At 58.3% G+C, this 445,491-nt stretch carries 468 protein-coding genes, 5 tRNA genes, 1 other RNA gene, 4 pseudogenes and 1 riboswitch (2 of these 479 only partly in view); of the genes and pseudogenes, 244 read left to right on the forward strand and 234 right to left on the reverse strand.

What is annotated here, in order from left to right; translation table 11 throughout:
- Positions 1–338, forward strand: the 3' portion of a protein-coding gene (locus tag AABB31_RS18895; RefSeq protein ID WP_342076679.1) for an adenosylcobalamin-dependent ribonucleoside-diphosphate reductase. Its footprint begins 1,945 nt before the window's first position; the window shows 338 of its 2,283 coding nt (coding positions 1,946–2,283); its start codon lies beyond the left edge, outside the window; its stop codon occupies positions 336–338.
- Between the two features lie 123 nt (positions 339–461).
- Here the strand turns inward: AABB31_RS18895 and AABB31_RS18900 are convergent, their stop codons facing one another.
- Together AABB31_RS18900 and katG are read right to left on the reverse strand one after the other, a co-directional pair.
- Complete coding sequence (locus AABB31_RS18900; protein WP_342076678.1) at positions 462–665, reverse strand: helix-turn-helix transcriptional regulator; 204 nt, start codon at positions 663–665, stop codon at positions 462–464.
- Between the two features lie 68 nt (positions 666–733).
- Positions 734–2,911, reverse strand: a complete 2,178-nt coding sequence (katG, locus tag AABB31_RS18905; protein ID WP_342078937.1) for a catalase/peroxidase HPI — start codon at positions 2,909–2,911, stop codon at positions 734–736.
- Between the two features lie 116 nt (positions 2,912–3,027).
- On the opposite strand from katG, the gene AABB31_RS18910 reads away from it, so the two are divergent.
- Positions 3,028–3,918, forward strand: coding sequence for a LysR substrate-binding domain-containing protein (locus tag AABB31_RS18910; RefSeq protein WP_342076677.1), 891 nt, complete (start codon positions 3,028–3,030; stop codon positions 3,916–3,918).
- A 142-nt stretch (positions 3,919–4,060) separates the two neighbouring features.
- Here the strand turns inward: AABB31_RS18910 and AABB31_RS18915 are convergent.
- Positions 4,061–4,136: transfer RNA gene (locus tag AABB31_RS18915), tRNA-Ala, on the reverse strand.
- Positions 4,137–4,240: 104 nt separating this feature from the next.
- Positions 4,241–4,567, reverse strand: a complete 327-nt coding sequence (locus tag AABB31_RS18920) for a TIGR02300 family protein (protein WP_342076676.1) — start codon at positions 4,565–4,567, stop codon at positions 4,241–4,243.
- A gap of 110 nt (positions 4,568–4,677) precedes the next feature.
- On the opposite strand from AABB31_RS18920, the gene AABB31_RS18925 reads away from it, so the two are divergent.
- Together AABB31_RS18925 and AABB31_RS18930 are read left to right on the forward strand one after the other, a co-directional pair.
- Positions 4,678–5,367 carry a M48 family metallopeptidase gene (locus AABB31_RS18925; protein ID WP_373635156.1) on the forward strand — a complete coding sequence of 230 codons (690 nt, stop codon included), beginning with the start codon at positions 4,678–4,680 and terminating at the stop codon, positions 5,365–5,367.
- Between the two features lie 32 nt (positions 5,368–5,399).
- Positions 5,400–6,050, forward strand: a complete 651-nt coding sequence (locus AABB31_RS18930; RefSeq protein ID WP_342076674.1) for a GntR family transcriptional regulator — start codon at positions 5,400–5,402, stop codon at positions 6,048–6,050.
- 24 nt (positions 6,051–6,074) lie between these two features.
- On the opposite strand, the gene AABB31_RS18935 is transcribed toward AABB31_RS18930, so the two are convergent.
- Positions 6,075–6,953: a TerB family tellurite resistance protein gene (locus AABB31_RS18935; protein ID WP_342076673.1), complete on the reverse strand. Its 879-nt coding sequence runs from the start codon at positions 6,951–6,953 to the stop codon at positions 6,075–6,077.
- Positions 6,954–7,160: 207 nt separating this feature from the next.
- On the opposite strand from AABB31_RS18935, the gene AABB31_RS18940 reads away from it, so the two are divergent.
- Positions 7,161–8,207, forward strand: coding sequence for a sterol desaturase family protein (locus tag AABB31_RS18940; protein ID WP_342076672.1), 1,047 nt, complete (start codon positions 7,161–7,163; stop codon positions 8,205–8,207).
- A 24-nt stretch (positions 8,208–8,231) separates the two neighbouring features.
- Here AABB31_RS18940 and lpdA read toward each other — a convergent pair whose 3' ends face one another.
- From lpdA to sucC, 9 genes are all read right to left on the reverse strand, one after another.
- Complete coding sequence (gene lpdA / locus AABB31_RS18945; protein ID WP_373635158.1) at positions 8,232–9,620, reverse strand: dihydrolipoyl dehydrogenase; 1,389 nt, start codon at positions 9,618–9,620, stop codon at positions 8,232–8,234.
- Positions 9,621–9,683: 63 nt separating this feature from the next.
- Positions 9,684–10,094, reverse strand: coding sequence for an MAPEG family protein (locus AABB31_RS18950; protein WP_342076671.1), 411 nt, complete (start codon positions 10,092–10,094; stop codon positions 9,684–9,686).
- The gene (locus AABB31_RS18955) at positions 10,091–10,429 is read right to left on the reverse strand and encodes a hypothetical protein (protein WP_342076670.1); all 339 of its coding nucleotides are present in this window, start codon (positions 10,427–10,429) and stop codon (positions 10,091–10,093) included. The genes AABB31_RS18950 and AABB31_RS18955 overlap by 4 nt, the downstream gene beginning before the upstream one ends.
- Before the next feature lie 304 nt (positions 10,430–10,733).
- Positions 10,734–11,924: a 2-oxoglutarate dehydrogenase complex dihydrolipoyllysine-residue succinyltransferase gene (gene odhB / locus AABB31_RS18960; RefSeq protein WP_342076669.1), complete on the reverse strand. Its 1,191-nt coding sequence runs from the start codon at positions 11,922–11,924 to the stop codon at positions 10,734–10,736.
- Positions 11,921–14,881, reverse strand: coding sequence for a 2-oxoglutarate dehydrogenase E1 component (locus tag AABB31_RS18965; RefSeq protein WP_342076668.1), 2,961 nt, complete (start codon positions 14,879–14,881; stop codon positions 11,921–11,923). Before AABB31_RS18965 ends, odhB begins: the two co-directional genes overlap by 4 nt.
- Positions 14,878–15,456, reverse strand: a complete 579-nt coding sequence (locus AABB31_RS18970; protein ID WP_342076667.1) for a DUF805 domain-containing protein — start codon at positions 15,454–15,456, stop codon at positions 14,878–14,880. The genes AABB31_RS18965 and AABB31_RS18970 overlap by 4 nt, the downstream gene beginning before the upstream one ends.
- 122 nt (positions 15,457–15,578) lie before the next feature.
- Positions 15,579–16,460 (reverse strand): succinate--CoA ligase subunit alpha, encoded by an 882-nt coding sequence (sucD, locus tag AABB31_RS18975; RefSeq protein WP_342076666.1) that lies wholly within the window; start codon positions 16,458–16,460, stop codon positions 15,579–15,581.
- A gap of 64 nt (positions 16,461–16,524) precedes the next feature.
- Positions 16,525–16,944, reverse strand: a complete 420-nt coding sequence (locus AABB31_RS18980) for a hypothetical protein (protein WP_342076665.1) — start codon at positions 16,942–16,944, stop codon at positions 16,525–16,527.
- Complete coding sequence (gene sucC, locus AABB31_RS18985; protein ID WP_373635159.1) at positions 16,941–18,134, reverse strand: ADP-forming succinate--CoA ligase subunit beta; 1,194 nt, start codon at positions 18,132–18,134, stop codon at positions 16,941–16,943. The genes AABB31_RS18980 and sucC overlap by 4 nt, the downstream gene beginning before the upstream one ends.
- A gap of 207 nt (positions 18,135–18,341) precedes the next feature.
- Between sucC and AABB31_RS18990 the strand changes: the two genes are divergently transcribed.
- The gene (locus AABB31_RS18990) at positions 18,342–19,349 is read left to right on the forward strand and encodes a glycosyltransferase family 2 protein (RefSeq protein WP_342076663.1); all 1,008 of its coding nucleotides are present in this window, start codon (positions 18,342–18,344) and stop codon (positions 19,347–19,349) included.
- A gap of 79 nt (positions 19,350–19,428) precedes the next feature.
- Here the strand turns inward: AABB31_RS18990 and mdh are convergent, their stop codons facing one another.
- On the reverse strand, positions 19,429–20,391 hold the full coding sequence (gene mdh / locus AABB31_RS18995) for a malate dehydrogenase (protein ID WP_342076662.1): 963 nt from the start codon (positions 20,389–20,391) through the stop codon (positions 19,429–19,431).
- A 99-nt stretch (positions 20,392–20,490) separates the two neighbouring features.
- Between mdh and AABB31_RS19000 the strand changes: the two genes are divergently transcribed.
- Complete coding sequence (locus AABB31_RS19000) at positions 20,491–21,240, forward strand: sulfite exporter TauE/SafE family protein (protein ID WP_342076661.1); 750 nt, start codon at positions 20,491–20,493, stop codon at positions 21,238–21,240.
- 67 nt (positions 21,241–21,307) lie between these two features.
- Here AABB31_RS19000 and AABB31_RS19005 read toward each other — a convergent pair whose 3' ends face one another.
- Positions 21,308–21,622, reverse strand: coding sequence for a hypothetical protein (locus AABB31_RS19005; protein ID WP_342076660.1), 315 nt, complete (start codon positions 21,620–21,622; stop codon positions 21,308–21,310).
- Between the two features lie 201 nt (positions 21,623–21,823).
- Between AABB31_RS19005 and AABB31_RS19010 the strand changes: the two genes are divergently transcribed.
- From AABB31_RS19010 to AABB31_RS19065, 12 genes are all read left to right on the forward strand, one after another.
- Positions 21,824–22,666, forward strand: coding sequence for a CoA ester lyase (locus AABB31_RS19010; RefSeq protein ID WP_342076659.1), 843 nt, complete (start codon positions 21,824–21,826; stop codon positions 22,664–22,666).
- The gene (locus tag AABB31_RS19015; protein ID WP_342076658.1) at positions 22,663–23,217 is read left to right on the forward strand and encodes an NnrU family protein; all 555 of its coding nucleotides are present in this window, start codon (positions 22,663–22,665) and stop codon (positions 23,215–23,217) included. Before AABB31_RS19010 ends, AABB31_RS19015 begins: the two co-directional genes overlap by 4 nt.
- Positions 23,218–23,220: 3 nt before the next feature.
- Positions 23,221–23,424: a DUF1737 domain-containing protein gene (locus AABB31_RS19020; RefSeq protein WP_342076657.1), complete on the forward strand. Its 204-nt coding sequence runs from the start codon at positions 23,221–23,223 to the stop codon at positions 23,422–23,424.
- On the forward strand, positions 23,421–24,446 hold the full coding sequence (locus tag AABB31_RS19025; RefSeq protein WP_342076656.1) for a MaoC family dehydratase: 1,026 nt from the start codon (positions 23,421–23,423) through the stop codon (positions 24,444–24,446). Before AABB31_RS19020 ends, AABB31_RS19025 begins: the two co-directional genes overlap by 4 nt.
- Positions 24,443–24,865, forward strand: a complete 423-nt coding sequence (locus AABB31_RS19030) for a hypothetical protein (RefSeq protein ID WP_342076655.1) — start codon at positions 24,443–24,445, stop codon at positions 24,863–24,865. The genes AABB31_RS19025 and AABB31_RS19030 overlap by 4 nt, the downstream gene beginning before the upstream one ends.
- Positions 24,866–24,944: 79 nt before the next feature.
- Entirely contained in the window at positions 24,945–25,610 is a 666-nt protein-coding gene (locus AABB31_RS19035) for a DUF1194 domain-containing protein (RefSeq protein WP_342076654.1), read from the forward strand.
- A 201-nt stretch (positions 25,611–25,811) separates the two neighbouring features.
- On the forward strand, positions 25,812–26,195 hold the full coding sequence (gene sdhC / locus AABB31_RS19040; protein ID WP_342076653.1) for a succinate dehydrogenase, cytochrome b556 subunit: 384 nt from the start codon (positions 25,812–25,814) through the stop codon (positions 26,193–26,195).
- A gap of 12 nt (positions 26,196–26,207) precedes the next feature.
- The gene (sdhD, locus tag AABB31_RS19045) at positions 26,208–26,579 is read left to right on the forward strand and encodes a succinate dehydrogenase, hydrophobic membrane anchor protein (RefSeq protein ID WP_342076652.1); all 372 of its coding nucleotides are present in this window, start codon (positions 26,208–26,210) and stop codon (positions 26,577–26,579) included.
- A 21-nt stretch (positions 26,580–26,600) separates the two neighbouring features.
- Positions 26,601–28,406 (forward strand): succinate dehydrogenase flavoprotein subunit, encoded by a 1,806-nt coding sequence (sdhA, locus tag AABB31_RS19050; protein WP_342076651.1) that lies wholly within the window; start codon positions 26,601–26,603, stop codon positions 28,404–28,406.
- A complete protein-coding gene (locus AABB31_RS19055; protein WP_342076650.1) occupies positions 28,406–28,741 on the forward strand; it encodes a succinate dehydrogenase in 336 nt (111 codons plus the stop codon). Before sdhA ends, AABB31_RS19055 begins: the two co-directional genes overlap by 1 nt.
- Positions 28,738–29,034, forward strand: a complete 297-nt coding sequence (locus AABB31_RS19060) for a hypothetical protein (protein ID WP_342076649.1) — start codon at positions 28,738–28,740, stop codon at positions 29,032–29,034. The genes AABB31_RS19055 and AABB31_RS19060 overlap by 4 nt, the downstream gene beginning before the upstream one ends.
- 97 nt (positions 29,035–29,131) lie before the next feature.
- Positions 29,132–29,911, forward strand: coding sequence for a succinate dehydrogenase iron-sulfur subunit (locus AABB31_RS19065; RefSeq protein WP_342076648.1), 780 nt, complete (start codon positions 29,132–29,134; stop codon positions 29,909–29,911).
- A 133-nt stretch (positions 29,912–30,044) separates the two neighbouring features.
- Here AABB31_RS19065 and AABB31_RS19070 read toward each other — a convergent pair whose 3' ends face one another.
- The 4 genes from AABB31_RS19070 to AABB31_RS19085 form a co-directional block, all read right to left on the reverse strand.
- Entirely contained in the window at positions 30,045–31,028 is a 984-nt protein-coding gene (locus tag AABB31_RS19070; protein ID WP_373635160.1) for an aldo/keto reductase, read from the reverse strand.
- Positions 31,025–31,729: a purine-nucleoside phosphorylase gene (gene deoD / locus AABB31_RS19075; protein WP_342076646.1), complete on the reverse strand. Its 705-nt coding sequence runs from the start codon at positions 31,727–31,729 to the stop codon at positions 31,025–31,027. Before deoD ends, AABB31_RS19070 begins: the two co-directional genes overlap by 4 nt.
- 86 nt (positions 31,730–31,815) lie before the next feature.
- Positions 31,816–32,157: an H-NS histone family protein gene (locus tag AABB31_RS19080; RefSeq protein WP_342076645.1), complete on the reverse strand. Its 342-nt coding sequence runs from the start codon at positions 32,155–32,157 to the stop codon at positions 31,816–31,818.
- A gap of 108 nt (positions 32,158–32,265) precedes the next feature.
- On the reverse strand, positions 32,266–34,233 hold the full coding sequence (locus tag AABB31_RS19085) for a protein meaA (RefSeq protein WP_342076644.1): 1,968 nt from the start codon (positions 34,231–34,233) through the stop codon (positions 32,266–32,268).
- 137 nt (positions 34,234–34,370) lie between these two features.
- Between AABB31_RS19085 and AABB31_RS19090 the strand changes: the two genes are divergently transcribed.
- From AABB31_RS19090 to AABB31_RS19115, 6 genes are all read left to right on the forward strand, one after another.
- Positions 34,371–35,771 carry a 1-acyl-sn-glycerol-3-phosphate acyltransferase gene (locus AABB31_RS19090; protein WP_342076643.1) on the forward strand — a complete coding sequence of 467 codons (1,401 nt, stop codon included), beginning with the start codon at positions 34,371–34,373 and terminating at the stop codon, positions 35,769–35,771.
- Between the two features lie 117 nt (positions 35,772–35,888).
- Complete coding sequence (gene ccrA, locus AABB31_RS19095; protein ID WP_342076642.1) at positions 35,889–37,181, forward strand: crotonyl-CoA carboxylase/reductase; 1,293 nt, start codon at positions 35,889–35,891, stop codon at positions 37,179–37,181.
- Positions 37,182–37,378: 197 nt separating this feature from the next.
- On the forward strand, positions 37,379–37,594 hold the full coding sequence (locus AABB31_RS19100; protein ID WP_342076641.1) for a hypothetical protein: 216 nt from the start codon (positions 37,379–37,381) through the stop codon (positions 37,592–37,594).
- Entirely contained in the window at positions 37,539–38,330 is a 792-nt protein-coding gene (locus tag AABB31_RS19105; protein ID WP_373635818.1) for an autoinducer binding domain-containing protein, read from the forward strand. Before AABB31_RS19100 ends, AABB31_RS19105 begins: the two co-directional genes overlap by 56 nt.
- Positions 38,331–38,434: 104 nt before the next feature.
- Positions 38,435–39,070: an acyl-homoserine-lactone synthase gene (locus AABB31_RS19110; protein WP_342076639.1), complete on the forward strand. Its 636-nt coding sequence runs from the start codon at positions 38,435–38,437 to the stop codon at positions 39,068–39,070.
- A gap of 40 nt (positions 39,071–39,110) precedes the next feature.
- Complete coding sequence (locus tag AABB31_RS19115; RefSeq protein ID WP_342076638.1) at positions 39,111–40,637, forward strand: AAA family ATPase; 1,527 nt, start codon at positions 39,111–39,113, stop codon at positions 40,635–40,637.
- Positions 40,638–40,640: 3 nt separating this feature from the next.
- Here the strand turns inward: AABB31_RS19115 and AABB31_RS19120 are convergent, their stop codons facing one another.
- From AABB31_RS19120 to trpS, 17 genes are all read right to left on the reverse strand, one after another.
- Positions 40,641–41,390 carry a TIGR02186 family protein gene (locus AABB31_RS19120; RefSeq protein ID WP_342076637.1) on the reverse strand — a complete coding sequence of 250 codons (750 nt, stop codon included), beginning with the start codon at positions 41,388–41,390 and terminating at the stop codon, positions 40,641–40,643.
- A complete protein-coding gene (locus AABB31_RS19125) occupies positions 41,390–42,310 on the reverse strand; it encodes a sulfite exporter TauE/SafE family protein (RefSeq protein ID WP_342076636.1) in 921 nt (306 codons plus the stop codon). Before AABB31_RS19125 ends, AABB31_RS19120 begins: the two co-directional genes overlap by 1 nt.
- Positions 42,311–42,444: 134 nt before the next feature.
- A complete protein-coding gene (locus AABB31_RS19130) occupies positions 42,445–43,251 on the reverse strand; it encodes a purine-nucleoside phosphorylase (protein ID WP_342076635.1) in 807 nt (268 codons plus the stop codon).
- The gene (locus AABB31_RS19135) at positions 43,235–44,203 is read right to left on the reverse strand and encodes an ABC transporter permease (protein WP_373635161.1); all 969 of its coding nucleotides are present in this window, start codon (positions 44,201–44,203) and stop codon (positions 43,235–43,237) included. Before AABB31_RS19135 ends, AABB31_RS19130 begins: the two co-directional genes overlap by 17 nt.
- A 3-nt stretch (positions 44,204–44,206) precedes the next feature.
- Positions 44,207–44,632, reverse strand: coding sequence for a hypothetical protein (locus AABB31_RS19140; protein ID WP_342076634.1), 426 nt, complete (start codon positions 44,630–44,632; stop codon positions 44,207–44,209).
- A complete protein-coding gene (locus tag AABB31_RS19145) occupies positions 44,629–45,723 on the reverse strand; it encodes an ABC transporter permease (RefSeq protein ID WP_342076633.1) in 1,095 nt (364 codons plus the stop codon). Before AABB31_RS19145 ends, AABB31_RS19140 begins: the two co-directional genes overlap by 4 nt.
- Positions 45,724–47,262: an ABC transporter ATP-binding protein gene (locus AABB31_RS19150; protein WP_342076632.1), complete on the reverse strand. Its 1,539-nt coding sequence runs from the start codon at positions 47,260–47,262 to the stop codon at positions 45,724–45,726.
- Between the two features lie 82 nt (positions 47,263–47,344).
- A complete protein-coding gene (locus AABB31_RS19155; protein WP_373635162.1) occupies positions 47,345–48,340 on the reverse strand; it encodes a BMP family protein in 996 nt (331 codons plus the stop codon).
- Between the two features lie 190 nt (positions 48,341–48,530).
- Positions 48,531–48,950, reverse strand: a complete 420-nt coding sequence (gene rimI, locus AABB31_RS19160) for a ribosomal protein S18-alanine N-acetyltransferase (protein WP_342076631.1) — start codon at positions 48,948–48,950, stop codon at positions 48,531–48,533.
- Positions 48,947–49,537, reverse strand: a complete 591-nt coding sequence (tsaB, locus tag AABB31_RS19165; protein WP_342076630.1) for a tRNA (adenosine(37)-N6)-threonylcarbamoyltransferase complex dimerization subunit type 1 TsaB — start codon at positions 49,535–49,537, stop codon at positions 48,947–48,949. The genes rimI and tsaB overlap by 4 nt, the downstream gene beginning before the upstream one ends.
- Positions 49,527–50,090 carry a NifU family protein gene (locus AABB31_RS19170; protein WP_342076629.1) on the reverse strand — a complete coding sequence of 188 codons (564 nt, stop codon included), beginning with the start codon at positions 50,088–50,090 and terminating at the stop codon, positions 49,527–49,529. Before AABB31_RS19170 ends, tsaB begins: the two co-directional genes overlap by 11 nt.
- A gap of 137 nt (positions 50,091–50,227) precedes the next feature.
- A complete protein-coding gene (locus tag AABB31_RS19175; RefSeq protein ID WP_342076628.1) occupies positions 50,228–50,557 on the reverse strand; it encodes a hypothetical protein in 330 nt (109 codons plus the stop codon).
- A 98-nt stretch (positions 50,558–50,655) separates the two neighbouring features.
- Positions 50,656–50,985 carry a hypothetical protein gene (locus AABB31_RS19180; protein WP_342076627.1) on the reverse strand — a complete coding sequence of 110 codons (330 nt, stop codon included), beginning with the start codon at positions 50,983–50,985 and terminating at the stop codon, positions 50,656–50,658.
- 891 nt (positions 50,986–51,876) lie between these two features.
- Complete coding sequence (locus tag AABB31_RS19185; protein WP_342076626.1) at positions 51,877–52,332, reverse strand: universal stress protein; 456 nt, start codon at positions 52,330–52,332, stop codon at positions 51,877–51,879.
- A 34-nt stretch (positions 52,333–52,366) separates the two neighbouring features.
- Positions 52,367–53,443 (reverse strand): AbrB family transcriptional regulator, encoded by a 1,077-nt coding sequence (locus tag AABB31_RS19190; RefSeq protein ID WP_373635163.1) that lies wholly within the window; start codon positions 53,441–53,443, stop codon positions 52,367–52,369.
- Positions 53,419–54,279 carry a branched-chain amino acid aminotransferase gene (locus AABB31_RS19195; protein WP_342076624.1) on the reverse strand — a complete coding sequence of 287 codons (861 nt, stop codon included), beginning with the start codon at positions 54,277–54,279 and terminating at the stop codon, positions 53,419–53,421. The genes AABB31_RS19190 and AABB31_RS19195 overlap by 25 nt, the downstream gene beginning before the upstream one ends.
- 275 nt (positions 54,280–54,554) lie before the next feature.
- Complete coding sequence (trpS, locus tag AABB31_RS19200; RefSeq protein WP_342076623.1) at positions 54,555–55,571, reverse strand: tryptophan--tRNA ligase; 1,017 nt, start codon at positions 55,569–55,571, stop codon at positions 54,555–54,557.
- 93 nt (positions 55,572–55,664) lie between these two features.
- Between trpS and AABB31_RS19205 the strand changes: the two genes are divergently transcribed.
- Positions 55,665–56,345: a rhomboid family intramembrane serine protease gene (locus tag AABB31_RS19205; RefSeq protein ID WP_342076622.1), complete on the forward strand. Its 681-nt coding sequence runs from the start codon at positions 55,665–55,667 to the stop codon at positions 56,343–56,345.
- Here the strand turns inward: AABB31_RS19205 and murJ are convergent.
- Genes murJ through AABB31_RS19225 form a run of 4 tightly spaced genes read right to left on the reverse strand, consistent with a single transcriptional unit; the run spans position 56,342 to position 62,632 of the window.
- A complete protein-coding gene (gene murJ, locus AABB31_RS19210) occupies positions 56,342–57,892 on the reverse strand; it encodes a murein biosynthesis integral membrane protein MurJ (RefSeq protein WP_342076621.1) in 1,551 nt (516 codons plus the stop codon). The genes AABB31_RS19205 and murJ overlap by 4 nt on opposite strands.
- A gap of 15 nt (positions 57,893–57,907) precedes the next feature.
- On the reverse strand, positions 57,908–58,678 hold the full coding sequence (locus AABB31_RS19215) for a hypothetical protein (protein ID WP_342076620.1): 771 nt from the start codon (positions 58,676–58,678) through the stop codon (positions 57,908–57,910).
- Positions 58,675–61,467 carry a [protein-PII] uridylyltransferase gene (locus AABB31_RS19220; RefSeq protein WP_373635819.1) on the reverse strand — a complete coding sequence of 931 codons (2,793 nt, stop codon included), beginning with the start codon at positions 61,465–61,467 and terminating at the stop codon, positions 58,675–58,677. The genes AABB31_RS19215 and AABB31_RS19220 overlap by 4 nt, the downstream gene beginning before the upstream one ends.
- The gene (locus tag AABB31_RS19225) at positions 61,448–62,632 is read right to left on the reverse strand and encodes a penicillin-binding protein activator (RefSeq protein ID WP_342076619.1); all 1,185 of its coding nucleotides are present in this window, start codon (positions 62,630–62,632) and stop codon (positions 61,448–61,450) included. The genes AABB31_RS19220 and AABB31_RS19225 overlap by 20 nt, the downstream gene beginning before the upstream one ends.
- Positions 62,633–62,738: 106 nt before the next feature.
- Between AABB31_RS19225 and rsmI the strand changes: the two genes are divergently transcribed.
- From rsmI to gshB, 3 genes are all read left to right on the forward strand, one after another.
- Positions 62,739–63,599 carry a 16S rRNA (cytidine(1402)-2'-O)-methyltransferase gene (gene rsmI / locus AABB31_RS19230; RefSeq protein WP_342076618.1) on the forward strand — a complete coding sequence of 287 codons (861 nt, stop codon included), beginning with the start codon at positions 62,739–62,741 and terminating at the stop codon, positions 63,597–63,599.
- On the forward strand, positions 63,596–63,952 hold the full coding sequence (locus tag AABB31_RS19235; protein WP_342076617.1) for a YraN family protein: 357 nt from the start codon (positions 63,596–63,598) through the stop codon (positions 63,950–63,952). Before rsmI ends, AABB31_RS19235 begins: the two co-directional genes overlap by 4 nt.
- A 68-nt stretch (positions 63,953–64,020) precedes the next feature.
- The gene (gshB, locus tag AABB31_RS19240) at positions 64,021–64,965 is read left to right on the forward strand and encodes a glutathione synthase (protein ID WP_342076616.1); all 945 of its coding nucleotides are present in this window, start codon (positions 64,021–64,023) and stop codon (positions 64,963–64,965) included.
- A gap of 22 nt (positions 64,966–64,987) precedes the next feature.
- Here the strand turns inward: gshB and AABB31_RS19245 are convergent, their stop codons facing one another.
- Genes AABB31_RS19245 through cobU form a run of 4 tightly spaced genes read right to left on the reverse strand, consistent with a single transcriptional unit; the run spans position 64,988 to position 68,393 of the window.
- Positions 64,988–66,502 (reverse strand): YifB family Mg chelatase-like AAA ATPase, encoded by a 1,515-nt coding sequence (locus tag AABB31_RS19245; RefSeq protein WP_342076615.1) that lies wholly within the window; start codon positions 66,500–66,502, stop codon positions 64,988–64,990.
- Between the two features lie 52 nt (positions 66,503–66,554).
- Positions 66,555–67,244, reverse strand: a complete 690-nt coding sequence (locus AABB31_RS19250; RefSeq protein WP_342076614.1) for a glutathione S-transferase — start codon at positions 67,242–67,244, stop codon at positions 66,555–66,557.
- Between the two features lie 58 nt (positions 67,245–67,302).
- Entirely contained in the window at positions 67,303–67,872 is a 570-nt protein-coding gene (locus AABB31_RS19255; RefSeq protein WP_373635164.1) for a histidine phosphatase family protein, read from the reverse strand.
- Entirely contained in the window at positions 67,869–68,393 is a 525-nt protein-coding gene (gene cobU / locus AABB31_RS19260) for a bifunctional adenosylcobinamide kinase/adenosylcobinamide-phosphate guanylyltransferase (protein WP_342076613.1), read from the reverse strand. Before cobU ends, AABB31_RS19255 begins: the two co-directional genes overlap by 4 nt.
- Before the next feature lie 94 nt (positions 68,394–68,487).
- Between cobU and AABB31_RS19265 the strand changes: the two genes are divergently transcribed.
- The 7 genes from AABB31_RS19265 to AABB31_RS19295 all read left to right on the forward strand — a co-directional run bounded on the left by AABB31_RS19265 (position 68,488) and on the right by AABB31_RS19295 (position 75,910).
- Positions 68,488–69,366, forward strand: coding sequence for an RNA polymerase factor sigma-32 (locus AABB31_RS19265; protein ID WP_342076612.1), 879 nt, complete (start codon positions 68,488–68,490; stop codon positions 69,364–69,366).
- Between the two features lie 68 nt (positions 69,367–69,434).
- Positions 69,435–70,628 (forward strand): bifunctional phosphopantothenoylcysteine decarboxylase/phosphopantothenate--cysteine ligase CoaBC, encoded by a 1,194-nt coding sequence (gene coaBC, locus AABB31_RS19270; RefSeq protein WP_373635165.1) that lies wholly within the window; start codon positions 69,435–69,437, stop codon positions 70,626–70,628.
- Positions 70,625–71,080 (forward strand): dUTP diphosphatase, encoded by a 456-nt coding sequence (gene dut / locus AABB31_RS19275; protein ID WP_342076611.1) that lies wholly within the window; start codon positions 70,625–70,627, stop codon positions 71,078–71,080. The genes coaBC and dut overlap by 4 nt, the downstream gene beginning before the upstream one ends.
- A complete protein-coding gene (locus AABB31_RS19280) occupies positions 71,077–72,132 on the forward strand; it encodes a molybdopterin-synthase adenylyltransferase MoeB (RefSeq protein ID WP_342076610.1) in 1,056 nt (351 codons plus the stop codon). Before dut ends, AABB31_RS19280 begins: the two co-directional genes overlap by 4 nt.
- A 42-nt stretch (positions 72,133–72,174) precedes the next feature.
- On the forward strand, positions 72,175–72,957 hold the full coding sequence (locus AABB31_RS19285) for a transporter substrate-binding domain-containing protein (protein ID WP_342076609.1): 783 nt from the start codon (positions 72,175–72,177) through the stop codon (positions 72,955–72,957).
- Between the two features lie 46 nt (positions 72,958–73,003).
- The gene (locus AABB31_RS19290) at positions 73,004–73,789 is read left to right on the forward strand and encodes an amino acid ABC transporter permease (RefSeq protein WP_373635820.1); all 786 of its coding nucleotides are present in this window, start codon (positions 73,004–73,006) and stop codon (positions 73,787–73,789) included.
- Between the two features lie 93 nt (positions 73,790–73,882).
- Positions 73,883–75,910 (forward strand): M3 family metallopeptidase, encoded by a 2,028-nt coding sequence (locus AABB31_RS19295; RefSeq protein WP_342076608.1) that lies wholly within the window; start codon positions 73,883–73,885, stop codon positions 75,908–75,910.
- Positions 75,911–75,920: 10 nt separating this feature from the next.
- Here the strand turns inward: AABB31_RS19295 and AABB31_RS19300 are convergent, their stop codons facing one another.
- Complete coding sequence (locus tag AABB31_RS19300; protein ID WP_342076607.1) at positions 75,921–76,826, reverse strand: cation diffusion facilitator family transporter; 906 nt, start codon at positions 76,824–76,826, stop codon at positions 75,921–75,923.
- Positions 76,827–76,896: 70 nt separating this feature from the next.
- On the reverse strand, positions 76,897–77,424 hold the full coding sequence (locus AABB31_RS19305; RefSeq protein ID WP_342076606.1) for an SH3 domain-containing protein: 528 nt from the start codon (positions 77,422–77,424) through the stop codon (positions 76,897–76,899).
- A gap of 110 nt (positions 77,425–77,534) precedes the next feature.
- Here AABB31_RS19305 and AABB31_RS19310 point away from each other — a divergent pair, with 110 nt between their 5' ends.
- The 5 genes from AABB31_RS19310 to AABB31_RS19330 all read left to right on the forward strand — a co-directional run bounded on the left by AABB31_RS19310 (position 77,535) and on the right by AABB31_RS19330 (position 83,501).
- Positions 77,535–78,521 carry a D-glycerate dehydrogenase gene (locus AABB31_RS19310; protein ID WP_342076605.1) on the forward strand — a complete coding sequence of 329 codons (987 nt, stop codon included), beginning with the start codon at positions 77,535–77,537 and terminating at the stop codon, positions 78,519–78,521.
- 100 nt (positions 78,522–78,621) lie between these two features.
- The gene (locus AABB31_RS19315; protein ID WP_342076604.1) at positions 78,622–79,539 is read left to right on the forward strand and encodes a hypothetical protein; all 918 of its coding nucleotides are present in this window, start codon (positions 78,622–78,624) and stop codon (positions 79,537–79,539) included.
- Positions 79,540–79,709: 170 nt separating this feature from the next.
- A complete protein-coding gene (locus AABB31_RS19320; RefSeq protein WP_342076603.1) occupies positions 79,710–80,537 on the forward strand; it encodes a hypothetical protein in 828 nt (275 codons plus the stop codon).
- Between the two features lie 120 nt (positions 80,538–80,657).
- Positions 80,658–83,153 (forward strand): FAD-dependent oxidoreductase, encoded by a 2,496-nt coding sequence (locus tag AABB31_RS19325; RefSeq protein ID WP_373635166.1) that lies wholly within the window; start codon positions 80,658–80,660, stop codon positions 83,151–83,153.
- 18 nt (positions 83,154–83,171) lie between these two features.
- Positions 83,172–83,501, forward strand: a complete 330-nt coding sequence (locus AABB31_RS19330) for a hypothetical protein (RefSeq protein ID WP_342076602.1) — start codon at positions 83,172–83,174, stop codon at positions 83,499–83,501.
- Here the strand turns inward: AABB31_RS19330 and AABB31_RS19335 are convergent.
- The 3 genes from AABB31_RS19335 to AABB31_RS19345 are packed head-to-tail and all read right to left on the reverse strand — an operon-like array spanning position 83,486 to position 86,224.
- Positions 83,486–84,208: a GNAT family protein gene (locus AABB31_RS19335; RefSeq protein ID WP_342076601.1), complete on the reverse strand. Its 723-nt coding sequence runs from the start codon at positions 84,206–84,208 to the stop codon at positions 83,486–83,488. The two genes, AABB31_RS19330 and AABB31_RS19335, sit on opposite strands and share 16 nt — an antisense overlap.
- A gap of 4 nt (positions 84,209–84,212) precedes the next feature.
- Positions 84,213–85,295, reverse strand: a complete 1,083-nt coding sequence (locus AABB31_RS19340; protein WP_342076600.1) for an FAD-binding oxidoreductase — start codon at positions 85,293–85,295, stop codon at positions 84,213–84,215.
- Entirely contained in the window at positions 85,292–86,224 is a 933-nt protein-coding gene (locus tag AABB31_RS19345; RefSeq protein WP_342076599.1) for an aldo/keto reductase, read from the reverse strand. Before AABB31_RS19345 ends, AABB31_RS19340 begins: the two co-directional genes overlap by 4 nt.
- A 59-nt stretch (positions 86,225–86,283) precedes the next feature.
- Here AABB31_RS19345 and AABB31_RS19350 point away from each other — a divergent pair, with 59 nt between their 5' ends.
- Positions 86,284–86,880, forward strand: a complete 597-nt coding sequence (locus AABB31_RS19350) for a hypothetical protein (protein WP_342076598.1) — start codon at positions 86,284–86,286, stop codon at positions 86,878–86,880.
- 39 nt (positions 86,881–86,919) lie between these two features.
- Here the strand turns inward: AABB31_RS19350 and AABB31_RS19355 are convergent, their stop codons facing one another.
- Entirely contained in the window at positions 86,920–87,285 is a 366-nt protein-coding gene (locus AABB31_RS19355) for a hypothetical protein (RefSeq protein ID WP_373635167.1), read from the reverse strand.
- A 250-nt stretch (positions 87,286–87,535) separates the two neighbouring features.
- On the opposite strand from AABB31_RS19355, the gene mgrA reads away from it, so the two are divergent.
- Positions 87,536–88,594, forward strand: coding sequence for an L-glyceraldehyde 3-phosphate reductase (gene mgrA, locus AABB31_RS19360; protein WP_342076597.1), 1,059 nt, complete (start codon positions 87,536–87,538; stop codon positions 88,592–88,594).
- A 60-nt stretch (positions 88,595–88,654) separates the two neighbouring features.
- On the forward strand, positions 88,655–89,470 hold the full coding sequence (locus tag AABB31_RS19365; protein WP_342076596.1) for a hypothetical protein: 816 nt from the start codon (positions 88,655–88,657) through the stop codon (positions 89,468–89,470).
- A gap of 329 nt (positions 89,471–89,799) precedes the next feature.
- On the opposite strand, the gene AABB31_RS19370 is transcribed toward AABB31_RS19365, so the two are convergent.
- Together AABB31_RS19370 and AABB31_RS19375 are read right to left on the reverse strand one after the other, a co-directional pair.
- The gene (locus AABB31_RS19370; protein WP_342076595.1) at positions 89,800–89,991 is read right to left on the reverse strand and encodes a hypothetical protein; all 192 of its coding nucleotides are present in this window, start codon (positions 89,989–89,991) and stop codon (positions 89,800–89,802) included.
- A 127-nt stretch (positions 89,992–90,118) separates the two neighbouring features.
- Positions 90,119–90,412, reverse strand: coding sequence for a hypothetical protein (locus AABB31_RS19375; RefSeq protein ID WP_342076594.1), 294 nt, complete (start codon positions 90,410–90,412; stop codon positions 90,119–90,121).
- Between the two features lie 371 nt (positions 90,413–90,783).
- Here AABB31_RS19375 and AABB31_RS19380 point away from each other — a divergent pair, with 371 nt between their 5' ends.
- Entirely contained in the window at positions 90,784–90,984 is a 201-nt protein-coding gene (locus AABB31_RS19380; RefSeq protein ID WP_342076593.1) for a hypothetical protein, read from the forward strand.
- A gap of 63 nt (positions 90,985–91,047) precedes the next feature.
- Positions 91,048–91,320 carry a hypothetical protein gene (locus tag AABB31_RS19385; protein WP_342076592.1) on the forward strand — a complete coding sequence of 91 codons (273 nt, stop codon included), beginning with the start codon at positions 91,048–91,050 and terminating at the stop codon, positions 91,318–91,320.
- A 9-nt stretch (positions 91,321–91,329) separates the two neighbouring features.
- Here AABB31_RS19385 and AABB31_RS19390 read toward each other — a convergent pair whose 3' ends face one another.
- Entirely contained in the window at positions 91,330–91,851 is a 522-nt protein-coding gene (locus AABB31_RS19390) for an RNA polymerase sigma factor (protein WP_373635168.1), read from the reverse strand.
- 285 nt (positions 91,852–92,136) lie between these two features.
- Here AABB31_RS19390 and AABB31_RS19395 point away from each other — a divergent pair, with 285 nt between their 5' ends.
- From AABB31_RS19395 to dacB, 7 genes are all read left to right on the forward strand, one after another.
- A complete protein-coding gene (locus AABB31_RS19395; RefSeq protein WP_373635169.1) occupies positions 92,137–92,955 on the forward strand; it encodes a hypothetical protein in 819 nt (272 codons plus the stop codon).
- A complete protein-coding gene (locus AABB31_RS19400; protein ID WP_373635170.1) occupies positions 92,864–93,247 on the forward strand; it encodes a hypothetical protein in 384 nt (127 codons plus the stop codon). Before AABB31_RS19395 ends, AABB31_RS19400 begins: the two co-directional genes overlap by 92 nt.
- Positions 93,248–93,373: 126 nt before the next feature.
- Positions 93,374–93,814 carry a hypothetical protein gene (locus tag AABB31_RS19405; RefSeq protein ID WP_342076589.1) on the forward strand — a complete coding sequence of 147 codons (441 nt, stop codon included), beginning with the start codon at positions 93,374–93,376 and terminating at the stop codon, positions 93,812–93,814.
- 123 nt (positions 93,815–93,937) lie between these two features.
- Positions 93,938–95,014, forward strand: a complete 1,077-nt coding sequence (locus tag AABB31_RS19410) for a hypothetical protein (protein WP_342076588.1) — start codon at positions 93,938–93,940, stop codon at positions 95,012–95,014.
- Between the two features lie 101 nt (positions 95,015–95,115).
- Positions 95,116–96,174, forward strand: a complete 1,059-nt coding sequence (locus tag AABB31_RS19415) for a hypothetical protein (RefSeq protein ID WP_342076587.1) — start codon at positions 95,116–95,118, stop codon at positions 96,172–96,174.
- Positions 96,175–96,477: 303 nt separating this feature from the next.
- Positions 96,478–97,074 carry a nicotinate-nucleotide adenylyltransferase gene (locus tag AABB31_RS19420; RefSeq protein ID WP_342076586.1) on the forward strand — a complete coding sequence of 199 codons (597 nt, stop codon included), beginning with the start codon at positions 96,478–96,480 and terminating at the stop codon, positions 97,072–97,074.
- Positions 97,071–98,531, forward strand: coding sequence for a D-alanyl-D-alanine carboxypeptidase/D-alanyl-D-alanine-endopeptidase (gene dacB / locus AABB31_RS19425; protein WP_342076585.1), 1,461 nt, complete (start codon positions 97,071–97,073; stop codon positions 98,529–98,531). Before AABB31_RS19420 ends, dacB begins: the two co-directional genes overlap by 4 nt.
- A 24-nt stretch (positions 98,532–98,555) precedes the next feature.
- Here the strand turns inward: dacB and AABB31_RS19430 are convergent, their stop codons facing one another.
- Positions 98,556–98,975 carry a tellurite resistance TerB family protein gene (locus AABB31_RS19430; RefSeq protein ID WP_342076584.1) on the reverse strand — a complete coding sequence of 140 codons (420 nt, stop codon included), beginning with the start codon at positions 98,973–98,975 and terminating at the stop codon, positions 98,556–98,558.
- Positions 98,976–99,088: 113 nt separating this feature from the next.
- On the opposite strand from AABB31_RS19430, the gene AABB31_RS19435 reads away from it, so the two are divergent.
- From AABB31_RS19435 to ureG, 15 genes are all read left to right on the forward strand, one after another.
- Complete coding sequence (locus AABB31_RS19435) at positions 99,089–100,654, forward strand: lysine--tRNA ligase (protein WP_342076583.1); 1,566 nt, start codon at positions 99,089–99,091, stop codon at positions 100,652–100,654.
- Between the two features lie 23 nt (positions 100,655–100,677).
- On the forward strand, positions 100,678–101,016 hold the full coding sequence (locus AABB31_RS19440; protein WP_342076582.1) for a hypothetical protein: 339 nt from the start codon (positions 100,678–100,680) through the stop codon (positions 101,014–101,016).
- Positions 101,017–101,072: 56 nt separating this feature from the next.
- Positions 101,073–101,477, forward strand: coding sequence for a DUF4864 domain-containing protein (locus AABB31_RS19445; protein WP_342076581.1), 405 nt, complete (start codon positions 101,073–101,075; stop codon positions 101,475–101,477).
- A gap of 147 nt (positions 101,478–101,624) precedes the next feature.
- A complete protein-coding gene (locus AABB31_RS19450; protein WP_342076580.1) occupies positions 101,625–103,916 on the forward strand; it encodes a glycosyl hydrolase family 28-related protein in 2,292 nt (763 codons plus the stop codon).
- 112 nt (positions 103,917–104,028) lie between these two features.
- On the forward strand, positions 104,029–104,877 hold the full coding sequence (locus tag AABB31_RS19455; protein ID WP_342076579.1) for an urease accessory protein UreD: 849 nt from the start codon (positions 104,029–104,031) through the stop codon (positions 104,875–104,877).
- Between the two features lie 3 nt (positions 104,878–104,880).
- On the forward strand, positions 104,881–105,183 hold the full coding sequence (locus tag AABB31_RS19460; RefSeq protein ID WP_342076578.1) for an urease subunit gamma: 303 nt from the start codon (positions 104,881–104,883) through the stop codon (positions 105,181–105,183).
- Positions 105,184–105,223: 40 nt separating this feature from the next.
- Positions 105,224–105,529 (forward strand): urease subunit beta, encoded by a 306-nt coding sequence (locus tag AABB31_RS19465; RefSeq protein WP_342076577.1) that lies wholly within the window; start codon positions 105,224–105,226, stop codon positions 105,527–105,529.
- Positions 105,530–105,617: 88 nt separating this feature from the next.
- On the forward strand, positions 105,618–106,343 hold the full coding sequence (locus AABB31_RS19470; RefSeq protein ID WP_342076576.1) for a hypothetical protein: 726 nt from the start codon (positions 105,618–105,620) through the stop codon (positions 106,341–106,343).
- Positions 106,344–106,355: 12 nt separating this feature from the next.
- On the forward strand, positions 106,356–108,116 hold the full coding sequence (ureC, locus tag AABB31_RS19475; protein ID WP_342076575.1) for an urease subunit alpha: 1,761 nt from the start codon (positions 106,356–106,358) through the stop codon (positions 108,114–108,116).
- A gap of 162 nt (positions 108,117–108,278) precedes the next feature.
- Positions 108,279–108,416, forward strand: a complete 138-nt coding sequence (locus tag AABB31_RS19480; protein WP_373635173.1) for a hypothetical protein — start codon at positions 108,279–108,281, stop codon at positions 108,414–108,416.
- A gap of 128 nt (positions 108,417–108,544) precedes the next feature.
- Positions 108,545–109,072 carry a hypothetical protein gene (locus tag AABB31_RS19485; protein WP_342076574.1) on the forward strand — a complete coding sequence of 176 codons (528 nt, stop codon included), beginning with the start codon at positions 108,545–108,547 and terminating at the stop codon, positions 109,070–109,072.
- Between the two features lie 4 nt (positions 109,073–109,076).
- Positions 109,077–109,559 (forward strand): urease accessory protein UreE, encoded by a 483-nt coding sequence (locus AABB31_RS19490; RefSeq protein ID WP_342076573.1) that lies wholly within the window; start codon positions 109,077–109,079, stop codon positions 109,557–109,559.
- Complete coding sequence (locus tag AABB31_RS19495; protein WP_342076572.1) at positions 109,549–110,184, forward strand: urease accessory protein UreF; 636 nt, start codon at positions 109,549–109,551, stop codon at positions 110,182–110,184. The genes AABB31_RS19490 and AABB31_RS19495 overlap by 11 nt, the downstream gene beginning before the upstream one ends.
- Positions 110,181–110,591 carry a DUF3995 domain-containing protein gene (locus AABB31_RS19500; protein ID WP_342076571.1) on the forward strand — a complete coding sequence of 137 codons (411 nt, stop codon included), beginning with the start codon at positions 110,181–110,183 and terminating at the stop codon, positions 110,589–110,591. Before AABB31_RS19495 ends, AABB31_RS19500 begins: the two co-directional genes overlap by 4 nt.
- The gene (gene ureG / locus AABB31_RS19505) at positions 110,592–111,200 is read left to right on the forward strand and encodes an urease accessory protein UreG (RefSeq protein ID WP_342076570.1); all 609 of its coding nucleotides are present in this window, start codon (positions 110,592–110,594) and stop codon (positions 111,198–111,200) included.
- Between the two features lie 3 nt (positions 111,201–111,203).
- On the opposite strand, the gene AABB31_RS19510 is transcribed toward ureG, so the two are convergent.
- Positions 111,204–111,857, reverse strand: a complete 654-nt coding sequence (locus AABB31_RS19510) for a hypothetical protein (RefSeq protein WP_373635174.1) — start codon at positions 111,855–111,857, stop codon at positions 111,204–111,206.
- Positions 111,858–111,933: 76 nt separating this feature from the next.
- Positions 111,934–112,401 (reverse strand): YdcF family protein, encoded by a 468-nt coding sequence (locus AABB31_RS19515; protein WP_342076568.1) that lies wholly within the window; start codon positions 112,399–112,401, stop codon positions 111,934–111,936.
- Between the two features lie 157 nt (positions 112,402–112,558).
- Between AABB31_RS19515 and acs the strand changes: the two genes are divergently transcribed.
- Entirely contained in the window at positions 112,559–114,517 is a 1,959-nt protein-coding gene (gene acs, locus AABB31_RS19520; RefSeq protein ID WP_342076567.1) for an acetate--CoA ligase, read from the forward strand.
- A gap of 44 nt (positions 114,518–114,561) precedes the next feature.
- Here the strand turns inward: acs and AABB31_RS19525 are convergent, their stop codons facing one another.
- A complete protein-coding gene (locus tag AABB31_RS19525; RefSeq protein ID WP_342078936.1) occupies positions 114,562–115,956 on the reverse strand; it encodes a mechanosensitive ion channel domain-containing protein in 1,395 nt (464 codons plus the stop codon).
- Positions 115,957–116,178: 222 nt separating this feature from the next.
- On the opposite strand from AABB31_RS19525, the gene AABB31_RS19530 reads away from it, so the two are divergent.
- Positions 116,179–117,198, forward strand: coding sequence for a hypothetical protein (locus tag AABB31_RS19530; protein ID WP_342076566.1), 1,020 nt, complete (start codon positions 116,179–116,181; stop codon positions 117,196–117,198).
- Here the strand turns inward: AABB31_RS19530 and AABB31_RS19535 are convergent.
- Entirely contained in the window at positions 117,185–117,805 is a 621-nt protein-coding gene (locus AABB31_RS19535) for a heme-binding protein (RefSeq protein ID WP_342076565.1), read from the reverse strand. The two genes, AABB31_RS19530 and AABB31_RS19535, sit on opposite strands and share 14 nt — an antisense overlap.
- A gap of 225 nt (positions 117,806–118,030) precedes the next feature.
- Between AABB31_RS19535 and leuC the strand changes: the two genes are divergently transcribed.
- The 5 genes from leuC (at position 118,031) to AABB31_RS19560 (ending at position 122,596) form a co-directional block, all read left to right on the forward strand.
- Positions 118,031–119,437 carry a 3-isopropylmalate dehydratase large subunit gene (leuC, locus tag AABB31_RS19540; protein WP_342076564.1) on the forward strand — a complete coding sequence of 469 codons (1,407 nt, stop codon included), beginning with the start codon at positions 118,031–118,033 and terminating at the stop codon, positions 119,435–119,437.
- Positions 119,437–119,808 (forward strand): hypothetical protein, encoded by a 372-nt coding sequence (locus AABB31_RS19545; protein ID WP_373635175.1) that lies wholly within the window; start codon positions 119,437–119,439, stop codon positions 119,806–119,808. The genes leuC and AABB31_RS19545 overlap by 1 nt, the downstream gene beginning before the upstream one ends.
- A 3-nt stretch (positions 119,809–119,811) precedes the next feature.
- Complete coding sequence (gene leuD / locus AABB31_RS19550) at positions 119,812–120,417, forward strand: 3-isopropylmalate dehydratase small subunit (RefSeq protein WP_342076562.1); 606 nt, start codon at positions 119,812–119,814, stop codon at positions 120,415–120,417.
- Between the two features lie 377 nt (positions 120,418–120,794).
- Entirely contained in the window at positions 120,795–121,610 is an 816-nt protein-coding gene (locus AABB31_RS19555; protein WP_342076561.1) for a hypothetical protein, read from the forward strand.
- 92 nt (positions 121,611–121,702) lie between these two features.
- Positions 121,703–122,596: an endonuclease/exonuclease/phosphatase family protein gene (locus AABB31_RS19560; RefSeq protein WP_373635821.1), complete on the forward strand. Its 894-nt coding sequence runs from the start codon at positions 121,703–121,705 to the stop codon at positions 122,594–122,596.
- On the opposite strand, the gene AABB31_RS19565 is transcribed toward AABB31_RS19560, so the two are convergent.
- Positions 122,531–123,439 carry an NAD-dependent epimerase/dehydratase family protein gene (locus AABB31_RS19565; protein ID WP_342076560.1) on the reverse strand — a complete coding sequence of 303 codons (909 nt, stop codon included), beginning with the start codon at positions 123,437–123,439 and terminating at the stop codon, positions 122,531–122,533. The two genes, AABB31_RS19560 and AABB31_RS19565, sit on opposite strands and share 66 nt — an antisense overlap.
- Before the next feature lie 94 nt (positions 123,440–123,533).
- Here AABB31_RS19565 and AABB31_RS19570 point away from each other — a divergent pair, with 94 nt between their 5' ends.
- The 4 genes from AABB31_RS19570 to AABB31_RS19585 all read left to right on the forward strand — a co-directional run bounded on the left by AABB31_RS19570 (position 123,534) and on the right by AABB31_RS19585 (position 127,505).
- On the forward strand, positions 123,534–124,430 hold the full coding sequence (locus AABB31_RS19570) for a LysR family transcriptional regulator (protein WP_342076559.1): 897 nt from the start codon (positions 123,534–123,536) through the stop codon (positions 124,428–124,430).
- Between the two features lie 57 nt (positions 124,431–124,487).
- On the forward strand, positions 124,488–125,594 hold the full coding sequence (gene leuB, locus AABB31_RS19575; RefSeq protein ID WP_342076558.1) for a 3-isopropylmalate dehydrogenase: 1,107 nt from the start codon (positions 124,488–124,490) through the stop codon (positions 125,592–125,594).
- Positions 125,595–125,759: 165 nt separating this feature from the next.
- Positions 125,760–126,419: a VPLPA-CTERM sorting domain-containing protein gene (locus AABB31_RS19580; RefSeq protein ID WP_342076557.1), complete on the forward strand. Its 660-nt coding sequence runs from the start codon at positions 125,760–125,762 to the stop codon at positions 126,417–126,419.
- Positions 126,420–126,539: 120 nt separating this feature from the next.
- Positions 126,540–127,505, forward strand: a complete 966-nt coding sequence (locus tag AABB31_RS19585) for a DMT family transporter (protein ID WP_342076556.1) — start codon at positions 126,540–126,542, stop codon at positions 127,503–127,505.
- Between the two features lie 27 nt (positions 127,506–127,532).
- Here AABB31_RS19585 and AABB31_RS19590 read toward each other — a convergent pair whose 3' ends face one another.
- From AABB31_RS19590 to AABB31_RS19600, 3 genes are all read right to left on the reverse strand, one after another.
- Positions 127,533–129,095 carry an FMN-binding glutamate synthase family protein gene (locus AABB31_RS19590; protein WP_373635822.1) on the reverse strand — a complete coding sequence of 521 codons (1,563 nt, stop codon included), beginning with the start codon at positions 129,093–129,095 and terminating at the stop codon, positions 127,533–127,535.
- A 191-nt stretch (positions 129,096–129,286) separates the two neighbouring features.
- A complete protein-coding gene (locus AABB31_RS19595; protein WP_342076555.1) occupies positions 129,287–130,096 on the reverse strand; it encodes a division plane positioning ATPase MipZ in 810 nt (269 codons plus the stop codon).
- 107 nt (positions 130,097–130,203) lie between these two features.
- A complete protein-coding gene (locus tag AABB31_RS19600) occupies positions 130,204–130,719 on the reverse strand; it encodes a DUF4329 domain-containing protein (protein WP_342076554.1) in 516 nt (171 codons plus the stop codon).
- Positions 130,720–131,063: 344 nt separating this feature from the next.
- On the opposite strand from AABB31_RS19600, the gene AABB31_RS19605 reads away from it, so the two are divergent.
- Positions 131,064–132,347 (forward strand): DEAD/DEAH box helicase, encoded by a 1,284-nt coding sequence (locus AABB31_RS19605; protein WP_342076553.1) that lies wholly within the window; start codon positions 131,064–131,066, stop codon positions 132,345–132,347.
- Between the two features lie 61 nt (positions 132,348–132,408).
- Here AABB31_RS19605 and AABB31_RS19610 read toward each other — a convergent pair whose 3' ends face one another.
- The 20 genes from AABB31_RS19610 to AABB31_RS19705 form a co-directional block, all read right to left on the reverse strand.
- Positions 132,409–132,966, reverse strand: a complete 558-nt coding sequence (locus AABB31_RS19610) for a nucleotidyltransferase domain-containing protein (protein ID WP_373635176.1) — start codon at positions 132,964–132,966, stop codon at positions 132,409–132,411.
- Between the two features lie 100 nt (positions 132,967–133,066).
- Complete coding sequence (gene dctP / locus AABB31_RS19615; protein ID WP_342076551.1) at positions 133,067–134,296, reverse strand: TRAP transporter substrate-binding protein DctP; 1,230 nt, start codon at positions 134,294–134,296, stop codon at positions 133,067–133,069.
- Between the two features lie 558 nt (positions 134,297–134,854).
- Positions 134,855–135,076 carry a 50S ribosomal protein L31 gene (rpmE, locus tag AABB31_RS19620; protein WP_342076550.1) on the reverse strand — a complete coding sequence of 74 codons (222 nt, stop codon included), beginning with the start codon at positions 135,074–135,076 and terminating at the stop codon, positions 134,855–134,857.
- An 11-nt stretch (positions 135,077–135,087) separates the two neighbouring features.
- Entirely contained in the window at positions 135,088–135,471 is a 384-nt protein-coding gene (gene rplS / locus AABB31_RS19625; protein ID WP_342076549.1) for a 50S ribosomal protein L19, read from the reverse strand.
- Between the two features lie 351 nt (positions 135,472–135,822).
- Positions 135,823–136,887 carry a hypothetical protein gene (locus tag AABB31_RS19630; RefSeq protein ID WP_342076548.1) on the reverse strand — a complete coding sequence of 355 codons (1,065 nt, stop codon included), beginning with the start codon at positions 136,885–136,887 and terminating at the stop codon, positions 135,823–135,825.
- A 200-nt stretch (positions 136,888–137,087) separates the two neighbouring features.
- Entirely contained in the window at positions 137,088–137,894 is an 807-nt protein-coding gene (gene trmD, locus AABB31_RS19635; RefSeq protein WP_342076547.1) for a tRNA (guanosine(37)-N1)-methyltransferase TrmD, read from the reverse strand.
- 67 nt (positions 137,895–137,961) lie between these two features.
- Entirely contained in the window at positions 137,962–138,465 is a 504-nt protein-coding gene (rimM, locus tag AABB31_RS19640) for a ribosome maturation factor RimM (protein WP_342076546.1), read from the reverse strand.
- Positions 138,458–138,610, reverse strand: a complete 153-nt coding sequence (locus AABB31_RS19645; protein ID WP_342076545.1) for a hypothetical protein — start codon at positions 138,608–138,610, stop codon at positions 138,458–138,460. The genes rimM and AABB31_RS19645 overlap by 8 nt, the downstream gene beginning before the upstream one ends.
- A gap of 60 nt (positions 138,611–138,670) precedes the next feature.
- Complete coding sequence (gene rpsP / locus AABB31_RS19650) at positions 138,671–139,075, reverse strand: 30S ribosomal protein S16 (RefSeq protein WP_342076544.1); 405 nt, start codon at positions 139,073–139,075, stop codon at positions 138,671–138,673.
- Positions 139,076–139,123: 48 nt separating this feature from the next.
- Positions 139,124–139,420, reverse strand: coding sequence for a chorismate mutase (locus tag AABB31_RS19655; protein ID WP_342076543.1), 297 nt, complete (start codon positions 139,418–139,420; stop codon positions 139,124–139,126).
- On the reverse strand, positions 139,413–139,979 hold the full coding sequence (locus AABB31_RS19660) for a GNAT family N-acetyltransferase (RefSeq protein ID WP_373635180.1): 567 nt from the start codon (positions 139,977–139,979) through the stop codon (positions 139,413–139,415). Before AABB31_RS19660 ends, AABB31_RS19655 begins: the two co-directional genes overlap by 8 nt.
- Positions 139,976–140,476, reverse strand: coding sequence for a GNAT family N-acetyltransferase (locus tag AABB31_RS19665; protein ID WP_373635182.1), 501 nt, complete (start codon positions 140,474–140,476; stop codon positions 139,976–139,978). The genes AABB31_RS19660 and AABB31_RS19665 overlap by 4 nt, the downstream gene beginning before the upstream one ends.
- The gene (locus AABB31_RS19670; protein ID WP_342076540.1) at positions 140,473–140,985 is read right to left on the reverse strand and encodes a GNAT family N-acetyltransferase; all 513 of its coding nucleotides are present in this window, start codon (positions 140,983–140,985) and stop codon (positions 140,473–140,475) included. The genes AABB31_RS19665 and AABB31_RS19670 overlap by 4 nt, the downstream gene beginning before the upstream one ends.
- Positions 140,982–141,494, reverse strand: coding sequence for a GNAT family protein (locus AABB31_RS19675; protein ID WP_342076539.1), 513 nt, complete (start codon positions 141,492–141,494; stop codon positions 140,982–140,984). The genes AABB31_RS19670 and AABB31_RS19675 overlap by 4 nt, the downstream gene beginning before the upstream one ends.
- A complete protein-coding gene (locus AABB31_RS19680; protein WP_342076538.1) occupies positions 141,491–141,706 on the reverse strand; it encodes a hypothetical protein in 216 nt (71 codons plus the stop codon). Before AABB31_RS19680 ends, AABB31_RS19675 begins: the two co-directional genes overlap by 4 nt.
- On the reverse strand, positions 141,703–142,251 hold the full coding sequence (locus AABB31_RS19685) for a GNAT family N-acetyltransferase (protein ID WP_342076537.1): 549 nt from the start codon (positions 142,249–142,251) through the stop codon (positions 141,703–141,705). The genes AABB31_RS19680 and AABB31_RS19685 overlap by 4 nt, the downstream gene beginning before the upstream one ends.
- A gap of 41 nt (positions 142,252–142,292) precedes the next feature.
- On the reverse strand, positions 142,293–143,780 hold the full coding sequence (gene ffh / locus AABB31_RS19690) for a signal recognition particle protein (protein WP_342076536.1): 1,488 nt from the start codon (positions 143,778–143,780) through the stop codon (positions 142,293–142,295).
- Positions 143,781–143,934: 154 nt separating this feature from the next.
- The gene (locus tag AABB31_RS19695) at positions 143,935–144,435 is read right to left on the reverse strand and encodes a hypothetical protein (protein ID WP_342076535.1); all 501 of its coding nucleotides are present in this window, start codon (positions 144,433–144,435) and stop codon (positions 143,935–143,937) included.
- A gap of 23 nt (positions 144,436–144,458) precedes the next feature.
- Positions 144,459–144,818: a hypothetical protein gene (locus AABB31_RS19700; RefSeq protein WP_342076534.1), complete on the reverse strand. Its 360-nt coding sequence runs from the start codon at positions 144,816–144,818 to the stop codon at positions 144,459–144,461.
- Between the two features lie 145 nt (positions 144,819–144,963).
- Positions 144,964–145,500: an NAD(P)H-dependent oxidoreductase gene (locus tag AABB31_RS19705; RefSeq protein WP_342076533.1), complete on the reverse strand. Its 537-nt coding sequence runs from the start codon at positions 145,498–145,500 to the stop codon at positions 144,964–144,966.
- Positions 145,501–145,602: 102 nt separating this feature from the next.
- Between AABB31_RS19705 and AABB31_RS19710 the strand changes: the two genes are divergently transcribed.
- Together AABB31_RS19710 and AABB31_RS19715 are read left to right on the forward strand one after the other, a co-directional pair.
- Complete coding sequence (locus AABB31_RS19710; protein WP_342076532.1) at positions 145,603–146,481, forward strand: LysR family transcriptional regulator; 879 nt, start codon at positions 145,603–145,605, stop codon at positions 146,479–146,481.
- On the forward strand, positions 146,481–147,356 hold the full coding sequence (locus tag AABB31_RS19715; RefSeq protein WP_342076531.1) for a DMT family transporter: 876 nt from the start codon (positions 146,481–146,483) through the stop codon (positions 147,354–147,356). Before AABB31_RS19710 ends, AABB31_RS19715 begins: the two co-directional genes overlap by 1 nt.
- Before the next feature lie 20 nt (positions 147,357–147,376).
- Here the strand turns inward: AABB31_RS19715 and AABB31_RS19720 are convergent, their stop codons facing one another.
- Entirely contained in the window at positions 147,377–147,706 is a 330-nt protein-coding gene (locus tag AABB31_RS19720; RefSeq protein ID WP_373635187.1) for an ArsR/SmtB family transcription factor, read from the reverse strand.
- A 207-nt stretch (positions 147,707–147,913) separates the two neighbouring features.
- Between AABB31_RS19720 and AABB31_RS19725 the strand changes: the two genes are divergently transcribed.
- The 6 genes from AABB31_RS19725 to AABB31_RS19750 all read left to right on the forward strand — a co-directional run bounded on the left by AABB31_RS19725 (position 147,914) and on the right by AABB31_RS19750 (position 151,342).
- Positions 147,914–148,249, forward strand: a complete 336-nt coding sequence (locus AABB31_RS19725) for an AtpZ/AtpI family protein (protein WP_342076530.1) — start codon at positions 147,914–147,916, stop codon at positions 148,247–148,249.
- Entirely contained in the window at positions 148,239–148,991 is a 753-nt protein-coding gene (locus tag AABB31_RS19730) for a F0F1 ATP synthase subunit A (RefSeq protein ID WP_342076529.1), read from the forward strand. The genes AABB31_RS19725 and AABB31_RS19730 overlap by 11 nt, the downstream gene beginning before the upstream one ends.
- A gap of 58 nt (positions 148,992–149,049) precedes the next feature.
- The gene (locus AABB31_RS19735) at positions 149,050–149,274 is read left to right on the forward strand and encodes a F0F1 ATP synthase subunit C (protein ID WP_008233394.1); all 225 of its coding nucleotides are present in this window, start codon (positions 149,050–149,052) and stop codon (positions 149,272–149,274) included.
- A gap of 83 nt (positions 149,275–149,357) precedes the next feature.
- Complete coding sequence (locus AABB31_RS19740; RefSeq protein WP_342076528.1) at positions 149,358–149,906, forward strand: F0F1 ATP synthase subunit B'; 549 nt, start codon at positions 149,358–149,360, stop codon at positions 149,904–149,906.
- Between the two features lie 3 nt (positions 149,907–149,909).
- Entirely contained in the window at positions 149,910–150,470 is a 561-nt protein-coding gene (locus AABB31_RS19745; protein WP_342076527.1) for a F0F1 ATP synthase subunit B, read from the forward strand.
- A gap of 128 nt (positions 150,471–150,598) precedes the next feature.
- Positions 150,599–151,342 carry a CPBP family intramembrane glutamic endopeptidase gene (locus AABB31_RS19750; protein ID WP_342076526.1) on the forward strand — a complete coding sequence of 248 codons (744 nt, stop codon included), beginning with the start codon at positions 150,599–150,601 and terminating at the stop codon, positions 151,340–151,342.
- Between the two features lie 10 nt (positions 151,343–151,352).
- Here the strand turns inward: AABB31_RS19750 and AABB31_RS19755 are convergent, their stop codons facing one another.
- From AABB31_RS19755 to AABB31_RS19765, 3 genes are all read right to left on the reverse strand, one after another.
- Positions 151,353–152,120: an FCD domain-containing protein gene (locus AABB31_RS19755; protein ID WP_342076525.1), complete on the reverse strand. Its 768-nt coding sequence runs from the start codon at positions 152,118–152,120 to the stop codon at positions 151,353–151,355.
- Between the two features lie 104 nt (positions 152,121–152,224).
- Positions 152,225–152,881, reverse strand: a complete 657-nt coding sequence (locus tag AABB31_RS19760; RefSeq protein WP_342076524.1) for an OmpA family protein — start codon at positions 152,879–152,881, stop codon at positions 152,225–152,227.
- Between the two features lie 115 nt (positions 152,882–152,996).
- Positions 152,997–153,845: a bifunctional helix-turn-helix domain-containing protein/methylated-DNA--[protein]-cysteine S-methyltransferase gene (locus AABB31_RS19765; RefSeq protein ID WP_342076523.1), complete on the reverse strand. Its 849-nt coding sequence runs from the start codon at positions 153,843–153,845 to the stop codon at positions 152,997–152,999.
- A 94-nt stretch (positions 153,846–153,939) separates the two neighbouring features.
- On the opposite strand from AABB31_RS19765, the gene nth reads away from it, so the two are divergent.
- Positions 153,940–154,584, forward strand: coding sequence for an endonuclease III (gene nth / locus AABB31_RS19770; protein WP_342076522.1), 645 nt, complete (start codon positions 153,940–153,942; stop codon positions 154,582–154,584).
- Entirely contained in the window at positions 154,581–155,570 is a 990-nt protein-coding gene (locus AABB31_RS19775) for an adenosine kinase (protein ID WP_342076521.1), read from the forward strand. The genes nth and AABB31_RS19775 overlap by 4 nt, the downstream gene beginning before the upstream one ends.
- Here the strand turns inward: AABB31_RS19775 and AABB31_RS19780 are convergent.
- Positions 155,548–156,255, reverse strand: coding sequence for a hypothetical protein (locus AABB31_RS19780; RefSeq protein ID WP_342076520.1), 708 nt, complete (start codon positions 156,253–156,255; stop codon positions 155,548–155,550). The two genes, AABB31_RS19775 and AABB31_RS19780, sit on opposite strands and share 23 nt — an antisense overlap.
- A 93-nt stretch (positions 156,256–156,348) precedes the next feature.
- Positions 156,349–157,167 (reverse strand): sulfotransferase family protein, encoded by an 819-nt coding sequence (locus tag AABB31_RS19785; RefSeq protein WP_342076519.1) that lies wholly within the window; start codon positions 157,165–157,167, stop codon positions 156,349–156,351.
- A gap of 140 nt (positions 157,168–157,307) precedes the next feature.
- On the opposite strand from AABB31_RS19785, the gene AABB31_RS19790 reads away from it, so the two are divergent.
- Together AABB31_RS19790 and AABB31_RS19795 are read left to right on the forward strand one after the other, a co-directional pair.
- Positions 157,308–158,885: a DUF5928 domain-containing protein gene (locus tag AABB31_RS19790; protein ID WP_342076518.1), complete on the forward strand. Its 1,578-nt coding sequence runs from the start codon at positions 157,308–157,310 to the stop codon at positions 158,883–158,885.
- Between the two features lie 10 nt (positions 158,886–158,895).
- A complete protein-coding gene (locus tag AABB31_RS19795) occupies positions 158,896–159,258 on the forward strand; it encodes an HIT domain-containing protein (RefSeq protein WP_342076517.1) in 363 nt (120 codons plus the stop codon).
- 52 nt (positions 159,259–159,310) lie between these two features.
- Here the strand turns inward: AABB31_RS19795 and AABB31_RS19800 are convergent, their stop codons facing one another.
- Entirely contained in the window at positions 159,311–160,243 is a 933-nt protein-coding gene (locus tag AABB31_RS19800; protein ID WP_342076516.1) for an ABC transporter ATP-binding protein, read from the reverse strand.
- A gap of 88 nt (positions 160,244–160,331) precedes the next feature.
- Here AABB31_RS19800 and AABB31_RS19805 point away from each other — a divergent pair, with 88 nt between their 5' ends.
- From AABB31_RS19805 to AABB31_RS19815, 3 genes are all read left to right on the forward strand, one after another.
- Positions 160,332–160,511 carry a zinc-finger domain-containing protein gene (locus tag AABB31_RS19805; RefSeq protein ID WP_342078934.1) on the forward strand — a complete coding sequence of 60 codons (180 nt, stop codon included), beginning with the start codon at positions 160,332–160,334 and terminating at the stop codon, positions 160,509–160,511.
- A 61-nt stretch (positions 160,512–160,572) separates the two neighbouring features.
- Complete coding sequence (gene polA, locus AABB31_RS19810) at positions 160,573–163,368, forward strand: DNA polymerase I (protein WP_373635198.1); 2,796 nt, start codon at positions 160,573–160,575, stop codon at positions 163,366–163,368.
- Entirely contained in the window at positions 163,368–163,760 is a 393-nt protein-coding gene (locus AABB31_RS19815; protein ID WP_342076515.1) for a VOC family protein, read from the forward strand. Before polA ends, AABB31_RS19815 begins: the two co-directional genes overlap by 1 nt.
- Positions 163,761–163,810: 50 nt before the next feature.
- On the opposite strand, the gene AABB31_RS19820 is transcribed toward AABB31_RS19815, so the two are convergent.
- The 5 genes from AABB31_RS19820 to AABB31_RS19840 all read right to left on the reverse strand — a co-directional run bounded on the left by AABB31_RS19820 (position 163,811) and on the right by AABB31_RS19840 (position 169,148).
- Entirely contained in the window at positions 163,811–164,278 is a 468-nt protein-coding gene (locus tag AABB31_RS19820) for an Hsp20 family protein (RefSeq protein ID WP_342076514.1), read from the reverse strand.
- A gap of 140 nt (positions 164,279–164,418) precedes the next feature.
- Positions 164,419–165,231, reverse strand: a complete 813-nt coding sequence (locus AABB31_RS19825) for a trypsin-like serine protease (RefSeq protein WP_342076513.1) — start codon at positions 165,229–165,231, stop codon at positions 164,419–164,421.
- Positions 165,232–165,288: 57 nt separating this feature from the next.
- Positions 165,289–166,608: a glycolate oxidase subunit GlcF gene (glcF, locus tag AABB31_RS19830; RefSeq protein ID WP_342076512.1), complete on the reverse strand. Its 1,320-nt coding sequence runs from the start codon at positions 166,606–166,608 to the stop codon at positions 165,289–165,291.
- The gene (locus AABB31_RS19835; RefSeq protein ID WP_342076511.1) at positions 166,608–167,705 is read right to left on the reverse strand and encodes an FAD-binding protein; all 1,098 of its coding nucleotides are present in this window, start codon (positions 167,703–167,705) and stop codon (positions 166,608–166,610) included. Before AABB31_RS19835 ends, glcF begins: the two co-directional genes overlap by 1 nt.
- 9 nt (positions 167,706–167,714) lie before the next feature.
- The gene (locus AABB31_RS19840; protein ID WP_342076510.1) at positions 167,715–169,148 is read right to left on the reverse strand and encodes an FAD-linked oxidase C-terminal domain-containing protein; all 1,434 of its coding nucleotides are present in this window, start codon (positions 169,146–169,148) and stop codon (positions 167,715–167,717) included.
- Between the two features lie 91 nt (positions 169,149–169,239).
- On the opposite strand from AABB31_RS19840, the gene AABB31_RS19845 reads away from it, so the two are divergent.
- Together AABB31_RS19845 and AABB31_RS19850 are read left to right on the forward strand one after the other, a co-directional pair.
- Entirely contained in the window at positions 169,240–169,938 is a 699-nt protein-coding gene (locus AABB31_RS19845; protein WP_342076509.1) for a DUF599 domain-containing protein, read from the forward strand.
- Positions 169,935–170,273, forward strand: a complete 339-nt coding sequence (locus AABB31_RS19850) for a hypothetical protein (RefSeq protein ID WP_342076508.1) — start codon at positions 169,935–169,937, stop codon at positions 170,271–170,273. The genes AABB31_RS19845 and AABB31_RS19850 overlap by 4 nt, the downstream gene beginning before the upstream one ends.
- A 27-nt stretch (positions 170,274–170,300) precedes the next feature.
- Here the strand turns inward: AABB31_RS19850 and AABB31_RS19855 are convergent, their stop codons facing one another.
- Positions 170,301–171,416 carry a TIGR03032 family protein gene (locus AABB31_RS19855; RefSeq protein WP_373635203.1) on the reverse strand — a complete coding sequence of 372 codons (1,116 nt, stop codon included), beginning with the start codon at positions 171,414–171,416 and terminating at the stop codon, positions 170,301–170,303.
- Between the two features lie 97 nt (positions 171,417–171,513).
- On the opposite strand from AABB31_RS19855, the gene AABB31_RS19860 reads away from it, so the two are divergent.
- From AABB31_RS19860 to AABB31_RS19880, 5 genes and pseudogenes are all read left to right on the forward strand, one after another.
- A complete protein-coding gene (locus AABB31_RS19860; RefSeq protein WP_342076505.1) occupies positions 171,514–172,008 on the forward strand; it encodes a toxin-activating lysine-acyltransferase in 495 nt (164 codons plus the stop codon).
- 73 nt (positions 172,009–172,081) lie between these two features.
- Positions 172,082–173,074 carry a Hint domain-containing protein gene (locus AABB31_RS19865; RefSeq protein ID WP_342076504.1) on the forward strand — a complete coding sequence of 331 codons (993 nt, stop codon included), beginning with the start codon at positions 172,082–172,084 and terminating at the stop codon, positions 173,072–173,074.
- A 219-nt stretch (positions 173,075–173,293) separates the two neighbouring features.
- Positions 173,294–174,307, forward strand: a complete 1,014-nt coding sequence (locus tag AABB31_RS19870; RefSeq protein WP_342076503.1) for a sterol desaturase family protein — start codon at positions 173,294–173,296, stop codon at positions 174,305–174,307.
- 194 nt (positions 174,308–174,501) lie between these two features.
- Positions 174,502–175,167: pseudogene (locus AABB31_RS19875) on the forward strand (3-methyl-2-oxobutanoate hydroxymethyltransferase).
- 9 nt (positions 175,168–175,176) lie between these two features.
- Positions 175,177–176,136 carry a 2Fe-2S iron-sulfur cluster-binding protein gene (locus tag AABB31_RS19880; protein WP_373635205.1) on the forward strand — a complete coding sequence of 320 codons (960 nt, stop codon included), beginning with the start codon at positions 175,177–175,179 and terminating at the stop codon, positions 176,134–176,136.
- Positions 176,137–176,315: 179 nt separating this feature from the next.
- On the opposite strand, the gene AABB31_RS19885 is transcribed toward AABB31_RS19880, so the two are convergent.
- Positions 176,316–176,389 (reverse strand) — tRNA-Cys (locus AABB31_RS19885).
- Positions 176,390–176,542: 153 nt separating this feature from the next.
- Between AABB31_RS19885 and AABB31_RS19890 the strand changes: the two genes are divergently transcribed.
- From AABB31_RS19890 to AABB31_RS19900, 3 genes are all read left to right on the forward strand, one after another.
- On the forward strand, positions 176,543–177,169 hold the full coding sequence (locus tag AABB31_RS19890) for a protein-L-isoaspartate O-methyltransferase (RefSeq protein WP_342078933.1): 627 nt from the start codon (positions 176,543–176,545) through the stop codon (positions 177,167–177,169).
- A gap of 63 nt (positions 177,170–177,232) precedes the next feature.
- Positions 177,233–178,591: a TolC family outer membrane protein gene (locus AABB31_RS19895; RefSeq protein WP_342076501.1), complete on the forward strand. Its 1,359-nt coding sequence runs from the start codon at positions 177,233–177,235 to the stop codon at positions 178,589–178,591.
- A gap of 88 nt (positions 178,592–178,679) precedes the next feature.
- Positions 178,680–179,291, forward strand: coding sequence for a hypothetical protein (locus AABB31_RS19900; protein ID WP_342076500.1), 612 nt, complete (start codon positions 178,680–178,682; stop codon positions 179,289–179,291).
- A 4-nt stretch (positions 179,292–179,295) separates the two neighbouring features.
- Here the strand turns inward: AABB31_RS19900 and AABB31_RS19905 are convergent, their stop codons facing one another.
- Positions 179,296–180,768 carry a cobyric acid synthase gene (locus AABB31_RS19905; RefSeq protein WP_373635208.1) on the reverse strand — a complete coding sequence of 491 codons (1,473 nt, stop codon included), beginning with the start codon at positions 180,766–180,768 and terminating at the stop codon, positions 179,296–179,298.
- 52 nt (positions 180,769–180,820) lie between these two features.
- Here AABB31_RS19905 and AABB31_RS19910 point away from each other — a divergent pair, with 52 nt between their 5' ends.
- Positions 180,821–181,399, forward strand: a complete 579-nt coding sequence (locus AABB31_RS19910; protein WP_373635210.1) for a cobalamin biosynthesis protein CobQ — start codon at positions 180,821–180,823, stop codon at positions 181,397–181,399.
- Between the two features lie 67 nt (positions 181,400–181,466).
- On the opposite strand, the gene AABB31_RS19915 is transcribed toward AABB31_RS19910, so the two are convergent.
- A complete protein-coding gene (locus AABB31_RS19915; protein WP_342076497.1) occupies positions 181,467–181,790 on the reverse strand; it encodes a DUF6280 family protein in 324 nt (107 codons plus the stop codon).
- Positions 181,791–182,014: 224 nt separating this feature from the next.
- On the opposite strand from AABB31_RS19915, the gene efp reads away from it, so the two are divergent.
- Positions 182,015–182,578, forward strand: a complete 564-nt coding sequence (efp, locus tag AABB31_RS19920; RefSeq protein WP_342076496.1) for an elongation factor P — start codon at positions 182,015–182,017, stop codon at positions 182,576–182,578.
- Positions 182,579–182,588: 10 nt separating this feature from the next.
- Here the strand turns inward: efp and AABB31_RS19925 are convergent, their stop codons facing one another.
- Together AABB31_RS19925 and AABB31_RS19930 are read right to left on the reverse strand one after the other, a co-directional pair.
- A complete protein-coding gene (locus tag AABB31_RS19925; protein WP_373635212.1) occupies positions 182,589–183,323 on the reverse strand; it encodes a folate-binding protein YgfZ in 735 nt (244 codons plus the stop codon).
- Positions 183,313–185,103 carry an ABC transporter ATP-binding protein gene (locus tag AABB31_RS19930; protein WP_342076494.1) on the reverse strand — a complete coding sequence of 597 codons (1,791 nt, stop codon included), beginning with the start codon at positions 185,101–185,103 and terminating at the stop codon, positions 183,313–183,315. Before AABB31_RS19930 ends, AABB31_RS19925 begins: the two co-directional genes overlap by 11 nt.
- Before the next feature lie 97 nt (positions 185,104–185,200).
- Between AABB31_RS19930 and AABB31_RS19935 the strand changes: the two genes are divergently transcribed.
- A complete protein-coding gene (locus AABB31_RS19935; RefSeq protein WP_373635214.1) occupies positions 185,201–186,424 on the forward strand; it encodes an alanine--glyoxylate aminotransferase family protein in 1,224 nt (407 codons plus the stop codon).
- Here the strand turns inward: AABB31_RS19935 and AABB31_RS19940 are convergent.
- Together AABB31_RS19940 and AABB31_RS19945 are read right to left on the reverse strand one after the other, a co-directional pair.
- Positions 186,411–186,593 (reverse strand): hypothetical protein, encoded by a 183-nt coding sequence (locus tag AABB31_RS19940; RefSeq protein ID WP_342076492.1) that lies wholly within the window; start codon positions 186,591–186,593, stop codon positions 186,411–186,413. The two genes, AABB31_RS19935 and AABB31_RS19940, sit on opposite strands and share 14 nt — an antisense overlap.
- A gap of 54 nt (positions 186,594–186,647) precedes the next feature.
- Positions 186,648–187,763, reverse strand: a complete 1,116-nt coding sequence (locus AABB31_RS19945) for a pyridoxal phosphate-dependent aminotransferase (protein ID WP_342076491.1) — start codon at positions 187,761–187,763, stop codon at positions 186,648–186,650.
- Positions 187,764–187,840: 77 nt separating this feature from the next.
- On the opposite strand from AABB31_RS19945, the gene AABB31_RS19950 reads away from it, so the two are divergent.
- Entirely contained in the window at positions 187,841–187,999 is a 159-nt protein-coding gene (locus AABB31_RS19950; protein ID WP_373635216.1) for a Tat pathway signal protein, read from the forward strand.
- Between the two features lie 46 nt (positions 188,000–188,045).
- Here AABB31_RS19950 and AABB31_RS19955 read toward each other — a convergent pair whose 3' ends face one another.
- A complete protein-coding gene (locus AABB31_RS19955) occupies positions 188,046–191,108 on the reverse strand; it encodes a valine--tRNA ligase (RefSeq protein ID WP_342078932.1) in 3,063 nt (1,020 codons plus the stop codon).
- Between the two features lie 68 nt (positions 191,109–191,176).
- On the opposite strand from AABB31_RS19955, the gene AABB31_RS19960 reads away from it, so the two are divergent.
- The 3 genes from AABB31_RS19960 to AABB31_RS19970 all read left to right on the forward strand — a co-directional run bounded on the left by AABB31_RS19960 (position 191,177) and on the right by AABB31_RS19970 (position 195,371).
- Entirely contained in the window at positions 191,177–191,926 is a 750-nt protein-coding gene (locus AABB31_RS19960; protein ID WP_342076489.1) for a DUF3592 domain-containing protein, read from the forward strand.
- An 81-nt stretch (positions 191,927–192,007) separates the two neighbouring features.
- Positions 192,008–194,308, forward strand: a complete 2,301-nt coding sequence (locus tag AABB31_RS19965; RefSeq protein WP_342076488.1) for a xanthine dehydrogenase family protein molybdopterin-binding subunit — start codon at positions 192,008–192,010, stop codon at positions 194,306–194,308.
- Positions 194,295–195,371, forward strand: coding sequence for a DUF2235 domain-containing protein (locus AABB31_RS19970; protein WP_342076487.1), 1,077 nt, complete (start codon positions 194,295–194,297; stop codon positions 195,369–195,371). Before AABB31_RS19965 ends, AABB31_RS19970 begins: the two co-directional genes overlap by 14 nt.
- Here AABB31_RS19970 and AABB31_RS19975 read toward each other — a convergent pair.
- The gene (locus tag AABB31_RS19975; RefSeq protein ID WP_342076486.1) at positions 195,333–195,818 is read right to left on the reverse strand and encodes a PaaI family thioesterase; all 486 of its coding nucleotides are present in this window, start codon (positions 195,816–195,818) and stop codon (positions 195,333–195,335) included. The two genes, AABB31_RS19970 and AABB31_RS19975, sit on opposite strands and share 39 nt — an antisense overlap.
- A gap of 36 nt (positions 195,819–195,854) precedes the next feature.
- Positions 195,855–196,721, reverse strand: a complete 867-nt coding sequence (metF, locus tag AABB31_RS19980; RefSeq protein WP_342076485.1) for a methylenetetrahydrofolate reductase [NAD(P)H] — start codon at positions 196,719–196,721, stop codon at positions 195,855–195,857.
- 94 nt (positions 196,722–196,815) lie between these two features.
- On the opposite strand from metF, the gene AABB31_RS19985 reads away from it, so the two are divergent.
- The gene (locus AABB31_RS19985) at positions 196,816–197,736 is read left to right on the forward strand and encodes a LysR family transcriptional regulator (RefSeq protein ID WP_342078931.1); all 921 of its coding nucleotides are present in this window, start codon (positions 196,816–196,818) and stop codon (positions 197,734–197,736) included.
- On the opposite strand, the gene AABB31_RS19990 is transcribed toward AABB31_RS19985, so the two are convergent.
- Entirely contained in the window at positions 197,663–199,672 is a 2,010-nt protein-coding gene (locus tag AABB31_RS19990; RefSeq protein WP_373635219.1) for a putative bifunctional diguanylate cyclase/phosphodiesterase, read from the reverse strand. The two genes, AABB31_RS19985 and AABB31_RS19990, sit on opposite strands and share 74 nt — an antisense overlap.
- Positions 199,673–199,835: 163 nt before the next feature.
- Between AABB31_RS19990 and AABB31_RS19995 the strand changes: the two genes are divergently transcribed.
- Positions 199,836–200,624, forward strand: coding sequence for an inositol monophosphatase family protein (locus AABB31_RS19995; RefSeq protein WP_342076482.1), 789 nt, complete (start codon positions 199,836–199,838; stop codon positions 200,622–200,624).
- On the opposite strand, the gene AABB31_RS20000 is transcribed toward AABB31_RS19995, so the two are convergent.
- The gene (locus tag AABB31_RS20000; RefSeq protein WP_373635222.1) at positions 200,621–201,358 is read right to left on the reverse strand and encodes a rhomboid family intramembrane serine protease; all 738 of its coding nucleotides are present in this window, start codon (positions 201,356–201,358) and stop codon (positions 200,621–200,623) included. The two genes, AABB31_RS19995 and AABB31_RS20000, sit on opposite strands and share 4 nt — an antisense overlap.
- A 54-nt stretch (positions 201,359–201,412) precedes the next feature.
- A complete protein-coding gene (gene putA, locus AABB31_RS20005; RefSeq protein WP_373635224.1) occupies positions 201,413–204,871 on the reverse strand; it encodes a bifunctional proline dehydrogenase/L-glutamate gamma-semialdehyde dehydrogenase PutA in 3,459 nt (1,152 codons plus the stop codon).
- On the opposite strand from putA, the gene AABB31_RS20010 reads away from it, so the two are divergent.
- From AABB31_RS20010 to AABB31_RS20065, 12 genes are all read left to right on the forward strand, one after another.
- Positions 204,870–205,466 (forward strand): Lrp/AsnC family transcriptional regulator, encoded by a 597-nt coding sequence (locus tag AABB31_RS20010; protein WP_373635226.1) that lies wholly within the window; start codon positions 204,870–204,872, stop codon positions 205,464–205,466. The two genes, putA and AABB31_RS20010, sit on opposite strands and share 2 nt — an antisense overlap.
- Positions 205,467–205,502: 36 nt before the next feature.
- On the forward strand, positions 205,503–206,042 hold the full coding sequence (locus AABB31_RS20015) for a tetratricopeptide repeat protein (RefSeq protein ID WP_342076481.1): 540 nt from the start codon (positions 205,503–205,505) through the stop codon (positions 206,040–206,042).
- Positions 206,043–206,325: 283 nt separating this feature from the next.
- A complete protein-coding gene (gene sctJ, locus AABB31_RS20020; RefSeq protein WP_342076480.1) occupies positions 206,326–207,054 on the forward strand; it encodes a type III secretion system inner membrane ring lipoprotein SctJ in 729 nt (242 codons plus the stop codon).
- Between the two features lie 460 nt (positions 207,055–207,514).
- A complete protein-coding gene (locus AABB31_RS20025) occupies positions 207,515–208,345 on the forward strand; it encodes a hypothetical protein (RefSeq protein WP_342076479.1) in 831 nt (276 codons plus the stop codon).
- Complete coding sequence (locus AABB31_RS20030; RefSeq protein WP_373635227.1) at positions 208,342–209,673, forward strand: FliI/YscN family ATPase; 1,332 nt, start codon at positions 208,342–208,344, stop codon at positions 209,671–209,673. The genes AABB31_RS20025 and AABB31_RS20030 overlap by 4 nt, the downstream gene beginning before the upstream one ends.
- Positions 209,663–210,154, forward strand: coding sequence for a hypothetical protein (locus AABB31_RS20035; protein WP_373635228.1), 492 nt, complete (start codon positions 209,663–209,665; stop codon positions 210,152–210,154). Before AABB31_RS20030 ends, AABB31_RS20035 begins: the two co-directional genes overlap by 11 nt.
- Complete coding sequence (locus AABB31_RS20040; protein WP_373635229.1) at positions 210,154–211,215, forward strand: FliM/FliN family flagellar motor switch protein; 1,062 nt, start codon at positions 210,154–210,156, stop codon at positions 211,213–211,215. The genes AABB31_RS20035 and AABB31_RS20040 overlap by 1 nt, the downstream gene beginning before the upstream one ends.
- 8 nt (positions 211,216–211,223) lie before the next feature.
- Positions 211,224–211,862, forward strand: a complete 639-nt coding sequence (locus AABB31_RS20045; protein ID WP_342076473.1) for an EscR/YscR/HrcR family type III secretion system export apparatus protein — start codon at positions 211,224–211,226, stop codon at positions 211,860–211,862.
- Between the two features lie 4 nt (positions 211,863–211,866).
- Positions 211,867–212,136 (forward strand): flagellar biosynthetic protein FliQ, encoded by a 270-nt coding sequence (locus AABB31_RS20050; protein ID WP_342076472.1) that lies wholly within the window; start codon positions 211,867–211,869, stop codon positions 212,134–212,136.
- Positions 212,137–212,139: 3 nt separating this feature from the next.
- Positions 212,140–212,952, forward strand: coding sequence for a flagellar biosynthetic protein FliR (locus AABB31_RS20055; RefSeq protein ID WP_342076471.1), 813 nt, complete (start codon positions 212,140–212,142; stop codon positions 212,950–212,952).
- The gene (locus AABB31_RS20060; protein ID WP_373635230.1) at positions 212,949–213,989 is read left to right on the forward strand and encodes an EscU/YscU/HrcU family type III secretion system export apparatus switch protein; all 1,041 of its coding nucleotides are present in this window, start codon (positions 212,949–212,951) and stop codon (positions 213,987–213,989) included. Before AABB31_RS20055 ends, AABB31_RS20060 begins: the two co-directional genes overlap by 4 nt.
- A gap of 121 nt (positions 213,990–214,110) precedes the next feature.
- Positions 214,111–214,710 carry a hypothetical protein gene (locus tag AABB31_RS20065; RefSeq protein ID WP_342076469.1) on the forward strand — a complete coding sequence of 200 codons (600 nt, stop codon included), beginning with the start codon at positions 214,111–214,113 and terminating at the stop codon, positions 214,708–214,710.
- 8 nt (positions 214,711–214,718) lie between these two features.
- Here the strand turns inward: AABB31_RS20065 and AABB31_RS20070 are convergent, their stop codons facing one another.
- On the reverse strand, positions 214,719–215,801 hold the full coding sequence (locus AABB31_RS20070) for an IS481 family transposase (protein ID WP_342074941.1): 1,083 nt from the start codon (positions 215,799–215,801) through the stop codon (positions 214,719–214,721).
- Positions 215,802–216,592: 791 nt separating this feature from the next.
- Entirely contained in the window at positions 216,593–217,189 is a 597-nt protein-coding gene (locus AABB31_RS20075) for an EF-hand domain-containing protein (protein ID WP_342076466.1), read from the reverse strand.
- A gap of 544 nt (positions 217,190–217,733) precedes the next feature.
- Here AABB31_RS20075 and AABB31_RS20080 point away from each other — a divergent pair.
- Both AABB31_RS20080 and AABB31_RS20085 read left to right on the forward strand, forming a co-directional pair.
- Entirely contained in the window at positions 217,734–218,408 is a 675-nt protein-coding gene (locus tag AABB31_RS20080) for a hypothetical protein (RefSeq protein ID WP_373635231.1), read from the forward strand.
- Positions 218,409–219,255: 847 nt separating this feature from the next.
- Positions 219,256–219,549, forward strand: a complete 294-nt coding sequence (locus AABB31_RS20085) for a hypothetical protein (protein WP_373635233.1) — start codon at positions 219,256–219,258, stop codon at positions 219,547–219,549.
- A 3-nt stretch (positions 219,550–219,552) separates the two neighbouring features.
- Here the strand turns inward: AABB31_RS20085 and AABB31_RS20090 are convergent, their stop codons facing one another.
- Positions 219,553–220,023: a hypothetical protein gene (locus AABB31_RS20090; RefSeq protein WP_342076463.1), complete on the reverse strand. Its 471-nt coding sequence runs from the start codon at positions 220,021–220,023 to the stop codon at positions 219,553–219,555.
- A 307-nt stretch (positions 220,024–220,330) separates the two neighbouring features.
- On the opposite strand from AABB31_RS20090, the gene AABB31_RS20095 reads away from it, so the two are divergent.
- The 5 genes from AABB31_RS20095 to AABB31_RS20115 all read left to right on the forward strand — a co-directional run bounded on the left by AABB31_RS20095 (position 220,331) and on the right by AABB31_RS20115 (position 225,594).
- The gene (locus AABB31_RS20095) at positions 220,331–220,990 is read left to right on the forward strand and encodes a sugar transferase (protein WP_342076462.1); all 660 of its coding nucleotides are present in this window, start codon (positions 220,331–220,333) and stop codon (positions 220,988–220,990) included.
- A 94-nt stretch (positions 220,991–221,084) separates the two neighbouring features.
- A complete protein-coding gene (locus AABB31_RS20100; RefSeq protein ID WP_342076461.1) occupies positions 221,085–221,342 on the forward strand; it encodes a hypothetical protein in 258 nt (85 codons plus the stop codon).
- 3 nt (positions 221,343–221,345) lie between these two features.
- Positions 221,346–222,962, forward strand: a complete 1,617-nt coding sequence (locus AABB31_RS20105; RefSeq protein ID WP_342076460.1) for a hypothetical protein — start codon at positions 221,346–221,348, stop codon at positions 222,960–222,962.
- A gap of 59 nt (positions 222,963–223,021) precedes the next feature.
- Complete coding sequence (locus AABB31_RS20110; protein WP_342076459.1) at positions 223,022–225,061, forward strand: YjbH domain-containing protein; 2,040 nt, start codon at positions 223,022–223,024, stop codon at positions 225,059–225,061.
- Complete coding sequence (locus AABB31_RS20115; protein ID WP_342076458.1) at positions 225,058–225,594, forward strand: YjbF family lipoprotein; 537 nt, start codon at positions 225,058–225,060, stop codon at positions 225,592–225,594. The genes AABB31_RS20110 and AABB31_RS20115 overlap by 4 nt, the downstream gene beginning before the upstream one ends.
- A gap of 28 nt (positions 225,595–225,622) precedes the next feature.
- Here the strand turns inward: AABB31_RS20115 and AABB31_RS20120 are convergent, their stop codons facing one another.
- Entirely contained in the window at positions 225,623–227,659 is a 2,037-nt protein-coding gene (locus tag AABB31_RS20120) for a GumC family protein (protein ID WP_373635234.1), read from the reverse strand.
- Positions 227,660–227,790: 131 nt separating this feature from the next.
- On the opposite strand from AABB31_RS20120, the gene AABB31_RS20125 reads away from it, so the two are divergent.
- From AABB31_RS20125 to AABB31_RS20155, 7 genes are read left to right on the forward strand one after another with little or no spacing between them, the layout of a single operon-like run.
- Complete coding sequence (locus tag AABB31_RS20125) at positions 227,791–229,050, forward strand: hypothetical protein (protein WP_342076456.1); 1,260 nt, start codon at positions 227,791–227,793, stop codon at positions 229,048–229,050.
- Complete coding sequence (locus AABB31_RS20130) at positions 229,035–230,399, forward strand: O-antigen polymerase (protein WP_342076455.1); 1,365 nt, start codon at positions 229,035–229,037, stop codon at positions 230,397–230,399. Before AABB31_RS20125 ends, AABB31_RS20130 begins: the two co-directional genes overlap by 16 nt.
- Positions 230,389–230,964, forward strand: coding sequence for an acyltransferase (locus AABB31_RS20135; RefSeq protein ID WP_342076454.1), 576 nt, complete (start codon positions 230,389–230,391; stop codon positions 230,962–230,964). Before AABB31_RS20130 ends, AABB31_RS20135 begins: the two co-directional genes overlap by 11 nt.
- Entirely contained in the window at positions 230,961–232,094 is a 1,134-nt protein-coding gene (locus tag AABB31_RS20140; protein WP_342076453.1) for a glycosyltransferase, read from the forward strand. The genes AABB31_RS20135 and AABB31_RS20140 overlap by 4 nt, the downstream gene beginning before the upstream one ends.
- A complete protein-coding gene (locus AABB31_RS20145; RefSeq protein WP_342076452.1) occupies positions 232,091–232,633 on the forward strand; it encodes an acetyltransferase in 543 nt (180 codons plus the stop codon). The genes AABB31_RS20140 and AABB31_RS20145 overlap by 4 nt, the downstream gene beginning before the upstream one ends.
- The gene (locus AABB31_RS20150) at positions 232,630–233,550 is read left to right on the forward strand and encodes a glycosyltransferase family 2 protein (RefSeq protein WP_342076451.1); all 921 of its coding nucleotides are present in this window, start codon (positions 232,630–232,632) and stop codon (positions 233,548–233,550) included. The genes AABB31_RS20145 and AABB31_RS20150 overlap by 4 nt, the downstream gene beginning before the upstream one ends.
- Positions 233,547–234,305, forward strand: a complete 759-nt coding sequence (locus tag AABB31_RS20155; RefSeq protein WP_373635235.1) for a glycosyltransferase family 2 protein — start codon at positions 233,547–233,549, stop codon at positions 234,303–234,305. Before AABB31_RS20150 ends, AABB31_RS20155 begins: the two co-directional genes overlap by 4 nt.
- Here the strand turns inward: AABB31_RS20155 and AABB31_RS20160 are convergent.
- From AABB31_RS20160 to AABB31_RS20185, 6 genes are all read right to left on the reverse strand, one after another.
- Positions 234,296–235,237 carry a phosphatidate cytidylyltransferase gene (locus tag AABB31_RS20160; protein ID WP_342076448.1) on the reverse strand — a complete coding sequence of 314 codons (942 nt, stop codon included), beginning with the start codon at positions 235,235–235,237 and terminating at the stop codon, positions 234,296–234,298. The genes AABB31_RS20155 and AABB31_RS20160 overlap by 10 nt on opposite strands.
- Complete coding sequence (locus tag AABB31_RS20165) at positions 235,234–235,875, reverse strand: lysophospholipid acyltransferase family protein (RefSeq protein ID WP_342076447.1); 642 nt, start codon at positions 235,873–235,875, stop codon at positions 235,234–235,236. The genes AABB31_RS20160 and AABB31_RS20165 overlap by 4 nt, the downstream gene beginning before the upstream one ends.
- 96 nt (positions 235,876–235,971) lie before the next feature.
- The gene (locus AABB31_RS20170) at positions 235,972–236,253 is read right to left on the reverse strand and encodes a hypothetical protein (RefSeq protein ID WP_342076446.1); all 282 of its coding nucleotides are present in this window, start codon (positions 236,251–236,253) and stop codon (positions 235,972–235,974) included.
- A gap of 30 nt (positions 236,254–236,283) precedes the next feature.
- Entirely contained in the window at positions 236,284–236,964 is a 681-nt protein-coding gene (locus tag AABB31_RS20175; RefSeq protein WP_342076445.1) for a PspA/IM30 family protein, read from the reverse strand.
- A gap of 87 nt (positions 236,965–237,051) precedes the next feature.
- Positions 237,052–237,657: a TetR/AcrR family transcriptional regulator gene (locus AABB31_RS20180; protein WP_373635236.1), complete on the reverse strand. Its 606-nt coding sequence runs from the start codon at positions 237,655–237,657 to the stop codon at positions 237,052–237,054.
- 60 nt (positions 237,658–237,717) lie between these two features.
- Positions 237,718–238,947, reverse strand: coding sequence for a mandelate racemase/muconate lactonizing enzyme family protein (locus tag AABB31_RS20185; RefSeq protein WP_342076443.1), 1,230 nt, complete (start codon positions 238,945–238,947; stop codon positions 237,718–237,720).
- Between the two features lie 22 nt (positions 238,948–238,969).
- Between AABB31_RS20185 and AABB31_RS20190 the strand changes: the two genes are divergently transcribed.
- Positions 238,970–239,401, forward strand: coding sequence for a GNAT family N-acetyltransferase (locus tag AABB31_RS20190; RefSeq protein ID WP_342076442.1), 432 nt, complete (start codon positions 238,970–238,972; stop codon positions 239,399–239,401).
- A gap of 648 nt (positions 239,402–240,049) precedes the next feature.
- Here AABB31_RS20190 and AABB31_RS20195 read toward each other — a convergent pair.
- The 8 genes from AABB31_RS20195 to AABB31_RS20230 form a co-directional block, all read right to left on the reverse strand.
- Positions 240,050–241,840, reverse strand: a complete 1,791-nt coding sequence (locus tag AABB31_RS20195; RefSeq protein ID WP_373635237.1) for a serine protease — start codon at positions 241,838–241,840, stop codon at positions 240,050–240,052.
- The gene (locus AABB31_RS20200) at positions 241,837–244,767 is read right to left on the reverse strand and encodes a DNA/RNA non-specific endonuclease (RefSeq protein ID WP_342076440.1); all 2,931 of its coding nucleotides are present in this window, start codon (positions 244,765–244,767) and stop codon (positions 241,837–241,839) included. Before AABB31_RS20200 ends, AABB31_RS20195 begins: the two co-directional genes overlap by 4 nt.
- A gap of 159 nt (positions 244,768–244,926) precedes the next feature.
- On the reverse strand, positions 244,927–247,440 hold the full coding sequence (locus AABB31_RS20205) for a hypothetical protein (RefSeq protein ID WP_342076439.1): 2,514 nt from the start codon (positions 247,438–247,440) through the stop codon (positions 244,927–244,929).
- 18 nt (positions 247,441–247,458) lie between these two features.
- On the reverse strand, positions 247,459–250,179 hold the full coding sequence (locus tag AABB31_RS20210; RefSeq protein WP_373635238.1) for a hypothetical protein: 2,721 nt from the start codon (positions 250,177–250,179) through the stop codon (positions 247,459–247,461).
- Positions 250,180–250,208: 29 nt separating this feature from the next.
- Complete coding sequence (locus tag AABB31_RS20215) at positions 250,209–250,844, reverse strand: hypothetical protein (RefSeq protein ID WP_373635239.1); 636 nt, start codon at positions 250,842–250,844, stop codon at positions 250,209–250,211.
- Positions 250,841–251,320: a hypothetical protein gene (locus AABB31_RS20220; RefSeq protein ID WP_342076435.1), complete on the reverse strand. Its 480-nt coding sequence runs from the start codon at positions 251,318–251,320 to the stop codon at positions 250,841–250,843. Before AABB31_RS20220 ends, AABB31_RS20215 begins: the two co-directional genes overlap by 4 nt.
- Positions 251,321–251,423: 103 nt before the next feature.
- Entirely contained in the window at positions 251,424–253,385 is a 1,962-nt protein-coding gene (locus AABB31_RS20225) for a sensor histidine kinase (protein ID WP_373635240.1), read from the reverse strand.
- 712 nt (positions 253,386–254,097) lie between these two features.
- Positions 254,098–254,445, reverse strand: coding sequence for a hypothetical protein (locus AABB31_RS20230; protein WP_342076433.1), 348 nt, complete (start codon positions 254,443–254,445; stop codon positions 254,098–254,100).
- Between the two features lie 108 nt (positions 254,446–254,553).
- On the opposite strand from AABB31_RS20230, the gene AABB31_RS20235 reads away from it, so the two are divergent.
- From AABB31_RS20235 to AABB31_RS20245, 3 genes are read left to right on the forward strand one after another with little or no spacing between them, the layout of a single operon-like run.
- Positions 254,554–254,958, forward strand: a complete 405-nt coding sequence (locus AABB31_RS20235; protein WP_373635242.1) for a transcriptional regulator — start codon at positions 254,554–254,556, stop codon at positions 254,956–254,958.
- Positions 254,959–255,011: 53 nt separating this feature from the next.
- Positions 255,012–255,299 (forward strand): hypothetical protein, encoded by a 288-nt coding sequence (locus AABB31_RS20240; protein WP_342076431.1) that lies wholly within the window; start codon positions 255,012–255,014, stop codon positions 255,297–255,299.
- A gap of 25 nt (positions 255,300–255,324) precedes the next feature.
- Positions 255,325–256,167, forward strand: coding sequence for a tetratricopeptide repeat protein (locus AABB31_RS20245; protein ID WP_342076430.1), 843 nt, complete (start codon positions 255,325–255,327; stop codon positions 256,165–256,167).
- Positions 256,168–256,528: 361 nt separating this feature from the next.
- Here the strand turns inward: AABB31_RS20245 and AABB31_RS20250 are convergent, their stop codons facing one another.
- The 8 genes from AABB31_RS20250 to AABB31_RS20285 form a co-directional block, all read right to left on the reverse strand.
- Positions 256,529–256,993 (reverse strand): SRPBCC family protein, encoded by a 465-nt coding sequence (locus AABB31_RS20250; protein WP_342076429.1) that lies wholly within the window; start codon positions 256,991–256,993, stop codon positions 256,529–256,531.
- Positions 256,994–257,065: 72 nt separating this feature from the next.
- Positions 257,066–258,145 (reverse strand): alcohol dehydrogenase catalytic domain-containing protein, encoded by a 1,080-nt coding sequence (locus AABB31_RS20255; RefSeq protein ID WP_342076428.1) that lies wholly within the window; start codon positions 258,143–258,145, stop codon positions 257,066–257,068.
- A gap of 57 nt (positions 258,146–258,202) precedes the next feature.
- On the reverse strand, positions 258,203–259,426 hold the full coding sequence (locus AABB31_RS20260) for a TCR/Tet family MFS transporter (RefSeq protein WP_342076427.1): 1,224 nt from the start codon (positions 259,424–259,426) through the stop codon (positions 258,203–258,205).
- A gap of 24 nt (positions 259,427–259,450) precedes the next feature.
- Positions 259,451–260,251: a 3-oxoadipate enol-lactonase gene (gene pcaD / locus AABB31_RS20265; protein ID WP_342076426.1), complete on the reverse strand. Its 801-nt coding sequence runs from the start codon at positions 260,249–260,251 to the stop codon at positions 259,451–259,453.
- Between the two features lie 161 nt (positions 260,252–260,412).
- On the reverse strand, positions 260,413–261,612 hold the full coding sequence (locus tag AABB31_RS20270) for an endonuclease/exonuclease/phosphatase family protein (protein ID WP_342076425.1): 1,200 nt from the start codon (positions 261,610–261,612) through the stop codon (positions 260,413–260,415).
- Positions 261,609–262,580, reverse strand: a complete 972-nt coding sequence (locus tag AABB31_RS20275; RefSeq protein WP_342078929.1) for a threonine/serine dehydratase — start codon at positions 262,578–262,580, stop codon at positions 261,609–261,611. Before AABB31_RS20275 ends, AABB31_RS20270 begins: the two co-directional genes overlap by 4 nt.
- The gene (locus AABB31_RS20280; RefSeq protein WP_342076424.1) at positions 262,577–263,395 is read right to left on the reverse strand and encodes an alpha/beta hydrolase; all 819 of its coding nucleotides are present in this window, start codon (positions 263,393–263,395) and stop codon (positions 262,577–262,579) included. Before AABB31_RS20280 ends, AABB31_RS20275 begins: the two co-directional genes overlap by 4 nt.
- A complete protein-coding gene (locus tag AABB31_RS20285; protein WP_342076423.1) occupies positions 263,395–264,072 on the reverse strand; it encodes a haloacid dehalogenase type II in 678 nt (225 codons plus the stop codon). Before AABB31_RS20285 ends, AABB31_RS20280 begins: the two co-directional genes overlap by 1 nt.
- A gap of 128 nt (positions 264,073–264,200) precedes the next feature.
- Here AABB31_RS20285 and AABB31_RS20290 point away from each other — a divergent pair, with 128 nt between their 5' ends.
- A complete protein-coding gene (locus AABB31_RS20290) occupies positions 264,201–264,635 on the forward strand; it encodes a peptidylprolyl isomerase (RefSeq protein ID WP_342076422.1) in 435 nt (144 codons plus the stop codon).
- Between the two features lie 61 nt (positions 264,636–264,696).
- Here AABB31_RS20290 and AABB31_RS20295 read toward each other — a convergent pair whose 3' ends face one another.
- Genes AABB31_RS20295 through fabA form a run of 3 tightly spaced genes read right to left on the reverse strand, consistent with a single transcriptional unit; the run spans position 264,697 to position 267,268 of the window.
- A complete protein-coding gene (locus AABB31_RS20295) occupies positions 264,697–265,488 on the reverse strand; it encodes an enoyl-ACP reductase (RefSeq protein ID WP_342076421.1) in 792 nt (263 codons plus the stop codon).
- Between the two features lie 4 nt (positions 265,489–265,492).
- Complete coding sequence (gene fabB / locus AABB31_RS20300; RefSeq protein ID WP_342076420.1) at positions 265,493–266,722, reverse strand: beta-ketoacyl-ACP synthase I; 1,230 nt, start codon at positions 266,720–266,722, stop codon at positions 265,493–265,495.
- Positions 266,723–266,758: 36 nt separating this feature from the next.
- The gene (fabA, locus tag AABB31_RS20305) at positions 266,759–267,268 is read right to left on the reverse strand and encodes a bifunctional 3-hydroxydecanoyl-ACP dehydratase/trans-2-decenoyl-ACP isomerase (RefSeq protein ID WP_342076419.1); all 510 of its coding nucleotides are present in this window, start codon (positions 267,266–267,268) and stop codon (positions 266,759–266,761) included.
- Positions 267,269–267,430: 162 nt separating this feature from the next.
- Here fabA and irrA point away from each other — a divergent pair, with 162 nt between their 5' ends.
- From irrA to AABB31_RS20320, 3 genes are all read left to right on the forward strand, one after another.
- A complete protein-coding gene (irrA, locus tag AABB31_RS20310; RefSeq protein WP_373635245.1) occupies positions 267,431–267,847 on the forward strand; it encodes an iron response transcriptional regulator IrrA in 417 nt (138 codons plus the stop codon).
- 56 nt (positions 267,848–267,903) lie between these two features.
- Complete coding sequence (locus tag AABB31_RS20315; RefSeq protein ID WP_342076417.1) at positions 267,904–268,668, forward strand: hypothetical protein; 765 nt, start codon at positions 267,904–267,906, stop codon at positions 268,666–268,668.
- A gap of 76 nt (positions 268,669–268,744) precedes the next feature.
- Positions 268,745–269,290, forward strand: coding sequence for a transposase (locus AABB31_RS20320; RefSeq protein WP_342076416.1), 546 nt, complete (start codon positions 268,745–268,747; stop codon positions 269,288–269,290).
- Here AABB31_RS20320 and AABB31_RS20325 read toward each other — a convergent pair.
- A complete protein-coding gene (locus AABB31_RS20325; RefSeq protein WP_342076415.1) occupies positions 269,229–270,080 on the reverse strand; it encodes a hypothetical protein in 852 nt (283 codons plus the stop codon). The genes AABB31_RS20320 and AABB31_RS20325 overlap by 62 nt on opposite strands.
- A 118-nt stretch (positions 270,081–270,198) precedes the next feature.
- On the opposite strand from AABB31_RS20325, the gene miaB reads away from it, so the two are divergent.
- From miaB to AABB31_RS20375, 10 genes are all read left to right on the forward strand, one after another.
- Positions 270,199–271,512 carry a tRNA (N6-isopentenyl adenosine(37)-C2)-methylthiotransferase MiaB gene (miaB, locus tag AABB31_RS20330; protein WP_342076414.1) on the forward strand — a complete coding sequence of 438 codons (1,314 nt, stop codon included), beginning with the start codon at positions 270,199–270,201 and terminating at the stop codon, positions 271,510–271,512.
- A gap of 141 nt (positions 271,513–271,653) precedes the next feature.
- Positions 271,654–272,667, forward strand: coding sequence for a PhoH family protein (locus AABB31_RS20335; RefSeq protein WP_342076413.1), 1,014 nt, complete (start codon positions 271,654–271,656; stop codon positions 272,665–272,667).
- A gap of 19 nt (positions 272,668–272,686) precedes the next feature.
- Positions 272,687–273,175, forward strand: coding sequence for an rRNA maturation RNase YbeY (ybeY, locus tag AABB31_RS20340; RefSeq protein ID WP_342076412.1), 489 nt, complete (start codon positions 272,687–272,689; stop codon positions 273,173–273,175).
- A 33-nt stretch (positions 273,176–273,208) separates the two neighbouring features.
- Entirely contained in the window at positions 273,209–274,096 is an 888-nt protein-coding gene (locus tag AABB31_RS20345) for a transporter associated domain-containing protein (protein ID WP_373635246.1), read from the forward strand.
- Positions 274,089–275,582: an apolipoprotein N-acyltransferase gene (gene lnt, locus AABB31_RS20350; RefSeq protein ID WP_342076411.1), complete on the forward strand. Its 1,494-nt coding sequence runs from the start codon at positions 274,089–274,091 to the stop codon at positions 275,580–275,582. The genes AABB31_RS20345 and lnt overlap by 8 nt, the downstream gene beginning before the upstream one ends.
- A 33-nt stretch (positions 275,583–275,615) precedes the next feature.
- Positions 275,616–275,663, forward strand: a riboswitch (SAM-SAH riboswitch).
- A 6-nt stretch (positions 275,664–275,669) separates the two neighbouring features.
- A complete protein-coding gene (gene metK / locus AABB31_RS20355) occupies positions 275,670–276,851 on the forward strand; it encodes a methionine adenosyltransferase (protein ID WP_373635247.1) in 1,182 nt (393 codons plus the stop codon).
- Between the two features lie 117 nt (positions 276,852–276,968).
- Positions 276,969–277,682 carry a tRNA (guanosine(46)-N7)-methyltransferase TrmB gene (trmB, locus tag AABB31_RS20360; RefSeq protein WP_342076409.1) on the forward strand — a complete coding sequence of 238 codons (714 nt, stop codon included), beginning with the start codon at positions 276,969–276,971 and terminating at the stop codon, positions 277,680–277,682.
- A gap of 86 nt (positions 277,683–277,768) precedes the next feature.
- Positions 277,769–279,118 carry a 3-phosphoshikimate 1-carboxyvinyltransferase gene (aroA, locus tag AABB31_RS20365; RefSeq protein WP_342076408.1) on the forward strand — a complete coding sequence of 450 codons (1,350 nt, stop codon included), beginning with the start codon at positions 277,769–277,771 and terminating at the stop codon, positions 279,116–279,118.
- Positions 279,118–279,735: a (d)CMP kinase gene (gene cmk, locus AABB31_RS20370; protein WP_342076407.1), complete on the forward strand. Its 618-nt coding sequence runs from the start codon at positions 279,118–279,120 to the stop codon at positions 279,733–279,735. Before aroA ends, cmk begins: the two co-directional genes overlap by 1 nt.
- Before the next feature lie 74 nt (positions 279,736–279,809).
- Positions 279,810–280,328 carry a hypothetical protein gene (locus AABB31_RS20375; RefSeq protein ID WP_342076406.1) on the forward strand — a complete coding sequence of 173 codons (519 nt, stop codon included), beginning with the start codon at positions 279,810–279,812 and terminating at the stop codon, positions 280,326–280,328.
- Positions 280,329–280,340: 12 nt separating this feature from the next.
- Here the strand turns inward: AABB31_RS20375 and AABB31_RS20380 are convergent, their stop codons facing one another.
- Positions 280,341–280,928, reverse strand: a complete 588-nt coding sequence (locus tag AABB31_RS20380; RefSeq protein ID WP_342076405.1) for a hypothetical protein — start codon at positions 280,926–280,928, stop codon at positions 280,341–280,343.
- Positions 280,929–280,984: 56 nt separating this feature from the next.
- Here AABB31_RS20380 and AABB31_RS20385 point away from each other — a divergent pair, with 56 nt between their 5' ends.
- Positions 280,985–281,617, forward strand: coding sequence for a CatA-like O-acetyltransferase (locus AABB31_RS20385; protein ID WP_342076404.1), 633 nt, complete (start codon positions 280,985–280,987; stop codon positions 281,615–281,617).
- A gap of 259 nt (positions 281,618–281,876) precedes the next feature.
- A complete protein-coding gene (gene rpsA / locus AABB31_RS20390) occupies positions 281,877–283,550 on the forward strand; it encodes a 30S ribosomal protein S1 (RefSeq protein WP_342076403.1) in 1,674 nt (557 codons plus the stop codon).
- A gap of 86 nt (positions 283,551–283,636) precedes the next feature.
- Here the strand turns inward: rpsA and AABB31_RS20395 are convergent, their stop codons facing one another.
- A complete protein-coding gene (locus AABB31_RS20395) occupies positions 283,637–284,764 on the reverse strand; it encodes a diguanylate cyclase (protein ID WP_342076402.1) in 1,128 nt (375 codons plus the stop codon).
- A gap of 335 nt (positions 284,765–285,099) precedes the next feature.
- On the opposite strand from AABB31_RS20395, the gene ihfB reads away from it, so the two are divergent.
- From ihfB to AABB31_RS20430, 7 genes are all read left to right on the forward strand, one after another.
- Positions 285,100–285,381: an integration host factor subunit beta gene (ihfB, locus tag AABB31_RS20400; protein WP_342076401.1), complete on the forward strand. Its 282-nt coding sequence runs from the start codon at positions 285,100–285,102 to the stop codon at positions 285,379–285,381.
- A 100-nt stretch (positions 285,382–285,481) separates the two neighbouring features.
- Complete coding sequence (locus AABB31_RS20405) at positions 285,482–285,838, forward strand: LapA family protein (RefSeq protein ID WP_342076400.1); 357 nt, start codon at positions 285,482–285,484, stop codon at positions 285,836–285,838.
- Entirely contained in the window at positions 285,838–286,512 is a 675-nt protein-coding gene (locus AABB31_RS20410) for a phosphoribosylanthranilate isomerase (protein ID WP_342076399.1), read from the forward strand. The genes AABB31_RS20405 and AABB31_RS20410 overlap by 1 nt, the downstream gene beginning before the upstream one ends.
- Before the next feature lie 67 nt (positions 286,513–286,579).
- Positions 286,580–287,812: a tryptophan synthase subunit beta gene (gene trpB, locus AABB31_RS20415; protein WP_373635249.1), complete on the forward strand. Its 1,233-nt coding sequence runs from the start codon at positions 286,580–286,582 to the stop codon at positions 287,810–287,812.
- Between the two features lie 153 nt (positions 287,813–287,965).
- Positions 287,966–288,454, forward strand: a complete 489-nt coding sequence (locus tag AABB31_RS20420) for a PepSY domain-containing protein (protein ID WP_342076398.1) — start codon at positions 287,966–287,968, stop codon at positions 288,452–288,454.
- 45 nt (positions 288,455–288,499) lie between these two features.
- A complete protein-coding gene (locus AABB31_RS20425) occupies positions 288,500–289,006 on the forward strand; it encodes a hypothetical protein (RefSeq protein ID WP_342076397.1) in 507 nt (168 codons plus the stop codon).
- 32 nt (positions 289,007–289,038) lie between these two features.
- Positions 289,039–289,512, forward strand: coding sequence for a LuxR C-terminal-related transcriptional regulator (locus AABB31_RS20430; RefSeq protein WP_342076396.1), 474 nt, complete (start codon positions 289,039–289,041; stop codon positions 289,510–289,512).
- Between the two features lie 9 nt (positions 289,513–289,521).
- On the opposite strand, the gene AABB31_RS20435 is transcribed toward AABB31_RS20430, so the two are convergent.
- The 7 genes from AABB31_RS20435 to AABB31_RS20465 all read right to left on the reverse strand — a co-directional run bounded on the left by AABB31_RS20435 (position 289,522) and on the right by AABB31_RS20465 (position 294,911).
- Positions 289,522–290,106, reverse strand: coding sequence for a DUF4893 domain-containing protein (locus tag AABB31_RS20435; RefSeq protein ID WP_342076395.1), 585 nt, complete (start codon positions 290,104–290,106; stop codon positions 289,522–289,524).
- 4 nt (positions 290,107–290,110) lie between these two features.
- Entirely contained in the window at positions 290,111–290,491 is a 381-nt protein-coding gene (locus AABB31_RS20440) for a DUF2237 domain-containing protein (protein ID WP_342076394.1), read from the reverse strand.
- Between the two features lies 1 nt (position 290,492).
- Positions 290,493–291,659 (reverse strand): serine hydrolase, encoded by a 1,167-nt coding sequence (locus tag AABB31_RS20445; RefSeq protein WP_342076393.1) that lies wholly within the window; start codon positions 291,657–291,659, stop codon positions 290,493–290,495.
- A 156-nt stretch (positions 291,660–291,815) separates the two neighbouring features.
- Entirely contained in the window at positions 291,816–292,856 is a 1,041-nt protein-coding gene (locus AABB31_RS20450) for a DUF2332 family protein (protein WP_342076392.1), read from the reverse strand.
- Complete coding sequence (gene pth, locus AABB31_RS20455; RefSeq protein WP_342076391.1) at positions 292,853–293,527, reverse strand: aminoacyl-tRNA hydrolase; 675 nt, start codon at positions 293,525–293,527, stop codon at positions 292,853–292,855. The genes AABB31_RS20450 and pth overlap by 4 nt, the downstream gene beginning before the upstream one ends.
- Positions 293,528–293,570: 43 nt before the next feature.
- A complete protein-coding gene (locus AABB31_RS20460; RefSeq protein ID WP_342076390.1) occupies positions 293,571–294,053 on the reverse strand; it encodes a hypothetical protein in 483 nt (160 codons plus the stop codon).
- A 198-nt stretch (positions 294,054–294,251) separates the two neighbouring features.
- Complete coding sequence (locus tag AABB31_RS20465) at positions 294,252–294,911, reverse strand: 50S ribosomal protein L25/general stress protein Ctc (RefSeq protein WP_342076389.1); 660 nt, start codon at positions 294,909–294,911, stop codon at positions 294,252–294,254.
- 212 nt (positions 294,912–295,123) lie between these two features.
- On the opposite strand from AABB31_RS20465, the gene AABB31_RS20470 reads away from it, so the two are divergent.
- Positions 295,124–296,287: an MFS transporter gene (locus AABB31_RS20470; RefSeq protein ID WP_342076388.1), complete on the forward strand. Its 1,164-nt coding sequence runs from the start codon at positions 295,124–295,126 to the stop codon at positions 296,285–296,287.
- A 2-nt stretch (positions 296,288–296,289) separates the two neighbouring features.
- Here the strand turns inward: AABB31_RS20470 and AABB31_RS20475 are convergent, their stop codons facing one another.
- From AABB31_RS20475 to AABB31_RS20490, 4 genes are all read right to left on the reverse strand, one after another.
- Positions 296,290–297,453 carry an alpha-hydroxy acid oxidase gene (locus AABB31_RS20475; RefSeq protein ID WP_342076387.1) on the reverse strand — a complete coding sequence of 388 codons (1,164 nt, stop codon included), beginning with the start codon at positions 297,451–297,453 and terminating at the stop codon, positions 296,290–296,292.
- 49 nt (positions 297,454–297,502) lie between these two features.
- On the reverse strand, positions 297,503–299,515 hold the full coding sequence (locus AABB31_RS20480) for a prolyl oligopeptidase family serine peptidase (protein WP_373635250.1): 2,013 nt from the start codon (positions 299,513–299,515) through the stop codon (positions 297,503–297,505).
- A gap of 60 nt (positions 299,516–299,575) precedes the next feature.
- Positions 299,576–300,367, reverse strand: a complete 792-nt coding sequence (gene trpA, locus AABB31_RS20485; RefSeq protein ID WP_342076385.1) for a tryptophan synthase subunit alpha — start codon at positions 300,365–300,367, stop codon at positions 299,576–299,578.
- 85 nt (positions 300,368–300,452) lie between these two features.
- Complete coding sequence (locus AABB31_RS20490) at positions 300,453–300,863, reverse strand: VOC family protein (protein ID WP_342076384.1); 411 nt, start codon at positions 300,861–300,863, stop codon at positions 300,453–300,455.
- Between the two features lie 98 nt (positions 300,864–300,961).
- Here AABB31_RS20490 and ychF point away from each other — a divergent pair, with 98 nt between their 5' ends.
- Positions 300,962–302,059 carry a redox-regulated ATPase YchF gene (ychF, locus tag AABB31_RS20495; protein ID WP_373635251.1) on the forward strand — a complete coding sequence of 366 codons (1,098 nt, stop codon included), beginning with the start codon at positions 300,962–300,964 and terminating at the stop codon, positions 302,057–302,059.
- Between the two features lie 245 nt (positions 302,060–302,304).
- Here ychF and AABB31_RS20500 read toward each other — a convergent pair whose 3' ends face one another.
- Positions 302,305–304,026, reverse strand: a complete 1,722-nt coding sequence (locus AABB31_RS20500; RefSeq protein WP_373635253.1) for a hypothetical protein — start codon at positions 304,024–304,026, stop codon at positions 302,305–302,307.
- 137 nt (positions 304,027–304,163) lie between these two features.
- On the opposite strand from AABB31_RS20500, the gene AABB31_RS20505 reads away from it, so the two are divergent.
- Positions 304,164–304,307, forward strand: coding sequence for a hypothetical protein (locus AABB31_RS20505; RefSeq protein ID WP_342076382.1), 144 nt, complete (start codon positions 304,164–304,166; stop codon positions 304,305–304,307).
- Positions 304,308–304,336: 29 nt separating this feature from the next.
- On the opposite strand, the gene AABB31_RS20510 is transcribed toward AABB31_RS20505, so the two are convergent.
- Both AABB31_RS20510 and AABB31_RS20515 read right to left on the reverse strand, forming a co-directional pair.
- The gene (locus tag AABB31_RS20510) at positions 304,337–305,167 is read right to left on the reverse strand and encodes a TIGR03915 family putative DNA repair protein (RefSeq protein WP_342076381.1); all 831 of its coding nucleotides are present in this window, start codon (positions 305,165–305,167) and stop codon (positions 304,337–304,339) included.
- Positions 305,167–306,402, reverse strand: a complete 1,236-nt coding sequence (locus AABB31_RS20515; RefSeq protein ID WP_373635254.1) for a putative DNA modification/repair radical SAM protein — start codon at positions 306,400–306,402, stop codon at positions 305,167–305,169. The genes AABB31_RS20510 and AABB31_RS20515 overlap by 1 nt, the downstream gene beginning before the upstream one ends.
- Positions 306,403–306,520: 118 nt before the next feature.
- Here AABB31_RS20515 and AABB31_RS20520 point away from each other — a divergent pair, with 118 nt between their 5' ends.
- From AABB31_RS20520 to AABB31_RS20530, 3 genes are all read left to right on the forward strand, one after another.
- Positions 306,521–307,198 (forward strand): hypothetical protein, encoded by a 678-nt coding sequence (locus tag AABB31_RS20520; protein ID WP_342076380.1) that lies wholly within the window; start codon positions 306,521–306,523, stop codon positions 307,196–307,198.
- Positions 307,167–308,633, forward strand: coding sequence for a DNA polymerase Y family protein (locus tag AABB31_RS20525; RefSeq protein ID WP_373635823.1), 1,467 nt, complete (start codon positions 307,167–307,169; stop codon positions 308,631–308,633). Before AABB31_RS20520 ends, AABB31_RS20525 begins: the two co-directional genes overlap by 32 nt.
- A 90-nt stretch (positions 308,634–308,723) precedes the next feature.
- Positions 308,724–312,026 carry an error-prone DNA polymerase gene (locus AABB31_RS20530; RefSeq protein ID WP_373635255.1) on the forward strand — a complete coding sequence of 1,101 codons (3,303 nt, stop codon included), beginning with the start codon at positions 308,724–308,726 and terminating at the stop codon, positions 312,024–312,026.
- Between the two features lie 30 nt (positions 312,027–312,056).
- Here the strand turns inward: AABB31_RS20530 and AABB31_RS20535 are convergent, their stop codons facing one another.
- The 3 genes from AABB31_RS20535 to AABB31_RS20545 are packed head-to-tail and all read right to left on the reverse strand — an operon-like array spanning position 312,057 to position 313,419.
- Positions 312,057–312,500, reverse strand: a complete 444-nt coding sequence (locus AABB31_RS20535) for a DMT family transporter (protein WP_373635256.1) — start codon at positions 312,498–312,500, stop codon at positions 312,057–312,059.
- Positions 312,497–312,970, reverse strand: a complete 474-nt coding sequence (locus tag AABB31_RS20540) for a DMT family transporter (protein ID WP_342076377.1) — start codon at positions 312,968–312,970, stop codon at positions 312,497–312,499. Before AABB31_RS20540 ends, AABB31_RS20535 begins: the two co-directional genes overlap by 4 nt.
- Positions 312,971–312,981: 11 nt before the next feature.
- Complete coding sequence (locus AABB31_RS20545; RefSeq protein ID WP_342076376.1) at positions 312,982–313,419, reverse strand: hypothetical protein; 438 nt, start codon at positions 313,417–313,419, stop codon at positions 312,982–312,984.
- A gap of 235 nt (positions 313,420–313,654) precedes the next feature.
- Between AABB31_RS20545 and rpsD the strand changes: the two genes are divergently transcribed.
- The 5 genes from rpsD to AABB31_RS20570 all read left to right on the forward strand — a co-directional run bounded on the left by rpsD (position 313,655) and on the right by AABB31_RS20570 (position 318,927).
- Positions 313,655–314,275 (forward strand): 30S ribosomal protein S4, encoded by a 621-nt coding sequence (rpsD, locus tag AABB31_RS20550; RefSeq protein WP_342076375.1) that lies wholly within the window; start codon positions 313,655–313,657, stop codon positions 314,273–314,275.
- A gap of 180 nt (positions 314,276–314,455) precedes the next feature.
- Positions 314,456–315,874 (forward strand): saccharopine dehydrogenase NADP-binding domain-containing protein, encoded by a 1,419-nt coding sequence (locus AABB31_RS20555; protein WP_342076374.1) that lies wholly within the window; start codon positions 314,456–314,458, stop codon positions 315,872–315,874.
- Positions 315,875–315,959: 85 nt separating this feature from the next.
- Entirely contained in the window at positions 315,960–317,045 is a 1,086-nt protein-coding gene (gene hisC / locus AABB31_RS20560) for a histidinol-phosphate transaminase (RefSeq protein WP_373635257.1), read from the forward strand.
- Positions 317,045–317,968, forward strand: a complete 924-nt coding sequence (locus AABB31_RS20565) for a prephenate/arogenate dehydrogenase family protein (protein ID WP_342076373.1) — start codon at positions 317,045–317,047, stop codon at positions 317,966–317,968. The genes hisC and AABB31_RS20565 overlap by 1 nt, the downstream gene beginning before the upstream one ends.
- Positions 317,965–318,927, forward strand: coding sequence for an extensin family protein (locus AABB31_RS20570; protein WP_373635258.1), 963 nt, complete (start codon positions 317,965–317,967; stop codon positions 318,925–318,927). The genes AABB31_RS20565 and AABB31_RS20570 overlap by 4 nt, the downstream gene beginning before the upstream one ends.
- Positions 318,928–318,934: 7 nt before the next feature.
- Here the strand turns inward: AABB31_RS20570 and AABB31_RS20575 are convergent, their stop codons facing one another.
- Positions 318,935–319,363 (reverse strand): excinuclease ABC subunit B, encoded by a 429-nt coding sequence (locus AABB31_RS20575; RefSeq protein WP_342076370.1) that lies wholly within the window; start codon positions 319,361–319,363, stop codon positions 318,935–318,937.
- 283 nt (positions 319,364–319,646) lie between these two features.
- Between AABB31_RS20575 and AABB31_RS20580 the strand changes: the two genes are divergently transcribed.
- Positions 319,647–320,315, forward strand: a complete 669-nt coding sequence (locus AABB31_RS20580) for a DUF3800 domain-containing protein (RefSeq protein WP_342076369.1) — start codon at positions 319,647–319,649, stop codon at positions 320,313–320,315.
- Between the two features lie 112 nt (positions 320,316–320,427).
- On the opposite strand, the gene uvrB is transcribed toward AABB31_RS20580, so the two are convergent.
- Positions 320,428–322,626 (reverse strand): excinuclease ABC subunit UvrB, encoded by a 2,199-nt coding sequence (gene uvrB / locus AABB31_RS20585; RefSeq protein WP_373635259.1) that lies wholly within the window; start codon positions 322,624–322,626, stop codon positions 320,428–320,430.
- 89 nt (positions 322,627–322,715) lie between these two features.
- Positions 322,716–323,267 carry a hypothetical protein gene (locus tag AABB31_RS20590; RefSeq protein ID WP_342076368.1) on the reverse strand — a complete coding sequence of 184 codons (552 nt, stop codon included), beginning with the start codon at positions 323,265–323,267 and terminating at the stop codon, positions 322,716–322,718.
- A gap of 147 nt (positions 323,268–323,414) precedes the next feature.
- On the opposite strand from AABB31_RS20590, the gene AABB31_RS20595 reads away from it, so the two are divergent.
- Entirely contained in the window at positions 323,415–324,650 is a 1,236-nt protein-coding gene (locus tag AABB31_RS20595; RefSeq protein ID WP_342076367.1) for an aminopeptidase, read from the forward strand.
- Positions 324,651–324,936: 286 nt separating this feature from the next.
- Here AABB31_RS20595 and AABB31_RS20600 read toward each other — a convergent pair whose 3' ends face one another.
- Genes AABB31_RS20600 through AABB31_RS20610 form a run of 3 tightly spaced genes read right to left on the reverse strand, consistent with a single transcriptional unit; the run spans position 324,937 to position 326,663 of the window.
- On the reverse strand, positions 324,937–325,179 hold the full coding sequence (locus AABB31_RS20600; protein WP_373635260.1) for a DUF6326 family protein: 243 nt from the start codon (positions 325,177–325,179) through the stop codon (positions 324,937–324,939).
- 21 nt (positions 325,180–325,200) lie between these two features.
- Positions 325,201–325,908 carry a DUF2306 domain-containing protein gene (locus AABB31_RS20605; protein WP_342076365.1) on the reverse strand — a complete coding sequence of 236 codons (708 nt, stop codon included), beginning with the start codon at positions 325,906–325,908 and terminating at the stop codon, positions 325,201–325,203.
- Positions 325,905–326,663, reverse strand: coding sequence for a class I SAM-dependent methyltransferase (locus tag AABB31_RS20610; RefSeq protein WP_342076364.1), 759 nt, complete (start codon positions 326,661–326,663; stop codon positions 325,905–325,907). The genes AABB31_RS20605 and AABB31_RS20610 overlap by 4 nt, the downstream gene beginning before the upstream one ends.
- A 97-nt stretch (positions 326,664–326,760) precedes the next feature.
- On the opposite strand from AABB31_RS20610, the gene AABB31_RS20615 reads away from it, so the two are divergent.
- The 5 genes from AABB31_RS20615 (at position 326,761) to AABB31_RS20635 (ending at position 330,335) form a co-directional block, all read left to right on the forward strand.
- Positions 326,761–327,645: a LysR family transcriptional regulator gene (locus AABB31_RS20615; RefSeq protein ID WP_342076363.1), complete on the forward strand. Its 885-nt coding sequence runs from the start codon at positions 326,761–326,763 to the stop codon at positions 327,643–327,645.
- A 313-nt stretch (positions 327,646–327,958) separates the two neighbouring features.
- Entirely contained in the window at positions 327,959–328,270 is a 312-nt protein-coding gene (locus AABB31_RS20620) for an ETC complex I subunit (protein ID WP_342076362.1), read from the forward strand.
- Between the two features lie 18 nt (positions 328,271–328,288).
- Positions 328,289–329,062 (forward strand): ion transporter, encoded by a 774-nt coding sequence (locus AABB31_RS20625; protein ID WP_342076361.1) that lies wholly within the window; start codon positions 328,289–328,291, stop codon positions 329,060–329,062.
- Between the two features lie 75 nt (positions 329,063–329,137).
- Positions 329,138–329,214: transfer RNA gene (locus AABB31_RS20630), tRNA-Arg, on the forward strand.
- A gap of 86 nt (positions 329,215–329,300) precedes the next feature.
- Positions 329,301–330,335: a hypothetical protein gene (locus AABB31_RS20635; protein WP_342076360.1), complete on the forward strand. Its 1,035-nt coding sequence runs from the start codon at positions 329,301–329,303 to the stop codon at positions 330,333–330,335.
- Here the strand turns inward: AABB31_RS20635 and AABB31_RS20640 are convergent.
- Positions 330,315–331,979 (reverse strand): Eco57I restriction-modification methylase domain-containing protein, encoded by a 1,665-nt coding sequence (locus tag AABB31_RS20640; RefSeq protein WP_342076359.1) that lies wholly within the window; start codon positions 331,977–331,979, stop codon positions 330,315–330,317. The two genes, AABB31_RS20635 and AABB31_RS20640, sit on opposite strands and share 21 nt — an antisense overlap.
- 383 nt (positions 331,980–332,362) lie before the next feature.
- Between AABB31_RS20640 and AABB31_RS20645 the strand changes: the two genes are divergently transcribed.
- Positions 332,363–332,713, forward strand: a complete 351-nt coding sequence (locus AABB31_RS20645) for a hypothetical protein (protein ID WP_342076358.1) — start codon at positions 332,363–332,365, stop codon at positions 332,711–332,713.
- A 464-nt stretch (positions 332,714–333,177) separates the two neighbouring features.
- Here AABB31_RS20645 and AABB31_RS20650 read toward each other — a convergent pair whose 3' ends face one another.
- Together AABB31_RS20650 and AABB31_RS20655 are read right to left on the reverse strand one after the other, a co-directional pair.
- Positions 333,178–333,438: a hypothetical protein gene (locus tag AABB31_RS20650; RefSeq protein WP_342076357.1), complete on the reverse strand. Its 261-nt coding sequence runs from the start codon at positions 333,436–333,438 to the stop codon at positions 333,178–333,180.
- A 140-nt stretch (positions 333,439–333,578) separates the two neighbouring features.
- Positions 333,579–334,166, reverse strand: a complete 588-nt coding sequence (locus tag AABB31_RS20655; RefSeq protein ID WP_342076356.1) for a hypothetical protein — start codon at positions 334,164–334,166, stop codon at positions 333,579–333,581.
- Positions 334,167–334,507: 341 nt separating this feature from the next.
- Here AABB31_RS20655 and AABB31_RS20660 point away from each other — a divergent pair.
- Positions 334,508–335,726 (forward strand): annotated as a pseudogene (locus tag AABB31_RS20660) (IS3 family transposase).
- Between the two features lie 238 nt (positions 335,727–335,964).
- Here AABB31_RS20660 and AABB31_RS20665 read toward each other — a convergent pair.
- The 3 genes from AABB31_RS20665 to AABB31_RS20675 all read right to left on the reverse strand — a co-directional run bounded on the left by AABB31_RS20665 (position 335,965) and on the right by AABB31_RS20675 (position 338,210).
- Entirely contained in the window at positions 335,965–336,171 is a 207-nt protein-coding gene (locus AABB31_RS20665) for a hypothetical protein (protein WP_342076355.1), read from the reverse strand.
- Between the two features lie 116 nt (positions 336,172–336,287).
- Positions 336,288–337,370 (reverse strand): IS481 family transposase, encoded by a 1,083-nt coding sequence (locus AABB31_RS20670; RefSeq protein ID WP_342074941.1) that lies wholly within the window; start codon positions 337,368–337,370, stop codon positions 336,288–336,290.
- Between the two features lie 72 nt (positions 337,371–337,442).
- The gene (locus tag AABB31_RS20675) at positions 337,443–338,210 is read right to left on the reverse strand and encodes a hypothetical protein (protein WP_342076354.1); all 768 of its coding nucleotides are present in this window, start codon (positions 338,208–338,210) and stop codon (positions 337,443–337,445) included.
- An 87-nt stretch (positions 338,211–338,297) separates the two neighbouring features.
- On the opposite strand from AABB31_RS20675, the pseudogene AABB31_RS20680 reads away from it, so the two are divergent.
- Together AABB31_RS20680 and AABB31_RS20685 are read left to right on the forward strand one after the other, a co-directional pair.
- A pseudogene (locus AABB31_RS20680) lies at positions 338,298–339,303 on the forward strand (IS3 family transposase).
- 127 nt (positions 339,304–339,430) lie between these two features.
- Positions 339,431–340,513 (forward strand): IS481 family transposase, encoded by a 1,083-nt coding sequence (locus AABB31_RS20685; protein ID WP_342074941.1) that lies wholly within the window; start codon positions 339,431–339,433, stop codon positions 340,511–340,513.
- Between the two features lie 27 nt (positions 340,514–340,540).
- Here AABB31_RS20685 and AABB31_RS20690 read toward each other — a convergent pair whose 3' ends face one another.
- The 3 genes from AABB31_RS20690 to AABB31_RS20700 form a co-directional block, all read right to left on the reverse strand.
- Positions 340,541–340,930 carry a hypothetical protein gene (locus AABB31_RS20690; protein WP_342076353.1) on the reverse strand — a complete coding sequence of 130 codons (390 nt, stop codon included), beginning with the start codon at positions 340,928–340,930 and terminating at the stop codon, positions 340,541–340,543.
- Positions 340,927–341,634: a hypothetical protein gene (locus AABB31_RS20695; RefSeq protein WP_342076352.1), complete on the reverse strand. Its 708-nt coding sequence runs from the start codon at positions 341,632–341,634 to the stop codon at positions 340,927–340,929. The genes AABB31_RS20690 and AABB31_RS20695 overlap by 4 nt, the downstream gene beginning before the upstream one ends.
- A 261-nt stretch (positions 341,635–341,895) precedes the next feature.
- A tRNA-Thr gene (locus tag AABB31_RS20700) sits at positions 341,896–341,970 on the reverse strand.
- Positions 341,971–342,213: 243 nt separating this feature from the next.
- Here AABB31_RS20700 and murA point away from each other — a divergent pair.
- The 5 genes from murA (at position 342,214) to AABB31_RS20725 (ending at position 346,327) form a co-directional block, all read left to right on the forward strand.
- Positions 342,214–343,479, forward strand: coding sequence for a UDP-N-acetylglucosamine 1-carboxyvinyltransferase (gene murA, locus AABB31_RS20705; protein WP_342076351.1), 1,266 nt, complete (start codon positions 342,214–342,216; stop codon positions 343,477–343,479).
- On the forward strand, positions 343,476–343,955 hold the full coding sequence (locus AABB31_RS20710) for a DUF2948 family protein (protein ID WP_373635261.1): 480 nt from the start codon (positions 343,476–343,478) through the stop codon (positions 343,953–343,955). The genes murA and AABB31_RS20710 overlap by 4 nt, the downstream gene beginning before the upstream one ends.
- A 113-nt stretch (positions 343,956–344,068) precedes the next feature.
- Positions 344,069–345,379 carry a histidinol dehydrogenase gene (hisD, locus tag AABB31_RS20715; protein ID WP_342076350.1) on the forward strand — a complete coding sequence of 437 codons (1,311 nt, stop codon included), beginning with the start codon at positions 344,069–344,071 and terminating at the stop codon, positions 345,377–345,379.
- Entirely contained in the window at positions 345,376–345,855 is a 480-nt protein-coding gene (locus AABB31_RS20720) for a UPF0262 family protein (RefSeq protein ID WP_342076349.1), read from the forward strand. The genes hisD and AABB31_RS20720 overlap by 4 nt, the downstream gene beginning before the upstream one ends.
- A 1-nt stretch (position 345,856) precedes the next feature.
- Positions 345,857–346,327 carry a low molecular weight phosphatase family protein gene (locus AABB31_RS20725; RefSeq protein ID WP_342076348.1) on the forward strand — a complete coding sequence of 157 codons (471 nt, stop codon included), beginning with the start codon at positions 345,857–345,859 and terminating at the stop codon, positions 346,325–346,327.
- A gap of 6 nt (positions 346,328–346,333) precedes the next feature.
- Here AABB31_RS20725 and AABB31_RS20730 read toward each other — a convergent pair whose 3' ends face one another.
- Positions 346,334–347,086, reverse strand: a complete 753-nt coding sequence (locus tag AABB31_RS20730) for a DUF5765 domain-containing protein (RefSeq protein WP_373635263.1) — start codon at positions 347,084–347,086, stop codon at positions 346,334–346,336.
- Between the two features lie 146 nt (positions 347,087–347,232).
- On the opposite strand from AABB31_RS20730, the gene infA reads away from it, so the two are divergent.
- The 5 genes from infA (at position 347,233) to AABB31_RS20755 (ending at position 349,580) form a co-directional block, all read left to right on the forward strand.
- On the forward strand, positions 347,233–347,451 hold the full coding sequence (gene infA, locus AABB31_RS20735) for a translation initiation factor IF-1 (RefSeq protein ID WP_007205486.1): 219 nt from the start codon (positions 347,233–347,235) through the stop codon (positions 347,449–347,451).
- Positions 347,452–347,524: 73 nt separating this feature from the next.
- Positions 347,525–348,130: a nucleoside triphosphate pyrophosphatase gene (locus tag AABB31_RS20740; RefSeq protein WP_342076346.1), complete on the forward strand. Its 606-nt coding sequence runs from the start codon at positions 347,525–347,527 to the stop codon at positions 348,128–348,130.
- Positions 348,127–349,161 (forward strand): ribonuclease E/G, encoded by a 1,035-nt coding sequence (locus AABB31_RS20745; protein WP_342076345.1) that lies wholly within the window; start codon positions 348,127–348,129, stop codon positions 349,159–349,161. Before AABB31_RS20740 ends, AABB31_RS20745 begins: the two co-directional genes overlap by 4 nt.
- A complete protein-coding gene (locus tag AABB31_RS20750; RefSeq protein WP_342076344.1) occupies positions 349,161–349,346 on the forward strand; it encodes a DNA gyrase inhibitor YacG in 186 nt (61 codons plus the stop codon). Before AABB31_RS20745 ends, AABB31_RS20750 begins: the two co-directional genes overlap by 1 nt.
- 159 nt (positions 349,347–349,505) lie before the next feature.
- Positions 349,506–349,580, forward strand: a tRNA-Phe gene (locus AABB31_RS20755).
- A gap of 31 nt (positions 349,581–349,611) precedes the next feature.
- On the opposite strand, the gene AABB31_RS20760 is transcribed toward AABB31_RS20755, so the two are convergent.
- Genes AABB31_RS20760 through AABB31_RS20770 form a run of 3 tightly spaced genes read right to left on the reverse strand, consistent with a single transcriptional unit; the run spans position 349,612 to position 351,182 of the window.
- Positions 349,612–350,724 carry a tyrosine-type recombinase/integrase gene (locus AABB31_RS20760; RefSeq protein WP_342076343.1) on the reverse strand — a complete coding sequence of 371 codons (1,113 nt, stop codon included), beginning with the start codon at positions 350,722–350,724 and terminating at the stop codon, positions 349,612–349,614.
- On the reverse strand, positions 350,724–350,960 hold the full coding sequence (locus AABB31_RS20765) for a hypothetical protein (protein ID WP_342076342.1): 237 nt from the start codon (positions 350,958–350,960) through the stop codon (positions 350,724–350,726). The genes AABB31_RS20760 and AABB31_RS20765 overlap by 1 nt, the downstream gene beginning before the upstream one ends.
- Before the next feature lie 15 nt (positions 350,961–350,975).
- Positions 350,976–351,182, reverse strand: a complete 207-nt coding sequence (locus AABB31_RS20770; RefSeq protein ID WP_342076341.1) for a hypothetical protein — start codon at positions 351,180–351,182, stop codon at positions 350,976–350,978.
- A 170-nt stretch (positions 351,183–351,352) separates the two neighbouring features.
- Between AABB31_RS20770 and AABB31_RS20775 the strand changes: the two genes are divergently transcribed.
- From AABB31_RS20775 to AABB31_RS20790, 4 genes are all read left to right on the forward strand, one after another.
- The gene (locus AABB31_RS20775) at positions 351,353–351,742 is read left to right on the forward strand and encodes a helix-turn-helix domain-containing protein (RefSeq protein WP_373635824.1); all 390 of its coding nucleotides are present in this window, start codon (positions 351,353–351,355) and stop codon (positions 351,740–351,742) included.
- Positions 351,743–351,896: 154 nt separating this feature from the next.
- Positions 351,897–352,979 (forward strand): IS481 family transposase, encoded by a 1,083-nt coding sequence (locus AABB31_RS20780; RefSeq protein WP_342074941.1) that lies wholly within the window; start codon positions 351,897–351,899, stop codon positions 352,977–352,979.
- A gap of 323 nt (positions 352,980–353,302) precedes the next feature.
- A complete protein-coding gene (locus tag AABB31_RS20785) occupies positions 353,303–354,451 on the forward strand; it encodes a DNA cytosine methyltransferase (protein ID WP_342076339.1) in 1,149 nt (382 codons plus the stop codon).
- Positions 354,451–356,901 (forward strand): ATP-binding protein, encoded by a 2,451-nt coding sequence (locus AABB31_RS20790; RefSeq protein ID WP_342076338.1) that lies wholly within the window; start codon positions 354,451–354,453, stop codon positions 356,899–356,901. The genes AABB31_RS20785 and AABB31_RS20790 overlap by 1 nt, the downstream gene beginning before the upstream one ends.
- Before the next feature lie 13 nt (positions 356,902–356,914).
- Here AABB31_RS20790 and AABB31_RS20795 read toward each other — a convergent pair whose 3' ends face one another.
- On the reverse strand, positions 356,915–357,997 hold the full coding sequence (locus tag AABB31_RS20795; protein WP_342074941.1) for an IS481 family transposase: 1,083 nt from the start codon (positions 357,995–357,997) through the stop codon (positions 356,915–356,917).
- A gap of 98 nt (positions 357,998–358,095) precedes the next feature.
- On the opposite strand from AABB31_RS20795, the gene AABB31_RS20800 reads away from it, so the two are divergent.
- Positions 358,096–358,458: a hypothetical protein gene (locus tag AABB31_RS20800; protein ID WP_342076337.1), complete on the forward strand. Its 363-nt coding sequence runs from the start codon at positions 358,096–358,098 to the stop codon at positions 358,456–358,458.
- Positions 358,459–358,508: 50 nt separating this feature from the next.
- Here the strand turns inward: AABB31_RS20800 and AABB31_RS20805 are convergent, their stop codons facing one another.
- The 3 genes from AABB31_RS20805 to AABB31_RS20815 all read right to left on the reverse strand — a co-directional run bounded on the left by AABB31_RS20805 (position 358,509) and on the right by AABB31_RS20815 (position 360,574).
- The gene (locus AABB31_RS20805; RefSeq protein WP_342076336.1) at positions 358,509–359,021 is read right to left on the reverse strand and encodes a hypothetical protein; all 513 of its coding nucleotides are present in this window, start codon (positions 359,019–359,021) and stop codon (positions 358,509–358,511) included.
- A 49-nt stretch (positions 359,022–359,070) separates the two neighbouring features.
- Positions 359,071–360,045 (reverse strand): hypothetical protein, encoded by a 975-nt coding sequence (locus tag AABB31_RS20810; protein ID WP_342076335.1) that lies wholly within the window; start codon positions 360,043–360,045, stop codon positions 359,071–359,073.
- Between the two features lie 82 nt (positions 360,046–360,127).
- Positions 360,128–360,574, reverse strand: coding sequence for a hypothetical protein (locus tag AABB31_RS20815; RefSeq protein ID WP_342076334.1), 447 nt, complete (start codon positions 360,572–360,574; stop codon positions 360,128–360,130).
- Positions 360,575–360,847: 273 nt separating this feature from the next.
- Here AABB31_RS20815 and AABB31_RS20820 point away from each other — a divergent pair, with 273 nt between their 5' ends.
- The gene (locus tag AABB31_RS20820; protein ID WP_342074941.1) at positions 360,848–361,930 is read left to right on the forward strand and encodes an IS481 family transposase; all 1,083 of its coding nucleotides are present in this window, start codon (positions 360,848–360,850) and stop codon (positions 361,928–361,930) included.
- Between the two features lie 610 nt (positions 361,931–362,540).
- Here AABB31_RS20820 and AABB31_RS20825 read toward each other — a convergent pair.
- The 5 genes from AABB31_RS20825 to AABB31_RS20845 form a co-directional block, all read right to left on the reverse strand.
- Positions 362,541–363,308, reverse strand: a complete 768-nt coding sequence (locus AABB31_RS20825; protein WP_342076333.1) for an SDR family oxidoreductase — start codon at positions 363,306–363,308, stop codon at positions 362,541–362,543.
- 64 nt (positions 363,309–363,372) lie between these two features.
- Positions 363,373–363,669, reverse strand: coding sequence for a YciI family protein (locus AABB31_RS20830; protein ID WP_373635266.1), 297 nt, complete (start codon positions 363,667–363,669; stop codon positions 363,373–363,375).
- A 12-nt stretch (positions 363,670–363,681) separates the two neighbouring features.
- Positions 363,682–364,119 carry an SRPBCC domain-containing protein gene (locus AABB31_RS20835; RefSeq protein WP_373635267.1) on the reverse strand — a complete coding sequence of 146 codons (438 nt, stop codon included), beginning with the start codon at positions 364,117–364,119 and terminating at the stop codon, positions 363,682–363,684.
- Positions 364,119–364,436, reverse strand: coding sequence for a metalloregulator ArsR/SmtB family transcription factor (locus AABB31_RS20840; RefSeq protein ID WP_342076330.1), 318 nt, complete (start codon positions 364,434–364,436; stop codon positions 364,119–364,121). The genes AABB31_RS20835 and AABB31_RS20840 overlap by 1 nt, the downstream gene beginning before the upstream one ends.
- Positions 364,437–364,569: 133 nt before the next feature.
- Complete coding sequence (locus tag AABB31_RS20845) at positions 364,570–365,157, reverse strand: GcrA family cell cycle regulator (protein WP_342076329.1); 588 nt, start codon at positions 365,155–365,157, stop codon at positions 364,570–364,572.
- Positions 365,158–365,427: 270 nt separating this feature from the next.
- Between AABB31_RS20845 and AABB31_RS20850 the strand changes: the two genes are divergently transcribed.
- On the forward strand, positions 365,428–366,231 hold the full coding sequence (locus AABB31_RS20850) for an ABC transporter permease (RefSeq protein WP_373635268.1): 804 nt from the start codon (positions 365,428–365,430) through the stop codon (positions 366,229–366,231).
- A 261-nt stretch (positions 366,232–366,492) separates the two neighbouring features.
- Here the strand turns inward: AABB31_RS20850 and AABB31_RS20855 are convergent, their stop codons facing one another.
- From AABB31_RS20855 to rpmB, 7 genes are all read right to left on the reverse strand, one after another.
- A complete protein-coding gene (locus AABB31_RS20855) occupies positions 366,493–366,906 on the reverse strand; it encodes a hypothetical protein (protein ID WP_342076328.1) in 414 nt (137 codons plus the stop codon).
- Between the two features lie 309 nt (positions 366,907–367,215).
- On the reverse strand, positions 367,216–368,121 hold the full coding sequence (argF, locus tag AABB31_RS20860) for an ornithine carbamoyltransferase (protein WP_342076327.1): 906 nt from the start codon (positions 368,119–368,121) through the stop codon (positions 367,216–367,218).
- 39 nt (positions 368,122–368,160) lie between these two features.
- Positions 368,161–368,643: a GNAT family N-acetyltransferase gene (locus AABB31_RS20865; RefSeq protein ID WP_342076326.1), complete on the reverse strand. Its 483-nt coding sequence runs from the start codon at positions 368,641–368,643 to the stop codon at positions 368,161–368,163.
- Complete coding sequence (locus AABB31_RS20870; protein ID WP_342076325.1) at positions 368,636–369,817, reverse strand: aspartate aminotransferase family protein; 1,182 nt, start codon at positions 369,815–369,817, stop codon at positions 368,636–368,638. The genes AABB31_RS20865 and AABB31_RS20870 overlap by 8 nt, the downstream gene beginning before the upstream one ends.
- Before the next feature lie 263 nt (positions 369,818–370,080).
- Complete coding sequence (locus AABB31_RS20875) at positions 370,081–370,536, reverse strand: NUDIX hydrolase (RefSeq protein ID WP_342076324.1); 456 nt, start codon at positions 370,534–370,536, stop codon at positions 370,081–370,083.
- Between the two features lie 149 nt (positions 370,537–370,685).
- On the reverse strand, positions 370,686–373,091 hold the full coding sequence (gene hrpB / locus AABB31_RS20880; protein ID WP_373635269.1) for an ATP-dependent helicase HrpB: 2,406 nt from the start codon (positions 373,089–373,091) through the stop codon (positions 370,686–370,688).
- A gap of 151 nt (positions 373,092–373,242) precedes the next feature.
- A complete protein-coding gene (gene rpmB, locus AABB31_RS20885; RefSeq protein ID WP_342076323.1) occupies positions 373,243–373,527 on the reverse strand; it encodes a 50S ribosomal protein L28 in 285 nt (94 codons plus the stop codon).
- A 327-nt stretch (positions 373,528–373,854) separates the two neighbouring features.
- Between rpmB and AABB31_RS20890 the strand changes: the two genes are divergently transcribed.
- Positions 373,855–374,427 carry a DUF4274 domain-containing protein gene (locus tag AABB31_RS20890; protein ID WP_342076322.1) on the forward strand — a complete coding sequence of 191 codons (573 nt, stop codon included), beginning with the start codon at positions 373,855–373,857 and terminating at the stop codon, positions 374,425–374,427.
- A 65-nt stretch (positions 374,428–374,492) separates the two neighbouring features.
- Here the strand turns inward: AABB31_RS20890 and meaB are convergent, their stop codons facing one another.
- Positions 374,493–375,482, reverse strand: coding sequence for a methylmalonyl Co-A mutase-associated GTPase MeaB (gene meaB / locus AABB31_RS20895; RefSeq protein ID WP_342076321.1), 990 nt, complete (start codon positions 375,480–375,482; stop codon positions 374,493–374,495).
- A gap of 48 nt (positions 375,483–375,530) precedes the next feature.
- Complete coding sequence (locus AABB31_RS20900; protein ID WP_342078928.1) at positions 375,531–376,214, reverse strand: NAD-dependent deacylase; 684 nt, start codon at positions 376,212–376,214, stop codon at positions 375,531–375,533.
- A gap of 100 nt (positions 376,215–376,314) precedes the next feature.
- On the opposite strand from AABB31_RS20900, the gene AABB31_RS20905 reads away from it, so the two are divergent.
- Together AABB31_RS20905 and AABB31_RS20910 are read left to right on the forward strand one after the other, a co-directional pair.
- Positions 376,315–376,746, forward strand: a complete 432-nt coding sequence (locus tag AABB31_RS20905) for a hypothetical protein (protein WP_342076320.1) — start codon at positions 376,315–376,317, stop codon at positions 376,744–376,746.
- Between the two features lie 59 nt (positions 376,747–376,805).
- Positions 376,806–377,174 carry a low molecular weight protein-tyrosine-phosphatase gene (locus AABB31_RS20910; RefSeq protein WP_342078927.1) on the forward strand — a complete coding sequence of 123 codons (369 nt, stop codon included), beginning with the start codon at positions 376,806–376,808 and terminating at the stop codon, positions 377,172–377,174.
- Here AABB31_RS20910 and AABB31_RS20915 read toward each other — a convergent pair.
- From AABB31_RS20915 to AABB31_RS20930, 4 genes are all read right to left on the reverse strand, one after another.
- Positions 377,134–377,445, reverse strand: a complete 312-nt coding sequence (locus AABB31_RS20915; protein ID WP_342076319.1) for an arginine transporter — start codon at positions 377,443–377,445, stop codon at positions 377,134–377,136. The genes AABB31_RS20910 and AABB31_RS20915 overlap by 41 nt on opposite strands.
- Positions 377,446–377,595: 150 nt before the next feature.
- The gene (locus tag AABB31_RS20920) at positions 377,596–378,384 is read right to left on the reverse strand and encodes a lytic murein transglycosylase (RefSeq protein ID WP_342076318.1); all 789 of its coding nucleotides are present in this window, start codon (positions 378,382–378,384) and stop codon (positions 377,596–377,598) included.
- 73 nt (positions 378,385–378,457) lie between these two features.
- Positions 378,458–378,982: a sigma-70 family RNA polymerase sigma factor gene (locus tag AABB31_RS20925; protein WP_342076317.1), complete on the reverse strand. Its 525-nt coding sequence runs from the start codon at positions 378,980–378,982 to the stop codon at positions 378,458–378,460.
- Between the two features lie 2 nt (positions 378,983–378,984).
- Positions 378,985–379,164: a NepR family anti-sigma factor gene (locus AABB31_RS20930; protein ID WP_342076316.1), complete on the reverse strand. Its 180-nt coding sequence runs from the start codon at positions 379,162–379,164 to the stop codon at positions 378,985–378,987.
- Between the two features lie 95 nt (positions 379,165–379,259).
- On the opposite strand from AABB31_RS20930, the gene AABB31_RS20935 reads away from it, so the two are divergent.
- Positions 379,260–380,072 carry a response regulator gene (locus AABB31_RS20935; protein WP_342076315.1) on the forward strand — a complete coding sequence of 271 codons (813 nt, stop codon included), beginning with the start codon at positions 379,260–379,262 and terminating at the stop codon, positions 380,070–380,072.
- A gap of 18 nt (positions 380,073–380,090) precedes the next feature.
- On the opposite strand, the pseudogene metG reads toward AABB31_RS20935, so the two are convergent.
- A pseudogene (metG, locus tag AABB31_RS20940) lies at positions 380,091–381,806 on the reverse strand (methionine--tRNA ligase); the annotation flags it as partial.
- A gap of 165 nt (positions 381,807–381,971) precedes the next feature.
- Between metG and AABB31_RS20945 the strand changes: the two are divergent.
- Positions 381,972–382,427 carry a hypothetical protein gene (locus AABB31_RS20945; protein WP_373635271.1) on the forward strand — a complete coding sequence of 152 codons (456 nt, stop codon included), beginning with the start codon at positions 381,972–381,974 and terminating at the stop codon, positions 382,425–382,427.
- Here AABB31_RS20945 and AABB31_RS20950 read toward each other — a convergent pair.
- Positions 382,424–383,647, reverse strand: a complete 1,224-nt coding sequence (locus tag AABB31_RS20950; protein WP_342076313.1) for an MFS transporter — start codon at positions 383,645–383,647, stop codon at positions 382,424–382,426. The genes AABB31_RS20945 and AABB31_RS20950 overlap by 4 nt on opposite strands.
- Positions 383,648–383,771: 124 nt before the next feature.
- Between AABB31_RS20950 and AABB31_RS20955 the strand changes: the two genes are divergently transcribed.
- On the forward strand, positions 383,772–384,815 hold the full coding sequence (locus AABB31_RS20955; RefSeq protein WP_373635272.1) for an aldo/keto reductase: 1,044 nt from the start codon (positions 383,772–383,774) through the stop codon (positions 384,813–384,815).
- Positions 384,816–384,837: 22 nt separating this feature from the next.
- Here the strand turns inward: AABB31_RS20955 and AABB31_RS20960 are convergent, their stop codons facing one another.
- Positions 384,838–385,293, reverse strand: coding sequence for a GNAT family N-acetyltransferase (locus tag AABB31_RS20960; RefSeq protein WP_342076312.1), 456 nt, complete (start codon positions 385,291–385,293; stop codon positions 384,838–384,840).
- Positions 385,294–385,548: 255 nt separating this feature from the next.
- Here AABB31_RS20960 and AABB31_RS20965 point away from each other — a divergent pair, with 255 nt between their 5' ends.
- The 5 genes from AABB31_RS20965 to AABB31_RS20985 are packed head-to-tail and all read left to right on the forward strand — an operon-like array spanning position 385,549 to position 389,674.
- The gene (locus tag AABB31_RS20965) at positions 385,549–386,457 is read left to right on the forward strand and encodes a 3-keto-5-aminohexanoate cleavage protein (RefSeq protein WP_342076311.1); all 909 of its coding nucleotides are present in this window, start codon (positions 385,549–385,551) and stop codon (positions 386,455–386,457) included.
- On the forward strand, positions 386,454–386,993 hold the full coding sequence (locus AABB31_RS20970) for a lipocalin family protein (protein ID WP_342076310.1): 540 nt from the start codon (positions 386,454–386,456) through the stop codon (positions 386,991–386,993). Before AABB31_RS20965 ends, AABB31_RS20970 begins: the two co-directional genes overlap by 4 nt.
- Positions 386,990–387,265: a hypothetical protein gene (locus tag AABB31_RS20975; protein WP_342076309.1), complete on the forward strand. Its 276-nt coding sequence runs from the start codon at positions 386,990–386,992 to the stop codon at positions 387,263–387,265. The genes AABB31_RS20970 and AABB31_RS20975 overlap by 4 nt, the downstream gene beginning before the upstream one ends.
- A 1-nt stretch (position 387,266) precedes the next feature.
- The gene (locus tag AABB31_RS20980) at positions 387,267–388,724 is read left to right on the forward strand and encodes a carnitine 3-dehydrogenase (protein WP_342076308.1); all 1,458 of its coding nucleotides are present in this window, start codon (positions 387,267–387,269) and stop codon (positions 388,722–388,724) included.
- Positions 388,725–388,771: 47 nt separating this feature from the next.
- On the forward strand, positions 388,772–389,674 hold the full coding sequence (locus tag AABB31_RS20985; RefSeq protein ID WP_373635273.1) for an EamA family transporter: 903 nt from the start codon (positions 388,772–388,774) through the stop codon (positions 389,672–389,674).
- Between the two features lie 21 nt (positions 389,675–389,695).
- On the opposite strand, the gene AABB31_RS20990 is transcribed toward AABB31_RS20985, so the two are convergent.
- Together AABB31_RS20990 and AABB31_RS20995 are read right to left on the reverse strand one after the other, a co-directional pair.
- Positions 389,696–390,373 carry an NUDIX domain-containing protein gene (locus AABB31_RS20990; RefSeq protein WP_373635274.1) on the reverse strand — a complete coding sequence of 226 codons (678 nt, stop codon included), beginning with the start codon at positions 390,371–390,373 and terminating at the stop codon, positions 389,696–389,698.
- 21 nt (positions 390,374–390,394) lie between these two features.
- Complete coding sequence (locus AABB31_RS20995; protein ID WP_342076306.1) at positions 390,395–390,784, reverse strand: DUF983 domain-containing protein; 390 nt, start codon at positions 390,782–390,784, stop codon at positions 390,395–390,397.
- Between the two features lie 209 nt (positions 390,785–390,993).
- On the opposite strand from AABB31_RS20995, the gene AABB31_RS21000 reads away from it, so the two are divergent.
- From AABB31_RS21000 to AABB31_RS21015, 4 genes are all read left to right on the forward strand, one after another.
- Positions 390,994–391,437 carry an EF-hand domain-containing protein gene (locus AABB31_RS21000; RefSeq protein ID WP_373635275.1) on the forward strand — a complete coding sequence of 148 codons (444 nt, stop codon included), beginning with the start codon at positions 390,994–390,996 and terminating at the stop codon, positions 391,435–391,437.
- Between the two features lie 74 nt (positions 391,438–391,511).
- Complete coding sequence (locus AABB31_RS21005; RefSeq protein WP_342078926.1) at positions 391,512–392,099, forward strand: RNA polymerase sigma factor; 588 nt, start codon at positions 391,512–391,514, stop codon at positions 392,097–392,099.
- Entirely contained in the window at positions 392,092–392,448 is a 357-nt protein-coding gene (locus AABB31_RS21010; RefSeq protein ID WP_373635276.1) for a hypothetical protein, read from the forward strand. Before AABB31_RS21005 ends, AABB31_RS21010 begins: the two co-directional genes overlap by 8 nt.
- On the forward strand, positions 392,441–392,923 hold the full coding sequence (locus AABB31_RS21015; protein WP_342076303.1) for a periplasmic heavy metal sensor: 483 nt from the start codon (positions 392,441–392,443) through the stop codon (positions 392,921–392,923). Before AABB31_RS21010 ends, AABB31_RS21015 begins: the two co-directional genes overlap by 8 nt.
- On the opposite strand, the gene AABB31_RS21020 is transcribed toward AABB31_RS21015, so the two are convergent.
- The gene (locus AABB31_RS21020; protein ID WP_342076302.1) at positions 392,912–394,315 is read right to left on the reverse strand and encodes a diguanylate cyclase; all 1,404 of its coding nucleotides are present in this window, start codon (positions 394,313–394,315) and stop codon (positions 392,912–392,914) included. The two genes, AABB31_RS21015 and AABB31_RS21020, sit on opposite strands and share 12 nt — an antisense overlap.
- Before the next feature lie 92 nt (positions 394,316–394,407).
- Here AABB31_RS21020 and AABB31_RS21025 point away from each other — a divergent pair, with 92 nt between their 5' ends.
- From AABB31_RS21025 to AABB31_RS21035, 3 genes are all read left to right on the forward strand, one after another.
- Positions 394,408–394,686, forward strand: a complete 279-nt coding sequence (locus tag AABB31_RS21025; protein ID WP_342076301.1) for a DUF3572 domain-containing protein — start codon at positions 394,408–394,410, stop codon at positions 394,684–394,686.
- Between the two features lie 38 nt (positions 394,687–394,724).
- A complete protein-coding gene (locus AABB31_RS21030; protein ID WP_373635277.1) occupies positions 394,725–395,402 on the forward strand; it encodes an HAD family hydrolase in 678 nt (225 codons plus the stop codon).
- Positions 395,403–395,488: 86 nt separating this feature from the next.
- Positions 395,489–397,048, forward strand: a complete 1,560-nt coding sequence (locus AABB31_RS21035; protein WP_373635278.1) for a trimethylamine methyltransferase family protein — start codon at positions 395,489–395,491, stop codon at positions 397,046–397,048.
- A 16-nt stretch (positions 397,049–397,064) separates the two neighbouring features.
- Here AABB31_RS21035 and AABB31_RS21040 read toward each other — a convergent pair whose 3' ends face one another.
- Complete coding sequence (locus AABB31_RS21040) at positions 397,065–397,868, reverse strand: zinc ABC transporter substrate-binding protein (RefSeq protein ID WP_373635279.1); 804 nt, start codon at positions 397,866–397,868, stop codon at positions 397,065–397,067.
- 136 nt (positions 397,869–398,004) lie between these two features.
- Between AABB31_RS21040 and AABB31_RS21045 the strand changes: the two genes are divergently transcribed.
- The 4 genes from AABB31_RS21045 to AABB31_RS21060 all read left to right on the forward strand — a co-directional run bounded on the left by AABB31_RS21045 (position 398,005) and on the right by AABB31_RS21060 (position 400,594).
- A complete protein-coding gene (locus AABB31_RS21045; protein WP_342076298.1) occupies positions 398,005–398,481 on the forward strand; it encodes a transcriptional repressor in 477 nt (158 codons plus the stop codon).
- Positions 398,481–399,230, forward strand: a complete 750-nt coding sequence (locus tag AABB31_RS21050; RefSeq protein WP_342076297.1) for a metal ABC transporter ATP-binding protein — start codon at positions 398,481–398,483, stop codon at positions 399,228–399,230. The genes AABB31_RS21045 and AABB31_RS21050 overlap by 1 nt, the downstream gene beginning before the upstream one ends.
- Positions 399,231–400,028 (forward strand): metal ABC transporter permease, encoded by a 798-nt coding sequence (locus tag AABB31_RS21055; RefSeq protein ID WP_342076296.1) that lies wholly within the window; start codon positions 399,231–399,233, stop codon positions 400,026–400,028.
- An 89-nt stretch (positions 400,029–400,117) separates the two neighbouring features.
- Positions 400,118–400,594, forward strand: a complete 477-nt coding sequence (locus AABB31_RS21060) for a CAP domain-containing protein (protein ID WP_373635280.1) — start codon at positions 400,118–400,120, stop codon at positions 400,592–400,594.
- Positions 400,595–400,675: 81 nt separating this feature from the next.
- Here the strand turns inward: AABB31_RS21060 and dtd are convergent, their stop codons facing one another.
- The 11 genes from dtd to AABB31_RS21115 form a co-directional block, all read right to left on the reverse strand.
- Positions 400,676–401,074, reverse strand: coding sequence for a D-aminoacyl-tRNA deacylase (dtd, locus tag AABB31_RS21065; protein WP_342076295.1), 399 nt, complete (start codon positions 401,072–401,074; stop codon positions 400,676–400,678).
- Complete coding sequence (locus AABB31_RS21070; RefSeq protein ID WP_342076294.1) at positions 401,071–401,979, reverse strand: carbohydrate kinase; 909 nt, start codon at positions 401,977–401,979, stop codon at positions 401,071–401,073. The genes dtd and AABB31_RS21070 overlap by 4 nt, the downstream gene beginning before the upstream one ends.
- Positions 401,980–401,996: 17 nt before the next feature.
- Positions 401,997–403,085, reverse strand: a complete 1,089-nt coding sequence (locus AABB31_RS21075; protein WP_342076293.1) for a TFIIB-type zinc finger domain-containing protein — start codon at positions 403,083–403,085, stop codon at positions 401,997–401,999.
- Positions 403,085–403,507 carry a hypothetical protein gene (locus AABB31_RS21080; protein ID WP_342076292.1) on the reverse strand — a complete coding sequence of 141 codons (423 nt, stop codon included), beginning with the start codon at positions 403,505–403,507 and terminating at the stop codon, positions 403,085–403,087. Before AABB31_RS21080 ends, AABB31_RS21075 begins: the two co-directional genes overlap by 1 nt.
- Before the next feature lie 82 nt (positions 403,508–403,589).
- Positions 403,590–404,711, reverse strand: coding sequence for an SPFH domain-containing protein (locus AABB31_RS21085; RefSeq protein WP_373635281.1), 1,122 nt, complete (start codon positions 404,709–404,711; stop codon positions 403,590–403,592).
- 32 nt (positions 404,712–404,743) lie between these two features.
- On the reverse strand, positions 404,744–405,703 hold the full coding sequence (locus tag AABB31_RS21090; RefSeq protein ID WP_342076291.1) for a DUF2927 domain-containing protein: 960 nt from the start codon (positions 405,701–405,703) through the stop codon (positions 404,744–404,746).
- A 15-nt stretch (positions 405,704–405,718) separates the two neighbouring features.
- Positions 405,719–406,903 (reverse strand): toxic anion resistance protein, encoded by a 1,185-nt coding sequence (locus AABB31_RS21095; protein ID WP_342078924.1) that lies wholly within the window; start codon positions 406,901–406,903, stop codon positions 405,719–405,721.
- A 1-nt stretch (position 406,904) separates the two neighbouring features.
- Positions 406,905–407,789, reverse strand: a complete 885-nt coding sequence (locus AABB31_RS21100) for a 5-bromo-4-chloroindolyl phosphate hydrolysis family protein (protein ID WP_373635283.1) — start codon at positions 407,787–407,789, stop codon at positions 406,905–406,907.
- Positions 407,790–407,791: 2 nt separating this feature from the next.
- Positions 407,792–407,995 carry a hypothetical protein gene (locus tag AABB31_RS21105; protein WP_342076290.1) on the reverse strand — a complete coding sequence of 68 codons (204 nt, stop codon included), beginning with the start codon at positions 407,993–407,995 and terminating at the stop codon, positions 407,792–407,794.
- Between the two features lie 53 nt (positions 407,996–408,048).
- On the reverse strand, positions 408,049–408,894 hold the full coding sequence (locus AABB31_RS21110) for a TerC family protein (protein ID WP_342076289.1): 846 nt from the start codon (positions 408,892–408,894) through the stop codon (positions 408,049–408,051).
- Positions 408,895–408,973: 79 nt separating this feature from the next.
- The gene (locus tag AABB31_RS21115) at positions 408,974–409,774 is read right to left on the reverse strand and encodes a pseudouridine synthase (RefSeq protein ID WP_373635285.1); all 801 of its coding nucleotides are present in this window, start codon (positions 409,772–409,774) and stop codon (positions 408,974–408,976) included.
- Between the two features lie 76 nt (positions 409,775–409,850).
- Here AABB31_RS21115 and AABB31_RS21120 point away from each other — a divergent pair, with 76 nt between their 5' ends.
- Positions 409,851–410,297, forward strand: coding sequence for a nucleoside deaminase (locus AABB31_RS21120; protein ID WP_342076287.1), 447 nt, complete (start codon positions 409,851–409,853; stop codon positions 410,295–410,297).
- Positions 410,298–410,307: 10 nt separating this feature from the next.
- Here the strand turns inward: AABB31_RS21120 and AABB31_RS21125 are convergent, their stop codons facing one another.
- A complete protein-coding gene (locus AABB31_RS21125; RefSeq protein ID WP_342076286.1) occupies positions 410,308–410,979 on the reverse strand; it encodes a metal-dependent hydrolase in 672 nt (223 codons plus the stop codon).
- A 53-nt stretch (positions 410,980–411,032) separates the two neighbouring features.
- Between AABB31_RS21125 and AABB31_RS21130 the strand changes: the two genes are divergently transcribed.
- The 14 genes from AABB31_RS21130 to AABB31_RS21195 all read left to right on the forward strand — a co-directional run bounded on the left by AABB31_RS21130 (position 411,033) and on the right by AABB31_RS21195 (position 427,158).
- The gene (locus AABB31_RS21130; protein ID WP_342076285.1) at positions 411,033–411,674 is read left to right on the forward strand and encodes a ceramidase domain-containing protein; all 642 of its coding nucleotides are present in this window, start codon (positions 411,033–411,035) and stop codon (positions 411,672–411,674) included.
- A 40-nt stretch (positions 411,675–411,714) separates the two neighbouring features.
- Positions 411,715–412,002: an Asp-tRNA(Asn)/Glu-tRNA(Gln) amidotransferase subunit GatC gene (gene gatC, locus AABB31_RS21135; RefSeq protein ID WP_342076284.1), complete on the forward strand. Its 288-nt coding sequence runs from the start codon at positions 411,715–411,717 to the stop codon at positions 412,000–412,002.
- Positions 412,002–413,483, forward strand: coding sequence for an Asp-tRNA(Asn)/Glu-tRNA(Gln) amidotransferase subunit GatA (gene gatA / locus AABB31_RS21140; RefSeq protein ID WP_342076283.1), 1,482 nt, complete (start codon positions 412,002–412,004; stop codon positions 413,481–413,483). Before gatC ends, gatA begins: the two co-directional genes overlap by 1 nt.
- A 40-nt stretch (positions 413,484–413,523) precedes the next feature.
- On the forward strand, positions 413,524–414,348 hold the full coding sequence (locus AABB31_RS21145; protein WP_342076282.1) for a hypothetical protein: 825 nt from the start codon (positions 413,524–413,526) through the stop codon (positions 414,346–414,348).
- Positions 414,349–414,407: 59 nt separating this feature from the next.
- Positions 414,408–415,028 carry an N-acetylmuramoyl-L-alanine amidase gene (locus tag AABB31_RS21150; protein ID WP_342078923.1) on the forward strand — a complete coding sequence of 207 codons (621 nt, stop codon included), beginning with the start codon at positions 414,408–414,410 and terminating at the stop codon, positions 415,026–415,028.
- Positions 415,029–415,040: 12 nt separating this feature from the next.
- Positions 415,041–415,414, forward strand: an RNA gene (gene rnpB, locus AABB31_RS21155) — RNase P RNA component class A.
- Positions 415,415–415,479: 65 nt separating this feature from the next.
- Positions 415,480–415,875 (forward strand): PAS domain-containing protein, encoded by a 396-nt coding sequence (locus AABB31_RS21160; RefSeq protein WP_342076281.1) that lies wholly within the window; start codon positions 415,480–415,482, stop codon positions 415,873–415,875.
- Positions 415,876–415,979: 104 nt separating this feature from the next.
- Positions 415,980–416,147: a 50S ribosomal protein L33 gene (gene rpmG / locus AABB31_RS21165; protein WP_008233681.1), complete on the forward strand. Its 168-nt coding sequence runs from the start codon at positions 415,980–415,982 to the stop codon at positions 416,145–416,147.
- 157 nt (positions 416,148–416,304) lie between these two features.
- Positions 416,305–418,542, forward strand: coding sequence for a 1,4-alpha-glucan branching protein GlgB (gene glgB / locus AABB31_RS21170; protein ID WP_342076280.1), 2,238 nt, complete (start codon positions 416,305–416,307; stop codon positions 418,540–418,542).
- 22 nt (positions 418,543–418,564) lie between these two features.
- Complete coding sequence (gene glgC / locus AABB31_RS21175; RefSeq protein ID WP_373635288.1) at positions 418,565–419,818, forward strand: glucose-1-phosphate adenylyltransferase; 1,254 nt, start codon at positions 418,565–418,567, stop codon at positions 419,816–419,818.
- 6 nt (positions 419,819–419,824) lie between these two features.
- Positions 419,825–421,258, forward strand: a complete 1,434-nt coding sequence (gene glgA, locus AABB31_RS21180; RefSeq protein WP_342076279.1) for a glycogen synthase GlgA — start codon at positions 419,825–419,827, stop codon at positions 421,256–421,258.
- A 2-nt stretch (positions 421,259–421,260) separates the two neighbouring features.
- Complete coding sequence (gene glgX, locus AABB31_RS21185; RefSeq protein WP_373635289.1) at positions 421,261–423,342, forward strand: glycogen debranching protein GlgX; 2,082 nt, start codon at positions 421,261–421,263, stop codon at positions 423,340–423,342.
- 180 nt (positions 423,343–423,522) lie between these two features.
- A complete protein-coding gene (locus AABB31_RS21190; protein ID WP_373635290.1) occupies positions 423,523–425,910 on the forward strand; it encodes a glycogen/starch/alpha-glucan phosphorylase in 2,388 nt (795 codons plus the stop codon).
- Between the two features lie 1,077 nt (positions 425,911–426,987).
- Complete coding sequence (locus AABB31_RS21195; RefSeq protein ID WP_373635826.1) at positions 426,988–427,158, forward strand: integrase core domain-containing protein; 171 nt, start codon at positions 426,988–426,990, stop codon at positions 427,156–427,158.
- A 325-nt stretch (positions 427,159–427,483) separates the two neighbouring features.
- On the opposite strand, the gene AABB31_RS21200 is transcribed toward AABB31_RS21195, so the two are convergent.
- The 16 genes from AABB31_RS21200 to AABB31_RS21275 form a co-directional block, all read right to left on the reverse strand.
- Positions 427,484–427,861 (reverse strand): hypothetical protein, encoded by a 378-nt coding sequence (locus tag AABB31_RS21200; RefSeq protein ID WP_342076277.1) that lies wholly within the window; start codon positions 427,859–427,861, stop codon positions 427,484–427,486.
- Positions 427,858–428,244, reverse strand: a complete 387-nt coding sequence (locus AABB31_RS21205) for a response regulator (protein ID WP_342076276.1) — start codon at positions 428,242–428,244, stop codon at positions 427,858–427,860. The genes AABB31_RS21200 and AABB31_RS21205 overlap by 4 nt, the downstream gene beginning before the upstream one ends.
- A 3-nt stretch (positions 428,245–428,247) precedes the next feature.
- Positions 428,248–429,153 carry a protein-glutamate O-methyltransferase CheR gene (locus tag AABB31_RS21210; RefSeq protein ID WP_373635291.1) on the reverse strand — a complete coding sequence of 302 codons (906 nt, stop codon included), beginning with the start codon at positions 429,151–429,153 and terminating at the stop codon, positions 428,248–428,250.
- Positions 429,150–429,617 carry a chemotaxis protein CheW gene (locus AABB31_RS21215; protein ID WP_342076274.1) on the reverse strand — a complete coding sequence of 156 codons (468 nt, stop codon included), beginning with the start codon at positions 429,615–429,617 and terminating at the stop codon, positions 429,150–429,152. The genes AABB31_RS21210 and AABB31_RS21215 overlap by 4 nt, the downstream gene beginning before the upstream one ends.
- Positions 429,604–431,685: a chemotaxis protein CheA gene (locus AABB31_RS21220; protein ID WP_342076273.1), complete on the reverse strand. Its 2,082-nt coding sequence runs from the start codon at positions 431,683–431,685 to the stop codon at positions 429,604–429,606. Before AABB31_RS21220 ends, AABB31_RS21215 begins: the two co-directional genes overlap by 14 nt.
- A 2-nt stretch (positions 431,686–431,687) precedes the next feature.
- Positions 431,688–432,056: a response regulator gene (locus tag AABB31_RS21225; protein ID WP_342076272.1), complete on the reverse strand. Its 369-nt coding sequence runs from the start codon at positions 432,054–432,056 to the stop codon at positions 431,688–431,690.
- Positions 432,053–432,301 (reverse strand): hypothetical protein, encoded by a 249-nt coding sequence (locus tag AABB31_RS21230; protein WP_342076271.1) that lies wholly within the window; start codon positions 432,299–432,301, stop codon positions 432,053–432,055. The genes AABB31_RS21225 and AABB31_RS21230 overlap by 4 nt, the downstream gene beginning before the upstream one ends.
- Before the next feature lie 163 nt (positions 432,302–432,464).
- Complete coding sequence (locus AABB31_RS21235) at positions 432,465–434,141, reverse strand: ABC transporter ATP-binding protein (protein ID WP_342076270.1); 1,677 nt, start codon at positions 434,139–434,141, stop codon at positions 432,465–432,467.
- Complete coding sequence (locus tag AABB31_RS21240; RefSeq protein ID WP_342076269.1) at positions 434,141–435,046, reverse strand: ABC transporter permease; 906 nt, start codon at positions 435,044–435,046, stop codon at positions 434,141–434,143. Before AABB31_RS21240 ends, AABB31_RS21235 begins: the two co-directional genes overlap by 1 nt.
- On the reverse strand, positions 435,046–436,020 hold the full coding sequence (locus AABB31_RS21245; protein ID WP_373635294.1) for an ABC transporter permease: 975 nt from the start codon (positions 436,018–436,020) through the stop codon (positions 435,046–435,048). Before AABB31_RS21245 ends, AABB31_RS21240 begins: the two co-directional genes overlap by 1 nt.
- 15 nt (positions 436,021–436,035) lie before the next feature.
- The gene (locus tag AABB31_RS21250; protein ID WP_373635295.1) at positions 436,036–437,616 is read right to left on the reverse strand and encodes an ABC transporter substrate-binding protein; all 1,581 of its coding nucleotides are present in this window, start codon (positions 437,614–437,616) and stop codon (positions 436,036–436,038) included.
- 161 nt (positions 437,617–437,777) lie between these two features.
- On the reverse strand, positions 437,778–438,683 hold the full coding sequence (locus AABB31_RS21255; protein WP_342076266.1) for a type IV pili methyl-accepting chemotaxis transducer N-terminal domain-containing protein: 906 nt from the start codon (positions 438,681–438,683) through the stop codon (positions 437,778–437,780).
- Positions 438,684–438,800: 117 nt separating this feature from the next.
- Positions 438,801–440,390: a substrate-binding domain-containing protein gene (locus AABB31_RS21260; protein WP_373635296.1), complete on the reverse strand. Its 1,590-nt coding sequence runs from the start codon at positions 440,388–440,390 to the stop codon at positions 438,801–438,803.
- A gap of 113 nt (positions 440,391–440,503) precedes the next feature.
- On the reverse strand, positions 440,504–441,736 hold the full coding sequence (dctP, locus tag AABB31_RS21265) for a TRAP transporter substrate-binding protein DctP (RefSeq protein ID WP_342076263.1): 1,233 nt from the start codon (positions 441,734–441,736) through the stop codon (positions 440,504–440,506).
- 593 nt (positions 441,737–442,329) lie between these two features.
- Positions 442,330–443,715 (reverse strand): surface lipoprotein assembly modifier, encoded by a 1,386-nt coding sequence (locus AABB31_RS21270; RefSeq protein WP_342076262.1) that lies wholly within the window; start codon positions 443,713–443,715, stop codon positions 442,330–442,332.
- Positions 443,702–444,640: a thymidylate synthase gene (locus tag AABB31_RS21275; protein ID WP_342076261.1), complete on the reverse strand. Its 939-nt coding sequence runs from the start codon at positions 444,638–444,640 to the stop codon at positions 443,702–443,704. The genes AABB31_RS21270 and AABB31_RS21275 overlap by 14 nt, the downstream gene beginning before the upstream one ends.
- Positions 444,641–444,965: 325 nt before the next feature.
- Here AABB31_RS21275 and thyX point away from each other — a divergent pair, with 325 nt between their 5' ends.
- Positions 444,966–445,491, forward strand: partial view of an FAD-dependent thymidylate synthase gene (gene thyX / locus AABB31_RS21280; protein WP_342076260.1) — the 5' portion only. It continues 380 nt past the right edge of the window; 526 of the gene's 906 nt are visible here — the first part of the coding sequence; its start codon is at positions 444,966–444,968; the stop codon falls past the right edge of the window.

The following is a 445,491-nucleotide window of genomic DNA, read 5'->3' on the forward strand; positions in this document are numbered from 1 at the left end:
CCCGGATGATTTCCGCGGTCTTTCGGCGCGGTGGTGACGTGTCGTTTGTGGTGGAGGAACTCAAGGCGGTGTTCGACCCGCGCGGCGGTGCGTGGATGCAGGGCAAGTATGTGCCATCAATCCTCGCCGCAATTGGTGGGGTGATTGAAAAGCACATGATCTCCACCGGATTTCTGGCGGGTGAAGGGATGGGGCTGAAGGCCGATCCGCAGGCGGATGTTGTTGCGATCAACGGTGGACAGCGCGGCAAAGCATGCACCTCGTGTGGGGCATATGAGTTGCGGATGATCGAAGGCTGTATGACATGCGCGTCATGCGGTTATTCGAAGTGTGGGTAAGGACGAGTAAATTTGCTGTAGATGAAAAAAGTCACCCGACATCGCCATTTGGGTCACGAAACGGCCTATGCTTCAAACTTCATTGGCTGCGATGAAGCAATAAAATAGCTTTAATTCAATGGACTAGTCTTTGCGAAGTAGGCCTTCAATCTCGGAGACAACCGCAGTCATCGTGGTCCCGAGACCGTCGCTGAGCCCATTTATCGCATCGAGCGTCGGTTGGTGCTTTTGCCTCTCTAGACGAGAGATGTAACGCATCGAAACACCAGCCCTGTGTGCAAGTTCCTTTTGGGTTAGCCCAAGCGCGGTCCGGTGAACTGGAAACAATATGTCAGGGCATATTCAGCCAATGAAACGGCCGGGCGAGCGTTCGCGCTGCCCGGCCGCTTGGTCATTTAGTCAAGCAGGTCGAACCGATCCGCGTTCATCACCTTGGTCCATGCGGCGACGAAATCCCGCACGAATTTTTCGGCGTTGTCGTCTTGTGCGTAGACTTCTGCATAGGCGCGCAGGATCGAGTTGGATCCAAATACAAGATCCGCACTTGTCGCCGTGAATTTTATGGCGCCAGATTTGCGGTCGCGGATTTCATACGTGCCGTCCGATACCGGATGCCAGCTATAGGCCATGTCGGTCAGGTTCACGAAGAAATCTGACGTCAGCTGACCCTTGCGGTCGGTAAAGACGCCATGGTCCGCATCACCATGGTTGGTCCCCATGACCCGCATACCGCCCAGCAGAACAGTCATTTCTGCCGCAGTCAGCCCCATCAGTTGCGCCCGATCCAGAAGCATTTCCTCGGCACTGACGGCATAGTCTTTCTTGACCCAATTGCGGAAACCATCTGCAAACGGTTCGAGCACATCAAAGGACGCAGCGTCGGTCATCTCGTCCGTGGCATCACCCCGACCGGGGGTGAACGGCACCGCGATGTCGTGACCACCGGCCTTGATTGCCTGCTCCAGCCCGACATTGCCGGCAAGCACGATCACATCAGCAACGGATGCCCCGGTTTCCGCCGCGATGGGTTCCAGAATGCCCAGGACCTTTGCCAGACGCTGCGGCTCATTCCCGGCCCAGTCTTTTTGCGGCGCCAGCCGGATCCGGGCGCCATTTGCCCCGCCGCGCTTGTCCGAACCACGGTAGGTCCGCGCGCTGTCCCACGCGGTTGCGATCATGTCAGACGCGGACAGGCCGCTATCGGCGATCTTTGCCTTGACTGCCGCCACATCATAAGACGTGTTGCCTGCGGGCACAGGATCTTGCCAGATCAGGTCTTCGGCAGGAACGTCGTTGCCCATATAGTTGGTCTTTGGACCCATATCCCGGTGCGTCAGCTTGAACCAGGCCCGGGCGAATGTATCGGCAAAGTAGTCGGGATCGGCCATGAATTTCTGGCAAATCTCGTTGTAGATCGGGTCAACCTTCATCGCCATATCGGCATCGGTCATCATCGGTGTCTTGTGGACCGCCGGGTTGCTGGCATCCACGGGCTTTTGGTCATCGGGCATGTTCACGGGCGCCCATTGGTTTGCACCAGCCGGAGACTTCGTCAATTCCCAATCATAGTTGAACAGGTAATCGAAATACCCCATGTCCCACTTCGTGGGCTCTTTGGTCCAGGCCCCTTCAATCCCGGAGGTAAAGGCATTTGCTGCCTTGCCCTGATGGTCGGCATTGGCCCAACCGAAACCTTGCTGCTCTAACGCTGCGGCCTCTGGCTCCACGCCGATATCGTCGCCGGCGACCCCACCATGGGCCTTGCCCACCGTATGACCACCACATGTAAGCGCGGCAGTCTCTTCGTCATTCATCGCCATGCGCGCAAATGTCTCGCGGACATGTAGCGCGGTACGGGCCGGGTCAGGCTGACCATTCACACCCTCGGGGTTCACATAGATCAGGCCCATATGCACGGCGGCCAGCGGGTTTTCCATGGTTGATGGGTTGTCCAGATCGCCGTAACGCTGCTCGCTTGGGGCGAGCCATTCGGTTTCTGATCCCCAATAGACGTCCGTTTCCGGCGCCCAGATATCCTCGCGGCCAAAGCTAAAGCCAAAGGTCTTCAGGCCCATGGATTCGTAGGCCATGTTCCCGGCCAGAATGATCAGGTCAGCCCAGCTGAGCGCATTGCCGTATTTTTTCTTGGCAGGCCACAGCAGACGACGGGCCTTATCAAGGCTTGCATTGTCCGGCCATGAATTAAGGGGCGCAAAGCGGATATTGCCGGAACCGGCGCCGCCACGGCCATCCTGCATCCGGTAGGACCCGGCAGAGTGCCATGCCAACCGGATCATCAGACCCCCATAATGGCCCCAATCTGCAGGCCACCATTCCTGGCTTTCGACCATCAACGCTTTAACGTCGGCCTTTACCGCGTCATAGTCCAGCGCTTTGACCGCCTCACGGTGATCATAATCCGCATCCATCGGGTTCGTGCGCGCGCCATGCTGATGCAGAATGTCGATATTCAGGGCGTTGGGCCACCATTTGGTCACCGGCTTGTCGTTGCCGGTATTGCCACCATGCATGACGGGGCAACCGCCTGTTGGTTTTACGTCATTTCCGTCCATGAAAATCTCCATCTGCTGAAAAGGGGGTCGGGATCATCCGACATCTGCGCTGCGTTTACCAAACAGGAAACAATGAATCTAATTGAATGTTCTAACCGGTTTGATAGTTTTTTGTTATGATCGGTCTGACCTTGAAGCAATTGCAGTATTTCGACGCTCTGGCCCGCCATAAACATTTTGGCCGGGCGGCGGAGGCCTGCGCAATTTCACAACCAGCCCTGTCCGTGCAGATCAAAGAGCTTGAGGGGATCGCTGGCGCGCCCTTGGTCGAACGCGCCACGCGACAGATCAGATTAACGGCGTTGGGACAGGCTTTCTTGGACCGGGCGCGCACCGTGTTGCTGAATGTGGGCGAGTTGGAAGAACTGATGCGGGCCTCCAAAGGCCCGTTGGCGGGCCGATTGCGCCTGGGGATCATTCCAACCGTTGCACCCTATCTTTTGCCTGGGATCATGACCGCGCTCACCGACCGGTTCCCGGATCTTGATCTGGAGGTCCGCGAGACCGTGACCCAATCATTGATCAACGAACTGTCTGCCGCACATCTTGATCTGGCAGTCGTGGCGCTGCCGATGTCCGAGCCGTCCTTGCAGGAATTTGCCCTTTTTGACGAAAACTTCGTTCTTGTGCGCCCCTGCAAGGATCAGAATAAACCCGTTCCCGCACCGCAAAGCCTGGCCATGATGGAACTTTTGTTGCTGGAAGAAGGCCACTGCTTTCGGGACCAGGCGTTGTCGTTCTGCGCCCTGAACGGCAGCCCGGCCAAACGAATTATGGAAGGGAGTTCGCTGACCACGCTGGTGCAGATGGTCAGCGCGGGCATGGGTGTCACGCTCATTCCGGAAATGGCTGTCCCTATCGAGACGCGCTCGGCCGATGTGGCAATCGCGCGTTTCCCGGCCCCCGCGCCCTCGCGCACGATCGGCATGGTCTGGCGCAAGACAAATCCGCTCTATGAACAACTCATGGAAGTCGGTGCAATCGTACGTGGTGCAGCCCGACGCTAGAGTTGGGGCGGAATGGTTTTATGATAAGGGCTGCAGCAAAGTCCGGTCGATGAAACTTGCGGCTGACGGACTAGCGCAGATTTCGCACGGAACGCAATCACTGCCCAAGCGCAAAATCACGGTGAATGGCGTAAAAGCAGGATGGTGGAGCCTAGGGGAGTCGAACCCCTGACCTCTTGCATGCCATGCAAGCGCTCTCCCAACTGAGCTAAGGCCCCATCTTTGGCGAAACACTTCGCCGGGATGCAGATCAAACTGCGTGATGCTGTCTAGGCAGCAGGTCAGGCGAGATCAAGTAAAAATCGCGCCTGCCAATCGTAATTTAGCTATCGTCTTCATTGGTTGCGACGTCGGCCAGTTCGTCAAGCGAGACTGTGTCATCGTCGTCGTCATCTTCCAGAACGTCGTCACCAAGATCGACATCTTCGTCGTCGTCATCATCGAGGACCAGATCGTCTTCTTCCTCGGCCTCTTTCATTTTCTTGGTTTGGGCGTCCTCTGCATCGGCAACCATTGTCCGGGTTTTGGAGGTGTCCACTGTCACTTCGTTGCCGGTATAGGGGCTGATGATCGGCGTCGCGTTCAGGTCGTAAAAGCGCTTGCCGGTCTCAGGGCAAAGACGCTTGGTGCCCCATTCTTCCTTTGGCATTGGCAATCCCTTCGAATCTTGCTTGGCCCCTTGCGGGGTATCGCTGCCAACTGCCATAAGCCGCATGGGCTGTCAAAGGCTTTGGCAGTGTTAAAAGATGAAAGTTGGATATGGGCCGTCACACGCTTGAAGGCAACCCCCCGATTGATGTGATCCTGCGCCGATCTGCCCGCGCTAAAAGGATGTCGTTGCGTCTGTCCCGGCTTGACGGCCGGGTGATCCTGACGCTGCCGCCGCATGCGCGGGATCGCGAGGGGGTAGCCTTTCTGTCCGAGCGCGAGGCGTGGCTGCGCGAACATCTTGCGGATGTGGCGCCTGTAATCCCCGTTGGACTGGGTGGTGATGTCATGTTCGAGGGGCGATCCCACCCGATCATCGCTGCGACATCGGGCCGGGCGCGGCTTGAGGCGGGCAATTTTCTGGTGACAGATCCCGCGCGTGCGGCGACTCAGGTAAAGGCGATCCTGCGCATAGCGGCGCGTGACCGGTTGGCAGCGGCATCCGATGCGTATGCGACACAGCTCGGGCGGCAATATGCCAGATTATCGTTGCGCGATACGCGGTCGCGCTGGGGGTCGTGTTCCAGTGCAGGGGTCTTGATGTATTCGTGGCGTCTGATCATGGCGCCGCCCGAAATCCTGAACTATGTGGCGGCACATGAGGTGGCGCATCTGGTGGAAATGAACCATTCCGATGCGTTCTGGGCGGTGGTTGCAGGGCTTGATCCGGACTACCAGCCCAAGCGTCGCTGGCTGCGCGAGAATGGCGATCAATTGCACCGATATCAGTTTGATGATTGACCGGCGGTGCCGCGCCAATCAAAACTTCACCCATGATGATACAACCGCGCCCTATTGATCCATCGACCGCGGCGCATGAGCGCGTCTATCGCGCGTTACGCACCCGGATCATGCATGGCGAAATTGGCCCCGGCGAGGCGTTGACCCTGCGCGGTATTGGCAAGACCTATGATGTGTCCATGACCCCGGCGCGCGAAGCAGTGCGCAGGTTAGTCGCAGAAGGGGCGTTGTTCCTGTCATCCTCGGGCCGGGTATCAACGCCAGCCCTGTCAAACGAGCGTATCGAGGAGCTGGCGACCCTGCGCGCCTTGCTCGAGCCCGAGCTTGCGTCACGTGCGCTGCCGCGTGCCCACTTTGCGCTGATCGAACGGTTGGAGACGATAAATCAGGGCGTCAGCCAGATGGTGGCGCGGCATGACGCGTCGGGCTTCATCCGCATGAACCTGGAATTTCACCGCACATTGTATCTGCGCGCGCAGGCGCCGGCGATGCTGGCGATCACTGAAACCGTCTGGCTGCAACTTGGGCCAACCATGCGCGCCCTCTACGGCCGATTGAACAGGAAAGAGCCGCCGGCCCATCACAAGTTGATCCTGTCTGCATTGAAGGCAGGGGATGAACCGGGCTTGCGCCTGGCGGTTCGCGGCGATTCAACCCAAGGCCTGCGCATGCTGCGTGGTTAAGGAATTGCGGTCTATCCCCATGGTTCAGACGGGATTGGCTTCCATGTCTTCAAATGCCTGGTAGAGCACCCGACGGAAATCTTCGGCAGGAATGCCAAGACCATGCGCAAGCTCAGTCGCAAACTTATGCTCGCTGGGAAGCATGCGGCCCCCCGCCATGGTGATATAAAGCACGGCCTGCAGCATGACGTCCTTCTCGCGGTCACGCAGTCCCTTGCCAAAGTTGATATAGTCCTGCGGCGTAAGGTTCAGATGCACCCGGTCCGCCAGACGCACGATCTCGGCATCGGCAAACTTGCGCCGCGTCAGCCGGTCCATCGTGCGGCCGATCAGCCTGACTTCGCGGGATGATACCAGCCCGTCGCATTTGGCCGCATGGCAAAGGGCGGACATGATGCTATGCGCCGCTTTTTTCCGCAGCGGGCTGCTGGGGTTCAATCCGAACAATGCCTTCAAACCGCGCCAGATGAGCCAGAACAGGATCAGAGCAGCGCCGATCAGAACGCCATAGGTCTGCGCATTGCGCTGCAGCGTGTTGCCTGCAATCGGCGGAATGTCCTGCGATACCAGATTGAGCGACTGGGCGGTTGTCATCTGTTCGGTGCTGAACGATCTGATCTCGGGGCCAGCGCATTCGTTGCTTGCCAGCACATAAGCCAGAATATCATTGGTGATCGGATAGTCGAATATGGTGATCCCGCGTGTCTGATGGCAAAGCGCCATCATGGTCCCGTCATTGCCCGGGATTTTTGTCATATCGACAAATTCAAGGTCTTCCTGAATAAGCCCTGACAGCGTTGTCGCCAGAAAATTCGGATCTGCATCCTGCACAGGCGTACCCTGCGCATGCAAAACACTTGCATACGTCCAGATGACGGTGAACGCGATTAAGAACTTATTCATAGGTATCTTCAAAAAAACACTCGGTATGAGAGGGTTAAATGCAGTAATTGTGGCGTATATGTGTTCGTTTGTGACTATGTCTGAGGCATTTTCCCAACTTGCATGAATGCGCAATTGTGAGAGCCGCGCCCCAATTGCGCTGAATTCTTGCCATAGTGTTGCGTATATAGAGACACCATCAGTGTTTCGCAGATATAGTTTGAGAAAATGGAAACAGTCACGCAGTTCTTCTCGGGATTATACCAGACTGTTGCGAAACAGTTCTGGTCGTTGATGGACACCCCGTTTGATCCCAGCAATCGGCTGTTCTGGCTCTATCTGATTTCTGCGATCTTCTTCAGCTACTGGGTCTATTACAGCGCAAGCCGCACCAATGATGGTGAGCCGCGCAGCCTGAAAGGCTTTGCCAGCTTCGTGTTCCCCACATCCGTGTGGCGGCATCCCTCCGCCTGGCTCGATCTGCGGTTTTTCCTCGTCAATCAGTTCACGGGCAAGCTGCTCTATGTCGGGCTGACGGGGGTCAGCCTGGGCTTTGTCTTTTATTGGATCACGGGCGGCCTTAGCCTTGTTGACGCGGTCACCAACGCGACAATGCCGACCTGGGGCGATGTTTTCATCTCGATCATTTACATGTTTGTGGTGATCGGACTGACGGATTTCACCGCCTTCTATATCCATTATCTGCAACACAAAATTCCGATCCTGTGGGAATTCCACAAGGTGCATCACAGCCCCGAGGTGATGCATCCGCTGTCAAACTTCCGCGAACACCCGTTTGACAACGTGGTGTATGCGCTGGGGATCGGCGCGGTATACGGGCTTGTCATTGGCGGGGTGCATGTCTGGCTGGGTTACCTGCCGAGCATGCCAGCGGTTCTGGGTGTGCCGCTGTTGTTGTTCCTGTTCAATATTGGTGGATATCACCTGCGGCATTCGCATGTCTGGCTGCGCTGGCCGGGCATATGGTCGATGGTTTTCCCATCACCCGCGCATCACCACGTTCACCACAGCTCGCACCCGGATCATCTGGACAAGAATTTTGCATTCTTGTTTCCGCTTTGGGACGTGCTGTTCAAAACCTACCACATGCCGCAAGACAATCGGGACGTGAAATTCGGAATCTACGGGATGGAGGACACCGAATATACGTCAATCTCGCGACTGTATTTCCTGCCCTTCCGCAACATCTATCGCCGCCTGCGCCGCGCATCGACAGAGACGGAAAAGCCCGCACCCAGCCGCGACCAGGTCTAGCTGGGTTTGAGCTGATACCGCCTATCAGGCGTGAATGGCACCGTCACCGCAGGCTAAGGCCGCTTCGCGGACCGCCTCGGAATAGGTCGGATGCGCGTGGCAGGTCCGGGCGAGGTCTTCGGCGGCCGCGCCAAATTCCATCGCGACGCAGATTTCATGGATCAGGTCGCCCGCCATTGGCCCAATGATATGGGCGCCAAGAATGCGGTCTGTCGTCGCGTCCACAAGGATCTTGACGAAACCTTCGCCCGAAAAATTGGCCTTGGCGCGGGCGTTGCCCATGAACGGGAACTTGCCGACCTTATAGGCGCGCCCTTGCTCTTTCAGGGTCTCCTCGGTCTCGCCGACGCTGCCAACCTCGGGGTGGGTGTAGATCACGCCGGGGATCACGCCGTAATTGACATGCGGGTGCTGTCCGGCAATGCCTTCGGCAACGGCCATGCCTTCGTCTTCGGCCTTATGTGCCAGCATGGGGCCGTCAATCGCATCGCCGATGGCATAAATGCCCGACACATTGGTCGCATACCGCGCATCGGTTTTGATCTGGCCGCGATCGCTCATTTCGACACCCAGCGCATCAAGGCCGAGGCCGTCGGTAAACGGCTTGCGTCCGGTCGCGACCAGGACGGTATCCGCGACCAGCGTATGCTCACTTTCGTCCTTGCGCAGCTGATAGGTGACGGTGGCTTTGTTGGATTTGACGGTGACACCCTGAACAGCGGCCCCAAGCGTGAATTTCAGCCCCTGCTTGGTCAACATCTTCTGAAACTGCCGTGCGATTTCCGCGTCCATGCCGGGGGTGATCCCATCGAGATATTCGATGACGGTCACATCCGATCCCAACCGTGCATAGACAGACCCAAGTTCCAGCCCGATCACACCGGCGCCGATCACCGCAAGCGTTTTGGGGATCTTTCCCAGTTCAAGCGCCCCGGTGGAGGTCACGACAGTCTTTTCATCAATCTCAACCCCGGGGAGGGAGGACGGCTCTGACCCGGATGCAATGATGATGTGCTTGGCCTCGTGCACATCGTCGCCAACCTTGACCTTGCCGGCCTCGGGGATGGATCCCCAGCCTTTAAGCCAGTCGATCTTGTTTTTCTTGAACAGAAATTCGATGCCGCTGGTATTCTGGCCGATTGTCTTGTCCTTGTAGGCTAGCATCTGTTTCCAATCGACCGATTGTGCTTTGCCTTTCAGCCCCATTTCCGCAAAATTGTGCTGCGCCTCATGCAGCATATGGCTTGCATGCAGCATGGCTTTGGACGGGATGCAGCCAACGTTCAGACAGGTGCCACCCAGCGTTTCACGCCCCTCGACGCAGGCGACTTTCATGCCAAGCTGCGCGCAGCGGATGGCGCAAACATAGCCACCGGGGCCGGCACCGATTACGATGACATCATAGCTGGACATGGGGTCTCCTTTGGTCTGCATATTTGGCAGGTGGGTCTATGCACCATGCCCGGTTTTGGGGTGTTAGATCAGGGCCGACAGTAGCATGAGCATTGTCGAGAGGAACCCCACAAACCAGATCAGCGAACGCCATGGCGCCCAGCCGAAATAATAGGCGGGGATATAGAGGATACGCGCGGCCAGATAGGTCCAAGCACAGGCAGCCGTCAGCCCGGTATTCTTGTCGCCAAGGCTGATCACGACGACGGCGATGGTAAACAGGATCAATGCCTCGAAATGGTTGTTCATCGCCCGGATCAGGCGCCCGGTCTTGTCGCTGACCTGTTCGATGAGCGGCTTGCCCAATCGGCTGGTATCGCGTGGCGACAGGGTTTTCCCGACCCCGACCTCCAGATTGGTGGGGATGGCCATCAGGGTGAATTGAAGTCCCTGCAAGAGCGCTGCAAGGCAAAGCACGGTAAGTTCGGGGGTCATGGCGCGCGCAACTCCTGTTTAAGGACGAGATAAGACAGAATGGCCGCGCCGATTGCAAACGCAATACCCACCAGCGTTGCGAGCAGTGCAAAGCTACCTGTGGGTGTCCACGCTGCGATCAACATAGGCGTGCTGGTAAAGAGAAACTGCATGCCCAAGAGCCATACCACTGCGCCAGAGCGAAGCAACATTGCAAGACAACAGATCGCAAGCGATATTGGCCCGGTCATAACCGAAAACTGAGCGATCCACAGTGTCGTGCCTGCCGCATTGGCTGTTAGTTGCGGGATCTGATCCCACACGAACTGCGTCGCACGCGCGGCCCCGATGATCATCAAGGAGAGACAAACCCGGTAGACCCATTTGGAAACGGCTGTGCGGCGGCTGATATGTTCAGACAAGGATGTGTCCTCGTTTTGATGCGGGTGGCGCTGCACGGTTTGGGTTTGATTTGCGCGGCCATGGCCAAGGGTGATCAGATGGCTATGTGCTAAGGTGGCGGATCAATTCATTGTTTTATGATAGCATTGCGTTTGCGGGCATGTCCCGCCCGGCATCGCCGGGCAGCGCCCGGACCGCCCCCATGGGGAGGGCGCTTCGCACCCACCCCGAGGTCCGGGAACTGCCCTTTTTGTTGTATTAGAGATCCATCAACAACCGCCGTGGATCCTCCAGCGCTTCTTTCACCCGCACAAGGAAGGTCACCGCCCCCTTGCCGTCCACGATCCGGTGGTCGTAGGACAGGGCCAGATACATCATGGGGCGGATGACGACTTCGCCGTTGATCGCCATGGGCCGGTCCTGGATTTTGTGCATGCCAAGGATACCCGATTGCGGCGGGTTCAGGATGGGGGAGGACATCAGCGAGCCGTAGACCCCACCGTTGGAGATCGTGAAGGTCCCACCCTGCATTTCCGCCATACTCAGCTTGCCATCGCGGGCCTTGGCGCCTTTTTCGGCGATGGCTTTTTCGATGGCGGCGAATGACATCTGGTCAGCGTCGTTGATCACGGGGACGACAAGGCCCGTCGGCGTGCCTGCAGCGATGCCCATATTGACGTAGTTTTTGTAGACCACATCGGTGCCGTCAATCTCTGCGTTGACCTCCGGCACTTCGTTCAGGGCATGGATACAGGCCTTGGTGAAGAAAGACATGAAGCCCAGTTTCACGCCATGCTTTTTCAGGAAAAGGTCCTTGTATTCGTTGCGCAGGGCCATGACCTCGGTCATGTCGACCTCGTTATAGGTGGTCAGCATGGCGGCCGTGTTCTGGCTGTCTTTCAGACGCTTGGCGATGGTCTGGCGCAAACGGGTCATCTTGACCCGTTCCTCGCGCGCGGCCTGATCTGCGGCCACCGGTGCGCGCGGTGCAGCAGCGGGGGCAGGGGCGGCGGCCCCGGACAGCGCGTTCAGCACATCCTCTTTCATCACCCGGCCATCCTTGCCGGTGCCTTGCACGTCGGTCAGGTTGTTTTCAGCCATCAGTTTCTTGGCGGATGGGGCGTCTTCGACATCCTTGGCAGCTGCTGCGGGGGCAGGGGCGGCCTCTGCCTTGGGTTCTTCTTTCTTGGCAGCCGGAGCGGGTGCCGCATCACCTTCGGCGATTTGGGCCAGCAGCGCGTCAACGCCAACGGTCTCGCCCTCGGCAGCGACAATTTCGGACAAGGTTCCGGCGACGGGGCTTGGCACCTCGACCGTCACTTTGTCGGTTTCCAGTTCACACAGCATTTCGTCCACCGCCACGGCATCGCCGGGCTGTTTGAACCATGTGGCGACAGTGGCCTCGGTCACGGATTCGCCAAGGGTAGGGACGCGGACTTCGGTGCTCATGACTTGCTTCCTTCGAGTGTCAGCGCATCATTCACGAGCGCTTCTTGTTGTGCTTTGTGTTGGCTGGCCAGACCCGTCGCAGGCGAGGCTGCGGCGGCGCGTCCGGCGTAATGCGGACGGGTGTTCTTGGCTTTGATGCGGGTCAGAACCCATTCGATATTGGGCTCCATGAACGACCAGGCGCCCTGGTTCTTGGGTTCTTCCTGACACCAGACCATGTCTGCGTTCTTGAACCGTTCAAGCTCGTTCACTGCCGATTGGGCGGGGAATGGATAGAACTGTTCGAAGCGCAGGATGTAGATATCCTTGATCCCGCGGTTGTCGCGTTCTTCCAGCAGGTCGTAATAGACCTTGCCGGAACACATCACGACGCGCTTGATTTTGTCATCGGCCACCAGTTTCGTGTCCGAATTGCCCTGTTGTGCGTCGTCCCACAGTACCCGGTGGAAAGAGGACCCGGTTGTGAATTCCTCTTTCTTCGAGACGGCCAGTTTGTGCCGCAACAGCGACTTTGGCGTCATCAGGATCAGTGGTTTGCGGAATGTCCGGTGCAGCTGACGCCGCAAAAGGTGGAAGTAGTTCGCAGGCGTCGTACAGTTGGCCACGATCCAATTGTCCCCGCCGCACATGGTCAGGAACCGTTCCAGACGGGCCGATGAGTGTTCCGGCCCTTGCCCTTCATACCCGTGGGGCAACAGGCAGACGAGGCCGGACATGCGCAACCATTTCGACTCACCTGACGAAATGAACTGGTCGAACATGATCTGCGCGCCATTGGCAAAGTCGCCGAACTGCGCTTCCCACAAGGTCAGCGCGTTGGGTTCGGCCAGTGAGTAGCCATATTCAAAGCCCAGCACCGCATATTCCGACAGCATGGAGTCGATGACTTCATAATGTGCCTGACCATCGCGGATGTGGTTCAGCGGGTAGTAGCGGTCTTCGGTTTCCTGATTGATCAGCCCCGAATGACGGTGGCTGAAGGTGCCGCGCGTACAGTCCTGACCGGACAGACGAACGGGGTAGCCCTCGGTCAGTAGTGACCCGAAGGCGAGCGCTTCGCCCGTTGCCCAGTCAATCCCTTCGCCGGTGTCGAACATCTTGGCTTTCGCATCCAGCAGACGCCCAACAGTCTTGTGCAGCGGAAAGTTATCCGGAGCCTTTGACAAGGCCTCGCCCACGGCGTTGAAGGTTGCCTCTTCGATTGCGGTGACGCCGCGTTGGTAATCCTCTTCCTTGCGGTCAAGATGAGACCACTTGCCGTCCAGCCAATCGGCCTTGTTGGGTTTGTAGGACTTACCTGCCTCGAACTCCTCGTTCAGATGCGCCTGAAACGCGGCTTTCATATCCTCGATCTCGCCTTCGGGGATCAGCCCGTCATTCACGAGCCGCTCGGTGTAGAGGGTCAAGGTTGTCTTTTGCTTCTTGATCTTCTTGTACATCAAAGGGTTGGTGAACATCGGCTCATCCCCTTCGTTATGTCCAAACCGGCGGTAGCAGATGATATCCAGCACCACGTCCTTGTGGAACTTCTGGCGGAATTCCGTAGCGACGCGTGCGGCATGAACGACGGCCTCTGGATCGTCGCCGTTGACGTGGAAAATCGGCGCCTCGACCATCAGCGCGATGTCGGTGGGGTAGGGGCTGGACCGGCTGAAATGCGGGGCCGTGGTGAACCCGATCTGGTTGTTGACCACGATATGCATGGTTCCACCGGTCTTGTGCCCTTTGAGGCCCGACAGACCAAACCCTTCGGCCACCACGCCTTGCCCTGCAAAGGCCGCGTCACCGTGCAGAAGGATGCCCATCACGCGGGTGCGGTCTTCGTCATTCTTCTGGTCCTGCTTGGCGCGAACCTTGCCCAGCACAACGGGGTTCACCGCCTCAAGGTGGCTGGGGTTTGCGGTCAATGACAGGTGCACTTCGTTATCGTCAAACGTGCGGTCGGAGGAGGCGCCGAGGTGGTACTTCACATCGCCTGATCCATCCACGTCTTCGGGTTTGAACGACCCGCCCTGGAATTCGTTAAAGATCGCCCGGTAGGGTTTTTCCATGACGTTGGCCAGTACCGATAGACGGCCGCGATGGGGCATGCCGATGATGATTTCATCCAGCCCCAGCTGCCCGCCGCGCTTGATGATCTGCTCCATCGCAGGGATCAGGCTTTCGCCGCCATCAAGGCCGAACCGTTTGGTGCCCATATATTTGACATGCAGGAATTTTTCGAAGCCTTCAGCCTCGACCAGGCTGTTCAGGATCGCCTTGCGGCCATTCTTGGTGAACGCGATTTCCTTGCCGTAGCCTTCGATCCGTTCTTTCAGCCAGCCGGCCTCTTCGGGGTTGGAAATATGCATGTATTGCAGGGCGAATGTGCCGCAATATGTCCGCTGCACGATGGCGAGAATTTCGTTCATCGTGGCCATTTCCAGGCCGAGGACATTGTCGATAAAGATCGGGCGGTCCATGTCGGCGGCGGTAAAGCCGTAGCTGGCCGGGTCAAGTTCCGGGTGCGGCGTGTTTTCGCGCATGCCCAACGGATCAAGATCAGCGATAAGGTGGCCACGGATGCGGTAAGCGCGGATGATCATCAGCGCGCGGATCGAGTCGAGGACAGCGTGGCGCACTTGATCCTCGGACAGGTTCACGCCTTTTTCGGCGGCCTTATTCTTGATCTTCTTGCTCGCAACCTCAGGCTCTGCGGCCCATTGCCCATCAAGGGCTGCTGTCAGGTCGTCATTGGGAACAGGCGGCCAATCCGTACGGGCCCAAGAGGGGCCGGTTGCCTCTGCCTTGGCGTCTTGAGGGGCGTCGCCCAGCGACCGGAAGAAGGATTGCCACTGTTCGTCCACTGCGCCGGGGTTGTCGGCGTAGCGGGCGTAGAGCTGTTCAATGTATTCCGCGTTGTGGCCTTGCATGAAGGATGAGGCGTGGAAGATGTCGTTAGGAGAATGGTCGTTCATGAGGATGCCTCATTTGGGTTGGGGCCGTATTCCGTGCGGCCTTCTTCGGAGGGGCGAGTGAGAAGAATGAGAAGGATGAGAGGACAAATCAACCAAACAAGCCAAGAGGCGATGCTTAATATAAAGCCGATGGTTATTGCTAATCCTGCCGATAAGTTGAAAATCAAATGAATGGATCCGACGGCTAGTAGTGCGGAGGCAGGACCGATCAGGAGCATTGTAAGACCAAACCAACCCGACGAACCGACATCATGCAAGCGGCGAACCGTTGCAGCGGTGATGAGGCAATAGAACGCTATAATGATAGTGATCGAAATCATATTCCATTTAACGCTGTATAAATGCCATTCAGTTTGGCGCTCCAACTCACGTGTCGTTTCTCCGGTCACCGCGCTCGTCTTTATCACCATAAGTTCCGCAGTTTCCGTGGATAAAATCGTTGCGTGAGGCCAGAGCAAAGCAAATGTCACAACCAACAAAAGCCCACCATACCACCAAAACTCTGACCGCGAAGCACGGCCCTTGAATTGAAATGACTTGGCGAGGCAAGTCTTGATGGCGTCGGCGGGTCCCATCAAAGACATCCTTCGGCCCGGAGGATAGGCCGGGCAGCGTCCGACGCTCTCCAAGGGGCGGCACTTTGCAACCACCCAAGGTCGGGCGCTACCCTCAGGTAGGATGCAGCACCGTTTTTCATTTATCCAATCGCTTCCAGCACAGCTTCACCCAAAGTCGCAGGGCTGTCGGCCACGATGATCCCGGCAGATTTCATCGCCTCGATCTTGCTTTCTGCATCGCCTTTACCTCCCGCGACAATCGCACCGGCGTGGCCCATACGGCGGCCCGGAGGGGCGGTGCGCCCGGCGATGAAACCGGCTGTGGGCTTCCAGCGGCCCTTCTTCTTTTGAGCGGTCAGGAATTCGGCGGCCTCTTCTTCGGCGGATCCGCCGATCTCGCCGATCATGATCATCGAATGGGTTTCATCGTCGTCCAGGAACATGTCGAGCACGTCGATATGCTCTGTCCCTTTGATCGGGTCGCCACCGATGCCCACCGCCGTAGACTGGCCGAGACCGGAGTCCGAGGTCTGCTTGACCGCCTCATAGGTCAGCGTACCGGACCGGGACACAACACCGACGGAGCCACGTTTGTGGATGTGGCCGGGCATGATGCCGATCTTGCAAGCATCAGGTGTGATAATGCCGGGGCAGTTGGGGCCGATCAGGCGGCTGGCGGACCCTTCCAGCGCGCGTTTCACACGCATCATGTCCAGCACCGGGATGCCTTCGGTGATGCAGATGATCAGTTCCATCTCGGCATCAATCGCCTCGAGGATCGAATCCGCCGCGAAGGGTGGAGGGACATAGATGACCGATGCGTTGGCTTCGGTTTTTGCCTTCGCCTCGTGGACCGAGTTGAAGATCGGCAGGTCGAGATGCGTCTGGCCACCTTTGCCGGGGGTGACCCCGCCGACCATTTTGGTGCCATAGGCAATGGCCTGTTCAGAGTGGAACGTGCCTTGCGACCCGGTGAGGCCCTGGCAGATGACTTTGGTGTTTTCGTTTACGAGAATGGCCATTATGCGGTCCTTCGTTCTAAGTCTGGGGCGCAACGCCTGTTGCGCAATTTATTCTGCTTTTGTGTCAACCACTTATGATGGCAAGCTGATAAGTGCCTTCCCCTGCGCTGTTCCCTATGCCGGTTTGGTGGAGAAGTTCACCTCGTGGATAACCCGTGAATACTGATACAATGCCCGCGAGACCGGCCCTTTGAGGTGCCCCGTAGCGTTGCTGCAGCGTCCCGCGAACATCGACGTTTTTCGGCGCACGGGCGCGCATTGAGCAAAGCGTTGTGCCATCAGTACGGCTATCGATTTTGAAAAGAAAAGCGTCATCCGGGTTATCTGCCTTTCCATCCAGGCAAACGGCTTCAAATTCGGCAAGTCCGGCGTCAAGCGGCGTAGACGGCAATGTAAGTACCGTCATCGCCTCGCTTTTGGGTTGGGGGCCACACGCTGCCAGGGCCACGAGAAGCATCGTGGTTGCGTGAATTGAGCGGATCATCCCTTTACCGCCTTCACGATCTTCTGCGCCCCATCCTTCAGGTCATCCGCCGCAATCACGTCCACGTCGGAATTGTTGATGATATCCTTGCCCTGTTGCACGTTTGTGCCTTCCAGGCGAACCACCAGCGGCACTTTCAGGCCGACCTCTTTCACTGCGGCGACTACGCCTTCGGCGATGACGTCGCAGCGCATGATGCCGCCGAAGATGTTGACGAGGATCCCTTTGACCTGCGGGTCAGAAGTGATGATCTTGAACGCCTCTGTCACCTTTTCCTTGGTGGCACCCCCACCCACGTCGAGGAAGTTGGCAGGTTCGGCCCCGTAGAGCTTGATGATGTCCATCGTCGCCATGGCCAGACCCGCGCCGTTGACCATGCAGCCAATCTCACCGTCAAGCGCGATATAGTTCAGGTCGTATTTGGAGGCAGCGAGTTCTTTGGGGTCTTCTTCCGTCTCGTCCCGCAGGGCCGCCACATCGGCATGGCGGTAGACCGCGTTGCCGTCGAAAGCGACTTTCGCATCCAGTACCTTCAGGTCGCCCTTGTCCGTCACGATCAACGGGTTGATCTCGAGCATTTCCATGTCTTTTTCGGTGAAGGCTTTGTAGAGCAGTCCCATCAGTTTGACGCATTGCTTGACCTGATTGCCTTCCAGGCCGAGGGCAAAGGCGACACGGCGGCCGTGATAGGGTTGATAGCCGGTGGCCGGATCAACCGTGAAATTCAGGATTTTCTCGGGGGTGCTGGCGGCAACTTCTTCAATGTCCATGCCGCCTTCGGTCGAGCAGACAAAGCCAATGCGGCTGGTTTGGCGATCAACCAGCAGGGCCAGATACATTTCCGTTTCAATGCCAGAGCCGTCTTCGATGTAAATCCGGTTGACCTGCTTGCCTGCCGGACCGGTCTGATGCGTCACCAATGTGCGCCCCAGCATTTTCTTTGCTTCCTGGGCGGCTTCCTCGACCGACTTGGTCAAGCGCACACCGCCAGCCTCGCCTGCATCGGCCTCTTTGAACTTGCCTTTGCCACGGCCGCCTGCATGAATTTGCGCCTTGACCACCCAAAGCGGCCCGTCCAGTTCACCAGCAGCGGTCTTGGCGTCTTCGGCTTTCAGCACGGCGCGGCCGTCGGATACGGGGGCGCCAAAACTGGCGAGGAGCGCTTTGGCCTGATATTCGTGGATATTCATGAGAGGCATGTCCAATATGGCTTCGGTTCGGACATCTTAGATCACAGGGGTTCACGGGTTTCTAACGCAAATTCGGGAATTTGGCTGATAATCGAACATTTGTGATCACAGTGGAAAAATGTGTGATCACAAAATGCTTCGCGATATGTCGCAGCGGCGCATAAAGCCCGTTTGAAAAGATTCGCGCCGGTGCTAACACCTTCCAATATGGTTGAACCAACAACAACTTGGTCCGTGGTGGCAATGGTCGACGAGCCGCCCGCGCTGCTACAGGCGTTTGTCGCCTGGCATCTGGGCTTGGGTGCGGCGGAAATATTCCTCTACTTCGATAGGCCAGATGATCCGGCGCAGCATATGTTTGCGCATTTGCCGCAGGTCAGGGTGGTCGCCTGTGACGCTGCGCATTGGTCCGCGCTGGGCAAGAGCAGACCAGCCCGCCATCAGGTCCGACAGGTGCAAAACGCGCGGCATGCTTATGCTCTGACCCGCAGCGCCTGGCTGCTTCACGCGGATGCCGATGAATTTGTGTGGGTTGAGGGATCCGTCGCCGATTGTCTGGCCGGGGTGGTGCCAGCGGCGGATTGTTTTGTGCTGCCTGTTGCGGAACGCATTCACAGGCCCGGCGAAAATGCCGGCACGATACTTGATGGCCCGTTCCGGCGCCCCTTTCCCGGGCGTTTTGAACTGGGCCAGAGGTTGTTTGGGCCAACATACGCCCTGACCAATCGGGGGTTGACCGGGCATCTGCTGGGCAAAGCCTTCGTGCGGACAGGGCGGGATTTGCGCCTGTCAATTCATCGCCCACGTCACGGGGAACTGCCAGAGCCGCAGATCGCACGCGCTGACAGAACGCAGCTTGAGTTGCTCCACTTTGATGGTCTGACGCCCGAATACTGGATATATAAACTGATGCGCATGGCCTCGGCACTGGTTCATCGCAATGGCATGCCGCCCTCGCGTCACAGACGTGCGCAGGCCGACGCACTGCTGGCCAATCCTGACGGCGCATTGGGCCTTTATGATCAATTGAAGGTGATTGATGACGACACCCGTGCCATTCTGCTGGCGCAAGACTTGTTTGCGGCGCCTTCATTTGACCCACAGGGCGCGCTCGCACAGTTCTTTCCGGGAATGTCTGTTGATCTGTCACCGGGGGCCATTGACGCATGGTTGCGGGACCACAAGAGCGACATTCGGGCGTTCCTGCGGGGTTAGGGCAGTCCAACGTCGGCTGCAGCCAAACACGAAAAAAGGGCGCCGATGGGCGCCCTTTTTAGTGCAATGATCGGGGAATCTAGTTCAGGCTGTCGTCAATACCTTTGCAGGCCTCAACGAGGCCTTTGACCGCATCGACGGATTTGTCGAACATCGCCTGTTCGTCCTTGTTCATCTTGATCTCGACGACACGCTCGATCCCGTTGGCGCCGATGATCGTTGGCACACCTACATAGAACCCGTCCAGACCGTAGGCGCCGTCAACATGTGCCGCACAGGGCAGAAGGCGCTTTTGATCTTTCAGATAGGCCTCGGCCATTTCGATGCCGGACGTCGCGGGCGCATAGAATGCCGAACCGGTTTTCAGCAGGCCGACAATTTCAGCGCCGCCATCACGTGTCCGCTGCACAATGGCGTCCAGCTTGTCTTGGGTTGTCCAACCCATCTCGACCAGATCGGGGAGCGGGATACCGGCCACGGTGGAATAGCGGGTCAGCGGCACCATTGTGTCGCCATGACCGCCCAGCACAAAGGCCGTGACGTCACGCATGGACACATCAAATTCTTCGGCCAGGAAGTGACGGAAGCGGGCGCTGTCCAGCACCCCGGCCATACCGCAAACCATGTTATGTGGCAGGCCCGAGAATTCGCGAAGTGCCCAGACCATCGCATCAAGCGGGTTGGTGATACAGATCACAAATGCGTTGGGGGCATGGGCCGCGATACCCTCACCCACGGATTTCATGACTTTCAGGTTGATGCCCAGCAGATCATCCCGGCTCATCCCCGGCTTGCGTGGCACACCGGCCGTGACGATGCAGACATCCGCGCCTGCGATATCGGCATAATCGTTGGTTCCCTTGAAGCTGCCGTCGAATTTGGCCGCCGGGCCAGACTCGGCGATGTCGAGCGCCTTGCCCTGGGGAATCCCATCGGAGATGTCAAACAACACCACGTCACCGAGCTCTTTGACCGCGGCGAGATGTGCAAGTGTGCCGCCGATCTGTCCGGCACCGATAAGGGCGATTTTTGGTCTGGCCATGAGAATGGATCCTGTCCTGTTGGTTTGGCGCAGTGCCTAGTCTTTTGGTGGCACAGGTGCAAGGGTAGCGCCGTTCAAGACGGATCAAAAGGGTGTGGCGTGGACGATTTGACGTTCTGGATGGCAGCTGTGCTGGCATCTGTCTGTGTAGGGCTGGCCAAAGGTGGGCTGTCTTTGGTGGGCGCTTTGGCGGTACCGATTCTCGCGCTGACGATCTCGCCGGTGACTGCAGCGGCAATGCTGTTGCCGGTCTTTGTGGTCTCTGACGTCATCGGATTGATCGCCTATCGCAGGCAAGTCGATCCGGTGGTGTTGAAGATCATGATGGTTGCGATGCCGCTGGGTGTCTTGGTGGGTTATCTGACTGTCGATATCGTGTCCGACGCGGTTGTGACGACAATCATCGGCGCGATCGGCGCCGTCTTTTCGCTGTCGCTGATCATGCGACGCAAGGCTGATGTGCCGCCAAAGTCACCCGCATGGCCTGCGGGGCTTTTCTGGGGTGGCATCACGGGGTTCACCAGTTTTGTCAGCCATACCGGTGCCGTGCCATATCAGGTCTTCACCTTGCCATTGCGCATGCCCAAGATGATATTTGCGGGAACCGTGACCGTGGCTTTTGCCTATATCAACCTGATCAAGTTGATACCGTATTTCCTGCTTGGGCAGCTATCCTTGGGCAATCTGAAAATCGCGGTGATCCTGCTTGCCCCTGCGGCGATTGGTGTCGCTGCTGGTCTGAAACTGGTGAAAATCCTGCCCGAGCGGCTGTTCTTTCGCTTTATCACCGGCGCGTTGCTGGTTTTGTCCTGCAAACTGCTTTGGGATGGGCTGACGTCGCTGATATAAAGAAGCGGCCCCGTGATGAGGCCGCATGTCATAATAATGGCCGCAGGCTGACGGTTGCGGCATCGGATCAGGTGGCACCGTCGGCGTTTGGCAATGCCTCAGCCACCATCTGGAAGTTCTGACCGGCTGCAACGAGACAGGTTGGCCCGCCCGGTCTGGTGACAACGATGGTCCAGCTGCCGGTTTCCGAGGATGCAAAAACCTCGACCACTGAATTGTCGCTGCCAAGTCCGATGGATTGACGGCTTTCGCCATATCGGTCGGCAAGTCGTTCAACCACTGCGGCATGTGCCGCGCAGTTATGTGTTTGAGCATTTGCATGATTTGCCGCCAGCATCATTGCACCGATGCCGAAAGACATGAGAAAAAGATTGCGCTTCATTATGTCGCCTTTCTGCGAATGGGGGGACCGCGGCTGGTCGTTTGTCGCAGTCGGCAAGTGATCCAAAGTCTGGGATCAGGGTGCCTCAAATTGGTTAATACACCGTGACGGTCGGTAAATTCTGCGTTGCGGCATATTTGGTATTGAATGATTTGGCGATTTCGGGCCAGTTTTGCGCAATAATATTACAAGGAAGAATCGATGCACGATCGCCCCTACCGCTCTGCGCTGTATATTCCCGGCTCGAAAGAGCGTGCGTTGGACAAGGCCCGGGGGCTACCTGTGGACGTTATCCTGTTCGATTTGGAAGACGCCGTGGCCCCGGATGCCAAGGCCCGCGCCCGCGCCACACTGACAGATGCGCTGGCGGCTGGCGGTTATGGCGCCCGTTTGCGGATTGTCCGCATCAACGGGTTGGATACGGCCTGGGGCGCCGCCGATGCGGCCGCTCTGCGTGACATGGCATGCGACGCCGTCCTGCTACCCAAAGTCAACACGCCTGCCGATGTGGATGCTCTGGCCGCGCTCATTCCCGATCTGCCGATCTGGGCCATGATGGAGACACCGGAAGGTATCTTGAACGCCGCGGCAATCGCGCGCCACCCGCGCATCGCCGGGTTTGTGCTGGGCACCAATGATCTGGCCAAGGATCTGAATTCACGTGGACGGGCCGCTTTGGCCACCGCGTTGCAGATGTGTCTTCTGGCGGCAAAGGCGGCCGGGATCGTGGCGCTTGACGGCGTTTACAACGCGTTCAAGGACGAAGACGGGCTGCGCGCCGAATGCGCGGAAGGCCGTGATATGGGGTTTGATGGCAAAACGTTGATCCACCCCGCACAGGTTGCGATTGCGAATGCCGCCTTCGGGCCGACGGAAGACGAGGTCGCGTTGGCCCGACGGCAGATCGAAGCCTTTGAGGCAGCCGAGGCTGACGGGCAGGGGGTTGCCGTCGTCGATGGGCGCATTGTCGAGAGCTTGCATATTGTGACCGCGCGCGCGACTTTGGCCAAAGCCGAAGCCATCGCCGCATTGGAGACAGCATGACCTTATTGATTGCCGGGCTTGCCCTTTGGTGGGCGGCGCATCTGTTCAAGCGGCTGGCCCCTGGGCCACGTGCAGCGATGGGCGCGGCGGGGCAGGGCATTATGGCTGTGTTGATCATTGCGAGCGTCGTTCTGATGGTGCTGGGCTACCGGGCATGGGACGGCACGTTCTATTGGGGGCGCGACCCGATGCGGGTCGGGATCAATAATCTGCTGATGGTCCTTGCCTTCTACTGTTATGCCGCAAGCGGTGCGAAAGGGGCCAAGATCTGGCTGGGCACCAAGCTGCGTCACCCGCAACTGACGGGCTTTTCGATTTGGGCTATTGCGCATTTGCTAGTCAATGGGGACACGCCGTCATTTGTTTTATTCGGTGGTCTGCTGGCGTGGGCCGTTGTTGAGGTGCGGGTGATTAACGCGCAAGAGGGGCCGTGGGTCCGCCCTGACCGTGCGCCTGCCAAGAAAGAAGTCACAGCAATTGTGATTACCCTTGTCATTGTTGCGCTTGTCATGGCCGTTCATCACGCTTTCGGCGTCACACCCTGGGGATAAACCATGAAAATATATCGCTTTTTGACCGAGGATGATACCTCTGCATTTTGCCACAAGGTATCGGAGGCCCTGTCAAAGGGTTGGGAGCTTTACGGCGATCCGCAATATGCATTTGATCAGGCAAACGGCGTGATGCGGGCCGGGCAGGCGGTCACTAAAGACGTCAGCGAACCCTATCACAAAGACATGAAGCTGGGTGCGCAATGACCAAAACCAATGCGGGCCGGTTTTTCGAAGATTATAGCGTTGGCGATGTGATCACACATGCGGTGCCGCGCACGATTTCGGGTGGCGAGCGGGCGATGTACCATGCGCTCTATCCCGCGCGTGGCGCTCTATATTCATCTGATGCGTTTGCGCAGCGATGCGGCTTGCCCGCTTCACCGGTCGATGATCTTATCACGTTTCATACGGTATTCGGCAAGACGGTGCCGGATGTCTCACTGAATGCGGTGGCCAATCTGGGCTACGCAGAAGGGCGCTGGCTGGCGGCTGTCTATCCGGGCGATACCCTGACCGCACGGTCAGAGGTGATCGGGGTCAAGCAGAACTCGAACGGGAAATCCGGTGTCGTCTGGGTCCGCACGACCGGGCGCAATCAGCACGGTGTTGACGTGTTAAGCTATGTGCGTTGGGTGATGGTCCGCAAACCAGGTGATGGGCCGGCCCCGGAAACTGTTATCCCCGAATTGGCGCGCGCCGTTGCGGCCAGCGACCTGATTGTGCCTGACGGGCTGTCCTTTGCGGATTACGACGCCACTTTGGCCGGCGAGCCGCATCGGCTGGGTGACTACAAACTTGGCGAGGTAATCGACCATGTCGATGGGGTCACTATCGAAGAAGCCGAACATATGCTGGCCACCCGTCTGTGGCAGAATACGGCAAAGGTTCATTTTGACGCCACCCACAGGCCAGACGGAAAACGCCTGATCTATGGGGGACACGTTATTTCCATGGCCCGTGCGCTGTCTTTCAACGGGCTTGCGAATGCGCAAATGATTGTTGCGTTGAATGGCGGGGCGCATGCCAACCCATGCTTTGCCGGTGATACGATACGGGCCTGGTCAGAGGTGCTGGATATTGCCGAGACACCGGCACCCGGCGTTGGTGCCATAAGGTTGCGGTTGGTGGCGACCAAAGGCGCCTTAACGGCGTTGCGCGATGATGACGGAAAATATGCGCCTGACGTCTTGCTTGACCTCGATTATTGGGCCTTGATGCCGGTATGAAGCATATCGCCCTCGCTATCGCCTTGACGGCACCCGGACTTGCGTTTGCGCAGTCCTGCCCGCCATCAACAAGCGCGGACCTGCCGGTTTTCGAGGCCGCAAAAGCCGCCTTTCTGAAAACGGATTACAAGGCATTCGCCAATCTGGTTGATGACTATATTCCCACGATAGACGACCAGTTCGAGGCGCTTTTTGGCCCACTCGATGCGCTTGGTCCACGTGGGTTTGATCGGTGCCGGACTGTGTTGCAACGGCGCGAAACACCCGGTTTTGCCCAGGAACTCATTCTGTTCTTTCCAAAAGGAAGCACTGTTCCCCTGGCGTTGCACCTTGTTGGGGTCGAGGCCGATGGTGAAGTCCGCATGCTGGAATTTACCTATAACACCGCCATCAGCGAGGTGCTTGAGGGGCTGCATTAGACGGGCTTTGACGACCGATGCCGACCCGGATGACATCTATGTCGCTTGTCCCTTGGGAGGCTGCGTGTAGTCTGCCCAGATGCGTGGCGTTCTTCTGACAGGTATCATCTGCCTTTCTACCCCGGCAGCGGGATGTGATGTCGCGCTGATGTTGGCTGTGGATGTGTCGGGATCTGTTGATGGTGCAGAATATCGCATTCAGATGGACGGGCTTGCGCAGGCCCTTGTTGACCCTACGGTCACGGCAGCACTTGTTGCCGGAAACGCACGCCTGGCCTTGATGCAGTGGACAGGATCGGGGCGCCAATCGGTGGTGATCCATTGGGTCGAGATCGCCAACGACAACGACGTCGTGGGTTTTGCGACGCAGGTTCAGCAACAGCCCCGGCTGTGGCGGAATTTTTCAACGGCAATTGGTGAGGCGATGGCGCTTTCGGTTGCCTATTTCGCGCTTGTTCCTGAATGCAAACGGTTCGTCCTGGATATTTCCGGTGACGGGGAAAACAACGAGGGCCGCGTCCCGCGTGATGTGTGGGATGATCTCGCGACTGCAGATGTCACCGTAAACGCGCTGGTTATCGAAGAGAGCGTGCCGGGACTGACCGCCTATTTTGAAAGTGACGTCATCACAGGGGTGGATGCATTTGCGGTGACTGCCAATACGTTCAAAGAGTATCCCGAACAGATCACGCGAAAGCTGTATCGCGAGTTGACCAAGGCTGTCGCACATCTTGAGGGGCAATAGATACACAAGCAGATCGGAATGAGCATCATTTGTGATCACGCCATTTTATTCTGTGATCACAACTGAGAAAAAGTTGATCCGCCGCGACGATTTTTCACGCGTTAGTCACTTTCGCCTGCGTGACTCTCTGGAATGAATAGTGCAGAAAGACGCAAAGGCGCTGCTCTCGCCGGGTAGCAAAAGCCACTGAAGGGAACTGACATGGCCGACGTGAACAGGGGTAACAGACCCCTCTCTCCGCATCTGACAATCTATCGCCCGCAACTTACCTCGATGACTTCCATCTTTGTCCGCATCACCGGCAACGCGCTTGTGCTTGCGGCATTGCTGATCGTGTGGTGGTTCGTGGCAGCGGCATCCGGGCCAGAGGCGTTTGCGCGCGCGAACGGGTTTCTGACCAGCTGGTTTGGCGATCTGGTGCTGTTCGGATCGGTGCTGGCGCTTTGGTATCACAGCCTTGGCGGTATTCGGCATCTGATCTGGGATAGTGGTCGGATGCTTGATGTCGAGAAATCAGAGATGGCCGGACAGATGATGATCGTCGCGTCTGTGTTGCTGACGATCTTTACCGTCATCGTACTTTAGAGGACCACAGCAATGGCATTTTTGACAGACCGCAAACGCGCTGTAGGCCTTGGTTCGGCCAAATCGGGGACGGACCATCATTGGAAAATGATGATCTCCTCTGCCGCGCTGATCATCCTGATCCCGCTTTTCGTGTTCACTTTCGGTATGATCCTGGGGTCGCCATATGAAGAGGTTGTGGCCTATTACCAACGTCCATTCCCGGCCGTTGTGGCCATTCTGACAATGCTGGTTGGCTGGTTTCATTTCCGCAAAGGCGTGCAAACCCTGATCGAGGATTATGTGCATGGCCTGGCACGGAAAATCGCCATTATCGCGATGATCTGCCTGTCTTATTCCGCTGCGGCCTTTGCGGTTTTCGCAATCGTTCGCATCGCCCTTTAATACCCTCGGAGCATCCTGAAAATGGCAGCATACGACTACGAAACCCACACCTATGATGCAATTGTTGTCGGGGCTGGCGGCGCCGGTTTGCGTGCAACCCTGGGCCTGGCAGAGCAAGGCTTGCGCACGGCCTGTATCACCAAGGTGTTCCCGACCCGGTCGCACACGGTCGCGGCGCAGGGCGGGATTGCGGCCTCATTGTCCAATATGGGTCCCGACCACTGGCAATGGCACATGTATGACACCGTAAAGGGGTCTGACTGGCTGGGTGATACCGACGCGATGGAGTACCTCGCGCGCGAGGCGCCCAAGGCTGTGTACGAGTTGGAACATTACGGCGTGCCGTTTTCGCGGACGGAAGAGGGCAAGATCTATCAGCGTCCCTTTGGCGGCCACACAACAGAATTCGGCGAAGGCCCCCCGGTGCAGCGTACCTGCGCCGCTGCCGACCGGACCGGTCACGCGATCCTGCACACGCTTTATGGTCAGTCGCTCAAGCAGCAGGCGGAGTTCTATATCGAATATTTCGCGCTTGATCTGATCATGTCGGATGATGGCATCTGCCAGGGTGTGATCGCCTGGAAACTTGATGACGGCACGATGCATGTCTTTAACGCCAAGACGGTTGTGCTGGCCACAGGTGGTTACGGACGCGCCTATTTCTCGGCAACGTCTGCGCATACATGTACCGGCGATGGCGGCGGCATGGTCGCGCGTCAGGGGCTGCCTTTGCAGGATATGGAATTCGTGCAATTTCACCCGACCGGTATCTATGGCGCTGGCTGTCTGATCACAGAAGGTGCGCGCGGCGAAGGCGGTTACCTGACAAATTCCGAGGGCGAGCGTTTCATGGAACGTTATGCACCCAACTACAAGGATTTGGCCCCACGCGATTATGTGAGCCGCTGCATGACAATGGAAATCCGCGAAGGGCGCGGCGTTGGGGCTGGCGGTGATCACATTCACCTGAACCTGAACCACCTGCCTGCCGCGGCACTTGCCGAACGTTTGCCCGGCATCTCTGAATCCGCGCGTATCTTTGCGGGCGTGGACGTCACGAAAGAGGCGATCCCGGTTCTGCCGACCGTTCACTATAACATGGGCGGCATTCCAACGAACTATCATGGTGAGGTTCTGAGTCCGACCAAGGACGATCCGAACGCCGTTGTGCCGGGTCTGATGGCCGTGGGCGAGGCGGGCTGTGCATCTGTACATGGGGCCAATCGTCTGGGGTCAAATTCCCTGATTGATCTTGTTGTGTTTGGACGGGCGGCGGCGATCCGCGCTGGCGAAGTTGTCGACCGCAACGCACCCAACCCGACATTGAACCAGGCATCGGTTGATGCATGCTTTGACCGGTTTGACGGGCTACGGCACGCAAAAGGCACCGTCGGGACCGCCGAGCTGCGGTTGGAGATGCAAAAGGCGATGCAGGCGGATGCGGCGGTGTTCCGGACGGACAAGACGCTGGGAGAAGGGGTCGAAAAGATGACCGCGATCGCAGGCAAGATGGATGATCTGTCTGTGACTGATCGCAGCCTTGTCTGGAACAGCGACTTGATGGAGACGCTTGAGCTGACAAACCTGATGCCCAATGCGCTGGCCACAATTGTCGGGGCAGAGGCGCGAAAGGAAAGCCGTGGCGCGCATGCGCATGAGGACTACGCGACCCGCGACGATGAAAACTGGCGTGTTCACACGATCAGCCACATTGACGGCGCCAAGGTTGATCTAAGCTACCGCCCTGTCATCACCGAGGCCCTGACCACCGAGGCCGAGGGTGGGATTTCTGATGCAAAGATCGCCCCCAAAGAGAGGACGTTCTGATGCGCATCTGGCTTGCCGCCGTTGCTCTTCTTGCCGTTGCCGCTTGCGCGGAGGTTTCGCAGCAAGGTGACAGATTGGCCCGCGACAGCGCCAAGGCGGTGACAAATGATGTGCTGGCTGCTCAGTTCCCCGGGCAGGATGTCACACCGGTGACGGATTGCGTGATTGACAATGCCACCGGCCCCGAAGTGATCGAAATTGCGCGTGCCGCCGTTATTGGCACAACCGCTGATACCACGCGGCTGGTCCTGGGCATCGCGCAGCGGCGCGAAACCGTTGCATGCATTGCTGAAAAGACGCTGACAGTCGGGAACTTGCTGGGGGCGCTGCAATGATGTGGCGCGGTGGTGCCTTTGTGGTAGCGGTGTCGCTTGTCGTTGCTGGCTGTACGCCGCCCACCCCGGAACAGGCGGCCGATCGGTGCGAAGACCGCGCCCGTGCCGCCCAGGCCCCCGAAGTTGGTGTGACCCTTGGCGCGAACAGCCAGTCCGGCCCTTTCGCCAGCGGCAATATCAGCATCAGCCTTGACCAGATCAGGGGCCGGGACCCGCTTGAAGTTTATGAAAGCTGTGTGTTCCGCCTGACCGGTGAGCCGCCCGTGCGTCCGCCACGCTTGCGTGCCCTATGAGGCGTCTTGCAGGACAATTTGCCCTCTGTTCCGGTTCAGCCCGGGCCTTATAGTTTGAACGAAATGGCGCAGACCCAGCCGCCAGGAGAGATGATACATGGTACAACTGACACTCCCCAAGAATTCCCGCATGACCGTCGGGAAAACGTGGCCAAAGCCCGAAGGTGCCACCAATCTGCGTAAGGTTCAGATCTATCGCTGGAACCCCGATGACGGACAGAACCCGCAGCTTGATACCTATTTCGTTGATATGGATACCTGTGGTCCGATGGTTCTGGACGTGTTGATCAAGATCAAGAACGAACTTGATCCAACGCTGACATTCCGCCGGTCCTGTCGCGAGGGTATCTGCGGGTCCTGTGCGATGAATATCGACGGGATCAACACGCTGGCCTGTATTTATGGCGTTGATGAGATCAAGGGTGATATCAAGATTTACCCCCTGCCGCATATGCCGGTGATCAAGGATCTTATCCCAGACCTGACCCATTTCTATGCGCAGCATGCCTCGATCATGCCGTGGCTTGAGACCAAGACAAACCGGCCCGCAAAGGAATGGAAACAGTCGATTGAGGACCGCAAGAAGCTTGATGGTCTTTATGAATGTGTGATGTGCGCGTCCTGTTCGACCTCTTGCCCGTCATATTGGTGGAACGGTGACAGATATCTGGGGCCAGCGGCGCTGTTGCATGCCTATCGGTGGATCATCGACAGCCGTGATGAGGCAACTGGCGAACGGTTGGACGAACTGGAAGATCCTTTCAAGTTGTATCGCTGTCACACGATCATGAACTGCGCCAAGACCTGCCCCAAGGGCCTGAACCCCGCCAAGGCGATTGCGCATATCAAAAAGATGATGGTCGAACGGGTCGTCTAAAGCGTTGTGCGAAAAATCTGAATCACCTAACGCTGCCTGAAATCAAAGATTTCAACGCGTTACGGGATGCACGAAGTCTCGGATATTTCGTTAAACGCTATAGACCTGCGATGCACGGACGAGGGGCTTGACCCTAGCAGTACTGTTCCGGGGCACGTGACTGGGCGGCACTGTATCTGTCCCCCCATGCCCAGCCCACGGGAAGTACCGCGTCAATTTTTGCCTGCAGGTCAGGTGTCAATATAATGTCGTCTGCCATTGCCCAGTCTTTGATATGGGCAGCAGACCGGCTGCCGGGGATCGGAATGATGTGATCCCCTTGCGCCAGCACCCATGCAAGCGCCAAGGCTGGAACACTGGCCCCATATTCATCCGCAATCATGTGAAACGCCATGGCCCGATTTTTGTTTTGAACCCAGTTTTCGCCCTGAAACCGGGGCATTTCTGTGCGGAACGGCCCGAAATCCGGGTGATCGGGATCTATGACATTGCGGCCAAACACCCCGCGCGCCAATGGCGAAAACGCAACGAAGCTGACGCCAAGCCGCGCACATTCATCCAGCAAACCCAACTCGGGTAAGCGGGTCCAAAGCGAATATTCGTTCTGCACCGCGCGCACCGGCGTTTCTGCATGGGCCTGTCGCAGTGTCGTCGGGGATATCTCGGACATGCCCCAGCCACCGATTTTGCCCTTGTCGATCATCCTGCCCATGAAACCGGCAACATCGGCAATCGGGATCGCCTGTTCCCGCCTGTGAATGTAGAAGACATCCACCCTTTCAACACCAAGCCGATTTAGCGAGCCATCCAACTCGGCCTCCAGATAGGTCGGATCGTTGTTGACGGGATGATCCGGATCGCGCTGGATGCCAGCCTTGGTCGCGATGCTTGGCCTGGCACCGCGGGCGTCGATCCATTGCCCAACGACCTGCTCTGAAATATGCGGGCCATAGACATTTGCAGTGTCGAAATGTGTGATCCCTGCCGCCCATGCGGCATCCATCGCGGCAAAGCTGGTGGACGGGTCGGTATCGCCCGACATGCCACCGAAAGACATGCACCCCAGACCAATTGCGCCGACATCGGGTCCGCAAGCACCAAGCGTACGCATCTTCATGCGAAGGCCGCCGACAACGCAATTTCGACCATATCACCGAAAGAACGTTCTCTGTCTTTAGACGGCAGCGCTTCGTGGGTAATAAGGTGGTCGCTGACCGTCAGCACCGCCAGCGCCCGGCGCCCATGACGGGCCGCAAGATTGTAGAGTTCGGCGGCTTCCATCTCGACCCCCAGGATGCCGTGACGGATCATCTGGTCGTTTAAGTCGGGGCGTTCGTCATAAAACACATCCGAGGAATAAATGCCCCCCACATGTGTTGCGACGTTCTTTTGCTGGGCCGCTGCATACGCTGCAGATAAAAGGCCGTAATCGGCGCAAGGCGCGAAATTCAGATCCTTGAAGATACCACGTGAAGGGGTCGATATGGTCGATGCTGTCATTGCGAGAATGATGTCGCGCATGCCCACATGCTTTTGCATACCGCCGCAAGATCCGATGCGGATCAGGGTCTGTGCGTCGTAGTCTGCGATCAGTTCATTTGCATAGATCGACAGCGATGGCATTCCCATGCCTGATCCCTGGATCGTGACGTCATGCCCATTCCATGTGCCGGTAAAGCCCAGCATGCCGCGGACTTCGTTCACGCATTTTGCATTTTGCAAAAATGTTTCGGCTGCCCATTTGGCCCGATACGGGTCGCCCGGCATCAATACGGTTGGGGCGATATCCTCTTTCGGGGCACCAATGTGGATGGTCATGTCGCAGTTCCCTTCTTATACGCGTCCACCTTACGGTGATTGCGCAAAAAGGGGGAGGGCGAATAAACCGCCCTCCGACCGTGATGTCAGATTTCCATGCTCTCTGGCGAGGTGCCAGCCGCAATAGCGGATTTGAACCATTCTGGCTGGCGTCCTTTGCCTGTCCACGTCTGATCCGCGTCTTTTGGATTGCGATATTTTGCGACAGAGGGTGATTTGGCCGCGGCACGTTTCTTGCGTGTCTTGGGTGCTGCCTGCGGCTCACCCGTGATTTCGGCCAGGGAAAAACCATGTGCGGCTGCAGCCTTTTCAGCGGCGGCGAGCGCAGCTTTCTTTTCTTTTGTAGCGACCCTGGACAGCGCCTTCTCAACGTTGAGTTTCAACTTTTCGAGCTCTTTACGACTCATAGATTTAAGGTCAGGCTTCATTACGATCTCCGGAATGTATTGATTGGGGGGCCATAACACTTGGCCAAGCGGACATCATCCGTAAAACATACGGTACTTATACAAAAGTATACGAATTGTTAAAGGGCGCTATTCCGCCGCGACCGAGCCCGGATCGACCAATGTGATGATATCGCCCATGATCTTGTTCAGCTCAAAATCCTTTGGCGTGTAGATTTTCGCGATACCCATCGCGCGCAATTCGGCGGCGTCATCCTCGGGAATGATACCGCCAGCAATCACCGGAATATGTCCCAGCCCTGCGGCATTCATTTTTGCCAGAACTTCGCGCAATAACGGGATGTGAGACCCCGACAGAATCGATAACCCAATAACATGGACCTGTTCGTTTTGGGCGGCATCAACGATTTCATCCGGTGTTAGCCGAATACCTTCATAGGTAATTTCCATGCCGCAGTCGCGCGCGCGCGCGGCAATTTGTTCGGCACCATTGGAATGACCATCGAGCCCCGGTTTGCCAACCAGAAATTTAAGCCGGCGCCCCAATGCCGCACTGACCCGGTTCACATCTTCGCGCAAGTCATCCAGACCCTCAGTCCGATTGGATGGATTGCTGCTGACCCCGGTCGGCGCGCGATATTGGCCAAAGACGGCGCGAATAACATCGGCCCATTCGCCCGTCGTCACACCCGCGCGCGCGCAAGCAATCGAGGCGGGCATGATATTTGTCCCGTCGTGGGCAGCATTCCGCAGCCCGGCAAGTGCATCGGTGACAAGTGCTTGATCCCGGTCGCTTTTCCATGCCGCCAGCCGTTTCAATTGATCAGCCTCGGCCTGGGGGTCGGCAATCATGATTGCATCGTCACCAGCAGTCAGGGGCGAAGGCTCGCCCGTTTGCCACTTGTTGACGCCAACGACCGTCGTTTGCCCCTTTTCGATGCCGCTGATACGGGCCGCATTGCTTTCGACCAGACGGGATTTCATATAGGCAATGGCACCGACAGCCCCGCCCATACCATCAATCTGCGCCAATTCCGCGCGCGCGCCGTCCTTTAGCGCAGCAACCTTGCGGTCAATCGCCGGATTGCCGTCAAAAAGATCGTCGAATTCCAGAAGGTCGGTCTCGTACGCCAGAATCTGTTGCATCCGAAGTGACCATTGCTGATCCCATGGCCGGGGTAGGCCCAACGCCTCGTTCCACGCTGGTAATTGTACTGCACGTGCACGGGCCTTTTTCGAAAGCGTCACAGCCAGCGTTTCCAGCAGGATGCGGTAGACATTGTTTTCGGGCTGCTGTTCGGTCAGCCCAAGTGAATTCACCTGCACACCATAGCGGAAACGCCGGTATTTCGGGTCCTCGACGCCATAACGGGTTTCGCAGATTTCGTCCCATAATTCGACGAAAGCCCGCATTTTACAAAGCTCGGTCACAAAGCGGATGCCGGCATTGACGAAAAACGAAATGCGCCCGACCATTGCCGGAAAATGCTCTGCGGGAACTTTGCCTTTCAGGTCATCAAGAACCGCTGTGGCTGTGGCCAATGCAAAGGCGAGTTCCTCTTCCGGCGTCGCGCCTGCCTCTTGCAGATGATAGGAACAGACATTCATCGGGTTCCATTTTGGCAAATGCGCCCGCGTATAAGCGGCCACGTCGGTAATCATGCGCAACGATGGCTCTGGCGGGCAGATATACGTGCCGCGCGACAGGTATTCCTTGATGATGTCATTTTGGACGGTGCCTTGCAGGGCGCTGATATCGGCACCTTGTTCCTCGGCGACCGCAATATAAAGCGACAGCAACCAGGGCGCTGTCGCATTAATCGTCATGGATGTGTTCATCTGATCCAGCGGAATGTCGTCGAACAGCGCACGCATATCACCCAGATGGCTGACCGGCACGCCAACCTTGCCGACCTCGCCTTTTGCCAAGACGTGATCGCTGTCATATCCGGTCTGTGTGGGCAGATCGAAGGCAACCGACAGCCCGGTTTGCCCCTTTGCGAGGTTCCCGCGATACAATGCGTTTGAGGCCGCCGCAGTCGAATGGCCCGCGTAAGTTCGAAAAAGCCACGGGCGGTCTTTCTGCGTTTGCGACATGTTGGGCACTCCGGAATCGTTTGGCGTAATTTAATTACCTGTTTGACCTGATATATGAAATTTTGTGGCTCTGTCAATTCGCTGCATTGCGGCATGGCGGGATTTACGCCGCGTCGGTTCCCTGTCACCTTGCAGCAATGACGCAAACCGTTTCCATGCCGCTTTGGGCATTTGTTCTTATTTTGCTTTTTGCCGCGGTGACGTTTGCGTCCCACTTTCTGTTTCCGTCTGTCAGGTGGTTTTTTCGCAAGCGTGCCGAACGGGTCATTGCCCGCGTTAACCAACGCCTGCAGCGCCCGATCGAGCCGTTCAAGCTGGCCCGCCGGTATGACATGATCCAGCGACTTCTTTACGACCCCGAGGTTGCGCAAGCCGTTGCGGATCATGCGTTGCAAGAAGGCGTTCCCGAGAATGTCGCCTTTGAAAAGGCGCAGAAATACGCCCGCGAGATCGTGCCGTCATTTTCGGCGACGGCCTATTTCAGTGTCGGCATCAGGTTGGCACGCTGGCTGTCAAAGTCCCTTTATCGTATCAAGCTGGGCACGTTCGAGCGTGAGCAGCTGGAACATATCGACCCCAACGCCACGGTCATCTTTGTGATGAACCACCGCAGCAATATGGATTACGTGCTAGTGACCTATCTGGCGGCGAATGCGGGTGCGTTGTCTTATGCCGTTGGCGAATGGGCCCGGGTCTGGCCCCTTTCGGGGATCATCCGGGCGATGGGCGCGTATTTTATCCGCAGACGCTCGCGCGGGGCATTATACCGCAAGGTGCTTGCCCGTTACGTTCAGCTGGCAACACGGGGCGGCGTAACGCAGGCCATGTTCCCCGAGGGCCGGCTAAGCCTGACGGGACGCACCGCGCCGGCCAAGCTTGGCCTGCTGAACTATATTATCGAGGATTTTGACCCCGCCAAACGCGAGGTCATCTTTGTTCCTGTCGCGCTGAATTATGACAGGGTGCTGGAAGATACGTTTCTTATTGCCGCTGACAAGTCGGGCAAGCGCAGGTTCCGACCCCCATTATGGACGGTCATTCGCGGCCTGAGCTGGTATCTTTGGTCGCGCTTGCGCCGCCGGTTTCGTCTGTTTGGCACCGCCTCTGTCAGTTTTGGTCAGCCTCTTGAACTATCCGCATTCGTCAACGCAACTGGCGGGGACATGACGACTGCCGTCGCTGACGAGCTGATGCAGCGGATCAACCGTGTTGTGCCGGTGCTGGGCGTTCCCCTGGTCGCACGGCAATTGCTCGCAACGCCCGAAACAACCAAGGACGAGCTGATCGCGGCTATCGGCAGAACCATTCAATGCCTGACCGGCAGGCAAATTCCGGTACCGCGGCGCAAGACAGATGTCGTTGTGACGGATGCGCTGGACCATCTTGTTTTGCGCAAGCTGGTACATGTGGAGGCTGGCCGGATCCGGGCTGCTGACGATGCCGCGGACGTGCTGAGCTATTACGCCAATTCAATCGCACATCACTTTGACAGCAAGGATGATGTTGAGGGCGCTGAAATTTCTGCGCTCGCAAAGTAATTAAATTACAAAAATAGCAATCATTGGGTTGCAATATTGCGAAGCCATCTAGTATTTATCCGGCAAGCGGCCGATTCTGCGGCGCGGCAATAGTGGAAATTTATTATGGAGACTGACATGGCCCTCGACCAATCTGCACCGACGGAGGCTTACAACGCACCGCAAAAGGATCTCTATGAAGTGGGTGAAATGCCGCCCTTGGGCCATGTACCCGCGCAGATGCATGCCTGGACCATTCGCCGCGAACGGCATGGAGAGCCAGAGCAGGCCTTTGAAATCGAGACCGTGGCCTGTCCGAAGCCTGACAGCAACGAGGTGCTGGTTTTGGTGATGGCTGCCGGTGTGAACTATAACGGCGTCTGGGCCGGTTTGGGAATTCCGATCAGCCCGTTTGATGTCCACAAGGCCGATTATCACATTGCCGGTTCTGATGCTGCTGGCATCGTCTGGGCGGTCGGCGACAAGGTCAAGCGGTGGAAAGTCGGCGATGAGGTGGTCATCCATTGTAACCAGGATGACGGCGATGACGAGCATTGCAATGGCGGCGATCCGATGTTCTCTGAAAGTCAGCGTATCTGGGGTTATGAGACCCCCGATGGGTCATTTGCACAGTTTACCTGTGTCCAGTCGCAACAATTGATGCATCGTCCCCAACACCTGACCTGGGAAGAGAGCGCCTGCTACACGCTGACGCTGGCAACTGCGTATCGGATGTTGTTCGGACATGAGCCACATGACCTGAAACCGGGCCAAAACGTTCTGGTCTGGGGGGCATCAGGTGGTCTGGGGTCTTACGCGATTCAGTTGATCAACACGGCCGGCGCAAACGCAATCGGTGTGATCAGCGACGAAAGCAAACGCGACTTTGTCATGTCGCTGGGCGCCAAGGGTGTTATCAACCGCAACGACTTTGCCTGCTGGGGCCAGCTGCCGACGGTGAACACCCCCGAATACAATGCCTGGCTGAAAGAGGCCCGCAAATTCGGCAAGGCGATATGGGAGATTACCGGCAAGGGCGTCAATGTCGACATGGTCTTTGAACATCCGGGCGAGGCCACATTCCCGGTGTCATCACTGGTCTGCAAGAAAGGTGGCATGGTGGTGATCTGCGCCGGGACAACCGGGTTTAACTGCACATTCGACGTCCGCTACATGTGGATGCACCAAAAACGCCTGCAAGGAAGCCACTTTGCCCACCTCAAACAGGCAAGTGCTGCCAACAATCTGATGATCGAACAGCGGCTGGATCCGTGCATGTCCGAGTGCTTTAGCTGGGATGAGATTCCGCAAGCCCATACGAAGATGCGCAAGAATGAACACAAGCCCGGAAATATGGCGGTACTTGTGCAAGCGCCTGTAACGGGGCTGCGCACGTTTGAGGATACATTGGAAGCGGCGAAAAACCGCTAACTTCGGCGCCAAAACGGACAGGGGGGTGTAGTCATCATGACTATACCCCTTTTTTTATTGAATTTTCGGGCGACAATTTTGAACATCCGTCTACTCGCTATTATTGGGGGGTATAAAGACGCTAGTAAATGTTTCAGATTTAGAATGCTACTATAGGTTGTTAACGCTCTGTTAATCATTAGTGAGGGACACTAGTAATGGGACATGAATGGATTATTGACGTACTTGCCGATCTAAAATCTTTTGCAAAGAAAAATGACCTGCCGCTGTTGGCAGCGCAACTTGATGATACTGCACTGATTGCATCAGCAGAAATAAGTACGATTTTTGAACGGACGTCTCCAATGAAGCGAGGAGATTGTGCTGGAACTGGAACGATTTTTAACAGCCCTGGAGCAGGCCGACGCGCTTGAGAAAATCCAGGAAATTACTGTTGGTTTGCGGGATCACTTCAAGATCGACCATATTGTCTACCATTGGGTAAGTTCCGATGGTGAGCAATATGGTTTCGGAACCTACGATCCGGCATGGGCGGCGCGGTATACTGAAAAGGAATACCTGCGTGTTGATCCGGTTATCATCGGCTGCTTCCAGCGATTTGATCCGGTTGACTGGAAGAAACTGGACTGGTCGTCAAAGGCAGCCCGCGCCTTTCGACGTGATGCAATTGAACACGGGATCGGCAACCAAGGGTTTTCGATACCGATCCGCGGGCCCAATGGGCAGCTGGCTTTGCTGACGGCCTCACACTCGACCGACGATGCGACCTGGGACAAGATCACGGGCACCTACCAACGGGACTGGATTCTGATTGCGCATTACCTCAACCAAAAAGCGCTGAAGCTGGAAAAAGGCCGCACACCTGAACCCGTGCGCGCCTTGTCACCGCGCGAGACGGATGCGTTGACCTATTTGGCTATGGGATACAGCCGGGGCCAGGTCGCGGATCTGCTGAAAATCTCGGAACACACATTGCGGGCCTATATCGAAAGTGCCCGTTTCAAGCTGTCTGCGCTGAATACAACACATGCCGTCGCGCGCGCCATCAGCGAGGGGCTGATCGTCGTGGGTGGGGCCGCACGCGCCGCCGAAGGCGGTTGGCCCGGCCGGGACGAGCACCAAAACCTGCCGAGCGCGGCGAATAGTTAACTTTCGTTAAGAATTGGTTAACGCCACGCGTGGCGCATTAACCTCGAACGCCGCAGCGCAAACTACCCTGATCGCAAGTGATCAACATGCCAAAGGGTAGGACAATGCTACGTTACATCTATGCAAATCAGTTAACGCAATATCCGGATCTGCAAGCTTCTATGCACCGTGATCGGGCCGCGCAATTCGCGACCCGATTGAAATGGGATGTCACTGTCGACGCGAAAGGGTGGGAGCGGGACGAATATGACGATCTGAACCCGCTCTATGTTATTTGGGTCAATGATGATGGCACACATGGCGGATCAATGCGTTTTTTGCCAACGACGGAACGCACAATGGTCGAGGACCATTTTTCCAACCTGCTGAACGGCACGGACATTCGCAGCCCGTTTATCTGGGAATGCACCCGTTTTTGTCTGGGCCAGAAATCCAGCCCGCGGATTGCCGCCGCGATGATGCTGGCCGGTGGTGAGTTGATGCGTGCTTTCTCGCTGACCCATCTGCTTGGCGTGTTCGATCCGCGCATGGTGCGGATCTATTCAATGATTGGCGCATCGCCAGAGGTGCTGGGCAGCGCCGGGGAAGGACGTGACAAGATCAGTGTCGGGCTTTGGGCATTCCGGCCCGAGGATCGGCGCAAGGTACTGCGCCGTGCCGGCTTGTCATCCGCCATATCAGAGCATTGGTTCAATCGCTCATTTGGTCGCCCGGTGGAACAGGTTCCATTGGCTGCCTAAACCGCTGGCAGACATGCGGCTGGCCAGATAGTGTCACCGCATGAACGCCCCCACCATCACATTTTCAGACGATCAGGCCGAAGCCTGGGACAATATCGCGGTCGCATTGCGCCAGTCCGGCGTCGATCTTGACGACAGTCTGCTTCAGCCACCGCAAAGCGACGCAACCTCGGTGATGGCGGTGATCGGCAAGGCCGGGTCAGGCAAAACAATGTTGCTGGCCAAGCTCTATACCGCCCTTGCAGAGGCGGGTGTCGACGTGATCTCGGGCGACTGGGAAGGCCGCAAACGCAAGGATCGCCGGACCTTGGCAATCCTCGCGCCCACCAACAAGGCCGCAAGCGTTCTGCGAAGCCGGGGTGTTCCGGCCACCACAATTCACCGCATCTTGTACACGCCGGTTTATGATCCGGAATACGAGAAGGTTGCAGAATGGCTGGCCGGGCAGGGCGACAAGCCCGAAATCGAAGGCCTGACCGACCTGGCCCTTGATCGTGCCTTTGCGTCCTATCAATCCAACACCTCAATCCCGGCAGCACTCGCCGCGGCTGGCCTGCGTGGAAGCGACTTTATCACCGGGTGGAAGCGGCGCGAGGAGCCGCTGGATATCGGGTTTGTTGATGAAAGCTCGATGCTGGATGAAAAGCAGTTCGATGATCTGAAAGAGATTTTTCCGACGCTGATCTTGTTTGGCGATCCCGCGCAGCTGCCGCCGGTGCAATCATCAGGCGGGATGGTATTCGAGACCTTGCCCGCATCCCGGGTTCAAAGCCTGGACCGTGTCCACAGGCAGGATGCGGATAATCCTATCCTCGACCTTGCGCATGCGCTTGCAGATCCCGACCTCGATTTTTATGCCTTCGAGCGCATGATCGAGGAGGCCGCATCGCGCGATGACCGCGTTGTGATGGCGCAAAGGGTTGAGGCAGACCTGATGGCCCGATCACCTTGCCTTGTCTGGCGCAACGCAACCCGTATCCGTTTGATCCACGCCTTTCGTGCCGCCTTTTCCGCGCCGCCGGACGAGCTGTTATCCGGCGAGCCTTTGATCTGCGACGGGATCGAATTGCCGCTGAAACACCGCAAGAAGCGGCTCGATCTTGAGGCCCGCGGTCTGATCAAGGGCGCGCAGGTTGTTTATCTTGGGCCGGGCAAGCGGCCGGGCTTTTCCAAACTGTTCGTGATGGGGGCAGAGGAGCCGCAGGTCGGCGTCGCCAGCATCGTCAAGATCGAGCAGGAGGGAGAGGCAGAGCCATTCATCCCATTTGCGGCCCGGATGGGGGCCACCTTTCTGCATGGCGCGGCAGTGACCATTCACAAGGCGCAAGGGTCCCAATGGGATACAGTGCAGGTTTTTGCGCCTGATATCTATGCGGCCTCGCGGATGGGCCGTGTTGAAGCGGGCCAGCCTTTGTGGAAACGCTTGGCCTATGTTGCGATTACCCGCGCCGAGCGGCAGTTGCGTTGGGTCGTGCGCAACCGCTTGGCCCGCCCGCAGAGCAGTCTTGGCATAGATGATCTGGACGTACCGGTTGCCCCGCTGACCTTGCAAAGCGAGACGATCTGACGCCTACCGGCGCAGAATGGAAAACGCCGCCGACGCGCCCCACCCGGCCGCAATCGCAATCGAGAGCGACATCAGGCCGTAAAGCAGCGCATTGTCATGCGCGAGGTTATAGAGCCACCGTTCCAGCCCGACCTTCTTGACCGGGATCGCGGTTGAATAAAGGTCGATGATCTTGCCACCGCGGGTCAGGTAAATCTCGGCCTTGTAATTGCCTTCTGTCAGGTTTGCGGGCAGTTCGATCAGCGCCCGGAACAGCGTATCATCCTTGACCCAAACGCCTGTTGGCAGCGTTTGATAAAGTTCCTGCGACGCCCGAATACGCACCAGCGCATTCGTAAATTTCTCACTGCCGATTTCTGATGGCCCAACGGACCGAATTGCGCGTCTGGTGCTGATGCGGGTGTTGATATCCTCGCTATCGTCGAGGATTTCATCCAGCGGCTTGTTTGTTGCAACAGCGTAGAAGGATGGCGCGACATCAATTTCCACGGCCTCGGTGTTCACCCAAATGCCAAAGCGGCGGTCCTTGCGTCGGACTGTGACAGGCACGTCCGGCCCGGCGACAGTGACAATCACCCCCAGATCGTCCTCGCCCGGGATCGCCTGTTCACGTTTGACCGCACCAAAAATTTCGATCTCCGACCCTTCAAACGTGGCCGTGATCGCAACCTCATCCCGGCTGAGGCCAAGAACAATTTCTTCTGCATGCAAAGGCGATGCCAGCAGCAGGATGAATGTCAGAACCCGGATCATCAGTGACCCCCGGTGCCGATAGAGTAGAGTTCCGCAGGCTGCACCAGCAGGTCAAATGCGAGCTTGCCGCAGACCCCCAGAACCATCAGGGCCAGCAGGATGCGTAACTGTTCGGCCTTCATCTTGACCCCGATGCGTGTGCCGATCTGCGCGCCGATCACGCCCCCGACCAGCAGCAGGACCGCCAGAACCACATCAACAGTGTAGTTTGTCGTTGCATGCAACATCGTGGTGAAGGCTGTGACAAAGATGATCTGAAACAGCGAGGTTCCCACGACAACCTTTGTTGGCATCCCCAACAGATAGATCATGGCCGGAACCATGATAAATCCGCCACCCACACCCATGATGGCGGCCAGAATACCTACGGCAATGCCAACGATCAGCGGTGGTATGACAGAAATATAGAGGCCCGAGACCCGGAATTTCATTTTGAATGGCAGGTTGTGAACCCAGTTATGCTTGCGCCGGGTCGGGACGGGCGCGCCCCCCGCCTTGCTGGATCTGCGGATCGCCTTGAGGCTTTCAAGAAACATCAAGGTCCCGATCATGCCCAGAAACACGACATAGCAAAGTTGCACCAGCAACTCGACCTGGCCCAGAGATTTCAAATAGTTAAAGACCACAACCCCAAGGGCAGCACCAATAAGGCCACCAATCAGCAGCACCGTTCCCATTCGGAGATCAACGGTTTTTCGTTTCAGATGGGCCAGAACCCCCGAAAATGACGAGGCCACGATCTGGTTGGCCTCCGTCGCAACCGCGACAGCCGGTGGAATGCCGATAAAGAACAACAATGGCGTCATCAGAAACCCGCCGCCCACGCCGAACATGCCCGACAAAATGCCCACAATTCCGCCAAGCCCGAGTAACAGGAAGGCGTTCACCGAAACTTCGGCGATAGGAAGATAAATCTGCATGAGCTGTTCCAGGCGCTTGTGCCAGTGGGCGCAACAAAAACCTTTCGGGTGAGTCTGTCAAATGGCGCCGGTCATTTGATGCTGCAAATGCAGCATTTCGGCCACTTGGATATATCAATGGTATTGAATTGGACTTAACGCAGGTCCGCCAAATACCGTCTAAGCACGGTTTCCAGCTTTGCAGCCCCGATTGGAGCCATCGCCTTGGTATGTGCGTGGCTGATATTTTCGTCGCTCATCCCGGCTGCCATGTTAGTGATCGTCGAAATCGCGGCGGCTTTCAGCCCCAAGAACCGGGCTAGGATCACCTCGGGGACGGTGGACATGCCCACCGCATCCGCGCCGAGGGTGGCAATTGCCCGGATTTCGGCAGGTGTTTCGAAAGAGGGGCCGGAATACCAGGCATAGACCCCATCGGCCATGTCCGTGTCGGTTGCAGTTGCGGCGTCGCGCAGCCCGGCCCGGACCTGCGGATCATAGGCGTCCTTCATTGGAACGAACCGCCTGTCTGTGGTTTCGCCAATCAGCGGGTTCAGCCCAGAGAAATTGATGTGGTCGGATAAACACATGATTGACCCGGTGGGCATATCGGCCCGCATGGAACCGGCTGCGTTGGTGGCAATCATCGTCTCTGCCCCCAGGGCCTTGAGCACTTCAAGCGGAAGACGCATGGCGTCAGCTTTGCCGTGTTCATAATAATGGGATCGTCCGCCAAAAACCGCGACCCTGACGCCTTGCAGGTCACCGATGACCAGGTTGGCATTGTGTCCAGAGACGCCCGCATGTGGAAAGCCGGGCAGATCGGCATAGGGGATTGCGGTGCCGTCAACGCTATCTGCGATATGCCCAAGGCCAGACCCCAGGATCAAACCAATGCGCACCGGGGTGTCGCCAGCACGGGCCTGGATCGCCCCGGCAAGCGCCTTAGCGTTCTTTGACATAAGGCTCGCCGCCTGCGCGCGGTGGGATCGCTTTGCCAACGAAACCGGCGAGGATGACAACCGTCAGGATGTAGGGCAACACGTCCAGTAGCTGACCGTTGACCTGGAACCGCAAGATCCCCTCGATCACATCTGGACGCAGCGACATGGCCTGCAGGAAGCCAAACAACAGGCAGGCATAAAGCGCGTACCAGGGGCGCCATTTGGCAAATATCAACGCCGCAAGCGCGATAAAGCCGCGACCCGCGCTCATATCTTTCACGAACCCCGCTTGCAAAGCGGTGGACAGATAGGCGCCCGCGATCCCGCAGAGGACACCGCAAATGGCCACCGCCGAAAAACGCAGAAAAATGACCGAAACGCCCGCAGTGTCAACCGCAGCAGGGTTTTCACCAACCGCCCGCAGGCGAAGGCCAAAGCGGGTGCGGAACAGGATCCACCAGGTCAGCGGCACCATCAATATCGCCAGATAAACAAGCGGCGTGTGGCCCGAGATCAACTCGTAATAAATCGGCCCGATGATCGGCACATCCTTCAGCGCCTCTGCAAAGGGAAGCGTGATGTTTTCAAAACGTCCGCTGCCCGACAATTGAGGCGTGCGCCCCCCTTGGGCGAACCAGCTTTGGGCCACGACTACCGTCAGCCCGGCGGCAAGAAAGTTGATCGCAACCCCCGATATCAGCTGGTTGCCCCGAAACGTGATCGAGGCCAGCCCGTGAACCACCGACAGCACCATCGAGGCACCGATGCCTGCCAGCAACCCAACCCAGACATTGCCTGTGACAGATGCAATTGCCGCCGACAGAAACGCGGCCGCCAGCATCTTCCCTTCCAGCCCGATATCAAAGATACCTGCCCGCTCTGAATACAAACCAGCCAGACAGGCCAGCAAAAGCGGGGTCGCCAGGCGCACAGTCGCATCCAGCATTTGCAGAAGGGTCGCAAAGTCCATCTGTTAGGCCACTTTCTCCGTCAGGAAGGGGAAGAGCGCAAAGAAACGGTCTGCCACTTCGGGGTTCCGGCGCAGGGCGTCTTCGGCCTCTGCTTGGGTCATATCAACCGCCTGTGTCTTGTCGCGGCGCAGGAAGAATTGCAGCCCCAGCATCGCGTCAAACCGGTCATCGGTGATGAACGGATCATGGGGGATGCGGCGCATCACAGCCTCGTTCGGGCGAAAGACGCTTGCGGGCTTTTGCAATGCCAGCAATGCAACCAGATGCGGCGGCACGTCACCGCCCGGGGTCTTTGAAATCACGTGATGGATCCACTGATGCAGTTCCTCCATCGTGATCATGCCAAGCGCCAGACAGCTCAGCACAAAGCCCAGATCGGCGCCGGTGTCATCCTCGACACCTATTTTGAATGGTCCTGCCATTGTCATGTTCTTGCTCTCCTCAATGATAGAAACAGCCGCTCAAGCGGCATGCGCACCATGTTATCCAGTGCGCCCGTGAACAGGATCACCAATGCCTGTATGACGATGATCAATTCACGGGGGATCGACGTCCATAGGGCGAGTTCTGCGCCGCCTTGATATAGAAAGCCGAAAAGAAGGGCCGCCAGCAATACCCCGAAAGGATGGCTGCGCCCCATCAGTGCGACGGCGATGCCGATAAAGCCCGCCCCCTCCACTGCGTTCAGGACCAGCCGTTCGGCCTCGCCCTGCACGTTGTTGATGGCCATCATGCCGGCAAGAGCGCCCGAGATAAGCATGGCAACCATGATGATTTTTGTCGGGCTGATGCCCGCGTATTTGGCCGCGGACTCCGAATGTCCGAATGACCGGATTTCGTAGCCCAGTCGCGTCCGCCAGATCAGCGCCCAAAGGGCGACACAGGCGGCGATGGCCACAAAGAAGGTGATATTGGCGGGGGCGCCCCGGAACAGCGTGGTTTCGCCAAAGCTGAACATGTCCTGGAACGACGGCAGATGGGTCGCTTCTGGGAACTTGGCCGAGGCTGGTTCCATCGACCCGGGCACCTTAAGCGCGCCGATCAGGAAGTAGTTCAGCAAGGCTGCTGCGATGAAGTTGAACATGATCGTCGTGATCACGATGTGGCTACCGCGCTTGGCTTGCAGGAACGCGGGGATCGCGGCCCATGCGGCCCCGAAGATAGCGGCCATTGTCGCCGCACCCAGAAGCGCAATCGTCCAATGCGGCCAAGGGATATAGAGGCAAGCAATCGCCACGCCCAAACCCCCAAGCAGTGCTTGCCCTTCGCCGCCAATGTTGAACATGCGGGCATGAAAGGCGATAGCGACCGCAAGACCGGTAAAGATGAAATTCGTCGCGTAATAAAGCGTGTAGCCCCAGCCATAGGTCGACCCGAGCGAGCCTTGCACCATCAGCTTGAGCGCCTCCCATGGGTTTTCCCCAATGGCCAGAATGACCAACGCGGACAGGACGGCGGCTAGCAGGATCGAGATCAGCGGGATCAGGATCACATCGGCCCACTTTGGCATCACGTCCATTTACGCAGCCTCCGTGGTCATCCCGGCCATAAGCAGGCCGAGTTCTTTTTCGTCTGTATTCTGAGGCATCCGCTCGCCCATTATTTTTCCGTCAAACATAACGGCGATCCGGTCAGAGAGCGAAAGAATTTCCTCTAACTCCACGGAAACCAACAAGATTGCCTTGCCCTGATCCCTTAGTGCAACAATCTGCTGGTGGATGAATTCGATGGCCCCGATGTCGACCCCGCGGGTTGGTTGACCGATCAGCAGCAGGTCTGGGTTACGCTCGATCTCACGGGCAAGCACGATTTTCTGCTGGTTTCCGCCAGAAAAGTTCTTGGCCGCAAGCTTGGGATCGGGCGGGCGGACATCAAAGCGGGCCATTTTTTCTTCGGTGTCCTGCTTGATTGCGGCGTTGTTCATGAACATCTTGGAACGCTGGTATTCGTCGGCATGGTGATAACCGAAGGCCGTATTTTCCCACGCGTGGAAATCCATGATCAACCCTTCGCGCTGCCGGTCTTCGGGCACATGGGCGATGCCGCGCAACCGGCGACTTTGTCCGTCAGATTTTGAGCCGGTCAGGTCAAGTTCTTCCCCGTTGATACGGATGGAGCCGGTGCCTTTTTCATAGCCGCCCAAGACCTCCAACAATTCTGATTGTCCGTTGCCTGCCACGCCCGCGATGCCCAGAATTTCACCCGCGTGCACATCAAAGCTGACGTCCTTGACCCGGTGCACACCTTTGCTGTCAGTGACGTTCAGGTTGGTCACCTCGAGGATTTTCGCCCCGACCTGCGCGGGGGCCTTGTCGACTTGCAGCAATACCTTGCGGCCGACCATCAGTTCGGCCAGTTCCGCCGGGCTGGTATCGACTGTTTTGACCGTCGCCGTCATCTCACCGCGCCGCATCACGCTGACGGTGTCGGTGATATCCATAATTTCGCGCAGTTTATGGGTGATCAGGATGATCGTTTTGCCTTCGCGCTTGAGGTTTTCGAGGATGCGGAACAGATGGTCGGCCTCAGCCGGGGTCAACACGCCGGTCGGCTCATCCAAGATCAGAATGTCCGCTTTGCGGTACAACGCCTTGAGGATTTCGACCCGTTGCTGCATGCCGACACCGACCTCTTCGATCAGCGCATCTGGGTCTACGTTCAGTTCGTATTCCTCGGCCAGCGATTTCAGTTCGCGGCGGGCGCGGGCCAGTGACGGGCGCAGCAGGCCGCTATCTTCGGCCCCAAGAACGACGTTTTCCAACACCGTGAAATTTTCGACCAGTTTGAAGTGCTGGAACACCATGCCTATGCCCGCAGCGATGGCTGCCTGACTATCCGGAATTGCAGTTTTCTGACCTGCAATAAAGATTTCGCCCGCGTCAGCCTTATAAAAACCATACAAAATCGACATCAGGGTCGATTTACCCGCTCCGTTCTCGCCGATGATGCCGTGGATCGTGCCGGGCATGACCCGGATCGAAATATCCTTGTTGGCTTGCACCGGGCCAAAAGCTTTCGAGATGCCTTTCAGCTCAATCGCGGGGGCTTGGTCTGTCATCAGTGACACCTTTGGGTCTTACGCAAAGGGCCGCGCGGAAAACTCGGCGCGGCCCTGTTAGTCATTGGCCTGTCAGGCGCGATCAGAACTGCAGTGCGGGGCAGCTTTCATCGCTTGTGTAGTCATGCACGGCCAGTTCGCCAGATGCGATCTGCGCAGCGGCCGCATCAACGGCTGCCTGCATCTCGGCGCTGACAAGTGGTTGGTTGAACTCGTCCAGCGCGTAGCCAACACCTTCGTTTCCAACGCCCATCACGTTGAACCCTGTTTCCAGATTTTCACCCTGAGTGAATGCATCATAGACGGCGTTATCAACACGCTTGAGCATTGATGTCAGAACTTTCCCCGGGTGCAGGTAGTTCTGGTTGGCATCAACGCCGATCGACAGGATGTCATTGTCGGCAGCTGTCTGAAGCACACCAACACCGGTGCCGCCTGCTGCGGCATAAACCACATCCGCGCCTTGGCTGATCTGCGCAAGTGTCAGTTCGGACCCTTTAACCGGATCATTCCACGCCGCAGGGGTCGTGCCGGTCATATTGGCAATGACTGTCGCATCTGCATTCACAGCTTTCGCACCCTGCGCATAGCCACAGGCGAATTTGCGGATCAGCGGAATGTCCATGCCGCCGATGAAGGATACGGTGCCGGACTCAGACGCCATCGCCGCCATCATGCCAACAAGATAGGATCCTTCATGCTCGTTGAACACGACCGAACGCACGTTGGGCGCATCAACAACCATGTCGATGATTGCGAATTTGGTGTCAGGGTAGTCGGCAGCGACCTCACCCAGTGGCGTGGCCCACGAGAAACCCGCCATGACAATGGGGTTGGCTCCCGACTCGGCAAAGCGGCGGATCGCCTGCTCGCGCTGGGCATCAGACTGAATTTCGACCTCGGCATATTTGCCGCCAGTTTCCTGCGCCCAACGCTCTGCCCCGTTATAGGCGCTTTCGTTGAAGGATTTGTCGAACTTGCCGCCAAGATCGAACAGAATGGCAGGGTCCGCGACAGCAGCGCCAGCGGTCAGCGCCAGTGCAGCCGAGGCGCCGAGCATTTTTTGCATAAGGGTCATTTATCATCTCCCAGGTCGTTGAACAAAGGGCGGCGCATGACCAACATCAGCCACCCCGATGAAATTTGAGCCGGTCGTTGCCGGTTCCATGTCAGATAAGGCCCTTCCGGGCGGGGAAGATCAACCGATTTTTCGTGCTTTCAGCGTGATGCCGCGACGAAAACCCGACAAATGCCGGCTTCAGTTCGTCTTATATGTCGCCCAGCTGCTTTTGCAGGATCAGGGCTGCAACGGCTGCTTTATCTTTGTGCAGATAGTAACCCGGGCGCTCTCCAACCTGACGATATCCTGCTTTTTGATAAAGCGCGCGGGCAGCGGCGTTGTCGGCGGCGACTTCCAGAAATACCTGTACAGCCCCGGCATTTGCCGCCTGTTGCTCCGCGTCCTGCAACACCATACGGGCGAGCCCTTGTCGGCGGTATGGCGGATCAACGGCAAGGGTCAGCACCTCTGCCTCATCCGCGATCACGCGGACCAGACAGAACCCATGGGCCGCGCAGGCAAGCCTCGTCCCCGGCTGGTTAAGAAGTGCTGCGAATTCTGCGTCGGTCCATGCGCGCGCATCTGCAAAACACGCAGCATGCAGCTGCGCAAGCTGCGCTGGGGTCATGCCAGAATGACAGGTGCGGGATCGCTTGGCGGGGCAGCATCCGGGCTGCGCACATAAAGCGGGGCAGGGCGTTCGACCTTATCATCCAGCTTTTGCGCCGCGATCTTGGCCACAGCCGTAATCAGTTTGACGGGTGCAGGGGGTGAGACCAACGCAGGCAGGAATTCCTGTCCCATCAGCGCGGGTTTGCTGACTTCGCCATCCGCCTTGAAGAATTGTACATAGGCCTTGTCCCGCGGTGCAGGAATGATTGCGGTTAAAGGTGGCGTTGATCCAAAGGCGCGTGCCTCAAAGCCGCTGACACCAATCGCAGGTTTGCCAAGACCAAGGGACAGGCCCCGCGCTGCAGAAATCCCAATGCGTATACCCGTGAAATTACCCGGGCCGGTGCCGACGCCAATTCCGTCAATATCTTTCCAGGCGACGCCACCCTCTGTCAGCATCTCTTCGAGCATGGGGATCAGATGTTCGGCCTGCCCTTTGGCCATTTCGTCAACCCGGGTGATGACCTCCTTGCCCAATAGCAAAGCGGCGGCGCAATGCGCCGCCGATGTGTCAAAAGCAATGACCGCCACGTCAGGCTGCAACGGGCCGCACCTCGACCACTTCGGGGATGTAGTGGCGCAAAAGGTTCTCGATCCCCATTTTCAGGGTCAACGTCGAAGAGGGGCAACCCGCGCAGGCCCCTTGCATGTGAAGATAGACGATCCCGCGGTCAAAGCCGTGAAAGGTGATGTCGCCACCGTCCTGTGCCACGGCAGGGCGCACGCGGGTATCCAGCAATTCCTTGATTTGTCCGACAATTTCGCCGTCTTCGCCTGTATGTTCGGCATGGCCGCTTGCGGGGGTGTGATCGTCCGCCATCACGGGTTGGCCTGATTGGTAATGCTCCATGATCGCGCCCAGAATACCGGGTTTGATATGATCCCATTCCACATCATCTGTTTTCGTGACCGTTACAAAATCAATGCCGAAAAACACGCCGGTGATGTTGCCGGTTGCAAAAATACGCTGCGCCAGGGGCGAGCTTTGTGCAGCTTCCGCATTGGGAAAGTCGGCCGTTCCGACATCCAGCACATTCTGGCCCGGCAGAAATTTCAGCGTTGCGGGATTCGGGGTCGATTCAGTTTGAATGAACATGTGGCCAACCTTTTTTGTCAGGCTTTAGATATGCGCCCGGCGGCCCCCTCTGTCAAGGGTTTGGAATGGTTCTAAACTGAAAAAGGGCCGGTCCCTTATATGGGTCCGGCCCTTGAGCGGGAGGGAGGTTGGGTGGTTTAGTTGACGATGAATTCTTTCTGTGCGGCGACCTGTCCGTCGACCTTGAGAACGGCGATGACGTCGCGCTTGGCGGGCAGCACTGTGTTGACGCGGACGTCTGTGTTTGCGCCTGCATTCACCATTTCAGCGCCCAGCAATGCGCCCTGCTCACCAGTGTGGAAGTCGTAGATTTCAACAACACCGTTGTTGTCTGCGGTCACCAGGCCCAGCTCCAGCACGGTGCCGGCATCCAATGTGCGGCCCTTCTGGAAATAGCTGTCAGCAGCGCCAGCAGTGGCAGTCACAGCAACAGCAGCGGCGGCGAGTACGATTGATTTGATAGACATGAGAGAGTTCCTTTTGAGAGATTTTTAAGATGTGAGAGATATTGAGAGAGGGATTGGGGGCCCGGACCGGCCCTTTGGACCAGCCCGGACAGGGGGGATTAGTTCACGACGAAGTCTTTTGCCGCTTTTTCCTGACCGTCGACACTGATCACGGCGATCACGTCACGCTTGGTCGGCAGGCCGGTGTTGACGCGGACATCTGTGTTGGCGCCAGCGCTCAGCTGCTCGGTGCCCAGCAGGGCGCCGCGCTCACCGCGGTGGTAGTCATAGATGGCGACCACGCCGTTACCTTCGGCTGTGATCAGGCCCAGATCCAGGGTGCTGCCTGCGTCCAGCGTGCGGCCCTTCTGGAAGTATGTGTCTGCAACACTTGCGCTTGCTGTGATGGAAGCGGCGGCTGCGGCGAGGATGAGTGTCTTGATTGTCATTGTCTTGGTCCTTTTTAAAGTTTGGTTTGTTGCGGTGCAGAGCGTGTCTGCTTGCGTTTCGATGAGGCTAAGATTGTCGCTGTTGGTGTGTTTTGGTAGGGCGTGGCCGATCACGAAAAAGGTGATGATTGTGAGGTGTTTTGGTGCTTGACACGCGTGATGCGGGCTCTACTCGCGCTTCATGTGCGCCTACGCACAAAACTGATAGTGCATCTGTGCGCAAGCTGCCCTTGGGTTAAGCGCGGGCGTGGGCGAAAGGCTTCATCTGTTCACAGGTTACAGGGTTACCCAAAGGCGTGAGCGGCCAATATTTCCACCCGGTGCCGGGTCTGTGAGCGATCTGAAACCATTGAGGGGCCGTTTCGGCACATTCCAACAGGGAATCAGACCCGCCGGGCAGGCCAAAACGAGTCGGATGGGTGCGGGTGGCAAAGCCAAAAGGCAGGGAATCAACAAAATCTGGGATGGTGACGAGGCCTAAGGTCCCACCAAGAACACCGCACGCCTGAAATCCGGCACCTCTGGCGTCGTTCCGATGCAGTTTCCAGGAAAGGCAGTCATAGTTGTCGTGAGACCATCTCGGCGGACGGGCAATTTGAGCCTAGAGCTAGCGCTTAGGATAGAGGCGAGTTTGACGTCGTAGGACAGCAGAACCGGAATTGGCAGCAATCCCCGTGCTTGGACTTTTCAGATCCGGCAAATTGCCGCCTCAAGGCCGATCAAGATGATGACCGTTCCGCGCCCCGGTACAGTCATCAAGTTTGTTGTCGCTGTGCTGCCTTGGGTCACCTAGAAAAAAGTCCCCTCCGCAGGCCGTCTGTCTACGCAGTTGCCGTTGGAGAAACGATCGTCACAGGCAGAACACCGCAGATCGGTCGGTACTGACGTCGGTCAGGTAATCGCCTCAAGCCGTTCCTTGGAGAGGTCACCCGGAACAATGGTGATCGGAACCGGCAAGCTGCCGGCCTGACGGCTGAGTTGTGTGACTAATGGTCCCGGTCCTTTGCTATCTGTCCCGGCCCCAAGAACAAGCACGCCGATCTCTTGGTCTTCTTTGATTTGAGACATCAACTCGACAAGCGGTTCGCCTTCGCGGATGATCAGCTCGGGGTGTACATCCTGTCTGTCACGCATCCATTTGGCGAAGACCTCAAAATGAACTTCGATACGTTCACGGGCTTCGGCACGCATGATTTCGCCCACGCCAATCCAGTGATTGAACTCGTCAGGGGGAATGATTGACAGCACAGCGACGCCGCCACCGGAATGCGCCGCACGCATCGCCGCAAAGCGCATCGCATTCAGACATTCCCGGCTGTCATCAAGCACGACAAGAAATTTGCGCATGATATGCTCCTTTATTCGGGTCGATATTGCGGCATCAGCGCTGCACTGGCAACGGCTGTTCCGTCCGCCCGACCAAGAAAGGGATCAATGCCGACAAAAGAAGCAACCGCCCGACATGTGCGGCGGCCACAAATCCCGGATTGGCGCCAATGGCACTGCCCATGACGGTCATTGTTTCCAGACCGCCCGGCGCAAACGCAACCAGCACATGCAGCAGGGGCATATCAACGATCCCTTTGGCAAGCCATGCAGCGGCCAGCGTCAGACAGCCTGCAAGTGCGGTCCCCGCCAGACCTGCCATGGCCGATTGACGCAGGTCCTGCGGTCGAATGCCGGCAAACCGGGTGCCAATCAGCCCGCCAATCGCGGCCAAGGCAGGCCACGCGATCCAATGGCTTAGGCTGCCGCCGCCCAGCGTCAATTGTGTACCAGCCCCCACGATCATGCCGGCCAAAAGCGGTGGCGCAGGGATGCGCAACTTCGCAATCAACGGCGTCAGCGCGAGCGCGCCCGCAAGGCAGAGCAGTGTGATCGGAATGCTCATATTCTGAATGCCTCGTTGTCCCCCCTCAAAACCAATCCCGGTTTCGATACCTGAAAGGCGGGCTGCAAACGGCACCAGCAACGTCAGCGCCAGAAGGCGGATAGATTGTACAACCGCAATCTTGCTGGTTGCCATGTTCATATCCTCTCCCAGCGCGATGACGTAACTGAGATGCCCTGGCGTTGCCGCCAAAAGTGCCGTGCGTTTGTCGACCCGCATCAGGATTTGCATCAGCCGCGCCCCAAGAATGACAAGCAGAACGATGGCAACAGCCAGGATCGCAAATGCAATTGGCCAGCGGGCAAGTGCTGATATGGAATCTTGGGTAACGGTTGTGCCGATAGCGAGACCCGCTGCCAGAAAGACGGTCTGTCGCAGGCCGGTCGGGAAGTTGAGGCGCAAGCCCGCAAGCGACCCAAGCGTTGTCGCAATGGCCGGTCCGGTTAATAGCGGTATGGGTAACGCCAACACGATCGCCCCGAGCGCGCCTGCAAGGATCAAGCCGGCCAAGACGCCAATTTGCCGGATCGCGTCGCGCTGCATCAGGATGTGGCGGCCCAGTCCCAATACATCTCGCGCACCCTGCGGGTGATGGGGCCGATCTGGTATTGCTGATCCTCGAAGGCGCTGACGGGTGTTACCTTTGACATATTGCCAGAGAGGAAAATCTCGTCAGCTGCCTCGAAATCCGCAAAGCTGAGCACGGTTTCATGCACCTCGATCCCATCTGCCCGCATATTGCTGAGATGTCTTGCCCGTGTGATGCCCGCCAAAAAGGTGCCATTTGCAATTGGCGTGAACACGGCCCCGTCGCGCACCATGAAGACGTTTGCCGTGGCCGTTTCGGCCACGTTGCCCATTGCATCTGCGACTAACGCGTTACCAAATCCGCGCTTGCGGACTTCGGCCAGCATGCGGGCGTTGTTGGGATAGAGGCAGCCGGCCTTCGCATTGACCACATTGTCTTCCATCACGGGGCGTCGGAAACGCGTCCGACCCAGCGTGGTCGAGGCCGTTTCGGGCGCAAATGGAATGCTTTCGAGACAGACGGCAAAGCCGGTTTCGTCCGGGCTTGGAACAATTGCTGTGGGGTCGCCGTGAATAGCCCAATACATGGGCCTGATATAGATGGCGGCGTCCTTGGGATAGGCGGCAAGACCCTCTTTGATCAGTTCGATCATATCGTCGGTTTTGACCGTAGGTGTGATCATCAATGCCTCGGCCGAATGATTGACGCGGGCACAGTGAAGGTCGAGGTCGGGTGCCAGCCCGTTGACGAAACGGGCACCGTCAAAAACAGTTGTTCCCAGCCACGATCCGTGATCAGCGGCCCGCATGATCGCGACATCGTCATTGTGCCATTTTCCGTCGAAGTAAGTGCGGATCTGCGTGCCTGTTGCCATGGTCATATTCCCTTCCAACCCAGAACCTAGGCCTCGTGGGTTGGAAGGTAAACCAGTTGGTGTTGCCGGTTGATTGCTGCCCCTTGTGTGCAGCGCCCGGAGCCGGGGAACACCGGGCGCTGACGATGTCCGGGTGCGCAAAGTCGGGGCTTGGCACCGTGACTGGCTGGGGGACAGGAAAATTCACCAGCCATCGTAGAATAGTGCCGACATGATTCAGTATTGTGACGAACCGCCCTACCGACGCGAGGATGGATCAAGATCCATCCCGCCCGTTAGCTGCGCAGAAACCCGACGATATCATAGGTCTGCTTCAGGATGGGCTCCGCAATCTGCCGTGCTCTGGCAGCCCCTTGGGCAAGAATACGGTCGATTTCGGCAGGATCATTCATCAGGCGTGACATCTCTTGCGAAATCGGGGCCAGCTTGGCGACTGCAAGATCCGCAAGTGCAGGTTTAAACCTACCCCAGCCCGCACCTTGATATGCGGCAATCACCGCTTCGGGCGTGCTGTCGTCCAGCGCCGCGTAAATATCGACCAGATTGCGAGCCTCGGGCCGGCCTGCCAGGCCATCCAGTGTATCGGGCAAAGCGGCCGGATCCGTCTTTGCCTTCTTGAACTTCTTGGCGATTGTGTCCGCATCGTCAGTCATGTTGATGCGTTCCATATCGCTCTCGCCCGACTTCGACATTTTCCGTGTCCCGTCACGCAGGTTCATCACCCGGGTGGCTGGTCCGTCAATCACAGGTTCCGTGATCGGGAAGAAAGCCGTGCCAAAATCATGGTTGAACTTTGCGGCAATGTCGCGTGTCAGTTCGACATGCTGTTTCTGATCCTCGCCCACCGGTACATGGGTCGCGTGATAGAGCAGGATATCGGCCGCCATCAGCGAGGGATAGGCATAAAGCCCAAGTGACACCTTTTCGGCATTTGTCCCGGCCTTATCCTTGAACTGGGTCATCCGGTTCATCCAGCCGACCCGTGCCACACAATTGAACACCCAACCCAGCTCCGCATGACCTGCGACCTGGCTTTGGTTGAACAGGATCGACTGTGTCGGATCCAATCCGGCCGCAAGATAGCCCGCGGCCACCTCACGCGTCGCATTGGCAAGCTCTGCCGGATCCTGCCACACCGTGATCGCGTGCAGGTCCACCACGCAGTAGATGGTTTCCATTTCCCCCTGCATGCCGACAAATCGCTTGATCGCCCCAAGATAATTGCCAAGGGTCAGCCCGCCGGACGGTTTGATGCCGGAAAAGACGCGTGGGGTAAATGTGGGTTCAGTCATGATGCGGCCCGGGGCTGGATTTCGGTTAAGGCCTCGCTTACCCATGCCGGACAGACCCGTCAACGCCCGCCGTGCCAAAATAAGGACCCGCGCATGAAACCCGAAAGCCCTGTGAACACATTGCCGCCCGTGGTGATTGCGCTGACCTTGCTGATCGTGGGGATCGAGATTGCCCTGCAGCTTGGAAACCAAGGGATGATCGGCGGACCACGCGCCGTGGGTTGGCGGCTGGAATGGGTTGAGCAATACGGGTTCTCGGCCCGGGTGTTTGAGGTGATCGTCACGCAGGGCGACTACTCGCTGCATTTGCTGCGCCGGTTTGTCACTTATCCTTTCATCAATGGTGATCTGACGCAGGTTGCATTTTGCGCAGCATTGACCCTTGCCCTGGGCAAGTTCACGGCGGAATATTACGGTCAGATCAAGGTGCTGGTCATCTATCTGGTGGCAGCTATCGCCGGGGCGGTGGCGTTTGGACTGTTGGTGCGCGACCCATATCCATTATTTGGTGGCTTCCCGCCGGTCTATGGCCTGATCGGGGCCTATACCTATGCGCTGTGGCTTCGCCTGGGCACGGCGGGCCAGAACCAGTTGCTTGCCTTTCGGCTGATTGGTGTTCTTTTGTTGATCCAGCTGATTTTTGGGTTGCTATTCGGATCATCACCGATCTGGATCGCTGAGCTTGCCGGTTTTTTTGGTGGCTTTGCTGTCTCGCTCATACTTGCGCCCGGCGGCTGGACTGCCTTTCTTGACCGGATGCGCCAGCGGTCTTAACGGCGCAGGGCGCGCTTGAACTCGCCCAGCCGGAACGCGCCCAACACATGGCCCAATCCGAAATAGCTGCCGATCCCGATCAACACCAACAGCGCGAGCGCGCCATAGCGCAGCGTCGCCACCCCAAAGAACGGTTTCATGATCGTGGCAAGGATCATAAGGATCAGCCCCATCAGGATGGCCGCAACGACGATCCGCCAAAGCCGTCGTTTGAACCGGGCGTCAAAACTGGCCGCACCATCCATGTTGCGCGCGCCCCACAGCAAAAGGCCAACCGTGGCCCAGCCCGTCAATGTGGTTCCGACTGCCGCTGCGGTAAACCCGATCAGGGGCGATAACCCGATGGCCAGCCCCGCATTCAGGGCCATGGCAATCAGCGCATAGTAGAACGGGCGTTTGGTGTCTTCGCGGGCAAAGAACAGGGGTTGCAGGGTTTTTTGCATCACAAAGGCAGGCAGGCCAAGCCCGTAGATGGCAACGGCGATAGCTGTCGCTGCCGTATCGTCGGTTGTGAATGCGCCGCGTTCGTAAAGCACGCTGACCAGCGGTAAAGGGATGACCATCAACGCGACAGAGGCTGGAATGGTCAATGCCAGGCTTAATTCGCAGGCGCGGTTAAACGCGTCCTGTCCACCTGCCGCATCCCCGGCGCGCAGCCGCCGCGACAGGTCAGGCAGCAAAACAACGCCAATGGCGATCCCGACCACACCTAGCGGCAGTTGATAGAGCCGATCCGCATAGTTCAGCCAGGCCACAGCCCCCTCGAAAAAGCTGGCGACCTGCCTGCCGACCAGCAGGTTGATCTGCACAACCCCGCCAGCCAGCGCAGCAGGGGCTGCAATCAGAGCCAGCCGTTTCAGGTCAGGTGTCATTTTCGGCCACCCCGGCAGTAGGGCAAAGCCAGCGCGCTTGGCGGCCACCCACACCAGCAGCATCTGAGCGATACCGGCAATTGGCACTGCATATGCCAGGGCGCTGCCGGTCTGTCGCGCATCAAACCCGCCAAAAACTGCCGCGATCAGCAATGCCGCCACAAAGATGATGTTCAGCAATACGGGCGCTGCAGCGGCCGCTGCAAAACGACCCGTTGCGTTCAGAACACCCGACAAAAGGGCCGAAAGCGAGATAAACAGGATATAGGGAAAGGCGATCCGCCCATAATATACCGCAAGATCAAAGCGTTCCGTCCCGATATACCCGCTGGCCATCATCGCGACCAATGCGGGCATCGCAATCACCCCCAGCACTGTGAACACAGTCAGAATACCGGCCAGCCCGATAAAGGCATCCTGCGCAAAACGTTGCGCGTCCTCGTCGGCCTCGAGTTTCTTGGAAAACATCGGCACAAAGGCCATGTTGAACGCACCTTCGGCAAAGAACCGGCGAAAGAGATTTGGCAATGAGAATGCCACCAGAAACGCCTCGGCCACCGGTCCGGTTCCAAGATAGGCCGCGATCATGATGTCGCGCACAAAGCCCATGATCCGGCTGAGAAATGTCCAGATGCCGACCGTTAAAAAAGCAGCCATGAGGCGGATGGGTTTCATGGGCCAGTATCAGTATCAGTTGCAGGGCAGCGCAGGGGCGACCTGCTGAAACCGAGGTGACATGTCCGCAAACAATGCACGCAAATACGCGATCCGGCGCGGCACCCGCGTCTCAAGCTGGGTGACCACCCGGGACGAGAGCCTGCCGGGTGTTTCGACCAGCGCATAGGCAAAAAGGGCGGTTTCGGCCAAATCCTCTTTCCCCAGATTATTCGCTGCATAGGCGGTGATGGCGTCCCTATCGGCGGCTTGCGCTGCACGCCAGGCGGCACTGCCGGCATGTGGAATATCCAGCGTGGCATGGACCGTCTCATGAAACACGGTCTCTTCCAGATCATCATTGGCGAGCCGGGTATCAATATTCTCGGCAAACAGCACAAAAAACTGCCCCACATCTTCGGCAAAGGCGCTGCCATCACCCGCCAGCACCACAACATGATCAAGCTTGCGGCGCATCGCGGTTGGCAAATGCCCCATGGCCCGGCCCACTTTCTGCGCATAGGCCGGTGCAGCCGCGCCAATATCGTCATGCACCCAGATTTCGGTATTGACCCCGTCAGCAAAGCGGGCCTCGTGAATGCGGGCTTTGGCAAACAGATCGTCTATGCGCGGGTCCGGCATCTCGCGCGTTGCGCGGCCCAGTGAAACAACGCAGTTCAAGCCGTTGGGATCATCTGCAGTGATAAAGGCGATATCATTTGAGGCGACCGAATTGCGGTAGGGCGGCGTGGCCCAGGCGGCGGTCGCACACAGGGCAAGGCCTAAGACGATTGCTGCTATTCTCATTTGCGTGCCTGCTCACTGCCTTGCGCGATCGCCTCGCGCAGTTTGCGTTCTAACGTGGCGCGTTTGCTGTCGGAGTGGAATTTCAGCCCCACCATATCCTTGACATAGAACGTATCCACAACCTGTTCACCATAGGTCGCGATCACAGCCGAGGCGATATAGACGTGATTATTGGCAAAGACGCGGGTCAGATCGAACAAAAGTCCAGGCCGGTCACGTGTGTCGACCTCGATCATGGTGTAGATATCGGATCCTTCATTGTCGAAGGTGATATTGGTCGGAACCCGGAATGCGCGTTCGCGCTTTTTCATCTTGTCTTTGTCTTTAAGCGCTTCGCGCGGCACCACCTCGCCTTTGAGGGTCTTGAGGATCAGTTGCTGCAATCTGGGCAGTCGCGCGGCCTCGTAGGGGTTGCCGTCATTGTCCTGCACCCAGAACACGGCTGTGGCGTAGCCGTCCTTGGTTGTGTAGGTGCGCGCATCAACGATATTCGCACCGGCCAGCGCCAGTGCACCGGTCATCCGGCTGAACAGGCCGGGGTGGTCAACCATGGCAAAGCAGGCGCGCGTGGCGTCGCGGTCTTCATCAGGCATCAGGTCAACACGGATTTCATCATCCGCGATGCCATCCAGCAGTTTGGCAAAGATCACCTTGGCGGTCAGGGGCATACCTTGCAGATAGGGCCCGTAATGTCGCCCCAACTCGGCCTTGAGCGCCTTGGCGGGCCAGTCTGACAAGGCCGCCCGCAATGCGCGCTTGGCTTCGACTTCCCGGGTTTCGCGGTTGATGTCCTCCATACCGGTCTGCAGGGCTGTCTTGGTCGCCTTATATAGGTTGCGGATCAGAACTGCTTTCCAGTTATTCCATGTCCCCGGGCCAACCCCCCGGATATCGCAGACGGTCAGCACGGTCAGCAGATCAAGCCGCTCAACCGTTTTTACGGCTTTGGCAAAGCCACGCACCGTGCGTGGTTCGGCGATATCGCGTTTTTGCGCGATATCGGACATCAGCAGATGATAGCGGATCAGCCATTCAACTGTCTCGCAATCCTTTTTGGACAGGCCAAGACGGGGTGCCACCTTGCGGGCGATTTTGGCGCCCAGGATCGAATGGTCCTCATCCCGCCCCTTGCCGATGTCATGCAGCAGCAAGGCAACAAAAAGAACCTTTCGGTTGACCCCACGTTCCAGAATGCCCGAGGCGACAGGCAATTCTTCGATCAGCTCATTGCGTTCGATCTGGGCCAGATGGCTGATGCATTGGATCGTATGTTCGTCGACCGTGTAATGGTGATACATGTTGAACTGCATCATCGCCACAATGGGCGCAAATTCAGGGATGAACGCGTCAAGGATCCCAAGTTCGTTCATCCGGCGCAATCCGCGTTCGGGATTGCCGTGTTTTAGCAAGACGTCAAGGAATATGCGGTTTGCCAGCTTGTCCGCGCGCATCTGATCATCAATCAGCTCAAGATTAGCCGAGAGCAGGCGCATGGCGTCAGGATGCAACAGCGTGCCTGTGCGCAAGGCCTCTTCAAAAATCCGCAACATGTTGAGCTTGTCGGCGAAAAACGCGCTTTCATCGGCGACGGTTAATCGGTTTTGCTTGATCGCATATGGCGGCTTGGCCCGCTTGCGGCGGGTCAATAGCCGCGCCAGCATCGGTTCGGACTTGGTGTGATCGGCCTCAAGTGCGGTCAGCACGATGCGCGTCAGTTCACCCACCTTGGTGGCCTGCCGAAAATAGGCCTGCATGAAATGTTCCACTGCGCGCCTGCCGCCGTGATCCGAATACCCCATGGACGAGGCCACCTCGACCTGCAGATCAAAGGTCAGCTGGTCCGTTGCCCGGCCGGCGATCAGGTGCAGGTGGCAACGCACGGCCCACAAAAAATCCTCGGCGGTGACGAATGTATCGAACTCTTCGGGGGTAAAGACGCCAAGGCCCACCAGATCGGCGGCGTCTTTCACCCCGTGGACGTATTTGCTGATCCAGAACAGGGACTGAAGATCGCGCAAGCCGCCTTTGCCTTCCTTGACATTGGGTTCGACAACATAGCGCTGCCCGCCTTGCTTGCGATGACGGGTGGCGCGTTCCTCCAGCTTGGCCTCGATGAATTCGCTGGCCGTGTCCTTGAATAATTCGTCCCACAATTTCTGACCCAACCGTTTGGCAAGCCCCGCATCACCGGCAAGATAGCGGTATTCCACAAGTGAGGTGCGGATCGTGTAATCTTCTTTCGCCAGTCGCAGGCAGTCTTTGGCGGTGCGGGTCGCATGACCGACCTTCAGCTTGAGGTCCCAGAGGATGTAGAGCGTGGATTCAATAACGCTTTCGGCCCATGGGGTGATTTTGTAGGGGGTCAGAAACAGCAGATCCACGTCCGAGTGGGGGGCCATTTCGCCACGGCCATAGCCACCAACGGCTACCAGCGCCAGTTTCTCGCCGCTTGTCGGGTTCGGTAGCGGGTGCAGCCGCTGCCTGGCAACATCCAGCGCCAGCCGCACAACCTGATCTGTCAGCCAGCAATAGCTGCGGGTTGTCAGCCGGGCCGCAAACGGCTGTGCCGCAAGGGCCGTGGCAATGGCCTTGCGCCCAGATGTCCGGACCTCGGCCAATATTCCCACGACCGCCTTGCGAATAGCCTTTTCAGACGTCTCGTTCGCGATTGCGGCGTCGATATCGGCGGCAACCGTGGCGTGGTCAAAAATAGAGACCGCCGGACAGATCAGATCCTCCGGCGGCGCATTCACAGGTGCCTGCGCAGGTTCAGAACCCGGCGCGGCCAAAACTTCTTGGGGCTTGTTCAACGACAACTACCTGATTGTTTCGAATGGTGGCAACGGCCAAGGCACGTTCGTTCAGACCATTTGGCAGCAGCCGGAATGCCCCCGATGTTCCCCGAAACCCTTGTGATGTGGTGAGTGCGGATTTGGTCAGCGCATTTCGGTCGCCGCTGGCCACAAGCGCGCCGATCGCGGCAATCCCGTCATAGGCCAGACCGGCCAGCGGATGCGGTGGCTCGCCATAGGTGGCGGCATAGCGGCTTGAAAACAGCGTTGCGGTCGATTGATCGGGCAACGCGAACAAGCCGCCTTGCAGGCCCGGAAGGGCAGCGGCCTGCGGAACCGCATCCCAACGGGTCAAGCCGATCAGCTTGGTGCTGTTGATATCAACGCCCGCCTCAGGCAGCGAGGTTGCAAGAATGGGCAGATCAGCGTTGACCGCAGCGGTCGTGAAAATTCCATTTGCCCCGGCGTTATTCGCGCTTGCCGCAATGCGACCGGCGGACCCTGTGATCCCCTGTTGTGACAACGGATAGCTTTCGACGGCGACAACTTGTGATCCGTTGTTGGTCACCGCGTTGCGAATGGCGCGCTGCCCCAGATTGCCGGCCACATCATCGGCATGCAGCACCATGAACCGGTTGATCCCCTGACGGCTGGCGTATTGGACGAGGCGCTTGGCGGTATTGTCGAATGTGGCACCTAGGACGAAGACATTGCCGCCCGCAATCGTTGGGTTGTTCGAGAATGCGAGGACATTCACATTCTGATCGGCCACTGCGACACCGGCTGCATTGGCAGCTTCTGCAAAGAGCGGCCCAAGAATGATCTGCGCCCCGTTACCAACGGCCTGACGCGCAACACTGGCGGCGGTCGTCGGGTTTGCCCCGGTGTTGTAGACGCGCAGCCGGATATCCGGGCCGTTCAGGTCTGCGATTGCAAGCCGTGCGGCGTTTTCAAGATTTTGCGCAAGAAATGCGTCGCTGCCGCTGCCTGATCCGCCCGGGACCAGAAGTGCGACCTGCACAGGCGCGTCGGTATCAATGGTTTGACCGGTATTGGCCGTTGTAGACAACGCGGTTGGATCACACGCCGCCAACCACACCATCGACATGAATGCCATAAGGCGGGCCGCCGGGTTGCGAACCATGCTGAAACGAGCAAACATCAAAGATACCCCTCCTGGATATTGCGGTCTTTCCGTCATGGGCACATTCTGTCCCCTTGCCGCGATTTGATGCGTATCATAAAGCAGGGGGCAGGGGGGTCCAGCGATGAATCATAAACCGGCCAAACTCGCGGCTGGGTTGTATTTTGTGGCGACCCCGATTGGTGCCGCACGGGATATTACCCTGCGTGGCCTCGATGTTCTGGCCAGCGCCGACATTATCGCAGCCGAAGATACCAGGACCGCCCGAAAACTGATGGAAATTCATGGTGTTGGGCTGGACGGGCGTAAGGTCGTGGCGTTTCATGACCACAGCGGAGACGGCCCGGTCAACGGGCTGGTCCAACAGATGTTGCAAGGCAGATCGGTCGCCTATGTGTCCGAGGCCGGAACGCCACTTGTGGCTGATCCGGGCTATGAATTGGGCCGCGCGGCGATCGCGGCTGCTGTGCAGGTCTACACCGCACCCGGTGCCTCTGCCGTTCTGGCGGCTCTGACAGTCTCTGGCCTGCCGACAGATCGTTTTGCGTTTATCGGCTTTCTGCCCGCAGCCAAAAAGCAGCGCGAGACCGAGATTGCCGGGTTGCGCGACATACCGATGACATTGGTGTTTTACGAAAGCCCCAAGCGTCTTCACCAATTGTTAGCCGATTTGCGGTCAGTCTTGGGGGACGCGCGGCAGGCGGTTGTCTGTCGTGAACTGACCAAGAAATTCGAAGAGGTGACACGGGGCACCCTGCAAGAGGTTTGCGATGCTTTTGCAGCGCGCACGGTCAAAGGCGAAATTGTTGTGCTTGTCGGACGCGCAGGCGCCCGCGACGTGGCGGATACCGACGTCGAGACAGCCTTGAAGGAGGCGATGAAAACCATGCGGGTGAAAGATGCGGCAACCGCTGTTGCCGGTGCGCTGGGCCTGCCGCGCCGACAGGTTTATCAGATGGCACTGAAATTAGGGGATACCCCATGACCGGATCGGTGGGCTATCACGCAGGGCTGCGGGCAGAGGATATTGTCGTTCGTCATTACCGCGCCGCTGGGGCAAGCGTTGCGGCGACGCGCTGGCGTGGGGCGGCTGGTGAAATTGATCTTGTCATGCAGGCAAATGACGTGACGATTTTCGTCGAGGTGAAGAAAAGCCGCAGCTTCGCCCAGGCGGCGCATCGCTTGGGCCCACGGCAGATCGCACGCATTTGCGCCGCTGGGGCAGAGTTTCTTGCCGGGCAACCGCTGGGCCAATTGACTGAAACGCGCTTTGATCTGGCGCTTGTGGATGGCCAAGGTGCCGTCAAAGTGATCGAAAACGCCTTCATGGCGGCCTGATCCCCCCATTGCGTCCGGCCCGGCCCTGCGCCATGTATCCCCCACAAATGACGCTGATGAGGTAGGCCATGGCATTGAAAGTTGCGTTCCAGATGGACCCGATTGGTCCGATTGATATTGCAGCCGACAGCACGTTTCGGATCGCCGAGGAAGCCCAGGCGCGGGGCCATGAGCTGTTTTATTACACGCCTGACAAGCTGGCCTATGATCAGGGTAAGGTCACGGCCCGGGGCTGGCCGCTGACGGTGCAGCGGATCAAGGGCGATCACTTCCGGCTGGGCGAGGAAACGGTCGCAAATCTTGCGGATTTCGATGTAGTTTGGCTACGTCAGGACCCGCCATTTGACATGGGCTATATCACGACCACGCATATTCTGGACATGGTGCATCCGGACACACTGGTGGTGAATGACCCGTTCTGGGTGCGCAACTATCCCGAAAAGCTGCTGGTGCTGGATTTCCCCGATCTGACGCCGCCAACTATGATTGCGCGCGACCTGGACACCTTGAAAGAGTTTCGCGCGAAACATGGTGATGTGATCCTCAAGCCGCTTTACGGCAACGGCGGTGCGGGTGTCTTCAAGCTGCGGCAGGAAGACAGCAACCTGGCCTCGCTGCACGAGCTTTTTGCAGGTATCAATCGCGAACCATTGATCATGCAGAAGTTTCTGCCCGATGTCAGTAAGGGCGACAAACGCGTCATCCTTGTCGATGGCGAACCGGTCGGCGCCATCAATCGCATTCCGGCAGCGGGTGAAACCCGGTCGAACATGCATGTGGGTGGGCGCCCTGAGAAGGTTGCGCTGACCGCCCGCGACAAAGAGATTTGCGCCCGGATCGGCCCGCTACTGCGCGAAAAGGGTCAGGTGTTTGTCGGGATTGACGTGATCGGCGACTGGCTGACGGAAATCAACGTGACGTCGCCCACCGGCATTCAAGAGTTGGAGCGGTTCGACGGCACCAATGTTGCCGAAAAAATCTGGCAGGCAATCGAGGCACGGCGCGCCGTCTGACGATGGATGCGCGTGCCGGCGCTCAAACGTCCTTGGCGGTTGCAAGGCGAAAGCTGACCGCTTCTGCCACATGCGGTTTGCGCACGTCACCCGACCCGTCCAGATCAGCGATGGTACGCGCGACCCGCAGAACGCGATGATAGCCCCGTGCCGATAGGCCGAACCGCTCTGCCACCTTCAGCAGCAATGCGCGCCCATCGGCGTCGGGCGTTGCGATTTCATCCAGCAAGTGACCCTCGGCATCCGCGTTGACGTGGAAATTGGGGTGGTCCTTGAAACGGGCGCTTTGCCGCGATCTGGCTGTCGCGACGCGTGCCGCAACATCCGCAGAGCTTTCGGCCGCATCCGGCAGATCAAGATCGGTGAAAGCGACGGGCGGGACTTCTACACGCAGATCGAACCTGTCCATCAATGGGCCGGAAATGCGGCCCAGATAATCCTCACCACAAATCGGGGCCCGGGCGCAGGCACGGGCAGGGTCTGCCAGATAGCCGCATTTGCAGGGGTTTGCCGCCGCAACCAGCATGAATTTGCACGGATAGCGCACATGCGCATTGGCCCGGGCGACGATGACCTCGCCGGTTTCGATGGGTTGCCGCAAGGTTTCCAGAACCGTCCGCGCAAATTCAGGGAACTCGTCCATGAAAAGAACGCCGTTATGCGCAAGACTGATTTCGCCAGGTTTCGCGTTACGCCCGCCGCCGACGATTGCGGCCATTGATGCGGTGTGGTGCGGTTCGCGAAAGGGCCGTTCGCGATTGATCCCCCCTTCGTCCAGCAGCCCGGAAAGCGAATGGATCATGGATGTCTCAAGCGCTTCGGCGGCGGTCAATTGCGGCAAGATACCGGGCAGGCGGGCCGCAAGCATGGATTTGCCAGAGCCGGGTGAGCCAATCAGCATCAGATGGTGACGGCCAGCCGCGGCAATTTCCAATGCCCGTTTGGCCCGTTCCTGTCCCTTGACCTCGGACAGATCGCGCATGCGCGTTTTGCGGTGAACCTCGCCGGGCTGCGACGCCGGCAAGATGGATTGGCCGGTAAAGTGCCGAACTGCATCGGCAAGGCTTGCGGGCGCAATCACCTTGGCGGCACCAACCCAGGCGGCTTCTGCCCCACATGCATCGGGGCACAAAAGCGTGCGATCCTCGCCCGCTGCGGCCATGGCGGCAGGCAGGGCGCCGACGACGGGGACCAGCGTGCCATCAAGTGACAATTCGCCAAGTGCCACGGTTCTGGCCGCGTCTTCCTGGGGGATGATGTCCAGTGCCGCCAGCAAGGCCAGCGCGATGGGCAAGTCGAAATGTGATCCTTCCTTGGGCATGTCGGCGGGCGACATGTTTATTGTGATCCGCTTGGATGGCAGCGCAATTGCCATGGCTGTCAGCGCGGCGCGCACGCGTTCTTTCGCCTCTGACACCGCCTTGTCCGGCAGGCCGACGACCGAAAAAGCCGGAATGCCGGGCGATACCGCGCATTGGACTTCAACCAACCGCGCCTCGATACCCTCGAATGCGACTGTGTATGCGAGTGCGACCATCCCGTTATCCCCGTTCTTGGTTAACGGCTAACGGGGGGTGGTTTAAGATTGGTTAACCCGCGTCCGATGGCCATGGCCGTTTGGACAGGTCCATAGGATAGGGCCACGGTGTGTGCCGTTCTTCCATCGCGTCCCGTCGCCATTTCAGAAATGCAGGATCAGACAGATGCGCCGATACATAGTCTTTTGCCTGGCTGCCGACCGGCAGATCATAGGCCGTAATCCGCATTGCGACGGGCGCATAAAAGACGTCCGCCAGACTGTATTCGCCAAACAGCCACGGACCATCCTGCCCATGCCGTTCGCGGGCCAATGCCCACAAGGTCTCGATCCGTTCCAGATCATCCAGCACCCCGCCGGATGGTGCAAACCCTTCCCATATATGGGCCAGAAACATCGGGCATTCGCCGCGTAGATTTCCAAAACCACCATGCATTTCGGCGGTGATCGACCGGGCCAGGGCGCGCGCTGCCGGATCGCTTGGGTATAGTGCGACCTCGGGGTGCCGTTCGACCAGTGTTTCGGCAATGGCCAGGCTGTCGGTCAGAACATATCCTTCCGGGGTTTGCGCCGCGGGTACGGTTTTGGCCGGTTTCAAATGCGCAAGTTCGTCGCGATATGTGCCGGCATAAAGCCCCACAAGATGCGCATCATAAGGCAGGTTGAATTTCTCGAACATAAGCCAGCCGCGCAATGACCAGCTGCTGAATGTCCGGTCGCCGATATAGAGTTGATAAGTCATGGTCTTTCTTTAGTCGGCCATTCAAACCGGCGCCAACGACAAAAAATGAAATCAGATATCAAGGGACGTGATTGATCCGGCCAACACGCCATTGCCCGTCGATAAAGGCGATATCGGAAACAGAGAGATTATCAATTTTGTGTCCAAATGCCTCATAAGCCGTCATGCCCGCCGCGCGTTGGATTTGCGATAGAATCGTGCCGAAATGGGCGACGACGATCAGATCGTCAAAGCCGCGTGTCAGATAGCCGTCAATGGCGTTGCCAACCCGGTCGCAAAGGGTGTTCCAGCTTTCGCCATTTGGCGGGGCAATGTCACCGGGGGTCTCCCAAAAGGCCCGGATATGCTGTGGGTTTTCTTTTTCCACATCCGCAAAATGGCGCATATCCCAGTCGCCGAAATTCATCTCACGCAATGCCGGATCGTGATCCAGACGGCTTTGCGCCCCAAGGTCATCTGCGGTTGCAACCGCCCGCGATAGATCCGACGAAACCACAGGTGCGGCGGGCAAATAGGCGCGCAAGCGTCGCACCGCGTCCTGGTCAGACAGATCTGCGGGGATGTCAGCCCAACCAACCATCGTTTTGGCGTGGGTCGGCCCGTGCCGCACCATCCAGAGCCGGGTCAAGGCAGCGTTCCTTTCAGCGCCAGTGGCAGCCCCGCCATCACAGCCACCACCACGTCCATTTGTGCGGCCATGGCCTGGTTCAGTTGCCCCTGTTCATTGCGAAACCGGCGGGACAGCGCGTTGTCAGGGACAATGCCCTGACCGACCTCGTTCGAGACGACGACGACGGGGCAGGCGCAACGGGCGATGGCCGCCAGCAATTGTTTGCTCTCGTCCGCTATATCCCGATCATCCAGGATCAGATTTGTCAGCCACAAGGTTGCACAATCAAGCAGGACAACCTGTTCGCCACTTGCACCGTCCAGCGCGGCGCAGACATCAAACGGTGCCTCGATGGTTGTCCAGGCTGCTGATCGGCGGTCCTGATGGCGGGCGACTTTGTCGACCATTTCCGCATCAAACGCCTGCGCGGTGGCGATGTAGACCGGTTGGTCCGTCATCCGCAAAACAAGGTCTTCTGCGATCGCGGACTTGCCCGAGGATGCGCCGCCGAGGACCAGTGTTGAATGCGGCAGGGCCATGAATGAAACTTTATTTGATCCAGTGCGTTTGCCCCTGCGTATCAAGCACAATCAAAAAAGTTAATGCATCGTCCGATATTAGGGAGAAATAAACATGGGTGTGACCGGTTTTTCTGACCAAACTCTGTCGCGGACAGCGATGCAAGCGGAACTGCTTGACGCCGAGACAGAGCTGGCGCTGGCCTATGCATGGCGCGACGACCGAGACGAAAAGGCGCTGCATCGCCTCATCACGGCCTATATGCGTCTGGCGATTTCGATGGCATCAAAGTTCAAACGCTATGGTGCGCCCATGAACGACCTTATCCAGGAAGCATCTGTTGGCCTGATGAAGGCGGCGGACAAATTCGACCCCGATCGCGGCGTGCGTTTTTCGACCTATGCCGTGTGGTGGATCAAGGCATCCATTCAAGATTACGTCATGCGGAATTGGTCGATGGTCCGGACCGGTTCGACCTCATCCCAGAAATCCCTGTTTTTTAATATGCGCCGCGTGCAAGCCAGGCTAGAGCGCGAGGCCGCCGCCGAAGGTCGCACGCTTGACCGTCATGACATGCGCGAACTGATCGCGATAGAGGTCGGTGTTCCGCTGCATGATGTGGAAATGATGGAAGGGCGCCTCTCGGGCTCTGATTTTTCGCTGAATGCGACCCAATCCGTTGATGATGAAGGGCGCGAATGGATTGACGCGCTTGAAGATGACGGCCCGCAGGCCGAAGAAATGGTTGCCAACAACCATGACAATGCCACCTTGCGGCAATGGCTTGTGACCGCGCTGTCGGATCTGAATGACCGTGAACAGTTTATCGTCCGTGAACGGAAACTGCGCGATGACCCGCGGACATTGGAAAGCCTCGGGACAGAGCTTGGCCTGTCCAAAGAGCGGGTCCGCCAGCTAGAGGCAGCCGCATTCGGAAAGATGCGCAAGAGCCTCGAGACCCAAAACAGTGAGGTCCGTGCGTTTTTTGCATGAGACCATGTGATTGTGTTTCCGGTGTCATCTGACCTAGTGTCTGCCTGAGACGACACCGGGGACCATCAATGCTGGCAGACAAGCGTATCTTATTGATTGTTGGTGGCGGCATTGCCGCGTTCAAATCGCTCGATCTGGTGCGCAGGTTGCGCGAGCGAGGGGCGAATGTGACGCCCGTGCTGACCAAGGCGGGCGCTGAATTTGTCACCCCCCTCAGCCTCTCCGCCCTTTGCGCCGCAAAGGTCTATCAGGATTTGTTCGACCTCACCGATGAGGCCGAGATGGGCCATATCGAATTGTCCCGCGCCGCTGATCTGGTTGTTGTCGCCCCGGCGACTGCTGACCTGATGGCCAAGATGGCGTCTGGTCTGGCCAATGATCTTGCCACCACCCTCCTTCTGGCAACGGATAAGCGGGTGCTGATCGCGCCATCCATGAATGTGCGCATGTGGGATCACCCCGCCACGCAGCGCAATCTTGCGACTTTGGGTGGTGATGGTGTTCTCGTTGTAGGGCCCAATGAAGGCGATATGGCTTGTGGCGAATATGGACCGGGGCGAATGGCCGAGGTTCCAGAGATTATTGAGGCGATTGGCGCTGCGTTCTCGGACGGCCCGCTGAAAGGCAAGCATATCATTGTCACATCCGGCCCGACGCACGAACCGATTGATCCAGTCCGCTATATTGCAAACCGGTCATCGGGTGCGCAGGGAACGGCAATCGCACGGTCACTGGCGGGCTTGGGCGCGGACGTGACCTTTGTAACCGGCCCGGCGGAGGTGGCACCACCTGCCGGTGTCAAGGTAGTCAAGGTCCAGACTGCGGATCAGATGCTGGCGGCGGTTCAGGCCGCGGGCGCCGCTGATGCAGCTGTCTTTGCGGCTGCCGTGGCCGATTGGCGCGTCGCCAATGCCGCCGATCAGAAGATCAAAAAGACAGGCGACGCCTTGCCGACCCTCACCTTTGCCGAAAACCCGGATATTCTGGCGACCGTATCGCAAATGAAGACAGGACGGCCCGTTTTGGTGGTTGGCTTTGCCGCCGAGACTGATGATGTCATCGCGCATGCAACTGCAAAACGGCAGCGCAAGGGCTGTGACTGGATCGTCGCCAATGACGTGTCACCGGAAACAGGTATCATGGGCGGGTCTGAAAATGCCGTGACGATTATCACGGATACCGGCGCAGACAGCTGGCCGCGCATGTCGAAAGATGCAGTTGCGCAGGCACTTGCCCGCCGCATCGCCGAGGCGATCACATGAAACCTGCCATTCGGCTGCAATGGCTGGCCGATGCCGATACCAGCCTCGGTCTTCCCGCATACGAAACGGATGGCGCTGCAGGCGCCGATTTGCGGGCCAATCTGCCCGACAAGGCCCCGGTGACGCTGATGCCCGGTGATCGGTCACTGATCCCCACCGGTCTGCGCATGGCCATCCCGGCAGGGTATGAGGTGCAGGTCAGGCCCAGATCTGGCCTCGCACTGAAACACGGGCTGGCCCTGGTCAACGCGCCGGGGACAATCGACAGCGACTATCGCGGGCCGGTCGGGGTCATACTGATCAATCTGGGGGCCGATCCGTTCACCATTGCCCATGGTATGCGTATCGCACAAATGGTCGTGGCGCCGGTGCAGCAGGCCGTCTTTGTCGAGGCCGCGACATTGGATGAAACCGCGCGCGGCGCAGGCGGCTTTGGGTCCACCGGTTTATGATTATGGTTGGCGCTATGGCGGCCGCCCTATGGGGAATTGGGGTCGCGATGAAGGCGCCTTATCAGGCGCGCTGGACGATGCTGGCCATTTTGCTGATTGGCGTGACGATGGTTCACATTATTCTGCCCACCGGGCACGCATTGCGGATGGCGACCGGCGGCGACGCACGCCTGTGGGGGATGATCGTCGCTTTTGGCTTTCTGGTCTGGGGGTATCGGCGTTTTCTGGCCGGATTGCGGGCCCGGGTCGCTGCAAATGAAGCGCCTGTTGCGCGATCTGAAACCTTCTCGGCGACAGAGTTGGATCGTTATGCGCGCCACATCATCCTGCGCGAGGTTGGGGGTGTCGGGCAAAAGGCGTTGAAGGATGCGCGGGTTCTTGTTGTCGGGGCGGGCGGCCTTGGTGCACCCGCATTGCAATATCTTGCTGCTGCCGGTGTTGGTACGATCGGTGTGATTGATGATGATCTGGTCGAGAATGCAAACTTGCAGCGGCAGGTGATCCATCGCGACGATAGTATTGGCATGCCCAAGGTGCATTCCGCTGCCGATGCGATGAAAGCCCAAAACCCCTTTGTAACCGTCCGGCCCTATCACCGGCGGCTGACCGCGGATATCGCGGCTGATCTCTTTGCCGAATATGACCTGATCCTGGACGGCACCGATAATTTCGAGACCCGATATCTTGTCAATCAGACAGCATTTGCAAGTGAGACACCTTTGATCGCCGCCGCTCTGACCCAATGGGAGGGGCAGATCAGCACCTACGCGCCGGCGCATGGCACCCCATGTTACGCCTGTGTCTTTCCCGACGCCCCCGATCCAAGCCTTGTGCCCAGCTGCGCCGAAGCAGGTGTGATCGGGCCGCTGCCCGGTGTAATCGGGTCGATGATGGCATTGGAGGCCATCAAGTGGATCACGGGCGCGGGCGAAGGCCTGGCAGGTCGGTTGCTGATTTATGACGCACTTTATGCGCAGACCCGCATGATTTCCGTCAAAGCGCGTGCTGATTGCGCTGTCTGTGCGGGCAGGGGCTTGAACAGCGCAAGTTGAGCTTCATACTGCATTTTCGATTGTACAACTGGGGAGAGACAGATGAAACTTCTGACAACATTGGCCGCATGCCTGATGGGAACGCTGGCTGCGGCGGACGGGCATCTGCCTGATCTGGATGGCCGCGAAATCGTCGTGGTGACGGAAAATGCCTATCCACCGCTTCAGTTCATTGACGGAAACGGCGATGCGGTTGGCTGGGAATATGACGCGATGGCCGAAATTGCCGCGCGGCTGAACGCCACAATCGTCTATGAGAATATCAGCTGGGATGCGATGATCCCGGCCGTCTCGGAAGGCCAGTTTGATCTGGGGATGACCGGCATTACCATCCGCGACGACCGCAAGGAAGTGGTTGATTTTTCGGATAAATACATGACGTCCGAGATGGTGATGATGGTGCGTGGCGATGAAGATCGGTTCACGGATGCCGCAAGCTTTGCTGCTGATGACGACCTGTTGATGGCCGCCCAACCCGGAACCACGCCGTTTTATGTGGGCGTCTACGACGTGCTGGACGGGGATGAGGCCAATCCCCGGATCGTGAAGATGGAAACCTTTGGCGCGACCGTGCAGGCCTTGCGCACTGGCGATGTTGATCTGGTGTTGACTGATGGGACGGCTGGCAATGGCTATGTTGATGCCTCTGACGGTGGGCTCAAGATTATCGGCGAAAAGCTGGGGACCGAGGATTTTGGTTTCATCTTTCCCAAAGGCTCTGATCTGGTGGCGCCGATCAACGCTGCCATCGCCGATATGGACGCAGATGGCACGATAGATGCGCTGAACACCAAGTGGTTTCTTGAATACAAGCTGGGTGAATAAGCGTTGATGTGGAGGTCCCGGGCCAGGCCCGGGACGCGCTGCCGTGATCCCGACATCCCCCAATGACAAGGACTTTCCATGGTGGCTGGTCGCTGTGGTGGCGATTGGTATCTATCTGTTCTGGCAGGTCCTGACGGTTGAGGCCTATGCCAAGGTGCTGGGCACGTTGCGCAAGGGGATATGGGTCACGATCTATGTGGCCCTGATTTCCTATGTGATGGCCTGTGTATTGGGTCTTGCATTGGCCATGGCCGGTCTGTCGCGCTGGCTGGTCCTGCGCCAATTGGCCCGGTTCTACGTTGAGGTGATGCGCGGCATTCCGATCATCGTGCTGTTGCTCTACGTCGCCTTTGTCTTTGCCCCTGCGCTGCTATCGAGCTGGAACTGGGTGGCTGAGGCGGTGGGCCTTGACCCGATCCGCACCCGTGACTTTTCATTGTTATGGCGCGCTGTCATTGCGTTGACACTGGCTTATGCGTCCTTTTTGGCTGAGGTCTTTCGTGCCGGCCTGGAATCTGTTGACAAGGGCCAGATCGAGGCCGCCGAGGCGCTGGGCCTGAGCCGTTGGCAACGCTTTCGGCTGATCGTGTTCCCGCAGGCTTTGCGGATTATACTGCCGCCCCTGGGCAATGATTTTGTGGCCATGTTGAAGGATTCGTCATTGGTTTCCGTGCTGGGCGTGACCGATGTGACCCAATTGGGAAAGGTCACCGCTGCAGGTAATTTCAGGTATTTCGAGACCTATAACGTGGTTGCCCTGGTCTATCTGACGATGACGATTTCGCTGTCCTTGCTGTTGCGTCGATTTGAGAAACGGATGCGCCAGCGGTGATGGCAGATTTTTGAGTATTTTTGGCAAGATGATGATGTGAGCAGTGGCAAGTTGCCGGTGGCGGCCTTACGTTGAGGGCAAAGGAGATTTGTGATGACAAACCCGCTGCTTGCCGATTGGACCACGCCTTTTGGGCTGCCCCCATTTGATCTGATTTCTGATGATGATTTTGCCCCAGCCGTTGATGCCGCGCTGGCGGAGGCACGTGCAAATATCGCCGCGATGACAGCAAATGATGATCCGCCGGATTTTGCCAATACGATTGAGGCGTTGGAACTGGCCGATGCGACGTTGAGCCGTGTTTTGGGCGCGTTCTATAACGTGGCGGGCGCCGATAGTAACCCGGCCCGCGAGGCATTGCAGCGCGCCTTTGCCCCAAAGCTGAGTGCTTACAGCTCTGAAATTGCGGAAAACAAGGACCTGTTTGCGCGGATTGAAGCCTTGTGGGCGGCGCGCGAAACGCTTGACCTGACCGATGAGCAGCATCGTGTCCTGATGCTGACCCGGCGTGGTTTTGTGCGCGCTGGCGCCCAACTGGAGGGTGAGGCGGCCGAGAAACTGCGCGCTGTCACGTCCCGTCTGTCGGTTTTGGGCACGGATTTCACGCAAAACCTGCTGGCTGACGAGCGGGAGTGGTTTATGCCGTTGGGTCCTGACGATATGTCCGGGCTTCCCGATTTCGTCATTGCCACTGCCAAAGCCGCAGGTGCGGAAAAGGAGGCCGGTGGCCCTGTGGTCACGCTCTCGCGGTCGTTGATCGTCCCGTTTCTGCAATTTTCGGAACGCCGCGACCTGCGCCAGAAGGCCTATGAGGCCTGGGCCGCGCGCGGTGCCAATGGCGGCGAGACCGACAATCGCGGCATCGCCGCCGAGACGCTGAAGTTGCGGGCCGAACGTGCAGGTCTGTTGGGTTACGACAGTTTTGCGGATTTCAAGCTGGAAACCGAGATGGCCGGCACGCCGACAGCCGTTCGTGAATTGTTGATGCGGGTTTGGGAGCCGGCCCGGGCCGCGGCAGAGGCTGACGCGGCCCTGTTGCTGAAAATGCTGCATCAGGATGGTTTTGACGGACCGCTGGAACCCTGGGACTGGCGGTTCTATGCAGAGCGCCGCCGCAAGGCGCTGCATGATCTCGATGAGGCAGAGCTGAAACCTTATCTGCAACTGGATCGGATGATCGAGGCCGCCTTTGCCTGTGCAAAACGCTTGTTCGGGCTTCAGTTTCAGCCCGTCGATGGCCCCACCTATCATCCTGATGTGCGGCTTTGGGAGGTGACCCGTGACGGGTCCCATCTTGCGGTTTTCATGGGTGATTATTTCGCGCGCGGGTCCAAACGATCGGGTGCATGGTGTTCAGCGATGCGGTCGCAACAGCGCCTGGATGGGGATGTGCGCCCGATTGTCGTGAACGTATGCAACTTTGCCAAACCGGAGGATGGCGAACCGGCTTTGCTGTCTTATGACGATGCGCGCACCTTGTTTCACGAATTTGGCCATGCGCTGCATCAGATGCTGTCGGATGTGACCTATGAAAGCATCAGTGGCACGTCTGTTGCGCGGGATTTTGTCGAACTGCCAAGCCAGCTATACGAGCATTGGCTGGAAGTGCCGGAGGTTCTGGCCGAATTCGCCACCCATGCTGAAACCGGTGAACCGATGCCGCAGGATTTGCTGGACCGGATGCTGGCTGCCACGACCTATGATATGGGTTTTCAGACCGTGGAATACGTGGCCTCTGCACTTGTTGATCTGGGCTTTCACGACGGCCCGCCCCCCGCTGACCCGATGCAGCGACAGGCCGAAATTCTGGAAGATATCGGCATGCCGCACGCGATCCGCATGCGTCATGCAACGCCGCATTTCGCCCATGTCTTTGCTGGTGACGGGTATTCCAGCGGCTATTACAGCTATATGTGGTCCGAAGTCATGGATGCCGACGCCTTTGCCGCCTTTGAAGAGGCGGGTGATCCGTTTGCCCCGGACATCGCAAAACGGTTGGAGGAGACGGTTCTATCCTCGGGCGGGTCGGTCGATGCCGCAGAGCTTTATCAGGCCTTTCGCGGCCGTTTGCCCGGTGTCGAGGCCCTGTTGAAAGGGCGTGGTCTGGATCAGGCCGCCTAGGGTCCTGACCCTAGCGGGTATCGTCGGGATGTTTGCTGATCCCGACAGGGTCTTTGTGGATCAGCACATCTGCCTGCGGGTAGGTCTCGACGATGGCGCGGCGTAGTCCTGCGCCGATCTCATGGGCGTCAAACAGGGTTTGACTGCCGTCAAGTTCGATATGCAGGTTCACAAAAACGCGGCTGCCTGCAACCCGGGTTTTCAGATCGTGATGTCCTTGGACCCCCTCATAGTGGTCAATGATATCGCAGATACCGCGGATCATTTCTGGGTCGGCCTGCTTGTCCATCAGCGCATCCCACGCTGTCTTGCCGATCCCTACCGCACCCACGGCCAACAAAGCGGCTGCCCCCAGGGCCACAACGCTGTCAATCTGGTGCAGTCCAAATGAGGCGGACGCCCAAAGCGCAATCACCGCCCCGACATTCGGGATCAGGTCGCCCAAGTAATGCAGGCTGTCTGCCTTGACGACCTTGTTGCCGGTCTGGCGCGCAACCCGTCTTTGCCACCAGACCAGCCCAAGTGTGATGGCGATGGAAAACAGTATGATCCCGATACCCAACCCTTCGCGTTCCGGTAGCCGGATATTATCATCCAGCAATCGAAAAATCGCCGCAAAAGCAATGACCCCAGCCGAGAACAGAATGAAAAGCGATTGGCCCAGTGCGGCAAGATCTTCGGCCGAGCTGTGGCCGAAATTGTGATCGTCATCCGCAGGTTTGGCGGCATAGGCGATGGCAGCCAGACCGCCCAGCGACACCATCAGATCCATGGCGCTGTCGGCCAGCGTCGCAGCGACAGCCAGCGACCCGGTCTGCCCCAGCGCCCATAGTTTCAGGATCACAAGGATGAACGCCACAGCCACGGACAAGAGGCCGGCTGAAAGGTTTAAGCGGGTATTGTGGCGATGCGGCATGGCGTCAGGCTAGCAGATGCGCGTTGCAGAAGGCTTTCAAAAAATGCGCTCGACCGGCATTTGCCCTATCCTACTCGCGTATTTCGGCCGCGCCGACGCCCCAAATCGCGGATTTAGTCACCCAGCCCTTGTATCCGCCGGCTGTAAGCCTGCACCAGTTTGGATCGCAACTGCCCAGGCGGGCGATCACGCCCGGCTCTAGCATCGCGTTTTCCAGCGCATCCGGCTCGGGACGTGCGCGCAGCGGTGTTGTATCCCCCGAAATCAGAACAGTCCGCGACCCCGACAGCATCGTGTAATGCACCCAACCGCCCTGGCCATCTTTGTCAATCACCCGGCGCCAGTGCCCGTATTCGGCCACGACCTGCAGCGGCATGTTGCGGCGTTGAAAGACCCAATCAATCCGGTGCGACAAGGACGGACCGCGCCGCACGTTGGCCTCGGACGCTTTCAGCGACACAAACCGGGGCAGCGGCAGGTTGGTTTCCGGCCCAAGTGCGGGTGCGGTACTTTGTTGCGCATGCGCCGCACCTGCGCTGAACAGTGCCACGCAAAGCGCTACCCGCAAAATACCACGCCATCGGATCAATGTTGCCATTGCCTGTCCTCGACTGCTCAATTTATCGGCGCACAGTTCTTGTGCTGCGCGTCCCTTTCGCGCAACCTGCCACGGCGCGCATCGTTTGAAAAGCCACAGGGAGGGTTTCCATGCCGGGTAAAAGTTTGACTGTTGTCGTGACGCGACGGTTGCCGGAGGTGGTCGAAACCCGGATGAAAGAGCTGTTCAATGTTGAATTGCGCGAGGATGACACCCCACTTGGCGTTGACCAGCTGGCCGATGCGATGCAACGCGCTGATGTTCTTGTTTCAACGATTACCGACCAAATTGATGCCAAATTGCTGGGCCGGGCAGGTGAGCGCCTGAAACTGATCGCAAACTACGGTGCCGGTGTCGATAATATTGACGTGGCGACAGCGCGGCAACGGGGGATCCATGTCTCGAACACGCCCGGTGTCGTGACCGAGGATACGGCGGATATGGTCATGGCCCTGATCCTGGCGGTCACGCGCCGGATGTCGGAAGGTCTGCGCCTTGCCCAGTCGGATGAATGGGCAGGCTGGTCACCAACGGCCATGCTGGGCGGGCGTCTGCGCGGCCGCAGGCTGGGTATTCTTGGCATGGGCCGGATCGGGCAGGCGGTGGCCAAACGGGCGGCGGCCTTTGGTGTGCAGGTGCATTACCACAATCGCCGCCGGTTGCGCCCCGAGGTCGAAGAGGCCCTGGATGCGACCTATTGGGAAAGCCTGGATCAGATGGTTGCGCGGGTCGATATTCTGTCTGTGAACTGCCCGCACACACCGTCGACCTTTCATCTGATCAACGCGCGACGGCTGAAACTGATGAAGCCGGACGCCGTGATCGTGAACACGTCACGTGGTGAGGTCATCGACGAAAACGCGCTGACCCGGATGTTGCGCGCGGGCGAGATTGCAGGTGCAGGCCTTGACGTTTTCGAACGGGGTCACGCCATCAATCCGCGTCTGAAGGAATTGCCCAACGCAATCCTGTTGCCGCATATGGGATCGGCCACGTTGGAAGGCCGTGTCGAGATGGGCGAAAAAGTCATCGTGAATATCAAGACCTTTGCGGATGGGCACCGCCCGCCCGATCTTGTCGTGCCGGCCATGCTATAGGCGCGCGCCTGCGCCGCTTTCTCGCCGAAGACCCGTCAAAGTTGCGCCTTGGTCGTGGCGCATCCTGTATCTGATCTGTTCAACAATTGCGGAGGGGCGAATGGGCTCTGCATTTATGACCCGAGGGGTGCCCGTGTTTTTGGTCGCGGCGGGTTTCAGCCTTGTCATGGGGATTGATTTTCACGAACGCCGCGAGAACCACGACACGTCCGAGGGGACTTTGACCTTTAGCCGCTATCTGGCCGCTGTTCCTGCCCGTATTGCCGCGGCGCTGCAGCCGACCGCGCGCCCTGCTCAGATCGCGGAACTGATGCCGCAGAAGGTGCCGGGTTGGGACACCAGACCAATGACTGATGCCGACTATAACACCTTGACCCAGATCCCACGCGATCCGCTTGCCGATGAACAGGCGGCACTCATTGAAGAGCTGCAAACCAACGTGAGCTTTCAGATCATGAAGGCGCAGCAGATGGCCGGGATCAAGCAGGAGGCGCTGACCTATCAGCGCGACGATAAAATGGTCATCCTGAAAGTGACCTATCGCCCGACAGAGTTTTTTGAACAACCCGGTGGCGAAGAGCTTGCGATGATGCAGGATTTGTTGCGCGATGCCGCTGCTGTCGAAACAACCCCATTCGGCACTGTGCAGGGGCTGGACTTCGAGATGCTGGATATCCCCAATTCCGTTGGTGCGCGTCAGATATTTGGGCGCATGGGGCGCCAGATGGATATTGAGCTGGTGACAAATACCAATGACCGCACAACGATGCTGGTCCTCAACAGGCTGAACATCGCGGGCCTGAATGGCATTCTGGATGCGCCCCTGCCGGAAATTGACTCGCAATTGGCCTCTGTGCTGGCGGCAAAGGTTCGTGGCACCCCCCGTGTGCAAGACGCCCCGGTCAAGACTGGCCCTGTTGTGCGGCGTGGCGGAAGCGGCCAAGGCACAGCCGCCCAAAATCAGAACGGCTGCCGCACAGAGGGTGCCATTCGGCGCTGTACGGTCGGCAATGAGTAGACTGCGCACAAATTTGCTTACCCCGTGGTCTGCTTTGGCTTTGTCTATCGCGCCGCGTCGTGTGGCGATATTCAGCTTGGTGCGGCATGGGCGCGTCCCGCTGTCATTCAATTGATCTGGAATTGGGACTGAGCTTGCCAGGGCGATATTCAGAAAAACTTGCGCCGCTGTTGTTCTGCGTTGTTGCGGCTGGCGTCATTGTCGGGCTGGACGGCGTAGCGCCGCAACAGATCAAGACATATCAGGCGCGTCTTTCCTATACCTATTCCGGTGTCCAGACTATGCTGACCGCGCCAGCTGTGCCGGTTGTGGATCGTCCGGCAGTGACCGCGCCGCTGGACGATACCGCTGACGGTCAAACCCCGCTTGGCCGGGCCTTGGCGATTTCGACCGTGCGCCCACCCATTGGCACCTATATTCCCGCAGCACCCCAGGGCTGGACTGCCCGGCCAACCGCGCCTGCGGATTATCGGCAGATCACGGGAACCGATCCAATCAATTGGTCCGAAACAAACCCGGCCATCGCAAAGATCGAGGCTGAGATGGCAACGCATGTCGCCGAGAAGATCGCAATACGCGATCCATCCCGGAACCTTGAAAAAGGGGCTGTCACTTTCCAGGCTGGCCCGAAGATGGCGATGATTTCGCTGCAATATTTGCCCGATCGCGTCTTTGACGGCGCTGACGGATTTTCCTTTGGGCTTTTGCAGGAATTGATGCGCTCGCTATGTACCGCGGAATATGCAGCCGAGGAATTTGCCACAATTGATGGCGTCCCGGTCGAGATTTCATTTGTGTCCGAGGCGACAGATGCGCGCCGGATCAACGTCTATATCGGGCCGCAGATTGACCTGGAAATCTACACCAACGCAGACGATGGGGATATTCGCGCCATCCTGTCAGGCTTCGACTTTCCGGCGCTGAATGCGCTATTGGCTGAACCTTTGCCCGAAATCAGCCGGATGCCGCATGATGCGGCGGCGCTATCGACCCAATAGGCCCGGAACCGGCCCGTCAGGCTGGGGGCTGTCGCAATCGACGCGCAAGGTGTCGGCTGGTTCTTTCGTCATGCGCCGCTTTCGCGCAAATTACGGACAGGACAAGACGAGGGAGTCGGCATGCAAACGCAAGTGAAAGCATTGGTTGTGGGCGGAGGTGCCGTTGGCACGTCAATTGCCTATCATCTGGCAAAGGCGGGCTGGACCGATGTCATGCTGCTGGAACGGGATGAACTGACATCGGGCTCAACCTGGCATGCGGCGGGCCTGCTACCCTTGTTCAACATGTCCTACGCGACCACGCATATTCACAAATACTCGGTGGATTTCTACAAGACCTTGGAGGCGGAAACCGGGTTGAACGCGGGCTTTGCCGTGGTCGGCAACCTGCGCATGGCCCAGACCCAGGAGCGGATGGATGAATACATGCTTTATGCATCCACCGCCGAAACCTGCGATGTGCCCTACGTCTGGATGACCCCGGATGAGATCAATGCGGAATGGCCGCTGATCAAGACCGACGACCTGAAAGGCGCGCTTTATCATAACACTGACGGCTACATTAACCCTGCCGATCTGACGCAAGCCATGGCCAAAGGGGCCCGGCAGCGTGGCGTCATGATTGAACGCAAGTGGCAGGCGGATGCGTTCCACTGGACCGGGGCCGCATGGGAGGTCACCTGCACCAAGATGGTTGAGAAGGGCGGCAATCTGGTCCCCTCGGATGAGCAGATTGTGATCACCGCTGAACATGTGGTCACGGCCTCGGGGAACCATGCCCAGACGACTGCCAAGAAGCTGGGGATCAAGATCCCGGCCATTCCGGTGGAACACCAGTTCATTGTCATGGATCAGGACCCGGCGCTGGTGAAATTCCGCGCGGAAGGGAACGTCGAACATCCGGTGATCCGCGATGCCGATGCGCAATCTTATGTGCGTGAGGAACGTGGTGGCTGGATTCTGGGCGTCTACGAGAAGAACGCGCCTGCGGTCTTTGAACATGGTGTCCCCGACAGTTTCCGGGCGGATCTGTTCCCGCTCGATCTGGAGCGGATCGAAGACCAATATATGGCGATGATCCACCGCATTCCGTCCTGCGAGGACAGCGGGCTGAAGGATGATTTCAACGGACCGATTTGCTATACCCCCGACGGCAACCCATTGGTTGGCCCCGCACCCGGTTTGCACAATATGTGGCTGGCCGAAGGGTTTTCCTTTGGCATCACGGCGGCGGGCGGTACCGGCTATTATCTGGCCCAGATGATGGTTGATGGCGAGGCCGAGATCGACATGGCCAGCCTTGATCCCAAGCGCTACGGCAATTGGATGACCACCGAATTTGCCGCACGCAAAAACGAGGAATGTTACGACCACGTCTATATCCTGCACCACCCCGATGAAGAACGGCCCGCCTGCCGCCCGCTGCGGACATCACCTGCCTATGACAGGCAGGCCGCGCGTGGGGCGCAGTTTGGTTTTGTCAACGGGTGGGAGCGTCCAAACTACTTTGCCCCTGCGGGCTTTGATGATGCGGGCAGCCGGTCGTTCCGTCGTGGTGGTTGGTGGCAATATGCTGTGGCGGAGGCCAAGGCCATTCGCGAAGGCGTGGGTCTGATTGATGCCACCGCCTTTACCAAGCATCGCATCAGCGGACCGGGGGCCACGGCCTTTCTCGACTGGTTCACCACGAACAAACTGCCGCGTGTCGGTCGGATCAACCTGACCTATGCGCTGACAAGCCACGGCACGACCCGGACCGAATACACCATCGTGCGGCTAGCCGCGGACGATTACTATCTGGTCTCTGCGGGTGCGTGGCACGCCTATGATCAGGACTTCTTGTACAAGGCGATTGCCGAGAAAGAGCCGGCGTTTGGCCGGATCAATGCCCAGGATGTGACGACCCAATGGGGGGTGTTTGCGATTGCGGGGCCAAAGTCGCGCGATGTGCTGGCGGGTGTGATCAGGGATGCGGACCCCGCCACTGCATTATCGAACAAGCGCTTTCCCTGGCTGTCGGCCAAGCAGATCGAATTGGGCATGTGCCCGGTGAATGCGATCCGCGTGGCCTATACCGGAGAGCTGGGTTGGGAGTTGCACCATCCGCTGGAGATGCAGAACTATCTGTTTGATTTGCTAGAAAAAGCAGGTGAACCGCATGGGATGAAACTGGTCGGCGCGCGGGCGCAGAACTGGTTGCGTCAGGAAAAATCCTATCGGGCTTTTGGCACCGAGTTAGGCCGTGACGCGACCCCGCTGGAAGCTGATTTGCCGCGATTTGTCGATTTGGATAAGGACTTCCACGGCAAGGAACGGATGCAGGCGACAGGCATTCGTTCCAAATGCGTGACCTTGTTGATTGATGGGCCGTCCGATGCTGATCCCTGGGGGCGCGAGGTGCTCTATGATCTTGACGGAACCCGGGTCGGTCGGTTGACCTCGGGTGGCTATTCGGTCGCGTTCGGAAAGTCCATTGGCATGGGATATGTGCAGCCGTCACTGGCGGTGCCAGGCGCGGTACTTCAGGTCAAAATGCTGGACCAGCTATGGCCCGCACAGATTGTCGAGGATAGCCCTTACGATCCGAGTAACGCGAAAATCCGCACTGATGGTTGACAGGCACGGCGGCGTAGGATGGATTTAAATCCATCTTACGAGGTGGGTGCCATGACGGACAAGATCGAGGTTGAAAACATCAATACACCTGGACGGACGGCACGTGTGGACCGCGCCAAATACGAGGCCATGAAAGCCGCGATGCTCGCGACCTTGCCACGCACCGCCCCCGGGATGACTGCCAAGGAATCAAAAGAGGCCGCAAAGGCACATCTGCCCGAAGACCTGTTTCCGGGCGGCGCCACATCGGGTTGGTGGCAGAAATGCGTGCAGTTGGACCTCGAGGCTAAGGGTATCGTGATCCGCGAGGACACCAAGCCGCTGAGATTTCATCAGGTTTCTGCCTGATCAGCTCTGCCATGCATCTGCAGCGACCTGCGCTGCCTGGCCATTTCATCAAAGTTTTCCGGCTCAAGCCATGCCTCAAACGCAGCCTCGCGCGCGGGCCATTCGTGATCCAGGACCGAGAACCAGGCCGTATCGCGGTTCCGGTTTTTGTACACCGTTGCCTGGCGAAACGTCCCCTCATATGTAAATCCCAATCGCAGGGCGGCCTTGCGCGATGCGGCGTTCAGTGCATCACATTTCCATTCGTAGCGCCGATACCCCAGTTCACCCAAAGCACGCCGCATCATCAGATACATGGCCTCTGTCGCCGCCCGGGTTTGTTTGAGGGCAGGGCCGAAGCTGATATATCCCACCTCCACCACGCCATGGGCCGGCACGATCCGCAGAAAACTGGTGATCCCTGCCGCTTTTCCATTTGCCTTGTCGATAATTACAAAAAACAGCGGGTCCGTGCTTGCACAATTGGCAGCCATCCAGTCGTCAAAATCGCGGCGTTGTTCGAATGGCCCGCTGGGCATATAGGTCCAGATGGTGCCGGTGCTGTCTGATTGATAGGTCGCAAACAGATCGTCGCCATGCGCCGGATTAAGCGGGACAACATCGCAATACCGCCCCACTATTGGCGTGGTGGGCATGGGCGCGCATCCGCGCCATTGTGTCAGTGGCGCGCCGATCGGCTGCCCAAACGCATTCTCGTAATCGGACATTGTGTCAGGCCGCCACGGATCGCAGGCGTCCGGGCGTCAGTGCCGCCAAGGTGCTGACGTCAAGCGCCGGCGGACGCCCTGCCACCAGATCCGCCAGCAGTTTGCTGGCCGCGGGGCTTGTTTGCATGCCGTACCCGCCTTGCCCGGCGCACCAGATAAAATGTTCATCCAGCGGGTCGGGTCCCAACACAAGCGCCCGGTCGGGCGCAAAAGTACGCAAGCCTGCCCAGGTGGCGAGCAATCTGACAAGTTTTTCGGTCACATTATTCTCGTAGCGCATCAAGCCTTCGGCCAGCGGCAGTTCCAGCGCACAGGCGTCATGCGGCTTGACCGGGTCCTCATCGGCGGGCGATACGATCAGCGCGCCGGCATCGGGTTTTGCATACCAGCTTTCGCCCGGCCCGAACATCATCGGCCATTTGCGCAGGTCATGTCCACCCGGCGCCGGTATTCGCGCCATAGACCGGCGTAAGGGCGTAAACCCCAATGGTGCCACATTGGCCATCACAGCCACTTCATCGACCCAGGCACCAGCCGCATTCACCAGGTTTTTGGCGAAATAGCTGCCAAAGCTGGTATTGACCTCCCAGCCGGTTGGGATCCGGTTGATCGACGTCACTGGGGATTTCGTACTGATCTGGGTCCCGTTCTGGCGCGCCTCTTTCGCGAAACCCTGGATCAGTTTGTCTGTGTCGATATCCCATGCGTCCGCATGATAGGCCGCACGATCAATCCTGTCCCTACGCAGGATAGGCACCATTTCCACGGCCTCATCGACAGTTATCCGGGCCAGTTTCATCTGCCTTTGGTCTGTGGCAAAGCGGTCGGCATCTTCGGGTCCGCCGACCAATAACAAGCCCCGCGGGCTAAGCACCTGTGCCGCTTCATGATGTGCCCGGCTCATCTTGTTCAGGGCGATGGTTGCGCGGTTGCCATAGCTTTCCTCGAACATTGCCGCTGATCGGCCAGATGCATGGAAGGCAAGGCTGTCTTCAGCCTCAAGCAGGGTTGTCTGCCCCAGTTTGGACAGGCGGGCCGCCGCAGATATCCCGGCAATGCCGCCCCCGATAATCAGAAAATCAATCATGCTTCTTCCAGCCGGTCGGTAGCGGGTGCTGGCGCCCGCCCGAGCCCTGAAATCCGCGTGTACATGTCGTCGGACAGGTCGAAATCCGCCGCCGCCAGCGATGGGGCCAATTGGCGCACGCTCCGCGCGGAAATGATCGGCGACGGGCCGGCCTTATGCGCGGCAACCCATGCCACTGCCAGCGTGGCCGGATCGGTCCCTGCATCCGCTGCAAGCGCAGCCAAGCGGGCGGCCGTTTCGTGCATCCAGTCTTGCGCATATCGGGCGCGATACCTGTCATCCTTCGTCAGGCGACCCACCCCGCCGCTTGTATATTTTCCGGTCAACAGCCCGCCCCCCAAAGGCGAATAGGGGATGATCTGGATGCCTTGATCTGTGGCCATCGGAAAAACCTCAACCTCTGCCTGTCGTTTGACGAGGCTGTACATCGGTTGAATAACGTCGATCCGCGTTCCCAATGATTGCGCGACATGCTGCGCCTTCATCACCTGCCAAGCCGCATAGTTTGAAACGCCGATATGCCGGATAAGGCCGTTTGACTGCAATTCAGCAAGCGTGCTGAACGTTTCCTCCAGCGGGGTCTGGGCATCAAACCGGTGCATGTAGAGAAGGTCGATCACGTCCTCCTTCAACTGTTTCCGGCAGGTATCGAATTGCCGCATGATATTGGCGCCGCCAGCCCCATCCTTGTAGCCGACTTTTGTGGCCAGATAGATTTTGTGGCGATCCCTTTTGATCATTGCACCAACCAGAGTTTCGGACGCGCCCCCGGTGTAGCCCACGGCAGTGTCGAAATGATTAATTCCTGCAGCGCGTGCCGCATCAAACATGGCCTGACTTGCGGCTGCATCCGCACCACCGCCGAATTGCATTGTGCCAAATGTCAGTGCGGAGAGCGCTTCGCCGTCGATGGTGGTCAGATGGGTCATATCTGGTACAGTGGCATGCCGATGTGACAATGAAAAGAGACCAACCGGGGGGATCCATCATGGGACGCGAGGCCGTCGCTGTGTGTCATTGGAATGGCCAGATCGCCGAACTGCGTCTGCATCTTGATAGCGGGTTTCTGAACCTGCGTGGGGACATACGCGCGGATCTGCCGCGCGCAGACATCACGGGCGTAACGCTTGTGGATGATGGGGTGCTGGTGCGGCTGGCACTGCAAACGCTGCATATGGAATTTGATGAAGTTTCGGCGCGACAGTGGCACAAGGCCCTGTTGAAAACGCCCCCAACGCTGGCAGAAAAGTTTGGGGTTGGTCCTGATGCGCGTTGTTTTGTGCAAGGTGCGCCCAATGACCGCGCGCTGTCCGACGCGCTGGTGGGTGCCATGACCCGGCATCTTGCGGACGCGTCCATCTTGCTTGCGATTATTGAAAATTTGGATGATCTGGATGCCGCGACGACCTTGGCCCAAGAAAACCCCACATTGCATCTTTGGGCCGTCTATCCCAAGGGCAAGGGCGTTGCGGTTGGTGCCACTGCAATCCGGACCCATTTGCGTGGGTTGGGATTTATTGACAGCAAGTCCTGTGCGGTGTCGGACCGGTTGACAGCCACGCGTTATCGTTTGCGCCGTACCTGATCCACGAGGTCCGTGCCTGTCGGGTTGCCCGGGTGGTTTCTATCGTTTTGTGAAACATTTCTGACATGCGCCGCAGGCTTTTGATCCGTCCTGCCGGAACCAGCGGCAGGTGGACCTGATCGGGCAGGGTGGTGGATCTTTGATGTTTGCATCTGCACAAGGCTGGACGCCTTGCCCTGACAGGGCGTTACATGTCTTGCCGTCCCAATGCTGGCATTCGGATGGATGGCAAGCGGATGCAAATCGCATCCGGTCTTCCGGCGGCCCGAGCGCACGTGCATCATCGTCAAACGTGGCATCGACAATAGCCGCCTTGTGCATCAATAGCAGGCGCCCATCGGGCCGTTGAATGCCAAGCAGTTTTGCACCGGGGGCGCAGGGCGCAATCGGGCATGTCAGCAGCATGTTATCGGGTTTGTCGCATGTATCGCCCGATTGACCGTGCGTCTTTTGCTGTGTTGATGGAAGGAGGGGACCTTCTTTCAAATGATGCTCCACTTAATGCGACGCGCAGGGCGCTGAAAACATGTCCCGTCCTTCTACCATAGCAGATTCGCCGGCGTTCACACTGACAGGTTTTCCTGACCATTTGGTTGACATGCGTCAAACTGCATGATGGCAGTGTGCATGCCCAAGAACACAGGAGCGTGCTGCTATGCCATATCAACCCGCCGATGATCGCTATGACCGCATGACCTACCGTCGCTGCGGTTCGTCGGGCCTGAAGTTGCCCGCCGTGTCCCTTGGGCTGTGGCACAATTTCGGCGACGATACCGCACACCAGACCAAACGCGCGATTTGTCAGACAGCCTTTGATCATGGCATTACGCATTTCGATCTGGCCAATAATTACGGCCCGCCTCCCGGTTCCGCCGAAGAGGCGTTTGGCGCCATTTTGAAGCAGGATTTCGCGGGCCACCGCGATGAGATGATCATCAGCTCAAAGGCGGGCTATGATATGTGGCCAGGCCCTTATGGCGAATGGGGCAGCCGCAAATATCTGATCGCGTCTTGTGATCAGTCCCTCAAGCGGATGGGGTTGGATTACGTGGATATCTTCTATTCGCACAGGTTTGATCCCGATACCCCGCTGGAGGAGACCATGGGCGCGCTGGATCATATCGTGCGCTCGGGCCGCGCGCTTTATGCGGGGATTTCGTCTTACAATTCGGAACGTACCCAGCAGGCTGTTGCCATATTGAAAGAGCTTGGCACGCCGCTTTTGATCCATCAGCCGTCTTACAACATGCTGAACCGGTGGGTGGAGCGTGACGGGTTGAAACAGACCTTGCAGGATCTTGGTGTCGGGTCGATTGCGTTTACGCCGCTTGCGCAAGGCATGCTGACCAAGAAATATCTGGGCGGCATTCCCGAGGGCAGCCGTGCGAGCCAGGGTAAATCGCTGTTTCCGTCCATGCTGTCGGATGAGGCCATTACCAATATCCGCAAGCTAAACGAGATTGCCGAGCGCCGTGGACAGACCCTTGCGCAGATGGCAATTGCCTGGGTGTTGCGCGGTGGCGGCATTACCACGGCCCTGATCGGCGCGTCGCGTCCCGAGCAGGTCGTTGATTGTGCTGGCGCGGTATCCAATCTGGACTTTACCGATGACGAATTGACCTTGATTGATCAATACGCCGATGAAGAACAGATCAACCTGTGGGCCGCCTCGTCAGAGCAGACTGCGGGTGCCGCCGAGCGGAAGAAAAAGTGAGCCTGGGCGCGGGGTTCGGGCAGGGATGGGTCAAGACCCATCCTACGGCGTTGCATCCAGATGCGTAGCGCATTGTGCATTTACGATCTGGATCAGCAGGCCGCAGAGGTTCTGTTTGCGACAGATGCGCATATCGAGGCGCCCAATTGGCATCCTGATGGCTATCTGATCGTCAACAGTGCGGGCCGCCTTTACCGCGTGGACATGGCGCGACCGGAGTTGACCCCGATCGACACCGGATTTGCCCAAGCCTGCAACAATGATCACGGGGTTTCACCAGATGGTCAAACGCTTGCGATCAGTGATCGTAGCCGGACTGATGGGAGTTGCATCTACACGCTACCGGTTTCGGGTGGTACGCCCAGCAGAGTGACACAGCAACTGCCTTCCTACTGGCATGGCTGGTCCCCAGACGGCCAACGACTGGCTTATGTTGGTCGTCGTGACGGCCCGTTTGCGCTATTCACCTGCCAATTGGATGGGACCGACGAAACCTGTCTGACGGATGGCTTCGATCATGTGGATGGGCCCGATTACACCCCGGATGGGCAGTGGATCTGGTTCAATGCAGAGCGGGACGGCGCCGTCGATCTCTGGCGTATACGTCCGGATGGGACAGATTTACAGCAGATGACCGCCGACAGTCATGTGAACTGGTTTCCGCATCCGTGCCCGAAAGGTGCGCATGTCTTGTATCTTGCCTATCCCCAAGGCACCGACGGTCACCCAGCGAACCGCGATGTCGCCCTGTGCCTGATGCCGGCGGACGGCGGGCAAACCCGGCAGCTTTTGCAAATTTGTGGCGGGCAGGGGAGTATCAATGTCCCGTGTTGGGCCCCTGACGGCCGCCGGTTTGCATTCATGCGCTTTTGTTGAACGTCAGATATGTTTGACCTTTACGTTAAAACGCTGACCCAAACTCAAAGAGAGTAGACCCGACCTCCGCGCTAAACGCAGCGAAAGCTATCGAAGAGCCCAATCTGTGACTTGATGTTTCTCGCTGCGTCCGCCCGCAGCACCGAAATCGTTGCCTGTGGCGCGCAACACCTCGGGCTTGAAGCGATCCTGAAAATCTAAGTGCGATCCAAAATGTATCGCAGACGTTGCCAGGGCAACAAGAATGGCGAAGAGACGAGCGTTTACGGAGCATTCAGGCGCTCACAATGCAGTTGGAGCAGGCTGACAAATCTGACCATGGGGCTCAACTAGCTTGGGCAGAGCGCTTCGACCTCAGGGCCATCATTGCCGACGGCCGCAATCAGGATCAATCTCCGCTCGACAGCCAAATCCAGCAATTTGTTGTAGGCGCCCGCCAGCGCCAGATTGACAAAGCGCACATCATTCTCTGCGAGCCAGTTGAGCGCGCGCAAGCGTTTCGGCGCCCGCCAAGGGTTCATCGCTGCCCTCAGTGCCAAAAACACTGGCGTTGTAGATCATCGCACCCACGAGTCGGCCCGACCCCGCCAAGGCCGTCGCCATATCTGTCCCGTGGCGGAGCGTCGGCGCCACGCCCTCAACGAGGGTCTATGAAACCACTCGCACGCCCGCAAGGGCGGGAACAGAGCTATCGACCCCGGTATCGACGATCCCAATTGGGGCGAGCGCGTGGCAGGCCCCCACATCCCACCGGATCAGCGCGTCGGCATACCTGCGTCTATCAGCCTGCACAGCATGCTGTTGCAGCCGATAAGCGTGATTGACCCCGACGGTTGCGGCGGGCACCTCGGCCTCCGACGTGGCAATTGCTTCGGCCCCGGTAACGCCATCGGGCAGCTGCCGGCGGAGAAGAACCAGATCTAGCCCGTTCAGGTCATCCACGGTCAGCACCCGAAGTTCTGCGCCTCTGCCGCTGATTGCAATGCATTTGCCGTCGCACGGTCAGGCACGAGGGCCACTACGCGGTCGTCGTTCAGCAATGATGTTTAGGCGGTCTGCGCTTGCACCCCGAAACTTGTCACCACAGCGACCCCGCAAACAAGAAACAGAAGTGCGGCTCTCATTTTGGCAGGGCTGCGGGCTTTTTTCATGAATTGATGTCTCCTTCGCTTATCGGTGGTTGCAGCGGCAATTCATTAGGCGGCATAGATGGTTCGTCGGCGGCGGCTGGTGCGACAAAGAAAGAGTGAGGAATTGAACGCGGGTTCACCATAGGTCACGAAGTCTCAGTATCGGCTTATGTACAAGGGCGCATGACCCCGGACGCGCGCCGGGCGTTTGCGGCTTTGCTGCTAAAGGACAAGGCTTTGGCGGCAGAGGTCGAAATATTACCGTCAGTTCGCGCTGAATTCGAAGGGACCACGCGCCATCCTGATCGGGAAAAGGGGTGGGCTGCACTGGAAGCCGCACTCGAACAGCCACTTCGGCCAGCAAACGATAATCGCCGACCATAGGTGCCGATCCTGCGTTATGCAGGTGTGGCCGCCGCAGCGATAGCGATCTGACAGGTTGTCGCAGTGCCGCGTCTGGCCGAGGAAAGGATCGGGGAGGGGTTCAGCGTGGCCAGCGAGAACACGGGCCAAACCTTCGTCCTTCAGGTCCAATTTTTGCCGAACACCACGTTGGACGACATCGCCACAATACTGTTGCCCTTTAGCGGCACCATCAGCGATGGGCCAAGCGCAATTGGGTTGGTGCGTCTGGCCTTTGTAACAGAAGATGATCGCGCCCAAGGGTTGGAGGCGTTGCGCATGCGCTCGGATCTGGTGTCATTTATTGCCGAAGACTAGGCGTTGCATCTAGCCGCCCAAGCGGCGCATTAGCGCTGCCTTCGCATGATAGATGCGCGTCTTAGTGGTGTCCGCGGGCCCGCCCTCCGCTTCCGAGATTTCCTGATAGTTCATGTCCTCGAAAAATGCCAGTTGAGCAGCGATGCGGTGGTTGGGGCTTAGCGCGTCAATACATGCGCTGAGGCGCACCCGGTCCTGAGAGGCAATAGCGGCGGCCTCGGGGTTCGGGGCTGGATCAATACTGTCGGGCACTTCTTCCACAAAGGACAACCTGCCGCGTTTGCGCAGGGCGTCGACGACCTTGTTGCGTGTCATCGAAAAGAGCCGGGTCTCGACAGTCGATTGCCCTTTGAAGCGCACGGCGCTGTGCCAAAGCGCCACCATGGCGTCGTGGACCGCGCCGGCGGCGGTCTCAGGGCTCTGACAGCGGGAGCGCGCGAAGGCGTGATGACCATCACAATGGCGCAGGTAGAGCGCATGCATCGCCAATTTGTCGCCTGAGGCCAATTGCGCCCGCCAGTCACGATCCACCTGGTCTGAGATCTCGCAATTGCTCATCGGCCCTCCGCGTTGGTCTTTGCTGCCTCGCGCAGAAGACAGGTCCAGAAGGACGGTCTGTTCCAGAGCACGTCTGAACCCTTCGGAGAAATTGTTTTGGAGGGTGCGGGACGTTGCCACTGTGCGGCGATTTGAAGACCGGGATTTTTTTGAACCCAATTGGGTGTCGCTCCGACCAAGGATCAGACCGGCCGTTGAAGCGGCTTAGATTCAGACAGGAGCTATCGGATGACCCAACAAACGCAATAACCTTTTTCTGTGGCCGACCAAACGGTTCTGTCCTCGGCCAGCGCAGAAAAAACCCGCGCTGAGGTGGCCGAATTGTACGACGCGCTGACAGACTTTATGGAGGGCGACATTGAATTCACTGCGTCTGGCAAACAGTTGAACCTGTGCGGTCGGGGCGGGGTCGTTGAAGAAATGCAGGTCGTCCGCGCCCTGATTGAAGCAGCGCAATCCATCCTGGAGACGACCACCGAAACCCAGGAAGCCGCCGAAACTGTGGCTGACTTGACTGTGACGCTCAAGACCTCGCTGGATGTTGTGTCTAAACTGGGCGGGGTCTTTGGGTCAGCATTCAAGGTGGCCACGCAGTTCATCGACGGTGCGTTAGAGAAAATCGAGGACGGCGCCAATTCCTTTGAAAAGAAGCTAGGGAAATTCAACGATCTGGCCGATGATTTGATCCCCGTTCTGGAAAACACGGCAGCCTTCTTCGAGGTCGGTCTCGAACCTTTGATCGAAGGCTACATTCGAGAGATCGGACAGCTGCGCGCGACGGTCGATATCCTGCACGATGCGGTGGATACCTTGGGACAAACCGTGCCAATTGCGGGCCTCGACACCGGCGCCGCCGCCGCCGGCACGCCGGAGCTGCCATTGCGCCTGGCGCAAGCGCTTGTCGGTGTCCAAGCCTACGCGGCACAAATGTCCGGCCAGGTTGACCGCTTGTCCAATGATGCTGGCCTGCCGGGTTCACGCTTTTTTGGGGGACGGGGATCGTGGGCTTGGGGCCATCGCCAGACAATTAGGTGGAACGCTGGATGTCATCGACACAGCCACCGGTGTTGTCGCTGAGGTCAATGGCGTCATCGGCTTTCTGGCCGACCCACTGGAACTGGTGGCCAATGTGGTCCGCCCGATCGAACCGTTGCTGAATGCATCGGGCCTTGTCTTCAAGTTCACGGTCGAGCCGATCCTAAACCCGATCATCAGAGCCACCGGCATCGAGCGCATTTTCAATCCTGCAATCGAATTGATCCTCGAACTTGTCCCGGAGGTCGAAGGGATCGAGCGGCTGGGCGACGCGTTGTTTGCGGTCATCAACGAGACCATCGTCGAAAGCCTGGTAGGCTTTGCCGAGGAATAAGCCCTGGAAGAATTATTTGAGACAGACGAGGACGCGCGTGATCGCCATCGTGAAGGTGATCGCAACAGCGCCGAGCAGAAGAATAAAGATCAGACCAAGGAGTTGTTCGAGTAGACCTCCACCGATGTGGCCACGGCTGTGGCCGTCTTTACCGGCGAACAATTTAGCGAGGCCGTCAAAGAGGCGCTGATCCGGCTCGTGACAAAGAACGTCCTTCCGCGCGACGTGGTTGACGAGGTACTGGACAAGGTCGCTAACGTGGACTTTGCTGATTTGGCGCCCGTGCAGAACGATGCCGGTGTGGACTTGCAACTCAGTGATGGCGTGATCCGGCTGGCCGATCCGGGACCGGCGGATGCAAACGGACGTATTATCCTCACCGGGACTGACCGCGACGACACATTGATTGACAATAACGGGTCAAATCTGTTGCAGGGCGGATCTGGCAGCGATTTATTCCTGGTGGCACAGGGAAATGACACTGTCGATGGTGGCGACGGCGAAGACTTTGTCTTGTTTAACGACAAGATCGCCAATTTCCGCTTCACCTATAGAATGGCGAACTGATCCTGCGGCACCTGACGCCCGAGGCGGCAGGTGTATACGCCGGGACGAACCAAATATCAGACGTAGAGCACTTCAAGTTCTCGGATGTCGGCGTGGCGGCCGAGGCGCTGGAGGATCGCCGATGTGGTGGCCGGGCCCGAGGATGCGTCCGACACCCCGCCCGAGGGCTTGACGCGCGACCGCGCGCGCTTGGTCAAAACAATCGAATTGGCTGATGGCGGGGCGGTGGCAATCGCCTCCCCCGGTGCCAGGGCGACGGGAACCGCGCCGATGGAAGTGCGCGCACCACATGGTTCTGTCGTGGTCGCGGATATCGTCTTTGCGAACCAGGTAAGCGGTATCAATCTTGACGCGATTGCGCTGGTCAATGGCGACTTTGTTGTCGCATTCTCGCAGCAGGGCAACATCATCTACCAAGTGTTTGGTGCCGATGGATCGGCTGTGTCTCCGCCTGACGTGATGGGTTTTGACGCCGGTCGAGCGAACACGATGAACGGCCCACCTGACGTCCTGGCCCATGCGGATAGCGGCTTTGCGCTCTTTTACTCTGTCCAGAGTGTTTTGCCGGCCTGGCGCGCGCAGAGGTTCGAGAATGACGGCACCCCTGCGGCCGAAGATTTCCTTACGAAAGTCAGCAAAGCACAACAGGTCTCGGCGGCCGAGCTGGTCAACGGAAATGTCGTCGTGACCTATCGCGAAGTGGCTGGTTTCGATCCCGACGTTCGCTTTGACATCTTGCGACCCGACGGGACGCTACAGGTTCAATTTCGTGAAATTGCGAGCGATTGGAGCAGCAATAACGACCTGCATGCGCTCGAGGTTGTGGCCCTGGCGGATGGAGGCTTTGTGATTCTTGTCGCCGATCACAAACGCGATCTGATCAAGATGCAGCGCTTTGACGCGAACGGTACTCTGGACAGCAGCAGCCAGGCCCTGAACCTCACCGCTAACGCGGACGCAATCTTGGCCGGTGTGGGCAGTGTTCGCGATATTGAGGCCGTGTTGCTTGATGGCGGCGATATCCAAATGTCCCTTATCGACGGCAACGGGCAGACGCAGACGATCGTCTTTGATGCCTACAATTCGCTCCGGGATTTGAACAAAGCACGAACGAGGCGGCAGGTGATGGGGGCATCGACCGTGTCTTCAGCACGGGAAACGTCAACGTTTTTGACGGGTACGACGGGGATGACGACCTGAATGGTGGTCAACGGTTTGACCGCTTCGAGGGTGGCGAGGGCAATGTCGTCCCGCGCGGCGGCAATGGGAATGACCGGATCCTCAGTGGTAGCGGCGCGGATGTGTTCGTATTCAACACCGAAACGGTGCCGCTGCACGATGAGACGACACTGGATGTCAGCGGCCTAGCCCTGAGCCTTGGGCAAGATGTTATTGCCGACTTCGACGTCGGCCAGGACAAGCAGAATCTACGCGATGTGGCCGGGGTAACGGATATGCGGGACCCGGATCTGGAGGTGACGCAGCAGGGCGCCGACACGGTGGTCAAGATCGACAACAGCAGTATCCTGCTGGAAGACGTCGTCGCCACTGACCTGACCATTGCCAACTTTCTGACGGACCGGCGAGTGGTCATGGAATATGGCGAGGTCACCATTAACGGCGACTTTGTCACCGTCGATCTGGAGACCGATTTTGAAAACCCGGTGGTGCTGACGTTCATCAACGGCATCGCGCAAGACGGCGTCATCGACACCCGCATCCGCAATGTCGAAAGCGACAGCTTCGAAATCCGGCTGCAATCGGTGGATGACCAAGCGGCGCTGCTGGAAAAGATGGTGGATTTCGTGGTCGTTGAAGCAGGCGTCTATCAGTTGGAAAATGGTGCGGTCATCGAGGCTGGGCTGGTCAGCACTGACAAAGTCTACCAAAGCACCCTGCGCGAAGGCTTCGAGAGCGTGGAGCTTAGGGCCGATTTCAATGGTGATGCGCCCGCTTCGTTTACCAGCGTAAACACGGTGAACGGTGGTGATTTTGTAACCGCACGGGCCGATGACATAACAGCCGACAGCTTTGAGCTGGCCCTCGCAGAGGCCGAGGCCAACACCGATGGTCACGTAGTCGAGGATATCGCATTCCTGGCGATTGAGCAGGGCGCTGTTGGCGATTTCACGACTGATACGCTTTTTGTGAACTCTGATCGGCTGGCATTGGAAGCTGATGTCGATCTGATCCAAATCTCGGAATTGCGTGGCGCGGATACTGCCGTAATACGCCATGACACCGCGACAGGTGAAATTTTCGTCCAAGAGGGCACAACTTTTGATCACGAAACAGGGCATGCATCTGATGGGATTTCCATGCTCGATTTGCGCTCAATGAAGGCTTCGTGTTCCGCTTAGGCGCGGCACCGCCGTCGAGCAGCAACAATCGGCAACCAGAATAGCCGGTCGTTCCCCATGACCGGAACCCCATTTTCTTCTCGGGATTTAGGGTTCTGACCCTAGGTCGCAGCAAAGGTCTGATCCGGGCCAGAACTCCGTAACATCTGGGCTGATATTGCGTGACACCGGGCATTGATAGGATACAGAAAATCTGCTGCAACCAGTCAAAGATGCGCGACGTTAGACGGCTTTGGAAATTGACGGGTTTACTTTTGGCCCATCCATTGGCTTTTTGCACATGTGGCGGGCGAAGGAGGCAAAGTGCGCGGATTTCCGTCAGCAAGAAAAGGGCAGGTGATCGGATTGTTGGGTGGATCGTTTGATCCGGCACATGCAGGCCATGTGCATATCACCCGATCTGCCCTGAAGCGGTTTGGTCTGGACCACGTCTGGTGGTTGGTCAGCCCGGCGAACCCGCTCAAGACCCGCGGCCCCGCCCCGTTGGCAGAGCGTATGGTCGCCGCCCGCCGATTGATGCAGCATCCGCGCGTTCTGGTGACGGATCTGGAGGCCCGACTTGGCACCTTTTACACCGCACAAACGCTATCAGCGCTGCAACGCCGCTATCCGGGGGTCCGTTTTGTGTGGCTGATGGGGGCTGACAACCTGACACAGTTCCATCGCTGGCAGGACTGGCGTTGGATCATGGATCACGTCGCCGTTGGGGTGCTTGCCCGACCGGGGGACCGGATATCAGCCCGCTTGTCAAAGACAGCGCGCATCTACCGCCATGCCAGATTGCCAAAACAGGCAGCCCACAGTCTCGGCCGCAGGCAGGCACCAGCCTGGTCCTTTGTGAACCTGCCCATGTCGGACCAATCATCCAGCGCCATTCGCGCGCGCGGAGAGTGGCAGTGATTGTCTCGCGACGCTTTGTGCTGGGGGGCGGCCTTTCGGCGGCTGCGACTGGAGCGGGCGCGGAGGCACCGCTAACCTCCATCAGGCCGCGCGCCCGGTTGCCGTTTCGGGGTGCTACCGCACAGATCATCGCTGCGGCGGGTCTGTCAGGGCAGGTGGGCTGCGTGCTTGCCGATCTGGCGACGGGGGAAAGCCTTGCGCGGGTGGCGGCGGACCTGCCCTTGCCACCGGCGAGTGTCGCAAAGGCCGTGACCGCGCTTTATGCGATGGACGCGCTTGGCGCAGAGCATCGGTTTGAGACGCGCGTTTTTGCCGATGGTCCAATCGAAAACGGGGTTTTGAACGGAAATCTGATCCTGTCGGGCGGCGGGGATCCGAACCTCGTCACCGATCAACTGGCAGAACTTGTGGATCGTCTGGCCGAAAAAGGCCTGCGCGAGGTTCGGGGCGATTTTCTGGTCTGGGATGATGCGCTGGCCAATCTGGATGAGATTGATCCGACCCAGTTGGACTATCTGGGATACAACCCGACAATCACGGGTCTGAACCTGAACTTCAATCGGGTCTATTTCGAATGGAAAAAGGCGGGTGACAGTTACAGTACCGGTCTGGATGCGCGCAGCGAAAAGCATCAGCCGCCAGTGACCACCGCGCGTATGCGCATCGTTGATCGCGAAAGCCCTGTTTTCACCTATCGCACGCAAGGCAATGTTGATGAATGGACGGTCGCCCGCCGGGCCTTGGGCAATGGCGGTTCGCGCTGGTTACCGGTGCGCAATCCCGCACTTTATGCCGGCGAGGTGTTTGCCACCTTTGCGCGCACGGCTGGCATTGTCCTGAAACCCGCAAAGGTGCATGGGGCCGAGCCCGCGGGCCAGGTTCTGGCCAGATATCGCAGCGTTCCGCTGGACCAGATGATGCGGGGTATGTTGCGCTATTCAACCAATATCACCGCAGAGGCCGCCGGTCTGGCTGCCACGCAGATGCTGTCTGGGCAGCAGCGCGGTCTGCGTACCTCGGCCCTGGGCATGGCGCGTTGGGCAAGCGACCGGGCCGCGATTGCCCCCACTTTCGTGGATCATTCCGGATTGGGTGACGCCGCCCGCGTGACCGCGTCGGATATGGTGCAGTTATTGACCGCCGAGGGGATTGCGCCGCAGTTGCGCCCGCTTCTGAAACGTATTGACCTGCTGGATGGCAATCGCAAGGTGATCCGCAATCACCCGGGTCTTGTTCAGGCAAAAACCGGTACGCTGAATTTTGTATCCAGCCTGGCGGGATATGTTCGCACGGCGTCGGGCCGGGATCTGGCTTTTGCGTTTTTCGGGGCGGATTTGGAGGCGCGCGCCGCTGGCAAGGCGCTGGGGGGTGAGGCACCGCGTGGTGCGGCACCCTGGAACCGGTCGGCGAAGGCCTTGCAGCAACGCCTGCTGCAATACTGGATCAAGGCCAGCTAGGGTCAAGACCCTAGTTTTCCGGCGTCACAGTGTCATGTGCCGCGCGCGCGCCCCGCGTTCAATGGCGGCCGCATGCAATCTGTCAATGCGCAGCTCATCGCGGACTTCTTCCAGCATCCGGGCTTCGGGACCCATGATCATGCCGTCGGCAGCAGCCACATCACATGACAACGCGTAGGCCGTTTCGAACAAACGCTCGGGCAGGGCCTTTCGGATCAGTCCAAACAGCGTTTCAAGCCCGTCTTCCGGTTCCAGAAGCTCAAACACTTTTTGCGAGATCAGCGGCACACGTTCGGGCTCGTATCCTGCAAATACCGGCAGGTTGTTGATGACATTGCTCATCTTGACAAGTTCCGAGGTGCGGATGTTTTCGTCAGATGCGGATACGGCGATCATGATCGCGACAAGCGCGTCCTGTTCCGTCATTGGGGCGTCTTCAAGCATGGTGCTTCCTTTGCGTTCTTCTTGCACCATTTATTGACGCTGTGCGGCGCTCGCAATAGGGAGTGCGTTCAAGCGGTGGTCATTGGGGCCGCCTTTCGTGTGTGAGAGATACCATGACGAACCTGCGTGATGCGGCAATGACATCCAAGGCCTGGCCTTTTGAAGAGGCCCGTCGCGTGCTCAAACGCTATGCCAAAAAGGACCCCGAGAAGGGTTATGTGCTGTTCGAAACCGGCTATGGCCCGTCCGGCCTGCCGCATATCGGCACATTTGGCGAGGTTGGCCGCACCACAATGGTGCGCCGGGCGTTCGAGGTGATCTCGGACATCCCTACGAAATTGCTGTGCTTTTCGGATGATATGGACGGGATGCGCAAGATCCCCGGCAATGTGCCTGATCCTGCGGCGCTGGAACCTTTCATGCAAAAGCCCTTGACGGCTGTGCCCGATCCGTTTGGCACACATGGCAGTTTCGGCGACCATATGAATGCCCGTTTGAACAACTTTCTGGATACGTTCGGGTTTGAGTATGAATTCGCGTCGTCCACCGAATATTACCAATCGGGCAAAATGGATGCGATTCTGCTGAAGGCGGCTGAGCAGTATGATGCTGTCATGGCAATCATGCTGAAATCGCTGCGCGAAGAACGCCGCCAGACCTATTCGATTTTTTTGCCGATCAGTCCGACGACCGGGCAGGTCCTTTATGTCCCGATGAAAGAGGTGACCAAGGACGGTCAAATCACGTTTGAAGACGTGGATGGGACAGATGTGACCCTTCCGATCACCGGCGGCAATTGCAAGTTGCAGTGGAAACCGGATTTTGGCGCGCGTTGGGCCGCGCTGGGCGTCGATTTCGAGATGTACGGCAAGGATCACGCCACCAACACGCCGATTTACGATGGCATCTGCCGCGTCCTTGGGGGCCGCGCGCCCGAGCATTTCACCTATGAGCTGTTCCTGGACGCCGACGGTCACAAGATCTCGAAAACGTCCGGCAATGGGTTGTCGATTGACGAATGGCTGACCTATGCGGCGACAGAGTCGCTGTCATATTTCATGTATCAAAAGCCCAAGACTGCAAAACGCATGCATTTTGATGTCATCCCAAAAGCGGTTGATGAGTATCATCAGCAGTTGCGCGCCTATGCCGACCAGGACAACAAGGCCCGGCTGAACAATCCGGTTTTTCACATCCATGGGCATAATGTCCCGGCGTCGGACATGGTCGTGCCGTTTGCGATGCTGCTGAACCTTGCCTCCGTGTCAGGGGCCGAAGACAAGGCAACCCTTTGGGGCTTTATTCAGCGTTACGCGCCTGAGGCTTCCGCCGAGAAAAATCCGCAAATGGATCAGGCCGCCGGCTTTGCGGTGCGCTACTACAATGATTTCGTCCAGCCGACGAAAGTCTATCGCGCCCCGACCGATCAGGAGCGGGCGGCAATGACCGATCTGGTTGCCCGCCTCAAGGATTGGGATGGCGGTTTGGACGCCGAGGCCCTGCAATCCATGGTCTTTGCCGTAGGCAAGGCGCATGATTTTGATCCGTTGCGCGGATGGTTCACCGCACTTTACGAGGTGTTGCTGGGGGCTTCACAGGGCCCCCGGTTTGGTGGGTTCATCGCACTTTACGGCGTGGACGAGACCATTGCCCTGATCACGCAAAAGCTGGCTGATTAAGCGCTCGTTTGCTATGCTACGGTATGGACCGTGATGCTGTTGTCGCAATCTACGACCGCCTGATCGCCGGGCATGCGGGTCTTGTCCGCAAGGGAAAGGCGACAGCCTACACGGCGCTGAACGGGAATATGTTTTCTTTTGTTGGCCCGGACGGGCAGATGTGTATCCGGCTGTCAAAGGTTGAGATTGCCGACTATGGGCGCGACTATCCCAACGATCCGGTGATCCGCTACAACAGCGTGATGAACGGCTACGTGGCTGTGCCTGACGCGCTGCTTGATGATGAGGGTGCGCTGACCGGTTGGTTTGCCAAATCGGTCGCCTTTGCCCGCACCCTCAAACCCAAACCGACAAAGAAATGAAACTGATCTGCCCTGCGTCCCGTATAAGGTACGATCGCAGAGGATTGGAGAACCTGATGGCACGTATTTTTGTACTGATTTTGGGTCTGTTCCTGACCGCAACCTCAACCACCGCACAGCAGAGTGACAGCATTGAAAGTGTGATCGGCAATCAGTTGCAGGCCTTCAATGATCGCGATCTGCAAGAGGCGTGGAGCTATGCAAGCCCCAATATCAAACGCATCTTCGAAAATCCGCAGAATTTTGGCCTGATGGTCGAACGCGGATATCCCATGGTCTGGGACAACCGGCAGGTCGAGTTTCTGGAGCGCCGCGAAGTGAACGGCGCGCAGATGCAAAAGGTCATGTTACGTGACCCTTCCGGCAACCTGTATGTGCTGCTGTATCAGATGATCGAAACCGGCAATGGCTGGCAGATCAATGGTGTGCAACTGTTGCCCGGCAATGGTGTGGGCGCATAGGGCCCTGACCCTGGCTGCTTGATGACCTGTTGCGGGCGCACCGTCACGGTGCTGTCAGCACGGATTTAGACCCTTTCTTTAGATGTTGGCCCGAGTGGTCCGGTACGTCGTGCCGGGCCTTTGCATGTCATTCAAAGAGGGTCCCTCATGAACAAGGCGATAACGGACGGTATTGTATTTAATCCCCAGCCTTTTGCGGCGGGTCTGGCGGTGTGGTCAAGCGGCGATGGCACGCCGGGGTCCGACACTTATGCTGTCAGCGGCTCGGGGGTTTTTGTCGCGGCCGATCAGGATTTTGCCGGTTGCCTTGAAGTGCTCAAGAACGACCCGATCACGCGCGTCAGATATATGGGCGAAACGCCGATCTTGCCCGGGTGCTATCTGCGTGTGACGGCCCGGGTCAAGGCGGTGGCGGGCCCGTTTCCATCGGTGCGCGTGTCTGGCTGGGCCGGGCTGGCGGGCGGCGCGCAGGCCTCTGGTCTGCCCGAGGCGGGACCGACAACCGCATTGACCAGTTATGGCGAGGTTGTCGAGATATCGGCCATTATTGGCACCGGAGATCGCACTGGGGTGGATCTGGTCTGGACAGGTGCGAATTACGGCCATCTTGGCGTTGAACTGACAGGCCCCACCGGGGGACTGGTCCGCATTGACGACATTATGATCGAGGATGTGACATCCGTCTTTACCCGCGATCTTTTGTCCATCGTCGACGTTCGCGATTATGGCGCCAAGGGGGATGGGGTTACCGATGACAGTGCTGCCTTTGAAGCCGCCGACGCCGCCGCAGATGGGCGCACCGTTGTTGTGCCTGACGGGGTCTATCTGTTGGAAGACACGGTCACGATGGAAAGTCAGGTCAAGTTTGCAGGCACAATTGTGCAGGCGCCTGAACACCGGTTTATTCTGCGCCTCGATTACAACTACGAAACCTATGTCGAGGCCTTCCAAGACGAAGAACTTGCCTTCAAAAAGGCGTTTCAGGCGCTGATCAACTTTTCCGACCATGAATCGCTTGATCTGAACGGGCGCCGGATTTCCCTGACAGAGCCTGTTGATATGCAGGCCACTGATCCGACCCGCACCCGGTTCGAGACGCGCCGGGTGATCAGAAACGGACAGTTTCAGCCTATTGAGGGTGCGGCCTGGGATCCGACGGAAGTGACCTCGCAGGCCACATATGATCCGTCCGATGACAAGGTGCTGACCAATGTCGCCGAGATTGCGGCGATTCCTGTCGGCGCCCTTGTGTCCGGCAATGGGGTTGGGCGGGAAATCTATGTGCGCGCAGTGAACCTGTCGGCACAGTCCCTCACCCTGAGCCGTCCGTTATTCGATGCGGAGGGAAGCCAGAATTTCACCTTCACCCGTTTCAAATACATGTTGGATTTCTCGGGCTACGACAAGTTCAGCCAGTTTGTACTGGACGACATCGAATTTCAGGGGCGCGACATCGCCAGCGGGATTATGCTGGCCCCGGATGGCTTTACCTTTCACCTGCGCGATTGCTTTATCAACCGGCCCAAGGATCGGGGGCTGTCATCGCCAGGGCGCGGCTGCCAGGGGATGATGATCGACAGGTGTCAGTTGATCTCGGCCGAGCAGGCGATCCCGGTCGCTGACCGCACGACGATTGGCTTTAACGCCAATGCCAATGACGTCAAAATCCGTGACAACCGCACCAGCAAGTTCAAGCATTTCTGCGTTCTTGCAGGCTCGGGCTCGCTGATTTCGGGCAATCACTGGTTTCACGGGGATGATGAGACAAATGGCGTGCGCATGGGGGGGATCGTCATCACCTCGCCCAATCCCAAAAGCGTGTTTACGGGCAATTATTGTGACAATAACTTTATTGAATGGACCAACGAACATTTTAGCGATCCGGCGCTGGGCGCGCAGTTCTCATTCGGTGGTTTGACGATTACCGGCAATATCTTCACGACCAATGATGTCGCGGATTGGTTCAACTTCATTGTCATCAAACCCTACGGCCCTAACCATTTCATCAATGGCTTCTCTGTCGTCAGTAACGTTTTCCGGTCGCTCAATGGCCGCATTGACCGGGTGGAGCACGTGGATACCACATTTGCGGATATCAATTATGACCGGACCCGGGATCTGAACTTTAGCGGGAATGTGTTTCACAATGTCAACGAACCCGTGCAGAACCCTGCCTTTCTGACCCACACCCAATCGACCGAGGCGACAACCTGGCTTGTTGATACCGGAACGGCCCTGCCATTTGGTGGCCGCGCGAAATACGTGGATGTGGTGACGGCCGAAGGGGCCATCACAAACGCAGGCGGCAGCCGTGTCCACGATTTTCCCTGGACCGAAGGCGAGCAGGGCGCAGACCTGCGCAGCGTCCATCTGAATTGGTCGCAGGCCGTCAAAGGGCGGGTCCGATATCAGGTCCGCATGGATGAGACCGACGATTGATTTTGCGGCTGCCTTATTATTGGGCATTTGTCCGTCACAAGGCGCTTTGCGGTCAAAAAACGATGCTCCGCTCTGGTCATTGGGCGGGGTCTTTTGGCATCAGGTAAGGTGAATGTTTGACGCGAAAGCTGCCGCCATCACTTACGCCGCCCCCATCAATGTCAGCCCTGCATTGGCACCCCGCGCCCAAGGCCAATTGCATCTTGTGGCAAAACGGCGCGGCGCTGAGACGGTCATTGGTGATTTGCGGCAGGATGGTTCGCTTAAGGCGCTGTTCCCGCGTAGCAAGGGTGCGTCACTTGATGCGGTGTTTCTGAATACTGCGGGTGGTCTGACCGGCGGCGACCAGATGACAATCGCGGTTGAGGCTGCCGAGGGCGCCCATGTGACCCTGTCGTCACAAGCTGCCGAGCGCGCCTATCGCGCCCAACCCGAACAAGTCGCGCGGGCGGATGTAACGCTGACCGCCGGTCCTGGCGCCCGTGTGGACTGGCTGCCGCAGGAGACCATCATCTTTGATGGGGCGGCGCTGGATCGCACCGTGCATGTGAACCTTGCCCCTGATGCAACCGCATTGATTGTCGAACCAATCATCTTTGGGCGCGTCGCAATGGGCGAAACGGTTCACAGCCTGCATTTCACCGATCATTGGCGGGTTCACCGGGCGGGCGATCTGGTCTTCGCCGATGCCGTTCGCCTTGTCGGGGACGCCAACAGCCTTTTGCAACGCAAGGCGGTGGCTGCGGGGGCGGGTGCCATGGCCACCGTTCTTTTGGCAGGCCCACAGGCTGCGGGTTTTGCCGAGATGCCATTGCCCGCTGATGCGGGTGCAAGCCTGATCGCTGACGACCTGTTGTTGATCAGGCTGCTTGCTGCCGATAGTTTCATGCTGCGCCGCGTCCTGATCCCGTTGATCGAACAGGTGTCGGCGGCCCCGATCCCTCGTGTCTGGAGACTTTGACCCATGCAACTGACCCCACGTGAAAAGGACAAGCTGCTGATTGCGATGGCCGCCGAAGTGGCCCGCAAGCGTCTTGCCCGTGGTGTAAAGCTGAACCATCCCGAGGCGATTGCCCTGATCACCGATGCCGTTGTCGAAGGCGCGCGTGACGGGCGGTCGGTCGCGGACATGATGCAGGCCGGCGCAAAGGTGATCACGCGCGATCAGGTCATGGATGGGATCGCCGAGATGATCCACGAGGTGCAGGTCGAAGCCACCTTTCCCGATGGCACCAAGCTGGTGACCGTGCATGATCCAATCCGCTGAGGGTAATTTGCAATGCGCAAGATGATGAAGGACGGACGATATGAAACCGGGTGAAGTGATCGTTGCCGAGGGCGCGTTGATGCTGAATGCAGGCGCCCAAGCCGTGACGCTTGAGGTGGCCAATACGGGTGATCGGCCGGTGCAGGTCGGCTCTCACTTTCACTTTGCCGAGACGAATTCCGCGTTGGAATTTGACCGCGATACCGCCCACGGCATGCGGCTGGATATCGCCGCAGGAACGGCGGTGCGATTCGAACCGGGTCAGCGGCGCGAGGTTTCATTGATCCCCATATCGGGTGCGCGCCGGATATTCGGTTTCAACGGCAAAGTAATGGGTGATTTGTGAATGCTGCAATGCAGAAAAATGCTGCACTCGCATAATGATTGACATATATTGGCGATGCGAAATTCTTTTCAACTCCGAGGACTGAGAGATGACCCCAGCACTGACCATGACGATTTCGGCAGAAATGACCCGGGCGACTGCGGCTGTGATCTGCGAACAAATGCGCCTGACACAGGCCGTTTTTGACAAGACATACACCGCCCAGAAGGCGCTGATCCTGCCATTTCTGGACCAACCTTCTGCTGCGCCCAAACCCGTTACCCCAAAACGCGCAGCCCCCAAAAAGCCCGCCGCGAAGGCGGCGCCAGCAAAGAAAGTGGTAGCCAGTAAACCAAAGCCGGCCAAGTCCGTGGCGGCCGCACCAAAGGCAGAAAAGGCCGCCGCGCCCAAGCCAGCAGCGGCACCCAAAGCCAAACCAGTCGCTGTGAAAGCGGCGGCGCCTGCGCCCGCAGCGCCAGTGCAGCCCAAAGTAGCGGCGCCAAAGGCACCGGAGGCGCCGGCGAAGCCTGCACCCGTTGCTGCCGCACCAAAACCCGTCGCAAAGGCAGCAGCGCCTGCGCCCGCGAAAAAACAACCCGTCGCCAAAAAAGCAACGGCCAAGCCCGCAAAACCAAAGACCGCGGCGCCGAAATCTGCCCGTAAACCCGCCGCTGCGCCAAAGGCTGCAACAGCGGCTGTTGCCGCAACAGCAGAGAAACCAGCGCTCAAAGCTGCTGCACCTGCCAAACCCGCCCCAACCCCGCCGTCCAAGTCACGCAAGAAAACCGTGACCTTGGCCGAGGTTCCGTTGGATGGGGCCAAAGCCAAAACCTGACCGGAGACGCCCATGCCCGCCTCGATTTCCAGAGCTGACTACGCCGCCATGTTTGGTCCCACTGTTGGGGACCGGGTGCGATTGGCGGATACAGAACTGATCATCGAGGTGGAGCGTGACCTGATCGCCGAAGCTGCAGGTTCCGCCGCAACAGGCGGCACGGGCAACAACGCCTTGCTCTATGGTGAAGAGGTCAAGTTCGGCGGTGGTAAGGTCATTCGCGATGGCATGGGCCAAAGTCAGGCGACCCGGGCCGAAGGCGCTGTGGATACCGTTATCACCAATGCGCTGATTGTTGACTGGACGGGGATTATCAAGGCCGATGTGGGCCTTAAGGATGGCAAGATCGTTGGGATCGGCAAAGCTGGTAACCCTGACACGCAGCCGGGCGTCGATATTATCGTTGGGCCCGGCACAGAAGCGATCGCGGGCGAGGGTCGCATTCTGACAGCTGGGGGGATCGACAGCCATATCCACTTTATCTGTCCACAACAGATCGAAGACGCGCTGCATTCCGGACTGACCACGATGATCGGGGGCGGCACAGGGCCTGCGCATGGTACGCTTGCGACGACCTGTACGCCCGGGCCATGGCATATCGGGCGGATGTTGCAGGCAGCAGATGCGTTTCCGATGAACCTTGCCTTTGCGGGCAAGGGGAACGCATCACTTCCCGCCGCGCTAGAGGAACAGGTGAATGGCGGTGCGTCGTGTCTGAAACTGCATGAGGATTGGGGAACAACCCCGGCGGCGATTGATTGCTGCCTGTCTGTGGCCGACGCCATGGATGTGCAGGTGATGATCCATACCGATACGCTCAACGAAAGCGGTTTTGTGGAAAATACGGTGGGGGCCATGAAAGGCCGGACCATCCACGCGTTCCACACCGAAGGTGCCGGCGGTGGCCACGCCCCGGATATCATCAAGATTTGTGGCGAAAGTCATGTGCTGCCGTCTTCGACCAATCCGACCCGGCCTTTCACGGTCAATACGGTGGATGAACATCTGGACATGCTGATGGTCTGCCATCACCTGGACAAATCCATCCCAGAAGACGTGGCCTTTGCCGAAAGCCGTATTCGCCGCGAAACGATTGCTGCCGAAGATATCCTGCATGACATGGGCGCATTCAGTATCATTGCCTCGGACAGCCAGGCCATGGGCCGTGTGGGCGAGGTCATTATCCGCACCTGGCAGACAGCGCATAAGATGAAAGTCCAGCGCGGGGCGCTGGCCGAGGAAACCGGCGACAATGACAACCTGCGGGTCCGGCGCTACATCGCGAAATATACGATCAACCCCGCTATTGCCCATGGCCTTAGCGCGCATGTCGGATCTATCGAAGTCGGCAAACGGGCTGATCTGGTGCTATGGGATACGGCCTTTTTCGGGGTAAAGCCCGAGATGGTCCTGATGGGCGGTACGATTGTCTGTGCCCAGATGGGCGATCCGAACGCATCCATTCCGACACCACAGCCGGTCTATACACGACCGATGTTTGGTGCCTATGGGCGGTCGCTTGAAAATGCTGCCGTCACATTTGTCAGCGCGGCGGCGCAGGATGCGGGACTGGCAGATCAACTGGGCCTCGCAAAGAAGACCCTGCCTGTGCAGAACACCCGCAACATCGGCAAGGCAGACCTGAAGTTGAACAACGCCATGCCCGCGGTCGAAGTGAACCCCGAAACCTACGAGGTCCGGGCAGATGGCGAGTTGCTGACCTGCCAGCCAGCCGCTGAACTGCCCATGGCCCAACGGTATTTTCTGTTTTAGGGCATCTGGCCGCGGCCGAACGGCATTGCGCGCAGATCAGCACCTGCCCCGGATGTTGGCGCATCCGGTGCCGTGACGTTGCGTGACAAGGGATTGTCGCCCGCCCCATCGAAACATAGATGTCGGTCAGGGAGGAAAGACAGCTTTTTGAAAGAGGCAATCATGACTTTCCAGACGGATAACACATTGATCACCAACCGCGAAATGTTCGCAGAACTGGCTGCAGTCACAGGCCGTGTGATCAAATCTTATGCATCTGCGCTGCTTGGACGTTCGCGTTCCGCAAAGACCGCCAAATAGCGCAAATTGTGCTGGCCGCCTGCCCGAAGGGAAGATAGCATCTTTCCCGGTTGGGAAGGCGGACAGGCATGCTCATTCGAATACTTGCGGCTTGCTTTTTGGCGGGACCTTCATGGGCCGACTGCCCAGTGGCGGCTGACCTTGAACAGGGCATCGTCCTGACCCAGCCCGACGGCCGGCAAGAGACCTTTCGCGCGCAAGGCAATGGCATTGTCGAAGCGATTGCGCATTTCCCCGATGGCCATGTGATCAGAACCCTCCTCGGGCAAGGGGTCTATGTGCTGGAACTGGCCGATATGGCCGATGGCCAGGTTGATCCGGCCAGTCGCACCACCTTTGCGTTTCGCGATCAGGCGGCAACCTTGCCGGTGCCGGTTGCGGGTGAATATCGGGAATTTGAGACGGTCGTCAGCGATGGCGTGGGACCTTATGCCGAGACGATCTTGCTGCGCTGGGCGGGGGTGACCGACATCACATATGGCGATTGCACCTACCGGATGATCCCCGGCACATTCGAGCATCAAAGTGCTGATTATTGGCACCGCGAGGTGGTCTATTACCTGCCTGCGCTGGGATTTGGCATTCTGCATTCCTATTTTGACAATGACATGTCCGAACCTGCGATCTATCCGGTCGCGGACATCGCAAAGGGTTAACAAGATGACTGCCATCGCGCATCAGGTGCTGCATGCCGCCGATATCGAACCCGTCGCAATGGTCTCGCTACGCTACGATGCACGGCTGCTGCGGCGCAAGAAGCTGACAACGCTGGATGGTGACGATTTTCTGGTCGATTTGCCCGCGACGACATCGCTTGATCAGGGGGATGTGTTTGTATTGGAGGATGGCCGCCATATTGGGGTGATTGCGGCAGATGAACCGCTGATGCGCGTGACCGGTGATCTGGTGCGACTGGCCTGGCATGTGGGCAACCGCCATGCGCCCTGCGCGATCAGCCCCGATGCGCTGGTGCTGCAGCGCGAGAAAGTCATGCGCGGGCTGCTGGAACAGCTGGGTGCGCAAGTGGTGGATTTTGACGGCCCATTCACCCCAGAAGGTGGGGCGTATGGGCATGGGCGGACCATGGGGCATGATCATTCGCACACCCATATGCCTGACCACGCGCATGGCCATGACCACTGACAAGCTTCTGATCCTGACCCAATGGCTGTCGCCGGCCTATCCGGTAGGCGCCTTTGCCTGGTCGCACGGGCTGGAACGGGCGATCCAGCGTGGTGATGTGACCGATGCGGCAACGTTGCGCGATTGGCTGGAAACCGTGGTTGAGATCGGGGCGGGCCGGTCAGATGCGATCCTGCTTTGCGCGGCCCATAAGGCCGATGATCCAACCGAGCTGGCCCAGCTTGCAGCAGCCCTTGCCCCGTCAAAAGAGCGCCGTATGGAAACGTTGCAGCAAGGTGCCGCCTTTGCTGCCACGACCCGGGCCGTCTGGAAACTGAATTTACCGGATATGGCATATCCGGTGGCTGTTGGTCGTGCCGCCGGGCTGATGGATATACCGGTGCTGCCGGTGGTTCAGGTCTGGCTGCAGGCATTCGTCAGCAACCTTGTCCAGGCGGCCACGCGGCTGATGCCGCTGGGGCAAACGGCCGGACAGCAGGTGCTGGCTGATCTGACCCCGCTTTGCGCGCAGATCGGGGCGATGGCCGTAGATGCCGCGCTTGATGATCTTGGTGCGGCAGCATTTACTGTTGATATCGCCTCGATGCAGCATGAGGCGCAGCAACCAAGGATTTTCCGGTCATGACCCTGCTTGCGATCCTGATCAGCGGCGTTCTTGTTGGTATTTCGGCGCTTCACGCGTTGTGGGGGATGGGCAAGTGGGTGCCCATCGCGGATGAGGCGGAGCTGGCCCGCGCCTTTGTGGGGGCGCGCGGTGTGACACGCATGCCCGGCCCGATCCCGTGTTTTCTGGTCGTCGCGGCACTGGTCATGGTGACTGTCCTGATCTGGCTGCCGCCCGGCGGATTGCGCGATGCAATCCTGGGGCTTGCGGCGGCGGTGCTGATCCTGCGGGGCGGGCTTGCCTACACGCGGCTATGGCGGCGGATGACGCCCGAAGAACCGTTTGCCCGCTATGACAGAACACGATACGGCCCCTTGTGCCTCGCGCTGGGCGCTGGGCTTGCCATTCTTATCGTCGGAGGAAACTGAATGTCGCCAAATGGACCGCTGCGGGTCGGGATCGGGGGGCCGGTTGGGGCGGGGAAGACAACCCTGACAGCTGCCCTTGCACAGGTGCTGAAAGATCACATCAGCCTCGGCGTAATTACAAATGACATCTACACGCAGGAAGACGCAGAGGCATTGATGCGGATGCAGATCCTGCCTGCAGATCGGGTCATGGGTGTTGAAACCGGTGGCTGCCCGCATACGGCCATTCGCGAGGATGCATCCATCAACCTTGCCGCCGTTGCCGAAATGCGCGACCGGCATGCGGATCTGGAACTGATCCTGATCGAAAGCGGCGGTGACAATCTGTCTGCGACTTTCAGCCCAGAGCTGGCCGATGTCACCGTCTACGTCATCGACGTGGCCGCGGGCGAGGAAATTCCGCGCAAGGGTGGCCCTGCGATTACACGGTCCGACATTCTGGTGATCAACAAGACGGATCTGGCGCCGCATGTGGGTGCCTCGCTTGACGTGATGGCAAAGGATGCGGCGCGGATGCGCGGTGACCTGCCCGTGGTCTTTGCCAGCCTGCGGCACGGTAAGGGTGTGTCGGATATCACGGCACTATTGCGTGATGTGGGCGGGCTTTAGCCGTCAGAAGGTCGACCAGAGGTCAAGTTTGATCGCGCCACCCTCATCGCCGGTCAGTGCTTTGACAAGGCCAAGACTGACCCGGTAGTGATCGTTGATCCGGTAACTGATGGATGGGTTGATCTTGGCATAATAATCGTCGTTGAACCCTTGCCCGGTTTGAAGCTGCGCCGCAGTGGTCCATCGGTCATTCACATTCATGCCCCAGGTAAAATCAGCCTTGGGGCGATACATCTGATCAATTGTGCCATAGGTAGCGCTTGCATCAATCGACAACCAGCCGTTTTCCAGACCGCGCCCCCATGACAGGCTGCCGCGCAGCAGCCGCTCGACCGGGTTGAATTCATCGACACGGGCGCCAAGCGCAAAGCCAGCTGCCAAGCGGTTGGGACCTGTGGTGATATCCAGCGGGAACCGGGCGAAGACAAAGCCGGTGTTGATCCGGCCACGATCAGCGGTGTGATAATCCAGCCCGACGGTCAGGCGGTCAGACAGCCCGTATTCGGCATAGAATGTCGGATCATAATGCACCGGCAGTTCGGCCCCGTCCGAGAGCAGAAAGTTCCCGCCTGACGCAATGAAAACCTGCCCCTTCTCACGCGGCCACGCCCCGGCCTGCGCCATCTGCGCTAGCCCGGCCATCACCAGAATCGTCATGAGAAACCGCATATACCCGCTCGCCATTCACCACCCTGTCTATGGGGTGCTTTGGTTAAGCGTTCGTTAATGGAGATTAAGATCGCGGTGGCAGGCGCCGCAGCTTCCAGGCATAGGCCGGGCGGGCCACAACCTCGCGCAGATGCTCGCGGAGCGGCAGGCGGGGCATGTCCGGCGATGACATGTCGGCCTGCAATCCGAAATGCCTTGCAACCATTTTCGCGCGCGCCTGGTGATAGCCATCGGTCACGATGATCACGTCACGCCCGGGTAGTACCGCACAGGCGTTGCGGATATTTTCCAATGTTGTCGTGGACTTGTCTTCCAGAATGATTTGCGCTGCCGGAATGCCATCTGCAAGCAATAGATCCTGCATGGCCGCAGCCTCGGTCGGTGGATGCACCCCCAGACCGCCGCATGGGACCACAAATCTGGCCTTGTTCTGATGCCACAGCTTTGCGGCATGCCGCGTCCGGCGCAGCAATGTGGGCGAGGGGCCGGTTGCCCAAACAGCAGCCCCCAGAATGATGATTGCGTCCTTCACCGGCACGCGACCTTATGTAAAATCATTGACATCGGTGGCCCGCATACGATGTGAAAATTGACAAAACGCCATTTAGCACCTTTGTGCGACTTGGAATCCGGTGCGATCTGCCCATGATACGCGCGAAAGCGCATAACAAGAACGAGGGGGAGATGCCATGACAGATCAACCAGCCGGAACCTATCCGCCATCGGCCGAAATGGCCGCAAACGCCCATGCCGACAAGGCCACATATGATGCGATGTATGCCGCCTCTATCAGCGACCCCGCGGCGTTTTGGGCCGAACATGGCAAACGCGTGGACTGGATCAAACCCTATACCAAGGTCAAGAATACCAGCTTTGCCCCCGGCAATGTGGATATCAAGTGGTTCGAGGATGGCACGCTGAACGTGTCCGCCAATTGCCTTGACCGGCATCTTGCAACCCGTGGTGATCAGACGGCGATTATCTGGGAGCCCGACAGCCCGGATGAAGACGCCCTGCACCTGACCTATGCGCAGGTCCACGAAAAAACCTGCCTGATGGCCAATAGCCTGAAGGAACTGGGCGTCGGCAAGGGGGATCGCGTTGTGCTTTACATGCCGATGATCCCCGAGGCGGCTTATGCGATGCTGGCCTGCGCCCGGATCGGGGCGATTCATTCGATTGTTTTTGCAGGTTTCTCGGCTGATGCGCTGGCTGCCCGGGTCAGCGGATCGCAGGCAAAGGTTGTGATCACTGCCGATGGCGCACCGCGCGGCGGGCGGGTGACCAACCTCAAGGACAGCGTCAATCAGGCCCTGATCAACGTGATGCATGATGTCAAATGCCTGTGTGTGAAACGGACCGGCCAACAGATCGCCTGGCGCTCGGAAGGTGACTACTGGCTGCACGAGATGGAAGACACCGTCAGTGCCGATTGCCCACCCGAAGAGATGGGGGCAGAGGATCCGTTGTTCATTCTCTATACATCCGGTTCGACTGGCATGCCCAAGGGGGTTGTCCACAGCACCGGCGGCTACATCGTTTATGCGTCGATGACCCATCAATATACATTCGACTATCATGACGGTGACATCTTCTGGTGTACCGCAGATGTGGGCTGGGTCACCGGACACAGCTATATCGTCTATGGGCCGCTGGCCAATGGGGCAACCACGCTGATGTTCGAAGGGGTCCCGACCTACCCCGATGCCGGCCGGTTCTGGCAGGTCTGTGAAAAGCACAAGGTCAACCAGTTCTACACCGCACCAACAGCGATCCGCGCGCTGATGGGGCAGGGGAATGACTATGTCGAGAAATACGACCTGTCCGATCTGAAAGTCCTCGGCACGGTGGGCGAGCCGATCAATCCGGAAGCCTGGAACTGGTATCACACCGTCGTTGGCAAGGGCGCGGTTCCGATTGTCGACACATGGTGGCAGACCGAGACGGGCGGCCATTTGCTGACCCCGTTGCCGGGCGCCACGGCGACCAAGCCGGGATCGGCGACAGTGCCGTTCTTTGGGGTCCAACCTGTCATTCTTGAACCAACCACCGGCGCGGAAATCCACGACACCGCCGCCGAGGGCGTGCTTTGCATCAAAGACAGCTGGCCTGCGCAGATGCGGACCGTCTGGGGCGATCATGAGCGGTTCGAAAAGACCTATTTTGCGGATTACAAGAACTACTACTTTACCGGGGATGGCTGCCGCCGTGATGCGGATGGCTATTACTGGATCACCGGCCGCGTGGATGATGTGATCAACGTGTCTGGCCACCGGATGGGCACGGCCGAGGTCGAAAGCGCGCTGGTCGCCCATGCCAAGGTGGCCGAGGCTGCGGTGGTCGGTTATCCGCATGACATCAAGGGGCAGGGCATCTACGCCTATGTGACCCTGATGGGCGGCGAAGAGCCAAGCGAGGAACTGCGCAAGGAACTGGAAGTCTGGGTGCGGGCCGAGATTGGCCCGATTGCCAAGCCCGATCTGATCCAATGGGCGCCCGGCCTTCCCAAGACAAGATCGGGCAAGATCATGCGCCGTATCCTGCGCAAGATCGCAGAGGATGATTTTGGCGCACTTGGCGATACGTCAACGCTGGCTGATCCGTCGGTGGTCGATGACCTGATCGAAAACCGGATGAACAAGGGCTAGGGTCCTGACCCTAGAAGACTAGCGCCTATCAGGCGGGCTCGGTTTTACGGGTCCGCTTGTTTGGCGGGGGCCTCCGGGTCAGCTTCGCTTGTCGCAGCTTGCAATGGTTTGCCTTCCATGACCGTCACCTCGCGCTGCGGGAAGGGGATGGAAATGCCGTGGGCGCTGAATGCATCCCACAGGGCCAGAAAGACATTGCCGCGAATATTGGTCAGCCCCCCGGTCGGGTCCTGTATCCAGAACCGCAGAATGTAATCGACCGAGCTATCCCCGAAACCCACGATGTGGCAGACGGTGGGGCGGGTTTTCAGGACCCTGTCGACACTCTGCGCGGCCTCAATTGCGATCCTGCGCACATCATGCGGATTGTCGTGATAGGCTGTGCCGAAATGGATATCGAGCCGGACAAAGTCGTTGGAATGCGACCAGTTGACCACCTGCCCGGTGATCAGATCCTCGTTCGGGATCAGGTATTCCCGCCCGTCCCGGGTGACCACCGAAACATAGCGGGCGCCAAGACTGTTGATCCACCCGAACGTGTCCCCAAGGCTGATGACGTCGCCGGGCTTGATGGATTTGTCCAGCAGGATGATCACGCCCGAGACAAGGTTCGAGACGACCTTTTGCAGGCCGAAACCAAGACCAACGCCGATGGCACCGGACAGGACCGCAAGTCCGGTCAGATCAATCCCAAGCGCGCGCACGCCGGTGTAAAACGCGATCCCGTAAAAGGCGATCTGCACGCCTTTGATGATCAGCACCCGCATCGACGGGCTGATATCCTCGTTCGTGCGGATCCGGGCAGCCGTTGTCGTCGTAAAGAACCGGGCCAGCGTGATGGTCGCGCCCAGAACGACAAGCGCCTGCACCAATAACAGCAGCGAAAAGCGGATATCGCCAATCTCGAAACCGGCGCTGTCCAGCAGGCCTTCGGCCTCTTCCAGCAGGCCGAGTATCTGCAGGGTGACATAGGTCCAGGCCCCGTATCGGACCACCTTGCGGATGAATTTGCTTTTGATCATCCGCGTCAGGAAAACGATCACCAGCCACGCCAGCGCCAGCGTTGCGATGATGCTCAGCATGTAACTTCGGCTGTTCCAGGTCACCTCGCGCATCACAAACACGGTGGCCCAGATCAGGGCCACAAAGAAAATCGCCCGCAGCCGCTGGTGAATGACGACAAGGATGCGCATGCGCCATTTTGGCCAGTTCTCGCGCGAGCCCATCCACGCCCTGATCCGGGGGCCCAAGAGCGCCCGCAACAGATGTGCCAGAACCGCAAGGCCAATGGCGATCCCGATTTGGTAGAGGTTTTGCGTCTGAAACAGCGACCCTACAAAGGTTTCGGCCTTTTCATAAAGCTCCGCGCCGATATTGACGACCTCATCAAACTGCGCCTCGGGCGTGGTCGGATCACCGCGATCTTCCTGGCCTGTCATACTTACATGGCGCGACATCGCGAACCCTACCTAACCGTTTGATCCCCCTCACTCTTGCACGGCCCAGACTGGTGGCGCAAGTTCGACCCGCCGATGTGATTTCGGGCGGCAGGGATCACACGGTCGCGCCCAAGAATTAACCTTCCTGTTCTCTGCGCCCTTGCCCGGTTTCCATAAGCCGGTTTACAAACCATTAACTTAAACTTCACGGAGGCGTCCGCCATGGACCTGACGATGATCCTGCTGCTTGTTGCGGGCGGTGCCCTTCTGGTTCCCCTGGTGCTGGACGATGACGAGGACAGCGAAGACGGACCCGACGCGCGCCGGATTGACGGCGATGAAATCCGCGGAACGTTTGGTGATGATACACTTGATGGCACGGACCGGGATGATCTGATCTTTGGTTTCACCGGTGACGATGTCATTGATGGCGGCGGCGGTGATGATGAAATCCGCCCCGGCGAGGGGAATGATACGGTCAATGGCGGTCTGGGGCGCGACTTCATTCTGGGCAGTCCCGGCAATGACGTGATTGACGGCGGCGTTGGCGACGACAGGATCTTTGGTGGTGCAGATGATGATATCATCCAGGGCGGCTTTGGGTCCGATCTGTTGCGCGGCGGGGATGGCAATGATGTGATTGCGGGTGGCCTGGACGCGCGGTCGGATGGCGGCCCGGCGGAAAGGGTCACCGACGCCCTTCGTGGGGATGACGGGGATGACACGCTCTTTATCTGGGGCGGCGAGGGCCGCGCGGATGGCAGCGCGGATGATGACGACCTGATCCTCGTCACGGGCGAGGCCACATTGGTTGGTGGTGCAGGCGACAACGATCATTATGTGCTCGCCAATGTGTCTGACGATCAGGATACAAACGGCATCATCTCGGACTTCGATCCCGTGCGGGACACGCTGACGCTGACGGTGGATGGTGTGCTAGAGGCGGGTGATGTCGCGCCGACCCTGCGGATTGAGACGGTCGCCGACACAATCACCGAAAGTGACGGCGACGGTGGCACTGTCACCGTCTCGGGTATCCGGGTGACCGCCGTGATGGAGGATAGCGCCACAAATCCCGATGATACCGAGGGTGCGAGTGTGTTTTTACGTGGGGCGACCCAGGCGCAGGTTGATGCGGCAACAATCGACGTCTTCTTTACCGAAGAGGCCGACATCGAGAACCCGACAGCCACTTTGGCCAGCTTTGGCGTCACGGTGCCGCCGACCCCTAGTCAAGGATAAAGGCAACCTCGTTCCGGCGTTTCCAGGGCAGGGTCATCGGGTCATCATAATAGTAATATTGGACGGGTTCGGCGATGCGGAGCCCGTTTTCTTTTGCAAACATCCGCAAGGCCGCCTCTTGCTGCGCCAGTTTGTTACCGCGTGCCAGTCCTGCGAACCTCACAACCACCTGGGTGACCGGCCCGGTCTCGACAAACCTGATGCGGTCGTCATTTGGCACGGGCAAGGTCTGCCGCGTGTAGTCGCGGGGCATCATGAAGCTGACCGTCCAGATGTCGCCTTCGCCCGCCTGTTGCACAGGGCTTGTCATTGCGATCTTTTCGGACCGCTGTGCAACCGGGGACGTCATGGCAACCTTGTCCGCGCTGCTATTGCCGCCAAAAATATACCCGGCCAGTATTCTGAAACCCGCCCGCAATGCGGCACTGCGGTTGGCCTGTACCCGGACCTCGGCCATCAGCGCGGGCGCGTAACGCCGCACCTCAAATGGGCCGTCCTGCAGCGTCACGCTGTATGCCGGCGACTGATATTTGCCATAGCTGTCCTGTGCTGCAATCGGTGTCGCGGTGAGCATCGCAGCGGCGGTCAGGGCATTGATCTGTTTCATACCCAACGAGCTAGCGCGTTTGGGACCATTTCAACACTGCATGCACTTGCGAGGTTGGGCATCCATGTGTATCTGCAGCCTATGAAAAAGGTTTTTGACATGGATGATCGCGCCCGCCTGCCTTGGCGCTTTTATGGCGCGTCCTGCACCATCCTTGCACGGGGCTGATTGCCCCCCTACTTTCGCACGCCTGACTTTTGCTGACATTTGATACGGGAGAGGACCATGTCCCCCAAAACGCTCTATGATAAAATCTGGGATGCCCATGTGGCCCACGAGGCCGAGGATGGCACCTGCCTGCTCTATATTGATCGCCATCTGGTCCACGAGGTGACCAGCCCGCAAGCCTTTGAAGGGCTGCGCATGGCAGGCCGCCAAGTGCGCGCGCCGGAAAAGACGATTGCCGTGCCGGACCATAACGTGCCGACAACAGCCGGTCGCGAAGACCCCAAGAACATGACCGAGGATAGCGCCATTCAGGTTGCGGCCCTCGACAAGAATGCCAAGGATTTCGGCATTCACTATTATCCGGTATCCGATGTCCGTCAGGGGATCGTGCATATCGTCGGCCCAGAGCAGGGTTGGACATTGCCCGGCATGACCGTGGTGTGCGGCGACAGCCACACCGCCACCCACGGCGCCTTTGGTGCGCTGGCCCACGGGATCGGCACCTCCGAGGTCGAACATGTTCTGGCGACGCAAACGCTGATCCAGAAGAAATCCAAAAACATGAAGGTCGAGATTACGGGCAAGCTGCGCCCCGGTGTGACGGCCAAGGACATTACCCTGTCTGTCATCGGTGAAACCGGGACTGCCGGCGGGACCGGCTACGTCATCGAATATATGGGCGAGGCAATCCGCGATCTGTCCATGGAAGGGCGTATGACCGTCTGCAACATGGCCATCGAAGGCGGCGCACGCGCCGGGATCATCGCGCCGGATGAGAAGACCTATGAATATTGCATGGGCCGCCCGCATGCACCGAAAGGGGCCGCGTGGGAGGCTGCGGTTGCGTGGTGGAAAACGCTGTATTCCGATGACGATGCGCATTGGGACAAGGTTGTGACGATCAAGGGCGAGGATATCGCGCCTGTGGTCACTTGGGGGACGTCGCCCGAGGATGTCCTGCCCATCACCGCGACTGTGCCAGCTGCCGCGGATTTTGAAGGCGGCAAGGTCGGTGCGGCACAGCGCTCGCTTGACTATATGGACCTCAAGCCCGGCACCCCGCTGTCCGAGATCGAAATTGACACGGTCTTTATCGGCTCTTGCACAAATGGCCGGATTGAGGATTTGCGCGCCGCTGCCGCGATCCTGAAAGGCAAGAAGAAGAAAGACGGGCTGCGGGCGATGGTTGTGCCCGGCTCGGGTCTTGTGCGTGCGCAGGCCGAGGAAGAAGGCCTTGCGGATATCTTTAAAGACGCCGGGTTTGAATGGCGCCTTGCGGGCTGTTCCATGTGTCTGGCGATGAACCCCGATCAACTGGCCCCGGGCGAACGCTGTGCGGCAACGTCGAACCGGAATTTCGAAGGGCGCCAGGGCCGGGGCGGACGTACCCATCTGATGTCGCCGCAAATGGCGGCAGCGGCTGCGATTACGGGCAAACTGACTGACGTGCGGGAGATGATGTAATGATGACAGATTTACAGGGTCTGGGCGGACTGCGTATAGCAATTTTGGCAGCGGTAGTTGCTGGGTTGAGCGCATGCGGAAGCGCGTCGGATATATCGACGCGGAATGCCGACTATTTCGGGGCCTCGCTGAAGGATGGTACGATATCGGGCAGCTACAATCCGGCAGGGTATGACGGTGGTCTGGTCCAGAACCAGATCAGGGCCGTTTGCGTTGACGAGGTATTGGGGGGCTACTCCGAAACGCCTGGTGATGCTGGTCTTGTTGCGTTCTCCGCGACGTGTGCAAACGGAACAACCTTCCGCCGTGCGTTTATGGAAATTGAGCGGTTGCCGAGCGGTAATTTCGCTGTCGAGATCACGGGGTCTTAAATCATGCAAAAATTCACAAAACTCAGCGGCATTGCCGCCCCGCTGCCATTGGTCAATATCGACACCGATATGATCATCCCCAAGCAGTTTTTGAAAACGATCAAGCGCTCTGGCCTTGGCGTGAACCTGTTTGACGAGATGCGATATGATGACGACGGCAAGGAAATCCCGGATTTCGTGCTGAACAAGCCGCAATATCGCGATGCGCAGATCCTTGTGGCTGGTGACAATTTCGGTTGCGGGTCTTCGCGCGAACATGCCCCTTGGGCCATCGCGGATTTTGGGATCACCTGTGTGATTGCCCCATCTTATGCGGACATCTTTTACAACAACTGCTTCAAGAACGGCATCCTGCCGATCGCCTTGCCGCAAGAGCAGGTTGATGTGCTCATTAAGGATGCCGAGAAGGGCGCAAATGCGCGTATCGAGGTGGATCTGGAGGCGCAGACAATCACCTCATCGGATGGGGATGTCTTTAGTTTCGAGGTGGATGCATTCAAAAAGCATTGTCTTCTCAATGGTTTGGACGATATCGGGCTGACCATGGAGAAGGCCGGGGCGATTGACAGCTTTGAGGCGCAGGCCGCCGCTGCCCGACCTTGGGTCTAGGAAGGATGTGCGGGGCCCGCTTTGGGCCTCGCATCTCGACGCCGCGCCGGGGGCGCCGAAAAATCCCCTGCCTGGTTTATTTTCCCCTTTTCGAAATACGCGCTTTGCGTGTATCAGCAAGGCTCGCTACACGGCGTCATGCGGTGTGGTGCCGCATATGTCCCGTTTGATGGTTGCAATCGCGCACCAGTAGGGCGGTGAAATGGGCGGCCACCCAACATGTGCGAGACGAAGCATTGATGGCGAGGCTGGGTTGGGTGACATATTGGCCGGGCGACACGCGTTGCTTGAGCCAAAGACCAGGTTGTTTGGATATCGTGGACGGTTTTCGGACAAAAGGGAGATAGGATAAGGTGCTATTTCGACTGCCAGGAGCGTTGGTACGCGCCGGCCTTGTGGTCTTGTTGGTGACCTTGCCTGCGGTCCTCTTGCCAGGGGGGACAAATGACGGGCGGCAGGTCGTGGCCCTTGTGTCGATCTTTGCCGCGCTTTTTACCATTGTGGAATATAGCGCCGCCAGCCCGAGCCTTGTCGAATTTCGCGATGCGCCGCCGTTCAACCGGGTGCGATTTTGCGCGCTTTTTGCGACAGTGTTTTCTTTGTCGATCATCCTTCGGGGCTATGATGCGCCCTCGGCCCTAACCGGCTTTTTCCATAGTAGCGTGTCGCAGGTTGGGGCGACCACAGACTTTCCGTTCTCGCCCGTGCGGATGATGGTCAATATGATGCCGGACGGCACAAGCGCGCAGGTAATCGAGACGTTGCGCAATGCAGCGGGGCTGGCTTATGTGATTTCGATCCTGTCGCTGATCTGGTTTGTCGTGCTGCTTCGCCTGCAGCATTGGCCGCGCCGAGGGGGTGCGTTTAATGTCTGGATCAATCTGCCGACATTTGACCCGACCACCGGGGGCGATGTGGTCCGCAGGCTGACCCGTGACGGACGCATTAACATTATCTTAGGACTTCTGTTGCCCTTCTTGGTGCCATTGATTGTGCGTGCTGCCGTCGGTTTTGGGACGCCGATCCGATTGGATGACCCGCAGACACTGATTTGGACAGTTGCCGCATGGGCCTTTTTGCCAGCCAGTATCGTGATGCGCGGTATCGCCCTCAGCCGGGTTGCGCATATGATCCGCATCCAGCGCAAAAAGGCACAGGAAAAGGCCGCCGCAAATGGTATGATTGCGGCCTGATACTGATCTGCCTGCCGCTTGCAGCCAGCGCCGATACCTACCGGATCGCCACCTATGCAGCCCCACTTAGCCGCGATGGCCCGGGCCTGTTGTTGCGTGATATCCAAAAGGGCGAAGACCCGCAGATCGCCGCCATTATCGCGGCCATCGACATGGTTGCACCCGACCTGCTGGTCCTGACGGATTTTGACTATGACCTGGATGGCATCGCACTGGCGGCCTTTTCGGCAGCACTCGCCTCCCCCTTTCCCTATCAGTTTGCGCGTCGCCCCAATACCGGCATGGCCAGCGGGCTTGATCTGGACGGGAATGGCTGGCTGGGTGAGGCGCGCGATGCGCAGGGCTATGGTCGCTTTGCCGGCGACGGGGGCATGGCCATCCTGTCGCGGTTTTCGATTGATCGGTACGCGGTTGTTGATCTGTCGGGGCTGTTGTGGCGCGATATGCCCGGGGCCAGTTTGCCCGACGGCTTCTTTTCGGCGCAAGTGCTGGACGCACACCGGTTATCGACAAGCGGCCATTGGATCGTTCCGGTTCAGCCACCCGACAAAGCGCCGTTCCACGTGCTTGCATTCGCCGCCACGCCCCCTGTCTTCGACGGACCGGAAGATCGCAACGGGTTGCGCAACAGGGACGAATTGCGCTTGTGGACGCATGTTCTGGATGGTCATTTTGGACCGGCGCCTGCGCATTTCGTGCTTGCAGGAAACGCCAATCTTGACCCGCAGGACGGGGCCGGGTTTTCGCAGGCCATGGCGGAATTTCTGGCCGATCCGCGTTTGCAGGATCCGCTGCCCGGGATCCATACCGCAGACTGGCCTGATGACGGGCCGGGCAATCTGCGGGTCAGCTATGTCTTACCGGATGCAGAATGGCAGGTTCATGATGCAGGGGTCCACTGGCCCGCGGGGCAGCCGGGATCAACCGACAGCGACAGTCTGGTTGCCGGGCCGCACCACCTTGTTTGGGTTGATATCAGCCGGTAGGCCACACAACATCACCTCGTCCATCGGGGTTGGGGTAAAATCGGGCAGCAGGCGCCGGAACTTTGCATCACCGATGCGGTGCGGCATCGTGTAGAGGTAGCGCATTTCCCGCATTTCGCGGGCAAGTTCCCAAAACGGGCTGAGGATCGTCATCAACCACCAGGGAAACCGGCTCAGGCGCAGGCGTCGGGTGACATGGGTCTGCACCCGCGTATGCAGTTCGGTCATCGTAAAGCTGTGACCGGGAAAGGGGACATCCTCGAACTGGCCCAACTGCGCGCGTTTTTCCGCCAGCATCAGGGCTGCCCGCGCCCAGTCAGGCATATAGGCATAGGCCTGCATACTGTCCGGGTCGCCCGGCGTGGTCAGCTTTCCGCGGCTGACATTGCGCATGATCAAAAGGCTCATCAGATCGCCATTGCCGTTGGGGTCGATGAAGTTCCCGGCCCGCAGGATGATCGTTTGCACCCCGGACGCCTGATAGGCCTGTTCCATGGCAATCCTGATCCTGCCTTTGCGAGTCTCGGCGATCTGCGGCGTGTCTTCGTCGAATGTGCCGGGCTGATCCCCGAAATTATAGACATTGCCCGGGATGATGACAGTTGCGCCGGTGGCCTTGGCGGCTGCAATGACCTGCCGGGTGATTTTCGGGATTTCCGTGGCCCAGTTATGGTAGTTCGGCGGGTTCAATCCGTTGATGATGACGTCCGCGCCTTGTGCGGCCTGCACCATGTCGGTCCCGCGTTCATATCTGCGGACGGTCCAGCCTGCGTTCCAGAATGTTTCGGCGGCGTGGCTGCCGATCTTGCCGTTTGCGCCTAATATCAAAACTGTTTGTGCCATTACGCGTCTCCGTAGCTGCTGTTGCCTTGGAGATTGCGCTATTCACCATTTAAAAGGAATTGCCGAAATTTGCAGATCATATATTCATAAATGAATGGAAAAGGCGCTCGCATCTCTTGATTGGTCATTGATACAGGCATTTCTGGCTGTCGCAGAGGCGGGCAGTCTGTCGGCTGCGGCCCGGCAATTGGGCACCAGCCAGCCGACACTGGGCCGCCAGATCAAGGCGATCGAGGCGCAGTTGGGCGCCGAGTTGTTTCGCCGCCAAGCCCGGGGTTTTGCGCTGACCCAGACCGGGGCCGATCTGGTCGCCCCGGCCAAAACAATGCGTGCGGCCGTGCGGCAGATTGCGCTGACAGCAGCCGGGCAGCAGGCCAGACTGGACGGCACCGTGCGCATCACGGCCAGTGTCGCGACATCGGTGATGCATCTGCCGCCCATCATCGCGCATATCCGCAAGCTTGAACCGGAAATCGCCATCGAACTGGTGCCCAGCGATGACAGCCGCAACCTGCTATACCGCGAGGCGGATATCGCCGTGCGCATGTACCGTCCCACACAGCTTGATCTGGTGACGCAGCATCTGGGCGATATCGAGCTGGGGATCTTCGCATCCAACACCTATGTGGCTGAACGCGGGATGCCGCGCGCGCTGTCTGATATGCTGGATCATGATTTTGTGGGCTATGACACCAACAAGCAGATTATCGAGGGGTTCGCGGCCATGGGCATGGCGGTCACCCGCGATCTGTTCAAGGTGCGGGTCGATGATAACGTTGCCTATTGGGAGATGGTGCGCGCCGGTTGCGGGATCGGATTTGCGCAGGCTGATGTCGGGCGGCGTGATCCTGTGGTGACGGAGATTGACCTGGGGCTGACTTTGCCAACCCTGCCGATCTGGCTGACAGCACATGAGGTGATGCGCCATACCCCCCGGATCCGCCGTGTGTGGGAGTTGCTTGAGGGCGGGTTGAAGCCGCTGGTGTCTTGAACCCGCCGTCCTGTCGCGCTAGGGCCATGCCGAACGCGCAAACAAGGACATCATACCATGGCAAACCCATCCCTTTTGATCCTCGCCGGTGACGGCATCGGCCCCGAAGTCATGGACCAGGTCAAGCGCATCGTCGGCTGGTTTGGCGACAAGCGTGATCTGACCTTTGACGTGTCCGAGGATCTGGTGGGCGGTGCCGCCTATGACAAGCATGGCGTGCCTTTGGCCGACGAAACGATGGCCAAGGCGCAAGAGGTTGACGCCGTGTTGTTGGGGGCTGTGGGTGGCCCGAAATACGATGATCTGGACTTTAGCCTGAAGCCCGAGCGTGGCCTGCTGCGCCTGCGCAAGGAAATGGACCTTTTTGCAAACCTGCGCCCCGCGCAGTGTTTTGATGCACTGGCCGATTTTTCGTCATTGAAAAAGGACATCGTGTCCGGTCTGGACATCATGATCGTGCGCGAACTGACATCGGGCGTCTACTTTGGTGAACCGCGCGGCATCCATATCGAAGACAACATGCGTGTGGGTGTGAATACCCAGCGTTACACTGAGGCAGAGATTGAACGCGCCGCCCGCGCCGCCTTTGATCTGGCCCGCAAGCGGAACAACAAGGTCTGTTCGATGGAAAAGGCCAATGTCATGGAAAGCGGTATCTTGTGGCGCGATGTGGTCAACGAGGTGCATCAGGCCGATTATGCGGATGTAGAACTGTCCCATATGTATGCCGATAACGGTGCCATGCAGTTGGTCCGCGCGCCCAAGCAGTTTGACGTAATCCTGACCGATAACCTGTTTGGTGACATCCTGTCGGATTGTGCCGCGATGCTGACCGGCTCGCTGGGGATGTTGCCATCTGCGTCGCTGGGTCTGCCCATGGCCAACGGCCGCCCCAAGGCGATGTACGAGCCCGTTCACGGGTCTGCCCCGGATATCACCGGGCAGGGCAAGGCGAACCCGATTGCATGCATTCTGTCTTTCGCGATGGCGCTGCGTTATTCCTTTGACGAAGGGGCCGAGGCTGACCGGCTGGAAGCCGCCATTGAAAAGGTCCTGGCCGATGGGGCCCGCACGGCCGACCTGATGGGACCCGAGGGCGGCACCTCGCTGAGCACAACCGAGATGGGCGATGTCATCCTTGCGGCGCTTGACGACAGCCTCTGACACGCGGTGATGGTTGTTTCTTGGCTGGAACCGGCCTGTTTCCAGCCTGGAATAAGCAAGATTCCGCTGGTAATGCGTCAGGCGTTAAGGTAGTGTTAACGCAAGCCTCAGGGCTAATGTGTGAAATAGTTCAATTAAGTTATTGGATACAAAATGAATTATTTAGTGAAACGACTCGCTGCAGCAGTGGTGGCAACCGTAGTTGCCGTGCCCGCGATGGCAGCGACAGTCAACTTCGACTTCATGAACGGTGTGCCAGGTGCGCAGTACACCAACGGCGGTGGCTACACCGCAACGGTCGACGATCTGACAATGAATGTGACGGCGGGGCGCTATCGCGCACCTCCGGGCGCGCCGAATGATACAATCATCGACAGCGATTGTTCTGATGGTGGATGTGGCAACTGGGGTTTCCGGTATGTGCGTCAAACCAGCCGTGGCCTTGGGATCGCCGGTTTCTGGGACGGAAGTTCCATTGACGGTAACTTCGGCAACGACCTGATCACTTTCGCCTTTGATCGTGTGATTGACTTTACCCAGGTGATCTTCACCGGCGTTGACTGGAATGACGACTTTGACGTCTTCATCGACGGCGCGCTTGTGCAGGAAGAAATCGGTATCGCACACAACAACCCATTTGACCTTGCATCGCTTGCAGTGTCGTCCGGGACATCTATCAGCTTTGGTGCTGATGGTGCCTTTGACAACTTCCGCATCGGTGGTCTGCAGGTCGAAGTGGCGGCAGTTCCACTGCCAGCAGGTGCGTTGCTGCTGTTGACCGGCTTGTTCGGTATGGGGCTGATGCGCCGCCGCGCAACGGCTTAAGCCTGAAAAATAAACTTTTGTGATTGAGGCGGTCCATTGGGCCGCCTCTTTTCGTTGACGCGGACCGTTGCGTTTGTCAGTGCAGGCACAGGCAAACTTTATCGGTTGGGAAGGCGTCGCATGTCTGCAAATGCAAAAGGTGCCCTGTTCGCGCTTCTGGCGTTTGGGGTGTTCGCGACGCATGATGCGGTCGTGAAAATACTGGGGGCGACCTACTCGCCCATCCAGATCGTCTTTTTCAGCGTCTTGCTAAGCTTTCCGCTGGCCACCGTCATGCTGATGCGTGATGTGGAGCCGGGAACATTGGTGCCAAAGCATCCATGGTGGATGGCCTTGCGGACGGTGGCGGCTGTCGTCACAGGCGTGTCCGCATTCTATGCCTTTTCGGTGCTGCCGCTGGCGCAGACCTATGCCATCCTGTTTGCGTCACCACTTCTGATCACTGTGCTGGCCATTCCGGTCTTGGGTGAAAAGGTCCGCTTGCGCCGCTGGATGGCCGTGCTGGTGGGCCTGATCGGGGTTCTGGTGGTGCTGCGCCCGGGACAAACGGCCCTTTCGGCGGGCCATCTCGCGGCGCTGGTTGCTGCCGTGGGCGGATCTGTCGCGTCCATCGTCGTGCGCAAGATCGGCGCTGAAGAGCGCCCGGTTGTGATCCTGCTTTATCCGATGGTGGTGAATTTCGTGGTGATGGCCTGCGCCCTGCCATTCGTCTATCAGCCCATGCCGATAGAGCATCTTGGGCTGCTGGCGGTCATCGCGACCTTTGCCTGGATTGCCAGCCGGCTTGTGATCAAGGCCTATCAGGTCGGCGAGGCGGCAATCATCGCCCCCATGCAATATAGCCAGATCATCTGGGCCACCGGTTTCGGCCTGTTGTTCTTTGACGAGACGATTGATCAGGCCACGATCATCGGCGCCGGGATCATCATTGCCAGCGGCATGTATATTGTGCTGCGCGAAAGCCGTGGTGGCGGGTCCGAGAATACGCCTGTTCTGCGCACGCGGTCACGGTCCGAGACTGCAACCACCCCGCGGGTGAGTCTTTTCATGCGATTTGCAGGCAAGGCGCCGCCCCGGCAGGACTAGCGCATTTTTTGCCGCCCGGCCGTGGCCTTAGCGGGCCTCGGGTGGGGCAAAACTGTCGGCGCTGGCCCGGTCCCAGCGTTCCTTGAAACCATGGCTGTCTTCGGTGCCGTCCAGCAGAAAACCTTCGGGCATGTAGCTGTAGACATCCGCAGCCTCGGTCATCTGCCCGTCGCCTTTGCGGGCCATGAAGTGATAGGGCAGAAAATCGCAGGGGTTTTGCAAACCGGCTGCCCCTGCCATTTCACCCAGCGCCTTGAGGGTGTTCGCGTGAAACCGGGCCACACGCTGGCTTTTATCCGTGACGTTCAACGCCTTTTGCCGGATCGGATCCTGTGTTGCGACCCCAACAGGGCAATGGTTCGTGTGGCAGGCCTGCGCTTGAATGCACCCGATCGAGAACATGTAACCGCGCGCAGAATTGCACCAATCCGCCCCAAGCGAGAGCGCGCGCGCAATATCAAACGCGCTGACAAGTTTGCCTGCGGCGCCGATCTTGACCTGATCGCGAATGCCCGCGCCGCGCAGCGCGTTATGCACAAAGGTCAGCCCTTCGACCATGGGCATGCCCACATGGTTTGCAAATTCCAAGGGGGCGGCACCTGTACCCCCTTCGGTACCGTCCACGACAATGAAATCGGGGATGATCCCGGTTTCCAGCATGGCCTTAATCATGCACATGAATTCCCGCCGGTGCCCGATACACAGCTTGAAGCCGACCGGCTTGCCCCCTGACAGATCACGCAATTGACCAAGAAAATGCATCAATTCCAGCGGTGTCGAAAAGGCGCTATGCGCCGCAGGCGAGACACAGTCGACGCCCATCGGAATATCACGCGCTTCGGCAATTTCGGGGGTGATCTTGGACGCCGGCAGCATCCCACCATGGCCGGGCTTGGCCCCCTGGCTTAGCTTGACCTCGATCATCTTGACCTGATCGTCAGCGGCCTGTGTTGCGAACTTGTCGGGACTAAAGCTCCCATCATCGTTCCGGCAGCCAAAATAGCCCGATCCTATTTCATAGATCAGATCGCCGCCGCCTTCGCGGTGATAGCGGCTGATGCCGCCTTCGCCAGTGTCATGGGCAAAGCCCCCGATACGCGCGCCATTATTCAGCGCCGAGATTGCGTTGGCTGAGAGTGATCCGAAACTCATCGCCGAGATATTATACAGCGACGCGTTATAGGGTTTCTTGCAATGCGGCCCGCCAACCGGGACGCGGAAATCGGTATCGGTGAAATGCGTGGGCGCAACCGAATGGGTCAACCACGTATATCCCGCCTCATAGACCCGTTCATGGCTGCCAAAGGGGCGCTTGTCTTCGTCACCCTTGGCCCGTTGGTATACAAGCGAGCGTTGCTCGCGACTGAAAGGTTGTTCCTCGCGGTCGCTTTCGATCAGATATTGGCGGATTTCCGGGCGGATTTTTTCAAACAGAAACCGGATATGCCCCAGAACCGGATAGTTGCGTAGGACGGCGTGCCGGGTCTGGTTCATATCCCGCAACCCCAACAGGGTCAGCCCGCCAAAGATAATCGCGGGAACAAGCCAGACCCCGGCCCAGAAGCCTGCGATCAAGCATATCAGCGTCATCAGTGCCACAAAGGCCAATGTGCCGTAGCGCTGTAAGGATATCAGGTTGTGCAGCATGACGCCTCCGCTTTTGGATGCCACAGTAGGGGGCTGATTTCATGAAAGAAAGCCGCTTTTGGCAACACGCCTAACCGGGCGTGCCAAAGGCCGTTTGATACGGGTTCGTCCGGCCTTTATTTGTGGCCGATCCATCAGAAATTCGGCGTGACACCCGGCAAATCCAGCGCCTTGATCAACTCGCGCAGCTCGTGTCGGGCGGCGACGTTGGATATATTCATGCCCTTCACCCCGATGTCGCGCAGATCAAGCAGGGTCAGCCCGCGCGGAAACAACTCGCGGAAGATGACACGTTCATTAAATCCGGGGGCTGTCCGGAACCCGATCCGTTTGGCCAGCTTGGTAATGGCCTTGTGCATCTTTTGCTTGTTGACCATGTTCTGCGCGCCCAGCCGGTTGCGTACGACGATCCAGTCGATAGGCTTGAGACCCGCCTGCGCACGCAGCTGACGGGCGTTCCAGACCATCTCGGAATAGACAGAGGGGCCGGTGATTTCCTCACCATCACTGTCCACATGGGCCAGAAGATCAAAATCAATAAAGCTGTCGTTGAGCGGGGTGATCAGCGTATCCGCAAGGCTGTGCGCCACCTGACTAAGGCGGGTATGCGACCCCGGGCAGTCGATCAGGATGAAGTCGCTGTCGGGCTCCATCGCTGTGACGGCCATGGACAGGCGGCGGTCCAGGGCGTTCTCGCCCGGTTGCAGGCTGCCTTGGTCAATTTCGGGCAAGTCCTGATAGCTTGGCGATGGCAGGCTGATCTGCTTGTTGGTCAGATAGGTCTGCCGGTTGGTGATGTAGCGCCCGAGGGTCTTCTGACGTAAATCCAGATCTAGCGTGCTGACCCGATGCCCCAGCCGGGCAAGGGCGGTGGCGACATGCATTGACACTGTCGACTTGCCCGCGCCGCCCTTTTCGTTGCCCACCACGATGATATGCGCCACGTCTTTTCTTCCCCGATCATTCCTTGCGACCGCCACTATATGATGTGTCCCCCCTAAGGGAAGGCGGAACCAGTTGCGGATTGGCGTTTTTCTGGGGATAAGTTCGGCTACTCATCAAGCAGCGTGACAAGGTCCTCATATGCGTAGCTTTCTGCGATCACACCCATATCGCCTGCGACAAAATTCGGATCCGATGGCAGGCATCCAAGCCCGCAGATCTGAAAGGTCACCATCGTATCCGTGTCGATATACCACAAGCGCCCGCCGGGGGTGGCGACCCACCCGTCGATGCCCTCATCCTCGTCACCTTCCATGTCCGTTCCGCTGGGGACTTCGTTGAAGTAGTCCGGCGTGAACGCCCCATGTGTGTGATAGGATGCGGTGATCACCTCAATATTGACCGGATCATTTGCCAGGCATGAATCGATATTTCCCCGTGTGGCATTCGAGGCGACAAGCATGCCCGCGGCGTCAAAACCGACATAGCCGCAGAATTCCACATTCTCGGTGATCGAGATTGGCTGCAGCGTGGCAAAGACGGCGCGGATCAGCGCTTCTTCCTCGGCCGGTTGGGCGTGTAACGCTGCGGGCGCCAGACATGTGGCGATCAGTAATGCTCTCATAAAGATATCCTGCTTTGGTTTCGGTCAATTATGGCCACATATTCAGTCAGCATTAAGCCTGAACATCGCAAATTTGTTGACACAGGTCGCAGTAAGGCGCATGTGCAGCCTAACCGATGCACGTTGCCGCGTGAGCATGGCGGCGCCCGTTTGGGGCACCCGCCAACTGCATCGTCCAATTTTCCAGGTTCCCACATCACGCAGGGGTCCCGTGCCAGATCGGCGCCCGGGCAATGTGGTGCGGGCCGTCAGCATCTAGGCACAACCTTGCATGGGTTACGGCATCCGGTCGTGGCCTGCTTGATATATGTGCGGATCGCTCCGCCAGAATAGGATATCCGTCGATGGATTTTGACATGCTGGGCCTTGCGCCCCGACTGATCAGCGTACTGAAAGAACAAGGGATCACTGATCCCACCCCGATCCAGACCCAAGCCATTCCGCATGCCATGAATGGCCGCGATGTGATGGGGCTGGCGCAGACCGGCACCGGCAAGACCGCCGCCTTTGGCCTGCCCATGATCCACGCCTTGATGAAGGCGGGCAAGAAACCCAATGCCAAATCGGTGCGTGGTCTGATCCTGGCCCCCACACGGGAACTGGCCAAGCAGATTGCCGATAATCTGACCGCCTACACAAAAGGCAGCCATCTGAAAGTGGCGCTTGTCGTGGGCGGGGCCGGCATTGTGGGCCAGACCAAGCGGCTGGCTGGCGGTGTTGACCTGCTGGTGGCGACCCCCGGTCGTCTGATTGACCTGCTCGACCGGCGCGCTGTGCGTCTGGACGAGACGATCTATCTGGTGCTGGACGAGGCTGACCAGATGCTGGATATGGGCTTTATCCATGCGCTGCGACGGATTGCGCCTCTCTTGGCCAAAGATCGCCAGACCATGATGTTTTCGGCCACAATGCCCAAACTGATGAATGAACTGGCCGATACCTATCTGACGGACGCTGTCCGCGTGCAGGTGAACCCGCCGGGGCAGGCCGTCAAGAAGATCAATCAATCCGTTCACTTTGTCGCGCAGGCCGCCAAGACCGATCTGCTGATCGAGCTGTTGGACGCCCATCGGGACGAGCTGGCACTGGTATTTGGCCGCACCAAGCATGGCTGTGAAAAGCTGTATAAGGTGCTGGAAAAGAAGGGCTTTGCTGCGGCCTCGATCCACGGCAACAAGTCGCAGGGCCAACGTGACCGCGCGCTTGCCGCCTTCAAGGCAGGGAAGGTGCGCGTACTGGTGGCCACGGATGTGGCTGCGCGCGGTATTGATATCCCTGATGTGCGCCACGTCTATAACTACGATCTGCCAAATGTCGCGGAAAACTATGTGCACCGCATCGGGCGAACGGCCCGTGCCGGTGCCGATGGTGCCGCCGTTGCGCTGGTTGCACCCGATGAGATGATCGAGCTGCAGGATATCGAAAAGGCGATGAAAGAGACCATACCCGTGGCGTCTGGTCGGCGGTGGGAGGTCCAGCCCGGCCAGAAAAAGCGCCCCAATGGCGGCGGTGGCCGACGGGGCGGCGGCGGCGGCGGTAACCGGCAGGGGAAACCCGGTGGCGGTAAGCCCGGCGGGCAGCGCAGACGCGGTGGCGGCAACAGATCACGCGGAAAATCCGCCGCGTAATTTGCGGGTTGCGCCATCAGGACAATGCGTCAATCCACGGATGGTCGGGGTGCAGGTTGTCTCATCTGCGCCTGAGCCATTCTCGATCCTCCGGCGTGAGCCGGGGCAGGGCCATTTCGAAATCGAATTGGTCCTTGTCCCGTGTGTATTTGGCCTTGAACAGCAACACTCCGGGTGCCGCCAGATAGGGAATACCATCGGCAGAGAGGCGCAGCATATGCGCCCTCTCTTCTGTCATGGTTGGATCCCGCTTATACGCCCATTCAGCATGGTTGCCGGGTTCGATCATCAGGTCAAATGCAAATGTCTTTGTTGCCGGATCGCAGCCCCAGAACTGCGTTCCCGTTGATGGGGAAGCCGTGCGGTTTGCAAGCAGTGACAGTGATCCGTCCGCGGCCGCATAGAAATCAAAGTCTTGGAATTGCGCGGAAAATGCCGGGAAATCCGGGCGGAGTATACAGAACTCGATATCACCATGGTGCCGGGTCTGACGCCCGTGCCAAAGATCAAGGGCCCAGCCACCGCAAATATACCAGATGGCGCCAACCGCGATCAGCCGCACGTTAAGTGTCGCGGGCGACATCGGGGCCCAAGGATAGGTGTCGGGATTGTCCGCCATGACCAAAGGCTAGGTTTTGGCGTATCTCAAGTAAACTGCCGCAGATGGCGGTAAGCAATCTGCGGCGTTTTTCAATGGTGTCGTATCTTGCCCGACCGCGCTATTCGCCGTCGGCGATTGTCGTTTTCACCAGATCGTAAAGCTCTTGGGCAGGCAATCCGCGTGCGGAATGTTCTGCGACCCACGCCGCAGCTGCGGGGCCGGCCACGGCCTGCTCAATCGAATCCACGATGTTTTCGCGCACGGTTAGCGTGGCCACACCAGATTCCCTGAGTGCCGGAAGCCACGCATCCATTGTCGCACCCTGATAGTAGGCAACGTAGTGCTCTAGGGCTTCGTCAACTGACGACAACAGGGCAGCCCGATGGTCCTCGGACAGTTCTGCCATTGCGTTGGTGTTGACGACGACCGGGCAATTGACGGTTCCGGGGTTCAGGTTTGTTGTCCACCATGAGCCGGTCTTGATTGTACCAAATGACATATGTGCATGCGGGGCAAAGCTGACGGCGTCGACGATATTCGCCTCAAGCCCTTCGCGCACTTCGGTTGCGGGCATATTGACCAGAACGGCGCCCAGGGATTCCAACGCGTCGCCGATGCCCCCTGTCGCACGCACGGTCATGCCGCCGAAATCTTCCAGCGCTGTGGGCGGAAATCCGGTTCCGACGATATTATATTGCGGCAGGGGTGACGGCATCAGCAGGGTTGCGTTCCAGCGTGCCATGTCGGCTTGGGTGGCTGGATGCGCGTAGACGGCTTGCGATACTTTGATCTCTTGTTCTAGCGAACCGACGCCCAGAAACGGCAGTTCCAGCACCGTGATGGATGGGTTTTTGTGACGATGATAACCGGCGCAGAATTGCGCCATTTCGAACGTACCGGTCGATATCCCATCGAGGTTTTCGCGACTGTCGGACAACCCGCCATAGGAAATGTTCAGCGTGAACGCGCCATCGGTTTTTTCATCAACCAATTCGGCCAGTTTTTCGACATGTTCGGTAAATGCGCGCCGCTTGCCCCAAAGGGATACGTCCCACACAACCGAATTGGCCGTCGCTGACGCGGTAATGGCACTGCTATCGGCAGCCGCACCAAGATCAGGGCAGGCGTCGCCATAGCATTCAACCGCGCCACCCAATACCCGAAGATATCCAACCGGCGTGTTGATCACATAGTTGTTGTCTGTGAATTCGACGAAATCACCGGTGATATCAACGGTCCCATCTTCAGATCTCAGATTGATCTCTTGTGCGTTTGCGGCAGTTGCCAGACCCAACGTAGAGCTGATCATCATGGCGAGCGTCATTGTGCGGTGGAGTGGATACGTCATCGACTTTCCTCGAACTTGGCGTGTGAACGTGGTAAATGTAATGCTGAATTTGAGCAGCAGTTATTGAGATTATCGGGCAAAATCACGGCGGAAGTCTGATGAAACTTTGTTTGATGGGCATGGGCCCGCAAGGCACGATGCCGTCGCTCAGGTCCACTTGCCGTGCTCATGTTTGACAAAGACATCACTGGCAGGTTCACCCGATCCCGAAATCTAGGGTCAGGACCCATTAATTCCACGTCGCCAGTTTGACTGATTTTGGTCGTGACAAGGCGCAGCCCCGCCGTAATAGTGGTTCTATTTCAAGGGGATGCAACGCTAATCACGGCCAAAATCAGCCAAACCCTTCGGGCGCGGATTTCACTTCATCTCAGCGGCGTGGGCCGCTTGACCGTAGAACAACTATGGCCTGCGCGTCCCAAACCACTGATATTTCGTGAAATCTGCGCTGGCGGCGTGGAATTAATGGGTCCTGACCCTAGGGCGTGATTGTAAAAATAAGGCGCTACCCCGAAACGAGGCAGCGCCCTATCAATCCAGTGCAGGTTGGTCTGCTGATCAGAAACCAAGACCCGCATATTTGTTCTTGAACTTCGAGACGCGGCCGCCTGAATCCATCAGACGGGTCGAGCCGCCGTTCCATGCCGGATGCACGGATGGGTCGATGTCCAGCGCCATCTGGTCGCCTTCCTTGCCCCAGGTCGATTTCATCTGAACCACAGTACCATCGGTCATCTTGACGTCGATGATGTGATAATCGGGGTGAATATCTTTTTTCATGGGTCGCGTCCTTATGCTTCAGCGCCCTTGGGGGCCTTGTAGTTGCTGACTTCTGCGATCCGTGCGGATTTACCACGACGGCTGCGGAGGTAGTACAGTTTTGCACGACGCACGCGACCACGGCGAACCACGGTGATGCTGTCGATATTGGTGGAATGCAGGGGGAACACACGTTCCACGCCCTCACCAAAGGAAATCTTGCGCACTGTGAACGACCCGGCGATGCCTTTGCCGTTCTTGCGGGCGATGCAAACGCCTTCGTAATTCTGCACACGGCTGCGTGTGCCTTCGGTCACTTTGTAACCGACACGGATGGTATCACCCGCTTTGAAATCGGGGATGTCTTTCCCCAGCGCAGCGACTTGCTCCGCTTCGAGTTGTGCGATCAGGTCCATCTGACACGCTCCTATTCTATGGTGTGGGTTGTCCCACAGCGTTTCGTCGTGGCTCAGAGCTCTGCGTCGTTATCGGGTCCGGTCAGTGCCGCCCGCCAGAGATGCGTCATCATTTCTTTTTTGTGGTTGTCCGGCCCGGTCAGGTGAGGATGGATCAACGCAGATCCGCTCAATACCCTGTCGGCACCATAAACCAACGCCCGGAATCAGCGCGCTGACCGGAACTTGGGTCGTATAGGCCCTTCGGCCGCACCGATCAAGGCATTGTGGCCTGAATTTCGACATGCCCGCCGCCCTTGTTTCATACTATGCCGCGCGGGTGGCGGGGCGGCGATGTTGCGGCCCCGTTTCTCAGTTGATCCGGGTCGTGAAGGTGACCTCGACAGGCTGCGTTTCGGTCTCGGGACGGCTTTGATCGGTGAAGGTCAGGACGATCCTGTATTCGCCGGGATCGGACAAGGTAAACAGGGTCAGTTTGAAACTGTCGAAATATGCGTCAGGGATCGGCCCCTCATAGGGATAGGTCACCGCCGCTTCGGCGGGGCCAACAGCGGGCTGGTCGACAACAAGTGTGCCGTCTTCGTCAAAGATCTGAATGTCAGCAACCAGTTTCATGATCCCGGCAACCGCGCCCGGGTTCAGGCGACCGACATTGCGAAATTTGGTATAGATCGCGATGCGTTCGCCCGGTGCAAAACTGTCTGCCTCGCGCGCGACCGGGATGCCCGCGCGGGCAGAGGCGTCGAGGTCCAGAAACATGCCTGTCAAAAGGGTCATGGGCGGCATATCGGCCTGATAGATCACGCCTTCGGGCGTCGGGTCAGATGGCGTGGCCTGGGCGTCTGCGACAACGACTTCCAGCGGAACCTCCAGCGGGATTTGCTGGTCTGCGGCGCGTGTCTGGTCAATAAAGACAAATCCCACGCGATAGGCGCCGGGTTGTGTCAACCGCACGCTGACGGTGAACCGTTGCCGGAAGTAATCCTGATCCGGCGCGCCGGCGATTGTGTTGCGGTAGGTGTGTACCGGGCGAAGCTGGTCGAGCAGGTTGCCGGACCGGTCCCGAATATTGATATAAAGCTCCAGATCATGCTGGTTGTTGGTCTGTCCGGGATTGTGTTTGCCGACATTGGCAAGGAAGACGACCGCATCAATTTGCGCCCCGGGGGCATAAGTGTTGTCAGTACGCTGTCCCCATCCGCCGCGTTCATTGCGCGGTGCGGTCTTGTCGATCAGGTAGGCGTCTATCATTCGGATCGGGTCCATATCGTTCTGGATGTCCTCAAGTGACATGTCGACCTCTGCTGCGTTTACGGGTTCCTGGTTCATCTCAAAGATCTGCGCATGTGCTGGGCTGATGAAGGTCAGCGCCCAGACCGGCAGGGCAATGAGAAAGCTGAGCTTTGTCTTGATCATTTTCTAGCTCCCACCATAAATTGAACATTGTTCATTTATGGGCGCGATCGAGGGAGAAGTCAACAATAATGAACAATGTTCAAATTGTGGGACGTCGTACGCTGCCTATTGGGCCAAAGCCGTTGGTCTGTTAAAGACGTTCATCGTTTGCCGTGGGTGCGTCTTTATGCGGCCCGGCAGGCATAACGCCCCTGGTGACATCAGGTGGTGTCGTCGCGCTTGCGTGCCTGATACGCGGCCCAAAGATCGGGCCGGCGGGTTTGCGTCAATTTTGCCGCCATATCGCGACGCCATTGCGCAATTTTGGCATGATTTCCCGATAGCAGAACCTCGGGGATCGCATGGCCCTGCCACGCGGCCGGTTTTGTATATTGCGGATGTTCGAGCAGCCCGGTGGAAAAGCTCTCCTCGACAGCACTTTCGGCATTGCCCAGGACGCCCGGCAGCAGGCGCACGGCCGCGTCGATCATCGCCTGGGCTGCAATCTCGCCCCCGGTCATGACGAAGTCGCCCAGGCTGACCTCCTGAATGTCGAAATGGTCCAGAACCCGTTCATCCACCCCCTCAAACCGACCGCAGAGCAGGGTCACGCCATCGGCCCGCGCCCAGTTGCGCGCCATCGCCTGATCAAAGCGCCGCCCGCGCGGCGACAGATAGACCAGCGGCATGTGACCCCTTGCGCCGCGCCGTGCGTCGGTGATTGCATTTTCCAGCACATCGGCCCGCAGCACCATGCCCGCACCCCCACCGGCGGGGGTATCATCGACATTGCGGTGTTTCCCGATCCCGTAGCTGCGCAGATCAAAGGTCTGCAATTGCCACAACCCGTCCTGCAGGGCCTTGCCGGTCAGGCTTTCACCAAGAACGCCTGGAAAGGCCTGGGGAAACAAGGTGATGATCTGTGCAGTCCACAACCCGGCCAGATCGGGCGTATCCGTCATCAGCTCGCGCGGTTTTAATGTGGGGCGGATCGACTTGCGGCCCGCGGATTTGGGTGTTTGTGCCATGGGTGGCATTTAGCCAATTCGCGGCGCGAAACCAAGCGCTGTTCGGCCCGGGCCAAAGCTGCGGTTGTCAGAACAGCCCGTCGGGCGGGTCCGCCACGACCCGCTTGCCCGCCAGATCAACGGTCGGAACGGCGGCCTGTGTAAACGGCAGTAAAATCGTGTCGGACTGGCCGGGGGCTGCAATTTCCAACAAATCCCCCGCCCCGTGATCAACGACATTCCTGATCGTGCCAAGCGTGGCCCCACCCGTATCAAGTACGGTCAGGCCAATCAGATCGGCATAATAATATTCATCATCGGGAAGGGCGGGCATTTTTGCCCGATCCGCGTGCAGCGTTGTGTTCCGCAGCCTGTCGGCATCTTCCTTGGTGACCACCCCATCAAGTCGGGCCGAAAAGCCGTTCTTTAGCTGTCCGGTCAGGATCAATTGCGCAAAGACCTGCCCGTCTTCGGTGTAGAGCGGGGTGTAATCGGCAATCGCCTGCGGATCGGCGCAAAAGGATTTCAACCTGACTTCGCCGTGAACCCCGAAGGACCCACCCAGCGATCCGACAATCACACGATCAGTCATTGATCAGCTCCGATCCGACGCAAATGGTGTCGATCCATAATCCGCCGCCCCCCTCACATGCTGTGCGGGCGTTGCTGCGTTCATAAAAGACACCCGCGACAAATGCGAACATCGTGAACATGATCAGGCGCAGCAGGCGAAACATGTATCCTCATCTGCAATAAAATGGCGTTGCCCGGATGTATTCCGGGCAACGCGTGACGGCTTATTCTTCTGCCGCGGCTTCTTCTGCTGCAGGCTCTTCCGCAGGGGCGTTGGCGGCTTCTTCTGCAGCCTTAGCTTTCTCTGCCTTCTCGTCTGCGCGGGCCTGCGCGGCCTTGCCGGGCGTCCCTTTCTTGGGGTTGCTGCGCTCTTTCTTGGGCAACTCGCCTGCGGCTTCGAGCATGCGTGATACGCGGTCTGTTGGCTGTGCGCCTTCGCCCAACCAGTATTTGACGCGCTCCATGTTCATTTTGACACGCTCTTCGCTGTCTTTGGGCAGCATGGGGTTATATGTGCCCAGCTTTTCGATAAAGCGCCCGTCGCGCGGCATGCGGCTGTCGGCGGCCACAATTGCATAGAATGGACGTTTCTTTGAGCCGCCACGGGCGAGCCGGATTTTCATAGCCATCTGATTTTCTCCTTGGTGATGGTTGGGGTGGATGGATCAAGATCCATCCTACGATTGGTGTTTCTTGTGGTGATGGATGACTTCCTGAATGATGAAGTTCAGGAATTTCTTGGCAAATTCCGGGTCGAGATCGGCCCGGTTTGCAAGATCGGTGAGGCGCGCGATTTGTGCGGCTTCGCGCGCGGGATCGGAAGGGGGCAGCGCATGGTCGGCCTTCAGCCGCCCGACGGCCTGCGTGTGCTTGAACCGCTCGCCCAACGTGTAGACAAGGATTGCGTCAAGCCGGTCAATGCTTTCGCGATGTCCTTTGAGAATATCGGCGGCCCGGGTTACAGCATCAGTCATTGCTGCCTCCTTTCAACGGATAGAGATAGGTGACCACATCGTCGCTGCGGCGCGGATGTGGCGCGTCTTTGATCGCCCCCAGCCTTTCAGCGATGCGGATGGAGGCGGTATTGGCCTCGGCAATGTAGCTGACAAAGTCAGCCCCATAAATCTTGCGGCAAAGCGGCAGCAGCGCTGCGGCGGCTTCGCTGGCATATCCGTGCCCCTCGGCATCTGCGGTCAGCAGCCAGCCAAGTTCTGCATCCGGATCACCGAATTCATGGCCCAGCAAGACCATCCCCTGAACCGCCCCGTCCTTGGTGCAGATGGTCAATGCCCCGTGGCCGCGCAGGACCCATCCCGCAACCAGCTGATTGAAATCCAGCCAGGCATCTTCCGGCGTGAATGGTCCGCCAAAATGCCGCGACCGGTCGCTGGTCCAGATCGGCTCGAGGATCGCCCAGTCATCTATCTGCGGCAGGCGCAGCGTCAGCCGCGCCGTTTCGATCACGGGCACGGCGGCCTGCAGCAAGGCGATCTGTTGCGCCCCGTTGATTGGTGCCTTGGTCCAGACGCTCATCCTTCACCTCGCCGGTAGCGATAAACCAAGGTCCCGTCATAGGGGGGTGTTTCGGCATCCTGATCGTGAACGCCGCCCAGCTTTTCGGCGACCCGGATCGAGGCTGCGTTGGTCTGACCGATATAGCTGACGATACTGTCCAACCGGGTGGTGGCGAATGTATGATCAATCATTGCCCGGCCTGCCTCTGTTGCGAGGCCCGCGCCGACATAGCCATCAAAGATGAACCAGCCGCATTCCGGTTCGGGGAAGTCGGGCGGATGGACCAGCCCGACAGCCCCGGCCATCTGCCCGTTAAGTTCGACCGCCAATGTTCCGAACCCGTAGAGCGCCCAGGCGGCAATATCATTTGTAAACCAGGTCCAGGCCGCATCCCGGTCGATTGGCCCGCCCATATGCCCCGATCGTGGGCTCGCAAAGAACGCAGCGTAAGGCGTGAAATCAGCGCGGCGATAGGGCCGCAAAATCAGCCGCTCGGTTTGCAAGGTCGGGATCATGTGATGGCCCCCGGTCCGGGGTGGCGCCACAGATGCATCGCCCCGTAGGTGGGATGATCATAAACGCCATCGGGCTGGCAGCCCATCCGCTTGGCCAATGCTACTGAACGGGTGTTGGATGGATCAACAAGGGTGATCGCGGTTGTCCAGCCCAAAGTATCATAGGCATAGTGGCGTGCGGCGCATGCAGCCTCATAGGCCAGCCCACGTCCTTCGCCCTGCGCAAAGACCGACCATGCGATTTCCGGCTCTGGCCAGTCCTCGGGATAGAAAAGCCCCACCACGCCAAGCGGTTTGTCATCCACGCGATCCGCAATGATCCACCGGCCATAGCCCCGCAAGGTCCAGTGCCCGATGATCTCGGCCAGTTGGGTGAAGGCCTGCGCACGTGTGAATGGGCCGCCCAAAGGCTTGGCGCGTGCTGATCCACGAAACGCCGCATAGGCCTCGAAATCATCTGCGCACGGTGCGCGCAGCGTCAGCCGATCAGTTTGCAACACAGGGATCATGCGGCCACCTGCGAATTTGCATGGCGAAAGACGAGCGTCTCGGGCGTGGGGCCGGTTGCGGCAGGATCAAGCACCGCGCCCAGCTTTTCAGCCAGCCGGATGGATCGGGTATTGTCGGGCCAGACATAGCTGACCGCCGTTTGCCAGCCCAGACCATCAAACGCATGCGCAATGGCGGCCCGGGCGGCCTCTGTCGCGATGCCTTTGCCCTCGGCCTCGGCGTCAAGGATCATCCAGCCGATTTCCCGTTCCGGCCAATGCGGTGGGCACCATGGGCCGACCAAGCCGATAATCAGATCGCTGTTGGCATAGGTGACGGCCCACATGCCGCATCCGAACATCTCCCAATGGCCGAGTTCGGCGGCAAAGGTTTTCCATGTCGCGGCCAGGTTTTCGCTGCTGCCAAAGAATGCAGCGCGTTCAGACATCATGAAGTCATGATATCGCTGCCAGTCCGCCGGGACGGGCCGCCGCAGGATCAGCCGGTCTGTCGTCAATCTCGGGGTCATGCGGCCCCCGCAACAAAGCGATGGACGTGATCGGGGCCATCACCGGGCTTGGCGGCGTGTCCCCAGGCCCTCGACACAGCTTTTGCATCAGTGATCGGGCCACCCGCAAAGCGGGTCCGGTCAGGGCCGCAAAAAGCTGCAAAGGCGGGCAGGTTATCCGTCCGTGGCAGGCGCAGCGTTAGCCGCTGTGTATGCAGTGTCGGGAAGGTCATGCGATTGCGCCTGCGGCCTGAGCTTCTGCGCGCGGGTCGTCGTGACGCAAATGGCGGAACATGATGACTGCTTCGTCCTGCACCATTTCGCGACCTTCTTCCACACATCCCAACCGGGTCGCCAGCGCCAGCGAGCGCGTGTTGCCCGGCGCAATAAGAGAAATCAACGGTTCAAGGCCCAGCGTCCGGCCAGCCCAATCACGGACCGCGCATGCAGCCTCGAACGCGTATGATCGGCCCTCGAACCCATCGAACATGTGCCATGCCAGTTCGGGCTGGGGCCATTCGACATGGTTCAGGATGCCGACCCGACCTGTCGCGACGCCCGTCCTGCGCTCGGTCACCGTGAAAAACCCGTATCCGTGCCAGTTCCAATGCCCGATACCTGCCAGAAAGCCACGCCAGGCATTGCCGACGGTGTCGTTTCCGCCAAGCTGGTCCATCCGCTCGGATTCCGTGAGCCATTTGGTAAATGGCGCAAGGTCCCGCTTTTGCGGGCCACGCAGGATCAGCCGGGACGTGGTCAGGGTTGGGGCAGGGGTCATCTATGCGCACGCCCCTTGTCCGTTGGTGCGGGAGGCCGGTATCATTTCTTTTTCCCGAAACCGGAAAGCCCGGGAGGAAGCTGCATGCCACCGCCAAGCCCGGGCATGCCGCCGGGCATTTTCCCTTGCAGCGCTTTCGCGGCTTCTTCCATGGCCTTGGGGTCGTTCATATCAGGCATGCCGCCGCCTTTGCCCAACATGCCTTTCATGGCCTGTTTCAGCATGCCGCCCTTGCCCATTTTCTTCATCATGCCGGCCATCTGCTTGTGCTGTTTGACCAGTTTGTTGAGTTCGGACACTTCCAGACCGGCCCCTTTGGCAATCCGTTTTTTCCGACTGGCGGCAAGCAGATCCGGGTTGGCCCGTTCCTTTTTGGTCATGGAATTGATCAACGCGATCTGGCGTTTGAGGATACCGTCATCCATGCCAGCAGCAGCCATCTGTTTCCCCATCTTGGCCGCCCCGGGCATCATGCCCATCATGCCTTCCATGCCGCCCATCTTCATCATCTGTTCAAGCTGCATTTTCAGGTCGTTCATGTTGAACCGGCCCTTCTGGAACCGTTTCATCATCTTTTCGGCCTGCTCGGCCTCGATGGTTTCCTGCGCCTTTTCAACCAAGGCCACGATGTCGCCCATGCCAAGGATGCGGCCTGCGATCCGGTCGGGCTCGAACGTTTCAATCGCGTCCATCTTTTCGCCGAGGCCGACAAAGCGGATCGGTTTGCCGGTGATCGCCCGCATCGACAGGGCCGCACCGCCGCGCCCGTCACCGTCCATCCGGGTCAGGACGACGCCTGATACGCCGATCTTGTCGTCGAATTCCTGCGCGACATTCACCGCGTCCTGACCGGTCAGACCGTCAACAACCAGCAGCGTCTCGCGCGGGTTGGCCACATCGCGGACTTCGGCCGCCTGCGCGATCAGTTCGGCGTCAATATGTAACCGGCCTGCAGTGTCGAGCATATAGACATCATAGCCGCCAAGGCTGGCCTGTGTTTTGGCCCGTTTGGCAATCTGCACCGGTGTTTCGCCGGGTACAATCGGCAGGGTGTCCACACCGATCTGACCGCCCAAAATCGCCAACTGCTCCATCGCGGCAGGGCGGTTGGTGTCAAGCGAGGCCATCAGCACGCGCTTGCCCTCTTTTTCCTTCAGGCGTTTGGCCAGCTTGGCGGTTGTTGTCGTCTTACCAGACCCCTGCAAACCGACCATCAGGATCGGGGCGGGCGGGTTGTCGATCTTCAACGCACCCGGATCATCATCGCCGGTCAGCACATGTTGCAATTCGTCATGCACGATCTTGACGACCTGCTGGCCGGGCGTGATCGACTTGGTCACGGCTTGGCCGGTGGCCTTTTCCTGCACCGCTTTTACAAAGTCACGGGCAACGGGGAGTGATACGTCAGCCTCCAGCAATGCCACGCGCACTTCGCGCAGTGCGGTCTTGACGTCATCCTCCGACAACGCCCCTTGTTTGGTCAGCTTGTCGAAAACACCGGAAAGGCGTTCGGATAGATTTTCAAACATCGGCCAGGGCCCTCGTCTCGTTTCGGTTACAAGGCCTATATAAGAACGCCTTGCAAAAAGCAGTAGCGCCCCCGTGGGCGCAACGCGCTGACGGAGGGCGATCCCCTAGGTTTCGGGGACCGGAAAGCTGGCGCTATCCGGGTATACGGGGCGTTTACGCCTGCGACTGGTTCGAGTCAACAGATGTCGAGAGCCACTGATTGATCGTTTCGACCGCCCGTGCGGCGCCATTACCGCTTTGATAGATTGGGGTGGCGGGGTGGGTGCCTGCATCCATCCCAGCCTTGAGGATCAGTGCCACCCGGTATGTCGTCGCATTGCCCTTGCTGCGGTTCGTCTGCAGGATCGCGCGGTCCAGATTTTGCAGCTTATGCCGCACCTTTCTGCGCCCCAGAAACGTTGAATGCCGCATTTCCAACAGGTCCCGGCTACGATCAAGGATGACTTCGTCTCGCCGGATGAAGCCGGCCATCAGCCCGGCCAGAATAAGCGGGATCAACAAAAGCCCCCACAGGATGCCTTGGCCGTCCCCGGCAAAAAGTGCGTTCAATCCAAACGCCACCGATCCCAAAAGAAAGGCGGATAGCATGGCGGCCAAGAGCCGTGGCATGAAACGCAGGATCAACTGATCTGACGTATTGCGGACAATCTTCATACCCGACAGCTACAGGGTGCAATCTAGCGGATCAACTTCAGCGGCTGCGCCCGATAGGCCCAGGCGATGGCACCCGTCCCCAAAATCAGCAGGACCATATGCCAATAGGGCGGGCCGACCCAGATCAGCAGCGCGCTGAGCCCGACCAGCATGGTCGCGAGTAGCAGCAGGCCCGCATAGCCTTCCGCACCGCGTATCCATAGTAGGGCAGCACCTGCCACCTCGACCGAACCGGTGATGTAGCGGGGGAACTGCCCAAAACCGATGGCCTCATAAATCGCTACATCTGTTGGAAAACTCCCCAGCTTGCGCAACCCGAAATAGAGAAACGCAATTGTCAGCGCTGCGCGCAAAGTGGTGAGGTATGTGGATGCTGTTTTCATGAAGCAGGACATAGCGCCCGCAGCGCGATGTCCATGATATGTTCATCAGGGTTGGCCATGGTCCAAAAAATTGCTGCCCGGAGCTTCAGTGCCTGGCACAGCAGCTCCGGCGCATGGTGCGGTGTCGTATGAGGCCCGGTTCCCGTCAGGCGGCTTGATCCAGCAACTCTTTGGCGACATGCACGCTGATATCCGAGATGCCAACAAACTGCAGAACCTGCCGCAGATGGGGTGTTGCGAAATCCAGTGCGCTATCGACCGGAACCCCGCCAGAGGCGACGGCAACGATGGCGCGCTTGTTCTCCAGCAGGCCGACAGGCCCATTTGCCGTATAGGCAAATGTGACCTTCGGGCGGGCGATCAGGTCAATCCACGCCTTGAGTGCGGCCGGCATCCCAAAATTGTAGATCGGCATGCCGATGACAACGGTGTCGGCGGCCTGCAATTCGGCGATCAGCACATCAGACAGCGCAAGGATCGCCTGATCGTCAGCGGATTGATCATCCGCCGGGACGAGCCGCGCGTTGATCCATGCGCTGTCAATCTGTGGCAGCGGGGTTGCGGCCAGATCACGGGTGATGACACGGGTTGGGTTCAGATTGGCGATCAGGCGGTTCGTTGCAGCGCGACTGACAGAGCCGTCAGTGACGCCAGAGGCGTTGATATGCAGGATTGTTGACATGGGATGCTCCAATTTTCCGAATGTACCCGAACTACACACTTGCATCTGCGAACGAAATGCCGGTAATTTAACAATATATGTTTATCAGCGCACAGGACTGCAATGGACAATTGGGATGAAATCCGCACCGCCTTTCAGGTTGCCCGCAAGGGAACAGTCAGCGGCGCGGCCGAGCAGCTTGGGGTGCACCATGCCACTGTGATCCGTCATATTGATGCGCTGGAAACCCGGCTGGGCGTCAAGTTGTTTCAGCGGCATGCGCGCGGATATACAGCAACCGAAGCCGGCCAGGACCTGCTGCAGGTCGCACAGGCCACCGATGACCAGTTCACCCAGCTGGCCGGGCGGATCAGGGGACAGGGCGAGGGGGTGTCAGGCGATCTGGTTGTGACCTCGCTTGGGATGGCCTCGCGGATGCTGACGCCCATCCTTGTAGCATTTCAGGTCGCCCATCCCGAAGTGCGCGTCAGATACCGAACGGGCGAGCGGGTCTTTCGGCTGGAATATGGCGAGGCGCATGTCGCGATCAGGGCCGGTGCAATGCCGGAAGAACCTGACAATGTGGTGCAACCCTTCATGTCCCAGCAAATGGCACTTGTCGCGTCTGACACATATATCGCCCGGCATGGCAAGCCCAATGGGGTCGACGACCTGCAGAACCATCTGTTCGTCAGCCATGACGACGACAACCATCGCGCTCCCTTTGTGCGCTGGCTGCGCGGTGTCGTCAGCGCAGATCGGTTGACCTACCGGGCGACGGATAACCGCAACATGATGGATGCGATTGTGGCTGGCGCCGGGATCGGATTTGTCTTGTCGCAAGAACTCGACCGGCACCCGGAACTGACAGAAGTCATTCCACGGCATGAGGAATGGGCCGCGCCGCTATGGCTGGTGACACATGTCGACCTGCACCGGACCACAAAGGTGCAGGCATTCCTGCGGTTCCTCAAGGATCACGTCAAACCGGCCAAAAACTGATGACAGGCGCACGGGCCGGGCATCTGGCCATGTTGCTGTTTTCGATGCTGGTGGCAGGATCTTTTGCGCTGGGCGCGTTGGCGGCCAATGCCATATCGCCGCTTGCGCTCAATGCGGTCCGGTTCTGGATCGCGGTTCTGGTCATTGGGCTGGCCGTCGTCGCAACGGGCGGTGCGCGGCGCGCGGCCTTGGATGCGCCATGGCGCTACATTGTGCTGGCCGGCTTTTTCACCACCTATTTCGTACTGATGTTCGAAGGGCTCAAGACGGCGCCACCGGTCAGCGCGGCGGCGGTGTTTACGCTGACACCCATACTCAGCGCGGGTTTTGGGTATTTGCTGTTGCGCCAGGTGCTGACAGCCCGGATGGCGGCAGCACTTGGGATCGGCGCAATTGGCGCGCTTTGGGTGATCTTTCGGGCAGACTTTGCGGCCCTCATGCGATTTGAAATCGGGCAGGGAGAGCTGATCTACTTTTGGGGCTGCGTTGCGCACGCGATTTATACACCTCTGGTGCGCCTGTTGAACCGGGGAGAACCTGCACTGGTCTTTACATTCGGAACATTGCTGGCAGGGGCCATCATGCTCAGCCTCTGGGGGTGGACGGATCTTCGGGACACGCCGTGGACAGGCCTGCCCGCCATCGTCTGGGTGACGATCGGCTACACGGCCATTTTCGCCAGTGCGGCAACATTCACGCTGTTGCAATTTGCGACGCTGCGTCTGCCAAGCTCCAAAGTCATGGCCTATACCTATCTGACGCCATCGTGGGTTATTGTCTGGGAAATCGGGCTCGGCGGCATGCCGCCGCCCGCACTTGTGCTGATCGGCCTCGGGCTGACAGTGGTGGCGCTGATCATGTTGCTGCGGGCATAAAAAAGCGCGGCATGCCCCGTTTATGATGGCGCATCCAGTTCGCGGGCCAGAAAAGCCTCGAACTGGTCCAGGTCCAGAGGTTCCATCTGACCAAATCCTTGCATCCAGACCGATGCCTCGCGCAGCGCGTCTGGTTCAAGTTTGCACCATTTCACGCGTCCGCGCTTTTCCTGGCTGATCAACCCTGCAGCCGTAAGCACACCAAGATGTTTGGAGATCGCGGCCAGGGATATCGCAAATGGCTCTGCCACATCCGTCACGGCCATATCATCTTCCAGCAGCATCGACAGAATGGCGCGGCGGGTCGGATCGGCAAGGGCCGCAAAGACGGTATCAAGAGCAGGGGCCATGGATGCGATTAAGGCGGAATGCCGCGAAACGTCAACCAAATGGTTGAATATCCAGCTCGCGCGAATGGGCCCGGCTTGGATGCAAACCTACATATCATCTCGCCATAAATACTCATAAAAAACAACATCTTGCAGGCGTTTTTCGTTTGCTTGACTCTGTGCGGTCGCGACCCTAGACCATGCACATCCTTTCAAGGGTCCAATTGCATGTCTGATGATCTCGATCCTGACCGCCTCACAGCGCTGGAAGAGAAAATCAAAGCGCTGAAAACGCCAGAGCAGATCAAGGACCACGCAGAGGAACACTACTCTCAGGCGCAGCTTGCCTGGCGGATGGTGATAGAGCTTGTAGCTGGTCTCGCGATTGGCTTTGGCATCGGATACGGGCTGGATACCTTGTTTGGGACCATGCCGATTTTTCTGGTGCTGTTTATATTTTTTGGCCTCGCAGCCGGTGTTCTGACCATGATGCGATCCGCCAAAGAGGTGCAGATGAAGCAGCAAGCGGCTGCGGAAGAAAAGGGTGACGCAAGTGGCGACTGAAGACAAAGCCGAAGGTGGTCTGGTTTTCCATCCGTTGGACCAGTTTATCGTCAAGCCGTTATTCGGTGACGGGCCGGTTGCTTGGTACACGGTCACAAACGTAACCTTGTGGATGTTCATCGGTCTTGTCTGCATCATCGGGGTTTTCGCGCTCGGCAGCAAAGGTCGCGCCATCATCCCGTCGCGGATGCAGTCAATCGGCGAGCTGATTTACGGCTTTATCTACAAGATGGTCGAAGACGTCACCGGCAAGGATGGGGTCAAGTACTTCCCCTACATCATGACATTGTTTGTGTTCATCCTGTTCGCCAACTACCTGGCGTTGCTGCCGATGTCCTACAGCCCGACATCAATGATTGCCGTGACTGCGATCCTTGGTTTTGGCGTGTTTATCGCCGTGACAATTCTCGGCTTCGTCAAGAACGGTGCTGCCTTTCTTGGTCTCTTCTGGATGTCTGATGCACCGGCTGTGTTGCGTCCGATCATTGCGGTCATCGAGGTGATTTCCTATTTCGTGCGCCCGGTGAGCCACTCCATTCGTTTGGCGGGCAACATCATGGCCGGCCACGCAGTGATCAAAGTATTCGCAGGCTTCGCGGCGCTGACGCTGGTGTCCCCCGTTGCGATCCTGGGCATTACCGCCATCTACGGGCTCGAGGTTCTGGTGGCCGGTATTCAGGCGTATGTCTTTACCATTCTGACTTGTGTGTATCTGAAAGATGCATTGCACCCCGCACACTAACGACGGCGGGTGAAATCACCCGCCCCATAATTAACTTCCAATCGTAAGGAGAATACTCATGGAAGGCGAACTCGCACATATCGGCGCTGGTCTGGCTGCAATCGGCTCTGGTGCCGCTGCTATCGGTGTTGGCACCGTTGCCGGCAACTACCTGGCAGGCGCGCTGCGCAACCCATCTGCTGCTGCTGGCCAGACGGCCACATTGTTCATCGGTCTGGCATTTGCCGAAGCGCTGGGGATCTTTGCGTTCCTCGTATCGCTTCTGTTGATGTTCGCCGTTTAAGAACACGACCCATATCCTTACGTCTTGGTGGTGGCTTTCGCGTCACCACCAGGTAAACTTTCCAAGGAATTCGGGAGCCACCCATGGCGACAGAAACACATGATGCCGTAGCAGGCGCCTGCGTCGATGCAGGGGGCAGTGCCCTTGGCATGCCGCAGCTTTGCGCGGATTGGATCCCAAACCAGATTTTCTGGCTGCTGGTCACCTTGGCCGCGATCTATTTCGTGATGTCCCGTATTGCATTGCCCCGCATCGGCGCGGTTTTGGCAGAGCGCTCAGGAACGATCACAAATGATATCGCTGCAGCGGAAGAGCTGAAGAACAAGGCGGCCGAAGCCGAATCGACCTATCAAAAGGCGCTGGTTGATGCCCGTGCGGAGGCCGCCAAGATCGTGGCCGCTGCCAAGGCGGATATTCAGGCCGAACTGGATGTCGAGTTGCAAAAGGCGGATGCAGAGATTGCGGCAAAGACCGCCGAAAGCGAAGCCGCAATTGCCGAAATTCGTGACGGTGCTGTCAAAAGCGTGACCGACGTTGCCAAGGCCACAACCAAGGAACTGGTTGCTGCCATGGGCGGGTCTGCCGATGCGAAAACAATCACGGCTGCCGTGAATGCACGGATGAAAGGGTAGGACATGCGCTATTTGATCACCGCCCTTGCCGCATTGAGTGCAACCCCCGCATTTGCCGCCGGGGACAAGCCATTCTTCTCGCTCGCGAACACAGATTTTGTTGTCTGGATTGCCTTCCTGATCTTCGTAGGCATCCTTGTCTATTACAAAGTGCCAGGCCTTGTGGGCGGCATGCTGGACAAGCGCGCCGAGGGCATCAAGGCAGAGTTGGACGAAGCCAAGGCCCTGCGCGAAGAGGCCCAGTCTTTGCTGGCCACCTACGAGCGCAAGCAGAAAGAAGTGCAGGAACAGGCCGACCGCATTGTTGCATCTGCAAAGGACGAAGCCACCGAGGCTGCTGCCGCCGCCAAGGATGACATTGCCAGGTCCATTACCCGCCGTCTTGCTGCCGCCGAAGAGCAGATCGCATCTGCACAGGCTGCCGCCGTGAAAGATGTGCGCGATCAGGCGATATCCGTTGCCGTTGCCGCAGCCAAGGACGTCATGGCGGACCAGATGGATGCTGCTGCAACCGGTGCCATGATTGATGATGCAATCGCAACTGTAGGCGAGAAGCTGCACTAGAACAGGGATGGATCAAGATCCATCCTACGAGCTTGCCCGGTTCCCGTCAGGAGAGCCGGGCTTATTCGTTGACAGCATGCCCTTGGCATTCTTGTCTGATGTCGGGGCCATGCAGCAAAGGATCTTGAATGCCGCGGATATGGGCAGCTGTTCTGCCGGCACTTGCCTATATCATGATCGTCGCGGTCGGGATGGTCTGGGCATACCGGCCTGATGACGGGACATCCGCGATTGCCGCGATGCTGCTGCGGCTTCTGGCGGTTCAGCTTTGCCTGATTGGGCTCTGCCTGCTGACGGTCCGTCGTGCCGTGCAGTGGCGCGATATCGGCTTTGGAGCCTTGCGCGCAAAAGAAATTCTATGGCTGGCCCCGTCCTATCTGACCCTGACCATCATGCTTGCTGATTTATGGCCCGCGCTATGGGCCGCAGGGGCAGACGACGCCATGCCAACTGTTTTGCTTATCCTGGCGCTGACCACCCTGTGCATCGGCTTTTCGGAAGAGGTGATGTTCCGCGGCATTGTTCTGCGCGGCGCGCTTCATGCGATCTCGCCGGTGCAGGCGATGTTGCTGAGTACGGTGCTGTTTGCCCTGATGCATGCGGCCAGCGGTATTGCAGGGCAAAGTGCGACCAACACGCTGCAGCAGATGGCCTTTACCTTTCTGGCGGGTTTCTTTCTGGCCCCAATTGCCTTGCGCATCGGGACCTTATGGCCCCTGATCCTGTGGCATTCGCTGTGGAACCTTGCGGTCTATGGGGGGCAAATCTGGGATGTGACCCACGGGATTGCTGTTACCGGGGTGCTGATCCAGGCCGTGCTGGCGCTGTGGCTTTGGGTTGATATCTGGCGGCGCGGGCTGCCCGCGACCTAGCGTCCTGGCCCTAGCGCCGGGCCTCGTGTTCGAACCGCTTTTGTGCAAACACTTCGTTCTGGGCGGCCTTTTTTTGATCAAAAAGTGACCCTTCGACAAAGTTCAGATGCGCCTCGACCGCTTGGCGGGCAGCCAGCGGGTCGCGGGCCTGCAAGGCCGTGTTGATCACCCGGTGTTGTTCCAGCAACGTCTCGCGCGTGGTCCGCTGCCGAAACATGATGGAGCGATTGTAAAAGACCCCCTCGCGCAGCAACTCATACATCGACCGCATCATATGGAGCATGATGATATTGTGACTGGCTTCGATGATCGACAGGTGAAAATCGGCATCCAGACTTGCCTCATCGGCGGGGTCGCGTTTCTGATGCGCCGCTTCCATCTTGGCAAATATTGCGTTGACGACCTTCAGGTCCGTATCGCTGGCCAGGCGGGCGGCACGTTCGGCGGCCAGCCCCTCCATGTCGCGGCGGAAGCTGATATAGTCAAATACGGCGTCGTCATGGGCTGAGAATAGCGTCACCAGTGCCGGCGAGAATGCCGATCCCAGGACGTCCGCGACATAGACCCCAGCCCCCGCACGTGATGCAAGTAACCCACGTTCCTGCAAATCTGCCAGCGCCTCGCGGAGAGAGGGGCGGGACACGCCCATCCGGTCGCTGAGCTCGCGCTCGGACGGGAGCCGTTCGCCCGGGCGCAGAATGCCGCGCAGGATCAATCCCTCGATCTGCTGGACAACGCCATGCGATAATTTTTCCTGGCTGACCGGTTCGAATGGCATCTGCTTCCCCGCCTGATTGGTCAATTTATATGACCAGCCGGGGGTGGTTCACAACAAAAAAGGGGCCGCGCCGGGCGCGACCCCCTTGTTTGCGTCTGCTGAGATCAGTTTGGCGTGATGATGATCTCGACCCGCCGGTTGGCCTGACGCCCGGCGGCGTTCAGGTTGCTTGCAACGGGCTGGTTTTCACCGGCCCCGATAGAGCGTACGCGTGCGGGCGAGACGCCATTGCTGAGCAGAATTGAGGAAACGGCCTGTGCGCGGCGCTGCGACAGATCCTGGTTAAATGCGGCGTCACCAACGTTATCTGTGTGTCCGATGACATTCACAGCGGTGTTGGGATAGTTGTTCAGAGAGTTTGCGACAATCCGAAGCTCGTTCTGGGAGACGCTTGAGACCGCAGTGCTGTTGGTTGCAAAGAGCAGGTCCTGCGACAAAACGACAACCAGATTGCTGCCATTGTTGGAGACACCGACATCATTGCGCAACTGGCGGCGAAGTTCTTCGGCCTGCTTGTCGAGGTTGTTGCCCACAGCAGCACCCACGCCAGCACCCAGCGCGGCGCCGATCAAAGCGGCCTGGTTCCGTTCGCGATTGCTTCCGTTATTGTTGGCCAACGCGCCGACAACAGCGCCGCCGATCGCGCCGATGGCTGCCCCTTGCTGCGTGTTCTGATTGCTGTTTGGCCCGGTCGGGTCGCAGGCAGCAACAAATGTCAAAGATGCCGCAGCGATGGCGAGGGGAAGTTTCGAAATGATCATGGTCGTGATTCCAACTGATATGGGTGCGCTTGCGCGCGTTTTGTGTAGCCAGCTTATGCCGGAAAGCATGCTGCTATCCAATAACGCATCCGGCACTAGCAGGGTTCCGCCGATGTTATGACATATCGGCTTGTGCGTCGATCCGCGCGGATTCCCATGCCAGCATGGCCCGTTTGACCGGAAGGCCCCAATGATACCCGCCTAGCGCGCCTGATTTGCGCAATGCCCGGTGGCAGGGGATCAGCCAACTGACGGGGTTGCGGCCTACGGCCGTACCAACGGCCCTGACGGCCTTGGGGTTGCCGATGGATTGGGCGATCTCTGAATAGGTTGTCACGTGCCCCGATGGGATTGACAGCAGCGCCTCCCACACTTTCAGTTGAAAAGGTGCGCCGATCATGTGCAGTTGCGTTTCGCCCGTCTGGCCGAGCGCGGCCTGCGCCCAGGGGGTCAGGAAACCGGCGTCTTCGACAAAATTTGCTTGCGGCCAGCGCGACTTGAGGTCGGCCATTGCCGGTTCGGGGCCGGATTCCGCGGCAAAGGCCAGCCCGCAGATACCGCGCGCTGTGCCCATGACCAATGCAGGGCCAAACGGGCTTTCGAACCAGCCCCAATGGATTGTCAGATCGGCGCCGTCCCGGGCATAGTCACCGGGGCTCATGGCTTCCCAGCGGACAAAGAGGTCATGCAGACGCCCGCTGCCGGAGAGGCCCACTGCATGGGCCGTGTCCAGCGTGGTGAACCGATCCCGCAGCAGGGCCTTGGCATGGGCCAGTGTCAGATATTGCTGGTATCGCTTTGGTGACACCCCGACCCAGGTTGAAAACAGGCGCTGGAAATGCGCCGGGCTCATGTTCATGTCCGTCGCCAGATCGGCAAGCGTCAGGGGCTGATCGCCCGCCGCGTCAATGGCCGCGATGGCGCGCCGCATGACGTTGTAGTGATATGTGTCTGTCTGTTCCATGTCCCCAAAGCTAGGCTGTGTTGCGTGGCGTGACGACCCGGAAATTGCGTATCCCGGCCTTGCCCCCGCGCCGTCGCGCGGGCATATCGTCCCTATGGCAAAACAGCTTGATTATCATACCATTCGCGAAATTTTCGACCGGTTTCACTATGCCGAACCGGAACCAAAGGGCGAATTGGAGCATGTGAATGTCTACACGCTGGTTGTCGCTGTCGCCTTGTCCGCGCAGGCAACCGATGCCGGGGTCAACAAGGCCACGCGCGCGCTGTTCAAAATCGCGGACACCCCGCAAAAGATGCTGGATCTGGGCCTCGACGGGCTGACCGAGCATATCAAGACGATCGGCCTGTTTCGCCAGAAGGCCAAGAATGTCATCAGGATGAGCCAGATTCTGGTGGATCAGTTTGATGGCGAGGTCCCGAATTCGCGCGCCGCGCTGCAATCACTTCCCGGTGTGGGCCGCAAGACTGCAAATGTCGTGCTGAACATGTGGTGGCAACAGCCCGCCCAGGCGGTGGATACGCATATTTTCCGGATCGGCAACCGGACTGGCATTTGCCCAGGCAAGGATGTGGACGCGGTCGAGCGCGCGATTGAGGATCATATTCCCGCTGACTATCAACTTCACGCGCATCACTGGCTGATCCTGCATGGCCGTTATGTCTGTGTGGCCCGGAAACCCAAATGCGCGGCCTGTCTGATCCGCGATCTATGTATGTTTGAGGATAAAAACCTATGACCAATTTCAATGTGATCGGGATCGGCAACGCCATTGTCGATGTGATCAGCCATGGCGAAGATACATTTCTGGATCACATGGGGATTGAGAAGGGCATCATGCAACTGGTCGAGCGTGACCGGGCAGAGGTGCTGTATGCCGCGATGAAAGATCGTGTCGAAACTCCGGGTGGATCCGTGGCCAACACCATTGCCGGGCTTGGCACCTTGGGGCTGTCGACAGCCTTTATCGGCAAGGTAAAGGACGACGCCCTGGGCCGGTTCTATGCCAAAGGGATGGAGGATGCCGGAACCGCGTTTCCCAATCCCCCATCGCAAACCGCCCAGGCCCCCACATCGCGATCAATGATTTTCGTCTCCCCCGATGGTGAGCGGTCGATGAACACCTATCTTGGCGCGGGTGCCGATCTTGGGTCCGCCGATGTTCCTGCTGGTTTGTTTGATGCCGGTGGTATCCTGTTTCTGGAAGGGTATCTGTTCGACAAGGATGACGGCAAAACCGCCTTTGCCGAAGCATCCCGTCTGATGCATGCCGCTGGCGGTAAGTCGGGGATCACATTGTCAGACCCGTTCTGCGCCGACCGTCACCGTGCCGATTTTCAGCGCCTCATCACCGAGGAGATGGATTTCGTCATCGGGAACGAGGCGGAATGGACCACCTTGTATCAGACCAAAGACCTTGACGCCGCGCTCGATCAGGCAAGTGCGGTGTGCGAAACGGTTGTGTGCACCCGGTCGGGCGATCCCGTGCAGTTGCGGCGCGGCGCCGAGCGGACCGAAGTCCCTGTCACCCGGGTTGTTCCTGTTGATGCGACCGGTGCCGGCGATCAGTTTGCTGCCGGGTTTCTTTATGGATACGCGAGGGGCCAGTCCTTAGAGATTTCGGGAAGAATGGGCGTGATCGCAGCTGCCGAGGTTATTGGTCATGTTGGCCCGCGCCCCAAGGCCGATCTGAAAACCCTGTTCAAGGATGCGGGACTGATCTGAACCAAAGCCGGTCCAGCGCGTCAATTGCCGCGGGATCGAACCGGTCTTCTTCCTTCCAGTATTTTCCGGACGGGACGTAGTAGTTTAGCGCGTCTTCGCGGGCCAGGGCGGTGGCGACGATCCCTGCGTCTGGCGCGATTGGCTGCACATCTGCAAGGGTGTCAGGTTGCGCGCGCGGAAAGACCAAACGGCTTTCGTCGCGCGAAAGATTGACCATGGCGCAACCCTGTCGCGCGGCGAGTGCCATCAGCCGGGCGGATTTCGCCTCGAGATGACGCAGGCTGATATCGGCGCGCAGCGGGTCTGCCGCGCCTTTCCCGTAGAAATGGGTCTTACTGCTGCCGGCATAGACCATGTCACACCCGAAAAGCGCGATGACCCGTGGCTTCAACGCCGCCAGCGCCCAGTATGATGCGGTGAATGCCATGGTCCCGCCGGCATAGACGAAGCCGCCAAAGCTGTTTTGCAGCGGCACGTAATCGGCGGCACGAATGATCCGCTGGTCTGGTTCGATTTGATCCGGTTGCCGGTCGGTTGGGAAATCATCTGGGTATATCAGATCGTCCCAGTCAGGGCGCACGGCCCAGGCGTTGTTGATGGCAACAATGCGATCAAAAGGCGCGCGCGGCCAATTGCGGCATGTCACCACATTGGGCCCGCTGCCAAGGATCAGGACGATAGACATGATGAAGGACTTTTTGCTGCGATACGGGTGAGGAGTTAACGCGATTGGCCAAACAGTCGAGCATGGCGGCTGTTTTTTGCGTCGTCTGCCCGGCTATTGGCGAAGTTTCGCGTGGACCTCGTCGAGATCAATGTCGCCCACAGGCATCTTGTTGCCCGGGTTCTGGGCGTCATATTTGAACAATTGAAAGTCCTTCTTGTAGATCTCGTAGACCAGATGCATCGACAGGTCGTCGAAATAGTCTTCGACCGGATGGGCGCGTTTGGGGCCGTGCCCTTCGCTTTCATTAAAGCGCGGTATCGCGGCCAGATCGACGGGGTGGGCTGTTTCAATGCCGTTCAGGACATCCTGCATCCCGTCGTTGAACTGCTCTGTCCAGAAGATCTTGTCGTAGCGGCCGCCGTTGACGATGAAGGTCGAGATATGCCCTGACATGGCCGACCAATGAATATCAGGCTCCATCGGGCGCCGCCATCTGATCGTGTCGCGGGCAAAAAGCAAAAAGCGCCGGAAACTCTTGATCTGATCGAATGCAAACCCTGTTTCAGGATCGCCGACCTCAATCCCGTATTTCTGGATCAGAAGCGGGACGAGATTGCCGCGATAGCGTTTGCCGTTGCGTTGGATGCCACAGATCTTGTCGAAAAAGGACGACAGAATGCGGGTGTAAGGATTGCGCACGCATGTAAACGCATAGCTGCCGTGGCTTTGGACGTTGCGGGTGATCAGCGGCTTGCTGTCCTCCATCGCCCATTTGTGCAGGCCCTGCTTGGCATCGTGGATGTCGCCATCAAAAAACTGCCCGTGATCGGAATAGTACATGATCTGACCGATGGTCGAACACGCACATTTCGGCACCACGCGGTACACCACGCTTTCGCTTTGTGTCATCCATGTACCCGGGAAACTCATACTTTGCCTTGCCTTTGCCGCCTGAAACCGGTTTTCAACCTTATCCTCGCACTAAAGAGCAAAGAAACCCTGTCTATTCAACGTCTGTTCACGTTATGACGGGAAAACAGCTATACGATCCGGGACGCGACACAAGACATATGGCAAGAATTGCATTCATTCTACTATGCCACAAAAACCCTGACGCGGTGGTTCAGCAAGCCAAGCAGTTGACCGCGGCAGGTGACTATATCGCGATCCATTTTGATGCGTCCGCACCGGCGGATGCGTTTGCGACGATCCGGACAGCCCTGGCCGGCAACCCGAATGTCGTCTTCGCGCCGCGCCGCGTAAGATGTGGCTGGGGACAATGGAGCCTGGTGCAAGCCACTTTGAATGCGCTGCAGGCGGCCGTCGATGCGTTTCCGCGCGCCAGTCATTTCTACATGGTGTCAGGCGATTGCATGGCGATCAAATCGGCCAGTTATGCCCATCAGTTTCTTGACGCGCATGACGTCGATTACATCGAAAGTTTCGATTATTTCAACAGCAACTGGATCAAGACCGGCTTTAAGGAAGAACGGCTGATCTACCGGCATCTGTTCAATGAACGGACCCAGAAGTGGTTGTTTTACAAAAGCTTCGAGATGCAAAAGAAGTTGGGGATTACCCGGCAGGTGCCTGCGGACCTGCAGATGATGATTGGCAGTCAATGGTGGTGCCTGCGCCGCCGCACCGTCGAGGCTGTGTTGTCCTTTCTGCGCAACCGCCGCGACGTGATCCGGTTTTTCAAGACCACCTGGATTCCTGATGAGACGTTTTTTCAAACCCTTGTGCGCCATCTGGTGCCCGGGCGCGAAATCGACAACCGGACGCTGACATTTCTGATGTTCAGCGATTACGGGATGCCGGTGACTTTCTACAATGATCACTACGATCTGCTGTTGGGCCAGGACGGCCTGTTTGCGCGCAAGATCAGCCCCGAGGCGCAGGAACTGCGCGGCAGGCTTGGTGTTCTTTACGCCAGCGAGCGGACCGATTTTGTCATCTCGAACGAAGGGCGCAATCTGTTTGCCTTTCTGACCGGGCGCGGCCGTATTGGCCGCCGCTTTGCCCCAAGGTTCTGGGAAGAAGGCACGTCATTGGGCCGGGATCGCGAATTGCTGATCGTGTCCTGCAAAAAGTGGCACGTGGCCAAGCGACTGGTGGATGCCATCCGGCGGCACACCAATGTGCCCGCCCTGGACTATCTGTTTGACGAGGCCGACACGCCGATGCCTGATCTGGGTGGATTGGAAAAGACATTGGACAAACGCGCCCGTCATCGGCGCGCCGTGATCCGTATGCTGTTTGATCATTTTGAAAGTGATCGTCTGGTGATTTGTCTGGATACAGCGCGCATTGATTTGATGCATGACTTTTTCACGGACAAATCGCTGACCCGCTTGTTGGAGATCGAGTGCAGCTTTGACGATGATTATCTGATAGGCCACGCCCGCCGGATCGGGTTGGTCGGGGATCAGACCAGTGATGAGACCATTGCCCGATTGCTGCCAACCATCCGCCACGACATGGTGCATCAACGTGACGTGATCCGCGACGCAGAATTTCCCGGCACCCAGCGGCTGCGCGAAAAAGCGGATGTCGCAGAGAACGCCCATGCGCTGTCGCAGTTTCTTGGTGTGACCCCGGATGTGGCCGCCAAACTGGCCGAAACCCCCTATCTTTTTGTCGATTGAGGTCCAGAACATGCAGTACGACTATGATGATCAGAATATCTTTGCCAAGATTTTGCGCGGCGAAATTCCAAACACGACCGTATTCGAGAATGACCACGCGCTGGCATTCAATGATATCAATCCGCACGCGCCAGTGCATGTGCTGGTGATCCCCAAAGGCGCTTATGTCAGTCTGGATCATTTTGCCCGGGATGCCAGTGCGGCCGAACAGGTCGGGTTCCTGCAGGCGGTGGCAGAGGTCTGCCGGATCTGCGATGTCGAGGAAGGGTTTCGCGCGATCTCGAACACGCGCACGCATGGGGTGCAGGATGTGCCGCATTATCACATGCATATTATCGGGGGCAGGCAATTGGGCCGCATGCTGCCAAATTGAGCGCTGACGCGCACATGATTTTTTGGTCGTCCAGCCGCGGTTCGCAGGCTGGTCAGCCGCCTTTGGACGTCAGGGCCAGAAAGACATCTTCGAGATCGGCCTCGCGCGTTTTGACGTCCTGAATGGTGATATTGGCGCCGCGCAGCAGGTCGAGTACCGCATCCGCGCTGGTCTGCCCGCTTTGATAGGTAAAGCTAAGCGTGCCGTCATCATGCTTTTTGCCGGTGATTGCGGCGGGGAGGTCCGGCAACTGGCTGTCTTGCGCTGGCGTGATCACAAGCGTTTTGCTATCGAGCCGCCCGAGCAGATTTGCGGTACTGTCCCTGATGATCACTTCACCATGGTTGATGATGGCGATGTCGTCACACATCTCTTCGGCCTCTTCGAGATAGTGTGTTGTCAGGATGATGGTCATCCCTTCATCGTTCAGCCGTCGCACATTCTGCCACAGCAGATTGCGCAGCGCGATGTCCACCCCCGCAGTTGGTTCATCCAGCACCAGAATTTGCGGGGAATGCACCAGCGCCTTGCCCAAAAGCAGTCTGCGCCGCATCCCGCCCGATAGCGACCTTGCATAGGCGTTGGCCTTGTCTGTCAGGCCGATCAGCTCGAGAATTTCCGCCGTGCGCCGCTGTGACCGCGGGACCCCGTAAAGCCCCGCCTGTACGTCGAGCGATCCGGCTGGTGTGAAAAACGGGTCCAGATGTGGTTCCTGTGGCATGATCCCGATGGCGGCCCGGGATTGCCGTGGGTTCCTGTCCTGATCAAACCCCCAGATTTTCACCGACCCCGCCGATTTGACCACAAGCCCGGCCAGAATGTTGATAAGCGTCGACTTGCCCGCCCCGTTTGGCCCCAGCAGACCAAAGACCGATCCGCGCGGGATGTTCAGATCAATGCCTTTCAGCGCCTCTTTGGCCGCTGATTTGCCGGTGGCCGCATAGGTCTTTTTCAGGCCCGATATTTCTATCGCATTGTCTGTCATGCTGGTCTTTCTCTTGGTCGCGGGCTGCGGTATATCCGTGACCGATGTAGAGCGGGAACTGACCCGCGGCAACCAGACAGGTGACTTGATGACGACGCCTCCACCCGAGACCCGGATTGTGCAAGACTGGCGCGTGGCCTGTGATGGCGGCGAGGGTGCCCTGGGCCATCCGCGCGTCTGGCTGACAATTCCGCGAGAGACCGGTTTTGTCGAATGCCCCTATTGCGACGCGAAACTGGTCCATGAAGACATGGCTGACAAAGTCTGATCTGGCAGCCATCCTCGGAACATGGCACAACCTTCCCTGAACCGCGCAAGGGAGGCACCGGATGACCACAAAATTTGGCAAAGGCTGTCATCTGCACCTGATTGACGGGTCCGCCTTTATTTTCCGCGCCTATCACGCGCTGCCCCCGCTGACCCGCAAATCTGACGGGCTTCCGGTTGGGGCCGTCAGTGGTTTCGTCAACATGTTGCAACGCTATGTCGAGGGCAATACCGGCCCCGATGCTGCAACCCATGTTGCGGTGATTTTTGACAAGGGCAGCCACACGTTCCGCAACGATCTTTATGATCAGTACAAGGCCAATCGCGAGGCGATGCCCGAAGATTTGCGCCCGCAGATTCCGCTGACCCGGACGGCCACCAAGGCGTTCAACATCGCCTGCGAAGAGATCGAAGGGTTCGAGGCGGATGATATCATCGCAACCTTGTCCCATCAGGCCCGCGATGCCGGTGGGCGCGTGACCATCGTGTCCTCTGACAAGGACCTGATGCAGTTGGTCGGTGATGGGGTTGAAATGCTTGATCCCATGAAAAACAAGCGTATTGACCGCGACGGGGTGGCCGAAAAATTCGGTGTTGGCCCCGACCGTGTGGTTGATGTGCAAGCGCTAGCCGGGGATTCGGTGGATAACGTGCCAGGCGCCCCGGGGATCGGGATCAAGACCGCCGCGCTGCTGATCAATGAATATGGTGATCTGGAAAGTCTTCTGGATCGTGCGGGTGAGATTAAGCAGCCCAAGCGCCGCCAAACCCTGATTGATCACCGCGCCCAAATCGAATTGTCCAAGACCCTTGTGCAACTGGATTGCGCGATGGACCTTCCCTTTGGCTTGGATGATCTTGAGATACGCGATGCGGATCCTGACGTCTTGATGGGTTTTCTGGCCGAAATGGAGTTTCGCACGGTCACCAAACGGATCGCCGAAAAACTGGGTGTCGCGCCGCCGGTCATCGAAGCTGCACCGGTGGCCGAGGTCGCTGCCCCGGAAGCCGTGCCATTTGATCCCGAAAAATATGAATGTGTTGCTGATGCCGCTGCGTTGGATGTCTGGATCACCCGGATCAGGGAACGCGGCTATGTGGCGATAGACACAGAGACCACAGGCCTGAACGAGATGATTGCCGATCTGGTGGGCATCTCGCTTTGCGTCGAGCCGGGGCAGGCCTGCTATATCCCGTTGACGCATAAGGCCGCATCATCGGACGATCTGTTCGGGTCCGACGATATTGCGGCCGGTCAGATGGATTTCGAGACCTGTCTGGCGATGCTCAAGCCGGTTTTGCAGGATCCTGCGATCCTGAAAATCGGGCAGAACATGAAATATGATGCCAAGATTTTTGCCCGGCTTGATATCGCCGTCGCCCCAATTGATGACACGATGCTAATGTCCTACGCGATGAATGCGGGCCTGCATAATCACGGGATGGATACGCTGTCTGACCGGTATCTGGCGCATACCCCCATCCCGATCAAGCCGCTGCTTGGCACGGGTAAGTCAGCCATCACCTTTGATCGGGTGCCGATTGAAAAGGCGGTCGCTTATGCGGCCGAGGATGCGGATATTACCTTGCGTCTTTGGCAGCAGTTCAAGCCGCAATTGCATGTCAAACGGGTGACCACGGTCTATGAGACCCTTGAACGGCCGCTTGTCCCGGTGCTTGCCCAGATGGAACGTCATGGCATCAAGGTTGATCGCGATACGCTGTCACGCATGTCCAATGCCTTTGCCCAAAAAATGGCGGGTCTTGAGGCCGAACTGCACGAGATGGCCGAACGCCCCTTTAACGTACAGTCGCCCGCGCAGGTGGGTGAGATCATGTTTGATCAGATGGGCTTTGAGGGTGGCAAGAAAACCAAGACCGGGCAGTGGTCAACACCTGCGGATGTTTTGGAAGATCTGGCGACAGAGCATGATTTCCCCGCCCGCGTGCTGGATTATCGGCAACTGCAGAAGCTGAAATCAACCTATACGGACGCATTGCAGGAACATATAAATGCTGAAACCGGCCGTGTGCATACCTCGTATTCCATTGCGGGCGCCAATACCGGACGGCTTGCATCGACCGATCCGAACCTGCAGAACATCCCGATCCGGACCGAAGAGGGGCGGCGCATTCGCGAGGCCTTTGTCGCCGAACCTGGCAAAGTCATTGTTGCACTGGATTACAGCCAGATCGAGCTGCGCATTCTGGCCCATATCGCCGGGATTGATGCGCTGAAACAGGCGTTCCTTGACGGGATCGACATTCACGCGATGACCGCGTCCGAGATGTTTGACGTGCCACTGGACGAGATGACCCCAGAGGTCCGCCGCCAGGCCAAGGCGATCAATTTCGGCGTCATTTACGGCATTTCCGGGTTTGGTCTGGCGCGTAATCTGCGCATTCCCCGGGGCGAGGCGCAGGGGTTTATCGACCGCTATTTCGAACGCTTCCCGGGCATCCGCAAATATATGGATGATACGGTCGGCTTTGCCAAAGAACATGGCTATGTGCAGACGCTGTTCGGGCGCAAGATCAACACGCCCGAGATCAATGCCAAAGGGCCACATGCCGGATTTGCGAAACGTGCAGCAATCAACGCACCCATTCAGGGCACGGCAGCGGATGTGATCAGGCGGGCCATGGTCCGGATGCCTGCGGCGATTGACACGCTTCCGGCCAAGATGTTGCTACAGGTCCATGACGAATTGATCTTTGAAGTGGAGGCGGCAGCCGTTGATGACCTGATCGGTATCGCGCGCGATGTCATGGAAAACGCAAGTGATCCTGCCGTGAAACTTGATGTGAAGCTGGCCGTTGATGCAGGGCAGGGGGCAAACTGGGCCGAGGCGCATTAATGCCGGCATTCAGCCTTTCAGACGCAACAGAATGCTTTGGTATCATCCTCGGAACAGAGCGTTTTGCAGCGTGCCTGACTTTCTATCGCGATACGCTGGGCCTGCCGGTCTGGTACGAAAAAGAGGCGCTTGTCTGTCTGCGGTTTGGTGCTGGCTATCTGATGATCGAAACAGGTGGCATGGCGCGCGACGGGCGCAAACCCAATCGCGAGAACCCCACGATGTTGCGTTTCAATGTGGACGATGTGGATCAGGCCGCCGACGCCTTGATTGCGCGCGGGGTGGACGTGACCGTGCGCGTGTTTGATTGGGGGAAAGTCGGGACCTTTCATGACCCCGACGGGAACGCCTGCGAACTCAAGAACGCAGACGATCCATTCTTTCAACTGTAACTTTCGGCATGTGTGGGAAGACCCGAGGTATCCGGCCTTCCCTGCAAGCTTTAGTTAACCGATTTCGCCTCGACCAGGTTCGCATCGGTCTTGCCGGCTGCCGAAATCTCGATCCGGCGCGGTTTCAGCGCCTCAGGCACTTCGCGGACAAGGTCGATGTGCAGCATGCCGTTTTCATGGCTGGCCTCGGTCACGCGGACATGATCGGCCAGGTGGAAACGGCGCTCGAACGCCCGCGTGGCGATGCCGCGATGCAGGTATTTGCGGTCCGCATCGTCATCAGCCTTGCGGGCCGTCACATGCAGTGACCGGTCCTTGACCTCGATGGCGAGGTCATCATCAGCGAAACCGGCGACGGCAATCGAGATGCGCCAGGCGTCATCATCGGTTTTTTCAATATTGTATGGGGGGTAGCTGTTTTGGCCGACGTCACTGGCCAGCGCCCGATCCATCAGATCGGCAATCTGGTCAAAGCCAACGGTGGCACGGTAAAGCGGTGTAAGATCAAAACTACGCATATTTGGTCATCCTCTATCAAGCGATAACAGTGTTTTGCCTTCCCGAATGGGACAGGCGTCTGGTTGCCGGGGCCCTTCATGGCACCCCGGTATTGCCAATGTGGGAAGGACAAACCGGGGTTTCAAGACCCCCTGCGCAGTCAGTTGGATCGGACGAATTTCGCGCCGGTATCGTTGCGCTCGCCGGTGGTGATCAGCCGTTGTGTGCCGCCGGGGCGGGCGGGCCCGAAGGCTGCGAAATGCGACAAAAGGGTTGTTAGCGGCCCGTTCAGCGAGGTGCCCAAGGACACTTTTTCCCCATCAACCTGCGCCATGGCCGAGACAACCGACGCGATCCGCGTTTCACCATCGCGGATCACAAAAACAGGCGCCCCGCTGGACCCGAATTCAACATCGCAGGTCATTACAATGACCCCGGTTTGCCGGCCCAGCACGGTGCAGACCTCCTGCAGGCTGGCAGCCTCTTCACGGCCACGGCCATAGGATACAACGCCAACTTCGTCACCCGTCAGGGGCCGCTCGGCGATCTGATATGGTTTTACCCGCGTTGTCCGGATGGCTTGCGACAATTCCAGAACGGCGATGTCCTTGGCTACCCCGGCAGGGTCAGTTGCGGTGTCATCGTGAATGTAGTCGGGATGGGCGACGGCGCGAATGATGCGCCGCGTTGCCTCGGCCCTGCCATCGCGCAGCCCGGCCCGAAACTCGAACCGATCAGTGCTGATCAGGCTTCCATCGCGTTCATAAAGACAATGGGCCGCTGTCAGGATCAGCCGTTCGCGGATCAAGGCGGCGGTGCAAAAGCCTTTGCCGCGGATGTCCAGACGCCCCACGCCTTCCCAGCCGCGGCTGTCCTGCCGCGTTTGCAGCGTGACCAAATCAGAGGATTCCTGCGCGGCCAGCTGCGCGGCGCCGAAAACCCAAAAAACAACTAAAAGTAGAAACTGCCGCATCGCCTGACCTTATTCGCTCGGCTTACGATGCGAAAGAGATACGGCAGCATTATGACGTCAACGTAGCATTGGTACCGCAGGGGCGGGATTATCTTGCGCCAATAACGCGGGCGGCTGCGGCCCGCCTGTCGCCCAATCCAGCAGTTCGACCGTGTGCACAATCGGCACATCGGTCGCGCCGCCGATCTGCATCATGCAGCCAACGTTGCCGGCAGCAATGATATCGGGGGTCAAAGCCTCAAGCGTCTGAACCTTGCGCGTCTTGAGTTGTTTGGAAATCTCGGGCTGCATCAGGTTATAGGTCCCTGCCGACCCGCAGCACAGATGGCTATCTGCCGGTTCCAGCACTGTGAACCCCGCACGTTTGAGCAGATCTTTCGGGAACGTCTTGATCTGTTGGCCATGTTGCAGTGAGCAGGCGGCATGATATGCGACTTTCGTGTCGTTGTTGTCGCCTTCGGGCAAGTCCAGCTTCATCAGGATTTCAGACACATCCATCGCAATGGCCGACACGCGCGCCGCATCTTCGGCCAGTGGATCATTGCGGAACATATGCCCGTAATCCTTGACCGTCGTGCCGCAGCCGGAGGTATTGATGACGATGGCATCAAGGCCACCGTTGTCGATTTCCTTGGCCCATGCCCTGATGTTTTTGGCGGCGGTCGCGTGGCTTTGGTCTTCCTTGCCCATGTGATGGGTCAGCGCGCCGCAGCAACCGGCGCCTTCGGCTACCACAACCTCGGCCCCGAGCCGCGTCAGCAGCCGGATTGTGGCGTCATTGATATCGGTGTTCAGCGCTTTTTGCGCGCAGCCTGTCATCAGGGCAACGCGCATTTTCTTGTCTTGCGCGGGAAATGTCTGCGGGTCGTCATTGCGGCTGACCGGGGGGATCGTCTTAGGGGCCATTTCCAACATTGCCCGCAGCCGCGCGTCGGGCATGAACCGCGCAAAGGGACGCCCAATCTTGGCCCCCAGCAAGGCGACCCGGAACCGCATCGGGTAGGGCAGAATGCGGGCAAGCATCCACCGCAGCGCCCTGTCCGACCACGGCCGGTCATAGTTCTTTTCGATATAGGCGCGGGCGTGATCGACGAGATGCATGTAATGCACGCCCGAAGGGCAGGTCGTCATGCAGGCCAGGCAGGACAGGCAGCGGTCAATATGTTTGACCGTCCTTTCATCGGGCACATGCTCGTTCTCGAGCATATCCTTGATCAGGTAAATCCGCCCGCGCGGGCTGTCCAACTCATCACCCAGGACCTGATAGGTGGGACAGGTGGCGGTGCAAAAGCCGCAATGCACACATCTGCGCAAAATCTCGTTGGCGCGCTGGGTGCCGGGATCAGTAAGCTGTTCGGGGGTGAAAGTTGTTTGCATTAGGTCATCATCCCCAGATTAAGTATGCCGCGCGGGTCGAATTTGGACCGCAGGCCTGCAGTGATCGCGGCCAGCGGTGCGGGTTCTGGTTGGAAGGTGGGGGCATCGGTTTTGCCCCGGATCAGGGTCGCGTGGCCGTCGAAATCGCCCATCCGTGCGCGCAGATCGCCGCCCTCGCTGAGCGCCCAGATCAGCCCGCCGCCCCAGTCGTATTGCACGGCCTTTGCGCCCATTTTGCCCGCCAGCGCCTCGGCGTCAGAGGGTTTGACTGATATCCGCCAGACATCGCCGGGTTGGCCGGCAAAGGCGGTCACATCGCGGATGGCGGCCCAGGTTGCCGCGACTGTTTTGGCGTCATGATCGCTGTTTGCCGTCCCAAATTTTGACAACAGCTTTGTCACCTGTTCCGCGCGGTAGGCCACTGAACTTGCGAAACCTTCCAGGCGGAATTGGGTTTTTCCAGCAATTGGATCATGCGCCACGCCTGTGACCTCAAACGGGGAGGAAAGTGCGGCCGACATCGCGCTGATGGCTGTTGCATCGTCCAGCCCATCAAGGGTCAATGTCGCTTGCGCCTCGACCCCGGGCAGCACCTTGAGCGAGACCTCAGTCAGCACACCAAGCGTGCCGTAAGACCCCGTCATGAGTTTGACCAGATCATAGCCGGTCACGTTTTTCATCACCCGCCCGCCGTTTTTGATGATCGTGCCAGCACCGTCGACAAAGCGGACGCCCAGCATGAAATCGCGACATGCGCCGACGGATATGCGGCGGGGGCCAGAGACGTTACCAGCGACCACACCACCAATGGTTGGCGTGCCTTCGGTGCCCAATAACGCGCGGTGGTCCATAGGTTCAAACGCAAGGCGTTGGTTCTGTTTGGCCAGCGTTTTTTCAATCTCTGCCACCGGGGTGCCCGCATGCGCGACAAGCGTCAAAGCGCCTGGTTCATGCAGTGTGATTCCGCTGATCTTGGCCGTGCTCAGCGTCGCCCCTTCGTTGGTCCCAATCGGGCGGGTGCCGCCGCCTATGATATGCATTGGGCTATCAGCGCTCGCGATGATCGCCGCAAGCTCGGCTTCGTTTTTGGGTGTCATTTGAATGCCTTATGCTGCCCGACGTGATTGTGACGTATCAAGCGGAAAGACCTTGGCCGCGTTTAGTAGCCATTTGGGGTCAAACACATCCTTGATCGCCATCTGTGCTTCCAGGTCCGCCGGATCAAACTGCACATTCATCAGATCGCGTTTTTCGATGCCGACGCCATGTTCGCCGGTCAGGCAACCACCAACCTCGACACAAAGCTTGAGGATTTCGGCCCCGAATTCTTCGCAGGTTTCCAGATCGCCGGGTTTGTTGGCGTCAAACAGGATCAACGGGTGCATGTTGCCGTCACCTGCATGAAACACGTTACCCACATCCAGACCGAATTCCTTTGACATTTCACCAATGCGCTTCAACACGAAAGGCAGAGAGGAAACGGGGATCGTGCCGTCCAGGCACATGTAATCGTTGATTTGGCCCATCGCCCCAAACGCAGATTTGCGGCCCAGCCAGATGCGCCCGGCTTCTTCGGCATCCTTCGCTTCGCGCAGTTCGACCGGGTTATGTTTGCGCGCGATTTCCATGATGAGCGCCAGCTGGTCGTCAATCTCTTGTTCTGAGCCTTCGACCTCTACTATCAGCAGTGCTTCGCACATCGGATAGCCCGCTTTGGCGAAATTCTCGGTCGCTTCGATGCAGGGGCGGTCCATGAATTCGATGGCGACGGGTAGGACGCCTGCCTTGATGATGTCGGTCACAACCTGGCCGGCCACTTCGGAACTGTCATAGCCCATCAGCACGGGCCGCGCGCCTTCGGGTTTGTGCAGGATGCGCAATGTGGCCTCGGTCACAACGCCCAACTGCCCTTCAGAGCCGCAGATCAGCCCCAGCAGATCAAGCCCGCCTGCGTCCAGATGCGCCCCGCCGATATCAACAATCTGACCGTCCATGGTGACCATTTTGACGCCCATGAGATTGTTGGTCGTGACCCCATATTTGAGGCAATGCGCGCCACCGGAGTTCATGGCGATATTCCCTGCGATGGCGCAGGCCAATTGGCTGGACGGGTCAGGGGCGTAGAAAAACCCTTCTGTTTCAACGGCCCCGGTCACTGACAGGTTCGTGCGCCCGGTCTGGACCCGGATGTAGCGGTCGTCGTAATTGGTTTCCAAAACCGCGTTCATCTTGGCCACGCCAAGGATGACACTGTCGGCCGTAGGCAGCGCGCCACCGGCCAGCGATGTGCCCGCACCACGGGGCACGACAGGCACGTTCAGTTCGTGACAAATCTTTAGCACCGCCGCCACTTCGTCCGTGTTTGCCGGCAGGACGGCACACATTGGTGGGCAGCGATAGGCGGTCAGCCCGTCACATTCATAGGCGCGTGTTTCGGCAATATCAGAGATCACGGCATCAGACGGCAGGGCGGCAGAGAGGCGGCTGACAATCAGCGCTTTGCGCGACAGAACATCGGCGTCAGGGGTCGGCATTTCCATGATATATACCTCCGGATCAATGTGATTGGTAAAAATATATTACCAATTTTGAGATATGGCAAGTCTACAAGCAAATGGTTACACAAATCGCATGATCATATTGGACCATCTGAACTTGTTGACTGCTCTGGATTGGATCGCCGCGGGGCTGATTGTCTTGTGCTGGATCGTGATCGGCTTGTGGATTGAACATCCGGGCCTCAAGCGGCCATCGGTCACAGTTCTGATGTCGGACCGGCGCCGGGACTGGATGCGCGTTTTTGTTGGTCGCGATCCGCGCATCTTTGACAGCCAGATCCTGACCAGCCTGCGTCAGGGGACGTCCTTTTTCGCATCAACCTGCCTGCTTGCGATTGGCGGGGTTCTGGCGCTTGTGGGCAATACAGAGCCGTTGCGCGGCCTGTCGGCAGAAGTGACACAAATGCCCGTGCCTGTTCTTGTCTGGCAGTTGAAGCTGGGCCTTGTGGCGCTGTTTCTGACCAATGCATTCCTGAAATTTGTCTGGGCCAACCGCGTGTTCGGCTATTGCGCGGTTCTGATGGCATCCGTGCCCAATGATCCGGCCGACCCGGTTGCGTTTCCGCGGGCTGCCCAGGCGGCGGAATTGAATATTCGTGCGGCCATCAACTTTAACAGGGGGCTGCGTTCGATGTATTTCGCGTTGGGGGCGCTGGCATGGTTGATCGGACCATATGCCTTGTTCGCATCCACGCTGACGGTGTTCTGGGTTTTGTGGTCACGCGAATTTGCATCCGTCCCGCGCAGTATTCTGCTAGAAGAGGCATCATGAAATATTTTGCATTGTTCACGCTGCTTGCAGCGCCTGTTTTTGCCGATGAGCCCGTTGTCGAGGCCGTCACAATCGAAGGTGACCGGGTCAGTGTGACCCTGTCGCACCCGGATACCGGCTGGGATCACTATGCCGATGGATGGGAAGTGCTGGATGCGGATGGCAACAGTCTGGGGATTCGCGAGCTTGCCCATCCCCATGTGAACGAACAGCCATTCACCCGTTCACTTGGCGGGGTGCAGATTCCCGCCGGGGCGACATCGGTTTTTGTACGCGCCCGCTGCAATGTCGATGGCTGGTCGGACACTCTGTTCGAGGTCAGCCTGTCACAATAGCGTCGATGGTCGTCTCGGTCGCGCCGCCTAGATATTGAACCTTGACGGGCGGAACGTGGTGTTCACCAGATCGTTTTCGGGGTCCAGCACAAGCGGACGCCGGATGCCGGGCAGGGCGCAGACATCGTAAATCTCGGATGCAGGCCCGTCGATTGTCAGATGGTGGACCCGCACACCGCGATCCAGATCAATGATCGAGACCTGACAGAGCGGGTCCTCGCCTGCATCGGCCAACCGCCGGTTCAGGGGGGTGGCATCATTTCCCTCGAACACGCCTGCGCGCCTTGGTTTGGAGCTGCCAACAATCGCGAAGTTCTTCCAGAACGAAACCCCACGGGTAAACCCCGGGACCTCGCAGATGGTCTTGTAGGTTCCGGTCTCAACATCGACAGAGCCGAATTCCCCACGCCCGCTATTGGCCAGATAGAGCGTGTCGCGATGCATCTGCGGCGAGTGGGGCATATGCAGCCCGTCGCAAATGATCTGATCGGTTTGCACGTCAATCACCAGACCGGTGGCCTGATCCCGGGGCAGGTCGCGCCATCCGTTGACCGTGTTGGTCTGGGCAAAGCAGGTGGCATATTTCGGATGCCCCCGATGAAGGGCCAGGCAATTCAGGTGGCATCGGTCACCATATTCAAGCCCGTCAATAAAGGGCGGTTTCCAGACCGGCTCGAAACTCCACTTTTCATGCAGTTTTCCGATGCAGTTGAAATTGCAGGAGACAAAGAAAACGCCTTCATGGGACACCCGCACATCATGCAGGTTCACCATACCGGTGGTGGTCGCCCCCATCGGCACAAACACCGCGTCATTCCCTTGTGCGCTTTGCCCGGCACCCAGAAAATTCTCGAACCGCCAGACCTGATTATGCGATGCCATCCACAACGTATCGCCATGCAGGCTGATCCCCATCGCGCGCGGGAATGTCGCGTCGCAGAATTGCAGCTGTTCCATGTCGTTGACCCCGACCATGAACAATTTGCCCACATTGTAGGTATTGAACGCGATCGAAAGCTTGTTTTCGGCAAGCCATTTCTTGAAGCCGGATGAAGGCGTCAGCCCGATTGTCCTGCGTTCGACGTCTTTTGACGTGGGCGCGCGCAGGTCAAATTCGGCAATGTTTGTTTTTGAGTCGCTCATATCAAGATGTTAGGGCATCTTGTGCGGACAGGGTATCACTAGCTGTGCTTTATGGGCGAATGGCACCGGCCTCTGTAGCGAATGGGACAATAGCGCGATGCAAGACACACCAGACCAAGGCGGAATGATCGCGGTCTCACCTCTTTACCCCAACGATGATGTCATCAAGATCGTGGGCGAGGTCTGCTTTTTATGTTTTCATTCGACATTGTACCGGCATTGGTCAATGCGCGACATTGGCCGTGTTTTCGAGCCGCCGGTATACCTCAAGCAGTTTCATCTCTACCGCGCCCGCAACGTGGCGCGGGGGCTGGTCACTTGGGCGAAACTTGATGCCGCCGCAGAGGCCAAGCACATGTCCGGCGCAGGTCTTGACGATTTTGAAGAGTGGCGGTCAGGCGATCAATTCTGGATCATGGACTTGATGGCGCCCTGGGGCCATGGCCGGACTATCATCAAAAGCATATTGGCGACGTTCCCGGCAAATGACTTCAAGACCCTGCGTGTTCACAACGGAAAGCGGGCTGTCATGCACTGGACCCGGGCATCAGCGTCATCCCCATGGCGCCTGCACCGAAGCGCGTTGTCATAATCATGCCTGTTTTTCTTGGCAAAACCCGTGTAATGCATAGTCAACGCATCAATACGATCAAGAGTAAGCGACCATGGTAAGTTTGTCCGGCCCAACCACCGCCACCATCAGCGAAGACATCGATGGTGCCGGCACTGAAACGATCAGCGGCGTTGTCGCGAATAACGAACCCGGTGCCTTTGCGTGGCTTGCGGGTGGGTATACGGTTGTTGACGGCGTTGGTGCGGGCAACGGTACATTGACGATTGTCCAGAACACCGCGGATGGCGAAGGCGGCTATACTTGGACCTACACATTCGACTCGGATGATCCGTTTCTGGACGATCTGGATGATGGCGAAACACTGACACTCGATTTTACAATTCGGGTGACGGACGTCTCTTACACGCCGGGCGGCGGAAGCACGGTCAACGGCACGCAGGTCGTCGACACCCATACCGTCACCATCACGATCAATGGCCGCAACGAGGTCTGCTTTACGCCGGGCACCGAGATCATGACCCCAAGCGGGCCGGTATTGATCGAAAACCTGCGGGTAGGTGATATGGTTCTGACCCGGGACAATGGCGCAAAACCGATCCGATGGATTGCGTCGGCCAAGGTGGGTCACGCTTACCGGCGCGGGAACGACAATCTGGAACCCATCATGATCGCGGCTGGTGCGATATCGCCGGGCGTCCCTGCGAAAGACCTTGTCGTCTCGCCGCAGCACCGGGTGCTTTTGACGGGGCAGCATTGCGACCTTCTTTTTGGGGAACAGGCGATCCTTGCCAGCGCAAAGAACTTGTTGAACGGCGACACCATCCGCCATTGCGGTGACGCCTTTGCCGATCTCGAATATTGGCACATGATGTTCGATGATCACGAGATCGTCTTTGCCAATGGGTGCCCGACGGAAAGTCTCTATTTTGGCGATGTGGCGACGAACACATTGCCGGCTGCGCAATTGGCCGAACTACGTCATCTGTTTGGCAATGACCATGCGACCACAAAGCTGGCGTTTCCGGAACTCAAGGCGCATGAGGCTGCAGTACTGATGGCGTCGCCATCCGTGGCCAAACACTAAACGCGCGTAACTTTCTGCGGCGGCGCGACGCGTTTGGCGCCGCAAATATGCGGCCGTGGCCTCTCCCGTTTGCATGCAACTTGCCCTGGAAAATTGAGGCCGTTTTGCCAGTTGTGCAGTCTTGATGGAATTTAAATTTCACATTACGAAAAGGGAGTCCTGTAAAATGAAATAGGCCTGCGACACGACGCTGCTGGATTTTTGAGAGGGGTTCAAAGCATGTCTCACGTTAGCAATACATCTGTTGAGGAGCCGGCCGGGCAATCGCGCGAGTGGAATTTCCACCCCAAGCTGCCCATCGACATGTCACCTGTGTTTGACCTGCCGCCCAAACCAAAGGCGGCGCTGGCCTGGTTGCTTGGGACATGGACGAAACTGACCCCACCGGTGAACCACCTGGCTTTTGCCTTGATCGCGTTTTTCTTCTTTTGGCCTGCGATGGAAACGATGCAGACCTTTGACTGGCGGTGGGTCGGGCAGATTTTTGCGGTGAACTTCGGGTCCGTGGTTATCCTGGCGGGGGCCTTGCATCTCTACCTCTATGTGTTTGCAGGCCAGAAAATGCGGCTGAAATTTGACGTCCGTCCGATGGAAAAAAGCTCGCGTTTTACCTTTGGGCATCAGACCTGGGACAATATTTTCTGGGCGCTGGCCTCGGGCGTTCCGATCTGGACCGCATGGACCGTTTTGTACTTTTACGTCGCCGCAAACGGCTGGGTACCAACGCTTGACGGCTTCTCGACATCACCGGTCTGGTTTGTGCTGATGTTCTTCGTCATCCGTTTTTGGCAGTCGTTCCACTTTTACTGGATACACCGGCTGATCCACATGCCGTGGCTGTTCAAGAATGTGCATCACCTCCACCATCGTAACGTCAATGTTGGGCCGTGGTCGGGACTGGCCATGCACCCGATTGAACACTGGTTTTACTATTCGGGTATCCTGATCCACTTTGTCCTGCCATCGCATCCTGTTCATGTCCTGTTTCACCTGTTTGCCCTGAACCTCGGCGCGATTATCTCGCATGCTGGGTTCGACAAACTGCTGATCCGCGATGCCGAGGCGATCAAGGCCGGGTCATTCCATCACCAACTGCATCACCGTTACTTCGAATGTAACTACGGGTCCGAAGAAATTCCGCTGGATCGCTGGTTTGGGAGTTTTCATGACGGAACGCAGGCCGCGACCAAACGCATCCGCGCCCGCAAGAAACTGATTTTCGCGCGTAAATAAGCCCATAGGACAGAACAGACATGAAACATATCTTCACGTATGGCGGCCAGTACGCGCAGCGCCATCTGACTGTCGGCTGCCTGCTCAAGAACAAGGCAGACGGCAAGCGGATGACCCAGGTCACCGCATTCGACGCAGAGGAGGCGGCGGCCGCTGCGGCCCAGAACATCGACACGCTGACCATTGATTGCGGGATGATCGAACCGATCAGGGCCGCAACCCCCCATATCTTTATCACCGCGGCGCAATATATGCGCCAATACGTGACCGAGGATGAGGCGTTGGGCGGTGCGATCGACACGATGGCGAAAGGTGCTGATGCTATCTATTCCCCAAGGGGGCTGACAACCATTGAACGCATCGCGCGCGAGGGGATCAGCGTGCAGGGTCACACCGGTCTGTTTCCCGCCCGGGCCACCCAGTTCGGCGGCTAGCGGACCGTCGGAAAGACCGCTGATGAGGCCCTTGCCCTGCTGCAGGATTTCCGCCGCCTGGAAGAGGCCGGCGCCTATTGCGCCGAGGTCGAATGCGTTGCCGAAGATGCCCTGGCTGCAATCAAGCCGCACACCAACCTGCTGCTGGTGACGATTGGCGCAGGTTCGTCCGGGGACATCATTCTGTCCTATATGTCGGATTTGTGCGGTGACACCCCGAACGCCCCGCGACATGCCAAGGCCTTCGGCGATGTGGGCAGTATTCGCAAACAGCTGGCCGCCGAACGTGACAAGGCACTTGCGGGATATCGCGGGGCTGTGATGGATGGCTCGTTCCCGGATGCGGCCACGTCAATTTCAATGTCGAAGGGCGAATTGGAAAAGCTGGCAGAAGGCCTCGATAAATTGCGGCCGGTACATCAGTAGGGGGACAAAATGACTCTGATCAATGTCAAGGTCGCCAAGGTTACGCGCGAGGCGGATGGCATCAAATCCTTTACGCTTGCCAAACCCGGCCTGTTCAAGCTGCCCGCCTACGAGCCTGGCGCGCATATTGATGTGCATTGCGGCGAAGGTATCATTCGTCAGTATTCCTTGTGCGGCGACCCCGCTGACCGTCGCAAGTTCATGATCGCCGTCAAACAGGGGGATCCATCGCGCGGGGGATCTGATCTGATGCATCTGGCGGTGAAGGAAGGCGACAGGCTAGAGATAGGCAGCCCGCGCAACAACTTCCCCCTCGACGAAGACGCGCCCCACACTGTGCTGCTTGCCGCCGGGATCGGGATTACACCGATTATCGCGATGGCCGATCGTCTACATGCCTTGGGTAAGTCCTTTGCCCTGCATTACTTCTCGCGCGCCACAGGGCATACTGCCTTCCGCGCCAGGCTTGCCGATGGCGCTTACGCGGAACATGTCCACTTTTACGAAGGTCTGGAAAGGGCACAGACGGGCAACCGATTGCGCGAAATCCTCGCCACGCCTGTTGCCGGTGGTCAGGTCTATATGTGTGGCCCCGGCCCGTTCATGGATGCGGCCGAAGCGCTGGCATTGGAAAACTGGCCAGCCGATGCGGTCAACCTGGAACGTTTTGCGGCCAATCCGGCCTTGGCAGGCGCCCCGACACATGCGTTTGAGGTGGAACTGGCCCGCACGGGTGTCTCGCTCCAGGTCGGTGCCGATGAGACAATCCTGGACGTGCTGGACGCCAACGGAATTGATGCGGCATTCTCGTGCGAGCAGGGGGTTTGCGGCACCTGTGTGACAGATGTGATCGCGGGTACGCTGGATCACCGCGACAGTTTTTTGTCCGACAAACAACGCGCGGCTGGCAAACAGATGTGTCTATGTGTGTCGCGCGCAAACGGTGACAAGCTCGTTCTGGACTTGTGAACGACATTGCCGCGACCGCTGCAGTTTTGGCCACGCCCGCGTGTTACCCCGCATGGAAGTGAATGGCGGCTTCATGACCCGCAGATTGCAGCACAAGTGGCTCACAATGATGATTGTAAGCCTCAGTAAAACATGGGCTATACTCAAATTACTGGAGTTCTCAGGTCAACAAGTTTGAGTGGAGGCGAGTACCGGAATCGAACCGGTCTACACGGATTTGCAATCCGCTGCATAACCTACCTGCCCACTCGCCGCTGGGGCGCAGATATACCATGGTCGGGGGCTGCGCAAGAGACGTGCCGCATTCGATCAGCCGTTGCTGTGCCGCCCCTTCTGTGGCATGACAAAGCAAGATCACCGAACAAAAAGAGTTTCCCCCGTGAGCGACTATGAAACCCGCCGCACAATGATGGTCGATACGCAAGTGCGCCCATCTGATGTCACGAAATTCCCTATCATCGACGCGATGCTGGACATCCCGCGCGAGGCATTTGTCCCGACTGGCCTGCGTGAGGCTGCCTATGTGGGCGAAAATCTGGACATTGGCGGCGGTCGTACCCTGCTTGAGCCGCGCACATTGGCAAAAATGCTTGAGGCGCTGGATATCCAGCCGCAGCATGTGGCGTTGGATGTGGGATGCGGTCTGGGCTATTCGACAGCTATTCTGGCGCGTTTGTGCGATTTCGTTGTGGGCCTTGAAGATGACGAGGAACGTGCGGAAGAGGCCCAGCAGTTGCTGTCAGAGCATGGTTTTGACAACGCCGCCGTTATGGCCGGCACGTTGACTGAGGGTGCGGCTAAGTCCGGACCCTATGACGCGATACTGGTCCAAGGGGCCGTTGAGACGGTCCCCGATGCGCTGTGTGATCAGTTGCGCGATGGTGGCCGGATTGCCTGCGTCTTTGCCGAAGGGGCGCTTGGCGTGGTCCGGATTGGCCACAAACATGATGGGACGATCAACTGGCGATTTGCGTTTAATGCCGGCGCGCCGGTGTTGCCGGGTTTCCACAAACAGGATGCATTCGTGCTTTAAAGCTGGTCATTTCGCCCAGCTAAGGTACTTATTGAACAAAAAATAAGTCGTGAGGGCAGAAAAATGATCAAACGCATGGGATTAGCCGCCGTAGCTGCGGTAATTTCAATTGGGTTTGCCGGTGCGGCGAAAGCCGAGACGCTGGCAGATGCCTTGACGGCTGCATATAACAATTCGGGCTTGCTGGAACAGAACCGCGCCTTGCTGCGTGCCGCTGACGAGGATCTGGCGCAGGCCATTGCCACGACCCGCCCGGTGATCAGCTGGGTGATGTCCGCGTCGAACACGCGTCAGAACAGCGTTATCAACGACCTTGATCAGGCAAGCGCCCGGCTGGCCGGATCGCTGTTGCTTTATGATGGTGGTGTAAGTGCGCTGGCGGTTGAGGCACAGAAAGAAACTATCCTTGGCACACGCCAGGCTTTGCGCGGTGTGGAGCAGGACGTGCTGCTGCGCGCGGTACAGGCCTATATGAACGTTCGCCGCGACGCGGCTTTTGTATCGCTACGCGAAAACAACGTGCGGCTGATTACACAGGAATTCCGCGCAGCCCAAGATCGCTTTGACGTGGGCGAGGTTACCCGCACAGATGTTTCACTGGCCGAGGCCCGGCTGGCCGCCGCCCGCAGCCAATTGGCTGCTGCACAAGGCACGTTGGCCCGGTCCCGCGAGGAGTTTCGCGCAGCCGTTGGTCGCGCACCACAAAGTCCAAACCCTGTTGGGCCTGCGCCTGTCTCGCGTGGCATCGCGGATGCAAAAGCGTTTGCCGTGCGCAATCACCCCAGCATTCTTCAGGCGCAGCACGGCGTTAGCGCCGCAGAGCTGAATATTCGCCGCGGTGCCGCAGCCCTTGACCCGACCGTGTCGCTGGAAGGCTTTGTCGGCACGGACCAGGACGGCGAAATCTCGCATCAGTTGGGTATTCAGGCGACGGGCACGATTTATCAGGGTGGCCGCTTGTCCAGCCAGATCCGTCAATTCATGTCGCAAAGAGACGCGGCGCGTTCCGCGCTGCATGTGACCCGGCTTGGGGTTGAACAGCAGGTTGGCAATGCGTTCTCGTTTCTGATGGTGGCGCGCGCGTCGCTTCAGGCCTCTAACCAGCAGATCAGGGCGGCGCAGGTTGCCTTTGACGGTGTGCGCGAAGAGGCCACATTGGGGTCCCGGACCACGCTTGATGTGCTCAACGCCGAGCAGGAATTGCTGGATGCGCGGGCCAATCTGATCTCGGCGCAGGCTGAAGAGGTCATCGCCTCTTATTCGGTGCTGGCTGCGATGGGCCTACTGAATGCAGAGCATCTGCGGCTGCCCGTGCAGCAATATGATCCATCGGCCTACTATAATATCGCCAAGCAGGCCCCGACCTTTGATTCCACGCAAGGGCAGGCGCTGGATCGCATTTTGCGCGCGTTAAACGAGTGATACTGGATTTTGTTGTCTCAATCGTTGCATTGCGTTAGCGTGCAACGTGGGGGTGACAACGGGATAACCAATGTCCGATTCTAATCAAATGAGTCAGCTGCGCGCCAACGTGTCCGCATCTGGCGCCGCAAATTCTGCCGAATTGCTGGAACCCCCTCGCAACGATCGTTTCTTGCTGACCCCTGCATTGCGGGTCGACCCGCCGGAATCTGAACCAACGCCTGATGTCGCAGGCGAGGGCAAGGTGTTTGTGCTGGAGCAGCCCAAGCGCGCTGAACTGGCCGGGCTGGAAGCCACGATCGCAGAGCTGGAGGCCGCTGTGACTGCACAACCTGAAGACTGGGAGGCCGATGAGGGCGAAGGCTTTGACCAGAAAGATGACTGGGCCGAGAGCGCGTTTTCATCCCCTGCAGCAGAAGCCCTGGATGGCTATCTTGTCGATGAAGGTTTTGACAAGCTGGTTCCACCTGCGGAGCCCGACGAAGACCCGACAGCGTCGGCTGACGCGCCGGATAATGCCGCTGCCGCTGAGCCGGTAGCGGTTGCACAGGTTGATCCAGACATGCTGCGCGACATGGTCGCACAGATCATCCGCGAAGAATTAAGTGGCGAGATCGGCGAAAAGATGACTGGCAGTATTCGCAAGCTTGTGCGCCGGGAAATCAACCGGATCCTGTCTGCCCGCGATATCGCCGAATAGGGCCTTAAGACATGGTGGCAGGCGCTTCGATAGCTGCCGCTATGGTCAGCAGCGCGTCCAGATCAAGGTGCTGTTCAACATGCGCGGCCAATGCGTCCAGCGTGGCGTCCACCATGTCATCATACCGGTAATCTGAAATGCTGATGTCGCAATGCCTCAAATAGGCACCCCGAAACGCGTCGGCCGCAAAAAGCCCGTGCAGATAACATCCCTGGATGCGTCCGTTCGCGGATGCAGCCCCGTGCGGGATACCGTCCACGGCCAGCCACGCATTTTCGCAGTCCGGCCCGGTGGTTGTTCCAAGATGGATTTCGTATCCTGAAACCGGATCATGTGTCGGCAGGTAGGTCGCGTCCGACAGGGCGAGCCGCTTTTGCGGCCGCATTACCGTTTCCACATTCAAAAGGCCCAAACCGTCAACCCGCGATGGCGGCCCTTCCAGGCCCTCATCGTCGATGATGTGCTTGCCCAGCATTTGGTAGCCACCGCAGATCCCCAAGACCCGGCCACCCCGGCGGATATGGGCCATCAGGTCGATATCCCATCCCTGCGCCCGAAAATACGCCAGATCGGCGATTGTTGATTTGGACCCTGGAATGATCACAAGGTCTGCATCACCGGGCAGCGGGCGGCCTTCGGCAATAATCTCGACGCTGACATCGGGTGTGGCCGAAAGTGGATCGAGATCGTCAAAATTGGCGATGCGGTTCAGGCGCGGCACGGCGACCTTGAACTTGCCCTTGCCGTGGCTGGCGATATCCATCACGTCTTCGGCTGGCAGTTTCCAGGCATCCGCAAACCACGGCAGGATGCCAAGTGGATGCCAGCCTGTATGGTCTGCGATAGCTGTCATTCCGTCAGCGAAAAGGGTGGGATCGCCGCGGAATTTGTTAATCGCAAAGCCTTTGATCCAGGCGCGGTCATCCGGTGGCAGGACCGCATGCGTTCCGACCAATTGTGCAATGACGCCGCCCCGGTCAATATCCCCGATCAGGGCGACGGGCACCTTGGCCGCATTGGCAAACCCCATATTGGCGATGTCACCGTCGCGCAGATTGACCTCGGCCGGGCTGCCCGCACCTTCGACAATGACCAGATCGCGCCCCTGACTGAGCTTGTAAAAGCTTTCAAGGACAGCGGGCAACAGGGTGGCTTTGTGCTTGCCATAGTCGCGGGCCTTTAGCGTTCCAACGCGCTTCCCCTGGACAATGATCTGCGCGCCGGTATCTGTTTCGGGTTTAAGCAGGACGGGGTTCATGTCGATCTGCGGGGCCAGGCCGCAGGCCCGGGCCTGTAGCGCCTGTGCGCGCCCGATCTCGCCCCCATCGGCTGTGACGGCGGCATTGTTGGACATGTTCTGAGGCTTGAACGGGGCAACAGACAAACCACGTTTTACACAAGCGCGGGCAATCCCGGCGACAAGCACCGACTTGCCCACATTTGAACCGGCCCCCTGGATCATTATCGCCTTGGTCATCACGCCTCCTGCCTCTAGGTTCATAGGTGTAGGGATTGCGCAGGGAAAGAGCATGAATACACCAGCGCACCTGATTTTCGGACTGACGGCATTTGGCAAGGCAGGGCGACCTGCCGTCACCGGGGCGGCGCTGGCTGGTGCGCTACTGCCCGATCTGTCGCTTTATCTGATGGCGGGGTGGCACCTGCAGGTTCTTGGCACGGCGCCAGAAGTGGTGTTCGGGCGGCTGTATTTCTCGGACGCGTGGCAAAGCATTTTTCGGATCGACAATTCGATCATCCTTTGGGGTATCGCGCTGGTGATCGGGTTGATGTGGCGGGCGCCAGTGATGGTGGCGCTGTGCGGGGCGGCACTGTTGCATCTGGGGCTTGATTTTCTGCTGCATCATGATGACGGGCGCGCGCATTTCTGGCCGATCAGCAACTGGATATTCCAAAGCCCGGTCAGCTATTGGGACAGCAATCACTATGGGAATATCGTTGGGCCGATCGAAATCATTCTGTCATTGGGTTGCTGCGTCGTTCTTTGGCGCCGGTTTCAGGGCGCCGCGATGCGGGTGCTGATTGTGCTGCTGGGGCTGATGGAATTTGCGCCGGTCATCGTCTTTACCCTGATGTTTGCGGGCGGCTGACGAATAACCCAACAAAAAACGCAGCGCCAAAGCACTGCGTTTTCCGAAATCATTGATGTTGCGACGCTCAGGCGGCTTTTGCTTCCTGCTCTGCGGCATTGCGCCGCTCGCTTTCTTCGCGTGACAGGGCAACAGAGGTCCGCACGCCCTTGCCAACAAATTCCATCAGGCCTTCGACCACACGTTCATTGGGGTCAATCCCCGCGCAGGACAGAACTTCACGGCCATCGCGCGAACGCGCCCAGCGGGCGATCTGTTCGGGGCCATTTCCATATTTCTTGTCATCTGCAATTGCATCATCCAGTGCAGCAAGCACCACTGCGGCAAACAGCTTACGGGCACGGTTACCTTGTTCATTGTTGAACGCTGTACCGTCGACGAAGTCTCGCATTCTAATTTCCCTTTTTTTTGCTCTTGTAGTTCCGCGTGACCGCCAATATGCCCAATCGAGACCGATTCGGGGGCTCTCTTTTGGAATGGCAGCTATGCTTCCGGCGCATGGCTAAGGCTCCCCAAACCCTATATTTCCTGGCCTTGCGCGGCGGTCATCAGACAGATATAGCCTTCGTTAACGACATATCAAGCATTCCCCCGGTTTTTAACAAGAAGTGACCAATGCCAAAAATCAATGGTAACGAAATTCGTCCCGGAAACGTTTTGGAACATGACAGTGGCCTTTGGGCTGCCGTCAAGGTGGACCATGTGAAACCGGGCAAGGGTGGCGCATTTGCGCAAGTTGAGCTGAAAAACTTGCGTGATGGTCGCAAGTTGAACGAGCGTTTCCGGTCCGCGGACAAGGTTGAACGCGTGCGGCTTGATCAAAAGGACCAGCAGTTCCTGTTCGAAGCGGATGATATGCTGACCTTCATGGATACAGAAACCTATGACCAGATCGCGTTGCCTGCTGATATTCTGGGGGACCGCCGTCCGTTCCTGCAGGACGGTATGACCGTCAAGATCGAATATTACGGCGAAGAGGCCCTAAACGTCACCTTGCCGCAAAAGGTAACCTGCAAAGTGGTCGAGACCGAACCGGTGGTCAAAGGTCAGACGGCTGCCAACAGCTTTAAGCCAGCCACGCTTGATAACGGCGTCCGGGTCATGATCCCGCCCTTTGTGGGGCAGGATGAGGATATCGTGGTCAATACCGAGACATTTGAATACGCCGAACGCGCCTAGGGTCCTGACCCTAGGTCGCGCGCGTCACGGTGGCATCGCCCGCCTGCATCGGCCCATTGGCCCGATCAAAACGCAGATAGGCGATGCCCGCGTCACCGCTGATAGTGTGCAGGGTGCCCACCGACTTGCCATCTGCCGTAATCGCATCGCCCGGCTGCGCCGATCCCGTCAGACGCACCTTGGCCAGACCTTTTCGCAGCTCGGTTTTATGTTTCATGCGCGCCACGATCTCTTGGCCCACATAACATCCCTTTTTGAAGTCAACGCCGTTCAGCGCCTCGAACCCCGCCTCGAGGATATAGCTTTCGGGGGTAAGTTCGATCCCGCTTTCGGGGATCGTATGCATCACCCGCAGCTTGTCCCAATCGGTTTCATCGCGTGACAGGGTAGGGGCGTAGCGCCGCCATCCCAGCGCCGGATGCCGCGGATCGGCCAGAGCCCCGTCAGGCGCGGGGCCCGTGCCGCGGGATACAACCAGATCCGTTTGGGTGATCTGCACATCCGCGCGCAATCTGTACATGTTCAATCGCTGCATCAATTGCGGCCCCAGCAGGTCAGCCACATCCACCAGCAACTGGTCGCTTTCGACGATCACAAAGAAGTCCGCGATGTATTTGCCCTGCGGCGTCAGCAGGGCTGCATAAATGATCGTGCCGGCGGGCTTGTCCACATCATTGGTCACCAATCCCTGCAGAAAGCTGACCCGGTCCGCGCCAGTAATCGCGAGCACATGTCTATTGGTCATCTGCACCCTCTTTTGATTTGCTGAACTGCAGACGGTGCAGATCTGCATAGATCCCGCCGCGGGCCAGCAATTCTTCATGTGTGCCCTGATCGGCAACCCGCCCTTGATCCATCACGACAATCGAATGTGCGTTGCGGACGGTGGATAGCCGGTGGGCGATGACAAGCGTTGTGCGCCCTGCCGACAACTCGTCCAGCGCCGATTGCACGATGGCTTCGGATTTGGTGTCGAGCGCGCTAGTGGCCTCATCCAGCAAGAGGATCGGTGTATTGCGCAACAGCGCGCGCGCGATGGCGACCCGCTGGCGCTGCCCGCCCGACAGGTTGGACCCGCGCGGCCCTGCGGGGCTGTCAAGACCGTCAGACAGCATTGGCAGAAAATCGGTGACATGGGCTGCATCAAGGGCCTGCTGCAACCGGGCCTCTTCGATCGCGGTCTGGCCCAGAAGGATGTTGTCGCGCAGGGTCTCGTCAAACAGGGCTGCATCCTGTGTGACAACCGAAAAAAGCCCGCGCAGGTCGGTCAGCTTCATCTCGTGGATGGGCTTGTCGTCGATGCGGACCATGCCAGAGGAGGGTTCGACCAGGCGGGTCAGAACATTGAAGATCGTGCTTTTGCCCGCCCCGGATGCCCCCACCAGCGCAGTTGTCTTGCCTGCTGCGGCCGTGAATGTCGCACCGCGCAGCACTGGCAATTCGCCATAGTTCATCTCGACATTCTGCAAGGTGATTTCGGGCGCGCCATCGGGCCGCGCAAGTGGTACCGGCGGGGATAGGATGGTTGGCGCAATATTGAGAACCGCAAGCAGCCGTTCGACGCTGGCTGCCGCGCGCTGCCATTGACCGCTCATCGCGCCAAGGCGGCGCAGCGGGTCAAAAGCCAGCGACATGGCGGTGAAAAACGCCATGAATTCGCCATTGGTCTTCTCGCCCGAGATAATCTCGGCCCCGCCATAGATCAGCACCCCCAGAAACCCCAGCCCGGTCATGATATCAATCAAGGCCGGCACGGCGGCTTGCCCGACAGATGTTTTGACCTCGGCAGAGACGCTTTCGTCGATCAGCCCATCATAGCGCTTGGCCTGATAGTCTTCGAGCGCGTTCAGCTTGATCGGGTTGATCCCGTGAAAGACCTCATCCAGCCGGGTCGAGATGCGCCCCGCAATTTCACGGGCCTGACCCGCCCGCCTGCGGATGAATTGCTGGACCAGCAAGGATGGCAGAACCAACAGCGGGATTCCAACGACCGCGATCAGGGTCCAGCGCCAATCAATCCACAACGCAACCGAAAACAGCCCAACCAGTGAGATCAGATCCCGCGAGAGGGCCGTCAGAATGCTGCCCCACACCGAATTGATGACCCCGACATCCCCTTGGACCCGTTCAATCAACTGCCCGGGAGGATGACTTTGGAAAAAGCTGCTATCCAGCGACATCAGGTGCCGCAACAGATCCCGCCGCATATCGGCAGCGGCAAGTTGCTGTATCATCGTCATCAGGATGCGTTGCGCCGAGGAGGTCAGCGCCCGGATCACGAAAATGCCCATCACCCCAAAGCCAACCCAGTAGAGCGCGGCCTTGTCCCCGGCCGCAAACACGTCGTCGAACATCGGCTGCACCATCCGGCTGAGCAGTGCCAGCATCGACCCTTCGATTGCCATCAAAAGCATCGCGCAAATCAGCAACCCTTTGCGGTGGCGCAGATAATCCTGCCACAGCCACCAGAACAGGGCCGTCGCTGATTGTCGCCTGTCTGTGGGCGCTGGGCGGTTGATTGCCATGCAAAAGGGTCCATTTTCCTACCGGTTCTGTCGGTCTAGTCGCAAATGGGGTCATAGGGCAAGTTGGGCAAGCTTGACCCCGCGCCGATGGTCCTTAATGTCCGACCAGATCGTCTATGAAAGCAGTCTTATGTCATTGTCACAGGGCCGTCCCTATCTGGCCATTCCTGGCCCTTCCGTCATGCCCGATCAGGTCTTGCAGGCGATGCATCGCGCGTCCCCCAATATCTACGAAGGAGAGTTGCACGACCTGACCCATGCGCTGATCCCGGACTTGAAGGCGGTGGCCCGGACGGTGCATCAGGTTGCGATCTATATTGGCAATGGGCATGCGGCCTGGGAGGCCGCATTGACCAATGTCCTGTCCCCCGGTGACACCGTTCTTGTCCTGGCGACGGGCCAGTTTTGCATCGGCTGGGGCGCAGTGGCTGAAGGGTTGGGATGTACCGTTCAAACCATTGACTACGGCCCGCAATCACCCATCGACCTGACCCAGGTGCAAGCGGCGCTGGCGGCTGATCAGGACGGGCGCATCAAGGCGGTTCTGGCCGTTCATGTGGACACATCAACCAGCGTCAAGAACGATATCGCCGGTTTGCGGCATGTGATGGACAAGACAGGCCATCCTGCACTTTTGATGGTCGACTGCATCGCATCATTGGGCTGCGACCGGTTCGAAATGGACGTCTGGGGCGTCGATGTGATGGTCTCCGCCTGTCAGAAAGGATTGATGACGCCGGCGGGTATCAGTTTTGTCTGGTATAATGACAAAGCCGCCGCGCAGCGCGGCGCCTGTGTGACCCGGTATTGGGATTGGGCGCCACGCACCGCGCCCGAATTCTACTATCAATACTTCAATGGCACCGCCCCGACCCATCACCTGTACGGGTTGCATGCCGCGCTTGGCATGATCAAGGCCGAAGGTCTGGACCATGTCTTTGCCCGCCATGCCCGTCTGGCGGAGGCAATTTGGGCAGCGGCAGAGAAATGGGCCTGCGACGGGGGGCTGGCGCTGAATATCGCGGACCCGGCCTACCGGTCGCATGCGGTCACCTCCATCGCGATGACCTCACCCGATGCAGATCGTTTGCGGCAATGGTGCGAAGAGACTTGCGGCCTCACGCTTGGGATCGGTTTGGGGCGCGATCCGGCAGACGCCTATTTCCGCATCGGTCATATGGGTCATGTGAATGCGCATATGATCATGGGCGTGCTTGGCACGATCAATGCCGGGCTTCGGGCGCTTGATATACCGCATGGCCCCGGCGCGTTGGATGCGGCATCCGCCGTGGTTGCCGGGGCGGATGTCACGCCGCCTTGAGCCGACCAACCCATTTGAAGATGCGGTCAATGCCATAGGCTGTCACGGCGACCCATGCGTAGCCAAGTGCGGCGGCGATCATCCAGAACACCATGAACAGGAACACACCAAGTGTTCCCAGAAAGGCATCTGTATAGTCTTCGACCGGTTCAATCGGCGGACGCGACATGTCGGATCCTTAGTTTCCTCAACGGCTATGATCTTAGCGCAGTTTTACGGTGGTTCACCCCAATTTTTCGCGAGCGGCGCTGAGTGCGGGCCCAAAGGCCGCCTCAAAAACATCAAGCTGTTCGGTTGTGCCGCAACTGACCCGAATGCACCGGTTTTGCGGTGCGACAAATGGCATGCGCACAAAGACATCCCGTGCAATCAGTTGATCAAGCACCTCGCGCGCAAATGCACCATCCGCACCGCAGTCAATTGTCACGAAATTGGTGGCTGAGGGCAGTGGTGCCAGGTTGTGCCGGCGCGCAATGGCGCCGATGCGTTCGCGGGCAGCCTCCACTTTCTGGCGGATATCGGCCAACCAGTCCGGATCCTCAAGCGCCGCAAGCGCGCCCGCCTGACTGATGCGGGACATCCCGAAATGATTTCGGACCTTGTTGAAGGCGCTGATTGTTTCGGTTGCGCCGATCACATAGCCAACCCGCGCCCCGGCCATCCCATGCGCCTTGGAAAAGGTTCGCATCCGCATGACGTTGGTGGTCGTGATGTCAATTGCCGGGGCCGTGTCTGCGGGGGCGAGTTCGATATAGGCCTCGTCCAGCACCAGCATGCAGCCATCGGGCAACCCTGCGATCATGCGATTGATCACGTCACCATGGTGCCAGCTACCCATCGGGTTATCCGGATTGGCGATGTAGATCATTTTGGCGCCGACCGTGTGTGCTGTGTCGATCAGCGCGTCGGGGTCTTCGTGGTCATCCTTGTAGGGCACGCTGTGAATGGCTCCGCCAAAACCGGCCACATGGTAGTTGAACGTCGGATACGCCCCCGCAGAGGTGACAACCGGATCACCGGCGCCGATATATAGACGTACCGCCAGCCCCAAAAGCGCGTCGATCCCTTCGCCGATCATGATGTTTTCGGGTGCGACCTGATGGTGGTTTGCAATGGCGTGGCGCAATTCATGGCTTTCGGGGTCGGCATACATCCAGGTTTCGGATGCGGCGGCCTGCATGGCTGCGATGGCCTTGGGCGCGGGGCCAAAGCTGCTTTCATTCGCCCCAAGCCGTGCCTGAAATGGGCGGCTGCGCTGCCGCTCCTGCGCCTCTGGGCCCACAAAGGGGACGGTGGCGGGGAGCGTTGCGGCGAGCGGTGTTAGTTTGGGTGTTCTCATGGTCATAGCTAAGCAAGCCCTTGTAATTGTGGCAAGTGTTCTTACATGAGAATCGTTCGCAACTAAAGGACGTCCCGATGAAGATGAGTAGACGCGGATTTTTGGTCAGTTCCGGGGCGGCCTTGGCGGCGCGTGGATTGCCGCAGATGGCCCGGCCTGGTGGGCGGCGGATATTGACGCTTGTCTATGACAAAGCGTTGGGCGCGATGCGGGCGGTGGAACGTGTGGTGCCATGACGGGTGACGCGCGTCTGCGACGACGCCCCACCCGCCATCCCGTTTCTTAGCCGAGTTCCTGCAGCCGTGCGATGGCGGCTTTGATCTCGGCCTCTTCCCCTTCGCGCAGCCGCAGGTTTTCGCGGGCTTCGGCCACGACATCCTCGGGCGCAGAGGCTGCGAATTTGGGGTTGTTCAGACGTCCACGCAATCCGCCCAACTCCTTGGCCAGTTTCTGCATGGTTTTCTCGAGCCGCCCGATTTCGGCATCCACGTCGATCAGCCCTTCGAGGGGAATACCAAAAGTGCCGCCGTCCATGGGGATGGTGACGCAGCCTTTGGGGAAGCTACCCACATGTTCTAGGCTTTCGATCCGGGCAAGCCGTTGGATCAGCACATGGTTGTTGTCCCAGGCGGATTGCCCCTTGGCATCCAACCCTGTGACCAGCAGCGGCACTTTGGCGCCTGCGGGTACATGCACCTGCGCGCGGGCAGAGCGGGTGTTTTCGATCAACCCGATCACCCAGTTCATTTCCCGGTCTGCATCCGCATCAACCAGATCAGCGGTGTAGCTGGGCCAGTCCGCATGGATCAGCATTTTGGCGCGTTGGTCTGCCATGCCCCACAGCTCTTCGGTGATGAAGGGCATGATTGGGTGCAGCAGGATCAGGCATTGGTCGAGAACCCAGCGCAGGGTTTGTTCCGTCTCGGCCTTGGCTCCGGCATCGTCGCCCTGCAGGATGGGTTTGGAAAATTCCAGATACCAGTCGCAAACCTTGCCCCAAGTGAACCCATAAAGCGCATCGGCTGCGTCGTTGAACCGGTAAGCGGCGAGGGCGGCGTCGACGGTTTCGCGCACTTTGCCGGTTTCACCGATGATCCATTTGTTGAGTGTTTGCGTGGCGGTGGTGCGCGCCGGGTCGCCAGGGTAGGGAATGGCGTAATGATCGGCGAAGCTGAAGGCGTTCCAAAGCTTGGTTCCAAAGTTGCGGTATCCTTTGATCCGATCCTCTGAGATTTTCAGAACACCGCCCAAGGCCGCCATTTGCGCATTGGAAAACCGCAGTGCGTCGGCCCCGTAGGCGTCGATCATGTCGAGCGGGTCGATGACGTTGCCGGTGGTTTTCGACATCTTCTTGCCCTGCGCGTCGCGGACCAGTTGGTGCAGATAGACCGTGTGGAAGGGGATGTCGTCCATCACCGCCTCTGACATCATCATCATGCGGGCGACCCAGAAGAATAGGATGTCCTGCCCTGTGACAAGCACATCACCGGGGAAGTATTTTTTCAGCTCGTCCGTTTGTTCGGGCCAGCCGAGCGTGCCGAACGGCCAGAGACCGGAAGAGAACCACGTGTCGAGGACGTCGGGGTCGCGCCACAGAGCAACCGGTAGCATGCAGCCATCTTCGTCACCAATGTCGTGGGCGTGGGATGCATCCTCTGCAATGCCAACCCATTTCACATCAGGGCCTAGAAGGTCGGTGTAATAGGCCATTGCCATATCTTGAACCTCAGCCACCGTTACCGCGCAGAAGTGTACTGGTTCTTTGTAGTTATATGCAAAACCCGCCACATCGTCGTCCGAGATATCTTCGATGCTTGGCCCATACCAAACCGGGATCTGGTGCCCCCACCAGAGTTGGCGCGAGATGCACCAAGGCTCGATGTTTTCCAGCCAGTGGTAATACACCTTTTCGCCTGACTCGGGCATGATCTTGGTCCGGCCTTCCTTGACCGCGTCCAGCGCGGGGCCGACGACCTTTTCGGCGTCGACGAACCATTGGTCGGTCAGCATTGGCTCGATCACAACCTTGGACCGGTCGCCGAAAGGCTGCATGATCTTTTTGTTTTCGACGTAAGGAATAGTTTCCGGCACATCGTTCTGGTCGCCGTCGCGCTCTTCGGCGGCCTCAAAGGCGGGGTTTGCGATCATGACCGCGTTGCCCTCTGCCGTGATGTCGGCGACGACGCGTTTGCGGGCCTCGAACCGGTCGAGCCCGCGATACTCTTCCGGCACCATGTTCATGGCGGCGATCTTGTTTTCGTCAAAATCTTCTTCACCATTGGCAATCCGCTGGGCGGTGGCGGCTTCTTCGGCATAGGGTTTGCCGTCGGCCCGCATATGCCCTTTGGTATCCATCAGCGAATACATCGGGATGTTGCCGCGTTTGGCGACCTCATAGTCGTTGAAATCATGTGCGCCGGTGATTTTCACCGCACCGGACCCGAAATTCATATCGGGGTAGGGGTCGGTGATGATCGGGATCAGGCGGCGCTGTTCTTTGGGACCAACTGGGATTTCACACAGCTTGCCGACGATGGGCGCATAACGCGGATCATCTTTGTGCACGGCCACGGCCCCATCGCCCAGCATGGTTTCGGGGCGGGTTGTCGCGATTGAGATATAATCGCGGGTCTCGCGCAGGGTGACGTTGCCGTCTTCGTCTTTCTCGACATATTCGTAGGTTTCCCCACCGGCGAGCGGGTATTTGAAGTGCCACATGTGGCCGTCAACTTCGATATTCTCGACTTCAAGGTCGGAGATCGCCGTTTCGAAATGCGGGTCCCAGTTCACGAGGCGCTTGCCGCGATAGATTAGCCCATTGTTATACATATCCACGAAGACCTTGAGCACGGCGTCGTGGAAGTTGCCGGGCTTTTCGCCCTCGGGCGCGCTTTCGGCGCCTGACATGGTAAAGGCGGACCGTTCCCAATCCAGCGAATTGCCCAAACGGCGGCCCTGTTGTTCGATCATGCCGCCATTGTCGGCCTTCCATTCCCAAACTTTTTCGAGGAATTTCTCGCGCCCCATTTCAGTGCGTTTGGGTTGCTGGGTTTCGGCCAGATGCTTTTCGACCATCAGCTGCACGGCGATGCCCGCGTGGTCCAGCCCCGGCTGCCACAGCGTGTCGTAGCCCTGCATGCGCTTCCAGCGGATCAGGATATCCATCAGGGTCTGGGAAAAGGCGTGGCCCACATGCAGGTGACCGGTGACATTGGGGGGCGGCAGCATGATCGTAAAGGTTTCATCCCGCGATGCGTTTGCGCCAGCGCGGAAGGCGCCAGCCTCTTCCCACATCTTGTAGATCCGGGCCTCTGCCTCGGCCGCGTTGAATTTTTCCATCGCCATGATCTTGCCGTCCTTATGTGCTTGCATGCCTCTTAACCAAAGCGGACAGGACACAAAAGAGGGCAAAGGTGTCAAAACTCAAGCTGACAGAACCACGCAGCTGGTTCAGCCTGTTTCTGGCCCATTATGGCTGGGCTGCGATGATTGCCGGGCTTGCCTTGCTGGGGCTGACGATTGCCAGCACCTATAATTACCGTGTCGGTGCGGAGTTTGCGCGCGCCGGCCAGTCGATCACAGCCGAGGTTGTCGATCGCGATATCGAGGTCGATGATGGCGACAAGAGCTATTACTTGACCTTTCGCTTTACCCCCAAGGGTCGGGTCTATGCGATCCGCAAAAAGGTGGGGGAGCGCTATTACAATCGGCATGAACTGGGCAGTTCGGCCGAGATTTATTATTTGCCCCGCAAGCCCGCCATCATTCAGACGTATCAGGGCGAGTATCGCAATGACGGTATTTTGCTGCAGGTCTTTGCCTTGATTGCCGGGGTTGCGGCGTGCGTCGGGCTTGTGTGGTCTGGGGGATATGCCAACAGCGCGGTCAAGGCCCGCCGCTACGGCGCACGGATCGCAGCGGAGGTTGTCAGCCAAGAGGTGGTTCGCGACCGGCATGGCGACGATTCCGGTGATCGGCGTCTGATCTGGCGTGATGCCGATGGGCGCCGGGGCCGGTCGCTGCCTCATGGCAAGGCCTATCTGAAAAGCTGGCCCGCTGGTGCGACGATCCATGTCTATCGTGGCCCCAAGCGCAGTTGGTGGGAGGGCGATGTCGGCCCGCGCGCGCCGCATCCGCGCCCGGTTCCCCGGGTCGATCAATGACCGTTGTCACGTATGCAAATCGCTGGACAGTCTGCACAGAGTCTCTAGGTTCTAGCGCAAATAGCAGCGGAGCAGCATGACATGGAAAAGTTCGGGAAAAGCCAATCGGTCAAACGGGTCGAGGACACGCGGTTTCTGACGGGCCATGGCCGATATGTCGACGATCTGGTGCCGGACGGGGCGCTACACGCCTATTTCCTGCGATCCACCGTTGCACATGGCCGGATCACGGAACTGGATGTGGCAGATGCCCGCGAGGCGCCGGGCGTGCACATGGTTGCCACTGTGCATGATCTTGAAGAGGCGGGGGTCAAGACCAAGCTTGGCGGTGTGACCGTCAAGAACCGCGATGGCTCGCGCGGGGCTGCCCCGGTCCGCCCGATGCTGGCCAAGGATCGCGTTTGCCATGTGGGCGAGGCCATCGTGATGATTGTCGCAGACAGTCTTGCCGCGGCCCGTGATGCGGCCGAGCTGATCATGCTGGATATTGATGATTTGCCCGTTCATGTCGATTTGGCCATCGGTGGTGATCAAATCCATGAAGAGGCCCCCGAGAACCTCGCGTTTGATTGGGGCCTGGGTGATGAGGCCGCCACGGAGGCCGCCATCGGCGAAGCCGCGCATGTGGTCACGGTGGACGTCTTTGACAACCGGGTCATCGTCAATTCAATGGAACCGCGTGGCTGCTATGCCGCGCTGGAAGATGGCCGGCTGCATCTGGCTTTTGGTGGCCAGGGGGTCTGGGGGACCAAGGCCGATCTGGCCAATTACCTTGGCATGGACGCGGCGGATATTCGTGTCACAAACCCCGATGTGGGCGGTGGTTTTGGCATGAAGGCCATGCGTTACCCCGAGTATTACTGCGTCGCACATGCCTGTCGCACCCTTGGTCAGCCTGTGCGCTGGATGTCGGACCGGTCCGAGGCGATGTTGTCGGACAATGCTGGGCGCGATCTGACCACAAAGGCAACACTTGCCTTTGATGCTAACTATAAAATCACCGCCTATCATATTGATACGATTGCAAATATGGGCGCCTATAATTCGCAATTTGCGCAGCCGATCCAGACAGATTTGTTCTCGAAAGTTCTGATGGGCACCTATGATGTGCAGACAGCCTATATGCGCACGCGCGGGATCTTTACCAATACCACACCTGTTGATGCCTATCGTGGGGCGGGCAGACCAGAGGCGATATTCGTGTTGGAACGGGTCATGGATGAGGCGGCACGGCAATTGGGGATCGACCCCTGGTCGCTGCGCGAGAAGAATTTCATCGCGCCCGCGAAGTTTCCCTATACCACCGTATCCGGCGTTACCTATGATGTCGGTGACTTCATGCAGGTTCTGAACGCTGCGGCGCGCGAGGCGGACAGGGATGGCTTTGCTGCCCGAAAGGCAGAGTCGGTGAACGCTGGCAAATTGCGCGGGCAGGGCCTGTGTTATTATATCGAAAGCATCCTTGGCGATCCGACCGAAACCACAAAGGTCGCGTTCACCGACGATGGCGCACTGATCTATGTTGGCACGCAGTCGAACGGGCAGGGGCATGAAACAGTCTATGCGCAGTTTCTGTCTGACCATACCGGCATCCCGGCAGATCAGATCACGGTCATTCAGGGCGACTCGGACCAGATTGCGACAGGTGGCGGAACCGGCGGCTCACGCTCTGTCACTGTGCAGAACACAGCGACGCTGGCAACGGTAGAAACCATTGTCGAGACGTTCAGCGCATATCTGGCCGATAAAGAGGGTGTGGCGGCCGCAGCGGTCAGTTTCGATGATGAACGGTTCCGGATTGCCGGATCGAACCTGACACCCACAATGCTGGATGTTGCCGAGATGGCCCGCACGGATGGCCGCGACGATCTGTTGACCCAGTCCGCGCAAATCACACTAGAAAACCGCAGTTTCCCCAATGGGGCCCATGTGGCCGAGGTCGAGATCGACCCGGATACCGGCGTGGTTACCGTGGCGCGCTATACGGTGGTGGACGATTTCGGCAATCTGATCAATCCGATGCTTGCCGAAGGGCAGGTCCATGGTGGGGTCGCGCAGGGGATTGGTCAGGCGCTGACCGAACATGTTGTGTATGACGAAGATGGTCAGCTGCTCACGGCGAGTTTTATGGACTATGGAATGCCGCGGGCCGACAATATCCCCATGATCGCTTTCTCAACCGAATGCACACCGTCGTTGTATAACCCGATGGGGATGAAAGGATGTGGCGAGGCGGGCACCGTTGGCGCCCTCGCTGCCGTCACTAACGCGGTCATCGACGCGCTTTGGGATGTGGGTGTGCGTGAGGCGGAAATGCCGTTCACCCCGCACCGGATCTGGCAATTGATCGAAAAGGCAAAGGGTGACAGTGCAGCTGCGTGATTGGTTCTTTGGTCTTTTTGGGCGACAGGCGCGAACCGAGGAAGGTGGATCGCGCAAACGGGGCCCGGCCACACATGTCGTCATTCTTGACGGAACGATGTCCTCGCTGGATGACGGGCATGAAACCAATGCAGGGCTGACCTTCAAGCTGTTGAACGAAGCCAGCCGTCGCGCAAACCTGACCGTCTATTACGAGGCTGGTATTCAATGGCGCGACTGGTCGGGCACATGGGGCGTGATGACCGGCAAGGGGATCAACCGGCAGATCAAGCGCGCCTACGGGGTGTTGGCGTCACGCTACAGGCCAGGTGACCAGATCATTCTGGTGGGGTATTCCCGCGGCGCCTATGCCGTGCGGTCGCTTGCCGGCGTCATTGATATGGTGGGGCTTGTGAAGGCCGAATGCGCAACGGTCCGTGCCGTGCGCCAGGCCTATCGCCACTACCGGACAGGCGCGCGCAGCCCGGTCGCGCAGGCATTCCGGGACGTACATTGCCACCCGGATGTCGAGATTGAGGCCGTCGCCGTCTGGGACACGGTCAAGGCGCTTGGCCTGCGGCTGCCCATTGTCTGGCGCTGGGCGCAGTCACAGCATGATTTTCACAATCATGCGCTGGGCGATCATGTCCGCAACGGATTTCACGCACTTGCCATCAACGAAAAACGCGAAGCCTATGCGCCCGTCCTGTGGGCGCGCCCACAGGGGTGGAATGGGAATATGGAACAGGTCTGGTTTCGCGGAAACCACGGCGATGTCGGTGGGCAGGTTGGCAGATATCCCGCCGCACGCCCTTTGGCGAATATCCCGCTTGTCTGGATGCTGGAAAAACTTGAGATGTGCGGCGTGTCCCTGCCTGAGGGCTGGCAAAGCCGCTTTCCGGAGAACGCGCAAGCGCCATCCATTGGCAATTGGCGCGGCTGGTCCAAGATTTTCCTGTCGCGCCGGCGGCGGATGATCGGGCAATGCCAGTCAGAACGGCTTCATGACACTGTGCGCGAAAAACCCCGAAACCGTACTGAGGTATTAGCGCTGGGTCGGTTTCATAATCAGGCAAGTGGTTGAGCCGGTTGCATAAAGCTTGCCGTCTGCTGCCCCTCTGATTTCACCATGCGCGACGGCGGTACTGCGCCCGCCATGATCCAGCATACCGGTCGCGACGATTTCACGATCAAGGGGAATGGCCCCGGTCAGGTTCACCTTGTATTCAAGCGTGGTGTAAACGGATCCCTGCGGCACGATTGTCATCACCGCGCAGGCCATGCAGCTGTCCAGCAATGTGCCATACCAGCCGCCGTGCACCCCACCCATCGGGTTGGTGTGATCAAAACCGGGGGTGCCACGAAAACTGACCTGCCCTTCGGATACGCTGTCCAGCGTGTAGTTCAGCAAGGCCGAAATCGGCGGACGGGCGATTTCGCCGCGTTGCATGGCTTGCATGAACGCAAGGCCAGACATCGACAATATCGTGTCGCGATCCGGCAATTGGTCTGGTTGTGTGGCAGTGAACATGGGGCCTCGGTCATAGATCTGGCCAAGGCTGGCCCGTCAGGCCACGTTTTGCAACCGTGCTTTCGGCGTGACGCCAAGTGCGTGGCACACATCCCGTGTCAATTCGGGGCGGTTCAGCGTGTAAAAGTGCAGATGCTCAACGCCGCCTTCGACAAGCTCGTCACACAGTTCCGTCGCCAGCGCAGTTGCCAGAAGATCGGTGGTGCCATCGCGGGTTGCATTGGCAAAGGCATCGCGGATGACCGCCGGGATATGCGCGCCACATTGGGCCGCGAAACGCTGCGTGCCTGTCCAGTTCTCGACCGGCAGAATACCCGGGATGATCGGGGCATCAATGCCTGCCTTGACGCATGCATCCCGGAACCGAAAGAAGGTGTCAGCCTCAAAGAAGAATTGCGTAATGGCCGCCGTTGCACCGGCGTCAATTTTACGTTTCAGAAAGGCGATGTCTGCTGCCTTATCGGCAGCCTCGGGGTGTTTTTCGGGATAGGCACCAACCTTGATGTTGAAGTCGCCAGTATCGGCCAAGGCGCTGATCAGCGCGACAGAACTGTCGAACCCGTCCGGGTGTGGGCGAAAGCCGTCGCTGCCTTTTGGCGCATCGCCGCGCAGGGCCACAATGTCGCGTACGCCAGCCTTTGCGTAATCCGCGGCGATGCCCATGGTTTCGGTCTGTGTGCTGTCGACGCATGTCAGATGCGCGGCGACTGTCAATCCGCTGGTGCGGTGAATGGTTGTCACGGCGTCGTGGGTCAGTTTACGGGTCGTGCCACCCGCCCCGTAGGTCACGGACACAAATTCCGGGCCAAGTGGGGCCAGCGTGTTCACGCAATCCCACAGTCGAAAGGATGCCGCCAGTGATTGCGGCGGAAAGAATTCAAACGAAACGGATGGTGTAGACATCGGACGGACCTCTCTCTTGCAACGTCCTGATCTCATATCTATTAAGTTGAAACAAATTCATAAATCTCACTACGATCATGAGGGCGGCTCAAAGGTGCATATTGAATTCAGACATCTGCGTACGATCCAGGCGATCCATGAGACCGGTGGTCTGGCCCGTGCGGCGGATCGGCTGAACATCACGCAGAGCGCCTTGTCCCATCAGATCAAGGGGATCGAAGATCAGGCAGGGGTGGAGCTGTTTGTGCGCCGCTCTAAGCCGCTGAAATTGTCGGCGGCGGGCATGAAGATGCTGGCTGCGGCCGAGGAAATATTGCCGCGCGTGGCCGCGTTGGAGACCGAGTTCACCGGCCTGATCGCAGGCAGTGCGGGCCGGTTGCATATCGCGATTGAATGCCATGCGTGCTTTGAGTGGCTGTTTCCTGTGTTGGAACAGTTCCGCAAGGCCTGGCCCGAGGTCGATGTCGATATCCGTCCCGGACTGGCCTTTGATGCTTTGCCGGCCTTACGCAAAGAGACTGTCGATCTGGTTGTTTCCTCGGATCCCGAGGATCTGCCGGAGACTGATTTTACGCCGCTCTTTGACTATGAGCCGGTTTTTGTCGCCGCTGCAGCGCATCCGCTGGCCAACAAGCCGTTCATTGAGGCGCCGGATTTTCGCGGTGAGACGCTGATCACCTATCCGGTGGATCGGACCCGTCTGGATGTCTTTACCGAGTTGCTGACCCCGGCCAAGGTTGAACCGGCTGCAATTCGGCAGGTGGAATTGACGGCTGTCATTCTTTTGCTTGTGGCGTCCAATCGTGGTGTGGCGGTCTTGCCCGATTGGGTTGTGCGGCAGGTGCGGTACAATTCCGACTACGTGACCCGGCCGTTGACAAAAACCGGCCTGACCCGCCGGTTGTATGCGGCGACCCGCGCCGATGACACCAGCCGCCCGTTCATGGCCCATCTGATCCGGTTGGCGCGGCAGGAGGCGGTAAAGCTTCAGCGTGCCGAGAGACCCCCCGGCTGATGGCGCGCGGAAATTTCCCCTGTGGCGTTTGCGCCAGAAGTCTGACCATGGTTTCGTCAAACGGTTGCGCTGCCCCGTAATAATACCCCTGAACCAGACAACACCCCATGTCGCGCAGCATGTCACGTTGCTGGCCTGTTTCGACCCCCTCGGCGACAATCTCGACGTTCAGGCCTTGGGCAATTGTGATCAGCCCCTGAACCAGAACATGCGCGGCAGGGTCGATCCCGAGGTCACGAATGAAACCTATATCAAGTTTAAGTTCGTCGAACTCTAACTCCTTGAGGTGCTGTAGCGACGCAAACCCGGTGCCAAAGTCATCCAGTGAGATACGCACACCCGCCCGGCGGAAGCGGACAATGGACTCGCGGATGATATCGCCCGCGCGGGCAATAAAAATGTCCTCGGTGATCTCAAAGGTCAGGTGCTTGCGCAAGCCGGGATAGCGATCAATAGAGGCGAATAATTCGTCGCGCCCAGACAATGTGGCCAGTGCCATTTCGGGAATGTTGATGGAAACATGCCCGGGGTCCAGACCATCCTCGATCAGGTCGGACAGATTATGCAAGACATGATCGACCGTGTGGATCATGAAGGCGCCCTGCAGCCCCAACTCGTTGATCATGGGCAGAAATTCTGAAGGGGACAGGATGCCGCGGGTCGGGTGGTGCCAGCGCGATAGCGCCTCGAAACCAACGATTGTGCCATTCCGCAGGCTGACTTTTGGTTGATAATGCGGGATGATCTCGCCGTCTTCCATCGCCCGCATCAGGATTTGGCGATGCTCAAGCGTGGCCCGCACGGGAAAGGCCGATTTGTCATATATGCGCGGTCTGCCTTCGGGGTCCTGCTTGGCCAGAAACATCGCTTGGTCGGCGCCTGACATCAGTGCGTTTGGCGTGCTGGTGTCACTGCCCTGACGGGCGATGCCGATACTGGCACCGATGACCAGTTTCTTTTGCTCAAACGGGATCGGTGCCTGCAGCGCCGTCATGATATCGGCCGCAAATCTTCGCGCCTCGCGGGTCGAGGTGATGCCGCTGAGCAGGATGGCAAATTCGTCCCCCCCCAACCTGCCAACCTTGCCGTTTTGCCCCACAAGCCCGCCCAGCCGTTCGGCCACAGCGCGCAGCACCGCATCACCAGCCTCGTGACTATAGCTGTCATTGATCGGCTTGAAACTATCAAGGTCGATCAGAAAGACGGTGATGCCCTGTTTGTTGGCGTGCTGATGCATCATGCTTTGCACAACCTCGTCAAAGGCGCGCCGGTTCATCAGCCCGGTGAGGCTATCAAGACGCGACAGGCGTTCCAGTTCCATCAGCCGGGTGTTCGCCTCTTCGCGTGCCCGCGAGAGTGCTTGATGCGTGTCTTTTTGCCGGTTCATCGTGTCAAATGTGTTCACGATATAGACGATCATCAACATCACGGTCATCACCCAGTGGACCGGCATTGTGGCAAATGTTTCATTCCGGGACAGGTTCCAGAGCATGATAAAGATGGTCCCGAATGCGGGTGTCATCTGGCTCCAATTATAAAGGGGCAGCAGGCCGAATGTGTTGCTGACATGGATGAAGATGCCAAACGCCCACAGATACCCGCATAGAATAAGGGGCAGTGAACTGCTTTGTGACAGGATCACCGAAAAGCTGAGGAATGGGATCATGGCCCCCCAGTTGACCAGAAACACGCAGATGGCTGTCCCAAGTTCCAGACGCTTTTCAAAGCGGCTGGCGCGCTTGTTCAGTGGATAAGCGCAGAGTTCCAGCAGGATTATGCACAGGCCTGCAATAAGCCCCTGCACCCAGAAACCGCCGATACCGCACACGCCAACCATCATGCCGGCCGTGCCAACACGTTTGACCACGTCACGGCCCGAAATATGCCCTGCGATCTGGGATTGGTGCAGGAATTGGTCAACCAAGTTGCGGAACATATGCGTCTTTCGCGGCCTCCTGTCGTCCAGATAGCAAAGCCGATGTAATAACCGGTTAACCCGCGCCCGTTTCGACCACCCTGGTTAAGGCGTTCTTGCCCCTTGTGACCCCGTCAAGGACGGCCTATACGCCGCGCTTGATCCCGAAACCGGAGACGATGGCATGGCCGGCAGTGCAAACCTGAATGTAATGATGAAGACAGCCCGCAAGGCCGGGCGCGCCTTGCTGAAGGATTTCGGTGAAGTCGAGAACCTGCAGGTCAGCACCAAGGGGCCCGGTGACTTTGTCAGCCGCGCGGATAAGGCCGCTGAGGCCACGATCAAAGAGGAACTGATGCATGCCCGCCCATCCTATGGATTTCTTGGCGAGGAAGGGGCCGAGATAGAGGGTGAGGACCCCACAAGACGATGGATCGTGGACCCGCTGGACGGCACAACGAATTTTCTGCACGGCCTGCCGCATTGGGCTGTTTCCATCGCGCTGGAACATAAGGGACAGATTGTCGCCGGGGTCATCTACGACCCGACCAAGGATGAGATGTTCTATGCGGAAAAAGGTGCCGGCGCGTGGATGAATGAAAGCCGTTTGCGCGTATCCGGTCGTCATCGCCTGATCGAGAGCATCTTTGCGACGGGCCTGCCTTTTGCCGGTCGCCCTGAGTTGCCCGAATCCCTGCAGGATCTGGCGCGTCTTTTGCCGGCGACTTCGGGTATTCGCCGCTTTGGTGCAGCGGCCCTGGATTTGGCCTATGTCGCCGCCGGTCGCTATGACGGCTTTTGGGAGCGTGGCCTGCACCCATGGGATATCGCCGCCGGTATCGTGATTGTTCGCGAAGCGGGCGGCATTGTAGAGCCGTTGCAACCGGGTGGCGACATTCTGGCGGATGGCCAGATCATCTGTGCCAATGAGCCGATTTTCGAGACCTTTGCAAAGGTCATCCGCAAGTCCTAGCGCCTGCGCACCACTGGTACATTGCTGCGCCCATATGTGGCCGCAGGGTGGTCGGGGTGTCCATCGGTTCGCACCCAGAACCTTTGCCCCCCAAGGCGCAGCCAGAGCGGCAGCGTTGCCACAAATCCAATGATGAACCCGCCCGCATGCGCCCAATAGGCGACGCCCCCGGCTGTCGTATCCGTATTCAACCCATTGAAAAGCTGGAGCCCGAACCACAGGACCAGCATGATCCAGGCCGGTATCGGTAGAATCCGGAAAAAGACGACAAAGAAGATGAAGATATCGACCCGCGCCTTGGGAAAGAGCAGCAGATAGCCCCCCATCACGCCCGCGATCGCGCCCGAGGCACCGACTGTCGGGATGGTCGATGTCGGTTCCGTCGCGAATTGCGCCAGGCTCGCCCCGATGCCGCATAGCAGGTAGAAGAACAGGAACGGGACATGCCCCATCTTGTCTTCCAGGTTGTCGCCGAAAATCCACAAAAACAGCATGTTACCAGCCAGATGCATGAACCCTGCATGCAGAAAGATCGACGTCAACAAAGCGGCGTAATTCTCTCCATCCGCCAACCGGGCGGGGATCATCGCATAGTGATGGTAAAGCGATGCTTGTGCCTGTTCGGTCTGCACCAAAGCCAGGCCAAGCAAAAAGATCGCGATATTCACCCCCATCAGTATGAATGTCACATAAGGGATACGCTCGGACGGGTTATGATCGCGGATTGGTAACATGGGCTGACCGTCCCCGATGCATAGGGTGGGGTCAAGCGCCTTAGGGTCCTGACCCTAGCCCGCGACCTCTGCCAGAAGTGACGCATTTCCGCCTGCCGCGGTTGTGTCGATACAGACATGCCGTTCATGCATGACATGTGCCAGATCGGGCGTGTCCGTAATCAAGGCCGTGATCGGGCCGTCGCGTTTGGCCAATGCCATTTCGATCTTGCGCCCGGTCGCTGCATCACCCCACCAGATCGCAGCCGCGATGGGCAGGCTTTCCAGTGTCTCTGGCGGAATCGACCCCGCGCTGCTGACCCCATAGCCACCCAATGCATCAACCAGCGCGACCTGTTGTGCCGCTGCGGCCTTGCCCGGACCCAGGCATAACACCGGGCCGCGCGGGCGGGTGCTGTGCTGGTTGGATTCGCCGGTCGGCCCAGGCATCTGGGTGGGTGCGCTTGGGCTCTGGCGCGGGGCCGCCTTTAGCGTATCGGTCAGCGCCTCAAGATCAGCTGACTTGTCCCAGCTATCGGCGATGGGTTCGCGTGTTTCACCGCTAAAGCGCGGCAGATAGTGCGGCCCGCCAGCTTTGGGGCCGGTGCCTGAAAGCCCTTCACCCCCGAAAGGTTGGCTGCCAACGACAGCACCGATCTGGTCGCGATTGACATAGATATTCCCCGCATCGACCCGTTCAACGATGGCTTGAACCCGATCGTCGATCCGTGTGTGCAGCCCAAAGGTCAGCCCGTAGCCCGTGTCGTTGATCGCGGTGATAACCTCGTCGAGCGCCTCGGCCCGGAACGTGGCCACATGAAGGACGGGGCCAAAAATTTCCCGATCCATCTGCGCGATGCTGTCGACCCGGATTGCGGTTGGTGGAATGAAATGGCCCTGTCTGGGGGCATCAAGCTGATGAATAATCCGGCCTTCGGCCTGCGCCTGCTGGATGTAGTCGGCGATATTCTGATGCGCTGCCTTGTCAATGACCGGCCCAAGGTCGGTTGATATGTCCCATGGGTCATCAGCCCGCAATTCGTCCATGGCGCCCTTGAGCATTTTCAGAAGCTTTGGCGCGATATCGTCCTGAACATAAAGGCAGCGCAGCGCCGAACATCGCTGCCCCGCCGACCGGAACGCCCCGTTGATAATGTCCCGGATTGCGTGTTCGGGCAGGGCGGTGCTGTCCACGATCATCGCGTTCAGCCCGCCGGTCTCTGCGATGAGGGGGGTGCCGGGATTGCAATGCATGGCCATGGACGCCCTGATCTTGCGGGCGGTTGCGGTTGAGCCTGTAAAAGCAACGCCGTTGATCCGGACATCTGCCGTGAGGGCCGCACCAACGGCACCGCCGCCCGGCAGAAGCTGAAGCACATGCGCAGGCACGCCGGCCTGATGCAGCAATGCGACGGCAAAGCTTGCGATCAACGGGGTTTGCTCTGCCGGTTTTGCGATCACGGCATTGCCAGCCGCAAGTGCGGCGGCAATCTGGCCTGTGAAGATGGCCAGGGGGAAGTTCCATGGGCTGATACAGGTCCAGATGCCCCGCGCGGACCGGTCAGGGCGGGCCTGTGCTGCATAGTAGCGCAGAAAATCCACAGCCTCGCGGATTTCGGCCACCACATCGGGCATGGTCTTTCCAGCCTCGCGGGCCAGTAGGGCAAATATCTGGCCTGCATTGGCCTCGTACGCGTCGGCGGCCGCGTTCAAAATGCGCGCGCGTGTTGCGACATCTGCGTCCCAGGGCTGTGCTGCTGCGAGGGCCGTGTCGATGTCAGCATGCGTTGCCGCAGCGACATGACCAACAAGATCGTCTGGCTTTGCGGGATTGTATATTGGTGTCGCGTCCGCCGCCGGGCTGCGTGGGTCGTCCGGATTTGTTGCGGTCAATGGCTGCGCTGCGAACTGGGTCGCGGCAAACGGCTTCCGGGCGGCGTCAATATCCACAAGGGTCGGCATGTGCGTCAGGTCCCAGCCCTTGGCGTTCTGCCGTTCGGGCGCGTAAAGATCAGGGCCTTTGGTCAACGCCACATTTGCGCCCAGCTGATCAAAAGGGCAGGCGGCCACAACGTCTGGCGGAACATCCTCATCAACGATCTGGTTGACGAAGCTGGAATTTGCCCCGTTTTCCAGCAGACGGCGCACCAGATAGGCCAGCAGGTCTTCATGCGCGCCCACTGGCGCATAGATCCGACAGTTGGTGCCTTGTTCCTTCAGGACGAGGGTATGCAAAACCTCGCCCATGCCATGCAGGCGCTGGAATTCGTAGCTTTGCGGGTCTCTTTGAAGGTCACGCGCCATATGCAGGATGGCGGCAACCGTGTGCGCGTTATGCGTGGCAAATTGCGGGTAGATTCGGTCTGTCAGACCAAGGAGTTTGCGTGCATTGCTGATATAGCTGATATCGGTGTGCTGTTTCGCCGTGAATACCGGAAACCCGTCCATGCCCTGAACCTGCGCATGCTTGATCTCGGCGTCCCAATAGGCGCCTTTGACCAGCCTGACCATGATCTTGCGGTCCAACCGGGTCGCAAGGGCGTGCAGGTGATCAATCACCAGACCTGCCCGTTGCCCGTAGGCCTGCACAACCACGCCAAACCCTGTCCAGCCGGCAAGGGCGGGTTCGGATAAGACAGCTTCGATCACGTCGAGCGACAGTGACAGCCGGTCGGCTTCTTCGGCGTCAATATTCAGACCCATCCCGGCGGATTTGGCAAGCATTGCGAGGGCGCGCGCGCGTGGCACAAGTTCGGCCATCACGCGGTCGCTCTGGGCCACTTCGTAGCGCGGATGCAGGGCAGAGAGCTTGATCGAAATACCCGGATTTTCCGCAACACTATCGTGTGTGCAATGTGTCGCGATTGCGCTGATTGCCCGCGAATAGGCGAGGTGATAATTTCTGGCGTCTGCGTCGGTGCGGGCCGCCTCACCCAGCATATCGTAGCTATAGGTGAACCCCTTTGCCTGCATGCCTTCGGCGCGGCGCATCGCCTTGGTGATGTCCTCGCCCAACACAAACTGACGGCCCATTTCGCGCATGGCCCGCGCGACGGCTGTGCGGATCAGCGGCTCGCCCAGTCGTTTGATGGCGCCGCGCAATTGGCCTGTAATGCCAGGTTGCTCGTCATCCAGCACGCGACCGGTCAGCATCAGCGCCCAGGTTGATGCATTCACCAGTGATGAGGCGGATCGGCCCAGATGTTTGCCCCAATCCGACGGGGCAATCTTATCCTCGATCAGTGCGTCAATTGTTTCGGCGTCAGGCACACGCAGTAAGGCTTCGGCCAGGCACATCAGCGCGATGCCTTCATCTGTCGAAAGAGCATACTCCGCCAGAAAGACCTCCATCAGGCCGGGCTCGGCGCTGTTGCGGATTTTTCGAACAAGGGTGGCGGCAGCGTCGCTGATCTCGGCCCGGTCCGTATCTGAGAATGCGGCCTGGCTGATCAGTTCGGCCAGACATGTGGCCTCATCGGCGTAAGCCCGGGCGTCGATTTCCTGGCGCAAATACGGATGATCATCGCGTGGCATGTGGTGTCCTTTCCCCGTTGGCCCATCATACCGGATTGAACGGGTATTTATTGCCTGCTATTTTAATTCCGACGAGGCAAATGAACTGCAATTTGAGGTTTTCGTGGGCGATTTGTTTTCCGAACTGGACAGTTTTGATCGTAAGATCGTTGATATTCTCGCGGTAGAGGGCCGGATCAGCGTAACGGCGCTGGCACGGCGTATATCGCTATCCAAGTCGCCGACCCAGGCCCGTTTGAAACGGCTGGAAGAGTCCGGTGTCATTCGCGGATATCGCGCCTTGTTCGACCCGATACGCCTGGGGCGCGATCATGTGGCATTTGTAGAGGTCAAACTATCTGACACCCGTGAGACGGCTTTATCTGCCTTTGCCGCGGCAGTGATGCAAATTCCCGAGGTAGAACAATGTCATCTGATTGCCGGCGCGTTCGACTATCTGCTGAAGGTTCGCACATCCGGCATGACAGGTTATCGTGCTGTTCTGGCTGAGAAAATATCGACCTTGCCGCATGTGTCGAACACATCGACCTATGTGGCGATGCAGGCGATCAAGGAGAATGGGGCAAACCCGCCCACGCTTGGCGTTCCATCGTGACTTGACTGAAACCGAATTGGGCGCAGATCATGCAATATGAAGTGGATCATCTTGCCTGCCGTTCTGGCCCCGCCCGCCTTTGCCGATATATGCCCGCCGGTCGCTGATCATTCCGCGCGACTGGGTGAAATCATCGTTGATCTGGGCCAGGCCCGTGGTCAGGGCGAGGCGCAGGTCCTGAGCCAGCAGCTTTGGTCTTTGTGGACGGATGCGCCGGATGCCAAGGCGCAAGCGCTTTTGGATGAGGGCATGCGCAAGCGGTCCAGTTTCGATTTTCTGGGCGCGCGCGACACGCTTGACGCGCTTGTCGAATATTGCCCGGATTATGCGGAAGGCTATAACCAAAGGGCATTTGCAAGCTACCTGCGACAGGATTTCGAGGCCGCCTTGATTGATCTGGACAAGGCGTTGTCAATCATGCCCAATCACATTGCTGCATTGTCCGGCAAGGGCCTGACCTTGATGGGTCTGGGCCGTCACGACGAGGCGCAGGATGCGTTGCGCGCTGCGGTTGAAATGAACCCTTGGCTGCAAGAGCGGGCGCTGTTAGTGGAACCACCCGATATCGAGCTCTGATCCCGCTTGCTCGGCATGCATGGAATGGCCCATGCTGGATGCGGGCGTGTTGATCTACGCGGCTTACCATTGAATTTTGACCAAGCGTTGCTTCGATATTTGACCGAACGACGGGCTTTTAATTTCGCTCGCAACTGAAACGCGAAATACTCAGTAGCTACTAGCATTGCTACGTAGTCCTCCGCAGACGACCGGAGTGATCCCTTATTCGAAAATTTCGCACCCCCTGTCACATTCGACAGTGATCAAGCTTGATCTTTGTCGGAATAGGGAGGCGGCTTAAATGGTTCATCGTCGAATTCGCACTTCGTTGCTGCTCGCATTGCCTTTGCTGCTGATGGGCTGCAAGGAGGCGATCTATACCAATTTGAGCGCGCGCGCTGTGAATGAAATGGTTGCGACGCTTATTTCCGCGAATGTCTCGGCCAGCCGGAAAGAGGTCGAGGCTGGTGTCTATTCCTTGATGATCGACAAGCAGGATTTGGCAATCGCAACAATCATTCTGGACCAGCATGGGCTGCCATCACGCGAGTTCCGCGCAATGGATGATGTCTTCACTGCCGAGGGGTTGGTTGGAACGCCCTTTGAAGAGCAAGTCAGATATGCCTTCGCTTTGGAACAACAGCTTACTCAGGATATTGTTTCTATCGCAGGCGTGCGGGACGCTGGTGTGACGATCAGCTTGCCAAGAGACGAGCAGCGGGGGCGAAACGAGGCTCGGCCCGGCTCGGCGTCTGTGATTGTCCATCATGAGGTGAACTTCAATGTTCAGGCCGCAATTCCGAAAATCAAAACACTGATTTCGGGTGCGATTGCCGATCTCGACTATGAGCAAGTGGCGGTCGTGTCATTTCCTGTCGTCCGATCTGAAGTTACGGTGACCGCCCCGGAAGTGAGCGAAGCCAACGTCTTTGGCATGAACTCAGCGTTATTTATTGCAGCTGGGCTTCTGATGGCGATTTGCTTTTGTATTTACCAACTTGCCTGCGCAGCACTGAGAAGCCGGAGATAACTGAGATGACCGAAACAGCGACTTTCGAACTGACCCCAGAAATCATGGGAGGATATGCCCGCAGTATCATTTTGCGTGAAATTGAATCCCACGAACTGCGCAACAGCATTATGTCCAATCCGGATCTGTGGGATGAAATTCGTCAAGAGGCCTACAGCGCTACCGGATATACTGGCCAGCTGACAAAACAAGATCGCGGACATATCGACGAGGTGAATTGGTTCATCTCGCAAGATTTGGTCATGTTGCCAATCATTCTTGGGATCGCGAGATTTGCTGAGCAGATGGTCATGGAGCTCAACAATCCGCTGAGCCGAGCGCTGCTTCAACAGCTTCCGGGGCCGCTGGTTCGCCTCGCGCTGAGTTTCAGAAAGAAGCATGATCTTGGGTTCTCGGCGCATAAGACGCCGCTGCCACCGTTGGAGGAAATTTCTTCGGACGGCATGCAAACGATCGCGTGTTGGATGCAGACATTGCCCAGCAACAGTCGCGCGCAGATTCTGTTGCAGATACCCGACCTCAAACTGCCGCGAATTGGCCTGACGGATTGTGGTGCGCGCGTTATTTTGATGACGCAGTTCATCTCTCGCGCACGTGTCTTCGAAGTCTGATGATCCCTGCTGAACAGCCTCAATTTTCTGCAAAGTTGCTGAGTGCGGCGGAGTTTGACGCGTATAATGCGACCCGCCTCGGTCGCGCGGCCGCCGACGAGGCGCGAGAGGAGATGTTGAGAGAAGCAAAGCAAGAGGCCAGAAGCATCATCGATAGGGCGAAGGACAATGCCGCCGAATTGTTGGCGCGGCGTACCGAGGCGCTTGACGAGGATGTTTCGGCTTGGGTTGAAAAACAAAAGTCCCAAAGGCTAGGCACAGAGCTTGCCGCGCTTGACAAGGAAATCGCTGCCATTGGCCAAACGTTCGAAAAGGCCCTGCCGGCCATTTCTGATCTCATCATTCAAACGACCAAAAAAGTCATCGGCGCAATGCCTGACGCAAAAAAATATCGGATGATTGTGCAGAAGGCGTTGGATGATCTTCCGACAGGTTGCGCTGTTACGCTGGAGGTCGCACCCGACCGTGCGGGTCAGATCAACGATGCGATAAAGGCCGCAAAGGCGGAAAAATTTGCCAACCTATCGGTCAATGTCAACCCGAATGCCGATGCAGGGGCCATGCGCCTGTTGGTGCAAGAAGGCTCGATTGACTTTGGTCTGGCAGATCAGTTCAGCCGGATTGAGGCGGTGCTTCAAGAAACGCTCGGGCGGGTCGATAGCGAAGGGTCGCCGGAATGACCCTGTTGCTGGACCGGCTTGAGGCAACGCGCGCGGCGCTTTACGGGATGACGCCACGCCCGCCACAGGGCCGTGTCACCCGGCTTTCGGGTCCGGTGATCAGGGCTGTATTCTCGCACGCCATCATCGGTGAAATCTGTGAAATCCATCGTACGGCTGGACAGCCCGCCATCATTGGTCGTGTTGTCGGTCTTGACGATAATGAAGTGATCATCAGCCCCTTTGGCGCGTGTACAGGTTTGGCAGTTGGTGCGCCGGTGCGCAGTTATGGCCGCGAACTTACCGTCGCCGTGGGTCACCAACTTTTAGGCCGCACCCTTGATGGGATGGGCAACCCGATTGACGGGTTGGACCCGCTTCCCCCGGGCATGATGCGTCGTCCTGTCACCTGTGATGCCCCGCCACCGATGACGAGGCCATTGATCGAACGCCCGATGATCACGGGCATGAAAGCCATCGATTTTGCGACCACCTTGGGCCGAGGGCAAAGGGTGGGGATTTTCGGGTCCGCCGGAACCGGGAAATCGTCAACCCTTTCAGCGATCGCCCAGCATTGTGAAGCAGATATCATCGTGATCGCCATGATTGGCGAACGCGGCCGCGAGGTGCGGGAATTTCTTGAGCGCAGCTTGCCAGCCGAAAAGCGGCGCAACACCGTGGTTGTTGCGGCGACGTCGGATCGATCACCGATGGAGCGGCTGAACGGCGCCCATGTGGCAACCGCAATTGCCGAAAGCTTTCGCGACGAAGGCAAATCCGTGCTGTTGATGATGGATAGCCTGACCCGTGTTGCACGTGCCTTGCGTGAAATCGGCCTTGCCGCCGGCGAGGCCCCGACGCGTCGCGGCTACCCCGCGTCGGTTTACCCGGCACTCCCTGAATTGATCGAACGCGCAGGCCGCAATGTGCATGGGGATATTACCGGTCTGTTTACCGTCCTTGTCGAAGGCGATGACGCCAATGACCCGATTGGTGAGGAGGTCCGCAGCCTGACAGATGGCCATATCATTCTGGACCCCAAAATCGCTGCCGAGGGCCGCTATCCGGCAATTAATGTTGCCCGCAGCCTTAGTCGGATCATGGGTGATGTCACTGACGACACGCATCGGGAAATGATGATCGAGGTCCGCCGGTTGATCGCCATTTATGAGCGGATCGAAATCCTGGTGCAGATCGGGGAATACGAACCCGGTCAGGACAAGGACAATGATCGCGCGGTCGCGCTGGTCCCGAAAATAAACGAAGCCTTCAAACAGAAGATTGAGGAGAAGTTCGCGCTGGAAGACACTTTTGCTCTTTTCAAGAAAATTCTGTCCGATGCAAAGTAAGTCGCTCGATCTTATCCTGGAAGTCCGCAATTTTCGTGAAAAGTTGGGGCAGGCGCGACTGGCAAGTGCGCGACGAGACGTGAAGCGCAAATCCGTTGCCGTGCAAGAAGCTGAGCAAGATCTGCAATCATCCGTCGCAAACCATTATAAATCGGTGGAAAAGTCCCTGCGGGCTGCTGAAGAGACCAAGGATCCTCAGGCACGCTTTGCCGTTGTTGCACTCGCGCTTAGCCGGGGCCGGCGCGCCATTCGCCGTGCGGAAGATGACGTAAATGGTGCCCATGATGATGTTGAAGTTGCGCAATCAACAAAGAAGCAGGCTGGCCGGACACTGCGCCAGGAAGCCATTGAACGCATCAAATTAGAGCGGCTGAAAGACAAGCTTGAAATTAAGGAACGCCGCGAGGCCGACATGCTTGAGGAAGATGAATTTGATGAGGTTGCAACAGTCATGTGCCAGCCAAGGGGGCGCAGCGCGTAATGCCAAGAGATCACGCAGATAATGGCCAGGCAAGCAGTCGGCCGCTGACCGAAAGAGATCGCAAGATTCTCATTGAAAAGTTTAATGCCAGCGCGATCAATCTTGCGGATCTTAGACTTCAGTTCGTTGACGATGCGTATGATGGCGTCGTTGCTGATTGGGACAAACTGACCGTCGTTGTCGGCGAAGAAACCTGTCATGTGTATGTGCCAACATTGGCGCTTCGAATGATTTTTTTGAACGCCGGGTATAATGAAAAGACACGGGCATGGACCGACCGCCTGCGCAAGATCATGTACCGGCACCTGCTGTCCGAAGAACTTGGTAAGTTACACGACCAACAGGGCGTTACCGTGTTGATCACGCAATGTGAGGCGGTTCAGAGCGATCCCGGCATTTTGCCTGCCTCATTGCTGTTCAGCATCAATCTTTCAGACGCAAATGTGCAGCCGTTGCCGCTCCTTATCGATACGCTGCCGTCCGTCATGCGCGACTGGATGGGTGGTGAAGATGAAGCTGCGGGCGGGTCGGCAGATGGCGTATCGACTGACGCCGAGGGGATCATCGTGCCAGTATCGGTGCGCAGTCCCGATTTCCAGATCCCGCTTCATGTGATCAAAGACGCGGCCAAGGGCGACGTCATCTTGCTGGATCGGTCATGGAACCGGACCACCGATCGCATAATTCGCATCGCAAACACACAGTTGTGGAGGGCGACGCGTCGCCGCAGTGGCAAAATTATCCTGGGAGACAAAATGGACATTGAACAAATAGACGCAGATGGTGCTATCGCGCAGGAAACACCTGATCGTTTGGACGGCGATGATGTCTTTGATGCACGCGAAATTCTCGTGAATGTCAGCATCGAGCATTGCAGAGCGCAGATCAGTCTTCAGGAAGTTACGGGCATGAGAGGTGGAGAAATTCTACCGATAAATCCGCCGGAAAACGATGTGGTTCGCGTTCTCGTAAATGGCAAATTTCTGAGATATGGAAAACTGGTCGACTACGAGGGGCAGGTCGGTGTTCAGCTTTTAGCTGAGCACGACCGTACGAGCTAGCCGCGCGTATGGATTACACTTCACCTCTCGTCATTGGCTTTCTGGCTTCCTTCTTCTTGCTGGCCGTGTTGTCCATGACAGCTTTCGTCAAGCTGTCGGTTGTGTTCATGATAATTCGCAACGCTATGGGCTTGCAGCACGTCCCGTCAAATGCGGTTTTGATGGTGCTTGCATTCTTTTTGGCGCTGTTCATATCACTGCCAACGATCAATGCGGCGGTCGGTGCGATTCAGGACACTGACATTAAGCTAGAAAGCCCTGCAGATTTTGTAGCCTTATGGAATATCGGCATTGCACCCTTCCAGATATTTTTAGAGCGCAATATTGACGAGGCTCAAAGCCTTTTCTTCACCGATATTGCGAATGAGCTGTGGGAGGGATCCGGACTCGTCGCAACGCCAGAAAGTTTCATCATACAAGTCCCAAGCTTTCTGGTGACGGAGCTGACCGAGGCGTTTGAAATCGGATTTTTGCTCTACCTGCCATTTGTTGCAATTGACCTTGCGGTCACAGGCATCCTCATGGCGTTGGGAATGCAGATGGTGCAGCCAAACATAATCGCGGTTCCCTTCAAGTTGCTGATCTTCGTCATGGTTGATGGATGGGCAAAATTGGTGAGCGGACTGGTCGTAACATATCTGGGGTAGTGATATGGCAGAGGGTACTTTTGCACATTATTTGATTGCGTTTATGATGAACGTTGTCCTATTAGCCGGGCTGCCATTGGCGGTGGCGACGGTCAGCGGACTAATTGTTTCAATTATCCAGGCAGTCACCCAGATTCAGGATCAGACGCTTTCGCAAACAATGAAGATCGTCGCCATCACAGCGATGTTGCTTAGCTTTGGTGGGTCCCTGGTTGCGCCGCTATTGAGCTCGACACGCGAGTTGTTCAGTTCATTCGGAAATCTGGGCTTCTAGCCTATGAGCCGGGACATTGTTTTACAGTTTGTGAATGTGCCATTCGAGACTGGAATGGCAGTGTTTATTATATGTTCGTTACGGATGTTTGGGATCTTTTACTCATTCTATCCCTTTAGTTGGGGGTTCTTTTCCGACCGTATCATGCGTCTGAGTGTTGTTGTCGCCTTGACCGCACCACTTATGTTGCTGGAATATACGACTGTGGCCGAGGGCGTCGCCACAATGTCATCTTTGACAATCGCGCTGCTTGCGGCGAAGGAATTCGCAATTGGGTACGGGCTGGGGTTGCTGGCATCCAGCCCGTTTCGTGCTTTGCAATATGCCGGGGCCGTGTCAGACACGTTCCGTGGTGAGAATGACAGCGGCCTGACATCGCCGGACGGGAGCGGCATTCAAACGACGTCACTTTTCTATCTGATAATTGGCTTTGCTGTCTTTTTTGGCAACGGTGGGCTGATCTACATCGTTGATATGATCTATGCGACCTATGCGATATGGCCGCTGATGGAGACGTTGCCGTTTTTGGTCGACGGCACCGCAGATATCGCATTAAGAGCGCTCGGAAAGGCGTTACGTCTGGCCGTCAAGATCATCGCGCCGGTGATCCTTCTTTTGTTTATCGTCGAGCTTGTTCTGGCAATCGCCGAAAAGCTTGCTCGGCGCTTTGGCATCTTCCAACTTTCGTTTGTTGTGAAGAACCTCGTTACAAAACTCACGCTGCCATTAACTGCAATGCTCATACTCAGGGTCGCAGATGCCGAGCTTATTGCAGCTTTTGATGCAGTTGACGTTATGCGTTCGTACTTTCCATGAGCGACTCACAACCGAAAAAACATAATGCGTCCGAAAAGAAGCTGCGTAAACAGCGTGAGGAAGGCAATGTTCCACAATTCTCGGATGTGACGAGCCTTTGGAATTTCGCAGTCGCCTTGGTTGTCATTCCAATTATCGCGATGATAATCATAGAGCATTTGATGTCGCTATTCTCTGTTGTTGAACGGGCAGAGGTTCTTGATTTTATGGTTGTTTATAGACCTGCCATTCTTGCCGCACTTAATGCCGTTTTCCTGAGCGTTGGGGTGCTCATTTTGGCGAAAATTGTAATTAGCGTCTTCACATCAATGATCCTTTTGAAGGGTATCAATTTTGCGCTAAAGCCCTTGGTACCCAAACCAAACCGCTTGTCCCCGGCGGCTGGCCTCAAGCGCATGTTCGGGAAACGCACCTGGGTTGAGGTCGGTCAGGGGTTATTGCGGCTGACAGCGTGGTTCGCGGTTGTTCTTTTAACACTCTATCTTTATTTGGACGATCTTTTTCACCTTGATCGATGCAATGAGAACTGCGCGATCATTCTGGCGTTACGAATCTTTGGGATCCTGTCGACGACCGCAATCGTCATACTATTGGTGTCGGTTCTTATCGAGGTCCCGCTTCAGCGTGGCCTTTATCTCAAAGAGCAAAAAATGACCGATGAGGAAGTGAAAAAGGAGCGCAAGGAGCAATTCGGCTCTGATGAGGTCCGCCGCGAACGCAACCGCATACGGGATGAAATGGCGCGGACCGCCGGTAGCGCCGGTGTTGATAAAGCGAACATGATCTTCTTCTTCGAAGATCGTGCAGTTGCCATTCGCTATCATCCGGATCATGCGCCAATCCCCATCGTCGCAGCAAAGGCTGGCACCCCAGAAGCCGTCGAAAAGCTGCGCGCGGCCGTCAAGGAAAACGGCTTTAGTGAACTCCAGGACCAAGAGATCGTTGAGACCTCGTTTGGTACCGAACCGGGATATCAAGTGGACGAAATTGCCTTCAAACCGTTGGTACGTGGGATGCAAGCCATCTTTGGCGGTTAAGAGCGCAATAAAGTAGGCCGCCAATACGTAGAAAACTAGGTGGTTGAGTCAGCTATCACCCTAGGTCCTCGCTCCGCTATCATGAAGTGTAAATTGCACGCCAATCGGAGGCACAGCAACTATGAAACCCGTACCGACAACCGCACCGCCAATGATGGCCCAACCGGAGCAACCCGAAGGGCCCGTTTTCTCCTTTGATACTGCCCAGGGCCCCGGGGCGAAGGCGGACAAAAATATTTCGAAAACTAAACCGAACGCGGATTCAAAGTCGGCGAAAGCCGCTGAGAAAGTCTTGGATACCTTTGTCGAAGCTGTGGAAAATGACGATTCCCGTGAAGATGTTGAAAGCATGATAGATGGGAAAACAGAGGACGAACGTTCAAAGAAAGAGCAACGCGATGTAACCGCAACTGTTGTCGAGGCTGGCGATACCATCGAAAAGGATGTCACCGTTGTTGTCGTGAAAGATGACAAGGAAACAGTGGTCAAGACGGATTCTGGAGCAGAGGTTGATGTCAGTCTTGATAAGAATGAGGAATCAAAAGTTACAACAACTGACGATGGCGAAGTTATTCTTGTTCTCAGCGACGATTTGACGCCGAAGGAAAGTAAAGAAAAAGCCGTTGAGGTTGTTGAGCAACTTTTGCACGATTCTGCACAAGAACATAACGTTTCTGTCTCAGCGCATTTCTTGAAGTGTAAAACTTCAGACTTGATCTGACGGACATCTCAGCTTGCGACGCTGAGAACGGGTTGCGCACTGTCCGATTGGTCGTGCGTTTTGATCGTCTTCTCGACAGCGATGTGTAGCGTTTCGCGGAAGGTCTGCATAGGTGTTTTGCCATAGCAGTGACGTCCCGAATGTGGCCGCTGTTCGTTGTACTTTGCCAGCCACGCATCCAGATCGGCCTGCAACTCTTCGACTGACCGATACAGTTTCTTGCGGAATGCGATGTCGTAGAACTCATCCTTGATGGTGCGATGGAACCGCTCGCAGATGCCGTTTGTTTGCGGAGAATTGGCCTTGGTTCGGGTGTGGTCCACGTCCTCGACGGCCAGATAAAGCTGGTAGGCGTGGTTCTCGACCTTGCCACAGTATTCCGTGCCCCGGTCTGTCAGGACGCGCAGCAGGCTGATCTCATGCTCTGCAAAGAACGGGATCACGCGGTCGTTCAGCAAGTCGGCCGCGGTGATTGCCGTCTTTTCAGTGTAGAGCTTGCAGATCGCCACGCGGGCATAGGTATCGACAAAGGTCTGTTGATAAATGCGTCCGACGCCCTTCATTGTGCCCACATAATAGGTGTCCTGGCTGCCCAGATAGCCAGGGTGGTGGCTCTCGATCTCGCCATGGGCTTCTTTCTTGGCCTTGGCTTTTTCCAGCGCGGCCAACTGATCCTCGGTGAGCAAGATACCCTCTTGGGCGGCACGGGCCTCCAGGGCCTTGAGGCGCTTTTTCATGGTTTCCAGATCATTACGCAGCCAGATCGACCGGACGCCCGACGATGACACCATGATGCCTTTCTGCTGCAGCTCCCACGACGCCCGTTTCTGACCCAGAGCCGGGTTGTCGATGGCCAGTTCGATGACCGCCTTCTCGACATGTTCTGGCACGCGGTTTTTCATCACCGGCTTGCGGCGGCTGAGATCCATCAGGGCTTCTTCGCCACCCTGATCGTAAAGTTCTCTGAACCGGTAAAAGCTGTCCCGCGAATAACCCATCACTTTGCAGGCCTGCGACACGCTTCCGAGCTGTTTGGCCAGTTCCAACAGCCCCAGCTTCGGCTTGATGATCTTCTCTTGAATACTTGTCATTGATCGACACTCCTTGATTGCGCTCCAGAAGAGCAGAAATGTCAGATCAAGTCGTGTGTTTTACACTTGAAGAATTTTCGAGCTGAGTTTATGCAGTATTTTATTGATTTGGACGACACAAGAATTTTCTGGCCGACTTGGGTCGATCTGAGCGTGCGCATCACAAACGATGATCCTGTGGCCGAAAGAGTTCTTAAAAAGCTGATGGCCAGGCGAAATGCTCAATAACCTTTTTCCGACGCTTTTCGTAATATGCAAACTGCGGTGGAACATTGGCGGCTTCCGGCCATAGCGCCGCTCGTTAGATATATTGTTCCACTATGAATGCTTTAACATCGCTTGCTGGACTTTCTGAAAACTCGCACCTCCTTTTCATCGTGGTGGAAACCTGCGGCGAAGCCTATAACGCCGGCCAGTTTTGAACCTAGTGTGATGAGTAAGGGTCTGCGGCTGATGTTGTCGCTCTACGCCTGACCCGAAGCACAATGACCGCAACACGATGTTCAGATCCCGCATCACATCTCGGGATGTTCCGCTATCTGAGTCTGTTGCTCGATTGATCCGCGTCGTTACTATTCAGTTACAAAGATGAGTGCTTGTGCCGCCGGTTGGCCGTGCCGGTCTGCGCGGCGACAAAAAAGTACCACGCCCCGTTTTGTTGGGACGTGGTGCGGACGTTCAAAGATGCCTCGATAGCAACGCGCGCCTGGGAGAAACACGGCCGCGGTTGATGTGGCTTGAACCGACGGGATGTCGCGTCTCTCGTCGGTTCTAAGGTCTGCCAGGCGAGCTTAGCCTTTGCCACCGCCGACGTCGCCGCCGCCACTTTCGCCGCCGCCTTCGCCTTCAGCGCCGTTTTCTTCTTTGGCAGCTGCCAGTTCTTCTTTGTCGATTTCACCGTCGCCATTCTTGTCGGCTTTCTGGAACTCTTCCTTACTGATCTTGCCGTCTCCATCTTTATCAAGCGCAGAGATCAGATCTTCGATAGAGATTCCGCCGAAGCTGCCAGCAACACCGCCGCCGCCAGAGCCGCCGCCGCCTTGTTCACCGCCACCTTGTTCGCCACCGCCTTTTTCGCCGCCGCCGGATTGCTCACCGCCACCCTGACCGCCGCCCTGGCCGCCGCTGCCCTGACCACCTTGCGAGGCCTCCGACTGTTCGAGAATGTTTGCGATCTCTTGCTGATCAAGCATGCCGTCGCCGTTTGAGTCAGCTGCGTCGAATTCCTTCTGGCTGATCTTGCCATCGCTGTTCTTGTCGAGGGCTTGCGACAGCTGCTGCATGCCTTGCTCGCCGCCGAAAGCATCCTTCACCATGTTGTCCATTTGTTGTCCGCCACCATTTAGCTGGGCTAAGTTGACGCCGGCACCTTGTACACCATTGATCATTCGTATCGTCCTCCTGTGAGTTGTGTTCGCTTCTGTACATTATGACGGGGACGATGCGGCTGCTGTGCGGACCACTACCTAAAACTCTTGCGTGTCACCACCTAGATGGCAGCCCGCACCCACGCAGCTGACGCTGTCATCGCCCCGTTTGCCGCATATGGACGCCGTATCAGTATGAATGTGGTCGCGATCTGCGCCGTATTGTTCCCGATTGTTGGGTGAGACGGGCGCATGGTCACACCGCCGCGTCGCTGCTGCCCAGATCTGTTGCGCACCGATACGTAGTGATTTGGGTGATTGCTTTGCACGACCTGCGTTGAGGCCACCGATCCTGCCACCACCTAGCAGGTGCTAGTTCGAACGCCAAGTCGGAGCCTGGATCCGGGAGTGCGTCTTGAGAGCCGTCGTCACGACGACTGGCGAAGCTCGATGCCCCCCGTATTTCAATGATGTCCTGACCGACCCACGTTCTGCCTGGCGATGGCTGCGCAGCTGAGAAAACAGAATTGGTGGGCTCTGAGCCCCTTGGAGCGAAGAAATGTGCGTGAAGAAAATCAGTAAGGCGGGGTTGGTCCTGGGTTTGTCGACCCTAGCGGGCATGACAGGCTCGGCGGCTGCCGCAGATGATCAAACGCGATATGCTGGCATGATGGCCGGTCAGCCAGCGATCACTGCGGCAGATACCGCGATATCGTCACGCACAACGCCAGTTTCGGCCGCAAATCGGCCTGATCAGGATGCGGCCATGTCCCAGCTACTGGCACTGATAAGCCGGGCGGAAAGCCCGGTGCACGGTTACGACAGCGTTCACTTTGGCGCCCGAATAAAGCCAGGCAAACCACCGTCACAACTGACCGTTGCAGAGATACAGGCCTGGGTCCGCGCCACGCCGGGCCAGCCCCATGCCATTGGTCGCAATCAGATCATTCCCGCAACCTTCAATCGCCTTGTCAGTGCGTTGGGGTTGTCCGGAGATACCGTCTATGATCGGCCGACACAGGACCGTATGGGACGCTATCTGATCGAAGAGGCAGGCTATGCCCGTTTCATTGCGGGCCGTATGTCCCATGATGCGTTTATGGATCGGTTAGCTAAGGTTTGGGCCGGTTTGCCGATGGCCGACGGTCGCTCTGCCTATCACCGATACGCGGGCAATCGTGCGACGATTACACGGGCTGAATATGCCTCGGCGATCATGACAATTTTTCCAATGCGGTAGGCAGTTAGTCAAAGATGCGTGCCGATTTTGCTGGCGGAAAGGAAATTGTCGTGCGGGGCTGCCAGATCAGGCTTTGTAGATATCCAACACGCGACGACGTCAGACGGGATTTATTCGATTGGCCGGATGAAACGTGCCCTGGCGATCCGCGCGTTGAAGGGGGCCATCGCATTCCGCGCACCGCTCAATGGCTTTTCCAATCCGCGTCGACGGCACGCTGCACTCGGGTGGAAAAGCAGTGGCCTTTGGCGTCTTTGTGTGTGATATCCTCAACAATGGATGCGGACGTGGTGGAATCGGTAGACACAAGAGACTTAAGCCATGTTTTGAGTGCCTCGGAGGAAACTCCGGGAGTAGAACTGCTCAAATTCGGGGAAAGCTAACGGCCACAATGATGGCTTATGCCAATCCCGAGCCAAGCCGTTCGGGACCAGTGTCCGAACGGAAGGTGTAGAGACTAGACGGGCAGCACCTAAGGCCGGGGACCGGCGATGGTGAAGGGATAGTCCAGACCACAAACGGCGCTTTGGCGTCGGCGGTGAAAACCGTAGCGGGTAAGAAAATCTCTCGATCGTATGATCGTGCGGGTTCAAGTCCCGCCGTCCGCACCAAAACAAATCTGATGGTCTGGAAGTCCTCTTAAGTATTTGAAAATTTATAATTTAGTGGTTCTAGGGTGCTAATTTCGGCCGCATCTGATGCGGTTTGTGGAGGCGTCCAAAGACTGGCATCTGGTGCAGCTCTTGGCTTCGCGCCGCGCCTTTCCGAGTGGTTGCGCGTTTACGCTATCTTTACCCTGTTCCGTTTTGATGCCTGCATCGGATCGGACGACCGGAAAGGATTGCCCATGCGGGTGCTTGTCAGAATTGGATTTGTTGGCCTGATGCTGGTGCCGGGTGCTGTGTCGGCGCAGGATTTGCAGGATCCCACAATCGTGGCACGATTAAATGCGGCCTGCGAGCCGCTGGGTGTTGCGGGCGCTGTGGTCAGCGAGCCGGGCGTCATTCGCGTGACCTGCGGCGAAGACGCGACAGCGTTTGTTCCATTGCTGGGCGGGTTGGCGCCGCTGGTGGGTGCCGGTGTGGTGACCGCCATTGCGTCTGGCTTGACCGGCGGGAATACGACGCCTGATACGCAGTGATCCTCAACATGACGGATAGCCCAGCTGAATAAGTTGTGCGCCTCTCAGTTGGTAATATCCCACGATACGATGCCGCCCTTCCTGCATGAACCAATTGCGTAAAGCTGGCTGATAATGGCGGGCCATGACATCGGACCAATGTTCAAATCGCTCTGCCGGAAGCGGTTGGCCGTAGCGACTTGGCCCATGAAAGCCGAAGGTTGTGTTCGCACTGACACATACATCATCGGCGCCCAAGTATAATGTGCAGGATGAATAGCAGATCCGGCCACGTAGCTCGACCCGGGCCTGTTCGGCATTGATTTGGGCAATTTCACGTACCCGGGCGCCGATCAGTCCGCCCCGATCATTTCCAATAACATGGACTTGCCCGCCTTGCGCTGTCACAAGTTGCGTGGAGATCAGCATGATGCCGATGCCCGCTATCAATCGGCCGAACGCGACAAGCGTCCAGCCACGAAGTGTCTGTACCATAAAATGTTCCACTCTACCCGTTCGCAACAAGTACGAATCCCAGCGTGAGTGAAGCGCGTGGTGTCTTAACGCGATCTTGCCGCCGTGCTTTGAATTAAGTTTGCTTAAAAGCCTTTAGGCGTCGAAATACACGCATGACGTGTGTCATCGTCTTGCCTGCAATAAATTTTCCTAAAATTCGCAGTTTTTTCCCCCTCAGGGGGGCGTATTTAAGAACTCTTTAACCGCCCCGTTTCAGGTTTCTTAAGAAGACTGGCCCGTAAGGGTTTGTAATTAAGTTAACTTTTATGAATCCATGGGCGCGGTAATGTCATATATTCAAGGGGATGTTTTCGAAGTTGATCCAGACGGGCCAGACGCCGTGGTGGCACCGACACCCCAAGGCCCGCCACTTCCGGTCAAACGGGCGTTTGACCAGATCGTTGCTGTCATGCTGCTTCCACTTTTGGCCATCCTCATGGTGTTATTGATCGCTGTGAACCCGATTGCCAATCGCGGGCCGCTATGGTTCTGGCAGGATCGCATGGGATATCGTTGCAGGCGTTTTTCGGCGCTCAAATTTCGGACGATGCGACATGAGGGCACCAATAGTCGCGGTGCGTTTGACCAGCTTGAGACGGATCGGATCACCCCCTTGGGCCGTTTGCTGCGTAAAAGCCGTATTGATGAATTGCCCCAGATTATCAATGTCCTGCGCGGCGAGATGAGCTTGATTGGTCCGCGCCCGGACAGTTATGATCATGCCTGCGTTTATGTGCGCGTTGTTCCGGGCTACCGGCATCGGCATCAGGTGATGCCGGGCATCAGCGGGCTGGCGCAAACCGAAATCGGCTATGTCGACGGGTTGGAGGGCGTGCGCCGCAAGGTCAGCGCCGACTTGCATTATATTGCGAATACGACACTGACATTGGATTTGTGGATTGCCTGGCGCACGATCATCGTGGTGCTGTCGGGCCGGGGTGCCTAGGGCCGGGCGCCCAGGGCAAGCAACGTACGCTGCCAAAAGTGGTTGGTAACATCGCGTCGGTAATCAGGGGCTTCAACCATTTATTGGAGGCCCCATGCCAGATCCATTTGAAACCGATTACGTCAATCTGACATCCCCTGCCGTTTCGCATTACGCGGTGATCCCGGCTGACGGTGCTGATCTGCCTGTCCGCCCACGCGCGCTATATGTCAATGGATCGGGGACGGTCGCGTTGCAGGATCAGGATGGCGAGGTCGTCAGCTATGAGGTGGCCGCCGGAACAGTCCTTAGTCTGCGCCCTGTCCGTGTTCTCGCAGCCGGTACGACGGCTCAGCTGATTGCGTGGTACTAATCCATGATCGGGTTTGAGCTGTCTCCCGGATGGGGGCAGCGCATCCAGTCGGAGATCATTCCACTGGCTGCGTTCTTTCCACCGGCGACGGGCCAGTCTGTGGCTGTGTCAGAACGCAGAAACGGTGGCATCAACCTGTGGACAGAGCTGGCGCCGAATTATGCCGCCTGCATGCGTCTGGACAATGACAATGCCGCCACCCGCCTGTCATGGCGTGAAACGCTGGTGATGGAGCTGCGCAATATCTATCCGGTTGGTGACCTCACCCTGACCGGCAACTGGGTACAATTGCAGACCTCCGGGGTGGGGTTTAACGGCAGCTACACCGGCAATCGCGCCGTCAGCACCTCATCGACATCGCCGACCGCGTCCGTCACGGTTGACCGGTCGGCCCCTTATGATCTTTGGATCTATTTCACCGCCCGGACCAGCGGTGCGTTTGCCCGGGTCGATATTGATGGGTCACAGGCCCTCGTTGACGCAATTGATGATCCGGCCGGTCTGGGTTTCAAGGCGTTTTCAACCTATAGCGCGGCCGATTTGCAGCGCCGTCAGGCCGTAAAGGTCGCAACCGGTTTGACCGGCAGCCATACCGTCACGATCAGCAATGGCGGCGGGGCCACACCGGGTGGCACCACCCTGATGCTGGAGGCCGTGGGCATATCAGGATCACTGGAGGATCCGCGCATCCTCCCACCGGCATGGCAGCCGAATACCGACTACGCAATGGGGGACGAGGTCCAATACCAGGGCATCTATTATGCCGCCCGCGCGACCGGGACCAGCGGGACAGAGGCCCCAACGCATACCGGTGGTATCGACACGGATGGCGCATTGGACTGGCGTGCCGACAACCGCCCGACCTATCCGCAATTCGTCTGCATCGACTACGCGTCCGAGCGCGAATATGCCGTCAGCTTTACCGAAAGCGGCCCAAGCATCGAGGTCGGTGGCCAGACCCATGGCAACGAGGATCTGCAATCACGCACGATCCTTGTCGATGATAGCCCATGGGCTCCGGCCCCTGCCGGTGCGGGGTTGAGCGTTGGTGCAAATATCACCATCACCGAACAGACCGTGTGGCAGGCTGGCGCCGCCGGTGATGCGGCCAATTGCACCCTGGTCCGTCGCATCACACCGGGCGCCGTCCAGCATGAGGTCAACGTGGTTGGTATCGGCCCCACCTTGGCGTTTGACTGGTGTTATCTGGGTATGGCCCCATTTGTCCCTTGGGATGGCGAAAGCCGCAGCCTGGTCGCGGATAGCTTGCAACCGGCCCAGGGCGCGACCGTGACCCTTGCGGACTATGAGAGTGTCAGCAATGCGAGTATCGACTTTGATGACGTAAGTCGCATCGGCATCACCGCGACGGTCGGGGATGCAAGCTTGCGCTATGGCCACGAGGCCGGTTTGCTGGCGGGTCCCAATAACCGCGTTAACCAATTAGACACCTTTCTGCGGCCAAATCTAAATGCCACTGCGGCTGGCAGTGGTCTCGATTGGCTGGCGAAGGCTTATATCGTGGGAAGTGCTGATGGTGGCCTGACGCTGACCTCTGGGGATGCGTTGCGGTTTTTCAGTCGTCATGTGCTGACCATTGATCTGCCCGCGTCCGGCTGACCCGCGCGCCTTTTCCGCCCGGGACCTTTTGGCAGGATCGGGCGGAAGAAGGGGTTGGGATGCAAAAAGGCCTGTACTTGGCGATCTTGGCTGGCCTTGCAGCGCAAGCCGTTGCCGCAGACGAGGCGGGCTTTCGCTATAACACCTACGGCGCCCCGGGCCTGATTGACCTGCCAACCGCCCGTTCCGCGCCGGATGCGGAACTGGCCTTTACCGTCAGTCACTTTGCCGACCAGACCCGCAGCACCGCGACCTTTCAGCTTGCCCCCCGCCTTTCCGCCAGCTTTCGTTATGCCGGGCTAAATGGTGTTCGCGCACAGAACGGCCTGATCTATGATCGCGTTCTGGATCGCAGTTTCGCACTGCATTACCGTTTGTCGGATGAAACAGCCCGGTGGCCCGCTATTGCTGTCGGGCTGAATGATTTTCTGGGGACAGGGATTTATAGCAGCGAATACGTTGTTGCTAGCAAAACGCTGCGCCCCGGTGTCACGGTGACCGGTGGTTTGGGCTGGGGGCGTCTTTCCGGGGTCGGGGCCATTGGCGCCCCGTTTGGCGACCGCCCGATCAGGGATCTGGCCCAGGGCGGGAATGTCACCCGGAATACGTTTTTTTCGGGTGATGTTGCCCCGTTTGGCGGTGTGCATTGGCAGATGACCCGGCGCGCAGAGGCGGTGCTTGAATATTCTTCTGATGCCTATCCGTTCGAGGATGGCGTGTCGTTTGATCGCAAGTCGCAGATTAATGCCGGGCTAAGCTATGCGTTGCGCCCCAATCTGCATCTGTCGGTATATTACCTGTATGGGGCCGAAATCGGCGCGCAATTATCCTATGCGATTAATCCCGGTCAGTCGCGGCATGGTGGCGGTTATGATACCGGGCCCGTGCCGGTCGTCACAACGCCGCGCATGGCTGATCTGGACAAGGCGCGATTGCGCCGTGATCTGGCCGCTGACGGGATGACCTTGCAGGGCCTGTCCCGACAGGGCGCCAGATTGCATGTTGCGATTGCCAATGACCGCTATATTGCCTCGGCGCAGGCGATCGGGCGGGCCGCCCGCATTCTGACCGCACATGCGCCGGCGGGCGTGTCTGCCTTTGAAATTACGTTAGTAGAAAATGGTGTGGCCGGTGAGACGTTTTTGATCAATCGGGCCGATCTTGGCCGATATGAATTTGCCCTTGATGGGGCCGGGGCTGTCCGTGCCCGAACGGTTGTGCGTCGCGATATTTCCCGCAATCCCGCGCGCGGTGGAACAGCCCCGAACTGGTCCATCGGCCCCTATCTGACAACAAACCTCTTTGATCCTGACAATCCGCTGCGCGCTGATCTGGGCATCGCGCTGGATGGCAGGTGGTCGCCTGTGCAAGGGCTCGTCTTTGCCGGGACCGTGCGGCAGCGCGTGACTGGTAACCTTGATCAGGCAACGCGCATGTCGGATTCCATTCTGCCGCGCGTGCGCAGCGACTTTGCCCTTTATGATCGCGAGGGCGATTTGGACCTGATTGATCTGACGGCCGCGTGGTACGCCCAGCCGTCTGACAGCGTAACAACCCGCCTGAGTTTTGGCCTGCTGGAGGAGATGTTCGCCGGTGTCTCGTCAGAGGTGCTCTGGTCGCCGCCCAACAGTCCGTTTGCCTTGGGCCTAGAGTTTAATCATGTGCGCCAGCGCGATGTCGAAAGCGATTTCGACATACTGGATTACGACGTCACATCCGGTCATGCATCGCTCTATTGGGATATGGGTGCCGGATATCACGTGCGGTTGGATGCGGGGCGCTATCTGGCTGGCGATTGGGGCGGCACGCTGACATTCGCGCGCAGTTTCGACAATGGCTGGATGATTGGCGCCTTCGCCACCCTGACAGACGTGCCGTTTGAGGATTTTGGCGAGGGGTCTTTTGACAAGGGCATTCAGCTGCGCATTCCGGTTTCCTGGATCAGCGGCGCGCCGACCCGGGCGATGGTCGAACGAACGATCAGGCCGGTCACGCGCGACGGCGGCGCCCGTCTGAATATCGAAGGGCGCCTATACGATGTGACCCGCCCGCTGAGCCAGGCAAATGCGGATGCAAGCTGGGGACGGTTCTGGCGATGAGATGGGTTTATGCAGCTATTCTGGGTCTTTGTGCCTGTTCGTCGCAGATGGACCCGCCGGATGCGGTTCCTGATCAAAGCAGTCGTGCGGCACCGGTCATCTATGTTGCTGCGCCAAAACTGGGCGTTGCGGCGACCTTGCGAAAGGTGGGGCAAAATGGTGCCGTCACGACCTGGCGCAGCGCGGATGGCGTGCAACTGTCCTACCGGGACGGGTTGTTGGTCGCGACCCGGGGTCTTGGGCATGACATGATGACAGCTGATGTGAGCCCCTTGCGCACTGCAATCGCCCGCGGGGGCGGGTCTTATGAACGGCGGATCAGCCGGCTGACCGGGGCGTTCGCGCTCGATTTCGTCAACTGGCGTTGCCAGTTGCGCAAAACCGATGCCCGCGACTATCGCGAAACTTGCAAAAGCCCGGCGGGACGTTTTGAGAACAGCTACCGTGTCGATGGCGCAGGGCGAGTGATTGGATCACGTCAATGGGTGTCAGAGCCGGTGGGTGCGCTGGTCACCGGGGCGCGTGCCCGATAATCGCGTCGACCCCGGCCCATGAAGATGTTCAATTCTGGTAATAGGCACGCCCGTAATCGGCCAGGCTGGCATCCCCATAGCGATGCACCTTACGCGCATCCACCCGCCCAAGGACCAACCCCGCAATGGGCACATGCACCGTTTCAAGCGCAGCTTTTCCGGCCTGTACTAGCCGGCTATCGGTACTGTCCCATCGCACGGCGTAAAGTACGCTGTCGCAATGCTGCGCCAATAATCGCGCGTCTGGAACAGGCAGAACGGGCGGGGCATCAATGACGACAAAATCATACTCTGCCCGGACTTTTTGCATGAAGGAGGCAAAGGCCTGATCGGAAAAAAGGTCGGCCGGATTGGTTGTCATTCCGCCGCTAGGCAGCACATCCGCGCGCAGACGCGGGTCTTTGCGGATATGGGGTGCCAGTGGCAGATCATCGGTCACGATGGCGGCCAGATCGCTTCCTCTGCAATGCAGATAGGTCTGAAAGGTGGGCTGTCGCATATCCGCCTCGATCAGCAGCACGGATTTGCCCAGATTGGACAGATGATGGGCCAGCGCGATGGATTGCGTGGTCTTGCCTTCGCCCGGAACGCTGGAGGTCGACAGGATCACCTGCGGCACCCGGCTGGGATCAGCCAGAAGAAGCGACGTGCGCAAGTGACGGATCAATTCAGCAAGGGCCGAGGTGGGCTTGGCCTGCAAATAGTCAAGCAGCTCGGTCGGTTTGCGCATGTTGATCCGGGGGATCTGCGCGAAGACGGGCAGGTTCAGCGCATTGCCAAGCGCGTCAGGGTCCGTGAACCCGTTCTTCATTCCGTTGCGGATCAGCACAATGGCGGTGCCTGCCAGACCACCCAGAACAGCCGCAATCAGCAGGATCAGAACCTTACGTGGCCCGACATATCTGCCCGGGGCGGCTTGGGTCAGGATGCGGCTGTCGGCATTCTGCAACCCGCGCTGAATGCTGGTTTCCTGCAACCGCGCAAGGAATGTTTCGTACAGGACCCGTGTTGCGTCGGCCTCGCGCCGTAACTGTTGCAAGGCCACAAGGTTGGCCGAATGATCAGCCAGCTGCGTGTTGATACTGCTTTGGAATATTTCAAGGGCGGCGGTCTGTTCGCCATAGCGTTCTATTTCTGCCTGCAGCCGCGCCCGATTGGGGCGGGCGGTTGATCCCAATCCGGCAGGGGTCGCATCAAGCCCCTGCATCTTTAGCTGTGCGCTGATCAAGGCTTGCCGGGCTGCTTGCAGGCGCTCGTCAGCCTCGACTGATTGTCGGCTGAGCGCGTCCAGAATGGCGGTGTCATTGGCCCTGTTGCGTGCGATCAGGTCGTTGACCTCTGTTTCCTTGGCCTCAAGTTCCAGTTGCAGATCATAGACCCGTGCGGAAAGCCAATTCACGGCGGCCTCTGTCGCCGCTTGTTTGGCGCTGATCTGATCAGAGAGGTAGACATTGGCCAGCATATCCGCAATCTGGGCGGCCTGCCTGGCATTGCCTGTGGTGACCGTGATCTGGAAAATATGCGTGTCCCGCAACGTGCCGACATGCAGCGCATTGGCAAGGTTGTCGATTGTCTTGTCGATGATCCCGGCTGCATCGGGTGGTGCAATCGCATTGCCGCTTAGCATGACCCGCAGCCGCTCGCGCATGGCCATCAATGACAACGGCGCGCGCGGCACCAGATAGCGGTTGAATGCAGGGTCTGCCGTCAGATCCAGACGGGTGACAACCTGTTCCAACAGGTGTCTGGAACGCAGAACTGCGGCCTCGGTATTCAGGCTGGTCTGGTCCGGGCTGAAACCGGTTGCCAGATGCTCGACCTCTGCCATCGGGTTCGCGCCCGTTTCGATCTTGAGCGTGGTTGTCGCCGCATATTTTGGCTGCGCCACCGCAAATGCGTAATAGCCGGCCGCCAGAACCGCCAATGCGATGCTGATCGCGATGGTCAGCTTGCCATACCAGACCGCGCGCACCAGCCCCAGCATGTCCAGCGGCTCAATCCGTTGGATTTCCACCGCCGACAGGTTCTGGATTTTCATCGTTTTGTCTTCGACCAGTTTTCCCATGGTGCCCCGCGACAGTGCTGCCCTGCCGTCAGAGCACCACAGAACAGTTAACCTTAAATTAATCACAATGAATGACCACTGAATGCGGTTGGTGCGGCAGGGACGCTGCGCCGAACCTGGATAGAGGTGGCATGGTCCGAGCGTTAAGCCAGCGTTTGATAGGTAATCCGGCAAGCAGCGCCGTCCTCGTGCGCGGTGCAATCGTCGCGATCAACTTTGCCGTGGTCGCCGGACTGGCCGCGTGGCTTGGCCTGTCGTTTTTCGGTGAATTGATGGTTGTCTGGGCCATGGCGATGGTCAGCGCGACAATCATCGGTTTGGGCGCCCCGTTGATCCTGTTGCGCGATCTGTCCAGCGGTGCGGGTCTGACAATGCTGGCCGTGCTGTCCTACGTCTTTGTCTACCCTGCAATTTTCGCTGTGATCGGGGCGATGGCGCTTGCGGCCATCTGGCCTGAAATCCCGTGGGGCATTGTGCTGCTGGTGGGATATCTGTGCCACGCGGCGACCTGTCTGGCCAGTATCATGCGCGCCTTTGGCAGCATGCAGTGGTCAATGATTTTGCGCGATACCGGGCCAGTGCTGGCGCTTGGCCTTGGGGCAGTCCTGGGGGTCGGCCAGATCGAGGCCGTGCTTGGCGCCGCGGCGGTAGTGCTGGTCGGGATGGTTGTGATTGCAATGCTCTGGTGCCTGCGGCACGAGCGTTGGTTCGCGTGCATCAGACCGGCGGGGCGCGGGGCGATCCTGCCATTGTCGATGTGGAGCACATCTGTTCTTGGCATGGGGGCCGCGCAGGTTGATATCATCCTTGGTGGTCTTCTGTTGTCGAGCGGGGATATCGGCCTTTACGTTCTGCTGCGGCGGATCACCAATCTGATTGCGCTTCCAGTATCGGTTGCCACCTGGGTCAGTGCGGTTCCGATCGCTGCGGCATTTGGTGCAGCCGACCGGGCTGGTTTGCGCGCTGCCAGCCGGCAGGCAAGTCTGGTTGCACTGCTGCCCGGGCTGGCCTTGCTGGCGATCTGCATTGTCGCATTGTCGCTCTTTCAGGCCGTTGCGCAAGATTTTCTGGGCCCGGCTGCGCTGCTCGCAGCTATTGTTCTTGGGCTTGGTGCTGCGGTTCAGGTCGGCTTGGCTGCCAGCTATACCGTTGCCACGCTGTGCCATCTTGCTCATGTGGCCGCCATAGGGCGGCTGGCAAGCATTGTCGTCTATCTGGTCATCGCCGTCATCGCCCCGATGAATTTGGCCACCCATGCGGGGGCTTACGTGCTGGGCATCTCTTTGGGAAGTGCGCTGGTCTGGGTGCTGGTCCGGCACCGGCTGGGCATTGATACCTCTGCCGTCGCATTGTGGGCCAAACAGGAGGGTCGGCAATGGACGCTTTCCTGATCCTGCTGCTTGCGGCCATTGCGACCGGTCTGCCGCTTTATCTGGGGCAGAAGTACGGATTGGTCCGGCTTGTCTCCCCGTTGCATCTTGTTGGAATCTTTTGCTTTTTGGGCTTTGGGTTGAAATCGGCCGTATACGTTGTTGCGCCCGATCTGGCGTTTCACGCGCGCTTTGTCGACACGCCCTGGGGCAGTCAGCTGGGCGCGCTTTATCTGACGCTTTTTGTGCTAGTGATTTGCCTTGGTTACAGATGTGCGTGCAGCCCGGTTTCGCGCTCTGACAATGTGGTGGCCGCCCGGCTGGTTGCGGCGGGTGTTGTGCGGCGGGGGTGGCTCTTTGCCGTTGCGCTGGGCGTCAGCGTCGTGACGATGGGTATTATCCTGCAGGCCCGGGGCGGGTCGTGGCTCAGCCTCGATGTGCTGACCGCGCTCAACCAGGATCGGCAGATCAATGTGAATGCTGATGGGATCGGGGCCATGATGGCCGGGATCAAAAGCTTCTTTCTGGTCCCTGAATGCGCGTTTGTCCTGCTTTTGGGGCATGGGATCGTCACCGGTGCGCGCCGATCACTTTGGCAGGCAGCGATCCTCGCGGGGCTGCTGGTTTGCATCGCGCTGATCTCGGCGGACCGGTTTGATTTGATCGAACTTGTCGTTTTTGGGGTGGCCACGCATATGATCCTGGGGGGGCGGTTGCACCTGCGTCTGATGGTGGTCTGTGCGGTGGGCATTGCCGCACTTTGCATTGTATCGGCCTATATGACCCAATTGCGGTTCGGAATTGACCGGGCGTTGGTCTGGCAGATGCTGGGCCGCCAGATTGTCGGATCGACATATTTTCTGGATATCAATGCCGCGGTGATGGTCACTGACCGGGTGGAGGCCCAGCATCTGATGCTGGGGCAATCCTATCTGTGGTGGAGTTTTGGCTGGGTCCCACGCGCATTCTGGCCCGACAAACCCGCAATTGACCTGGGCGTATTTTTCAAACGCGAGATCATGCAGGTCTATTCGGGCGGCTCTTACAACGTCACCGGACCGGGCGAGGCCTTCATAAATTTCAGTTGGCTGGGTGTGGCTGTGGGCTTTGCGCTGGGCTGGATCTATCGCTGGGGCGAGGCGGCGTTGCTATCGGCATTCGGCGCGATCCGTTACGGCGCATTCGCGGCCTATCCGTTGATTTTCTATCCGTTTGTACAGGCCAGCCTGCAATCATCATTCAGCGCATTTGTGGTCGGCGCTGCTGCCCAGCTGGTGCTGCTTGCGGTGCTGATCTGGGTGTTCTTGCGCCGCTACAGGTTTTGGATATCGCCACAATCCCGGGAAAGGAACAGTCTTTATGTTGCTTAAGCAGATGCATCAGATTTCGAGGGTCGCAAGTGCAGCCGGACGGCGGCTGGGGATGGTGACCGCCACGCAAATGCACCGATCAACACTGGCGTCGGTGGGGGAAAGGTCGTGGTTTCAGCCCGGTGTCAGGTTTGCACGGCCCGACATCGTCAGCGTGGGGGACGATTGCTATTTCTGGCGCGGCTGCACGGCATCGGCGGAATGCGACGCGGCCCCTTTGATCATCGCCGACCGGGTACAGATCAATCGCGATGTCCATCTGGATACCACGGGCGGTCTGACCTTGGGCGCGGGGGTTCTGATCTCCGAGGGAGTGGTTGTCTACACCCATGATCACGGTCTGGACCCGCGTGCCGCACCCGAAATCCTGCCCAAGACAATCGCCGAGGACGCCTGGATCGGCATGCGCGCTGTCATCATGCCGCAATGCCGCCGGATCGGACGCGCCGCCGTGATCGGTGCCGGTGCAATCGTCACCCGCGATGTCCCGCCCGGCGCAATCGTTGGTGGCAATCCCGCCCGCATTCTGGGCCGCAAGCAAATGCTGGCAGAGGTGCCTGCATGAGGGTCCTTCATGTTTCTCCGGCGTTTTATCCTGCAACCCGTTGGGGTGGCCCGATACAATCGACCAAGGCGATCTGCGATGGGGTTGCCGCCCGGAATGATGTGCAATTGCGGATGCTGACGACGGATGCCGCCAGTCCGAAATGGCGCGACAGGTTGACGCCTGTGCCGCTGCCCTATCCGGTGCGTTACGCATATCGGCTCGCGGGGCACAGTATCGCGCCGGGCTTGCTGGCAAGGCTGCCGCAAGCCATAGCCTGGGCAGATGTCGTCCACCTGACGGCGACCTACAGTTTTCCGACCCTGCCCACGTTGCTGCTTGCCCGATTGATGGGAAAACCACTGGTCTGGTCACCGCGCGGGGCGCTGCAGGCAACAACTGATTGGGTTGATGCGCCGAACCGCTGGGCCAAGCGGGCCTTTGCAAACCTCGCGCAAATGGTCCGCGCGGATCAGGTTGTCCTCCACGCCACGTCCGAGGCCGAAGCACGCCAGAGCGTGCCGCATTTACGTGGTGTTGCCAGCACGGTCATCCCCAATTGCGTTGATCTGCCGCAAGAGGTCACGCCGATTATCCCCAAGACCGGCCTGCGCCTTTTGTATCTGGGCAGATTGCACCCCAAGAAGGGGCTTGATCTGTTGCTCGATGCGATGGCTGCGCTGCCCCCCACAACAACGCTGGATATCTACGGGACGGGCGATCCGGCCTATATGCAGCATTTGCGGGACCGGGCCGCGACAGATTGCGGCCGGATCTGGCTGCATGGTCACGTCGATGGCCCCCAAAAGGCGGCAGCCTTTGCAGCAGCTGACCTTCTGGTGTTGCCGAGCCATTCGGAAAATTTCGGGATCGTGGTGGCAGAGGCGCTTGCACATGCCCGCCCGGTCCTGACCACAACAGGGACCCCATGGGCGCGGCTGGCGCATCGCGGATGCGGGGCCTGCATTGATTTGCGGCAAACCGATCTGGCCACGGCGATCACTGATCTGTCCGGGATGGACCTGCGCGATATGGGCCTGAAGGGGCGTGAATGGATGGCGGCAGAGTTTGGGCCAGCGCAGATGGTTGATGCATTCTACCGCCTCTATCGTGACCTGTTGTCCGGCGCTGGCCGTCCGGTGCCCGCATGAGCATGCAGGTTGATATCCGCGCCAATCGTGCGCAGCGATCCTGGGGGCGCAAGACGCAAGCGGCCCGCGTGCTCTGGGCGCTGTGCGCGCCTGTATTCCGGTTCAGTCCGCGCCTGTTTTGGGGATGGCGCGTGATGCTTTTGCGCCTTTTCGGCGCACGGATCGGGACCGGGGTCCACATCCACCCGACAGTGCGGATCATGATGCCCTGGCATCTGCAGATCGGCGATCAGGCGGCCATAGGTGACCATTGCATCCTGTACGCGCTTGGCCACATTCATATCGGTGCGCGGGCCACATTATCGCAATATGCGCATCTTTGCGCGGGCAGTCACGACCTTGCCGATCCGGCGCGGCGGCTGATCAAGGCGCCGATCCATATCGGCGCTGATGCCTGGGTCTGTACGGATGCTTTTGTGGGGCCGGGTGTCAGGGTTGGCGACAGGGCGGTGTTGGGTGCGCGCGCTGTCGCAATGAAGGATTTGCCTGCGGGGTGTGTCGGGGTCGGCAACCCGATGCAGATCAAGGCTGCCCGATGACCGCGCTGACCGTGATCATCCTGACCCATAACGAGGCGGCACATATTCAGCGCGCCATTGGCAGTGTCGCGGCGGCGGCCAACCGGGTGATTGTCGTCGATAGTTTTTCCACCGATGCAACCTGTGATCTGGCCCGCGCCGCCGGGGCGGAGGTTTTGCAGAACACTTGGGTCAATTATGCAACCCAGTTCAACTGGGCGCTGGATCAGGTAAGTGACGCACCGGGCTGGGTGCTGCGGCTTGATGCCGATGAATACCTCGAGGCTGACCTGACCCCAGCGCTTGCCGCTGTTCCGCCCGAGGTGCAGGGGCTGTTTATCGACCGCTATATGCATTTTATGGGGCAGCCTATCCGGCATGGGGGGCTGTTTCCGGCACCGATGCTGCGGCTGTTTCGGAACGGTGCAGGGCGCTGCGAGAACCGGTGGATGGATGAGCATATTATGGTTAGCGGTCCGACGGCGCGTCTGCCGGGCCGGATAGTCGATGACAACCGCAAGCCGCTGGATTGGTGGATCGCCAAGCACAATAGCTATGCCAGTCGCGAGGCGGTGGATGTTCTGAACCAGACATTTGCCTTTATGCCCATGGACAGTATCGCAAGCGCGGATGGATCGCAGGCATCTATCAAACGTTGGATCAAGGAAAAGATCTATAACCGGTTGCCTGCCGGTGCCCGCGCGGGGGCCTATTTTTTCTATCGTTATGTCCTGCGTCTGGGTTTTCTCGACGGGCCGGAGGCCCGCGCGTTCCATGTGCTGCAGGGCTTTTGGTATCGCTACCTTGTTGACGCAAAGCTGCGGGATGTGCGGGCGCAGATGCGGCAGCGCAACCTGACCCCGGTTCAGGCAATTCGCGATGTGCTTGGCATCACCATTCCCCAACATCACCCTAACCAAAGAAAGGCCGCCGCATGAAAATTTCAGTTGTTACCGCCGTGATGAACGGAGGCACGGAACTGGGCAAGGCCGTCGAAAGCCTGAAGGCCCAGACCTATCAGGATGTGGAACATATCGTGCAGGATGGGGGATCAACCGATGGAACGCTGGATTATCTGCGATCCCACGGGCATCCGCAGATGGCGCTGGTATCGGCCCCTGACAAGGGCATTTATGACGCGATCAATGCCGGGATCAGCCGCGCGACCGGCGACGTTATCGGGCTGCTTCATGCGGACGATTACCTGGCCAGTGATGATGTCCTCAGTCACGTGGCGACTGCGCTGGAAAACCCCGGTCTGGATGGTGTTTATGGCGATCTGCAATATGTCGCGCGGGCCAATGCAACCCGCGTGATCCGGCATTGGCGGGCGGGATCATATTCGCAATCGCGGCTCAAAAGGGGGTGGATGCCGCCGCATCCCACGCTTTATCTGCGGCGCGAGGTGTTCGAGCGGGCAGGCCTGTACGACACCTCCTTTAGCATTTCGGGGGACTATGACAGCATGTTGCGCTGGCTGACCAGCGGCAAGATCCGCCTGGGCTATATCCCGCAGGTAATGGTGCGGATGCGGATCGGCGGGGTCAGCAACAAGTCCTTTGCGCATATGCTGCGTAAAAGCCGCGAGGATTACCGCGCCATTCGCCGGCACAAGGTGGGCGGGTTTGGCACGTTGATGGCCAAGAACCTCTCAAAGCTTCCACAATTCGGGATACGGCCGCCTCAGGCGTAAAAGAACTTGGTGAAGTGGTAGAAGATCGGGGCTGCAAAGATCACGCTGTCCAGCTGATCGACAAAGCCGCCCTGACCCGGGATCAGATGTGACCAATCCTTGACCCCCCGGTCCCGTTTGATCGCGGCGAATACCAGGCTGCCGAACATGCCGACCAGCGATGCGGCAGCGGCCATGGCCATGGCCCCCAATACCCCGAACGGGGTGATCCAGCTTAACAGCCCGCCAATAATCGCGGCGCAGACAACGCCGCAAAACACGCCCTCCCATGTTTTGGGCGAAAGGTGATTGGCGATGCAGGTTTTGCCGATCCGGCGCCCAAAGAAATATTCCAGCAGATCGCCCAATTGCACGACCATGACCAGAAACGCGATCATCAGAACTGTGCGGTCCTCGTGGCCCTCGACCTCCAGCGTCATCAGCGCGGGCACGTGGCTGACGCAGAAAACGGCGATCATCAGACCCCATTGCGTCTCGGCGACGCGGATCAGGTAGCGGTCGGTATTGCCGCGAAGCGCTGATACGATGGGCAGCAAAAGAAAGGCGTAAACCGGAATGAAAACGGTATAAAGCCCGTCCCACCCGAGGCCGACAAAGACGTATTGCAGCGGCAGGACCACAAAAAAGGCCAGCGCCAGTGACAGGTGGTCGGCCTTGGCCTTGGTCGTCAGGGTCAGAAATTCGCGCAGAGCGGCAAAAGACGCAAAGGCAAACAGGACCATCACCCCGATCTTGCCCATCAACAGGGCAATCCCGACAAAGGCGACCATGCCCCACCAGCTTTGCACGCGGGTCATGTAGGTATCGAGGATCGGATTGACGAAACCCGGCTCTTCACGTGCGCGCAGAACCTCGCCCACGAAGGTCAATGCAATCAGGATCCCAAAGCTGCCGAATGCCAGCAGCAGAATGTCGTTGGTAGTCTCGTTCATGACCGCTCCTCCGGGGCGAGGGCAGCCAGCGCGTCAGAGGCACGTTTGAGGAAATCATCCTTGCTTTCGCCCTCGGCGACATGGATCGGTGCGCCGAATGTGACGGTGCAGATCAAGGGCAGCGGGATCACCTCGCCCTTGGGCATGATCGTGTTGAGATTTGCCACCCAGGTCGGCACCAGATCAACGTCTGGTCGGGCCACACCCATATTGTAAAGGCCGGCTTTGAAGGGCAGCAACAGGTCGTCGGTCATGTTCCGATTGCCCTCGGGAAAAATGATCAGCGACGACCCTTCGTCGAGTGCGGCAATGATCTTGTCCATTGGCTTGTCTTTGACCTCGGGGCGGCGATCAACCAGCACGCAATTGAAAACCTCGGGTCCGACAAAGGCGCGGATTTTGTTCTTCAGCCAGTAATCCGCCGCCGCGACGGGCCGAACGGTACGGCGCATGGCGGGCGGCAGGCAGGCCCAGATCATCGGCATGTCACCATTGCTGGTGTGGTTGGCGAAATAGACCCGTTGCTTGGGCACGGGTTCGATCCCTTGCCAGTCGGCCCTGACGGCCGTGACGGCGCGCGCAAAGATCCGAATGGATTGGCCCACGATACGGGCGGCGAACTGGCGTATGAAACTCATGGGATGAACTTTGGCGAAGCAAGTGGGATTTGGAAAGGGGGCAGGCGTCAAACGCCCCCGATAACCAGATGGCTGCCGGGGGCGTGATTGGCATGATCAGATCTTGTCGTCGCCAACATAATCCGAAAGCAGTTTTTCGTTCTTGGCCTCTTCGATCCGCATGATGCGGTCTTCGGACAGGCGGTCATCGAACCGGTATTTGACAAAATTCACCAGCGCGAGCGTCAAGAGCAGAATACCAATGCCCCAATATCCTTTTGTCGAAAGCGGGACGTCGGGCGACATATAAAGAGACAGACCAAGCATGGCATAAGCGACCACCACGGCCGCGCCGTTAAAGAACATGATCAGGGCATTGTCAGAGCGTGTCGGGTTCATTTCAGTTACTCCTATCGAGGTATTTGGGGGTTATTTTTTGGATGATTTGAGGCGTGACAAGACGTCGTCAGCGGTCGATCTCGTGGCGGCACCAAATCCGGCATCGGCCATACGGTCGGTGATCGTGCCGCCATCAAGCTCGTGATTGATATCGGCCAGAATTTCGCTGCGCTCGAACGGATCGTCCTTGCCAAGCACGCGTGCGATCAGCTCTTCGGCTTCCTCGACGCTGCCCGAGACGACCCCGCTGGCGGCCATGCGGCATTGTATCTGCTGCTCGCGACGGACCGCCCTTGCCTGGATTGCCCCTTGCTTAAGGTCGATGATGCGGCGATGACCGCTTTCAATAGAGCCGCGCAGGCGCAGGACTTTCTGGTCCAGACGGTCCAGCGTGGTTTCACGCAAGGTGACTTCGTTTTCCATTGACGCGATGGCGCGCGCAGCCTCGGCTGCCATGTCTTCGCGGTCGTTATCCAACGCCTCCTTGGCGCGTTCGGTCAGATCGGCGATCCGCGATTTCAATGCAGCATGCTGCTTTTCTTCGGAACGTTGCCGCTGAATAAGGCTGGCCAATGTGCCTTTGGCGGCTCGCAGGCTGTTTTCGCTTTCGCGGATTTTCTGATCAATCAGTTCAATCGCAAATGCATCGCGCACGCGGTCTTCTGCCCGTGCGTTCTGTCCGTGTATCAATGTCGCCAATGTCTTGAACATCTGAGTATCTCCAATATCGTGAACGTTGTTCATGAATTAGAGGTAGGGATGTTTTGCGGTCTAGGCAAGTAAAAAGTTGAACAATGTTCAATTTTTTTCGGATGAGGCCGTGAGTTGCCGTAAAACAAGGCCGATCATGCGGTCAATATCTGAGGTCGGGACCCCGGATGAGGCCTGATCAAGCCCCAAAAGTACAATCCCATGTACCGATGAAAACAATGCACGCGTCAAAAGTGCCAGGTCTTCAGGGCTGCGGGACGGAAAGATAACGGCCAACGGATCCGAGATATAGGCAAAGAGCTGCCCCATCTCGTGCAGATACCAGTCCGGGGCGTCTTCGCCGGGCGCGCGTTCGACCTCGAACAGGGCCCGCCAACTGTTGTGGTTCTGTGCGGCAAACCGGTGATAGGCCTGTGCCATGATCACCAATTGTTCGACCGGGTCCTGCGGCGCATCAGCCAACGCCTCGGCCACATCGGCGCCTAGCCGTTGAAAGGTTCTGGCGTTCACACTGAGGACCAGATCGGTCAGATCGCCAAAGACGTTGTAGATGGCGCCGACCGCACAGCCCGCCTCGGCAGCCAGATCGCGCGCGCGCAACGCGGCCAATCCATCGCCTGCAATGGTGCGTTCGGCAATATCAATCAGGTTATCGCGCAAGGCCGCGCGTCGTGCTGCAACTTTACCTGCCATGTGCTCCTCCGGTGAACGTAGTTCATCTTAGCCGTCGTAGCCGGTGGATGAAACCCCTTTTCAGGTCTTGACCGGTGCGCCCCCTGCAAAGGTGTTTGTCTGGTGGTAGCTGATCGGGTCTTCCTGCATTTGCAAATGCAGCCCGTCGCCGGTGTAGGGATGCGCCCGCGCGAGGTCTTCGTCAAAATCAATGCCCAGGCCCGGTTTGTCAGGGACGGGGATATAGCCGTTCTCGACCTTGATGCTGCCTTTGATCAGCGCATCATGGAACGGGGTCTCTATCGTTTCCGCCATCAGGATGTTGGGGATCGCGGCGGCAAGCTGGATATTCGCGGCCCATTCAACGGGTCCGGCATAAAGATGCGGGGCCAGCTGCGCATTATATGTTTCCGCAAGGGTCGCGATTTTCTTGCCCTCCCAGATGCCACCCGCACGGCCAAGGGCGGGCTGCAGGATCGTCGCCGCCCCCTGCTGCAAAATCTGGGAAAACTCTGCCTTTGTTGTCAGCCGTTCGCCGGTTGCGACGGGAATGCGCGTGGCCTGTGCGACCTTTGCCATCTCGGCCACGTTATCTGGGGGGATCGGTTCTTCGAACCAGAGTGGTTGATAAGGCTCCAGCGCCTGGGCCAGCCTGATTGCACCGCCGGTGCTGAATTGCCCATGGGTGCCGAATAACAGATCCGCCCGATCGCCGACCGCCCCGCGGATGGCCTTGCAGAAATCAACCGAAAGGGTCAGATCATGCAGCGACGGCATATGCCCACCACGGATCGTATAAGGGCCAGCGGGGTCAAATTTGATCGCTGTATAGCCGCGTGCGACCATGTCGGATGCAACCTCGGCGGCCATGTCCGGACTGGCCCAAAAGGCGGGCAGGGGATCGGTCGGGCGCGGGTAAAGGTATGTGTAGGCCCTGATCCGGTCATTCATTCGCCCGCCAATCAGCGCATGCACCGGCCTGTCGCGATCCTTGCCCAGGATGTCCCAGCAGGCCATTTCCAGCCCCGAAAATGCGCCCAAGACAGTCAGGTCAGGCCGCTGGGTGAAGCCCGCCGAATAGGCGCGGCGAAACATCAACTCGATATTCTCGGGGTTTTCGCCGGCCATGTGCCGGGCGAAGACATCCGCGATGACGGCTTTCATCGCGTCCGGTCCAACCGATGAGGCGTAACATTCCCCATATCCGATCACGCCTGTATCGGTCGTCAGCTTCGGGATGATCCAATAACGCCCACCCCAGCCCGGGGCGGGTGGGGCTGTTACGATGATATCAAGGTCAGTAAGCTTCATCTGAGACTTTCAGGAGAACGTCATGCGCAACACAATCACGCTTCGGACATTGGGTCCAGATGACTTTGACAGGTTGATGGCGGTGCCCGAGGGACTGTTTGATGGACCAATGCGCGCCGATCAGGCCCGTGCTTTTCTGCAAGACCCCTTGCACGAATGCGTTTTGGCATTTGACGGTGAGCTGGCCGTGGGCATGGCCACCGGCACAGTCCTGCTGCATCCGGACAAGGCCCCCAGCATGTTTGTCAACGAGGTGGGCGTCCGCGACGCGTATCGCCGTCAGGGTATCGGCCGTCAGGTGACCGCGCATCTATTTGCAGTCGCGCGTGCGCGTGGTTGCCAGGGGATCTGGCTGGGAACAGAGCAGGATAACGCACCCGCACTGGCCCTCTATCGCAGCATGGATGGCGACGAAGTTGCAGGTGTCTATTTCGGTTGGGATGATGGGTTGTAGCAAAACAATCCGTTATGCGAAAAACCTGCACCCGCAATTGGGCCCGAAGTCCATGCGGAATGTCGCGGACTTTTCAAGCGATGGACCGGACATAAGATCCCGTCAGCAGGCCGCACGGCGCAACCCCGATCCAAACCCGGCGTCCAGCTTATCAGCGTAAATGCCGTATCTGCGGACTTTGCCGCCATGTTCCGCTCAAGGAGAAAGGTCCGCTTTGGGAAGACGAACCCAAAGAAGCCCGATTAGAAGCACAAACAGTACTGCCAAAGTTGTCAGGGCTGATTTAACAATTGTGGCGATACTGGCGGTATACACCAAAGCAATTGATACCTCTGGCCAACTCCAAATCATAGCTGCGATTCCCATGTTTTCGAAATAATCGAACAAGGCACAGCCAACCGAAAGAATTATGCCAGCGCGAACAAGCTGGCTGCCGGGCATACGTCGCTCAAACCAGCTAAACGTCGCTACCAAAGTCGTGACAAACAGTCCCGTGCCAAGAGCCAGGACACAGGATGCGCCTGCGAGCCGGGCGTCAGTTGCGAAGGGTAAATCGTCGAACGTTGTGAGTATGTCAGCAAAAAGTTAGGAAAATGGACGGCGTCTGTGTGTCTTGGCCGTCAGCCCGTGGCGTTGCTGGCGGCAATATTACTCCGAGTGCCGTTGCGCCAACTGCTCTGCGATGGACTCGCGGACACGCGAAAGCAAGACCCCAGCATTTGCGCGGCGCCACCCAAGAGCAGAATAGTGAACCGCGAAAACCTTGAGGCCGGAGGCTCCGCTGCGGAGCACTGGTGCACCCGAACTGCCATGGTCAGTCGCACTCTCATAGAGAACTTCACGGGCCTTTGTCGCATCGTTCAAGGGCTCAAGTATCTTGTTGTGTTCCAGGGCAACGGACATCACCGATGCGTTCTGTGGAAAGCCGATCACGAAAGCTCCCTCTCCGATATTTGCCGCTGGTGTCTCGTGGAGGATGGACGTCGTCAAGCCTGGGGGGTAAGTCCCAGTTCCCTTCAGCCGTAATACCGAGTAGTCAAGCCAGGTGTCTTCGGGTGCCTCCGGATTATGTGTCCAACCTTCCTCCAACTCGAACGTCGGCTTGCCATCAGCATAATGAAAATGCGCGACCAGACGCTCCGGTGGTTCGCTGTCCTTGTACTGGCCCGGCCAAGTGGAGACATGGGCGCAAGTTACCAGAACGACTTCGTTCGGATCGATGTTTTCAGCGATTTCTGGCCGCAATTCCCCCAGCAGTTCCCCCAGCTTGACAGCAAAACCAGTGCCTAGACGTCCATTGTCGTTGGAGATCTCGGCGATGTTCCCCGCTGCATTCACCAGCGAGATGAGCCGGTTTATCGAATGCAGCTTATCACCGGTCCAGTTGCTTTGCAGGGTTCGGCTTTCCTCGATCTCCTCAGGGGATAGCTCCAGTGTTTCCTGCACCATGTCTGGGGTCAGCACGACGATACGTTGCAATTCGAAGCTCGTGGCCCGCATCGCTGCGCGCAAGACTTCGAACCCGTCATTTCGGTAACGCAGGATTTCGGAGAATTGGCGGACCGTTCCCGCGAATTTGAAGTCCGGCTGCGCGTCGCCTTGCTCTTCGCGCAGATCGTTGAGGTAATTCTTCAGATGCTCTTGGGCCGCGCTGGCATCGCCACCATTTGCGATCTCGATCTCGGCCAGAGACGCGTGATCCCAGGCATCGATTTGGTTTTTGCGGCTGCGCTTTTTGAGACGTTTGTTAATTCGGGCTTTGGTGTTCTTTGTATGCTTTTTCAGCCATTTATCGATGTCATCGATAGAAGGGTCCGAGAACTCAATGCCGTAGTGTTTCATCACGGCCGCCATGGACAGAAGATTGACTGCGGGCCCACGCCACAGCCAGGCGCGCGTTTCCCGATCTTCCTCGGACAACCCGTTCTCCGTCATCTGGAAGGCCGTTTTGTAAGCCGCGAACGCGGCCCGCGCATGAACCGCCATCTCTGATTGGCGATCGGTCACAAGAGCTTCGTAATACAAATCCTTGTGCGCGCGAGCCCGCATCATGCAGGCCACCGCCAGATGCGCGCGGTCGGGGTACTCGGGATCGACCCACTCCTTCAATAGCGTCAACGCCGCTGACGGCCCGCCGATCCGCGCACCGCGCAGATCGACGAGGGCTTGTGCCGCGGAGGCGGCAATGATCGGGTCTTTCACACCCAAAGCGTGCAGCCGGTCGCAGGTTTCCAGCAAAAGCGCATTTCGGTCGGGACCGGCCAGCGTGTCGAGGAACTTGGCTAGAGCCACACGGACGGGGCGGTCCTCGTGAACCGCGACCGCGCCCATGGTATTTATGATGCCAACAACCTCTTCTACGGCTGCTTTCTGCACCGTCTGGGTCTCGGCCTTAGCCAGTCGTTGACGCGCCGCATCTATCTTGGCTTTCGGTGTCATTTGAAGCTGATCGAACCAGGGCCGGTAATACGGCGTACAGAAGTTGAGAACTGCATCGATTCAGTCGGCTCCGATGTATCAAGCGGGTCCACACTGCTGAGCGATCCAAATGACAGGCCGGTCTTTTCGGCAATCAGCCGTATCGGCACCTGGTAGGTCTTGTAGTCGCCCAAAACGAACTCGGCTTTCAACAAGGACGAAATCATTGGGCCGTGCGAAAGGACGTAGCCGAGCGCCACGAGATCCCCGCTTTCGGCGTCGCGCATCACCACGACCTTCCAGAACTCTTCCGGGATTGCGATATCCTCCGCGCCGACCTGTCTGAGAAGAGGACGGTCGGCGTCGCTAAAGACCGGCCCGGTAAAGACCGACGCTTTGAACCCGAAGTCTTCCGCACTGTCGAGGACGTAGTCTTCAAGACCTACCCAGTCCTTCTGGTTCAGGTCTTCATGCTGGGGTGCTGCGTTCGTGTAGAAATACGTGTCCGATTGCGCCTGAGCCACAAGCTCATCAGATGCCCCATCGGGTGCCCAGCACGGATCGAGCCGACGCACCATATGGCCACGGTCCAGCGGATTGTGTTTGTAGAGCAGGTTTCCGACCTGATCGCCGTTCGCCAGCCTGCGATCGATCTTCCAACTGTCGCTGCGCGGTATGCGGCGGAGCCGTGTGCCGTCGATATTGACCGCTGTCACCATGGGCAACCGTCGCGCGCCGTTCTGAACGACTGAGAAGTTTCGATATTTCAATTCGATTCCGGAACCGTCCACAAGCTGCGCGAGCTGGGCCTTTAGCTCATCACTCTCGGCGACGGGCAGGGGTATGTCGGTGCCCAGAAACGCCGCGTCGTAGCCGTTGCGATCGGAGAACGAACTGGCTGGGGCCTCCGTGGCGTCCTCGACAAGTGCAGCACCAGTGGAGGGTGTCCCGAGGTGAATACCGCTCCTGAGGGAGGAAAGCGCCGCCTGCACAACGTGACCCGGAATCGCGTAATTGCGGACATTCTCGGTGCCCGCGAAGTGCAGCCCGACGACCTTCGCGTTCATGTCAAAGATAGGGGAGCCGGAGTTGCCGCCAAGCGTTGAGGCGTCATGGAAGATCTCGTTGATACCGTTTCCACCAAACGTGACTTTGCCCGGCGCCAGCCGCTTGACATCATAAATATCGCCGAAACACATTTTCATGAGTACTTGATCATTATCGCGCGTGTCTTCAGCGGGATAGCCAACGACGGCAATAGGGTCTTCGGGTTCGGCAGGCACATCCGCAAATTCAAGCTGCGTCTCCAAAGCCTGACTGAGTTCCAGAATCGCGAAGTCCGGCTCATTGGCGCCTGCGACGTAGAGAACGCTTTCGATTTTGACGTCAAATGGTCTGTCTCGCCCGCCGATATCAGACGGAATGGTTTGGATTTGCGCGAGCGTGTTGGCCTCAACGCGAATGCCTGGGAAAATCTCCCATCCGAAACGGGCATCGCCCTGTACGAAAAGTTCTGCCACGTGACGGTTGGTGATCAGAGTTCGACCGTCTTCCACAACCCAGCCGGTGCCGACATTAGTGCCGCTGAAGCCGAAGATATCGATCCGCGCAACTCCCGTCGCCATTTGCTCAAGGATCGGGCGATTTTTCTGAAGAAGCGCCAGCTCTTCAAAGCCCGCGCCAGAGACGAAAATCTCGCTAGGGTTGTCGACCCCCGCCATCATTACTTTATCGCGGTGGATATAATAGGCGGGCCTCAAGTCCGCTCGAACGATGGCCTCCAGTGCGCGACCGTCTGGGGTAAGCGGGGTAATGCCACCACGGGCGCCCTCGAGATGTCGTTCGGCGAGACTATCCGTGTCTCCCGATGGTATGGCACTTTCGGCACGCCGTCCGGATGGATCGCTGCTTTCCAAGTGCGACTGCCAGCGCTGAGCGGCGCGGTGCACCGCCCCGTCATATGTGCTTCCAAGCCGGGTCAGACTTTGCGCGCTTGCGGTGGATGCTGAACTTTCCGACGTGCTACTTCGCGCCGCCGATGGCGCCTCGGATCGACCGGGGCGTCGACTCTCCGCCGGAAAGGCATGGGCGTTTGTCAGCTTCACATACTCGCCGATCCGGTGATCGGCGATCAGTGGGATCTGACCTTCCAACTCATGTCCCGTGTCCGTCTGGCGTCTGCCATCCGGACCAATGTTGCTGGCTCGGAAGAAGGCCTCGATCTGCGCTTCTTCCTCATCAGTCAATTCCCCGGGACCGTTATCTATTTCAGTCTGGCTACTTTCGAGGCGACCCTCGGCCTGCGCACGTCCCTGTTTCAGATTGCCTTGTCCGTCGAACTGGATAAGACCGCCCGTGTGTGTGTAACTTATCGGAATGCGCGCAACGATGTCCCGGTTGTTGACTAGGCGAACGTAGCGATCCCCGAAAAGAGCTGCGGCGGCGCGAGCGGCGTCCCGCTTTAACGCACGCGGCTGGCCAAAGGTCACGAGCCCGTCAAGGTTGCCGCCAGATTGCGCGATGGCCGCCATGAGGCCCACAGCGCCCCCAAGGGAATGACCGGTGATCCAGATCGACCGTGTGCCGTTGAGCCGGGCTAGTGTCGCGTTGACCTCATCTTCAGCCGCCTGCCACTGCGCCAGAAAACCGCTGTGAACGCGACCTCCGTTTGCGGGGTGTGCGGCGGAGGGAATACGCAAATTGCTGCCCCAATCGCTCAGACCTTGCGTACCGCGAAAAGCGACGATCGCGACTTTGTTGCCGACCGCCGTAAATCCTTGCGTGTTTCCAAAAGAAAAAACCCGCGGTGCCATTTGCCAGCTTGCGCTTAAGACGTCGTGGACCTTTTGTGGGTTTGTCTCGTAGCTAAGCTCACAGGCTTTGGCCAAAAGATAAGCCTTGTGCCAGGTCAGCCCGGGCCCTTCCAATACGCTTTCATCGAAATTCATGTTATAAAATCCTCATAAATTATGGAAAAAGCTTAGCACGAGGCGCATGTTCTCCAAAGAGCAAACGCTTGTACACATCCGCTTTAAGCGCTTGGAGCGCGCGGCGGTATTCGGATTCGGCGAGGTGAATTCTTGCAGGCATCCAAGCCATGCAGCACCCTAGTCGGGACCTGAGCGCGGATCGTGGCGAACTGACTCGCCAAATTCCTCATCCGCCTGATCGGATGTCCAATCTGCCGGATTGTTGGAGTAAGCCGCTCGCCCGAAGGCCGCATCGTGGCTTGTCACGATGATCTCCGTCACGATGTCGGCGACCTCGCTCTCGGGTAGCGCCATTTCGCGAAGACCTTCAACAACCAGTGCATATTCATTGTCGAGACGCGTTCCGAAATTCCCCGGATCATCCGCGCTCACCGCCACGCGAATCCCTCTCTCTCGCACCTTTGTCTTCAGAATGGGATGGTCCTTCATTCTTATGAACCCGCCCACACATCGATTGGAAGACGGGTTCACTTCAATCACGATCCGTCTTTCGCAAATCTGACGGATCAGTTCACTTCTTATGAGGTTAAACGCTTCCGTCACAAGCGGGTTCGACAGCTCATGGGGTACGGTCCGCATCAAGGCCCGTCGGCGACACACATCAGGGTCGTAAGCGTCTGCGCGCAGGATGTCGATCTCTTCGGTGTCCGCGCGAAGTCCTGTGAGCCGCAAAAACGGTGCTTCCTCGAGTTGCTTTTCAGACACCGGGAATTTTCTGAGCCGTATCGCCTCGTACAACACGGATTTGCGCACTGTCCTCTGGTAGATTTCCCGACTTGACCGTTCGATGATGTCCTCAAGAATGCGGGATACGCGCCGGTCCACGCCATCGACAGTCCCCAGTCTGCGATCAGCCCAGACAAGAGCATCGAGCAGGCGCCCGACCGGCGCGACATATCTTTCGTCCTTTTGCAGAGCGTCGACTGTGAAATCGGTCCCAAGGGCTAGGGCGTGTCCAAGACGGTCGGTCGGCATCATGTTGCAGAGATTCACTGCGTTCCAGATTTCCCGTAGCCCGATCAGCGGGTGAAAGTAATCTTCTCCGACATGCAGTGTAAGCCCCAGGTGACCCTGCCGAGCGCTCTGATAGCTCTGTCGATAATATGCCGCAGTGGACGTGAGGTACTCCGAACCAATGTTAAGCAGTTCATTTGCCTGCTCATCGAGGTTCTGGCCGCGCAAGAAGTTCAAATAGGGAACGTAGTATTCGATCGGCGTGTCGCGCTCTACATTCGCGACATCGACGCCGACGACAAGCTGTCTCATCTGATCCAGGGTTAGTTCGGACGCGTCGAATTCCGGTCGATGACGATCTGTGTCTAGGGCCTCACCAGGCGCGAAACTGCGCGGGTTGTCATAGAGAAAATGCCTGAGGCTCATGAATTGACGGTCCAAGTCTCGTCTTAACCGGTCGATGTCCAGATAGGGCGCTTCGCTGCGTGCCTCAATGCGCGGGCGAATGAAGTGGACAACAAATCGCGGCATATAGCGGCCAGGTATACCGGGTCTCGGTGGTCTGCGCGACGTCATACGAAACACGGAATGGAGGGAGGTAAGAAACCTGCGGTAGCTGACCACGTCACGCATGGCCGCTATTCGCAGTTCTACATGATCGAGAGCTTGCGAGTCGAACACAAAGTCACGCCAGCGCGACAGCAGGATCCGCTCAACGCGCGGCGACTTGTTCTGTCGGACGATCTTCAGACTGTCAAAGTTGCGGCGGAAACTCTCCAGGCCGGGGTTGTTCTCCGGCGATTGAATGTGTCGCCGTACGAAGCGGTTTTTGGCGAACATGTAGCGGTCAAATGACCTCGCGAAGAACTCGTCGTCGGGATTACGAAGATGATAAAGCCAGGCACGTTGCAGCGTACAACGCTCCGACCAAAGTGCCCGCGGTTGATGATTGAAGGCGGTGTGCTCTGCTGTGTCTGGTAAGTGTTGCGAATAGATCGGACGCCATTCGCTCATCACTTCCTCAATTAGGGTACGCTCATCAAGGCGTTCCGGCCACGTGCCAAAAACGTCATCATTGCGCGGCGAATAGGCCGGTAGAGTATCGATGGTTATCTGCCGCGAAAGAAGCTCTTGCCACACCAGCGGAGCCGGTTCACATCCTGACAAGTGCGTGTGAATGTCCCGCAAGCGACGCCACATAGGCTGTCCGAGAATGAGCGGCTCATTGATCCGACAGTAAACGCCCCAGTTTTCAAGATCGGCGTGATGCATCTCACGCAGGAATATGCGAGTGAACTGAAGTGTCACGAGAATGTCCGGATCGATGATCGCAGACAGGTCCATCCAACTCTCTGCAATCCCGGATCGACCGGAGGTGCTGAGGGGCCGGATCTTGGGCTCGCCACCTTCAAACCGGATGTCGATGTTCAGCCCTTCAAGGGTAGCGAGATACCAGTTCGGCAACGCCGGATTTTCGATCAAGAAGTTGTAGAGAATGGTCTCAAGATCATCCATACGGGCCGCGCGGAATTCATTCCGCAGATAGCTCAGAAACGACTGAACCACGTCATCACCACGGTACCCGGACTCTTTCGGATTAAGCCAGACCCGGCCTTCGTTCACGCGCGGGGCGAAAACGATCAGGCGGCGGGCAATTTCGGCAAAGTCCGGTAACACCTGCGTGGCCCTCGCCTGTTAGTCCAGATTAAGCGCGTCAAGGGCATCAAGTGTTGCTGCCGCATGCTGGCGCGAGACCCCGAGCATATCCATCACGAAGCGCTGGATCGGAGTGGTGGCGCCGGGACTTTCCATTGCGGTCTCGACCGCGTCCCTCAGGGCCTGAAACGTTCCTCGTTCACCGGTTCCGCGAACAATCGGCATTACGGAGACAGCGGGATGCTCTCCGGCCCGATCGAGACACTTGCGAAGGGCTTCGGCGAGGTCCGGGCGCCGTGGATGATCGGCATAGATCTCAACGCTGTCCGCTACAGCCGCCGCGAACAGTGCGGCGTCGCGCGCATCTATGTAACGGCGGTCTTTGTCGTACGTATCGACCGGGAAAGGACGTCCCAAGAGCGCAATCGCTTTGGCTAATCTGGCATCGTCCGTGTCGGCAATATCTTCGCGCCCTGTCATCCCGCCAAAACAGTGCCGCCGCGCCAAGGCGATCGCCGCCGTAAGGCGAATACGAGCATCATCTTCGTCTATCGCGACGTCCGGATAGAGAAGCGTTGAGATGTCGCTCTCTAGCCAAGGCGGGAGTGTGTGTTCCTTTGCCCCACCCATTGTTTCTGAACCGGTTTCATTCAGAAGTTCAAAGGCGGCGACCTTGACAACTTTGGGAATGGATTGGCTTGAGAGTTTGGGTATGTTTCCATCCTTGGCGACTTTCATCGCAGCAAGGATCACCGTATGATCGATCATGTCGATGCGCGGGTCGCTACCCTCGGCGCGAGAATATCTAAGGGCCCCTCTTGTGCCCATCGGTTTTGATCGGCCCGACCAAGCATGGCGTGCCCAAGAGCCATTAAGGGCCGCATCGGTCACTTCGCGCCGCTCGAAATGCAGGGGGCGGCGTCGGCGTGGTTCTGGACTAAAAATCCTTTCCCCCAAGTCGGTAGAAACACCGAGCGCATTCAGGTCCGATATTGCCACGGCGTTCAATGGCAGGGTGCCGGACCTGTTTCCTAGGCTGGCATCACTCTTGAACCCGAGATCGGTGTCGCGATTGTCAAGCCGGTCCTCAATATTTGCAGAAATTGATGCTAAGAACTGAGGTTGCTGTAATGTATCTTTGTCAGCCAACTTTTTTGCATCCATCAAATAGGCGATCGACGGGCTTACCGATTGATCCTCGACGGTAAACTGGCTTTTCCAGACCAAATTGACGGCTCCAAAGTCATCCACTCTGAAACTCGAATTTGCCAAAAGATCGTCGGTTTCCAGCTCACGCAATTCCGCCTCGCGCGGATAGTGCTGCAAAACCAGTTCCACAGCTTTCCGTGGATTCTCTGGCTGGAAGTTGTCGCGGATGTCTGTGATGACGCGGAGGGTCACGCCGTCCATCGCGTCGGGGTATCGCGTCCACCACAACCAGCGTTCGGTCGCGCTCTTTGCTATGGGGTCGTCGATCGTCGGGGTGGAGCGTAAGGCAGTCGCTTGCAAGTCTTTAAATCGCTGCTCCTTGCCGACGCTTTCCTGCGTTGCCTTGTCATCGTCATCGGCAGGTTTGAAAAGTATGGCATGTACCTCTTCGATGTCCGAGGCGCGCAGTTTATATCTGTTCCCGACAGGGAGGGTCTTCTCAAGATAGAAATGGATCTGTTCCACTTCCTTTTTTAGATCTTGGGAAATTCTGTTCAACTGCTCATACGGGTTCGCCCAACCTGTGACACTCGTGTCGCGATTTTTCCCCATGAACGCCGTCGCTTCGAAAAAAGCGATGTAACGCTCCTGAAGCGGATCGCGCATCATGCGATATAGTTCGTCCATGTTCATCGCGAGGACGCACACCACACGGGGGTGAGCCAAATACATGCGCAGGTCTTCCAGCGTCTGACGCGCAACATTGGGTGACAGGTCGCAATCGTCCATATAGACCATCAGAAGTTCCGCGCGATTCATGTCCAGAAAATCTTCGATGAAGTCGTGCCATAGCTGTTGCCGCTCGGTCGCCAGCGAACTGTAATAGCCCTTGCGCACTACGAATTCGCGGTAGCTGACGCTGTCGCGGCTCAACATCTCGCGCCCGATGTTGCGGGCATAGGTCCAGGCCGGATCGACGCGTTCTTGCAACTCATTGAGCAGCCGCTGCGCCTCGTTCTTGGTTGGGTCATAGCGGGTGTCTTCTTGTCGGCGCCGGTTCTCCTGGTTTTCGCGCAAATGTCGTTCGAAATAGAACTTCTGCCGGTAGGCTGGTCCGGGTTCAGCGGAGGAGGGGCCCACGATGTCCTGCAATTGCCCCCGGATCATGTCGAAGATTACATCGGGCATCTCGCTTTCCCGCCCATGGGTCATATCCGGCTGAATTGTCGGCAGAACGTGCGCTGGGTGATAGCCGTCCGGACCGTCATATTTTTCGTCGTCGGCGAACTCTTTTTGAATCCGCGCGAAGTCGGCCCATATCGCGTTGTCGCCTGATTTGTTGTCGCGAAGATATTTTGAGTATCGGGCGATCCGCGCCGCAACGGTACTTTTGCCCGTCCCGCGCTCACCATCGACAACGAAAAAATTGAACGTGTGCTCGGGCACAGGATCGCGGTCCCGGCGCGGAGATAGGTAGCCTAGCGCGATTTCCTGTCGTGACCGCTCATGGCGCCTTTTGGCGGCGGCCTTTGCGAGAATGTTAATGCGTTTAAGAACTGAAATAGTTGTATTGAATTGGTTTCTGGTCAGATTGACCGGATCGGAACTCATGCGCCACCCTCCAATAACGGGGGCGCTACTTAATATTCTTCGTCAGCTAAGGCCTTCGCCCCCAAGTGCAGAGAAGGATCGAAGGTCTTATACGCATTGTCAAACGTTATGAATGCGTTCCTGCGTTTGGTCTTGTGTTCTCGATACAGATCGAACGACGCATCGAAGAGTTGAAAACGCATTTCGGCGAATGAAAGACTGGCCATGTTCGCAACGACATTTTGGCTGGCGCGTTGGACTGTGGAGCTCGAGGAGGGGTTCGGGAAGCCGTCAAAACTGAGCGGAACATCACCCTGCAGTACTCTGTCGAGATGATGTTTGCCCTTGTTCGTCAATGAGAAATTTGAGTCGTTGTAACCAGGTTTTTCGACGTGCCCCCACTCAATCAGGAATTCCATATCATTGTCGAACATCTTTGACTGATAGAGTTCTGGACCCAAGTTCGTTTGAAAGTTCCTGAAATGTGCGACCCACATCGCGGCTTCGTGCCCACGCTTCACAAGTTCCATCGACAGGAAGAGCGACATTGGCCGGAAGCGCGGTCCGGTGTTCAGTCCGAAATCCTTGTTCATCCCCCTGTCTGAAAGGTAACGGCGCCAAGTCTGCAAAAGGAGAAGCAGGCAAGCGGTTCTCGAATTGCCAATGATTTGAGTTGCCTCGGTCATGCGCTCTCCGAAAACAGATCTTGAATGCGAGAATAGAAGTCAACTTCCGGGTTGCGCTCCTTTGGCCAAATTCCAATGGCACGCATCTGGCGTATCCGCACGTTGACTTCTTCCATTTCGGAATTGTCCAACTTTCCGGAAATGAGGGCAAATACAGTATCAGCGAGCGCTGGCTCGCTTCCGCTCTTCATCAAAGCGTAGAGCTGCGGAAGGATCACCTGTGAACCTTCGTTCGCACCACCTTTTTCACTACCTTTCTTCAGAAAGTCTCTGGCGTCTTCATCTATGAGCACAAGGTCAATCCGGCTAAAACGCCCCTTCCTAAGATCACTTAGAAAAAGGTCGACACTATGGTAGGCATGCGGCGAAAGTTTGAGCGGTCGCGAACGGGAAATCCGCGAGAGACGATAGGCGAGGTCTTCGCCAAATCGGATGTCATCGTCAATGATGACGATTGTGATATCGCGAGCCACCATCTAGCTGAACCACCTACTGGATTTGACAATTTGCTGCGCGTCAAAAAAGTCAATCATCACTGAACCTTTATACCATAAGCATTAACGAACGACAAAAACACCGTCATGTGAGCGCCTCCGTGAGGGCATATGCGGGAAGCTGTAGAGCGATGCTTGTAAATGATACACGGGCGCCCGTGCCGGTCCCGGACGTCAGCAAAAGCCTGCCATTCATCGCAAGCATTGACTGGTTTGCCATGAAAAGTCCCACCCCTGTGCTGTCTTCTTTGGTACCAATGGAAACATGCGGATCAAAAAGGTACTCCCGGCGATCAGGCGGGATACCCGGACCGTTGTCACGCACGGAAATTGTGATCGGGTGCGGGTGTCCGGGCCAAAGCCGAAATGATACCGTAACACGCGGGTTGTCTGGGTCACTGCCGCCACCTTTCGCCAATGCTTCTATCGCATTGCGTAGTAGGTTGATTACGGCATCATACAATATTTTGTGGTCGTACACAATCTGGAAGCGTGACAGTTCCGCACGAAGTCGCCGATCTTGTTCTTCGGTAGTATCGTAAGGTACGGGCGTCGCGAGGTCCTCTGTAGTCTCGTCGACGGAAAACTCGTACTCGCAAACGTCTCCGGGCCCAATCCTGACTTTTACGCGGAACTGGAGCGGTCGATGCGTTGGAAACCTATTCCTGAAGAAGTGAGCGTGTGTCACGCAAGTTGTTTTAAGCTCTTGCAGCACTTCTTCGGCAGGGTAAGGCTTTGAACTTCGCGCTGAAAAAAGAGCAAGCGAATTGCGCGACATCTCTTGCGTGCTTTGCCGGGTGGTTTCGATCCATTCGTAGAGTATATCCATGTTCTTCTTGGCAGGGGCCAGATGACCGCGACCGCGCGCAACAAGTGACTTCGTCTCCTCATCGACTGCCTTCTGGCTATCCAAGACATCTTCCATGGTCTTGAGCGCCGTGTCGATTGGGGGCAACTGGTTTTTCAAATAGTGGCCCGAATATCTCGCGAATTCCTGGGATACCAATGACGCGTTTAGAAGCCCAACATTCTGCCAAAGTTCAACGGCCCGACGGTGAAACTGAAACATGACCAATAGCGCCAAGGGCACGATCGCCGCGCCCAGGAACGAAAGCTGTACCCGGGCGGTCGCCGTCGAAGAAACAAGCCGATCGATCAAGGGAAGACCGATAAAAAACACTGAGGCGAACATCGTTGCCAACCACCAAAGCCATGACCGTCGCATCATACTTCTTCGATTCGTCCCAAGTTCGTCCTGTACCGTGTTAGTCCGGTAGCCTTTGGGTAGGTCCAGCTCATCCAGCGCGCCTTGTGCCACCGATTTCGGCACATATCCCATGGGGAGGGGAGCCGCCTGAATAGCGCGTGCAGCAAGCCAGAGCACAAACACAATTCCCAGATTTAACATGTTGAGCGTGTACTTCAGGAGGCTGACCAAGACCTCATAGATAGGACCGGTGGCGAAAAACGCAACTGCGCCAACGGCGAGCGAAAGAAGGAGTACGAGGGAAAGAAGCGCAAACCAGGCATCGACATTTTGAACGGAAGGCGTGCCACTTTGATTGAGTTTGTCGATCCGAACTGTGAGTAAACTCATGAATCCGGATGAAAATGCAATCATGCCAACGCGCCAGTCTGCAGGCGCACCTTTTCCGAACCGCTGGACAAAGACACGCGTGACACGGACGCCCAGACCGGCGCCAGGCAGGTAAAGTGCGAGGAAAAGTTCGAGGTTGAGAAAGGAAAGGACTGTTCCGAATAGCAGTGTTGTGCCTGCCACCCGCGGTGGGGAGTCACCGGACGCAATCGCTGTAGATGACAAAACGGTCCACAAGCCAAAGATCGTCGCGACAAAAAACCAAGTCGCAGCAGTGATCATGATCCGGACATCGATCCCCACAAGGTTCGTGCGGGCGTCGTTCCTGCTATGCGTGGCGCGATAGCTGAACGCGTGGTAGAGCGTAACGAGGAAGAAGCCGGCACAAAGCCCGCTGCCCGTTATGGACAGCAAGACGGCGATCTGGGCCCAGGTCGCATCTTCGTTCATGCGCCGATCGCCATTAGTGGCACGCGGCAATCGTTTCGGGGAATGAAGCGACTTGAGGTCTGACTCTCAGGCATATGTGGTTTTTGCTGCGAAATTAGGAGGTTAGTTGCTCCGCCGCTTCTCCACAAGCCTATGACGACATCGCACAGCGTAGGCGTCAACGGCGAGCCGTATTGGCGCCTTGGAGCCGACCTCATGGTCCAAAAACAAAGGATTGGGTTGTAGGCAAGCGCCACGTCCCCAAATGTCACTGCGTCCAGCATACACCAGAGTAAAGCGTACAAGTGCCTTGCGAGTAAAGATCGCGTCGCAGATTGTGGGTTTCTTCGACAAGCCTGACGTCATGAGAGCATCGATTGACGCTTTGGCGGTGTTTTTTCGACAAGTGAATCAACGAGACAGAGATCACAGAATCGCCTGTGTCTAAACTATTGATAAGCCGACATTGGTCTTCAGTGCAGCATTAGGAAGTACGGGCTCCGGGCCCGAATTCGCCGCGTCCGACGTTAATGTCGCCTGCCGAAGCGCAGATATCTCGTGATCGACAGCGACGGCGAAAGATCGAGAGTTTGGCGTTCGCGACCAACGGCCGGTCTCGTGCGGTACGAAGGCGGAGGCGTGCCGCGGTGGCGTTGGGCCGCTCTGCGTCCAACTTGGACAGCGAAAATGGTAAACCTCAGAGGCGCCAAACGGCGCCTCTGCTTTTGCAGCATTAGGATATGGATCCACCCTTGCGGCACTCATTGGGAACGAAGAGGTATTTGACCCGCCGTTCGTTCATCAACAGGAGCGCCTTAGTGCGATCCATATCCGGTGTTGCCGCGCTGGCGGTGCAAAGATGAAAAGTGTTGCCGGAGGCCGGGAGGATGCGCGGGTCGCCGTGGCTCAACTGGGTTTGAAGACTACGGATATTAAATCCATCAGGGTTTGCAGTCACGTCGTCGGCGGCCGCGACCTCATTCACATGGGCGGGTCCGCAGAGTGCGTCGATGCTGCTTTTAGCAAAGGCGGCACTCGTGGCGGTGGCAAGTGCGGTGACCAGAATTGCGATGCGTGTCATAGTATTCTCCTCAGTTTTGTACCAACCCTGAGATCGGAGTTTCTTGCCTGCAGGGCGGCGAGTTCGCTAGGCTAGGAGGCGGGAGGGGAATCCTAGATGTCCCGAAGCGTGGACGAAATCGACACGAAATCTGACGAAATCATTCATCTTGGCGATTTTTGGGCTTCACTAAAAACCAAGGAATTACAGTCGGGTAACGGGGAAATTGTCCCCCTGCGCAGCCAAAGCACGGGGGGTTTGGCGCTGTTGGCCGCGACACCTGGCCAGTTGGTTGCGAAGGAAACGCTGATCGAAATAGTCTGGGCCGATACCTTTGTCACCGACGACAGCCTCGTTCAATGCATCGGCGATATCCGCAAGGCGCTGGGGGATACAGACCGGAAAATCGTCGAGACGGTGCCCAAAAAAGGCTATCGGCTGAATGCGCCGAACGGCGGGGTGGCTAGGCGCGGATCGCTGGCCGTGGTACTGGGCTGGCTTGCGGTGGCCATCGTGTTTGTGGTCGTGGCCTGATCTGCATTCTTCGTCCCGAACCTCCGCACGGCGATGGCACGACTCGGATCGCTGTGCTGGCCTTTGACGATTTCAGCGTCGACGAAGACAAGGGCTATCTGTCGGACGCCATCGCCGAGGGGATCATCACCGAACTGGCGCGATATCGACTGATCGAGGTGATCGCTCGAAATTCGTCATTTCGCTATCGCGGCAAGGAAACAGACGTCCGTCAAATCGGCGAGGAACTTAGCGTGCACTACGTGCTTGAGGGCAGCAAGCAAAAAAGCGGCGACGCGCTAAATGTCACGGTCCAACTTATTGAAGCGCGCGGAGGTGCGCATCTTTGGGCACACCGATGAATAGCAGATTGGCGATCTCTTTGCTGTGCAGGACGCGATCATCAAGACAGTCGCCAATCGCGTCGGTTTTCGTATCGAACGCCCGGTTCCGGGTGCCGATTCCGACAAAGTAACGGCGCTACATCTTTATCTGCAGGGGCTGGCGGCTGTTCGGGCCGACTTCAATGAAGACGTGGCCGAGTATAACTTAAGACTGAACCTTGAAGCCATCGAAGTCGATCCGGATGCGCCATATGGCTACATCGGCGTCGGCCACGCGCATAGGGTGGCAGCGGTGTTTGGTTGGATGGGTCTTGATCCGGACGCAGCACTGAAAACAGCGATAGAGATGGCAAACAAAGCGCTCGAGCTGGCGCCAGAAGAACCAGAGGTTCACTATCTTCTGGGCCGCGTCCATCAGGAACTGGGAAATCAGGAAGGGGCCATGGCGGCCTATGACAAGGCCATCGCTCTAAATCCGAGCAACACGCAGTACCTTTCGGGCAGCACGGTTCCGATGCTGTATACCGGAAGGACACAGGAGGCCATCGATCGTCTGAACGCGGCAAAAGGAATCGATCCGTTTCACGGAGACGGCGTGTATTGGCAGATGGGCTGGGCGCTGTGGGAAATTGGCGATTGCGAAGGGGCCCGAGATGCTATGCTAAGCATGCACGCGCAAAGACGCGCCGCCAAGCGGATGGTGGCGGAAATTTATGCATGCCTTGGCGAGGTCGACAAAGCGCAAGATGCTTACCAATTATTCTATTCAGAAGCCAAGGAGCCTACCATTGCAGAACAAAGAGCAGAATGGGAGGGCGTCTGGACCGCGTCCGGCAGCCTAGACCGCTGGCTAGACCACATGCGCATTGCCGGGATGAAGGACTAACGAATCAACCCGCCTCGAACCAAGGCACGTCGGGATATCGGCTTCGTCCGCGATCTGCCAATTGATCCCCTCGGCTTGCTGCGCCGTGCACGAACGGCGCCTTTTCACGACGCGGCGCGGCACGATTTTTCGCGCAGTCGCAGCAAAATTCGTGCCGCGTGCGCACGCAGCGAAAAAACCAAATTCACGGAATGGGCTCTTTCAAGACCCTCGCCGCGATCTGTGCAAAGGTCCGCTATGCTGTTTTTTGGTGAAAGGGCAGTTTTCAACGTGAACGTCAAAGTTATCAGATGCTTCACTCTCGAAAAGTTCCAAGGGCGCAGCGATTTTTTAGGTATAATGTCGAACGCTATAACCTGGCTCAGAGAGATTTCGCATATTCGGCAAGTTGATCTGCGACGACCCCCCAACCCGCAAAAAACCCCATATCTTCATGCGACTGCCGCGCCTCTGCCGACCGGTGCCGCGCTGTGGCTGTGTAAGTCGTGCCGCCATTTCCATCATCCGCAAATGTGATGATAGCGGTCAGAAACGGCTCTGCCGCGGGCTTCCAGCCTTCGCTGTAGCCATCGGTGAAAACGAGGCGTTGGTTCGGAACGATATCCAGATAAACCCCTTGATTGGCCATGACATTGCCATCCACGTTGAAGGTGGTGTTGAAACGCCCGCCCACGCGCAAATCAATCTCGCAGGCCTCAATCCGATGTGGTTTCGGAATGAAGAAATGCTTGATATGTGCCGGTGTCGTCCAGCAGGCCCATAACTTGTCAGGTGCGGCGTCGATAACACGGGTGAATGTCAGATCGGTTTGTGGATCAAGCTGCATCAGGTGGCTCCTTCCGGCGAATGCCACCATGTTGGGCGCGGCCTGCGGCGGCTGTCAAGAAACAGGGGGGTGTCAGTCAAAGACAATAATGTTGCGTTTGGCACTGCCGGTTTTGGTGTCGGCAATCGCCTCGTTGATTTGCGCAAGTGACCAGCGCCCTGAGATCAGCTCGTCCAGTTTCAGACGTCCTTGCAGGTAAAGATCGACCATCCACGGGATGTCACGGGCAATGACCACATCGCCCATCTTGGACCCAACCATCCCTTGCCCGGTTGCGGCCAGCATCACCGGTTCGTAGCTGGATTGCGCGCCCGAATGGGGCATGCCGATCATGATGACCTTGCCCCCATTGGCAAGATATTGCGGGGCGGTGTCATAGGCCGGGATCGCCCCGACGGTCACCAGCACGGCATCCGCACCGCGCCCCAGCGCCTTTTTGGCAATCCGCCACGGCTTGGCCTCGGTGGCCAGTACGCCGTCTGTCGCCCCGAATTCACGGGCGATGTCCAGTTTCTCTTGCGACATATCAACGGCCACGATCCGCCGGGCGCCAGCGATCCGTGCCCCCTGGATCGCATTCAGGCCAACCCCGCCCGCACCGATCACCACAACATCCTGGCCGGCCCGCAACTGGGCTGCATTCACAACAGCACCGACGCCCGTGATCACCCCGCAAGCCAGTAGCGAGGCGGCTTCCATCCCGACCCCACCCGGCAGCTTCACAACCTGGCTTTGATCAACCAGGACCCGTTCGGCGAAGCCGCCCGTATGCATGGCCTGCACAATTTCCGTGCCGTCGTTTGTGGTCAGGGGGGCCGTGCTGCTGTCGGTCTCGCAGATGACCGGTTTGCCGCCCGCGCAGGAGGGGCAGGCCCCGCAGGCCCGGATCAATGTGACAACCACCCGGTCGCCGATGGTCAGGCCGCGGACCCCGTCGCCAACTGCCGTGACATGTCCAGCCGCCTCATGCCCGTATATTGCGGGCAGCTGGCCACCCCACGCGCCGTCCGCATAAGAAATGTCCGAATGGCAGATCGCGCAGGCCTTCAGGGTGACCTCGATTTCACCCATTTGGGGTGCTGCGAGTGTGACTGTCTCAATCCTGAGCGGGGCGCCAAATTCATGGCAAACGGCGGCTTTGATTTGTGGCATTGAATCCTCTGAACTTTTCAACAGCCTGACGGGCGTTTTGCGGCCTGCCGCGTTTGTTTACGACACCGAAACGCGCGGTTTTGTCGGTCTGGGGGTCTGGATGAAGACGAAGATGCAAAAGACCGTCAGCACCGCAGATAACAAAAATGGTGCGCCGGGCATGTAGAACGGGTTTTGCGGCGCGGTGAAGTACCAGAAGGTCTGGGTGACAACCAATGGTGCCACAATCGTGGCGACGGCATTGATCGAGGTGACGGTGCCTTGCAATTCGCCCTGCTGATCATCCGAGGCCGTGCGTGACATGATCCCCTGCAGGGCGGGTCCCGCGATTGATCCCAGCGCGGTCAGTGGCGTCAGCGCCAGCGCGACCCAGCCATTGGTGACGAAGCCAAGCAACACAAAGGCGACAACGTCGATGGACAGGCCAAGGATCACGGCCTTGCGTTCACCGATCCGGTTCAGGATCGGTTTGATCAGCAGTCCCTGGACAACCGCGATCCCGATCCCGAAAATGCCCAACGACAGCCCGATCATCCCAGGCGACCAGTCGAACCGCTCGGCCCCGTAATAAGCCCAGACGCCCGGATAGACGAAAAAGGCAACCGTATAGACAAAGGTGATCAGCATCAGCCGCTTGAGGCCCGGCAGCTTGCCGATATTGGTAAATGCACCCAACGGATTGGCCCGCCGCCATTCGAACGGGCGCCTGATCCGGTCGGTCACGGTTTCCGGCAGGACAAAATACCCAAAGATTGCGTTGGCCGCTGCCAGAAAGGCTGCTGCCCAGAACGGCGCGCGGGTTCCGTATTCCGCCAGGACCCCGCCCAGAAGTGGCCCCAGCACAAAGCCCACGCCAAATGCCGCCCCGATCAGGCCGAAATTCGCGGCCTTGTCCTCGGGGGCCGAGATATCGGCCATATAGGCTGCGGACGTGGATTGCGTCGCTGCGGTGATACCCCCGATGATCCGGCCTATGATCAACAACCAGATAGTCCCCGCAACAGCCATCAGCACGTAGTCGAACGCCATGATCACAAGCGAGATCAGCAGGACAGGCCGCCGCCCGTAGCGATCTGACAGGTTGCCAACGGTTGGTCCGAACAGAAATTGCATGGCCGCAAATATGGTGGCAAGCACGCCCCCCCACACCGCGGCCGCGCCCAGCCCGTCGCCTTCAACCTCCTGGATCAGGTCGGGCATGACCGGCATGATCAGTCCGATGCCCATGCTGTCGATCACAACGCTGATCAGGATGAAGGTAATGGGCAGACGGTTATTCATCACCGCACAATTCAACCGATCCGTTTACTTTGCAAGAGGCAGCAGATGCCCGATATCCTGCAGAAATTGATTGAGCAATTCGGCAAAGGCCTGCGGGTCTTCGGCAGGTGGCAGATGCCCCACCCGGCGGATCAGCGCAAATTGCGATCCGGGGATCAGATCGACGGTTTCGCGCACCAGATCCGGCGGGGTTGTCCCGTCCTCGGATCCTGCGACGCCCAATGTCGGCACGCGCAACCCGCTGGTGGGGGTGAAGAAATCGGTGCCGGAAATTGCGGTGCAAACGCCGATATATCCTTTCAAGGGGGCGGTCATCAGCATTTCCAGCCATTGCGACATTGCAGGTGTGCCATAGAAATCCCGCCCGAACCAACGGTGCATGATCTGATCGGCCGCCCCGCGCATCCCTTCTTTTTCCAGCATGGCGATACGGCTTTGCCAGAATAGGGGATGTCCGATTTTCGCGGCCGTATTCGACAGCACCAGCGCGCGGATGATATCAGGCCGCTTAACCGCGAGACCCTGCGCGATCAGGCCACCAACCGACAGGCCGACAAACACGCAATCACGAATGTTGCACGCGTCGCAGATCGCCTCTGCATCGCTGACCAGTTGGCCCATGCTGTAAGGCGGCTCTGGCACGTCCGAGCCGCCGTGCCCGCGCAGATCATACCGGACCAGCCGCAGGGCAGGGGGCATCCGGGCTACAACATCGTCCCAAAGCTGCAGATTGGTTCCCAGCGAATTTGCGAAGACCACAGCCGGGCCGTTTTCCGGCCCCTCGACTTTCACGTTCAAACCGATGCCGTCGCGTTCAACACGCATCCCGCATACCCCCAAAAAAAGATCAAGCCGCGCTTGGGTTTTGTCTCCCCGCGCGGCTCTCTCTTGTTGTTTCGATCAGCCCAACGGCGATCAGAAACAACCCTCCCACGCAACAGAAACATGACATATGTGCTGTCGGGCAACCTATACTTTTGGTCAGGTTAGCCTATTTTTTCATCCAAAGCGATATGCGCCATGATCTGTCCGTGATCCGAGGACAGCTTGTTATAGGGTGCGTCGGGGTGTGAACCATCCGTCAGATGGTCGTTCAAGACGCGGAAATATTCCATTTCGCCGATCTTGCCGGGATAGTCCGGATGGAAATGACGTGACATCAAAACCTGGTCGATACTTTCGAACACGCCGCCGAAGGCGGAGGTAAAAACCATGTCTCGCAATGACTTACGCACAAAAAGCTTCTCGGCGGAATACAGTTTGACCGATCCGATCGCCTCTTGAATGATGTCATTATCCGCGTCCGAATAACGATCTCGGGCCGTTTCGGCATCATGCCGGCGTAACCAGGCGTAGTTGCGGAACGGTGCCTCGCCGGTGATGATTTCGGACGACACCGCATTTTCGCTATCGTTGAAATCGCCCGTGACCAATACCGGGTTTCCCTGACGAATTTCTGCAAGAATGGCCTGCCGCAGCACCCATGCTTCGGCCATGCGGCGCAAACCGGACCGCAATGAGCCAAGCGCGCGTTCAGCCGGATCATAGTTCACGAGGTCAGCCGCAGGCGGGAAGGGCGCCCCCTTGGGTTTGGGCAATTCGCCCAGTTTGGATTTCAGATGACAGTTGAACACGGTCACCACATGGCCACCCATTGGCACCCTGACTTTCAGCACCGGCCTGCTGAGCCGTTTGATCTGATAATGTCCGCTATCGTCGCCATCAAGATCGCTGAAGGGGATAGTCAGCGGGATCGGAAGTTCCTGAATGATCTCGGGTTCGCCCACAAACCCAAAGCGGGACAGGATGGCGACACCGGGCCGTCTGCGCCCCGGTTCGCCGTCAAAGAGGTTCGGCGCAAAGGCGAGGCTCGCCTCGGCGTAATCCTCGTAGGCAAGTTTGCGGAAAATCGCTTTGCGAGAGTAGCGTTTGGATTTGTCCGGAATGGCCTCGGCATTGGCGGCATGGCCCAGTTCATCGGTTTCGATGATGACGTTGCGCAGGGCGGCTTCGCTGAAAATCTCCTGAAAGCAGACGATATCTGCGTTCATCGTCAGCATCTGATCGGCCAGCCAGCTTTGTTTCCACGCATATTCCTCGGGCGTGTATTTTTCGAACCTGTAGTATTCCTGATCGGGTTCGATCAGGTTTTTGACGTTGAAGCTGGCAATCGTGAAACGGGTCATGACAATGTATCCAATGCGCGTGAAAAGATATCGGGATCTACGTTACCGCCTGTGGCAACGGCGACAACCGCATCCTGCGAGAATTCATCGGGATGAAACAAGGCCGCGGCCAGCGCCGCTGCGCCCCCCGGTTCCAGAACGATCTTGAGCCGCTCAAAGGCCAGCCCGGTCGCGCGCAGGCATTCATCTTCGCTGACGACGATGCCCGGTCCGCAATGGTCCTGCATGATCGGAAAGGTCAGCGTCCCGGGGGCGGGGGTGATGATCGCATCACAGATTGATCCCGCGACCTTGGCATTGCGTTCGATCCTGCCGCTGACCAGCGACCGGGTGACATCGTCAAACCCCTCGGGTTCCGCCGGTCGCGCCCGCAGTCCCGGTGCGTCTGCCGCCAAAGCCAAGGCAATCCCCGATGTCAGTCCGCCGCCGCCGCAGCAGACCACAACATCCGCATCCGTCACCCCTTGCGCCGTCATGTCAGCCGCGATTTCCAGCCCGCATGTACCCTGACCGGCGATCACCAGCGGTTCGTCAAACGGTTTGATCAGGACCAGCCCGCGGTCCTTGGCCAGCCGCGCCCCGATCTCGTTGCGATCCTCGGTCGCCCGGTCATAGAGGACAACCTCGGCGCCAAGGGCGCGCGTATTGTCGATTTTGATCGCTGGTGCGTCAGCAGGCATTACGATCACCGCTGGCGCATGATGCGCGCGCGCAGCCAGCGCCACCCCCTGTGCGTGGTTGCCACTGGAAAATGCGATCACGCCGGCCTTGCGGGCGTTTTCCCCCAGGGCGGATACAGCAGACCACCCGCCCCGGAACTTGAACGAGCCTGTGTGCTGCAGGCATTCGGCCTTCACGAACACCCGGCGTCCGGCAATCTCATCCAGAAACGGCGAGGTCAGAATTGGCGTCCGCCTTGCGTGTCCGTCCAATCGTTTTGCCGCGGCCCGGATCATGTCGATATTCATGCCATCATCTCCAGCCATGTTGTCAGGGCGGCCAGCGCCGCAGGTTCGTCGAGGAAAGGAACATGGCCGCGCCCGGGCACCTCGGCCCGGATCAGCGCCGGGTTGCGCCGGGCCATCTCATCGGCGGTGTCTTTGCGCAGCAGGTCAGAGTTTTCGCCCCGGATCAGTGCAAGCGGCAACCCTTCAAGTGCTGTATAAAGCGGCCAAAGATCAGGCGCGGGCTGCGCGCCTGCGGCAAGGACAGCGTCCCGCAATTTGGGATCATAACGGATCACCAGCCCGTCCGGCGTTTCGCGGTAATGCGCCTTGACCTCGGCCAGCCAGCGCTCCATGGGGACGTCCTGAAACTGGATCCACTGTTTTGCGCGGGCCTCGGCGGCCTCGATATAGGTCTTTTGGGGTGGGTTCTTGCCGATGTAGTTCTTGATGACTGCCAGCCCGGTTTCCGCAATCACCGGGCCAATATCGTTGAGCGCGACGCCCAGCAGCCGATCCTTCGCCGTTGCAGCAAGGACCATCGCGATCAGCCCGCCGCGCGAGGTGCCAAGAATGGCCGCCTTTTGCAGTCCAAGATGATCCATCAGGGTCAGTACGTCGGTTGCTTCCGTGGGAATAGTGTAGGTGTCGGGATCGGCCCAGTCCGATTGCCCCCGTCCGCGATAATCCGGCCGGATCAGCCGCACTGGCAGATGCGGGGCGACGTGGTCAAAATCTGCGCCATTCCGGGTCAGGCCCGCCAGCGCGATCACGGGCAGTCCTTCACCTTGGTCCGTATAATAAAGCGACAAGCCATCGGCGCTTTGAAATTGCGGCATCAGCAATACTCCGGGATTTTTGTCAGGTCAGGCAACATATGGTGCGGGTTTGCATAGAGCCGATCCGCCGGTTCGCCGCCCCGGTTGACCCATACGGTCTGAAATCCGTATCCGGCAGCACCTGCCGCGTCCCACCCGTTTGACGATACAAACAGGACCTCGTCATGTGCGCAGCCAAACCGTTGGCCAACCATGTCATAGACCCGCGCATGTGGTTTGAAGACGCCCACATCCTCGACCGACAGAACCGCATCCAAGACATCCCCGATCCCGGCCGAGCTGACAGCACCGTCCAGCATCGCTGGTGACCCGTTGGACAAGATCGCGGTTGCCAGCCCCTTGTTCTTCAGGGTTTTCAGCATTGCGGGGACTTCGGGGTAGGCGGCAAGTTCCCAGTAGAGTTCCAGCAATCTGGCCCGGGTCGCATCGTCGTCCAGCCCATTGGCGGCCAGGGCCCAGTCCAGGCCGTCCTGCGTGACCTGCCAAAAGTCGCAATGCTGCCCTGCAACCGCGCGCAGCCAAGTATATTGCAGCTGCTTCAGGCGCCAATCCCGGGCCACACCCGGCCACACATCAGCAAGGGCGGTATGTGCGGGCTCTTTCGCGGCCTGGGCGGCCGCGGCGTTTACATCAAACAGGGTGCCGTAAGCGTCGAAAACGCAGGTTGTTGTGGTCATGGGTCCCCTCATTTTGCTGCGGCTATGGTGTCACGGTCACGTCCCGTCGAAAAGAGGCAAAGCCGTTTGCATTGCAACCGTCGGGCGCATAGCGTGGCGCGCGAATCCTCATTGGAAAGATACGACATATGGTTCAGGCCAAGGCAGGCGACACTGTTCGCATCAACTACACCGGCACGCTAAATAATGGCGATGTTTTTGACAGCTCGGACGGGCGCGAGCCTTTGGCATTTGTCGTGGGGTCCGGGCAGATCATCCCCGGTCTTGATGCGGCGATCCCCGGCATGGCCGTGGGCGATAAGAAGACCGTGGATGTTCCCTTTGCGCAAGCCTACGGTCCCTTGAATGCAGATGCCCGTCAGGCGATCCCGCGCGGGGAAATTCCCGACAATATTCCGCTGGATCCGGGCACGCAGCTGCAGATGCAGACGCCGCAAGGCCAGGTCGTGCAGGTCACTGTGGTTGAGGCAACGGATGAAGAGGTCGTGCTGGACGCAAATCATCCGCTCGCAGGCAAAGACCTGACATTTGCCATCGAGATCGTGGGCATAGACCCGACCTGACGCGCGCGCAGGCCTGTTCCAAAGGACCTGCGTTGGCGCTGCGGAATGGCTGTACCTGATCCTAGACCAGATGGTCCGGCTGCGGCATGCCCAGAACGTGGAAACCACCATCGACACGAATAATCTCGCCCGTGGTGCAGGCCCCTGCATCCGACGCCAGATAAACCGCCGTGCCACCGACGGCCTCCAACGTTGCATTGGCCCGCAGGGGGGCGTTCATGTCGGTGTGTTTGTAGGTCTTGCGCGCACCACCAATGGCGGCCCCGGCAAGGGTTTTCATCGGGCCGGGGCTGATCGCGTTTACACGAATACCCTGCGGCCCAAGATCATTTGCCAGATAGCGCGTCGTGCTTTCCAGTGCGGCCTTTGCAACCCCCATGACGTTGTAGAACGGTGTGACCCGGTTTGACCCCTGATAGGTCAGGGTCAGCAATGTCCCCCCGTCCGGCATCAGCTTTGACGCCCGGTTGGCCACATCAATGAAGGAATAACACGAGATCGCCAGTGAGTTCTTGAAATTGTCCCGGCTGGTATTGATGAACCGACCTGTCAGTTCGGTCTTGTCCGAAAACGCGATGGCATGCACCACAAAATCCAGCGTACCCCACCGATCCTTGAGGGTTTCAAATGCCGCGTCCATGCTTGTGTCATCGGTCACATCGACATCAACCATGATGTCGGACCCAACGGATGTGGCCAGCGGTTCCAGCCGCTTGCCAAACGCCTCGCCCTGATAGCTAAAGGCAAGCTCTGCGCCTGCATCGGCCATCGCCTTGGCAATACCCCACGCGATCGAGCGTTCATTGGCAACGCCCATGATCAGACCGCGTTTTCCCTGCATTGAAATCGTCATAGTCCTAGCCTTGGAATTTGGACAGCAACATGGATCCGTTTGTTCCGCCGAACCCGAATGAGTTGGTCATCACCGTATCCAGCCCCGCATCGTCAACCCGCTGGGTTGCAATTTCGGATGGATCAAGCGCCGGATCAAGGGTTTCCACATTGATGGATGGCGCGATGAAATCATTCTGCAACATCAGCAGGCAGTAGATCGCCTCCTGCGCGCCCGTCGCCCCCTGCGAATGGCCGGTCATGGATTTGGTCGAACTGATCGGTGGCGTCGTGCCTTGCCCAAAGACACGGCGGACGGCCTCGACCTCGCCCACATCGCCTACGGGGGTGGATGTGCCATGTGCGTTGATGTAGCTGACCTTCCGGCCCTCGGGGAGGGTTTTCAGCGCGCCGCGCATGGCCCGTTCGCCGCCTTCACCGGAGGGGGCGACCATATCCGCCCCGTCAGAGGTCGCGGCAAAACCGGTCACCTCGGCATAGATGGTCGCACCGCGCGCCTGCGCGCTTTCGAGACTTTCCAGCACCACCATGGCCCCGCCGCCCGCAATGACAAAGCCGTCGCGCCCTGCGTCAAAGGCCCGGCTCGCGCGTTCGGGCGTGTCGTTATATTTCGACGACATCGCACCCATGGCATCAAACAGGCAGGACAGGGTCCAGTCGAGCTCTTCGCCGCCACCTGCGAACATGATGTCCTGATTGCCCAGTGCTACCTGCTGCGCGGCCATGCCGATGCAATGCAGGCTGGTGGAACAGGCGGAGGTGATTGAAAAGTTCATCCCCTTGATCTTGAAAGCGGTGGCAAGGTTCGCGCTGACCGTTGATGACATTGCCTTGGGCACGGCGAAAGGGCCGATGCGCTTGGTCGCGCCCGTTTCGCGCACAACATTGTGGGCGGTCAGGATGGCCGATGTGGACGGCCCGCCGGACCCTGCGATCAGCCCAGTCATCGGATTGACGATCTGATCTTCGTTCAGGCCTGCATCGGCGATGGCCTGCTGCATCGCGATATGGGCATAAGCCGCCCCCGGGCCCATGAACCGCAGCGTGCGTTTGTCGACATGTTCGCTGACATCTATCTTGAGGGTCCCGGCAATCTGGCTGCGAAACCCGCGCTCGGACATGTCCGGGCTGGCTTCGATACCTGATGTACCTGCTTTCAGCGCGTTGAGCACTTCATCAGCGTTATTTCCGATCGGTGATACGATACCAAGACCAGTGACGACGACACGGCGCATGGGCACCCCTCCCTTTATTGTTAGCGTTTTCGCTGATTAACTCTCGGAGAGCGCAACTTTCATATCTTTGACCTGATAGATGACATCGCCATCTGCCTCGACAATTCCGTCTGCAACGCCCATCGTCAACCGCCGGGTTTGTACCGCCTTGGTGAAATCGACCTTGTAGGTCAGCATTTTGCGATCAGGCCGGACCATGCCGGTCAGTTTGACCTCGCCGACACCCAGCGCGTAGCCGCGCCCTTGCCAGCCACGCCAGCCAAGATTGAAACCTGTCAGCTGCCAAAGACCGTCCAGTCCCAGGCAGCCCGGCATGATCGGATTGCCGGGAAAATGGCAGTCAAAGAACCATAGATCAGGGGTGATATCGAACTCTGCGACAACATGTCCTTTGCCATGCGCCCCGCGATCCCCGGAAATATCGGTGATGCGGTCCATCATCAGCATGGGCGGGGCAGGCAATTGTGCGTTGCCAGGGCCAAAAAGCTCGCCACGGGCGCATTTTAGCAGGCCTTCTTTGTCAAAACTACTTGGATAGTCCGCCATATTCCGGATCTCATTTCTCGTTACTACGTTTTGCGACCTCTATCACCGTGGGGTTTGAAAGAGCAAGTCCGCGCCTTACTTGGTAGATTGCGAATTAATTGCAATTGATCCGTTGATGGCTTTGCCATTATATTGTGCCAGACATCGGGATATGGACGAACCATGACACAGACGCAGACAGAGCGCAGCGCGAATTGGCTGGCGGGGGCAGGATTGCGCCCGACCCGGCAGCGTCTGACCCTTGCGACCTTGTTGGTGGGTGACGGCAAGGACAGGCATGTCACTGCAGAGGGTCTTTTTGATGCCGCCTCCGACGCTGGCGAGAAAGTCTCGCTTGCGACCGTCTACAACACGTTGCGTGCGTTCTGCGATGCCGGCCTGATGCGTGAGATCACGGTCGATGGGTCAAAAAGCTACTTTGACACCAATATGACCGATCACCCCCATTTTTATTGGGAAGATAACGCGACACTGACCGATGCGCCTGCCCAGGAGTTGCAGATCAGCCGCCTTCCTGATGCTCCATATGGGGCCGAGATCGCATCGGTTGACGTGGTCATCCGGTTGCGCCGCAAATAACCCCCACCTGCTGGGGTCCGGATACCCGTACCTTGTCTCACACGCCGACGTCGCGCATGCTCGGTCCATTCGCCGCCGTGACCCCAAAGGGGCAGATCGCAATGCATGAAGATCGCAAACATGACATGGTCATGTCGTATCACCGCGTCCGCACCGCGCTGGGGCTGCTGGGGATGGCGCTTCCTTGTGTTCTTTTGCTGGGCGGGTTGATTGATTACCACCGGATCGAGCCGTCGATCAGCGATTTCTACCACACTATTTACAGGGACATTTTTGTGGGGACCCTTTGCGCGATTGGCGTCTTCCTGATCTGCTACCGCGGCTATGGCCGCACCCCAGGCGATGTGATCGACGATGACTGGCTAGGGACGGTCGCGGGTATTTCTGCCTTTGGCGTGGCGTTGTTTCCCAATGAAAGCCCTACGGCTCAGGTGGCGACGATGACCCAGAACATGGTCGGCATGGGGACAAGCCCGTTGGTGCATTACGCCTCTGCCCTGGTCTTTTTTGCCTGTCTTGCAGTGTTCTGTCTGTCGAAGTTTACCCGTGGTGCCCAGCCGGGCCGTCGGGTGATCTACCGGATTTGCGGCTGGATCATTCTTTGTGCGCTGATCGGCATTGCGCTGGCCTCGGTTCTGAAGATCTTTGGGACCGGTCCGGCACGCGCCATTGTGGTCGCAAATAACCTTGTCTTCTGGTTTGAGGCCGTCGGTATATGGGCATTTGGCCTTTCCTGGCTGGTCAAGGGCAAGGCAGATATCGGGCTAGCCCGCTTGGCGGGCAAGTTGCCTTTGGATGATGAGGATCAGGTGCGGTCCTGACCGGGATGGATTGAAATCCATCCTACGGCGCGGCGCCATTTACTTTGGTTTAACCAATCCCCGCCAATGCTGCGCTATGACCAATTATCGCCGACGCTACATCCCTGGGGGTACGTATTTCTTTTCCGCGCGGCTGCAGGATCCCGGATCTGATTTGCTGACAGCGCGCATTGATCTGCTGCGTCATGCTACCGGTCTGTGCATAAAACGCTGGCCTTTCGAGATTGCAGAGGCGGTCGTGTTGCCCAGCGTGACGCACATGATCTGGCGTCTGCCGGATGGGGATGCGGCCTTTTCCAAAAGGTGGCGGTTGATCAAGTCGACCTTTTCCCGGCATTGCCCGGCGCCTGACTATGTGCCGCCGAACCAAAATCGCCGGAACGAGAAGGGGATTTGGCAACGCCGTTTCTGGGAACATGCGATCCGGGACCCGGACGACTATGATCGGCACGTCCATGTCATCGCAACGGCCCCAATCGTCGCTGGTCTGGCCCGCGCGCCTGGCGAATGGCCATATTCATCAACCCATCGTCGTAGGATGGATCTTGATCCATCCCGGTCTAAAACCACTGTCCGGGTTCCATCAGACCCAGATCAAGCAATTGCTGTGATTGCCAGTTGAACGCGACCGCGTTGGGCCAGTCGAAACTGTCAATCTGATGTTTGCTGCCGGGGTTGCGTCGCAAGGCCTTGGCCGTGCGAAAAGAACAGATCGTGGCGGTCAGACTGTTATGCCAGGGACAGGCATAAGTATTATATTCGGCAATGTTGAAGCGACGGTCATGATCCATCCGCAGCCCCGGCGCGGCCCGAAAAAGCGACAAGCGGTCAATACGACGTCGGTGGTCGGGGATATGTTCCTCGAACCGCCAGCGCAGGCCGCCATAATAATCCATCTGCCGATCCAGCTCGGCACCTGTTTCGTCGCGCCGGGCCAATGCGTAATATCCGGCGCGGTCCAGATAGGGGGTCTGTGGATCAACAGCGTCCGGAAACGCGCCCAGATCGCGGGCATAAAGATCGACCACATAGGTCAACACGCTGTTGCGGCGTTCTTCCATGCAAAAGGCGATCATTTCGCCAACGCTGCGGGTTTCGACAAAGGGGTAATAAAAATACTCCGCATTGTAGCAGTAGTGAATCCATTGATCGGGTGCGACGGCGATCACCGCGTTCAGGATGTCCTCCAACGCGTCATCGGCAAGGACGTCATGATCCACGCGGATAACGCCGTCAGGTAGCGCAATATCGGCTGCGCAAAACGCGATGATCGTGCCAAATCCGATCTTGCGCAAATGCGCGACCGTGCTGTCGACCTCAATCTGGTCCTCAATCAGCACTAACGCCAATGGCCCCTGTTGCAAGACGCTTTTCCCGTCAGTGGTCAGGGCGGAGAGGCTGCGGTATTTCATCGGGATCCGGTTCGTTGGGCTGTGCGGCAAAAACTCTGCCAATTTGGTCCGCATTGCAAGCGCATCTGCTTGTCGGTAGAAGGCGCTGACCCATATCTGACCGAAACGAGTTCGCTTCATGACCGCGCCCAAAAAGCTATTTATCAAGACCTATGGCTGTCAGATGAATGTCTATGACAGTGAACGGATGGTCGAGGCGCTGGGCGGCAGCGGTTATGTCGAAACCCAGACCGCTGATGACGCGGACATGATCCTTTTGAATACATGCCACATCCGCGAAAAGGCGGCCGAAAAAGTCTATTCGGAACTGGGGCGGTTCAAGGGGCTGAAAGCCGACAAGCCAGACCTCAAGATTGGTGTGGCCGGTTGCGTGGCACAGGCCGAGGGTGAAGAGATCATGCGCCGCCAGCCATTGGTCGATTTGGTGGTCGGCCCGCAAAGCTATCATCGCTTGCCCGCCATGGAAGACGCAGTCCGATCCGGCAAAAAGGCGTTGGATACCGATTTCCCCGAAGATGATAAATTCGATACGTTGCGATCACGCGCCAAGGCGAAACGTGGCCCAACGGCGTTTCTGACGGTGCAGGAAGGCTGCGACAAGTTCTGCGCATTCTGCGTGGTCCCGTATACCCGCGGGGCAGAGGTGTCGCGCCCGGCGGATCGCGTGATCAGGGAAGCACAGGAACTGGTCGAGGCCGGCGTGAAGGAAATCACCCTTCTCGGGCAGAACGTGAACGCCTATCACGGTCACGCCGATGGTCTGGCCGGCCTGATCTGGGCGCTGGACAAGGTCGACGGGTTGGAACGCATCCGATTTACGACCTCGCATCCCAATGACATGGATGATGCGTTAATCGCCGCCCACGGGACCTGCGACAAACTGATGCCTTATCTGCATCTGCCCGTGCAGTCCGGCTCGGACCGGATTCTCAAGGCGATGAACCGCAAACATACTGCCGAAAGCTATCTGCGTCTGATCGAACGGATCAGGGCTGCACGCCCGGACATCCTGTTGTCGGGTGATTTCATCGTTGGCTTCCCGGGCGAGACGGATGCTGATTTTGAGGACACGATGCAGTTGGTCCGTGATGTCCATTATGGCCAGGCCTATTCGTTCAAATATTCCACCCGGCCCGGAACACCGGCGGCCGAAAAACCGCAGCTGCCCGAGGATGTGATGAACGACCGGTTGCAGCGATTGCAGGCCTTGCTGCGCAGCCAGCAACAGGCCAGCCAGGCCGACATGGTCGGGCGTCGTGTCAAGATCCTGTTCGAAAAGGCCGGGCGCGAGCCGGGGCAAATGATTGGCAAGTCCGAATATCTGCATGCGGTCTATGCGGATGCCCCACAAGATGTGCTGGGACAGGTCTGTGCGGTGGATATCGTTGAGGACAGCCCGAATTCCCTGAAAGGCGTGCTGGTCAGCGCGTAGGGCATAGGGGCCACATTTTCTGGCGTTAGGCCTCATCACCGGCGGTTTTTTCTTTCAGAAATGTGACAATTCGTGGACGCGCCTTGCGCCCGCCCCGATCCCTTGTCACGATACGAGGATAAAGACTCAAAGGAGAGCTGATTGGCCACAGGTGCCCTGACCCCGCCCGCCGACAATATCGCAGAATCCCTTGTCGAATTCCCCGACAACTTCCTGTTGATTGATCTGTGTGGGGAGTATGATCGCAATCTCACCACGATCGAAGATAAACTGAACGTGCAGATATTGCGCCGCGGCAACCAGTTGGCCGTGATTGGTGAACCGGCAGAGCGGGACAATGCGGTTGACGTATTGCGCGCGCTCTATAGCCGTCTGGAGGCCGGTCGGTCACTGGAACCCGGTGATATTGATCGCGAACTTCGCATGGGCCCCGAGGCGGTGCGCGGCCCGGCCCGCGACGGCGATCAGATCGAGCTGTTCAAGGGCGATACCTCGCGGATTGAGGTCAAGACCCGTAAGAAGCTGATTGAACCCCGCACAGATGCCCAAAAGGCCTATGTCAAATCGTTGTTCGACAATGAACTTGCATTTGGCATTGGTCCGGCCGGTACGGGCAAGACCTATCTGGCGGTTGCGGTTGGTGTGAATATGCTGATCGGTGGTCATGTCGATAAGATCATCCTGTCGCGCCCTGCGGTGGAGGCCGGCGAAAAGCTTGGCTATTTGCCCGGTGACATGAAGGACAAGGTCGATCCTTACATGCAGCCGCTTTATGATGCGCTCAATGATTTTCTGCCGGGCAAGCAGGCCGCCAAGATGATGGAGGAAAAGGTCATCGAGATTGCGCCATTGGCGTTCATGCGTGGCCGCACCCTGTCCAACGCCTTTGTGGTGCTGGATGAGGCGCAAAACGCGACCACGATGCAAATGAAGATGTTTCTGACCCGTCTTGGCGAAGGCTCGCGCATGGTGATTACCGGCGACCGGACCCAAATCGACCTGCCCCGCGGCGTCAATTCCGGCCTCTGGGATGCGGAACGGCTGCTTAAGAATATTCCCAAGATCAGCTTTAACTACTTTACGTCCAAGGATGTGGTTCGCCATCCTTTGGTAGCGGCCATTATCGAGGCCTATGAAAAGGACGAAAGCGCGTAGATGACGGGTGTCGCCAGCGATGAGCGTTGATTGCATCGTCGAGGATCCGCGCTGGGGCGATATCGAGGCTTTGGCTGATATGGCGACCGCGGCGGTATTTGACCGCCTCGGGCTGGAACCAACCGTCTTTGAAACCAGCGTTCTGGCCGCCGATGATCAGCGCATTGCCGCGCTGAATGCGGATTTTCGCAGCAAGGATGGTGCCACAAATGTGCTCAGCTGGCCCTCGCGCGAACGGGGGGCGGCCATTGACGGCGAAATGCCGCTGCCCCCGCAACCCGATATGGATGCAGAGCTGGGCGACATTGCCGTCGCCTATGACACATGCCTGCGCGAGGCTGAAATGGCGGGCAAATCGCTCGCCCATCATGCGGTTCATTTACTTGTGCATGGTACGTTGCATTTGCTTGGTTTCGATCATGTCCGTGACCGTGACGCCACCCTGATGGAGGGGTTGGAAACAGAGATACTTGGCAAATTGGGTATTTCTGACCCATATAAGGATTAACCGGGCGTATGCGCCCATGTGAGCAAGGATGAAATGGGCGACAGTAAGGAAGGTCCTTCTATTGCAGCGCAAAGCGCGCTGCAGGGCCAGATTGATCGAAAACCGGGGTTGATGGCGCGCGTGCGTCAGGCCATCTTTGCAAAATCTGGTCAGGAGACGCCTTATGGCGGTACGCAAAATGCGCGCCCTGCGCAAACCCCATTGCTTGGCCTGATCAACCTTCGCCAAAAGCGGGTCGAGGATGTTTCGATCCCTAAGGCCGATATCATGGCCGCACCGATCACGGCCACCAAGAACGAGTTGGTCAAGATATTCCGTGATTGCGGCCTGACCCGATTGCCCGTTTATGACGGCACATTGGACACCCCCCTTGGCGTGGCCAACCTTAAGGATTTTGCGCTGCGCCATGGTTTCAATGGCGACAGTGCGGAAATGAACCTGCGCGACATGCTGCGCCCGCTTTTGTTTGTCCCCCCCTCCATGCCGCTGAGCGTGCTGCTGCAAAAGATGCAGGCAGAGCGTATCCACATGGCGCTGGTGATTGACGAATATGGCGGGACGGACGGTCTTGTGACCATTGAGGACCTGATCGAACAGGTGGTGGGCGAGATCGAAGATGAACATGACATCGAAGAGGCCAAAAGCTGGGTGATGGAAAAGCAGGGCGTCTATCTGGCGCAAGCCCGCACGGACCTCGATGATTTCGAGGCCGAAATCGGCATGAACCTGACAGCCAGCGAAGACATCGACGAAGAAGAGATCGACACGCTGGGCGGCCTGGTCACGTTGCTGGCCGGACATCTGCCTGCCCGGGGCGAGGTGGTCTCGCATCCCGATGGTCCCGAATTCGAGGTTGTTGACGCTGATCCGCGCCGGATCAAACGTCTGCGGGTCTGTCTGTACCCGGCACGCGATGCCTGATCTGTCCGCGCGCTTTGCGGCCTTGCCCTTCAAGATGCGGCTGATTGGTCTGGCGGCGACTGGCGTGTTTGCCGCATTGGGTCAGGCGCCGCTGAACTTATTTCCGGCGACAATTCTGGGCCTGATGCTGGTCTTGCACATCTATCGGGCCGCATCCACGCCGCGTCAGGCCGCATGGTATTTGTGGGCGTTCGGTTTTGGCTATTTTGCTTTTGCCCTGCGCTGGATCATAGAGCCGTTCCTGGTTGATATCGCACGGCACGGCTGGATGGCCCCGTTTGCGCTTTTCCTGATGGCGGCGGGGGCGGGCCTGTTCTGGGCGGTTGCGGGCTGGCTGGCCGCACGACTGGCACCGCGAAACCGGCTGATGCTGGTCATTGCGATTGCATCGGCCGAGATCGCCCGCGCGCTGGTTCTGACGGGCTTTCCCTGGGCATTGTTGGGCCATAGCCTGGTCGACACGCCCGCCGCGCAATTGGCCGCATGGGGTGGGGCGCATCTGTTGACGCTGATCATCGTGCTTGCGGCCTGGTGCCTGACCAACCTGTTGGCGCGCCCGGTCTTTGCCGTTTTGTTTGCGCTGATCGTTGGCGGGGCGACGTTTGCGGTGATCCCCGCCCCGGCGGCTGCCCCATCCGATGATGCGCCTCTGATCCGCATGGTTCAGCCCAATGCGCCGCAGCATCAGAAGTGGGATCCGGCCTATCGGGACGTCTTTTTCAACCGGTTGGTGGATTATAGTCGCGCCGATGCGGTGCCCGACCTGATCGTCTGGCCCGAGACCGCCGTTGCGTCGCTGCTGAACTATGTCGAACCTGATACAAGTCTGCTGGTCGAGGCGACCCGCGGCGCGCCACTGGTCTTTGGTATTCAGCGGCAGGATGACGCGGCCCGGTTTTACAACAGTTTTGTCGTCATGGGCCCGACCGGCGAAATCGACGCAGTCTATGACAAGAGCCATCTTGTCCCCTTTGGCGAATATATCCCGGGCCGCAGACTGGTTGCCCGGCTGGGGCTGACCGGGCTGGCCGACCGGGTGGGAGGGTTCACGCCTGGCCAGAACAGCGAGGCGATCCTGATCCCGGGTATCGGCAATGCGATTGCATTGATTTGCTACGAAGGCATTTTTGCCGAAGAGATCGCACGTGACGGTGCGCGGCCGCGACTGATTGTGCTGATCACGAATGACGCGTGGTTTGGCAAAGCCGCCGGCCCCTATCAACATCTCGCCCAGGCCCGGTTGCGCGCCATCGAGCAAGGCTTGCCCATGGTGCGTGTGGCCAATACCGGGGTAACCGCAATGATCGACGGGCAGGGCCGTGTGCGCGCCTCCATCCCGCTGGGGCAGGAGGGCGCAATTGATGCGCCACTGCCGCCTGCGCTGCCCGCGACGGTCTATGTTGCCTATGGTGACATGACCGTTTTTATTGTGCTGCTTTTGTTAACACTCGGCGTCTATCTCAAGGCGCGACGCGATACGGATTGACCTGAGATCGGTCACCCCTTAGACGCGCCCTTGGTTCTGTCACAACGGCTTCCTGACGTGGCAGAGAATTTTATTGGAGCGACCCCCATGGCCCGTAACGACTACATCTTTACCTCCGAATCTGTATCGGAGGGACATCCCGACAAAGTGTGCGACCGCATTTCTGATGCGATCCTGGACGCTTTCCTGTCCGAAGAACCCGAGGCGCGCGTCGCCTGCGAGACGTTTGCCACGACCAATCGCGTGGTGATCGGCGGTGAGGTGGGGCTGTCGGATCCCAACAAGCTGAAGGACTATGTGGGTCGGGTCGAAGACATCGCACGGGCCTGTATCAAGAATATCGGCTACGAGCAGGACAAGTTCCATCACGCGACCTGCGAGATCACAAACCTGTTGCATGAACAGTCCGCCCATATCGCCCAGGGTGTCGACGCCAGTGTCGACAAGGATGAAGGCGCTGGCGATCAGGGCATCATGTTCGGTTATGCCACCACGGAAACCGATGCGCTGATGCCCGCCCCGATCCAATATGCCCACGCTATTCTGCGCAGGCTTGCAGAGGTGCGCAAATCCGGCGAACAGCCGACCCTGCGGCCCGATGCGAAAAGCCAGATATCGCTGCGCTACGCCAACGGAAAACCGGTGGAGGTGACGTCAATCGTGCTGTCGACGCAGCATGCCGATGCTAGCCAGACAAGCGCTGACATCCGCGCAATCGTGGAACCCTATATTCGCGAGGTCCTGCCAGAGGGTTTCATCACCCCGCAGACGGAATGGTGGGTGAACCCCACGGGAACATTCGTCATTGGCGGACCGGATGGCGACGCGGGCCTGACCGGGCGCAAGATCATTGTGGACACCTATGGCGGTGCGGCCCCGCATGGGGGCGGGGCGTTCTCGGGCAAGGATCCCACGAAAGTGGACCGGTCCGCGGCCTATGCGGCCCGATATCTGGCCAAGAACGTGGTGGCCGCAGGCATGGCCGAGCGTTGCACAATCCAGCTAAGCTATGCCATCGGCGTTGCCAAACCGCTCTCCATTTATGCAGAGACACATGGCACTGATCAGGTTGATCCGGCCGCGATTGAGGCTGCGATCAATCAGGTCATGGATTTGACCCCACGGGGCATTCGTCAACATCTCGGATTGAACCGGCCGATTTTTGAACGCACCGCCGCATATGGTCATTTCGGCCGCGCGCCGGAAAGCGACGGGGGTTTTAGCTGGGAACGCACTGACCTGGTCGACGCGCTGCGCAAAGCCGTCTGACAAGGCGGGATGGCTCAAGAGCCATCTTACGATCTTGCGCTGTGGTCGTAGGATGGATCTTGATCCATCTGACCTGATGGATTGCGATGGCTGACCCGCCTTGCTAAACGCCGCCCTATGAGTAAATCCAAGCATCCCTCGGGCGCACCCTGGCGCAATTTTTACGGCCGTTTTCGCGGCAAAACCATCCGTGCGGCACAGCATGAGTATCTTGAAAACGATCTCGGGCGGCTATCGCCAGGCCCCGTCAGCTGGGAAGAAAACCCTGATCGGGTGCCCCTGGACCTCAACGCCTTGTTCCCCGACAGGGAAATCTGGCTGGAGATCGGGTTTGGCGGGGGTGAACATCTTGTCCATATGGCGCAGACATATCCCGATATCGGACTGATCGGTTGCGAGCCCTTTGTCAACGGCGTCGCAATGCTGTTGGGCAAGATCCGCAAGGCCCGCGTCAGCAATCTGGCCGTTCATCCCGGCGATGTGCGCGATCTCTTTGATGTGCTCCCTGATGAGAGCCTGTCCAAGGTGTTTCTCAACTACCCCGACCCCTGGCCAAAGACCCGCCATCATCGCCGCCGCTTTGTCACGCCCGAGCATCTGGCCCCATTGCACCGGGTCATGAAAACGGGTGCCGAGCTTCGGGTCGCAACGGATATTGAGGATTATGTGCGACAGACGCTCCAGCAGGTGCCACCGCATGGGTTCACCTGGCAGGCGGCCCATCCTGCCGACTGGCGTGCGCCATGGCCCGACTGGCAATCAACCCGATATGAACAAAAGGCCCTGCGCGAAGGCCGCACCCCTCATTACCTGACATTCACACGCGACTGACCCCGATCGCGCATTGTCCCTCGCACTATCATGGACCCCGGCATGACCCTGCGCTATGACCGCGTCGAAATCTGAAGGAAGCATCTATGTCCGGCCACGGCGCACCCATCCCCATGACCTCTCGCCCCAGCGGCCCGCTGAAAGGGATTGCTGATGTCCCCGGCGATAAATCCATTTCTCACCGTTCGCTGATCCTGGGCGCCTTGTGCGTGGGTGAGACAAACATCACCGGCCTGCTGGAGGGGGAGGATGTTCTCGACACTGCCAAGGCGATGCGTGCTTTCGGGGCCACGGTCACCGATCATGGCAACGGCGAGTGGAGCGTTCAGGGCGTTGGTGTCGGCGGTTTTGCAGAGCCTGATCAGGTGATTGATTGCGGCAATTCCGGGACAGGGGTTCGCCTGATCATGGGGGCAATGGCAACCTCGCCGATCACGGCCACCTTTACCGGTGATGCGTCGCTGAACGGACGCCCAATGGGTCGCGTCACAGACCCGTTGGCCCTGTTTGGCACCCAAGCCGTCGGCCGTGCAGGGGGGCGCTTGCCAATGACCCTTGTCGGTGCGGCTGACCCGATCCCTGTTCGCTATGCGGTGCCGGTTCCGTCGGCACAGGTGAAATCAGCGGTGCTTTTGGCGGGTTTGAATGCGCCTGGGCAAACCGTTGTGATCGAACAGGAAACCACCCGCGACCATACCGAGCGGATGCTGCAAGGCTTTGGCGCATCCCTCCATGTCGCGGAAACTGACGAGGGCCGGGTCATCACGCTGGACGGCCAGCCAGAGCTGCAGGCGCAGAATATCACGGTGCCGCGTGATCCGTCATCGGCGGCCTTTCCTGTCTGTGCGGCGATCATCGTACCCGGATCGGACGTGCTGGTGCCCAATATCGGATTGAACCCGACGCGCGCCGGATTGTTCACGACGCTGCAAGAGATGGGTGCAGACCTGACCTATGAAAACCAGCGCGAAGAAGGGGGCGAGCCCGTCGCCGATTTGCGCGCCCGCTTTTCACCAGACCTGACAGGTATCGCGGTTCCACCAGCGCGGGCAGCAAGCATGATCGACGAATATCCCGTGCTGTCGGTCGTTGCCAGCTTCGCCAAAGGTGTCACCGACATGCAGGGTGTCAAGGAATTGCGGGTCAAGGAAAGTGACCGGATCGACGCGATGGCAAAAGGCTTGCGCGCCGCTGGGGTGCAGGTTGATGAGGGGCCGGACTGGTGGCAGGTCACCGGCCTTGGCCATGGCAATGTGCCGGGCGGTGCGCTGGTTGCCAGCCAGCTGGATCACAGGATCGCCATGGCATTCATGGTTATGGGCATGGCCACGCAGAAACCTGTCAGCGTCGATGACGGCGGCCCCATTGCCACCTCTTTCCCGATATTCGAGCAGTTGATGGCCCAGCTTGGGGCGCAGATTGTCAGGTCAAACTGATGTCTTTCACGATTGCCATTGATGGGCCGGCGGCTGCGGGCAAGGGCACGATCTCCAAGGCTGTGGCCGCGCATTTTGGCTTTGCCCATCTGGATACCGGGCTATTGTATCGCGCGGTTGGCGCCAAGGTGTTGGCGGGCGCTGATCCCGTTGTCGCGGCCAGCACGCTTGCCCCGTCCGATCTTGAAGATGATAGCCTGCGAACGCCAGCGGTTGCGGGGGCAGCCAGCGAGGTGGCCGTGCACGCGGCTGTGCGTGACGCGCTGGTTGCGTTTCAGCGTCGTTTTGCCGCCCGCCCGGATGGTGCCGTTCTAGACGGGCGCGATATTGGCACGGTGATTTGCCCCGACGCACCGGTCAAGCTGTTTGTGACGGCAAGCCCGGAAACGCGGGCCGAACGCCGGTTTCAGGAATTGATCGGCAAAGGCCATGACGTCACGCTCGCCGGTGTGCTCGATGACGTGAAAGCGCGTGATGATCGCGACCGCAATCGCGAGGTTGCCCCGTTGGTGCCGGCCGATGATGCCGTCACAATCGACACGTCTGATCTGACGATCGCCCAGGCCGTCGCCCGCGCCGTCGAAATCATTGACCAGCACCGCAAGGGCGGATTGTAGCAATTCATCACCAAAGCTTGCGTCGCATTTCCGGGGGTTCCGGTCATATGATGTCTCAAAAAAGGAGACCCCATATGATCCGCATGCTCGCCCTGACCGTTTTGCTTTTGCCTGCCAGCCTGCAGGCGCAAGAGGCTGAACTGCATATGACAATCCCGCGGATGGCGGAAATTGTGCTTGCGCTCGACCCCGAGGCCAAGGTGGCCGGTGCCGGTTTTGAATTCACCATTGATGATGTCCCGGTGCTGATTGTCACGGATGTTCAGGCGAACCGGATGCGCGCGATGGTCCCGATCCGGTCGGCCGAGGGCATGACCGAGGATGAGATGCAGCGTGTGATGCAGGCCAATTTCGATACGGCCCTCGATGCCCGCTATGCGGTTGCACAAGGTCGTCTATGGGGCGTCTTCATTCACCCTTTTGCACAGTTGGAAAAGGATCAGCTGATCTCGGGTCTTGCGCAGACGGTGAATATCGCCAAGACCTATGGGACCCTCTACACTGGCGGTGCGGCGCAATTCGGGGCTGGTGATAGCGGCGACCTTCAGCGCGCATTGATTGAAGAGTTGCTGGATCGCGGCCAGGATATCTGACACCCGATCCCGTTAGCGGTGATCGCCGGGCAGGGGTCGCAAATGCAGCCATGTCGTGAACGGCAACACGGCCCACAGACTGATACCAGCCAGATGGTCGGCCATGGATTGGGTCGCCCCAAGTCGCGCGATCTCTGTCATCCGGTTGACGTCCAGAATGGACCGCAGGACGATCTGATCGGGCAGCCCGGCGAATATCTGTTGGTAGAATAGGTAGAACACTTGCGGTGAGGCCGAAAATATCAGCCCAAAAATCAGGACGGATAGGACGATATCCCCAAGCCATAGGGCCGGGCGGGGCGCCGTATACAACACCCGTCTGATCAGCTGTGTCTTCCACGCCAGAACGGCAAAGATGATCAATAGCCCCAGGATGCTGATTGCCGACACACCAATCCGCCCTGTCAGGTCCAACGTCCAGAAGCTGTCGCCGGGGTAGCCGCCACTGACCCCGTCCCATATGCCGGCCGCCGCAAAGGCAACAACCCCGAAAGCGGCGATCATAAGCAGCGGTATCTGCCACGGGCGCGATCGCGTGCGCGCGCAGATGACGGCCACCAGAACGAACAGAGAAATGCCAAGAACAACGATTGCGGACATCTCCCTTCCGACGGTAGCCTACAGATCTGTCGCAAGAGAGAATAACGAGGCCCGATATGGTTAGCACGGCAGTTGATCTGGCAACATGGCCCCGAGCCGCGCAATTTCGACTTTTTCGCACCTATGCAAAGCCGCATTATGCAGTGACGGCGCGGGTTGATGTCACGCAGGTCATGGCCCGCAAAGCAACGGGCCTGCCGCCTTACCGGACCTGCCTTTATGCTATCGGGGCAGGGCTGCATGCAGTGCCCGAGCTTTGCATGCGCTTTCGCGGGGACGCCGTTGTGCAGCACCAGATGGTCACACTTTCGATGACCGTGCCGACCCGGACGGGCAGCTTTGGCTATGCCTATGTGCCGTATATCGCGGATTTCGGCGGATTTGACCAAGAGGCCAAGCGCCTGATTGATCAGGTCGCGAATGGCGTTGCCTTGCAGCCCAATACAGGCGAGCGTGATGATCTGGCCTATCTGTCCTGCATGCCCTGGCTGGATTACACATCAATCAACAATGCGCTGCCGGGCCCGGATGATTGCATTCCGCGCGTCTCTTGGGGGAAGTTCGTCGATCATGGGGGGCGGTGGGACATGGCCATGACATTGGAGGTGCATCATGCGCTGGTCGATGGGCAGCAGGTTGGCACCTATTTTGCAGCCGTGCAGACGGCATTGGACAATTTGACCGCCTGACGGCCAGGTAGGGGTCCCAGGCGATTTCCGGCGCGCGCCTTTTGAACCCTTCGCCCTTGCATTAAAGGGGAATCCCCCCTATACGCCGCCCTGTCGAAGCGTCGAGACAGGCGCGGACTTGAGACTTGAGCGGGGTCGGTGTGCAACCGGCCCTGTTGTTTTATGTCCGTGACAGACGCCAGACCAACCCGAAATCCAAAGACCGGCGGAGACAACCGCGCGGCCCGTATAAAACCAAACGTTAGGAAAACGACGCCACATGGCTAACACAATGGAAGAGTTTGAAGCACTCTTGAACGAAAGCTTCGAAATGGACACGCCCGCCGAAGGGTCAGTTGTCAAAGGCAAGGTGATCGCAATCGAAGCGGGCCAGGCCATCATCGACGTAGGCTACAAGATGGAAGGCCGCGTTGATATCAAAGAATTCGCAAATCCCGGGGAAGAGGCTGAACTGGCTGTTGGTGACACTGTAGAAGTGTTCCTGCGTCAGGTTGAGAACGCCCGTGGCGAGGCTGTTATCAGCCGCGAGATGGCCCGCCGTGAAGAAGCCTGGGATCGTCTGGAAAAAGCCTATGCGGATGAAGAGCGTGTTGATGGCGCGATCTTTGGTCGCGTGAAGGGTGGTTTCACTGTTGATCTGGGCGGCGCTGTTGCGTTCCTTCCCGGCTCGCAGGTTGATGTCCGTCCGGTTCGCGATGCTGGCCCGTTGATGGGTCTCAAGCAGCCATTCCAGATTTTGAAAATGGACCGTCGTCGCGGCAACATCGTTGTGTCCCGTCGTGCGATCCTTGAAGAATCCCGTGCCGAACAGCGCGCCGAAGTGATCGGCAACCTTACCGAAGGCCAGGAAGTTGATGGCGTCGTCAAGAACATCACCGAATATGGTGCGTTTGTTGACCTTGGCGGTGTTGACGGCCTGCTGCACGTCACTGACATGGCTTGGCGCCGGGTCAATCATCCGTCCGAGATTCTTACCATTGGTGAGACGATCAAGGTCCAGGTGATCAAGATCAATAAAGAAACCCACCGTATCAGCCTTGGCATGAAGCAGCTGCAGGACGATCCGTGGAATGCTGTTGAATCCAAGTTTGGTCTGGGCTCCGTACATCAGGGTCGTGTCACCAACATCACCGATTACGGCGCATTTGTTGAGCTGGAAGCCGGTGTTGAGGGTCTCGTTCACGTGTCCGAGATGTCTTGGACCAAAAAGAACGTACATCCAGGCAAGATCGTGTCGACCTCTCAGGAAGTCGAAGTCATGGTGCTGGAAATCGACAGCGCCAAGCGTCGTGTTTCCCTGGGTCTCAAGCAGACACAGCGCAACCCATGGGAAGTCTTTGCCGAGCAGTTCCCGGAAGGCACCGAGGTTGAAGGCGAGGTCAAGAACATCACCGAATTTGGTCTGTTCATCGGTCTTGAAGGCGACATCGACGGCATGGTTCACCTGTCAGACCTGACATGGGAAGGCCGTGGCGAAGACGTCATCGGTGATTTCCGCAAGGGTGACGTGGTCAAAGCCAAGGTTGCTGAAGTGGATGTTGAGAAGGAGCGTATCTCGCTTTCGATCAAGGCCCTTGACGGCGATCCATTTGCCGAGGCCGTTGGCGGCGTGAAGCGCGGTTCGATCATCACTGTTGAAGTGACCAAGATCGAAGATGGCGGCATCGAGGTGGACTACGAGGGTGCAAAATCCTTCATCCGCCGTTCTGACCTGTCCCGTGACCGTGCCGAGCAGCGCCCCGAGCGTTTCGGCGTTGGCGACAAGGTCGACGTGCGTGTGACCAACATCGACAGCAAGACCCGCAAGCTGGGTCTGTCGATCAAGGCCCGCGAGATTGCCGAAGAAAAAGAAGCGGTTGAGCAGTATGGCTCGAGCGACTCTGGTGCGTCCTTGGGCGATATCCTGGGTGCCGCGCTGAAGGGCGACGAATAAGTCAGCCCTTTGCGTGCAAGCGTTTTGCCCGTCGCAGCGTCATGCTGCGGCGGGCTTTTTATTGTGCATCAGGACTAAGTGCCGGATCAGGCGGCGACAGGGTCTTGCGGATGCGGCTTGTTGCCAGATTTGGAGAACACCACAACATTGCGCCCCTGGTCTTTGGCACGGTACAGCGCCTTGTCAGCCTGCTGCAAGACGGCATCAATCGTCGGACTGTCCTGCACCCAGATTGCGCCCAGACTGATTGTGACCGGTATGTGCAGGGATCCGGTGGTCACAAAGCGATCGGCGATGACACGCCTGCATCTTTCGGCGATATTCTGTGCCTCGGTTAAACCGATATCTGGCAGGATAATGACGAATTCGTCGCCGCTGACCCGCGCGAAGATATCGTGTTCGCGCAGCACGGCCGCGACGCGCCGCGCGATGGTTCGTAAAACCTCATCCCCTGCGGCATGCCCGTGTTTGTCATTGACCGCCTTGAAGTTATCGACATCAAAATAGACCGCCGACAGCCCCCCTTTAAGCATCTCATTCCTGGCGGCTACCGCACGGTAGCGTCGTTCCAGACTGCGCCGGTTCAATAACCCTGTCAGGTAGTCCAAAGCTGCCTCGCTACGCAGCCCTTCGGACTGGGACAAAAACGACAGCTGATCGTAAAGCAGATGCTTGATCAGGAGGGCCCCAACCACATTCGTCATCGCCATATAAGGCAGCAATGTTGCAAAGAGTTGCCCCCAATACGTTTGTGGTGCCAGAAATATCGACAGGCTGTGCAGGGTCAGCATACCACCCAGAATGGACGCCTTTTTCCAGTCTGCCAGCGGCAGGTCGTTCACATAGTACCGCCACGCCCAACCGGCCATGAACGCGATGACAGAGCCGCCGATCCCAGGTGCCACCCCGTCGCCGCCAATCGCGATGCGATAGATGATGCTGGTCATCATCGCCATGCCGCCCGCATATGGGTTGATGAGCGCGGTTGCCGCCCCGACCAACAGAAAGCGCATATCATAGATACCGCCGCTGTAGATCGGGATTGGGTCGGACATCGTATAGACCACCGCGACCGAAAACAGGCCGCCCACCGCAATGTTGTATTTGAACACCGTGATCTGTTTGCGCCGCAGAATACTGGCCGCAAGCACCAACGCCATGATCAACGCAATGGGATCAACAAAGGTCGAAATCAGTTGGTTGAAGTCGATCATGCACATGCCCTTCGATTACGGTTGCGCATCGGTATCGCAAATCAACTAAGGTTTGGTTGATTTGCGACGTCCAATTTCGCACCGCAGGTGATTGGGTTTGGCGTGGGCCAGCCGGTGCGAATCGTTGTTCGCGGGGATCACGCTGCAACTGGCGGTAATGTGCGTTCCGTGAACAATTGCCAGACATTTGGGCCAATATGTTCGGTGATCCCGCTACTTTTCGCATAATCGGCCTAACGCCGGTATTTCGCGGTCGCGTGAAAAAGCCTATAGTCGCTTGAAAAGCGGGAACAAACTCGCCTTATGACATAGATGCTGCTTGGGAGGCTGCCGCAATGATCCGTTCCGAACTGATCCAGAAACTCGCCGATGAAAATCCGCATCTTTACCAGCGCGACGTTGAAAAGATCGTCAATACCGTTTTCGAAGAGATCACCGGCGCGATGGCGCGTGGCGACCGGGTCGAGCTGCGTGGCTTTGGCGCGTTTTCGGTGAAAAAGCGTGATCAGCGTATCGGACGGAACCCGCGTACGGGTGAATCGGTTGAGGTGGAAGAAAAGCACGTGCCGTTTTTCAAGACCGGCAAATTGCTACGGGACCGTTTGAACGGCAATTGAGCGCAGGTGCTTTGGCGCATTCTGCGTCGGATGCCCTTGGCTATGTTCAGCCTGCGGCATATGTTGTGCGCGCTGGTATCGAAAACTGTAAGAGGGTCGCATGAAAACCATTCGCTATGCTTTCTGGGCTATTGTCGGCCTGTGCCTGATCATGGTCGGTTTGGCCAACCGTGATCTTGTCACCGTGCGCGCGATGCCAGAGCCGATGGCCAATCTGCTGGGCCTGTCGCCGGATATTTCGCTGCCGCTTTTTGTGGTGATTTTCCTTGGCGTTGGTGCCGGGCTGCTGATCGGGTTCTTGTGGGAATGGGTGCGCGAACACCGTATTCGGGCCGAGGCGCGTGTGAAGGCGCGTGAGGTTCAGGCGCTCAAGCGCGAGGTTGACGAATTGCGCGGCTCTGCGGCCACGGCAAATGGCGGGGATGACGTCTTGGCGCTGATCGAGAAAACGGGCTGATGCAAGGCGATGTCCGGGTCAAGATTTGTGGCCTGCGAGACGCAACCACGATGCAGGCAGCCGTTGATGCAGGTGCCTCTTATGTGGGGCTGGTCTTTTTCCCGAAATCACCCCGTTTTGTCAGCAATGATCAGGCCGCCGCACTGGCCGGGATTGTGCCTTCGGGGATTGCCAAGGTTGGCCTGTTTGTAAATCTGGACAATGCAGCCCTTGATACAATCCTGGATGCGGTCCCGCTGGACATGATCCAGTTGCACGGATCGGAACCCCCCGAACGCGTTGCCGAGGTCAAGACGCGCTATGGTCTGCCGGTGATGAAGGCCGTGGGTGTCGCGGATGCCGCGGACCTGCCTGCGATTGATCGCTATGCGCATGTGGCGGATCAGATACTTGTGGATGCCAAACCGCCCAAAAATGCGGATTTGCCCGGCGGAAATGGATTGTCCTTTGACTGGCGGCTGATTGCAGGTCGGCGGTGGGCCGTGCCATGGATGCTGGCCGGGGGCCTGCATGCAGGCAATGTGGGCGAGGCCATCGCGCTGACGGGTGCTAGTCAGGTTGATTTGTCATCGGGGGTCGAGACGTCGCCAGGGGTCAAGGATCCGGCCCTCTTTCCCGGTTTCATTCAGGCGGCCAAGGGCGAAAAAGTCACTTCGTCACATGCCAGCGCCTAAAAATGCGCTAGCGCAACCGGCACCAAACCCATAACACCAGTCCGACAAGACGGATGAGGACGCGCACATGGCGAATGATCTTTTCAACAGCTTCATGACTGGCCCCGATGAAAAGGGCCGGTTCGGCGACTTTGGCGGGCGTTTCGTGTCCGAAACCCTGATGCCCCTGATCCTAGAGCTTGAGGCGCAGTACGAAAACGCCAAGACGGACGAGACATTCTGGGCAGAGATGCACGATCTGTGGACCCACTATGTCGGCCGGCCCAGCCCGCTTTATTTTGCAGAGCGTCTGACGGACCATCTGGGCGGCGCCAAGATCTATCTTAAGCGTGACGAGTTGAACCACACCGGTGCACATAAGATCAACAATGTGCTGGGCCAGATCATCCTTGCCCGCCGCATGGGCAAGACCCGGATTATTGCCGAAACAGGCGCAGGGCAGCACGGTGTTGCGACGGCCACGGTCTGCGCGAAATTCGGGCTGCAATGCGTTGTCTATATGGGGGCGCATGATGTCGAACGTCAGGCACCCAACGTGTTCCGGATGCGTCTGCTGGGGGCAGAGGTTGTGCCCGTCACCTCGGGGCGTGGCACGCTGAAGGACGCGATGAACGACGCGCTGCGCGACTGGGTCACAAATGTGCGCGATACATTCTATTGCATCGGGACGGTCGCGGGTCCGCACCCTTATCCCGCGATGGTCCGCGATTTTCAGGCCATCATCGGCAAGGAAACCAAGGAACAGATGATGGCGGCCGAAGGGCGCCTGCCGGATACATTGATCGCGGCCATTGGTGGTGGGTCAAATGCGATGGGCCTGTTCTACCCGTTCCTAGACGACAAGGACGTCAACATCATCGGCGTCGAGGCCGGTGGCAAGGGCGTGAATGCCAAGATGGAACATTGCGCCTCGCTGACGGGGGGTCGCCCGGGCGTTCTGCATGGCAACCGGACCTATTTGCTGCAGGATGATGTGGGCCAAATTCTGGAAGGGTTTTCGATCTCTGCAGGTCTCGACTATCCCGGTATCGGACCCGAGCATGCATGGCTGCATGATATCGGGCGGGCGGAATATGTCGCGATCACCGATGCCGAAGCGCTGGAGGCGTTTCAGCTGTGCTGCGCGCAGGAGGGGATCATCCCGGCGCTAGAGCCCTCGCATGCCCTGGCACATGTGATGAAAATCGCACCCAACCTGCCGAATGATCACCTGCTGGTGATGAACATGTGCGGGCGTGGCGACAAGGACATCTTTACGGTCGCCAAACATCTGGGTTTCGACATGCAAGGGGCGACATAGCCCCGCCTAAACTTTGGTTTAGACGCGTCATTCATCGGTTTACTTCCCGTCATATCAACCCATGATCAATGGATCATGCGGCAAGATCACGGTTTTTCATGTCTATCTGTCCCGCAATGGTGCGGGCATGGACATGAAAGAGGAACCGAACTGATGAAAAATCTGATGCTCTCTACAACTGCCATTTTGGCCCTCGCCACCAGTCCCGCATATGCACAATCCTTGGCCGACCAGGTGATCAGCCAGCTGCAAGCCGAAGGCTACCAGCGGATCGAGGTCAAGAACGGCCTGACGCAGGTGAAGGTCGAAGGCATCCGCGGCAACCGCAAGCTTGAGGTCATTTATGATGCCGCAACCGGCGCGATCCTGAAACAGGAGGTCGAAGCCGTCGATAGCGATGACGACACCCGTCCCGGCATTGAGATCAAGGATGAACGGCGCGATTTCCTTGACGATGACGATGACGATGACGATGACGATGACGATGACGATGACGATGACGATGACGATGACGATGACGATGATGATGATGATGATGATGATGACGACGATGACGACGATGACGATGATGATGACGACGATGACGACGACGATGATGATGACGATGATGACGACGACGATGATGACGATGATGACGACTAAGCGGGTGCTGCCGGCGTAGACCCCGCGCCATCCGCAGGAGACAAGATGATCAAACGACTCGTATTCTGTCTTGCGTTGATTGGGGCGCCGTTTCAGGCGGCGGCCCAATCCGTTCAGCAGCAGGTTGTCCAACAGCTGCAGGACCAGGGGTTCTCCGATATTGCGGTGAACGAAACCTGGCTGGGGCGCCTGCGCTTCACCGCGCGGCGTGACGACATGCATCGCGAATTGGTGATCAACCCGCAAACCGGTGAAATCCTGCGCGATTATTTGCGTTCCGACGGTGATGATGACGACGACGCCGGGCGGGCGCCCAGATTGCTGAACCCCGGATCCTCGGGGGATGGTGAGGATAGCGGCGGCGCGTCAGGCAATAGCGGCGCGTCCGGGAGCGGGAACAGCGGTTCGGGGTCGAGCGGCAATGACGACGACGACGACGATGATGATGATGACGACGACGATGATGACGACGATGACGACGACGACGATGACGACGATGACGATGATGACGATGACGACGATGATGATGACGATGATGACGACGATGACTAGACGCAGGGTCGCATGATCAAAGGGGTCGGTTTTTGAGACATCGGTGGTCAATCGTCGCAATTGTCGGGGTGCAGGTTCTCTGCGCCGTGTTTTTCGTGTCGCAAATACTCGCGTCGGTGATGGGCTTTGCGCCGTTCAGCTGGCAAGTGCACGAGATGATCGAACTTGCCGCTGCCCTGGGACTTGTTCTGGGCATTGTTCTGGGCGTGATCGCCTTGCGCCGGACGATGGCGCGTAATGTCGTGGTCGAAGGCCAGCTTCGGTTGGCGTCAGCGGCTTTCATGGACGTGGTCGAGGAACGCTTTGGCGCCTGGGCGCTGACGCCCGCGGAACGCGACGTGGCCCTGTTTGCGATCAAGGGGATGTCGATCGTCGAAATTGCCGCGTTGCGCGACGTCAGCGAAGGTACAATCAAGGCACAGACCAACGCGATTTACCGCAAGGCCGGGGTCAATGGACGCAATCAGCTGCTGAGCCTGTTCATCGAAGATCTGATGGCAGATTGATCGCTGATTTCAGCGCGTGAAATGCAGGATATCGAATGTCGATTCAAAAATCGGTCGGGGCAGCATCAGCCGGGCGTTGTCGTCTGCCGTCTGCACGAAATAGCCGACCTGCGGGATGGTCTGGCCGGGTTCAACAGGTTCGTTGCCGGGCGGAAGCTGTTCATAGGCCATTGCCGGCCCCCCATCGACAAAGCCCACCCCGGTGTAAATCAACCCTGCATCGGTCTGATCAAGGCGTCCCACCAGCCGCTGCGAGCCCGTTAGTTTCTCGATACGCCAGCTGTCGCCGTCGGTCTTGGTGACGCGACAGTCAAATGGCGCATAGGCCACAAGTGGTGTCAGTCCCCCCATCTTGATGGTGCGGCATTTCCATGTGCCTGCCGGGTCGTAATCGCCCGGGATGCCCGCCATCGCGATCAGAACCCGGTCAAGGTCGTTGATATCTCCACCTGCCAATGCCTCTTGCATCGCGGCCCCGAATGCCCCGTCAAAATCGGCCAACCGGCCCTGATCTGCGGCGCGAATTTCGGGGGTGTCAGCATGCGCACCCAGCGCGGCCAGACAAAAGGCGACAGTCGCGGGAAAGAGGCGCATGGGATCAGTCTTTCAATGGGAGTGTGTGGGCATGCAGGACGTCAATCGGGACGATGTCCAGCGCCCGCACATGTGTGGCATGCAGATTGACCTTGGGCGCGCAGCCTTCCTCGTGGGCTTGCAGGAAGCGGGCGGCGCAAAGGCACCAGTGATCCCCCGGTTTCAGCCCCGCAAATCCGAATTCGGGTCGCGGTGTGCTGAGGTCGTTGCCCACATATTTGGAAAAGGCCAGAAACTCGTCCGTCATGACCGCGCAAACCGTATGACTGCCGGTGTCGGCCGCGCAGGTATCGCAGGACCCGTTGCGGAAAAAGCCCGTCATCGGTTCGGTCGAGCAGGCGGCCAAGGCGCTGCCCAATACGTTGAAAGAAGGTTCTTTTTCCATGTCAGTTCAGGCTTTCGGCGATTTGACGGAACATGGCTTCATTCTGGGCCTGTATTCCGGGTTCACGAAACTGGCGATCAGCGGCGTGGACCGCGATCACCACGTTGTTGATACGATCTATGTAGATATATTGTCCATAAATGCCGCGTGCGAGGAATTGTCCGGGGGCAGACACTGTGGGGACCCACCATTGATAGCCATAGCCAATCTCGCCCGGCGCCGTTTTTGCGCTGGCCTGGGTTGAGGCATCGACCCAATTTGCCGGCACGATCTGTTGCCGGTTCCACATGCCGCCATTGGCCATCATCTGCCCAAAACGGGCATTGTCCCGGGTGGTGGTGTTCAGCCCGCCCAGCACAAAGGCAACCCGGTACCCATCGGTCAGATAGTAGGGGGCTGCCTCCAGACCCAGCGGGCCGATGATCTTTTCGGCAAGCAGTTCCGCAATCGGACGCCCCGTCGCCTCCCGGATGACCATCCCGATCACATGCGTATCAATCGAGACATATTTCCATTCTGTCCCTGGTGCCGCGAAGCTTGTCTTTTGCTTGCCCGCAAACCCGTCCATCGACCCACCAAGGGCCAATATCCGCCCCATCTTGTTGATATCTGAAAAGAAATCCAGATAGTCCTCGTCAAAGCTGACACCGGATGACATCTGCAATACGTCCTTGATCGTGGCGTTGCGATAGGCTGTGTCGGCGAGTTCTGGCGCGTAGGCCGTAACCGGATCCTCAAGGCTTTCGAAAACCCCCTCAGCGAAGAGGATCCCGAACAGCGCGGAGAGATAGCTTTTTGAGATTGACCAGTTGATGCGCAGGTCGGTGTCGTTCGTGTCGGCGTTATAATCCTCAAACACGATGGCGCCGTCCTTGAGAATGACGAGGCCGGTGACCGCGCGTTCCGCGGCCCAGTTTGCCACATCTGCGGGCAGGGTGATGGGTGTCCCATAGGGCAGGGGGCTGATGGCCGCGTCAGACGTGGCAAGTGGTGTGTGCAGGAAAATCTGATCCATGTTGGAGAAGTTTCGCACGATGTTCTTTTCTGAAAAGAGCGACAGAACGGCCATAAGACGCCCGGCCTCTTCCCGCTTCCACAGGGCCAGCCCACCAATCCCGAGCGCTGCAAGAAGCAGCAGTCGCAAAATCCATTTGAGTGCGGTTTTCATGATCTTGTCCCTCCGGGCTGTTGGATCATGGCGGCGTCGCGGCACTGTTGCAACGTGAATGCGCCCTCTCTTTGCCGGGGCGGCTGCGCCGCATTTGATTTTATTGCGCTCTGGCCGCGCGTGCCTTGGGGCGTTGCCCCAAACCCCAGTCCTGCCTCATGACAGCGGTGGGTTGATCCAGTTGACCCAGCGGCCATGAAAATCCGCCCGCCCCAGCTTGCATCGGACGTTCCCCGGCCAGAACCGCAGCGTCAGCGCCGCACCCTTGGTCCCACCGTCATTTTCCATGCCAAACCAGGCCAGGGGCGCTTGGTCGGTGGCGGTTTCGCCGGCTGCTTCGATCAGGGCCTCACCTTCGGATTGCTTGGTCTCAGGGAAATATTGCCATGCGATTGTGCTGTAGATCAGGTGCATCTGTCCCGGTTGATGTACCAGCCGCGGCCGGAGCCAATCAATCGCGTCCCCTTGCGTGATCTTTGTGCGTGCAGCGCCCATTGCAGCCCGGGTCAGTTCCAGTCGGTGGGGTTGGTCGGGCCAAAGATAGGCCTGCAGTCGCAACGCATCATCGGGTGCGCTGGGATCAAGCGGGTTGAGGTCAACACCCGCATGCGCGCTGATGACCGGCTGTGCCTTTGGCGGCAGATCACCCGTCCAGTCAGGCCCAAGCGTCAGGACGGGGCGTTGCGCCCCGAAAACCTGCCCGTTGATCCCAACTGCGTAATCGTCCCAATGGATGTTCAATCCCCCGCTCGCCCCAAGTTCGGAGGTGCGGATCGGTCCCGGAAAGTGGTGCGCAAGGACCTGTCCCAGCGCGACCAGAACCGCAGATCTGCGCACCTCGTTGGTTTGTGGCGCGCTGTCGATAAAGGCGTCGATAAAGGCGCTGTCTGACGTCAGCGTATCCGCAACCGCGTCCCAGAGCGTCGCATCGCCGGGCTGGTGTGGGGGATAGACCGCGGCAAGCCTGGCATGCCTTTGCAAATGCAGCGCGTGTAGCGCACCAGCCAGCCGCAGAGGAACCGACTGTGCCCGTGGTCCGATATCACCCTGCCAGTTGAAGATCCGTTCGGTGATGCGCCCCTCTGGCCACGCCATCGTGGCACAAAGCCGCATCAATTGCCCCATGAAAGGGGACCCAAGACTGCTGCACGCCTTTGACTGAAAGTCGAAGGCAGCAGCGACATGGGCGGGGATCACCGAAATCGGTCCACCAGCCGTTGCATCGGCGACCGGGTATCAGCCGCCGGTGCGGGTGTTTCGCTCGCGGGTTTGGGTTTGGGCGCCGTGGTGGACGACCGCGGGGGTGCGACGCGCAAGGCGATGGCGTTGAGGAACTTGCCCCCGTCACCGTCGACAAGATGACCGATCCCATCGCTGATCCCGCGTAATTCGTCATCCAGCCAATCGGCATCCGCCTTGGGGAAGTCGCGCAGCACATAGCCTGGGACGGCATCCTTATGCCCCGGATGGCCCACCCCCATGCGCACCCGGTCATAGTCCGGGCCGATATGGCCGTGGATGGACCGCAACCCGTTATGGCCTGCATGCCCCCCGCCGGTTTTCAGCCGGACCTTGCCCGGTGCAAGGTCGATTTCGTCGTGAAATACGATGATATCTTCGGGCGCCAGTTTCAGATAGCGCATTGCCTCGCCAACGGATTGCCCGGACAGGTTCATGAATGTTTCAGGCTTTAGCAGGGTGACCTTCATGGATCCGATCCTGCCATCGCTGATCTGTCCTTGAAATTTGCCGCGCCATGCCCCGAACCCATGATCGGACGCGATACGATCCATGGCCATAAAGCCGATATTGTGCCGGTTCTGGGCGTATTTTGCCCCCGGATTTCCTAGACCAACGATAAGTTTCATGACCGCAAACTAGCCTATGCCGCATTGCAGCGCCAGTGCGTGTTTATTGCCCCAGCAGCCGGGCAAACGCGGCCTGCAATTCCGCGCGGTCCCTGACCCCGTTCAGCACGGCCTGTCGGTTCCCGCGACCGTCAAACATCACCAATGTCACATGCGGGACCGCATGCAGGGTCGCAAAGGCGGCGCCTGCATCACTTTTGATATTGGCAACCAGATAGGTGATCTCGTCATCATCAAAGGCCTTGAGTGCTGCACGCGTTTCGCGCTGCAGGTCCTGACACATCGTGCAGCTTGGGTCATGGACCTGAACGATTGCCGGGGTTCCCTGACCCACACGGCTGAGGTCCTGCTCTGCAACGCCGGCCATGACCATATTGGTCAGCAGATACCCGCCGCCGCCCACCGCAACCGCACCAACCAGGCCGATGCCCAGAAAGGACCTGCGATCTGTTGCCTTTGCAGGGGCCGTCGTCGCCGTATTGGTGTTGCGGGTCTTCTTGGCGGGGCGTTTGCGTTGCTTTTTCATCTGTGGACCATCCCATTTGGCGTGTACTGACGATGGCAGAGGGATCGGCGTGTTCCAAGTTTGTCCGGCCAGGCCGCAATGACATTTCTGTGATCGCGGGCCGATGTCGTCACTATCACACCGCAGCCTCGGCAGGTGCAGCGCATAAAAAAGGCGCCCCAAAACCGGGGCGCCCAATTCATTTGGATAGTGCCGTGCTTATTCTTCAGCGGCGGCTTCATCATCCGTTGTTGGTACTTCATCTGCGGCGACTTCTTCGTCCCCGTCATCGTCATCTGCAACAACTGCGCGTGGTGCAGAGATATTCGCAATCACGAAGTCACGGTCTGCGATCACAGGTTTTGCACCCTCGGGCAGCGATACGTCGCTGATCGAGATCGTGTCGCCCATTTCGACATTCGCCAGATCAACTGTGATCTGGTCGGGGATGTCACCGGCAAGCACGTCCATTTCGACTTCGTTCCGGACAACCGTCAGCACGCCGCCTTTTTTGACGCCTGGGCAGGTGTCGGCATTCAGGAACTCGACCGGGATAAAGATTTTCACCCGGCTTGTCCGCTTCAGCCGCAGCAGGTCGATATGTGTGGGCAGGTCCTTGACCACGTCGCGCTGCACGCCCCGGCAGATAACCCGCACGTCTTCCTGACCTTCGATTTTCAGGTTGAACAGCGTGGACATGAAGCGCCCTTTGCGCAGCATGGTCAGCAGGTAGTTGAAGGGGATGCTAATCGCAACGGGGTCTGCCCCACCGCCATACACAATGCCAGGTACGTCGCCATCACGGCGAGCTTGGCGGGCGGCCCCCTTGCCTGTCCCCGCGCGTACCGTGGCGTTCAGATCTGGGATCTTTCCAGCCATAGTCTTTATTCCTTAATGTAGGGGCCCGCCTCCAAGGGTGTCCGAGCCCGATGAAGCCCGCCGTATAGGAGGGATTCGGCCATTTGGAAAGGGTTTTTTCGGTGATCGGGCAGGGCGCGCGGATGGCCCGGCCCGGTATCCTTGCACCACACCTTCAGGGGACGTGATTTTAGAGATTGCGTTGTCAGTATTTCGGGTGCACGCATGCACGCATGTCTGTTTTGAACGCGCTGTATATCTCTCGCCGTCCGGCTGCTGCCTTTGTGGTCGTGGGTGTATTTTGGGGCTGTTTTGCGGCCCATGTGCCAGAGCTGAAAGCACAGCTCATGGCGTCTGATGCGCTGTTCGGCACATTGCTTTTGGGGTCGGCAACCGGGCTGGTGTCGTCGATGTGGCTGGCGCCCCGCGCGGATCGGTTTTTAGGTGCGCGCAGCATGCAATTTGGCGTCGTCGCCTTGTCGTTGGCATGGCTGCTGCCCTCTCAGATCAGCGCGCCGTTGGTATTTGCAATGGCTATTGCGCTTGTTGGCTTGTGTTCGGGCCTGTTGGATGTGGTGATGAATGCGCGCGTCAGCGAATTGGAGGCCGCGCATGCCCGCCCGCTGATGAACGCCAATCACGCGATGTTTTCGGTGGCCTATGCGATAGCCGCTGTCGTGGTCAGCTTTACGCGCGAGGCAGGCGTGCCGCCACCTTACGTCTTTGCGGGGTTCAGCATTTTTTGCCTGTTGCTGGCGCCGTTTCTGCGCACTGACATTGTGGATGTCACGGCAGAGGATGGCTATCAGGGCCGCTACCCGCTTTGGCCCATTGCCCTTTGCGGTGCGATCACGTTTGTGGCCTTCATGTCTGAAGCCACGGTCGAGGCATGGTCGGCGCTGCATGTGGAGCGCACATTGGGCGGTGGGGCCGCCGAAGGGGCGCTTGGCCCTGCCATGCTGGGGCTGACCATGGCGATTGGCCGGTTTTCCGGTCAGGCGGTGCTGGAAAAGATGCGCGAAGTGCCCGTGGTGATCGTCGCATCCGTGATTTCGGCTGTTGGAGCAGTGCTGGCGGCCATCGCAACAACGCCGGGCTGGGCTTATCTGGGTTTTGGGGTTCTGGGATTGGGCGTCTCGGTGATTGGGCCGACAGGTCTGGCGCTGGTCGGAAAACTCGTCGCCCCGCATCTGCGGACCGAAGCGATCAGCCGTGTGGCTGTCATCGGCTTTTCGGGCTTCTTCTTTGCGCCAGTATTGATGGGGCTGATGTCCGAAGCCTTTGGCTTGCGGGTCGCTTATGGTGCAGTCGCGGGGCTACTCCTTATGACGGTGCCGCTAGCGATCACGGTCGCCCGCCAGCCGCTTGTGCCGGTCGACCGACGCCAGCAGACCTGACCCTAAGCCCAGCTGCCCTCGAAATCCTGCGGGACCAGCAGCACATCGCGGTCCAGCGCCCGGACATCGCGCCGACCGCATAGCGCCATGGTGACATCCAGCTCTTTATGGATGATCTCCAGCGCCTTGCTGACCCCGGCCTCGCCCATCGCGCCCAGGCCATATATATAGGCGCGCCCGATATGGACGCCCTTGGCGCCAAGCGCCAGCGCCTTGAGCATGTCCTGACCTGACCGGATGCCGCTATCCATGTGAACCTCAATCCGGTCACCGACCGCGGCCGCGATCGACGGCAGGACACGGATCGCGGATAGGGCGCCGTCCAGTTGCCGACCGCCATGGTTGCTGACAATGATCGCATCCGCCCCGATAGCTGCGGCTTTCTTGGCATCCTCGGCGTCCAGAATACCTTTCAGGATCAGCTTGCCGCCCCATTTTTCCTTGAGCTTCGCAATCTTGTCCCAGTCAAGCCGCAGGTCAAATTGCTCGTTCGTCCACGAAGACAGGCTGCTTGCGTCGCCCACGCCCTTGGCATGTCCGACAATATTGCCGAAAAACCGACGTTTTGTCTGCAGCATGCCCAGCCCCCAATGCCATTTCGTGGCAAGGTTGATCATTGTGGGGATGGTCAGTTTGGGCGGGGCGGTCAGGCCGTTCTTAAGGTCCTTGTGGCGCTGCCCGAGGATCTGCAGATCAAGCGTCAGGACAAGTGCCGAACAGCCGGCCTTTTTCGCGCGGGCAATGATATTATCCACAAACTCCTCATCCTGCATCACGTAGAGCTGGAACCAGAATGGCTGGGTCGTGTGGGCCGCGACATCCTCAATCGAGCAGATGGACATCGTTGACAGTGTATAGGGGACGCCGAATTTTTCAGCCGCCCGGGCTGCCTTGATCTCGCCATCGGCGCATTGCATCCCCGTCAGCCCGACGGGTGCGAGGGCCAATGGCATGGCAACATCCGTCCCAATCAGGGTTGCGGCGGTGCTGCGGTCGGACATGTCGACCGCCACCCGCTGCCGCAAGCGGATCAGGTCAAAGTCTGTGCTGTTCTCTCGAAAGGTTTGTTCGGTCCAACTGCCGCTTTCGGCATAGTCGTAGAACATCTTTGGCGCACGGCGCTTATGCAACCGCTTGAGATCGTCAATTGTGGTGATGACCGGCATGGGAAAGTCCTGAATTGGTAATTATGTCATACCAATTCTGCAAAAACTGTCAAAGCGATAAGGCGTGGCGCAGGAACGCGTAGCCCAGTGCCTGTTCGCGCGCGATGGCCGTTGTTTGCCCGCCGCCCCCATGCCCGCCTGCCCGGCTGTGAAACCATGCAGGTTGCCCGGCCTCTTGCAGAAGGGCCGCGAACCGCCGCGAATGGGATGGATCCACCCGGTCATCGGTTTCGTTGGTGTCAATCAACGCGGCGGGGTAGGGCCGTTTGCCGTGATCCTGCACGTTATGCATTGGCGAGTAGTCCAGCAGCCATGCGCGGGCGGCCGGATCATCAGGGTCGCCATATTCGTCGATCCAGCCCGCCCCGGCCGGAAACAGGTGGTAGCGCAGCATGTCCAGCACGCCGACACTGGCCCAGACCGCCCCGAAATATTCGGGAAAGCGCGTCAGCATCACCCCGCATAACAGCCCCCCGTTGCTGCCCCCGTGGCAGGCGATTTTCTGCGGTGTTGTATAGCCGCGTTCGACCAGATCAGCCGCAATTGCGGCAAAGTCCTCGTAGCCGCGCAACCGGTTCTGCCCTTTGGCGGCCAGATGCCACGCCGTGCCAAATTCAGAGCCGCCCCGGATATAGGCCTGCACGTAAGCCCCCCCGCGGGCCAGCCATGCGGGACCCTGCAGCCGCATATAGTAGGGGCCAAGCGAGACCCCAAAGCCGCCATACCCGTATTGCAGCACCGGGATGCTGCCCATGGCGTCGACGTGATCCCTGGGCAGGATGATATGATAGGGAACCTCGGTTCCGTCTGCCGAGATCGCGATATGCATGGCGACTGTCATACCGTCGCTATCGAAACTGGTCGTTCCCTTGGTAATCGGTTTGTAGTCAGGCGTGCCTGTCTGTTCGAACACCCATGTCTGGTTGGGCTCGAGAAAGCCGCTGGTAAACATCTGCAGCGGTTCATCCGGCGCGCCCTCGGCGTCGAGCGGGCCGATATTCAGCGCTTGCGCTTCAATCGGCAGCGGCAGGGTTTCAGGGGCGGCATTAGCAGCGCGCAGATCATATCGGCGCAACCGGGGGACAAGCGTGTCTTCTTCCACCCAGAACACATGATCTCTGCCGAAAAAGACCTGCGCATCCTGAATGGCCCTGCGGTCGCCGGGATGGAACAGGATCTGTTTGTCGCTGCCGTCGATCTTGCGCAGAACCAGCGTGCCTGCCGGGTCCGGCCCGTCATCCGCCGTTACATATGCATAATGGGTTTCATTATGGCTGCAGCTTGTATGAGCCGGTGCCTCAAGCAACTGGTCGCGGCCATTGATGCGAATGGTTGTGACATTGTCGCCGATATTGCGGACGCGGCCCAGGCCAATCCCGCGCGCGCCGTCCTGCAGCGGGAATGTATAGGCGTAGGCAAGCAAATCGTCGTGACCCACGGCGAACACCGTGGGCGCGTCGGCCATGGCTATGCCGCGCCCCAGCTGAATGATCCGGCCTTGCCATCCCGACCGGGTCGCGCTGCCGGGCAGGGCGGCCGTACCCAGCAGGATCGTGTCGGCATCAAGCCAGGCTGCCCCCGACCGGGCCGGCGCGATATCAAACCCGTCCTTTACAGCGGCAGATGCGTTGCAATCCCATTCCAGATAGCGGGTCTGGTCGGACCCTTTATGCGAGAGTGCGAGCAGAACCCTGTCCTGATCAGACCAGAGCGTTTCAGCCCCACGCCAGTGCCAGTCATCATCTTCCTCGGCGCAAAACGCATCCAGATCAAAGACCGTCTGCCAACGGGCGTCAGCGGTAATAGCCGTGCCTTCTGCGACGCGGCGCCAGATCCCGCGCGGATGATCCGCGTCGCGGTGCCAGTTATACATCCAGCTGCCCCGCCGACTGACACCGCCCAGGTTGTCGGGGTCTTCCATGACGCGGGTGATTTCTGCCACATCTGCATCGAACCGGGCGTCGCAAAAAGCAGCCTCGGTCCGTGCGACCTGTTCGGCGGTAAACGCCGCGATAGCGTCTGCGTCGGTTTCGAGTGCGGCGAAGGCGATTGGGTCGGTCATGGCGGTCCCCCTTTTGGCATATAGGGGCACAAAGCCATGATCGTCAGGTGCTGGCAAGGGTCAGGCGCGATGCGCCCCATCGGCAAGCGATTTGACGAATTCCAACACCTCGGTCACGCTTTCACCTGCGCCGATCCGTTCTACAATGGCGGATCCCACAACAGCGCCATCCGCGATTTTGGCGATGTCTTCTGCATTCTGTGGGTTCTTGATCCCAAAGCCGACAATAACGGGCAGATCAGTTTTTGATTTGATCCGCGCGACCTCTGGCCCGACGCTGTCTGCCTGTGCGGCGGCGGCACCGGTGATGCCGGTCACAGACACGTAATAGACAAAGCCCGAGGTGTTTTCCAAGACCTTTGGCAGGCGCTTGGCATCTGTGGTCGGGGTGGCGAGGCGGATAAAGTTGATCCCGGCCTTCTGGGCGGGGATGCATAGCTCATCATCTTCTTCGGGGGGCAGGTCAACGATGATCAGCCCGTCGATACCTGCAGCAGTTGCGTCGCTGAGAAATGCATCAACGCCGCGTGAATAGATCGGATTGTAGTATCCCATCATCACAATCGGGGTGACCGCATCGGTTTTGCGAAACTCACGGGCATATTGCAGCGTCTTTTCCAGATCCTGACCGGCCTCCAGCGCGCGCTGCCCGGCCAGTTGGATGGTCGGGCCGTCCGCCATGGGATCGGTAAAGGGCATCCCCAGTTCGATGATATCGACACCGGCCGCGGGCAGGCCTTTGACGATCTCCAGACCCGTTTCATAATCAGGATCGCCTGCCATGACATAGGCGACAAAGGCCTTCTTGCCGTCGGCCCGCAATTGCGCAAATTTCGCGTCGATTCTGCTCATCTTTGTCCCCGTCATCACGTTTGCGTTGGTTTGCGCGATGCATGCGGGAAAATCAATGCCGGATCAGTCGTGGGGTTTTGGCGGCTTACCCGTCGCTTTCGCAATTGAACATCCAGCTGACGCCGAATTTGTCACGCAGCATTCCGAAACCCGCAGCCCAGAAGGTCGGTTCAAAGGGCATGATAACCGTGCCGCCTGCGGCCATTTTCTCAAATGCTTGCTGCGCCTGTGCGACGGTGGGCCAGTCGGTCTGGATGTTAAAGCCGGAGTAGGTGATCGGCTTATCCTCGAAATCATCGCTGATCATCAGGCTGCCGCCCGCAAATTCCAACCGGCCATGGGCCAGCCTGTCTTCCTGGCCGGGCGGAATTTCCGTGCCATCGGGTATCTCGGAAAAGCGCATGACCCCTTCGATCTTGCCGCCCAACGCATCGGCATAAAAGGTCAGGGCCGCAAGGGCCGTTCCGTTCATGGTCAGATATGGATTGATTTGCATGTGATCCTCCCGGCGTTTGGCCGCGATGATAGCATAGGTCCGACTTGCGCAGAAACCTGGTTGCCCCTAGAAGCACGCAAAGCCGAAGGAGAGCCTCGATGGGTTTCAAGATGGGTATCGTGGGTCTGCCGAATGTCGGCAAATCGACCCTGTTTAATGCATTGACCAAAACCGCTGCCGCGCAGGCGGCAAATTTCCCGTTTTGCACGATCGAGCCCAATGTGGGCGAGGTTGCCGTGCCGGATGCCCGGCTGGATAAGCTGGCTGCGATCGCCCAGTCAAAGCAGATCATCCCCACCCGGATGACCTTTGTCGATATCGCGGGCCTCGTGAAAGGTGCGTCCAAGGGCGAGGGGCTGGGCAACCAGTTTCTGGCCAATATCCGTGAATGTGATGCCATCGCCCATGTGCTGCGCTGTTTTGAGGATGACGACATCACCCATGTGGATGGCCGGGTTGATCCCGTGGCTGATGCGGACGTGATTGAGACCGAATTGATGCTGGCCGATCTGGAAAGCATCGAAAAGCGGTTGCAGAACATTGTCCGCAAGGTGCGCGGCGGCGACAAGGAGGCCGTCGTGCAAGAGCGGCTTTTGAAAGCCGCCCAAGCAGCCCTCGAAGATGGCAAGCCGGCCCGCACCGTAGCTGTGGATGACGAGGATGCCAAGGCGTGGAAAATGCTGCAATTGCTGACCACCAAGCCTATTTTGTATGTCTGCAACGTCGAAGAAGACAGTGCCGGCACGGGCAACAGCCAGTCGGCCCGCGTGGCCGAGATGGCCGCCGCACAGGGCAATGCCCATGTGGTAATCTCTGCCCGCATCGAGGAAGAGATCAGCCAGCTGGAGGCTGACGAGGCCGAGATGTTCCTGGGCGAAATGGGCCTGGAAGAGCCGGGGCTGGATCGGTTGATCCGCGCGGGGTACGCGTTGTTGCATCTGCAAACCTATTTCACCGTTGGTCCGAAAGAGGCGCGCGCCTGGACGATCAAGGAAGGCACCTCAGCCCCGCAGGCCGCGGGCGTGATCCATGGCGATTTTGAAAAGGGTTTCATCCGGGCGGAAACGATTGCCTATGAAGATTTCGTGACGCTGGGGGGCGAGGGGCCATCAAAAGAGGCCGGCAAAATGCGCGCCGAGGGCAAAGCCTATATCGTCAAGGATGGCGATGTGATGCATTTCCTCTTCAACACCTAGGGTCAGGACCCATTAATTCCACGGCGCCAGCGCAAATTTCACGAAATATCAGTGGTTTGGGGCGCGCAGGCCATAGTTGTTCTACGGACAAGCGGCCCACGCCGCTGAGATGAAGTGAAATCCGCGCCCGAAGGGTTTGGCTGATTTTGGCCGTGATCATCGTTGCACCCCCTTGAAATAGAACCACTATTACGGCGGGGCTGTGCCTCGTCACGACCAAAATCAGTCAAACTGGCGACGTGGAATTAATGGGTCCTGACCCTAGCGCGCAATTCCTTGATCTGATTAATAACGGATCTGGCGTTTTTTAAATGATCGGCGGCATCGGCCGTCTGATACATCTCATAGGCCTTGGACACAGCATTTTCCGCAGCATCAAGATGTTGAGCGTCCCCAGTTTTTTGGAATAGCGCGACATGCGCCTCGCTCTTGTTCTCTTGCGACATCGCCCAGCTTAGCGGCGTTTTATCGGGGCTGCGGACACGCAGCGCGGCGTCAAATGCGGCCAGCGCAGCTTGTGCAGTCACAAGATCATTGTCGGCGCGATGCAGCAGCAACAGGACATTGCCCAAATTGTGCTGCGTTGTGGCCCGCAGCATGGGCTGCTGTTCTTTTGATTGGACTTCAAGTGCGGCCTGATAGGCCTCTACGGCTTGTTTGAGTTTTCCAGCGTCATCGCCTTGCATGCCAAGTGTCGCAAGAACATTGCCCAGATTGCTCTGGGCGCTTGCCCATGCGGCTGGAGTATCTTCCTTGGAAAAGACGGTCAGGGCTGCCCGATATGCATGCGCCGCGCTTTCAAGTCGGGCACTATCGGTCATCTTTTCGCCAAGTGTTGCGTTGGCAGCCGCGAGATTGTTTTGTGTCTTGGCCCAATCCATCGGGTCAATATCCGGGCGACGTTCCAAGAGGGCTTGTTCATAGGCGTCTGCCGCGGCTTTGAGATCGCCCAAATCACCTGTTCGTCCGGCCAGGACCTGCAATGCGGTTCCCAGCGCGTGATAAAGCCGGGCCCAGTCAACCGGATGGGCTGCCCGATCGGTTTGCGTGATGCGGTCGCGAAATAAGGTGACTGCGAGCGACAATGTGCCTGGCGAGGTTTCCTGCATACCTCTTGCGAGCGTGGTTTGTGCCAGTTGTTCCATCACCCGTCCGCGCAGCTGAGGCGATGGTGCGGTTTGTAGCGCGTGGTTAAAGAGGTTTTCGGCGACCTTAAGGTCAAAGGAACGCCCCATGCGCTGCCCAATATCCAGCCAATGATCCGCCGTTTCACGGATCGCATCCCAATCAGCGATCGCGTCGGTCTGCAGCTTCATCAAAACCTTTTGCGCCGCAGCGCCAGGATCGTTGCGCACCCGGTCCTGATCGACCCCGAGGTCGAGCAATGCCCCCATCTCTGCCGCTTTGCGCGCAATCGCGTCGTCCAGATAGGCGCCGCCTGCCTCTGGCCCCTCGGTCTTGTTCAGCTGCTGCAACGCTGCCCGCACCGCCGCAACCCCGTCATCGGTGTTGTCAGGCAGTTCAGCGCGCGCCTGCATCCGCGTGGCGGCCTCAAGTGCGGCCTTTAGATCCTGATGCGCGATGCGGACGTCGGTCGTGTCTGTACCTGCATATTCGTAAGCAAGTGCTATTAGAAGGTCTTCGCCGATTGCCGGATCGCCGTCTTTTTCTGTTTCCGCCAAAAGTTGTGCGGCACGGCTGTCTTCGGCTGTTGTGGTATCTTCCGCTGGCAGATCACCCTTCAGGATCAAATCCAGCACATCATCTTTCAGGGCCAGCGCCTCTGCCAGCTTTCCGGCAGTTAAAGGCGTTATTGGGCGTTTGCCGCGTTCGATCTGACTGACAAAGCCCTTGCGATCAGAGTTCCCGAATGCTTCCTCCGCCAGCGTTGAGAGCGTCCACCCTGCTTCTACGCGACTTTTTCGTACCGCGGCACCAAAGGCCTTCAACGCGTCCGATGTAACCATATGTCACCAACCCTCTACGGCCTGTCACCAACGGAAACTTTCCTATCACCCGGTTGGGCGCGAACGGCACCATGCTCGTCCACGTGATCACAGTAACCAATGACCCGCGGGTCTCAACCCTGAATGGAGTGAGACCAATGACAGAGTTCATGACCTTTTTCTGCACCGAGGCAGGTAATATCCTGTCTGCTTTCCTTTGCATCGCAGCCCTTGCAGGGGTCGACCAGCGGATATGCCTTGTGCTGAGCCTATGGATGCATCTTGCACTGATTATGATCTGATGCCCCTTGGCCGCGGTTTGCGCCGCGGCCTAATCATCCTTTTTGCGGCGCCGGTCCTGAATGCGTTTTGCCCGCTCTGGCGCCGTGGTCGGGTCGGCGGCGCGCATCTTTTGCACCTGTGCTTCGGCTCCTGCGATCAGGTCAGGGATATGCCGCGCCTCGGGCAAGTTTTTCCAGTATTTCCGGGGCATTTCGGATGTCATGGCCTGCACCTTCAGGCGGGCGGGGTTGAAGATATTGCAGAAATACGTCCCCCACAGCGCCTCTGCCCCGTCGGCGGGCAGGTCCGGTTTGGGCTGGCCGGGGTGGAAGGACAGGTTCCCATCCACGAATTGCGCGGTGATATCCGGCGTGGCGATCATCCAGTCCATATCGGCAAAGCGGCGGGCAAAGAACGGGGCGGTCGGCTCAACCGTGTGATGGGTCGGCTCGAACCAGGCCGCAAAGCTGCGCCGTGGTCCGTCCTGGCGCAAGTCCCGGAACCGCACAAAGGCTTTCATCTTGTGCTTGCACCGATGCACAGCCTTTTCCATCTGGCGCAGTTTTGCCAGATCTTTGTCGCCCCGGTCCTGCATCAGCCCCGGCGCATGCCGCAACCGCCAAAGCAGCGCATAAAGTCGGCTAAATCGCTGCGTATCCTTATGCCAGACCACCGTATTGGCCATCTGCAAAAAGCTTTGCGGCGCTTTCACCCGCCTTGTGAGGGGCGGCAGCGGTGTTGTTGTCGCAAAAAGCCCACCCATCTGTCCGCCGTAGTCCCACAGCACATCCTGCGGTGACACGCCTGCACCGATAAGCCGCTTGGCCGCGTCACGCCATGCAATATCGGTGCCGATCTGGGGAAGGGGGACAGTATACATCAAAACAGGCTCAATTGTTTGGGGGGCGGGGCGAAACGGGCGCGCAGATTGGCGCTGTCGGTCAGGGCGCCGGGCGACCATCCTTGCGCGGTGATGAAGGCTTGCGCCTTTTTCAGCGATGCGCCCATGCGCAGCAGATCCTCATACCGCAACCGCCTGTGTCGGCGTGTTTGCAGGATCCGGCCCACGGTGCGGGTGCCAAAGCCGGGGACCCGCAACAGCATCTCCCGCCCGGCCCGGTTCACATCAACCGGAAACAGACCCTGGTTCTGCAAGGCCCATGCCAGTTTCGGATCAATGTCGAGATCCAGATTGCCGTCCGGCCGCGCGGCCGTAATCTCGCCCACGTCAAATCCGTAAAACCGCAACAGCCAATCCGCCTGATACAGCCGATGTTCGCGGATCAGGGGCGGTTTGATCAGGGGCAGCGCCATCGAGGCGTCCGGAATGGGCGAAAAGGCCGAGTAATAGACCCGCCGCAACGCGTAGCCGCTATAGAGCCGGGTGGATTGGCCAAGGATCGTTGCATCTGTCGACCCGTCTGCTCCGACGATCATCTGGGTGGACTGCCCCGCTGGCGCAAAGGTCTTGCCGCGCTTGCCCTTATAGCTGCGTTCATTTGCGATATGTTTACGCTCTTTCACCTCGCCCATCGCTTTGCGGATGGTTGTGGGGTTTTTCTCGGGCGCGTAGGTCTTTACGCCCTTATCTGTGGGCAGTTCGACGTTGATTGACAGCCGGTCTGCATAAAGCCCGGCCTGTTCGATCAGTTCCGGCGCTGCGTCTGGGATTGTCTTGAGGTGGATATAGCCGCGAAAGCATTCCTCTTCGCGCAGCCGTTTGGCGATACGGATCATGTCAGACATGGTCTGGTCCGGTGACCGGATGATGCCCGAGGACAGGAACAGCCCTTCGATGTAATTGCGCCGGTAGAATTCGATTGTCAGGTGGATGACCTCATCAACGCTGAACCGCGCGCGCTGCACATTCGAGGACACCCGGTTGATGCAATAGGCGCAATCATAGATGCAGAAATTGGTCATCAGGATTTTCAGTAGGCTGATGCAGCGCCCGTCGGGGGCATAGGCATGACAAATGCCGGACCCTTCGGTTGACCCGAGCCCCTTGCCGTCCCGGCTGTCCCGCCGGGCGGTGCCGCTGGACGCGCAAGAGGCATCATACCGGGCCGCATCACTGAGGATGGCGAGTTTTTTATCAAGGCTGAGCGCTGTCATGTGTTCATGTTATGTTCTCATCATCCAGCCTGCAAGATCAGATCGGCAGGTTTGACGAAGTGCCGCAACTGAATTAGAACAAATGGGGAACATAAAATCGAGATTCGGTGTGTCGTGTATGGGATCGTTGCGAGTCGAAAAGCGTTTGGCAGGCCAGGGGGATCACCCCTGGACGATACCGCATACCCTGTCCGAGGCATTCCCCGAAACGGCCATGGATGCCGCAGCGGTCGGTTTCGTTTTATCCCGGCTGCCGCGTACAAATGCCCCTGTTTTGTGGATACAGGATCGTTTGTCCCGCAAGGAGACGGGCAAGCCATGTCTGGCGGGGATCGGCACGGCGCGCCCGATTATCATGGTCGATCTGTCCCGGGCATCCGATGTGCTTTGGGCGATGGAAGATGGGTTGCGTTGCCGCAGTCTGGGTGCCGTGATCGGCGAGATATGGGGCGATCCACCGGTGCTCGATTTTACGGCGACCAAGCGATTGGCCCTGCGCGCAGAGGCGGCCGATACCCCTTGCTGGCTGATACGGCGTGCGGCTTCGGCAGATCTCAGCGCGGCGCGGGATCGCTGGCGGATCGGGTCTGTTCCATCCGCCCCGCATCCGCACGATGCCATGGCGTGCGGGTTACCCCGTTGGTCGCTGGATCTGTTCCGGTCGCGGCGTATCAAACCCGGCAAATGGGTTGCGGAATATGACCGGGCGGCGGATCGTCTCTATCTCGCTTCCGCATTTCGCGATGGAACGCTGGCAGCGGGTGATGGACAGGCAGGGCAACGCGCCGCCGGATGACATCCCGCTTGTCCTGGCCCGCGAGGGGCATCATGGGCCGGTTATCCATGCCGCTAACAGGGCTGCGCGGCAAAACGGGATAAATGCAGGTGCCCGGGTTGTGGATATGCGCGCAATCTGCCCCGAATTGCAGGTGGAATTTGCCGATCCTGCCGGTGACCGTGCCGCGCTTGACCGATTGGTGATCTGGGCCCGCCGCTGGTGTCCATGGAGTGTGCGTGACGGCGAGAATGGGGTGATCCTGGATACAACCGGATCAGATCACCTGCTTGGCGGTGAGGCGGCCATGCTGGTTGAAATGGAAACGCAGCTTTCCTTGCTGGGTCTCAGCGCGCAGTTGGCTGTTGCGCCGACATGGGGGGCGGCATGGGCCTTGGCCCGGTTTGGGCCGGTGCGGTCAGTGTGCGGACCGGACGAGGTGGCGATCAATCTGGGCGCCTTGCCTGTCACGGGGTTACGGCTGGATGCTGAAACCATGCTGCTTTTGCGCCGTCTGGGTCTGAAAACCATCGGGGCGGTCATGGATGTACCGCGCCTGTCGCTGACCCGCCGGTTTGTAAAGGCAAAGCTGGCCGCAAATCCGTTGATGCGCCTTGATCAGGCTTTGGGCAAGCAGCCGGAACCTGTGGCCAGTGTGGATGCCAAGCCCCGCTTTCGGGTCCAGAGCCGGTTGGCCGAGCCGATCTTTGATCCTACGCCCTACCTGCCGGAATTATGCGAAAACCTGTGTGAGACGTTGAAACAGGCCGGGCAGGGCTGTCGTCGCCTGCATCTGACTGTCTATCGCACCGATGGCGATGTCAGCCATGTTGATGTGGCCACGTCCGCCAGCACGCGTGATCCAGCCCATTTGCATGCCTTGTTCCGTGACAAGGTTGCCCGGATCAATCCCGGTTTCGGCTTTGATCTGATCACGCTTGAGGCGGGCGGCGTGGAAGAGATGCAGGAGGCTCAGCACCGCATGGATGGCAGTGCGGATGATGATCTGCACCTGACCCGGCTGGTGGACCGGCTGAGCGCAAAGTTCGGGCCGCGCAGCGTGACCCGACCGATGCTGCGCGAAAGCCATATCCCGGAACGGGCCGAGGGTCATGTGGCTGCCCTTGCCGCCTTGGCTGAAACCGCTGTGGCCCCGGCAAGGGAGCGCCCCTTGCGTCTGCTGGAGCATCCAGAAGAGGTGCGCGTGCTTTATGCCGTCCCCGAAGGTCCTCCGGCACAGTTTGTCTGGCGGCGGCAGACCCATCGCGTGGCCCGCTATTCCGGCCCAGAGCGGATCGCCCCGGAATGGTGGAAGGATCGGCCGGGGACCCGGTTGCGCGACTACTTCAAGGTTGAAGATCACGCAGGCCTGCGTATCTGGCTGTATCGTGAGGGCCTGCATGAGGATGGCCGCGGGGGGGATCCGCGCTGGTTTGTGCATGGGTGTTTCGCATGATGATCTGGGGCCTGTGCTTGTGGCGGATTTGGGATGCCTCCGGCGGGAGTATTTTGGGCGAGATGATCGTGCAGGCGCGCGGCGGTTATCATGCCTGAAATGGATAACCAGCGCCCGCGTCGCACGATTGAAGATGACGGGTTCCGCCCCAACCCTCGCGCCCCTTATGTCGAACTGGGGCTGACCACCTGTTTTTCCTTTCTGCGCGGGGCGTCGGATGCCGTAGATCTTGCCACAACCGCCAACGCCCTGGGCTATGACAAACTGGGCTGTGCCGACCTGAACACCATGGCCGGGGTTGTGCGCCTGCATGCCGAGGCGCTTAAGGCGCAAATCACCCCGGTGATCGGTTGTCGCCTGCAACTGGTCACTGGTGAGGAATTTCTGGCCTATCCACGCGACAGGGATGCTTATGGCTGGCTGTGCATGCTGCTGTCCAAAGGCAAGATGCAGGATGCCAAGGGGGATTGGCAGGCAAAGGGTGTCTGCGACATCACCCTGGATGATCTGGCGGGGCATAGCGAGGGGGTTCATCTGATCGCCGTTCCCGGCCCGCAGCTGGATCATTTCGAGGCGGGGTTTGGGCGCCTGAAACGCGCATTGCCCATGTTGCAACATATCGCGGCCAGCTATCTTTATCACGGTGATGACCGGGCGCGGATCAACCGGCTGGATATATTTGCCAAAGCCCATGGCCTGTCGATCCTGGCGACCAATGATGTGCGTTACCACGCGCCCGACCGGCGCCCCTTGCAGGATGTGATGACATGCATCCTGCACAAGACGACGATCCACAAGGCCGGGTTCCTGCTGGATGCGAATGCCGAACGATATCTGAAATCGCCTGCCCAGATGGTCCGGCTTTTTGCCCAATGGCCCCATGCGATCCGGGCCACGCGGGATGTGGCGGATGCGTGCAATTTCGATCTGCGCCAACTGGCCTATGAATATCCCAAGGAAACCGTGCCAGAGGGCCGCACGCCGCAGGGCTATCTTGAGGAGTTGACGTGGAAAGGTGCCAAGGGGCGCTATCCGGGTGGCGTGCCCGCACCGTTGAAACAGACCTTACACAAGGAGCTGGCGCTGATCGAAAAGCTCGACATTGCGCAATATTTCCTGACGATCCAGCAGGTTGTCAATTTTGCCCGGTACGAGAGCAAACCGCCGATCCTGTGTCAGGGGCGCGGCTCGGCCGCGAATTCGGCCGTGTGTTATGTGCTTGGCATCACGGCTGTCGATCCGAACCAAAATGATCTGCTGTTTGAGCGGTTCATCAGCGAGGAACGCAAGGAGCCCCCCGATATCGACGTGGATTTTGAACATGAGCGCCGCGAGGAGGTGATCCAGCATATCTATGCGAAATACGGACGGGACCGCGCGGCCTTATGTGCGACAGTGATCCATTACCGCCCACGCATGGCGGTGCGCGAAGTGGGCAAGGTCATGGGCCTGTCCGAGGATATCACCACCGCCCTTGCCAAAACCATCTGGGGGTCATGGGGCCGCGAGGTGGGCGCACGCGAGGCCGCAGAAGCAGGCATTGACCTGAAAGATCCGCTGATGGCGCGCACGATCAGGCTGGCCGACCAGATGATCGGCATGCCCCGGCATCTGGGTCAGCATGTGGGCGGCTTCATCCTGACCGAGAAAAAGCTGATCGAAACCGTCCCGGTGGGCAACGGGGCGATGCCCGAGCGTACATTCATTGAATGGGACAAGGACGATATCGACGAGTTGCGTATTCTCAAAGTGGATGTGCTGGCGCTGGGGATGCTGACCTGCATCCGCAAGGCGTTTGACCTGATCGCGGCGCATTACGGTGAAAAGCATACGCTTGCCAGTATCGAAGAGGGGGATAAAGCCACCTACGATATGCTCTGCAAGGGGGATAGCCTCGGTGTCTTTCAGGTCGAAAGCCGGGCGCAGATGAATATGCTCCCCCGGCTGAAACCACGGGTGTTTTATGATCTGGTCATTCAGGTTGCCATCGTCCGCCCCGGCCCGATCCAGGGGGATATGGTGCATCCCTACTTGCGCAGGCGGGCCGGGAAAGAGCCAGAGGATTACCCATCACCCGCCCCCCCGCATGACCCGCATGAGCTGCGCAAGGTTCTGTCCCGGACCAAGGGGGTGCCGATCTTTCAGGAGCAGGCGATGAAACTGGCCATGGTCGCCGCCGAGTTCAGCCCGGATGAGGCCAACCAGCTGCGCAAGGCGATGGCGACATTCCGGTCGAAAGGGACCATCGGGGAACTAGAAGACAAGATGGTCAGCCGCATGATCGCCCGGGGGTACGAGCCGGAATTTGCAGGCCGCTGCTTTAACCAGATCAAGGGCTTTGGCGATTACGGCTTTCCTGAAAGCCATGCAGCCAGTTTTGCGCATCTTGTTTATGTCTCAAGCTGGATCAAATGCCATTATCCGGATGTCTTTTGCGCAGCCTTGCTGAATTCCCAGCCCATGGGCTTTTACGCCCCGGCCCAAATCGTGCGCGATGCCCGCGAGCATGGGATCGTGGTGCGTGCGCCGGATGTGAACTATTCCGCCTGGGATAATACGCTGGAACCGATCAGCCCCAGGGTCTTTGCCGTCCGCCTTGGCTTGCGTCAGGTTGACGGGATGCGCGAAGAGATGGCCGCCCGGATCATGGAAACCCGCGTGCAGCCCTTTACCGATCTGGCAGACCTGAAGAAACGCGCAAGGCTGGATGCGGGGACGATGCGCAGACTGGCCGCTGCGGATGCGGTGCGATCCATGACGCTGGATCGTCGCCAGGCGTTATGGGATGCGCGCGCCTTGCGGGATGCCCCGGACCTGCCGCTTTTTGCCGAAAGGAAGGATGAGGGCGACGAGCCCCGCTTTGTGCTGCCGAAGATGCCGATCTGTGAGCATGTGGTGGCGGATTACCAGACCACCCGCCTGTCATTGAAAGCACATCCGATGTCATTTCTGCGCAAAAGCATGGCAAGGCAGGGCTATCGCACGGCTGCCGGGCTGGAACAGATGCGCAATGGGCAATCTGTCAGGCTGGCCGGGATTGTCCTGATCCGCCAACGTCCCGGCAGTGCCAAGGGTGTCTGTTTCATCACGCTTGAGGATGAAACAGGGGTCGCAAATCTGGTCGTCTGGCCCAAAGTCATGGAGGCTTATCGCAAGGTGATCATGCGCGCCCGGATCATTGATGTGAAAGGATATGTGCAGCGCGACGAGGATGTCATCCATGTGGTGGCCACCGGGTTGACGGATCGCAGTGACGCGTTGGACAGGTTATCCAATGACGCGCTGGATCCTCCATTGGCGCGGGCTGACGAGGTCAAACGAGCGTTGCCCAATGGCACACATGGCCATCCCCGCAATGTCCGTGTGATCCCCAAATCCCGCGACTTTCATTGACCGCCGCAAGACCCGTTTTCCAGCATCGCCTTAGGTCTTGTCGTTTGCCTTTTGTGTCTTGCCGGAGGCTGACACCCACATCCCGGCAACAATCAACCCCACACCGGTCACCCGGGCCAACAGATTGCCCCCGGTGCCCATCGCCACATCCAGCAGCACGCCCGATATCATCTGACCGGCGATGATCAGCATCGCTGTCTGTGCTGCTCCGATCCGCACGATCAGCCAGCTTCCCGCCGCAATAAAGACCACCCCAACCGGCCCGCCCAGATAGGCCCACCAGGGGGCTGCGGCGGGCGTCCCTGCGAATAGCCCACCCGCAAACACCGCGATCACGGTGATAAAGATCAGCCCAACCAGATGGTTCCAGAAAGAGGCTTCCATCGCCGATGATGACAATGCCAGCCGCCCGTTGATTTGCCGCGAAACTGATACCAGCACACCGCCCAACACCGCAAAGATCACAAAGATCATGCCGACCCCTGCCCAAAGAAGATCAGGATCAGGCTGCCCAGAATGATCAGTCCAAAGGCGCTATAGTCGCGCATCTGTGGCGTGCGTTGCGGCAATCCGAAAAGGCCGCGCATATCCGCAAAAAGGCTAAAGGTCATTTGCCCCGCCAGCCCAAGGGCAATGGTCCCCGACAGCGCCAGCGCGCTGTTCATACTGGCCGAGGTCAGCATCACCGTCACCCCACCGGATATCCCGCCCAGATAAGCCCAAAGCGGGGCGCGGACCGTGCTGGCCCGTTTGGGACGCAGCACCGCCAGAAACGCCAGCGCTGCAACCGTGCCGGTCAGATGCGGCACCCAGGACGAAAAGAAAAGCGAGCCAAACTGCGCCAGGGTGCCGTTAAACAGAACCATAAGCGTCAGCAGACCGCCCGTGCCAAAGGCGGCAAGGAAATGGAAAATTCGGTACGGATTGATTGCAGGGGCAGACATGCCCCAGACATCTAAGTTTCGGGGGCAGAGCGCAAGCGCAACTGTGCCTTCTTGATGGCGCCGAAATGCACCTCGGGGTGATGCGGGCGAGAGGCCTTGATATGGCGTAACTGCGTTGCGATGGCCCGCTCGCTACCGTTCAGGTGCCGGATTGCGTAACGCGATATCCAGTCAGGCTGGGTTTCGATAGCATAGGCGTGCAGGGCCACCCGTTGTTCCGCGCGGCTGAGCGCCTTGAATGTGGGCGTACACCGCCGCTTGCGCATCAGATCTATGGCAAGCGGGATCAGATGCGTGGCTTTTTCATCGCCAGCGCTGGCAAAGGCCGCGCGTTCATACGCCTCGGGCAGCCGGACCTGCAATACCCGCAGCCTGCGCCGCACCGCCAGATGCAGGATCAACCAAGGCCCCAAAAAACACAAAACTGCACCAACCAACACAAGCGCCATGACTTCTCCTTTTGCGTCACAGGGACGGGATGCCGCACCGGTATGGTGAGAATTTGTCGAAACTGGTGCATTCCTGCGTCTGGGCCCCAAGGATGGCGCGTTGACAAGCACCGAATCCTGTCTATAAGCCCCGCATTCATTGGTGTTGGTGGCCCCCGCAAGGGGATCCCTGTCGTCGTGGCAAAATCCACGGAGAGGACAACGCCCTTCAAAACGCAAACGAAGGAGATCAGCCGTGACCAAACGCACCGCTGCCAAATACAAAATTGACCGCCGGATGGGCGAAAACATCTGGGGTCGCCCCAAGTCACCCGTTAACCGCCGCGAATATGGCCCCGGTCAGCACGGCCAGCGCCGCAAGGGCAAATTGTCCGATTTCGGCATCCAGCTGCGCGCCAAGCAAAAGCTCAAAGGTTATTACGGTGACCTGACCGAAAAGCAGTTCCGCCGCATCTATGCAGAGGCCGAGCGTGTCAAAGGCGATACCGGTGAGAACCTTATTGGTCTGCTGGAGCGGCGCCTGGACGCCGTGGTCTACCGCGCCAAATTCGTGCCAACCATCTTTGCGGCCCGTCAGTTTGTGAACCACGCCCACGTCACCGTGAACGGCAAGAAGGTCAACATCCCGTCTTACCGTGTACAGGAAGGCGACGTGATCGCAGTGCGCGACAAATCCAAGCAGCTGGAACTGGTTCTTGTCGCCAGCCAACTGCCCGAGCGTGATGTGCCGGACTACATGGAAGTCGATCATTCCAAGATGACCGCAACCTTCGTGCGCACACCGGGTCTGGGCGACGTCCCATATCCTGTGACGATGGAACCAAACCTCGTCGTCGAATTCTACGCCAAGAACTGATCTCTGATCCTTTTGGCAATCGCCCCGGATTTACCCGGGGGACATTTGATCAAGGCCGCACGTTACCCCGTGCGGCCTTTTTTACATGCGCTAACTGCGGCATCGCGCAGCCACCCATTTTCATCGCCTTCCCGATACCCTAAACCTGAACTCTAGACAGCGTTGAAAAAGGTGCCAGCCATGACCGCTTACCCCAATTACGGCCAGATTGACGGCCATATCGTGATGATCGGCTTTGGCTCGATCGGGAAGGGGACATTGCCCCTGATCCAGCGCCATTTCAGCTATGATGCCGCCAAGTTCAGTGTCATTGACCCGAACCCCGACAGCGGCCCCTTTCTGGCGGCGCAAGGGATCACACATCACCAGATTGCGCTGACCCCCGAGAATTACCGCGAAGTGCTGGGCGGATTATTTCCGGACGGCAAGGGCTTTTGCGTAAACCTGTCGGTCGATACGTCATCGCTTGATCTGATGAAGTTCTGCCGTGAAATCGGCGTGCTTTACATCGACACCGTGGTCGAGCCTTGGGCCGGTTTCTATTTCGACACGACGGACAATGCCGAGCGGACGAATTACGCATTGCGGCAGACCGTCCGGGATGAGAAAGCCGCCAATCCCGGCGGAACCACGGCCGTCAGTTGCTGTGGGGCAAATCCCGGCATGGTCAGCTGGTTCGTCAAGGAAGGATTGATGACCCTCGTGAAGGATCTCGGCCGGACTGACCCGATGCCGCAGGATCGGGCAGGTTGGGGTGCCTTGATGCAGGATCTGGGCGTCAAAGGCGTGCATATTGCCGAACGCGACACCCAGGCCCGTGCCAAGCCCCGCCCGCGCGATGTTTTTGTGAACACATGGTCGGTCGAGGGGTTTATCGCCGAGGGCTTCCAGCCTGCCGAACTGGGATGGGGGACGCATGAAAAATGGATGCCTGAGACGGCGCATCGTTATGATACCGGGTGCCAGTCTGCCATCTGGTTCGAGCGTCCGGGCGCGATCACCCGGGTACATACATGGTGCCCCACGCCCGGCCCGCAGTTTGGATTTCTTGTCACCCACAACGAATCCGTCAGCATCGCCGACTACTTTACCGTCGGCGATCCAGCCAACCCGGCGTTCCGCCCCACGTGCCATTATGCGTACCATCCTTGCGATGATGCCGTGCTGTCCTTGCATGAAATGTTTGGCGCCGGTGTGCAGCAAAAGACCCATGAAATCCTTGATGTAGACGAGATCGTCAGCGGCATTGATGAGCTTGGGGTGCTGCTTTACGGACACGAAAAAAACGCGCTGTGGTTCGGATCGCGGCTGTCGAACGACGAGACAAAGTCACTCGCCCCATATCAGAACGCGACCGGTCTTCAGGTCACCTCTGCGGTGCTGGCGGGGATGGTCTGGGCGCTCGAAAATCCGCAGGCCGGTATCGTCGAAACGGATGAGATGGACCATGTCCGCTGTCTTGAGGTGCAGCGCCCCTATCTGGGACCTGTCGAGGCGCATTACACCGATTGGACCCCTCTGCAGGATCGCTGGGAACATTTTCCGGAGGATATTGATGAAAGCGACCCCTGGCAGTTCCGCAATGTGCTGGCGACATAGGGCTGACCGGCGCGGGGGCGATGCGGGCTTGCTCTGACATTGCGCAGGCCGATAGAACCACCCAAACGACATAAGGCAAAACAAAATGGCTGACGGGATCAAACCGCAACCCGGGATTATGGATATTGCCCTGTATAAAGGGGGGGCGTCATCGGTGGCGGGCAAGGAGAATGTCCTCAAGCTGTCATCGAACGAAAACCCGCTGGGAACCAGTGACGCCGCCAAAGAGGCGATGATCCGCACAGCCCATATGCTGCACCGGTATCCGCCAACCGATCATTCTGCACTGCGCGCGGCAATTGGCGAGGTGTGGGATGTTGACCCTGACCGGGTCATCTGCGGTGCGGGGTCTGGCGAAATCCTCAAACTGCTGGCCGAGGCTTATGCCGGCCCGGGTGATGAGGTCATGTTCACCGAGCATGGGTTTTCGATGTATCCGATCTATGCCCATGCCTGCGGTGCAACCGCCCGGGTTGTTCCTGAACGCGAACGAACCGTGGATGTGGACGCGTTGCTGGCTGCATGCTCGGCCAAGACCAAACTTGTCTTTATCGCAAACCCCGCCAACCCTACCGGCACCATGATCGGTGCAGCTGAAATCGCGCGTCTGGCCGATGCCCTGCCGGATCAGGCAATCCTTGTTCTGGACGGGGCCTATGCGGAATTTGTGGATGGCTATGATGCGGGCCTGTCGCTGGTCGAGGCGCGTCAGAACGTGTTCATGACACGGACCTTTTCCAAGATCTACGGGCTTGGCGGTATGCGGGTCGGGTGGGGCTATGGCCCGCAACCGATCATTGATGTGCTGAACCGCATCCGGGGGCCGTTCAACCTGTCCGTCCCCGCATTGGCCGCCGCCGAAGCCGCGGTGCGGGACACCGAATTCACGGACAAATGCCGGATCGAAAACGCCAAATGGCGGGACTGGTTGGCCACGGCCCTGGCCGAAATTGGCGTGCCATCAGATACATCGACGGCCAATTTCATTCTTGCGCGCTTTGCCGATGCGGCCGAGGCCGAGGCCTGCGATGCCCATCTGCGCGAGGAGGGGATTATCGCACGACCGGTGGCAAGTTACGGTCTGCCCCATTGCCTGCGGATCACGGTGGGCGATGAAAGCGCCTGCAGGCAGGTTGTGCATGCCATCGCCCAATTCAAGGGATCGCGCTGATGAGTGTTCTTTATGATCGTGTGGCCCTGATCGGTTTGGGGCTGATCGCCTCTTCCATGAGCCACGCCATGCGCCGGACGGGATTGACGCACGAGATCACCGGCTACGCGAAATCGGCGGAAACCCGGCAAATCGCGCGTGATCTGGGGCTATGTGACAGGGTCTGCGATAGCGCGGCGGATGCGGTTGCGGGTGCTGATCTTGTCGTTTTATGCGTGCCGGTTGGTGCGATGGCGGCGGTGGCGGCGGAAATCGGACCCGCGCTGAAACCCGGGGCGACCGTCAGCGATGTCGGATCGGTCAAGCGCGCGGTGATTGATGCGGTTGCGCCGCACCTGCCGGACAATGTGCATTTCATCCCGGCCCACCCCATCGCGGGCACCGAACATTCCGGCCCTGCCTCGGGCTTTGCAGAGCTGTTCGACGACCGGTTTTGTATCATCGTCCCGGTGGAAGGCAGCGATCAGGCAGCGGTCGATCAACTGACCACCCTGTGGCGCGGGATGGGCTCCGAAGTGGATGTGATGGAGGCCGATCACCACGATCTGGTCCTGTCCGTCACCAGCCATACGCCGCATCTGATTGCCTATACGATGGTGGGCGTTGCTGACGACCTCAGCCGGGTGACCGATAGTGAGGTGATCAAATTCTCTGCCGCGGGCTTTCGGGATTTCACCCGGATTGCCGCGTCTGATCCGGTGATGTGGCGGGATGTGTTCTTGAACAACAAACAGGCCACATTGCAAATTCTTGGCCGCTTTACCGAAGAGTTGTTTGCGCTGCAGCGGGCCATCCGCCGGGATGACGGCGCGCATCTGGAGGAGTATTTCACCCGGACCCGGGCCATTCGGCGATCCATTATCGAGGCGGGACAAGATACGGATGCGCCCGATTTTGGCCGCAGCAAGGTGCCGGGGCGGTGATCCGCGCAGGCATATTGACGATCCTTATGGCGCTGCCATCCGCTTTGGTGGCACAGGATGGCAGTATCCGCCCGCTCGCGCGCGACGCTGCGCCCGCCATCGTGCAACCACAGACAGGTGACGTCTTCACCCGCCGGTGGCGCCGGGCCGAGGTTGCAGCCCCGGCGGCGCCTGTGATCATCGCCCAAGGTGATCCGGCCGTCCGGCCATTGGCCCGCGGGTCCGTGGCCGCGATCCTCGCCGGATCCCGCCTGCGCCCTGTGGCGCGGCCCTATACGCGCCCTGATCTGGCACATGGGGCGCAGACCCGCCCGCTCTTTCGGGCCGAGCAGAACCTGTTTGCGTTCAGCCCCTATGCGCTGGCCATATCGCCCCGGCCCACCAGCCGCCCCGCAACGATTGTCGTCGCAGCCGAGCAGCGACGCATCGCCCGATTGCGCGGACAGGTCTGCGGGGATCCGGATATTCAGGGCAGCGCCATCGGTCAGGTCAGCGGACGCGGTGCCTGTGGGATAGGGCAGGGGGTGCGGGTGAAATCGGTGGCCGGGATCACGCTGACCCCGCAAGCAACGATTGATTGCCAGACAGCCAAGGCACTGAAAACATGGGTAAAGCGCGGTGTCATTCCAGCCGTTGGGGATGCTGGCGGCGGGGCAGCAGGCCTGCGCGTGGTATCGCATTATGCCTGTCGGACGCGCAACAATCAGGCAGGGGCGCGCCTGTCCGAGCATGCCTTTGGCCGTGCCATTGATATCGCGGGCATCCGGTTGCGCAGCGGGCGCGAAATCACGTTGCTGACCGATTGGAACAAGCCCGGTGACGGGGCAAGGCTGCGACAGATGTGGCGGGCGGCATGTGGCCCGTTCGGCACCGTCCTTGGCCCGGAATCAAACCGGTTTCACCGCGATCATTTCCATTTCGATACGGCACGCTATCGCAGCGGGCCTTATTGCCGCTAGCAATTGATCAGGATAGCTGATCCGCGGGACAATTCCGAAATGCGGTGATTGCCGGTCCGATACCCGTTAACGGGATCAGGACGCGTCTGTCGCCTGTTTGGGCCATCGCAAGGAGGTTGAACTCCAACCCATTCAGGACGTTGCCAAAGCCTCTATCTGTCACAGTCAGGGTTTGCCCGTCTTCACTGATCTGCTGGCGGTCTGTCTGGATGGAAATCGGGCGATCCCCATCAAAGGCCATGCCAAAGACGGGTGCGTCAGGCCAACGCCCATCGGCCAAGGTGATCGCAATGCTATATTCGGGGAGGCGGGCGTCATAGGTGACGGTGACACTGCCTATTTCACTGGTATTGGTCAGGGTGCAGATCGGGCTGGGCGAGAAGTCCCACGCGGCGGCGGGGCTGGCGGAGAGCAGAAAGGCGAGAGCGAGGCGCATCTCGGTAAAGTAGCGGTTTTGACTGGGTGGGCAAGGTCGGGGGTACGAATCGCTGGTTGACGCCTTGTTTTATGGGGTTTTTGGCGATGCAGACTGCGTGCTGAGGCTGTACACATCGCGTACACACGTTTGTACGGCGGAGTGGGTGGTTAATGGTGCGTGCGGTTGGGGCTGCCCGGTGCCACACCCTGGCGGTGTTCCAGAATATCTGACTAGTTGGTCAGGATTGTGTTCTCTCCGGTTTAAATTTACTTTGGGTTGTATTTTGTGAAAAGGTAAGTCGTTGTCCACGCTTTATATCTTTATCGACGAAGGTGGAAATTTCGATTTTTCCAATACGGGGTCTGACTTCTTCACATTGACTTGCGTCAGTATGCGACGGCCATTTCTGCTGCACACCCAGCTTGATACTTACAAGTACGATCTGATCGAGCACAGCATCAAACCCCGCATAGAGATGGAATTCTTCCATTGTGCAGACGACAACATGTTCGTTCGAAAACGTGTTTTTGAACTCCTTGCAAAAGAGTTGCTGGCGAACTCGGTGGACACGGTGGTGGTGGAGAAAAGGAAAACGGGTCCTGCTCTGCAGATGGCCGAGAAATTCTACCCCCGAATGCTAGGATATCTTTTGCGTTTTGTTCTGGAGAAAACACCCGAAGATATTAGTGAACTTGTCATCATTACGGATACCATTCCCGTCAATAAGAAACGCCGTGCTGTGGAGAAAGCGCTCAAGCTTGTGTTGGCTAAGATGCTTCCAAAAGCAACACCCTATAAGATAATGCACCACGCATCCCGGTCTCATTATGGATTGCAAATTGCCGATTATGTGAATTGGGCTATACTGAGAAAATGGGAGCGAAAGGACAGCACGGCCTACGATCAAATCAAACATCTTGTCAGAAGTGAGTTCGACATTTTCCGCACTGGGACGCGCTACTATTATTGAATGTGACCCCCCCGACTACCTTGCGGAGAACCCCTTGGGTTCTTGTCATCGGGGAGGGACCTTTATGTATACCTAGACCCGGTGGACATGAATTTCAAGTAAACAGGTTGTTCTACCGCTTTCCCCCATATCGCGATTTCCCGCCGCGCATACCACCCCGTCCTCCGGTGCTGCGGCCTGCTGCTTTCTTTGCGTCGCCGACCGCCTTGTCGACAGCTTGCTGCCGCGCCAATGGGTCGTCGCTGACCACGAGGTCGACGGTTTCCAGCCGTTTGACCTCGTCCCGCAGGCGGGCGGCCTCTTCGAATTCGAGGTTTTCGGCTGCCTTGCGCATGTCGTCCCGCAGCCCGTCGAGCACGGCTTGCAGGTTTGCCCCGGCCATTGGTTTGTCGACCTTGGCGGTCACCCGGTTCATGTCCACGTCGCCTTTGTACAGCCCCGCCAGGATATCCTCGACATTCTTTTTGACCGTCTGCGGCGTGATCCCGTGTTCTTCGTTATAGGCCAGTTGCTTGGCCCGCCGCCGGTTGGTTTCACCAATCGCCCGCTCCATCGAGCCGGTGATCCGGTCGGCGTACATGATCACGCGTCCTTCGGCGTTCCGGGCCGCACGTCCGACGGTTTGCACGAGGGATGTTTCCGAGCGCAGGAAGCCTTCCTTATCCGCATCGAGGATTGCCACCAGTCCGCATTCGGGGATGTCGAGCCCCTCGCGCAACAGGTTGATCCCGATCAGCACGTCAAAGGCGCCAAGCCGCAGGTCGCGCAGGATCTCGATCCGTTCGATGGTGTCGATGTCTGAGTGCATGTAGCGGACTTTGATGCCCTGTTCGTGCATGTATTCGGTGAGGTCTTCGGCCATGCGTTTGGTCAGTGTGGTGACCAGTGTGCGATAGCCGTCGGCGGCGACCTTGCGCACCTCGTCCAGCAGGTCGTCGACCTGCATCTCGACGGGCCGGATTTCAATCTCGGGGTCGATCAGACCGGTGGGCCGGATGATTTGTTCGGTGAAGACGCCGCCTGCTTGCTCCAACTCCCATGCCGCGGGCGTGGCCGAGACGAAGACGGATTGCGGGCGCATGGCGTCCCATTCCTCGAACTTCAGCGGGCGGTTATCCATGCAGGAGGGCAGGCGAAACCCGTGTTCGGCCAGCGTGAATTTGCGCCGGTAGTCGCCTTTATACATGCCGCCGATTTGCGGAACGGAGACGTGAGATTCATCCGCAAAGACAATCGCGTTGTCGGGGATGAATTCGAACAGGGTGGGGGGCGGTTCGCCCGGTGCGCGCCCTGTCAGATAGCGCGAATAGTTTTCGATGCCGTTGCAGACGCCGGTGGCCTCCAACATCTCCAGATCGAAGTTGCAGCGTTGTTCCAGCCGCTGTGCCTCCAGCAATTTCCCGTCGGCCACCAGTTGGTCGAGCCGCATCCGCAGCTCTTTCTTGATGCCGATGATGGCCTGATTCATCGTCGGGCGCGGGGTCACGTAGTGCGAGTTGGCGTAGATGCGGACCTTTTCGAATGTATCGGTCTTTTCGCCGGTGAGCGGGTCAAATTCGGTGATGTTTTCCAGCTCTTCCCCGAAGAAGGACAGTTTCCAGGCCCGGTCATCAAGGTGGGCGGGCCAGACTTCCAGACTGTCGCCACGGACCCGGAAGGTGCCCCGCTGGAAGGCCTGATCGTTGCGCTTGTATTGCTGGGCGATCAGGTCAGCCATGATCTTGCGCTGGTCGTAGTCCTGGCCTGCATGAATGTCCTGCGTCATCGCCCCATAGGTTTCGACAGAGCCAATGCCGTAGATGCAGGATACCGAGGCCACGATGATCACATCGTCCCGTTCCAGCAGCGCCCGGGTGGCCGAGTGGCGCATCCGGTCGATCTGTTCGTTGATCTGGGATTCCTTCTCGATATAGGTGTCGGACCGGGCGACATAGGCCTCGGGTTGGTAGTAGTCGTAATAGCTGACGAAATATTCGACCGCGTTTTCCGGGAAGAACCCTTTGAATTCGCCGTACAATTGGGCGGCGAGGGTCTTGTTGGGGGCAAGGATGATGGCGGGGCGCTGGGTTTCCTCGATCATCTTGGCCATGGTGAAGGTTTTGCCGGTGCCTGTGGCCCCCAGCAGAACCTGATCACGTTCGCCATCCATGATCCCCTGGCTCAGCTCGCGGATTGCGGTGGGCTGGTCGCCTGCAGGTTCAAATTCGGTGTGCAGTACAAACCGCTTGCCGCCTTCCAGCTTTTCGCGGGTTTTGACGTCGGGGGCAGGGTTGGACAGGTAGTAATGCGGATCGGATTCGGCGTGGGCCATCGGGGCGCTCCTTTGCTTGTCCCAATAGTTGTTGCGTTCCGGTCCGGGTTCAAGTGGAGATGCTGACAGCATGTGTCAGCAGGCGCCCTTTACATCATCGCAGCCGCGGACAGCGCGGTGAAGACCCGGATGTAGTCACCGGGCGATGAGCCTGCCCAATAGACCCAGATGCGCTGCGGGTTGTCCTCGTCTATCCAGACATAGTCACCCGGTTCCAGCCCCCGCAATTCGATGCTGATGTAGTCCACAGAGGTATTGGCCAGAAAATCGGTTGCAAACATCGTTTCCTGAAAGGCGGCAATCCCCAGAACAGGCGCATCAAAATCGACATAGCCGTAGTGGGTCCCGGCGAGACTGTCGAAAAATATGTAATGGCTGGCCACGACAGTGCCTTGCGGAATGACCCCGTCTTCATCGCCGATGTCCACACGCACGGGTTCGACCAGTAGGATATTCTGGTCCTCGTCAAATGCATAAAGATTGTCATCATCAAACGTATCGGCACCAACCGCAAAGGGTTCGTCCGTGTCCAGTTTGACAAATGTCCCATAGCCGTTTTGTTCGACAATCGCACCACCGGTGACCGTGGCGGATGCAGTGTTGGCGAGTGCCAGCGCAAACAGGACCACATAACGTATCATATCAAATCCTCCCCGGTCTTGGTTATGCAGGTTGCGCCGTTTGGGCCAGCATGGTGATCCGCGCTCTCGAAAACGTGAGCGGGGTTGGTTGGTTGACCTTGCCTGCGCAACTTCTAGTCTTTGCGCAACATGTAAAGGAGCTGCCTGATGTCATCCCATATTGATCCCGACAAACTGGACAGATTGGCCGAAGTCGCCGTGCGCACGGGCGTAAATCTGCAACCCGGGCAGGACCTTGTCATCACCGCCCCCATGGCGGCCCTCGATTTGGTTCGGCGCATCACGGTGCATGCCTACAAGGCGGGTGCGGGCATCGTCACGCCGTTTTTTGCAGACGACGAGATGACCTTGGCGCGTTACGAACATGGTCATGATCACAGTTTTGATCGGGCACCTGATTGGCTTTTTGAAGGTATGGGTGCGGCTTTCAAGGCAGGTGCAGCCCGGATGGCGATCAAGGGCGACGACCCGATGCTGCTGGCCGCACAGGACCCCGAGAAGATCGCGCGGTTGAGCAAGGCCACGTCCATAGCTGCAAAACCCGCCATGGACCCGATTGTCGGGTTTGAGGTGAACTGGAATATCGTTGCTTATCCGGGGCCGGGCTGGGCATCGCGGGTCTTTCCTGACTTGCCCGTCGATGAGGCACAAGGCAGGCTGATGGACATGATTTATGCGGCCTCTCGCCTTGAAGGTGACGATCCGGTTGCAAATTGGGCCAAACATACGGCCAATCTCAGGGCGCGGGTGGATTGGTTGAATGCGCAGAACTTCAGCGCGTTGAAATATACCGGGCCGGGCACCGATCTGATGCTGGGGCTGGCGGATGGGCATATCTGGAAAGGTGGGGCTTCGCCTGCACTGAACGGCGTTGTCTGTCAGCCAAATATCCCCACCGAAGAGGTTTTTACCTGCCCGCACGCCTATAAGGTTGACGGCACGGTGGCGGCGACCAAGCCGCTGGCCCATCAGGGCAGTGTGATTGAAGATATTCAGGTGCGGTTCGAGGCCGGGCGCATCGTCGAGGCGACTGCCTCCAAGGGGGCGGATGTGCTGAATGCCTTGCTCAAGACCGATGACGGGGCCAGCCGGATCGGCGAGGTGGCCTTGGTGCCGCATTCCAGCCCGATCAGCCAGTCGGGTATTCTGTTTTACAATACATTGTTTGACGAAAACGCGTCCTGCCATATCGCGCTGGGGCAATGCTATGCAGATACGATCACGGGCGGGTCAGAGTTCAGCCCGGAAGAACTGAAGCAAAAGGGCGGGAACCAGAGCATCATCCATGTGGACTGGATGATGGGCTCTGACGCGGTGGATATCGACGGGATCACCAAGACGGGCGACGTTGTACCAGTCATGCGCGGCGGGGAATGGGCGTAGGGCAAGGGGCAATGGCGGCCTTGAGCCCTCTTCGACCGATGCTGCACTACGTACGAGTGGCAGCTATCGGTGTTTAGCCGTGTTGCTGGACCAAGCGGTCTGACGTCGCGCATTTACTATGCTATCGCATCTGTCGTTCTGGAGCCCGCCACTGCCATGCAATCCCAACGATAGCAATTAGAGCGATCAACTGAATACTCATGAAAAAGACATTGTCGAGGTCGGGTTTGATGTTCATTGCCACGATCATGACCATCGTCAAAAGACCCACACCAATGTTCGCCCATCAATTTATCCCATGTGGCAACAGCAACGCGAGGACTGTCATCAAGATTGGGATCTCAATCATGATCCCCCCTATCAGCATCAACATTTCCGTGACGACGACCCCGTCAATTGTGCCGGACATCATCTGTTCCAGCATGCCAGGGCGGCCCAACTCATGAATATCGCGTGCAAAGAAATTCAGGATAATGAAGACCCAAAGGATCGACAAACGAAGACGGGAATTGCCATTTTGGTACGCCATTTCAAATCTCATTTCTTGGTGTTAAGGTCGAAAAGGAGGCAGTGGCGAAGGCTTTTGCCGACGCTTTGGCGGCCTCAGCATGGCACGTATGAAGATTTCTGCGGCCAGCAGATTGAGCACCCACGCGAAGATCATTAACCCTTCGCGCAGGGGTCCCATCGCTTCGGAACCAATAGCGATGATCCAAGCAATGCCCAAAACGGCCTGCGTCGACGCACCCTGACCGATGGCATAGGCCCGCACCATCGACGCGCTGTGTTGGAAAACGTTGCGGGATCTGATTGCGATCACAGCCCAGATGATGAGCCCGATCATTGCCGTGCCCAGAACCATCCGCACCCAATACAGCGCGGCGCCCTGAAGCGCTTCGGGAAAGCCATAATAATGCGTCATCCACAGACCTGTAAGCGCGGAAACGCACCCCGCGAACGCAATCAACCGTCCTATGACGCGATGCGCCGATGGACGTTGGCGTCGGATGCTTGGTAAGAACTGAAAAGCGCCGACCATGCAGAATAGGATGCTGCTCAGGATGTGAAGAATAATAGGGAGCGGAGCAAGCAATGCCCGAGGGTTTACTGGTGCGATCTGCGGTCCACCTGCAAGCTCAAAAACCCGTATCAACCCGCCAACGACCGGAACGAACGAATAGACAAAAATTACGCCAAGAATGACCCACTCGGATGTTCCTAGGCCCAATTTGGGAGCTTTTCTATTTGAAGAGATCATAGCGGCCGGCGCGCCCAAAAAGCAGTGCTCGCGAAGCCAGCAAATGAGCCGAGCCGAACCGGCTGGTATCCGACATCGACAAGCTGGGATGCGTGCAGCCACGCAATGCCCTCTTGTTCTGTGATCGCCCAAGTGCGCCACAAGAGTTGGACTAGTGCGCCGAACAGTGAAGGGCGCGTCACGCAAAGGAACACCATACCACCCGGTTTTAGAACACGGATCATCTCAGCAAGGGCGCGTTGCGGATCCGGCAGATGTTCAAGGACATGCGCAGCCATAACAACGTCAAAGGACTGATCGTCATAGGGCAATGACATAACATCAGCTTGCTGAAGGTGCGGGCGCAACCCAGCGTGTCGCATCACGGACTTGGCCTGCACAAGCATCTCGGTAGAGGTATCAACGGCATAGTAGTCATTCGGACCCTTCATAAGACTATCAAGAGCAATCGAAAGGCTCCCGTTCCCGACGCCGCAATCAAGGATCCGCGCCTGTGGCTCAACCTGCATAAGATCTATGACGATCTGGGATGCCAAAAGTGGCTCGCGGTACGCTGCATTCAAGTCAAAACGACGCGCGGTCCGCGCCCACTTGCCCGAAACCGCGTCGTAACGGCTGGCAAGGTCCGTTGTGGAAAGCGGACGCCTGCTGATGAGAACTTCCCAAGAGCCAAAACGACGAGACGTCATGGGGATGGCCTGTTCCATGGCGGCGGTGTGCGATGAGCTAAGGCCTTTGTTTTCTAGCTGCGTCATATCTTTTACCTGCTTAAAGTTGGTCGATAGCAGGGATATAGAATGCAGCTTATCAATACGGAATTGCGTATCTTTCTTGGTTCGGTATACGTAAATTATGGAGTGGAAACGATCAGCCTTCGACTGGAATCAAGCGCGGGCGTTTCTCGTCACCGCTGAAGAAGGGTCGCTGTCGGCAGCTGCTCGTGCGCTCGGGCTGACGCAACCAACGCTGAGCCGACAGGTCGCGGGGCTCGAAGAGGCGCTTGGTGTGACACTTTTCGAGCGCACATCGCGCGCATTGTTACTGACACAATCAGGCGTCGAATTGCTTGCACATTTTCGGATGATGGGCGAAGCAGCAAACACCATATCCCTTGCCGCAACGGGCCAATCCGAGGCAGTGACCGGACATGTATTGATATCCGCCACAAACCTGATGGCAACGCATTTTCTACCGCCCGTCCTCAAGACGCTGCGCAACACCGCTCCAGATCTTCACATTGAGATTATCGCATCAAATGAGTTGAGCGATTTGAGGCGGCGTGAAGCGGACATTGCAATCCGTCATAGTCGACCCAAAGACGAGAGCTTGTTTGCAAAGCGCCTTCGCGATACAAAGGCGCATCTTTTTGCATCAACGGAATACCTTGACGCAGTTGGTCGCCCCAAGACGCTCTCTGATCTTGAGAAGTTAACGTTTGTCGGTTTCGACCAACCGGAACAGCGACTTGGTTTGATGGCATCACGCGGCGTTAATCTGACGACCGCAAATTTTAATTTTTCGACGTCGAGTGCCACGCTCACAGTCGAACTAGTTCGGCAAGGTTTTGGGATCGGTATTCTTCCTATCGACATCGGGACGGCTTATCCAGAACTTGAAAACCCTTCTTCTGCGTTTGAGCCGATCAGTATCGAGACATGGCTGGTGGCCCACCGCGAGCTCAAGACAAATCTACGCATTCGCGTGGTTTTTGATCTTCTGGCAGAAGGCATTGGATAGAAACATCGAAGTTTCCACGCCCAGTTGACGCTGGAAAACCAAAACCGCCGCTTTTCCAAGCAACCTCTGGAATGGGCCATTGCATGGAGGTCGCAGCACAGATGAAGGGTCAATTGCGGACATTGGAGCAAGCGCAGCTAATTGACGTTTTTGTCCCGCAAAACGCCCTTCCTATCGGGTCCGTCAGTGGCCAGCGGGGCGAAGACTTTGCAATGACAGGTCAGTCAATCCATGTCGCTTCGTTTTCCGCGCTCGGAAACGCTTGCGGAAACGGGTTCCATCCCACATATAAAGCGCAACCAAGGAGACCTGCATGCGCGCACGAATCTACAAGCCAGCAAAAACAGCCATGTCGTCAGGAACGGCGAAGACACGGCATTGGGTGCTGGAACATGTGGCAGAGGCCGCGCGCGAAGTTGACCCGCTGATGGGCTGGACGTCGTCCTCTGATACGCAGGCGCAGGTCACGCTGACATTCGAAAGCAAGGAAGACGCAATCGACTATGCCCGCGAGAAGGGCATTGATTTCGTCGTGCAGGAACCCAAGCCGCGCAAGGCCAATATTCGTCCCGGCGGCTATGGTGAAAACTTTGCAACCAACAGGCGGGGCGCCTGGACCCACTAAGCGGCGCGGAGCACGTTGATGAGTTTGCGCGCCAAAACGGCGACTTTCCTGGAGACCCCCATCGTCGGGACGGTGATCATCGGCGTGATCATCTTCAACGCGATCATTCTGGGGCTGGAGACGTCCGATGCGGTGATGGCACAGGCCGGATCGCTGATCCGGATGCTTGACGCCGCCTGCCTTGCCTTTTTCGTGGCCGAGATCGTGGCAAAGCTGTTCGCCTATGGGTTGCGCTTTTTCCGCAATGGCTGGAACATCTTTGATCTGGTGATTGTTGGCATTTCACTTGTTCCCGCATCAGCAGGCATGTCGGTGCTGCGTGCGCTGCGGATCCTGCGCGTTTTGCGCCTGCTGTCGGTGGCACCCCGGCTGCGCCGCGTCGTCGAAGGGTTTGTGACCGCCCTGCCGGGCATGGGCTCTGTTTTTGTGCTGATGGCGATCATTTTCTATATCGGGGCGGTCATGGCAACGAAACTGTTTGGAGATGCGTTCCCGGAATGGTTCGGCAGCCTTGGACGGTCAGGATACACCCTGTTTCAGGTCATGACGCTGGAAAGCTGGTCGATGGGGATCGTTCGCCCGGTGATGGAGGCATTCCCTTACGCCTGGGCTTTCTTTGTCCCGTTCATCATGGTGACCACCTTTGCCGTCGTGAACCTGCTTGTCGGTTTGATCGTCAATTCGATGCAGGATGCGCATGCCGAGGAAAGCAATGCCGCGACCGATGAATACCGGTCCGAGATCATTGCCCGGCTTGAAGCCATCGAAAAAGCCGTGAAAGACCGCAAATAGCGGCCTGGGCGCTTGCGCAATGCGCGAGTTCGCTCTTGCAAAGTGACCGTCGGGCGCGTCATATCCCGGCCAAGCGGTCCCGTAGCTCAACTGGATAGAGCACCTGACTTCTAATCAGGATGTTGGGGGTTCGAGTCCTCCCGGGATCGCCATCTTCTTCCTCAAGCCATTCAAAACTGGCACATTTCTCGCGTAGCTGATATCCAAGCGTTGACTTCATTATCAGCGTGGGCAGGCGATGGGTAAGGACTATGTGGGAGCCATCGCGGCCAGTGGATTGACGATTCACGAGCCGATTGAGGTAGGTGATCCTGAGCTTTGGATACCTACACCTGACCTTGAGCACATCCTCAACGAAGCGCTTGTAGGAATTGACGGCCTAGACGTGCCAATCAGGACAAGGTCGAAGCTGGTTAAACAGCACGTTTGCCGCGCTCTGGGCTATCCGGTGCCCAAGAGTTTCACCAAGATTCAGCCGCGCTTTTATGGCCAGATGTTCGACACCTACGCCCAGAAGGCGAACAACCTCCAAATCTGGAATGAGGAGCTGTCACCATCTCGCCGGTATGTGCTTCTGCGGGTCGATGATGCGGGGGTCATAACGCGCGTGAAAGTCGTCAATGGCGAGGAACTGGCGCAGCTCGACACCACAGGGACGCTCACGCAGAAATATCAGGCGCGACTTGTTCCTGGGGATGCAGAAGCGGAGCTTATTGCACCAGCCGACACCGACCCGCTCCTGCCGCACGTCCGGGCGGGCGCGAACCTTGCCGAAAACGTCAGTCCAATTGATCACCCTGTCCACGGGCTGATGCTGCCCATTGATGAGATATTTGACCGGCTGCGCGGTGCTGTAGGCCGGTCCTTCCCCGATGCGGGCCGTGACCAAGAGCGCAACCGGGGAGCCGCGCTGCACCGCATCGTTTGCGAGCTTCTGGGTTATGCGGACTACCGCGATGATGGGCGGTTCCCAGATGTTCGGAACCAGCTCCTTGAGGTCAAGCTACAGACCTCCCCGACCATCGACCTGGGCTTAGTCCTGCCCGCCAGCGAGGAACCGCTGGACGTTCCTCAGATCAAAGGGACGCAGGTGAGGCACTGCGATGTTCGCTACGCTTTGTTCGCCGCTCTAACGGATGGGTCGGCGGTTAAGCTGACCAACTTCTACCTTACCACTGGTGCGAGCTTTTTCTCCCGCTTCCCTCAATTTGGCGGAAAGGTGCTGAACAAAAAGCTCCAAATACCTCTGCCATCAGACTTCTTCGACAGGTAGCCCGAACGCAGCCCAGACCATCTCGTCAATCTGCTTTTCCAGATCGGGCTCGGGGCCATCGGCCAGCCGCGCATAGAGGTCGCGGCAAGCCTTGACTATCTCCCGCGCACCTTGGCTAGTGGGGTCCGGCAGGGGGAACTGTTCGACATACTGAGTGATGAAGCGTCTCCGGCCAGCGTAGAGCTTGTTGTTGAATCGGCGGTCATAGAAGCGCTCGATGAAGGTGGAGTTGGCAACGCCCAAGGCGAGCCACAACCGGTCCTCGTTGCCCGTCAGCCAGTAGCAGTCCCCGTTCACCACCGTCCCCTCTAGGTCCATCCAGAAGGTCGGCTGCTCAGATATGTCCCGGAACACGAGCTTGGGGGCGGGCCAGTCTGCCGGGTTCTGCGGCACCCAAATCTCATACCACTGCCGCCCGGCCTCGATGACATAGCTCCTGCCCTCAAGGGTCGCACGGTGCTTCTCAAGGTAGGCGCGGCTAGCCGGGAACCGGGCCAATTCCACGGCCTGCTTCTTGCCGTCAACAGCGTGGTGGGGGTAAAGGACCTGCCTATTGGGCGGCTCGGGCCGGAAGCGCCGGGCAGTGTGATGCGTGGTCAGGGGGCGGTGCAACTCAAGTTCGCTGTCCCACTTCTTGGGCAGGAACACCTGGTCCGCGCAGGTCTTGATGCCGACCCTAATCTTGCCAATGTCGCGGAAGGTGCCCCAGGTATTTGCCTCAGCCGCCGCAAGCCAGCTCTCTACCCCCTCAGACGCGAGACGCCAGACTCCTGCCGAATTGCTCCCGCTGTCGAGCGTCCCATGCTGCACGAGGAACGCCCGTCCATCGGGAAGCTCGGCAACCCCCTCCTGCCCAAGGGCTGCGAGCGGGTCTGTGGCCTCGTGCGTCGGTTCCGCTTTGGACTGGTAGATTGACGCAAATGAGGGCGTGGCGGGCTTCGCCGCCTTGCCGTGCGCTATGACTACAGCGGGCAGGACTGCCGCATCAAACAGCTTGGTGTCGCCCAAATCGTAAACCTCGCGCAGCCTAGTGCCATCCATCATTCCGGCCCGTGCTGAAGCGCCGCCCTTTGTCGTCATGAAGCGGTTGGAAACGATGAAGCCTGTTGCGCCGTCCGGCGCTAGGACGGTTGCCATGCCGAGGAGGAACGCGTGGTAGAGGTCAACGCGTCCGGTCAATCCGAACTGTTGGGCCAACTGCCGGGCACGGTCTGCCCCCATGATCTGCGTCCGCACATATGGCGGGTTGGCGATTATCAGGTCATAGGGCTCTGCCGAACCGAACAGGCCCCCGGCGTGGTCATCAAGAACATGGTCAAGGAAGCTGCCGATGCGCAGATTCAAGACGGCGCTGGGGTGTTCCCGCGATATTCTTACGCGGGCCTCCTCCAAAGCGTCGGAGTCCGTTTCAAACCCGTACACCTCGACAGGCCCATCAAGGCGGTCCAGCAGGGCAAGCAGCAACTCCCCATGCCCAACAGCGGGATCAAGGACGCGAACTGGACGATTGGAAACGGGGGCCGCGTTAGCCACGATACGGTCCGCCACAAAGTCGGCAAGCGCCCGAGGGGTGTAGGTGACACCATCAGACTTGGTTTCGCCCACATCCTCGTACCGCTTGGAAAACCGAACTGCCTCCGTCATTTACTCGCCCTTGTTCTTCTATTGTTCGCAGCCATACTTATCCCCGCGCACCGTTCCCGTCTATCGCTATCCATTCAGCACAGTTTCAAAAGGGATTCTTTGCCGTTGACAGACGGATAGTGAACAGCGAACAAACAAGCATCTTGCAATAGAAGCGCCCGGCAACGGGCCACGCCACAGCCCGGCGCACGGCCCGGGGGCAAGGTCGGCGGAGGCTGGACCCCTCCTTGAACCTCAAGGCAGTGCTGCCCAAAAGGCGGCAAACTCCGAGATAGGAGGCCGAACACGTGAACCCCAGAACTCAATCGAGTGCTGGCGTCAGTGTGTGATCGGCTCTGGTCCATTCGACGATGTCAGTGCTCCAACTCAATGGAGTAAAAGTAATGACCAATAATCCAGATGCCCAGCAAGGGCACGTGATACGCGAACAGATGAACTGGCTGGCAGAAATGTCGAATGGAGGAAACTGGGGCTGTCCCGAGATTGAAGAGCTTATGTTGCACTTTGGGGCGATGGTAGCGGAACAGGCAAACACAAGTTTGGTCTCAGTCTCCGATAAACAGCGCGTTCAGATCAATGCTCTTGCTGCGATTGCGGCTTGGGCTCACCACCAATCGTTTGATGACCTAGATGGTGATACGTCCGAGTTGCAGCTAGCATTCGACTACCTGTTTCAGTGCGCAAGAGACGCGCAAAAGGCGGTCGAAGCGCGTCCGGCAAAGGATCAAACCTAAGCCACCCCGAAAACGCCCCGCCGGATCAGTCCGGCGGGGCTCTTGTTTAGTGGGTTTCGCCATGTCGGGACGCGCCACCCCGCAAGCTACTGTTTTCGGGGGTCAGTGCATCACGGGGCGCGGCAACCAGAGGTCACGGGAGAAAAGACACCAGCCCAAGGCGGTCTGCACCGCGCGGTCGTGCTGCCGGATCAGGTGTGGCGTTGCCGTGGCGGGTTCGCGGATTGCGTCCGTCCACACGTCGCGTCGGGTCCCCGGGTGGCGTCGGCACAGGAGTCCAACGAGGTCCCCGAGCGAGGCACGGGGGACGCGGTATAGGCGCGAGAAGTCCGCGACCATCTCGGGGGTGGGCCAGCCGTCTGGGCTCGCCTCCTCCGCGTGGGCCATGAGGGCGAGGTGCGCCAGTTGAAGCCGCCGGGGGAACGGCCGCCCGTAAGCCTCTGCCAGCCGGTCCGCGTCCATCTTCACGCGCCGCGACCCGGGCCGGTGTAGGTTGCGCCCAAGGCATCGCCGTGGAAAACGCAGGGGACAAAGCCGCCCGCCGCCGTGGCCGCGACCTGCGTTGTGTCGTACCCCGCGAACGGGGTGTTCAGGTTGGGCGTGAGGGCGTTGGCAGCGAGGACAGCCGCCGGGCCGTTCGGTGTGTCCACGAGGACGGCAGCAATGCCAGAGGGGTTCTTGAGGTGGGCAGCGCCCTTGGGACGGGTGACGAGGAATAGGGGCATCAGTTGGCATCCTTCTTGTTGAGAGCGAGCTTGATCCGGTCCAGCGGCTTGACCCGTCCGGTTTCGTACTCGCGGTTGCGGTTGATTGCGCGCTGGGTCGCCTGCTTAACAGCGGCGATGGCGGCTTGAACGCCGCGCGTCTACTCGCCCACCAACTTGTCGGCAAGGTCCCGCGCGCTGAACGGGCGGGACCGGGCGGGCATCCGGTCAAGGATGGCGACAATGGCCGCGCCCATGATCTTGTTGTCGGTGGCGACGGCAAGCAGCGCGGCGTTGCGCAAGTCCACGATGCCGGAGCCCTCAAGCCGTTGCTGGAAGTTGGAGCGCTCCTGCGTCCCGAGCCCGGCGCGGGCGAGGACCGTCACGGGCGAGGCCCAGAGCTGCGCCGTGGTGGCAAGGCTGTCCGCCGCCGCATTCAATTCCTTGAGGTGCGCCCAGCGAGCATCCGAGGAGTTGGTGACAACCTCCCGGCGGGCGATTGCAGCGGCCTTGTCTGCGGCGGCCTGCTGATCCTTGGACTGAAAGCCCGCGCGGTCGAGGCTCTCAGCAGCGTCCGCTGCGCGCTTGTTCACACCGGACTCAAGGGTGTCGATCAGCGTGCCGAATTTCTCGGCGCGCCGGACCGCGACCTCAGCGAGGCTGACCACCTCAGCGGTGGACAAGATGGGCTTGTCAGGGATTTCAAGGGGGAGTGATGGGGCGGGGTCTGCCATTGTCGGGCTACTCATGCCGTGGGAGGTTCCATTTCCGTCCCTTCGCCCCAATTCTACCCTGAGCTGCGTGGCGGGCAGAGCGCGATTACTTGTTGTCTTAGAGCCACCAAGCGTACTGCGGATCACCAGCCAAGCCCGGCGCGGCACGCCTTGCTTTAGCGTATGTCTCGGGCAGGTGAGCCTCCGGGTCCTCCGCCACCATAGCCACGGCATAGCCCACGACAACCGGTGGGGCGTCCGTCACGAGGGCGAGGACGGGTAGCGTCTCCCAAGTTGCTGTGATCCCTGAAAACGTCCTCGTTTCTGGCTAGAGTTTTCCGCTAGATTTCCCTTGGCTGGGAGAGGAGCGGATGACGATGAAAGCATCCAAATTCACGGACGCGCAGAAGGCGTTCATCATCAAGCAAGGCGACGAAGGCACGCCAGTTGCTGAGATTTGTCGGAAGGCTGGGATCAGCCAAGCGACGTACTTCAATTGGAACAAGAAGTACGCCGGTATGTTGCCAACGGACATGAAGAAGCTGCGTGAGCTGGAAGACGAGAACAGACGGCTGAAGAAGATCGTCGCGGATCTGGCTCTGGACAAAGAAATGCTTCAGGATGTCATCAAGCGAAAGCTCGTCGCCATTGTCGCTTGGACCAATGGCGCAACAATGACGACCCTGCTCGCAAGAGAACGCTGGTCGACGAGATCACGGCTGATTGGCGAGTATCGATCCGGAGGGGTTGCCAATGGTTGCGCCACTGGTCCGAGCAACCATTGGCGACGGTCTCATCCGGTGCGGTCCGCGGACATATCGGTACAAGTTTCCCCTCTCGGCAGATTGCGTTGCAATCGCCTACCGGGCAGCGGTGCGACGCGACGAGGCCGCGTTAGAATAGCGGATAAAGGAGATTTGTGAGACATGCGTGCGGTTTGGCTATCGGCGCGTCCATGTGCTTCTGCGTCGGGAGGGTTGGGAGATCAACGCAAAGAAAACCTATCGTGTTTACAAGGAATTGGGCATGCAGCTGCGCAACAAGACACCCAAGCGGCGTGTAAAGGCGAAGCTTCGCGAAGATCGCAAAGAGGCGGTGAATCCAAATGATGTTTGGGCGGTGGACTTCGTGCGCGACCAACTGGCCACAGGGCGCAAGATACGCATCCTGACAGTCGTCGACACGTTCTCTCGCTACGTGCCAGCGCTAGACGCACGGTTTAGCTATAAGGGCGAAGACGTCGTTGCGACTTTGGATCGTATCTGCCGCAAGACCGGCTATCCCAAGACAATTAGGGTCGATAATGGCAGCGAATTTGTCTCTCGTGACATGGATTTTTGGGCTTACCAACGGAACGTCACACTGGACGTCTCAAGGCCGGGAAAGCCGACCGACAATGCCTACATCGAAGCGTTCAACAGCAAACTCCGATCCGAATGCCTGAACGCTCATTGGTTCATGGGCCTTTAAGATACGGCCAAAAAGTTGGAGGCTTGGCGTAGAGACTACAACGAAGAAAGACCGCACAGCGCAATCGGGAACAACGTCCCAGCTGCGCTCATGAAATTGCCAGGCGCATCCAGCCCGTCTGTGTGATCAAAGGGCGGAAAACCTAACCCCAAGCGGGGACACTTTCGGTAGCACAGCAGGCCCAACGAACCGGGAGGGGATCGGGTGGGAGCGGGCAGCTTAGGGCAAAGGTAGCTCCAAACGCCTGAGAACGCTAGTGTTTAGAGCGGACGTGAGGGTTAGAAAGGGATACAGTCCACCGACTTCTAAACAGGAGGTTGAGGGTTCGAGTCCTTCCGGGATCGCCATCAATCTAACTCTGCTGTCATTGGGGCGTGACGTTTCTGAAAGCGTGTTGATTATTTCCTTTTGCATCTTGCGCAACGCCCCAGAGGGAGCCTTGGCAGCGCAATACCGGATCTAAAAGAATTCCGGTCGGGTAGGGGGGATGGTGCTGTGAGAGAGGGTTGAATTTTCGCTCAATAACAAACATCATATTGATTTTGTTGTATATATTGGCATTTTTACCCAATCAATTTGGGACGTTGGTTGGGACAAGTGTTGGGACAAAAAAATGTTGAGCGGCCCCGTCAGGGGCTGGCAGATAGGCCTTACGTGTAAAACTTCAGACTTGATCTGACGGACATCTCAGCTTGCGACGCTGAGAACGGGTTGCGCACTGTCCGATTGGTCGTGCGTTTTGATCGTCTTCTCGACAGCGATGTGTAGCGTTTCGCGGAAGGTCTGCATAGGTGTTTTGCCATAGCAGTGACGTCCCGAATGTGGCCGCTGTTCGTTGTACTTTGCCAGCCACGCATCCAGATCGGCCTGCAACTCTTCGACTGACCGATACAGTTTCTTGCGGAATGCGATGTCGTAGAACTCATCCTTGATGGTGCGATGGAACCGCTCGCAGATGCCGTTTGTTTGCGGAGAATTGGCCTTGGTTCGGGTGTGGTCCACGTCCTCGACGGCCAGATAAAGCTGGTAGGCGTGGTTCTCGACCTTGCCACAGTATTCCGTGCCCCGGTCTGTCAGGACGCGCAGCAGGCTGATCTCATGCTCTGCAAAGAACGGGATCACGCGGTCGTTCAGCAAGTCGGCCGCGGTGATTGCCGTCTTTTCAGTGTAGAGCTTGCAGATCGCCACGCGGGCATAGGTATCGACAAAGGTCTGTTGATAAATGCGTCCGACGCCCTTCATTGTGCCCACATAATAGGTGTCCTGGCTGCCCAGATAGCCAGGGTGGTGGCTCTCGATCTCGCCATGGGCTTCTTTCTTGGCCTTGGCTTTTTCCAGCGCGGCCAACTGATCCTCGGTGAGCAAGATACCCTCTTGGGCGGCACGGGCCTCCAGGGCCTTGAGGCGCTTTTTCATGGTTTCCAGATCATTACGCAGCCAGATCGACCGGACGCCCGACGATGACACCATGATGCCTTTCTGCTGCAGCTCCCACGACGCCCGTTTCTGACCCAGAGCCGGGTTGTCGATGGCCAGTTCGATGACCGCCTTCTCGACATGTTCTGGCACGCGGTTTTTCATCACCGGCTTGCGGCGGCTGAGATCCATCAGGGCTTCTTCGCCACCCTGATCGTAAAGTTCTCTGAACCGGTAAAAGCTGTCCCGCGAATAACCCATCACTTTGCAGGCCTGCGACACGCTTCCGAGCTGTTTGGCCAGTTCCAACAGCCCCAGCTTCGGCTTGATGATCTTCTCTTGAATACTTGTCATTGATCGACACTCCTTGATTGCGCTCCAGAAGAGCAGAAATGTCAGATCAAGTCGTGTGTTTTACACCTTACGCTAACTTGTCAGTTCGTCCACTCTGTCAGGCAGGTCTCCGAACCGCGATACAAGCTTTCCATCAAACGGCGCAAAGTCTCGGAACATGTTCCCCATGGCTTTGTCGCATCGGTATAAGTCGCAATCATACGCGTAGCACATCTGAAACAGGTCCATAACGTCAGAGCGTTTGAAGCCGTGGTCAGGCACCATAACGCGCCGCATATAGTGGGTAAAATGTCCCGCGCGGCCTTCCCCGAAAACCTTCTCTAGCTTTTCCGTTATGCCTTGGAAGTCCACATCTGGGAGTTCAACTTGCTTTGTGAGGCTTTTAGCTTTTCGGTTGTCCATCCCAAGACTCCGTAGGTTCTGCCGCGCCTTAAGTATCTCTTCGTTGAGTCCTCTTAAGTCAGCAACAATTCCTTGGACTTTCGCAACCGCAGCTTCAATTTGAGACGTTGGCTTACCGAAAAACTCTTCGATTATGTTTGGTTTGTCGGCGTAGTCGTAGACAATCCTGCTGTATTCCGCCGGGTCCGATAGCCACGCGCCTAGCGTTGCTTCAAACTCAGCGTCGCTGCATTGGCCTTTCATGAACCTTTCCATGATACGGTTTTGAATCAATTCGTCGCTCACTGGCATCATGCCGTAGTCCGAACGCTTTCGCCCCCATGTTGATCCGCTTCTGCGAAGGAGATCTTGCATTGACGACTTGCGGCCCAACAATCTACGCTGCGCCCGGTTCAACCCTTCTGCATTAGCAACTTCGGATTGCAGCGCGGTGTGCATTTCCTTCCCAAATGAACGCGCAGATTGAGGTTCCCCTAGATTTGTAGACGGTTTGCTTGGTAATTTTGGAAGCAAAGGACGATGCAAATGTCAGGTCAAATTCGCTACTCAGACGAGTTCAAGATCGACGCTGTGGCACAGGTCACAGAGCGCGGATATTCGGTTAAAGAGGTCGCTGAACGGCTCGGGATCAGCACCAAGTCACTGTACACTTGGATGACGCAATTCTCGAAGCCACAGAGGCAAACGGATCAAGAAGCTGAAGTCCGACGGCTCAAGAAAGAACTTGTGCGCGTGACCGAGGAGCGCGACATCTTAAAAAAAGGCGAGGCTTGTCCGCCATTGGTCCGAGGACAATGCCGAGCGCGTACTTCGCCAGGGATGCAAAGTGAGGTACGCGTTTATCGACGCGCATCGCAAGCTGCATCCTGTCCGTGTTCTTTGCAAAATGCTGAGCGTTCATCCCAGTGGTTTCTATGCATGGGTTAAGGAACCGTTAAGCCAGCGTGCGCAGGAAGATCGGCGTCAGACCAAGCTGGTGAAGAAGGCTTGGAAGGACAGTGGCAAGGTTTATGGCTATCGCAAAATCTGCGACGACCTGATCGACATGGGTGAGACCGTCTCAGAGAACCGCGTCGCGCGTCTGGCGCGGATTGCAGGCATTCAGGCGCAGATCGGGTATAAGAAGAAGCCCGGCGTTTATGGCGGCAAACCTTCGGTTGTGGTGGACAACACACTGGATCGACAGTTCGCTGTCGATGTCCCGGATCGCGCTTGGGTAATGGATATCACGTATTTGCGGACACACGAGGGCTTCGCATATCTCTGTATTGTCATCGATCTGTTCTCGCGGCGGGTCGCTGGCTGGGCGGTCCGGTCGCGACAGACATCAGAACGCGCTGTGCAGGCTTTGCTCATGAAGCGGGAGAAGGTCAGACGGCGGAAATATCGGACGCGCGAAGAAGCAAGGCGCGACGTCTTTGAGTACATCGAGTTGTTCTACAACCCAAAACCCAAGCACACGAACAACGGCATGCTGTCACCCGTTGACTATGAGAACAGACAGCGCAAACTGGAAAAAGCAGGTGTCTAGGAAACTAGGGGCATCTCAGAAGCCTGACGGCGGCGAGCAACAAGGCCATCGAAGCCCATATCTGTAAAACACACGACTTGATCTGACATTTCTGCTCTTCTGGAGCGCAATCAAGGAGTGTCGATCAATGACAAGTATTCAAGAGAAGATCATCAAGCCGAAGCTGGGGCTGTTGGAACTGGCCAAACAGCTCGGAAGCGTGTCGCAGGCCTGCAAAGTGATGGGTTATTCGCGGGACAGCTTTTACCGGTTCAGAGAACTTTACGATCAGGGTGGCGAAGAAGCCCTGATGGATCTCAGCCGCCGCAAGCCGGTGATGAAAAACCGCGTGCCAGAACATGTCGAGAAGGCGGTCATCGAACTGGCCATCGACAACCCGGCTCTGGGTCAGAAACGGGCGTCGTGGGAGCTGCAGCAGAAAGGCATCATGGTGTCATCGTCGGGCGTCCGGTCGATCTGGCTGCGTAATGATCTGGAAACCATGAAAAAGCGCCTCAAGGCCCTGGAGGCCCGTGCCGCCCAAGAGGGTATCTTGCTCACCGAGGATCAGTTGGCCGCGCTGGAAAAAGCCAAGGCCAAGAAAGAAGCCCATGGCGAGATCGAGAGCCACCACCCTGGCTATCTGGGCAGCCAGGACACCTATTATGTGGGCACAATGAAGGGCGTCGGACGCATTTATCAACAGACCTTTGTCGATACCTATGCCCGCGTGGCGATCTGCAAGCTCTACACTGAAAAGACGGCAATCACCGCGGCCGACTTGCTGAACGACCGCGTGATCCCGTTCTTTGCAGAGCATGAGATCAGCCTGCTGCGCGTCCTGACAGACCGGGGCACGGAATACTGTGGCAAGGTCGAGAACCACGCCTACCAGCTTTATCTGGCCGTCGAGGACGTGGACCACACCCGAACCAAGGCCAATTCTCCGCAAACAAACGGCATCTGCGAGCGGTTCCATCGCACCATCAAGGATGAGTTCTACGACATCGCATTCCGCAAGAAACTGTATCGGTCAGTCGAAGAGTTGCAGGCCGATCTGGATGCGTGGCTGGCAAAGTACAACGAACAGCGGCCACATTCGGGACGTCACTGCTATGGCAAAACACCTATGCAGACCTTCCGCGAAACGCTACACATCGCTGTCGAGAAGACGATCAAAACGCACGACCAATCGGACAGTGCGCAACCCGTTCTCAGCGTCGCAAGCTGAGATGTCCGTCAGATCAAGTCTGAAGTTTTACACCATATCTATCAATATCGTCGGTGCCGGTATCGTTCGAAAACTGTGCTTGTTCTTTATCTTTTGATCCTCTTGCTCATCAGTAATTCGCATCGTCAACCCATCTCTCCAATCTGAGACGTCATTAACATGCAACTGACCAATCTCTTCTCGTCTTGCCCCGGTGTAGGCCGCGATAGCAGGTAACCAATAGTCGATTGTATCTCGGTCAAAAGTAGTCTTGCAGTATTGCAGAACCTGAGTGACCTGCGACGGTGAAAATGGTTTTTTGTTGTCTTTAGCCGCGACGGAATGTTTCACCTTGATCTTGGAAACGGTGTAACCTGCAAACGGGTCGGCTTCTATTTCTCCCAGTTTATCCAGCGCATACTTTGTGAGACCTTTCATATGGTCAATTCGGCTCTGACGTGTCTTGTCGCCCATCGTCTCCAAGCCCGCTTCGCGGGCGAACTCGATGGTGGGAGGTCCATGACCTCTTTCTTGCGTGTTATTGGTAGCCCTTTAAGCCCATCCGCGAATGAAGATAGATGTTTACGTGTCAGGTCAGCGAGGGGTACGTCCCCGTGCCATTCGATCCAGCGTCGAACGGTATAGCGAAGCTTCATAAGGTTTTCGCGTCCATATCCACGATCACTTGCCATCTTTTCGGCGAGGTCGCGGATGCCCGTCACGCCTTCGTCTAGCCATTCAGGCGCTTCATTTACGGGTTCATTCAGCTTTGCGGCAACCCGCTTAAGGTTACGCAGTTCGGCGGTTATAGTGGATTGAAATGCTAAGTTTGACGCTGCCTCAGCCTTGATTTGAATTTCACGCATAACATCCGGTTCTAACTCTTCGTCTGGCGCAAATGTTCGAGCTTCTGACGCTCCGTCAGCGCTTAATGACATTTGCTGTGTCCAGTGTTCAGTCCCGGCGGCGAAGGCAGCTTGCTCGCGAAGGCTGTCTATCATTGCAGCAACTTTTTCAGCGCTGCCAAGCGTATCAACGACGGCAGCGTCCGCTGGGTCTAAAAGGCGTTTCAGTCGGGCTTGGTCAGCTTTCCGCTGCGCTTCTTTGACCTGAATGTTGAAGGTGACCCGCTGGGCAATCACTTGGCGCTATGCCTCTTTGGGGTCGCTGCTCTTGGTTGTCCCCTCAAACATCGTCTTGCCTCCATATAGGGGACGAATGGGGGCGGGTATTGGGATATTTAGGTGGTAAGTTTTGCCACGCTGCTTTGTGTAGGCGACTTTTGGTAACTGCATTGCGGTTTTGTCCCAACTTTTGTCCTAGTGATATTAGGACAAAATCTAGGACAAAGACGAGAGAAAGGCCTTTAATTGCTGGGGTATCGTTAAAATAAGGGTTTTGGATGGTGCTGTGAGAGAGGATTGAACTCTCGACCTCACCCTTACCAAGGGTGTGCTCTGCCACTGAGCTACCACAGCATCCGTGGACCGGGGAATTAGACTCAAATACCGTTTGGCGCAAGCCCTCACTGGACGGTTTTTGTGCCGCTTGTTAACAGGGACCACATGGAGAGTGGATCAACCGACAAGCAGGGCAAAAAACCTGCGCAGACGCGTGAAGCGCGCTTGAAGGCTGCGTTGAAGGCCAATATGGCCAAACGCAAGGCACAGGCACGCGCACGCGCGACTGACGACCCCAAAAAACAGAAAGAGTAGGCAGGCATGGATTCCATCGTGGTAAAAGGCGGCACGCCGCTGCATGGCACAGTTCAGATTGCGGGGGCAAAGAATGCGGCCCTTGCATTGATGCCTGCAACCTTGTTGTCGGAAGAGCCCCTGACCCTGACCAATGCCCCCAGACTGTCGGATATCAAGACGATGACCGCCTTGCTGCAGTCGCTGGGTGTCGAAGTGACCTCGATGCAGGATGGCAAGGTGCAGGTCCTGTCCTCGCATGCGATGACCTCGACCACGGCGGATTATGAAATCGTGCGCAAGATGCGCGCCTCGAACCTGGTGCTTGGTCCGCTGCTGGCCCGTCATCACAAGGCGACCGTGTCATTGCCGGGCGGTTGCGCCATCGGTGCCCGCCCGATGGATATCCATGTGACCGCGCTGGAAGCCATGGGGGCCGAGATCGCACTAAAAGACGGCTATCTGCATGCGGTCGCCAAGGGTGGGCTGAAAGGCGCGAAAGTGCCGCTGCGTTTCGCGTCGGTTGGTGCAACTGAAAATGTCCTGATGGCCGCAACGCTGGCCAAGGGGACAACTGTCATTGAAAATGCGGCGCGCGAGCCCGAGATCGTCGATCTGGCCCAATGTTTGCGCCGTATGGGCGCGCAGATTGACGGGGAAGGGACCGCGACGATCACAATCGACGGTGTTGACCGGTTGGGTGCCGCCACGCACCCCGTCGTGACCGACCGGATTGAGTTGGGCACCTATATGCTGGCGCCCGTCTTTGCCGGGGGCGAGATCGAATGCCTTGGCGGTCGGTTGGATCTGGTTGGTTCATTTGTCGAAAAGCTGGATGCGGCGGGGGTTGAAGTGACCCAGACCGCTGATGGTCTGAAGGTCAAGCGCCGCACGGACCGGGCCAAAGCCGTCAATGTCACCACAGAGGTCTTCCCCGGTTTCCCGACCGACTTGCAGGCGCAGATGATGGCGATGCTCTGCACCGCCGATGGGACATCGGTGCTGGAAGAAAAGATTTTTGAAAACAGGTTCATGCATGCACCCGAACTGGTTCGGATGGGCGCGGATATCGAGGTTCAGGGCGGCACTGCGACGGTCACCGGGGTGGCCCGTCTGAAGGGCGCACCGGTGATGGCGACTGATCTGCGCGCCTCGGTCTCGTTGATCCTGGCCGGGCTGGCCGCAGAAGGTGAAACGGTTGTGAGCCGTGTCTATCACCTTGATCGGGGTTATGAACATGTCGAAGAAAAGCTGGGCGCCCTGGGCGCAAAAATTGAACGCGTGACGCAATGAGCCAAGACGCCACATTCGAAGATGGGGGGGAAAAGCCCCTGCGCCTGAAGGCCCTTGATGCCGAAGACCTGTCAGTCATTGCGGCGCTGACCCAGGATGCGGTTTTTCCGGCGGGTGAAATGACATGGGATCGGCGCCAGCGCCGCTTTGCGCTGTTGCTGAACCGGTTTCGCTGGGAGGACGCGTCGCGGGCCACGGCCCGGGCACGCCAGTTTGAGCGGGTGCAATCGGTTCTGGCATTTGAGGATGTTCTGGCAGTGCAAAGCCAGGGCGTCGACAAGTCGGACCCGGACGTTGTGTTTTCGCTTTTGTCGATTGCCTTTGAACCGGGCGATCAGGGTGCCGGCCGCATCACATTGACGCTGGCTGGGGACGGTGTGATTGCCCTGTCTGTCGAGGCGCTTGAGGTCGTTTTGCGCGATGTCACGCGCCCTTATATCGCGCCATCGGGCAAGGCGCCTGCCCATCCGGAGTGATCCAGCGGCGCGGCGTGCCGCCGCACGACATGATTGTTGGCGGCTCTCGCGGCGGTGTGCCGGATTGATGCCCCTTTCGATGCCCGTTATGTGGTCATTTGAAGGAGCTTCACATGCCGCAATTTCTGTCTACAACCGACGCCGATTTTGACACGCGCTTTACCGCTTTGTTGTCCTCAAAGCGCGAGGATAGTCCGGATGTGGATCATGTGGTTGCTGACATTATCGCAGATGTCCGCGCACGTGGCGACGCGGCGGTTCTTGCGCTGACCGCCAAGTTTGACCGGCTGGACCTGACCCCGGCCACAATGCGTTTCACCGAGGCCGAGATCGACGCCGAATGCGCAAAGGTTGCCCCTGCTGATATGGCCGCCCTGCAACTGGCTGCGGATCGTATCCGTGCCTATCACAGCCGGCAAATGCCCACGGATGCGCTATGGACGGATGAAGCGGGTGCCACGCTGGGATGGCGGTGGACGCCGGTTTCGGCGGCCGGGCTATACGTGCCGGGTGGGCTTGCGTCCTACCCGTCGTCCGTATTGATGAATGCGATCCCGGCAAAGGTCGCAGGCGTTGGTCGGCTGGCCGTTGTGGTGCCGACCCCTGACGGGGTGACCAACCCGCTGGTCTTGATGGCCGCCCGGATCGCCGGCGTGGATGAGGTTTATCGGATCGGCGGCGCGCAGGCGATTGCCGCACTGGCCTATGGCACCGAAACCATAGCACCCGTCGACAAGATCACCGGCCCCGGAAATGCCTTTGTGGCGGCAGCAAAGCGCAGGGTGTTCGGCAAGGTGGGCATTGATATGATTGCGGGCCCCTCCGAAATTCTGGTCATTGCGGACCGCGACAATGATCCCGACTGGATCGCGCTGGACCTGCTCAGCCAGGCCGAACATGACGAAAGCGCCCAGTCGATCCTGATCACGGATGATGCGGCCTTCGGCAATGCGGTCGCCGCCGCCGTTGATGCACGGCTCCAGACGCTGGAACGGCGTGCCATTGCGGCGGCCAGCTGGCAGGCTTTTGGGGCGATCATCGTGGTGCAGGATATGGCCGAGGCTGTTGCCCTGTCGGACCGGATCGCGCCAGAGCACCTGGAAATCTGCACCGCTGATGCGGATGCGCTGGCACAAAAGGTCACCCATGCCGGTGCGATCTTTATCGGGGGTTGGACACCCGAGGCGATTGGTGACTACATTGGTGGTCCGAACCATGTGCTGCCGACCGCCCGGTCAGCCCGGTTTTCAAGTGGATTGTCAGTGATGGATTTTGTGAAACGCACAACATTGTCCCGCATGAGCCCGGAAGCGCTTGCCGCGATTGGCCCAAGTGCCGAAAGGCTGGCCAATTCCGAAAGCCTGCAGGCGCATGGCCTGTCGGTGCGCGCCCGGCTTGACCGGCTGAACAGGGGCGGCACATGAGCAAGATCATCCATATCGAGATTGATGACCGCAATCTGCCCCCGCCAACCCCTGAGATTGATCAGGAACGCAAAGTCGCGATGTTCGACCTTCTGGAAGATAACAGCTTTGCCATTCCGGTGCGTGAAGACCGGGATGTTCCCCCGGGACCTTATCAGCTGCATTTGTCAATTCGCGAAAGGCGGCTGGTCTTTGCGCTGAAACAGGAAGATGACAGCCCGGCGGGCGAGTTTCATCTGTCGCTTGGTCCGTTCCGGCAAGTGGTCAAGGATTACTTCCAGATCTGCGAAAGCTATTTCGACGCGGTCAAGACGCTTCCGCCCAGCCAAATCGAGACCATTGATATGGCGCGCCGGGGTATCCACAATGAGGGGGCGCGGGTCCTGCAAGAGCGGCTGGAGGGGAAAGCGGATGTCGATATTGATACCGCCCGCCGCCTGTTTACCCTGATCTGCGTCCTGCATTTCGGGGGCTGACATGGCGGATGGGGGCAAATACCAGACGCTGCCTCAATCGGTCCTGTTTTGCTGCGATCATAACGCTGTCCGTTCGCCCATGGCCGAAGGGATCATGAAAAAACTCTACGGGACCGAATGCTATATCCAATCGGTGGGCGTCAAAAACGATCTTGAGATTGACGGCTTTGCCATCGCCGTCTGCGGCGAAATCGGGGTAGAGCTGTCACGGCATCGGTCCCGGTCTTTCGATGAGATGGAGGATTGGGGCGACGATCTTTCCTCTTTTGATCTGGTTCTGGCCTTGTCACCGGCAAGCCAGCGCCGGGCGCTGGACCTGACCCAGTTCTTTCACATTGATGTGGAATACTGGCCGATCCTGGACCCGACCGGTCTGGGCGACGCGCGCGAGGCCCGGCTGGTCGCCTATCGTCAGGCCCGCGACCAGATCATGGAACGCCTGATCAACAGGTTTGGACCTGCGCGGTCCTGACAGCCCTCAGGCGGCGGCCGGTCTGGCCGCCCACCGCATCCAGACGGGCTGACCGCCATAAAAATGCCGGCGCAGGGGGGGTGTCAGCAGCAAGATCAGCATCGCGATTGACAGCAGGCACCAGATCGCGGGCTGTTCATCCAGATTATCGGTCAGGAACTGCACCAGAAACGGCCCGGTCAGGTAGAAATACATCGCCAGGCGCCACGCCCCGTAGATCATGGGCATAAAGAAGAATGCGGCCTGATAGGCGATGAAACCATCCTCGGCGATCCACAGCAGCCAGTGATCTGCAAACCCATTGCCATACCCGTTGAATGGCAATTCCCAGGCCAGATGCCATTCGCCCATATAGGTGCAAAGACGCCGGGCGCACATCATCCGATCATCATCGCACAGCCCTGCGGCTTCGAACTGATACAGCATCGAAAGAGAGGCGGCCGCAGAGACAAGGCAAAGCCCGATGACAGGCCACCGCAACCGGGCGGCATAGGCCGCGGGCAGGAATGCAAGGCACAGAATATTGAAGAACAAGGGCTGGAAGGCGATATGTATATAGCCCAGCAGGGTCACAAACTGGTTGGAACCCAGATCACATTGATCAACGACCGGATAAGAGGCGGCCTGCAACAGCTCCATCGCGGTGAAGTAACCCATTGGCAGCCAATATGCGGCCGGCTTGCCCTTGGCGATCAGGTAGCCTGTCGCCGCAACACCAAGCCCTGACATCGCAAAAGATGCCCCCATACTCCAACACATCGCCACACCCTTTTGTTATTGCTGTCACGTTGCGGCGAATGACGGATCATTTGAAGGGGAAATGTGTGTTTTCCCTTGATATTCATCCAAGGTGCGCTCATTTAAGCGGCGCGCAGCAATTTGCGCGGAAAAATGTAGGAGACCACATGGCCAAGGAAGAACTGCTCGAATTCCCCGGTGTCGTGAAGGAACTGCTGCCAAATGCGACATTTCGGGTCGAGCTGGAAAACGGCCATGAGATCATCGCACATACGGCAGGCAAGATGCGCAAAAACCGCATCCGGGTTCTGGCTGGCGACAAGGTACAGGTCGAGATGACCCCTTACGATCTGACAAAGGGTCGGATCAACTATCGTTTCAAATAGCGTGATGCGGCGCAGATAGGCATTTGGCGTGACACCGGATGCGACCGCTGACGATGTGCAGGGGGCGGAGAGCATGACAACACTGACCCCCGATCCTGCGCTGCGCCTGATCCTTGGATCCGGCTCGCCCCGCCGGCTGGAGCTGCTGGCGCAGTTGGGCGTGGTGCCTGCGGCCGTCCGCCCGCCCGATATCAACGAAGATGTGCGCAAGGGCGAGTTGCCGCGCGATTACGTCAACCGGATCGCGGCAGACAAGGCGGCAGCCATGGACCCGGCACCGGGCGAGGTTGTTCTTTGCGCCGATACCACCGTTGCACTTGGTCGCCGGATCATGCGCAAACCCGCTGACCGGGCGGAGGCGGCTGCATTTCTGTCGGCCATGTCCGGCCGGCGGCACAAGGTCATTACCGCCGTTGCGGTCAAACGGGGCGATAAGGTCTGGCAAAAGGACGTGCAAACGACCGTTGCCATGAAACGACTATCCGAGGCTGAGTTGACTACATATCTGGCGTCGGATGACTGGCGCGGCAAGGCGGGCGGCTACGCCATTCAAGGGCCGGCCGGCGCATTCATTCCGTGGATCAATGGGTCATATACCGGTATCGTTGGTCTTCCACTGGCAGAGACTGCGGGTCTTTTGACGGCTGCTGGGTTTTCGCTCTGGGGGGACCGCGCATGAAGGGCAGGCAAATTGTGCTCGATCATATCGGACAGGCTGCAGCGGCGGCTTATCTGGTGGATGGGCAATTGGATGATCTGCTGATTGATCATGGCGATGCCCCGCGCCCGGGCGCGGTGTTCAGGGCGATCTGTGACCGTCCGATCAAGGGGCAGGGCGGCATGATGATGCGCCTCCCGGACGGGGAAACAGCCTTTCTGCGCCACGGCAAGGGGTTGCGTCCGGGGCAGGCGCTCTTGGTGCAGGTCACCGGCTATTCCGAGCAGGGCAAGGCAGTTCCGGTAACGGACCGTGTGCTGTTCAAAAGCCGCTACGCGATTGTGACGCCCGGCAAGCCGGGCATCAATGTCTCGCGTCAAATCACCGATGACGACAAACGCGATGAACTGCTTGTTGTCGCGCATGATGTTTTTGACAGCCCGCACGGGCTGATCCTGAGATCATCATGTGACGGGGCTGATGAGACCGAAATCGCCGATGATATCCTGGCGATGCAGTCGGTCGCAGATGCAGTTCTGGCTGATGCGGAAGGCACCACGCCCGAGGCGCTGACCGAAGGCGATGGCGCACATGCGCTGGCGTGGCGGGAATGGACGGGCGCGGCCGATATCGTCACTGCACCGGGAAGTTTTGAGACGCTTGGCGTGCTGGATCAGATTACGGGGCTGCGCAGCCCGCTTGTTCCCTTAGGTGAAGGGCATATGTATGTCGAACGCACGCGGGCCTTGGTCGCGGTCGATGTGAACACGGGCAATGATACGTCACCCGCAGCTGCGCTAAAAGCCAATCTCGCCGCCTGTCGCACCCTCCCACGGTCGCTCCGGCTGCGCGGGCTGGCCGGGCAGATCAGTATTGATTTTGTGTCGATGTCCAAGACCCATCGAAAACAGGTTGAACAATCGCTGCGCGCCGCATTCCGCGCGGACCCGGTCGAAACCTCGCTGGTTGGGTGGACCCCTATGGGCCTGTTCGAACTGCAGCGCAAGCGCGAACGCGCCCCGTTTCCAGCAACCCTGGTCGGAGACCTCTAGTGGCCTGCCCTATCTGCGACAAACCAACCGATCCGACCTACCGGCCATTCTGCTCGCGGCGTTGTGCCGATATTGATTTGGGAAAATGGCTATCCGGCAGCTACGCGATCCCGACAAACAGCGCCGAGGATGATGATGATCTGGCAGAGGCGCTACTGGATGCGGCGAAGGACAAACCGCATTAGCGTCTTCCTTGCGAGGCTGTGGCACATGTCGATTGCGCTATTTTTGAAGGCGACCGATGATGAGGACCGACAGGGCAGGTTTTTTGCCAATATTGGACTGGACAGCCCTGACGACCTCGCCTAAGAAACGCGAACCCAGCAGCGTTGCTGTTTCCCGATGCCCGGGTAGCTCAGGGGTAGAGCAGTGGATTGAAAATCCTCGTGTCGGTGGTTCGATTCCGCCCCCGGGCACCACTTAACAAGCTGATATGTATGTATTTTCTGCTCATGACTGATCCTCGTTTCGGTCAGGTTTGACGCTTTTTTGCGAAGGTTTGACACTTTCGGCCCGCCTTCGGTTCTCCTCTTCCAATGTCGCCATGGTCTCGCGGTTCTTGTCGGCAAGGTTCGCAGACCGCGAATAGTGCCGCGCCATGGACCGTGTTTTCTGTCCCAACAGGTCCGCGATGCGGCGTTCGTCGAGGCCTGCTTCGCGCAAAGTTGTGGCGACCGTGTGCCGCAAGCCCTTGAGGGTCAGGCCTTTTTCGATAAGGCCTTCATTCTCAAGGGCGGATTTGAAACGGTGCCAGACGGTTGAAAAGCCGTTGTAAGTCCAAGCCTCTCCTCTGGAGTTGGAAAGCACCGTCTCGGCGTCGTGGTTGGGCATACGGTCCAACGCGACCTGAAGCGTCGGACTGACCGGAATCGCGACTTCTTCACCGGTCTTGCCGCGCACGCCCCAGATGGTGCCGTCATCGACCTGATCTTTTCGCAATCGAAGAGCGTCGGATGGATCGAGGCCGGTGTTCATCATCAAAGCAAGCGCAACACGCACATGAGGCTTGGCTTTGCCCAAGACGGTATCGCGTTCTTCGATAGTCCAGGGGCGGTTTGCATAGGCGCGGTCGCGTGGGCGGCGCTTCGGGATCACGTCCTTGGCGAAGTTCGCGGAGATCAACCCTTTCGGGATGTTGTAGCGAAAAACCTCGCTCAGAAGCGTCCGGACCATATTGGCCCGCCGCCAGCCTATCTTCTTCGCGGCTTTGTCGTGGATGCCAGCAATCAACGGCGTGTCAATCACATGGATCGGTGTGTCGCGGATCGGCTCAAGGAAATCAGCGCATTTGCGGTAATCGCGCCGCGTGGCTTCGGCAAGATTCTGATAGTGCTCGTTTTCGAAGTAGGACTGGATCAACCCGCCAAGCGTTCCGGCCTTTGGTGCCTTGGCCCGTTGAGCCTCAGCGATGGCACGGATCGTCTCACATTCGGCAAAGAACTCGGCGGAACCAATAGGAGCATTGGTCAGGTCAACCTTGTGGCCAGTCTCGCGATGATAGCATCGCTGCTTACCGTGCCGGTCTTTGAAAATCTTGAAACCTTTGACCCGCACCTGTGTCATCAAAGGCGGTCCAGAATGGTTTCGCGCGTGTCGGTCACGGACCCAGACTTTACATCATCAATCCAGAGATCGAGGTCACGACGATCCCAAAGCAGCGTGCCTTGCTTCAACTCAACGGGCCTAACCGGGCAGGCCGACTTGAAGTGCTTCACAGGCAATCCGGAATAGCTCGCGGGCTCGGACTGCTTGAGCATGCGTTTGTCGAACACGCTGATATTGAGATTGGTCGTCGCCATGGCCTGACACCCCCATCAATTTGCTGCCATGCCCTCGGCCCCTTTGACCTCGGTAGCGTTCTTCTGAAACCGCTCCCAACCGCTCGTCGTCAGCATCTTGGTCTTCGATGATATCTCCACGAACTCCAGCATCCCGGTGTTCATGAGTGCGCTAATTTGCGCAGGGCTTAACCCGACAATCTCGCTGAGTTGTTTGGGAGAGAGAAGACGTTTCTGGGTCAATTTCAGCCTCCACTGCTGGATATGAATGGAATCGCTTGTTCCGCACCTTTTGACATGCTCAGATGTCAGTAAGATAGGAGTAACGTCATTTTGTGCAGTTTTGCTCGTTATGACGGTTACGTCAATGGGAACCTCGCATGCCGCAGGACAATAGGTCGGTTTTCGCTTCTATGGGCGCGCGGCTCGCAATCGCGCGAAATGAAGTTGGCCTAACACAAACAGCCATGGCAGAGGCAATTGGCGTCTCCCATCGTGCCTATCACAGCTATGAAAAGGGCCAGCGGGGTTTGCCGGTCGAGGCCCTTGTGGCGATAGCGGATCGGTTTGAAGTGGACGCGGCGTGGATATTGCTTGGAACCAAAGCTGTCCGCGTGGCGCATGACTTCGAGGCTCTGAAGCAGATCGAGACTTCGCTCGATCAACACCTGAATGAAGAAGACATCAAAATAAAGAGTGAAAAGCGCGGCGCAATCGTCGCGCGTTGGTACCAGTCGCATGTCGAGGGACGGGAAGTTACGGATGATGACGTTCACACTTGGATCGAACTCGTAAGGGAGTAAGCAAATGCAAAAACCTAGTGAAAGTTGGCAGAAGCTACAACGTGCGACCGCTGAACGAGCTTATCGCACTGTGATCGAGCCACTTAAGCTGTAAAACACACGACTTGATCTGACATTTCTGCTCTTCTGGAGCGCAATCAAGGAGTGTCGATCAATGACAAGTATTCAAGAGAAGATCATCAAGCCGAAGCTGGGGCTGTTGGAACTGGCCAAACAGCTCGGAAGCGTGTCGCAGGCCTGCAAAGTGATGGGTTATTCGCGGGACAGCTTTTACCGGTTCAGAGAACTTTACGATCAGGGTGGCGAAGAAGCCCTGATGGATCTCAGCCGCCGCAAGCCGGTGATGAAAAACCGCGTGCCAGAACATGTCGAGAAGGCGGTCATCGAACTGGCCATCGACAACCCGGCTCTGGGTCAGAAACGGGCGTCGTGGGAGCTGCAGCAGAAAGGCATCATGGTGTCATCGTCGGGCGTCCGGTCGATCTGGCTGCGTAATGATCTGGAAACCATGAAAAAGCGCCTCAAGGCCCTGGAGGCCCGTGCCGCCCAAGAGGGTATCTTGCTCACCGAGGATCAGTTGGCCGCGCTGGAAAAAGCCAAGGCCAAGAAAGAAGCCCATGGCGAGATCGAGAGCCACCACCCTGGCTATCTGGGCAGCCAGGACACCTATTATGTGGGCACAATGAAGGGCGTCGGACGCATTTATCAACAGACCTTTGTCGATACCTATGCCCGCGTGGCGATCTGCAAGCTCTACACTGAAAAGACGGCAATCACCGCGGCCGACTTGCTGAACGACCGCGTGATCCCGTTCTTTGCAGAGCATGAGATCAGCCTGCTGCGCGTCCTGACAGACCGGGGCACGGAATACTGTGGCAAGGTCGAGAACCACGCCTACCAGCTTTATCTGGCCGTCGAGGACGTGGACCACACCCGAACCAAGGCCAATTCTCCGCAAACAAACGGCATCTGCGAGCGGTTCCATCGCACCATCAAGGATGAGTTCTACGACATCGCATTCCGCAAGAAACTGTATCGGTCAGTCGAAGAGTTGCAGGCCGATCTGGATGCGTGGCTGGCAAAGTACAACGAACAGCGGCCACATTCGGGACGTCACTGCTATGGCAAAACACCTATGCAGACCTTCCGCGAAACGCTACACATCGCTGTCGAGAAGACGATCAAAACGCACGACCAATCGGACAGTGCGCAACCCGTTCTCAGCGTCGCAAGCTGAGATGTCCGTCAGATCAAGTCTGAAGTTTTACACTTAAGCTGATCGAAATGACCTTCTTTGCAGCATGCATCTTATATTTGATTGGCTTTTCCCAGCTCCAGTTCTTTGACTTTAGGGACGGAGTGACCTGGCTCACGGGAGCCCAAATCTTGCTAGTGGCAATCGCTGGGTTGCTGGTGCCAATCTTGATCGGTTCTTTCGTTACAATCCATCTAACGAAGCGGCGTCTCGAGAGCTCCTTGTTGCAGTCTGGCTGATTGAGAAACAAGGCGCTTGGTGTCACAGACCATTTCATGCTTTAAATCACTAAAAAACAGGCGAGAATGTTCGATAGTAACCAAATGGGACAACGGCCAACGGCCGTCGACTTGTTCGCTGGCGCGGGTGGGTTCTCTCTTGGTGCAATCAGATCAGGTTTCGAGGTTAAGTTCGCTGTCGAGAACGATAAATTCGCTGTTCAAACTTATAAACGGAACATTTTCAATGAGTCCGGCGTGAGCAATCCTGTTGTACTCGACGGCAGTATACTTGAGTACGATCCCACAGAAGTTGCGGACTTTCACTTCCAAGATCGTTCATGCGATTTGGTGCTGGGCGGTCCTCCGTGTCAGGGATTTTCTACACACAGAATTCTGAATGCTGGCGTAAACGACCCACGCAATGAGCTAGTTCTTGCATACTTTGATTTCGTCAAAGCACTAAAGCCTAAAGTTTTCCTAATGGAGAACGTTCCTGGTATTTTGTGGGACCGTCACAGGCCTTACTTGGACAAGTTTTATGCCGAAGGCGCAAGGGCTGGCTATGATGTGCGTCAGCCAATTGTCCTCGATGCGCGTGATTTCGGTGTGCCACAAAGGAGAAAACGCGTTTTCGTGCTGGGTGTTCGATGCGATGTGAATGTCCCACAAGAGTTTTCTTGGCCGTCACGGCAAACGCACTGCGATCCGGCGAAAGTGATCGATAGTTCTGAGCCTTGGGTATCTTGTAGCCACGTGTTCGATCCGACGTCTGAAAACGATACAAACAACATACACATGAACCATGGGGCCGAGCTTATCCAAGCCTTCAAAAACACACCCATTAATGGTGGTAGCAGAAAAGACTCTGGGAGGCTGCTAGCATGTCACAAGGGCCATGATGGTCATAAAGACGTCTACGGTCGAATAGATCCTAGCAAACCTGCGCCCACGATGACCACCGCGTGCATCAACCCGTCGAAGGGCCGATTTGTCCATCCAACTGAGCATCATGGAATCACCGTAAGGCAGGCCGCGAGAATCCAAACGTTTCCTGATCACTTTGTGTTTGAAGGCGGCCTGACTGCCGCAGGGCGTCAAATTGGCAACGCCGTACCCATCGAACTGGGCAGAGTTCTGACCAGTGAAATCATGAAAAATCTGATTGTGAGCGATTCAAGAAGGCTGGGTGTTGCAGGAACAGATTTCGAGCCAGCTCAAAGAAACGAATTTTAATGATCGAAACACAAGCATTCAGAACCCAAGCACGGACAGTCGACCATTTGGGGCGAGAGCAGATTGCGGATTGCCCCACCGCTGTTTCGGAGTTGTGGAAGAATGCCTATGATGCATATGCTCGGAACGTAAGTCTCCATATATTTGATGACGCTGAACCTGTGGCGGCTATCTTCGATGATGGCCACGGAATGAGCTACGAAGAGTTTCTCGACCGGTGGCTAGTGATTGGCACCGACTCGAAGTTTGAGAAAGAGGTGTCTGACGAGAAAGACAGGGACGGCCTAAAAAAACGCTCGAAACAGGGACAGAAAGGCATCGGGCGTTTGTCTTCAGCCAATCTTGGGCCTTTGCTGCTGGTTGTAAGCAAACGGAAAGGCGAGAGCTTTGTCGCAGCGCTTCTAGATTGGAGGATCTTTGAGAACCCGTACTTGGTCCTGTCAGACATTCAAATTCCAGTAACACGGTTCGAAAAAAAGAGCGAACTTGGTCAATTGCTTCCTGGGCTGTTTGATAGCCTTACAGACAACCTATGGGGGTCGCCTGCTGAGCCTGAGCGAGCAAAGCGCTTGAAGGTCGCTTGGGAAACATATGACCGGATTATGCAGGAGTCTGATCCAGAAATTGAGGCTCCATCCAACCGAATAGCCGGTACGATCATCAACGCGGTATTCGAAGATAAGCATTTTGAACCTTGGTCGGTTTGGAAAGGTGAAAAGGAGCACGGAACTGCACTTATCGTCTCTGAGATCAACTACGATCTTAGAGCTCAGTTGCCTTCGATCGAGCCTGATGGAAATGTTGACAAAATAAGAGAGGCCTTTTTCTCGACGTTGTCTGCCTTTACCGACCCCTATGTTGATCCAGATTCCAATGAACACAATGCTTTCGACCCTGATTTTACCTATGAGGTGAAAACTTGGGTTGGTGAAATCGCAAAGCCCGTCGTCGAGGACGAACGAGATGTCATAAACCGGGCGGTTACCGAAGAACTAGAGCATGTCTTATCGGGAAATGTTGATGCTGATGGCGTCTTTCGTGGGCAGGTGAAAGCCTTTGGGGAATGGCGCAAACTCGGTTCCGACTATGTCATCTACCCACCGAAAGACTTCAAGCTGCCTAAGGGTCCTACAACTTATGTGGGACCATTTAGCATTCACGTCGCAACATATGAACGGATCAGAAAGAACTCGAATTTGTCCGATGCGGACTGGGCTCAGTTCGAGTCGCTTGCAGATCAACACGGTGGATTCCTGCTGTTTCGAAATGGCCTCAGGGTGCTACCCTACGGTCGCGTCGACAATGATTTCTTTCAAATCGAAACCAATCGCAGCATCAACGCTGGCCGGGAATACTGGAACGCACGCCGGATGTTTGGTCGGGTGGCGATTTCTAGAGAAAAGAACCCAAACCTTCGAGACAAGGCTGGCCGAGAAGGGTTTATTGACAACCGCAGTGCGAAAGCGCTGCGAGCTTTGGTAATGAATATTCTCAAGCGTGCGGCCTATGAATATTTCGGGAGCAACTCAAGCCTACGCAAGGAGATATTGCCAGAGATACAAGCGAGAAACCTCGCTGAAAAAGCCGAGGCCGAGCGGCGAGAGCTTGCGAAGAAGAACGCCCAGAAGTTTCGTGGCCGGCTAAAGAAGGCCTTGCCGGCTCTCATGGACTTGTATGAGAGCACAAGCCAGGTTGTGACGGAAACATCGATTGAGAGCCAACAACAGCTTGAGGATGCACAAGCAACAATTGACAGGTTGAGCGAGCGCTTGAGCGATCTTAGGGTAACGGGAGCTCCATCTAGGCTTGGGTCGGCAGAAGAGGACTATCGACGTTTCAGAACTTTGTTTGCCGAAATGCAGGAACGTCTCAAACTGTTAGAGGACAAGCGGGCGACGGCTATTGAGAAAATCAATCCTGCAAAGCCCGAAGAGCTTGCGCAAAAGCAGTTGAACAGTCATGCGAGCCGGCTTCAATCGCGACTTAGAAGCTGGCGCAAATCTATAGACGAGCTGCAAGGTTCAGAACGAGATCGTGTGAACGCTCTCTTCGACGAGCGCAACAAAATCTTTCATTCGCTGGCAATGCCACTTGTTGAGCAAGTTCGATTGAAACGCCTCGGTCTAGACGAAGCGCTCGAACAAATGAAGCTGTTGCAGGCGAAGCTGAACACGGAGAACGAAGACACCTTTCAATCCTATTTGGACACACTCGAGGTCATGAGCGAGAACATCAACATTGAGCTCGTTGCACGACAAGGTATAGCGGACAACGCGGCCCTGCGCGACGACCTCAATCAGTTAAATCAGGTAGCACAGTTGGGCGTAACGGTCGAAATTTTGGGGCATGAATTCAGTAGCAATGAGCGCATGGTCCGGGAAGGCATTCGACAAATCAAAGCAGCTGGAGAAGTACCTGGAACTCACTTAGTTGTAAAACTTCAGACTTGATCTGACGGACATCTCAGCTTGCGACGCTGAGAACGGGTTGCGCACTGTCCGATTGGTCGTGCGTTTTGATCGTCTTCTCGACAGCGATGTGTAGCGTTTCGCGGAAGGTCTGCATAGGTGTTTTGCCATAGCAGTGACGTCCCGAATGTGGCCGCTGTTCGTTGTACTTTGCCAGCCACGCATCCAGATCGGCCTGCAACTCTTCGACTGACCGATACAGTTTCTTGCGGAATGCGATGTCGTAGAACTCATCCTTGATGGTGCGATGGAACCGCTCGCAGATGCCGTTTGTTTGCGGAGAATTGGCCTTGGTTCGGGTGTGGTCCACGTCCTCGACGGCCAGATAAAGCTGGTAGGCGTGGTTCTCGACCTTGCCACAGTATTCCGTGCCCCGGTCTGTCAGGACGCGCAGCAGGCTGATCTCATGCTCTGCAAAGAACGGGATCACGCGGTCGTTCAGCAAGTCGGCCGCGGTGATTGCCGTCTTTTCAGTGTAGAGCTTGCAGATCGCCACGCGGGCATAGGTATCGACAAAGGTCTGTTGATAAATGCGTCCGACGCCCTTCATTGTGCCCACATAATAGGTGTCCTGGCTGCCCAGATAGCCAGGGTGGTGGCTCTCGATCTCGCCATGGGCTTCTTTCTTGGCCTTGGCTTTTTCCAGCGCGGCCAACTGATCCTCGGTGAGCAAGATACCCTCTTGGGCGGCACGGGCCTCCAGGGCCTTGAGGCGCTTTTTCATGGTTTCCAGATCATTACGCAGCCAGATCGACCGGACGCCCGACGATGACACCATGATGCCTTTCTGCTGCAGCTCCCACGACGCCCGTTTCTGACCCAGAGCCGGGTTGTCGATGGCCAGTTCGATGACCGCCTTCTCGACATGTTCTGGCACGCGGTTTTTCATCACCGGCTTGCGGCGGCTGAGATCCATCAGGGCTTCTTCGCCACCCTGATCGTAAAGTTCTCTGAACCGGTAAAAGCTGTCCCGCGAATAACCCATCACTTTGCAGGCCTGCGACACGCTTCCGAGCTGTTTGGCCAGTTCCAACAGCCCCAGCTTCGGCTTGATGATCTTCTCTTGAATACTTGTCATTGATCGACACTCCTTGATTGCGCTCCAGAAGAGCAGAAATGTCAGATCAAGTCGTGTGTTTTACATCTGAAGAATAGCAACGTGGGACCTGCAATCCTGTGAAACGCTTTCTTGTTCCGAAGACAATATTTTTTGCCTTGGCCTTCGGGGCGCTCTTCTCGCTGGTGATTGCTGCCATCGGGGAAATGGCCGTGGGCCTGTGGGGGCGGCCCAGAGGTGTCGCCTATGGAATCCTGGGGTACGATTACTGGCTCGGCCTCAGCATTTATGGTCTTGCGATGGTCTTTGTCTTTCGGGCGATCTCACTCCCCTACGCGCTGATCACGTCGCTGACCATCATCACAGTTCCAACGTTTCTACTGTTGCCAGAGAGGGGAGAGTGGCCATTCCTGCGCATGTATGGTGCCGCGATCATGATGTGCGTCGCCTTGGCCGCTTGGGAGCGTTATCGGACCAAATGAGGCGAAAGGACCACTAAATGAGCCACCACAATAAGGCGCTACCCGGCTTGTCACTCAACCGTCCAACCACGCCCGTAGCCCTTCCAGACCATCCCCATCGCGGTCATCCGCTCATAAAGTGAACCGCCATACGTGTACCTTGCGGGTTCCGGTCGGCACTCCAGTTTATCAACAACTTCGCCATTGCGCGTCACCGTGATCCACCCGAAGTGCGTCACAGACGGAATGCCGTCGTCGAACGGCTGGGTCACAAACAGACTGGCCACCTCGTAGGCATAGTCGCCACTGCGAAATGTGATCGAACCCGATGTCGGAGCAGGTGCGTCCCAGGGATGATAGTCCGCGTCCGCAATCGGTTCAGAAAGAAAAAGCTGCGGCGTTTCCCCCGGCACCCCATAGCTATAGGTCAAGTTGAAATCATCAAAGCACACCCGCAAAACCGTGTTCCTGCCTGCGATGTCGCAAAACGTGAATGGATCGGACGCAGGTGCACAATCAGCGGTGGCTGTGCTGGCCCAAGGCCCCAGCACGATGGAGGTCACAACCTTTTTGTTAAATTGCATCAAGTACATCCTTGGATCAGTTCGGCCTACAGATACCGCAGGTCCGAAGTTACGGCGAAATACTGACAAACTGAATGCTCTCCACACGCTTGTCGGGCCCAAAGGAAATCATCGCCTCCCAATTTGCAAAGTCTCGTGGTGCTTCGGTGCAGACGGGGATGTTGAAGTCACCCACGTCAGGCGAAGCACCGCCAGGCACATCTCCCAGGATCGCGATGACTTCGCCCCGTGTCAGGCCGACGCGCAGCCCCGACGGCATGTCCCACATCGGGTTTATGGAGGTCATCCGAACCACGAGGCCATCAAGGACATCAATGTCCAGGCCATCTGCCGTCACACGGTCAATCTCGCGACCATCGGGTAAGACCACGCCACTAGCTTCGGGTGATCCAAGTTTATGCAGCGTTGCCACTCGGTCCGCCATCCCGACACCGCCCAGCATAAATTCGGGGCCCACCAAGCACCCGCCATTGGGGTCGGGATACAGGGCCGGGGTTTGGGCTGCGACATTCCCCACCCAAGTTTTGGAATTGTCGTCCCAGTCAAAGCCTTCCGCGACTTTTACATCATGAATCCCACCGCCAAACCCATAGCCCACGGTGTCGGGGATACATTCAAGCCTGCTGAGGCTTTGCCCGTTCTGGGCCACGTCGATCCAGCCGAAGCGTCGCGGACCAAGTTCCATTTCTTCCTCAGAAAAGGGCCGTTCAAATCCGTCGCCGACCTCATAGCTGAACTCGCCGTTGTAGAACGTGATGGTCTCACTGATCGCCGTGCCCAAACCATTCCATGGCTCATAGTCCACTTGTGCAATCGTCTCTGATATGGTCAGGTCTGGCGTTTCACCAATCGGTCCGTAGTGATAAGTTGCAACCGCATCGTCAAAGCAGAGAAAGACCTCGGTGCTCCGCCCTTCGATTTGGCAAGACGTGAAAGCTTCCTGTCCCGCAGGACAACCCGCTTGCGCTATGGTCCCGAAAAGGATGCCGCACGTGGCAAAGAAAGCCCCCAGGGTTCGTTTCAAATCAATGTCCCTTCCGTCCAAAAAGTTATCTTATCAGGCCAACTTTGTGATGACCTAAGTGTTGCAGTCCTTGCGGGCTGGTCTAGCCATCCAACAAACCAAGTTCGATTGCAGCTTGCCGCATCGCATCAACGGCTTGCCACGACGGATTTGCCGCACAGATGCCCGAAATCCTATAGTAGAAATCCGTATCTTGCAGACGCGCTGACGATGAGCTTGCCGCAATGTCCGCGTCATTGATGTTGTTGTCGCGCATGAACCTCTTCATCAAAACGGGATAGGGCACAACGTCTTCGGACGGCAAACCAAGATCATCATGGAACGCACCCGTCCGCCTTTTGTGGGCGATCTCAGCATCATGGTAGGCAATGATTACGTCTTCGTGCCGTTCCCCAAGTTCTTCGCATGTCAATTCTGAAAGTTCGTCGGCTGAATAGTGCCTGATTTCGGACGGACCTGTCCATACCACCACACCCAGCGCAGCAGCGGTAACACATAGGATCGAAGCCAGAACACGTGATTTCATCATGCGGCCAATAAGACCGTAGCAAACCAAGTTGTCAAAGCGCCGACGAGTGCGTGACATGGGGATGACAAGTCAGCCGTGCCGAGATAAGAAAGAGCACGGCAAAAATCACAATTTTTTGCTATTTGATGCCACGCGACATCTGTGGGTCAGGAGTGGGACAATTTGGGCCTAAAAGTGGTGTCCCGCAGTGTCCCATTTTAAGCTAATATGTAAAACACACGACTTGATCTGACATTTCTGCTCTTCTGGAGCGCAATCAAGGAGTGTCGATCAATGACAAGTATTCAAGAGAAGATCATCAAGCCGAAGCTGGGGCTGTTGGAACTGGCCAAACAGCTCGGAAGCGTGTCGCAGGCCTGCAAAGTGATGGGTTATTCGCGGGACAGCTTTTACCGGTTCAGAGAACTTTACGATCAGGGTGGCGAAGAAGCCCTGATGGATCTCAGCCGCCGCAAGCCGGTGATGAAAAACCGCGTGCCAGAACATGTCGAGAAGGCGGTCATCGAACTGGCCATCGACAACCCGGCTCTGGGTCAGAAACGGGCGTCGTGGGAGCTGCAGCAGAAAGGCATCATGGTGTCATCGTCGGGCGTCCGGTCGATCTGGCTGCGTAATGATCTGGAAACCATGAAAAAGCGCCTCAAGGCCCTGGAGGCCCGTGCCGCCCAAGAGGGTATCTTGCTCACCGAGGATCAGTTGGCCGCGCTGGAAAAAGCCAAGGCCAAGAAAGAAGCCCATGGCGAGATCGAGAGCCACCACCCTGGCTATCTGGGCAGCCAGGACACCTATTATGTGGGCACAATGAAGGGCGTCGGACGCATTTATCAACAGACCTTTGTCGATACCTATGCCCGCGTGGCGATCTGCAAGCTCTACACTGAAAAGACGGCAATCACCGCGGCCGACTTGCTGAACGACCGCGTGATCCCGTTCTTTGCAGAGCATGAGATCAGCCTGCTGCGCGTCCTGACAGACCGGGGCACGGAATACTGTGGCAAGGTCGAGAACCACGCCTACCAGCTTTATCTGGCCGTCGAGGACGTGGACCACACCCGAACCAAGGCCAATTCTCCGCAAACAAACGGCATCTGCGAGCGGTTCCATCGCACCATCAAGGATGAGTTCTACGACATCGCATTCCGCAAGAAACTGTATCGGTCAGTCGAAGAGTTGCAGGCCGATCTGGATGCGTGGCTGGCAAAGTACAACGAACAGCGGCCACATTCGGGACGTCACTGCTATGGCAAAACACCTATGCAGACCTTCCGCGAAACGCTACACATCGCTGTCGAGAAGACGATCAAAACGCACGACCAATCGGACAGTGCGCAACCCGTTCTCAGCGTCGCAAGCTGAGATGTCCGTCAGATCAAGTCTGAAGTTTTACAGCTAATATATTGATATTTATGTACAGTTAAATCCCGCCCCCGGGCATCACTTAACAAGCTGATATGATTTTGTTTTCCGCTCATGGCTGATCTTTGTTTAGGTCAGCTTTGTTGCTTTTGGGCGAAGGTTTGACAATCGTCGCGCGGCTTTCGTTCGCTTTTTCCAATACCGCCGTGATTTTGCGGTTCTTTTCGGCCAGGATTTGCGGATCGTGAATAATACCGCGCCAAGAATGGTGCCATCTGTCCTGGAAGGTCAGCGATGCGGCGTTCAGCGAGCCCAGCTTCGCGAAGTGTGGTGGCTACCGTGTGGCCCAATCCATTGAGCGTCAGGCCTAGTGCGAACAGTCCTTCTTTCTCAAGCTTGACCTTGAAACGCTGCCAAACCGTTGTAAGCCTATGCTTCACCGACGCTGCCGGGCAACGGCCCACCCCCGGCACCCCGCAGGCTCAAACCATCAAGATGTGAGCAAACCCTTTCTTTGTTTGCGCCGCTATTGGTCCTAAAAACTTTGACGAGAGAGCCCGCATTTGCGGGTTAAGCGGGTGCGCTTTTGCTACGCGGTCAGAACGGCGGATCACTTTGCCTGCATCTTTCGTACCATGCCCAACACGGATTTTCGTGGCAGCAAGGGGATCATCCAGTTCAGCATGAAGCGTAGTTTGGGATCATTGATTGCGCGCAAACTCCCCTGACGCATCGCCTGATAACCGAAACTTGCAACAGATGCGGGGCTGGCGCCGGATTTGACCAGATTGGTGCCCTCCAGATTGGCCGTCGCTGCGAATTCCGTTTCCACATAGCCGGGTTCGAGCGCGGTGACGGTGACGTTTTTGTCTTTGAGTTCCTCGGCAAGGGCTTGCGAGAAACTGGACACAAACGCTTTGGTTGCAAAATAGGTCGCCTGAAGCGGACCGGGCATGTAGCTGGCGGTCGAGCTGACATTGAGTATCTTGCCGCCACCGCGGGCGGCCATGTCCCGCCCGATCAGATGGCACAGGGCCACGAGTGATTTCACATTCAGGTCGATCATGGCCAGGTCGGCATCAAGCGGGCGGTCGATAAAATTGCCGTGGCCGCCGAAACCGGCATTGTTAATCAATATATCAACGCGCTGGCCCTGGATTGCCTCATAGAGCCGTTGTGGCCCGTCCGTGGCGCCCAGATCAAGCGGGATCGTTGTGACGTTGACTTGATGGGCTGCCTCAAGCTCTGACTTGAGTGTATCGAGCGCGTCCGCCCGGCGTGCTGTGATAATCAGGTCGCCGCCCTTTGCGGCGTGAAGTCGGGCAAATTCGCGGCCAATGCCGGCGGACGCGCCGGTGATGAGGGCAATGTTTGGCATGGAGGTCTCCGTTTGCAGCGGTGTTGCTGTGGATATGGTCCCTCCATGCGGTTTTCCAAGTGGTCTAGCCGGGCATCTGTGCCAATTCGCTGAGTTGCATTGCGCTGTTATCCATTTCCAGGAAAGGGCAGGCTTTTGCGATCTCGCGGGCGGCGTCCATATCAGGGGCGTTGATAATGCTGTAGCCCATCATGGTGGTGATGTCCTTGTCGCCAAGGACTTCGGTGCCTTTCAATGGCTGTTGCGCCACAACCGCATCGAGGCTGCCGATCCATTGCATATAGCGTTCCATATGTGCCTTGCCCTCTTCGGGCGTTTTGGGCTGGCTGCCCCCCTCATAGGTCAGAATGAATTGTGGCATGGGTGATCCTTTCTAGGGTTGTGTCAAAAGTTCTGCGAGCCGTCCAAGCGCGCTGTTCCAGCCCTTGTCGCGCATATCGGCGATATGTGCAGGGTCGAGGCCGGATTGACGCAGCGTGAGTTCGGTGTCGCCGGAGGCCGTGGTTGTCAGGCTGAAACTGATGATGGATTCAGGGCCCCGTTGGCCATCTTCATGCTGAAAGCTGAGGGTCAGTTCGACCAGATCAGGGGGGCGGACCTGCCGCACTTCGCCGCCGACAATGGCTGCATCCCCCTGCGGTCCGATCATCGTGGCCGACCAGGGGCCGGGTTTGGCAAAGCTCAGAGCATGCGCACGGATCCTGGTGCCTTCGGGCCCCCACCAGTTCAACAGAAAGTCTGTTTGCGTCAAATGCGCAAAAACCTTGGCCTGCGGCGCGGCGAAGATCCGTGACATCTGCAGCGTTGCCATCAGTTGTCATCCCGCAAGGATGCGTCAAGCCGGTCCAGGCTTTTGGTCCAGAATGCCCGGTAACTGATCGCCCAGTCGTTGATGGCGTGGATGGCTTGCGGTTCAACCGCATAGAGCCTGCGTTGTTTGTCGATCCGCTGGCGGATCACCCCGGCGTTGCGCAGCACCTTGAGATGGCGGGACATGGCCGGGGCGGACAGGGCGGCGACCTTGTGGAGCGTACCTGCGGACAACTCGCCATCGCGCAGCAGCTTTTCCACGATCGCAAAACGTGTGGGGTCACCCAAGGCGGCAAAGGTTTCAGGCAAGGCCTGCATCGGCACACTTTCATTTTCTATTTTTGTTAATTAATAGAAGTGCAAAATGAAAGCAACCCCGGAATAAAAAAGCCGCCCGGTGCAGGGGCGGCTTTGGCGTAGATGGATCAAGATCCATCCTACGATGACGGTATCAGCGGCGACGGTCCCGCCGGGATGACATCGGCTGAAACGCAACGCCCACATGGGCCTCGCAATAGGGTTTGCCCTGTTTTACGGCCAGACCACAGAACCAGAAATCCTCGGTCGCGGGATCGCCGACGGGCCATTTGCAGGTTTTTTCGGTCAATTCCATCAGGCTGATCTTTTTGGCAGTTTTTTCCACCTCATTCACCTTGGCCAGCGCTTCGGGGCTGATCTCGTTGGCGGATGGTTGCGGCGGCAGGGGCTGACCTGCTGGAATGATCGCCCGGCGCGCGGCGGAAATGGGGATCCCGTTTTCGTCCAGCTCCGGTTCTTCCTTGACTGCAGGTACAGGCGCTGGCTTGGCCTTGGGCGTGGGTTTTGGCGCTGGCTTGGCTGCCGCCGCCGGTTTTTCCTTTGGCGCGGCTTTTGCGGTGGCCCCGCCAGAGCCTGCCCGGTTTGACAGGCCAAGCCGGTGTACTTTGCCGATGACCGCATTGCGGGTCACCCCACCCAGTTCCTTGGCAATCTGACTTGCTGACTGGCCTTCGCCCCACATCTTTTTGAGCGTCTCGACGCGCTCGTCTGTCCAAGACATATCTGATCCTTCGGTTCGGAAAGGCCGCTGGGCGTCAGGAACGCGCCGGCCAACAATTTCGTCAGCTGACATATTAGTCATTGCGCGCGGGGATGTGAAGGCAGCAGCCCCCGATTTCCGCCCCATGGCCCAAAGGCGCTTGGGACAGCGCCCGGATCGGCATTGTCGCCGGTCTGGTGCATGCCATGGCAAATGCAGCTGATCCCTGCTGGCAAATCAGGCCGTGTGGGTTATGTGGGGCAGGGGATGCAAACAAGGACCGGCAGAGAGATGGCAGAACAGACAGGCATGGGGGTCCGCCGCTTTGGTCGGGTGAATTGGCTGGGCACCTGGACATTGATGCGCCGTGAAGTGCGCCGGTTCATGAATGTGTGGTCGCAGACGGTCATGGCCCCCTTGATCAATGCGGGCTTGTTTCTGATGATTTTCACCATCGCTATCGGCCCGCAACGCGGGGACGTCATGGGTGTCCCGTTCATGACGTTTCTGGCACCCGGCATCCTGACGATGACCGTGATCCAGAACGCCTTTGCAAACACCTCGTCCAGTCTTGCATCGGCCAAGGTGCAGGGCAATATCGTTGATACCTTGATGCCGCCCCTGTCCGCGACAGAGCTTGTTGCGGGTTATGTTGCGGGTGCGGTTGCGCGCGGGTTTCTGGTGGCGCTGGTCATAGCGATCGGGTCAGCGTTGTTTCTGGGTGTGGGGATGCAACAGCCGCTTTGGGTGATGACCTTTGTGTTGCTGGGCTCTGTGTTGATGGGGGGGCTGGGCATGATCGCCGGGATATTTGCCAACAAGTTCGACCAGTTATCCGCGATTTCGAACTTTCTGGTGACCCCTTTGGCGTTTTTGTCCGGAACGTTCTATTCCATTGATGCGCTGCCGCCCCTTTTGCAAAAGCTGAGCCATGCGAACCCGTTTTTCTATATCATCGACGGTGTTCGGCATGGGATGATCGGGGTGAGCGACAGCAGTCCGTGGATTGGTCTGGCGGTTGTGGGTGCTGCTTGTATTCTTGTGCTTGTCATCTGCTGGCGCTGGATGAAAACCGGTTACCGGCTGAAATCCTAGGGTCAGGACCCCTTAATTCCACGCCACCAGTTTTACTGATTTTGGTCGTGACGAGGCGCAGCCCCACCGTAATAGTGGTTCTATTTCAAGGGGATGCAACGATGATCACGGCCAAAATCAGCCAAACCCTTCGGGCGCGGATTTCACTTCATCTCAGCGGAGTGGGCCGCTTGACCGTAGAACAACTATGGCCTGCGCGTCCCACACCGCTGATATTTCGCGAAATCTGCGCTGGCGGCGTGGAATTACTGGGTCCTGACCCTAGTAATTGTCGCGCAGCGGAATGCCGCGTTCGGCCATCACCTCGGACAATTCGTCAATATCAGGCATATCGCCTGCAAAAGTCGCCTCTTGCTGGCCGTCCTTGTAGACAATTGTGATGCGGCTTTCGGCGCTGACATCTGTCACCAGCAGATAGGCGATACGATCAAGCGGGATCGGGCGTGGTTTGCGCCAGGCGGCCAGCACCAGATAATCATCGTCAATCCGGATGCCGGAAATCGGCTTGGGCAACAGCATGCAGACAACCAGAACTGCTGTCAGGCCCCAGATCACGCTCATCAGGTGATGTGCCTGCGTGAGAACGACAAGGGTCGTCAGCAGAACAAGTGCAATGCCAAAAAGCCGAATCACCCATGGGTTGGGCGCTCTGCGATACTCGTAAACCTCGTTCATAGGGCGCTGTTAGCTTATGATGATGGCTTCAATTTGACTACCTAAGTCGCTTGTTTGCCACAATAATGCGCGATTTTCCCGCATGGCGCGTATCGAACCTGAAACCGCGCGCCGCTCAGCCCAAATCCGCCGATCCGGCCCCGGAACGGGATGCGGCGACGCGCAGGCCTGATTGCGCCGGGATCGCATTGTCAAAATGCCGATCAGGCAGGCTCGCCCGGCGCCGAGGCGCCTGTTAACCCTGCCACCAAGGCGGCCGTGTCGGTCATGCCGTCGGCCGCTGCACCCCGCTTTTCGCCCGCGCCGCCTCTATTTTCCCAGGCAATAGCGCATGATCGCCTTTTGCGCATGTAGCCTGTTTTCGGCCTCATCAAAGATCACGGAATGCGGGCCGTCCATCACGCTGCTTGTGGCTTCATCGTCGCGATGCGCGGGCAGGCAGTGCATGAACAGCGCGTCATCATTCGCCTGCGCCATCAGCGCATCATTCACCTGATAGCCGCGCAGCTGGTTGTGCCGTCTTTCGCGGGCGGATTGGGGATCATGCATCGACACCCAGGTATCGGTCACAACCAGATCGGCGCCGACAACGGCCTCGTGCGGGTCGCGCGTGATTGTATAAAGCCCGTCAAGCGCCGGTTCGGGGTCAAGCGGGGGCGGGCCGGTGAAGACCAGATCGAAATCGAATTGCTTGGCCGCGTGGGCGAAGCTGGCAAAGACATTGTTGCCATCGCCCGACCACACGACTTTTTTGCCCTTGATGGGGCCGTTATGTTCCTCGAAGGTCATGATATCTGCCATGATCTGGCAGGGATGGGTCCGGTTCGTCAGCCCGTTGATGACGGGTACGGTGGCGTATTCAGCCATATCCAGCAGGGTTTGTTCCTCAAACGTCCGGATCATGATCAGATCGACATATCGTGACAGCACACGGGCGGTATCGGCGATGGTCTCGCCATGGCCAAGTTGCATATCCGTGCCTGACAGGACCATCGTTTGCCCACCCATCTGGCGCACCCCAACGTCAAATGACACGCGGGTCCGGGTCGAGGGTTTTTCGAAGATCAGTGCAACCATGTGACCGGCCAAAGGCTGATCCGCATCTGGCATGCCCTTGGGCTGCCCCTTGCGCGCGTCTTTCATGGCCTGGGCTGTGCCGATGATCCGGTGCAGCGCTGCCGCCGGGGTCTGATCAATGTCGAGAAAGTGGTTCATAGTGTATCGCTCTTGTTGGGCCGGTCCCGGCCAGAGAATTTACAGATGGGTCATCACCTGCACCAGTTTGCCGTCGCGGGTCGAGGCCAGTCGCCTTTTGCGAAATCCGGCCTGCGCGTAGATCGCGATGGTGCGCGTGTCAGTCGTCGATGGGGCCACGGCAGCCATTGGATAGCTGAGCCGCAAGTCCCGCAGTCGCGCGTCGATATAACCGGCCGCATGCCCCTGGCCCTGATAGGCCACATCCCCGACAAACGTATCCACGGCCCTTGTGCCGGGCGGCAGATCCGCAAAATGCGGCATCTGGAACGCATGTACATCATGGTCGTGAATGTAGGCAAAGGGGCGGCCGACCAACTCAACCAGCCGCATATCTATCTGATCATTGTTCATATCTTGCTTTATCAGTGCGAGCTGCCGGTCCGCGTCGCCCCACCACGCCCGGACATGCGCCAGGTTCAACCAATTGCTGAGCAAGGGCAGGTCGTCTGCGGTGATGGGGCGAAAGCCGTAGTTACGCATTTGCCCCTTGAACCTGGCGCGCGGCGGCCTCAAGCCGATCAACCGCGGCGCCGATATCGTCATCGGAGATATTCAGCGCAGGCAGCAGCCGGACCACATTGTCAGCCGCAGGCACGGTCAGGACCCCTGCGTCAAACCCGGCCTGAACCACATCGCTGTTGGTTGCCTTGCATTTCAGGCCCAGCATCAGCCCCGCGCCGCGTACGGTTTCAAACACGTCCGGATAGGCCGCGACAAGGCCTTCCAGTTTTTGGCGGAACAGGCCGGCCTTGCGGTTGACCTCTGCCAGAAACGCGTCGTCTGCGACGATGTCCATCACCTTGGCACCGACAGCGCAGGCCAAGGGGTTCCCGCCATAGGTAGACCCATGGGTGCCTGCCGTCATCCCAGAGGCAGCATCTGCCGTCGCAAGGACCGCACCCAATGGAAACCCGCCGCCAATGCCTTTGGCAACCATCATGATATCCGGCGTGATCCCGGCCCATTCATGCGCAAACAGCCTGCCGGTCCGGCCCATGCCGCATTGCACCTCATCCAGGATCAACAGGATACCGTGGGTGTCGCAAAGATCGCGCAGCCCTTTCAGGCAGGCATCGGGCAGGGGGCGGATGCCGCCTTCGCCCTGAACGGGTTCGACCAGAATAGCCGCGATTTTGTCGCTTGCCGCCTCTTGCAGCGCTTCGTGATCCCCAAAGGCAAGATGGGTGAACCCGCCAAGAAGCGGGCCGAAACCCTTGGTCATTTTCTCGGACCCGGCAGCGGCGATCCCGGCGCTGGATCTGCCGTGAAAAGAGCCATCAAAGGTGATGATCTCGGTGCGGTCAGGCTGACCTTTGTCGAACCAGTATTTGCGGGCCATCTTGACCGCCAGTTCGCAGGCCTCGGTGCCGGAATTGGTGAAGAACACTGTGTCGGCGAATGTCTGCGCGACAAGTTGATCGGCCAGCTTTTGCTGGGCGGGGATATGATACAGATTTGACACATGCCACAGCGCGCCTGCCTGCGTCGTCAGCGCCTCAACCAGTGCGGGGTGAGCGTGTCCAAGCGCATTCACTGCGATCCCCGCGCCCAGATCCAGAAAGCGTCGGCCATCCGCCTCTGTCAGCCAGGAACCGGCACCTGATGAAAAACTCAGCGGCGCACGTGAATAGGTCGGCAAAACAGATGGGATCATGGTGATCATCCTTCGGAAAGTCACCCGATTGGTGCAGAACCGCACGGGGGGTGTCAACAATATTGGGGGGTTATAACGAACGGTGACGGAAAACGGCGCATTCAGCGTCGGCGTCGGCTTTCATATGTCGCAGCATTCATCATGCGGCATGCATAACGCGACTGATCCAGGATCGGAACCCCCCAATTTTTGAGGGCGCAATTGGTTATCGTCCAACGGTTGAGCACCGGTATTTCCAAAACCTGCCCGTTGTCATGGGGGGGCTATGTCGGGCGGAAATTACGCAGCAGCCGGGCCAGCCCGTCCTGCGACACCATTTTTGCGGCCGTGTCCAATGTAACCCACCGTACCTGTCGTCTGTCGGATTCCGGGAAATCCGACACCATCGCGGTGACCGCGATTTCGAACACTTTCGTCTCGCATGGCACGATGGCGCCATTCTTGAATTCCTTGGTCGACAGGAATGACCCGATTGGCTGTTCGACCAGGTCGCCGTCTTTCACGCCTGCTTCTTCCCACGCCTCCTGCTTTGCGGCCTCGGCGTCGCTGCGATCATCCATGGGCCAGCCCTTTGGCAAGATCCAGCGGCCCGCAGAACTGTTGATCAGCAACACCTCGATCCCGTCATCACCCGCGCGCCAGCACAGGGCCGCGACCTGTAAGACAGAGTCGCGATGGAAAAGCGGGCGAAGCGTGCCCGCCCAGAAGGTTTGGAACATGTTTGACATGACCGAAAGAATTGCCTCGTTTTATTAACAAGTACCTAACATATCACGATTCGTTCTGCAATTTTTCACGTTCAAGTTGTTGCGAGCATGGGGTATTTCTGCCGATTTTGTGGCAACCCGATGCGACCTGATGCCGGGTTTCAGGTGCCGCGTGGCTTGGCGCGCAAGGTCGGATCGGCCTGCGTTGGATCCTCGGGCCAGGGGTGGCGGGGGTACCGGCCACGCATGTCGCGGCGCACATCGGCATAAGAGGATGACCAGAATGTCACGATGTCCTGGGTGACCTGAACGGGCTTTTGGCCGGGCGAAAGCAGCGTGATCCGCAGCGGCGTTCGCCCCACATGCGGATGTGTCGTCACACCGAACATTTCCTGCAAGCGCAGGGTGATTTGCGGCACCGCATCCTCGTAGTCGATAGGAATTTTCCGCCCCAGAGGCGTTTCGAAATGCGCCGGCGCCGCCTGATCAAGCCGTTGCATCTGCGACCAGTCCAGCATCGCGCGCAGGGCGGGCAGCAGATCAAACTGACGCCACTGGGCCGCCGTGCGAACATCTGTCAGATGTGGCAACAGCCATGTATCAAGATCGGCCAGAAGGGACGCATCATCCATCGCAGGCATCCCCTCGACAAGTGCGACGCGCGCACGGAACCGATTGGCCGCATCTGATGGGTGCAGCCCCAATTCGCGCACACCGTCCAGCATGGCCGCGGCAATCGCCGTCGGGGGCGCGTCTGGCCAGTGCCGGTCTTCCAGGATCAACGCGCCGTAACGCTCTTGCCGGCGGGCGATGACTTGTTTGTCCCTGCGCGACCACTGACAGATGTCGTCCCATTTGATCAGATTGCTATGGATGTGGCGGAGTTCGGCCTCGGTCATGGCGGCGGCCTGTCTGATCCGGGCCTCGCGCGGGTTGCCGTCAAGGTCGCTCGCCACGATCAGGCGCTGCCCGGCCAGCGGGTCGCTTGCATCAAGGATGGCCCCTTTTCCGCCCGACAAAAGATAGCGCGGGTCCGATCCTTTGCGGCGCAGGCCCACCCTGTCTGGATAGGCCAGCGACAATTGTTGTGCCAGCGACAGTTTCGGCCCGTGTTTCAGCCCTTTTGCCAGTCGGGACGCCTCGGCCTTGATTTGCGACAGGGCGGGTTGATGCAGCTGTCCGGGGCCATCATAGCGCCCTGTTAAGGCGCGCAGACGCAGGGCGACATCGCTGGGGGCACCGCGTAACGGGTCGCGTGCGGCAAGCAATGCGGCAAGTGGTGCGGCCTGCGCGCCCGCGATTTGCAACATATGCCCCAAACGCGGATGCAGTGGCAGTTTTGCAAGCGCCTTTCCGTGTGGTGTGATCCGCATGTCTGTGTCCAGCGCGCCCAGATTTTGCAGCAGGTTGCGCGCTTCGGCGAGCGCCCCGTCCGGCGGTGGCGTCAGAAAGTTCAACCCGTCGCTGCCCCAGACAGCCAGTTCAAGCGCCAGCCCCGTCAGGTCGGCGGCCTCGATCTCGGCCGGTGGATAGGCGGGCAGGGCGCCATCCTCGCCCTTGGTCCACAGCTTGTAGGCCTGCCCCGGGGCCACCCGCCCGGCCCGACCTGCCCGCTGGGTGGCTTCGGCCCGGCTGACCTTTTCGGTGACCAGCCGTGACATGCCCGAGCCCGGATCAAACCGGGCTCGTCGGGATCGCCCGCAATCAACCACGACCCGGATATCCGAGATGGTCAGTGAGGTTTCTGCGATAGAGGTCGACAAGACGATCTTGCGCCCATCGCTGGCCGGCGCAATGGCTGCGCGCTGTGCTGCAAAGGGAAGCGCGCCATAAAGCGGGTGCAAATGGCAGGCCTTGGGCAGGCGGCCCTCAAGGGCTGCCGCAACCCTGCGAATTTCGCCCTCGCCAGGTAGAAAGGCAAGGACACCCCCTTCGGTCTTGGCGATGGCGCTGCTGATGAGTTCGGCGGCGGCCTGCTCAAATCGCACATCCTTGCGGATGGGCTGTTCCAGGAAATGCGTGGTGACAGGAAATGATTGCCCCTGCGATGTGATCACCGGGGCGTCGTCCAGCATCTGTGCTGCGGGGCCTGCGTCGAGCGTGGCTGACATGACAAGAAGGATAAGATCGGGCCGCAGGATCTGCCGGATTTCCCATGCAAGCGCCAGGCCAAGGTCGCTGTTGAGGGACCGTTCGTGGAATTCGTCAAAGATGATCGCCCCGACACCGTCCAGCCCTGGGTCCGACTGGATCATGCGGGTCAGGATGCCTTCGGTAACGACCTCGATCCGGGTGCCCGGTTTGGTGGCCCCCCGCATCCGGTAGCCGACAGTTTTACCAACCGGTTCAGACAGGTTTTCTGCCAGCCGTTCGGCGGCAGCCCGGGCCGCAAGGCGGCGGGGTTCGAGCATGATGATCTTTTGTGCCGTCAACCCGGCCTGCAACAGTGCAAGCGGCACTTGCGTCGTCTTGCCCGCACCAGGTGGCGCTTGCAGGACGGCCCGAGCGTCTGCCGCCAAAACGGTCATGAGTTCTGGCAGGACGTGGTCGATTGGCAGGCCGGTCATGGGTTACGTGTCGACCAAAGCGGGGGCATGGGTCAAGACCCATGCAACGCCGTTGCGACCAATCGCAAGGCGTTGTATGACCATGTGGCCAAACGAAAAGAACCCGGGCGCGTGTCGCATCCGGGTTCTGAATATCATGTCTAAAAGAAGCTTAGGCTGCTGTCGCGCCAGCAATCTCTTTCTTGACTTTCAACGCTGCAGCGGAAAGTTCTGCATCCTTTGCCTTGGCCATGAATGCATCCAGCCCACCGCGGTGATCAACTGTCCGCAGGGCCGCATTGGAGATCTTGAACTTGAATGACCGACCCAGCACGTCAGACTGAAGCGTCACATCCTGCAGGTTCGGCAGGAACCGACGGCGGGTGCGGTTTTTGGCGTGGCTGACATTGTTGCCAGACATCGGCCCTTTTCCGGTGAATTCGCAACGACGCGACATGGGCATTTTCCTTGTTTTCGGCGATATCAGCGCGCCAGTGACGGCGGGACATCGTATTTTCAGAAGGGTTCAGCCCCGCCAAAGGCAAGGCCGTGCATGAGATCAGCGCCAGATAGGAGGATTCCGCTATTCAGTCAACCCGATTTGGCAGCGATGTGTCACCAAATCCATCGCGATTAAGTCAATGGCAACAATCTTGCGCCTAACCTGACCTATCTTGTTCCAAACATCCATGTGGGAGTTGGCATGACGTCGTTGGTTTTCGCCATTTTGGGCGCGGTCTTGTTGCTGACGTTGCGTCTTCGGTTTTTGATACGAAACAGGTACATGCCGCCGCCCTTGCCGCGCCCGGGTCTGAAGGCGATCCCTGATGCCGGATGGGAAACCCACGAACTGACCACCGAGGCCAAGATGCCCGAACTTGTGACCTGGTTGCGCAACAATCGTGATCCGGGGCTGTGGCACGCGGTGGCAGAGGGTTTAAATTACGATCTGGACAGCTCATTCGAGGTGCTGAAATGGATGCTGTGGCAAAAGGATTGTCCCAATGCCGTGGCGGTTGCGATCTTTGCCCAGATTGGCTGGCCCGAAGTTCACGGCATGGCGGACCCGCCCGACTGGAATAACCATGTCCTTGAGTTGTTGGAGATTATATCCGCCCGCGATGCCTTTGCACGCTTCCCGGTCGATACCTTGTCGGACCCGCGCGGATTTGATCGCAACGCGCTGACGCAGGCCTGCGCCCGCGCGGCCTATGATGCACATGGGGCCGGGATCAAACCCCGCATCGCCGTGCCCTTGCGGACCCTGCGTGCCCAGCCGGTGGGTCCACTGCCGCAGACTGATTACGTGATTGATGAGGATGGCGTGCTGCAATGGGTGCCTGCACAGGCGAGTTGATTGCTCGCCAAACCCTGCCCCATGAGCAACAGCGCTATCGTTGGCGCGTCCGCGTCCGCGGACCCTTACGCGCCTTTCCACATCGCCAGCACTTGTGCCGCCGCCGCCGAGGGGGTGAGCGCGCCCGCTTTCACCGCCGCCTCTGCCGTCGCGATCTGTGCTGCGATGTTGGGATCGGCCTGCAGGTGATCCAGAACCCCGTTTTTGACGTCCTCGGCAAACCAATAGCTGGCCTGCGCGCGCCGTGTCGCTTCCCAGACGCCCTGTTCACGCCGCCAGGCGGCCAGCGATTGCATATCCGCCCAGGCATCGGCGAGCCCCTCGGTTTCGAGCGCAGAGACGGGACGCGCCTTGGGAAATTCCGCAGGATCCTGCGGGCGCTTGCGCAACAATCGCAACGCCCCTGCATAATCGGCGCATGTGCGCAGCGCCTGTTCTTTCAGCCCCCCATCGGCCTTGTTGACCAGGATCAGATCGGCCATTTCCATAATACCGCGCTTGACCCCTTGCAATTCATCCCCGCCTGCGGGGGCCAACAGCAACACGAACAGATCGGCCATATGCCCGACCACGGTTTCGGATTGCCCGACGCCCACGGTTTCGATCAGAACGATATCGAAACCGGCAGCTTCGCAAAGTGCGACCGCCTCGCGCGATCTGCGGGCCACGCCGCCAAGCTGGGTCTGGCTGGGCGAGGGGCGGATGAAGGCATTCGGATCCCGGGCCAGATGTTCCATCCGGGTTTTGTCACCCAGAATGGAACCGCCAGACCGGGCAGAGGATGGATCAACCGCCAAAACAGCAACCCGCTTGCCCGCGGCCGTCAACATCAATCCAAAGCTTTCGATAAACGTGGATTTGCCAACACCGGGCGTCCCCGACAGACCGATGCGCATCGCCGAGCGCGCAGTGCCGAGCGTGTCCAGCAAGGAGAGCGCGTCGGCCCGGTGATCGGCCCGCCCGCTTTCCACCAATGTGATTGCACGGGCAAGGGCGCGCCTGTCACCGCTCTGAACCCCTTGGGCCAATGTCTGTATATCAGTGACCTTGCGCATGGACCCCTTCTTATCTTGCGACGGCGCGCTGTCCAGCCTTGGCGGCAATCACGCCCCGGTCAATTCAGCCACCCAGGCGGGCACGGTTTGCGTCGCTGGGCCGATGCGCCTGCTATCAAAGACATGCGCCCGGGTTGAGGGTTCAAGATTGATTTCCAGGGTTTCGCCCTGCGCGATTTCGACGAGGCCGGCGGCGGGATAAACCTCGGCGCTGGTGCCGATGGCGACAAACAGATCTGCGGCGCGCACCTGTTCCAAAATCCGATCCATATGATAGGGGATTTCGCCGAACCAGACGACATCGGGGCGGGTTGCGTTATGGCCGCAATGGGGGCAGGGGTCGTCTGCATCCATGACTGGCGGCGCGTCCCAGCGCGCGTCACACCGGGCGCAAAGGGCGCGCATCAGTTCGCCATGCATGTGGATCACATCGGGCGATCCCGCGCGTTCATGCAGATCGTCGATATTCTGCGTGATCAGGGTGATGTCATGGTCAGATTGCAATTCAAGCCGGGCGAGTGCTGTATGCGCGGCATTGGGGGCAGCGCTGATACAATTCGCGCGCCTGGCGTTGTAGAAACCCTGCACCAGGGCCGGATCGCGTGCGAACCCGTCGGGGGTCGCAACATCGTTCAGGTCATATTGCGTCCACAGCCCGTCCTTGTCGCGAAACGTACCCAGCCCGCTTTCAGCCGAGGTGCCGGCGCCGGTCAAGATTGCAATATGCATGATTGGATCCCTGGTCTGTCTGCGGCCCCGAGGCGGGCGTCACTGGCCTGATCCTGTCGGATTTGATAGGGTTTGTGCAACATCCATTGTGGGGGAGGGCCCAATGACCAAAACACCAATTCATCTGTGGATCGTCGGCGTGCTGAGCCTTTTGTGGAATGCGGGCGGCGCATTTGACTATATCATGTCGCAGACCGAAAACGCGGATTACCTCTCTGCGCTGACCGAGGATCAACTGCGTTTTCTGAATGATGCGCCGGTCTGGTTCGAAGCATCTTGGGCTGTTGGCGTATGGTTTTCGGTTCTGGGATCGCTTTTGCTGTTGTTCCGGTCACGCTTTGCCGCGACGGCGTTTGCGCTGTCGCTTGTGGGGCTGATCGTCTCGTCGGTCTATACATATGTGATTTCTGACGCGGGCAATGCGCTGGCTTTCTCGGGGACTGTTGCGCTGGTGTTCACGTTTGCGATCCCGGTTATCTTGATCCTGCTGTGGATTTATGCGCGCGCGATGACAAAACGTGGCGTGCTGCGTTGACCAGGATCCTTTTTGTTTGCCTTGGAAATATCTGCAGATCACCTGCGGCCGAGGGGGTGATGCGCAAACTGGCCCCCACAATGACCATTGATAGTGCCGGGACCGGTGGGTGGCATGTGGGCGACCCGCCTTACGGCCCCATGCAGGACGCGGCCCGGCAGCGTGACATTGATTTGGGCGCGTTGCGGGCGCGGCAGTTTCAGATTGCGGATTTTGACCGGTTCGACCTGATCGTCGCGATGGATCGCCAGAACCTTGCCGATATCGAACGCCAGCGCCCTGCGGGGCATCCGGCGCATGTCAGGCTATTAGCAGATCAGGATGTGCCTGACCCTTATTATACACGCGATTTCGACGGTGCGCTTGACATGATCGAGGCCGCCTGCGCTAGGCTACGGGCCGACATATCGTCCGGGCCCGATCCGTAAAGGTCTTGTAGCGCCGCCAGAACGCTTCGGAGCCTGCATTGTCGGATTGCCGCGTATCTTGCGCCAGCTGTGGCTGGGCAAAGAACGCCGCTGCGCGCTGCTGATCCCGATTTGACAATGTCTGATCCGCGACCTGCTGCACACAGGAACACAAGGCGGGGGATGCCGCGCGGCGGTCCGCGTCGATGCAGGCCTCGCCAATTGTGCCGCTGACGCCACCACCACAGGCGGCCACTGCAACCAACGCCCCCATTAGAAACAAAATGCGCATTCAATCTACCTCTGCCCGGCCCCTGTCTTTGCAGGTGGTCCATACGGTTTTGCCCCACATGGTGGAATATGACGGGGCGCGTCCACCGATGCAATTGAGGATTGCGCCGATCAGGGATGTTCTTTGGTCGCAGGCAGGGATCGGCGCGATTTAGCTGGCCATGCGGGCGGCCATGATTGCAATGGCCTTTTGATAGACGCCTGCTGCGTTCCATTCCTGAATGACTGCAAAGTTTGGCTGCCCTTCCTGATATCCGGCCCCCGTCTGCCAGCCCTTCTGGCGCAGAAAGTTTGCCGTTGATGCAAGGCTGTCGGTCATGTTGGTCAGATCAATCACGCCATTGCCATCGCCGTCATAGCCATAGGCAATCACGTTGCCGGGCAGAAACTGGGTATGCCCCAGCTCTCCGTGCATGGCGCCTACGGTATTGGCCGAAAGTGCGCCCTGATCAACAAGCTTCAGCGCCGCCAACGCGTGCCCGGTAAAGAATTCGGACCGGCGGCAATCGTAAGCCAGCGTTGTAATGGCCGAGACGACATTGGCGTCGCCCATGAAATTCCCAAACCCGGTTTCCATGCCATGAATGGCGACCACGACTTCGGCGGGAACACCAAACACCCGCTCGATTGAGGCGTAAAAGGATGGGTTCGCAGCAATCCGGCGCTTGCCCTGGGCAACAATCGTGTCAGCACCGCGAATGCGCATGAAATCGGCAAGCTCGTAGCGGAACGATTTCTGGTTGCGGTCTGCATTGATCGTCCGGGTGGCGTAGCTTGTCTGCGCCAATGCGGCCAGGCCCCGGGCGCCAACACCTGCTTGCGCAGCTTCCTGGGCAAAGGCCGCTTTCCAGTTGGCAAAGCCACTGGCATCATTCCCGCAAGGTGCACCGATGGCTGGTGACGCTAGACATACGCATAGCGCAAACGCTGTTCTGAACATTGGGCTGTGGCCTCCGTGCTGCATTCTGGCGGCGATGTTAGCAGACCTGACCGGCCTGCCAAGCCGGGCGGGACTACTCGGCCTCTTCGGCTGGAATGGGCGCATCACCATAAAGCAGCTCGGCCAGGCGTTTCCGGCCGCGATTGATACGGCTTTTGATCGTTCCCATGGCCACACCGCATGTCTCGGCAGCCTCGTCATAAGACATGCCAATGGCGGCCACGAGGATCAGCGCTTCGCGCTGTTCGGTCGGCAGTAAGCCCAAGGCCTTTTCAAAGTCGATCAGGGCGATTTGCGCATCCTGCCCGTGCATGATGCTGGCCAGTTCGTCGAGGTCCTGACCATTCTCGCCAAAATCATTCTTGTTCTTGCGGATTTCGGAATAAAATGTGTTCCGTAAAATCGTAAAGAGCCAGGCGCGCAAATTGGTGCCAGCCTGAAACTGATGAAACTTCCGCCAGGCTTTGACAAGCGCGTCCTGAACCAGGTCATCGGCAAGCGTGGGATTCCGGGTCAGGTTCAGCGCAAAGGCCCGCATATCGGGGATGTGCTCGACGATCTCGTCACGCGGATCAGTTTGGTTATTTGAGGATCCCATTGTCAGGCCTTACTGCTCGGGTCTTCATCGTCGCGGGTGGGGGGCAGATTGCCATCACGCAGCTGGTCCAGCAGGTTCAGAAACCTTTCAGGCACCTTTTCATCGACCATTTTTTCGTAGGCGCGGCGGAGATTTTCATCTATCGCGCGCTCTACGTCCGGCTTTTTTGGTGCTTGGGCCATGACATTTCTCTTAAAAAAGTTGCCCTAGGGGCTGTTCACCGGTCGCCATAAGATTGTATTAGGTCGGCTAGCGCACTCATAAGGTTTGGTTGGTTATGCCAGAAGACAAGTCGGTTGACCATATTTCTGCGGAACTTGTACGGGAATTGCCCTTTTTACGCCGTCATGCTAGGGCGATGAGCGGCAATCAGACCAGCGGTGACGACCTGGCCCATGCAACCCTGCAAAAGGTTGCGCGCAATCTGAGCCTGCTGAATTTGTCATCTTCGATCCGTGTCGGCTTTTATCGGGCCTTCTTTCAAATCTGGAGCGAGTCAATCGTCGGTGCGGAAATGGCCGAACGGGGCCTGGCCGCAACGGCCCAATCGCATTTGCGCGATCTGACACCGGATTCGCGCCACGCATTGCTGTTATATGCCATTGCCGATTTCGCGGTCGAACAGATTGCCGAGATCATGGATGTTGCTGTCTCGCATGTAAACGACCTGATCAGCGAGGCCCGCGAAGAGATCAAGGCTAATATTTCCGGCCGCGTGATGGTGATCGAGGATGAGGCGATGATTGCGATGGATCTGCATGATCTTGTCATCGGCATGGGCCATGACGTCACAGGCGCCGCCGCGACCCATGCGCAGGCCGTGATGCTGGCGGCTGCGGAAAAACCTGATCTGATCCTGTCGGATATTCAGCTTGCTGACGGATCCTCAGGGATTGAAGCGGTTGACGAAATTCTGGAGGCCGCAGCAGGCACCCCGGTAATCTTTGTCACCGCATTCCCTGAAAGATTGCTGACGGGCGACCGTGCGGAACCCGCATTTGTGATAACCAAACCCTACTCCGAAGAGCAGATCAAATCAGCGGTCGGCCAGGCCATGTTTTTCAGAAGCAGCCAGGCCTTGCTAGACTAGGTTCAGGACCCAAACGCATTATTCGCGCGTTCCGGCGAACCGTGCTTCCCAATCGCTCCGCTCTTCATCGGTGATTTTCCGGAACAGATTGTCAGGCACGGTAAATGCATGCCCGGCGGGGAGCATATCAAGTGCTGCGGCGACATCGGTGGGCCATGTGTCATCAGTCGTTTGCATGGCTGAAATCATCTTGGCGGATGCATCGGGAATGAATGCCGCTGACAAGACCGCATAGATGCGGATCAGGTTCAGCGCCAGCCGGACCTGCATGGCGGCGGTTTCGGGATCTGTCTTGAAGGTTGTCCAGGGCGCGTTGGCCTGCAGATATTCATTGCCCAAGACCCAGATGGCCCGCAATTCGGCAGCTGCCTTGCGTACCTCGATTGCATCCATATGTCCCTCATAGGCGCGGATACGGGTTGTCAGATCAGCGATCAGTTGCGTCTCAGCAGGGCCATGGGCGCCGCCGTCCGGGACGGCCTCGCTGAATTTGGATCGGCAAAACTTGGTAATCCGGCTGACAAAATTACCCAGCACATCGGCCAGATCCTTGTTCACATCCGTCTGGAAGTTTTCCCAGGTGAACTCGGCATCCGACGATTCCGGCGCATGGGACAAAAGCCACCAGCGCCAATAATCTGCGGGAAGGATTTCAAGCGCCTGATCCATAAACACCCCGCGCCCGCGCGAGGTGCTGAATTGGCCGCCATCATAGTTAAGATAGTTGAACGACTTGATGTAATCGACCAGCTTCCAGGGTTCCTGCGTGCCCATGATCGTGGCGGGGAAAGACAGGGTGTGGAACGGCACGTTATCCTTGCCCATGAACTGGGTGTAGGTCACATCATCGGCGCCCTTGTCCGTGCGCCACCAGCGTTCCCAATCGGTCCCTTTGCTCGCGTCTTCCCATTCCTGCGCGCAGGCGATGTATTCAATGGGGGCGTCGAACCAGACGTAGAAAACCTTGCCTTCCATGCCCGGCCATGTCTGGTCGCCCTGTTTGACCGGAATGCCCCAATCCAGATCGCGGGTGATGCCGCGATCCTGCAGCCCGTCCCCATCGTTGAGCCATTTTTTGGCGATGGAGGTGGTCAGGATCGGCCAGTCGGTCTTGCTGTCGATCCACTGGGCCAGATCATCCTTCAGGTCGGACTGGCGCAGGTAAAGATGTTTGGTCTCGCGGACTTCCAATGCGGTCGCCCCCGAGATTGTCGAATGCGCGTCAATCAGATCGGTCGGGTCTAGCTGCTTGGTGCAATTGTCGCATTGGTCGCCCCGCGCGCTGTCAAAACCGCAATTGGGGCAGGTCCCTTCGATATAGCGATCAGGCAGAAAGCGGCCATCGGCGACGGAATAGACCTGTTCCTCGGTCACTTCCTTGATCAGCCCGACCTCGGCCAGACGGGTTGCAAATGCCTGGGTCAGCGCATGGTTCTGCGGGCTGGACGACCGGCCAAAGTGATCAAATGACAGCCCGAAACCCTCTGCGATCTCGGCCTGTAAGCCGTGCATCTCGGCGCAGTAGTCGGCGACGGGTTTGCCGGCTTTGGCGGCGGCCAGTTCGGCAGGCGTGCCGTGTTCGTCAGTGGCGCAGAGGAACAATACCTCATGCCCGCGCTGGCGCAGGTAGCGGGCATAAAGGTCAGCCGGAAGCTGGCTACCGACGAGGTTTCCCAGATGCTTGATCCCGTTGATGTAGGGAATTGCAGAGGTGATCAGATGACGGGCCATGGATTTCCTGAGATGGGTGTTGTGATGCGATCAACCCTCTAGCCTTCCTTGGCGGCTAGATCAAATGGGATGCGGTTTTCTTTCGGACAGTCACGGCGGCGCTATGGCGTTCGGGGCAGGAAGAGCGTAGGATTTCGCCCATAAAAACACCACAAAATGAGGAAGAGCATGAAAAAGATCATAAGTATCGTTGCGGCCGGCCTGATTGGCAGCGCTGCAAATGCGCAGGACATCTACGCAGGTGCGGCACTGGATTACGGATATCCGCATTCCGGTGACACACAGACAGTTGCGTCGCTGATTGCGGGGATCGGTCTTGGGCCCTGGTACGGGGCCGAGGTTGAGATCGGGGGCCGTATCGCGGGCGACGCTGATTACGGCACGCAGCGCCTGCGCGCCTGGGGTACCTACGATCTGGGTGCGGTCAAGGCACGCTTTGCCGGTGGCCTGACATCCTACGATCTGGGCGATAGCGAGGCTGATGGCTATAATCTGGGTGTGGGCGTCGAACGCAACTTTTCCGACAAGGTCACGTTGCGCGGCGAGTTCATCCGCGATTTCATGGACGACACCTTTACCGCAGCCGTCACCACGACGCGGGTGGCAGTTCTTTATAACTTCTAGCGGTCGCGTTTGCGCCGCAGCAGCTTGCCCACGGAAAAACTTGTGCGGGGGGCGTAGATATAGCGTGTGCGCGCCTCGGGCGCGCGCCGCACCCGCATTCGGCTGAGACCAAAGAGGATCAGCACGACATGCCCTGCCGAAATCAGGTAGAACATCGCGGCGGGGCCAAAGCCCGCAATCAGCGCCGAGGCGACATAGGGGGCCGCAATGGCCCCCAGCGCAAAGAAGAACATCAGCGCGGCGGAAAGTTCGACCCGCTGATCATCGCGGGCAAAATCATGGGCATGGGCGGCTGCGACCGAATAGATCGGGAAGGTGGTCAGCCCGAAAAAGCCTGATGCCAGCATGATGCCCGCCGATCCGGTTCCTGCCGCACCAACCGTGATCAGGGATGACAGCACCGCCGCAACGGACAGCCCGATCATCACCCAGCGCCGGTCATATTTGTCCGCCAGCCAACCGACCGGATATTGTGCCACTGCCCCGCCTGCAACAAAGGCTGCCAGAAAGTAGCCGATCTGGCTGGGATCCAGCCCGACCTCTTGTCCGTAGATCGGCCCGACCATCCGGAATGACGCACTGGATAGTGCCGCGACCAGCACGGCGGCCACCCCAAGCGGCGAACAGCGCCAGGCCAGCGAAGGGCGCAGACGCGTGGCTTTGGGCGTTTCAGGCTGGGTGAGTTTGGTAATTGTCAGCGGCAAAAGGGATGCACAGCACAGGATCGTCAGGACGTTATAGGCGATATATGTTTCAAGATTGGCCAGCGCGCCGATCATGAACTGCGCCAGAAAGGATGCACTGATATCGACGATCCGGTAGCTGCCCATGGCGCGGCCACGGGTTTCGTTGGTGACCTTTGCCTGCAGCCATGCCTCGATCACTGTGTAGCAGCCCGCGATGCAAATCCCCGAGGCCACCCGGAACAGCGCCCATAGCAAAGGGTCCTGAATGATCACATGTGCGGCAAGCCCGATCGCCCCCATGGCCGTAAAGGTCGCAAATGCCCGTGAATGCCCCACACTGCCCATCAGGCGCGGTGCCCACCAGCACCCGATAAAGAAGCCAAAGAAATGCGCCGAGCCGAGAAAACCCACCTCGGCCGGGCTGAACCCTGCATTGAGGCCTGTCAGCGCGTCCAGCGGCCCAACCCCGCCGGACGAGAGCTGTAGCAGCGTGACCGACACAAAGAGTGCCGCAAAGGAAATCAGCATGCGCATTTGCAAGCTATGCCGCAAATCGGCCCGGTGAAGCCAGCGAAATCACCGATGTGCTGTCCCGCTTATGCCTTGCCACCGCCGCCGCACCAGCTAGTGTCCGCCAAAACAGATGACGAGGCCCGCTATGGAAAAAATCTCTCTTGGTCGCAGCGATATCATGGTCAGCGATTGGTGCCTGGGCACGATGACTTTCGGCAATCAGACGCCCGAAGATGACGCGCATCGGCAGATCGACATGTCCGTGGATGCAGGCCTCAATTTTCTGGATACCGCAGAGATGTATCCGGTCAATCCGATCCGGGCGGAAACCGTGGGCCTGTCCGAGCAGGTGATCGGCAATTGGCTTGCCAAGACCGGCCGCCGCGATGACGTTGTGATCGCCACGAAAGTGTCGGGCAATAACCCGGGTTGGGTGCGTGAAGGCCGTGGCTATGACAGCGCGGTGATCCGCGAGGCTGTTGATGCGGCCCTTGTGCGTTTGCAGACCGATGTGATTGATCTTTACCAGATGCATTGGCCAATCCGTGGCTCATACATGTTCCGCCAGAACTGGGACTATGATCCGTCCGGCCAGAACCGCCAGCAGACCATGGACCATATGATGGATGTGCTGGGCGCATTGGGCGAGGCCGTGCGTGCCGGAAAGATCCGCACCATCGGTATGTCTAACGAAAGCGCCTGGGGCATGACCAAATGGATTGATCTGGCCGAGGATGCGGGCCTGCCTCGCATGGTGTCCGTGCAGAATGAGTATTCGCTGCTATGTCGTCTTTATGACACCGACATGGCCGAGATGGCGGTGAATGAGGATGTGACCTTGCTGTCCTTTTCGCCACTGGCATGTGGTCTTTTGACCGGGAAGTACCAGGGGGGCGCCGTACCGGATGGCAGCCGCATGTCGATCAATGCCGATCTTGGCGGGCGCATGACCGACAGGACCTTGCCCGCAGCGCAGGCCTATCTGGATATTGCGACTAAACATGGTCTGGATCCGGTGCATATGGCCCTCGTCTGGCAGCGTTGTCGGCCATTCCCGATTTCGGCGATTTTTGGGGCCACGACATCAGCGCAACTGGTGCAGATCCTCGCGGGTAAGGATCTGCGCCTGTCCGATGAGGTCGTGGCCGAGATTGAAGCGGCCCATAAGGCGCATCCGATGCCTTACTGACAAGGATGGGTTGAAACCCATCCTACGACGCTTCGATCCAGAACCGCGGTCCTGTATCTGTGATTTCTTCCAGCCCCATGGCCCTATAGGCCGCTTGCGCCGTCATGTTCTGTGCGTCAGTCCCGATTGTCAGCCCGCGCGCGCCGCGGGTGCCCGCATAGCGCGCGGCCGCCGCGATCAGGGCCCGGCCGATCCCCTTGTTGCGCTGTGTTTCGACCACATGCAGATGGTGAATATCAAATCGCGGTAATGCCGAATGCACGGCGATTGTTTCCAGAACCCCCGCATAGCCTGTGACGGCGCCATTTTCCCGTGCCACAAAAGCGATCCCCTTGGGATGTGAGCCAAAGAAGATATCCTGCAGCTGTTCCAGCGTGACCTGCGCCGTGTCCCCGTGAAAGGCCGAGAGTTCCCGGATCAGAGCCTGTATCTGCGCCAAATCGCGGCGTGTTGCGATGTCGATTGATATGTCAGTCATGTGATGTCCTTGCGATGATGTCCCGCAAGGGCGCAAACAACATCGGACCCATGCGGGCGGCTGTTGTGTTCAAGTATCGGAAATGGGCCAGCCGCCGTTATATGGCGTTGGTAAAATAGACGACCGTGATATGTGCCAAGTCTGTCATGCAAACCACCTGGCAGAGCTGCCCCCGATCTGTCAAGGATTGCGGCTTGTGCGGCCTGCCAATTTCAGGGAGTGTCGCGGAAATTGATATCGGAAGGGAGTAGACGGATGCCTTTGCAGATGAACCGCGACGTATTTATCACCTGTGCGGTGACAGGATCCGGATCTACCCAAGACCGCAGCCCGCATGTCCCGCGATCCCCCAAGCAGATTGCCGATAGCGCCATTGATGCGGCCAAGGCGGGCGCGGCGGTTGTTCATTGTCATGTGCGCGATCCTGAAACGGGGGTGCCATCGCGCGATCTGGCATTGTATCGCGAAGTCACCGACCGCATCCGCGCTGCCGAGGTCGATGTTGTCCTGAACCTGACGGCCGGCATGGGGGGCGACATGGTCTTTGGCGGGGTCGAGCAACCGCTGCCGACTGTCGCCGGGACGGATATGGTGGGCGCGACAGAGCGTGTGGCCCATATTGCCGCCTGCCGGCCCGAGATCTGTACGCTTGATTGCGGAACGATGAATTTCGCCGAAGCTGATTATGTAATGACCAATACGCCGGGCATGTTGACGGCGATGGGCCGGATGATGACGCAGCTTGGCGTCAAGCCCGAGATCGAAGCGTTTGATACAGGCCATCTATGGTATGCCAAGCAGCTGGTGGCGGATGGCGTATTGGATGCGCCTGCGCTGGTGCAGCTGTGCATGGGGGTGCCATGGGGCGCGCCGGATGACCTCAATACGTTTATGGCCATGGTCAATAACGTCCCGCCTGACTGGACATTCTCGGCCTTTGGGCTGGGAAGATCGCAGATGCCTTATGTTGCTGCCGCTGTTCTTGCAGGCGGCAATGTGCGGGTCGGGCTGGAAGACAACCTGATGCTGGACCGGGGTGTGCTGGCCACAAATGCCCAACTGGTGACCCGGGCGGTCGGCATTATCGAGGGGCTTGGCGCCACGGTCATCGGCCCCGCGGAGGTCCGTGCCAAGCTGGGCCTGACCAAGCAGTCCCCGGCATGAGGGCGCTTGCACTTTGTCTGGGCCTTGCGGCCTGTGGTTTGCCCGGCGAAGATGTCGGCGGCCTGTTAGAGGTCTATCGCGACACCGAGGTGCCAATATCTTCGCAAGCGGTCTTTGACCCCGCACGCTATACCGGGCTGTGGTACGAGGTTGCCCGCTTTCCGGTCCCGTTCGAAGCCGGATGTGTCGGGGTGACCGCCGAATATGGCTTGCGGTCGGATGGGACGGTCTCGGTGCTGAACACCTGCCGCAATCCCGATGGCAGCATCAAATCAACCATTGCCGGCAGCGCCGAAATCGTGGGTCCCGGCCGTTTGAAGGTCAGTTTCCCGACGGTACCTTTCGGCGCCGCGGATTACTGGGTTCTTTGGGTGGATGCGGACTACCGGACGGCTGTCGTTGGCGCACCAAATGGCCGGTCCGGCTGGATTTTGAACCGTGATCCGGAGATCCCGCCCGACCGGTTGGCCGCGGCCCGTAGCGTTTTGGCTTTCAACGGGTATAAGCTGGATCGACTGATGGAGGTGGCGCAATGAAACGTCTGGTTGTGGGCTTTGTGATTTTGCTTGCCGGTTGCGATGGGGTTCCCCTTGGCGGCGGTGGCGGGCTTGGTGTTGGGTCGGACGGCGGCAGACAGGAATTCATGGTCATCGGCAACCGCATGACGTTCGAGCAATGTCGCGCCCGGGGTGGGCTGATTATTCGCGATGCGGCCACCAGAATGATTGCCTGCGATCCCACAATCCGGCGCGAGCCTGTGCCAGCGGACGAGTTTGACAATCCGGCCAACCCGCCAGCCGCAACCTGACATGACGCAAGTGGCAGCGATCATCGGCGGCGGCGTCATCGGTGGCGGTTGGGCGGCGCGTTTCTTGCTGATGGGTTGGGATGTTCGCGTCTTTGATCCTGATCCGGAGGCACAGCGCAAAATCGGCGAGGTGATCGACAATGCGCGCCGATCATTGCCCGGGCTGTCGGATGTGGCGCTGCCCCCCGAGGGGACCCTGCAGTTTCACGACACGATTTCTGACGCGGTCGCAGATGCGACATGGATCCAGGAAAGCGTGCCAGAGCGGCTGGAGCTCAAGCGCAAGGTGTTTCAGACCGTGCAGTCCCATTGCGCCCATGATGCGGTGATCGGGTCATCGACCAGCGGGTTCAAGCCGTCGCAATTGCAGGGATGCGCCACCCGTCCCGATCAGATTATCGTCACCCATCCTTTTAACCCGGTCTATCTGCTGCCCTTGGTCGAACTGGTCGGCACGTCGCAAAACCCGGATGCGTTTCTGGATCGGGCCAAGGCCGTCTTGACCGGTCTGGGGATGTATCCATTGCAGGTTCGGGCCGAAATTGATGCCCATATCGCGGATCGCTTTCTCGAAGCTGTCTGGCGCGAGGCGTTATGGCTGATCAAGGACGGGATTGCCACCACGCAAGAGATTGACGACGCGATCCGCTATGGTTTCGGCCTGCGCTGGGCGCAGATGGGGCTGTTCGAAACCTACCGGATTGCCGGTGGTGAGGCGGGCATGCGCCACTTCATCGAACAATTTGGACCAGCCCTAGCCTGGCCGTGGACCAAGTTGATGGATGTACCCGAGCTGACCGAAGACCTGATCGCCCAGATTGCCGGACAGTCCGATGCGCAATCAGGGCAGTATTCAATCCGCGATCTGGAGCGGGCGAGGGATGACAACCTGGTGACCATCCTGCGTGGATTGAAGGCGCAGAATTGGGGGGCGGGCGCGCTGCTTAACCGCCATGACGCGGCGGTAGAAGGCGCGATCGTACTGCCCGATGATCTGTCACACCCGATCGTCACGGTGAAACGGGCCATCCCGCTCGACTGGACGGACTATAATGGCCATATGAACGAGGCGCGGTATTTGCAGGCTTTTGGCGACGCGACCGACCGGATGATGATCCTTGTTGGCTGTGACGCAGATTATATCGCCGCCGGGCAAAGCTATTTCACCGCCGAGACCCATATTCGCCATCTGGGCGAGGCCAAGGCGGGCGCGGTCATCCGGATTACAACGCAGGTCCTGCAGGGGCAGGGTAAGAAGATGCACTTGTTCCACCAGATGTTTGCGGGCGACCAGCTGATTGCGACAGGTGAACATATGATGATCCATGTCAGCTTGCAGACGCGACGGGCCTGCCTGCCCAGTACGTCACTCGCGCAGACGCTGGGCCGGATCGCCGCGGCCCATGCGGCACTGCCCCGACCCGCGGGCGTGGGCAAGGCGGTTGGTGTAAAAGGGTGATCGGCCGCCGGCGCACGTGGCCCGACAAGAACCGGGTGACATAGATCATGGAACTCTGGATCCCGATCACACTTGGCGCTGCATTTGCGCAGACACTGCGTTTCATGCTGCAAAAACACTTGAAGTCCACGCAGCTGTCCACCGCTGGCGCGACCTTTGCGAGATTTGTGTATTCGGCCCCCTTGGTTGCCGTCATCGCAGTGGTCTATGCGCGCAGCAGCGGGCAGGGCAGCCCGCAGATCCCGGTTGCCTTTTGGCCCTATATGCTTGCCGGCGGGATTTCGCAGATTGTCGCAACCATGTGCGTGGTTGCGTTATTTGCCCATCGCAATTTCGCGGTCGGGATCACGTTCAAAAAGACCGAGGTCCTGCTCAGCGCGCTGGTTGGATTTGTTGTCCTGGGCGATGTCTTCACCCTGCCGGCGCTGGGAGCGATGGTCCTGGGGCTGGCAGGGGTCTTGCTGCTGTCTGATCCGCCGGGCGGTTCGGGACCATTGCATCAACGTATCTTCAACCGGGCCACGGCACTGGGGTTGGGGGCAGGGCTATTGTTCGGGGTCTCCGGCAACGGCTATCGAGGGGCGGCGCTGGCGCTGGAACATGGTGATTTCTTTTACCGGGCCATTGTCACACTGGCGTTTGTGACGGCCTTTCAAAGTCTGGCCATGGCGTTGTGGCTGGTCTGGCGCGAACGGGGGCAAATCACGGCCGTACTGGTCGCATGGCGGATCGCCGGGCTGGTCGGGCTGACCAGCATGATCGGGTCCATCTGCTGGTTTGCGGCCTTTACCCTGCAAAACGTGGCTTATGTAAATGCGCTTGGGCAGGTTGAGTTGTTGTTTTCAATTGTGATCGGCGCCGTCGTTTTCGGGGAACGTATCTCGGCCCGGGAATGGCAGGGGCTGTCACTGCTGACCCTCAGCGTCATTGCTTTGGTGCTGGCGATCTAGGGTTAAGACCCATTGGCCGGCTTACAACAGTTGTTTGCCGCCCAGCCTGCTGATCAGATGCGCCTCGTCATCGTTGCGAAAGAACGGGACGCTGGGCACCGGACCGCCGCGGGCGACATGGGTCATAAGCTCACCCAGAACAACCTGCGTAATAAAGGGCAGATCGAAATTGCGGGCGTCAGCCAGACGGATCCACTGCAGATGCGACAGCTCGTCCTCGGCGCCGCTGAAATCGTCAGGGTCCGTGGTCAGCTTGTCTGCATCGGCCAGAAAAAAGCGGGCGTCAAAGCGGCGGGGCCGGCCCTTTGGGGTGACGGCCCGAAAGAAGAATTCCAATGCCTGCCCATGTGGCCTGTGCCCGGTGGCGGCAAAGCCGCGCCAGCCCGGGGGGGCGTCGGGCCAATTGTCAGGTTGGCCAAGGATCTGGCCGGTTTCCTCCCAAAGCTCGCGGATGGCGGCGGCCACCAGCGCCTGCGCGGGCAAAGCGCTGTCGAGGGCCAGACGGGTTTCGCTGACAGCATCAAGACGACCAACGGGAATGGTGGCATCATTGACGTCTACCGCGCCACCCGGAAAGACGAATTTGCCGGGCATGAACGCAGCCGTTGCACCGCGCTGTCCCATCAACACGGCAGGATCGGTCCCCTGATCGCGGATGATGATCAGTGTCGCGGCGTCCCGAATGGCGGTTTTGTTCATCCCCTTACCCTTTTTCGCGGGTCAGGCAGAATGACCGAACCCATGCATGCGTCGGGCCCACTGAATGCCCACAACCATACCTTTCAACCTTGGCAGAAGATAAAGCGACAACGCAACCGCGCCAATTGCAAGGATCGTCGCCATTACCAGCGGATCAGGGCGCAGGTGAACCCACATGATATGCATCGCAAAACCAAGGATATGGGCAACCAGTAGGATCGTCAGATAGGCAGGGCCGTCATCTGCGCGGTGATGGTGCAGCGCCTCTTGGCATACCGGGCATTGGTCTGTGACCTTCAGGTAGCCTTCGAACATGGCGCCATCACCGCAATTGGGGCAGCGACGGCAAACGCCGTGCCACATGGCGGGTTTCATTGGCCGGTCGTCGCCTATTGTCTGTGCGTCGGACATTCGTAAGCTCCATTCTGTTAGAGGTCACATGGCCCAATGGGCACAATATTAAAAGGGTGGTGTGGCACTTTGCGCCAGCCTTGGGCTGATTTTTGTCATCCGTCTCAACTTTTTTGCGACATTCGCGACGGAATACCGACAGTGCGACGTTGAAGGAGGGTCAGCGCGGCAAAACTGGCTGCGCGATTGATCACAAATGAGGAAAGCAGATGAAAAAGACAGCAATGATGACAATGTTCGTATTGGCACTAAGCGGGGTTGCGGGTGCCGCATCCGCCGATGACCGACCTGACTTCGCTACACTCGACAGCAATGGCGACGGCGCGTTGAGCCTGGCCGAGATACAGGCACGCGGTCAGATGCGGTTTGACGAGGCTGACAGCAACGCAGATGGCGCATTGTCGGCGGAAGAGCTTGCAGCCGCTAGCGCACGCAACGCAACAGAGCGCAGCGCGCGCATGCTGGAACGGCTGGACGCCAATGGCGACGGTTTGCTGCAGCGCGATGAAATGCAGCCGCGCGGTGGCGACAGGGCCGCAAAGATGTTCGAAAGGGTGGATGCAGATGGTGACGGCCAGCTGAGCGAGGCGGAATTTGATGCAGCCAAAGCCCGATGGGGCAATCGGCGTGGTGGCCCGCGCGGGCGTGGGTAAGGATGCATCTGGTGGCGGCCATCCCGGCTGCCACCGATTGCACGGCGGCCACCGGCGAGGTAGCAGAACTGCGCATGATCACAGCGTCGTCCCCTGATGCGCAGGTCTCTGACGAGGCTTTGCTGGTTGCCTTCGCGCTTGGCGATGGGCAAGCCGCACGCGACTTGTCCGTGCGGCTTTTGCCACGGGTGCTGGCGCAGGCCTATCGGATGTTAGGCGATCAGGCAGCGGCCCAGGATGTGTCGCAAGAGGCGATGATGCGTCTTTGGAAAATTGCGCCTGACTGGCGGCAGGGTGAGGCGCAGGTCAGCACCTGGCTTTACCGGGTCGTGGCCAATCTGTGTACCGACCATCTGCGCAAGCGGCGCCCGATATCGGCATTGGATGATGTGGCCGAACCTGCCGATCCGGCCCCCGGTGCAGTGGCTGGCTTGCAGCACAAGGCGCGCATGCAGGCCCTTGCCGATGGGCTGGCCGCCTTGCCACCCCGACAGGCCCAGGCCGTATCGTTACGGCATCTGGAGGGGTTGTCGAATGCTGAAATCGCACAGATCATGCAGATCAGTCTGCGGTCTGTTGAAAGCCTGACAGCGCGGGGCAAACGCGCGCTCGCCGCCGCAATGGCAAACCGGAAAGAAGAGTTGGGATATCAAGATGACTGACCCAAATGACAAATGGCTTGATGCAATCCTGGACGATGCGCGTGATGCCCGCCCACAGGTGCCTGACGCCTTGATGGCGCGTGTTCTTGCGGATGCGGCTGCAGCGCATGCGCCCCCCGAACCGGTCATGTCAAACGCGCCGCGCGGTTGGGCCGCAATTGCACAGCTGCTGGGCGGCATGCCTGCCTTGGGTGGTCTTGCCACGGCTGCGGTGGCCGGGCTCTGGCTGGGCATCGCACCCCCGCCCGTGATCGAGACATTCTCGGCCGGCCTTTTTGGGGATACCGTGTCGGTCAACATACTTGAGGTTGATGACTTCATTCTGGCGGGGGATATCGCAGATGGCTGATCCGAAGGTTGCAAAACCCGCGCGCATGTTGCGGGTCGCGCTGGTGATTTCGCTGGCATTGAACCTGCTGATCGTGGGTATCGTTGTCGGGGCGGCGGCCAGCGGCAAATTTGCCAATGGCCCGCCGCGCGCCTTCGATCTTGGATTTGGGCCCGTTGGTCGGGCGCTGGACCGGGATGAGCGGCGGGCAATCGGGACCGCGATGCGACGCGATGCGGATCTGCGCGCCATGAATCCGCGCGCGCATGTGGCCCAGATGGTTGATGTGCTGCGCCAGGTTCCGTTTGATCCCGATGCGCTGACTGCGGTGATGCAGACCCGGCAGGCGCAGATGTCGCAGATACAGTCCAAGGCACAGGCAAATCTGGTCGCGCAGATCACGGCCATGTCGCCAGAGCGGCGCCAGATTTTCGCAGATCGGTTGGCGCAGGAACTGCAGCGCCCGCGGAATGACCGAAAATCGTCAGGCGGCTGAGCGGCTGGCCGCGCGGCTGATCGCCACCTGATCCCGCCCGGCCGATTTTGCGGCGTATAGTGCGGTATCGGCTTCATCGCACATTTGTTTGGCGGCCTTTTCGGTCAATTCCGAATGCGGCCGCACGGCCACGCCGACCGAAACGGTGACGTTCAGCGGCGGATGGGCCTTGCCCACATCAAAGGGTGCCCGGTTGACGATCCGGCGCAGCCTGTCGGCAGCCGCATGTGCTTGCGCTGCGCTGGTACGGGGCATCGCGATCAGAAATTCCTCGCCGCCGACCCGGGCGACCAGATCAATCGCGCGCAGGTTTTCGCGCAGCCGATCAGCCAGTTGCACAAGCACGCTATCGCCTGCCGGATGGCCAAAACGGTCATTGATGGATTTGAAATGATCAATATCCAGCATCATGATCGCAAGGGCTTGGCCCGACAGGCGCGATTGCTCGACCAGACGGCCCAGATGCGGGTCGACATAACGCCGATTATAGAGGCCCGTCAGCGGATCGGTCAGTGCGGCCTGTAGCCCGTTGCGAACGGTTGTGCGCAGATGATCATGCGTTCGTTTACGCCGGATCAGCGCCTTGGCCCGCAGGGTAATCTCGGCGGTGGCCAGACATTCGGGCACCGCATCATCGGCGCCAAGATCAAGGAACATCGCCGCGATATCAGGGCTGGCATCCGGCGTAATGACCAAAAGACCCGATTGGCGTGTGGCCGCGCGCGACCGCAAGTCCGACACCAGTCCAAATAATTGCCGGTCATCCCCGTGCTGTCGTGTCCCGTCGATCACAAACAGATCGGGGGCGGGCCGGGTGCTGTTGTTCTTCAGCACCTCTGGCGTCCTGATCTGTTTCACAGGCAGCGCCAGCCCGTACCGCAGCATATCCAGCAACCCACTTGCATCTGTATCGTCCGGGGTCAACAAAGCCACTTTCGCGGGCGGCTGGAATTGCGCCGGTGCTTCCTCGAACCCAAGCGCGCGGCTTGTCGTATCGCGCATCAGCAGGTCTTCCCATGCACTGCTGACGCGCAAAAGGCTCCGGATACGGGCCATCAACAACACGTCATTCATCGGATTGGGCAAAACGTCATCCGCGCCCGCATCCAATGCAGCAAGCCGGGCCCGGGCCGTATCGGCCACGCCGACGGCAATCACCGCGATATTGGCGGTTTCCCTTTCCGATTTGAGTGTTTTACAAAAGGCATGCCGATCTTCCACCGGATCAGAGAGGTTAATGAGGATAAGGTCCGGCCGGTTTGTGGAAATGATGGCCTCGGCCTCGATTCTGCTACCGCAGGCATCTACCTGAAATTGCGCAGCAATCATCTTTACCTTCAACACAATGCGATTGGTTGCGACGGTATCAACAATCAGAATTCGGCCGGGCATTTCGTCTCTCCTCAAGAGCGGATCGCGTCAAAGTTGGCCCAATTTCTGCCCAAAAAGTTAAGAAACGGTTGCCGAAAAAATGAGGATTGTAAATGAACCCTGAACAGGCCCAGACGATCGCTATTCAGGCCCTTGGCTGGTTGGCCGGGAATGATGAACTTTGCCCTGTTTTTCTAGGATCAACCGGCGGGTCGGTTGATGATATGCGCCAAAAAGCGGCTGATCCGGCGTTCCAAACGGCAGTGCTGGATTTCCTGACCATGGATGATGCATGGGTCATCGCTTTTTGTGACAGCGCAGGGCTGGCCTATGATATGCCGATGCGCGCCCGCGCCTGCCTGCCCGGGGCAGAGCAGGTTCATTGGACCTGACCATGGGGCAGGGGACAAAAGGGGCTCCCATTCGGGGCATGATCTTTGACAAGGATGGCACGCTTTTCGATTTTGATGCGACCTGGGCCGCCTGGACCAAGGCAATGCTGCAACGCGAGTTGGACGGCGACGCAGACAGGATCGCCGCCATGGCGGATGCCATGGGCTTTGATCTTGGGTCGGAACGGTTTCGCAATGGCAGCCCGGTTGTGGCCGGTACTGCAGGCGAGATCGCCGATATCATGCTGGAATTTCTGCCCGATGCGGATCGCGACCAGCTATTGCATCGGATGAACACGCTGGCCGGTGACGTGGCACAGGTCGCGGCGGCCCCACTGCGCCCGCTCCTGGCTGATCTTCGGTCCCGCGGGTTGCGCCTTGGTGTTGCGACCAATGATGCAGAGGCGCCTGCGCTTGTACATCTGGACCGGGCGGGCATACGCGCCCAGTTCGATTTCGTGGCCGGCTATGACAGCGGGCATGGGGGCAAACCTGCGCCCGGGCAATTGCATGCCTTCTGCGATCAGACCGGCCTTGTGCCGGAATGCTGCGTGATGGTGGGCGACAGCTTGCATGATCTGCATGCCGGGCAGGCCGCGGGGATGATCACAATCGGGGTGCTGACCGGTCCAGCCCCGGCGGAGGAGCTGGCCCCATTTGCAGCGGTGGTTTTGCCCAGCATCGCGGCGATCCCCGACTGGCTGGACCGCCGCTAGGGGCCATTTCCGACACTCGGTGTCGGTTTTCACGGACACACGGACCATCCGCCCTGCCAGTCTGGTGCCTGACCGGAGGGACACAGATGGCGGATCGCAGCAAGACTAGACGACGTGGCGGCGGGCGTGCGGGCAATGCGGCACGGCGCATGACCGCAAGCATTGATCAGATGCCCTGGAACCCCCCGATCAATCATGACCGACCCACCGAACCGCTGGGGCCTGAAGGGGTGCAGGCGATCCATGATGGGGCAATGCGCATCCTGGAGGATATCGGGATCGAGTTCCTGAACGAAGAGGCATTAGGACTTTTCAAACAGGCCGGATGCAAGGTGACGGGGACCAATGTGCGGATGGGCCGCGACTGGGTGATGGAAATGCTGGGACATGCGCCAGCGCAGTTTGACATCACCCCCCGCAACCCTGATCGCAAGATCACGATTGGCGGAAAACATATCCTGTTTGGCAATGTCTCATCCCCGCCGAATTATTTCGACCTTGAGATCGGCAAGAAGGTCGCCGGCAGCCGGGCACAATGTGCGGATCTGCTGCGCCTGACCCAATTCTTCAACTGCATTCATTTTGCCGGCGGCTATCCGGTTGAACCGGTGGATATCCATGCCTCGGTCCGGCATCTGGATGTGGTCTACGACAAGATGACCCTGACCGACAAAGTTGCGCATGCCTATTCGCTGGGCAAAGAGCGGGTCGAAGACGTGATGGAGATGGTCAAGATCGCCAGCGGGCTGACCGAGGAGGCGTTTGCCGCAAAGCCGCACATGTATACCAACATCAACTCGACCTCGCCGCTCAAGCATGATGTGCCGATGATTGACGGCTGTTTGCGATGCGTGCGGCGCGGGCAGGCTGTGGTTGTCACCCCGTTCACGCTGGCCGGGGCCATGGCGCCGGTCACAATGTCCGGCGCTGTGACCTTGTCGATTGCAGAAGCGCTGAGCGCGATTGCCTTATTCCAATATGTTGCACCGGGCGCTGCATGTGTGATCGGCACGTTCACCAGTAATGTTGATATGAAATCGGGCGCCCCCGCCTTTGGCACGCCCGAATATATGCGGGCGACACAGATGACCGGGCAGATGGCCCGCTTTTACGGGTTGCCGATGCGCGCCTCGGGGGTGTGTGCAGCGAATGTGCCTGACGGGCAAGCCATGTGGGAGACCTCAAATTCGCTTTGGTCTGCTGTCCAGTCTGGCACGAATGTCGTCTATCACGCCGCAGGCTGGCTGGAAGGCGGGCTGATCGCCAGCCCCGAGAAATTCGTCATGGATTGCGAAGTGCTGCAAATGATCCAGCGTTACATGGAGCCTGCTGTGATTGCCACGACCCCCGACGACATCGCGGTCGCGGCAATCAAGGAGGTTGGGCCAAACGGGCATTTCTTTGGGATAGATCACACGCAGGAACGCTATGAGACCGCGTTCTATCAACCCTTCGCCTCGGACTGGCGCAACTTCGAAGCATGGGAGGCGGCAGGCGGCGTTTGGACGGCGGAACGGGCGCATCGGATATTCAACGACATCATCCACAATTTCGAGGCGCCGCCGATGGATGTCGCGGTCAAGGACGCGCTTGCCGATTTTGTGGCACGCCGCAAGGCAGAGGGCGGCGCACCAACTGATTTCTAGAAAGCGGGTCCTGACCCTAGCTGGCAGGCGTCACACAGTCGGTGAATGTATCAGCCATCCGGCGGATCAGTTCCGGATAGAGGTCCGGGCCGGGTGTCAGATTGGCGCCAGTGCCATCAATCATCGCGGTCTGAACATCTGTCCCGTCAATCAGAACCGATACCCAGTTTTCACCGATTTCTGCGTCGCTGAAGACGCAGGTGACATCGCCGCTGAGCACCAGATCACGCAATTCACCCATATGGGACGGGCCGGGATCATGCGCATGCATGTCGGCAATCACGCCTGCCTTGGACAGATCGTGGAAATCCTCGAAATAGCGATACCCATCATGCGGCATGATGAAACCGGCCTCGGAATACGGCGCGAGCTTGTCGCTGATCTCGACGTTCAATTGCCCAAGTGCCTCGGCGGCTGCATTGGCATTGGCCATGTAGGTGCTTTCGTTTGCCGGATCGGCGGCGGAGAGTGCCATGCCGATCTCAATAGCCCAGTTGCGGGCGACAAAGGGTGCCAGCCAGCCATGCGGGTCAATTGCGCCGTCTTCGGTGTCGCCTTCCCGAATTGGGGTCCACAGGACGCTTTCGGTCAATGCCGTTTTGTCAGCGGTCGGGGCAAGCGCGTTAAGCGGGTCTTCCAGCCACGGGGTCAGTTCTGGCCCCACCCAGATGATCAGGTCGCTATTGGCAAGCTTGTCCGCATCGCTGGGGCGGAGCGCAAAGTCGTGCGGGTCCGCACCGGGTGGCAGCAACAGATCAGGGCTGCCCAGATCGCCCATGACCTGAGCCACCAGACTATGAATAGGCGCGATATCGGTCATGACCCGCGGCGAATCTGCAAACGCCGCCGCCGGCAAAAGACATAAACAACTAATCAATCGACGCATGGGCAATATCCTTGTGATTTCATTCCGGCTTTCCTATAGGAGGTATGTTATAACATAACAAGGTGTTCTTATGCCCGATACAAAAGGCTTTTCCAGCCACGATCACAGCACCTGCGTGCAAGCTGCGCTGACGGCTGCAGACACAGCCTGCCGGACACGTGATGTGCAACTGACGCCGGTGCGCAGGCGGGTGCTTGAGATCCTGCTGGAAAGTCACGCGGCAATGGGGGCCTATGATGTGCTGGCGCGGCTGGACGCCGAGGGGCTGGGGTCAAAACCGCCTGTTGTCTATCGGGCGTTGAGCTTTCTGGTCGAGAACGGGTTCGTTCACCGCATCGAACGGCTGAACGCATTTATTGCCTGCGCGCATCCTGGTGCGCATCATGATCCGGCTTTCATGATCTGCCGGTCCTGCGGAAAGGTCGCCGAAGCCCTGGCAAGCGCAACCGCACTTGGACAGCAGGCCGCAGATAGCGGGTTTCAGGTGGAACAAACGGTCATAGAAGCCGAAGGGCTGTGCCCGGACTGCCAGACGGAGGGCGCATAATGCCATTGATTGACGCGCGCCATCTGGGGTTCGGGCAGGGGGGGCAACAGATATTGCAGGATGTCAGCCTCGCCCTAGAGCCGGGCGAGATCGTGACCATTGTCGGCCCGAACGGGTCGGGGAAATCCACGCTGCTGCGGTTGCTGATCGGGGCCATCAAGCCGCAGAAAGGACGTGTTGACCATGCGCCCGGCCTGCGGATCGGCTATGTGCCGCAAAAGCTGCATATCGACCCGACCCTGCCCATCACCGTCAACCGCTTCCTGCGCCTGCCCGTCCCGGTCGGAAAGCAAGAGATTGCTGACGCGCTGCATGTCGCGGGTGTGCCACATGTCGGTGACCGGCAAATGGCGGATCTGTCAGGCGGGCAGTTTCAACGGGTATTGCTGGCGCGGGCCGTGCTGGGCCGCCCCGATGTGTTGATGCTTGATGAGGCCACGCAGGGGTTGGATCAACCGGGCTCGGCTGCGTTTTATCAGCAGATTGATGCGGTGCGCCGCGATATTGGCTGCGCGATCCTGATGGTCAGTCACGAGCTGCACGTGGTGATGAGCGCCTCTGACAGGGTGATCTGCCTTAACGGCCATATCTGCTGCGAAGGCGCGCCCGAGGTGGTGACCGCGACTGCAGAGTATCGCGAACTCTTTGGGACGGGCACGGGCGGCGCGCTCGCGCTCTACCGGCACGAGCATGATCACGGGCATGATCATGGGCACGACCATCACCATCACAACGAGGCTGCGGAATAGATGTTGGATGACTTTCTGATCCGGGCAGCGCTTGCAGGTGTGGGGACTGCGATCATTGCGGGCCTTTTGGGGTGTTTCGTCGTGTGGCGGCGGATGGCCTATTTCGGCGATGCGACCGCGCATGCGGCTGTTCTGGGGGTCGCATTGGCGCTGGCGTTCAAGGTCAGCATCATCGCAGGTGTGGGGCTGGTCGCCGTGGTCATGGCGCTGATCATCCATTGGCTTAGTGACAAGGGGCATGCGGTTGATACGCTTTTGGGGGTGCTGGCACATGCGGCTTTGGCGCTGGGACTGGTGGCTGTCACCCTTATCCCCGGGCAGCGCGTTGACCTTGATGCCTATCTGTTTGGTGACGTGCTGACGGTCACGCAGGGCGATCTGGGCGTGATCTGGGGCGGGGTGCTGATTGTCGGCTTTATCCTTTGGCGGCGCTGGGCGGCAATGCTGACCGCCACGCTTAGCCCTGATCTGGCCCATGCGGCAGGCATTGATCCGCGCCGGGAACAACTGATCCTGACATTGATGCTGGCGGGTGTTGTCGCGGTGTCGATCAAGGTCGTGGGCGCGCTGCTGATCACCGCATTGCTGATCATCCCCGCGGCAACGGCGCGACGATTCGTACACACACCCGAGCGGATGGCCCTGCTATCCGTCTGCATCGGGGCGATGGCCGCACTGGGGGGACTGCAGATGGCGCTTGCGCTTGATACGCCGATTGGGCCGTCCATCATCTGCATTGCAGCCCTTATGTTCCTATTGTCGTTAATTAGTGAACAATTGCGTCGGATTGGCGCTTAATTGCCGTTCTGACGTCCTAGAGCTGCCTTAGCATTGCCTCGTTCTTTGTTCATCTCTTATCCCTAGAAGTGGGACAAGAGGACAAATCTATGAAACGCATCGTGACCCTTATTGCGGGCATGCTGATGGCTGTCATCGGCAGCCAGGCGGCAGCTGCCAATTGCGGGACCCCCGCCAATGTGAATACGCTGGCTTCGGAGATTGCGGCGGGCCTGAATGCAAGCCGACGGGCCAATGGTCAATCCGAACTGGTTTTCAACCGCCAGCTTGGTCGCGCTGCCATGGTGCATGCTTGCGACATGACTGTGAACAACTTCTTTGATCACCGCGGATCGGATGGTTCGAACTCGCAGGCGCGGGTCCAGAAGACCGGCTACAACGACTGTATCGTGGCTGAAAACCTTGCCTGGGGCTATCCGCAGTCCGAGCAGATTATCAATGGCTGGATGAAATCCCCCGGACACCGCCGCAACATGCTGCACCCTCGGATCGAGGAATTCGGTATTGGGATTACGGAAGGCCCCAAAGGTCCTTATTGGGTGCTGGTCGTCGGCAAAAGCTGCTGATCCAAAACAAGATTTTTGATTGCGCCCATCGTTTTACGTTGGGCGTTTTTGTTTGCGCCACATCCCTGCGCTGCCCGCGCCTTATGCGGCCGTATCCATCCAGATGGTCACCGGCCCGTCATTGACAAGGCTCACCGCCATATCCGCCCCAAAGGCACCTGTCGCGGTGTGAATGCCAAGCTGTGGTGTGGCAGCGGTCGAAAAGCCGGGCCTGTTGCCGCGGGATGTATCAGCGGCAAGTATAAATTGGCTGACAATCAACGCGCTGCCACCCGTATCAACAAGTGATTTGTTCATCTTCCCGGCCTCGTCTGCGAATATGCGCAGCTTGCTGATCTTCCGGGCCAGTTGTCCGGGTTGGGTGGCATCATCGCCGTCCATCGCGCACACCAGAATAAGCAGCCCCGGACCGATTTCACCGATAACCTGACCGTCAACACGCACAGCAGCTTCGGTGACCCGTTGCAGCAATGCCCTCACAATTCGTGCGCCCAGGGTGGATTTGCACCCGCGCGGCTGACGGTAATGGCGGCAACTTTTGCGCCGAATGCTGTGGCTGCTTGCAGATCGTCGAGGCTGGTTTGTGCGAAATTATCCTTTGTCAGATGCCCGCTGCGCTGCAGATGGGCGAGGAAGCCGGCACTGAATGTGTCGCCCGCCCCGACCGTGTCGACCACCGTGGCCTTTTCAGCCGCAACATCGGCCTGATCGTCACGGGTCAGAACGGTGACGCCATCGGCCCCGCGTGTCAGCAAAATGACAGCCGCCTTTGCGCCGCCATCGAACAACGCCCGTGCATCGGTACCGCCGGTGATCCATGCAAGATCCTCGTCAGATGTCTTGATGATGTCTGCCATGCCCAGCATACTATTCAGCCGCTGGCGATAGGCGGCTTCATCGGTGATGAAGGACGGTCTGATATTGGGGTCGATCATTGTCACCTTTGTCGGCGCCTCGCGCTGCATCAGGTGCTGATAGACCGCGCCGCAAGGTTCAACCACAAGGCTGATGCCACCGAAAAACAACGCGTCGGCCTGCACCGGTGGCAGGTCATCGTCCGACAGCATGCGCCCGGCGGTATTTTCATCATAAAACGCGTAAGAGGCATGCCCGTCAGTCAGGGTCACAAATGCCAGCGTCGTGGGCCGGTCGCTGATGGCGACGGGGCTGCTATCAACCCCGGATGCGGTCAGTTCGTGGCGCAGGATGTCCCCGAACAGATCAGATGAGAGGCCGGAAAAGAATTGCACCGGTGCGCCCAGCCGGCCCAATGCGATGGCCGTGTTGAACACCGCACCCCCGGCATGCGGGGCAAAGGCGTTGCCGCCGTCGGTGGTCTGCCGGGGCAACATGTCGATCAGGGCTTCGCCGCAACACAGTATCATCGCCTATCTCCGCTGTTTTATTGGCTGTTAGCGATAACAAATCCTGCGATCAATGCAATAATCAGTCCGACAATCACCGCAAAGGCGATCTTCCAGGCCGAATAGGGGCGTTCGCCCTGGACCCGGCCCGTGCGTCCGTTGACCACAAACCGGTAGGTTTGTCCCCGATATTTATAAGCCGCCAGCCAGACGGGAAGCAGGATATGTTTGAACGTCACATCGCTGATGGCGGTATCAACATCCTGAACCCGCTGCTTGTCGCCGCCGATATCGTATTTGACGTCACGCAGGATCATCCGGTCCATATAGGCGCGGGCTTCGGTGAAACCTTCGGTCAGTTCAACCTGATACCCTTCGGCACGAAATCCGGCCAGATATGCAGGCTCGTAGGGTTCCAATGCGGACAGGTCCCACGGTTCCAGCCCGTCGGTGTATTTCTTGGGCAAGGATCGTGAGGCAAGCACAAGCACGTCGTCAAAGAAACGCGCGACCCGCCCCGAGGCGGACCGCCATTTTGTCTTGCGTACGCGCACCTTCTTTTTCTTGCCATCGCGCATGACGGTCTTGGTTTCGTAGTAATATGTGCCGCGCTGGCCGCGATAGCTGCTTTTGGTATCGGCATCAAAAGTCCAGTAGGGAACATAGATGCCGTTCATCTTGCGACCCTTGCGCGCGTATTCGGTCAACCCGTTTGGCGCAAACCACAAGCTGCCCAGCCAGTCGGTTAAGGCCCCACGGGCGGTTTTCTCGTCAAGTTCAAATGGCAGCAATCCACGTGGCTTGATATGCCGATGCGTCCCGGTATCCGTGACCACCGGTGTTGCGCAGAACGGGCATTCAGCCGCATGGGTATCGGCATCAAATTCCGTGCTGGCCCCGCAATTGGGGCAGTTGATGACGCGGGTTTCCTCGATCTCCTCGTCAGCCAGCCGATCATTGACGGCTGTTCGAAAATCAAGCTCCTTGATGCCGCCGGTGGTGGCGTGTGTCCCGTCGATTGGTTCCACATTGCCGCAGTGATCGCAGACAAGCTGGTCATCGCCCGGGTCAAACCGCAGGTCTGATCCGCATGTATCGCAGGGAAAACGGTGTTCTGCCTGTGCCATCAGAGTATCTTATGCATGAAACGGGGACTCATCTTGCGTAATGCCCCGTCAAAAAGAACATTGTGCCGCCAAAAATGAAAGAGCCCATGTAGCGTGCCCGCCCCAAGCAGGATCAGAAGCGGGGTCCAGCCGGTATCATGTGGAACAAGACCCAGCAGCGCAGCCGCATTGGCAACAACTGCAATGGCCAGTGCCAGATACATGCCCCGGTGCATCCAAGGGTAGGCCGCTCGCAACCGCCCCTGCAGCTTTGGGCCGGGTTTGCACAACATGCCGCGGGTCAGCATGGTGCCGATCCAGATCAGCCCAGCCGCGACAAAGGCCCATCGCAGACCGGCGGCGGCCGAACCGCCCTTGACCATGGCAAGGACGATGATCAGCACGGACCAGTGCAGGATGATGATCAGCCGACGCTGTGTCATATCAGACAGCTTATTGCGCGACACCCGGTGAGCCCCGTATCGGGGCCGGTATACCGCAACGATTGACCGGCAGCCTTGTTCACTATGCGCCCGGCGGTGGTGGTGGCATCACCGTGAACAGATTGGCCAGTTCGGTGACATCTTCTGCCTTCATCCAGCCATCCTGCCCCTGGGTCCAGACCATGCTGTCACGCGACAAGGCGCCTTCGGTCACCTTGCGACCCATGGCCGCCTTGGAAAACGGCCCCGAGACTTCGCCATCCGTTGCGATATGCCAGACATGTTCGACCGGCGGCGGCGGAGGGGGTGGCGGCGCGGCCACGGCTGGCGCCGGGGCCGGTGCGCCACCCCACGGCCCCGCATTCATGGTCATATTGCCCATCTGCATGCCGAGCCCCGCACCCATGCCCATGCCCATCGCATTGCCGGCGGCTGACCCTTCCATCGTCATGGATTCAGCAGCTTTCCATTTCATGTGATCATCAAGATTACCCGCAATCCCCCGGGATGTCCGATCATCAAGCGCCTTTTCAACGGCCGCGGGCAGGCTGATATTCTCGATATAGAGTTCGGGAATGGTCAGCCCGTATTGCTGCATAGTGCCGTCAATGGCCTCGGCCACCAACTTGCCCACATCGCCTGTATTGGCGGCCATATCCAGCACGGGGATCCCTGAGGATGCAATCGCGCGCGAGAATTCCTGCACGATGATGTTGCGGATCTGGAAACTGATCTCGTCGCGGGTGAATTCGCCATCTGTCCCGACGATTTCACGCATGAAGACTGCCGGATCGGACACTTTGATCGTATAGGTCCCAAAGGCGCGCAGGCGTGTGGGCCCGAATTCCGGGTCGCGCAGCATGATCGGGTTCTTGGTTCCCCATTTCAGATCAGAGAACCGGGTTGTGTTGACAAAATATATCTCGGACTTGAACGGGCTTTGGAACCCGTGATCCCAATGCTGCAGCGTGGTCATGATCGGCATGTTGTTGGTTTCCAACATGTAAAGTCCGGGCGTGAACACATCGGCAAGCTGACCTTCATGCACGAAGACGGCGGCCTGCCCCTCGCGGACGGTCAGTTTGGCCCCGTATTTGATTTCATGCCCTTCGCGCTGAAACCGCCAGACCATGGTGTCGCGTGTGTCGTCAGTCCAATGGATGACGTCGATAAACTCGCCCTTGAGAAAGTCAAAAATACCCATGTGGATGTTCTCCTTGATATATATCCGGCCCGCTAACTATTGGTCGGGGCCAGTAATTCGCGCGCGATCCGTCGTGCAATCGGGGCCGCTTGATTGGGGCGCATGCCTGTTTCGAACCGTGGGTCGTAGAGCATACGCAAAAGCAGTTCGTCATGTGTGGTCAGCAGCCCGAATTCTTCGTCATCGTTAAAGATGGATGGCCGGGCTTGCGGGCTGTCATTTGCCAGGCCCATGCCCTGGGCCAGTTCCTCGTGAATGCATGCGCTGCGCATCAGGTTGGGATGCTCGGCCCGGATCAGCGCAATCGCCTTGCGGTAGCTTTGTGCGCCGGGTTCGAACGTGCCAATGACAACGCAAAGCTGATTGCGGGGCAGATCGACAAAGGTGCGCAATGTCGCCTCGGAGATACCGGGGATCAGGGCGCGCAGCTGATCACCATAGGCCCGCCGGTCATCTTCGCCAAGAAACAGCACATGGTAGTTCGGGTTCTCGTCCGTGATCGTGATCGGCACGCCCGAGATGCGCGACAGCCGGGCGGCATAGGCGCTGACACTGGCCAGATCCAGATCGCGCTGGCGCAGTGGCACGGTGCTGCCGAATTCGACACTCATCCTGATGGGTTGGGTCCAGCGGCGCAGCTTGGACACGGTCGATTGCGGGCGGGTGAAATCGCTGTCGTCGCGGTATTCGTTGAAGAGCGCGATCCGGACAAAGTTGCGGGCCAGTTGCGTGTCGGTAAACGGCGTATCCGGCCCGCCGCCATCACCGCGCAGCAGGCCCTGGGTCAGAAGGTCGGTTTGCAGACGCTCATAATACCGCGCCAGATCACGGCTTGCGGGGCTGGGTTCGGTGACCTGCGGGGGCGTGGGCGCGGGCGGTGCAACCACCGGTGCGGGTGCAGGCGGCGGTTCTGGCGGGGTGGCGAACAGATCGTCACATCCCGCCAGGCCAACCAGCGCCACAAGCGGCAGCAGGCGCCCACATGTCAACATTCCCCGCATTTGGCGTCAGATATCGCTGTCGCCAGGGGCCGCGCTTGGGGTGGACTTGGCTTTTGCTGCGGCAAGCGTCTGCTTTAGCTCTGCTTCCATCTTGACCATTTCGGCCTCGGCCTCGGCGCGTTTGCGTTTGCCTTCGTCGGCGATCTCGAGGCTTTCATTGATCGTGGCGATCAGGTGTTCATTGGCCTGCTTGACCGCGTTGATATCAAACACCCCGCGTTCCATTTCGGTGCGGATGGTCGCATTGGCCTGGCGCAGGTTTTCTGCATTCGCAGTCAGCAACTCGTTTGTCAGATCATTGGCACCGCGCACGGCCTCGGCGGCCTCGGATGAACGTTGGATCGTCACCGCCTGGGCCAGTTGGGTTTCCCAAAGCGGGACAGTGTTCACCAAGGTCGAGTTGATCTTGGTCACAAGGGATTTGTCATTCTCCTGCACCAGCCGGATCGAGGGCAGGGATTGCATTGTCACCTGCCGGGTCAGTTTCAGGTCGTGAACGCGGCGTTCAAGATCGTCGCGGGCGGCGCGCATGTCGCGCAATTCTTGCGCTTTCATCACGGCCTGATCTTCGGGGGCTGCGTTGACCTCTGCCTCTTTGGCGGGGATCGTCGTGCTGTCCAACTCGGCGATCTTGGCTTCGCCTGCGGCAATATAGAGGGCCAGTTCGTCGTAGAAATTCAGTGTCTTGTCATACAGCACATCAAGGCTTTCGATGTCCTTGAGCAGAACATGTTCATGCTTGAGCAGATCATCGGTGATGCGGTCAATCTGGCCCTGGACCTCTTCGAAGCGGGCGGCGAATTTGGCCATCGGTGCGGCGCGGCCCAACAGTTTTTCCCAAAAGCTGCGTTTGCGGCGGACATCAAGTTCCGAGATCGAAAAGCCGCGGATCGTTGTGACGATATTGCGCAGGCTGTCGCCGGCGGGGCCGACATCCTTGTTGCGGACACCGGCCAGCATGGATTGGCTGATCTCTTGCAATTCCGATTGCGCGGATGATCCAAAGGCCACGATGGAATTGGTGTCGCTGATATCAATCTCGGCCATCCGCGTGGTGATCTCGGTGCTGGTCGGGGCGTCTGCCGCCTCGAGCGAGACAAGCTCGCCTTTGGGTTCGGGCAAGACGACGGCGGTGACTTTTTCCACATCGGCGAGGGCGGCCTCGGCTTGTTGGCGGATCGTTTCGGACATGTTAGCTCCCTTTTGAATTCAGGCTGACGCCTTCGCGCTGCAGGCGATCGCGCAGAACGTTGATTTCGATATCCATGTCGATGCGATCATCCAGCAACATCTTGTCGGTACGGGCGGCAAAATTCTGTTCCAGATCGTCAAGCAGCGCTTCGTAATTGGCGCGTGCATCCGCGTCCTGCTTGCGGCCATAGAGATCGACAAACTTGATTGTCGCGTCACGTGCGCCCATCAGATAGACGCCCAGAAACTTGCGCGCGCCGGTCAGGTCGCGCGGGTCTTCTTCGACCGTCCGGATCATTTTGGCCGCCACATCGCGAAAATCGGCCACGCGAGCGGTCAGCCGGCGATCATTCAGTCCTTCGATCTGCGATTGCATCACATCAAGATAATTCTGCGCCTCATCCACGACACGGGCGACACGATCCTGTTGGTGGGTGTCGATCCCCTCCATCCGTTTGTCTGCAAGCGGGTCAATGCCAAACGCGGCCAAATGTAAACCGGCGGCGGCCACCCCGTAAAGAAGGGACCCGATCAGGCCGGTATCGCCCGTATAGGCGGCCAGTGCGGCACCAATGCCGGTCAAAGCAGAGGCAATCATTTTGCGGGGCATTGCGGGGCGGCGGGCCACTTTGCGTGCGTTATAGGCGGCCTCGGCCTTAAGCCCCTCACGCAGCAGCCATGCGGCCAGCGTCAGGACCGCAGCCCCGATCAACCCGATCACCAGTGTTTGCGGTGCCTCGTTCAACGAGGTGAAAACAAGGATGACCGCTGGTACAAACAGCAGGTTCGAATGCGCACCGGGTGCAACAACAACCGGTGCAGCAGATGCTGACGATCCAGATGCCTGACCGTCGGGGCTGTATTTGCCGCCAAAACGTTTGGCCATCTCTACAGGCCCCCAAGCCAGCCGATGCTTAGCCCAAAGAGCAGGATGACCAAAGCGACGTAAGCCACCCGCTGGAATGTCTTTGGCATATCTTCCTCACTTTTCGATCGGCCAAGAAGGGCAAATGAGGCCACCACCGATAGCACCACAACCCCTGCCACCAGCATCGCAGCTACGAACAGAATCAACAAGATCAGGCGAAACATCTATCCCTCGGCTCATCCCAACACCTTTCACAGATATGTGCGCCGGCGCTGCATTACGAGTGTTTTTGCAGCGCCGCACGTTCCGCGTTCAGCTTGCGCGTGTATCCAGACTGAATGATTTCAACCGCAAACAGCACCACAACCGAGAAGTAGAAGGTCGATTTCGACATCGGCACGATCTCTTTACCAAAGATGCGCAGGGCCAGATCCTTGGCTTCTTCATGGGGTACACCCATGCTTTCCACACCGTGGACCGCCGCCTGTCCAGCTTCACCCAATAAAACAACGCCCACAATCAGCAGGATGAAGAGGCCAAGCACCTCGTACATCCTGTTCTTTTCCAGAAAGCGGGTGACCCCGTCTGCAAGCAATAGCATTGCCAGACCGGACAGGATGATTGCAGTTGCAAGGATCGGAAAGACATCCGTGATGGCAATCGCGGACAGGACCGAGTCAAAGGAAAAGATCAGGTTCATCAGCACGATCAGAAAAATCACCTGCCCGGCGGATTTGCCTGATTTGCCTTCTACATCGTGGCCCAGATGCTCCATCGACAACATATGCGAGATTTCCTTGACCGCGGTATACATGATGAATGCCCCGCCAAGGATGAAGACAAGCGTAGCAAAGTTCACCCCACCGGTGATCACCCCTTCCCATTCCAGAATGAAGAACGGCTCTGACAGCGCATCAAGAAGCTGGATCATTGTAAAAAGCAGTACGACACGCAGTGCAACCGCAATCAGGATGCCCCATGTGCGGACAGCCTGTTGCTGTGCGACCGGTGCGCGTTTGCTTTCAATTGATATGTAGAGAAGATTATCAAAACCCAGAACAGCCTGCAAAAAGCACAGCATGATCAGGTTGGTAGCATTTTCCAGCGTCAGCAGATCGGCCAAAACGAAGTCCCCCGTCTAATTTTCTTTTATCAACACAATGCATAACGCATCTGGCAGGGCAAGGGTTCAACCCAAGCCCTTATTCCCCTTTTGCACGTCGCGTCTTTGGGCGGTTCACCGGTTTGCGCGTGCGGGTGGGCTTGGGTTTGTCCGACAGCCCCAATTGATCACGCACCACGCGCTGCCTGACCTCTTCGACCTCGCCCTGACCAAGCTGGCCAAGTTGGAACGGCCCGTAACTGACCCTGAGCAGCCTGTTTACGGTCACCCCAAGCGCGCCCAACGCGCGCCGGATTTCCCGGTTTTTGCCTTCGCGCAATGAAATGGTCAGCCAGGCATTGGCCCCTTGCTGGCGATCAAAGGTCACAGTCATGGGCTGGTAGCGGATCCCGTCCACCGCAATGCCGTCGCGCAACTGGTCCAGCTTTGCCTCACTGACGGATCCGTTGATTCGAACCCGGTAGCGGCGCAGCCATCCGGTGCTGGGCAGTTCCAGCCGGCGCTTGACCTCGCCGTCATTGGTCAGCAGCAACAGCCCCTCGGAATTGAGGTCGAGCCTGCCGACAGACATCACCCGTGGCAGCGTCTCGGGCAGGGAGGCAAAGACCGTTGGCCGGTCCTGTTCGTCGCGTTCAGTGGTCACCAGCCCCGCGGGCTTGTGATAGAGCCACAGGCGCGGCACGTCAGGTGCGCCGACCTGCTTGCCATCCGCGACGATCTTGTCAGCAGGGGTGACATTCAGGGCAGGGCTGTCAATCACCTTGCCATTCACGCTGACCCGTCCGGCCGCAATCATGCGTTCGGCCTCGCGGCGGCTTGCGATGCCTGCGCGGGACAGGACTTTGGCGATCCGGTCGCCGGGAGGTGGGGTATCAGTCATGTGATGCCTCTAAGGTGCAAACAAGCGCATTGCAATTCCCGCTTGTTTTGCAGGATGCAGCGCGGCATCAAGCAGCATGGTGTTCCGGTCACATATGGATGCAGCACTGGCGCAGGCAAAAGCCGCCGCTGCCCGTGGGGAAGTGCCGGTTGGCGCAGTGATTGCGGGGCCAGACGGGGTTGTGGCGCAGGCCGGAAACCGGACGCGAGAGTTGAACGACCCCACGGCCCATGCCGAAATTCTGGCCATACGTGCCGCCTCTGCGGCCCTTGGGCAGGAAAGGCTGACGGGCTATGATCTTTATGTGACGCTGGAACCATGCCCGATGTGTGCGACGGCCATCAGTCACGCACGCATCGCCCGGCTTTACTACGGCGCCGCAGATCCGAAATCTGGGGGGGTTGCGCAAGGGCCGCGCATATTCAGCCATGATCAATGTCACCATGTGCCCGAGATCTACGATGGTATCGGTGGGTCCGCTGCCGCTGATCTCTTGCGGGATTTCTTCGCGGCCCGGCGCTAGGGTCAAGACCCTAAAGCGTCACCTCTTCCATCACCGCAGGCGTCAGAACATTGACGTCGGGCAGCGCGTCGATCAGCGCTTGGGCCGTCTGTTCGAGCAGCGGGAAGGTTTTGTAATGGCAGGGGATCACGGTTTTGAAATCGAAATAGCGTCTTGCGGCATAAGCGGCCCCCGCCATTCCCATCGTGTAATGCCCACCCGCGCAGAGGATGCCGATATCGGGTTTGTAGAAATCCGCCATCCAATCCATATCGGCCATGATGTCCGTATCGCCCGACACATAGATCGTGTGACCATCGCCCGCGATCATGAAGCCTGCCTCGGTCCCCGCATAGGCCGCGCCCACCGAGGATGAATGTGTTGCCTGCACCATAGAAACCTTGGCGCCATTCAGATCAACCGTGCCCCCTTTGTTGAAATCAATGCTCTCTACACCATCGAAGAACGCGCATAATTCGGGAATACCGACGATGATGGCACCGGTTTCGGCGGCAATTTCAGCAACCTCAGAGCTGTGATCGAAATGTCCGTGGGTCAACAGGATGTGGGTTGCACCTGACAGCGCGGCGGAACGCGACGCGTCAGGAAAAGAGGGGTTTCCCGTCAACCACGGGTCGATCAGCAAAACGGCATCTTCCACCGCAATCCGAAAACTTGCATGTCCAAGCCATGTAATATTCATGTTGCCCTCCACTGTGATCTGCGCAGGATACGCGCAAGCCATGGGGGTGCAAGATGGATTGGTCCAGCCAGATCGACGGATATTGTGAACGGACCGACTTCACCTATTGGTCAGAGCCGATCAATGCGGTCACAAATCTGGCCTTCATCATCGCGGCCATCATCATGTGGCGCCGCTGTCAGGCGCTTCCGGCCGCAAGGCTGTTATGCATCATACTGTTTGCCATCGGGGTGGGGAGCTACCTGTTTCACACCTTTGCGACCCAATGGGCGGCTTTATCTGATGTCGCGCCGATAGGGCTGTTCATTCTGGTCTATCTGTTTTTGGTGAACCGCGACATGGCCGGGCTTGGCTGGGTGCGTGCGCTGCTCGCCACAGCCTTTTTCCTGCCCTATGCCTATGTTCTGGTGCCGATCCTGAATACGCTGCCGTTTTTTGCGGTGTCGAACTTTTACTGGACGGTGCCGCTTGCGCTGTTCATCTACGCGGGCTGGCTTGGCGGGCAGACGGGGCGGGGGCTGGCCATTGGCGGGGTGATCTTGTGCGTTTCGATCACGCTGCGGTCCTTTGATGAAACCCTCTGCCATATCGTCCCGATCGGGACGCATTTTTTGTGGCATTGCCTGAACGGGATCATGCTGGGCTGGATGATCAACGTTTACCGGCGCCATATGCTTGCGACCGTCCGTCTGTAGCGCTAAACGCTGGCCAACAAACCCATACCGGGAGACCCCAATGTCGATTGACACCGAAACCGCCCGCCGCGTGGCGAAGCTTGCCCGCATCAAGGTAGAGGATGATGCCTTGCCCGCGCTTGCATCTGAATTCAGCGCGATCCTTGGATTTATCGAACAGCTGAACGAGGTTGACGTGGACGGGATCGAGCCGATGACCTCGGTCACCCCGCAGCGTCTGAAACGGCGTGAGGACGTGGTCACCGATGGCAGTCAGCAAGGCGCGGTGCTGGCCAATGCGCCCGACGCCCGGGAAGGATTTTTTGCAGTGCCAAAGGTGGTCGAATAATGACAGATCTGACCAAACTGACCATCGCAGGCGCCCGTGACGCCATGCGCAAGGGTGACGTCACCAGTGCCGAAATTACGGCTGCCTGCCTGTCCTCCATTGCCGATGCGGGCGCGTTGGGCGCGTTTGTTCATAACACGCCCGAGATCGCGACGGATCAGGCCGCAGCCGCGGATGTGCGTATCAAGCTGGGCGATGCGCCGGATATGTGTGGCATCCCGCTTGGGATCAAGGATCTGTTCTGCACCAAGGACGTGCCGTCGCAGGCTGCGTCGGGCATTCTGGAAGGCTTCAAGCCGCAATACGAATCGACCGTCACATCGCAGCTGTTTGACGCGGGCGCGGTGATGCTGGGTAAGCTGAACATGGATGAATTCGCGATGGGCTCGTCCAATGAAACATCCGTCTACGGCAATGCGGTCAACCCGTGGCGCCGGGGCAACGAAGACACTGCCTTGACCCCCGGTGGGTCTTCGGGCGGTTCTGCGGCGGCGGTAGCGGCTGATCTGTGTCTGGCGGCGACCGGGACGGATACGGGCGGTTCCATCCGCCAGCCCGCCGCATTTGTCGGGATCACCGGGTTGAAGCCGACCTATGGCCGCGTGTCGCGCTGGGGCATTGTCGCCTTTGCCTCTTCGCTGGATCAGGCCGGGCCAATGACCAAGGATGTGCGCGATGCGGCTATCATGCTGCGCACAATGTGCGGCCATGATCCCAAGGACAGCACCAGCGCCGATATCGCCGTGCCGGATTTCGAGGCCGCATTGACCGGCGATATCAAGGGCAAGACCATCGGTATCCCCAAGGAATACCGGATGGACGGGATGCCGGCCGAAATTGAAAAGCTGTGGGCTGACGGGACTGCGATGCTCAAGGATGCAGGCGCGATCATCAAGGACATCACCCTGCCGCATACCAAATACGCGCTGCCTGCCTATTACGTCATCGCGCCTGCCGAGGCCTCGTCAAACCTTGCCCGGTATGACGGTGTGCGCTTTGGGCATCGCGCCAAGCTTGCACAGGGTGATGGCATCACCGAGATGTATGAAAAGACCCGCGCCGAAGGTTTCGGCCCCGAGGTGCAGCGCCGTGTGATGGTGGGGACCTATGTGCTGTCTGCAGGGTTTTATGATGCATACTACAACCGGGCCCGTCGGGTGCGTGCGCTGATCAAGCGGGACTTTGACGAGGTCTTTGCCGATGGGGTTGACGCCATCCTGACCCCCGCAACACCGTCAGCGGCCTTTGGGCTGGGCGAGAATATGGACCCGATCCAGATGTATCTGAACGATGTGTTCACAGTCACGGTGAACCTGGCAGGATTGCCCGGCATTTCCGTGCCTGCGGGGCTGGATGCGCAGGGGCTGCCATTGGGGCTGCAACTGATCGGGCGTCCATGGGAAGAGGCCGAATTGCTTAACGTTGCCTACGCGCTGGAGGGTGCAGCCGGGTTTGTAGCCAAGCCTGCCAAGTGGTGGTAAGCTGCCGCAAAACAAGACGCAGTATGACAGGTGATCGCCCATGAAAACGGGTTTGGTATTTTTTGCAGGTCTCGTGACACTGGCCGCGTGCACAGAGCCGCGCGTGGTCGAGCCGCCGCGCGGTGTCGGCTTTAACGACTTTGCGCAATTCGAACTGGATCGGGCCCGGCGCGAGGCGGCATTGTCACGCCCCTTGCCCGGCTCGATCATCCCGCCACCGCAGGTCAATACCATCCCCGGGCAGCCAGCGCCTGCCGCGCCAACCCAGACCGGCGCCATCCCCTCAAGCGCGCTGGCCGCGGCAGGGATCGGCCAACAGGCTGCCCCCGCCACAGTGCCGGCCCCGGCCCCTGTTGCAACCGCGCCGGTTGCTGCGGCCCCAACGCCGCCAGCAAATACGGGCAGTGATCCGTTGCGCAGGCAGGGCGTTGATGCCTCGCCCACAAACGCGCCACCTGTGATCCAGAATAACCCCAGCCTGTCGGACGAACAAAACTTTGACGCCGTTGCAGGCCGGGAGACGATTGAAAGCGATGCGGAACGTCGCGCCGCCCAGGCTGCCGCACGCGAACAGGTGCAGCCAACCGCTGTCCCGCAACGCCCCAGCAATACCGGCCCCAATATCGTGGAATACGCGATTAACGCACCGAATCTGAAAGGGCAGGAATGGTACAGCCGGTCCCTGCTGTCGGGGCAAAGCCGCTTTCAGCGCAACTGTGCGCAATATGCGACACCCGATGATGCGCAGCGCGATTTCCTTGCCCGCGGCGGACCAGAGCGGGACCGGCGTGGCATTGACCCCGATGGCGATGGCTTTGCCTGCGGTTGGGATCCTGCCCCGTTCAAGCGGGCTGCCGGAAACTGAGGCTCACATCACACCCATCACCAAATTGCGGGCCGCGCCGTGGCGTGACAAGCCCCGATATGGTGGTGATCCACTACACCGCCATGCAGTCCGCGCAGGGCGCGTTGAAGGTTCTGTGTGATCCGGCCAATGAAGTGTCGGCGCATTATCTGATCGCCGAAGATGGCGAGGTTCTGTCGCTGGTGCCAGAGGCGATGCGCGCGTGGCATGCGGGTGCCGGACGCTGGGGGAAGGTGACAGAAGTCAACAGCCATTCGATTGGGATTGAGCTGGCCAATGATGGGTTCAGCCCGTTTGCGGCGGCCCAGATGGACGCGCTATGTGCATTGTTGCAAGGGATCATGCAGCGCTGGGCGATCCGGCCGGAACGTGTGATCGGCCATTCCGACATGGCCCCGGGGCGCAAGATTGACCCAGGGGTCCGGTTTGACTGGCGCAGGTTGGCACGGGCAGGGCTGTCAGTTTGGCCCGATCCTGCACCGCCGGGGGACGTGGCGCAATTTGCACCAATGATGCGAAGGTTCGGTTATTCCGCAACCAGCGACCCGGACTTACTGCTGGCAACCTTCCGCAGGCGGTTCCGCCCGCAATGGGCGGGACCGTTGGATGCGGTCGATGCGGCGATGATTTCCGACCTGGCCGGGCGCTACCCCGTTGACGTGAACGCGGCTTGGGCCTAACGGGTGGGGCGCGCGGATGGCTGGATGACCGCGGCGCCTGGCGTCGAGGAAAGTCCGGACTCCACAAAGCACGGTGCCGGGTAACGCCCGGCGGGGGTAACCCCAGGGATAGCGCCACAGAGAACAGACGGCCCGGCAGGTCCGGGTCACGGTGAAACGGTGGGGTAAGAGCCCACCGCGCGGGCGGCAACGCAAGCGGCATGGCAAGCCCCACCGGGAGCAATGCCAAATAGGGACCCCGCGCCTGCAAAGGCTGGGATGCTTGAACCCAAGGCGGTCCGGGTTGGCAGCTAGAGGGGCGTTGGCAACAGCGGCTCCAGATGAATGGTCATCGGCTTGCGGGTAACCGCAAGACACAGAATCCGGCTTACAGGCTATCCGCGCAAATACAAAAATTTGACTTGCATTTTGAAGGCTGAGACTACCTAAGGTTTAGCGGGAGTATTTTGTTATGACGCTTGATGGATTTACCAATCCGGATGTGAACAGTGCAAAGGCTTTAAGGCTTGCTGATCTGCGCAACGCGCCTGATTCGGTTGTGCTGCTGAATACATCCGGCCGGATCAGCTTTCTTGGCGGCGAAGGGCTGCCAACGCTGCAGATTGACGACCTGTCGCAGGTTGTTGGCCGCCAATGGTGGGATTTTTGGCCCGAAGATCAGCGGGTTCAGCTGAAAAAACGCTTTGAAGACGCGCTTGCCGGCCACCCGCAGGAATTCCGACTGCGTGTTGCGGTCACATCCGGGGACCTCAGAGATCTGGAACTCTCGGTGTCGCCAGTGCCTGGATTTGACGGGAAAAACAGCTCTATCCTCGTGATCTCGCGCGATATCACACAAGACGACTGATTCCATGCCTTTGCGGTTGACTTGACGCCGCGCAGGCGTAAAAGGCAGCTTCATTCAGTTTTTATGCGCTGTGCCACACGGCCCGCAACCAGGAGAGATGAGATATGGCGAAGCCTACCACCATCAAGATCCGCCTGAACTCCACCGCGGGGACCGGGCATTTCTATGTGACCAAGAAAAACGCGCGGACGATGACCGAAAAGATGGTGATCAAAAAGTACGATCCGGTCGTGCGCAAGCATGTCGAATACAAGGAAGGCAAGATCAAGTAGCTGATCCCTTCACTGCGATATTCCGGGGGCCACGCGATTTGCGTGGCCTTTTTCGTTTCCCGCGCTAGGCTTAGTCCGATGGGAGGGGTGCAGACAGCAAGCTGCTGCATTTCTGTCGCGGCCACATGGTCACCGAATTGAAGACGGAGCCTGCGCTATGGGAGACAAGCGATCCGGCCGGAAAACGGCCAAGAGCGCATCAACGACAACCGACAGCCTGCCGTCATTTCTGACGGCCGCTGATTTGGACGCGCTGCAGGCGGGCCGCCATGGCGATGCATTTTCTGTGCTTGGTCCGCACAAAAGCGGCAACCGCCGCTGGATCACCACGTTCCAGCCCGGGGCGACGGGCGTTTCGGCAAATGTCGCAGGCAAGCAAACGCCGTTGGCGCGACTGGCGGGCGATGTCTTTGCGGCGCCTGTTCCGGGCAAGGCATATACACTGACAGCGACGTTCGCAGATGGCGGCACCCATACGGGGCAGGACCCATATGCGTTTGGCCCGGTTCTGTCCGATTTTGACAAATACCTGCTGGGTGAGGGCACGCATAAGGAATTGTGGCGCACCCTTGGCGCGCATGTCTGCGTGCATGAAAAGACATCGGGGACGCATTTCGCCGTCTGGGCCCCCAATGCAAAGCGGGTATCGGTCATTGGTGATTTCAATTTCTGGGACGGTCGCCGGCACCCGATGCGCAAGGTCGGCGAAACCGGTGTTTGGGAGATATTCCTGCCGCAGATCGCTGAAGGCGCGCTGTACCAATATGAAATTGTGGGGGCTGATGGCGGATTGGTTGCCAAGGCTGATCCGGTCGGTTTCGGCGCACAGCATCCACCCGAGCAGGCCTCGGTGGTGCGGGATATCTCTGGCTATGGCTGGAAGGACGCGGACTGGATGAAGGCGCGTGCTGCGCGCGCGGACCGTACTGCGCCAATCGCGATCTACGAGGTGCATTTGGGGTCCTGGCGGCGCCGGTGGGATGATAACGGGCGCCCCTTGTCATACAAGGAACTGGCACAGGATCTGGTATCCTACGTCAAACATATGGGGTTCACCCATATTGAACTGCTGCCGGTATCGGAATTTCCCTTTGATGGGTCATGGGGCTATCAGCCTGTCGGGCTTTACGCCCCGACAATCCGGTTTGGGCCCCCACATGAGTTTCGGGATTTTGTCGATGCGGCCCATGCGGCTGGGCTTGGCATATTGTTGGATTGGGTGCCGGGCCATTTTCCAACCGATGCACATGGGCTGGCCCGGTTCGACGGGACCGCCTTGTACGAACATGCCGACCCACGCGAAGGGTTCCATCAGGACTGGAACACGCTGATCTACAATTACGGCCGGACCGAGGTTAAGAATTACCTGGTGGCAAATGCGCTCTACTGGATGGAAGAATACCATCTGGATGGATTGCGGGTCGATGCGGTGGCATCCATGCTTTACCGCGACTATTCCCGCGACGAAGGGCAATGGGTTCCCAACAAGGATGGGGGCCGCGAAAACTACGAGGCGATCGGTTTCCTGCAAGAGATGAATGTTGCGGTTTATGGCGCCGACAACAGCATCATGACCGTGGCCGAGGAAAGCACATCCTTCCCCGGCGTGTCCCAACCGGTTGATGCGGGCGGGTTGGGGTTTGGCTATAAATGGAACATGGGGTGGATGAATGACACGCTGGGCTATATGCAGCGTGATCCGATCCACCGTCAGCATCATCATGATGATATGACATTTGGTATCCACTACGCATTTTCAGAGAATTTCATCCTGCCGATCAGCCATGACGAGGTCGTGCATGGCAAAGGGTCAATGCTGACCAAAATGCCCGGCAGCGAGGCCGAGAAATTCGCCAACCTGCGCGCCTATTATGGGTTTATGTGGACCCATCCGGGCAAAAAGCTGTTATTCATGGGCTGCGAATTCGCCCAGCCCGAAGAATGGAACCACAATGCAGAGCTGAACTGGCACGCGGCAAGCCTGCCGCCCCATGCCGGGGTTCAGCATTTGGTGCGTGACCTGAATAGGCTGTATCGCGAGACCCCTGCCTTGCACGTGAATGATTGTCTGCCATCGGGCTTTGCATGGCTTTGCAACGACCCGGCGCAATCGGTCATGGGCTATGTCCGCTACGGCAATGACGATGACGCGCCCGTCGTGGTCATGTGCAACTTTACCCCGGTGCCGCGTGATGGGTTCCGCGTCGGCGTGCCAGGCGCGGGCGTCTGGGAGGAAGTGCTCAACACCGATGCGGAAATCTATGGCGGGGGGAACAGGGGCAATCTGGGCGGCGTGCGCAGCGAGGATGTCGCATGCAACGATCAGGCGGCTTCGATCGTTGTAACTTTGCCACCGCTCTCGACCGTGGTCTTGCGGCGACGGGACGGACACTGAATTCTTGGGAGGAGACGACGACATGCCAACAACACGACTGACGCAGCGCTCAATGGTATTTGTGCTGGCTGGTGGCCGGGGGAGCCGGCTGAAAGAGTTGACAGATCGGCGCGTGAAACCCGCTGTGCCCTTTGGGGGCAAAACACGGATTATCGACTTTGCCCTGTCGAACGCGTTGAATTCCGGCATCCGCCGGATGGCCATTGCGACCCAATACAAGGCCCATAGCCTGATCCGGCACCTGCAGCGGGGCTGGACGTTTTTCAGGGCCGAACGCAACGAATTCCTTGATATCCTGCCCGCGTCGCAGCGCACCGGGACCGAAAGCTGGTACAAGGGCACGGCAGATGCCGTCACCCAGAATATTGATATCGTTGACAGCTACCACGTGGATTACGTCATCATCCTGGCCGGTGATCATATCTACAAGATGGATTATGAAATCATGCTGCGCGAGCATGTGGAATCCGGTGCCGACGTGACCGTCGGGTGTCTGACCGTCCCGCGTGAGGAGGCCACGGCTTTTGGCGTGATGGCGACCGACAAAAGCGGGCAGATCACATCATTTTTGGAAAAACCGGCGGACCCGCCGGGCACGCCGGACGACCCGACCAAGGCGCTCGCCTCTATGGGGATATACGTCTTTAACTGGAAATTCCTGCGTGATCTGCTGGCCAAAGATGCCGAAGATCCCAATTCCTCGCATGATTTCGGCAATGACCTGATCCCCGATATCGTCAAGAACGGCAAGGCCATGGCGCACCGGTTCGACAATAGCTGCGTGCGGACCGAAGGCTCGCCCGTTTACTGGAAGGACGTGGGGACGGTTGATGCATTCTGGGAATCGCATATCGACCTGACGAATTTCACCCCGGACCTGAATTTATGGGATCGCAGCTGGCCGGTCTGGACCTATTCGGAGAGCGTGCCGCCTGCAAAATTCATTCACGACGAACGCGACCGGCGTGGCATGGCGATTTCGTCAATGGTGTCGGGGGGGTGCATCATTTCGGGGACCGAGGTGCGGAATTCGTGCCTGTTTACCAATGTACATACCAATTCCTACGCGGTTCTGGACCATGCGGTTGTTTTGCCCAATGTGGTTGTCAGCCGATCCGCCCGCCTGCGGCAGGTTGTGATTGACAGTGGCGTGATCATCCCCGAAGGCCTTGTTGTGGGCGAGGACCCGACCGAGGATGCGAAATGGTTCCGCGTCACCGACCGGGGGACCACATTGATTACGCAAACCATGTTGGACAAAAAAGCGGAAGGTTAGCGGCGAATGGTGCGTGTGCTGTCTGTGGCGTCTGAATGCGCCCCCTTGATCAAGACAGGGGGGTTGGCAGATGTGGTCGGCGCACTGCCCGCCGCACTTGCCGGTCTGGGCGCCACGCTGCGCACGATGATCCCGGGCTATCCGCAGGTGGCCGGGCAACTGAACAAGCCCAGGACTGTCGCGAAGATTGACAATCTGTTTGGCGGGCCTGCGCGCATCCTGTCGGCAGAGGCGGCGGGCCTGGCATTGCTTGTGGTTGACGCACCGCATCTGTTCGATCGCGAGGGTGGCATTTATCTGGACGCGGCCGGGCATGACTGGCCTGACAATCCCCTGCGCTTTGCAGCGCTTTCTTATGCTGCGGCCCATGTGGCTGTGCATGGTGCCGGAAAATGGCGCCCTGACGTTGTGCACGGGCATGACTGGCAAGCTGGGCTCGTGCTGGAATATATGCATGCGCTAGGTGGGGATGCGAAGACCCCGTTTATTTTCACGATCCACAATGTGGCCTTTCACGGAAATGCGCCAGGCAACATGCTGGAACAACTTCAACTGGATCCGTGGCGTTTCAATGCGGATCACTTCGAATTCTGGGGCCAGATATCGGCTTTGAAAGCCGGGCTGATGGGGGCGGACAAGATCACAACGGTATCGCAGACCTACGCCGAAGAATTGATGACAGATACATTCGGCATGGGCATGGAAGGTGTGTTGCGGCATCGGCAGGCCGATCTGACGGGGATCGTGAACGGCATTGATACAGATGTCTGGAACCCCGCCACCGATCCGGAAATCCAGTCTTACAAAACCCCACGGGGCAAGGCTGCAAACAAGAAAAAGCTGCAGGCGGCCTTTGGGCTTGAACCCGCCGGCGGCCCGCTCTGTGTTCTGATTTCGCGACTGACCTCGCAAAAAGGGATCGACCTGCTGATCGAGGCCTTGCCCGCGCTTTTGGACAATGACGGCCAGCTTGCATTGCTAGGCTCGGGCGAGCCCGCGCTGGAGGTTGCGTTGCACAAGCTGGCAGCGGCGCATCCGAATGTCGGGGTGCAGATCGGTTATGATGAGGCCCTGTCGCACCGGATGATGGCCGGGGGCGATGCGATCCTTGTGCCATCGCGGTTCGAGCCTTGTGGGCTGACCCAGCTATACGGGCTGCGTTATGGCACTGTTCCGCTCGTCGGACTGACCGGGGGGCTTGCCGATACGGTGATCAATGCGTCACCTGCCGCGCTCAGCAGCGGGGCTGCGACAGGGGTGCAGTTCTTCCCGGTCACGGCGGGGGCCCTGGGAAATGCGTTTCACCGGCTTTCGGCGCTCTACGCCGCACCGAAAATCTGGGCCCAGTTGCAACGCAACGGGATGAAGCAGGCGGTGGGCTGGGAACGGTCGGCTGTTGAATATCACGCCCTTTACGCAGGATTGGCGGCATCTGACTGATTATGGCAGAAAATTTCCCAATCGAGGCCGGTCGCGCCAATCCGCTTGGCGCGACATTCGACGGCAATGGCGTGAATTTTGCGATCTTTTCGCAGCATGCGTCGCGGGTCAACCTGTGCCTTTTTGACGCCGATGGGGTGGAAAACCAGATCGTCGCCTTGCCCGAACGGGAAGGGCATGTCTGGCACGGCTACATCCCGGGCATGCAGCCCGGCCAACAATATGGCTACCGGGTGGATGGGCCATATCGGCCGCAGGACGGGCATCGGTTCAACCCCTACAAACTGCTGATTGATCCTTATGCCAAACAGCTGACAGGGCATCCGACCTGGGATGACGCCCTGTTTGGCTATACCGTGGGCGACCCTGCGGTCGATCTGAGCTTTGACAAGCGCGACAGCGCGCCCTTCATGCCCCGTTGCGTGGTGGTAGATCCTGCATTCAGCTGGGGCGAGGTGGTCAGCCCCGACCACAAACTCTCCGAAACCATTCTGTATGAGGCGCATGTCAAAGGGCTGACAGCCGGGCGTCGGGATGTGGATTTGCCCGGAACATATCTTGGCATGGCCTCGGACCCGATGCTGGAGCATCTTAACAATCTGGGCGTCACGGCCATTGAATTATTGCCCGTTCATGCATTCATGGACGATCAGTTCCTGACTGACCAAGGGTTGCGCAACTACTGGGGCTATATGAGCTACGGGTTCTTCGCGCCCGAGCCGCGCTACATGCATCGCGGCCAGATCGCCGAGTTCCAACAGATGGTGGCAAGGTTTCATACCGCCGGGATCGAGGTGATCCTGGATGTGGTCTATAACCACACCGCTGAAGGGTCGCATGTCGGCCCCACGGTTGCCTTTCGGGGGCTGGACAATGCCAGCTACTACCGTTTGGCCGAGGATAAACGGCACTATATGGATGACGCAGGTTGCGGGAACACGCTGAACGTCGAACATCCGTTTGTGCTGCGGATGGTGATGGATTCACTGCGCTATTGGGTGCAGGAAATGCATGTGGACGGGTTCCGTTTTGACCTGTGTTCTGTGCTGGGGCGGACCGCGCATGGGTTTGATCGCAACGGTCCCTTCTTTCGGGCGATCCAGCAAGATCCGGTCCTGAACAAGGTCAAGCTGATGGCAGAGCCGTGGGATATCGGGCCCGGCGGCTATCAGCTTGGGGCCTATCCGGCCCCTTTTTCGGAATGGAACGACAAATACCGTGATGATACGCGCAAATTCTGGCGTGGGGATGATGGCATGGTTGCGGGGATGGCCGCGCGGCTATGCGGTTCGGCGCAGTTCTTTGACCATGATGGGCGTGCATCGACCTCATCGGTGAATTTCCTGACAGCGCATGATGGGTTCACCCTGCGGGATACGGTCAGCTATGCGCGCAAGCATAATCTGGCCAATGGGGAAGGAAACCGGGACGGCCATTCGGGAAATTATTCGGACAATATGGGGGTCGAGGGGCCAACCGATGACCCCAAGATACGGGCGGCCCGGGTCCGCAGACGACGCAACATGATTGCGACGTTGCTGTTTTCGCAGGGCACGCCGCTGCTGTTGGCGGGGGATGAGATTGGGAACACTCAGGACGGCAACAACAATGTCTATTGTCAGGATAACCCGCTGGGTTGGGTGAATTGGGAAGATCGCGATGAGGCGTTCTTGAAATTCTGCAGGCAGGCCATTGCGTTCCGAAAGGCGCATCCGATCTTGCGGCAGACACGGTTTCTGCATTCGCGACCACGCCTGACAGATGGGGCACCCGATCTGTTCTGGCGGCGTGCCGACGGTGCGGCGATGGAACAATCCGATTGGGATGATCCCGGGCTCCGCATGATTGTGGCAGAGCTGCGGATGGCATCCGGAACGCCCACCTACGTGGAAAAGGAAGGTGCCTTGCTGGTGGTGCTGAACGCGGGTGAGACGGCGGCGGTTCTCCTGCCGGACGCGCCTGACGGGCGGCGATGGGTACGCCGTTTTGATACGGCGGCGGATGACGCGACCCAGCCAACCGACGGCACAACGATCCTGGCCGACACGGTCGTGGTTTTTGCGTTAGGCGACGATAGCGTTTGACGAAATACTTGAAATATCGCTTATCACTTAACGCGTTGAAATCTTTGATTTCAGGCAGCGTTAAGTGATTCAGGTTTTTCGCGCAACGCTTTAACGCCGCTTTCCCGTGACAAACAAAAAAGCGACGTTTAAGGGATATGCTTGGTCCCCAAAAGCGTATCGAGCATTTAGATGAACATGATGAGTGACATTTCCGCCGAAGCATTGCGGGCACGTATTGATCAGCACCTGATCTACACGTTGGGCAAGGATAAACCGCATGCCAGTATTTATGACTGGCGGATGGCGGTCAGCTACACGATCCGGGACCTGATTGTAGAACCCTGGTTTGCAGCCACGCGCCGCACCTACGAGGCGCAGGGTAAGCGGGTGTACTACCTGTCGATGGAATTTCTGATCGGGCGTATTCTCGAGGACGCGATGATCAACCTTGGGCTTCACGATACCATTGCAGCCGTGCTTATGGATGAGGGCATTACGCTTGACGATGTGATCGAAAATGAACCCGATGCGGCGCTGGGTAATGGTGGATTGGGGCGCCTGGCTGCCTGTTTTCTCGAATCCATGTCAACGCTTGGCTGCCCGGGTTTTGGATATGGCATTCGCTACGAACACGGGCTGTTCCGGCAGCGGTTCGAAGGCGGCCAACAGGTCGAAACCCCCGAGGATTGGCTGAACCAGACCCATCCATGGGAATTCGAACGGCCAGAGGCGCGCTACACTATTCCATTCAAGGGGCATGTGGGTGACGACGGCCACTGGCACCCGGCCGAGACGGTTTTGGCACGGGCCTATGACACACCTGTTGTGGGGTGGCAGGGCGAATGGGCGAACACGCTACGCCTGTGGGGGGCGCACCCGACGGAATTGTTTGACCTGGAACGGTTCAACTCGGGCGATCACACGGCAGCGGCCGCACCCGAGGCGCTGGCCCGGACGTTAAGCCGTGTTCTGTACCCCGAGGATGCCACCGATAGCGGCAAGGAATTGCGCCTCAAGCAGGAATTCTTTCTGACTTCGGCCGCGTTGCAGGACATTCTGCGCCGGTTCCGCAGCGAATATGACGACATGTCCTTGCTGCCCGACAAAGTTGCCATTCAGATGAATGACACGCACCCGGCCATCGCGGGGCCAGAGCTTATCCGGCTGCTGACCGACGAACATGGCTTGGGCTGGGATGTGGCAAAGGACCTCGCGCAGCGCTGCCTGAATTACACCAACCACACCTTGTTGCCCGAAGCGCTGGAACAATGGTCAACATGGCTTATGGGGCGTGTATTGCCGCGGCATATGCAGATCATTGAACGGATAGACCGTGATCATCAGGCGGCAACGGGCTGTGCGCCGGAACAGAAAATTGTTCATCAGGATCAGGTGCGTATGGGGATTTTGGCCTTTGTCATGGCCTCGCATGTCAACGGTGTTTCGGCGCTGCATACCGATCTGATGCGCAGCACCGTGTTTGCCCAACTTCATGCGCATTACCCCGACCGTATTATCAATCAGACAAACGGGGTCACGCCGCGTCGGTGGCTGCGACTGGCCAATCCGGGCCTGTCAGCTGTGATCACAGATGCGATCGGGCCGGGATGGGAACGTGATCTGGATCGACTGCAGGGCCTGCGACAATACGAAAACGATCCGGCCGTGATTGATGCGGTGCGGCTGGCCAAACGCGCAAACAAGGTGGCGTTTTCCAATTGGACCGCCCGACAGTTGGGGGTCGATATCGACCCGGATGCGATGTTCGACGTGCAGATCAAACGGATCCACGAGTATAAGCGGCAGTTGTTGAATGTCTTTGAAACGGTTGCCCGCTGGCACGCGATCCGAACCAACCCCGACGCTAACTGGACCCCGCGGGTCAAGATATTTGGGGGCAAGGCCGCACCGGGTTATTTCACCGCCAAAACGATCATTCGGCTGATCAACGACATCGCTGTTGTGATCAACAATGACCCCGCGATGCGGGGACGGCTCAAAGTTGTGTATCCGGCCAATTACAATGTCTCGATGGCGCAACGATTGATCCCCGCTGCGGATTTGTCCGAGCAGATTTCAACCGCCGGCAAAGAGGCCTCTGGCACCGGCAATATGAAGTTTACAATGAACGGGGCCCTGACAATCGGGACGCTTGATGGCGCGAATGTCGAAATCCGCGATCACGTGGGCGCGGACAACTTCTTTCTATTTGGGATGACCGCGGCTGAGGTGCAGAAACGGTATCAGATGCCACGTCATGCCCGGTCGGCGATCTTGGAAAGCCAGCAGCTGCAGGATGTGCTGCAGATCGTGGCGGAAGGGCATTTCAACGCAAACGAACCCGGTCGCTATCATGGCTTGGTTTATGCGACATGGAATCATGACCCGTTTCTGGTTGCATCAGACTATGACAGCTACGAAAGCAGTCAGCGGGATGTAGATGCTGCTTTCGCAGATCAGGCGCAGTGGCATCAAACCGCACTCCGCAACATCGCGGGGGCCGGGTATTTCTCCTCCGACCGAACAATTCGCGGTTACATGGACGATATCTGGAAGGCCAAGCGGCTCGGAAACGACAAGCCCTGAGTGTTTCGCTTTCGAAAAGCGCACCCCGTCGGCGTCGCGTATTGGCGAGGGCACGCGGGATGATGTCGGAAAAGAAGGTTGGTTCGTCTCGGTTCAGGTCCTTGGTCACGAGGGTGGTGCAGTCGAGGTGTTCCTTGCAGGCGATATGATGGGGCAATGCGGATGATCTGGGTCAGTTGTCCTGCCTGAACCGGGTTAGGGTTTTATTGATCCGAAGGGCCATCCCCATTGAAGATCAAATACGCGGCGTATCGGGATGATCCAAAAACGGGACGCAGAAACGCCGATTTGTGGACTGCACCGAACCCATGGGCTCAGCCAAGGCACGTTCTACTAATGCAAATCGAAGTGGCGGCATCGAGGGACCCGACTTGGCCATCACGGCCGTTGAAGAACAAGAATGTGAAGCTTGAGTAAACCGGCGGACACGATGTTGAACACTGTTGTGCCGAAGGATCTGTTTGGAAGGAGTTGACAACACCGCCCGCGGGGCGGGATGCAACGCTGTGAAGCATGCGTGACCACGACATCTAGCGACGGCGGGCGTGCAGGCGTGATGGTGTCAACCCAAAGACCCTCCGCCGGACAACCGGGCCCTCAGCAGAGAGACAAAGGCATCGCCGCATCCAGTTGATGCTGGAACGCAACGGCATAGTCATGATCCAGAACAAGCTGTGTCGGTCCACACACCGAAGAAAGACTGGGTGTCAGGTGATCTGAGCCGGAAACACGCCCTTGGCGCGCGAACGCAGATGCCAGAGGCTTTGCTGTGGGTGAAGGTTCGTCACTGGACTTCCTGTCCGAAACGACGGGTGCCTGGCGCCGGCTCTGCAGCTTGCTTGTGAACGATGATTGCCGTCGCGAGAACCTAGACCCTTCTCGGGAGATGCCCTGCAATCGCCAGCTCGGCAGCGGATGGCGGACACTAGTTTCTGGGGGCCTGCGCGGCGCGGGAATTGGATGCGCTTGCCCGGGTCCATGGAAAACCCGCTAATATTTCCTGCGACCATGGCGCCGAGTTCACGATTCGGCCATTTCTGCATATAGGTAAACGACAACGATTTCGAGTGGCGCGATATTGGTCCGGGCAAACCCCGGCAGAATACCCTCGTTAAGTGGTTCAATGGCAGGCCGCGCGATTTTCTGAACGAGGAGGTGTGCGACGGCCTGGGCCATGTCCACCGCAACCTGGTGCGGTGGAGGTACGATTACAATAACGTCCGGGCGCGTTTATCAAACGGACGTTAACCACGTACAAAAGCGCCCCAGTGCGCATTTGTAATTCGATTGCTCCGCGTTTCCCGCGCTTGCACAAGCCAGACTGAAATTGAAGAATAACTGAACCAGACTCGAAGACTATCGTCATGAACGGGTTAGCTCCCTGAGCAGGTTAGTGTCCGCAAAGATGTCGTTCTCACTCCAGCGGTTGTGCGGGCTCATAGGAAGGCCGTACTTCTTTGGGGCATCTCGCCACCTTTTGCCTTCATAACAGACCGAAATAGCCCCACTCGATGCGTGCCGGGCTCAAAGGGTATTTTGCCACGAAGCTTTTGAAAACAGGGCGCAATATCAGTTAGAATAGCGTTACCGTACCTGTACATCGGTCAAGCTCAGGGCTAGCGTTTTTTGTCTCGTCGTCGAGCAATACGGTTCGAATCCATTCCAGTTTTGCCGGGTTTACAATTTCGAAGCGATTGCGTTCCAGGCACTCTGGCGCAACAAGCGACATGCGTTCTACGATCAACGCAATTTCTTCGATTGATTGCATAACGACATCGATTTTTTGAACGGTGTGACTTGGCAGCCGTGCCCGCTGGTTGAACTGCACTTCATCAACCATGGTTTCTTCGATTTCTGCTACGGCGACCCCTACCTCCCGGATAACATCTGATAATCTGGAAAAAAGTGTTCCATCGTCGTGCGGGATCAGTGGTGAAGCATTTTCATTCATAGTTTGCCGACGACACTTTCGATGCATTGCTTCATCGAAGCTGTGGAGAACGGTTTTTTGATAATGTTATTCAGGCCCAGCGCCTTACCCTTTGAAACAAGGTCCGGTGTAGGATTGCCCGTGACAAGTATGAAGCCGATACGCGCGGTCGACTTGTTCTGGCGGAGCGCACGCAGCAATTCCAGCCCGTCCATGCCAGGCATATTGTAGTCCGATAGAACGAGGTGGACGGGATCATTGATCAGCTTGGCCAATGCCGCACGACCATCATTCTCCGCCTGGTTCTTCCAGATTCCCATTTCCTCTATCGCTTGGACAAGAAGGCCGCGGCTGACGCCCATGTCGTCAACAATCATGATGCGTAGTGAGTCTTTAAGGCTCATTTTCTATTGCTCTCCTGAGTAAGGCGCGCGTCCTGTGCCCGGCCCCTGTTGTTTTTGGTATGCGGTTACACCGATGCTCTTGAAATATTGTGTTGCTGGTCCGGACAGCCGTTCTGAATGTCCGATCATCAGATAACCCATCGGCTTTAAAGCTGTGTTGAACCGCTCCCAGAGCCGTGCTTGGGTTGTCTGATCAAAATAGATCGCGGCATTTCGACAAAAAATCACGTCGAACGGTCGTTTCATTGGCCAATCGCCGACCAAGTTCAACTCGCCAAAGGTCACAAGTTCGCGCAACTTCGGATTTATCTCGAAATCGTCATCACTGGTCGTAGGTGCGACCATCGTGCGCCTCATTTCACTTGGAATAGCGCTCAACTGATCCACGGGATATCGACCAGTTTCCGCAATTTTCAACACATTGGGATCGACATCGGTTGCCAGTATCTTGATATCAAACCGGCCGGCATCGGGACATGCGGCGACCACGGCTGCCGCCAGACAATAGGCTTCCTGACCCGCGGAACAGGCCGCCGACCAGATGCGTACCTTCTCTCCACGCCGTGCCGCATCAATGAGCCTTGGCAGGATTTCTGTGCTCAGTTGCTCAAAATGGTGATTTTCCCGAAAGAAATGTGTGACATTTGTCGTCAGGGCCGAGAGAAGATGGGTTTGTTCATCGCGGCCTGCCGTCGTGCGAAAGAGGTCGCAGTACTCCCGAAAGCTATTTAACCCTAATGCCCTGAGTCGCTTTGCAAGTCGCGAGTACACCAGTGGCTTTTTCGAATCCTGGAGAAATAGCCCGTAGATCTCATTTGCCATTTGCGCGATCTGCCGAAAGTCTGCGTCGGTGAATGCATATTCCGACGGACCATTGGCTTTCGGGAGGGTCGGATTGAGCGCGTTCATGCCGCAACCGGATCGTTGTTAGGGAGTAGCGTTGCCAGGTTGATAACCTTCGTCATGTCATCGCCCATCGCAATGATCCCCAGGATGGCGCGCGTTGTTGCGTCGTCCGTACCCTTTGGTGTCTCACGTACCATGTCGGATTTGACCCCGAGTATTTCGGACACGGACTCGACCAGCAAACCTATTGTACAGTCTTCGATCGCTGCGATGATGATGACGTGACGCTCGGTTGGGTCAATGCGCGGGAACCCCAATTTTGCGGCGAGATCGATAATGGGGATGACCGCCCCCCGTAGATTGATGACCCCCAGGACATAGTCGGGCGAGTGGGGCAGGATCGTGACAGGGCTCCATCGGCGTATCTCGCGGATTTGGGTAATTTCGATGCAGAAATTCTGCCCGCCCGCCACAAGCGTCACGAACTCCAATTCCTTGGTCTGCGCGGCATCGTCAGGCTGTTGCATGGATTCGATCTCCCTGAGGCGAAGTGTGAATGTGTTGAGGCATCGCGCCGCTATGGGCGATGGCATCGGGGTCGATGATGAGCGCGATTTTTCCGTCACCGAGAATGGTCGCGCCCGAGACGCCGACAATTTCCCCGTAGCTGCCCTGCATGCTTTTCACGACCACCTGCCGTTGATCAAAGATATCATCGACGGCCAGCGCGCATTGGGAGACGGACTCGGTCTGTAACAAGAGAAGAACGCGGTCTGCCATCGGCTTGTCGCTGGCGGGGTGGCCCAGCCGTTCGCCAAGATCAATGATCGGCACATAGTCGCCCCGGATGTGCAACAGCTGGCTTTTGAGCCCAAGCATCGACAGATCACTTTCCGTGGGTCGAATTGTCTCAAGGATGCTTGAAATCGGTACCACCATCGTCTGTCCGCATACGGTGATAATCATGCCGTCCATGACGGCGAGCGTCAGTGGCAGAGTGATTGAAAACGTCGTCCCTTCGCCGGGGATTGTCGCGATGGCAACCCTGCCGCCAAGCGCGGTGATCGCCGTCTTCACCACATCCATGCCCACGCCGCGGCCGGAAAGATTGGTGACTTCTTTGGCGGTAGAGAAGCCCGGTGCAAACAGGAGTTGGTCAATCTCGGGGTCCGACAGTACGGCATCTGATGGGATCAGTCCCCTTTCCACCGCAATATCACGGATGCGCGGGCGGTTCAGTCCGGCACCATTGTCAGCAATTTCGATGACGATACTGCCCGACCGCTGGCTTGCGGAGAGGCGCAGAGTGCCTTGCCGCGGTTTGCCTGCCGCCTGTCGCTGATCAGGCGTTTCGATGCCGTGGTCAATGGCATTCCGGATCATGTGCGTAAGGGGATCGGCAAGCCGTTCGACAACAGTTTTGTCAACTTCTGTTGACTCGCCTTCTGTGACGAGTTCCACGTCCTTGTCGGTTGCGTCGGCCGCTTCACGGGCGATACGCAGCATGCGCTGAAAGAGCGGTTTGACGGGTTGCGCGCGGATAGCCATTACGCCTTCCTGGATTTCCCGGGCCAGCAGCTTGTAGTCATCAAGATCCGAAAACAGGTCCGAGGAATTTGGTAAATCGGCTTCCTGCAGCCGTTGGGAGATGACCGACTGATTGATAATGAGCTCACCCACAGCATTGATAAGGCGGTCTACGCGTTCAGGATCAACGCGCAGTGTCGTTGCAGGTTTCTTGACCGTCCGATCGGCGGGTTTGGGAGCGGGTACTGCTGCCTGTTCCTGTGGTTCATCAACAGGGGCTACCGGTTGTGCTGTGACGGGAACTGGATCGGGTTCAAGGAGTTCGGGCACCGACTCTTCTGTCAACGGTTCGACTTTGAGGTCGCAGAGGTCGTCCATGAACTGAAACACGTCCCGGATCGCGAGATCGGTGCCAAGGCCGGGGATATCAACTGTCCAGACCAGATATCCCGCGGACCAGTCAAACGCGTCAAAACTGTCAGGCAAGGCGCTGGTGTCGAGTTGTGTTTTGACCTCACCAAGTTCCGAGAGTGCCTTGAGGATCAAGACCGGATCGTTGCCGGTCGCATAAAATTCCGCGGACGGCTTGAATGTCACGCGATAGCCCCCCTCGGCATCGTCGAGGGGGCCGAAATCGAGGGTCATGGCTTCGAAAACAAACTCTTCCTCCTCTTGCGCGGTTTCGGGGCCAAGAAGGGCTTGCAGTTCGGCCAGAACCGGGTCAACCGCGTTGCGGTTCGCAGGCGTCTGGGCGCGTGCGTCATCAACCAGATCAGCAAGAATATCGCCTGCGCGTTGCAAGGTGCGCAACAGCCCGTCATCGGTTTCCAGCCGATGGGAACGGACCTCGTCCAAGACGGTCTCGAACTTGTGGGCAAATCCGACGAGTTCGTCCAATGCAAATGCGCCCGCGGCCCCCTTAATCGAGTGAACGGCACGAAAGACGGCATTGACGGTTTCGTCATCGGCATGGCCTTCGCGCATGGCCTCGAGCCCCTCTGTCAGGGCGACAATCAGGTCTTCGCATTCTTCAAAAAAGGCGTTCAGGATAGAGCTGTCTTGGGTCATTGCTACGCCCCCGTTAGTCGGCGAATGACCGAGATAAGAGATTCATCATCAAAGGGTTTGACGATCCATCCCGTTGCACCCGCCTTTCTGGCACGCTCTTTCAGGGCCGCACCGCTTTCGGTTGTCAGTACAAGCACCGGGACCCCGCGATTGGTATCGCTGGATCGGATATCTTCAATCACGCCGAACCCATCCTTGTTGGGCATGTTGACGTCGGTGATGACCAAATCGGCGTGCTTCTCGCGAAATTTATTGACCCCATCCACACCGTCGACAGCCGTTGTGACGGCAAATCCGGCACCCTCAAGCGCCATGGTCAGCAAGCTTCGGATCGTGCGGGAATCGTCGATGGCCAGGATATGGGTCGTCATTGTGCCGCCCCCATCGTGAACAGCAGATCCTGAAATCCCATGGTTTCCAGACTGTCGATGAACCCCTCATTTGGCTGGGCCACGACAAAGGGCAGATCATTCGCCGTCCATTGTCGTGCAGCGAAATCTATCAGTTGCGCCGCGAGTCCGGGGAGTCGCGTGACATTCGCCGCGTTCAGCGCGATACCGTCAGCCTGTGATTGCGACAGAAACGCGTGAAGCGCCTGACAATCCTCGAGCTTCATTACTTGGGGCAAATCAAAAGTCGCAGTTTGGCCTGTCATATTTGCTGGATTCCGTCCGTAACTCAGGTTTCGCAGCGCGTCGCTGCACGGGCGTGTATGACCGCCTGCCTCTTAATTTGAGGTAAAGCTCAGCCACAACCTGACAGCTTTTTGCCCGACCGCCTTAGAATGTCAGGCTGGGTGTGAGGGACAGTAGCCGTTGCGAATACGCAGCTTGCGGGCTTTCAAAAAACGGCTCTGACGTTTGTGCCTCGACAATCTTGCCGTTCTGCAGAACCGCGACATCGTCTGACATCTGCCGGACCACAGCCAGAATGTGGCTGATGAACAGGATTGTCAGCCCGAATTTGGCCTGCAGGTCCTTGAGCAGGTTCAGAACCTGCGCCTGAATAGAGACATCCAGCGCGGATGTCGGTTCATCACAGATCAGAAACCGCGGCCGGGCCAGCAATGCGCGCGCAATCGCGATGCGTTGTCGCTGGCCGCCGGAAAACTGATGTGGATACCGGTCAATGACGTCCGCAGGCAGTTCGACAAGCTCCAGCATCCCCAGGCAAAGCGCCCGGCGGTTAGCCTTGTCGTTCTCCAACCCATACAGCGACAGTGGTTCAGACAGGATATCACCGATCCGGTGGCGTGCGTTCAGGCTGGAATACGGATCCTGAAAGACCATCTGGATCAGCCGTCGTGACGGGTCGTTCCGCCCGCGGGATTTGGCGTAGGGCAGGGCACGGTCACCCAATGTCATCTGCCCCGCGCTGGGGTTCACAAGCCCCGCAACGGCCTTGGCAAAGGTGGATTTGCCAGACCCGCTTTCCCCGACCAGCCCAAGTACAGTCCCCGCCCGCACATGCAGCGAGACGCCATCGAGTGCTACGTAAGGGTCGGGTTTGCGAAAAAGATGCGTGCGGGTGCCTGCAAAGCGGACGCTTAGATCCGTCACGGCCAGATCAACGCCCCGATCCTGCACGCCGTCCAGCAACCAGCTTTCCGCATCTATTGCGCCGGGGATGTGATCGGCTGCGCCATCTTCCTGTGGCATCAGGAACCGTTCAAGTTTCCGATCCAGACGTGGAACAGCCGCCATCAGCGCCTGTGTATAGGGGTGTTCGGGCGCGCCAAGAACCTGCGTTGTCGTGCCGGTTTCCATGACCTTGCCATTGCGCAGGACGGTCACGTTGTCCGTGACTTGCGCAATCACACCAATATCATGCGTTATCAGGATGAAGGCAATGTCGCGGGTGTCGGCCAGTCGGCGGATCAGGTCGAGCACCTGACTTTGGACAGCCACATCCAGTGCGGTGGTCGGTTCGTCCGCGATAATCAGTTCAGGATCAGTGCAAAGCGCCAGCGCAATGACGACCCTTTGGCGCATCCCGCCGGAAAACTGATGCGGATAGGCGCCGATCCGGCCGGCCGCATTTTTGATGCCGATCTCTTCCAGCAGGGCAATGGCGCGTTTGCGCGCATCGCTTGTGCTGACATCTGCATGGGCCTGAATGGTCTCGATCAACTGATCTTCGATTGTCATCAGCGGGTTCAGGCTTGTCTGCGGGTCCTGAAAGATCATCGAGATACGATCGCCCCGCATGGCGTGGGCCTGATCGGGGGTTAGACCGCGCAGGTCGGTATCACCCAGCGTCATGCGGCCGGCAGCCACGTATCCGGGCGGTTGCAACAGGCCGATCACGGCGGCCCCGATGGTGGACTTTCCGGCACCGCTTTCCCCGACAAGCCCGTGGATCTCGCCCGGTTTCACGGTGATCGACACATCCTCGATTGCGGTGAAATCGCCATGGCGCGAAGGAAATTTGACCGTCAGGCCCTGCACATCCAGCATCAGCGAAGCCTCGGGTTGAAGACATCGCGCAGGAAGTCGCCAAGTATGTTGATCGACACGACCAATGCGATCAAAAACAGGGTTGGGACCCAGAGGATCCACCACTCGCCTGACAGCAGGAACTGCATGCCGATCCGGATCAGTGTGCCAAGGGATGGGCTGTCCGCAGGCAGGCCGATACCGAGGAAAGACAACGTCGCCTCAAGCAAAATGGCAGAGGCCAGATCAACCGTCATGATCACCAGAAGCGGCCCGAGGATATTGGGCAAAATGTGCCAGAACATCACACGCAGCGGGTGCTGCCCCATGATCATGGCGGCCTGCACGTATTCCTTGTTGCGTTCCACAAATGTCGAGGCCCGTGCCGTTCGGGCAAAATTCACCCAAAGCGACAAGGCGATGGCAATGGTCAGCACCACCACCCGCAGGTTTTCCTGTGCAGCCGGCGGCAGGATGCCGCGTGCAACCCCGTCGATCAGCAAGGCTGTCAGGATGGCGGGCAGTGCCAGCTGAACATCTGCAATCCGCATCACGATGGCATCAAACCGTCCTCCGTAATAGCCGGCAGCCAGCCCCAACCCCACGCCCATGACGGTTGCAATCGCCATGGCCATCAGCCCGATCAGCAGCGACAGGCGCGCCCCGTAAAGGATGGCCGACACCATGTCGCGCCCCTGATCATCGGTGCCCAGCAGAAACCGGGGGTCCGATCCATCCTCCCAAACCGGGGGGATCAACCCGTCGATCAGCGAAAAGCTGGTCAGGTCATAGGGGTTGGATTGGGCGATCCAGGGCGCAAACAATGCGCCGCCCAGGATGATGACGGCAACGACAAAAGCGACGATCGCCGCGGGTGAGTGGCGAAATGCCCAGACGGCGTCGCTATCCCAGAACCGGGCCAGCATCAGGCGGCCTCTTTCACCCGCAAACGCGGGTCAATGGCGATATAAAGCATATCAACCAGCAGGTTCACGAGGACAAAGAAAAAGGCGATGACCACCAGATAGACCCCCATCACCGGAATATCGACAAAGCGGATACTTTCCAGAAACAACAAGCCCATGCCCGGCCATTGAAAGACGCTTTCGGTGACAATGGAAAAGGCGATGACCCCGCCGAATTGCAGGCCGATAATCGTGATAACAGGGATCATCGTATTCGCCAGCGCGTGTTTGAAGTGCAGACGCCGATACGGGATGCCGCGCGCGGTGGCGAAGCGGATATAGTCCGAACGTAGGACTTCCATCATCTCGGCCCGGACCAGCCGCATGGTCAGTGTCAGCTGATAGACCCCCAGGGTCAGGGCGGGCAGGATCAGCGCGCGCCAGCCATCGACCGTAAACAGTGACGAGGTCCAATTGCCGATCTGAACCGTGCCGCCGCGCCCGAAGGTCGGCAGCCAGCCCAGCTGCACGCCAAACAGGAAGATCAGCATGATCCCGATCACAAAGGTGGGGATTGACACGCCCACAAGGGTTGTCAGCAAAATGGACTGGGTCAGAAACCCCCGCGGTCGAAGGGCGGTATAGACCCCGGCAGGTATCCCCACGATCAGGGATATGACAAGTGCCACCGTGCCCAGTTCAAGGGTGGCAGGGATGCGATCGGCAATCATTTCGCCCACTGGTTGGCGGGTGCGATAGGAATAGCCAAAGTCCCCTTGCAGCATGTCACCGGCAAATCGGGCAAATTGCGCGACAAACGGATCGTTCAGCCCCAGTTCTTCGCGCAGGCGGGCGCGATCTTCGGTGCTGGTCTCGACGCCGGTCATCTGGCTGACCGGATCGCCGACAAATCTGAAGAGCGAAAACGCCAAAAGAGCGACGGCCAGCATCACAAAAACCGACTGAAGCAGCCGTTTGATGATGAAATAGACCATCGCCCCTTGCGTGTATTAGTTCACAGCAACCCAGCGCAACATAAAGAAGTTGTCAGCGCGCTGAGTCACATCAATATTGTCCTTCATGGCCCAGATCAGGGGTTGGACATAAAGCGGCACATAGGCCACTTCGTCCTGCGTGATGGCAACCACTTCGTCGATCAGCGTCTGCCTTTTCGCCGGGTCAAGCTCCTGCTGGATCATGGGCAGCAATTCATCAACGCGGGCGTTCGAATAGTTCCCGAAATTCCACGAGCCCAGCTTTTTCTCATCATCCTGTGAATGCATCAGAAAGCGGATGGGATGCTCGTGATCAAACGTACCCGGGGACCAGCCGAGCAGATACATGTCGAAATCATCCGCGCGAAGCTGTTCCCAGTAGTTGCGCACCGGCACGGTCGTCAGTTCGGCATTCAGACCGACGGCTGCCAGCATGGATGCGGCTGCGCGGCACAGGGCCTCGTCGTTGATATAGCGGTCATTTGTGCATTTCAGACCAAAGGAAAACCCATCGGGATATCCCGCCTCTGCAAGCAGTTCCTTGGCGCGATCAGGATCATAGGCCGGCCGATCTGCGTTCGCTTCGGAATAGCCGGAAATGCCGGCCGGGACCAACTGGCTTGCCGCGTCGATCTTGCCGCGCATCACAACCCGGTCAATCGCGTCGATATTGATGGCATGGGCCGCGGCAAGGCGCACGCGCGGATCAGTGAATGGATTGGCGTCCGTCACATCTGTGGAATAAAGCAGCGCATCATGTTCATGGCCAAAGCCAAACATGATCACACGGGTTTCTTCGCCTTCGATCACCTTGAACCCGTCGCGGCCCTCAACCTGTGCAACATCCTGCAAGGGGACCGGTTCGATAAAGTCGATCTCGCCTGACAAGAGCGCGGCAAGCCCTGTGGCTGCATTGCCAATGGGGGTCATGATCGCCTCGGTGACGTTGCCGCGATCCTCGCCCCACCATCCTTCGTTGGGGGTCAGCCGGGTTTCAACGCCCGGGTCGCGGCTGGCCAATGTGTAGGGGCCGGTGCCGTTGACATTGCGGGTGGCGAAGTTTTCGGCATCGCGGGCGGGCAGGCCGGCATCATTGGCGGTCGCCCAGTCGCTGTCCAGGATCATGAAGTTCGCGATGCTGTCGGGAAATAGCGGGTTCGGGGCGTTGGTCACAAAATCAACGGTAAAGTCATCAACCACCCGCACATCGGTAACAGGGGCGAACCAAGACCGGACGTCAGACGCCTCGTCCGATGCGCGTTGATAGGAAAACAGAACATCCGCGGCGGTAAAGGCTGATCCGTCCTGGAATGTCACACCTTCGCGCAGGGTAAAGCGCCACCCGGTTTCGCCCTCCAACGGGGCCCATGAGGTGGCCAGTGAGGGCTCAATCGACATGTCGCGCCCGCGTCGGACGAGGCCTTCATACACATTGTTGAGAAAGGACAGCACAGGGGCTGCGTTCACCGCATGCGGGTCCATTGTCTGGGGGTCGGTTGTGACCGCCCAACGGAAGGTTTCGGCGCTCGCGGCAGTGGCGAACAGCGCAGCAGCACCCGCCAGGGCAGAGCTGCGCATCAAATTTGCAAAAGTCATCAGAAGGTCCCCAGTTCCAGTTCCATAGCGGTACTCTGAACAGGGTTGGCATCAGCGTCAACCAAGGGGCGCGGCAGATACTGCTCGAAAGCGATCCGCCCAAAAGAAAAGGCCAGCGCCCCAAGGGGCACTGGCCTTTGTCAATTTTACGGATCTGCGGTCTAGCCGTTGGTGCGAATGTGGTCGACCAGCAGGAAGACAACGCGGTCAACTTCGCGCAACACCTGGTCAATGCCAAATTCCAGATCGGACAGTTCCTGCGCTTCCAGCTGCTCGCCTGCGGCGATCGTTTCGGCATAGGCGCGGATTTCTTCCCAACGATCATTAGTCCGATCCAACTGGATGGTGATCCGCTCGGTCGGTGGGGCAGGGATGCCCAGGTTCGGCATGCCGGACCGGAAGCCATCTAGCGAGGCCTGGAACTGGGACAGATTGGTGTTGAGGTTCGACAGGCTTGCATCCGTATCCATGCCAGCGGCCGTCAGGCAGACATTCTTGGACAGTTCTTGCAGCAACTCTTTCTGCTTTGAATAGAGGTCAAGCAGGATCGAGTTTCCGAAACCATTGTCGCCGATGAACTGCGCGTAGTTTGTGCGCATCTGGATCACAAGTTCGTCGCTGTGATCATGGGCTGTCTCGGTCAGCGACATGATATTGCGCATGTCCTGTTCGGTGACGTCTTCGCCTTCGACGAATTTGTCATAGATCCGGTCAAGGGTCCGCCATGTCAGATCAAGATCGTTCCATGTTTCGCGGAAGTTTCGGTCAGTCTCGCCGGTGATACCAAGCTTTTCGTCACCTTCCAGAATGCCGCGATGTGCAATCTCAAAGCTGACCCGGGCACCCTGCATGTACAGTTCGTTGTCCCAGACATGGACATCAGTTTCGGCAAAACATACCGACTTTGCCATGCGTTCAATCAACATACGTTGGCGGGCGGCGAGGTCGATGCGTTTGGTGGCTTCTTCGACAGACAGTTCAGTGGGGCCTGACTGTGCCTGCAAAGCGAGCGGCAATGATACACATGACAACATCGCTGAGACGCCCAATGTAAACATCATTTTCATGTTCAGTTTCCAATCTTCTCGTGCGGCTTTCTCGTTAGTCGGGTCTGCCGCACACTACTATAGGTTGAGCATTTGGGGAGTACCGTCCACGAGGGTCGCAGCCGGTACCGATGCTGCTTAGTTAGTTGCCACGATGTCGCGGACCCATACTTCAACACGGCGGTTGGTCGCACGACCTTCTGCTGTGGTGTTGCAGGTCAGCGGCGACGCTTCGCCATAGCCCAGTGTCCGGATCGGTGTGCTGTCCAGCGAGCCGGGCAGCGCAACTGAGCTGAGGATCTGGCGAACACGTTCTGCACGCTGTTCGCTCAGCCCGCGGTTGGCGGCTGGTGCACCGGCACTATCGGTAAAGCCGACAAGCAAGAGTTCCTTGTTTGCAAAGACTTCACCAGCGGCAAGCAGGTCAGCCAGACGCTGGACATCTTCAAGCGCGCGGGCCTCAAGCTGTGATGAGCCAGGCAGGAAGCGGAACGTCAGCGACACACGCTGCGCAGGCAGCAATTGTGTGACCATGTCGCCCAGTTCGCGCAGGTTCGTCTGTGCGTCTGTTGGCCACATCGCAGCGGCATAGCGGCGGCCCTGCTCGTCACTGCTGACGACGGATACTGTTTTGTCAACAAAACCGCTTTCGGCGATGACGTTCTGCGCGTCTGCGGTGTCCAGGTAGCTGATGAAGTCATCGGCCAGCTGTGGCAGATCGTCAGTTGCACGGTAGACCAGCAGACGGCGGGTGAATGGGTATTCTTCCGTCTTGATGGTGAAGGCGTTTGGTGGCGTCTGGATGCCACATTCGCCCAGGATGGACATTGCCTTGCCGGCAGTCTGACCCGAGAAGTTCACAAAGCCGATGCCGAATGGATCAGCGGCGACAGCGTCGGATACAGCGGCGTCATCAGACAGCGTTTCGGCCTGTGTGGTCAGACGCAGGGATGCAGGGGCCATGACCTGTTCGGCAAAGTTCTGCGCGATAGAGCTGTCATTGGCCGGGGTGTAGATGTTGATCGGTGCGTTTGGACCACCAAGATCGCGCCAGTTTGTGATCTGGCCTGCAAAGATGCGGGCAATATCAATCCGAGAGATCGCGTTGACCGGGTTGCCGGGTGCTGCGACGATGACCAGACCGTCCAGTGCAAGAACAACCTGACGATCTTCGGTTGTTGGGTTCGGCTTGCCAACGGTCGAGAAGACACGCGCCTGCTCTTCTGTCATCGGGCGGTCGGAAATTGCCAGAAGCGAGCGGTCATCAACCAGACGACGCATGCCGTCCAGCGGCTGTGCGCCAACCAGTGAAACTGTCCCGACATCTGCGCCATTTGCAGAGGCGATGGAAACAGAGCCATTGTTCACGTTAGCAGAACCGCTGACACCGGATGCGAAATCCTGGAACAGCGATGGCAGCAGGCCATCAACGACATATGGGTTACCGGCGACTTCAAAAGCGCTGGCCGTGCCAGGCTCGGCGGCCTCGGTCGGGCAGGCACCGGCAATACATTCCACCTGAGAGGCGTCAATCTGGATTTCACCGATTGCGGTCTCGAGTGTGTAACGATTGCCGTCGAAATCCATCAGGTTCGCGGTAATATCAGAAGATCCGTCCATCGCGCGCAGTGTGACTTCCTCTGCATAGGCAGCGGTTGTTTGCGCGAGTGCGGCGACAGACAGCACACCGGCCATCATTGTCGTTTGCATCAGCGAAGTTTTTAGCATGGACAACCCTCGTTTCGACTTATTTTGCTTTGAAGCGATCATTATTTTGACCTCTATACTGGAGTGTGGTGTTGGCGTGCGGCGCCAATGGACCGCACGCAATTACTAGATACTTAGGACTGCCACCAACGGCGTGGCTCGACGTTTTCGGGCTTCATGTCCGCAGGGACCTGACGCGCGATGTCGTAGATTTCCTGGTAGGTGTCGATGCCACCGGCCCAGCCGTTCAGGCGATCACGCCACTCGTTCCACGGACCCGGGTTGAATTCTGGCGATGACATTTCTTCGGCCATGCGGATCTGCTCGGCGTCCAGGAAGGCAGGGCGCACATTGTTGGTGTCAAACAGGGTGCCCGGAAGCACAGGGTCAGAGAAACCAACCGTCTTGACCAATGCAGCCTCGTTTGCAGCCTGGACGTGGATCTGTGTGAAGTAGGCGGATTCCATGACCGCATCCTGCAACTCACCGCTGAGCTTGTCGAATGACTGGGACGCCATCGAGGTATGCTCGGTACCGCAGAAGAATTTCAGGTCAACCGATTGCGAAACCACAGGCGACATGCCTGCATAAGCCACGGCAGATGCCCATGTTTCCGCGCCGTCGATCAGACCCAGACGCAGACCGTCCAGTGTCTCGCTCCATGCAACGGGCACGGGGTTCAGGTTCAGCAGGCGCATTGCAATCCGGCCCAGCTGCGTGCCGGTCACGCGGTTGCGTGTACCAAAAAGCTCTTCCAGTTTGGTGACAGTTGGCTTTTCAGCAAATGTCTGGCCCAGCTGGATGCCGCGCAATTCGCAATGGGTGAACAGGAACTTCAAGCCGTGACGCTTTTCAAGCGGATCCCGCAGCAGGCGCTGCGATTCAGGGCTGTAGAAGAAGTGGTACTGCGACGCACGGCCCGGGAACATGTAGGCGTAATCCAGCACGTTCAGGTAAGCGGCGCCACCGGCGGAGTTCTGTGTCGACGCGGCGTAGATGTCGATGATCCCCAGCTGCGCCATGTCCACGCAGGTCAGCTGACCACAAATCTGGTTGCTGCCGATAAACTCGACGCGAATTTCGCCGTCGGTCCGCTCTTCCAGATCAAGCGCAAATTGCAGCGCGCCTGCGCGTTCGATCAGCAGGTTGTCTTTGTTGAAGCCCGATGCGCCAAAGCGCAATGTGTGGCGTGCCGGCTTTGAGAAGCGGCGCTCGTAGTTGGACTCAGCCGCCTGTGCGACATCGGCAACCGTGAATGCACCACCCAATGTGGCGGCACCAAGAAGCGTCGATGACAAGCCATACTGCCCAGACAGCTTAAGCATATCGCGGCGTGACAGCCCCTGAAGTTTTTTCGTCGTTTGCATAAACCTTACCCTTCGGTTCGGCGTCCGGATCCCGTTCCGTCCGCAATAGATTTGATATCCTGTAGCGATTCTTAATCCGCGGTTCTGGCGGAATTGGGTCAAAATATTGAACAATGCGCCTCAATTGTCGCAATCGTCGAAAACAAGTTTCGGTTATGCTTAACACATGAGGAGTTGCTGAATCTATGCGCGCTGATCGACAGGGGTCCAACCGGCGATGCAGCATGACGCATCCATTAAAATCATTTTATTACAACATATTACAAGCTACTTTACGGGGCTGACAAGTGGTGACGGCGATACATGCGGGTCTTCGCATCGTCGGTTGCTGCGGAAGATTTCGGGTCTTGGCGGCATCTGACCCGCGAAATTGCGTGACGTCAACCGCGTTGATCGGCAGCCATTTTGGGCGTTGTAGGCAGGATTAAGGCAAAATTGATAAAAGTTGATGCGAGGCTTTGGGTCCGAACGCGCAACAATCCAATTTGGGCGGGGTTGGTCGGTTGGGCTGAATTTCGGGAAAACGATGCGGTAAAAGCCTTGTCGGCCCGCGCGACGTCATGGCCCGCGGATCGCCTCTGCGTTGCGGCGTATCAGAAGGCAGAGTTCAGCGTCAGACCCACAGAAAAACTGTCGCGGGTGAAACGGCTCACGTTGCTTTCTGCAGTGCTGCCCGAAATTGAAAGGCCCGGGCTGAAACCCGCATATTCGATATCAGGAAAGCCGACATTCGCCCCGTAGAAGAACGTGGTGTCTTGGCGCCCGCCATCAACCGGCCCGATCAGAACATAGACCGGGTAGTCAGCCTTGCGGATGCCTGCGTTCAACCCCAGTGTAACGGGGCCAAGCTGCTGGCCGAAACTGAACGAGCTTTGAAACGCCCATTCATCGTAGTTGAAATTTGGTGATTCACTGTCCCGCTGCGAAAGGGTCAGACTACCCCCCAACCGGTTGCCGTTGTCCCATTGATACGACAATCCGGCCACAAAGGTCGTCGCCTCGACATTCCGAATGCCAATGGACTCATAATATTGCCATTCGCGTCTGCCGGACAGTTGCAGGTCAACACTATCGGAAAGCGGAACACGTTGGCTGATAGCGAAGCGGGTGAAGTCGTAATAAGGATCACCGCCGAAGTCGACAGAACCGGCGCTCCAGCGTAGTTGCACCGCGCTGTCCGCCAGCACCCGATCGTAGATAACCGAGGCTTCGACTGCATCAAAAGAGAAGGCGTCTGCATCCAGCGTGACTTGCGCGCCGGGATTGGTCGGATCGTCGACAACTTCATCCTCAAGCTTGACGCGCGCGCCTTGATAGCTGGCGGCCAGCGATAAACGATCCGTTGCGGTGCCAAAAAGCCGATATTGGGTTTGAACAGCAAAAGTTGCGCGCAGACCCGAGAGGGCCAAGGCGTCTGCCGACAATGTCCCCGTCAGAACTTGCCCGGCTGCGGTGATTTCAGCGTCCTCTGCGCCGCCATTGACGTTGTTTGAGGGCACGATGGAAAAGGACAGGTTCGTTGACCAGGGGTTGAGATTGCGCAGCCCTCTGGCATCGCGCAGGGTGCGGGCGCGTTCCTCTTCATTGGGGACCACATTCAGCGCGCGGCGCAGCCAGAACGTGGCCAGCGTATAACGTTGCTGGTTTGCAGCGGCCAATGCCGTCAGGCGGGCAGCCTCATATCGCTGCGGGTCAGTTTGGGACAGCGCATAAGCACGGGCGCCAGCCTTGCGCCCGGTTTCCGGATCACCCGCGCGCGGGGCGGCCGCCGCCAAAACCAGCAATGCGGTCCGGTCGTCGGGATTTGCCCGCAACAAGCCATTGGCAATCTGCAGGGCCAGTTCAACATCCCCAGCAAAAAGGGCCCGCGTTGCGATAACACGGGCCTCTTCAATGGGAATGTCGATGGTCTGTTGGGCGGCTGCGGTCTGGCAAAAAATGCAAGCAGCCGCAACCAGTGCCGGTTTAGTCAAGCCCATCAATATTGTCTACGTCCTCCACGAGGCCCGTCGTACACACCGGATCGGATCCAGCCGTACCACATTGGTTTGTCACGAATATGCCATATTCGTTCTCACCTTCAACCGTACTAATGAAATCGCCTTCCATGAACAGGCCACCTGCGAGTCCATTGGCATTATTTCCGCCAAGAATACCGGCATAGTTGCCAACCGTTTCTTGCACACCCAATTCAACTTCGCCTTCAAAGCGACCACTTGAGTCAATCTCGGTGACAATCAAGTTCAGATTTTCGAGGTCCGTGGCGGTGCCACTGATCGTCGCAGAGCGATTGTAGATTGCGCCGTTCAGCGTGCCATCGGTAAAGTCGGCGTTGATGAATACCTGTCCAGTGACGCGAGACGATGCAACAGGCAGAATGGCAGGGTCAACGGGTGGGGCGGGCAGTTCCGCAGTCGTGCCGCCATTCAGCAGGCCAACATAGTTCCCTGCATAGGATGCAAGCCCCTCGGTCGGGGCATCATATTGGCCCGAACGCGAATATGTCACACCGCCAAAGTAACGGTTGAACTGGCCACCATCCATGACAACGATCGCTTCCACACCGCCGGATTCACTCTCGGCGGCGAATGCGGTGAAAGACCGGTCAAGCGGGTCATCCTGCTGGACATAAACATCATAGCCGTCCAACGTACCTGCAGCCGTATACTCCTGCAGCAATTCGTCACCATCCAGCGAAAGGAGGCGCACGCTCAATGTGCCGGCGTCCGGATCGTAATCCGCAACTCTCAATTCACCGGCCACACGCGCGGGAACACCGTTTACGGTTTCGCCACCTTCAGGTGTTTCCGGCTCTTCAACAGTAGGATCGAACGAAAGCGGTTGATCATTGTCACAGGCTGCCAGCAGCGCCAGCAGCGCCGTAGCCGTTGCAAATCTTTTCATGGTCGTCTGCCTCTTTTGTATTTTTATTTGGTCATAACATCTTGCGCGGCATTTCGCATGTCAACGTTCAACCAAACGGAGGGTCGTAATCATCGGGACCTATGGGGGTTTTGCCACAGGCTTGCGCATTTCAGTGACCGCGAAATTAGGCCTTTGTTAGGCAACAATGCAATGAATCAAGGGCGACTGTCCCGTCAACCTGCGTGGGAACCCGCATCGCGCTGCTGTGGCAGACCCGCATCGGAATTTCCCCATATCCGAGGTTTTGCCCCTGCCACGCATTGCCTATAGTCGCCGCAGACTCAGTCAAATGCCGGAGACACGGATGCCCATTACCCCAGATCAACAGGCCGAAATCGACGAATTGCGCAGCGCGCCGCGGCCGACGCTGCGGGCCGTGGCCGAAGGGATGGAGACGCATCTCTACAAAGCTTATGACGTGCTGGATCACGGGTTCATCCGGGTCATCGACTATATGGGCGACGATGCGGCCATCTGTCAGGCGGCCCGCGTGTCCTACGGCAAGGGGACCAAATCAGTGTCCAACGATGCCGGGCTGATCCGCTACCTGATGCGGCACTGGCATTCGACCCCGTTCGAGATGTGCGAGATCAAGCTACACGTTAAACTGCCCGTCTTCGTGGCCCGGCAATGGATCCGGCACCGGACCGCGAATGTGAACGAATACTCCGCGCGCTATTCAATCCTGGACCGGGAGTTCTACATCCCCGAGCCCGACAAACTGGCCGCGCAATCCGTGATCAACAATCAGGGCAGGGGCGAGGCGCTGACCGGGGAAGAGGCCGCCCGGGTGCTCGAATATCTCAAAGGGGACGCAGCGCGCTGCTATG

Origin of the sequence: Yoonia sp. SS1-5 (assembly GCF_038443705.2) — a bacterium.
Lineage (GTDB): Bacteria > Pseudomonadota > Alphaproteobacteria > Rhodobacterales > Rhodobacteraceae > Yoonia > Yoonia rhodophyticola.

What these genes read in the sequence shown, in the direction of transcription:
- AABB31_RS20190 (WP_342076442.1), top strand. Translation starts at nt 238,970, where the DNA reads ATGCGCAACACAATCACGCTTCGGACATTGGGTCCAGATGACTTTGAC.
- AABB31_RS19735 (WP_008233394.1), top strand. Translation starts at nt 149,050, where the DNA reads ATGGAAGGCGAACTCGCACATATCGGCGCTGGTCTGGCTGCAATCGGC.
- AABB31_RS19335 (WP_342076601.1), bottom strand. Translation starts at nt 84,208, where the DNA reads ATGTCCGATTACGAGAATGCGTTTGGGCAGCCGATCGGCGCGCCACTG.
- AABB31_RS19265 (WP_342076612.1), top strand. Translation starts at nt 68,488, where the DNA reads ATGGGTGTGACCGGTTTTTCTGACCAAACTCTGTCGCGGACAGCGATG.
- AABB31_RS19930 (WP_342076494.1), bottom strand. Translation starts at nt 185,103, where the DNA reads ATGGCAATCAACCGCCCAGCGCCCACAGACAGGCGACAATCAGCGACG.
- AABB31_RS19790 (WP_342076518.1), top strand. Translation starts at nt 157,308, where the DNA reads ATGGCAAGAATTGCATTCATTCTACTATGCCACAAAAACCCTGACGCG.
- AABB31_RS19350 (WP_342076598.1), top strand. Translation starts at nt 86,284, where the DNA reads ATGGGACGCGAGGCCGTCGCTGTGTGTCATTGGAATGGCCAGATCGCC.
- AABB31_RS19330 (WP_342076602.1), top strand. Translation starts at nt 83,172, where the DNA reads ATGGATTTAAATCCATCTTACGAGGTGGGTGCCATGACGGACAAGATC.
- AABB31_RS19110 (WP_342076639.1), top strand. Translation starts at nt 38,435, where the DNA reads ATGCTACGTTACATCTATGCAAATCAGTTAACGCAATATCCGGATCTG.
- AABB31_RS19945 (WP_342076491.1), bottom strand. Translation starts at nt 187,763, where the DNA reads ATGAGAACACCCAAACTAACACCGCTCGCCGCAACGCTCCCCGCCACC.
- AABB31_RS19180 (WP_342076627.1), bottom strand. Translation starts at nt 50,985, where the DNA reads ATGACAATCAAGACACTCATCCTCGCCGCAGCCGCCGCTTCCATCACA.
- uvrB (WP_373635259.1), bottom strand. Translation starts at nt 322,626, where the DNA reads ATGGCCCACGCCGAATCCGATCCGCATTACTACCTGTCCAACCCTGCC.
- AABB31_RS20015 (WP_342076481.1), top strand. Translation starts at nt 205,503, where the DNA reads ATGAAGTGGATCATCTTGCCTGCCGTTCTGGCCCCGCCCGCCTTTGCC.
- AABB31_RS20855 (WP_342076328.1), bottom strand. Translation starts at nt 366,906, where the DNA reads ATGAACGAGGTTTACGAGTATCGCAGAGCGCCCAACCCATGGGTGATT.
- AABB31_RS18955 (WP_342076670.1), bottom strand. Translation starts at nt 10,429, where the DNA reads ATGATCATCGGGGCCGCGCGTGCGACGCAGTTCGTGTGGGATCAGATC.
- AABB31_RS19235 (WP_342076617.1), top strand. Translation starts at nt 63,596, where the DNA reads ATGACCGGATCGGTGGGCTATCACGCAGGGCTGCGGGCAGAGGATATT.
- deoD (WP_342076646.1), bottom strand. Translation starts at nt 31,729, where the DNA reads ATGACCATCCACATTGGTGCCCCGAAAGAGGATATCGCCCCAACCGTA.
- AABB31_RS19490 (WP_342076573.1), top strand. Translation starts at nt 109,077, where the DNA reads ATGACTGCCATCGCGCATCAGGTGCTGCATGCCGCCGATATCGAACCC.
- AABB31_RS19305 (WP_342076606.1), bottom strand. Translation starts at nt 77,424, where the DNA reads ATGGCAACATTGATCCGATGGCGTGGTATTTTGCGGGTAGCGCTTTGC.
- dctP (WP_342076263.1), bottom strand. Translation starts at nt 441,736, where the DNA reads ATGCAAACGACGAAAAAACTTCAGGGGCTGTCACGCCGCGATATGCTT.
- AABB31_RS20710 (WP_373635261.1), top strand. Translation starts at nt 343,476, where the DNA reads ATGAGCCAAGACGCCACATTCGAAGATGGGGGGGAAAAGCCCCTGCGC.
- AABB31_RS20375 (WP_342076406.1), top strand. Translation starts at nt 279,810, where the DNA reads ATGATCCGCATGCTCGCCCTGACCGTTTTGCTTTTGCCTGCCAGCCTG.
- AABB31_RS19150 (WP_342076632.1), bottom strand. Translation starts at nt 47,262, where the DNA reads ATGACAGACCAAGCCCCCGCGATTGAGCTGAAAGGCATCTCGAAAGCT.
- AABB31_RS20505 (WP_342076382.1), top strand. Translation starts at nt 304,164, where the DNA reads ATGACAGAGTTCATGACCTTTTTCTGCACCGAGGCAGGTAATATCCTG.
- AABB31_RS19250 (WP_342076614.1), bottom strand. Translation starts at nt 67,244, where the DNA reads ATGACTTATCAACTCTATATCGGCGACCGGACATTCAGCAGCTGGTCA.
- AABB31_RS19090 (WP_342076643.1), top strand. Translation starts at nt 34,371, where the DNA reads ATGACGCAAACCGTTTCCATGCCGCTTTGGGCATTTGTTCTTATTTTG.
- AABB31_RS20525 (WP_373635823.1), top strand. Translation starts at nt 307,167, where the DNA reads ATGGACAGGCAGGGCAACGCGCCGCCGGATGACATCCCGCTTGTCCTG.
- AABB31_RS20065 (WP_342076469.1), top strand. Translation starts at nt 214,111, where the DNA reads ATGAAACCCGTACCGACAACCGCACCGCCAATGATGGCCCAACCGGAG.
- AABB31_RS21000 (WP_373635275.1), top strand. Translation starts at nt 390,994, where the DNA reads ATGAAAAAGACAGCAATGATGACAATGTTCGTATTGGCACTAAGCGGG.
- AABB31_RS20830 (WP_373635266.1), bottom strand. Translation starts at nt 363,669, where the DNA reads ATGCCACAATTCATTCTGACCTATGAGGGGGGCAGCCAGCCCAAAACG.
- AABB31_RS19860 (WP_342076505.1), top strand. Translation starts at nt 171,514, where the DNA reads ATGCAAGACACACCAGACCAAGGCGGAATGATCGCGGTCTCACCTCTT.
- AABB31_RS20925 (WP_342076317.1), bottom strand. Translation starts at nt 378,982, where the DNA reads ATGGGATCCTCAAATAACCAAACTGATCCGCGTGACGAGATCGTCGAG.
- AABB31_RS20445 (WP_342076393.1), bottom strand. Translation starts at nt 291,659, where the DNA reads ATGAAAACCGCACTCAAATGGATTTTGCGACTGCTGCTTCTTGCAGCG.
- AABB31_RS20520 (WP_342076380.1), top strand. Translation starts at nt 306,521, where the DNA reads ATGGGATCGTTGCGAGTCGAAAAGCGTTTGGCAGGCCAGGGGGATCAC.
- AABB31_RS19195 (WP_342076624.1), bottom strand. Translation starts at nt 54,279, where the DNA reads ATGGCAACAGGCACGCAGATCCGCACTTACTTCGACGGAAAATGGCAC.
- AABB31_RS19815 (WP_342076515.1), top strand. Translation starts at nt 163,368, where the DNA reads ATGCCGGCATTCAGCCTTTCAGACGCAACAGAATGCTTTGGTATCATC.
- trmD (WP_342076547.1), bottom strand. Translation starts at nt 137,894, where the DNA reads ATGGCACAAACACCCAAATCCGCGGGCCGCAAGTCGATCCGCCCCACA.
- sdhA (WP_342076651.1), top strand. Translation starts at nt 26,601, where the DNA reads ATGGCAGCATACGACTACGAAACCCACACCTATGATGCAATTGTTGTC.
- AABB31_RS19745 (WP_342076527.1), top strand. Translation starts at nt 149,910, where the DNA reads ATGCGCTATTTGATCACCGCCCTTGCCGCATTGAGTGCAACCCCCGCA.
- AABB31_RS20605 (WP_342076365.1), bottom strand. Translation starts at nt 325,908, where the DNA reads ATGATCTCTTCAAATAGAAAAGCTCCCAAATTGGGCCTAGGAACATCC.
- AABB31_RS19715 (WP_342076531.1), top strand. Translation starts at nt 146,481, where the DNA reads ATGACAGGCGCACGGGCCGGGCATCTGGCCATGTTGCTGTTTTCGATG.
- AABB31_RS21025 (WP_342076301.1), top strand. Translation starts at nt 394,408, where the DNA reads ATGAACCCTGAACAGGCCCAGACGATCGCTATTCAGGCCCTTGGCTGG.
- ihfB (WP_342076401.1), top strand. Translation starts at nt 285,100, where the DNA reads ATGATCCGTTCCGAACTGATCCAGAAACTCGCCGATGAAAATCCGCAT.
- AABB31_RS21160 (WP_342076281.1), top strand. Translation starts at nt 415,480, where the DNA reads ATGACGCTTGATGGATTTACCAATCCGGATGTGAACAGTGCAAAGGCT.
- ccrA (WP_342076642.1), top strand. Translation starts at nt 35,889, where the DNA reads ATGGCCCTCGACCAATCTGCACCGACGGAGGCTTACAACGCACCGCAA.
- AABB31_RS19780 (WP_342076520.1), bottom strand. Translation starts at nt 156,255, where the DNA reads ATGTCTATCGTCCTGATCCTTGGCAGCGGGCCCAATGTGGTGACATGC.
- AABB31_RS20590 (WP_342076368.1), bottom strand. Translation starts at nt 323,267, where the DNA reads ATGATACGTTATGTGGTCCTGTTTGCGCTGGCACTCGCCAACACTGCA.
- AABB31_RS19115 (WP_342076638.1), top strand. Translation starts at nt 39,111, where the DNA reads ATGAACGCCCCCACCATCACATTTTCAGACGATCAGGCCGAAGCCTGG.
- AABB31_RS20230 (WP_342076433.1), bottom strand. Translation starts at nt 254,445, where the DNA reads ATGACACGCATCGCAATTCTGGTCACCGCACTTGCCACCGCCACGAGT.
- AABB31_RS20975 (WP_342076309.1), top strand. Translation starts at nt 386,990, where the DNA reads ATGAAACGTCTGGTTGTGGGCTTTGTGATTTTGCTTGCCGGTTGCGAT.
- AABB31_RS20460 (WP_342076390.1), bottom strand. Translation starts at nt 294,053, where the DNA reads ATGAAAAAGCAACGCAAACGCCCCGCCAAGAAGACCCGCAACACCAAT.
- AABB31_RS20865 (WP_342076326.1), bottom strand. Translation starts at nt 368,643, where the DNA reads ATGCGTAACTACGGCTTTCGCCCCATCACCGCAGACGACCTGCCCTTG.
- AABB31_RS20730 (WP_373635263.1), bottom strand. Translation starts at nt 347,086, where the DNA reads ATGTGTTGGAGTATGGGGGCATCTTTTGCGATGTCAGGGCTTGGTGTT.
- AABB31_RS20650 (WP_342076357.1), bottom strand. Translation starts at nt 333,438, where the DNA reads ATGCCCCTATTCCTCGTCACCCGTCCCAAGGGCGCTGCCCACCTCAAG.
- rpmB (WP_342076323.1), bottom strand. Translation starts at nt 373,527, where the DNA reads ATGTCGCGTCGTTGCGAATTCACCGGAAAAGGGCCGATGTCTGGCAAC.
- AABB31_RS19035 (WP_342076654.1), top strand. Translation starts at nt 24,945, where the DNA reads ATGCGTGGCGTTCTTCTGACAGGTATCATCTGCCTTTCTACCCCGGCA.
- AABB31_RS21220 (WP_342076273.1), bottom strand. Translation starts at nt 431,685, where the DNA reads ATGACCCAAGACAGCTCTATCCTGAACGCCTTTTTTGAAGAATGCGAA.
- AABB31_RS21075 (WP_342076293.1), bottom strand. Translation starts at nt 403,085, where the DNA reads ATGGCACAGGCAGAACACCGTTTTCCCTGCGATACATGCGGATCAGAC.
- AABB31_RS20085 (WP_373635233.1), top strand. Translation starts at nt 219,256, where the DNA reads ATGCGGGTGCTTGTCAGAATTGGATTTGTTGGCCTGATGCTGGTGCCG.
- coaBC (WP_373635165.1), top strand. Translation starts at nt 69,435, where the DNA reads ATGCTGGCAGACAAGCGTATCTTATTGATTGTTGGTGGCGGCATTGCC.
- AABB31_RS19800 (WP_342076516.1), bottom strand. Translation starts at nt 160,243, where the DNA reads ATGACAGACAATGCGATAGAAATATCGGGCCTGAAAAAGACCTATGCG.
- AABB31_RS20610 (WP_342076364.1), bottom strand. Translation starts at nt 326,663, where the DNA reads ATGACGCAGCTAGAAAACAAAGGCCTTAGCTCATCGCACACCGCCGCC.
- AABB31_RS20055 (WP_342076471.1), top strand. Translation starts at nt 212,140, where the DNA reads ATGAGCCGGGACATTGTTTTACAGTTTGTGAATGTGCCATTCGAGACT.
- AABB31_RS21115 (WP_373635285.1), bottom strand. Translation starts at nt 409,774, where the DNA reads ATGACTGATACCCCACCTCCCGGCGACCGGATCGCCAAAGTCCTGTCC.
- AABB31_RS19070 (WP_373635160.1), bottom strand. Translation starts at nt 31,028, where the DNA reads ATGAAGATGCGTACGCTTGGTGCTTGCGGACCCGATGTCGGCGCAATT.
- trpS (WP_342076623.1), bottom strand. Translation starts at nt 55,571, where the DNA reads ATGACTGAACCCACATTTACCCCACGCGTCTTTTCCGGCATCAAACCG.
- rpsP (WP_342076544.1), bottom strand. Translation starts at nt 139,075, where the DNA reads ATGGCTATGAAAATCCGGCTCGCCCGTGGCGGCTCAAAGAAACGTCCA.
- AABB31_RS21230 (WP_342076271.1), bottom strand. Translation starts at nt 432,301, where the DNA reads ATGAAGCTCGAGGATTGTCAGGCGCTTCACGCGTTTCTGTCGCAATCA.
- AABB31_RS19365 (WP_342076596.1), top strand. Translation starts at nt 88,655, where the DNA reads ATGCGTAGCGCATTGTGCATTTACGATCTGGATCAGCAGGCCGCAGAG.
- AABB31_RS19300 (WP_342076607.1), bottom strand. Translation starts at nt 76,826, where the DNA reads ATGCCGCATCGCCACAATACCCGCTTAAACCTTTCAGCCGGCCTCTTG.
- AABB31_RS19370 (WP_342076595.1), bottom strand. Translation starts at nt 89,991, where the DNA reads ATGAACCCTTGGCGGGCGCCGAAACGCTTGCGCGCGCTCAACTGGCTC.
- AABB31_RS19065 (WP_342076648.1), top strand. Translation starts at nt 29,132, where the DNA reads ATGGTACAACTGACACTCCCCAAGAATTCCCGCATGACCGTCGGGAAA.
- aroA (WP_342076408.1), top strand. Translation starts at nt 277,769, where the DNA reads ATGTCCGGCCACGGCGCACCCATCCCCATGACCTCTCGCCCCAGCGGC.
- AABB31_RS20115 (WP_342076458.1), top strand. Translation starts at nt 225,058, where the DNA reads ATGAGATGGGTTTATGCAGCTATTCTGGGTCTTTGTGCCTGTTCGTCG.
- AABB31_RS20820 (WP_342074941.1), top strand. Translation starts at nt 360,848, where the DNA reads ATGACAAGTATTCAAGAGAAGATCATCAAGCCGAAGCTGGGGCTGTTG.
- lpdA (WP_373635158.1), bottom strand. Translation starts at nt 9,620, where the DNA reads ATGTCCAGCTATGATGTCATCGTAATCGGTGCCGGCCCCGGTGGCTAT.
- AABB31_RS19910 (WP_373635210.1), top strand. Translation starts at nt 180,821, where the DNA reads ATGAATACACCAGCGCACCTGATTTTCGGACTGACGGCATTTGGCAAG.
- glgB (WP_342076280.1), top strand. Translation starts at nt 416,305, where the DNA reads ATGGGAGACAAGCGATCCGGCCGGAAAACGGCCAAGAGCGCATCAACG.
- AABB31_RS18940 (WP_342076672.1), top strand. Translation starts at nt 7,161, where the DNA reads ATGGAAACAGTCACGCAGTTCTTCTCGGGATTATACCAGACTGTTGCG.
- AABB31_RS20060 (WP_373635230.1), top strand. Translation starts at nt 212,949, where the DNA reads ATGAGCGACTCACAACCGAAAAAACATAATGCGTCCGAAAAGAAGCTG.
- AABB31_RS19465 (WP_342076577.1), top strand. Translation starts at nt 105,224, where the DNA reads ATGAAACCGGGTGAAGTGATCGTTGCCGAGGGCGCGTTGATGCTGAAT.
- AABB31_RS20035 (WP_373635228.1), top strand. Translation starts at nt 209,663, where the DNA reads ATGCAAAGTAAGTCGCTCGATCTTATCCTGGAAGTCCGCAATTTTCGT.
- AABB31_RS20045 (WP_342076473.1), top strand. Translation starts at nt 211,224, where the DNA reads ATGGATTACACTTCACCTCTCGTCATTGGCTTTCTGGCTTCCTTCTTC.
- AABB31_RS19565 (WP_342076560.1), bottom strand. Translation starts at nt 123,439, where the DNA reads ATGGCACAAACAGTTTTGATATTAGGCGCAAACGGCAAGATCGGCAGC.
- AABB31_RS19630 (WP_342076548.1), bottom strand. Translation starts at nt 136,887, where the DNA reads ATGATCAAGACAAAGCTCAGCTTTCTCATTGCCCTGCCGGTCTGGGCG.
- AABB31_RS19775 (WP_342076521.1), top strand. Translation starts at nt 154,581, where the DNA reads ATGACCAATTTCAATGTGATCGGGATCGGCAACGCCATTGTCGATGTG.
- fabB (WP_342076420.1), bottom strand. Translation starts at nt 266,722, where the DNA reads ATGCGCCGTGTCGTCGTCACTGGTCTTGGTATCGTATCACCGATCGGA.
- AABB31_RS20225 (WP_373635240.1), bottom strand. Translation starts at nt 253,385, where the DNA reads ATGAACGAAGATGCGACCTGGGCCCAGATCGCCGTCTTGCTGTCCATA.
- metK (WP_373635247.1), top strand. Translation starts at nt 275,670, where the DNA reads ATGGCCCGTAACGACTACATCTTTACCTCCGAATCTGTATCGGAGGGA.
- dctP (WP_342076551.1), bottom strand. Translation starts at nt 134,296, where the DNA reads ATGACGTATCCACTCCACCGCACAATGACGCTCGCCATGATGATCAGC.
- AABB31_RS19955 (WP_342078932.1), bottom strand. Translation starts at nt 191,108, where the DNA reads ATGGCGATGGAAAAATTCAACGCGGCCGAGGCAGAGGCCCGGATCTAC.
- ybeY (WP_342076412.1), top strand. Translation starts at nt 272,687, where the DNA reads ATGAGCGTTGATTGCATCGTCGAGGATCCGCGCTGGGGCGATATCGAG.
- AABB31_RS19340 (WP_342076600.1), bottom strand. Translation starts at nt 85,295, where the DNA reads ATGATTGATTTTCTGATTATCGGGGGCGGCATTGCCGGGATATCTGCG.
- AABB31_RS20155 (WP_373635235.1), top strand. Translation starts at nt 233,547, where the DNA reads ATGAAAATTTCAGTTGTTACCGCCGTGATGAACGGAGGCACGGAACTG.
- lnt (WP_342076411.1), top strand. Translation starts at nt 274,089, where the DNA reads ATGCCTGATCTGTCCGCGCGCTTTGCGGCCTTGCCCTTCAAGATGCGG.
- AABB31_RS19440 (WP_342076582.1), top strand. Translation starts at nt 100,678, where the DNA reads ATGGACCGTGATGCTGTTGTCGCAATCTACGACCGCCTGATCGCCGGG.
- AABB31_RS18990 (WP_342076663.1), top strand. Translation starts at nt 18,342, where the DNA reads ATGGTTGAACCAACAACAACTTGGTCCGTGGTGGCAATGGTCGACGAG.
- AABB31_RS19995 (WP_342076482.1), top strand. Translation starts at nt 199,836, where the DNA reads ATGGCCGGCAGTGCAAACCTGAATGTAATGATGAAGACAGCCCGCAAG.
- AABB31_RS19215 (WP_342076620.1), bottom strand. Translation starts at nt 58,678, where the DNA reads ATGAGAATAGCAGCAATCGTCTTAGGCCTTGCCCTGTGTGCGACCGCC.
- AABB31_RS19695 (WP_342076535.1), bottom strand. Translation starts at nt 144,435, where the DNA reads ATGAAGATTGTCCGCAATACGTCAGATCAGTTGATCCTGCGTTTCATG.
- AABB31_RS20295 (WP_342076421.1), bottom strand. Translation starts at nt 265,488, where the DNA reads ATGACGATTTCAATGCAGGGAAAACGCGGTCTGATCATGGGCGTTGCC.
- AABB31_RS20815 (WP_342076334.1), bottom strand. Translation starts at nt 360,574, where the DNA reads ATGATGAAATCACGTGTTCTGGCTTCGATCCTATGTGTTACCGCTGCT.
- AABB31_RS20195 (WP_373635237.1), bottom strand. Translation starts at nt 241,840, where the DNA reads ATGACACCGAAAGCCAAGATAGATGCGGCGCGTCAACGACTGGCTAAG.
- rimI (WP_342076631.1), bottom strand. Translation starts at nt 48,950, where the DNA reads ATGACCCCAGCGCAGCTTGCGCAGCTGCATGCTGCGTGTTTTGCAGAT.
- AABB31_RS20545 (WP_342076376.1), bottom strand. Translation starts at nt 313,419, where the DNA reads ATGGCGCTTGTGTTGGTTGGTGCAGTTTTGTGTTTTTTGGGGCCTTGG.
- AABB31_RS20760 (WP_342076343.1), bottom strand. Translation starts at nt 350,724, where the DNA reads ATGACACAGGTGCGGGTCAAAGGTTTCAAGATTTTCAAAGACCGGCAC.
- AABB31_RS20805 (WP_342076336.1), bottom strand. Translation starts at nt 359,021, where the DNA reads ATGCAATTTAACAAAAAGGTTGTGACCTCCATCGTGCTGGGGCCTTGG.
- AABB31_RS20960 (WP_342076312.1), bottom strand. Translation starts at nt 385,293, where the DNA reads ATGACTGACATATCAATCGACATCGCAACACGCCGCGATTTGGCGCAG.
- AABB31_RS20140 (WP_342076453.1), top strand. Translation starts at nt 230,961, where the DNA reads ATGAGGGTCCTTCATGTTTCTCCGGCGTTTTATCCTGCAACCCGTTGG.
- AABB31_RS19015 (WP_342076658.1), top strand. Translation starts at nt 22,663, where the DNA reads ATGACCTTATTGATTGCCGGGCTTGCCCTTTGGTGGGCGGCGCATCTG.
- AABB31_RS20090 (WP_342076463.1), bottom strand. Translation starts at nt 220,023, where the DNA reads ATGGTACAGACACTTCGTGGCTGGACGCTTGTCGCGTTCGGCCGATTG.
- nth (WP_342076522.1), top strand. Translation starts at nt 153,940, where the DNA reads ATGGCAAAACAGCTTGATTATCATACCATTCGCGAAATTTTCGACCGG.
- AABB31_RS20635 (WP_342076360.1), top strand. Translation starts at nt 329,301, where the DNA reads ATGGGTAAGGACTATGTGGGAGCCATCGCGGCCAGTGGATTGACGATT.
- glgA (WP_342076279.1), top strand. Translation starts at nt 419,825, where the DNA reads ATGGTGCGTGTGCTGTCTGTGGCGTCTGAATGCGCCCCCTTGATCAAG.
- AABB31_RS19975 (WP_342076486.1), bottom strand. Translation starts at nt 195,818, where the DNA reads ATGTTCACTGCCACACAACCAGACCAATTGCCGGATCGCGACACGATA.
- AABB31_RS19380 (WP_342076593.1), top strand. Translation starts at nt 90,784, where the DNA reads ATGACCCCGGACGCGCGCCGGGCGTTTGCGGCTTTGCTGCTAAAGGAC.
- AABB31_RS20165 (WP_342076447.1), bottom strand. Translation starts at nt 235,875, where the DNA reads ATGAGTTTCATACGCCAGTTCGCCGCCCGTATCGTGGGCCAATCCATT.
- AABB31_RS18935 (WP_342076673.1), bottom strand. Translation starts at nt 6,953, where the DNA reads ATGAATAAGTTCTTAATCGCGTTCACCGTCATCTGGACGTATGCAAGT.
- AABB31_RS18950 (WP_342076671.1), bottom strand. Translation starts at nt 10,094, where the DNA reads ATGACCCCCGAACTTACCGTGCTTTGCCTTGCAGCGCTCTTGCAGGGA.
- AABB31_RS19855 (WP_373635203.1), bottom strand. Translation starts at nt 171,416, where the DNA reads ATGAGCGACTCAAAAACAAACATTGCCGAATTTGACCTGCGCGCGCCC.
- AABB31_RS20965 (WP_342076311.1), top strand. Translation starts at nt 385,549, where the DNA reads ATGCCTTTGCAGATGAACCGCGACGTATTTATCACCTGTGCGGTGACA.
- rpsA (WP_342076403.1), top strand. Translation starts at nt 281,877, where the DNA reads ATGGCTAACACAATGGAAGAGTTTGAAGCACTCTTGAACGAAAGCTTC.
- AABB31_RS20130 (WP_342076455.1), top strand. Translation starts at nt 229,035, where the DNA reads ATGGACGCTTTCCTGATCCTGCTGCTTGCGGCCATTGCGACCGGTCTG.
- polA (WP_373635198.1), top strand. Translation starts at nt 160,573, where the DNA reads ATGACCACAAAATTTGGCAAAGGCTGTCATCTGCACCTGATTGACGGG.
- trpB (WP_373635249.1), top strand. Translation starts at nt 286,580, where the DNA reads ATGGCGAATGATCTTTTCAACAGCTTCATGACTGGCCCCGATGAAAAG.
- AABB31_RS20915 (WP_342076319.1), bottom strand. Translation starts at nt 377,445, where the DNA reads ATGCGCATTTTGTTTCTAATGGGGGCGTTGGTTGCAGTGGCCGCCTGT.
- AABB31_RS19660 (WP_373635180.1), bottom strand. Translation starts at nt 139,979, where the DNA reads ATGAGCGTCTGGACCAAGGCACCAATCAACGGGGCGCAACAGATCGCC.
- AABB31_RS19915 (WP_342076497.1), bottom strand. Translation starts at nt 181,790, where the DNA reads ATGCGAGACTTCGTCGACGGTACAGCGTTCAACAATGAACAAGGTAAC.
- AABB31_RS19455 (WP_342076579.1), top strand. Translation starts at nt 104,029, where the DNA reads ATGTTTGACGCGAAAGCTGCCGCCATCACTTACGCCGCCCCCATCAAT.
- AABB31_RS19445 (WP_342076581.1), top strand. Translation starts at nt 101,073, where the DNA reads ATGGCACGTATTTTTGTACTGATTTTGGGTCTGTTCCTGACCGCAACC.
- AABB31_RS20670 (WP_342074941.1), bottom strand. Translation starts at nt 337,370, where the DNA reads ATGACAAGTATTCAAGAGAAGATCATCAAGCCGAAGCTGGGGCTGTTG.
- AABB31_RS21145 (WP_342076282.1), top strand. Translation starts at nt 413,524, where the DNA reads ATGAAAACGGGTTTGGTATTTTTTGCAGGTCTCGTGACACTGGCCGCG.
- AABB31_RS20040 (WP_373635229.1), top strand. Translation starts at nt 210,154, where the DNA reads ATGCCAAGAGATCACGCAGATAATGGCCAGGCAAGCAGTCGGCCGCTG.
- AABB31_RS20725 (WP_342076348.1), top strand. Translation starts at nt 345,857, where the DNA reads ATGGCGGATGGGGGCAAATACCAGACGCTGCCTCAATCGGTCCTGTTT.
- katG (WP_342078937.1), bottom strand. Translation starts at nt 2,911, where the DNA reads ATGGACGGAAATGACGTAAAACCAACAGGCGGTTGCCCCGTCATGCAT.
- AABB31_RS20690 (WP_342076353.1), bottom strand. Translation starts at nt 340,930, where the DNA reads ATGAAAGGTCTCACAAAGTATGCGCTGGATAAACTGGGAGAAATAGAA.
- rsmI (WP_342076618.1), top strand. Translation starts at nt 62,739, where the DNA reads ATGAATCATAAACCGGCCAAACTCGCGGCTGGGTTGTATTTTGTGGCG.
- AABB31_RS20530 (WP_373635255.1), top strand. Translation starts at nt 308,724, where the DNA reads ATGCCTGAAATGGATAACCAGCGCCCGCGTCGCACGATTGAAGATGAC.
- putA (WP_373635224.1), bottom strand. Translation starts at nt 204,871, where the DNA reads ATGCCACGCGATGATCATCCGTATTTGCGCCAGGAAATCGACGCCCGG.
- AABB31_RS20795 (WP_342074941.1), bottom strand. Translation starts at nt 357,997, where the DNA reads ATGACAAGTATTCAAGAGAAGATCATCAAGCCGAAGCTGGGGCTGTTG.
- AABB31_RS19940 (WP_342076492.1), bottom strand. Translation starts at nt 186,593, where the DNA reads ATGTCGCGTCCGCCGATTGAACCGGTCGAAGACTATACAGATGCCTTT.
- AABB31_RS20100 (WP_342076461.1), top strand. Translation starts at nt 221,085, where the DNA reads ATGCCAGATCCATTTGAAACCGATTACGTCAATCTGACATCCCCTGCC.
- AABB31_RS19120 (WP_342076637.1), bottom strand. Translation starts at nt 41,390, where the DNA reads ATGATCCGGGTTCTGACATTCATCCTGCTGCTGGCATCGCCTTTGCAT.
- AABB31_RS19545 (WP_373635175.1), top strand. Translation starts at nt 119,437, where the DNA reads ATGATGACAGATTTACAGGGTCTGGGCGGACTGCGTATAGCAATTTTG.
- AABB31_RS20825 (WP_342076333.1), bottom strand. Translation starts at nt 363,308, where the DNA reads ATGCCAAACATTGCCCTCATCACCGGCGCGTCCGCCGGCATTGGCCGC.
- AABB31_RS19990 (WP_373635219.1), bottom strand. Translation starts at nt 199,672, where the DNA reads ATGTTCCGCAACTTGGTTGACCAATTCCTGCACCAATCCCAGATCGCA.
- AABB31_RS20500 (WP_373635253.1), bottom strand. Translation starts at nt 304,026, where the DNA reads ATGGTTACATCGGACGCGTTGAAGGCCTTTGGTGCCGCGGTACGAAAA.
- murA (WP_342076351.1), top strand. Translation starts at nt 342,214, where the DNA reads ATGGATTCCATCGTGGTAAAAGGCGGCACGCCGCTGCATGGCACAGTT.
- AABB31_RS19785 (WP_342076519.1), bottom strand. Translation starts at nt 157,167, where the DNA reads ATGAGTTTCCCGGGTACATGGATGACACAAAGCGAAAGCGTGGTGTAC.
- AABB31_RS19430 (WP_342076584.1), bottom strand. Translation starts at nt 98,975, where the DNA reads ATGCTTGAAGACGCCCCAATGACGGAACAGGACGCGCTTGTCGCGATC.
- AABB31_RS18930 (WP_342076674.1), top strand. Translation starts at nt 5,400, where the DNA reads ATGATGATACAACCGCGCCCTATTGATCCATCGACCGCGGCGCATGAG.
- AABB31_RS20095 (WP_342076462.1), top strand. Translation starts at nt 220,331, where the DNA reads ATGTCATATATTCAAGGGGATGTTTTCGAAGTTGATCCAGACGGGCCA.
- AABB31_RS19530 (WP_342076566.1), top strand. Translation starts at nt 116,179, where the DNA reads ATGGACCTGACGATGATCCTGCTGCTTGTTGCGGGCGGTGCCCTTCTG.
- AABB31_RS20000 (WP_373635222.1), bottom strand. Translation starts at nt 201,358, where the DNA reads ATGTTACCAATCCGCGATCATAACCCGTCCGAGCGTATCCCTTATGTG.
- AABB31_RS19245 (WP_342076615.1), bottom strand. Translation starts at nt 66,502, where the DNA reads ATGGTCGCACTCGCATACACAGTCGCATTCGAGGGTATCGAGGCGCGG.
- AABB31_RS21255 (WP_342076266.1), bottom strand. Translation starts at nt 438,683, where the DNA reads ATGAAAATGATGTTTACATTGGGCGTCTCAGCGATGTTGTCATGTGTA.
- AABB31_RS19315 (WP_342076604.1), top strand. Translation starts at nt 78,622, where the DNA reads ATGGGCTCTGCATTTATGACCCGAGGGGTGCCCGTGTTTTTGGTCGCG.
- AABB31_RS19600 (WP_342076554.1), bottom strand. Translation starts at nt 130,719, where the DNA reads ATGAGAGCATTACTGATCGCCACATGTCTGGCGCCCGCAGCGTTACAC.
- AABB31_RS20200 (WP_342076440.1), bottom strand. Translation starts at nt 244,767, where the DNA reads ATGAATTTCGATGAAAGCGTATTGGAAGGGCCCGGGCTGACCTGGCAC.
- rpmG (WP_008233681.1), top strand. Translation starts at nt 415,980, where the DNA reads ATGGCGAAGCCTACCACCATCAAGATCCGCCTGAACTCCACCGCGGGG.
- AABB31_RS21130 (WP_342076285.1), top strand. Translation starts at nt 411,033, where the DNA reads ATGGATTGGTCCAGCCAGATCGACGGATATTGTGAACGGACCGACTTC.
- ychF (WP_373635251.1), top strand. Translation starts at nt 300,962, where the DNA reads ATGGGTTTCAAGATGGGTATCGTGGGTCTGCCGAATGTCGGCAAATCG.
- AABB31_RS19850 (WP_342076508.1), top strand. Translation starts at nt 169,935, where the DNA reads ATGAAATATTTTGCATTGTTCACGCTGCTTGCAGCGCCTGTTTTTGCC.
- hisC (WP_373635257.1), top strand. Translation starts at nt 315,960, where the DNA reads ATGGCTGACGGGATCAAACCGCAACCCGGGATTATGGATATTGCCCTG.
- AABB31_RS20255 (WP_342076428.1), bottom strand. Translation starts at nt 258,145, where the DNA reads ATGCCACAAATCAAAGCCGCCGTTTGCCATGAATTTGGCGCCCCGCTC.
- AABB31_RS19965 (WP_342076488.1), top strand. Translation starts at nt 192,008, where the DNA reads ATGGAAAAGTTCGGGAAAAGCCAATCGGTCAAACGGGTCGAGGACACG.
- AABB31_RS19005 (WP_342076660.1), bottom strand. Translation starts at nt 21,622, where the DNA reads ATGAAGCGCAATCTTTTTCTCATGTCTTTCGGCATCGGTGCAATGATG.
- AABB31_RS20945 (WP_373635271.1), top strand. Translation starts at nt 381,972, where the DNA reads ATGAAAAAGATCATAAGTATCGTTGCGGCCGGCCTGATTGGCAGCGCT.
- AABB31_RS21015 (WP_342076303.1), top strand. Translation starts at nt 392,441, where the DNA reads ATGGCTGATCCGAAGGTTGCAAAACCCGCGCGCATGTTGCGGGTCGCG.
- glgC (WP_373635288.1), top strand. Translation starts at nt 418,565, where the DNA reads ATGCCAACAACACGACTGACGCAGCGCTCAATGGTATTTGTGCTGGCT.
- AABB31_RS20565 (WP_342076373.1), top strand. Translation starts at nt 317,045, where the DNA reads ATGAGTGTTCTTTATGATCGTGTGGCCCTGATCGGTTTGGGGCTGATC.
- pth (WP_342076391.1), bottom strand. Translation starts at nt 293,527, where the DNA reads ATGAAACTTATCGTTGGTCTAGGAAATCCGGGGGCAAAATACGCCCAG.
- AABB31_RS19870 (WP_342076503.1), top strand. Translation starts at nt 173,294, where the DNA reads ATGTCTCACGTTAGCAATACATCTGTTGAGGAGCCGGCCGGGCAATCG.
- AABB31_RS20385 (WP_342076404.1), top strand. Translation starts at nt 280,985, where the DNA reads ATGGTTAGCACGGCAGTTGATCTGGCAACATGGCCCCGAGCCGCGCAA.
- AABB31_RS20870 (WP_342076325.1), bottom strand. Translation starts at nt 369,817, where the DNA reads ATGATCCCATCTGTTTTGCCGACCTATTCACGTGCGCCGCTGAGTTTT.
- AABB31_RS20990 (WP_373635274.1), bottom strand. Translation starts at nt 390,373, where the DNA reads ATGAACAAAACCGCCATTCGGGACGCCGCGACACTGATCATCATCCGC.
- AABB31_RS20210 (WP_373635238.1), bottom strand. Translation starts at nt 250,179, where the DNA reads ATGAGTTCCGATCCGGTCAATCTGACCAGAAACCAATTCAATACAACT.
- AABB31_RS20655 (WP_342076356.1), bottom strand. Translation starts at nt 334,166, where the DNA reads ATGAGTAGCCCGACAATGGCAGACCCCGCCCCATCACTCCCCCTTGAA.
- infA (WP_007205486.1), top strand. Translation starts at nt 347,233, where the DNA reads ATGGCCAAGGAAGAACTGCTCGAATTCCCCGGTGTCGTGAAGGAACTG.
- AABB31_RS20910 (WP_342078927.1), top strand. Translation starts at nt 376,806, where the DNA reads ATGCGCAAACTGGCCCCCACAATGACCATTGATAGTGCCGGGACCGGT.
- trmB (WP_342076409.1), top strand. Translation starts at nt 276,969, where the DNA reads ATGAGTAAATCCAAGCATCCCTCGGGCGCACCCTGGCGCAATTTTTAC.
- efp (WP_342076496.1), top strand. Translation starts at nt 182,015, where the DNA reads ATGCCAAAAATCAATGGTAACGAAATTCGTCCCGGAAACGTTTTGGAA.
- AABB31_RS19205 (WP_342076622.1), top strand. Translation starts at nt 55,665, where the DNA reads ATGAAACCCGAAAGCCCTGTGAACACATTGCCGCCCGTGGTGATTGCG.
- AABB31_RS19060 (WP_342076649.1), top strand. Translation starts at nt 28,738, where the DNA reads ATGATGTGGCGCGGTGGTGCCTTTGTGGTAGCGGTGTCGCTTGTCGTT.
- AABB31_RS21010 (WP_373635276.1), top strand. Translation starts at nt 392,092, where the DNA reads ATGACTGACCCAAATGACAAATGGCTTGATGCAATCCTGGACGATGCG.
- AABB31_RS21085 (WP_373635281.1), bottom strand. Translation starts at nt 404,711, where the DNA reads ATGGGTATTTTTGACTTTCTCAAGGGCGAGTTTATCGACGTCATCCAT.
- AABB31_RS21150 (WP_342078923.1), top strand. Translation starts at nt 414,408, where the DNA reads ATGGTGGTGATCCACTACACCGCCATGCAGTCCGCGCAGGGCGCGTTG.
- AABB31_RS20175 (WP_342076445.1), bottom strand. Translation starts at nt 236,964, where the DNA reads ATGTTCAAGACATTGGCGACATTGATACACGGACAGAACGCACGGGCA.
- sucC (WP_373635159.1), bottom strand. Translation starts at nt 18,134, where the DNA reads ATGAATATCCACGAATATCAGGCCAAAGCGCTCCTCGCCAGTTTTGGC.
- AABB31_RS21090 (WP_342076291.1), bottom strand. Translation starts at nt 405,703, where the DNA reads ATGTTGACATGTGGGCGCCTGCTGCCGCTTGTGGCGCTGGTTGGCCTG.
- AABB31_RS20970 (WP_342076310.1), top strand. Translation starts at nt 386,454, where the DNA reads ATGAGGGCGCTTGCACTTTGTCTGGGCCTTGCGGCCTGTGGTTTGCCC.
- AABB31_RS21035 (WP_373635278.1), top strand. Translation starts at nt 395,489, where the DNA reads ATGGCGGATCGCAGCAAGACTAGACGACGTGGCGGCGGGCGTGCGGGC.
- AABB31_RS20775 (WP_373635824.1), top strand. Translation starts at nt 351,353, where the DNA reads ATGGGCGCGCGGCTCGCAATCGCGCGAAATGAAGTTGGCCTAACACAA.
- AABB31_RS21215 (WP_342076274.1), bottom strand. Translation starts at nt 429,617, where the DNA reads ATGCAACAGCCTGACGATGCCGCGCAGACCAAGGAATTGGAGTTCGTG.
- AABB31_RS21235 (WP_342076270.1), bottom strand. Translation starts at nt 434,141, where the DNA reads ATGCTGGATGTGCAGGGCCTGACGGTCAAATTTCCTTCGCGCCATGGC.
- AABB31_RS21095 (WP_342078924.1), bottom strand. Translation starts at nt 406,903, where the DNA reads ATGTCCGAAACGATCCGCCAACAAGCCGAGGCCGCCCTCGCCGATGTG.
- AABB31_RS20535 (WP_373635256.1), bottom strand. Translation starts at nt 312,500, where the DNA reads ATGATCTTTGTGATCTTTGCGGTGTTGGGCGGTGTGCTGGTATCAGTT.
- sucD (WP_342076666.1), bottom strand. Translation starts at nt 16,460, where the DNA reads ATGGCCATTCTCGTAAACGAAAACACCAAAGTCATCTGCCAGGGCCTC.
- AABB31_RS19085 (WP_342076644.1), bottom strand. Translation starts at nt 34,233, where the DNA reads ATGTCGCAAACGCAGAAAGACCGCCCGTGGCTTTTTCGAACTTACGCG.
- fabA (WP_342076419.1), bottom strand. Translation starts at nt 267,268, where the DNA reads ATGGCGGACTATCCAAGTAGTTTTGACAAAGAAGGCCTGCTAAAATGC.
- cobU (WP_342076613.1), bottom strand. Translation starts at nt 68,393, where the DNA reads ATGGCCCTGCCGCATTCAACACTGGTCCTCGGCGGCGCATCCTCGGGC.
- AABB31_RS20105 (WP_342076460.1), top strand. Translation starts at nt 221,346, where the DNA reads ATGATCGGGTTTGAGCTGTCTCCCGGATGGGGGCAGCGCATCCAGTCG.
- AABB31_RS21105 (WP_342076290.1), bottom strand. Translation starts at nt 407,995, where the DNA reads ATGTTTCGCCTGATCTTGTTGATTCTGTTCGTAGCTGCGATGCTGGTG.
- AABB31_RS19845 (WP_342076509.1), top strand. Translation starts at nt 169,240, where the DNA reads ATGATCATATTGGACCATCTGAACTTGTTGACTGCTCTGGATTGGATC.
- AABB31_RS20150 (WP_342076451.1), top strand. Translation starts at nt 232,630, where the DNA reads ATGACCGCGCTGACCGTGATCATCCTGACCCATAACGAGGCGGCACAT.
- AABB31_RS20600 (WP_373635260.1), bottom strand. Translation starts at nt 325,179, where the DNA reads ATGGCGTACCAAAATGGCAATTCCCGTCTTCGTTTGTCGATCCTTTGG.
- AABB31_RS19805 (WP_342078934.1), top strand. Translation starts at nt 160,332, where the DNA reads ATGACGACGCCTCCACCCGAGACCCGGATTGTGCAAGACTGGCGCGTG.
- AABB31_RS20675 (WP_342076354.1), bottom strand. Translation starts at nt 338,210, where the DNA reads ATGCACACCGCGCTGCAATCCGAAGTTGCTAATGCAGAAGGGTTGAAC.
- AABB31_RS18925 (WP_373635156.1), top strand. Translation starts at nt 4,678, where the DNA reads ATGGGCCGTCACACGCTTGAAGGCAACCCCCCGATTGATGTGATCCTG.
- AABB31_RS19935 (WP_373635214.1), top strand. Translation starts at nt 185,201, where the DNA reads ATGTCCGACCAGATCGTCTATGAAAGCAGTCTTATGTCATTGTCACAG.
- AABB31_RS20050 (WP_342076472.1), top strand. Translation starts at nt 211,867, where the DNA reads ATGGCAGAGGGTACTTTTGCACATTATTTGATTGCGTTTATGATGAAC.
- AABB31_RS20465 (WP_342076389.1), bottom strand. Translation starts at nt 294,911, where the DNA reads ATGGCTGGAAAGATCCCAGATCTGAACGCCACGGTACGCGCGGGGACA.
- AABB31_RS19590 (WP_373635822.1), bottom strand. Translation starts at nt 129,095, where the DNA reads ATGACGCTGATATGCTTGATCGCAGGCTTCTGGGCCGGGGTCTGGCTT.
- AABB31_RS20905 (WP_342076320.1), top strand. Translation starts at nt 376,315, where the DNA reads ATGACCAAAACACCAATTCATCTGTGGATCGTCGGCGTGCTGAGCCTT.
- AABB31_RS20285 (WP_342076423.1), bottom strand. Translation starts at nt 264,072, where the DNA reads ATGACCACAACAACCTGCGTTTTCGACGCTTACGGCACCCTGTTTGAT.
- AABB31_RS19820 (WP_342076514.1), bottom strand. Translation starts at nt 164,278, where the DNA reads ATGCGTAGTTTTGATCTTACACCGCTTTACCGTGCCACCGTTGGCTTT.
- AABB31_RS20640 (WP_342076359.1), bottom strand. Translation starts at nt 331,979, where the DNA reads ATGACGGAGGCAGTTCGGTTTTCCAAGCGGTACGAGGATGTGGGCGAA.
- AABB31_RS20215 (WP_373635239.1), bottom strand. Translation starts at nt 250,844, where the DNA reads ATGACCGAGGCAACTCAAATCATTGGCAATTCGAGAACCGCTTGCCTG.
- AABB31_RS20075 (WP_342076466.1), bottom strand. Translation starts at nt 217,189, where the DNA reads ATGATCAATGGTGTACAAGGTGCCGGCGTCAACTTAGCCCAGCTAAAT.
- AABB31_RS20435 (WP_342076395.1), bottom strand. Translation starts at nt 290,106, where the DNA reads ATGCGCCTCTTTCCCGCGACTGTCGCCTTTTGTCTGGCCGCGCTGGGT.
- AABB31_RS20950 (WP_342076313.1), bottom strand. Translation starts at nt 383,647, where the DNA reads ATGCGCATGCTGATTTCCTTTGCGGCACTCTTTGTGTCGGTCACGCTG.
- cmk (WP_342076407.1), top strand. Translation starts at nt 279,118, where the DNA reads ATGTCTTTCACGATTGCCATTGATGGGCCGGCGGCTGCGGGCAAGGGC.
- AABB31_RS20575 (WP_342076370.1), bottom strand. Translation starts at nt 319,363, where the DNA reads ATGCGCCTCGCTCTCGCCTTTCTGCTCTCCGCCAGCCCCGCCGCCGCG.
- gatA (WP_342076283.1), top strand. Translation starts at nt 412,002, where the DNA reads ATGACAGATCTGACCAAACTGACCATCGCAGGCGCCCGTGACGCCATG.
- sctJ (WP_342076480.1), top strand. Translation starts at nt 206,326, where the DNA reads ATGGTTCATCGTCGAATTCGCACTTCGTTGCTGCTCGCATTGCCTTTG.
- AABB31_RS19450 (WP_342076580.1), top strand. Translation starts at nt 101,625, where the DNA reads ATGAACAAGGCGATAACGGACGGTATTGTATTTAATCCCCAGCCTTTT.
- AABB31_RS19605 (WP_342076553.1), top strand. Translation starts at nt 131,064, where the DNA reads ATGGATTTTGACATGCTGGGCCTTGCGCCCCGACTGATCAGCGTACTG.
- AABB31_RS20160 (WP_342076448.1), bottom strand. Translation starts at nt 235,237, where the DNA reads ATGAACGAGACTACCAACGACATTCTGCTGCTGGCATTCGGCAGCTTT.
- AABB31_RS20145 (WP_342076452.1), top strand. Translation starts at nt 232,091, where the DNA reads ATGAGCATGCAGGTTGATATCCGCGCCAATCGTGCGCAGCGATCCTGG.
- AABB31_RS20995 (WP_342076306.1), bottom strand. Translation starts at nt 390,784, where the DNA reads ATGTCCGACGCACAGACAATAGGCGACGACCGGCCAATGAAACCCGCC.
- AABB31_RS20875 (WP_342076324.1), bottom strand. Translation starts at nt 370,536, where the DNA reads ATGTTCCAAACCTTCTGGGCGGGCACGCTTCGCCCGCTTTTCCATCGC.
- AABB31_RS19675 (WP_342076539.1), bottom strand. Translation starts at nt 141,494, where the DNA reads ATGACCCCGAGATTGACGACAGACCGGCTGATCCTGCGGCGGCCCGTC.
- AABB31_RS20220 (WP_342076435.1), bottom strand. Translation starts at nt 251,320, where the DNA reads ATGGTGGCTCGCGATATCACAATCGTCATCATTGACGATGACATCCGA.
- AABB31_RS20615 (WP_342076363.1), top strand. Translation starts at nt 326,761, where the DNA reads ATGGAGTGGAAACGATCAGCCTTCGACTGGAATCAAGCGCGGGCGTTT.
- AABB31_RS20185 (WP_342076443.1), bottom strand. Translation starts at nt 238,947, where the DNA reads ATGAAGCTTACTGACCTTGATATCATCGTAACAGCCCCACCCGCCCCG.
- AABB31_RS19680 (WP_342076538.1), bottom strand. Translation starts at nt 141,706, where the DNA reads ATGACCTTCCCGACACTGCATACACAGCGGCTAACGCTGCGCCTGCCA.
- AABB31_RS19140 (WP_342076634.1), bottom strand. Translation starts at nt 44,632, where the DNA reads ATGACAATGGCAGGACCATTCAAAATAGGTGTCGAGGATGACACCGGC.
- AABB31_RS19900 (WP_342076500.1), top strand. Translation starts at nt 178,680, where the DNA reads ATGAGTCAGCTGCGCGCCAACGTGTCCGCATCTGGCGCCGCAAATTCT.
- AABB31_RS20010 (WP_373635226.1), top strand. Translation starts at nt 204,870, where the DNA reads ATGTGGTGTCCTTTCCCCGTTGGCCCATCATACCGGATTGAACGGGTA.
- AABB31_RS19025 (WP_342076656.1), top strand. Translation starts at nt 23,421, where the DNA reads ATGACCAAAACCAATGCGGGCCGGTTTTTCGAAGATTATAGCGTTGGC.
- AABB31_RS19865 (WP_342076504.1), top strand. Translation starts at nt 172,082, where the DNA reads ATGGTAAGTTTGTCCGGCCCAACCACCGCCACCATCAGCGAAGACATC.
- AABB31_RS20270 (WP_342076425.1), bottom strand. Translation starts at nt 261,612, where the DNA reads ATGACCCGTTTCACGATTGCCAGCTTCAACGTCAAAAACCTGATCGAA.
- AABB31_RS21120 (WP_342076287.1), top strand. Translation starts at nt 409,851, where the DNA reads ATGGTGTTCCGGTCACATATGGATGCAGCACTGGCGCAGGCAAAAGCC.
- AABB31_RS21240 (WP_342076269.1), bottom strand. Translation starts at nt 435,046, where the DNA reads ATGCTGGCCCGGTTCTGGGATAGCGACGCCGTCTGGGCATTTCGCCAC.
- AABB31_RS20180 (WP_373635236.1), bottom strand. Translation starts at nt 237,657, where the DNA reads ATGGCAGGTAAAGTTGCAGCACGACGCGCGGCCTTGCGCGATAACCTG.
- AABB31_RS19170 (WP_342076629.1), bottom strand. Translation starts at nt 50,090, where the DNA reads ATGTTCATTCAAACTGAATCGACCCCGAATCCCGCAACGCTGAAATTT.
- AABB31_RS21045 (WP_342076298.1), top strand. Translation starts at nt 398,005, where the DNA reads ATGCCCGATACAAAAGGCTTTTCCAGCCACGATCACAGCACCTGCGTG.
- ffh (WP_342076536.1), bottom strand. Translation starts at nt 143,780, where the DNA reads ATGTTTGAAAATCTATCCGAACGCCTTTCCGGTGTTTTCGACAAGCTG.
- AABB31_RS21125 (WP_342076286.1), bottom strand. Translation starts at nt 410,979, where the DNA reads ATGAATATTACATGGCTTGGACATGCAAGTTTTCGGATTGCGGTGGAA.
- AABB31_RS20540 (WP_342076377.1), bottom strand. Translation starts at nt 312,970, where the DNA reads ATGTCTGCCCCTGCAATCAATCCGTACCGAATTTTCCATTTCCTTGCC.
- AABB31_RS21040 (WP_373635279.1), bottom strand. Translation starts at nt 397,868, where the DNA reads ATGACCGATATCGCGCCTATTCATAGTCTGGTGGCTCAGGTCATGGGC.
- AABB31_RS21190 (WP_373635290.1), top strand. Translation starts at nt 423,523, where the DNA reads ATGAGTGACATTTCCGCCGAAGCATTGCGGGCACGTATTGATCAGCAC.
- AABB31_RS20785 (WP_342076339.1), top strand. Translation starts at nt 353,303, where the DNA reads ATGTTCGATAGTAACCAAATGGGACAACGGCCAACGGCCGTCGACTTG.
- AABB31_RS19100 (WP_342076641.1), top strand. Translation starts at nt 37,379, where the DNA reads ATGGGACATGAATGGATTATTGACGTACTTGCCGATCTAAAATCTTTT.
- AABB31_RS19740 (WP_342076528.1), top strand. Translation starts at nt 149,358, where the DNA reads ATGGCGACAGAAACACATGATGCCGTAGCAGGCGCCTGCGTCGATGCA.
- AABB31_RS19175 (WP_342076628.1), bottom strand. Translation starts at nt 50,557, where the DNA reads ATGTCTATCAAATCAATCGTACTCGCCGCCGCTGCTGTTGCTGTGACT.
- AABB31_RS19345 (WP_342076599.1), bottom strand. Translation starts at nt 86,224, where the DNA reads ATGACCCATCTGACCACCATCGACGGCGAAGCGCTCTCCGCACTGACA.
- AABB31_RS19535 (WP_342076565.1), bottom strand. Translation starts at nt 117,805, where the DNA reads ATGAAACAGATCAATGCCCTGACCGCCGCTGCGATGCTCACCGCGACA.
- AABB31_RS21260 (WP_373635296.1), bottom strand. Translation starts at nt 440,390, where the DNA reads ATGCTAAAAACTTCGCTGATGCAAACGACAATGATGGCCGGTGTGCTG.
- AABB31_RS19480 (WP_373635173.1), top strand. Translation starts at nt 108,279, where the DNA reads ATGACTTTCCAGACGGATAACACATTGATCACCAACCGCGAAATGTTC.
- dut (WP_342076611.1), top strand. Translation starts at nt 70,625, where the DNA reads ATGAAACCTGCCATTCGGCTGCAATGGCTGGCCGATGCCGATACCAGC.
- hisD (WP_342076350.1), top strand. Translation starts at nt 344,069, where the DNA reads ATGCCGCAATTTCTGTCTACAACCGACGCCGATTTTGACACGCGCTTT.
- AABB31_RS20135 (WP_342076454.1), top strand. Translation starts at nt 230,389, where the DNA reads ATGTTGCTTAAGCAGATGCATCAGATTTCGAGGGTCGCAAGTGCAGCC.
- AABB31_RS19890 (WP_342078933.1), top strand. Translation starts at nt 176,543, where the DNA reads ATGATGGTCGATACGCAAGTGCGCCCATCTGATGTCACGAAATTCCCT.
- mgrA (WP_342076597.1), top strand. Translation starts at nt 87,536, where the DNA reads ATGCCATATCAACCCGCCGATGATCGCTATGACCGCATGACCTACCGT.
- AABB31_RS20765 (WP_342076342.1), bottom strand. Translation starts at nt 350,960, where the DNA reads ATGGCGACGACCAATCTCAATATCAGCGTGTTCGACAAACGCATGCTC.
- AABB31_RS20555 (WP_342076374.1), top strand. Translation starts at nt 314,456, where the DNA reads ATGACCGCTTACCCCAATTACGGCCAGATTGACGGCCATATCGTGATG.
- mdh (WP_342076662.1), bottom strand. Translation starts at nt 20,391, where the DNA reads ATGGCCAGACCAAAAATCGCCCTTATCGGTGCCGGACAGATCGGCGGC.
- AABB31_RS19665 (WP_373635182.1), bottom strand. Translation starts at nt 140,476, where the DNA reads ATGATCCCGACCTTGCAAACCGAGCGGCTGATTTTGCGGCCCTATCGC.
- AABB31_RS20125 (WP_342076456.1), top strand. Translation starts at nt 227,791, where the DNA reads ATGGTCCGAGCGTTAAGCCAGCGTTTGATAGGTAATCCGGCAAGCAGC.
- AABB31_RS20480 (WP_373635250.1), bottom strand. Translation starts at nt 299,515, where the DNA reads ATGACCGACCCAATCGCCTTCGCCGCACTCGAAACCGACGCAGACGCT.
- AABB31_RS19500 (WP_342076571.1), top strand. Translation starts at nt 110,181, where the DNA reads ATGACCCTGCTTGCGATCCTGATCAGCGGCGTTCTTGTTGGTATTTCG.
- AABB31_RS21225 (WP_342076272.1), bottom strand. Translation starts at nt 432,056, where the DNA reads ATGACGACCCATATCCTGGCCATCGACGATTCCCGCACGATCCGAAGC.
- AABB31_RS21200 (WP_342076277.1), bottom strand. Translation starts at nt 427,861, where the DNA reads ATGAATGAAAATGCTTCACCACTGATCCCGCACGACGATGGAACACTT.
- AABB31_RS21275 (WP_342076261.1), bottom strand. Translation starts at nt 444,640, where the DNA reads ATGAAAAGATTTGCAACGGCTACGGCGCTGCTGGCGCTGCTGGCAGCC.
- AABB31_RS19670 (WP_342076540.1), bottom strand. Translation starts at nt 140,985, where the DNA reads ATGATCCCTGTGTTGCAAACTGATCGGCTGACGCTGCGCGCACCGTGC.
- AABB31_RS19055 (WP_342076650.1), top strand. Translation starts at nt 28,406, where the DNA reads ATGCGCATCTGGCTTGCCGCCGTTGCTCTTCTTGCCGTTGCCGCTTGC.
- metF (WP_342076485.1), bottom strand. Translation starts at nt 196,721, where the DNA reads ATGTCTACACCATCCGTTTCGTTTGAATTCTTTCCGCCGCAATCACTG.
- AABB31_RS20840 (WP_342076330.1), bottom strand. Translation starts at nt 364,436, where the DNA reads ATGCAGGCCTTGCCTGAAACCTTTGCCGCCTTGGGTGACCCCACACGT.
- AABB31_RS19280 (WP_342076610.1), top strand. Translation starts at nt 71,077, where the DNA reads ATGATTATGGTTGGCGCTATGGCGGCCGCCCTATGGGGAATTGGGGTC.
- AABB31_RS20440 (WP_342076394.1), bottom strand. Translation starts at nt 290,491, where the DNA reads ATGGAAAAAGAACCTTCTTTCAACGTATTGGGCAGCGCCTTGGCCGCC.
- ureG (WP_342076570.1), top strand. Translation starts at nt 110,592, where the DNA reads ATGTCGCCAAATGGACCGCTGCGGGTCGGGATCGGGGGGCCGGTTGGG.
- pcaD (WP_342076426.1), bottom strand. Translation starts at nt 260,251, where the DNA reads ATGCGTGTTGAACGCGACGGCATCGGTTTGAACGTGAAAGTCGAGGGG.
- AABB31_RS19460 (WP_342076578.1), top strand. Translation starts at nt 104,881, where the DNA reads ATGCAACTGACCCCACGTGAAAAGGACAAGCTGCTGATTGCGATGGCC.
- AABB31_RS19765 (WP_342076523.1), bottom strand. Translation starts at nt 153,845, where the DNA reads ATGGAACAGACAGACACATATCACTACAACGTCATGCGGCGCGCCATC.
- sdhC (WP_342076653.1), top strand. Translation starts at nt 25,812, where the DNA reads ATGGCCGACGTGAACAGGGGTAACAGACCCCTCTCTCCGCATCTGACA.
- AABB31_RS20740 (WP_342076346.1), top strand. Translation starts at nt 347,525, where the DNA reads ATGACAACACTGACCCCCGATCCTGCGCTGCGCCTGATCCTTGGATCC.
- AABB31_RS21080 (WP_342076292.1), bottom strand. Translation starts at nt 403,507, where the DNA reads ATGACACAGCGTCGGCTGATCATCATCCTGCACTGGTCCGTGCTGATC.
- AABB31_RS19685 (WP_342076537.1), bottom strand. Translation starts at nt 142,251, where the DNA reads ATGACCCCTGCCCCAACCCTGACCACGTCCCGGCTGATCCTGCGTGGC.
- AABB31_RS19655 (WP_342076543.1), bottom strand. Translation starts at nt 139,420, where the DNA reads ATGACTGATGCTGTAACCCGGGCCGCCGATATTCTCAAAGGACATCGC.
- rimM (WP_342076546.1), bottom strand. Translation starts at nt 138,465, where the DNA reads ATGACTGATCGTGTGATTGTCGGATCGCTGGGTGGGTCCTTCGGGGTT.
- AABB31_RS19135 (WP_373635161.1), bottom strand. Translation starts at nt 44,203, where the DNA reads ATGGACTTTGCGACCCTTCTGCAAATGCTGGATGCGACTGTGCGCCTG.
- AABB31_RS19030 (WP_342076655.1), top strand. Translation starts at nt 24,443, where the DNA reads ATGAAGCATATCGCCCTCGCTATCGCCTTGACGGCACCCGGACTTGCG.
- AABB31_RS20935 (WP_342076315.1), top strand. Translation starts at nt 379,260, where the DNA reads ATGCCAGAAGACAAGTCGGTTGACCATATTTCTGCGGAACTTGTACGG.
- AABB31_RS19705 (WP_342076533.1), bottom strand. Translation starts at nt 145,500, where the DNA reads ATGTCAACAATCCTGCATATCAACGCCTCTGGCGTCACTGACGGCTCT.
- AABB31_RS18980 (WP_342076665.1), bottom strand. Translation starts at nt 16,944, where the DNA reads ATGATCCGCTCAATTCACGCAACCACGATGCTTCTCGTGGCCCTGGCA.
- AABB31_RS18910 (WP_342076677.1), top strand. Translation starts at nt 3,028, where the DNA reads ATGATCGGTCTGACCTTGAAGCAATTGCAGTATTTCGACGCTCTGGCC.
- AABB31_RS19525 (WP_342078936.1), bottom strand. Translation starts at nt 115,956, where the DNA reads ATGACAGGCCAGGAAGATCGCGGTGATCCGACCACGCCCGAGGCGCAG.
- AABB31_RS20475 (WP_342076387.1), bottom strand. Translation starts at nt 297,453, where the DNA reads ATGCCGGTCATCACCACAATTGACGATCTCAAGCGGTTGCATAAGCGC.
- rplS (WP_342076549.1), bottom strand. Translation starts at nt 135,471, where the DNA reads ATGGACCTGATCGCACAACTCGAAGCGGAGCAAGTCGCTGCGCTGGGG.
- ureC (WP_342076575.1), top strand. Translation starts at nt 106,356, where the DNA reads ATGCCCGCCTCGATTTCCAGAGCTGACTACGCCGCCATGTTTGGTCCC.
- AABB31_RS20745 (WP_342076345.1), top strand. Translation starts at nt 348,127, where the DNA reads ATGAAGGGCAGGCAAATTGTGCTCGATCATATCGGACAGGCTGCAGCG.
- AABB31_RS20490 (WP_342076384.1), bottom strand. Translation starts at nt 300,863, where the DNA reads ATGCAAATCAATCCATATCTGACCATGAACGGAACGGCCCTTGCGGCC.
- AABB31_RS21210 (WP_373635291.1), bottom strand. Translation starts at nt 429,153, where the DNA reads ATGAACGCGCTCAATCCGACCCTCCCGAAAGCCAATGGTCCGTCGGAA.
- AABB31_RS19295 (WP_342076608.1), top strand. Translation starts at nt 73,883, where the DNA reads ATGACAAACCCGCTGCTTGCCGATTGGACCACGCCTTTTGGGCTGCCC.
- AABB31_RS18970 (WP_342076667.1), bottom strand. Translation starts at nt 15,456, where the DNA reads ATGGGACCCGCCGACGCCATCAAGACTTGCCTCGCCAAGTCATTTCAA.
- AABB31_RS20315 (WP_342076417.1), top strand. Translation starts at nt 267,904, where the DNA reads ATGCTCGGTCCATTCGCCGCCGTGACCCCAAAGGGGCAGATCGCAATG.
- gshB (WP_342076616.1), top strand. Translation starts at nt 64,021, where the DNA reads ATGGCATTGAAAGTTGCGTTCCAGATGGACCCGATTGGTCCGATTGAT.
- AABB31_RS19925 (WP_373635212.1), bottom strand. Translation starts at nt 183,323, where the DNA reads ATGACCAATAGACATGTGCTCGCGATTACTGGCGCGGACCGGGTCAGC.
- AABB31_RS19020 (WP_342076657.1), top strand. Translation starts at nt 23,221, where the DNA reads ATGAAAATATATCGCTTTTTGACCGAGGATGATACCTCTGCATTTTGC.
- AABB31_RS20345 (WP_373635246.1), top strand. Translation starts at nt 273,209, where the DNA reads ATGGGCGACAGTAAGGAAGGTCCTTCTATTGCAGCGCAAAGCGCGCTG.
- AABB31_RS20260 (WP_342076427.1), bottom strand. Translation starts at nt 259,426, where the DNA reads ATGAATAACCGTCTGCCCATTACCTTCATCCTGATCAGCGTTGTGATC.
- AABB31_RS20620 (WP_342076362.1), top strand. Translation starts at nt 327,959, where the DNA reads ATGCGCGCACGAATCTACAAGCCAGCAAAAACAGCCATGTCGTCAGGA.
- AABB31_RS19755 (WP_342076525.1), bottom strand. Translation starts at nt 152,120, where the DNA reads ATGCCATTCGAACCGGTCAGCCAGGAAAAATTATCGCATGGCGTTGTC.
- AABB31_RS19895 (WP_342076501.1), top strand. Translation starts at nt 177,233, where the DNA reads ATGATCAAACGCATGGGATTAGCCGCCGTAGCTGCGGTAATTTCAATT.
- AABB31_RS20280 (WP_342076424.1), bottom strand. Translation starts at nt 263,395, where the DNA reads ATGCCGCAATTTCAAAGCGCCGATGGCTTGTCGCTTTATTATACGGAC.
- AABB31_RS20720 (WP_342076349.1), top strand. Translation starts at nt 345,376, where the DNA reads ATGAGCAAGATCATCCATATCGAGATTGATGACCGCAATCTGCCCCCG.
- AABB31_RS19510 (WP_373635174.1), bottom strand. Translation starts at nt 111,857, where the DNA reads ATGACGATTCTGGTGATGGCCGGGCTAGCGCAGATGGCGCAGGCCGGG.
- murJ (WP_342076621.1), bottom strand. Translation starts at nt 57,892, where the DNA reads ATGAAACCCATCCGCCTCATGGCTGCTTTTTTAACGGTCGGCATCTGG.
- AABB31_RS20890 (WP_342076322.1), top strand. Translation starts at nt 373,855, where the DNA reads ATGCCGCCGCCCTTGCCGCGCCCGGGTCTGAAGGCGATCCCTGATGCC.
- AABB31_RS20250 (WP_342076429.1), bottom strand. Translation starts at nt 256,993, where the DNA reads ATGCAGCTTGATCCACAAACCGATCTGACATTCACCCGTGTTATCGAC.
- AABB31_RS18965 (WP_342076668.1), bottom strand. Translation starts at nt 14,881, where the DNA reads ATGAACGACCATTCTCCTAACGACATCTTCCACGCCTCATCCTTCATG.
- AABB31_RS20320 (WP_342076416.1), top strand. Translation starts at nt 268,745, where the DNA reads ATGACCAATTATCGCCGACGCTACATCCCTGGGGGTACGTATTTCTTT.
- AABB31_RS19610 (WP_373635176.1), bottom strand. Translation starts at nt 132,966, where the DNA reads ATGGCGGACAATCCCGACACCTATCCTTGGGCCCCGATGTCGCCCGCG.
- AABB31_RS21005 (WP_342078926.1), top strand. Translation starts at nt 391,512, where the DNA reads ATGATCACAGCGTCGTCCCCTGATGCGCAGGTCTCTGACGAGGCTTTG.
- AABB31_RS19795 (WP_342076517.1), top strand. Translation starts at nt 158,896, where the DNA reads ATGCAGTACGACTATGATGATCAGAATATCTTTGCCAAGATTTTGCGC.
- AABB31_RS20120 (WP_373635234.1), bottom strand. Translation starts at nt 227,659, where the DNA reads ATGGGAAAACTGGTCGAAGACAAAACGATGAAAATCCAGAACCTGTCG.
- AABB31_RS20645 (WP_342076358.1), top strand. Translation starts at nt 332,363, where the DNA reads ATGACCAATAATCCAGATGCCCAGCAAGGGCACGTGATACGCGAACAG.
- argF (WP_342076327.1), bottom strand. Translation starts at nt 368,121, where the DNA reads ATGAACCACTTTCTCGACATTGATCAGACCCCGGCGGCAGCGCTGCAC.
- sdhD (WP_342076652.1), top strand. Translation starts at nt 26,208, where the DNA reads ATGGCATTTTTGACAGACCGCAAACGCGCTGTAGGCCTTGGTTCGGCC.
- AABB31_RS21055 (WP_342076296.1), top strand. Translation starts at nt 399,231, where the DNA reads ATGTTGGATGACTTTCTGATCCGGGCAGCGCTTGCAGGTGTGGGGACT.
- AABB31_RS20325 (WP_342076415.1), bottom strand. Translation starts at nt 270,080, where the DNA reads ATGAAATACCGCAGCCTCTCCGCCCTGACCACTGACGGGAAAAGCGTC.
- AABB31_RS20955 (WP_373635272.1), top strand. Translation starts at nt 383,772, where the DNA reads ATGGAAAAAATCTCTCTTGGTCGCAGCGATATCATGGTCAGCGATTGG.
- AABB31_RS21020 (WP_342076302.1), bottom strand. Translation starts at nt 394,315, where the DNA reads ATGCCCGGCCGAATTCTGATTGTTGATACCGTCGCAACCAATCGCATT.
- acs (WP_342076567.1), top strand. Translation starts at nt 112,559, where the DNA reads ATGACAGATCAACCAGCCGGAACCTATCCGCCATCGGCCGAAATGGCC.
- AABB31_RS19185 (WP_342076626.1), bottom strand. Translation starts at nt 52,332, where the DNA reads ATGCGCAAATTTCTTGTCGTGCTTGATGACAGCCGGGAATGTCTGAAT.
- hrpB (WP_373635269.1), bottom strand. Translation starts at nt 373,091, where the DNA reads ATGACCGGCCTGCCAATCGACCACGTCCTGCCAGAACTCATGACCGTT.
- AABB31_RS20420 (WP_342076398.1), top strand. Translation starts at nt 287,966, where the DNA reads ATGAAAAATCTGATGCTCTCTACAACTGCCATTTTGGCCCTCGCCACC.
- AABB31_RS21270 (WP_342076262.1), bottom strand. Translation starts at nt 443,715, where the DNA reads ATGGGCTTGACTAAACCGGCACTGGTTGCGGCTGCTTGCATTTTTTGC.
- AABB31_RS19355 (WP_373635167.1), bottom strand. Translation starts at nt 87,285, where the DNA reads ATGCTGCTGACATGCCCGATTGCGCCCTGCGCCCCCGGTGCAAAACTG.
- AABB31_RS20405 (WP_342076400.1), top strand. Translation starts at nt 285,482, where the DNA reads ATGAAAACCATTCGCTATGCTTTCTGGGCTATTGTCGGCCTGTGCCTG.
- AABB31_RS20030 (WP_373635227.1), top strand. Translation starts at nt 208,342, where the DNA reads ATGACCCTGTTGCTGGACCGGCTTGAGGCAACGCGCGCGGCGCTTTAC.
- AABB31_RS20920 (WP_342076318.1), bottom strand. Translation starts at nt 378,384, where the DNA reads ATGTTCAGAACAGCGTTTGCGCTATGCGTATGTCTAGCGTCACCAGCC.
- AABB31_RS19835 (WP_342076511.1), bottom strand. Translation starts at nt 167,705, where the DNA reads ATGACACCCAAAAACGAAGCCGAGCTTGCGGCGATCATCGCGAGCGCT.
- AABB31_RS20515 (WP_373635254.1), bottom strand. Translation starts at nt 306,402, where the DNA reads ATGACAGCGCTCAGCCTTGATAAAAAACTCGCCATCCTCAGTGATGCG.
- glcF (WP_342076512.1), bottom strand. Translation starts at nt 166,608, where the DNA reads ATGCAAACAACTTTCACCCCCGAACAGCTTACTGATCCCGGCACCCAG.
- AABB31_RS20395 (WP_342076402.1), bottom strand. Translation starts at nt 284,764, where the DNA reads ATGATCGACTTCAACCAACTGATTTCGACCTTTGTTGATCCCATTGCG.
- AABB31_RS19720 (WP_373635187.1), bottom strand. Translation starts at nt 147,706, where the DNA reads ATGGCCCCTGCTCTTGATACCGTCTTTGCGGCCCTTGCCGATCCGACC.
- AABB31_RS20595 (WP_342076367.1), top strand. Translation starts at nt 323,415, where the DNA reads ATGTCATCCCATATTGATCCCGACAAACTGGACAGATTGGCCGAAGTC.
- AABB31_RS21070 (WP_342076294.1), bottom strand. Translation starts at nt 401,979, where the DNA reads ATGATACTGTGTTGCGGCGAAGCCCTGATCGACATGTTGCCCCGGCAG.
- AABB31_RS20070 (WP_342074941.1), bottom strand. Translation starts at nt 215,801, where the DNA reads ATGACAAGTATTCAAGAGAAGATCATCAAGCCGAAGCTGGGGCTGTTG.
- AABB31_RS21245 (WP_373635294.1), bottom strand. Translation starts at nt 436,020, where the DNA reads ATGGTCTATTTCATCATCAAACGGCTGCTTCAGTCGGTTTTTGTGATG.
- AABB31_RS19840 (WP_342076510.1), bottom strand. Translation starts at nt 169,148, where the DNA reads ATGGAAATGCCGACCCCTGACGCCGATGTTCTGTCGCGCAAAGCGCTG.
- AABB31_RS19725 (WP_342076530.1), top strand. Translation starts at nt 147,914, where the DNA reads ATGTCTGATGATCTCGATCCTGACCGCCTCACAGCGCTGGAAGAGAAA.
- AABB31_RS19325 (WP_373635166.1), top strand. Translation starts at nt 80,658, where the DNA reads ATGCAAACGCAAGTGAAAGCATTGGTTGTGGGCGGAGGTGCCGTTGGC.
- leuC (WP_342076564.1), top strand. Translation starts at nt 118,031, where the DNA reads ATGTCCCCCAAAACGCTCTATGATAAAATCTGGGATGCCCATGTGGCC.
- AABB31_RS20425 (WP_342076397.1), top strand. Translation starts at nt 288,500, where the DNA reads ATGATCAAACGACTCGTATTCTGTCTTGCGTTGATTGGGGCGCCGTTT.
- AABB31_RS19700 (WP_342076534.1), bottom strand. Translation starts at nt 144,818, where the DNA reads ATGAAAACAGCATCCACATACCTCACCACTTTGCGCGCAGCGCTGACA.
- AABB31_RS21100 (WP_373635283.1), bottom strand. Translation starts at nt 407,789, where the DNA reads ATGGCCAAACGTTTTGGCGGCAAATACAGCCCCGACGGTCAGGCATCT.
- AABB31_RS19570 (WP_342076559.1), top strand. Translation starts at nt 123,534, where the DNA reads ATGGAAAAGGCGCTCGCATCTCTTGATTGGTCATTGATACAGGCATTT.
- AABB31_RS20835 (WP_373635267.1), bottom strand. Translation starts at nt 364,119, where the DNA reads ATGGCAACGCTGCAGATGTCACGGATCTTCGCCGCGCCGCAGGCCAAG.
- AABB31_RS20685 (WP_342074941.1), top strand. Translation starts at nt 339,431, where the DNA reads ATGACAAGTATTCAAGAGAAGATCATCAAGCCGAAGCTGGGGCTGTTG.
- AABB31_RS20170 (WP_342076446.1), bottom strand. Translation starts at nt 236,253, where the DNA reads ATGAACCCGACACGCTCTGACAATGCCCTGATCATGTTCTTTAACGGC.
- AABB31_RS20985 (WP_373635273.1), top strand. Translation starts at nt 388,772, where the DNA reads ATGGAACTCTGGATCCCGATCACACTTGGCGCTGCATTTGCGCAGACA.
- AABB31_RS19750 (WP_342076526.1), top strand. Translation starts at nt 150,599, where the DNA reads ATGCCGCGGATATGGGCAGCTGTTCTGCCGGCACTTGCCTATATCATG.
- AABB31_RS20470 (WP_342076388.1), top strand. Translation starts at nt 295,124, where the DNA reads ATGTCTGTTTTGAACGCGCTGTATATCTCTCGCCGTCCGGCTGCTGCC.
- AABB31_RS19905 (WP_373635208.1), bottom strand. Translation starts at nt 180,768, where the DNA reads ATGACCAAGGCGATAATGATCCAGGGGGCCGGTTCAAATGTGGGCAAG.
- odhB (WP_342076669.1), bottom strand. Translation starts at nt 11,924, where the DNA reads ATGAGCACCGAAGTCCGCGTCCCTACCCTTGGCGAATCCGTGACCGAG.
- rpmE (WP_342076550.1), bottom strand. Translation starts at nt 135,076, where the DNA reads ATGAAAAAAGATATTCACCCCGATTATCACATCATCGACGTCAAGATG.
- AABB31_RS19080 (WP_342076645.1), bottom strand. Translation starts at nt 32,157, where the DNA reads ATGAAGCCTGACCTTAAATCTATGAGTCGTAAAGAGCTCGAAAAGTTG.
- AABB31_RS20850 (WP_373635268.1), top strand. Translation starts at nt 365,428, where the DNA reads ATGGCAGAACAGACAGGCATGGGGGTCCGCCGCTTTGGTCGGGTGAAT.
- AABB31_RS19130 (WP_342076635.1), bottom strand. Translation starts at nt 43,251, where the DNA reads ATGTCAAAGAACGCTAAGGCGCTTGCCGGGGCGATCCAGGCCCGTGCT.
- AABB31_RS19010 (WP_342076659.1), top strand. Translation starts at nt 21,824, where the DNA reads ATGCACGATCGCCCCTACCGCTCTGCGCTGTATATTCCCGGCTCGAAA.
- AABB31_RS19225 (WP_342076619.1), bottom strand. Translation starts at nt 62,632, where the DNA reads ATGTTTGCTCGTTTCAGCATGGTTCGCAACCCGGCGGCCCGCCTTATG.
- AABB31_RS21030 (WP_373635277.1), top strand. Translation starts at nt 394,725, where the DNA reads ATGATCTTTGACAAGGATGGCACGCTTTTCGATTTTGATGCGACCTGG.
- leuB (WP_342076558.1), top strand. Translation starts at nt 124,488, where the DNA reads ATGGCAAACCCATCCCTTTTGATCCTCGCCGGTGACGGCATCGGCCCC.
- AABB31_RS19125 (WP_342076636.1), bottom strand. Translation starts at nt 42,310, where the DNA reads ATGCAGATTTATCTTCCTATCGCCGAAGTTTCGGTGAACGCCTTCCTG.
- AABB31_RS20625 (WP_342076361.1), top strand. Translation starts at nt 328,289, where the DNA reads ATGAGTTTGCGCGCCAAAACGGCGACTTTCCTGGAGACCCCCATCGTC.
- AABB31_RS20290 (WP_342076422.1), top strand. Translation starts at nt 264,201, where the DNA reads ATGGTTCAGGCCAAGGCAGGCGACACTGTTCGCATCAACTACACCGGC.
- trpA (WP_342076385.1), bottom strand. Translation starts at nt 300,367, where the DNA reads ATGAGCAGAATCGACGCGAAATTTGCGCAATTGCGGGCCGACGGCAAG.
- AABB31_RS19585 (WP_342076556.1), top strand. Translation starts at nt 126,540, where the DNA reads ATGTCTGCAAATGCAAAAGGTGCCCTGTTCGCGCTTCTGGCGTTTGGG.
- leuD (WP_342076562.1), top strand. Translation starts at nt 119,812, where the DNA reads ATGCAAAAATTCACAAAACTCAGCGGCATTGCCGCCCCGCTGCCATTG.
- AABB31_RS20410 (WP_342076399.1), top strand. Translation starts at nt 285,838, where the DNA reads ATGCAAGGCGATGTCCGGGTCAAGATTTGTGGCCTGCGAGACGCAACC.
- AABB31_RS20845 (WP_342076329.1), bottom strand. Translation starts at nt 365,157, where the DNA reads ATGTCTTGGACAGACGAGCGCGTCGAGACGCTCAAAAAGATGTGGGGC.
- AABB31_RS19825 (WP_342076513.1), bottom strand. Translation starts at nt 165,231, where the DNA reads ATGCGGCAGTTTCTACTTTTAGTTGTTTTTTGGGTTTTCGGCGCCGCG.
- AABB31_RS19950 (WP_373635216.1), top strand. Translation starts at nt 187,841, where the DNA reads ATGAAGATGAGTAGACGCGGATTTTTGGTCAGTTCCGGGGCGGCCTTG.
- miaB (WP_342076414.1), top strand. Translation starts at nt 270,199, where the DNA reads ATGACCGCGCCCAAAAAGCTATTTATCAAGACCTATGGCTGTCAGATG.
- AABB31_RS19470 (WP_342076576.1), top strand. Translation starts at nt 105,618, where the DNA reads ATGACCCCAGCACTGACCATGACGATTTCGGCAGAAATGACCCGGGCG.
- AABB31_RS19495 (WP_342076572.1), top strand. Translation starts at nt 109,549, where the DNA reads ATGACCACTGACAAGCTTCTGATCCTGACCCAATGGCTGTCGCCGGCC.
- AABB31_RS20110 (WP_342076459.1), top strand. Translation starts at nt 223,022, where the DNA reads ATGCAAAAAGGCCTGTACTTGGCGATCTTGGCTGGCCTTGCAGCGCAA.
- AABB31_RS19155 (WP_373635162.1), bottom strand. Translation starts at nt 48,340, where the DNA reads ATGACCCTTATGCAAAAAATGCTCGGCGCCTCGGCTGCACTGGCGCTG.
- AABB31_RS20790 (WP_342076338.1), top strand. Translation starts at nt 354,451, where the DNA reads ATGATCGAAACACAAGCATTCAGAACCCAAGCACGGACAGTCGACCAT.
- AABB31_RS21250 (WP_373635295.1), bottom strand. Translation starts at nt 437,616, where the DNA reads ATGACTTTTGCAAATTTGATGCGCAGCTCTGCCCTGGCGGGTGCTGCT.
- AABB31_RS21060 (WP_373635280.1), top strand. Translation starts at nt 400,118, where the DNA reads ATGAAACGCATCGTGACCCTTATTGCGGGCATGCTGATGGCTGTCATC.
- AABB31_RS19710 (WP_342076532.1), top strand. Translation starts at nt 145,603, where the DNA reads ATGGACAATTGGGATGAAATCCGCACCGCCTTTCAGGTTGCCCGCAAG.
- glgX (WP_373635289.1), top strand. Translation starts at nt 421,261, where the DNA reads ATGGCAGAAAATTTCCCAATCGAGGCCGGTCGCGCCAATCCGCTTGGC.
- AABB31_RS21205 (WP_342076276.1), bottom strand. Translation starts at nt 428,244, where the DNA reads ATGAGCCTTAAAGACTCACTACGCATCATGATTGTTGACGACATGGGC.
- irrA (WP_373635245.1), top strand. Translation starts at nt 267,431, where the DNA reads ATGACACAGACGCAGACAGAGCGCAGCGCGAATTGGCTGGCGGGGGCA.
- AABB31_RS20780 (WP_342074941.1), top strand. Translation starts at nt 351,897, where the DNA reads ATGACAAGTATTCAAGAGAAGATCATCAAGCCGAAGCTGGGGCTGTTG.
- AABB31_RS19145 (WP_342076633.1), bottom strand. Translation starts at nt 45,723, where the DNA reads ATGGACGTGATGCCAAAGTGGGCCGATGTGATCCTGATCCCGCTGATC.
- meaB (WP_342076321.1), bottom strand. Translation starts at nt 375,482, where the DNA reads ATGCGCAAGGTCACTGATATACAGACATTGGCCCAAGGGGTTCAGAGC.
- AABB31_RS19285 (WP_342076609.1), top strand. Translation starts at nt 72,175, where the DNA reads ATGAAACTTCTGACAACATTGGCCGCATGCCTGATGGGAACGCTGGCT.
- AABB31_RS18920 (WP_342076676.1), bottom strand. Translation starts at nt 4,567, where the DNA reads ATGCCAAAGGAAGAATGGGGCACCAAGCGTCTTTGCCCTGAGACCGGC.
- AABB31_RS20930 (WP_342076316.1), bottom strand. Translation starts at nt 379,164, where the DNA reads ATGGCCCAAGCACCAAAAAAGCCGGACGTAGAGCGCGCGATAGATGAA.
- AABB31_RS19880 (WP_373635205.1), top strand. Translation starts at nt 175,177, where the DNA reads ATGACTCTGATCAATGTCAAGGTCGCCAAGGTTACGCGCGAGGCGGAT.
- AABB31_RS19760 (WP_342076524.1), bottom strand. Translation starts at nt 152,881, where the DNA reads ATGATCATTTCGAAACTTCCCCTCGCCATCGCTGCGGCATCTTTGACA.
- AABB31_RS19435 (WP_342076583.1), top strand. Translation starts at nt 99,089, where the DNA reads ATGACGAACCTGCGTGATGCGGCAATGACATCCAAGGCCTGGCCTTTT.
- AABB31_RS20510 (WP_342076381.1), bottom strand. Translation starts at nt 305,167, where the DNA reads ATGTATACTGTCCCCCTTCCCCAGATCGGCACCGATATTGCATGGCGT.
- AABB31_RS19310 (WP_342076605.1), top strand. Translation starts at nt 77,535, where the DNA reads ATGCCGGGTAAAAGTTTGACTGTTGTCGTGACGCGACGGTTGCCGGAG.
- AABB31_RS20275 (WP_342078929.1), bottom strand. Translation starts at nt 262,580, where the DNA reads ATGAATATCGACATGATCCGGGCCGCGGCAAAACGATTGGACGGACAC.
- AABB31_RS20380 (WP_342076405.1), bottom strand. Translation starts at nt 280,928, where the DNA reads ATGTCCGCAATCGTTGTTCTTGGCATTTCTCTGTTCGTTCTGGTGGCC.
- AABB31_RS19645 (WP_342076545.1), bottom strand. Translation starts at nt 138,610, where the DNA reads ATGTTTCGCCTGCTGCGCCTGATCATGTTCACGATGTTCGCATTTGTC.
- AABB31_RS20980 (WP_342076308.1), top strand. Translation starts at nt 387,267, where the DNA reads ATGACGCAAGTGGCAGCGATCATCGGCGGCGGCGTCATCGGTGGCGGT.
- gatC (WP_342076284.1), top strand. Translation starts at nt 411,715, where the DNA reads ATGTCGATTGACACCGAAACCGCCCGCCGCGTGGCGAAGCTTGCCCGC.
- AABB31_RS21050 (WP_342076297.1), top strand. Translation starts at nt 398,481, where the DNA reads ATGCCATTGATTGACGCGCGCCATCTGGGGTTCGGGCAGGGGGGGCAA.